This is a genomic window from Gottschalkia acidurici 9a, assembly GCF_000299355.1.
In the GTDB taxonomy this organism is placed as follows: domain Bacteria; phylum Bacillota; class Clostridia; order Tissierellales; family Gottschalkiaceae; genus Gottschalkia; species Gottschalkia acidurici.
This window is the reverse complement of the sequence record NC_018664.1, coordinates 2,652,886-3,105,335: the sequence shown is the minus strand read 5'-3', so window position 1 is coordinate 3,105,335 and position 452,450 is coordinate 2,652,886. Positions and strand designations below refer to the sequence as shown.

The following is a 452,450-nucleotide window of genomic DNA, read 5'->3' as shown; positions in this document are numbered from 1 at the left end:
CATTATATGTGGATAATATAGTTGATATTATATTATAATAGACGGACAAGACTGAGTATAAATACATTATAATAATATTGTGGACAAAGTATTGTGGAAAGAAATATTAGAAAAATTAATGATTATATGACGAATATTAACAAAAGTATATAGTTATACACAGTATTATCCACAGATTGTTGATAACTATAGTAATTGTTAATAAATAATCCACATTGTTATAACATGATAACAAAAAAACTCATAATTATCAACAATAAATAAAGATATCCACATACATAACAAGCTGTGAAAAAAATTATGAACAGACTATTGAATGAGAAAAGATTTAGAATGGTTTAGTTAAGGAGAGTGAATAGGTGTATAAATTAGGAAAGTATAAAGTAAGTATAATAGAAATACTTACTATTTTGATTCTATTTTCTATTAAAGTATCCCTATTTAGTAGTTTATTAGAAAATGAAAATATAAGTAAAATAGTTGTTTTTTTAAGTTTATTATATATGGTATGTATAATGTCTTTTGTGAGTTTATTTAATAATAAGATTAAAAAAATTCTATTTACACTATCATATGCTTTAATATCTATAATAATGTTTATGGATGTAATTTATTTTAAATATTTTAACCAGTTACCATCAATAATTTCGATGAAACAGGTTTTACAGTTAAACGCTATTAAGGATAGCATAAACTATCTGATAAGTAATAAGGAGCTATTATTACTAGGAGATATAATACCAATTTGTATATATACTATTTTTAAAAGTAATAGCGGAGTTCACAGTTATAAAAAGTATAGTTCATGCTTAACAATTACATTAGTCATAGCTATTGTAATTGTAACTACGTTTATAAATACTACTAGTACAAGTATTAATTTGTATATGCAAGAGTTTTTTAGCTATCATGTTAATGATATATATAGTTCGCTATTAGCAAAGAATGATATTAAAAATATAGACATGGTTTTTAATAATGAAGAAGAAACTTCTATAGAAAAAAGAAAGTACTATGGAATAGCAAAAGATAGAGATGTTATAACTATACAAGTTGAAAGTCTTCAGAATTTTGTAATAAACTCTCATTACGAGGGTCAAGAAATTACGCCAAATTTAAATAAACTCTTAAAAGAGGATAGTATATATTACAGTAATTACTATCAACAACTGGGTAGGGGTAATACTTCTGATGCAGAATTTGTAACTCATAATTCTCTATATCCCGCGATGGACGGGCAAACATATTCGAAATATTATAATAATAAATACTTTGGATTACCTTGGATACTAAAAGATATGGGTTATAGTACCATAGCTTTCCATGGATATGATGGTTCATTCTGGAATCGGGATAAGGCATATCCTTATCAAGGATTTGATAAGTTTATTAGTCAGAAAGACTTTGAGATAAAAGATCATATAGGATTTGGGTTGGCTGATAAGGATTTTTTTGATCAATCTATGGAACATATAAAGGAGCTTAAATCACCTTATTATGCCTTTCTAGTAACACTTACCAGTCATCATCCCTATGAAATACCAGATAAATATAAGACTATAAAACTTAATGATAAGCATAAAGGAACAATCTTTGGAAATTATATAGAATCAATACGTTATGCTGATGAAGCCATAGGGGAATTTATAGAAGATTTAAAGAAAGAAGGGCTTTATGATAATGCTATAATCAATATATACGGAGATCATTTTGGACTGTCATCTAAGGACGAAGAAATTAAGAATATAATGACGGACTACTTAGGTATTAAATATGATTTTGATGAGATGATGAATGTTCCTTTAATAATGCATATACCTAATAGTAATATATCTTTAAATCAAGATATAACTGGAGGGCAAATAGACTTCTTACCTACTGTGTTAAACTTACTAGGGATAGAGAATAAAAAGGGAATAATGATAGGGAGAGATCTAAACAATTCTAGCAGCGGTTTTGTAGCACAACAGACTTATATGATAAAAGGATCTTTTATTGCAGACGACATAATTTTTGAAATGTCTAGAGATGAAATATATTCCAACAGTAGAGCATGGAACACAAAAACTAAAGAAAAAATTGATGTTGAAGAGTGTAGAAAATGGTATGAAAAAGCTATTAAACAAATAAATCTATCGGATTATATACTAAGAAAAAACATATTGGAAAAAAGCATGGTGCAAATAGAAGAGTAGATATAAAATCTTGACAATAGCCGATATTACTAATATAATTTAATGGTAATGCTATGATAGCTGTTTATACCTTTTTTTGATAAAAATTATATTTTTATATATTAACTGCTATTAATTGAAGGAGGTGCATTTTAATGAAAAGAACTTATCAACCTAAAAGAAGACAAAGAAGTAAAGAGCATGGATTTAGAAAAAGAATGAGTACAAAATCAGGTAGAAATATATTAAAAAACCGTAGATTAAGAGGTAGAAAAAAATTATCAGCATAATTAAGGCCGCAAGTATTGTGGCCTTTTTATTCAATTTAAGGAGTTTTTTTAAATGAATAAAGATCAAACATTACGAAATAATAAAGAATTTAGATATGTTTATGATAAGGGTAAATCCTTTGCAAATAAGTATATTGTTATGTTTTTTATAAAAAATGAACTGGGATTTAACAGAGTTGGATTTTCTACTACTAAAAAGTTAGGTAATAGTGTGGTTAGAAATAAGTTTAAAAGAAGAATGAAAGAATCTTATAGATTGAATAAAGATAAGTTTAAGCAAGGGTACGATATAGTATTTTTATCTAGACCTTCAGCTAAAGATATAGATTATAAATCTATAGAAAGTGCCATACTACACTTAGGGAAGATTTCTAAACTCTTAATAAAAGGTTAATAAATATGAAAAAATTACTCCTATTTGCTATAAGAGCATATCAAAAGTTCGTTTCTCCTATAAAGCCTAGAACTTGTAGATTTTATCCTACATGCTCGACATATTCTATACAAGCAATAGAGAAGTACGGAGCATTAAAAGGTAGTCTTAAAAGTGTAAAAAGAATACTAAAGTGTCATCCATTTAATCCAGGAGGATATGATCCTCTAGAATAACTAAAGAAAGGGGCTACTATATGATAGATATATTTGCACGCCCATTAGGTGCTTTATTAAGGCTAATATATAACATGCTTACTAGTGCAAACTTGGATTTTAAATATGTATCAGCATATGCGATGTCAATTATAATAACTACAATCATATTTAAGTTGATACTATTGCCTTTAACTTTAAAGCAAACTAAGTCTATGAAGGCGTTACAAGACATACAGCCTAAGATGCAGGAATTGCAAAAAAAGTATAAAGATGATCAACAAACTTTAAGTATGAAAACTATGGAACTTTATAAAGAACATAACGTAAATCCTCTCGGAGGATGTTTGCCATTACTTCTTCAAATGCCTATATTATTTGCATACTTTAGAGTAATGCAATCACCAGTAAAGTATGTATTTGAAAGTGAAAAGGTATATGAAGCTATAAATAAAAGCTTTCTTTGGGTACAAAATATAGCTCTTGCACCTAGTGCTATGGTTAATGGTAGTGTAAACGAAATACAGGTGTTAGGATTTACTATACCACTTATAGCTGTAATAGCAGCTATAACAACTTATATTAGTAATAAAATGATGACTGCTTCTCAACCAGCAGCTAATGATCAAGCGGCATCTACTCAAAAAACTATGAATATAATGACACCTCTTATAATACTAATGTTTGGTTATAACTATGCAGTTGGACTTACACTGTATTGGACAGTATCTAATGTTTTCCAAATGATACAACAGTTTGCGATAAACAAAGCTTTAGATCGTAATGCTAAGGGGGAAGTAAAATAAAATGATGTCTGTGGTAAAAAATGCCAAGACTGTAGAAGAAGCTATAAGTCTAGGATTATCTGAGTTAGGTGTAGAAAAGGAAGAAGTTAATATAGAAGTTCTAAAGCAACCTACCAAAAGACTATTTGGTCTTATGGGAACTACGGATGCGGAGGTAAAACTTACAATTACTAATGACCCAGTAACTATGGCAGACAATTTTTTAAAAGAAATATTTGAAAAAATGAATATAAAGGGAAACTTTGAAATAGAAAGAAAGAAGAATGATCTCTTTATAGACATTACAGATATAAATAGTGTGGACAAGGGTATAATTATTGGGAAAAGAGGAAACACACTAGATTCTTTACAATATATATTAAGTCTAGCTTTAAACAAAGATAGAAGTAAGTATATTAGAATAGTTTTAGATACGGGAAACTATAGGGATAGAAGAGAGGAAACTCTTGTGGAGCTGGCTCATAAAATGGCAACTAAAGCTAAAAGCAATAAGAGACCTATAAAATTAGAGCCAATGAGTCCATACGAAAGAAGAATAATACACGCAGCTCTTCAAAATCAACCAGGGATATCAACTTATAGTGAAGGTGAAGATCCTTATAGAAGAATAGTTATAGAAAGTGAATAGAAATTACGATAGAATCCATAACTTATGGATTCTTTTTTATATATAAAAACAATATTGAGACGCTAGAAACTATAATTAAGACATTATTAATCACTTTTATGTAGTAAATATTTAGAATTAAAAATCTTAAAAGTAAGGACTTGCAAGTGAATTACTCACCACTTATAGAAGTGTGAGCTTCTTGGTCAATATCTCCAACGAGACAAGTTTATCCAAGCTAACCCCGTCGTACCGACGGTTAATATCTAATGACACAAAACAATACCAATTCAGTTCTTGGCGAGAACCCACCACATCAAGTGATTGTAGTGTCTCTATAGCCATACCAACGTCAAGGCTTGGTTTTCGCTCTTTTGGTATGGGACGAATAGGTTGAATATTTTACTCCGCAAACCATTTTCTTGCGAAAACCTTATATATTCAGTTGTGAAAGAACGCTGTAAATTTATTTTATCAAATATCTTGCCTGACGGCAATGAACTATCCATCCTCATCCTACACCCATATCTTCGGTGTGTAACGGTAGCTAGAGGTGGGGAATTCCACCCCATTTGTTAAAAATGTTTTGATTAATATGGGCGTGATAAAATAAGTAATCAAGCTCTAGTAAAGAAAGTAACAACACAGCTTTTAACCCTACAAGAAATGGGTGATGAACCAATAAAATTATTTATAAATAGTCAAGGAGGACATGTAGAAGCTAGTGGTACAATTCATGACATGATCAAGTTTGTTAAGACTCGTGTTATTGGTACTGGCTGGGTGACAAGTGCTGGTATTACAATTTATTTTGCATCGGGTAAACAAGATAGTTACTCTCTACCTATACTAGATATATGATACATTAGCCACTAGGCGGCTGTAGTGGTCAATCTACGGATATTCTTATTGAAGCAGATGAAATATTGAGAATTCGTAGTAGAATCAATGAATTAATTAGTGAAGCCCTAGAATATGGAATAGTAAATAAGACCATCTCAAAATATGATGAGTTGAAAAATCTATAAATAAATGATAATATTGTGCTCTTAACAAAATCAAGAACACTATATATTTTATCTTAGAAGAGAGTGAATATATTAATGACTGTTGTGGATAACAGTCATTTTTTATTTATATATAGATATCCACAATGGTAGATCTAAAATAAAAATTAATTTTATCCACAATATATATTTTAAAATAAAAAACTAGAATATCCACAAGTAATGAAATTTCAGGTAGAGAAGGACTATATTTAAAAATAATTTTAAATTATATGATTATAGATATATAAAATGTTTATATTATTTTAATCTACAAATTTGGTATACTATAATCAGAGAAGTAGTTTTAGTGTTTTTTAAAACTGAGTGAATCGCTTACTATAACTAAGGAGAACTAGTTACTTCAATATGATTTATAAAATTTAAAAGTATTAATTTTAAAGAGTATAAGAGGTGAAAAAAATGGATATAGACACTATAGCAGCAATTGCTACACCACCAGGAGAAGGTGGGATAGGAATAATAAGAATAAGTGGAAAAGATGCATTAGACATAGGAAATAAAATATTCTTAAATAGAGATAAAAAAACTTTGAAAGATTTAGAAGAGAGAAAGCTTAACTATGGATATGCTATAAATCCTAAAAGTAGTAAAAAGATAGATGAAGTAATGATAGTTTTTATTAAAGGACCAAAAACTTATACTACTGAAGATGTAGTAGAAGTTCACTGTCACGGGGGAACTATACCAGTAAGAAGAATACTTGAAGCTGTACTTGAGAGTGGGGCAAGACTTGCAGAACCAGGAGAATTTACAAAAAGAGCATTTTTAAATGGACGAATAGATTTAGCTCAAGCAGAAGCAGTAATGGATCTTATATCTGCTAAGACAGATTCTAGTTTTGATGTGTCTTTAAAACAACTGGAAGGAAGTATATCTAAAGAAGTATCTAACATGATGAGTACTATGTTAGAAATGCTTGCTCATATAGAAGCTTCTATAGATTTTCCAGAGGAACATGATGTTGATGAAATCACTTATGGACAATTAGAAGATGGTGGTAAATCTATATTAGAAAAAATAGAGAAGCTATTAGATACAGTTTATACAGGTAAAGTATTAAGAGAGGGTCTTAAAACAGTTATATTAGGAAAACCAAACGTAGGAAAATCATCTCTTATGAATGCTATACTAAGAGAAAGTAGGGCTATAGTAACGGATATACCTGGAACTACTAGGGACATAATAGAGGAGTATGTAAATATAAAGGGAATACCGTTAAAAATAATAGATACAGCTGGTATAAGAGAAACGGAAGATTTAGTTGAAAAAATAGGTGTTGATAAAGCAAAAGAAATATTAGAAAACTCAGACTTATCTATAGTAGTATTTGATGTATCTAGAGAACTAGATGATGAGGATTTAGAAATTATAGAACTAGTTAAACATAAGAAATCTATAGTTCTTCTTAATAAAACGGATTTACCTAAGAAGATAGATGAAGAAGATATAAAGAGATACCTACCTAATACAGCAATAATAAATACGGCTATTGTAGCAGGAAGAGGAATTGATATTTTAGAAGATACACTAAAATCAATGTTTTTATCTTCTGAAATTCAAATAAAAGATAACACCATAGTTACTAGTGTAAGACACAGAAATCAACTTCTAAAAGCTAAAGAAAATATGAAAGATGCATTAGAGTCTATAAATTTAGGAGTTCCTATAGACTGCGTAGAGGTAGATATTAAAAATGCTTATGAAAACTTAGGAGAGATTACTGGAGATACAGTTGGAGAAGATATTATAGATAAAATATTTAAAGATTTTTGTATAGGAAAGTAAATAGGCATTTTTACTATTATAACTATGAATATAACTAATAATAAATATAGGATCTATTTGAAAAATTAAGGGGATAAGAGATATGAAATATATTATCGAAACATCAAGGTTAAGGTTAAGGCATATAATGCATGATGACTTCCCAGAACTATGTAAGATATTGCAAAACATAGATGTTATGTATGCATGGGAACATGCATTTACAGATAATGAAGTAATGGAATGGATAGAAAAAAATATAGAACGATATAAAAAAGATGGATATAGTTATTTTCTAGCTATAGAAAAGGCAAATAATCAGATAGTAGGATTAATAGGTCCACTAGTGGAAGATATAGAAAGTGAAAGTCATATTGGTGTTGCATATATTTTAAATAAAGAACATTGGCACAAAGGTTATGCAGTAGAAGGAGTTAAAGCTTCTATAGATTATGCGTTTAAAACTCTTGGTGCAGAAAAGGTTATAGCACAAATTAGACCTGAAAATATAAATTCACGTAAGGTAGCTGAAAAACTAGGAATGATTGTTGAAGGTGAATATATAAAGTATTATAAGGGAAAAGAAATGCCTCATTTAATTTATAGTATTAAAAAAGATACTAAAATATAAGAAAAACAGAAAGGAAGAAATTTTCTTTATGAATAAAGGTTATTATGATGGTAAATATGATGTAATAGTTATAGGAGCTGGACATGCAGGATGCGAGGCAGCGCTAGCCACTGCAAGAATGGGAAAAAAGACTTTGATTTTAACAATGAGTTTAGATGCAATAGCACTTCTTGCTTGCAATCCATCGATAGGTGGAACTGGTAAAGGACACTTAGTAAAAGAAGTAGACGCATTAGGTGGAGAAATGGGATTAAACACAGACTATACAACTATTCAAAGCAGAATGCTGAATACAGCTAAAGGACCTGCTGTACACTCGCTAAGAACTCAAACAGATAAGTCTGAATATCAGATTAGAATGAAAAATATACTAGAAAATCAAGAGAACCTTGATTTAAGACAAGGAGAAGTTACTGAAATACTTGTTGAAGATGAAAAAGTAACAGGCGTGATAACTAGAATGGGAGCAAGATACGACACTAGTTCAGTTATAATATGTACAGGAACCTATTTAAAAGGTAGAATTTTTGTAGGAGACTTAAACTATGAAGGAGGACCAAATGGACTATATCCTTCTAATGAATTATCAGAATGTCTTAAAGGCTTAGGATTTGAAATGAGAAGGTTTAAAACTGGAACTCCTGCTAGAATTCATAGAAAAAGTGTAGATTTTAGTAAGGTAATAGAGCAACCAGGAGATGAAGAGATAATACCATTTTCATTTTTAACTGAAAAGATAGATATAGAACAGATATCTTGCTATTTAACATACACTAATGAGGAAACTCATAAGATCATAAGAGAAAACCTGCATAAATCCCCAATGTATTCTGGAGATGTAGATAGTATAGGTCCTAGATATTGCCCATCTATAGAAGATAAAATAGTTAGATTCTCAGATAAAAATAGACATCAAGTATTTTTAGAGCCAGAAGGAAAAGATACTCATGAAATGTATGTTCAGGGAATGTCATCTACACTTCCAGAAGAAGTTCTTGTTAAGATGATGAAAAGTGTTGAAGGACTTGAGGACGTCAAAATAATGAGAAGTGCATATGCTATAGAATATGACTGTATAGATCCTACTGAACTTAAAAGAACACTGGAATCTATGAGAATAGAAAATCTATTTTTTGCAGGTCAAATAAATGGAACTTCAGGATATGAGGAAGCTGCATCTCAAGGAATAGTAGCTGGAATTAATGCAGTTCTAAAGCTAAATGGACAAGACCCTATGATACTAGATAGATCTGAAGGATATATAGGGGTTCTGATAGATGACTTAGTAACTAAAGGAACTAATGAACCATATAGAATGATGACTTCTAGATCAGAATATAGACTTACATTAAGACAAGATAATGCAGATTTAAGACTTACTGAAAAAGGATATAAAGTGGGATTAGTTACTGAAGAAAGATATAAAAGGTATCTAGAAAAAAAAGAAGCAGTTGAGTCTGAACTAAAACGATTAAAAGATTTTAAAGTAAATCCTAGTAGGGAAATAAATGAAATTATAAAAGAACTGGGTACCTCAGAGTTAAAGACACCTACAACATTATATGACTTAATAAAAAGACCGGAATTAAACTATGATATAGTAGAAAAACTAGATACTGATAGACCAACTTTAAATAGAGAAGCTAGAATGCAAGTAGAAATTCAAATAAAATATGATGGATATATAGACAAGCAAATTCAACAAATAGAACAGTTCAAAAAACTTGAAAGTAAAAAATTAAGTCCAGACATGGATTATGAAGCCGTAAAAGGAATAAGATTAGAAGCAAGACAAAAGCTATCAGCTATAAAACCAGAGTCGGTAGGTCAAGCTTCTAGGATATCTGGTGTTTCACCAGCAGATATAAATGTACTTTTAATATATTTAGAGCAACAAAGAAGACTAGGGAAATAAGATATATAATACTAGAATATCTTTTCCAATGATGAATTCTAAGAATGGAAGTTTTAAAGTTGATTTAAAAGAAACGAACGAAAGTTATTTAGTAGAAGCAGATTTACCTATCATTAAAAAAGAAGATATTGATATAGATTTTAATAATAGTCATTTAATTATTAGTGCAAAAAGAAGTGAATCTATAAAAGATAAAGGAAGAAAGATTGATATTCACTAAATTTAAGATGTAGCTTTAATATATTTAAGAAATAAATGAGAATAAGAAAAAATAATAATATAAAAAAACAGATGAATTTTTAATTCATCTGTTTTTTTATTATTTATATATATATAATAAAATTTAAAAATAGAAATTATCTTAATGTGTAGAATAGATGTCTTTTACATCAAGCATAAGTAAAATATTTTTAGAAAAGATAGAGAACATCTTATTAGCTGCATCAGATGATGATACATTATTTTGATATATCCACCACTTTATAATTTCAATAAATATCGAAGAGTACACATTTTTCAATAATTCAAGAGGTATACCTGTTTGTTCAGCTGTGATAGAAATATTTATATTGTTGACTAGAATATTTGATAAAGTAGCTTTTAATTTATGTGAGAAATCATTACTTGTTGTGTCTTCCATAAGTATTTTAAATACAAGCCTCTGCTTCTTTACATTATCAAGAATTTTAATAACCTGAGTTATTTGAAAGTCGTCTTTTATATCATGACCTTTTTTTAATAATGTTAACGGTTCAAGCATTGAAAGAGTGTCATCCACTATTTCGTTATAAAGAGCACTTTTAGTTTCATAATGAGAATAAAAGGTCTTTCTATTAATCATAGATTTTTTAGATATATCTGTTACCGTAATATTATGATATCCTTTTTCTTCTAAAAGGGTAAGAAATGCCTTTCTAATCATAAATTTGCTTCGTATGATTCGTAAATCTGTTTTTTCTTTCACTATTTTCACCTCGCCTTGTGTATTATTTTATAGTTACTAATGAAATAATACAAGTAGCTATGTAAGCAAATATTTCCTCGGACATTAATATTAAGCAACAATTTATAAGAAGTTGTTGCTTATGTAACTTACTTAGGAATTATGACCATTGAAAGTGAAAAACAACCTCTATATACTATTTAAGTAACAAGGTGTTTATTAAGGGGAGGGGATGTTTAAATGAAGAATAAAAAATTAATAGCTTTAATTGCAGTACTTACATTAAGTATTACAGGGTGTAGTAGTACCAAAGATAAGGCCGTACATAGTGAGAAAAATGTGAAAGTTACTAAAGTGGGACAATCTAACTATTTAAAAGGAATTACACATTTAGGGATAGTCAAAGCAAAAGAAACAAAAAACTATGCTTTTCTCTCAGGCGGAAAGCTAGAGGAAATATATGTTGAAAAAGGGCAAAAGGTAAAAAAGGGAGACATTCTAGCAAAGCTAGATACATCAAATCTTGAGTTTTCAGCATCAATTATTGAAAATAATATTGATATTGCAAGGAATACTTTGAAAAAGACTAATGAAAGTTATGATACAAATATAAAAACTGCACAAACAAATATAAAAAACCTTGAGAACTCTATTAGTGCAGCAAAGGTGGCTGTAGATACAATGAAATCTAGTCTAGATGCATATGAAGAGCTTTATGCAGAAGGTGCAGTACCTGAAAAACAGTGGGAAGCAAAAAAGGCAGAATACAAATCTAAACAAGCAGAGTATGAGAACCTTTTAGGTAATTATAATATTGCAAAAGAAAATTTAGAAAACCTGAAAAAAACTAAGGAAAGTGATATAAATGCTGCTTCGGCAAATGTAGATATATCAACTATATCTCAAAGTCAAACACAAAAGAGTATAAGTGATTCAACTATTCACGCTGATTCAGATGGATATGTAATGGAGATCCCTTATAAAAAAGGAGAAATTATAGGAGGGGGATATCCTGTTGTAGTAGTAAAAAGCAAACAGATGGTAGTAACTATAGGCGTTGCAACAGAAAATATTGATAAAGTAAGGCTTGATAGTGTTATAAAAATTAATGATAAGGTAGATGGAAAAGTTGATAGCATATCACAGTATCCTGATGAGAAGACAAGAACTTATTCGGTAGATATCACTTTTGATTCAGATAGTTTTACAATAGGTGAGACAGTAGAAGTCAAGGTAATTACAGGTAGTGAAAATGGAAGTTTTGTGCCGATAGAGAGTGTATTTAATATTGATGGACTAGATTATGTTTACTGCGTTGGGGAAAAAAATCTAGTAAAGAGAAAACAAGTTTCGTTAGGAGAAATAAAAGGAAACAATGTAAGAGTTATAGGACTAGAAAGTAATGCAACTGTTATCAAAGAGGGAATAAAGACAATTAAAGAAAATGACACTGTTAAAATTTTAAAATAGAGAGAAGGTGATTAATAGTGAAAAAAATAAAGGTTTCGTTTATAAAATTATAGAAAAAAGACTTCTAGTAACAATAATAATGTTTATGTTAATTATAGGAGGCCTATTTTCTTATATATCAATACCTAAGCAACACTTCCCAGAAGTAGTTCTTCCTATTGCAACAGTAACTGTTGTTTATCCAGGAGCTTCTGCTGAAGATATGGAAGAGCTTGTAACCAAAAAGATTGAAGATGTGGCGATGGAGTCAGACGGTTTTGATTCTTGTTCATCACAGACTTTTAATAATGTAAGTGCTGTTATGGTAAAACTTGATATGAATATGAGTCAAGAAGAGGTAGATGACAGTTTTGATAAATTACGCCGAAAAATAAATGATATTACTCCTTCTTTACCTGATGGAGTTACAAAGGTATCTGTGGACACTGAAGTTATGGATACTGCAGGTCTTATACTTGCAGTATCAGGAGAAGGCGTTTCAGGAGACGAGTTAGCTCAGAGAACCGATGAATTAAAAGATAGATTAAAAATTATTGATGGAGTAAAAAAGGTTGATGTTTCAGGAAAACAAGAGTCAGAAGTATCTATAAAGGTTGATAGTGATAAATTAAATAATTTAGGATTATCCCTAGCAGAATTGTCAAAAGTTATTTCTGCACAAAACAGTATGATACCAACAGGAGCTATTGATGTTGACGATAGTGTTATAACTGTGACTTCTAGTGGTAAATTTGAAAGCATTGAAGAAATTAAAAATATTGTAATAGGATCATCAGATACAGGTGCTATTAGTAAACTATCTGATATTGCAAATGTAGAAATCAAAGTTCCAGACGATTCATCAAAATTTATGTACAATAAAAAAGATGCTAATGTAATATCACTTTACTTTAAGAGTGGTATAAATGTTGTGAGCTTTGGTGACTCCATACGAGATACAATAAATGATTTTAAGAAAACTTTACCGGATAATATAAAAGTAGAGGAAGTATACTTTCAACCTGATGTAGTAGGTGAAGCTGTCAATGGATTTGTAATAAATCTTATTGAGGCAATAGTTCTTGTACTTGTTGTATTAATGATAGGAATGAATCTAAGAAATGCTATTGTTGTATCTATAGCAATACCTTTGATTATACTTATGAACTTTATAGTTATGAAATTTATAGGTATTGATATACAATTTGTTTCATTAGCAGCTCTGATTGTTGTACTTGGTATGATGGTGGACAATGCCATTGTGGTTAGTGACTCAATACAAACTAGATTAGACAATGATGAAAGTGGAGACAGAATTAGTGCTGTTGTAAAAGGGACAAATGATGTTATTGTTCCAGTATTCATATCTATGCTAACAACAGTTTCAGCTTTTTTATCACTGATGACTCTTTCAGGGGCATATAAACAACTTATTTCTAGCTTACCTATTGTGATTATAGTTTGTCTTGTTTCATCGTTTATAGTTTCTGTATTTGTAACACCACTTATGTCATACTTTTTCCTTAGAAAGTCAAACGAAAAAAAGAAAGGTGGATCTCAAAAACTTACAGAATTATATGATAGAGTTTTTCAGCTAGCATTTAAAAACAAGAAGAAAGCGATATTAGTAGCTGTATCTATTATGATTGTATGCTCACTTTCTATAATATTTATAGATATGCAAGTTATACCGAAGGCATTTAAGGATGTTATTACGATTGAAATAACTGGAGATAATGAAAATGATATTAAAAAGACTGAAGATGTTGTAAATCAAATACAGAAAATTCTTGATAAACAGCCAGAGAAAAAATATTATCTTTCAGGTGTAGGAATAGGTGTACCAAGATATGATTATTCAATACTTCCTAAATCACAGCTCAAAAATGTAGGAGATATATTTGTAAGAGTAGACTTATCAAAAAGCAAAAGATTTAAAGATACATTTGAAATAGTTGAATATCTTCAAAAAGAGTTTGATGATAAGGTATCTGGAGGAAGAATTGTTGTAGATGAGCTAGGAATCATGGCTGGAACATCAAAGCCTATTGAGATGAAGATATATGGTAAAGATATTGATGATCTTAATGAAGCATCAGACAAAGTAGCTGAACTTATGAGTAGTATTAAGGGAACTAAAAACGTTAATATGGGAAGAGAAATATCAACCTATAATTATTATATAAATATGGATACGAAAAAGCTTAATTCTCTTGGTCTTATGAAAGCAGAAGTACAAAATGAGATTAGTATAGCTCTTATTGGAAGAAATATATCAACATATCGTCAGAATGGTAAGGAATATGATGTGGTTCTTGAAGGTGATATAGATAATAAGGAAAGACTTGAGAACTTTAAAGTAAAGTCATCAATTTTAGGAAACAAATATGATCTACAGCAATTCTCAGAAGTTGGAATTAATTCTGAGATGAGTTCAATAAGCAGGTTAGATGGACAAAGAGGAAGAGTAGTAGGCTGTTATGCTACCTCCGGTTATAGTGATATTACTATACAGAATAAGCTTGAAAAAATGATTGAAGAAACAGAATTCCCTGAGAGTATAAGATTTGAGAAGTCAGGAATGAAGAAAGATTTCTTAGAAGTACTAGAGTCTATAGGAGGCTCTGCACTAGTTTCGATATTTTTGATCTTTATGATACTTATTTATCAGTTTAATTCAATTAAGAAGTCTATTATGGTGTTTATATCAGTTCCATTTGGAGCTACAGCAGGTGTTGCGGCACTATATCTTACAGGAGAAAAGCTAACTTTCCTTGCTCTTATTGGTATTGCGAGTTTATTAGGATGTGTTTTAGCGAATGCGATTGTTTTAATTGAATTTATAAATAATGAAAAAGAAAATGGTGCCACAACTGAAGAAGCCTGTAAGTCAGCAGGGAAAAAGAGATTTATACCTATATTAATGAGCACTATGACTACTGTGCTTGGCTTAATTCCTCTTGCATTTGGTGGAGATGCATTATTTGTACCGATGGCAAGACTTATGATGATGGGACTTCTAGTATCAATGATTATTAATCTTACACTTGTACCAATAATATATTGTATGGTTGATAGTAAGGAGAAGAAGAATGAAGAGACAAAAAACAATAATATTTTAGCAAAGGAATAAAATTTAAAATAGATTTACTTTAACTAACATTGAATTCAACTTTTTAATAAATACTTGATAGAAAAGATTATTATAAATCATCTAGCTAAATTGTTTAGTACATAAGGCTAGATGATTTTTAATATTTAAAGTCATATTTTATAGAATGAAAATTAAAGAATAAGTATAAAGTATAAGTTAATATATCTAGATTTGATTAATTATGTTAAATTATTATGATATAATGAAATAATCTAAAGATGTAAAGTTTCGAAGGAGTGAAATAATGAGCAATATGGACACACTTATAAGTGGTTGTAAAGAGTTAGGAATAGAGTTAAATGAAAAGAAGATAGAACAATTTAGATTATACAAAGAACTATTACAAGAATGGAATGAAAAAATAAATATAACAGCTATAACAGATGATGTAGAAGTTGATATAAAACACTTTCTTGATAGTATCACTATATTCAAAACTCAAAAGATAATTAAGGGTAAAAGTATAATAGACATAGGAACTGGAGGAGGATTTCCAGGTGTACCAATAAAAATAATGGAAGATGGAACTGATGTTACGCTATTTGATAGCTTAAACAAGAGATTGATATTCTTAAATGAAGTAATATCTAAGTTAGGTTTAGAAAATATAAGAACTATTCATGGAAGAGCAGAAGAGTACGGAATAAAAGAAGAATATAGAGAATCTTTTGATATAGCAACTTCAAGAGCAGTTGCTTCACTTAATATATTAAGTGAATATTGTCTTCCTTTTGTAAAAGTAGGAGGCTACTTTATAGCTATGAAGGGTCCAGAGGTAGAAGAGGAAATAAAGGGTTCAGAGAATGCTATAAAACTTTTAGGTGGAAAAATTGAAGATAAAATAGATATTAAGCTTCCATCTAGTGATATAACACATAATTTGTTAATTATAAAAAAAATAAGCCATACTCCGACAAAATATCCAAGAGGTGGGGGCAAACCTAAGAAAAATCCGTTATAAAATCCGAGAAAACAATATAAAATGTAAAACGAAAATTAATGTTTTTAAGTTTTATAGAAGGAAGACAGACATTTTTGGAGAATTTTATATGATAAGAGTTTTTGGGGAAGAAGTACTTCGGGAGAGGATTGATGTAATGGGAAACTTGAATAGTGAAATAACTTACATTCCAATAGGACAAATAAAACCAAACCCTTATCAACCTAGAAAAGTTTTTGCTAGAAGATCACTAGAGGAATTAAGTCAATCTATAAAAACATTTGGAATATTGCAGCCTATTAGTGTAAGAAAAGTATCAGATCAAAACTATGAACTTATAGCAGGGGAAAGAAGATTAAGAGCAACTGAACTAGCACAAATAGAAAGTATACCAGCAGTAATAGTAGATGTTAAAGATAAAGATTCAGCTATGTTGGCTCTTTTAGAGAACTTACAAAGAGAAGACCTAAACTTTATAGAGGAATCCGAAGGTTACTACAACTTAATAAATGACCATGGATTTACACAGCAGGAATTAGCAGAACAGTTAGGAAAAAGTCAGTCTACTATTGCAAACAAATTAAGAATACTTAGATTATCTGAGAGCATAAAAAAAGATATAATAGATAATTCGCTAACTGAAAGACATGCTAGAGCACTATTAAGACTTCCTGATGAAAGCTTGCAAAAGTCTGTTTTAAAAAAAGTAATACAAAATGAGTTAACAGTTAAAAGGACAGAGAACCTAATAAGTGATTTATTAGAAGATATAACTAAACAAAAGGAAACTGAACATAAAAGTAAACAGAAAATAAAAAACTTAATTAACTTTAGGATATATTTAAATACACTTAAAAATGCATATACAGCTATAAAAGATAGTGGGGTAGAAGCTGAGTATGAACAAAAAGATATGGGTGACTTTATAGAGGTTAAGGTAAAAATACCTAAAAACTAGAACTGGACAAGCACTATCAGTATTTTTTGAAGTTAATAATATTGATAGTGTTTTTTGTTATCTTTAAAATATATTAGGATTACTCTATAATAGTATATATGTAAAATATTCGCATGAATTGGAAAGGTGATATAGATGAATATAAAGGATGAGGTAGTCTATCTAGATATTTATTCGATTAGTCCTAATAAAGATCAGCCAAGAAAAAAATTTGATAAAGAAGCGATTGATAGTCTCTCAGATTCCATAAAGAACCATGGTGTAATTCAACCGATAATAGTTAGACAAAAGGAAAATGGGTATGAGATAATAGCGGGGGAGAGAAGATGGAGAGCTGCTAGAGTATCGGGATTAACTAAGATACCATCTATAGTAAAGAATATAGAAGAGTTAGAAGTAGCGCAGATAGCTTTAGTAGAAAACATTCAAAGAGAGAATTTAAATCCTATAGAAGAAGGTCTAGCTTTTAAAGAACTTATAGATCAACATAAATTAACACAAGAGAAGATAGGAAAGTTATTAGGAAAAAGTAGACCATATGTGGCAAATACCATAAGACTTTTAAATTTAGAGAGCGAAGTAATAGATCTTTTAATGAATGAAGAAATAACTAGCGGACATGGAAGAGCAATACTAGGACTTAAAGATATAAAAAAACAAGTAATGCTAGCTAGATTAATAGTTGAAAAAGATTTAAGTGTAAGAGAAACAGAAAAATTAGTTAAAGAACTAAATTGTGAAAAAGAAAAAGTATATAGTTTAAAAGAAATAGATCCTGTAATATCAGATATAGAGCAAGCTCTTAGAGAAAGTCTTGGAACAAAGGTTCAAATAGTCAAGGGTAAGAACAAAGGTAAAATAGAGATAGAATACTATAGCGACGAGGAACTTGATAGAATTATAGAACTGATATCTAAATAATTGTTTTACGTGGAACATAATAAAATACCCTATCAGATTAAGGAGTGTTGTCAAGTGCAGATAATAATGTATCAAGCAAACGCTTTTACAGACGAACTATTTGAGGGAAGTCCAACTGGAATAGTCCCTGATGCTAGCAATTTAACTGAAGAAGATATGAAGAGAATAGTTAAAATAACTAATCTAGATAAGATTGCATTTGTTACTAAAAATGATGATGAATGCTATACTATAAGATTTTTTACTCCTGAAGAAGAAATAACTTTCTGTGATTGTGGAAGCGTAGCTTCTTTTTATGCTCTTGCGCAGAGAGGTTATATAAAAGGGGTAAAGAATGGGGTAGTGAGAGTATATCAATGTTCTAAGGTAGGTAAAAAACCTATAGATATTTATTTTAAGGATTGGCAAGTAGAAAAAGTAGAGTTATATGAAGATAGACCAATATCACTAGGACAGTATTCTAATTTAGAAGAACTAAGTTCTATATTAAACATTAATAAAGAAGATATTGGTATAGGAACAATGAATCTGAAGCCTGAAATACTCTTTACTGGAATAAAAGACATGATTATACCGGTAAGAAGCAATGATATAATAGACAATTTAACTTTGAATATGAATAAGTTAAAAAATAGTATTGGGATGAGTGATTTAGATAAAATACATGTATTTTCAATAGATGAGAATGAGATAATTAATTATAAGAACTTTGAATTTATGAGAAGTGAAGACTGTGTAAATGAAGATACAAGCTCCGGACTAATATATTATATAAAGAAAAACAAACTATTGAATAAAGACAATATTATATATCGAGATAAATCCTTTACAAATAGACATAATTATATTCATTGTGAAATTATAGAAGGTAAAGAGGGATTCCCTATGAAAATCGCAGGAAGAGCCAGTATATACCTAGAAGGGGTAGTGACTTTTGGGTAGATGGTAACTAAGCGAAAGATGTGAGATAATAATTTAAGTGATCTCACGTCTTTTTTTATGATTAGATTAATATATTAAGTAATATATAGGTATCATGTCCACAATTTACATGAACTATATTTACTTATATTCAAAAAAAATACAGTCAGGCAAATCTAAACGTTCCAAAAGAAAATTATGTTTATTTATAAGAACAACATCATTGTATAATAAATAACATACATTGACAATCGACCATATCACGTATTAAACTTAGAAGTGTAGAAAGTAAAAAAGAGTCGAAACACAAATATATATTTATAAATATATATTATTTTATTATAAAAACAATATATATTTTTAGGACATGTGTTAAATATTCTACAAATATATATTTGTAGAATATAATCTATATAAATTATATATAGTTACTATATTTAAGGAGGTTAACAAATGGAATTTATATTTGACTGGGAAGAAAATGAAGAAAACATTAAGCAACTTAAGTATGTAATTAATGAAAACAAGAATAAAAAAGGTGCATTAATGCCAGTTCTACATGAAGCACAACATTTATTCGGATATTTACCAATTGAAGTTCAGAGAATAATCTCAGAAGGTCTTAATATACCATTAGCTGAGATATACGGAGTAATAACATTCTACTCACAATTTACTTTAATACCAAAAGGTAAATATGAAATAGGGGTTTGCCTAGGTACAGCTTGCTATGTTAAAGGTGCTCAAGCTTTAATAGATGAGATAAAGAAAGATCTTAAATTAGAAGTTGGTAAAACTACTAGTGATAGAAAATTCTCACTAATTGCAACTAGATGTATAGGTGCATGTGGACTAGCTCCAGTTCTGTCTGTAAATGAAGAAGTTTACGGTAGACTTAAGGCAGAAGATGTAAAAGGTATACTAGAAAAATATAAGAATGATAACTAGAAATATAAAAATTTGGTTGGAGGTGCACTTTCATGATAACTATTAACGATTTAAAGAAAATTAAAGAAGAAACTCTACCAAAAGTATCTTTAAGAGGAGATATAGAAGGTGGAGAAAAAATAGAGAGCACATATAGAAAGCAAATTCTATTATGTCGTGGTACAGGATGTACTTCATCTAAATCGGATAAAATAGAAGAAAGATTCCAAGAATTATTAAAAGAAAAAGGTATTCAAGATGAAGTAAATGTTGTAAGAACAGGATGCTTTGGGTTATGTGAAGCAGGCCCTATAGTAGTAGTATATCCAGGAGGTACTTTTTATAGCCATATAAAAGTAGAAGATGTAGATCAAATTGTAGAAGAAGATCTTATAAATAATAATGTAATAAAAGAACTTCTTTATAAAGGTTCTATAGACGGAGATAAAATCAAAGCTATAAGTGAAGTTGCATTCTATGCAAAACAAAAAAGAGTTTCTTTAAAGAACTGTGGACTTATAAATCCAGAATGTATAGATGAATATATATCACATGATGGATATTTTGCTCTTCACAAAGCTTTAACAGAAATGAAACCTGAAGATGTTATAGAAACTATGAAAAAATCAGGATTAAAAGGTAGAGGAGGCGGTGGATTCCCTACAGGCCTTAAATGGGAATTTACAGCTAAAGCAACAGGAGACCAAAAATATGTGTTATGTAATGCTGACGAGGGAGACCCAGGAGCATTCATGGATAGAAGTATACTTGAGGGGGACCCTCACTCAGTTATAGAGGCAATGGCACTAGCTGGATATGCTATTGGATCAGATCAAGGATATGTATATGTAAGAGCAGAGTATCCTATAGCTGTTAAGAGACTTCAAATAGCTATTGACGAAGCTAAAGCAAAAGGATTATTAGGAAAAGATATATTTGGTACAGGATTTAACTTTGATATGGAAATAAGACTTGGTGCAGGTGCATTCGTATGTGGTGAAGAGACAGCACTAATAGCTTCTATCGAAGGACAAAGAGGTATGCCAAGAAATAAACCACCATTCCCAGCAAACAAAGGATTATGGGATAAACCGACTTTAATCAATAACGTTGAAACTTATGCAAATGTTCCTCAAATTATATTAAAAGGAGCAGACTGGTTTACAAGCTTTGGTACTAAAGATTCACCAGGAACTAAAGTATTTGCCCTTGGTGGTAAAATAAACAACACAGGATTAGTTGAAATTCCAATGGGAACTACTCTAAGAGAAGTTATATATGACGTTGGTGGAGGAATACCAGATGGAAAACAATTCAAAGCAGTTCAAACTGGAGGACCTTCAGGTGGATGTATTACTGCTGACTATATAGATACTGAAATAGATTTCGCGACATTAAATGAACTTGGATCTATGATGGGATCAGGTGGAATGATTGTAATGGACGAAGACACTTGTATGGTAGATATAGCTAGATTCTTCTTAGACTTTACTGTTGAAGAGTCTTGTGGTAAATGTACTCCATGTCGTGAAGGTACTAAGAGAATGTTAGAGTTACTAGAAAAAATTACTGATGGAAAAGGAGAAATGGAAGACTTAGATAGATTAGAAAGTTTAGCAGAAACTATAAAATCATCTTCATTATGCGGATTAGGTCAAACAGCTCCAAACCCAGTATTATCTACACTAAAATACTTTAGAGATGAATATGAAGCTCACGTTAAAGATAAGAAATGTCCAGCAGGCGCATGTCAATCTTTACTAGAGTTCTATATAACAGATAAATGTATTGGATGTACTAAGTGTGCTAGACAATGTCCAGCATCATGCATTGATGGAAAAGTAAAAGAAAGACACGTTATAAACACATCAGCATGTGTTAAATGTGGTGCATGTGCAGATGTATGTCCTGTAAATGCAGTAATAAAAAGATAGTAGATTATAATAAAAGCTAGTTTATAAAAATAGGGGTATTGAAATATATATCCCTAATTTTATAAAAGACGTAATACTATCATGAAAGAAACGAAATGTATTTTATAGAATAACGCTAAAAATAAGAATAGGGGGATAAAAATGAGAAACATAACTCTTACGATAGATGGACGAAAAGTAACAGTACCAGAGAATTATACTATACTTCAAGCAGCTCAAAAGCTTGGAATAGAAATCCCGAGACTATGCTATGACCCAAATTTAGAAATAGTGTCAGCATGTAGAATATGTGTTGTAGAAGTTGAAGGAAATCCAAAACTACAGACTTCTTGTTCAATACTAGTAACAGAAGATTCAGTAGTTCATACTGAAAGTGAAAAAGTAGTTAAAGCAAGAAAAGAAATACTACAATTACTTTTAGATAACCATCCAAATGACTGCTTAACTTGCCAAAAAGCAGGAGAATGTGCATTACAAAAATATGCTTATAGATATGAAGTTAAATTTAGAGACCATGATGGTGCATATAAAGAAGCAGTTGTAGACACATCTAGCCCATATATATTAAAAGATGAATCTAAGTGTATCCTTTGTGGTAAATGTGTTAGAACTTGTGCACAAGTATCTGACAGACAAGTATTAACTCTTGCTAATAGAGGATTTAATACTAAAGTAGCAGCGGATGCTGATCAAAGCTTTGAAGAATCTAGCTGTGTATCTTGTAATAGATGTGTTACAGTCTGTCCAGTAGGGGCACTACTGGACAAGAGACTTACAGGTAAAACTAGAATATGGGATGGTAAAGTAGAACCATTTAGATGTAAAGTTTGTGAATATGGTTGTGAATTTGAGATTCTTTATAAAAACAACAAAAAAGTAGCAGTAAGAGCAAAGAATCCTGCTTATGGAAGACCATTATGTCTAAAAGGAAGATTAACTACTGAATTCCTTAACTTAGATAACCCTGAAGCTCCATATAAAAAAGAGTATGTGGATTCAAATGGTAAGTTTGTAGAAACATCTTGGAAAGAAGCTTTAGGATTAAGCGAAGTTATGGAAAAACTAAACAAACTAGAAGAACAAAAACCTGTAGATGAGAAATAATAAAAGTCGAAAGGAGAATAGCCGATGATAAAAGTAATTGTCAACGGCATAGGCTATGAAGTACCGGAAGATATTACGGTACTTCAAGCTTGCCAAAAAGTAGGTATAGATATACCAACACTATGTCATGATGAAAGACTAGAACCACATGCATCTTGTAGATTATGTGTGGTAGAAGTTGAAGGAATGAGAAATCTTCCAACTTCATGTTCACTTAAAGTATATGATGGCATGGTAATACAAACTGATAGTCAAAAAGTAGTAAGTGCTAGAAAAGATGTATTAGACTTATTATTTTCAAATCATCCAAATGATTGTTTGACTTGTAAAAAATCTGGAGAATGTAAGTTACAAGATTACTGTTATGAGTATGGAATCCTTGAAGGAGGATATAAAGGTGAAAAGAGAAGCCTTCCTATCGATGATAGTAATCATTTTTACTTTTATGACCCTAACAAATGTATCCTTTGTGGTAAATGTGTTAGAGTTTGTAATGAACTACAATGTACAAATGCAATAACTATAGATGAAAGAGGATTTGATTCTTTAGTTAGTACACCTTTTAGAAAAGGATTAGAAAACTCTACTTGTGTATCTTGTGGTAACTGTGTATCAGTATGCCCAGTAGGAGCTCTTACTCCTAAAACTAGAGAAAACTTTAGACATTGGGATACTAAAAGAACAAAAACTACTTGTTCATACTGTGGAGTAGGTTGTCAATTTGAACTTATATCAACCAATGGTAAAATCGTGGGTGTACAACCTGTTAATGGAAAGCCTAATGATGGTCTATTATGTGTAAAAGGTAAATTTGGATATCCTTTTATTAATCATCCAGATAGACTTAAAAATCCACTTATCAGAAAAAATGGAGTATTGGAAGAGGCTTCTTGGAACGAGGCTATTTCACTTATAGCTTCAAAAATAAAAGAAACTAAAGAAAACTATGGAGCAGATGCTTTTGGAGGATTTTCTTCAGCAAGATGTACAAATGAAGAGAATTATTTATTCCAAAAATTATTTAGGGCAGTAATTGGGACAAACAATGTAGATCACTGTGCTCGACTCTGACATGCTTCTACAGTTGCAGGTCTTGCAACTACACTTGGAAGTGGAGCTATGACTAATAGCGTTAGAGAAACAGTAGATAATGATGTTTTATTTGTTATTGGTTCAAACACTACAGAGAATCATCCAGTTATAGGAACTCAAATGAAACAAGCGAAGAAAAAAGGAGCTAAAATAATAGTAGCAGATCCTAGGAGAATAGAGTTAGCAGATCAAGCTGATGTATTCTTACAAATCAAACCAGGAACAAACATAGCTCTTTTAAATGGAATGATGAACTATATAATAGAAAATGAACTTTATGATAAGGATTATATAGATAAAAGAACTGAAAACTTTGAAGAAGTTAAACAAGTTGTAAAAGACTATACACCTGAAAAGGTAGCTGAAATCTGTGAAGTAAATAAAGATGATATTATTAAAGCTGCTAGAATTTATGCAGAATCAGATAGAGCAGGAATATACTATGCAATGGGTATAACTCAACATACAACAGGTACTCACAATGTAATTGCAATATCTAACTTAGCACTTATGTGTGGAAATATAGGTAAAGAAAATGCAGGCGTAAATCCACTTCGTGGACAAAACAATGTACAGGGAGCTTGCGATATGGGATGTTTACCATCAGATTTACCTGGATATCAAAAAGTATTTAAAGAAGAAATTGCTGAAAAATTTGAAAAGGCATGGGGAGTTAGCTTATCAAGACAAGTAGGACTAGCTATATCAGAAATGATTCATGGTGCTGAAACTGGAGATATAAGATTCCTATATATCATGGGAGAAAACCCTATGGTATCTGACCCAGATATAACACACGTACAACATGCTCTTGAAAGTGTAGATTTTTTAGTAGTTCAAGATATATTCTTAACAGAAACAGCTGAATTTGCAGATGTCGTTTTACCAGCTGCTTCATTTGCAGAAAAAGATGGAACATTCTCAAATACAGAAAGAAGAGTTCAAAGAGTAAGAAAGGCTATAGAACCAGTAGGTAATGCTAAAGCAGACTGGCAAATCTTAATGGAGATAATGAATAAAGCTGGATATAATAAAATATATCTAGACACATCTGAAATAATGGATGAAATAGCTAGTGTTACACCATCATATGGTGGGATAACTTATGAAAGAATAGAGGATGAAGGAATCCAATGGCCTTGCCCTACTAAAGAGCATCCGGGTACTAAGTATCTACACAAGGAAGCTATAGCTAGAGGTAGAGGATTATTCTTCCCAGTTGAATATACAGGTAGTGCAGAAACTAAGAGTGAAGAATATCCATTCATATTAACTACTGGAAGGGTATTATACCACTATCACACTAGAACTATGACTGGAAGAGTAGATGGATTAAATAAAAAAGTACCAAGCTCATTTATAGAGTTAAACGAGGTTACTGCAAACAAAATGGGGATAAAAGATGGAGAAGTAGTTAAAGTTACTTCAAGAAGAGGAAATATAAATATAGCAGTTAAAGTAACAGATATAGTAGATGAAGATGTAGTATTTATACCATTCCACTTTGCTGAGGGAGCTGCAAACTATTTAACTAATACAGAGCTTGATCCTATAGCTAAGATACCTGAGCTTAAAGTTGCAGCGGTAAAAATAGAAAAATTAAAAGAAAGTTGTTAATGTAAAAGTAATATATAAGTTCTTTATAAGAACAAAGTTATCTTAATCTTAAAGATTAACTTTATATTTTAGATATATTTATGAAATTCTTGTGTTTTTTTATTAAAAATAGTACACCCTAATAATAATAGATTACTTTGAGTAAGTTAAAGCTTTATAACTAAGGATAGGGGTAATAAGAATATGATAAATATAACTATTAACGGAAAGAAATATAAGGTTAATGAAGGTACTACAGTTCTTCAAGCTTGCCAAGAAAATGGAATAGATATACCGACTTTATGCTATGATGATAGATTAGAACCAGATTCTTCATGTAGATTATGTGTGGTTGAAGTTGAGGGAAGAAAAAACCTTATGACATCATGTTCTCTTAAAGTAGAAGAGGGTATGAAAATAGAAACACATAGTGAAAAAGTAGTGAAAGCAAGAAAAGATGTTTTAGACCTCTTATTCTCAAATCATCCAAATGATTGCTTAAACTGTGGAAAATCAGGAGAATGCAAATTACAAAATTACTGTTATGAATATGATGTTAAAAAAGACAGTTATAAAGGTGAAAAGAGAAAGTTACCAATAGATGATAGTAATCATTTTTACCACTATGATCCAAATAAATGTGTTTTATGTGGTAAATGCGTTAGGATATGTGGTGAACTACAAGGATCATCAGCTATAGCTTTAGGTGAAAGAGGATTTAGAACAAGTGTGTCAAGTGGAATAGGAGATTCTACTTGTGCTTCATGTGGTAATTGCGTATCAGCATGTCCAGTAGGAGCATTAATGCCTAAATCTAAGGAAAAGGCTAGAGTCTGGGAGACTAAAAGTACTTTAACGACTTGCCCATACTGCGGAGTAGGATGTCAATTAGAATTAATGACTAAAGGAAATACAGTAGTCGATTCTAAGCCAGCTAAAGGTCCATCAAATAATGGTCTTGTATGTGTAAAAGGTAAATTTGGATATCCGTTTATAAATCATCCGGATAGACTTAAGACTCCTCTTATAAAGGAAAAAGGCAAATTTAGAGAAGCTTCATGGGATGAAGCATTCAATTTAATAGTTTCAAAGATAAAAGAAATTAAAGAAAAGCATGGATCTAATGCTTTAGGTGGATTTACTTCAGCAAGATGTACGAATGAAGAAAACTACCTATTTCAGAAGTTATTCAGAGCAGTTATAGGAACTAATAATATAGATCATTGCGCACGTCTCTGTCACTCTTCTACAGTCTCTGGACTTGCAACTACACTTGGAAGTGGTGCTATGACTAATAGTATAAATGAAGTTCTTGATACAGATGTTATATTTATTATAGGTTCAAATACTTCAGAAAATCATCCAGTTATAGCGACTAAAATGAAACAAGCTAATAAAAAAGGAGCCAAGATAATAGTAGCAGATCCTAGAAGAATAGAACTTGCAGATAAAGCAGATGTATTCTTACAGCTTAAGCCGGGAACGAATATAGCTCTTTTAAATGGAATGATGAACTATATAATAGAAAATGAACTTTATGATAAGGATTATATAGATAAAAGAACTGAAAACTTTGAAGAAGTTAAAGAAGTAGTTAGAGATTATACACCTGAAAAGGTAGCAGAAGTATGTGGCGTAGATAAAGATGATATTATAAAAGCAGCCAGAATATATGCAGAGTCAGATAAAGCAGGAATATATTATGCAATGGGTATAACTCAACACACATCAGGAACCAATATGGTAATGGCAGTATCGAACTTAGCACTTATGTGTGGAAACATAGGCAAAGAAAATGCAGGTGTAAATCCACTTCGTGGACAAAATAACGTTCAGGGTGCTTGTGATATGGGTGGATTACCATCAGACTTACCAGGATATCAGAAAGTGTTTAAAGAAGAAATAGCTGATAAGTTTGAAAAAGCTTGGGGTGTTAGTTTACCAAGAGAAGTAGGGATGACTATGGCAGAAATACTTGAAAATGCTAAACTGCTATATATAATGGGAGAAAATCCTATGATATCGGATCCAGATATAAACCATGTTAAGCATGCGTTAGAAAAGCTTGATTTTTTGATTGTTCAGGATATATTTTTAACTGAAACTGCTGAATTTGCAGATGTTGTTTTACCGGCAGCTTCTTTTGCTGAGAAGGATGGAACATTTACAAATACAGAAAGAAGAGTCCAAAGAGTAAGAAGAGCTATTGAATCAATAGGAGACTCTAAACCAGACTGGCAGATACTAATAGAGATTATGAATAGACTAGGATATACTAAAAGATATAGAAATGTTTCAGAAGTAATGGATGAAATAGCTAGTTTAACACCACAATATGGTGGTATAAGCTATGATAGGATAGAAACTGAAGGACTACAATGGCCTTGCCTAGATAAAGATCACCCTGGAACTAAGTATCTATATAAAGATGCTATAGCTAGAGGAAGGGGATTATTTTTCCCGGTTCATCATGTAGGTAGTGCTGAAACTGCTGATAGTGAATATCCATATATACTAACTACAGGTAGAGTACTTTATCAGTATCATACTAGAACCATGACTGGAAGAGTAGAAAAGTTAAATGAAAAGGTACCAGAATCGTATATAGAGATAAGTGAAATAACAGCAAATAAACTAGGAATCAAAGATGGTGAATTTGTTAAAGTGACATCAAGAAGAGGTACAATAGATGTCAAGGCTAAAGTAACAGATATAGTAGAAGAAGGTGTAGTATTTATACCATTTCATTTTGCAGAGGGCGCTGCAAATTATCTTACTAATCCTAAAATTGATTCTGCTGCTAAAATACCAGAACTTAAGGTTGCAGCAGTTAAAATAGAGAAAATAAGCTAGAGAGGGGCTACTGAGTTGAAAAAGTATGAACAAGCAATAAGATATGCTATGCAAATGGAGCTTGATGGTTCTAATTTCTTTAAAGAAAAAGCGGGGCAGGTTACAAGTGAAACTGCTAAAGCACTATTTTTAAACTTATCAGAGGTAGAGATGGATCACTATAATTTTCTAAAGAGACATTTAGAAAAGTATGTGAAAAGTGATACATTTGAAATAGAAGAAATGCTTGAAGATGTCGATCCAGAAATATTTGAAAAAAGATCGAAAAAAGAATATGTAGATGCAGCATTAAAAGAAAGCGATGTTCCAGATATAACTATATTGAGAATGGCTTATCTTATAGAGAGAGATTTTAAAGAATTCTATGAGAATGCATCTAAGCAAGCAGATGAACCTATTATAAAGGAACTTTTTGAAACTTTAGCAGGTTGGGAAGCAGGGCATGAATCTATATTTAAAGAAGAATATGATAGAAGAATGAAAGAATATATGTCACTTCCTTGGGGAGGTTAAAAATGTTTAGGGTAGGTATAATAACAGCTAGTGATAAAGGATCTACAGGACAAAGAGAAGATAAGAGTGGATTAGTTATACGTGAAATAGTTGAAGAAAAAGGATATAAAGTAGAAAAACAAGTTATACTTCCAGATGACTTAGATTCATTATCTAACGAAATGATAAATATGTGTGATAATCTAAAGATAGACCTTATACTAACTACTGGTGGAACTGGATTTGCCAAGAGAGATGTAACTCCTGAGGCTACTCTTAAAGTAATAGATAGGCTAGTGCCTGGAATACCAGAGGCTATGAGAAATTTTAGCTTACAATTTACTCCAAGAGCTATGTTATCAAGAGCTACTTCGGGTATTAGAAAAGATACAACATTAATTATAAACTTACCAGGAAGTCCAAAGGCAGTAAGAGAGACACTTGAATATATAATAGACTCAGTTCATCATGGACTAGAGATAATGACTGGTAGAGATAGCGAGTGTGCTAGGTAGTTTTATTAACTAATAAAGTTGGCAGGGGATTGATATGAGTAAATTTGGAACAGCTATTATATTAGCTGGTGGAAAAAGCTCTAGAATGGGATTTGATAAACAATTTTTAAAGATAAAAGAAAGAAGAGTTATGGATATAGTTATATCCAAGCTTAAGAAAGAGTTTAACGAAATAATAGTAGTTACTAACAAGCCAGAGTACTATATAGGCTTTGGTGATAAGATAGTAAGTGATATTATAAAAGAAATGGGACCTCTTTCAGGACTTCATGTAGGGCTTAAAAATTCTTCAAGTAAATATGCTTATTTTATAGCTTGCGATATGCCTAATATAAGTATAGAATATATTAGATATATGAAGAAAAAGATGCAGGAAAGGGAGCAAGAACCGCAAGCATGTGTAACTAAATTTGGAAACTGGATAGAAGCTTTTAACAGCTTTTACTCTAAAGATTTATATTATGGAATAGAAAAACATTTACAGGAAAATAAAAGATCTGTTAATTCTTTTCTACAAAAATCAGATACACTATATATAGAAGAAGATGATGCTAGAAGGTTTAGTCCAAAATGGGAAATGTTTATTAACCTTAATACTAGAGATGAATTAGATGATTATATAAGAAATTACTCAAATATTTAAAGTAAAGAGAGGCTAGACTATGACAGGAACTAAAGAATATGACATTATAAGAGTAAAAGGTGAAGAAATATATGAAGATAAAGACTATGTTATAGTTGAACATGCATTTACAATTTTTCTAAATGATAACGAGTTTATAACTCTATTATGTACTCCTAGTTCTTTAGAATATTTAGCTATTGGTTTTTTACACTCCGAAGGACTTATAAAGTCAAAAGAGGATATTAAAAATATAAGAATAGATAAAGAAAAAGGAATAGCCTACGTCTATACTAAAAATAAAACTAATCTTTCTGAAAAACTTTATGGAAAAAGAACTATAACTACTGGTTGTGGAAAAGGAACAGTTTTTTACAATGTAATAGATTCATTTAAATCTAAAAAGATAAAAAATGATACTAAAATTAATACAGATGATATAAAGAAACTCATAAGAACTTTTAATAAAGAATCCGAACTCTTTTTAAAGACTGGTGGAGTTCATAGTTGTGCATTATGTGACAGAGAAAATATATTAATATTTGAAGAAGATATCGGTAGACATAACGCTTTAGATAAAATAATTGGAAAAGTATTCATGCAAGGCATGGATATATCAGATAAGATGATTTTAACTAGTGGTAGAATATCATCAGAAGTTTTAATTAAAGTGGCAAAGATAGGATTGCCTATAATAGTTTCAAGATCAGCTCCAACTAATTTAACCATAGAGATGGCTAAAGACTTAAATATAACTGTAATAGGTTTTGTTAGAGGAGATAAAATGAATATATATTCAAATTTTCCGAGCTTAGATTTCTAAAGAAAGAAATTCCATGAAATTTAAGACCATGGGTATAAAGGGAAACTTTTGTGCCTCCCACGTTTGGAAAGGAAGGTTTGAGTATGTTTAAGTATATATACTTTTTATAACTTTGCATACTCAAAAGTAGTCTTTCCAAAAGGAGTCACTTATTTAAAATGACTTTTATGGAAGACTACTTTTTTTATTATATAGAAATAGTATAAGTCCTATAAGATATCGGACAAGTATTGAAAATATAGATTCTATGATTTAAAAGTTTAAGGAGTATATTAATATAAAAATAGTATACTTCTTAGACTTTAAATAAAAATTATATAGGGGTGACAAAATGAAAAATATGAAAAAACTATTTGCTGTTCTTCTATGTTTAGTTTTATCGTTATCTGTACTAGCTGGATGTAGTAATAAAGTAGAAGAGCCAAAGAATGAAACTAAGTCAAAAGTAGAAGAGTCAGAAAAAGATACTAAAAAAGGTGGTTCTATAATCTTATCTACTACTACTAGTACACAAGATAGTGGACTTTTAGACTTCTTATTACCTAAGTTTGAAGAAGAAACAGGTATAAAAGTAAAAGTGATAGCAGTAGGAACTGGTGAGGCTCTTCAAAAAGGTAAAGATGGTGATGCAGATATACTTTTAGTTCACTCTAAAGTAAAAGAGGAACAGTTTGTAAAAGAAGGACATGGAACTGAGAGAAAAGATGTAATGTATAATGACTTTATTTTAGTAGGACCTAAAGATGATTCACTAAAGTTAAAAGAAAAGTATGGAAGTGATATAGTTAATGGATTTAAAACTATATCAGAAAATAAAGCTATTTTTGTTTCAAGAGCTGATAAGTCTGGAACACATGATAAAGAAATGAAAATTTGGGAAACGGCCGGAATAAAGCCAGAGGGAGATTGGTATATGGAATCTGGTCGTGGAATGGGCGATACACTAAAAATAGCTAGTGAAAAGAAAGGATACACTTTAACAGATAGAGCTACTTATCTAAGTATGAAAGATGTTTTAGATTTAGATATTCTAGTAGAAAAAGATGAAAATCTATTTAATCAATATGGTATTATACCAGTAAATCCTGAAAAGAATAATAAAATAAATGCAGAAGGTGCAAAAACATTCATGGACTGGATGCTATCAGCAGAAACTCAAAAATTAATAGGTGAATTTGGAGTAAAAGAATTTGGACAGCCACTGTTTGTACCAAATGCTAAGTAATTGAAACAATAAAGATAATAATTTTGAAATAAAAAAGCCAATTATAAATCTCTTAAAAGAGTTTATAATTAGCTTTTTTATTTTTACATATATAAGGATGTGATTAAATGGATTATATATTAAGTGGGATAATGGAAGCGTTTAAACTTTTGATAGGTTTTGACAAGGAAGTATACGGAATAGTTATATTGTCAGTGTTTGTATCTTCACTTTCTACGATACTTTCCTCTATAATAACAGTTCCATTAGGTATATACTTGGGTATAAAAGACTTCAAGGGTAAGAAAATTTTTTCAAGAATATTATATACACTTATGAGTACACCTTCAGTTATAGTAGGTTTAGTAATAGCTATAATACTATCTAGAAGAGGACCTTTAGGTTTTTTAGATTTGATGTATAGTCCTACCGCTATGATAATAGCACAAACAGTGCTAGTAACCCCTTTAATACTTGGTCTAACTTATAATATTTCTAAAAATAGAGGGAAGTCTATAGAAAAAATAGGTAAGACTTTGGGAGCTAGCAAACTGGACATAATTATACTCATAATAAAAGAGCTAAGAATAGATATACTTATGAATATAGTAACAGCATTTTCAAGAGCAATATCTGAAGTAGGAGCAGTTATGATAGTAGGGGGAAATATAAAAGGATATACTAGAGTTATAACTACTTCCATATCCATGTTAAACTCTATGGGAGATTATCCTATGGCTATAGCATTAGGAATAGTATTACTGATAATATCGTTTGGAATTAATAGCATTATATATTCCTATAGTATGGAGGATTAAAATGAATATTACAGGCTTAAATATTAAAAAATATTATGGTGAGAATCTAGTACTAAATATAGATGAATTAAAAATAAATAAAGAGAAAATAACAGGAGTAACAGGACCTAATGGATGTGGGAAAAGTACTCTTTTAAATATAATAGCTGGGTTAGATAATAATTTTTTAGGAAAAATACTTTATGATGAAAAAAACATAGATGAAAGTATATATGATAAAATTACTATGGTTATGCAAAGACCATATTTATTTAAAAGGACAGTTTTTGAAAATATATATTATCCATTGAGAATAAGAAAGATAGATAAAGATAAAATAAAACAAAAAGTAGAGAAAATTTTATATGATTTAGAGATATATGATTTAAAAGATAAGCAAGCACATAAATTATCAGGTGGAGAGTCACAAAAAGTTTCACTAGCTAGAGCGTTGGTATTTAATCCCAAAGTATTATTTCTGGATGAACCTACATCTAATATAGACCCAGAGTCAATTAAAATAATGGAAAGAGAAATAATAAGGTATAATAGAGAAAAGAAAGGAACTGTAATTATAGTCACTCATAATTTAGAACAGTCAAAAAGATTATGTAATGAAATAATTTATCTTGAAAAAGGAAGATTAAAAAAGGATGAAAGGTAGGGAGTTAGTATGGATTTTTTTAATGTTGTATCAGTTGAGGAAGCGAGAAAGTTATTACTAGAAAATATTAATTTAGAATTAGAATCGGAATATGTAGATATACTAAGCTCTGCAGACAGAATACTATGCGATGATATTATTTCTGAAGAGAATGTTCCAGGTTTTGATAGATCAACGGTAGATGGATATGCTATAAAATCGAGTGATAGTCATGGAGCCAGTGAGTCCCTTCCTAGTTTCTTAAGTTTAAATGGCGAGATAAGAATGGGAAAAGAAGCTGTTACAGAAATTCATCCAGGTGAAGCTATCTATGTTCCTACTGGCGGTATGCTTCCTAAGGGAGCAGATGGTGTAATAATGATAGAGCATGTAGAAAAGATGGATGAAGAAAACATACTAATATATAAGCCTATATCATTTGGTGAGAATGTAATATTTAAAGATGATGATATTAAAATAGGACAAGTAGCATTAGAAAAGGGCAAAAAGATAACCCCACAGGACATTGGGGTATTAGCGTCTCTTGGGATTTTTAAAGTGAAAGTATATAAAAAACTTAAGTTCTATATAATATCTACGGGTGACGAAATTATAGATTTAGATGAAGAAATGAAGATAGGAAAGATAAGAGACATAAATAGCTATGTTCTATACTCTATGATACAAAAAATAGGTGGAGAAGTAGTAAATAGAACTATAGTAAAAGACAACTTTGAATTACTAAAGCAAGAAGTTGAAAATGGTTTAGAAGATAGTGATATAGTTATTCTTTCGGGAGGAAGTTCAGTTGGTGTAAGAGATTTTACTCATCAAGTTATAGATTCATTTGAGGGTAAAGGTGTTTTTATACATGGAATGTCTATAAAACCTGGTAAACCTACAATCATTGGTGAAGCTAGAGGAAAGGGAGTATTCGGGCTTCCAGGACATCCTGTGTCATCTATAATAGTATTTAAAGCGTTAGTAGAAAGATTTATTAAGGATATAATGGGAGTAAAAGAGGGAAAAGATAGAGTTAAAGCTATAGTAGACTTTAACTTCCCTTCATCTTCAGGAAAAACTACTTATCAAATGGTTTCACTAGAAGAAAGAGATGGAAAAGTCTATTGCATACCTAACTTTGGGAAGTCAGGTATGATTACGTTACTATCTCAGTCATCAGGATATATAGAAATACAATCACATGAAGAAGGAATATATAAAGGTGAGGAAAGAGATGTGTATTTACTTTAATTTTTGAATTTTCTATAATAAATACCCTTGCAATTTGTAACAAGTCTCAAGGGTATTATTTTCTTATATTTATTAATAATATATTGATTCTAATATATTTATATACTATTTTTAAAAGGACTTATTATGTAATGTGGCTTTTAATTTAGTTCTTTTTCAAGCTCACAAAGTTCCTTTTTTAGTTCTTCAATTTGTTTACGAATCTTATCATTTTTTTCATTATTAGATTTGATGGATTCCCCTTGAGCAGCTGCTGTTAATATGGATTGACCTATATTTACAATAAAGTTTCCAATTGAGTTTTGTTGTTCTATATTTAGATTATCAACTAGTAGGATTCCTAGTAATGACGACAGTAAGGCAAACTGTTTGGGTGGCATTGAAAAAAAAGATGATGCAATTGTACTTTTAGGGCACTTATTATCTGAGTTATCATTATTTTCTTCAAGCAGTTCTTTAATTTTCATTTATAAGATTCTCCTTTCATAACTAGTATATAAATTAATTTAGAGGATTAAACTCAATAACAAGATTAAAAAATATATAGGCTGAATTAACAACTGTATTAGTATGATATGATTATAAAAACTAAATGTGTATATAAAAGTCCTATTTTTAGAAATAGGACTTAGTAAACGAAATATATAAGAATTTTCTATAAGGAGTGAAAATTTTGAATAAAAAAGATAGAAATATTTATATAGAGAACATGAATGTAGACGAAGCAAAGAAACTATATCTTGAAAAATTACAGATAAGAAATTTATATGAAGAAATAAATATATTAGAGTCACTGGGAAGAATAACGTACGAGGCTGTATTTGCTAAAAATTCATCGCCACACTATAATGCTGCGGCAATGGACGGAATAGCAGTAAATTCAGAGAATACCATAGGAGCGACTGAGGTTAGTCCCAAGATATTAATAGAGAATAGTGATTTCAAATATATAAATACAGGTAATCCCATAGAAGCTCCATTTGATTCGGTTATAATGATAGAAGATGTTATAGAACTAGAGAAAGGAAAGATTCAAATACTAAGCTCTGCATATCCATGGCAGCATGTAAGACCAATAGGGGAAGATATAGTTGCAACTGAGATGATAATACCGTCTAAACATAAAATAAGACCTATAGACTTAGGTGCGCTTATAGCAGGTGGAATGAAGAGTGTAAAAGTATATAAGAAACCTAAAGTAGGAATACTACCTACAGGATCAGAGATAGTAGATGAAATAGGGATAGAAGAAGTAGGTAGAATACCAGACTCTAACTCTAAAGTATTTGAAGGACTAGTAAATGAGTATGGTGGTACTTCTAATAGGTACTTACCAGTAGATGATACTTATGAAGAACTTAAGCAAGCTATATTAAAAGGTATAGATGAAAATGATATACTATTAATAAATGCAGGTTCATCAGCAGGGTCTAAGGATTATACAGTTAGTCTAATAAGAGAACTTGGAGAAGTATTTGTACATGGTGTAGCTTTAAAGCCAGGGAAACCTACTATATTAGGAGCAATAAATAATAAGCCTGTTATAGGTATACCAGGATATCCAGTATCTTCTTTCTTTGTGTTCGAAACGTTCGTAAAACCTATAATATATAGCTATGTTGGATTAAACGAAGAAAAAGATGAAATAGTAGAAGCAACCATCTCAAGAAGGGTAGTGTCTTCGCTAAAAAGTAGAGAATTATTGAGAGTAAATCTGGGACTTGTAAAAGATAAACTTATAGCTACCCCACTCTCTGGTGGGGCAGGAGTTACTATGAGCTTAGTAAAAGCTGACGGAATAGTAGAAATTCCTCAAAATGTAGAAGGAGTAGAAGCTGGTGAAAAAGTTCAAGTTAAACTATTAAAGTCTGTAAATAATATAAAGGATACATTAGTATCTATAGGAAGCCATGACCTTGTAATGGATATTATGTCTGACATGATGCATCTTTCTTCAGGACATGTAGGAAGTATGGGAGGGCTACTTTCTATTAAGAGAGAAGAATGCCATATAGCACCAATCCACTTGTTAGACATGGAGACAGGAGAGTACAATATAAGCTATGTAAAAAAATATTTCCCAGGAAAAAAAATGGCGCTTATAAAAGGATTACAAAGGTTACAAGGCTTTATTGTCGAAAAAGGAAATCCAAAGAGCATAATAGACTTTAAAGACTTGTTAAGAAATGATATTATATTTATAAATAGACAAAGAGGAGCAGGAACTAGAATACTCTTAGACTATAATTTGAAGAAGTTAGGTATAAATCTACAGGACATAAAAGGTTATAATAGAGAAATGACTACTCATATGGCTGTAGCTATGGGAGTAAAGACAGGATCAGCAACTACTGGGCTTGGTATATACTCAGCAGCTAAAGCATTGGACTTAGACTTTATAGAAGTAGGATATGAAGATTACGATTTTTTAATTCATTATGAAAACTTTCATAGTGAAAAAGTACAAGAATTTATAAGCATATTAACATCTGATGAATTCAAAAGAAGAGTTGAGAGTTTAGGTGGATATAAATTCTTAAATACTGGTTCAGTTAGAATAATAGATTAAATTAAGAATTAAATAAACTTCGTGAATTCACTTTAACTTAAATAGAGGATGTTAATGTTAATATATAGAATACTTAAAGTCTATCAGATTATTACTGCTAGACTTTTTATTTATGAATATGGCAGTATTACTGACTTATAGGAATGATAAGTGCAAAACAATTAAAAGCAATGCAATTGAAAGTAAGAGATACAATGAATAACAATGCATTACACTACAAAAAACATCATGGTAAATGACCATATTAATAGAATAAAATTAAGACTATTGAAAGGATGTGTGTATAAAAAATGAGTATAGTTAAAGAAGTTATAGGACTTGATAATGGATTCTCAACAATAAAAACAAGTAGAGGTGTAAAAGTTCCAGCTTATATGTCACAAGGGAGTTTAGGAATAGAGGGTGCTAACCAGATTATATTTTATGATGGAAAAGAAATGACAATAGGTTATGGTGGTGTTGGTCATTTTGGATCAGAGGATAAGACTAAGGATGAAAAGGATAGACTAATTTTAGAATCTACAACATTAACAGCTCTATATTTGTCATTTCAAGATGAAATAGAACAAGGTGCTGAAGAACTTCATCTTGTTTTAGGGACAGGCCTACCAGCTTCATCATTTACAGAGCAAAAAGAATCTTTTATTAAGTTTCTAAAAGATATTGATAAAAGAGTAAAGTTAGGACTAAATGGAAGAGTTGTAAGAATAAAAGTTGATGATGTTCACTGTTCACCACAGGGGTCTGTAACTCCAGTACTAGATATTGAAAAGTTTAAAGCAGTACCACTTGCTGTATTAGTGGATTGGGGCTGGAATACTGTTGATGTAACTATATTTGTAGATGGCAAACCTGTAAAAGTGAAATCTATTAAAATGGGTGTAGCTAAGTTATATGATTCTATTTCCAGTGTTTTATATGGAAAGTTAGGAATGGATGTAAAAGACTATCAAATAGAAGACTATATAAAGTATATAAAAAGAATAGGTGAATATAAAATTATGTTTAAGGGAGAACTACATTCTGTTGATTACATAAAGCCAATCATTGAAAATTATCTTGAACAAATAAACGGAGAGTTAAGAAAACTTGATGAATATGAGAGGTCTGAAAAGGTATATTTAACAGGTGGTGGGTTTGAAGCTTTTGGAGAAAAGTATATAGATTTAATTAACTTAAAGTCTGGTGAAGTGCTAGAAAATGCTCAGTTTACAAATGCTAATAGCTTTGAGAAGTTAGCTAAAATGATGGAATTGAAAGCAAAAAAAGGGCTGTAGGATGGAAAGGATAAATAAAACAATAACTTTTGGATCAGGAGATAGAGAGTTATGTGAAAGATTAAAAAAGAAAGGCTATTTTGATAAGACTTTTAATTTTACTAGATATATAAAAGATTTAATTATAGATGATTTGGACAAGGCAGACAGAGTATTTACAGAGGAAGAAGAAAATAGAATTTTAGAGTTATTAGATCAACATATCAAGTCCAAATATGTAAGTGTTGAATTAAAAGAGGATAGAAAAAATGTTAAAGAAGACCTTACTGAATCTGATCTTGATTTTATAGAATCTTTAGTAAATATAAAAGAAATAAAATAAAACAAAAAAGGTTTTAAAAGATATATAAGTTAAAGCAATGGGATAAACTAGTAAGAATCTACTTCATTACTTTGAATTAATGCTATTTAGTTAAGAGAACTTATCAAGTAATGTAGTAAGCATAGTATTATAAAATTATGGTGGTAGTTTACCTTAAAATGAAGTAGAATATAAACAAGAACGATATATAACGTAATATACGACAGATAAGGTGGGCTAAACGTGAAGGACTTATTTGGAAGAAATATAAACTACCTTAGAATATCAGTAACAGACTTATGTAATCTAAGGTGTCAGTATTGTATGCCACAGGGTGGTGTGTGTAAAGTAGATCATGAAGACGTTTTATCTATTGAGGAATTTTATGAAATAGCTAAGGCATTTGTTTCTTTAGGTATAAATAAAATTAGAATAACTGGTGGTGAGCCATTAGTTAAAAAAGGCATAGTAGAACTTGTTGAAAAGATCTCTAAATTAGATGGAGTAAAAGATCTAGCTATGACTACTAATGGAATATATTTAAAAGACTATGCAAAACAGCTAAAGGATGCAGGATTAAATAGAGTAAATATTAGTTTAGATACATTAAATCCTGAAAAGTATAAAGAGATAACTAGAGGCGGAAGTCTTCTAAAAGTTTTAGATGGAATAGAAGAAGCTAAAAAGGTAGGATTAACCCCTATAAAAATAAATACTGTTTTAATAGGAGACTTTAATACGGATGAAATAGAGAATTTCGTATATATTACTAAACAAGAAGAAATAGATGTTAGATTCATAGAGCTTATGCCTATAGGAGAAGCTTCAGATTGGGCAGCTAAAAAGTTTGTGTCTAACAGTATGATATTAGACAAAGTTAAAGAATTAGAAAAAACAGAAGGAAACGACCCTTCATCTCCAGCGGTATATTATAAACTACCTGGTGGAAAGGGAAAGGTAGGAATAATAAATCCTATATCATGCAAGTTCTGTGATGCTTGTAATAGAGTTAGACTTACATCAAGAGGAAAACTAAAGCTATGTCTACACTCTAATGATGAAATAGACTTGAAAAATGTACTACAAAGTGGTAGAGACCTAGAAAAAACTATAAAAGAGGCAATATTACAGAAACCAGAAGAGCACCACTTAGAAGAAGGAAAGTATATTATTAGAAATATGTATGAGATAGGAGGTTGATATGATGGGATTTACTCACTTTAATGAGAGCGGAAGGGCACATATGGTAGAAGTAAGTGAAAAAGATGATACCAAGAGAGTTGCTATTGCTAGAGGTATAATTAAGATGAAGACTGAAACTGTAAACATGATTAAAGAAGGTCTTATAAAAAAAGGAGACGTTCTTTCAGTAGCTCAAGTAGGTGGAATCATGGGGTCTAAAAAAACTAGTGATCTTATACCTATGTGTCATAATATATTTATATCTGGTTCAGATATAAGGTTTAATATACTAGATGATGCTATAGAAATAGAGTCGGAAGTAAAGACTATAGGAAAAACTGGAGTAGAAATGGAAGCACTGACTGCAGTATCCATGGCAGCTCTTACTATATACGATATGTGTAAGGCTATAGATAAAGATATGGTAATAGGTGATATAAGACTTATTAAAAAAACTGGTGGAAAATCAGGTGAATATATAAGACAAGAATAAAACAGTATTTACTATATTAGAGTAAATGACTTTCTATATAAAAAGATATTTAATTTAAACTAATAAGTATTTATGATGAATGAAAGACTAATAAAAATGGCGGTGATTATATGGCTATAAGAGGAAAAGTGCTAGAGATTAATATAAGTGAGACAAAAGGTGTTATAAAAACTCCAATAACTGAGGGTAATTTTTTAGAAGACTTTGGTTTAGAAGATGATGCTCATGCAGGTAAATGGCATAGACAAGTTAGCCTACTTGGTGTAGAGAGTATTGATAAAATGAAGGCAATGGGAGTAGAAGATTTAGAATATGGTTCTTTTGCAGAGAATATTACTACTGAAGGTATAGTTCTTTATGAGCTACCTGTTGGAACCAAGTTAAAAATAGGAGATACAATTCAAGAAGTAACTCAAATAGGCAAGGAATGTCATACAGGCTGTGCTATAGCTCAAAAAGTAGGTAAATGCGTAATGCCTAAAGAAGGTATATTTACTAAAGTTTTAAAAGGCGGAAAAGTTAAAGTAGGAGATATCATAGAGGAAATAGAATAATGCTAGGAAGGTTATCCAGAATATATATATGTGAAGAAAAGGGAAAACCTAGAGAGCTCGTGGAAATAGCATTCTTAAAAGAAGACTTTGGTATGGTTGGAGACTGTCACTCTGGAACAGGGAATAGTAATAAACAGTTAGTTATACTTTTATCTAAAGATAGAAGAGATATAGAAGAAAGTTATAGTAATAGGGGAATCTGCACAAAAAGGTTTAAGGAAAATATATTGCTAGATGATATAAGCTTAGAGGATCTAAAGATAGGGATGAAAGTAAAAATAGGAGAGAGTATTGTAGAAATAAAATCATTGGGAAAGAGATGCTTTGCAGAGTGTGACTTAGTGAAAGCGCAAAGTATATGTCCACTAAAAGAAGGAGCTATATTTGCTAAAGTTATCCAAAGTGGAAAAATAAAAGTTAATGACTCAGTTACAGTATTAAAATAGTATTCAATTAAAGACTCTGTATATCTAATTTTAAAACAATTAGATATACAGAGTCTTATTTACTTAAAATTTAAATGTTTTTACTAAGTTATCTAATTCGTAGGATATTTTATTTAGATGATCTATATTTACTGCTACTTCTTGTATAGATGCAGTTTGTTCTTCGGTAGAAGCGCTTATCTCTTGTATAGAAGCAGCAGACTCTTCAGTTAATGATGATATATTTTCTATGGAAGAAAGAACATTTTTTTTAGCACTATTAACATTAATAACTTCTTGACCTAAAATATCAACTTGCTGGATAACATTTTCAACAGATAATCCTAAGTCATTAAAAACTTCATTTGTTTTATCCAATGATAAGTTGGCATTGCTAACAGTATCTTTAGATATATTCATATTTATATTAGTTGCTTCAATAACTTGTTGAATTTCATCTATAATATTTTGAATTTCCTCGGTAGACTTATTTGACTCTTCTGCTAGTTTTTTTACTTCTTCAGCTACTACATTAAATCCTCGTCCATGTTCACCAGCTCTAGCAGCTTCTATGGCTGCATTTAAAGCAAGTAAATTTATTTGATTAGATATATTTTTTATTGACTCTATAATAGATTCTATTAAATTAGATTTTTCAGAAAGACTGGAAATACTGTCAGATACATTTATAGTAGAAGATATATTTTCTTCTAGCTTCTCCTTAAGTTCTATTAACGCATTTCTCCCAACCACATTTTTTTCTTTCATATTCTGCGTGCTTTCCATTACAATATCTAAGTTGTTGGTCATGTTTTCAACTTGATGAGAAAGGAGATTAGTTAAGTTTAAAGCGTTATTACTATCTTCGGCTTGCTGATTGGCGCCTATAGCTATTTCTTGTATAGTTTTAGCAACCTCTTCACTAGAATACTCTATGCCCTTAGCATTGTTATTCATGTTTTCAAAAGAATTTTGGAGATTGGTGGATAATACATTTATTTGAGAAACTAGATTTTTTATATTGGAGGTCATATTATTGAACGTTCTAGCTAAAAGTCCAAATTCGTCTTCAGAATTGATAGATATCTCGACGTTAAGATCACCCATTTCTAACCTGTGCATGGAGTACATAACTTCATTTATAGGATTCAATGCAAAGTTAGTTATAATGAGATGAACAACAATTGCCGAGATAATTAAACATATGATCATAATGATGATAAAGTTAGTAAGTATAGAGTTTTGCAAACTATTAAGGTCTGTTAGGGATTGAGCAAAAACTAGTATATTATCATCAATACTTTTATATATAGCTATGTTTTTTACACCATTATAGTTATATTTTATTTGTCCATTTTTCTTTTCCAGCATTTGTTTTAAAAACTCTTCATTACTGTAATCAGAGCTCTTAACTTCTTTATCTGTATGAGTAACTATATTTCCTTTTTTGTCTATCATATAAATAGAGCTTCCTTCTCCTACATTTATATTTTCTATAGAATGAGCTATATTTAGCGTAGAATTCAATTTTTGAAGTGTGTTAGTAGTAATTCCTAATTGAACTATTCCTGGTGAATCTAATCTTTTTACACCTATGTATTGAAACAAAGCACCATCTTCACCTCGAGACTGGGGATCTTGTATTAAGAAACTTACTTTATCATTTATAATATCTAAAAATGGTTTGGTTTGTTCTGTAGTACTAAAATCGAAATTATAGCTCGACGGAACACTACCGTATCTTACAATGCCATTATCATCTATAACATGTATTTCATCGATTCCTAAGTCTTTAGTTAACTTAATCATATTCTCAGTAGTTAATAAGTTACTATCTTTACTTATTAGTTGTGCCACACTATTAGCTACAGGTAAATATGATTTTGATATTTCTTGTTTAACTATATTAACCACATCACTTTGATTATCCATTATAGATTGTATTGTATTTAGTTCAGTTTTGGATTGTTCTATAATTTGATTTTCAAGAGCGGAAGCTGATTTTAAATAAGTGATAGAACCTAAAATAGATGTACATAATAAAAATAAGATAGATATAGGTATAACTATTTTCGAGCGGAACTTCATATAGACCCTCCTCAAATATTTTTTAGAAACTATAAAAAAGTAGTCATAAGATAAATTAAGCTGTTGCAATAGTTAAAATTAATTATCTATAAGAAAAATATAGTCATACATAAAGTTGGACTATTCTTAAGAATTTGGAACCCATATACATATATATGCTATTTACTAGATTGATACTCTTATTTAAATATTTGTTAATAAAGTAGCAAAATTATGACCTAAAATTTTAGTTCTCAATGTTGTTATTAAGCTGCATAGAGACTTTACCTTAACTTTATTTAGCTTAATATATCCGTCTAAAGTTGAAAACACATAAACTTTAGAATTAAAATAAGTTTCTTTCTTAGATGGACATTTACCATACACGGATATATCTTTGAAGACTTTATGAAGTAGGGATATATCAAACTTACAATACTAGTGATAGTTGTTATAATTTCACTATCAGATAAAATTGAATAATGACATTTTTACGAGACCTAGTATATTTTGGAATAACTCCATGGTACAGGTAATCAATGACTACATAAGTTACCAAAAAAATTCCTTAAACTTTCTGAATACTTGAACAACCCTAGTATATGCTATTCTCATACCAATGATAGGTTAACATAATTGCTAGAGTTTTTTGTATTAGTAAACTTTACTAGTATAATGTAATAATTTAGTTTTTGTTATAAATATTTTTTCTACTTGCTATATACCAGTAAGGAAGTCCCACAAATATTGATCCACCTATAAAATTTCCTATAGTTGAATATAATATATTACGCACTAGTCCTTGAATACTTATGTCGACATCTCGTATTACCATTAAAGCTGTTGGTAGTAATGTCATATTAGCCACACTGTTTTCAAGACCTGATGCAACGAATGCAAATGAACACCAAAATCCCATTACGATTCTAGAAATATTATCACTTATCCTATTTATAGACCATGCTGTAGAACATATAATTATATTACAAATAATTCCTCTCATAATCAGTTGAAGGAAAGGTGTTGTCATTTTAACTGAAGAAACTTTTAATACCTGTTCTGCGACTGGCCCTTTTATAATTCCAGATGTAGCTAAAAGTATGGCAAAAATTAATGATCCTGCAAAGTTTCCTATAAAACTATATACAAATATTCTTAACGAATCCTTTAAAGTAATTCTTTTATCTAAGAAACCTATTGTTACTATTAAGCTATTTGATGTAGATAACTCACCTCCTGCCATGAAAACAAAACTTAGACCTACTCCAAATACAAGACCTGCTCCAATTATACCCAAACTAGGATTTACTCTATCTAGATATCCTCCTATAGCACTAGCCAACATAACTCCAAATCCTACAAAAACTCCTCCAAACATTGATAAAGCTACAAATCTTCCTTTGCTATAGTTTATCTTTCTACTTTTTATCTTTGCAGCTGTAGATACCTTGTCAACAGTTTCCCCGTAGATACTTTTATTTCCACGTCTAAATGATGTAGATGTGCTACTAGATGTTTTATCAAACATATAAAACTACCTTTCTTAAATATTTTTCATTCATATTAAAGTTATATCAATATATTTCAAGATATTATACTACTATAGTAAGTCACAAGATATAAAAGATCATGCTATTATTTAAGATGTGCAATCTACCTTCTAGTTTAATTCTATTTATAATTATTTGCATTTACTTTATACCCTTTTTGTATACAATATATCATTAATAATCAACTTTTACTTTTCAGGATATTCTTTACTTTATTTATTCTTATCCAATATAGGATGATATATAACTTTAGGTAAATATCAAAACTTCTTTAAGATACTAAAAAGCTTTTACTGTGATTAGTAAAGTAAAAATTCATCTTCAGATGCAATGCTTGTAACAATGTCTTTATAAGGCTATAAAAAATACCACCAGATAGTCTGGTGGTATTTTTTATCCTAAAAATTTATTTAACTTTGAATAAAATAAAGTATTCAAACAATATTATATAGCTCGTAAAGAAAGGGGATTTATTTTACACTAAGCTAGGTTTATCAGTTTTTTCTTCCTTTAAAAGTATATTTAAAAGAAGAGCAACTACAGTACCAGCACTAATACCAGATGAGAATATAGTTTTTAATATTTCCGGTAGTTGAGCGAAATAGTCAGGTCTGAAAGTAATACCAAGACCGATTCCTAGTGATACAGCTATTATAATAAGATTACGATTATTTAATCTTACATTACCTAATGTTTTAATACCTGAAGCTGCAACTATACCAAACATAACTATTCCTGCTCCACCTAGTACAGGATTAGGCATTATAGCTATAAGGGTAGCAAGTTTAGGAAAGATACCAAGTATGGCTAATATAATACCAGCAATTATAACTACATGTCTGCTGGCAACTCTAGTCAGTGGAATAAGCCCAACGTTTTGGCTAAATGATGTATTAGGACCAGCTCCAAAGAATCCAGCTATAAAGCTACCAACTCCGTCAGCTAACACTCCATCAGCAACTTGCTTATTAGATGACTCTGATTCACAGGATTCACCTACAGCAATTAAAACCCCTACAGTTTCTATAGTAGTAACTAAGTATGCAGGTATGAATGCAATCAATGCTGCTATATTAAATTCTACCCCGTATTTAAATATCTGAGGAAGTGAGAACCAACGAGCATCAGCAACAGCTTGTAAATCAAGCATATTTAAAGGCAAACATATTAAATATCCAATAACTATACCTATTAAAACTGAAGCACTTCCTACAATACCTTTTCCATATCTATTTAAGAAAACTATGATTAATAGTACAGTAACTGATATAAGTACATTTCTTAAACTACCATACTCTGGTGTTCCAGCTAGATGAGATCCTCCAGCAGCCCAGTCCATAGCAACAGGAAGTAAAGTAGTTCCTATAAGGGTAACAACTGTACCGGTTACTATAGGAGGGAAAAACCTCATTAGTGGTTTAATAAATCTACTTAGTATCATTTCACTAAATGATCCTAGTATAGTTGCACCAAATATACCAGGAAGCCCCAATCCCATATTTACTCCTACAACTAATGATGGAGCAACAAAAGTAAAGTCAGTTCCCATGATGCAAGGCAGACCACTACCAATAGGACCAATCTTTTTTGCTTGAATAAAAGTAGTTATACCTGATACAAATATAGTAGCACTAACCATAAATGCAACACCTTCAACAGGAAGACCTAACGCACTTGATACTACTAAAGGAACTGCAACTATACCACCGAATGCAGTAACGATATGCTGAAAGGCTAATAAAATAGACATACCTAAAGGCGGCTTTTCATCGAGTTTACATATAAGTTCTGATGAATTAGCTTGTGAATCTTGACATTCTTTCATATAAACGACCTCCTTAAAATAAATACGTAATATTATGCGACATATTAAGATCTTATTGTATAACATGCACTTCATTACTATCAACATTTCTCTCACTGTAACATTATAGCGAGAAATGTGATAAATTACAGTATAACTACCCTATACTGTAATAATATCTATTAAATATCTTTTCGGCAATTAGGCACTTTTTTGTCATATAGTATACAAAAGGATACCTTAGAAATGGAAGATACTAATTTTATGATATGTAAGTTATAAGTGACTTTGATTTATAGAAGTAAAGAAAAAACTTCAAAATGTTACTTTGAAGATGGTAAGCTTAAATATAGAACATTTTTGATAGTTCTATTAATGATAAAAATTCAAAATAGACAAAAGCTACCTTTTGAATATCTGATGCGATATAGTTTAAGAAAAATATCAAAATTTATTTTAAATCACCAAAAAGCTTTAGTGAGATTAGTAAAGCAGAAACGTACCTTCAAATTCAATGCTAGTAAAAATGTTATTATAGAGATATAAAAATACCACCAGATAAACTGGTGGTATTTTTATTAGACTAAAACTTATTAAACCTTGAATAAAGATAAAGATGCAAACAATATCATATGTCTCGTGAAAAATTGACTTCTTTTACACCAAGTTAGGCTTATCAGTCTTTTCTTCTTTTAAAAGTATATTTAAAAGAAGAGCAACTACAGTACCAGCACTAATACCAGATGAGAATATAGTTTTTAATATTCCCGGTAGTTGAGCGAAATAGTCAGGTCTGAAAGTAATACCAAGACCGATTCCTAGTGATACAGCTATTATAATAAGATTACGATTATTTAATCTTATATTACCTAATGTTTTAATACCTGAAGCAGCTACTACACCAAACATAACTATTCCAGCCCCACCAAGTACAGGATTAGGCATTATAGCTATAAGAGTGGCAAGTTTAGGGAAAATACCGAGTATAGCTAGTATAATACCAGCTACTATAACCACATGTCTGCTGGCAACTCTAGTCAGTGGAATAAGTCCAACGTTTTGACTAAAGGATGTATTAGGACCAGCTCCAAAGAAACCGGCTATAAAGCTACCAACTCCATCGGCTAACACTCCATCAGCAACTTGCTTATTAGATGATTCTGACTCACAGGCTTCACCTACAGCAATTAAAACCCCTACAGTTTCTATAGTAGTAACTAAGTATGCAGGTATGAATGCAATCAATGCTGCTATATTAAATTCTACCCCGTATTTAAATATCTGAGGAAGTGAGAACCAACGAGCATCAGCAACAGCTTGTAAATCAAGCATATTTAAAGGCAAACATATTAAATATCCAATAACTATACCTATTAAAACTGAAGCACTTCCCAGAATACCTTTTCCATATCTATTTAAGAAAACTATGATTAATAGTACAGTAACTGATATAATCACGTTTCTTAGACTACCATATTCAGGTGTTCCAGCTAAGTGAGCACCACCAGCAGCCCAGTCCATAGCTACAGGAAGTAAAGTAGTCCCTATAAGGGTAACAACTGTACCAGTTACTATAGGAGGAAAAAACCTCATTAGTGGTTTAATAAATCTACTTAGTATCATTTCACTAAATGATCCCAATATAGTTGCACCAAATATACCAGGAAGTCCCAATCCCATATTTACTCCTACAACTAATGATGGAGCAACAAAAGTAAAGTCAGTTCCCATAACGCAAGGCAAACCACTACCAACAGGACCAATTTTTTTTGCCTGAATAAAAGTAGTTATACCAGATACGAATATAGTAGCACTAACCATAAATGCAACACCTTCAACAGGAAGACCTAACGCACTTGATACTACTAAGGGAACTGCAACTATACCACCGAATGCAGTTACAATATGCTGAAAAGCTAATAAAATAGACATACCTAAAGGTGGCTTTTCATCAAGCCTACAAATAAGCTCTGAAGAATTACCCTGTAAATTTTGACATTCTTTCATAGAATCTACCTCCTTAATAATATTATTACTTAAATACGAAAATTTATATCTCGTATTTAAAAACAAATTTAAATTGATAGAAATATTTAAGGCTTCTTAATTTAATTGAGCAAATAATATGAAATATTAATTGGAAAACGTTATCCTAGGTAAATTGTATACTATATACTTTATTCCTGTCAATGCTTTTTATGCTAAAAAACTACTATACAAATTATGGTACAGTTCTTTTATAAATGACAAATATTTATACTTATTATATATTTAGTTATACCCAACAATATAACCAATAACAGATTTTATCTGAGTATTATAAATAATATAGTACTGAAATTATTAGGATTTATAGACAACTGACTTACTTGACATAGTCTATAAAACATATTAAAATGTAACTATATAAACAAGCATAAACAAATAATTATACATATATAAGGAGGAAACAGAATGTTATTAGTAGAAAGAACAGTTAATGATTTCGTTGAAGTAGTAGAAAGTGACGCTCCAGCTCCAGGTGGTGGAAGTGTATCAGCTTTAGCAGCAGGATTAGGATCTGCTCTAACTGCAATGGTTGGAGGATTATCTATAGGAAGAAAAGCATTTGATGCTTTAGAAGATAGCCAAAAGACAGAAATAGAAGAGGGAACTAAAAAAGCTATTGAATTAAGAAAAAGATTAATGGAAATAGTTGACGAAGATACTAACGCTTTCAACGACTACATGGAAGCTTTAAAATTACCAAAAGAAACTGATGAAGAAAAAGCTGCTAGAAAACAAGCTATGGAAGATGCTATGAAAGGTGCTGTTAGAGTACCTCTAGAAGCAGCTCAAAAAGCATTAGAATCAGTAAAACTTATAGATTCATTCTTAAAATACGGAAACCAAAATGCTATAACTGACGCAGGAGTTGCATCATTAATAGGAACAGCAGGAGTACAAGGTGCTGTTTATAACGTATTAATAAACTTAGGAAGCATCAGTGATCAAGCTTTCAACGACGAAATGAGAAAAACATGTGATGAATTAGTAAAAGAAGCTAAAGCTTTAAGAGAAGTACACGAAAAAGACGTTTTCAGTAAATTAGCATAATTTATTAATATATTTCAAAGAGGGGATTTTTAATTCCCTCTTTTTATATTATATGGAAAGGTATATAATCTTATATGTTTTTCTATATAATATAAATATAGTATGTAAAATACCTGAGAGGAGTGATGGAATGAGTAGACAAAACGGCATAACTATTGAAGAAGTATTAAAGATGGACTGTATGAAGAACTGCAAAATAATAGCGGGATTTAAAGGCATAAAAAATACTATATCTAGTGTAAATGTTATGGCGGATCCAGATGTTATAAGTTGGGTTGAAGAAGGTGATTTGCTATTAATGACAGGTTACTCCTTTAAAAAAATTACATTACAAGAACAAAAAAATATAATAAAGGAATCTTCTAAGAAAGGACTAGCTGGAATCGGTATAAAAGTACACCCTTACTTAGAAACTCTGCCGAGTGAAGTTTTGGAGCTAGCGGAAAATTTGAACTTTCCCGTTATAGATATTTATTATGCTACACCATTATCTGATATAATGACCCCTATATTTAACGAAATATTCAATAGACAGGCATATTTACTTAAAAAGATAGAGAAAATCTATGAACAGTTTATGAATGCAATGCTAAAGGGTCAAAATATTAAAGACATAACTAATCTCATAGGTGATAATATAAAAAATCCAGTTTTGGTTAAATTAGATGTTCAGGATAAAGAAATATCTCAATTTGAATTAATTGAAAGTGATAAGAAAGATATACTTTTTGAAAATGTATTAAACTTTTATAAAAATCCTAACAGGTATAGTGAGAAAAAGATAGATGAAAGTAATGAATTATTAGATTCTAAATATATTAAGAGAATAGTAGTACCAGTAATAGCTAAAGATAGTGTTTTTGGACATATATTTGCTTGGGGGGTAAACAAGCCATTAGGAGGGTATGCACTGTCAGTACTAGAAATAGCATCTACTACTATAGCATTAGAAGTTCTCAAAATATTATCTGTAAGAGAAGTAGAAAATAGGTATAAGTCTGAATTCATAGAGGATCTTATATCACTAGATAGTAAAAGAAAAGAAAAGGCTATTGAACGCGCATCTTTTTTTAACTTGAATAGAAATGATAAATTTTTAAGTGTGACTATAAAGATTAAAGGAAAAGATAATGTTGAAGAAAAAAACTTCACGAAATTAGATGGAGTAGTTAATTCTCTAGAGCTTTACCTTTCTAAAGTTCATGACCATATAGAGAGAAGTATAAGAGATCTAGAACTTACTGGAGTAGTAGCAAGTAAAACTGAATTAATAATAATACTTTTATCATTCAAAGATGATGAAAGTATAGAGCGTGCACTAAATGAGTTTTCAAAACAAATAGAATCTATAGATGAAAGATTCAAAAGCATAGATATGAGTGTTGGAATAGGAAGAGTTAATAGTTATTTAGAAAATTTCGCAAACAGTTATATAGACTCTATAAAGGCAATATCAACTGGAAAGATATTAAAAGAAAACTTAGTGACTAACTTTGAAAACTTAGGTATATTTAAAATATTATCACAAGACCATCTAGAAGAGGAATTATCAAAATTCTATGATGGTACTATCAAACCTTTAGTAGACTATGATGAGAAAAAGTCTACTGAACTTGTGAAGACACTACAGTCATATTTTGACAATAACGGAAATTTAAAAAAGATGTCTGACGAGTTGTTCACTCACTATAATACTGTTCTTTACAGAGTACAAAGAATTATGGAAATAACTAATATGGATTTAGAAAATCCTAATGATAGATTAAATCTAGAGATATCACTGAAAATAAAACAATTGCTTGGAAAATAAAAAATACTCATAGAGTTTACTCTATGAGTATTTTTTATTTTAAGTACTATAATTAATCTTCTAATAGTGCTACTGCACGTATAGGAGAACCAGTTCCTCCAGGGATTTTTAAAGGAAGACCAAAGTATAAGAATCTTTTATTTACAACTTGATCTAAGTTGCAAAGGTTTTCAGTATTAGTTATACCATATTCTCCACAAACTTTATGACCTGCAAAAGTTAAGTCATCTGGAGTTTGATCTATTGCGGGAGCATCTACTCCTATATTTACTACTCCTTGTTCAGCTAACCATTTAGCAGCTTCATAACTTACCCCTGTGTAGTGATTTTGATATCCTGCACCTGGATATTCTCTATTAAATAGACCAGTGTACATAAGGAATATATCACCTTTTCTTATCTCTTGTCCAGATTTAGCAATAGCTTCTTGTAAGTCTTTTACTTCTATATAATCTGGATATCTCATATGAGTTAAGTCTACGCATATAGCACTACCATAGAAATACTCTATAGGCATATCTACGATATCTTTGCCACCTTCTTTAAACTCAAGAACAGCATCACTATGAGTTCCACAGTGTTCACTCATAAGGATATTTCTTGCATAAAACCCTAAGTCACTTCCTGTAGCTGCTTTACTTTGCTCATGAGTTTGATTAGTCATTATAAATGTTTTTTGATGTATTCCATATAATGGCATACCTTCATAAATATCTTGCGTTAAGTCAACTAAACGTAAGTTCATAAGTAAAACTCCTTTCCAAATATATTTTTAATTTAAAGATATTACTATATATGATTATAGCACTATATCTAATACTTAACAAATTTATTATAGCTAAAATCTTAAATACTAAAAAGGCTAGATTTATAATAGATGTTTAAGTTATAATGCTAATAATATAAGTTAAAATCTCAAGCTATAGTCATAAATTTATGGTATATATCTATATACTTATACTAATTTATACTTAATATAAGCTTTTAGCATGATAATAAATTGAACTAATTATAGAAGTATAATATTAATAAATCAATTGAAATTATAAGCCTTAGTTATTAAATGATGCATAGCTTGTAAATATATCTTTATTATTGTGAATTTAATTAAAAAAGTATACCAAGTAAAATGTAGAAAAAACGCGTAAATTATCTAATATAAAGAGGCTTTATAAATCATTATTGTAATAATACTATAAAAGAACTTCCTAAAAAAGAGTTAAAAACAGTTTTAAATTATATAAAAATAACAAATGTAAAAAATCCTTTTTTGTGATATAGTTATATTAACATCAAAAGTAATAAATATATCGTGAAATTACCTTCTTAATATTAAAGAAAGTTTTAAATTAAAGCTTTTTAATAGAAGGTGAAAATAAATCTATATAGAATTATATTATATATCACGTGATACTTAAAAAGGCTTCAATTTGACATTAATGCTTCATATAATTTTGGTAATAATTTTGTCTTGATATTTTCCTGTTAGGACAAAGTTACTATAAGATATTTGTATAATATAACATTATACTTATTCAGAGGTAATTTGACTGAAAACGATATCATGATAAAATAGTAGATATCAAAAAAATAATTTAAAAATTAGGAGGAGTTTAAAAATGAGTTATGATGTAATCATTAAAAACGCTAAGATCCCTCAAGGAGACAATACTGTATTAACTAATATCTTAGTTAAAGACGAAAAAATAGCAGGTTTTGTAAGTACTATTCACGGAATAGAAGCAAAAGAAACTATCGATGCTGAAGGACATTTAACTTTCCCAGGATTTATAGATTCACATACTCATATAATGTATCATGGATTTGGACATAGAGAAAACTGGGTAACAGGAACATCGGCTGCAGCAAGAGGTGGAGTATCTACAATAATAGATATGCCATGTTGTACAGTTCCATCAACAAGAACAGTTAAACAATTAGAACTTAAAATAGATATAGCTAACGCACAAACAATAGTAGACTACGGTCTATGGGGAGGAGTAACAGGAGAAGACGTTAGAGAAGGTTGGATGCACAACGTTAAAGAACAAGCTGACTTCGGAGTAGTTGCATTTAAAGTTTACATGACTCCATCAGTACCAACTTATCCAAGAGTTACTGATCCAGAGATGCTTGAGTGCTTCAAAGAAGTTGCTAAAACAGGACTTCCAATAGGAATCCACGCTGAGAACTTCGCTATATGTGACTTCTATGTTAAGAAGTTCCAAGAAGAAGGAAGAATGGACGGACCAGCTTGGTCAGAAGCTAGAAACGAATTAGCTGAAAAAGTTGCTATAGAATTAGGAATAAGCTTCGCTGAAGCTACAGGAGCAAGACTTCACATAGTTCACATGAGTACTGGAATCGGTGCTAAATTAATAGGAGAAGCTAAGAAGAGAGGAATAAACGCAACTTCAGAATCTTGTCCTCACTACTTAACACTTAACTATCAAGAAGCTATGACTAAACATGGTTCACAAGCTAAAATAGCTCCTCCAATAAGAACTTCTGCAGATAACGAAGAGCAATGGGAAGGGTTAAGAAACGGAAGCATAGACTTCATGGCTACAGACCATGCTCCATATGAAATAGAATCAGAAAAAAATAAAGAAGGAATGAACATCTGGACAGCATTCCCAGGAATTCCAGGAGTAGAAACTATGGCTCCGATAATCATATCAGAAGGATTAAACAAGGGTAGATTATCACTTAGCAGAACTGTGGAAGTATTATCAACTAACGCTGCTAAACACTACGGACTATATCCTAAAAAAGGTGCTATGGAAATAGGATCAGATGCTGACTTTGCTATAGTTGACCTTGAGAAAAAATGGACAATTGATGCGAAAGGAAACCAAGCTTCAATGTGTGGATACACTCCACTTGACGGTATGGAATTAAAAGGTAGAGTACTAAAAACTATAGTTCGTGGAACAGTAGTATTCGATGATACTCAAGAAGGTGTATTACCAACATTAACTGATGCAGAATTAGAAAAAACAGTTCATAACTTCCCAGAAGGTACTGAAGAGAAATTTGCTGATATATTCGAGCAATTCCCAGAATTAGCAGCTGCTGAGTACGATAGAAGTTACAGAAAACTACATCCAGAAAAAATAAATGAAGATGTAAGAAGAATCAAAGGAATCATGGTTAAACCAGGATTTGGTAAGTACGTTAAGAGACAAAGCATTCAAGTATTACCAAAAACAATAACTTATGGTACTACAACTCCAACAGGAGTGAACAGAAGAGAGAGAGAATCTCTACCAGAGTTCAATAAGTAATTTAAGATAGTTAATAAATAACTATGGCGTATAGTAGATACGCTGTACGCCATAATTATTTTATATAAAATAAATTTTGATAAAATTCGAGGAGGAGATATAAATGAGTAATCAACACAGATATGGTATCGTTGTAATCGATATGTTAAATGACTTTATAGGAGAAAAAGCTCCATTAAGATGTCCAGGTGGAGAAGAAATAGTTCCAAACCTACAAAAATTATTCAAATGGGTAAGAGAAAGAAACGCTGCAGGTAAAGATGATGTTCAATTAATCCACATCCAAGAAGCGCACAGAAAAAATGACGCTGACTTCAGAGTTAGACCAGTTCACGCTATAAAAGGAACTTGGGGATCAGACTTCATAAAAGAATTATACCCAGAAGGAGAAGAGTACGCTATTCCTAAAAGAAGACACAGTTCATTCTGGCACACTGACTTAGACTTATACCTAAGAGAAGAAAACTTAGATACAGTAGTTGTAACAGGAGTTTGGACTAACGTTTGTGTTAGATCAACTGCAGCTGACGCTTTAGCATTAGCTTACAGAGTTATAACTTTAAGAGACGGAGTTCACTCTAAAGACGAAGCACAACACCAAAATGGATTAGTAGACTTAAGTATATTCACAAAAGTTATAGACATAGACGAATTTACTTCAGCTATAGATGCTGGAAACGATCCATGGGCTGGAGCTGGAGACCAACAAAACAAAGTTCAAGGTTAATTAGAACTTATTTAATAAAGAAATAAAATATGACTACTTCCTCATATGAGGAAGTGGTCATAATAAATACTGACCAAATATAGTGCCGTCTTTTTTCAAGACGACTTTTTTAATAATAGGTGTTCTATAAAAGCAACGGGTTAAAATCAGAAAGTGAGGAAACAGTATGAGAGTAGTTGTAGGAATTTCTGGAGGTAGTGGAGCTATATACGGAGTAGCCCTTTTAAAAATATTACAAGAATTAAATATAGAAACTCATTTAGTTGTATCTACATTAGGAGAATATGTAGTAGAACACGAATGTGGTATTAAACTAGAAGAACTTAAAGGACTAGCTACACACTTTCATGAAAATAAAGACTTAGCAGCACCTATAGCTAGCGGTTCATTTAAAACGGATGCAATGGTTATAGTTCCTTGCTCAATGAAGACTGTATCTGCTGTTGCTAATGGATTATCAGATAATTTATTGACTAGAGCCGCGGATGTTATAATTAAAGAAAATAGGAAATTAGTTGTAGTACCGAGAGAGACTCCGTTAAGCCAAATACATCTTGAGAATATGCTTAAGCTGTCTAGAGCAGGTGTGACTGTACTTCCACCTTCACCGGGATTCTATAGTCATCCGGAAACTATAGGAGACATAGTTAGTGGTATAGTAGCTAGAATACTTGATCAGATAGGAATAGAGCATAATCTTATAACAAGATGGGGCGAATAGTACGAAAGGAGGGAACAGATTGGAAACACAAATGTTAAGAGCAACAATTAATAAATTAGAACAACTAGGAGAAATAGAGTATTGTAATACTCAAGTAGATCCTAAGTTTGAATTAGGAGCTGTGTTAAGATACTTTAGCAACAGAAAACCTATAATGTTTAACAAACCAAAAGGATATGATATGCCTGTATTAGGTGGGTTATACGGTAATCGTGAACTTTACTATAAATTAATGAATGATGTTACAAGCGAAAATAGATTGTTCAGATTTATGGACGCTATAGCTAATCCGCAACCTGCAAAAATGGTGAATAACGGACCTATAAAAGAAAATATAGTTACAGGAAATATAGATATACCTAGGATGTTCCCAGTTCCTACTTCACATGAGAAGGATTCTGGAGCGTTTATTACAGCGGGAATGTTTATAGTAAGAGATCCTGAAACAGGATATACTCATATGGCAGTACGTAGATTCCAAATTAATGGTGGAAATAGCATAAGTGCTTTAGTATCAGGTCACTCTCCGGCACTTTTAGAACAATTTGCTGAGTTTGAAAAGATAAATAAACCATTAGAATGTGCAGTTGTATTAGGATATGATGCCACATATCTATTAGCATCTCAAATAGGTTCTAGAAGATATGGATTAGACAAACATGAAGTTGATAGTGCTCTAAGAGGAGAGCCACTAGAATTAGTGAAGTGTCACACAGTTGATTTAGAAGTACCAGCTTATGCTGAGATGGTTCTAGAAGGTGTACTAGTTCCTAATAAACGTGTTATAGAAGGACCTTTTGGAGAACTTATGGGATATTATGGAGAAGTAGCTCCAAACCCAGTTATGGAAGTTAAATGTATAATGCATAGAAATAATGCAATATTCCAACATGCATTCCCTTGTAGAGAAGAGCATCTTGCGAATGGTCTAATTAGAGAAGCGGAATTATATGCAGCAATTAAAAATGCAACAATAGATGTTCAAGATGTTAACATTACTGTTGGAGCTGGATGTAGATTACATGCTATAATATCTATAAAAAAACGTAAAGCTGGAGATGCTAAAACAGCAATACTAGCTGCACTTGGAAGTTCTTATGATATAAAACATGTTGTAATAGTAGATGAAGATATAAATATATATGATTCAAGTAGTGTAGAACTTGCACTATCTTCTAGAGTTCAAGCTTCACAAGACGTAGTTATAGTTCCGGGAGCTTTAGGTTCAGGGCTAGAATCATCTCATGTTGCACGTGGAGTTACGGATAAAATGGGTATAGATGCTACAAAACCTCTAGGAGAATATGCACACTTATTTGAAATGGCAATAATCCCTGGTTTTGAAGGTGAATTAGATATAGAAAAATATTTGCCAGGTATCAAAAATAAGTAAAGGTGGTATAAACTATGAGAAGAGCCATAGGTTTAGTTGAAACTAAAGGTTTAGTAGCTGCTATACAAGCAGCAGATACTATGGTTAAATCGGCTGATGTTAATATCGTGGATTTAGACGTTGTAGGATCAGCACTTATAGCTGTAATAGTATCAGGTGAGGTAGCAGCAGTTAATGCAGCAGTTGAGAATGCTAGAGAAACAGCAGCTCAATTAGGCGAGATTATAGCAACAAATGTTATAGCTAGACCTCATGAAGAAGTAGATAAAATGTTAGATATAATTGTAGGTTAAAAATATAGCTAAATGGTGGTGAAAAAAATGGCTAACCCATTAGCAAGAGTGGTTATGAATAATATTGCACAAAAAAGTGGTAAGGTTGCTTCAAGACCAAATAATGCGGTATCTTTAGGCACTACTAATTTGGGAAAAGATGAAGAGAGACTATTATCAAGTTTATTAAACAGCAAAGGTAATGTTACAAAATCAGGTGTAGGTTCATATGATAAAAATTCTTATGGAAGAACAACAAAAGTTAGTAACAGAGCTGGAGCTATGCAGACCTTAGATTCTTTAGCATCTAAAAAAGGTGTAGTAAAAGAATCATCTAGTAATAATAGTTATCAAGGCAATACGAACTATAACAATAATACGAACAATACAACACTGAGCACCCTAAATACATTAAGCAATATTTCTGTTGGTAAATCTAGTGTAGAAAGAGACAGTAGAAATATAATGCAAAAAGTAAGCTTAGGAGACCTAGCATCAGGTGGAAGTAAGTCTGAGAAAAAAGAAGTCAAAACTTCTTATAATCAACAACAAAGTAGCATAACTTCATTAGGAGACCTAGCTGGTAAAGTAAAAAAGTTAGTAGCAATGATAAAAAAGAAGAAAAACCTAACAATAGTTATGTGAAATCTAATGTTTTAAGTAATTTAGAAGCTTATATTCCTAAGGTAACATTAGATTCTATAGGAAAAAAGGGCTCCTTATTTTAGTAGAACCTAAGGAGGTGTAATTTATGAGAGCAGCTTTAGGATTAATAGAAGCAATAGGACTAACGTCAGCAGTAACTGCTTTAGATGCTGCAAGTAAGGCAGCAGATGTTAGATTAGCTGGCTTTGATAAAGTAATTGGTGTAAATAAAAAAATAAGTGTTACAATTCAGATAGCTGGTGAAGTAGCAGCAGTAAGAGCGGCAGTAGATGCAGGGGTTGCAGCAGCTGAAAGAGTTGGTGAAGTAGTAGCAAGCCATGTAATACCTAGACCACACGAAGAAGTTGATAAGTTACTTCAAGAGTTTGAAAAAAACTTAAAAGCTAAGCAAGAAGCTAAAGAAAATGCGGCTAAAAAGGTTGAAGAACCTAAAAAAGAAGAAGAAAAAGAACCGGAAAAAGAAGTTAAAAAAGAAGAAAAATCAGCAAGTAATAAAAAATAATTCTATTCGAGTTGAGGAGGAATAAACATGAGTCAAGCATTAGGAATGGTAGAAACTAAAGGTTTAACAGGTGCAGTTGAAGCAGCAGATGCTATGGTAAAAGCAGCTAACGTTACATTAATAGGATATGAAAAAATAGGATTTGGATTAGTAACAGTTATGGTAAGAGGAGACGTTGGAGCAGTTAAAGCAGCTACAGATGCAGGTGCTGAAGCAGCAAGATCAGTTGGAGAATTAGTATCAGTGCACGTAATACCAAGACCACACTCAGAAGTTGAAAGAGTTCTTTTAAAGAACGAGTAATAACTAGATAATATATAATAACAGCATTTAATATTTAGCTGTGCCCTATGAGGTGTCAAAATGGATAAATATAATCTAACAAATGACATAATAAGAAAATTAGTTGGAAGAGTCAATAGAGTACCTGTAACAAATGATAATATGATTAATATTTCTAGTAAAATAGAAGAACGATTAGATTACTCTGATCATCATATATTAGTTGTATTTACAGGTACTAATATTGGTTTAACGGAAGTTTTAAGAGAAGTTAGTAGAGCTAGAAAATATGGATTTACTTTTGACGTAGCTTTTTCCTTTAGCGGTGCGCACGTTTTAGGAGAAGAAGGCATGAATGAAGTAAAAAAAGCTCTTAAACCGAACAAGATATATAACGAAGAAGATCAGCTAATATTTAATCAAGTAATAGAAAGTGTAGATGGTATAATGGTACCTATGGCTACACAAGATATTGCTAGCAAATTAGTATTAGGTATTCAAGATAACTTCATATCTACACTATTATGGAGATCTTTATGGAATGGCAAAACAGTTTTAATGGATTTTGATAACGTCTTGACATATGGAGGGGTTGAATCAAAAAATCCAATGCTTGCTGAAATCATGAAAGATTATGTAGAGAAGTTACAAAAGATAGGTGTAATAAAATTAGATAAAAGCGATTATAGCGTAGAATTAATAAACAAGTTTAAAAATGTTAGTATGAAAATAGAAGATTCACAAAACTTACAAAGCTCAGCTCAGAGTCAAGGTTTACCTAAGATAATGACTGAAAAAGACTTATTAAGTGCAGTGAATAACAATAACGAAATAATTGTACCTATAAAAACAATTATTACTCCTCAAGCTCTTGATACAGCAAAAAAACAAGGTATAACAATTATAAGAAAATAGATTAACAATGTAAGAGAGGGGAGATTACCTTGAATATTGGTAGAGTAGTAGGTACTTTAGTTGCAACTAGAAAAGATGATAGTCTTATAGGCTCAAAGCTTATGATAACACAACCTTTAGACATAGACTATAAACCAGCAGGAGAACCAATAATAATGGTAGACACTGTGGGAGCAGGTATAGGGGAAGTAGTACTATACGCTGAAGGAACTGCATCTAGAAATGCAGCTGGAAAACCGGATGCAGCTATAGACGCGGCTATCATAGGGATAGTAGACAATATGGATGTCTATAAAGACGTATTAGACAGTTAAATATCGGAGGGAGGCGAATAGCTTGTTAAAACCAGAAAATATTAAACAAGCAATGGAATATAGAGAATTAATAGACGTTTTAATGGCAGACGACAGATTTGCTGACGTTGTTTTATATAACGGTAATGTTATAAACGTAATCACTAGAGAAGTTTATACAGCTGATATAGCTATAAAAGGAGACTATATAGCATTAGTTGGAGATTGCCAATCATTAATAGGACCAGATACAGTAGTAGTAGATGTAAGAGGTAAATATTTATCACCAGGATTCATGGATTCACATATGCACTTTGAAAGTAGTATGTTAACTATAACTGAATTCTCAAGATTATCAATACCATCAGGAACAACTACTTTAATAGCTGACCCACATGAGATTGGAAATGCACTAGGATCAGTAGCTATGAAGGCTATGGCAGACGAGTGTAGCGTAGTTCCAAACTATGTAAGATTACAAGTTCCAGCATTAACTCCTGATGCACCAAAACTTGAAACAGCAGGTGTTGACGTAAACTCTAAAGACATGGAAGACCTTCTAAACTATCCAAACATAAATGGTATAGGAGAGCTTCAAGGATATTCATTAACTAAACACGTGTATAAGCATACACCAGAAATAATAACAGACCTTTTAACTTCAACTATATATGCTAAGAGCTTAGGAAAGCCAGTTGATGGTAATGCTCCAGAATTATTTGGTGCAGACTTAGCGTCACATGTAATAGCTTGTGGTGGAAAGTGTTCTTGTCACGAAACAACAACTAAAGAAGAGTGTGTTGAAAAGTTAAGACAAGGTGTTTATGTATTTATGAGAGAAGGTTCTACTCAAAGAAATATGGCTGAATGTATAAGAGCCGTAACTGAAGAAGGACTAGACTCAAGAAGATTAATATTAGTTTCAGATGATATGGTTGCTGAAGACTTAGAAAAATCAGGTCACATGAATGATATTATAAGAAGAACTATAAGAGAAGGTGTAGATCCAATTGAAGCAATTCAAATGGCTACTATAAACCCTGCGACTTATTGGGGATTCACTGATAGAGGAGCTCTATTACCAGGAACAGTAGCTGATATAGCTGTTATCAGCGACTTAAATGAAATGACTGTAGAAGCTGTATTTATAAAAGGACAACTAGTAGCGTCTCAAGGACAGATGTTAATAGAAATGCCAAAATACACTTACCCAGATTCAGTTAAAAATTCAGTAAGAATGAAGCCAGTAACAGAAGCTGACTTAGAAATACATGCAGATGGAAATACTGCTACAGTTAGATACATTCAAGCTATACCAGATCAAAACTTAACAGACGGTGGAGAAGCACAAGTTAGAGTTAATAGAGGTGTAGTAGAAGCAGATGTAAACCAAGACGTATTATACCTTACTTGTTTAGAAAGATACGGACGTAACGGAAACATCGGTAAGTGTATGGTTAAAGGAATAGGACTTAAACAAGGTGCATTTGCTCAATCAATAGCACATGATACTCACAATATGACAGTTGTAGGTACAAACCTAAGAGATATGGTTATAGCTATCAACAGAGTTATAGAAATGGGTGGTGGAGTTGCTATATCTAACAATGGTAGAGTTATAAATGAATTAGCATTACCAGTTGGAGGACTTATCACTGACGAATTAACAGGACAAGAAGTAAGTGCTAAAATAGCAGACTTAGAGTCTACAGTAAAAGATCAATTAGGTGGAACATTACATGCTCCATTTATGCACGTATCATTCTTAGCATTATCAACAAGTCCAAAGTTCAAAATATCAGATAAAGGTCTAATAGACGTAAATAACTTTGAAATATTAGATCCAGTTGTAAAATAATTAAATTCAAAAAAAGCATAAACCCCTAGAATATAGAAAAGCTTCATGTTGCTTAAGCATGAAGCTTTTATTTTTTATTATTTTAATTATTGTTTGTTTTAATAAAGATAAAGTTATATAATTTTAGTATAAAGTAAAAGCTAATTGACAATATGCTACTAACATAATGATAGCGTTTTCACATTAAACATGTATAAGATAAGAATAAGTATCGTTATGCTAATAATTAAACAACCTTTTAATCAAAAGAGTAGTAAAATATAAGTTTATTTTAGATAAAATTTAATAGCTTCGAATAAAATATAATTTTTGAGCTTGGGAGGGACTAATAGATGAGAAAAGTAAAAGTTGAAGAATCACTTGGCATGATTCTAGCTCATGATTTAACTAAAATAGAACCTGGGAAGTTTAAAGGTGCAAAATTTAAGAAGGGACACCTTATAAGGGAAGAAGATATAGAATTGCTAAAAGATGCTGGTAAGTATCATATATTAGCACTAGATTTAGATGAAAATCAACTTCATGAAGAAGATGCAGCTATAAGAATAGCAGATGCTATCAAAGGAAATGGAATATATACACAAGGACCGTCAGAAGGTAAAGTGACTCTGAAAGCTGAATATAAGGGATTATTAAAAGTAAATGTAGATGCTTTAGAGAAAATAAATAGCATAGATATGGTAACTTTAGCCACACTTCACAACAACACATTAGTGGAAAAAGATCAGGCTATAGCAGGAACTAGAATAATACCACTTTGTATAGATAAAAAGGTTATAGAACAAGTGGAAGAGTTATGTAGTGTAAATACACATATATTAGATATAAAAAAATTAAAGAGCTTTAAAGTTGGAATAGTAGTAACTGGGACTGAGGTTTATGAGGGAAGAATAAAAGACAAGTTTGGAGTTGTGTTAGAAAATAAAGCAAAATATTATGGAAGTACTGTAGTGGGTTTAAGATACTCTAAAGATGATAGCGAAATGATAAAAGGATGTATAGAAGAACTCATTAATGAAGGTGCTAACTTAATATTTACTTCAGGAGGGATGTCTGTAGACGCAGACGATGTAACTCCAATAGCTATAAAAGAGTCATCTGATGAAGTAATATCTTATGGTTCACCTGTGCTGCCTGGATCCATGTTTATGGTTGCATATAGGGGTGATCTTCCTATAATAGGGGTACCAGCATGTGGGATGTATCACAAAATAACAGTGTTAGATTTAGTTCTTCCTAGGATATTAGCAGGAGAGAGAATAACTAAAAATGATATGACTAAACTTGGACATGGTGGACTATGTTTAGGATGTGAAGTGTGCACTTATCCAGTATGTCCTTTAGGTAAGTAGGTGTATTAAAATGAATTTATTTGAAAATATAAATATATCTCTAAATAAAAAAGAACTTATTTCTATAATAGGTGGTGGAGGTAAGACAACAACTATGTTTAGATTAGCAGATGAGCTATCTAAGCATAATAAAAAGGTTTTAGTAACTACTACTACAGCTATACTAAAGCCTAAAGAAGATAAATATGAAAAACTAATAATACTAGAAGAAGGAAATACCTTAAACGATGTACCTAAAAGTGGGGTAACAGTACTATTAAAAGAGATAATAAAGGAAAATAAATATAAAGGTATAGATGAAGAAATGGTAAATGAGATATATAGCTCAAATATATTTGACTATATAATAGTAGAAGCAGATGGAGCAAATATGAAGCCTTTAAAAGCTCCTGCATCGCATGAACCAGTAATACCTGGCTACACAACTAAGACTATATGTGTGGTTGGTATGGACTGTTTAGGTAAAAAGATATATAAAGAAAACGTTCATAGACCAGAGATAATAACTAAGTTAACAAATAGTAAGTTGGGAGATACTATTACTTCGGATATAATATATGAAATAATAGTTGCTAGTGAAGGAATGTTTAAAAATACACCGCTAAAAAGTGATAGATATTTAATTTTAAATAAGGCAGAGTCAAAAGAAAGAGTACAGGCTGCTTTAGAAGTAAAAGATAAATTAATAAAAAATAAATTTGATATAGATGAAGTTATTATAGGTAGTATGAGGGGTGATTAGTTTGATTATTGGTATAATAATGGCCTCAGGATTTTCTAGAAGAATGAAGAGAGACAAGCTATTATTAGAGATAGACGGGAGTACTATAATAGAGAAAGTTTTAATAGCATGCAAGGTTTCTAAGTTAGACGATATAATGATTATATATAGAAAAAAAGAAATAAAAGAAATAGCAGATAGATATAATATAAAGTCTATATATAATGAAAATGCTGTAAACGGTCAAAGTGAGTCTGTAAAGCTTGGGCTAATGAATATCGATGATGATATTGAAGGGGTAATGTTTATAGTAGGAGACCAGCCATATTTAGATCCCAATACCATAGATGACCTTATAATTGAATTTAGAAAAGAGAAAGATAAAATTATAGTTCCTATTTACGGAGAGAAGAAAGGAAATCCAGTAATTTTTCCCACAAGCTTGAAAGAGGAATTTTTTAATATAGATGGAGATGTAGGTGGAAAGATAATAATAAACAAATTTATAGATAAAGTAAAATTTATAAATATAGAGAATTATAAAGCAGGTATAGATATAGATACCTGGGAAGAGTATGAAAACTTAAAAGAAGGGATTTGACAATATGATTAATGATGTAGTAGTTATACGTGGTGCAGGAGATTTGGCAACTGGTATAGGACATAGACTTCATAGATGCGGATTTAAGGTACTACATTTAGATCTTGAAACCCCTCTAGTCATAAGAAGAACGGTAGCATTTACTAAAGCTATATTTGACGGGGAAGGAGAGGTAGAAGGAGTCAAATGTATAAAGGCAAATAATCTACAAGATGTGTATGACGTTTGGGAAAAAGCACATGTACCAGTTATGGTAGATTCAAAAGCAGAAATTATAAAAGAATTGAAGCCAGATATATTAGTAGATGCAATAATAGCTAAGAAAAATAGAGGAACGAATAGAGACATGGCACCTATAACTATAGGAATAGGGCCAGGATTTATAGCTCCAGATGAAGTAGATGTAGTAGTAGAGTCTAAGAGAGGACATTATCTAGGAACCGCTATAACTAAGGGGAGTGCAGAGCCAAATACTGGAATACCGGGTATGATAGGTGGATTTGGAAAAGAGAGAGTTATGCATTCACCAGCAAGTGGAGTAATAAGAAATATAAGATCAATAGGGGATATAGTAAAGAAGGATGATATATTAGCTTATATAGGAGAAAATAGGGTACCACTTAAAGCTAGTATAGACGGAGTATTGAGAGGACTAATAAGTAACGGAATAGATGTCTTTGAAGGATTAAAAATAGCTGATATAGACCCGAGAGCGGAAATAGATCATTGCTTTACTATAACTGACAAAGCCAAATCAATAGCTGGAGGTGTCTTAGAAGGTATCTTTTATATGAAAAAGATTAAAGGCTTATAAGGAGTAAGTATTATGGACACTATAGTTTTAAAGAGAGTATACGAAAGTATTAAAAAAAATAATAAAATCGCACTAGTGATGGTTACTAATGTGAAGGGGGTAACACCAGCAAGAGTAGGATTAAGTATGTGTGTGACTGAAGACGGCTTCACTATAGGAACAGTAGGTGGAGGAAAGATGGAATTTGAGGTAGTTAATAAGTCATTAGAGTGCCTTAAGTCGGGAATAAGCGAAACATTTTGTTATAAGCAAGAAGTTTCGGAAGTAGCCAAAATAGGAGACGTTGAAATAGGATTGTTTATAAAAGTATTTAATCCTAAAGAAAAATTACTAATAGTAGGTGGAGGACACGTAGGATTCACACTATATCAAATAGCTAAATCACAAGATTTCTATACCGTAATATTTGATAGTAGAGAAGAATTTTGTAATAAAGATAGATTTCCTGAAGCTGATGAACTACATGTCGGGGATATAGAGGAGAATTTAAAAAGATATAATATAGATGAGAAATGTTATATAGTCGCATCAGGTCATGAGCATAAGCAAGATGAGATAGTAGTTAAGAGCTGTATAGATAGAGGTGCTAAATATTTAGGTATGTTAGGAAGTAGTAAAAAAATTAAAACTATAAAGGAAAACTTAATGAAAGAAGGCATATCTAAAGAAAGTTTAGAAAAAGTATATATGCCCATAGGACTTAATATGGGAGGAGATTCTTTAAAAGAGATAGCATTTGGAATCTTTGGAGAGATACTTGTTGTAAAAAATAACGCAAAAATAGATCATATGAAAAATATAAAAAATAAATTTAAATATAAAAGTACTTTTAATTAAGATAAAAATATAATATTCTATAGTTAATATGTTTATTTAAAACTAATTTATTCTGAAGGGAGAAAGAGAATTGGTTTATCTTGATAATGCTGCGACTACTTTTCCTAAGCCTGAGGGTGTTTATATAGAAGTTATGAAAGCTCTGCAAGAATATGGAGCTAATCCAGGAAGATCAGGACACAAGCTAGCACTACAAGCAGGAAGAGTTATATATGAAACCAGGGAGATTCTAGCTGAACTTTTTAATATAGAAAATCCTATGAATATAGTATTTACTAATAATGCAACTGAAGGCTTAAATATAGCAATTAAGGGATTATTAAAGTCAGGAGATCATGTTATAACGTCTTCTATGGAGCATAACTCTGTCCTTAGGCCTCTTAAAGCATTAGAAAAAAAAGGTGTTGAGACTACCATTATACAGTGTGATGAAAAGGGATTTATAAATATAAATGATATTAAAAATAGTATTAAAGAAAACACAAAAGCTATAATAACAACACATGCATCAAACGTAACAGGTACAATATTTCCAATAAAAGAAATAGGCCAGTTAGCTAAAGAAAATAACATAGTCTATATATTAGATGGAGCTCAAACAGCAGGAGTATATGATATAGATGTAAAATATATGAATATAGATATATTAGTGGCACCAGGTCATAAGAGTCTTTTAGGACCACAGGGAACAGGATTTATATATATAAAAGAAGGATTATGTCTAGATTGTATAAAAGAAGGTGGAACTGGTAGTAGTTCTGAATCATTATTTCAACCAGAAATGATGCCAGATAAATTTGAAAGTGGAACTCCAAATACACCAGGAATAGCTGGACTAGGAGCTGGAGTTAAATATATATTAGATAAAGGGATAGAGAATATAAGAAGCCATGAGAAAGAATTAACTAAGTATTTCTTAGACGAATTAAAAAAAATAAACGATGTAATAATATATGGCCCTTGCGATGTAGAAAAACAAGCACCGGTAATTTCTATAAATATAAAAGATCAGGATTCCTCAGAGGTAGGATATGTCTTAGATAATATATTTGATATAGGGGTAAGGACAGGACTACACTGTGCATCATTAGCTCATAAGACTATAGGAACTCTAGAACAAGGAACCATAAGATTTAGTATCGGATATTCTAACACTAAAGAAGAAATAGATTTAGCAATAACAGCTATAAAACAAATAATAGAAGAAATATAAGAGGCTTTTTATAGACAAGGGAAAGGAGAAACATATGAACTATTATATGGGTTATTTAAAAAATATTTTTGCTACCTATAGTTTTGAAATAGTATTTGTACTTGTTATAGTTAGTATTATTTTATTAATTTTTAATGCAATTAACAGAGCTAAGATAGCACTTATGGCCAAAAAATATAAAGATTTAAGTAGGCTTCTTCAGTTAGAAAAATCAGAATCTTTGGAAGATACTCTAATAACCTATCTTCAAGAACTAGGAGCTGTAAAGGATGGAGTGAGAAATTTAGAGTTTAGATATCGAGAGATGAATGATAAGTTAAAGGTATCTATACAGAAAGTTGGATTTATTAGATACAACGCATTTAATGATATGGGAAGTGACCTAAGTTTTTCTATAGCTTTACTAGATGAAAATTCAAATGGATTTGTAATAACAAATATATATGCTAAAGATGAGAGTAATGTATATGCCAAACCTATAGTAGATGGAAAGTCTACTTATCCATTATCAGTAGAAGAAATGCAAGCTTTAGATAGAGCTATGTCACTACCAGGTGAAGTAACAGCATAAAAATAATATAATAAAATAAATTATGAATAGCATAAGCCCCTAAAGAAGATAATAAACATATCTTAAAGTTAGGGGTGTTTTTTATGAAAAAAAATGTTTTAGTTCAAAGTGACTTAGAAAATATAAAAAAAGGATTAAATGAATTAGGACATAGTGTAGTTGATATGGAAACAGGAGTAGATATAGATGCAATAGTCTACATGGCAGATGGGGCTAATGTAAATTATCATAATCAAATAATGGACGTCGGGGAAAATATTTTGAATAATAATGGTGCAATATTAATTAATGCAACAGGTAAAACAATAGAGGATATAGATAATATGATAAATAATAAAGTCTATAGTCCATTAGGATTGAGAGGATAATATTTTTACTAATGAAAAGCAAATTATAGTGGCATAAAATAGTCGTCTAAAAAGCAAATAGCAATTTGATAAAAGTCGAGTTTATAAAAGAGAGTTCTTAATATTAAGAACTCTCTTTTGTCTTAAAGTACTTTATTATCTTTAACTTTAAATACTAAATTATCTTTAGATAACTTCCAAAGTGAGACTACAAAACTAGATGCAATAATATCAGCTATTTTCATAACAAGACTTAATCTTGTACTTTGTAGAACCATATATTCCATAAAACCAGAGATATTAACTATACCTAAGATACTAATATCACCTACAGCAGGAAGTGTCTTATTAACACCAGATCCTGGTGACAAAGGGCCATTCACAATATTAATAAAACCAATTTTATCCTTAGAACCAAGGCAGGCATCTATCGCTATAATAAAAGGATTACTGAAGCTAGACTTTATACGTTCAATATTATTGTTTAGATTTTTAGCATGAACAGGTTCATTAAGAGTTCCAAAGACATGAATGTTCTCATATGACTTTAAGCTATTAAAAAGCTTATGTCCAATAAGAGGACCTAGTGAATCACCTGTAGACCTATCAGTACCTATACACATAATAACTAAATCACTATAGTTACTATCATAGTACTTGGTTATGAATTGAAGTAGTGCATTATTAAGTTCCAATCTTGCAAATCTAGACTCAGAGTTCACATATATATTTTCTTTCTGAAAAGGTAAAGACATTTATAAAAACCTCTTTCTATTATGATTTTAAACATTAGAATTATTTAGTAGGAGTCTAGCCACAAAGTTTAAGTTATAAACATTATAAATAATAAAAAATAATGTGTTGACAAAGAAAAAGATAGGTGGTAAGATAATAAAGTTGCCAAAAGAGATATGGCAAACGCAGATATAAAGACACTCGAATTTCTTGGAAAATTAAGAAATAAAAAAAGTTTTAAAAAAGTGTTGACAAAGAAAAAGAAACCTGGTAAAGTAGTAAGAGTCGCCGCAAGAAAGCGACACAGCAAAACAAGAAGTAAGAAAAAAGTCGAAAAAACTTCTTGACAGAATGTTAAAAGGATGTTAAGATAGTGAAACAGACTTTGGTCTTTGAAAATTAAACAGTAAAAAGCAAGTTAATTCCTAGAATTAATAACAAATGAAGCTCAACATTAAATAGAGCAGTCAGCAGAAGCTGAGACAGAAAACTTTTATTTTGAGAGTTTGATCCTGGCTCAGGATGAACGCTGGCGGCGTGCCTAACACATGCAAGTCGAGCGGGAAAGTCGTTACGGATCCTTCGGGTGAAAGAATGACTGGAGAGCGGCGGACGGGTGAGTAACGCGTGGGAAACCTTCCTTATACAAAGGGATAGCCTCGGGAAACCGGGATTAATACCTTATAAAACTCTAGCACCACATGGTGCATGAGTCAAAACTCCGGTGGTATAAGATGGTCCCGCGTCCCATTAGCTAGTTGGTGAGATAAAAGCTCACCAAGGCGACGATGGGTAGCCGGCCTGAGAGGGTGAACGGCCACACTGGAACTGAGACACGGTCCAGACTCCTACGGGAGGCAGCAGTGGGGAATATTGCACAATGGGGGAAACCCTGATGCAGCGACGCCGCGTGAGTGATGAAGGCCTTTGGGTCGTAAAACTCTGTCCTAAGGGAAGATAATGACGGTACCTTAGGAGGAAGCCCCGGCTAACTACGTGCCAGCAGCCGCGGTAATACGTAGGGGGCGAGCGTTATCCGGAATTATTGGGCGTAAAGGGTACGTAGGCGGCCAGATAAGTCAGGTGTGAAAGGCGTCGGCTCAACCGGCGTAAGCACTTGAAACTATTTGGCTTGAGTACAGGAGAGGAAAGTGGAATTCCTAGTGTAGCGGTGAAATGCGTAGATATTAGGAGGAACACCAGTGGCGAAGGCGACTTTCTGGACTGATACTGACGCTGAGGTACGAAAGCGTGGGGAGCGAACAGGATTAGATACCCTGGTAGTCCACGCCGTAAACGATGAGTGCTAGGTGTTGGGGGTCGAACCTCAGTGCCGCAGCTAACGCATTAAGCACTCCGCCTGGGGAGTACGGTCGCAAGACTGAAACTCAAAGGAATTGACGGGGACCCGCACAAGCAGCGGAGCATGTGGTTTAATTCGAAGCAACGCGAAGAACCTTACCAACATTTGACATCCCTCTGACAACTCTAGAGATAGAGTCTCCCTTCGGGGCAGAGGTGACAGGTGGTGCATGGTTGTCGTCAGCTCGTGTCGTGAGATGTTGGGTTAAGTCCCGCAACGAGCGCAACCCTTACCTTTAGTTGCCATCATTAAGTTGGGCACTCTAGAGGGACTGCCGATGATAAATCGGAGGAAGGTGGGGATGACGTCAAATCATCATGCCCCTTATATGTTGGGCTACACACGTGCTACAATGGTCGGTACAACGGGCAGCGAAACCGCGAGGTGGAGCGAATCTCAATAAGCCGATCACAGTTCGGATTGTAGGCTGCAACTCGCCTACATGAAGCCGGAGTTGCTAGTAATCGCGGATCAGAATGTCGCGGTGAATACGTTCCCGGGTCTTGTACACACCGCCCGTCACACCACGAGAGTTGGTAACACCCGAAGCCAGTGAGCTAACCGCAAGGAGGCAGCTGTCGAAGGTGGGATCGATGATTGGGGTGAAGTCGTAACAAGGTAGCCGTATCGGAAGGTGCGGCTGGATCACCTCCTTTCTAAGGAGAAACGCTTTTTACTGTTTAATTTTGAGAGACCAAAACTCTCAAATAAGTTTTAGAACACTTATAAAGATAGATCAGATAAAACATCTGATACCTATGCTTTATAAAATGCCGTCTAAAACAAATTGTACCTTGAAAACTACACAGCGAAATAGATTAAAATACAATTAACCGAGATATATTAATATATTAAGGAAAATTAAATCTCAATAATAAATTGAGTAGTGAATGTCAAACTTATTTGATATTTACTTACTAACTGGTCAAGTTAGTAAGGGCATAGGGTGAATGCCTTGGCACTAGGAGCTGAAGAAGGACGCGATAAGCTGCGAAAAGCTACGGGGAGTCGCAAGTAGACACTGATCCGTAGATATCCGAATGGGGAAACCCACTTGAGGCAAACCTCAAGTACCATATACTGAATACATAGGTATATGGGAGCAGACCAGGGGAACTGAAACATCTAAGTACCCTGAGGAAGAGAAAGAAAAATCGATTCCCTCAGTAGCGGCGAGCGAACGGGGAAGAGCCCAAACCATGAGAGTTTACTCTTATGGGGTTGCGGACATAACATAAACGGAGAGGTATTGTAACCGAAGAGAGCTGGAAAGCTCCACCACAGAGGGTGATAGTCCTTTAGGTGAAACGAGAAAACTCCAAGTTATGATCCAGAGTACCACGAGACACGTGAAACCTTGTGGGAAGCAGGGGGGACCACCCCCCAAGGCTAAATACTACCTAGTGACCGATAGTGAAGCAGTACCGTGAGGGAAAGGTGAAAAGAACCCCGGGAGGGGAGTGAAATAGAACCTGAAACCCTATGTCTACAAGCAGTGGAAGTTCTTTATATGAACGACCGCGTACTTTTTGTAGAACGGGCCAACGAGTTACGTTATGCAGCAAGGTTAAGTTGTTAAGCAACGAAGCCGAAGGGAAACCGAGTCTTAATAGGGCGATTAAGTTGTATGGCGTAGACCCGAAACCGGACGATCTATCCATGGGCAGGATGAAACGAGAGTAAAATCTCGCGGAGGTCCGAACCGATTAGCGTTTAAAAGCTACCGGATGACCTGTGGATAGGGGTGAAATTCCAATCGAGTCCGGATATAGCTGGTTCTCCTCGAAATAGCTTTAGGGCTAGCCTCGAGAAAGTGAAGTGGGGGTAGAGCACTGAATGACTGCGGGGCGCTATGCGTTACCAAAGTCTATCAAACTCCGAATACCACATTCATGATTCTCGGGAGTCAGACTATGTGTGATAAGATTCATAGTCAAAAGGGAAACAGCCCAGATCATCAGCTAAGGTCCCAAAGTACAGATTAAGTGGTAAAGGATGTAAGACTACACAGACAACCAGGATGTTGGCTTAGAAGCAGCCATTCATTCAAAGAGTGCGTAATAGCTCACTGGTCGAGTGGTCTTGCGCCGAAGATAACCGGGGCTAAAATCTGTCACCGAAGCTATGGGATGTGTATAACATCGGTAGAGGAGCATTGTATGTGGGCAGAAGTCATACCGTAAGGAGTGGTGGACTGCATACAAGAGAGAATGTTGGCATGAGTAGCGAAAGGTGGGTGAGAATCCCACCCGTCGAAAGCCTAAGGTTTCCTGAGGAAGGCTCGTCCACTCAGGGTAAGTCGGGGCCTAAGCCGAGGACAAAAGTCGTAGGCGATGGACAACAGGTTGAGATTCCTGTACTACCTAAATGCGTTTGAGAAATGGAGTGACACAGGAGGATAGGTGAAGCGTACTGTTGGTTATGTACGTCTAAGCAAGTAGGGAGTTCTGGTAGGCAAATCCGCTAGAACAATCCTGAGATGTGATGGGGAGCGAAAATAAGTAGCGAAGTCACTGAATCCACACTGTCGAGAAAAGCTTCTATCGAGCAAATAGGTACCCGTACCGCAAACCGACACAGGTAGGCGAGGAGAGAATCCTAAGACGAGCGGAAGAACTCTTGTTAAGGAACTCGGCAAAATAACCCCGTAACTTCGGGAGAAGGGGTGCTGGAGGCTGTGAAGGGTGCACACCTGGAGCAGCAACCAGCCGCAGTGAATAGGCCCAAGCGACTGTTTACCAAAAACATAGGTCTCTGCTAAATCGAAAGATGAAGTATAGGGGCTGACGCCTGCCCGGTGCTGGAAGGTTAAGGGGAAGAGTTAGCGCAAGCGAAGCTCAGAACTTAAGCCCCAGTAAACGGCGGCCGTAACTATAACGGTCCTAAGGTAGCGAAATTCCTTGTCGGGTAAGTTCCGACCCGCACGAAAGGCGTAACGATTTGGGCACTGTCTCAACAAGAGATCCGGTGAAATTGTAGTACCAGTGAAGATGCTGGTTACCCGCGACAGGACGGAAAGACCCCGTGGAGCTTTACTGCAGGCTGATATTGAATTTTGGTATCATATGTACAGGATAGGTGGGAGACTTAGAAACCAGGGCGCCAGCTTTGGTGGAGTCACCGTTGGGATACCACCCTTATGATGCTGAAGTTCTAACTAGAAACTGTGAAACCAGTTTTAGGACACTGTCAGTTGGGCAGTTTGACTGGGGCGGTCGCCTCCTAAAGAGTAACGGAGGCGCTCAAAGGTTCCCTCAGTACGGTCGGAAATCGTACGAAGAGTGTAAAGGCAGAAGGGAGCTTGACTGCGAGACCTACAAGTCGAGCAGGAACGAAAGTTGGACTTAGTGATCCGGTGGCACCGAGTGGAAGGGCCATCGCTCAACGGATAAAAGCTACCCCGGGGATAACAGGCTTATCTCCCCCAAGAGTCCACATCGACGGGGAGGTTTGGCACCTCGATGTCGGCTCGTCTCATCCTGGAGCTGAAGTAGGTTCCAAGGGTTGGGCTGTTCGCCCATTAAAGAGGCACGCGAGCTGGGTTCAGAACGTCGTGAGACAGTTCGGTCCCTATCCGTCGTGGGCGTAGGAAATTTGAGAGGAGTTGTCCCTAGTACGAGAGGACCGGGATGAACAGACCTCTGGTGTATCAGTTGTCGCGCCAGCGGCATGGCTGAGTAGCTAAGTCTGGAAAGAATAAGTGCTGAAGGCATCTAAGTACGAAGTCTCCCTCAAGATAAGATTTCCCATAGGGTTAACCTAGTAAGATCCCAGGAAGACTACCTGGTAGATAGGTCACAGGTGTAAGGGCAGCAATGTCTTCAGCTTAGTGATACTAATAGATCGAGGGCTTGACCAATATATTAAAGAATAATCTAATCGCTGTGTAGTTTTGAAGGTGCAAAACATCTTTAAAAAAGCAAAGAAATCCAGTGACGATAGCGAAGGGGTCACACCTGTTCCCATACCGAACACAGAAGTTAAGCCCTTCAGCGCTGATGGTACTTGGCGGGAGACTGCCTGGGAGAGTAAGACGTTGCTGGTTTTTTTATTTTTTGAAAAGACCTAAGTTTTCCTATAAAAATGTAGGAATACCTAGGTCTTTTTTATTTCTTATTTATATTTAATTTGAAAATACTCGAGACATATGTTTATATAATTAATAATTCACTATTACTTGTAAAAATTCATCTTATACATTACAATATATACAAAAGAAGGAAACTATGCTAGCTTAAAAAATACCTTGATATAAAGATGACACCATAAGATAACACCTGTATATATTTATTGATATATAGTATATAAATAGATGTACAGAAATACATATATATAATAAGATTAAATACTCTAATATTTAAAATATATTTGAAGTTTACTTGGGGGATTTGTCATGTATAAAGATTTAGATATTAATAAATTATCATATGAAAGTAAAGAGATATTTCTAGGAGAACAAGGTATAAAAGCTATAAATATTATAAACACTCTTATAGAATTTAGACTGAATCCTAAATCAGAGTATAAAGAAGATATAAAGAGGTTTTTTAGTTCAATATGTGCGGCGTCTTCTATACTAGGATATAATAATTTATTAAATGCAGGTGAATATTATGCAAGCTACATAGACTCGGTAGATGAAGTAACAGTAAATTCTCATGAATTTTTCTCTAATCTATTAAATGGGATAGGAATTATAAGAAAAGAGATAGAAATGTTAAAAGTAAACTTAAATAATGAAAAATTAAATACTAATAAAGATATTATTAGTAGTATTTCAAGTGTAAAGAAACGGCGAAGTAAAGGCAATATATTAATATTAGATGATGATAGATTAACGTTAAGTATACTTAAAGATGCCTTTAAAGAAGAAGGTTATAATGTAAAGACTACGACGAATCCTTATGATGCTATAGAACAAGCTTTAAGTAGCCATATAAATATTGTTCTTATTGATATAATAATGCCCAAACTTAATGGGTTTGAGGTATTTGAAATTTTAAAGAAAAATAAAATTGACATACCCATAATATTCTTAACAGGAAAATCTTTAACAGACTATAAGGTAGATGCATTAAGCAAAGGTGCAGATGACTACATAACAAAGCCATTTGAAATTAAAGAGGTTATAGCAAGGGTAGAGAGAGCGTTAATGAGATCACGCCAATATAAGTCAAAACTAAATATTGATAAGCTTACTGGTGTTCATACTAAGGATTTTTTTAATGAGAAAATAAAACAAATAACGAAATGCACAGAATTGTCACAGGATCTTTCAGTAGCTTTTATAGATATAGACGATTTTAAATTAATTAATGACACATATGGTCATTTAGTTGGAGATTATATACTAAGAGATTTTGCTGAATTTCTTGAGGAACATATAGATCAAAAAGATCTTATATTTAGATTTGGTGGAGATGAATTTATAGTCTTATTTAATGGTAAGAAAGAAATAGATGCATTTGAATGTATGGAAGTTTTCAGGGAGAAATTAAATGATAGAATATTTATATATGATGATTTAAATTGTGAAATAAATATAACTATTAGCATAGGGGTTACATCTATAAATAATAGAGATAGCATAGAAAAAATACTCAAAAGATCGGATAAATGCTTATATAAATCTAAGGAACTTGGAAAAAACAGAACCATATGCTGTAATAATATAAAAACGAATAGAGACTATAAGAATAAAATAGTAATGCTAAAAGAAGAAAGTAATATAACTGATTTTATCAAAACAAAATTCAAATATATAGGTTATGAATTTTATTCTACTTATGACGAGAATCATCTTGAGGAATTGATAAAGCAATTTACCCCGAATTTAGTTATACTAGATTTAACAATGGAGTATATTGACCCAATAAATATATGTAAAAAAATAAGGAATTATGATAATGTAAAAAAAACTAAGATAATAGTGATAGTAGATAAAAACCAGAAACGAGAAATAACAGAATGTGTACAAATAGGAGTTGACGAATATATTATAAAACCATTTTCCGTGCTTGAACTAGAAAGAAGAGTAAGCTTATTGCTAAATAATAACAAAAAATAGCATCTAACGATAAGTTGTATAGATTAAACTAGCTATAAATTATAACTTTTCTTGACTATGTCTTATCTATAAAGGATAATTATAATATAATGAGATAAATAAAGGTTAGAGCATGATATTAAAAAATACTTATTAAACAAGAGAGGAAATCAAATATGACTGAAAAAATTAAAATGAATGTTCCTATCGTAGAGATGGACGGAGATGAAATGACAAGAATTATATGGGAGATGATAAAAGATAAACTTTTAAATCCATATATAGATTTAAAAACAGAATATTATGATCTTGGACTTAAGAAAAGAGATGAAACAGAAGATCAAATCACTGTAGATGCAGCTAATGCAATAAAAAAATATGGAGTAGGTGTAAAGTGTGCAACTATTACTCCAAATGCTGATAGAATGAAAGAATATACTTTGAAAAATATGTGGAAGAGTCCGAATGGAACTATAAGAGCAATTTTAGATGGAACAGTGTTTCGTACACCTATTATAGTAGAGAACATAAAGCCTTTTGTGAAGACATGGGAGAAACCTATAACGGTTGCTAGACATGCATATGGTGATATATATAAGGATGTAGAGTATCGTGTAGAAGGTGCTGGAAAAGCAGAACTTGTATTTACAAATGAAAGTGGAGAAGAGATATCAAGACAAACGATACATGAATTTAACGGACCTGGAGTAGTACTTGGGATGCATAATATAGACAAATCTATAGAGAGCTTTGCTAGATCATGCTTTAACTATGCACTAGACCAAAAAGAAGACTTATGGTTTGCAGCTAAGGATACTATATCTAAAACTTACGATCATAGATTTAAAGATGTATTTGAAGAAATATATGATAATGAATACAAGTGGAAATTTGAAGCCGAAGGAATATCTTACTTTTATACACTTATAGATGATGCTATAGCTCGTGTAGTAAAATCTGAAGGTGGTATGATATGGGCTTGTAAAAATTATGATGGCGATGTTATGTCAGATTTAGTAGCAACTGCATTTGGAAGTCTAGCTATGATGACATCAGTACTAGTTTCACCAGAGGGATACTACGAATATGAGGCAGCACATGGAACAGTTCAACGCCACTACTATAAACATTTAAAAGGTGAAGAAACATCTACTAATGCTATGGCTACTATATTCGCATGGACAGGTGCACTAAGAAAAAGAGGAGAACTAGATAACATAAATGAACTAATAGATTTTGCAAATAAGTTAGAATCAGCATCTATAAGAACAATAGAAGAAGGGGTTATGACTAAAGACCTGTCATCACTATCTGAAACATCAAATGTGAAAGTAGTAAATACAGAAGAATTCTTAATAGAAATTAAAGAGCGTTTAGACGCAATAATATAAAAATAAAAAATCCCATCAGAACTAATCTAAAGTGATTACTTCTGATGGGATTTTTATATGTAAAGGTTTAAAGTATCTAAGAAATACTACAAGTAATTTATAAAGTCGAGTATAAATCGATTTTTGTAAAATAGTATAGAAAAATACTGAAGATTAGTATATTATAAAAGAGGCCTAATCATATAAAATGACATTTATGCTATATATTAAAAGGAGGAGAGACAATATGGAAAATTTGCAAGGGACTTTTCAGAAAGGACTTTCATCAGTTCAAAAAGGGCTCCAAGAAGGAAAGGAAAAGTTTCAAAATTCACAGGAGATTATTTCTCTAAAGATGAAGATATCAGAAAAAGAAAGCAGAAGAGCTAAGCTAGTATCTTTAGTAGGAGAAATAGCCTATATGAAAATAAGAAAAGGAGAGATTGATAGTACAGACTTCAGCGGACTACTAGATGAAATAAAAGAAGTAGATAAGTACATCTATAACAATTTAAAGATTATTGAAGAAAAAATAAGGGATAAAACTAACACTACAGCGTGCAAATGCGGAAATATGTTAATGAATTCAGATAAGTTTTGCGGAGCTTGTGGAGCATCAGTGGAAGTCAAAAATGAGGAAGATATTATAGACTATATAAGTTGTAGCAAATGTGAAGAAGTTATACCAGCATCTTCGGAATTCTGTAGTTGCTGTGGATACAGTATAAAATAAGAGGTGATTAAATGTTTTGTAGTAAATGTGGGCAGTCCAATAAAGACTACTCAAACTACTGTGAAAAAGATGGACAAAATCTTAGCAAAAATAATAAAGATGCAAAATTTCAAAAAACTAAGTCAAAGTACTGTAGTGAATGTGGAAAGATAGTAGAGGAACATAGTACATACTGTAATGGGTGTGGAGCAAGTTTATTTGATATAAGCGAAAAAGAAAATATAATAGACATAAGTAAAAATATAGGCGAAGTGAATATTAGCAAGGATAGTATAGACTTTATAAAGATCATGAAATTTAGTCTTGGAGGATTTCTTGCGGTGATCATAGCCAACTTTGTAATGGCATCTATGGCGAATGATGTTATAAGTAAAATTATAAGCGAAGAAATACGAATTGCTAGCGTAGATATTAACATATTAAATGGTATGGATCTAACACTGCTATCTAATTTTGTTAGCCTTAAGTTAGATGGAGTGATTGATCATCTTGGAGACTCAAACATAAGTTTAAAAGGAGGATATTTTCCACTTATGCTAATACCGGCTACAGTATTTTTTATTATAGGAATGCTAATATCCAAAAAGGATATGTCTGAAAATAGAAAGATAAATATAAGTAATATAGTTTTAACCGGTTTGGCTTATGGATTGTACCTAGCTATTATTTCTTTAATATCAAGATATAGTATAGAAATTAATGAATATGGTTTTAGTGCCAAGTTACTTAAGAAATATGCTGTTACATCGGCTTTGTTTAATGGAGTTATTATATCAAGTATATTTAGCCTGTTTGGATATAGTGTTTATGGAAAGCTTAAGAAGAGAGAATATTCGCTTTTCAAACATGAGATTTTATTAAATGGTACTTTTAACTTTGGAGTTATTTTAAGTATATCATTTATTTTAGTATTTATTATTTTATTTATTAATACTAAATCAGAAGGGTTACTACTTAGTCGAGAAGGAATAAATATGATAATGAGGCTACATGCAAGTGCCTATGTATTTCTATTGTTAAACTTTGGAACATTCAAAATGTTTGAAGACGATTCAGCAACCTATTTAGATAAAACTTCAATATTTAATTTGAATGAAGTAGGAACAGACATCAGTGGAAACTTTTCAATATATATGTATATAGCTTTAATAATTCCGTTTATAGTATTCTTTTTATTAGGTAGGAAAACTAAAATAAAGCATGGACAGGATATGAAGAGAATCATTTTTACATCAATGGTTTACTCATTACTAGTAACAATCTTTGCATATATTATTAATTTAAAGATGAGTGCTTCTGTAAGTGGCAATATGTTATTTGAAGAATCAGATGCATTTATGATTAGTATGGGATTTAGTATTATTAGTGTATTTATAGGCAGCTTTATATTTTCTTTTATAGGGGTATTAGCTGGGAATCTATTAAGTAAAGAAAAATAAAACATGGAAGGAAGAACACATGAGTAGAAAACTACAAATTATTATGGGTGGACTAATAATAGTTTTATTTCTAGGATTTATATTTATAAGTATATTTAAGTCCAACTTTAATAGTGAAAAGTTACTAGCAGAATTGTACGAGGCAGTAGATAAAGGTGATAGCAAGTATTTAGGTAAATACATTAAGGTTAAAGGAAAGACACATCTAATAGACGAAGATGTAAAAAAGATAACTAATCTACTAAATAACATGGGCAGTATGGATATAAGAATATTTGATAAAGAAGTAGATGATAGCTATAACGTGTTTATATCAAAAGACGGAAAAGAAAAGCTTTTATATGATAAATTTGTTATAAATGTAAACACAATCAATCTAGTACTAACTACGAATGCACCTAACTCAAAAGTTTACTTAGATAATAAGGCCATAGGAGAAACTAATGATGAGGGTAAGTTACACTATAAAAATATAATTCCAGGAGAGTATAATGTAAAGGTAGAATATAGCGGTAAATACGGAAAGTCAGAGATAACTGAAAAGATAAAGATATGGAATGAAGTAGAAGATACTATTGAAGTTTCACTAGATTTAAATATTGGATATATAGATATATATTCTAATAGAGATGATGCTAAACTGTACGTAAATGGCAAAGATACAGGATTACTAGTAAAAGATATTCATAACTTTGGCCCAATTCCTTTAGATGGATCCATAACCATACAGAGTAAAGCAACAGCAGAGAACGGGATAATAGAAAGTGATGAGAAAGTAGTAAATCATAGTACAAGCTACAAATTAAATTTAGAAGACAAAGAAAACTCAATTGAAGAAACATTGAATGAATTAGTATACAACTATGAAGTTGGGTTAGTAAATGCTATAAATTATAATGATTTTAGCTATGCATCACCTTATATACTAAAGGGAAGTAATCTATACAATGCCCAGCTTAAACTCATAAAGAATTTAAATGAACAAGGAATAAAGGAAGACTATATAAGCCATGAACTTATAAAAGTACAAAAAATTGATAACGCTAAATATTACCTTACGGTGTCTGAAAGTCACAAAGTGTATAAAGCTGATGGCGGTGAAAATATTGTTAAACATACATGGCAATATGACGTTCAGAAAGTTGGCGATAAATATTATTTAACTAACCTTAAGTAGGTTACCATAAGCATATTTAATTATAAGCATTTAGTTATCAAATGAAAATGCTAATAGAAAAATAAAAAATTCTTAATTAAGATAAAAGTAATAGGATAATGTTTAGGAATATAAAGAAGTTATGAGAGTAGGGATAAAGACCTATTCTCATAACTTCTTACTTTAATAAAGATTAAGACTTGATAAATAATATGGATAAAAATTTAGAAAAAGTATTGACATGATAGGTGAGATTTGATAAAGTAGTAAAAGCCGCCACGAGAGATGGCGAACAATAGAACTTTCTTAGAGATACTTAATGGAACTTAAAAGATAAATAAAAAAGTTTGAAAAAAGTGTTGACAAAGAAAAAGAAATCTGGTAAAGTAATAAGAGTCGCCACAAGAAAGCGACAAATAAAAACAAGAAGTGATAAAAAAGTTTAAAAAACTTCTTGACAAGAACTTAAAAGAATGTTAGAATAATAAAGCAGACTTTGGTCTTTGAAAATTAAACAGTAAAAAGCAAGTTAATTCCTAGAATTAATAACAAATGAAGCTCAACATCAAATAGAGCAGTCAGCAGAAGCTGAGACAGAAAACTTTTATTTTGAGAGTTTGATCCTGGCTCAGGATGAACGCTGGCGGCGTGCCTAACACATGCAAGTCGAGCGGGAAAGTCGTTACGGATCCTTCGGGTGAAAGAATGACTGGAGAGCGGCGGACGGGTGAGTAACGCGTGGGAAACCTTCCTTATACAAAGGGATAGCCTCGGGAAACCGGGATTAATACCTTATAAAACTCTAGCACCACATGGTGCATGAGTCAAAACTCCGGTGGTATAAGATGGTCCCGCGTCCCATTAGCTAGTTGGTGAGATAAAAGCTCACCAAGGCGACGATGGGTAGCCGGCCTGAGAGGGTGAACGGCCACACTGGAACTGAGACACGGTCCAGACTCCTACGGGAGGCAGCAGTGGGGAATATTGCACAATGGGGGAAACCCTGATGCAGCGACGCCGCGTGAGTGATGAAGGTCTTTGGGTCGTAAAACTCTGTCCTAAGGGAAGATAATGACGGTACCTTAGGAGGAAGCCCCGGCTAACTACGTGCCAGCAGCCGCGGTAATACGTAGGGGGCGAGCGTTATCCGGAATTATTGGGCGTAAAGGGTACGTAGGCGGCCAGATAAGTCAGGTGTGAAAGGCGTCGGCTCAACCGGCGTAAGCACTTGAAACTATTTGGCTTGAGTACAGGAGAGGAAAGTGGAATTCCTAGTGTAGCGGTGAAATGCGTAGATATTAGGAGGAACACCAGTGGCGAAGGCGACTTTCTGGACTGATACTGACGCTGAGGTACGAAAGCGTGGGGAGCGAACAGGATTAGATACCCTGGTAGTCCACGCCGTAAACGATGAGTGCTAGGTGTTGGGGGTCGAACCTCAGTGCCGCAGCTAACGCATTAAGCACTCCGCCTGGGGAGTACGGTCGCAAGACTGAAACTCAAAGGAATTGACGGGGACCCGCACAAGCAGCGGAGCATGTGGTTTAATTCGAAGCAACGCGAAGAACCTTACCAACATTTGACATCCCTCTGACAACTCTAGAGATAGAGTCTCCCTTCGGGGCAGAGGTGACAGGTGGTGCATGGTTGTCGTCAGCTCGTGTCGTGAGATGTTGGGTTAAGTCCCGCAACGAGCGCAACCCTTACCTTTAGTTGCCATCATTAAGTTGGGCACTCTAGAGGGACTGCCGATGATAAATCGGAGGAAGGTGGGGATGACGTCAAATCATCATGCCCCTTATATGTTGGGCTACACACGTGCTACAATGGTCGGTACAACGGGCAGCGAAACCGTGAGGTGGAGCGAATCTCAATAAGCCGATCACAGTTCGGATTGTAGGCTGCAACTCGCCTACATGAAGCCGGAGTTGCTAGTAATCGCGGATCAGAATGTCGCGGTGAATACGTTCCCGGGTCTTGTACACACCGCCCGTCACACCACGAGAGTTGGTAACACCCGAAGCCAGTGAGCTAACCGCAAGGAGGCAGCTGTCGAAGGTGGGATCGATGATTGGGGTGAAGTCGTAACAAGGTAGCCGTATCGGAAGGTGCGGCTGGATCACCTCCTTTCTAAGGAGAAACGCTTTTTACTGTTTAATTTTGAGAGACCAAAACTCTCAGAAATAGAAGTTACGAAGAAATCTTAGATTTCAGAGACGACTTTAGGTATGCGGGGGTGTAGCTCAGTTGGGAGAGCACCTGCCTTGCAAGCAGGGGGTCAGGAGTTCGAATCTCCTCATCTCCACCATAAAAACCTATAAGATGTTGTCGTAATTTCATTTGTACCTTGAAAACTACACAGCGAAATAGATTAAAATACAATTAACCGAGATATATTAATATATTAAGGAAAATTAAATCTCAATAATAAATTGAGTAGTGAATGTCAAACTTATTTGATATTTACTTACTAACTGGTCAAGTTAGTAAGGGCATAGGGTGAATGCCTTGGCACTAGGAGCTGAAGAAGGACGCGATAAGCTGCGAAAAGCTACGGGGAGTCGCAAGTAGACACTGATCCGTAGATATCCGAATGGGGAAACCCACTTGAGGCAAACCTCAAGTACCATATACTGAATACATAGGTATATGGGAGCAGACCAGGGGAACTGAAACATCTAAGTACCCTGAGGAAGAGAAAGAAAAATCGATTCCCTCAGTAGCGGCGAGCGAACGGGGAAGAGCCCAAACCATGAGAGTTTACTCTTATGGGGTTGCGGACATAACATAAACGGAGAGGTATTGTAACCGAAGAGAGCTGGAAAGCTCCACCACAGAGGGTGATAGTCCTTTAGGTGAAACGAGAAAACTCCAAGTTATGATCCAGAGTACCACGAGACACGTGAAACCTTGTGGGAAGCAGGGGGGACCACCCCCCAAGGCTAAATACTACCTAGTGACCGATAGTGAAGCAGTACCGTGAGGGAAAGGTGAAAAGAACCCCGGGAGGGGAGTGAAATAGAACCTGAAACCCTATGTCTACAAGCAGTGGAAGTTCTTTATATGAACGACCGCGTACTTTTTGTAGAACGGGCCAACGAGTTACGTTATGCAGCAAGGTTAAGTTGTTAAGCAACGAAGCCGAAGGGAAACCGAGTCTTAATAGGGCGATTAAGTTGTATGGCGTAGACCCGAAACCGGACGATCTATCCATGGGCAGGATGAAACGAGAGTAAAATCTCGCGGAGGTCCGAACCGATTAGCGTTTAAAAGCTACCGGATGACCTGTGGATAGGGGTGAAATTCCAATCGAGTCCGGATATAGCTGGTTCTCCTCGAAATAGCTTTAGGGCTAGCCTCGAGAAAGTGAAGTGGGGGTAGAGCACTGAATGACTGCGGGGCGCTATGCGTTACCAAAGTCTATCAAACTCCGAATACCACATTCATGATTCTCGGGAGTCAGACTATGTGTGATAAGATTCATAGTCAAAAGGGAAACAGCCCAGATCATCAGCTAAGGTCCCAAAGTACAGATTAAGTGGTAAAGGATGTAAGACTACACAGACAACCAGGATGTTGGCTTAGAAGCAGCCATTCATTCAAAGAGTGCGTAATAGCTCACTGGTCGAGTGGTCTTGCGCCGAAGATAACCGGGGCTAAAATCTGTCACCGAAGCTATGGGATGTGTATAACATCGGTAGAGGAGCATTGTATGTGGGCAGAAGTCATACCGTAAGGAGTGGTGGACTGCATACAAGAGAGAATGTTGGCATGAGTAGCGAAAGGTGGGTGAGAATCCCACCCGTCGAAAGCCTAAGGTTTCCTGAGGAAGGCTCGTCCACTCAGGGTAAGTCGGGGCCTAAGCCGAGGACAAAAGTCGTAGGCGATGGACAACAGGTTGAGATTCCTGTACTACCTAAATGCGTTTGAGAAATGGAGTGACACAGGAGGATAGGTGAAGCGTACTGTTGGTTATGTACGTCTAAGCAAGTAGGGAGTTCTGGTAGGCAAATCCGCTAGAACAATCCTGAGATGTGATGGGGAGCGAAAATAAGTAGCGAAGTCACTGAATCCACACTGTCGAGAAAAGCTTCTATCGAGCAAATAGGTACCCGTACCGCAAACCGACACAGGTAGGCGAGGAGAGAATCCTAAGACGAGCGGAAGAACTCTTGTTAAGGAACTCGGCAAAATAACCCCGTAACTTCGGGAGAAGGGGTGCTGGAGGCTGTGAAGGGTGCACACCTGGAGCAGCAACCAGCCGCAGTGAATAGGCCCAAGCGACTGTTTACCAAAAACATAGGTCTCTGCTAAATCGAAAGATGAAGTATAGGGGCTGACGCCTGCCCGGTGCTGGAAGGTTAAGGGGAAGAGTTAGCGCAAGCGAAGCTCAGAACTTAAGCCCCAGTAAACGGCGGCCGTAACTATAACGGTCCTAAGGTAGCGAAATTCCTTGTCGGGTAAGTTCCGACCCGCACGAAAGGCGTAACGATTTGGGCACTGTCTCAACAAGAGATCCGGTGAAATTGTAGTACCAGTGAAGATGCTGGTTACCCGCGACAGGACGGAAAGACCCCGTGGAGCTTTACTGCAGGCTGATATTGAATTTTGGTATCATATGTACAGGATAGGTGGGAGACTTAGAAACCAGGGCGCCAGCTTTGGTGGAGTCACCGTTGGGATACCACCCTTATGATGCTGAAGTTCTAACTAGAAACTGTGAAACCAGTTTTAGGACACTGTCAGTTGGGCAGTTTGACTGGGGCGGTCGCCTCCTAAAGAGTAACGGAGGCGCTCAAAGGTTCCCTCAGTACGGTCGGAAATCGTACGAAGAGTGTAAAGGCAGAAGGGAGCTTGACTGCGAGACCTACAAGTCGAGCAGGAACGAAAGTTGGACTTAGTGATCCGGTGGCACCGAGTGGAAGGGCCATCGCTCAACGGATAAAAGCTACCCCGGGGATAACAGGCTTATCTCCCCCAAGAGTCCACATCGACGGGGAGGTTTGGCACCTCGATGTCGGCTCGTCTCATCCTGGAGCTGAAGTAGGTTCCAAGGGTTGGGCTGTTCGCCCATTAAAGAGGCACGCGAGCTGGGTTCAGAACGTCGTGAGACAGTTCGGTCCCTATCCGTCGTGGGCGTAGGAAATTTGAGAGGAGTTGTCCCTAGTACGAGAGGACCGGGATGAACAGACCTCTGGTGTATCAGTTGTCGCGCCAGCGGCATGGCTGAGTAGCTAAGTCTGGAAAGAATAAGTGCTGAAGGCATCTAAGTACGAAGTCTCCCTCAAGATAAGATTTCCCATAGGGTTAACCTAGTAAGATCCCAGGAAGACTACCTGGTAGATAGGTCACAGGTGTAAGGGCAGCAATGTCTTCAGCTTAGTGATACTAATAGATCGAGGGCTTGACCAATATATTAAAGAATAATCTAATCGCTGTGTAGTTTTGAAGGTGCAAAACATCTTTAAAAAAGCAAAGAAATCCAGTGACGATAGCGAAGGGGTCACACCTGTTCCCATACCGAACACAGAAGTTAAGCCCTTCAGCGCTGATGGTACTTGGCGGGAGACTGCCTGGGAGAGTAAGACGTTGCTGGTTTTTATTCTTAGGTAGCTCAACGGTGGAGCACCCGACTGTTAATCGGTAGGTTGTGGGTTCGAGTCCCACCCTGAGAGCCATTTTTTGCCGGGGTGGCGGAACTGGCAGACGCACAGGACTTAAAATCCTGCGATCCTTAAAGATCGTACCGGTTCGATTCCGGTCCTCGGCACCAAAAAAATGTTATTATATTTAGTGACGATAGCGAAGGGGTCACACCTGTTCCCATACCGAACACAGAAGTTAAGCCCTTCAGCGCTAATGGTACTTGGTGGGAAACTGCCTGGGAGAGTAAGACGTTGCTAGATAACTATTATCGCGGGGTGGAGCAGCGGCAGCTCGTCGGGCTCATAACCCGAAGGTCATCGGTTCAAATCCGGTCCCCGCAACCAAAATATATAAACTAAAACATGAACTCAGCTTAAGGCTGAGTATTAACTTGGAAAAAATCAGTTTTACGAGTTGAATATGGCGGTGTAGCTCAGTTGGCTAGAGCATGCGGTTCATACCCGCAGTGTCAGCGGTTCAAATCCGTTCACCGCTACCATATAGATGGCCCTATGGTCAAGCGGTTAAGACACCGCCCTTTCACGGCGGTAACCCGGGTTCGAATCCCGGTAGGGTCACCAAAAAAGAAAATCCCAGAAATCCGTAATAAAATTACGGGCGCGTAGCTCAGCTGGGAGAGCACCTGCCTTACAAGCAGGGGGTCACAGGTTCGAGCCCTGTCGCGCCCACCAATATGGAGGAGTTCCCGAGCTGGCCAAAGGGGACGGACTGTAAATCCGTTAGCTTCGCTTTCACTGGTTCGAATCCAGTCTCCTCCACCAAAATATAATATGCGGGTGTAGCTCAGTGGTAGAGCCCTGGCCTTCCAAGCCAGTTGCGAGGGTTCGATTCCCTTCACCCGCTCCAAAAAACGAGTGCCTATAGCTCAGCTGGATAGAGCATCGGCCTTCTAAGCCGAGTGTCCGGGGTTCGAATCCCTGTAGGCACGCCAATAAATAATATATAACATGTTGGGGTATCGCCAAGTTGGTAAGGCACCAGATTTTGATTCTGGCATGCGTAGGTTCGAGTCCTGCTACCCCAGCCAGAAGTAAATATTTTGTGATCTATTAGCTCAGTCGGTAGAGCACCTGACTTTTAATCAGGGTGTCCCGCGTTCGAGTCGCGGATGGATCACCAATCCGGAGGGGTACCGAAGTGGTCATAACGGGGCGGTCTTGAAAACCGTTAGGGTGCAAGCCCACGTGGGTTCGAATCCCACCTCCTCCGCCAATAATGCTTAATTAGTTTGGATTTTTATTAAAATCAAATGATATATATCGGGGTGTAGCGCAGTTTGGTAGCGTACGTGGTTTGGGACCATGGGGCCGGGGGTTCGAGTCCCTCCACCCCGACCAATGTGAAAAGTGAGTAGTAATGACAGTCAAGATTGTTATTACTACTTTTTTATTTTTAGTAGACAACTACAAGTGTATTTAAGGTAAATATCTAATCTTTGATTATAACAGTGCTTGTTTTCTTCTATGATGAACTATAATATAATCAATAAAATTGTATAATACTTTTATTGTCAATCTTTTCAGTACGGCGCTTTGCCTTGTCAATTCTAAGAACTTATCAACTAGAACCTATAAAGTTCACTATCGACCATTTTTTGAATCTTAAATTTTCTACATAAAAATCTGAAAATAGCTTAACTAATTTTTTTCTTATTCAAGGAGTTCGAAAATCAGTTCTATTCTAAGGGAATTACCCTTAAGGGTCAATAAGGGTGTAGCCCTTAATACATAATAATATACAGAGGTGATATTATTATGTTTAAGCGAATAAGAAACCTTCGAGAGGATAGAGATATGACACAAAAAGAAATGGCCGATTACCTTAATATTCATCAAACAACTTATTCAGAATATGAGTTAGGTAAATCTAACTTTTCAATTCAAGCTCTTATCAAGATTGCTGATTTATTTGACACAAGTATCGATTATTTGGTTGAGGGTACGGATGAAAGTAGACCTTATAAAAGAAAATAAGGATATTAGGGAAGATGAAAAGATCAATATTATTCTTATATAATAATTAAAGATAGTGTGTGAATAAGAAAAGTATTGTTGTACTGGGATGAATTTTTTCTAGTAAAAGATTATGAAAAAAGGATTAAAAGAATTCAGATGACTGAGTTCTTTTTTATTTTTTGAGGGTATCCTATTCTTTCCAGGTATCATATTAAGTGCTAAATATAGATAAGTTCCATTAAAAGATATATAATAAATATTAGTAGTATTTGCTAATATCCCGGAGTATACATAATAAAAGGGTTTTAAAAACAATGTTCAATAATTTATTTAAAAGTATAGTAAGAAAGGAGGTAGTTATCAAGAATCTAAGAACATTGCGGAGACCTAACTAAGTAGATTTTTGATAACAACGGATATTAGACTGAGAGGAATAAATACTATTGAGAATAAAACAAAGTGGAAGGAAATAGCAAGTATCTACATAGGTACGGTAATAGGTGCGGGTTTCGCATCAGGTAAAGAAATATTACAATTTTTCGGGGACTATGGAACGAAAGGAATATTTGGAATAATATTATCGTCTATACTATTTGCTATAATAGCTGCAGTAATTTTGCTAAAAGTATATACAGGAAAATATCAAAGTTATCAGGACATCATATTTCCTGTATTGGGGAAGAAGCTAGGTATAATAATAGAACTTTTTATGTTGTCTTATCTATTTATGAGTTTTTGTATAATGTTAGCAGGAAGCGGTACATTATTTAAAAATCAGTTGAATATGTCATATGATATAGGACTTGCGGTAATGGCTGTTCTAGCACTGATTACAATGATGTATAGCGTGAGAGGGATATCTATAGTTAATACTATATTGATACCATTTTTAATAATTGTCATCGTTGTTATAGGACTTCTTGTTGTTAATGTAGAAGGAGTAAATACGACATATATAGGACCTAATAAACCTTTTAAATATAACTGGTTTATTTCTTCAATATTATATGTAAGTTATAATATATTATCTGCAGTGGCAGTACTATCTTCACTTTTACCTATTATTAAGAACAAGAGGTCAGCTATAACAGGTGGTATAATGGGAGGCCTAGGATTAGGCTTGTTGTCTCTATTTATAATTTTACCTTTACTAATATTATACAAAGACGTATATCAAATTGAAATACCTATGATAAAGGCAGCTTCATATATAGGATCAGGCGGAGAGGTTATGTATAGTGTTATACTTTGGATCGCTATGTTTACTACTGCGGTAGGAAACGGATTTGGGCTTATAAGTAGAGTTAGTGTAGTTACTAAAATAAACTTTAAAATAGTTGCAATAGTACTTTGTGCCGTAACAGTTCCTTTTGCGAGAATAGGATTTTCTAATTTAGTAAGTACTTTTTATCCTATATTTGGGTATATAGGATCACTATTTTTATTTTTATTTGTATTTATAAGCATATATAAAAAGATATTTGCAAAGACCTCACGCTAGATTTGTTTAAGAACTAAGGAGTGAAAAAATTGACATCAAAAACAAAAGTTAATAAAAGGAGAGCATCTATATCTTTAATCTCATTTATAATACTTATATTTACTATAACTCTTGTAAAAGAGAAGATAGAAGATATAACTAGCGTTAGAGAGAAAAAATTAATAAACAGAGGACATATAGAAGTTAATTGGAATGAAAAGATTAATATGAAAGGGTATGATGACTCTGTAATGATTACTGATGATGGGAAGTTGGTATCTTACAGTTTCGATAATCAAAAAAATTGGCATAGGAATATTGACGAAGATAAAGAGATAGTATGCTTAGGAGAAAAGGGAATATATATAGGAGATAAAGAAAAAGGAAACATAGATAAAATTGATATAGATGGAAAGAAAATATGGTCATACGATACAAAGTACCCGATATACACTATATCGGAAAATCAAGAGTACTTATTTATATATTCTAAGGTAAATGAGGATATAAGAAGAATTACGATATTAGATCAAAATGGAAATGAAGTTTTAAGTAATGATAAAAACAACAAAGAAATACTATCAGCAAATGTATCACAGGACAAGAATAATTATATAGTAACTGATATTGATAAAAAATCTACAGAATTAAAAAGTGATTTAACTTATTTAGATAACAAAGGAAATATAGTTTGGGAAAAAGATTTAGAGAAAAAACTAATATATAATACCTTGTTTTTAGATAATAAAAAGATGGTTTTAGTAGAGGATAAACAGATAATATGTATTGATAATAAAGGTAAAGTATTATGGAGTAAAGATATAGATTACAACTTAAAGGACATAAAAACTTTAGGTAGTAAAGAAATATATATATTATATGGGGACAAAAATACAAACTTAGAAGTTTTAGATAATGACGGAGATAGAAAATATAAAAAGACATTTAACAAGATATATAATCAGATAATTATTGATAATGATGATATTATCTTAGCAGGGGATGAAGAGTTACTAGGAATAAAAAAAGAAAAAATAAACTTAAAGTATAGAATAAAAGAAAAGGCAAAGAAAGTTGATAAAGCTAATAACAAAGTATTTATATTTACAAACAATAAAATAGATATATTTGAGATTGTAAGTCAATAAAGATCAACTTTATGATAGAATATTCATTAAGAATACAACTATGGATCTAGGAGCTAGTATAAAGCTTCTGAACACCACTTAAAGGAGCGAAGAATAGATGAGTAAGTACTGGAGTGAAATAACAAAAGAAATAAAACCATATATACCTGGGGAACAGCCAAAGGACAAAACTTATATTAAACTTAATACTAATGAAAATCCATATCCACCTTCAAAAAGAGTTATAGAAGCTATAAAGAATACAGCAAATGAGAAATTAAAGTTATATCCAGAGCCAACAGTGGAAAAACTTAGAGATACAATAGGTGAGTACTACTCTCTGAAAAATACACAAGTATTTATAGGAAATGGATCTGATGAAGTTTTAGCCTTCGCTTTTATGGCATTTTTTAATCCAGGAGAAACCATAATTTTCCCTGATATAACATATAGCTTTTATCCAGTTTACGCCAACTTATTTAAAATAAATTATAACTTAATATCTTTAGATGATAATTTTTCTATACCAATAGAATCTTTTAGTGAAAAAAATAGTGGAATTATATTTCCAAACCCAAATGCACCAACTGGTAAATATATAGATATTGAATATATTGAAGAAATTTTGAAAAAGAATATGGATAAAGTTGTAATAGTAGATGAAGCTTATATAGACTTCGGAGGGATATCTTCAGCTAAACTAGTTAATAAATATCCAAATTTATTAGTAATTCAAACACTATCTAAGTCACGTTCACTAGCAGGACTTAGAGTGGGATTTGCATTAGGACATGAGGATCTAATAGAAGGATTGAATAGAATAAAGAACTCTATAAATTCATATACGATAGACACGCTGGCACTATATGGATCAATAGAAGCAATAAAAGATGAAGGATATTTTGAAGAAACAAGAACTAAAATAATAAATACTAGAGAAAGAATATCAAATGAACTAAAGAATATAGGATTCTATGTAATAGAATCTAAGGCAAATTTTGTGTTTATTAGTCACTCATCAGTGAATGCAGAGGAACTGTTTATAAAATTAAAAGAAAAGGGTATATTAGTTAGATACTTTAACAGCCCTAGAATAGATAACTTCTTAAGAGTTAGTATAGGGACTGATGAAGAAATGGATGCTTTTGTTAAAGGTGTAAAAGAAATTCTAAATTCTTAATTTAATATTTAAATATTTAAAGAGGGAAGATTTTTAAAATACTATTTTCCCTCTTTCTTGTGGAGATTAAAATATCTATTTAATGTTCGATTATATTAATAGAATTAGTATCTTCAGAATTAATTCTAGATAATATTTCCTCTTTATTAAGGTTTCTTTCTTCACAATTACCATTTAGGATATTTGTAATTTCTTCTAACTTATTTCGAATAGTAGGGTAAGAAATACCTATTTCTTTCTCAACTTCTTTTAAGTTACCTCTTGATCTTATAAATATTTCAAGAAACTCTTTTTGTTTATTATCTAGTTCACAAAATTTACAAAGATAGAAGTTACCTTCTATAGTAGTTTCACAATATTCGCAATGCATTTTAGTAATAGTTATTTGCTCACTGCATATAGGACATTTTCCTATAGATTCTTTTTTCATGATATCACCTACTTTCTCTCATCACAAAGATTTAAGGATAAGTTTTTTAACTCTTTATAATATATCTTTGCCAAAATAAAGACTTATTATAGAAGTATCATTAATAGGATAATTGAAAAATATGATATAATATAGTTAATTTATTGATATATACTATTTGAATAACTATGATAAGAAAATATATAATATATTTAACGAGAATATGTATTAGGAGAGGATTAAAATGATAAAAGAGATAGATGCTAGAGGAGAAAACTGTCCGAAGCCTTTTATAATGACTAAAAAGGCATTAGATGAAATACAAAGTGGAACTATACTTACAATAGTTGATAATGAAGTTGCTAAAGAAAATGTTTCTAAATTAGCTAAAAGTATTGGTCTTGAATATAACGTAGAGTCTAAAGAAGGAGACTTTTACATTACAATAAACAAGGATTCTAAAGAAACTACAGATTCAGACCATGGAGTTTGTGATGTAACTAACTTTAAAGATAATGTAATACTGTTTACTAAAAATAAAATGGGACATGGAAATGATGAGCTAGGAAAGGTTCTTATAAAAGGATATATATATACCTTAACGGAGTTAGAAGAAATACCAAAGACACTTTTATTTGTTAACGGTGGAGTACTATTAACTACAGAAGGATCAGAAGTCATAAATGATCTTAAAAAGCTAGAAGAAAAAGGAGTTAAAATAGTTTCTTGTGGAACATGCTTAGACTATTACGATTTAAAAGAGAAGTTATTAGTAGGAGAAATAGGTAATATGTATGTAATAGCTGATGAAATGAACAATGCACAAAATACTATAACTCTATAATTTAAAATTTATTTTAGTTCAAAAATTATAATGCAAAGGATGATTTTATGGAAGAAAAATTTTTTGTAATATCATTTAATTCTACGCATCATGCAATAAAAGGAGAGAAGCTTTTTAAAGAGCATAATTTAAATATAAAGATGATGCCTACACCGAGAGAAATAACAGCTAGTTGCGGTCTTTCTATAAGATTTGAAGAAGAAGATCTGCAAGAAGTACAAAGCACTATAGACAACAGTGACCTATCTATAAAAGGAATATATGAAATGAAGAGAGAAGAAGGAGTAAGATTAGCTCAAAAAATTAATTAGAAATGGTGGTATATTGATAGAAGTATTTAATGAAATAAATAGATGGCTTTTAGGAGAAGACAAACATATTACAATTCTAGAAAAAACATTAAAAATAGCAATAATCCTTATATGTGTTAAAATTATAACTAAAATATCATATGTTATGATAGATAAATTTTTTAAGAGACAACAAAACTTAAAGATAGGAATAGAAGAAAGAAAAGCAAATACTTTAGCAATTATATTAAAAAGTTTATGTAAATACATCTTTTATTTCATAGCTTTAATACCTATACTAGATCAATTCGGCATAGAGACAAAATCAATATTAGCAACTGCAGGAGTTGGTGGTCTTGCGATAGGATTTGGAGCGCAGAGCTTAGTTAAAGACGTTATAACAGGATTTTTTATACTGTTCGAAGACTATTTTTCTGTAGGAGACTATATTCAAACAGGAGAGTATGAAGGAGTAGTAGAAGAAATAGGGATAAGATCAACCAGAATAAGAGATTTCTCGGGTGACTTGCATATTATGCCTAATGGAAAAATAGAAATAGTAACTAATAGAAGTAGAGGAGATATGAGGGCATTAGTAGAGGTTAGGATAAATTACGAAGAAGATATCGATAAAGCTCTTAGGGTACTTGAAAGAGTAGCACAATCAATGTCCAATGAAGAAACAATAGTATCTGGACCTAAAGTTCTAGGTGTTACAAGTCTTACAAAAGAAGGAATAACCTTATCTATGATGGCTATGACTAGACCTATGGAACAATGGCAAGTCGAAAGAAATCTTAGAAAAGCGATTAAAGAAGAATTCCAAAAACACGGAATATCTATAAATGATAGAAGAAAGGTAGTCTTAGAAAGGGATGATTTACTATGATAGCAAAATTTAATGTTGGGGATATAGTTCAGCTTAAAAAGGGTCATCCATGTGGAGAAAATAGATGGGAGATAATGAGAACTGGTGCAGATATAAAGATAAGATGTACAGGGTGTGATAGACAAGTATGGATAGCAAGGATGGAATTTAACAGAAGAGTAAAAAAAGTTCTTAGCAGTGTAGAAAGCAATGAAAAATAAATATTAGAAAAGTAGATAAATATACTTGTTAAATTGTACATTGAGTGATATAATAACTAGATGTAGAGAAATCCTTGCTTCATTGAAATATATGAGGCCGCATAGTCCACAGGGAGGTGAAAAATATGAGAAAATACGAAGCTGTATTTATCTTCGCTCCAAGCGTAGATGAAGAAAGAAGAAATGGTTTAATAGAAAGATTTAAAGGGATAATAGAAACTAATGGATCACTTTTAAGCATAGATGAGTGGGGAAGTAGAAAACTTGCTTACGAAATCGATGACTTAACTGAAGGATACTATATTCTTTTAAACATTGAAGCTGGTTCAGATGTTATAGATGAAATCGACAGAGTTACAAGAATCACTGACGGTATCATAAGACATATGATAGTTAGAGAAGACGAAAAATAATAAAGAGCCATTGGAGGTGCTTTTATTGAATAGTGCAACACTTATCGGGAGACTCACTAGAGATCCAGAACTTAGATACTTACCTAATGGTGGTACTGCTGTATGTAGATTTTCCTTAGCAGTAGACAAAGATCTTTCGAGAGAAAAAAGACAAGAGTTCGAAAGTAAAGGACAACCTACTGCGGACTTTATAAATATAGTAGTATGGGGAAAACAAGGAGAGCATTGTGCTAACTACTTAGGCAAAGGAAGACTTGTGGCTATTCAAGGAAGAATACAAACGGGCAGTTATACTGCAGCCGATGGTACTAAGAGATATACTACAGATGTAATTGGAGAAAGAGTAGAGTTTCTTGAATGGAACGACAGTTCATCAAGAAATACGAATATAGATTCAAATACAAGAACAGAGTCAGACGAATTTATTGGAGATGGATTTCATCCAGTAGACGAAGATGATATTCCATTCTAGAAGGAGGGATAAGAATGGCAGGTGGAAGAAAGTTTAGAAGCAGAAAAAGAGTTTGTAGTTTCTGTGCTGATAAAAACAACAACGAAATAAGCTATAAAGATGTAAATAAACTTAAAAAATATGTTACTGAAAGAGGAAAAATACTTCCAAGAAGAATTTCAGGAAACTGTGCTATACACCAACGTAAATTAACTATAGCTATAAAAAGAGCAAGACAAATTGCTATATTACCATATACAACAGACTAATAAAGAGGGGATATCCCCTCTTTATTTGTATATTAGGGGAGTTTTTATACCATTTATTTGTTATAATATAAATATAAGCTTAAATATATATACTATATTCGCGGGGGGATTACTTTGAGGAATAAAATAGATATAACTAAGAATATAAAAATGATAGAGTGGCTTAAAAGTGAATTGTTAACTGCCATAGCATTACTATTTGAGACCTTGGTTAAAGGAATTAAGAATAGTCAAGAATTAGTTTTAGATATTATAGCAAATATAATACTCATTACATACTTATTAGGGAAAAGATTAGGGCTATCATTTGAAAGTATAGATGCCAAAATAGAAGATAAAGCTAAATTAGGACGTATAGAAGAGCATAATATTGAACAGTGGTATGGAGATTTGACTAACTTATTGAATCACATAAAAAGAAGAAATTAGGGGTGAATTTAAATATGCATAAAAATAATACTACCTTTCAAGTATTAATGATAACAGTACTTGCTACCATAGCAGGAGTTATGGGAATATCAATGCCTATTATAGCAGTAGCATACCCTATATTACTAACTCTAATAGGAGTTAAAAATGGTATAAAGTATAATATAATATCTTTAATTATATCATGTGCCCTGGTAGGAGTCATAAGTGGATCTATTGAGTCGGTTCTTATACTTATAGAGTACGGAATTCTATCATTAGGTGCAACATATATGATCAATAAAAGATATAAGCCTTCTCAAATTATGGTAGGAAGTACTCTTTTAATTTTGGGGACATCTATCATATATATGGGGTTAGAATGGTATATTACGGGTATAAACTATGTAACAGGACTTGAGAATTCTTTAGCGTTAATGAGTGAAGAGATCTTAAAGCAAGGTAATTTTCCACCAAATGAGATATCTAATATAAAAAGTCTTTTAAATAATATGACTAATTATATCGTTGTTTTAATGCCAGCATTACTAATAGTATCATCTACAGTTGTGGCATATATAAATTACCTAATACCAACTAAATTACTTAGGAAATTAGGAAGAGAAGATATATATGTACCATACTTTTCAAGACTAATTTTCCCTAAAAATATTATGTCCGGATTAGGAGTTATATTTATACTAACATTTTTGCTAAGATATTTTGGAAATATTAATTATGAACAAATGATGTTGAATGTAGTAGTACTAATATTTTATATATTCATACTAGAAGGACTGTCACTAGTTGTATTTCTCATGAATAAAGCTAAAATGGCAGGATTTCTTAAGTATTTGTTAGTTGTTATAATAATATTAAGTGGTTTTCTAAACTTAGCACTATTCTCTATAGGTATAATAGATTCATTAGTAGACTTTAGAAAGCTTAGAGATGCGGAAAACTTGTAGGAGGTAACTATGAAGAAAGGTTCCTTACTCACAGACTATAGATTTTATATAGTAATGCTAGCTTTTGTTATTTCGATATTATCTATGAAATATAGTTATAACGAAGGTCTGTTAGGAATAGTGATAATAATACTAGTTTTGTATTTGTATGAAATTAAGATTAATAGAAATAGAGAACTTTCAAAATATATAGAAAAGAGAAATAAAGAAATAGATATAGCAACTCACTATGCAATTGGAAATATGCCAACTCCTCTAATAATGATAGACAATAATGATGAAATAGTGTGGTATAATTATAAATCATCAGAGATGTTTAAGAATAAAGAAATGATTAATGAAAGCATTTATGAAATAATTCCAGAAATCGACTTAAAAGATATAAATATAAGCAAAGAAAACATACCAATACAGGTAACTCATAAAAGTAGAACTTATGATGTGCTATACAATATGGCAAATATATCTGAATCTAGTGACAATAAAATAAAGTATATGATTATGCTTTATTTTATTGATAGAACGGAGTATATAGATCTACAATGCAAGTATGTGGGTGAGAGAGTAGATATTGGATTTATCTATATAGATAATTACGAAGAACTAATGTCAGATACGGATGAGATATATAAGTCAAGTGTATTAGCAGAAATAGATAAGAGGCTAAATAAGCTAGCAAAAAGGGTTAATGGTTTTATAAAAAAGACTGATAGAAATAAGTATTTGATTGTATTCGAAAATAGATACTTTAATATCCTAGAGAATGATAAATTTGAGATACTAGATGAGATACGACATATAGACTTAGGGAATAAGATACCCGTGACACTGAGCATAGGGATAGGAATCGGTGGAAAGGTTCTTAGTGATACTTATGAGTATGCTAGGGGTGCTATGGATATAGCTCTAGGTAGAGGTGGAGATCAGGCAGTTGTCAAAGATGTAGATGAGTTAAGTTTTTACGGTGGTAAAATTAAGACACTAGAAAAACGAACAAAGGTAAAAGCAAGAGTTATATCATATGCGCTAAAGCAACTTATTAATCAATCTGAAGTAGTTCTTATAATGGGACATAGAATAGGGGATATGGACTCATTTGGTGCATCTATAGGAATATATAGAGCAGTTAAGAATAAAAAGAAAAGATGCTATATAGTATTAAACGACGTTAATCTCTCTATAAAAAATATATATGAAGAGTTTAAAAAAGAACAACCTGATTATTTAGAGGATATAGTGACTTATGATCAAATAAAAAATATGTCATATAAATCTTCTATATGTATAGTTGTAGACACACATATGCCAGAGCATACAGAAGTACCAGCAATTTTAAATAAAGTTGATAAAGTAGCAGTAATAGATCATCATAGAAGGGGTGCAAGCTTTATAGAAGATCCTATTTTAACTTATGTAGAGCCGTATGCATCTTCTACCTCTGAGCTTGTCACAGAGCTACTATACTATATCGAAGAGAATATATATATGACAAAATTTGATGCAGATGCACTTCTAGCAGGTATAGCTGTAGATACTAAGAATTTTGCTGTTAACACAGGTGTGAGAACTTTTGAAGCAGCATCCTTTTTAAGAAAAAAAGGTGCAGATACATTAAAGGTTAGACAACTCTTTAAAAATGACATAGATACCTTTATACTTAAAGGAGAGATAATAAAAAACATTAATATTTTTAAAGAAGGAATAGCTATATCAAAGCTAGAAAAGGATACTGATGGAGGTATATTAGTAGCTGCTCAAGTTGCAGATGAGCTATTAAATATACAAGGAATAGTAGCTTCTTTTGTATTAGCTAAGAATGGTGATAAAGTACACATAAGTGGAAGATCCACTGATGATATAAATGTCCAATTCATTATGGAAAAAGTAGGAGGAGGAGGACATATGACAGTGGCAGGAGCTAAAATAGAAAATGCTACTATCCAGCAGGCAGAAGAAAAGCTTAAGAAAGCTATTATAGAATATCTTGAGGAAGGTGAGAAATAGTGAAAGTAATACTATTAAAAGACGTAAAAGGACTAGGTAAAAAAGGTGATGTAGTAAATTCTAAGGATGGATATGCTAGAAATTTTTTATTTCCAAGAAATTTAGCGGAAGAAGCTAATACTGCAAATTTAAAAGAATTAAATGAGAAAAAGGGTTCAGATAAATTAAAAAAGAACAAGAACTTAAAGAAGCCAAAGAATTAGCAGAAAAAATTTCAAATACTAAAGTAGTAATAAAAACTAAGGCAGGAGAAAATGGTAGACTTTTCGGTTCGATTACGAGTAAAGATATTTGTGAAATCTTAGAAAAAGAGCACGATATAAAAATTGACAAGAGAAAAATTATCATTGATGGCGGAAATATAAAATCAATGGGAACTACTATTGCAGAAGTAAAAGTGTATCCATCAGTTACTTCAGAGCTGAAGATACAAGTAACAGAAGAATAGAATAAAGCTTAAATTATATAGAATACTTTGGTTATTTAAACTTTATTTTAAATAATATACTAAGTATAAATACCTTAAAATTAATCTATAAGGTGAAATTTTTAGCTTTCAAGCTATCCCTAATATAGGGATAGCCATTGTAAAAATACAAGATACTATTGCTAATATATGCATTTAGTATCTTGTATTTAGGTAAAGAATCAAAATATATGTTTGATCTGTTATACATTTGATCTAGATATATAGCAAATTGAGTCTTAACTCATTCACATATTGCTTGTCTAATAAGTTACTAAATGGAAAAAATATATCTAAGTATGATATTTATTAGACAATGTTTTTACTCTATACTACTTGATGATAGGAGATTAAATTATGGAGAATTTAGGTAAAATACCTCCTCATAATATAGAAGCAGAACAATCAGTTTTAGGTTCTATGATTCTAGATAGGGAAGCTATAGTTACAGGTACGGAAATATTAAGACCTGGAGATTTTTACAAAGAAGCTCATAAGGAAATATATGAAGCTGTAACAGACATATTTGCAAGAGATGAGCCTGTAGATCTTATAACACTATCTGAAGAGTTAAAGAAACGTAATACATTAGACTCTATAGGTGGAATAATGTATTTAGCTAATTTATCAGAAGGTGTATCTACTACGGCAAATATGAAATACTATTGTGAGATAGTAGAGGAAAAGTCTATATTAAGAAATCTTATAAAGGCCTCTAATGACATAATTGCAAAAGGTTATGAAGATGAAGAAAATATAGAAAATATAATGGAATTAGCAGAGAAAAGGATATTTGATATAACTCAAAAGCGAAATCAAGAAGGACTAGAGTCTATAAAGACAATACTTCTAGATAGCTTTACCAAGATAGAGCAGTTGTCTCAAAGTTCTGGGGGAATAACAGGACTTACAACAGGATTTATAGATTTAGATAATAAGACATCAGGACTTCAAAGATCAGACTTAATACTAGTAGCTGCAAGACCTGCAATGGGAAAAACAGCATTTGCGTTGAATGTTGCATTAAATGCTGCGTTAAAAGGAAAAGGATCAGTTGCAATATTTAGCCTAGAGATGTCCAAGGATCAGCTAGTTCAACGTATGTTAAGTGCGGAATCTCATGTTGAGTTACAAAAAATTATAAACGGGAAGTTAAATGAGGATGATTGGCCAAAGTTAGTCAGAGCTATGGGGCCATTATCACAAGCAGGAATATATATAGATGATACCCCGGGAATAACCTTAATGGAACTTAAAGCAAAGTGTAGAAAACTTAAAATTGAAAAAGGATTAGACCTAGTAATGATTGACTATTTACAGCTGATGTCTGGAGACGGAAGAAATGAAAATAGACAACAAGAGATATCTAATATATCTAGGGGACTAAAAGGTCTCGCTAAAGAAATGGACTGCCCTGTTGTGGCTTTATCACAGCTATCACGTGCGCCAGAGTTAAGATCGGATCATAGACCAATTCTATCAGATCTACGTGAGTCTGGAGCAATAGAGCAAGATGCGGATATAGTTGTGTTTTTATATAGAGATGAGTACTATCATCCAGATTCAGAAAAGAAAAATATAGGAGAGGTTATAATTGCAAAACATCGTAACGGTCCTATTGGAACTGTAGACTTAGTATTTATGGGTGAATATACTAAATTCTTGAACATGGAAAGGTATGCAGAGAATCAATAGTGTTGTACTAGTTAGTTATAAATAGATGATATAGATAACTAGTACAATATTTTTTTGCAAAATACTAGTTCAGGTTCAAATGTAACTAGTATTTGAGGGAGGATTATAATGGTTACTATAAAAGGAAAGAAAGTATACTTAGAGTCTTTAAACTTAGTGAACGTATATGAAATGAGAAGTTGGGGGAATCATGAAGATCCACTTTTCGATGACTACAACTTTCCGGAATTAGAAGATTTCGAGATAAAAAGATGGTTTGATATAAAAACATCTCAAAAAGATTGTGAAAGTTTTGGCGTACTAAATGAAGATGGAAAAACTATTGGCTTTATAAGCATAAAGGATATTAGAAAACTTTTGAAGACGGCTAATCTAGGTATAGCTTTTGATCCAAGGTATATAAATAAAGGGTATGGGACAGAGGCTTTAAAAGTATTACTAAAATACTACTTTGATAGTATGAATATGAGAACTATGTATCTAGATGTGGCAAAACATAATATAAGAGCTATAAAATGTTATGAAAAATGTGGATTTAAGATAATTAAAGAATATACTATGAAAAATAATGACATTAATTTAAATGATATACAACTAGAAGATACAAAGAATTACTTTATTATTAAAAAAGATACCTTATATGGATACTATTATAAGATGAGATTAGGAAAAAATGACTATAAAGATTTTTTATTCACATAAAAAAGATAACTATTGTGCATATCTTTGTGGATATGTTGATAACATTGTTAAAATAGCATTAAATTTGATAAAAACGACAATTATAAACACCATAAGCTGTTGATAACTTTGTTCATAACATAGAAATCAAAGAATCGACAAAAAACTTTAAAAAAAGTGTTGACACTTAGATAAATTTTTTATAATATAGTATATGTTCCTAAGAGAGCAGTTCCTCAGCAACAAAATGAGACCTATTAGCTCAGTCGGTAGAGCACCTGACTTTTAATCAGGGTGTCCCGCGTTCGAGTCGCGGATGGGTCACCAACTTAAAAGGCCCTATGGTCAAGCGGTTAAGACACCGCCCTTTCACGGCGGTAACCCGGGTTCGAATCCCGGTAGGGTCACCAAACAAATAATATTTTCCCAGATACCATAATGTAGTTATGGGCGTGTAGCTCAGCTGGGAGAGCACCTGCCTTACAAGCAGGGGGTCACAGGTTCGAGCCCTGTCACGCCCACCATAAAATAAGTAAAAAACAATATGGCCTGGTAGTTCAGTTGGTTAGAATGCCAGCCTGTCACGCTGGAGGTCGAGGGTTCGAGTCCCTTCCAGGTCGCCATAAGTAAGTTGCTGGTGTGGCTCAATCGGTAGAGCAACTGACTTGTAATCAGTAGGTTGGGGGTTCAAGTCCTCTCACCAGCTCCAATAAAAATTATAAAAGAAGGGTTTCAAAATGTGAGATTTTGGGGCTCTTTTTTTTATTTCAAAAAAATGTTTCAAAAATTCATAATAACATGTTAATATATATAGATAAAATACCCTTTAGTCTAAAGAATGAATTTGAATAAATTTTTAGCCTAAACTGTAAGTTAACGGGTAAAATGAGAATAGATTATAATTTACTACTAACGAGAGGAGTAAGGATATTATGAGTAAAATAAGGATAGGTATAGTTGGATACGGAAACTTAGGAAAAGGTGTAGAAAGATCTATTAAGCAAAACCCAGATATGGAATTAGTAGCTATCTTCTCAAGAAGAGATGTTAAAACAATAGCTAATGGTAGTTCAAAACTAGTTAACATATCTGAAATAGAGTCATATAAAGATAAAGTAGATGTTATGATGCTATGTGGTGGTTCAGCTACAGATTTAGTAGTACAAGGTCCTAGCATAGCTAAGCACTTTAATACTGTAGATAGCTTTGATACACATGCGAAGATTCCAGAATACTTTGAAAGTATGGACAGCGTTTCAAAAGAATCAGGAAAAGTAAGCCTTATATCTACAGGTTGGGATCCAGGGCTATTTTCATTAAATAGACTTTTAGGACAAAGTGTACTACCACAAGGTGTTGATTATACTTTTTGGGGAAAGGGAGTTAGTCAGGGACATTCAGATGCGATAAGAAGAGTTGAAGGAGTAAAGTTAGGAATTCAATATACTATACCTAATGACGAAGCATTACAAAAAGTTAGAGCTGGAGAAGAAATAGAAATTAAAGGGAATGATGGACATGAGCGTGTTTGTTATATAGTACCGGCTGAAAATGCAGATAAAGATAAGATAGAGCAAGAGATAAAAAATATGCCTAACTACTTTGTAGGATATAAAACGACAGTTAACTTTATATCAGAAGAAGAATTTAAAGCTAACCACTCAGGTATGCCGCACGGAGGAAGTGTATTCCGTTCAGGTACTACTGAAGAAGGAGCTAGACAAATCATAGAGTTTAATCTTAAGTTAGGTAGTAATCCAGGATTTACTTCAAGTGTTGCAACAGCTTATGCAAGAGCAGTATATAAATACTCAAAAGAAGGAAGAACAGGGGCACTAACAGTATTTGATATACCATTTGCATATCTTTCACCTAAGTCAGCTGAAGAATTAAGAAGAGACATATTATAAGAGACATATTTTTTATGTTGATTTTAAATATATTATTAAAAAATAACCGTAAGAGAAAGTGTTCTCTTACGGTTATTTTCTTTCCCATCTTAAGTCAGGACCAAAGAATTTTAGAGGTGTAAATTGACTAAATAATCTAGAAAATATTCTATCTGTATAAACATTAGCTATTTCCATAGGAGCTAGATTTGTAGATATAATAGTTTTCTGACCTTTTATAAGCCTAGAATTAACTATATTAAATATCTCTGTATTTGTAAAACTATTCGTAAGCTCTGTACCTAAGTCATCTATTATTAAAAGATCGGATTGAAACAATAGGTTATACTCAGATTCGTCTATACTTACACTATAGCTTGGTTGAAATTTGTGTTTACTAATTATGTCTAGAATATTAAACGCAGTTTGATATATAACTATTTTTCCTCTGTCTAAAAGATTTTTAGCTATACAGTTGCACATAAATGTCTTACCTAAGCCGGTTGTCCCATAAAGTAAAAGATTTTCTTCATTTTTCTCATCAAAGTTAAAGCAGAATCCCTCACATATTTGTAGAATATCTAATATATTTTCCCGAGGAGTAAGTTTCTCATCTTCAAAAGGTTCTGTGGAAAATATATCTATATTAAAAGTTTTAAAGTTTTCTTTTTGAAGAAGATTTCCAAGGTTAGACATTCTATAAGATCTTTCTATGAGCACTTGTCTTAAACAATTGCATCTATTACCATTTTCTAAAAAACCAGTATCTTTGCACTTATTGCAGTTATAGTTTATATCAAGATACTCAAGAGGTATGTTATTTTCAGTCATAAGGATTGCTTTTTCTTTTTTCAAACTATCCATTGTTTCTTTTATCTCGTTAACTTTTTCCTCATATGATTCTGGATCTTGAAGAATAGCTTTAGATATAAGAAATCCTGTTTTTGATATTTCCATATCAATTTCCTTTATTCTCGGTATCTTTGAATATACTTCTTCTTGTCTTATCTTTTGACTATATATTGAATCATCTCTACGTTTTTCATAGTCTCTTAAAACTTCTCTAATGAATGATTTGTTCATAGTATATCACTCCTATGTTTTTTCCTAAGAACCATTTGCTCCAGCTCTTCGGGAGTATATTTAGAAGTTCTCTGTTCAAAGTTATGAAACTTAGTTTTTACTGATGCATTACTAGGATTAGATCTTCCATAATTATTTTTATATGTTTGATTAGTGGCTTTATTACTTTGATTGACATCTTTTACTGCTATATCATCTATAGTTTTAATATCTTTACTGTGCCATGAAGATAGTATTGAGTTTATATAGTTGACACTAGGGTTTGCAGTCTTACTACTACTTTCACAAGCTTTTAGAACTAAATCCATACTGAAATTCCAATCATCAAACCACTTACTCATTACTTTCATTTCACTCTCAGTAGGTTGTCTAAATCCAATACCTAAAGATTTCATAATTCTATCATATCTATAAAACTTTTCGTCTTGGTTTTTGAAATAATCATTTAAGCTTTCAACATTAGTAATGCCCATATCGTACCAGTTTCTGATTATACCTTCGATATAATTTAAATTTTTCTTTCCTCTCTTTTCTATACTATAGAAAAAAGCCTTAACTATTACATCTGTACTCATATTGTAATTATAGAGCCATTCTAAAATTTTTCTCTTTTCATTAGGAACTAAAGGTCTTCTTACTATATAATCTATAGATTTAAACATTTCATTAATTCCTTGAATTCTATTAGCCTCAACCAAGTCCTCTGAAGAGCATGTGTAAGTAGTAGAAGTAGTATTAGTGGTAGAGGATGAGACAGGCTTATAATTATTTTTTATGTAGAGTTGTTTAAGATTTAAAAATTCTACTTTATAGTCATAATCGTTGCTGTCTTCTTTAATATGTTTTTTAATAATGCCCTTATCCTGCCAAAAGTCCCAGGCTCTTAAAACATCAGAAAGAGGAATATTTAAGTGTCTTGATATAACCTCATTACTTATAGATAAATTTCTATCATTGTCCTTAGCATACTTGAATCCAAGGAGATAAACCTTTACATAAGTGCCGTCTGCCATGGGCATGAAGTCGTTTAAAAATATATTTTCTATAGAAGTGTCACCCAAATCTATATCTGTGGTTTCAATAAAAAAAGACATATAAAATCACCTGCCTATTAAATCTAAATAATATTATATCATAATATGGGTAAAATATTTCCTTACTGAATATTTGTTTTTGATGCAAATAATTTCTAAAGTAGAATATAAAGGTTGATTAAGTGAATAAAAAATGTAATAAAAATAAGAATAATGGCAACAATTCTACATAATATAAAAAAATATATTGGAAAATAGTATATAAAAGCATAAATAATGATTGAATTAGAATTAATATGTGATATAATAGGTTCGTGATTCTAAAATATGTTACAAAAATATTACAAAAGAATTAAATTATAATTAAACGTACGGCAAAAAAGAAAGGAGCGAAACCATGAGTAATTCGCTTTTAAATAAGAAAATAAAAAAGTTTAAGGAAACATTAAACTTAAATAATTTTAAAAATAATAAGATGAATATAGTGCTGATATTAATTACGGTCATATCAATAGTTGGATTAGTTCAATATAAAAGATATGAGATAGCTACTAGAGCAGTAAAAGTTGTATTTGGTAAAAAAGACGTGGGTATAGCTAGAAATAAAGAGGAAGTTCTTAGTTTAGTAAAAGAAATAGAAAAAGACTTATCTAAAAAGTATGATAATAAAATAAAAATAAATGAAAAGATAGCTTTTGTAAGTACTCACGTAAAAGACGAAGAACTTACTTCAAAAAATACTATCAAAAAGAATATAAATGATAGCTTAACATTTAGTGCAGTTGGCTATGCTATAAAAGTAAACGATAAAGATGCAGCTTATGTTAAATCTGAAGAAGTAGCAAAACAAGCAATAGAAAAATTTAAAGAACCATTCTCACATGCATCAGATGATGAGAATGTAAAAGTAGAAGATGTAAAAATACTAGAAGATGTAAAGTTAGTAAAAAAGAAAGTTCCTGTATCACTTATTACTGATATAGATACCACATTAGAAACACTTAAAACAGGAAATATTGAAGAAACTAAACATTTAGTAAAAGAGAACGAAAATTATTGGACTATGGCTCTAGATTATAATGTAAATATGGAGGACATAGAGGAAGCCAATCCTGGGAAAGATGCTAAAAATATAAAGCCAGGTGAAGAGGTAAATATACCTATACATAAACCGTTTATAACTGTAGCAACTTATGAAGAACAAAAACATACAGAGGAAGTAGCATTTGATACTCAATATGAAGTTGATGATTCACTATATACAAATGAACAAAAAATAAAAGTAGAAGGTGTGTCAGGAAAAACTGAAGTAGTTGCTAAAGTAGAAAAGCATAATGGAATAGAAGTAGCGAAAGAGATATTGAGTGAAACAATACTTTCACAACCTATAGCTCAAGTTATAGTAAAAGGAACTAAAGCAATTCCTATACATGCTGCAACTGGGCACTTTATGACACCTGCAAGGGGCACTATTACATCTAGATTCGGAGCTAGATGGGGAAAAAGTCATCAAGGAATAGATATAGGAGCAAGGATAGGAACTCCTATAACGGCATCAGATGGTGGAACTGTAATTTATTCAGGATACAACAATGGCGGATATGGATATATGGTGGAAATAGACCATGGGAATGGATATGTGACAAGATATGCTCATTGTAGTAAACTTTATGTTAACAAAGGTGACAAGATTGCAAAAGGTGATGTTATAGCAGCAGTAGGTAATACAGGAAGAAGTACGGGTCCACACTTACACTTTGAAGTTAGAAAAAATGGAGTAGCTCAAAATCCTGAAAGTTATTTAAATTAAAAAGTAAGAGAAAAAATAAAAAAGTCCAAAAGAAATGATTTAAACTTAAAATTTCTTTTTGGACTTTTTCTTTTATTATATTACTCTTATCAAAAGCAGAATTAAGAATAGCATAAAAATTAATCCGCTAGAAATGAAATCTTGTTGATTTATTCTTTCACCACTGTCTGCATTATCAGGTAAAGGACGTGCATTATCAGGTAAAGGGCGTGATTTATTAGGTGTAAGGACAGGCTTTCTATTATGTTTAAATAGCTTACTCAAGTTAACTACACCTGCACCTTGATTCTCTGATCTTTCATTAAGACTAGTACAAGAGTTTATAATTTGAGACTTTAATTGCTTTGAACCTAAGCTACTATCCTGACTAAGTAGAACTGCAAGACAACCTGATACTACAGGAGTTGCCATAGATGTTCCACTCAAAGATTTATACTGATCTAATTTCGCACTAGATAATGAATTGATATTTACCCCTGGAGCTACTACATCAGGCTTTCTTAGTCCTTCTTTAGTTGGCCCTCTACTTGAGAATGGAGCTATTGTATAACTATTATCATTAGCACTTCTATCATTTACAGCACCAACTGTTATAACTGATGGACTGTTTCCAGGAGAAAGTATAGTTTGGGAGTTAGGACCACTATTACCTGCGGCAACAACAACAGTTAATCCAGCATTTACAGCTTCATTTACTGCTCTAACTAAAGGGTCTGAATTTAGCGGGTTATTAGCAGGTGTACCTAAAGAAAGATTTAATATCTTAGTTTTATATTTATCTTTTGTTTCTATAACCCACTGTATAGCAGAGTCAATCTAGGTATAAAAGTAATCGAACTATAGATGAACCTCTAAATTTTCCCCGTTCCATAAAATTTTACTTATAATTGAAGACAATAAATGTTTTTGTTCACTGAAACTAAGACTATCTATAGCAGAATTAAAGTCATCAATAAGGGTCTCTAGAAATTGTATACTGGATGTATCAGAGGGAGAAAAAGAGCTTTTAGAATTTAAAACCTTAAGGTCATTAGTAGCTTTTACTATTTTTTTATCTAGATCTTCTATTTGATTTATTATGTGCTTGCTAGAGCTGGAATCTGTAGTTTCGCTTAAAGTTATCGTCAATTTTCTTATCATACTCTTGTACTTATCTATTTCCTTTTCTATAGAGCTAGAATTATCTTTATACAAGGAGTTTAAAAATAAGATATCATTTCGCTGACTTTTTAGATAACTATAATAACTATTATAGTTTACACTAATCTTTTTAACTTCATTTAAAATTAAACTATCAGTTTTACTACCATTTAAATTCTTTATATTACATCCATCACCTTTGGATTTTTCCTTAAATATGCATTTATAATAGTGTGGTCTAGTTCCATCTTTTCTTTTGTTACCATAAGTAGTTCTTAATTTACTATTACAACTATGACAAGTCAATAATGAACTAAGAAGAGCTATATTATTAGAGATTTTTTTAGGAGCTTTATGCTTATTTTTCTTAAGCTTATTTTGTACCTTAATAAAGTCATCAGAAGAAATAATACCTTTATGCTTACCAACGGCTACTATCCATTCGGAAGTGGGACGAAGTTTATTAGCTTTTCCTTTTCGTATAAGATTTTTGTTATAAACCATGAGGCCATGTACCCCATCAAATTCTGATATATCTGAAGCTATATCCATATCTGACTTTTTACAATAATCATATATTTTTTTATCGGACTTTACATATACCATATTAGTGAGAATTCCTCTTATGGAGGTTATATCAAAGTAGTTATTATTAGGAGTTCTAATATTATTCTGAATAGACCATACTTCTACTTGATTTAAGCTTCCAAGCTCTAGATAATTACTAAATATTTTTTTGACTATAAACAGTTCTTTAGGAACTTGCGATAACATATACATGGTCTTTTTATTCATATTATCATCATAGTACTCCATAGGTTCTGAAGTATATCCTGTAGGGCAGTTACCACCAAGCCATCTTCCAGAACGGGCTAATCTTAGCATATTGTCCTTTATACGTTCAGCAATAGTTTCTCTTTCTAATTGTGCAAATACACTAGCAATATACATCATGGCTCTACCCATAGGAGTAGAAGTATCAAATTGTTCTCTAAGAGAAATAAATGAAATATTATTAGATTGCAAAGTTGCTATAGTATCAGAAAAATCAGATATATTTCTACTTATTCTATCTAATCTATAGCACATTAATATATTGAAAACGTTTTTTTTAGCATCTTTTATCATAAGTTGATATTGGGGTCTATCAGATGAGCCACCAGAAAATCCTTCATCTTCATATATTAAAAACTCATCTACATCGAAATGCTTATTTGCATACTCTTTACATAATTCAATTTGGTTTTGAATAGATTCACCCTTTCCTGTAAGTCTCGATTTTCGAGAATATATAGCTATTTTCATAAACTCACCTCATCATAAATATATGAGATAAGAGTTTTTTATATTAATTATAGCTGTGAAATATTTTATATTTCGGTAAATTTCTTTTAACATATAGCTATTGATTATTAAGGGTTTTAAGATTATTAATAAAATCTTATTTCATGTAAATTGATATAAATTATAGTATAATTAGAAAGGAAGAAAGATATTTAAGGATTAGAAAAGGGGGTATTATAAAAATGACTAGAGGCTTTATAAGTAATATGATTAAGGATAAAGAATACTATAGAACACTATTTTATATAGCAGTTCCGGTAGTTATACAGAATCTTATAGCATCTTCTATAAATATGTTAGATACACTTATGGTTGGAAGATTAGGAGAAGCACAGATAGCATCAGTAGGTATATCAAATCAGATATTTCTTCTTTTTAATATCATGATAGTGGGACTCAGTAGTGGATGTGGAGTGTTTATATCTCAGTACTGGGGAATGAAGGAAGAGAGAAACATAAGAAAAGTATTGGGTGTTTGCCTGATTAGTAATATTATAATTTCACTAATATTTATGACTGGAATACTCACATTTTCAAATACGATTATTTCAATATTTAATACGGATCCTGAAGTTATAAAATACGGAAGTGTATACCTAAAATTAGTTTCTCTAAGTTACACATTTACAGCTATAACATTTGGTATAGCAAATGCATCAAGATCAGTAGAGAGAACTATACCTCCAATGGTAGTAAGTTTTTTAGCTTTAATATGTAATGGAGTTATAAACTATATACTTATATTTGGTAAACTAGGGTTTCCGGCTATGGGTGTTAAAGGGGCTGCTATTGGAACTATTATAGCTAGAGGGTTTGAAACCATAGTATTAAGTATTTATATGTTAAAAACTAATAAAGTTTTATTGGGAAAGTTATCTGACTTACTAAGCTTTAATAGAGATTTTGTAAGGAGAATATATAGTGTAGTTACACATGTTATATTGAACGAATTGTGCTGGGGATCTGGAATAATAATATATTCAATAGTATACGGACGTATGGGGACACAAGCTATAGCTTCTGTTCAGATATATAATACTATTCAAAACTTCTTTACAGTACTTATACTTGGCTTAGCCAGCGCTTCAGTAGTTATGATAGGAAAGCAAATAGGTTTAGGTGATGAAGAAAAAGCTAAAAGATATGGATATCAATTTGTTTTCATATCTGTTGTGATTGGAGTAATATTATCGATAATTATAGGCTTAAGTGCAAAGTCTATAGTATCTTTATTTGATATATCAGATGTTGTTAGATACAATACAGAAATGATTCTTTATGTGGTGGCAGTTGTATTTACCTTAAGATGTGTAAATATAATGATGATAATTGGTATACTAAGAGGCGGTGGAGATACGAAACATAGTTTTCATATAGAAATAATGACTATGTATGGTATAGGGGTACCGCTATCTATTATAGGAGCTTTTGTCTTAAACCTTCCAGTATACTGGGTAGTTGCACTTATAGCGGTTGAAGAAATAGCAAAAGCTACATTAGCTTTAAGAAGACTATTTTCAAATAAGTGGATAAGAAATGTATCTCAAGAATATTAATAATTGTAATTCTAATAAAAGCATAATAACGGAAGAAATAGAATAATAATCTATTAAGTCTTCTGTTTATTATGCTTTTATTATATCCATATACGTTGAGAAAGGGGGTTATAATTAGTATGAAAAATGTTATAAAAAAGAAATCATTCATATTATCAATATGTTTGCTATTAGCTTTAGCTTCATTGATCACGGTTAAGATTGTAAAGAATAAAGGTGAAGATACAGAAACCTTTGCATATGAAAAGTATCAAAGCGATATAGAGGAAATTAGTAAGGATATAAAATATGAAGTTGTAAAAAATGGACCTAGAGATAAAAAGAGAGTAGCTATTACATTCGATGATGGACCTAATCCAGTATATACACCTCAAATACTAGATATCTTAAAAGAACATGATGTTAAAGCTACATTTTTCGTTTTGGGAAAGCATGCAGAAATTTATCCTGATATTGTACTAAGGGAAAAAAACGAGGGACATGAAATAGGAAACCATACATATAGTCATATAAATATAGATAAAACAAAGATAGATAAGATAGAAGAAGAAATGTTAAGAACACAAAATATAATAAAAGATATAACTAAAGGAGAGGTTAAGCTATTTAGACCACCATATGGTATACATAATGAACAAATAACAAAAATGGCTAAGGAAAATAATATGAAGACAGTATTATGGACTTATTATCAGGATACAAGGGACTGGAGTAGTCCAGGTACAGATTATATAGTAGAAACAGTATTATCGGGTATTCATAATGGGGATATAATACTCTTTCATGACCATAATGAAAATGAAAGCCACACAGTAGATGCGTTAAAATCTATAATTCCTAAATTAAAAGAACAAGGATATGAATTTGTAACTATATCAGAGTTGTTATTAGAGAAATAGGTAAAATTAACGTTATAGTACAACCTCCCATATACATATTATGTGTGGGAGGTGATAAATTGTCAAAAGAGATAAAAGTGACAATAAAAGTAGATGATGAAGAAAAGACTAAAAAACTAATGGCGAAAGCATTTGCAGATATAACAAAGAAGAGAATAGAGAAATTGCCTGAACATTTAAGAGTTGAAGCATATGATATACTTATATCAAAGCTGAAAAAATAAAGGGAACGGACTTCACTTAGTTAAGTATTGGTAAAATAATTACTTTTGTTATTGTATAGCAGAAACAATATCTGATGTATTACCTCCCCCTGTTGCGTCTAGTGCTTTTACTGCTAAAATATTTGCATTAGGGGCTACCCCTCTGTACTTACCATTTGATGAAGAACCACTAGCAGCTATAATCCCTGCAACATGAGTACCATGACCGTTGTCATCATAAGGGGAGGTCTTGTTATTTACAAAGTCTTTAAAACCTATAATTCTGTTTCTAGGCTTTACTAAGTCAGCGTGAGGTGCCACACCAGTATCTATTACAGCAACCGTAATATCTTTACCAGTGAATCCTAGATCATGAGGAATAGATGCACTTACAGTTGAACTTGCTATATCTAGTAATGCAAACACCTTAGAGTCAAAACAAATGTACTCTATATTAGGATGTCTTGAAAGTCTGTTAATAGCATCTAAATTCAAACTACATGCAACTCCACCAACTAGAGGAAGTGTATGTCTAACTTCACTTGACATATTGAATACCATGTTACTTAACTTTTCACTATCGTTATCTTTAACACTAACAATAACAGGTATATCCTCTCTAGATCTGGAAGTCAATTTTGCACTTACAATTGGACAAACTCTTAAATTACTTGATCTTTTCACTTAAATTCACCTTCCTAAATATAATATATGGACATTGAAATTCTAAAAAAACCAATGAGGTTTACATAATGTTATGCTATAATAATATTGCCCGGTACATATCTGTACTTTAAAGGGGGTAATATTATGAAAAAAAAATATATAATGATTCCCATAATGATATTATTATTCATAGTGACAGTATTTCGTGAGTCTTTAATAACATATTTTAATCCATTATTTAAGTATGTAGGTCAAAAAAATATAGTGAGAAGTGTGAAAGATTATAATATGCTGGAAACTGAGCATTTCATAATAAGATATAAGTATGAAGACACAGATGAAGCCATTGTAACATCAAAATTATCAGAAAAGTACTATACAAATGTAACAGATATGTATGGATATAAGCCTAAAGGAAAGGTTCAAGTAATAATCTATCCTAATGGTGAAGAAATGATGAACAACACTAATCTAAATGAAGAAGTTCCACCTATAGGGGTTTACTATAGTGGTGTAATTCATATACTAGATCCTAAAGAGTGGATAAATGATAAAGAGAACTTAAATTATATATATGAAAAAGAAGGTCCAATAGTTCATGAGTTTGCACACTTAATAATAGATGATATTACGAAGGGAAATTATCCAATGTGGCTTACAGAAGGTTTGGCATTATATACAGAATATAAATTAACAGGATTTGAAATTAGAGAGCCTTTAACAGAAGAAGAAACTGTTTCTATGAAATCACTACATGATGATTTTCAAGATTTAAATCAAGAAGTTGCATATAGAGAATCTTTTGATATAGTTAAAGAGATCTCAGATGAATGGGGATTTAATAAAATAAACGGAATTTTACACACATTAGGAGAAGGTAAAAATGCTAATAAAACTATAGAATCAGTTCTAAAAATACAAAAGGGCAAGTTAGTTTACTAGCTTGTTCTTTTAATTTTTGTGACAATATTTGCCAATTCGTTTTATTGATTAACATCAAGATATTTGGTATAGTAAAGGCATGTGATAAGTTTTAGGAAGACTAAACTTAATATGAGGTGAAGAATTAAATGAATAGAAAGATTTTAGTAGTAGATGATGAGAAACCTATAGCAGATATACTAAATTTTAATTTAAAAAAAGAAGGATTTGAGGTTATAACGGCTTATGATGGACAAAATGCAGTGAATAAGGCTTTGACAGATTGTCCAGACCTTATAATATTAGATGTTATGTTGCCAGAGAAAGATGGATTTCAAGTTCTTAAAGAAATCAGACAACAAATTAAAGTTCCAGTAATTATGTTGACTGCTAAAGAAGAGGAAGCAGACAAGGTTCTAGGACTAGAGTTAGGTGCAGATGACTATATGACGAAACCATTTGGAATGAAGGAACTTGTAGCTAGAGTTAATGCTAATTTAAGACGTATAGAATATCTAACTACATCTAATAATAACGAATTAATAGTGTCAGGTGACTTAGTTATAGATTTAAATAAATATGAGGTAACTAAGAGTGGAAAAATAATAGAACTTACACTAAGAGAGTATGAATTATTAAAGTTTTTAGCCACAAGATCGGAACAAGTATATACTAGAGAAAAACTTCTTGAAGAAGTATGGGGATATGAGTATTACGGTGACATAAGAACTGTAGATGTAACTGTTAGAAGGCTTAGAGAGAAGGTAGAGGATGAATTAGGTGACTATAAGTACATACTAACTAAAAGAGGTGTTGGATACTACTTTAGGGGGAACTAATTGATGTTTAGAAGTATAAGGTGGAAGTTTATAACGGTGTATTTTCTACTGGTACTTATAGCTATGCTAATAGTAACTACTTTTATAGTAAAGAAGCTTGAGACGTATCAGATAGATCAGATATCTAGCACCATGGAAAATAGTGTACGAAAGTTTATAAATAGCTCTACAGATATATCACAATCAGAAGATTTAAACTCGGTTAAAGGTGATATACAAAAAGTTGTAAGAGAATGGCCAATATCATCATCGGAGATGATGTATGTAATAAATGCTATGGATGAATATAGAGTGGTGGCAGATACTACTAGTTCTAAGGCTATAGATAGAAGTGCTTTTGATGTAAAACAGATAAGAGAAGATATAGTATTGTGGTGTCAAAAATATGGAGAACCACAGTCCTCAATGAACGAAGATTATGGTAGTGGCGGGAAAAGTATGCATATAGCATACCCTGTGTTAAGTGAAACAGGTGAAGTTAAGGGTATTGTATATATGGTTAAAGACTTAAATGATATATATAAAACTTTAGAGGAGTCTAAAAACCTTTTGTTTAAGGCAACAGCTATGGCATTAGGTATTACTGTTGTATTAGGTTTTTTTATAGCTAGAAGTATAACTGAACCTATAAATGATTTGACTATAAAGGCTGAGAAGATGGCAGAGGGAGACTTTAATCAGGTGGTTGAAGTAAAGTCTGATGATGAGATAGGTCAACTTGCTAGCATGTTTAACAATCTTACCTCAGAACTTAAAAAGACAATATCTAAGCTAACAAGAGAAAAAAACAAATTGGATATAATATTTGCTAATATGGCAGATGGAGTTATATTAGTGGATAAAAATGAAAATATAATTCATGCTAATGGAGTAGTCTCAAATATAATAAAAACACCCTATTATAAACTACTTAACTCTAAATATGATAGTATATTCGAAAGTTTAAATAAAGAAGTTACCTTGAAATATATAAAAGAAAAAGGTTATGGTGAAGGACAGGAAAACGTAGAAATAGATTCAAATATATATAATGTAAGGTATGCTCTTATAGAGGATGAGAAAAAAGAAATAGACGGAATGATAGTAGTATTTAGAGATGTAACTGAACAACAAAAGCTTGATAATATGAGAAAAGAGTTTGTCGCAGATGTATCTCATGAGCTTAAAACTCCAATAACTACTATAAAAAGTTATGCAGAAACATTAATGGAGAATGATGTAGACAAGGAAACTAGCATACAGTTTCTATCTGTTATAGATGAGGAATGCGATAGAATGGCTAGAATAGTTAGAGATCTGTTACAACTATCAAATTTTGACTATAAGCAGGTAGATTGGAATAAAGTAGATATAAATATTAATAAATTTATGGAGAAGATATATCTAAAAGTGAAAATGAGTTCAGAAGAAAAAAAACAACTCATAGAAATGAACATACCAGAGAATATTAGTAATATATTCGCTGATAAAGATGCAATAGAGCAAGTCTTACTAAATATTATTACAAATGCGATAAAGTACACACCTGAGAAGGGAAAAATAGAAATAAGTGCTAGTGAAAAAAATGAGAATATAATAATTTCTGTTAAAGATAATGGAATAGGAATACCAAAAGAAGATTTAAACAGAATATTCGAAAGGTTTTACAGGGTAGATAAAGCTAGAGCCAGAGAGTTGGGAGGTACAGGATTAGGTTTATCTATAGCAAAGCAAATTATAGAAACACATGGAGGTAAAATTCTAATACAAAGTGAATACAATCATGGCACTAGAGTAGATATCATATTCCCCTTTAAGTAAAGTACGAAAAATCAAGCTTCGTAATGTAAATTTAATTGCATTGTAATATATCTGTAATAATCATTGTGTATAATTATATATGGAATAATTTAAATATAACAAGGAGGGGATTTTGTGTTTAAAAAGATATTAGCTTTTGCCTCAGTACTTTTGACTGTAGGAATCCTTAGCAATTCAACATATGCTGCTAACGATACGGTTCAATTGATAAGCCCTCAAAATAAAACAGTAACAACTAATAATATAGTATTAGTTTCTGGAAAGGGTAAACAAGGAACAAATCTAACAATAGATGCATACCTGTCAAATATAATTAAAGATAAGATTGATTTTAATAATATTCCAAAGGATGGATATGTTTTAATACTGTCTGAGGACTTAAAAATAGGAGCTTCTGGAAACTTCGCTAAAGAGTTGACACTTAAAAAAGGGCTACATAAAATAGAAGTAAAAGTAGTAAACTCTGCCAATTCAGCAGTTAGATATATTTATATAACTGACTTAAATAAAGCTAGAAAAGAGCTGGAAAGTGTTAATGATATAAAGTTTACAGAAACATTGAAACAATTAATAAAGTAGAACTTAACTAAGTTAGCAATAAGGTGGTGCTTATAAAATGAATAGAGAAATTTTAAAAACTTTATTGCTAGCTTTCCTTGTTATTATGAGTATTTATTTTAGTAAAGGTTTATGGGATAGGACTGTGCATAATAGTTCAGAAAGTCACCGTGAAAAAATAAATGTGAATGACCCAAATAAGAAAAAATATGAGCTATCGGACGTTATAGTGCCACAAAAAATATTAGTTAATTTTAGTGAAAATAATAGAACCGTAATATATTCTAAAGATGAGTATGATTTATGGGATGAAGGTAAAAAGTCACTAGATAGCGTATTTAATGATAAGAATTTACGAACATCACGCCTAAGTAAAGAAAAATATAACGAACTATCTTCAAACAAATCTATTAACTTTCAATTCTCGGAAGCATTATATACCAATATGATAGGAAAGATACTAGGAATAGAAATTCCAAAAGATATATACAAAAATATAGAAACTATAAATAGTATATACTTCTCACTATCAGAGGAGTCATTCATAGTTATTAGTAATGATAAAGATAGATTAATGATAAAAAGTAGTACAATAGACTTAAAAAGACTTAAAAGCATAATATACGAACTTGAAAACAGCGAATATACTAACTTTTATAAACTAGAAGAGGTCTTAGGAATTAAAAGTGATGTTTATATACCAGTTAATACAAAGAATATCATACCATCAATTCATATAAGTAAAAGATATAATATAGATGGAGAAACGAAAATTGATGATAATATGGCAGAACTATTTTTTGATAAAGGGATAGAATATATAAAAAAAATAGAAGAGAATAATGGATCAAGTATATATATAGATGGAGACAATATATTAAAGATATATCCAGATGGTAGACTAGAATATATGGGACCTATTGAGAATAACAATGAAAACAACCTATATTCTAGTCTAAAAAAGGCCGTAGATTTTATAACCGACCATATGGGATGGCCAGAAAATGTATATCTATCTAGTATAAATAACAAAAATCTAGATGGTGAAGATTCTAAAGGATACGTATTTACATTTAGATATAAACTTAATGGATTTACAGTAATGAGTAATAGGGAAGATATACAAGATAAAATAGAGGTAGAAGTAGTAAACGGAAGTGTTATCTCATACAAGAGCAGGATATGGAACAATATGGACATATACAATAATAGATATAGAGACTCTAGTGATCCAATATTATCAGCATTTGAAATTATAGATGATAACTTTCTATTTTTAAAAGAGAAATATCTACAAAATATAAATAGTAACACTAAAGATATTAATAGTGAAGATATAAATGATAAGGTGAAGAACTCTATAACAGATGTATATCTAGCATACTATGGAGATCTAGCTGGTGGTCAAGAAATATTACAACCAGTATGGGTAATAGAGATATTAGGAGATAAATATGTATTTGATGCATATAGTGGAGAAGTAAAAAGCTAGAAAACGTAATGTTAAAATATAAAACAAATTCTGGATGGTGAAATATATGGATTGGTCTAAGGCCAAAAACATCTTAATTATAGCATTTATTATTACAAATACCTTTCTAGCATATGTTTTATTCGTTGTAGATTCAAATAAACATGATTTGAGTACAGATAATGACTTTTTAACAGATATAGTTAAACTTCTTTCTGAAAAAGATATAAAATTAGAAACAGATATACCAAAAGAGATCCCCTCTTTACCTGTAATATCTATAGAGTACGAGAAGTATAAGCCAGAGGTTGTTGCGGATAGGTTTCTAGAGAAATACGTAGAGGAAGAAGAAAAGAATGGAGTTATCACTTATAAAAATGGTAATGAAATATTAAGGTTGGAGAACAATAATAAAAAAATAGTATATAAAAATTATTTTCTTCAACAAAAAGGAGTTAAAAAAGAAAACATATTATTAAAAGAGGCTCTAGATAAGGCAAAGTCTTTTATAGAAGAAAAAAAGTTCAAAACTGATGACTTTAAGTTAGGATATGCCAAAGAGAAAGATGGTATCTATAAAATAGAATATAATAAAGTTTTGAAAGATATAGTAATAGAAGAAACTTACATGATATTAGAAGTATCTAATCAAGGAGTTATATCTTTTGAGAGATACTGGGTTGATAGTATTGAAAAAAGTAACAACATGATCAGTGTATCCTCAACATCTAAAGCACTATTAAGAATATTAACAAGAGAAGAGTACTACGGAAAAACAATAAAAGAGATAAGTGTTTGCTATTATTTTAAACCAACTGTGTATGAAAAAAGTGATAGGTTTAGAGACGCAAGGGGTGGAAAAGCTATTCCAACTTGGCGATTTGTATTTGAAGATGGGAGTAAAGCGTTTCTAGAAGATAGTTAGCTAGGATATACTTATAGAAGAGCTATTTGGCTCTTCTATTTTTTATTGATAAAATAGATACATAGTAGTAAAAAATATAGTATAATATAAGTTGATAATTAACTAAAGTGAAAAGGTATAGAGGAAAGAGAGGTGGCAGAAACTGACTTTAAGTTAGTTCAAACACATGGCAAGATTACTTATACAAGGTGGAGTTAGATTAAATGGAGAAGTTGAAATAAGTGGATTTAAGAACGCAGCACTACCTGTAATACCAGCTACTTTGTTAGCAGGAGATAAATATAGAATAGAGAATCTTCCATTAATAGATGATGCTATGTGCTTAGTGGATATAATGAAAGAATTAGGTGCAGACATAGATGTAAAAGATGGAGATGTAAATATAGATACTACTAATATAAAAGAATGCAGAGCACTAAATGACTTAACAGGAAAACTTAGAGCGTCATATTACTTATTAGGGGCAGGTTTAGGACGATTTAAAAAAGTGGAAATAGCATATCCGGGTGGATGTGATATAGGTAGTAGACCGATAGATCAGCATATAAAGGGATTCGAAGCACTAGGAGCAAAGGTAGAAATAGACCACGGGATAATAAGATGTAGTGCAGAGAGATTGATAGGAACTACTATATATTTAGATGTGGTAAGTGTAGGTGCAACTATAAATATTATGATGGCTGCTGTAATGGCAGAAGGCACAACAATAATAGAAAATGCAGCTAAAGAGCCACATATAGTTGATACATCAAATCTTTTAAATGCTATGGGAGCAGATATAAAAGGAGCAGGTACTGATGTAATAAAAATAACGGGAGTAAAAGAGTTACATGGTTGTACTCATAACGTTATACCAGATCAGATAGAGGCAGGAACATATATGATAGCATCAGCTGCTACAAAAGGAGATGTAACTGTAAAGAATATAATACCAAAGCATTTAGAAGCAATAACTGCTAAATTGAGAGAAATGGGTGTAGAAGTTATTGAAGGTGGAGATTTTGTTAGAGTAATAGGAAATGATAAAATGAGCTGTGTTAACATAAAAACGCTTCCTTATCCAGGATTTCCTACAGATTTACAACAACCTATGACTTCACTACTTACAATTGCAAAGGGTACAAGCATAGTTACTGAAGATATATTTGAGGGAAGATTTAAATTTACTGATGAACTAAAGAAAATGGGAGCAAATATAAGAGTAGATGAGAGAACAGCAGTAATAGAAGGTGTAGATACCTTGAGTGGAGCTATAGTAAAAGCTACCGACTTAAGAGCAGGAGCAGCATTAGTTATAGCTGGACTTATGGCAGAGGGAGAAACGGAAGTACAAGACGCATATCATATATATAGGGGATATGAGGATATAGAAAAGAAGTTAACAAAATTAGGTGCAAAAGTAGAGAGAATAGAAAAGTAGCCTTTAACAAAGGTTCACATTCTATTCTCTCTATTTTTTTTGAATATATTGCTAGATAGGTGAAGGAATATCTATTAAAATCCAGTCTAATCGATATAGCTAGAGAAAAATTAAAAGACTTCTTTATGATATAATTATTATATTAGATGAAAAAGATGGAGGCATAATATGACGATAAAATTTTGTTCGCTAGCTAGTGGAAGTAGTGGTAACTGTCAATATATAGAGACTGAAAAAATAAGAGTACTTGTAGATGTAGGACTAAGTGGAAAAAGGGTGCAAGAGTTACTTTCAAGTATAGAAATAGAAGCAAGCACAATAGACTGTATACTTATAACTCATGAACATAAGGATCATATAAAAGGAGCTGGAATACTCTCAAGGAGATTTGATATACCTATATATGCAAATGAAAATACATGGAATAATATGAGAGCTGAATTGGGAAAGATAAAAGAAGAAAATATAAAAGTATTTAAAACTAATAGTGATTTTGAAGTAGGAGACTTAGGTATAGTACCATTTAAAGTCTTTCATGATGCAGTTGAACCTGTCGGATACAGTTTTTATAATAAAGACAAAAAAATAAGTATAGTTACAGATACAGGTTGTATAGATCATGAAATAAAAAATAAAATAAAAAACTCAAACCTTTTAGTAATAGAATCAAATCATGATACAGAGATGCTTAGACTGGGAAGCTATCCTTGGTTTCTTAAAAAAAGAGTAGCTGGCGAACAAGGACATCTTTCTAATGATGATGCAGGAAACTTGTTAAAGGAAGTATTAATGGGGAATAATGAAAAGGTATTACTAGGACATTTAAGTAGAGAGAATAATTTCCCGGAGTTAGCATATCAAACTGTATCAAATATTCTAAATGAAAGTGGAATAAATGTATCTAATGATATATCTTTAGGTGTTACATTTAGGGATAAAGCAACTAAAGTATACAAGTTGTAAAGTTTCATTCTATTAAATTTTTAGGAGGAAAAAATCATGAATAATGAAAACAATGATAATTTAGACAACAATGATGTGAACTTTAGATTAATGGATGAAGAAAATAAAGGTACTTATCAAAATAACCAATATGGATATAGTGGAAATAATGATCCGAATAAGAAAAAGCCAAGAAGTAATGCATCATACTTTACAGTAGCTATAATATCAGCAATAATTGGTGGAATTATTGCGTCATTACTTACTCCATTTATTTATAAGAATACTTTATCAGGTAAATATCCTAATGGAAGTAATCAACAAATAAATATTACTCCAAAAGATGAACCGACTACTGTAGAAGCAGTAGCTAAAAAGGCGATGAAATCAGTAGTAGGTATAACTACAATTGAAATGAGAGGAGACCTTTTCTTTCAACAAAGACCAGTTCAAGGGACAGGTTCAGGAGTTATAATAGATAGTAATGGATATATACTTACAAATTCTCACGTTATAGGAGATGGGGCTGCTCAGAACATAACAGTTATGTTTGAAAATGGGGATAAGAAGCCAGGAAAAGTATTATGGTTTGAAAAAGCACTAGACCTAGCTATAATAAAAGTAGATGGAAGTAACTATCCAGCAGCAGATCTAGGAGATTCTGATAAATTAAATATAGGTGAAATAGCTGTTGCAATCGGAAATCCATTAGGACTAGAATTTGAAAGAACAGTTACTGCAGGATATATAAGTGGATTAAACAGAACAATACAAGTAGATCAGTATAATAAAATAGAGAACCTTATTCAGACAGATGCATCTATAAATAATGGAAATAGTGGAGGACCATTACTAAACTCGAAAGGTGAAGTAATAGGTATAAATACATTAAAGTTAAAATCTGCTGAAGGGCTAGGATTCGCACTACCTATAAATATTGCCAAACCTATAATTGATCAAGTTATAAAACAAGGTAAATACACTAATGTATATATGGGTATAGTTGGAAACTCTGTAGCAAGATATAAAGCAGCTGGAATAGATTTAGGTGTTGAGGAAGGTATAGTAGTATCTGATGTAGAACCAGGTTCACCAGCTGATAAAGCAGGAATAAAAAAGATGAATATAGTAGTAAGCTTAGATGATAAAAAAATAGACTCTCTTGAAACCCTAAGAAAAGAACTATATAAATATAAACCAGGAGATAAAGTTAAAGTAGGAATAATTACAGAAGATAAAGAAACAAAAGTGGAATTAACTCTGGGAGAAAAAACAGAATAAGTATAATATATATAGCCTGGCAAGTTAGCCAGGCTTTTACACTATTCTTAAAGAATCTATATTTTTTTACAAAAAGGTGAAGAATATAGTACAATAAAAGAAAACCAAAGTTGGGAGTGATATAAATGTATGTAGTTTGTAATGAACACTTAGAAGACGCATTAGATGAGTTTGTAGATGATTATGAACAGTCACCTGATATATATGAGTTAGATAAAGTAAGCTTTACAGATTGGTCAAGTCCCCATAAATGTGACTATTGTAATGATCCTCCTAGGTTTTTAGTAGTATAAAGTGAAGGTGAAATAATGAATATAACTATAGCATCAGTAGGAAAAATAAAAGAAAAATATTTAGAAGACGGAATAAAAGAATATGCAAAGCGATTATCAAAATACTGTAAACTAAACTTCATAGAGGTGCAAGATGAAAAAGCACCAGAGAAACTAAGCCTTCAGGAGGAAAATATAATTAAAAATAAAGAGGGAGCTAAGCTTTTATCCAAGATAAAAGAAAATTCGTATTTAATAGCACTAGCTATAGATGGAGAACAATTAACTTCTGAAAAGTTCTCCGAGAAAATAGACAAGATAATGTTAGATGGAAAGAGTGATATAACTTTTGTTATAGGTGGTTCATTAGGATTGTCAGATGAGGTGCTCAAAAAAAGTGACTATAAATTATCATTTTCTAAGATGACTTTCCCACATCAGTTGATGAAGATGATACTCTTAGAGCAAGTCTATAGAGGATTCAGGATTAGTCGGGGTGAACCGTACCACAAGTAACTGCGGTTTTTTATATAGTGTATACGGAAACATATCATAAGTGACAGAGGTTTGGTAGTAATTAATGTAAAAACTTAATTTTAAATATCTCTTTTTGTATTCTGATATATTACTATAATAGAATATAAGCCAAGCTGTATTATAATGAAATAAAGCTTTTAGTCAAAGAAGTGTTGAGCCGTATTAAAAATAAATGCGGCTTTTAATATTTTTAAGATTAAACATAGAACTGTTTTGAATAAAATAATGGTTTAAAACGAAAAAAACAGAACTCTGTTCTTTACTTTTTGGAAAAATAGAGTATAATTTATTTATACAGTTCAAAAGGAGGTTGATAAAATGTCATTTAATAAAAGTTTTATAGAGCAAACATTATCAGGGTTAGATTTTAGTTTAATATCAGGTCAAACTAGTTGCTGGCAGAAAGAATATACTAAACATGGTAGTTATACTATTATTGTTGACTTGAGCAATGATGAACTAAGTAAGTGTAAAATAAACTATGGAGATGATATTGCAAAAGGTAGAGAGACAACATGTAACTTTAGTCAAAGGGAGAATCTCGTGGTATTGGAATGTGTTGATAGATTATTAATGAAAGGGTATGCACCACCTCAAATTGAGCTTGAAAAGAGATGGAGGGTAGGAGGATATCTAGATATTTTAGTCAAAGACACAACAGATAAAGCTTATATTATGATCGATTGTAAAGTTTGGGGAGAACCTTATAATTCGGCTGAAAAAATTATTATGACAAATGATTACAATAAAGAACAGTTGTTTAACTATTATCTTAATGACAAGAATGCCAAGTTTGTTGTACTCTACACATCAAATTTGACCAATAATGGTATTCGTTATAAGTCTAATATTATAGAGATGTCAAGATTTATTTCTTGCAAAAACCAAAAAGAAATTTATGAGAACTGGGATAAGAATTTTCAAATAAAAGGAATTTTTGATGAGGACTCAACACCTTATAATGTAAAATTTTCAGGAATTAAGCAGAAAGATTTACAACCCCTAAGCATTTATGATGTTGATAAATTTGATAAGAATATAGATGGAACAATATTTAATACTTTTGCTGAGATATTAAGGAGAAATGTTATTTCTGATAAAAATAATGCATACAATGTTATTTTTAACCTTATCTTAAGTAAAATAGTAGATGAAGACCAAGCTGTAGATGAAGATTATGAAATGGAATTTCAGTGGAAATTTGATGAAGAACCAGTTCAAGTACTTGAACGTTTAAGTAAGCTTTATAGAACAGGTGTAACAGATTACTTAGATATAGAGTTAGTTGAATTAAGTGAAGAAGTAGATCAAGTTTTAGCAAGAATTCCTCATGATCTAAATCACGTAAGTAAAGAGATACGAGATCTTTTTAAACAATTTAGGATATATAAAAGTAGTGAATTTGCATTTAAAGAAATATTGGATGAAAGAACTTTTAAAGAAAATGCTGAAATAGTCAAATCAGTTGTTAAGTTACTAGAAAAATATGAGTTAAAAGGAACACATAAACAACCCTTTTTAGGATACTTTTTCGAGAAGCTTTTAAATATAGGTATGAAACAAGAAACAGGTCAGTTTTTTACTGCACTGCCTATAGCTGAATTCAACAGTAGATCTATTCCTTATGAAAAAATTATTAAGGATAAGATTGAAAGAAGGGAAGAGTTCTTTTTGCCCTACTTAATTGACTATGCATGTGGTAGTGGACATTTTTTAACGGAAGGAATAGAGAGAATAGATGAAGTATTGCAAAGACTTACAGATAAAGACTTAAAAAGTAGAAGACAAATAGATAGATTGTCAGGATGGCAGACTTCATTTAATTGGACTAGAGAATTTGTATATGGTATTGAAAAGGACTTCAGATTAGTTAAAACATCTAAGATAGCATGTTTCTTAAATGGAGAAGGGGATGTAAATATTCTTTATGCTGACGGGCTAGATAAATTTGATTCAGATAAGTATAGGGGTAAACTTTTAGCTAGTAAGAATATTGATAATGGAAATTTTGATGTTCTCGAGGCTAACCCACCATATTCGGTAGAAAACTTTAAACTTACAATCCAAGATAGTCAGGATAGCTTTGAATTATTTGATGAAGTAAGTGACAAAAGTGATGATATTGAATGTCTATTCATTGAGAGAGCTAAGCATTTATTAAGAGAAGGTGGATATGCAAGTTTAATTTTACCTGCTACAATTTTATTAAATTCAGGTATACATTCAAAAGCAAGAAAATTGATGCTTAAGTATTTTAAGGTAGTTGGAATTGTTGAGTTTGGAACGCAAACTTTTCTTGCCACAGGACAAAGAACAGTCAACTTATTTATGATTAGAAGAAGTAATGATGAATGGAAAATGGCTGAGAATATTGCAAAAGAGTTTTTGGATAATTTAAAGCCAGGTAAAAAGAGTGACTTTGACTATGCTAATAATAAGAGTATTTTTAGTGAGTATTTAAACTTATTAAGTGATGAAATTGATTTAGATGAGTATATTAATACATTAACAGATAAAAAACATTTTGATACTGAAGTGGAAAAACTGATGTTTTTTATGCTTACCTATAATAATAAAATAGTAGTTGCTAATTCTAAAGATAAAGAAGATGAACTAATGTTTCTTGGGTATGAACATTCAGATAGAAGAAAATATGAGGGAATTCATCCTTATCCTAATAATAAAGACAGAAAAATTAATTCGATGCTTTACGATGAAAATTCATTGAATAATATAGAGAAAGTAAGTACTTATATTTACAAAAATTATTTAGGAGAAGATTTACCTGAAATCCATAGTAATCTTGTAAAACATGTAAAAATTGAGATGCTACATGAAATGCTAGATTTATCGTCTGATAGATTTATAGCTAAGATATTTATTGAAGCACTTGAAAATATTTATCTATCAACTGATAAATATCCTATTGAGTCATTGGAAAATGAAGATATGGTAGAAATATTAGACTACATGCGTAAGCCTGTAAAAAAGTCGGACAGAACTTCTGGTGATATTCCTTATTATGGTGCTTCGGGGGTTGTAGGTAAAATTACTGACTATATTTTTGATGAAGATTTAGTTTTAATTGGTGAAGACGGAGCACGCTGGGATGAATTTAAAGAAACAGCATATAAAGTTGAAGGTAAATCTTGGGTAAATAATCATGCTCATGTTATTAGAGTAAACAAGAATATTCTTAAAGAAGAGTTTTTAGTAGAAATTTTTAATAGATTAGACTTCAGTTATTTAAAAAGGAGACCCAATGGAGGTAAGTTATTACAAAGTGAGTTAAAGAAAATTAAGTTTCCAGTACCTCCCATTCAAGTTCAAGAACAGATTTTAAAAAAAATGCAGGGAAAAAAGGAAAAGGAAAGATATAAAATATTTGATGAAGAATTAGGTATTAATTAAGTAAAAAACCTCAATCCATTAATATGTGGATTGGGGTTTTTTATTATTTAAGGAGGATACAAATGAAAGTAATTAATAGAGAATCTTTATTCATTAATTGTAAATTGTCTAGTAATGATGAAGTTGAAAGTTACTTCAATAGAAGATTATTTAAAGTAGGCACTTTAGGCAATATAATTTCACAGATAAAAATGTGTGACAATATAATAGAATTTGCTTATGAATTAGGTATGGAAAACATGATGAAATTTGAAGTTGTAGATATTGGAATATGTAATCTTGGGATAGTGTGGATTTTAACAAAAAACTTCAATGTTAGATTAGTTACAATTAGAATATATATGAAAGAAGAAATATTTAGAAAGATTTTACAAATACAACTTGAAAAAAGAAAAGATTCATCAGACGTCAGAAAAAGGTTTATAAATAGCTTATAAGTCATAAGGGGATGATTGGATTTGCTAGCTACAGAAAAAAGTATAATAAGAACAGAAGCTATATTTTCAGGAGATAGGTTACATAGATATCTTCTAAGAAAAGAATGGGATAAAAACAAGAAAAAGTCTATGGTTATAATGATTAATCCTAGTTCTGCTGATGGACTAATAATAGACCATACTACTATGTATGTAGTAAATAATCTTTCTAAATTAGAATTTGGTTCAGTTGATATAGTTAATATATTTTCAAAAATAAATATTAGAATAAGTACAAAAGACAATACAGATGGCTTGGTAGATGGAGAAAATGACAGCCAAATACTAAAATCTGCTATAAAAGTTGATAGCATAATTATTGCTTGGGGAAAGGTTGATGAGAATAATAAAAAGATAAAAGAAAGACAAGAAGAAGTACTAAAACTATTAGAAGAGCATAAAGATAAGTTTTACATCATAGAAGATAGTATTGGAAGAGCAGGATTTCATCCATTAGCACCACAAATAAGGTTTGGATGGAATCTGAAAAAGATAAGTCTGGAGATGGAAGAAAAGCAAGAAGAGGAAAACAAATAGCCCAAGAGAGCCATTAAAACAGCTTTCTTGGGCTTTCTTTGCCTCTTGGTAAGGGAAAGGAAACACGAAACTTTCGAGCCGAAAAAACGGTAAAACACAAACACTCTAAAACTAAAGGAGAGGTAATAATGTTTAAGATAGGTCATGTTAGAGATATAAAATATATACAGAAAAACCTACCAGAAGAAGTGATTAAAGTAATTAAAGACGTAGCAACTATTCTTGATACTGAGTATGGAGAATGTAGAGATATAGATTATGATATTGGAGGATATATATTAATAATTGAATCAAAAGATGAGTTTAAGAAGTTAAAAGATATTCACATAGATATAAATGATACGATTTATGAATATGTAGATAGAATAAAAGTAGAAAATAATAATGACTGGATAAATGCACTCATTCTTTGTAATAATGACTTCGGAGTTTCTATAATAATGCCTATACCAATTGTTCCAGAAAAAATAATAGATTCAATAGTAGATTAGAAATGAGATTAAAAATTCGATAAAATCCCCTACCTTAATAGAAAGAATAGGAGATTTTATATATTAAGAGATACAATTGTTAGCTAATTATGCTACTTTCTATTATTAGACTTTACAATAAAATTTTTAGCCCTTAGATAATATAACAGCTCCTTTTTATCCTCACTACTCCAATAATCCAAACAAGAAAGCTCCTTTAGAATTTTCTGTATTTCATCATCATTAAGTAAAGTATCTTTTAGCACAAAAGAATTTTCACTTTCTCCAATAAGATAAGAAACAGTAGTATTTAGCCCTTTAGCTATATCCTTAAGCCTATCTAAAGAGGGATTACTCCTATTATTTTCAATATCACTTAAGAATGATATAGATATATCAATTCTCTCAGATAATTGTTTTAAAGACAATCCATAATCTACCCTAAGTTCCTTAATTCTTTTACCAATCATAATATTCCTCCTATGAAATCCGTAAATAACGGATTAATTAAATTATAACATTATAGTTGGATAAAAATTATTCGATTTATACGTAACTAACAAACCATGAAACTACATGAAATACCTTATAAAGCAGTAAAAACTGCTATAAATAACTTTAATCAATTAATAAGTAAAGCGAAACCAGAACAAAGAAAGCTATTTCTAAAAATACTAGTAGAAAAGATAACTGTTGAAGGTGGTAAAATTAAAAAAATTCACATACACTTTAATCAGGCTATAACTAGAATAATAGATAGCTACTCAAATAAAGGTGAATTAGGGGAACTCTCAGATGAGAGTTCCCCTAATTTTGTTTTTAGAATAGCGATATAGATAAAATAATATAGCTATTTATATTAAGCTGATATTAAATTAATTTTAGCAATAGAATAAAAAAGGTTTTAACAATAGATAATTTAATATTTTCAAAGGTTGACATAGTATTCCTTAGCATCTATTATTTAGTTAGATTATATAAAATGAAAGATAGGGGTGTTAGAGTTGGGTAAAGAATATATTTGTGAAGTTTGTAAGAAGCCAGTTGACAGACAAGAAGACCTTGCTGTAATAGTAAGATTAAATAAAGAGTATTATAAGGGAATTACTGTTCATAAAGGAGTATGTGATACTGTATTATGTGAGTATGTTCACAAGAAATTAGGGGGAAGTGCAGTGACTAATGTTGACTTATGGCAATTTCAGACAGATGCAGAACTTGATGACTACTTGAAAACTGGAGAAAGGTCATGGATGGCTTTTAAGTAAGGATAATTATTTGGACTAGAACACCAGAGATATGTTAAGTATGGTGTTCTAGTTTATTTAGGTATAAATTGCAGTTAAAGAAATACGGTGAACCGTACCATAAATAAAGGAGGATTTTTAATCCTATATTAATTACTCTTGTAATATCACTATTGAGTTTACTAATAATTATTATAAATAAAAGAAATACAAAGTTTTAAAAAGCAATGATTACTAAGGCGCTTTTCTAAAACGATTTGTTTAGAGCATACTATCATCTAGGTATAATAAGGAACCAAACTGTTAAATAAATTTAATTTTAAAGTAGTACAGTGATCTAATTTAATGAAATAACTTTATTTTTGGGGGTGTGTTATGAGCATCGTTTCGAATATTCGAAAAGAAAAATATAGAGCTTGGGTTACGGAAAATTTAGGGGAATTAACAGGTAGCTGGTACACGCCATATCTTGAAAAACTCGGATACCTGCTAGAGAAGTATGGATTAGCTAGCAGCTATAAGGAAAATTTCTTTGATTACCAAACATACTCGGAGTTTAAAAATATCTACCAACAAATGACGGAACAAAGTGATGAGGATATTGAGAGATTAGTAACTGGTAAAAGTACACCACGATATCCCGAAAAGTATGGTACAACAAGGCTTCAATTTAGAAAAAGATATGCAGAAGATGAATTTAATCGCGGTGAAAGAAGTAAGCCTAGCAATTTAGGTGGGATACCTGACTGGGGCGTTTTAATGCGATCATATTTAATATTTTTATATTATGATGAAAATTCTACTTTAACTTATCCTAAAAAGGAGAAAAAAATTGCGAATCAGGAAGGTGAGATTGATAACAGCATTAATTATTGGCTAATTTCTGCAGGTGAACAATCGAGGCTGTGGAATCAGTTTCAGACAGAAGATATGATTACAGTCGGTTGGGATTATTTAGGGGATTTGAAAAACTATGACTCAAAGGAAGCTGTTGAGAGAAAAATAACTGAGCAAAGGTCAGATGGAGTGCGCCCTATTAATGATACAAAGGCTGTGTGGGATTTCTATCGTGAAATTCAAATAGGGGACATTGTGTATGCAAAAGAAGGAACTAAAAGAATTATAGCGCGCGGAATTGTTACAGGAGATTACTACTTCGATGAGGCAGCATCAGAGCATAAACATAGAAGAAAAGTAGAGTGGCATCAAGTTGGAAAGTGAGAAATTCATCAGACTTTTGCTCAAAAAACGTTAACATGCCTTAATTCTTATCCAAGTTTTATTCAAGAAATTGAGCAAGTAATAAATGGAGGTTTTATTGATCCAAAAGATGCTGAAGTAAATGAATTTCGAACTTGGTTATCCAATCAAGTTACTGATATAGGAGTTAGCTTGAACGATAAAACAGTTACTCAAAAAGTAAATGCGTTAAGGGATATAGAGCGTCATTTTGACGTTTCAATTTTTGGAGAAACAGATATTGAGCAGCAAAAACAGTTGAAAGCTATCGTTTTATCAGATGAATCTTACAAAAAATATAAAGGTATATCTGGTAGTTCAATCGACTATTACATTCGCTTTATTGAATCTAAGCCCACTATACAAGAAAATGAATCCTTTACTACTGATGAATTTCTTTCGGAGGTTTTTATTGAAAGGCAGGAACTTGAACGTCTAATTTCTTTACTTGAAAATAAGAAGAATCTTATTTTAAAAGGTGCACCAGGTGTAGGTAAAACATTCATTTCTAAACGATTAGCACACGTGATGATGGGAGAAAAAGATGAAACACGTATTCATATGGTTCAGTTCCATCAAAGCTATAGTTATGAGGATTTCATTGAAGGATTCCGTCCAAAAGCTGAAGGAGAAGGATTTGAACTGAAACAAGGTCCGTTTGTAAAATTTGCAAGAAAAGCAGCACGAGATCCGGAAAGAGATTACTTTTTTATTATTGACGAAATTAATAGAGGGAATATGAGTAAAATATTTGGAGAATTAATGATGCTTATCGAGGATGATAAGCGAGACATGCATATTAATCTCCTTTATTCTAATGATAAATTCTCTGTACCCTCGAATTTATACATTATTGGAATGATGAATACGGCAGATAGAAGCTTAGCTTTATTAGACTATGCACTTAGAAGGAGATTTTCGTTTTTTGAAATTAAACCAGCGTTCCAAAATGATACATTTAAGTCGTATGTAAACGAATTAGATAATCCGGAAGTTTTAAATCGTGTTATTGATGAAATTAGAAGCTTAAATAACGGAATAACGGAAGAGTTAGGGACAGGCTTTCAAATTGGTCATAGTTATTTTGTAGGGAGTTCTTATAAAGTAGATACTCTAAATCGTGTAGAGGAAGTAATAGAATATGAAATTATTCCACAGTTATTCGAGTATTGGTTTGATGATGAACAGAAAGCAAACGATTGGGCTGTGCGACTAAGAGGTTGTTACGATGGAGAAAAATAATAGTATTCCAATTCGGAATATATACTATATGCTTTCTTATGCATATCGAACGTTAAATCTTTCCGAGTACAAACAAATCGGAACAGAAAAGTTTAAGAACGTCAACGATCTTTACACAGAAATCCTATCAATTGGTATACCTGTTTTGATTCGAGGAGGATTAAGTAAAGATTATATAAGCGTTGAAGAGAATTCCAATGTTATTAAGGGGAAAATTGATATTAATTCTACTATAAAGAAAAACGCATTGGTAAATAAAAAAGTTGCGGTTATTTATGATGAGTTTTGTGAAAATATATTGTTAAATCAAATTATTAAGGCGACACTCGTTTACCTATCGCATTTAAATAAAATAAGTCAGAAAAAGCGTAGATTGTTTTACAGTTTGCTACCTTATTTTACAGAGATATCAGATGTAGAGCTAGATTTGAAGCTATGGAAAAACGTTAGATATAGCCGTCAAAATATTCGTTATCAATTTATTGTAGATACGTGCAGATATCTTTATGAGCAGTTATTATTTGATGAAAGCTCTGCATCTCAAACGATAAAAGAGGTTAAAGATGAACAAAGATTATCATCTTTATATGAAAAGTTCATCTTTGCATTTTTTAAAAGAGAAACAAAATATAGTGTATCCCGTCCTCAAATTCAGTGGAGTGTGGATGATGGATTTATAGAGGAATTACCTATTATGCAAACAGACCTTGTACTTCAAAAAGATAAAAAAACATTGATTGTGGATACGAAATTTTATTCGGAGAATATGGTAGCAAGGTTTAAAGCAGGAGCTTCAAAACAAATATCCAGTAATCTTTATCAAATATTTACATACATAAATAATTGGAGAGAAGAACCGAATGAAATAGTTGCAGGAATGTTACTTTATGCGAAAACAACCGCAATAAATCAACCTAACCATATTTATAATATTAAAGGTAATCAAGTTTTTGTTGTATCTCTTGATTTACAACAAGATTTTAGCGGTATAAAGGAGAACCTACTAGCATATGCCAATCAATTTTTTGCATAGTTTTATAAAGTTGCTTTATTTGTATATGAAATATCCCTCGATTCATCATTCGAGGGATATTTTCCATTGTTACTAGTTCAAATTTAATACAAGTAATTTGTATCTTTGGTTAAATGATAAGTAAGATGACTGATAGTGTAATACCATATATAAAAGAATGGAAAAATAGACCTCTTGATAAGGGAGATCCTGTTGTATTTATGGATGCTATTCACTACAAGGCTAGAGAAGACAGACAGATTAAAAGCAAAGCTGCTTATATGATGGTAGGAGTTAATTTAGAAAACTTTAAATACATATCATTAAATCTTTTAGCCCTCTGTTTTTAAATTCACTTAGACACTATATATTTACTTGTCTGCAATACTATCTTTCATTTTAAAACAGAACTGACATATCCCATCTTTTATTAAAAACTTATTATGCTTGACTTCTACATCAGGATTAAATCCTCTAGCTAGAGCGGGATCTATATTTTTACAATATATCATACCATACTCTTCCATACCATCTTTTAAAAACTGTTCTCCAATAAGACACTTAGTATATGTTAACTCTAACTCGTTTTCTTTATAAATACTTTTACATTCAAAGTGGTCACTTTTACCCATGTCATAGTTAGAAAGGTAATTTTCAATTTCATTGGTTTGACCAGCTAATTCAGCTCTTTTAGCTATACCTTTTCCTCTTTCTTCTCCAAACTTTCTAACACCTTCTCTGATTGCTTCACGACCTTCATCTCCAAAGCGCTCAACTACTTCTTTTGAAAGATGGGCAAATAACTTAGCCATAACAGCATGTACTGGTATTGGCTCTAAATATTCTTTATCTTTTTCTAATTCATTACTCATAGTCTAAAATTTCCTCCTTTATAGTTAATATTTAAACTCATAATATTTCCTGTTATTTTCTTCACCTGATTGCATTATTCTACAAGGCATACTACTTAACCTTCCTAATAATTTATTGTTTTACTTCTTGTTAGTATAGATTTTATAGTAATTCTGTGATGCTGGTATAATATCATAGATACAAACTTCTGATTAGAATTAATTTTCATAGAAAAAGGCCTCCTTCATACCCGTTACGGTGAACCATATCATAAGTGACCTTAAAAAGAAACTAGTAATAAAAATACCATGTTTAAATGTGCAAATCACAACAATTATAATAACATTAATAGTGAGTAAAATAGCAAAGGGTTTAATAACTTAATATATAATAGGGGCATAAAAATAGGGGATGTTCGTCATAGAAGATAAATTCTATACGGAACAGCCTCTTTATTTATAAGACTCTGTCTCCGACAGCAACCACCAAAGAACCTTTAGCTGATAAATAGTTGCTCTATTACAGAATAAAATGTTGGTCATTCTTTCTTCCATTGGTTTATGTGCAAAAGGAGATTTATCTATGGTTACCTGATTGATCGTGGTAAAATAAATCTCCTCCATGGATGCCATAAATTGTGTCAAAGTTTATACTTTGTTTCACTTTAGATCGACTCATCAGCCGGCCTGCACCGCGTGGAGTAGAACCGTTCCAGTCTTCATTACGCTTCCCTATGCAGATTATACTGCAATCCTGCGTATTAATCGGAATCAAAGCACGTTCTCCGTCTTTCACAGAAGTGGAACCTTTACGCGGAATCATGGTCGTCTATACCACTTCTTAATTGCCATATAGCATCTCTCTCCTGCTCTTTTCAGAAACTCAAATAAAATATTGACAATTGATTTGTAAGTAATATAGAATAGTAGTTACCAAAGGTAGCTACTATTTAGAGTGTAAAATATAGGAGGGTTAATATGTCTTTAATTGATGATTTAAAGCAAATGAAATTTACTGAATCAGAAGCAAAGGTTTATACGACTCTATTGAAGCATGGAAAATGTACAGGATATGAAATAAGTAAGCATTCAGGAGTTCCAAGATCAAAGATATATAATCACATAGAGGTATTATTAAGTAGAGGTGTGTTAGAATCATTCAACACTGGAAAGAGTATTTTTTATAAGGCGATTTCTCCAAAGGAACTTGTGGATTTAACGAGAAAATCAATGAATAACACTCTTAAATCCTTTGAATATTTAGCATCAAATATTACCTCACCAGTAGAAAATGAGGGGATTTGGGAGCTACAGGAATATGATAGAGTTTTATTAAAAAGTCAGAGTATCATTCAAGAGGCACAAAAATCACTGTATATTCAAATATGGACAAATGAATTAAATCCTGAGTTAACTGAGATTATTAATAGTAAGATTGATAAAATTGAAAAGAGCATTGTTATTCTCTATGATGAAAAACAAAAATATGATACTGGACTAAAAAAGTTTTATCCTCATGGATTTGAAATGGAGAGACTTGAGGACATGGCACATCGTTGGATTACTATTGTTTCTGATGATGAAATATTTCTTCACGCAGGAGTTCTATTCAATAATGAAGTTTCTGCTATATATACTAAAAATAAAATATTGTCCTACTTTGCAAAAGAATATGTTCAACATGATGCATATTGTATAAAATTGATTGATAAATTTCACGATGAAATACTTGAGGTATATGGAGAAGGAATGAGTGGAGTTAGAGACATATTTAATTAGGTAGATAACGATACAATATGATAACAACAATATTTGCATCAGCAGAAAAGTGATCCTTTTATTATATAAGTTTTAGTTTTGATTTTTCGTGCAAAAGAATTGGATACAACGATGTTACGGGTGTCACAATAATATTATTTTAAGTGAAAAAATCTAAAAGGGAGGAAACTAACATGGAAATATTAGCTTTAAATGCAGCAGAAATGAAGAAAGCAATTAATATCAAAGATGCTATTGAAGCAGATAAATTGGCCTTAGAATCATATTCATCTGGAGATGCCAATATTCCCTTGCGTATAAACCTAGACATTGAGGAGCATAAAGGCCAAAGTCTATATATGCCTGGATACTCAGCATCTTCTAATGCCCTTGGAGTAAAACTGGTTAGTGTTTATCCTAATAATATTGAAAAAGGAATATCTTCCGTTCCAGCATTAATGCTTCTAATTGACGACAAAACAGGATTTGTTAATTGTATGATGGATGGGACATACTTAACTCAATTACGTACAGGAGCTGTTTCAGGAGCCGCGACAGAACTATTGTCTAAAAAAGATAGTAATATTTTCACCCTGATTGGTACAGGTGGACAAGCGGCTTTACAGTTAGAAGCAGTTCTGGCTGTAAGAAATATTAGGACAGCTTATGTTTTCGATATACATGAACAACGTCAAAAAGAATTTGCACAAGAGATGCAAGAGAGATTTGGAAATAAATATAACGTACAAATTAAGGAGTGCACTAATTTAGAGTCTGCGATCAGAGAATCGGATATTATTACCTCTGTAACTACAGCAAAATGTGCAACATTTAATGGTGAATGGGTTAAAAGAGGCACTCATGTGAATGGCGTTGGTTCTTATACACGTGAAATGGCTGAAATTGATAGTAGCCTTATTTTGAGAGCAGATAAAATATATTGCGATACTAAAGATGCTATAGTTGAAAGCGGAGATTTTGTCCAAATGATTCAGAAGGGTATATTCACCGAAGAATCTATAACTGGTGAGCTTGGGCAATTGCTTCTACAAGTTACTCCAGGTAGAGAAACAGATGATGAAATCACTTTTTTTGAAACAACTGGTAATGCCGTACTTGATATAGTGGTAGCAAAAAAGATTTACGATTGTGCTGTAGCAAAAAAAATTGGTAAAACAATTTGCTTATAATTTAAACCATAAGTTAATGTTGAATACAGAAATGGAACGTCTATTAACAAAATAGTTTTATTTGTAGCACCACGGTTAATGTTAAAGCCATATATGTCATAAATTATCGCATTTAATGAACCCATATAATCACTACATTAAGTTAAATATAATTTTTAGAAAGGATGGATAATTTGGAGAATGTTTTGTTTGGCTTAATTCCAGCATTAATGTGGGGAATTCAACCAATTATCATGACAAAAATCGGAGGAAGACCTACAAAGAAAGTTATGGGAATGGCCTTAGGAATATTTATTGTTTCATTAATTGTTTTTATTTTTAAAAGACCTCAGGAGTGGACAACAAGGCTAATAATAATTTCTTTAATTGATGGAATTGCACTAAGCTACGGTCTAATTAATCAGATTAAGGGTTTTTCTCTATTAGGAATCTCCCGAGGTATGCCGATTTCAACAGGAACACAATTAGTTGGAGCGGCATTGTTTGGAGTTCTTTATTTTAAAGAATGGTCAACAGTTGAACAATATATGTTAGGAATAGCTGCTCTTATTCTAATTATTCTTGGAGTTACGATGACAACACTTCAAGAAAATAATGAGGCACAAATCCAAAAGGAATCTATAAAAAAAGGTCTTATAACATTAATATTATCTTCATTAGGGTTCGTAATATATACTGTTATCCTGAGAATAGCTGATATTACAATTTGGGATGCTTTACTTCCCCAAGCAATCGGGATGCTAATAGGGTCATATTTTTTATCCAAGCGTGAAGATCGAAGTAAACTGTTTGTTCCAAAAACATTTCAAAATATATTAACAGGTTTTATTTTTGCTATTGCAAACATCACTCTTATGATTTCGAATGTTATGAATGGATTGGCAATAGGATTTACTTTAACACAAATGAATGTAGTAATTGCAACTATAGGTGGTTTAATAATCTTAAAAGAATCAAAGACTCCGAAAGAATTTAAATTCACAATAATCGGATTGCTTCTAGTAGTATTAGGAGGCATTTTAATTGGGATTACAAAAAGATGAAAATTAAATTTAAATTGATATACCTTTCTACTGATATTTTGTTTACACTCCACATCCTTAACGGAAATAAAACCCTATCTGGCAGTACTCTTTTCATACAATAAAACTTCATTACATCTTCCAGAAGATGATTTGAAAAAGCCGCCGTTTTTCTTTTACTCAGAAGATATGGTGGGTACAAAGTCAATCTTTTATGAAGATATGGCGGCTCAAAAGAGGTAGTCACTATGAAATGCTTTGCTATACAACAAACGTTTCGTTACAATTGTTTATTGGCAAAATCATGCTTTTATATTAGACAATTATACTTACTTCTTTAGCTTTTATATAAATACAATAAAAATTACAAAAGTGCACAAAAGAATTTCACAGTCTTTTTGTGTGCTTTTTTCGTTGTCAAAAAACTATTTAAAAGTTTTTTCTTTAATAACAGGATTATTTTCATCTTAAAACTGAACTTTTTATTATATTGTGACAATATATAAGTGAAGAGATATATAAAGGAGGTTTAAATGTGTTGAAAGGAGAGAAATTACTTGGATATAACAGATTTAAGCGATCTTGTAAACATACATGGTAAAGTTATCTATGGATTTTGTTATAAGCTTGTAAAAAACAAGGTTGATGCAGATGATCTATATCAAGAAACATTTCTAAAAGCGACGGAATTGTGTTATAAGATCGATAAAGATAATAACTCCAAAGGTTTCCTTATATCTATTGCAATAGGAATTTGGAAAAATAATCGCCGTAAATATGCCAGAAGACAAAGGATAGTACCAATAGTAAAGATTAATGAAAACGTAAATACTGATTACCTTTTTAAGGATGAATCAACTCCAGAGGATGCTGTTATATCTAACGAACTTGATCTTACGATACAAGCTGCAGTAGATAAATTAGATGATAAATTTAGAATACCTTTGTATATGTACTATACTGCAGAAATGTCTAACCAGGATATAGCATTAGCACTGAAAATTCCGTTAGGAACTGTAAAAAGTAGACTTCATAATGCCAAGAAAGCTTTGAAAAAAACTTTAGAACTGGAGGTTAATGATAATGAAAAATTCTGAACAATTAGATCAACTACTAAAGAATGCACTTTCTTCAACCGTTGAGCCCAGTGAAGATTTAAATCAAAAAATTATAAACCAATTAAAGGAGAATAATGTTATGAAATCAAGTTACAGAAAAAAAGTAGCAGCCGCACTAGTTGCTGTTTCGGTTACATTAACAGTATCTATAACAGGAGTTGCAGCTTGGAATCTTCTTAATCCAAAGCAAGTTGCAGAACATATTGGAGACCAAACACTTGCTCAGGCATTTAAGAACAAAAATGCAATTGAGATAAATGAATCAGTTGTTTCAGGTGAATATAATTTTACTTTTCTTGGAATCGTGTCGGGCAAAGGTTTAAGTAGCTTTAAAACTTCTGGAGATGAAATACATCCTGATAGGACATATGCTGTAGTAGCTATAGCAAAAAAAGATGGTGAGAAAATGCCAGATAGTCAGGATGAAAAATACGGTGAAGTTCCATTCTTCGTTTCTCCTCTTATAAAAGGACAAAAACCATGGCAATTTAATATAGCATCCATGAACGGAGGATATAGTGAATTTGTAAATGATGGAGTTATGTATAGGTTGATTGAATGTGACGGAGTTGAAATGTTTGCAGATAGAGGGCTTTATCTAGCTGTAAGTACTAGTAATTTTTATGATGTAAATGCTTTTAATTATAGCGAAGAAACTGGAGAAATTACTGTTAATCCTAATTATAATGGAGCTAATGCTCTGTTTAATCTACCAATTGACGTAAAAAAGGCTAACAATGATAAAGCTGAAAAATATATAAAAGAATTATTAGAAAAAACCGCAAAAGATTCTAAATCTAGTATGGAAACAGATATTGATATTGAGGAAGAAATTAAAGGTGGTGTTGTAATTCCAGAATCAGTACAAAAAGTTACTTATGATAAAGATGGTTTAGCACACTATGAATATGAAGGACATAAAATTAGTATTTCTGTAGATGATTATTTTAAAGAGGGGGAGATCAATGTATATAAAACAGTAAGTATAAGTGGCGATGATAAGAGACGCAGAGCTGCTCAGTTCTCAAAAGATGCTAATGGCGTAATTACTGGTAGATTATTAGAATTAAAACCTTAACTATAATACTTAAAAAAGATAAGACTAAGCATTATCTTGAATCATGCTTATATTATATAATGTTTATTAAAATATTACAGCGGGACTATTCATCTCACTACTTTGGTGGTAGGATGAATAGTCTCGTTGTAATTATACTTTACTATTTATATACTTTTTTATACTGATTCAGCTGTAATTTCATCGTCTTTTTCTTCTTTTAATAATACATTTAAAGCAAGAGCTACTATAGTACCAGTACTAATACCTGATGAGAATATCATTTGAGCTAATTTAGGTAATTTACTTAAAAGCTCAGGCTTAACTGTTATACCAAGGCCTAGTCCTAATGAAACAGCTATTATAAGAAGATTACGGTTGTCTAATTTTATTTCTCCTAAAGCTTTAATTCCTGATGCTGCAACTATACCGAACATAACTATACCAGCTCCACCTAATACGGGATTTGGCATGATAGCTATTAATGTGCTGAATTTAGGGAATATTCCAAGTAAAACTAATATGACACCTGATATAGTTACTACATATCTACTAGCAACTCTAGTTAAAGGAATTAATCCAACGTTTTGGCTGAATGAAGTATTTGGACCAGCTCCAAAGAAACCAGCTATAAAGCTTCCAAAGCCATCACATAAAACTCCGTCTGCAATTTGCTTCTCAGATAAGGGTTTATCAATAACACCACTAACTGCAAGTAAAACTCCAACTGTACCTATTGTAGCAACAAGATAAGCAGGTGCAAATGAGATAAATGCTCCAAAATCAAATGTAACTCCATATTTGAATATAGTTGGTAAAGAAAACCACTGAGCATCAGCGATAGCTTGGTAATCAATTAATCCAAGTGGAGTACTTATAATATAGCCTAAAACTATACCTATTAAAACAGAAGCACTACCTAACATACCTTTACCATATCTGTTTAAGAAAATAATAACCGTTAACACTGTTAACGCTACGATAATGTTTAAAGGATTACCATAATCTTTACTACCGGCTCCACCTGCCATCCAGTCTATAGAAACTGGTATTAAACTAGTACCTATTAAAGTAACAACTGTACCAGTAACAACTGGAGGGAAGAATTTCATTAAAGGTTTTAAGAATCTACTTAAAATCATTTCAATAGAAGCTCCCATTATAGAAGCACCCATAATTCCTGGTAACCCTAATCCCATGTTAACACCTACAGTAAGTGCTGGTGCAACGAAAGTAATATCAGTACCCATAACACAAGGAGCTTTAGCACCTATTGGTCCAATACCTTTTGCTTGAATCCAGGTAGTAATACCTGATACGAAAACGGTTGCACTAACTAAAAAAGCAACTTCTTCTACAGGAAATCCTAGCGCCTGACCTAGGATCAGAGGTACTGCAACTATACCACCAAATGATGTTATAATATTTTGAAAAGCTAAAAGAATTGCTATTGGCAGTCCTGGTCTATCATCTACACCGTATAGCAAATTAGTAGATTTTTGTGCCTCGTTCGACATAATCATGTCCTCCTTTAAAAGATTATAAAATAATAGAAACGATTTCCTGGATCTTAAAAAAATAAGACCTCAATAACTTTAGTATTAAAAATATTGTATAAATTACTACATAAATCGTTAAATAAAAAATTAACAAGAAATACTGTATACAGTACAACTATTTGTATACAGTATAACTATTGTAATAACAAAAAGTCAATAGAATTCAAAAAAACAATAATATTAATTTTAATATTAAAATTAATATATAAATTAATATGTAAATTAATATGTAAAGTCGTTAAATAAAAAATTAATAAAAACTATTTGATAAATATAATTATTGTTATAGCAAAAATTCGATGAAATTTGGATAAAATAATAACGCTTTGACGGCACATAATACATAATATAGAAAATAACACGTAAGATAGTATTGAGATGTTTTTAATATAAAAAATAAGAATAAATATTCAAGATATTATTGACAATGTATAAATAATCTCATATATTCATAATTAAATACAATTAATATATAAATCTAATGATTAGAAGAGTAGATATAAGACAGTTTAAGCGAGCTAGAGTTTAGTGTGAGTCTAGTAATGAAACTATATTGAAGAGAGTGGCTGAAAATATTTATATAATAATTTACAAATATTAGTAAGGTTTTCTGGATAAAGTTATTAAAGTAGAAGAGTCATATTGGAATAGATATGTAAATATTCATTTATTCCAATATGAGTGATAACGCAAGATAACTTTTCGTCTCTTAAGAAACATAGAGATGAAAGGTTTATTTTAATTATATAGAAGGGGTAAAAATGATAAAAGCAGGTATAATAGGAGCAACTGAATATGTAGGGACGGAACTAGTTAGAATCCTAAGATCTCATAAAGAAGTAGAGATAAAGTACGTTATATCTCAAAGTTAGATAGGAGAAAAATACGATTCTATATATGAAAATTTTAGAAATGTATTTCAGATAGAATGTTATGGGTTTTTTATTACTTTGTCTTTACACTGACATCAGCTAAGTTGTTGGATATTTATTTTATTATTCATTTTCTAAGCTATATTGTTTGATAAGTTCAATTAAAAGCCTAGTATTGTCTGATAAGTAGCGGTCTCTTTGATATACTATTGATACTTGTGACTCTGGTGTTGCTCCTTCAATTTCATAGTACTTTAGTTCACCGACTACATCTGACATCAAGTCAGGCACTATGGAAACTCCTACCCCAGTTTTCACCATGTGAAAAGCCGTCTCAAGATTGTAGCACTCTACTACCGCCTTCGGTACAAACCCACTTCTATTACATAAATGATGTGTAACATTATATAAGAACTGCCCCTTCTCCATCATCACAAATGGAGCATTTGAGAATTGTTTTAAGTTTACTTTTTTTGTATTATAATTTTGGGGTAAATAATCAGGTGTTACAGCCAAAACAATTTTCTCATCATACAATGGTTCACTAATATATTTATATTTATCTGGGTGTGTAAGTCCCACAATAAAATCTAGATCAGAATTTTCTAAACTCTTTACCAAATCACTACTACTTAATTCATGAATTTGAACAACTGCTTTTGGTTTTTCTTCTCTAAACTTTTTCAATGGCTTAGCTAAGATAAAAGCGCTAAATTCTGGCATAATTCCAATTTTCAATAAATAAGTATCATTATCAGAAAAATCTTTCATACTTCTTTTCATATTATCAAAGCTATTAATAATTTGTCTTGCCCAAAGTACATACTCATTTCCAGCACTTGTCAGCTCCAAAGGTTTTTTATTTCTATCAAATAGTTTAACTCCTAGAGAATCTTCTTCCTTTTTTATAATTTGACTCAAGGATGGCTGTGCGATAAATAGTTTCTCTGCAGCCTTTGTAAAATTCTTCTCCTCAGCAACCGTCACTACATAACGTAATATATTATAATTCAACAAAATCACTCCCTACTGATAGGTTTTACCTATTGATATTATATATTATTATATATTAGATTCTATAGTTAGACAATGCTATCATGAAGTTAATACATTAATATGATCTTAACAGTATATCTTAATATTTGCATATATAACATAACCCTTACAAAGCACTATATATAAATCTCCTTAGTGACTAAATAATAATCAAATAAATTACTCTTAATTGGAGGTGAATTTTTGTTGGATATTTAAAGTATTTGAAATAAAAATAATAAAGGGGATGATTTTATGACATTTCAAGATATAATTGCCGCTATTGCTGTTGTAATTAATGGACTTCCTCAGGGGCTACTTTCGTTATCATATGGATTTGGAGCCTTTCCAACTGCTATAGGATTTATTGTAGGAAGTGCTGGTTTTTTACTTACTAAACAAGTTGCACCTATTTCATTCCAAGCAGAAGCAATTGTACTCGCTGGTCAAATGGGTGAAGACAGAAATGAACGCTTGAATATTGTATTTTTTACGGGAGTTATGATGTCCATTATTGGTGCTTTAGGACTTCTTGAACCAACCATTAACTTTATTGGACCAGCAATACTTAATAGTATGATGGCTGGTGTAGGAATTACACTGGCAAAAGTATCAGTAGATATGTTCAAATCAAACAAAGTAGTTACTGCACTATCCGTGAGTACTGCATTATTGACATATTTTATTACAGATAAAAACTTAGTATATACTATTGTAACATCTGTTTTTATAAGTTCTATAGCTTGGATTTTTCTAAATAAAGATAAAGAAAGCAATAGTAAAGTTGATCTTTCAAACGAAAAGTTTAAACTTTTAAATTTCAAAATAACACCTAGTTTAGTTAGAAAGGTTCTAGCATTGACCACAATGCAAATTGGAGGAAATATTGCATATTCAAGTGTTACTGGTTCATTAGCAAATGCTACAGTAAATGTTGACCATGTTACACTATACTCTGGTCTTGCAGATGCTACTAGTGCGCTTTTTGGTGGTGGACCTGTTGAAGCAGTTATAAGTGGTACAGCTGTTGCACCTAATCCTGTTTCTAGCGGTCTTATAATGATGCTATTAATGGCAGTTGTACTGCTTATTAAGTTATTACCCAAAATTGCCAAGTATGTTCCTAGTGAGTCAATAGCAGGATTTCTATTTGTTCTGGGAGCTATAGTAGTATTTCCATCGAATATTGCTACTGGAGTATCCTCAAATCCAATGGTAGCTGGTGTTACAACTATAGTTACCGCAAGTACAGACCCATTTATAGGAATGATTTCTGGTATTATAGTAAGATTTTTAACTAATATTTTCTAATTTAAGGAGGAATAAAAATGTCAAAAAATAATTTACACAAAATAAAAAAAGAAGAATGTGCATTAATAATAATTGATATGCAGAATGACTTTATCAGAGAAGGAGCACCTATCGAATGTCCTGGTGGTAGAGATATAATACCAAATATTCAGAAGGCTAAACGTTGGGCAAAGGAAAACGATATCCCTGTGTTTTATACACAAGAGATGCATAGATTCCAAAAGGTTGACTATGGTCTTGAACTAGAAAGAGATGAACCTCAACACTGTTTAGAAGGAACTGAGGGTGTTGAAATAATTGAGGAGCTGAAACCAGAAGATGATGACTATGTAATAATAAAAAGAAGATACAGTGGATATTACCTTACAGATTTAGAAGTGCTTATGAGATCATTTAATAAAAAAGCTCTTATCTTAACTGGTGCTGCAACAAACGTTTGTGTATATGCTACTGCTTTAGATGCAGTGCAAAGAGATGTAAAGTCTGTGGTGCTTTCTGATGGAGTAGCAGGTACTAGTATAGAACTACATGAAGCTTTTCTTAAAAATATCGATTATGTAATCGGTGATGTGGTAACTGTTGATGAATTAATAAAAGAACTAAATTAGTATTAAAAAGAAGCTTAAACTACTGTTGAAAACTCTCATAGAAATTTTTATGAGAGTTTTCATATTTTTAAATTTGGACTTTTATGTAACATGATCCATGAAATCTAGCTAAATATATTGTTTTTTTAATAATTTAAGAAGCTAGTATATTAGCTATCTTTTCCATATTCTAATAAATAACTGTAAGTAAATATTGTTAACTTACTTTTTCTTTTCTCATTTTATATATTCTTTTGCCTTTATCGGTTTTTAAAAATTAATTTTTTTCTTATATTCTTCCCAGACATGTCTTCTAATTGTTCTAGTATTATTTTTATTTTTTACTTTGGAGAACCGTTCTCTTTTCTATTTCATCTTAAAGGTAAAAGATAAAATTAAGGTAAAAAATAAAATTGTGTGGTGTATATTTTTCTTAATAAAACTTTTTATGTTGTAAAGGTTTGGTAATGAAACACACCTTAAGACGATTATGATTTAGCAAGAAGAAGTTTATCAATTTCATGGTCAAAATCTACATCATTTATATTCTTAAGCCATTGCTTTAGAACTACAAAATACCTACAGTCGTTAGATTTATTCTCTAAATAGGTATAAATTATTTGAGACTCATCAACTTCTTCTCTTCCAACTTTTATTGAATCATTTATGGATATATTGTTAAAATAAGATAAAATATTATTTTTTAAAAAATACTTTAATTTTTTAATATCTAAATCTTTAACTATATATTTATCACTAAAAAGAACTTTATTTCCCTTAATTAGAAAAAACTTAAATATATCATCACTTAAATACTCAAGTAAAACAATATTTTTATTCTCTTCTGTATATTTCACAACTTTAGCTTTGTCAATTACATAATTTATTGAAGCTAGATAGTCTCTATACTTAATAGCCTTCTCAAAAGCAGACTTCTTTGATGAAGAATTCATATTAAGCTCTATTCCCTTAATGATACTTTCATCAGTGCCATTAAATAGATTTACTATTTTATTAAATATATCAAAATACTTTTCTTTTGAAACTTTATCTAAACACATGCCAATACAAAACCCTAAAGAGTAGTACAAGCAATAGGCTTTTCTTTGCGACTCATTAGTACATAGTATTTTACAGTATTCTTTTACACCTTGAATGGCTCTTTCAACTATACTTTTACTAGTGTATGGTCCAAAGTAAATACCATCATCATCTTTAACATATACGCTAGAAAGGTCAATATAAGGATGCTTTTCATTGAACTTTATCTTTATATAACAATAAGATTTTGAGCTTTTCATTAGTTTGTTATATAAAGGTTTAATTTCTTTTATCAACTTACACTCTAGCATAAAGGCTTCAAATTCTGTGTCAGTAGTTATATAGTCAAAGTCCTTTAGATTTTTAACTAATTTTATAACTTTGGGGGTGTGTGACTTTGAATTTTGAAAATATGATGAAACTCTGTTTTTAAGATTTTTTGATTTTCCTACATAAATTACACCATTAAGTGAATCTTTCATAAGATACACTCCTGAACAAGAAGGAAGATTTTTAATTTTCGCACTTAAATCCACACTGTAGCCTCCCTAAAAATATAATAATTAGATTTTATCATGACCAGAGTCTGATCTCAATTCACATATATGAAAGAAAAATTAAGTTACATACTGGATTTACAATATACATTTGCTTCTCTCTGCCATGAATTGTTAAAAATATAAGCTATTCAATAAGATCGGAAAAGTTTGGCAATTATAATAAGAAATGAGGATTTTGATAATTAAATATACAATGAATTTTATGAAATATGGAAAAAATAATGTCAGGGATTACTATCAGACTGGCGTGTATCATTATGTGGTCGTTTAGCAGAAGTTATTGTATAGATCAATTACCTAGAAGCTTATGTCGTGAAAAAGCATGTACATTTATTTAGGGTGGAATAGATTTAGTATTATCTTAAGAAGCAATAAAACAGCCTAGGTTCACTGAAATGTTAAAAGAAGAAAAGAGCTTATGATTATACCGTTTATGCATTCTGAATCATTTGAAATACATATATCAAAAAACTTCCTTTATCGATAATACGGTAAACCGTATCATAAGTAAATGAGCTTTTTAGTAGGATTATTTAAGAACGTACTGTTAATGAGGTAATTCCTATATCCTTATTATGATATTTAAAGCTATGAAAATTGAAACACAGTATGACCTTGAATATTTCATACTGTGTTTTATATTAACTAATCTAACTAATTCATATCTTCTAATATACTTTCTGTAATATTTATCTTCTCAATTGAACAGATAATCTCCACGCTGTTAAAAAAGCTTCCATTAACTAATTCAATTTTATTTATATTGCCATAGTGTTCACTAACAAAAATATCTAATGTGTGTCTGCCTTCCTTTAAATCGATATGTTGCCTTTCACCATTTCCAGGAGGAGTCGACCAGGTATGTCCATCTGGATTGTAGGAACTATGGTTTAATCTAATAGCCCCACCTTTAACAGTTATTATATATCTATTTTCTCCTTTTTCTGCTGGTAACTCAATGCTGAAATTTCCTCTCTTTAATTGTCCGACAAGCATACTAATAACTTGTATATTATGAGAAGAAGATTCCTTATCTTTTATATTTTCAAAATTATTGTTAGCAGAATCTAGTTCCATATTTCGGAGTTGTTCGATGATATAGTCAACTTCAACACTCTTCCACAGATTAGTATTTACTAATAATATTTTATCCTTTTTGCCATAGGACTGAGATACTGTAATTGCATGTATTTCTTCACTTCCGCTATTTAAATTAATATATTCAGGCTGTTCATTAATAGGTTTTGCTGACCAAGTGGAATCATCAGGATTATAGGCATGGTGTATAAGTCTAATACCTGTTCTACTAACTCGAATTTTTATGAGGTTTAGTCCTTCAGTAGTTGGGATTTCAATACTTGAGCGACCAAACTTAAATTGTCCGACTAATACCTGATTTAACTTTTTTGTCTTACTTTTATTATTTGCTCTTAAATATGAAAGCGTTGCATTATGCGGTACTTCGATTAGTTTGCTTTTACTTCTTCCAATTCTCTGTGAGACATATATGCCAGTATGTCCAGAAAACATATAGCTAATAGCACAAGTCATAAATACAAATACAAGTCCTTGGGAACCGAACATCTCTAGACTTAGTATAAAGGAAGCAATAGGTGCATTGGTTGCTCCAGCAAACACCCCTATTAGTCCTAGTGCTGCTAAAAATGAAGGTGACATATTGAGTAGATTTGATAAAGCATTTCCTAATGTAGAACCGATTACAAATAGTGGAGTAACCTCTCCTCCTTGAAAGCCAGTTCCTAAAGTTAAAGATGTAAATATTATTTTTCCCAAGAATGTAAGTGGATGAACATGTCCACTAAATGATTCAGAAATAAGTGGGATACTTAATCCAAGAAAATCCCTTGTCCCAACTATATATACTAAAATTATAACAAGTATTCCACCAACCATACTCTTTATTACCGGGTTTTCAAATCCCTCTGTAAATAATTCTTTTATCTTATGTGTTAGTTCGCTAAACAGCTTACTGGTTAGCCCGAATAAAATTGCTGCAAAAATTATTTTAATTATTGTGGGTAATGTTAAGTCTGGAACCCCTACAACCTCATAGTGTGTATGATGTACACCCAAGAAAGATACCATAAAATCTCCGACGATACTTGCAGTAAGAGCCGGAATTAAAGCCTCATAACTCATAAGCCCAAGCGCAGCAACTTCAAGTCCGAAAATTGTACCCGCAAGTGGTGTTCCAAATACAGAAGCAAAACCACTGCTTATTCCAGCCATAAGTATAATTCTATTATCTACTTTATCTAACTTTATTAAATTACCTATACCTTCAGCTATACTAGCACCTATTTGCACACCTGTACCTTCTCTTCCAGCAGACCCTCCAAATAAATGAGTGACAACAGTACCAAAGAAAACTAAAGGAGCCATACGGAGTGGTATTCTACCACTACTCTCATTTATCTTTTCAATAATTAAATTGTTACCCTTTGAAGAATTTTTACCATACTTTGAATATAAAAAACTAACAAGTGCACCTCCAAGTGGAAGAAGGAATAGTAACCAGGTATATTTCATACGTAGGTCTGTGGCTAACTCCAGACTTTTTAAAAATAGAGCAGCAGCAGAACCAGTAACAACACCCACTATTGTACCTATAGCAATCCATTTAATAAATGATAGGCTTAAAATTGCACTATTGCTTTTCTTATTCAATGACATTACTTTATTTGCTATTTCTTTTTTGTTCTTTTCCATCTCCTAATCCCCTTTCATTTATCCTAAGATATTTATTTAGTAGAAGCATATTTTGTAAAATGGACAACAAAAAATACTCCTACAAAGTAACAATTATAATAATTGTTACTTTGTAGGAGTCATCAGCTTTACGCATTTAATGGCGAACTCCATCGCCGTGAGTTTTCTTCAATAATATTAACACGTATTCTAGCACTTGTCTATAAGATTTATAATACAAAAGCAATAGTTACATAAAAAATACATTTTAAAACGTAATTAATAAAAATGAAACTAGTCTAATTAAAAGGTGGATATTATATAATAAAGGTGACTTAAGATTACATACAAAAAGAGAACTAAAATTATAGGGGCGATGTTTATAATATTTCAACAAAACCATTATATGAAATAACTATGCTAGACATTATAAAGCAAGCAGGTTTAAGTAAAGGTAGAATATATAGGTATTTTAGTGATATAAATGATGTAATTATAGAATTAATTAATAGAGAAACTTGTAGATATGATTATAAGAGTAATATTGATATCATTACTAATCACAATAATGAATATGAGATTATAATTGAGGATTTATTTGAATTTTTAGGTAAACATATCAATGAAAGTCCCGATATTTCAGGAAAATATTACCATAATATGTATGGGCATACTATAGCAATAGAATATAATAAAGCGAAGAAAAAGTCTAGTACTTTTCTTTAGAAAGCATTATAATTACCTTTGATTTAATAAGGGGGGGAGTAAGTCTATGTTTAATAGGACAGAGAAAGACGAAAGACAGTATCTACATGAGATATTGAAAAAATTGAAAGCAACATACCAGACTATTGACCAAAAGATATCCAGTTATGCCGATGAGATTCAAGAAACGAAGAAATATATCTGGGAAAACCTTGCGCAGATGGATCAAGCTGAAAAAGCGGCAAACCGTATTTCTGTACATGAAACCATTGATTTTGGAGAAAGAGCTATTGTCAAAAAACAAAAAATAGCTAAGCTGATAGAATCTCCATATTTCGGGAGAATCGATTTCCATGAGAATGGTGAAATACAAGAATCATCTTTTTACATTGGAATGCATTCCTTCGAAGAAGAAAGTGGGAACGAGATGCTGATCTATGACTGGCGTGCACCAGTTTCCAGCATGTTTTATGATTTTGAAATAGGCAAAGCATATTACAATGCACCCATGGGAAGGATTTGTGGTGATATTTGCTTGAAAAGACAATACAAGATTAAAAATAGTCATATGGAGTATATGCTGGAGAGTGCGTTGAATATAGGAGACGATGTTTTGCAAAAGGAGCTTAGTCGTACTTCTGATGAGAAGATGAAAAACATTGTAGCTACAATACAAAGAGAACAAAACAGCATTATCCGAAATGATAGATCGGAGATATTAATTATTCAGGGGGTGGCTGGCTCTGGAAAAACGTCCATCGCGTTGCACAGGGTTGCATTTTTGCTATATCGCTTCAAAGAGAAGCTGACTTCGAAAGATATCTTGATCATTTCGCCAAATCAAGTCTTCTCTGATTATATTTCAAACGTCTTACCAGAGTTGGGTGAAGAAGAAATCATGGAAATGGCAATGGAGGAAGTTGCAACAGACGAACTGGCAGGAAGGCTGGGTTTTCAATCCTTCAGCCAGCAAGTTACGGATTTGATGAGCTCAGGGGATAATAGAGCCATTGAACGCATCAGATACAAAGCTACTTTAGATTTTGTAAGAGATCTTGATTCGTATCTAGAGAAGGCAAACACTGAATACTTTTCTCCCGCGGATATTTGCATTGAAAGTATCAACGTATCAAAAGAGTATTTGATGATAAGCTTTATAACTCTAAAAAGGATGCCTGTAAAAAAACGACTGGAGAAAATATCAAAAGATATTATAGAAAACATAAAAACAAATGATGGTAAAAGAATAAGATATCCAATTACAAAAAAGATTAAGACCGCTATCCTTAAAATGTACAAATTCAAGGATGCACTTTCGTTATACAAGAATTTCTATGATCATATTGAAAATCCGAAACTATTCCAGTTGATACAGAAAGATAAACTTGAGTATGCTGATGTATTTCCTTATATATATACAAAAATGTTTTTCGAAGGATCGGAAACAGAATTTAAACATGTAAAGCACTTGTTAGTGGATGAAATGCAAGACTATACTCCTATACAATATGCAGTTATAAAGAAGCTATTTGACTGCAAAATGACGATTTTAGGCGACAGCTTTCAATCGGTTAATCCTCATAGTGCATCCTCGCTTGAGATTTTAAAAAGTGTTTTTGTGGATTCCGACTGTATGGAATTATGCAAAAGCTACCGCTCTACGATTGAAATCACAAATTTTGCACAGAAAATAAAAAGCAACAGCAAATTGATTCCAATTGAGAGACATGGTAAAGAGCCTATAATAAGGAACTGTGCAAATTTAGAGGGTCAATGGGAAGAGATCAGACATTTAATTAATGACTATTTAAAATCAAGCTACAGTTCCCTAGGAATTGTATGCAAAACACAAGAGCAGGCAGACGATATTTACCAACAAGTCAAAGATAAATACAACGATGTTTTCTTACTGGACTTTGGTAGCACTGAGCTTAAGGATGGAATAATTATTACAACAGCTCATATGGCCAAGGGGTTAGAATTTGACCAAGTAATAGTACCTTCCGTTTGTTCTGCAACTTATCATACGGATTTGGATAGAAGCATGCTGTACGTTGCTTGTACTCGAGCTATGCATCGATTAGATCTGACGTATTACGGAAAATTGACACATTTTTTATAATAAAGTACAATCAGTTATTTGCAAAACAGAAGCCAAAGTGTGCGCTAGGTGCTAGTCTGTCACTTATCGGGAAAGCTTCTAGATTACAAGACTTTGAAGCTGGTTAGATTAAAATTAAGGCATTTATCATTTATTGATAGTACGGTGAATTGTATCATAAATAAAGGAGAACTTTACTTGAGATGTTGATATAAATTATTTTGATATATGAATAAATAATACAAAAAATAATATGATTGATATTTTCGATAATATTATATACAATGTTACTAAAATAAATTTAGGAGGAATATTATGAAAGCACTTATTATAAAAGATATTAATTCAATACATCATCATCACTAGAGACTTGGTCTGTTGAGGCAGATACAAGTCTATTTGAGTAGGCTTGTATCTCTAGGTGATGATAAATTAAGTGCAATCATAATTTATTGAACCATGTGGGATATTTGCCTACATGGTTTTTTGTTGTGCAGAAATAAAATTAGATATGGAGTGAATGAGATGAGTAAGAATATTATAAAACCAAGTATATTAGCAGGATTTATGGAACTATTACCAAAAGAGCAAGAAATATTTAATGATATAGTAAATAAAATTACAGATGTTTATGAAAAAAATGGCTGTATGTCTATGGATACACCAATAATAGAGAAAGCAGAGGTTCTACTTGCTAAGAGTGGTGGAGAAACAGAAAAGCAAGTATATAGCTTTCAAAAGGGTAAAAATAACTTAGCATTAAGATTCGACTTAACAGTACCCTTTGCCAGATATGTAGCACAATACTATAATGATTTAATCTTTCCTTTTAAAAGGTATCAATTAGGAAAAGTGTATAGGGGTGAGAGAAATCAGAAGGGTAGATATAGAGAGTTTTATCAATGTGATGTTGATGTTATTGGTAAAGATAAGTTAAGTATATATAATGATGCTTGGGTTATAAGTTTAGCAGACAAAGCATTTAGAGAGATAGGAATAGAAAACTATGAGTTTCAAGTTAGTAATAGAAAAATATTAAAAGGAATACTAAGTGAATTAGAGATAGAAAACACCAGAGATGTAATGATCTTAGTCGATAAGTATGATAAAATTGGCTCAAAATGTTTTGAAGAGGAGCTTATAAGTATTATAGGTCATGAAAAAAGTAAATATTTAAATAGAATATTTAATATTCAAGGAACTAATCAAAAAATATTAGATGAATTATTGAAACTTGATATTAAAAATGAATATTTTATTGAAGGAATAAATGAACTAAGTCAGGTTAAATCAATGCTAGAAGACTTAGGTGTAGATGACGGACAATTTAGAATAAATCTAAAAATTATTAGAGGACTAGATTACTATACTGGAACTGTTTTTGAAACAGTACTAGTAGGAAATGAAAATTATGGTTCAATTTGTTCAGGTGGAAGATATGATAATTTGGCAGAAAACTATACAGAGAACTTATTACCAGGTGTTGGTATCTCAATAGGAATAACAAGATTATTTTTTGTATTAAAAGAAATAGGTTTTATAGAGAATTATAAAATAAAAAATAAATTAAATTATTTAATAATTCCAATTGGAGACACAATCGGCTATTGTATAAAGGTTATGAGATATCTACAGGAAAAAGGTTATGGTGTATCAGTATATTTTGAGGATAATTCACTGAAGAAAAAAATGAATTATGCTAATAAGCTAGGTATAGAAAATGTGATATTAATTGGAGAAGAAGAGATGATAAAAAATGAAGTGAAGATAAAAAATATGAGGTCTGGAAACGATAAAAAGGTTGATTACAGAGTGTTATAAATGATAAATTTAATGCTTATTAAAGAAATAAAAGTCTATATTATATCTATTGCGATTAGCCTTATCATAAATAAATAAGAAAAATATCTACATGAAATTAAATATTAAAAAACTTATAGAAATACTAAGTATGATATACTAACAACATGTATTAATTCGACGATTTTGGAGGTGGTAGTATGTTTATGAAACTGAAATATGAAAATAAACTACATAGTGCTTATACCCATGCAGAATAGTAGAAATGCAACGAACTGCGTGGGATAAAAAGTTGCATTAGCTGCCAATTCTGCACTTTATTTAACTAGTTAAGTAAAGGAGTAGGGATATGAAATATATTAATGCAGCAGATGTGCTTCCAAAAGAGTTATTGAACGAAATTTTGAACTATGTAGATGGGGAGCTACTATACATTCCGACTAATAGGGAAAAACGTAAGTGGGGAGAGAATAGTGGTTCAAGAGAATATTATAAGAAGCGTAATAGTGAGATAATCAATCAATATAAAAATGGAGCGACAATAACTGATATCGCTAAGAAATATTGTTTATCATATGATTCAGTAAGAAAAATAGTGAAAAAATGAAGCAAAAGAGATTTTACCATTTTGGTAAGATCTCTTTTTTAGATAGGAAAAAATAAATATATCTATTTTTAAGACTGTGATTATAGTGCTTTAAATTATAAAATAAATGTATAATTCATTAGTACTTTATAGCAAGTCCTAATATACATTCAACAAATATTTTATAAAAATTACATTAAGGAAAAAGATGTTCTAGACTATATTGGAATTAGACTAAATAACTTTAAAAATATTATCAAATACTAAGATTGATATTTTTTATTGAGAAGAAATAATAACTATAATCAAAGAATTCATATATTTTGAATAACGAAAAATTAATTTGTAAAGAATTCTTGATAAATACAAGGAGGAAAAATATTTATGATACATTCTTTTTTGATGGTTGGTCAATCGAATATGGCTGGTCGTGGATTTTTAAAAGATGTTCCTATAATTTGTAATGAACATATAAAAGTGTTACGTAATGGGCTATGGCAAATCATGATGGAACCTATAAACTATGATAGACCTTATGCTGGTATTGGTCCCGCTGCTTCTTTTGCAGCTGCATGGTGTAGAGAAAATAAAAATGAAGAAATAGGATTGATACCTTGTGCCGAAGGTGGTGCAAGCTTAGATGATTGGTCAGTAGATGGATCGTTATTTAAGCATGCTATACTACAGGCAAAATTAGCTCAGCAAAATAGTAAATTAGAAGGAATCCTATGGCATCAAGGTGAAAGTGATTCTATGTCGGGGCTCTATAAACTTTATCATGAGAAGTTTTTAAAAATTACTGAAGAATTTCGTAAACAACTTGGTGAGCCAGATATACCTATTATCATGGGTGGAATTGGAGACTATTTAGGAGAAGGTTTTTTAGGTGAATATTTTCCTGAATATTCCGAAATTAATCAGGAACTTCTACAGTTTGCTAATACACATAAGAACTGCTACTTTGTGACAGCATCAGGATTAACACCTAATCCAGACGGTATTCACTTAAATGCAGCTTCACAAAGAATATTTGGACTTCGATATTTTGAAGCATATGATAAACTTAAGCATATACTAGCTCCTCTGGAAGGTGAAGAAAATGCTATTAATATTGACAATGAAAGGGTTTTAACAAAAACTGAAAAGATGACAATACTAGAAAATCAATTTGCCGGAGGCCATATATCATTAGAAGAGTATCAGTTGAAAATGTCAAAAATAAATTGCTAGATAAGAACAATATGCCAGATAGGGAATTGTATAAGTTTAAGGAATTCTTTGTTTTTACCATTGAAGTTAACTAAGAGAAAAAAGCATACAACAACTATAGTCATCATCTACGGAAGCTTTAGTTTTAACTTGAATACTATAATATAAATGAAATAGTCTTTTCTTAAATTGTTGATATGAGTTATTTGGAAAACCAAAGTTTCATCTAGATCAAACTATAGGATTGACGTGGAGTAGTCTACTAAAGGTTTATTTAAAATGATCATAAAAAAATATTAGATTTATATAAGAAGTACTTTATTGAATATATAAATTTAGAAGTAATAAAGCTAGTAAAATTCAACACTTTATATTTCACAAGTTTTTTAAAAATATTATATTAAAATTGTCTAAGGTTATACTTTGGATAATAGTGAAAAGAATTATTCAATAAACTAAGAAAAGAGTATCTTGATTATATAGATACTCTTTTTTATATACAATATTGACAACGGAAAACATAAATGATAAAATACACTATTATAGCAATTATATCATAATATTTTAATCATATCACATTTCTAAATGAAAGTCAATAAATTTTGAAAGGAAGTTTTAATATGAAAGATTTTATTGATTTATTTAAGAATAACTTACTAGAGGAGCAAGTTTTTAATGACATACTCCAGTGTAATGAACATACAAGTGAATATGGATTAAAGCTCTCTACAGAAGATGTCAAAGAAATTATTAAAACGAGAAATATAGCACTTAAGAAAAGTGGAAGGATAGAATTTAATGGTCAAATTATAAATAAAATTGTTATAGCTTTCTGTGATTCTCCATATATATCACAATATAATTATAGTGATACAATAAATGAACTTGTGGAGATTTTTTATAACTATAAGAACGAAACCCTAGATTATATAAGTGATGATGAACTAATAGAAATTATGAAAGAGAGTTTTAATAACTATTGTCAGGGATCACTGGAGCTTTTAGAAGGAAAAGCATTATATAAGATTGCTGACAATATAAGAAGTGGTGTAAAAGATTATACAAATCTTGATAATGAAAAGGATTGATATAATATGAGAAACGTTAGCAATATTCAAGAATATGATCATCTTACAAGAGATAGCTTTAGTGATGAATATTTTTTTAAGGATGTTTTAGTGAATTGTTATGAGAAAGGAAAGCTAGATGAAAATGTTTTAAGCAATATCCATTATGAAAGAATGGAACTTCTAAAGGTAAAGTTAGAATATTATACAAAAGATGAGAGTAGTTCAGTTATGGTAGAAGTGGCTGAAAATATTTTACAATGCATTGACTATACTATAGGAATTTACTTAAAAACTTTTGATAATATGGATATGTTAATAGACGAGTTAAAGCATACTAGATTATCAGATATACTAAAAACGGGTCAGGATTTAATTAGTGCACAAGTATTAGAGTGTAAGAAATTGTTTAATAAAATTAATGATGACAAGCTTAGAATCGATAACTACTCATATAACGATACTATATACTATGGACTTAAGTTGTTTTTTAAAGAGTATGATATTTTTTTTGCTGCTCATGAAACTTCAGGATCAATAGATTATCAGCTTTGTATAGATAATATAAAATATACAGGTGTTGAATATATATATAACTATTTAGATAAATTGAACTTAGAAAATGAGTTCTGTAATAATTTTAACATTGATGAAATAAACAAGTTATTAAAGAGCTATGATAAAAAATGTGAACTGTTATTAATAAATGTATTTGAATTACTATTAATTAATTCACTAGGAGTAATCATCTGTGGAAGGGATTTGAATAATCTTAGTATTAATGATACTGAAAGAAAGTATATAAAAAATAAGTTAAAAAAGTTATCTTTAGAAAAATTACAAGAAGAGTTATTACAACATGCAAAAACATGCTGTAGTACTTTAAGTATTAAAAACGAAGCATTGATAAACTATATTAAAAAGTCAACATTAAAAGTAACTTCGCTAATAAGCCAAGGCATAGAATTGAATAGATTAGAGACAGTATTTATATCTTTTGATGAGGGAAATGAGGATGAAGCAATTGAATATATTGATGGAAAGAAAATGACAAATACTGAATTTAAAAAGTTAAGTGAAGAAATTCGGGATTGCTCTTTAATTGAAGATAAAATTACATTAATTAAAAATAAAATTAAGAGTATGGAAGATTTAGTAGATATGTTAAGCGCGGATTGTTTATTTGGAGATGAGTATATTTATTACTTTAAAAGCTTATCTCAAATTGAAATTATTCTTTTATCTAAGGATATATATGATTTAACTTTTGAAGATGAATATGAAAAAGAATGGCATTATGAATTTAAAAAGTATATGATGAGTTTGAGTGAAGAGGAACAGATAGCAATAAGAAAGCTTAGAGAAAGAATACATTATAAATAAAAAATCTAAAGATCGAAGTCACTTTGGCTATCAAGTAATGTATCATAAGTAAATGATATAGCTTGTTAATTATTTGTATCACTGAAGCTGTAGAATCTTAATGAAGAAATGTACTGTATATTAGACTAATTATAGAAAATATAATATGATATGATTAACAAGAATACATTGTTAAAAAATACCGTATTTAATATAAGATAAAAAAGAAATGGAGGCGAACTTCTGTGAATGAAATAAGTGATAAAGAAGAGGTAATCTTTTCAAATGAGCCATGGAAGATGGTTCTAGATTTCTGGTTTAATCCAAAAAATAAACCTTACTGGTTTAAAAAAGATGAAGCTTTTGATAATGAAATATACGATAAGTTTTATGATATCTGGCAAAGTGGATGTCAGGGACTATTATCGGACTGGCGTGTATCACTATATGGGCGTTTAGCAGAAATTATTGTATTAGACCAGTTTTCTAGAAACTTATGTCGTCAAAAGGCGTGTGCATTTACTCAGGATGGAATGGCCCTAGTCTTATCTCAGGAGGCGATAAGACAACCTGGCTTTACTGAAATGTTAGAAGAAGAAAAGAAGTTTATGATTATGCCGTTTATGCATTCAGAATCATCTGGAATACATGAACAAGCAGTTGTTCTATTTGAAGAGTTATCTGATAAAGAAACAGCTGAATATGAATATCGTCATAAAGAAATTATAGATCGATTTGGTCGTTATCCTCATCGTAATAAAGCTCTCAATCGTGAATCCACTCCAGAAGAGATTGAATTTTTGAAACAACCTGGCAGCAGTTTTTAGACTAATGAAATACCATCCATTGCATTAACACTATATGCTGAAAAGTTACCAAAACAAAGTGAAAAGTATTAAAAATTAAAATGCTTAATATATTAAGCATTTTAATTTTTTAAACATCAAAATCTTTTAGATTTTTAACTTTTGTCTTTAAGTTCACACTATCGAATCCCTAAAAATATAATAATTAGATTTTATAATGTAATATTAATATTTCATTAAAACTATAAAGGTCTATGAAGACCTTTATAGTTGGTAAAAAAGATAAAATATATCTCTAATTTGACAAGAATTATCTGGTTAGTATTTAACAATAAAATTTAATAGGTTAAATAAACTACTTCATGAGAGCTTTTACTATCTCCTCATGATCCTCCACTTCGTTTAAAGCATCTTGTTCATATGCAAGAAGTTCTTTAGGGAATCTTACTTGGTTTAGAATTCCACCCTGTTTCCACATATAAAGTTGATCTGTAACATCAGTCCCATTCTTATACACATAGGAAATAACTTGGATTCCATCTATTGTTATTAATCTGGCGTTAGCATCTTTCACTTCTTTGGAGTCAGGATTTTTAAGTTCTTTTTCTAAAAGATCATAATAGTAGGCATTTTTTCCTTGACGAAAACGTACCATTGATGCTGGAATGATGTCTTTTTTTCCATCACTATAAAATGTTTCAAGTGTTAATATACGTTGAAACTCATCAGGATAACTTGGGTTATAACCTTCACTTGTAAGAGACATTTTAGGTACAAGATTTTTCGGTAAAGTTAAAGGAAACTTAGGTGAAAAACCAAGAATATCTCCAGCTCTTATTAAATCTTTCTTATTAAATCTTTCTTATTATATATTCTTATACCAGTATCATAATGTTCATCTACAGATGTATATTTATCTTTATATATATCTTTAGGTATGTTTTTAGAATTTGTTAGAGAAAGTACCATTTGCTCTATATCATTCTTCTGAAGCTCTTCAAAATAAGTGTTATTTTCAGGTGAATCGATGCTTTCATACTTATGATAATATTGAACTCCATACCATATGCCTTCGTTATTCCATATAAAGTATTTAGATAACTTTTTGCCTTTTTCTTTAGGCTTATCAAGTTTTACTACCTTTTGGCTATCAGTACCAAAGTTCTCTATTATTTCTTCAGCAATATGGTCACTTTTTATCGTGAGATTTATACCATTTACATTAGAAATAGTCATAGGCTCTTCACTATAGTTTACTGTAACATTAATAGCTTCATTAGAACTAGATCTATAATGGTAGTTTTCATAGATATCTTTTAAATGAGGTACAAGAGTTTCGTTAGACACTAAAAACTCGAATTGTTTTCTAGGAGCAAAATAGCCAGTGTAGTCTTTAACAAAATTAATACTTACTAAGTTATCAATAGTTCTATGTGTAGTACCATTAGCAACTCCATTAACAATTATATTAAGTAAATTATATTCTGATGGTAAATAAGTAGGAACTTTAAATTCAAAGTTTACAAAATCGTGCACTCTATCTAAACGATCAAACTCATATTTAGTATCTGATAACTTAAAGTCATCATCATCTTTTTTTATTACATTTTGGCTTACAGATGCATCTGTACTAGGGTTTAGTATGTTATTGTCAGCACTTGCTACGGTCACAGAACCAAGTAACGTAAGTACCGCAATACTCATAGCAGACATTTTATAAGAACCTTTTTTAAAATGTTTTATCATCATAATTCTCCTTTCAATTTGGTTTCTATTTTCATAAAAATATAAGCTAAGGTTTTGCTTTTAGCTAATATTTATAAAAGATTTGAAAATATTTAATATAGTCATTCCATATTGCACTGATTCATCCTCATATAACAAGATATCTTTAAGACTTTTTTAAGAAAAGACTTATTTTTTGATTTTACATACCCATTATAAAAAACTAAAGGATAGTAAGGATAACTTCTCCTAGATTTCTCAAATGATATTACTTGCTTATTTAGAAGTTTATTTATGAAAGTTTTTATAGTTTGGTGTGACCAACTCATTTTATCTGATAAAGAAGATATAATTTCACTATCAGACAAAGGACTATTTTCCTAAAGAAGTTTCATAACCTCTATACAATGAAGTCTACAATTGTAAATTGGAAAAGTCAAGACTAACTTGAATGAAAAGGAAAAATAGAAATATATGAAAGAATAAACAGGTGATTCTAGGCTCTTAAACATATTAATTTATTTAGACAATGGTTATAAATAATATTAGAGAGAATTATATAAGGATTTAAATGTATGAATTAATGTAAGTAAATATAAAAGTAAAAAAAGGCATCCTTTACACAAGGTACGGAGAACTGTATCATAAATAACGTAGACTTTTTATATAAATGATAAAATAAACTATTTTATCAATAGTTTTTTTGAAACAGTTATGAAATAAGAAATCATGTATTTAATAATTATCAATAGCAAAATTTTTAGAAATGTATAAATTTATTTGAATATGGCAATGTCAGAAAGAGTAATAACAAAACTTATAGAGTTAGATTATGTATATAAAAAGGAGATGAATGGAATTAGGAGGAATCCAAATGGAATCAACAAAAAATAAGAATAAATGGACCATACTGACGATAGTAGTAATATCAATGTTTATGGCATCTTTAGATAGTAGTATTGTAAATGTAGCATTACCTAAAATGGCTAAAGATTTAAATGTGGAGACATCTAATATTCAATTAGTAGTGACAAGTTACTTAGTTGTTATAGCTGGGCTAGTGTTAATTTTCGGAAGGCTAGGAGATATGCTTGGAAAAACTAAGGTATTTAAGTTCGGATTAGGTTTATTTACATTTGGATCCTTGTTATGTGGTATAACAAGTTCTTTTCCATTATTAATTATAGCAAGAATAATACAAGCCACGGGGGCAGCTGGAACTATGGCTAATAATCAAGGCATTATTGCAGAGGTATTTCCTAAAAATGAAAGAGGAAAAGCACTTGGACTTTCAGCAACTACTGTAGCATTAGGTTCTTTAGTAGGACCAGGACTAGGTGGACTTATAGTAGGTACGGCTAGCTGGGAATTTATATTTTTGATAAATGTACCTATTGGCTTGGTAGCTTTATTTTTTGCTTTTAAACTATTCCCTGAAGGTCACAAAATAGCTAAGGGAAAGTTAGACGGTATAGGCTCTATACTATTAATACTTACTATAGTTCCATTGTTTGTAGCTTTAAGTCAAGGCTTAAGTCGTAGTTTTACGGATCCAATAATTTTATTAGGTTTTATAGTAGCAATTAGTTCCTTTATAGCATTTATTATTGTGGAAAAGAAAAGAGAAAATCCTTTAGTGGAGTTACAAATGTTTAAAAATAAATTATTTTCCCTAAGCATATTCTGTGCATTTACATCCTTTGTAGCAATATTTTGCAACAATATTATTCTACCTTTTTATCTTCAAGATGTAATGTCATATACACCACAACATGCTGGGTTAATACTTATGATTTATCCTTTGATTTTAACTGTAGTAGCACCCATTAGTGGACACTTATCAGATAAGATTGGTTCAGAGATATTAACTTTTATAGGACTAGTGCTTACAAGTTTAGGGTTGATGCTAATGTCTACTTTAAATGAAAATTCAGTTTTACTAAGTATAGTGATGTTTATGGGAACTATGTCTATTGGTGTTGGATTATTTCAATCCCCAAATAATTCTTTGATAATGTCAACAGTAGCAAAGGATAAATTGGGGATTGCAGGGAGCATAAATGCCCTTATAAGAAACTTAGGAATGGTATGTGGAATAGCCTTAGCTACAACACTTTTATATAGCAGAATGAGTTATAAAATTGGGTATCGCGTTACAGATTATGTAGTAGGAAGAAATGATGTATTCATATACGGTATGAAAACAGTATATATAGCTGCATCAATAATTTGTTTTGTAGGAACAATACTAACCTTTTTCAGATTGATTAGAAAAAAATAGGTGGAGCTAATAATTAATATTACTAAATATAAAAGGATGGATTAAACAATGAATAATTTAAAAACTTTTGTAGAAGAACTAGCAAACATGGAAGTTACTCCAAATGTATATAATCAGTACTCATATAAATGTCAAGAAAATTCCGTAAGAAGAAATAATCTACTAATTTATTTAAAGCAAATGTATAAGTTAAAGCCTAAAATTATACTTGTAGGAGAAGCACCAGGATACAGGGGATGTCGTCTTACGGGAGTTCCTTTTACTAGTGAGCATTTACTCATGAACAACATAGAGGGTCTAGAATTATTCGGAAAAGATAAAGGATACAGGTTAGCTGTGGAAAAAGATAAACTACTTAAAGAGGCAACAGCTACAATGATATGGAGGACTTTATTAGAGTATAATATGATGACACTATCTTGGAATGCGTTTCCCTTTCACCCTCATAAAAAAGATAATGAAGAGAGTAATAGAACTCCTTTAAAAAAAGAACTTTTAATAGGTGAAAAGCCTCTTCTTCAAATGATAGAAATGTTTAATATTCAAAAATTAGTTGCTGTAGGTAACAAAGCCCACGAAAATCTTAGTAAATTAGGTATCACCTGCGAGAAAGTAAGGCATCCCGCACAGGGTGGCAAAAATGAGTTTGTTGAGGGCATAAGATCGATAAAAGAAAAATTGGACATATAGAGTGTTTATATAATTATAAATATTTTCACTTTATGAAGTAATAGATTTAAAATTAGGTTTAGACAATCGAAGAACTACTTTATAGAAAATAAAGACATACAAAAGACTAAATTATAAATATTTTGTATGTCTTTATTTTATTTTTGAAAAAATTTCGTTAGATCATTATTCTATAAATTTTCCTATAAAAGTCTACTGGTTATAAATGTTCATAAAATGTTATCATATATATAATCATAATAATTATATTCGAAAGGAACAAACAGTAGTAATAGAGAAAATTAAAAATATATAATATAAGTAGATTTGATAATATGGAGGAATTATAATGGTTTACGCTAATGATGAAATAACTAAAGAATTTGAAGATGAAATAAGATACTTAAAACTTTTAGCCAAGCAATATCCAACTATAGCGGAAGTATGTACAGAAATAATAAACTTACAAGCAATATTGAACCTTCCTAAGGGGACAGAACACTTTTTAACAGATATTCATGGTGAATACGAATCTTTTAATCATGTCCTGAAAAATGCATCTGGAGTTATAAAGCGTAAGATAAAGGATTCTCTAGGCACATCTATAAGCGAAAAAGATGCGAAAACACTTGCAACTCTTATTTACTACCCAGAACAAAAATTAAAGATTATCACTGAACATGAGAAAAATATAGATGAATGGTATAGAGTCACTTTATATAGACTTGTAGAGATTTGCAGGCACGTATCTTCAAAATATACTAGACATAAAGTAAGAAAAGCTCTTCCAAAAGATTTCGCATATATAATAGAAGAACTCTTGCATGAACATCCTGATAGAATGGATAAAGAAAAATACTATAACGAGATAGTTAAAACTATAATAAGAATAGGAAGAGCTAATGAGTTTATAATAGCAATATCAAATCTAATTCAAAGATTAGTAATAGATAGATTACATATTATTGGAGATATATTTGATAGGGGTCCTGGATCTGATATTGTAATGGATACCCTTATAAATTATCATTCTGTTGATATACAATGGGGAAATCATGATATATTATGGATGGGAGCTGCTGCCGGAAGTGAAGCTTGTATTGCAACAGTCCTTAGAATTTGTGCTAGATATGTAAACTTAGATACTATAGAAGATGGATACGGAATAAACCTTCTTCCTTTAGCTACATTTGCTTTAGATTTCTATAAAGATGACGAATGCTTAGCTTTTAAACCTAAGGTTGGAGATAATATGAATTATAGTGAAAAGGATTTAAAGCTTGTATCTCAAATGCATAAAGCTATATCTATAATCCAATTTAAATTAGAAGGAGAAATAATTAAGAGACGTCCTCACTTAGGTATGGAAGATAGACTTTTATTAAATGAAATTGATTATGAGAAAGGTACAATCAACCTATATGGCAAAATGTACAAGCTAAATGATAATAAGTTCCCAACTATAAGTCCTAATAACCCTTATGAGCTTACTTCAGAAGAAAAAGAACTTATGGAAAGACTTAAGTCATCTTTTCTAAATAGTGAAAGACTTCAAAAGCATATCAGATTTCTTTTCACTAAGGGAAGTATGTATTTAAAATATAATTCAAATTTACTGTATCATGGATGTATTCCACTGAATGAAGATGGAACATTTAAGAAAGTAAAAATAGGCCGTACAGGAAGAGAATATAGTGGAAAGGCTTATCTTGATAGGTTAGAAACTTTAGTAAGAGAAGGCTATTTCCAAAAAGATGATCCTGATGTTAATTTATATGGATTAGATTTGACCTGGTATTTATGGACTGGATGCGATTCACCTCTTTTTGGAAAGGATAAAATGACTACATTTGAAAGGTATTTTGTAGATGATAAGGAGACTCACAATGAAAAGAAAAATCCTTATTTCAGAATAGAAGATAATGAGGATATATGCAATATGATATTTAAAGAGTTTGATTTAAATCCTGAGGTTTCTCATATAATTAATGGACATGTTCCTGTTAAAATAAAAAAGGGAGAAAGTCCTATAAAAGCAAATGGTAAGCTCTTAGTTATAGATGGTGGATTTTCAAGAGCTTATCAGGGAACAACAGGAATAGCTGGATATACTCTTATATATAACTCATATGGTCTTCTACTAGCGTCTCATGAGCCTTTTGAATCTACTCAAAAAGCCATTGAGGAAGAGCAAGATATTCTTTCAACTACAGTAGTTCTTGAGAGAGAAGTTGAAAGAAAACGAGTTGGAGATACAGATATTGGAGAGGAATTGAGAACTCAAATAAAGGATTTAGAAATGCTTTTAAATGTTTATAGAAAAGGAATTGTTAAAGAGCAGAAATAAAAAACTAGTATAGCATAGATTTAATAAAATAAGACTTACCTTATAAGGTAAGTCTTATTTTATTAAAATTTTAAGTTGGTTTAACTAAGCCCTATAGTTATAACCCTATTCGAAATTTGAGAAGAAATTGTAAAGTAATTTATCCTGAATTAGGTAAATATAAAAAGTGTTTTAAAGGAAAGTGATATTTATAGTATCAAGTTTATTAAAAAAGGTCTAGGAAAATAGCCTTTTATAAGAAAAGAGGCTTAAACTAATCTGTACATAAATAGATACGTTTAGACCTCAATGGATTAATTATATAAAAAAATTTTTAAGTTATCTTTATTATCAAGAGTAGCAAGTAAAACATTTTTTACTTCTGTTTGATATAAAAATTTCAATTTAGAAACAATCCAATCTTCAGTTTTGTCGAATTTTTTTAATTCTTCTAGATTAACTTTACCTTCTTTAACAATAGTTCTTGGAAAAGTATAAGGTTCTGTTTCTATATGTAAGGACGAAGGAGTAATTGGATTGTACTTTGGATGTAAAAAGACAGAGATTTTCCCATCGGGCTCCCAGGTTGCTAATGCTACCTTTGTCACATCGTCTACTTTTTTTTCACGTAGTTCCTCTAATAATACGTCAATTGATATTCTTGCTTTTTTTAATTTGTCATAAAGAATTTCACCGTTTTGAACAATTGTGATTGACGAATTACTAATCAGTTTTCTAATAAGTGGAAATTTAAATGTGCTGAATATTCCAACAAAATATAAGGTAACTAATACAAGTGTTGTAATAATAGAGCCTTTTAATCCAAGCCTTTCATCAGACAGTGGATGAGCGATGATATTGCCTATCACTATAGCAATAACAAAGTCAAGTAGTCTTAATTGAGAAATGGCACGTTGACCTAAAAGCTTTGCAACAGTTAACAAGAAGAAAAAAGCAATAATAGCACGAAGAGCCCACTCAATACTTGTAAGTGTCTCCTGACCATGTAAAAAATCCATAAAAAATATCTCCTTTATCTAAAAGATTTAATACTTATGTTATTTTAACCATTAACTGATGAAAAATTAAAGTAACTAGAGATGGATGTATAAACTAATCTTTTAACAAAATACAATAGAACTATGAGATTATTCTTTTTTTCCTATTATAAATAAGGTGATGAACTTTTGATTTTTCCCTTTAGTATGGAGATAAAGACAATTCTTGAAATCACACAATAAAAAAGTATTGAAAAACAATAAAAAACTATTGATTAACATGGGGTGTGATGATACTATAATAGTAATATATGGAATGGAGAGTGAGAAGAAAATACTATAGAAAAATCCATATCAGGTTTTTTAAAAGTTACATTCGACGATTTAATTTTAATAGAGATAGGAAAACTTATGAATTTATCAAAAAGTACTTTGCTTTCAAGCTACTAAAGATAGGCCAAATTGAAAAAATATATACGAAATCTATATCCTTTATAAGAGATATATCACCAATACTTTTAGTATATAAGTTAAAAAAGGCAGGAAAATGTAAGGGGGATAACGTGAAAATGAAAAAGAGTAACTTTCTAGATAGCATGTCTAGAGACATATTAAACAATAAGTATATAGAAGGAGATAATAGTGAAAGCATAGGTGAGAAAATAAAAGTTTTAGCTCTAGGATTAATAATAGGAATGGCATACGATGTTTTTTTTGTGGGCGAATTTATAGGCATATCAGCACTATTATTTATCTCTTTATTTATAGTAATTTCTGTATGGTCAGTTCACTCAAAAGTTAATTTATCAAATAAGCTAAGTTTAATATTTCTACTAACAATTATATTATTATCATTATCATATAGTATTTACAATAATCCGATATTAAGAGGACTAAACGCAATCATAATACCATTATTGATTAGCGGATACATATTATTAATAAGATATAAAAATATAAAAGAAATAAATATATCTTTTATTGAAAATACATTTACTAGATTAGTAGCTACACCTTTAGAGAACTTTACGAAAGGACCTGAATTCACAAAAAATATAGTGCAATCAAAAAATAAAGAAAATCCTGTTAGGAAAGCAGTAATTAGAGGACTTATAATTTCTATACCACTATTGGCTGTTATATTAGGGCTTCTTAGATCTGCAGATGCAATGTTTAGTTATCATATTAAAAATATAATAGACATCTTTAATTATATGAATATAGAAAAGCTGATAGGTCATACAATTGTCATATTATTTGTTACAAATTATTCTGTAGGTTTTCTATGGAGTTTAAGATGTGATGAGGAAATAGATAGTAATAAAAGAAAGATTGAATGTAAACTTAGTTGGAACTCTATAACGGTCTTAACTATTATATGTTGTATATCTATAGTTTACTTAATATTTAGTGTGGTTCAGATTTCATATCTATATGGAGATAGTGAAAATATTATTAAAAGCGGATTTACCTATGCAGAATATGCAAGAAGGGGTTTCTTTGAGCTTGTTATAGTCACTTTAATAAATTTTACTATATTAATACTAAGTATTAACTTTACAAAAGTAGATGGGAGAAAAGTAGCAGTTGCATTAAAAGTATTGTATAGTTTGTTGATAATATTTACTTTTAATATGATATTTTCATCATTCTATAAGATGAATCTGTATGAGCAAGCTTTTGGATATACTAGACTTAGGATACTTGTTCAAATATTTATAGTATATTTAGGAGCATTACTTTTAATAGTACTGTCTAAAGTTTGGAAAAAAAAGATAAAAGCTTTAAAGCTAGGTTTAATAGTTAGTATGGCTTTCTATATAGGTTTAAACTTTATAAATATAGATAAATTAATTATTAAAAATAATATTGATAGATATTTTGAAACAGGAAATATAGATATGGAATATATAACTAGTCTTTCATGTGATGGTATTGAAGAAATGGAGAGATTATTAAAAGTAGAAGATAACTATGTAGTAAAAGAAAATGCGAAAACATATATCAATAAAAAACAAGAAGAGCTAAATCAATACTATGATAAATGGTATGAATTTAATTATTATAAAAAGAAAACACAAGCAGTTAAGATTGGTTCAAAATAATGTACTAATAGAATAAGCATTTAGGCTGCTTGGTAATTTTATAAACTGCTGATATAAAGAGTAGCTTAAATATATAACTAGTATTAAAGGGAAGAGCATAACTATATAATTAAATAGATAATATAATAAATATAAAAAATAAACTGTGAAAGAAATATAAAATTATTACAAAAAGGATGCACAAATCTAGTTGAAAAAAGTTTATCAATAAAGAATAGTAACGTGAATAAGGATAACTGAACAATTAGCATAAAAAATAAAATATAATTCATTTTGAGCAAAGAAACCACTTAAAAAAGAAACATTTTACAACTATTTTACAACTAGAATATAGTTTATATATACATTCACTATATAATGAGATTAAATAAAAAATGAAATCCATTGGAGGAAATGAATTATGAAGCTTAATAAAATAAAAAAAGGAATACCAATAGGTGTAATTACAGGGGTACTAATATTATCAGGTTGTCAAAGTACAGAAGCTGTAAGAAAGAATGTATTAATGACAGAACAAACTAGTTTTCAAAATACATTAAATTCTCAAAGTATAACAAAAGAAAGAGCAAAAGAAATAGCTATAAAGTTATTCGAAAATTACTTTGATGAAGAAGTTGATGTAAAGAATTTATTCGAAAAAGTAGAACTTCTAAAAATAGGGGATGAATATAACTTTAAGAATAAAAATCACTGGAGCATTTCTTGGTCAACATTTGATCGTAGCAGGTTAAAAAATGTAAAGAATATGACTAAGGACGAGGTAAAAAAGTTAAATGAAGATTGGCATAACAACAAAACTTACCATGTAAAAATGGAAGAAAAAAATGGAGAAATTATAGAAATTGGAATAATTGACGAAAAAGCTAGAAACCAAAATATGGCAATAGAAGAGTTGAAAGCAAAGGAAATTGAAACAGAAGATGCTAAAAATATTGCACTTGATTACATAAAGAAAAATAAACTTGTAGATAACATAGAAGGATTAGAGTTTCTAGGTGACATAAGAATAAGTCCAGACTTATGTACTATAGCATATAAATATGGTGAGAATAAGGTTATAGAAGTATTTGTAGAGTCCCTTTCAAGAAAAGTAACTGGATTTGGCTATGTAGATGAGCAACAGGCAAAGGACGCAATAGAAATCAATAAAGACTACAAGACTAAAGGTATACTTGGATAAAAGGAATATATGCTTAAGTAATAAGGTATTGCAATTTTGCAATACCTTATTACTTATTGTACCTTTAATATATAATAGAAGGTAATTTGAAACGTACAAGGAGAGTGTATCTTTATTGGAAAAGATATTAATAGTAGAAGATGATTTAGGAATTTCAGACTTGATAAGACTAAACTTAAATATGGTAGGTTATGAGACAACACAAATTTATGATGGAGAGGAAGCTTTAAGACTAATAGGAGAAGAACAGTTTGATTTAATCATTTTAGATATTATGATTCCGAAATTAGATGGATTTAGTTTGATGGAAAGAATAAAACACCGTAGTATTCCTGTAATTTTTTTAACTTCTAGAGACTCTCTTTCAGATAAAGTGAGAGGACTTAAAATGGGAGCAGATGATTATATTGTGAAACCATTTGAAGCAATTGAACTTTTAGCAAGGATAGAAGTAGTCTTAAGAAGGTATGGTAATAAAAGAGATATTTTATATTTTAAAGACTTGGAAGTATTCATAGAAGAAAGAATTGTAAAAAAGAATAGTAAAGTAATAGATTTAACAGCAAAGGAATTTGAACTTTTAATTATGCTAGTTAAAAATAAGGGTATAGCTTTGTCTAGGGACAAGCTATTAGAGACGATATGGGGATATGATTACTTAGGAGAAACAAGAACTATAGATATGCATGTTCAGAAACTCAGGAAAAAATTAAATCTAGGTAATAGTATAAGAACTGTATATAAAGTAGGATATAGATTGGAGGACTAGATGAAATTTTGGCAGAAGATACTTATATACTCAGTAATATTATTCTTGGTTGTATTTAATATAGGAGCTTATATTCTAATAGATAATAGTTATAAACTAAACTTGAAAAGAGAAATAGATAGGGGCCTTAGCGAACACTTAAGCATATATTCTGGAGTAAGAAGCAGTATAATTTCAATAAAAAATGCACTAGATTATTCCTTTGGAAGAGAATTTATATACTTTACGCTTAAAGACTATATGGAAGTTTTTAATGGTAAGAAGATATATATAGAAGTTTTAGATAATGATAATAATGAAGTTTTTAGCAATATTAATTTAAAAGTGAAACAAGAAAGAGTAGAGCTTAAAAATCCTCTCTTAGATAAAAGACAATATATTATAAGAGATGTAGGAGATAAAACTTATATATTTATAACTAGTTTACTAGAAGCAAATAAGGAATATTTTAAATTTACATATATAAGAGATATAAGTTATGTGTATGAAGATAAGAGAAAACAATATGTTCTTTTTATTCAATTACAGCTTGTAATTTGTATAGTTTTAGCTATAGGCATGTATATTTTAAGTAAATACATAACAAAGCCAATTAATAAACTAATAGATACTACGAAAAATATAAAAGATGGAAATTTCTCAGAGCGAGTTAATATAAAGTCTAATGATGAAATAGGTATCTTATCAGATCATTTCAATGATATGACATATGTTATTGAAGAAAAAATATTTGAACTAGAAAAAAATGTAGAGCAAAAGCAAAGATTTATAGATAATTTGACCCATGAACTAAAGACTCCACTAACCTCTATAATAGGGTATGCAGAGTTTCTAATATCAACTAAACATAACGAAGAAGTATTTTTTTTAGGAATGAATTACATACTAAACGAGGGAAAGAGACTTAAAAATCTTTCTGAAAAAATGATGGATTTAATACTATTTAAAAAAGAGAACTTTATAATGAAGAAAGAAAATATAAAGAATATACTTTTAGAAACAAAAGAAATTTTAAATAATAAAATAGAAAGCAAAAATATAGATTTAATTATATATGGAGAAGAGTACGAGATATTAGTTGAAAAGGACTTAATAAAAAATTTAGTGGTTAATCTAGTAGATAATGCTATAAAGGCATCTAATGATAGCTCTAAAATTTATCTAAGTGTATATAAAGATATAGATTTAAAAGTTATCCTTGAAGTAAAGGATGAAGGAATAGGAATATCTGAAGATGATTTACCTAAAGTTTTCGAACCTTTTTATATGGTAGATAAATCAAGGGTTAGAGCAAGTGATGGCTCAGGAATTGGACTTTCTATTTGTGCTGAAATAGCAAACGTTCATAAATCTAAAATAGAAATAGAGAGCAAATTAAATCAAGGAACAATAGTAAAAATTATATTCAATTAGTAGAGAGGGTAATTTACTACTTATTTTTATAAACCGACTAAATTAATAAAACTTAAAATAAAAAACTATATAAGTAGGGAAGAAGAGAGTATATATGAATCAACGATTTCCGTTTTGAAGTGCAAAATAAAAAGATATCATAATAATAACATAAAAACAGCGTTAATATTCACGTATATTAACGCTGTTTTTTGTCACTCTGCTTATCTAAAAAAGGCATATAATCGTAATCACGACATATACACAGGATTCTAATTTGATAGCCAAAGTATCATTAGAAGAAATATTAATTGCTGTTTTAGTAGAGAATTTACGAGAAACTTTTCTTAAAGCATTAAAAATTACCCAACCAACGATAGCTCCTATAGTATTCATTATTAAATCATTTATATCTGTAGCACGATTTCTTACAAATAGTTGTCCGATTTCAATGAATAAGGAGAAAAATAGTCCATAGTAAAAGGTTGACCAAAAGTTACGATATTTTTCCCATAAAATGGGTAATAGAAATCCCAAAGGCATAAATAATACAATATTAAGTATATTTTCAATTCCAAATCCATATTTTAAAGGTATTAAATTTATATTAGGGTTAAATATTGGGTTATTAAACCTTAAAGTTATTTTTAAAGTAATATTAAGGTACAATATAAAAAAATATCCCAAATGGTAGCGACACTTAGGCATGACCCACCCCTCCTGAACCTTATGTTCAGGAGGGGTGGGTCATGCCTAAGTGTCGTCGAAGACTTTTTAAAGCTTTGATTAACCTTTTTTGAAAGGTTATGGGTGAAGCCGTAGGCGAGAGCAAAGCCCTTATCTTTTACCTCGTAGGGCAAGTTACCAATTTATTTGGTATAGCTTGCCTATACCATTTAAAGATCGATAGAGAAAAGAAATAAAAAAGAAAACCAAAATAGTAAAAAGCACTTTTAATACCTATATACGTATTGAAAGTGCTTTTTATTTTATATGAAGGTTTACATTTTCAATGAAAAGTACCTTCTTAATATATAAGACAAAATAGTCGACTAAAGTAGTCTTAAAAAACTAAGGAGGTTTTATTAATGGCAAAAGTATTTTTAGATGTAGGACATGGTGCACATGATCCAGGAGCAGTAGGTAATGGTTTACAGGAAAAAAACATAGCATTATCAGTTACATTAAAAATTGGAGACATATTAAGAAAACATGGAGTAAGTGTAAGTTATTCTAGAACTACAGATGTATTTTTAGAGCTTGCAAGCAGAGCTACAAAAGCAAATAGCTTAGGGGCAAATGTATTCGTTTCAATCCACTGCAATTCATTTAGCAGTTCATCAGCAAAAGGGGTAGAAACATACAGTTATCCAGGTAGTACAACAGGAGCTAAATTGTCAAAAAATATACAAGATAGCATAATTGCAAGTAAAGTATATACAGCAAATAGAGGAACAAAAACAGCAAACTATGCAGTATTAAGATTAACAAAAATGCCAGCAGCTTTAGTAGAGTTAGCATTCATTAGTAACGCTCAGGATGCTGACATACTAAGAAATAGACAAAATGAATTAGCAGTAGCAGTAGCGAAGGGTATTTTAAGCAACCTTGGCATAGCATATAACGGTGGTTCTGGTGGTTCTTCAGGTACACTATACAAAGTACAGGTAGGTGCGTTTAGTGTAAAAGCAAATGCAGATAGTCTTGTAAATGAACCTAAATCTAAAGGATATAGCCCTATAGTAGTTCAAGTAGGTGGACTATATAAAGTACAGGTTGGAGCGTTTAGTGTTAAAGCGAATGCAGATAGTTTAGTTCGTGAACTAAAGGCTAAGGGATATGAAGCTATAGTAGTATCTTCTTAAATAGAAATAGCATTAAAGGCTAGACTATAGAGTTAATCTATAGTCTAGCCTATTTTTTATATAAAAATATTCTTATTTAGTGTAAAATAAATATATTTTTAAAAATACTTCTTCAGAAATATCCTGTATATTTGTAATATGATTTTAATTTTAAAACATACATATTTATGATATTATGTGAATAGGTACCAAGATTAATATTATATAAAACAAAAAAATGGGGAGATGGATAAACCATGTTATGATTCAATATGTATTAAGACTGATAAAACTATATATATAATGAAAAGTAAAAAAAGTAGAAATTCTACATTATGATATTACAGTAATTTTAGTTGCTCACAATATTTGATTTTTAAAATAAAGAAGTTACTATAATTTACTGTGATATAGTTACATGTGATTTGTTGTAATATAATTTGTGATAAAAATATGAAAGGAGATACTACTTATTATAGTAGTAAAATAATATGAGATCTAATAATTTAAAATTATCAATCATGATATCTATTCTAATTATTTTTAATTTAGTCATTGGAGGCTCAAGTACAGCTTTTGCTAGTAATAGTAGATGGTCAGCTCAAGCCATAGGGAACTTCTTGGAAAATAAAATAGATGCTCCGAATGTGATACAAGATAAAAAATATACACAGCAAATAACTAGAGAAGAGTTTGCTGAACTAATCATTGGGTTTTATATAAAAGTTAATAACATAGATAGAGATAGTATTAAAATAAAAGATAATCCGTTTAAAGATACAAATAACCTAGATGTACAAAGAGCTTATTCTTTAGGAATTATAAAAGGTATGAGCAACGATACCTTTAGTCCAAATGATAATATATCAAGAGAACAGATAGCAACTATGATAACAAGATTTTTGAACATTAAAGACATAAACACAAATTCAACTAATAATCTAGATATATTTGAAGATAAAAAAGATATCAGTGATTGGGCTTTTGATTCATTGGCTTACTGTGTTGAAAATGAAATAATAGAAGGTTTTAATGTATGGGGTGAAATGCAGTTAAAACCAAAAGAAACATCAACAGTTGAGCAAGTAATTACTGTACTTAATAGAATAGGAACTAAAAATAATTGGATTACTCAATCACAAAGTAAATATATTAGTGGTTTTTTTATTCCTAGTAATACGAAGTTAGACATTATAGAAAGTCATATGCCAGGTAAATCTATCGCCATAAAAATAATGTGGAATCAATTAGATAGTATAGAAAAGCTTGAATATGATTTAAACTATATATTCAATAAAAATCCAGAGTATAAAGAATTAATAGAATTTTTAACAACTGAAAAAGATGAGTATTATAAAGATTTCGATATAAGTACACATCAAATATACGTTAGTGGTGATAGAACAAGAGTTGATGTACAGATTTCTGAAAAATAAAAAAGGGTACTAAGTACCCTTTTTTATTTTTGGTTTAAGTCACAAGTAGCTTTTTCGTATGAGTATCCGTATGCGTCATATCCACATTCAGTACTTAATACCTTTATCTTACTTTTATCAATATTTACTCTTCCATCTCTATCTTCTTCAGGTAATTCTAATTTTGTTATTGTAGAGTTACTATTATTAAGCTGCTCTCTTTCATAAGTGCCTATTCTAGTTACAAATCCATTGCTGAAAATACCATTATATGTGTATACATTGCATGGATTCACAATGTATTTAGGATTAGCTGCTATAACCAGCTCTCTATTTATATAAGCTCCTTTTTGGAATTGTTCTACTGCTTCTGATGTTAAAAGAGCATCTAGTGTTGTTTTTGACCCATTACTTCTGATAGCCTCACAGGTTATTTTATTACCATTTAAATAAGCCTTTAATGTTATTTTTTCACCTGGGTTAGCTCTAATTGAAGGATCCGCTGTACTTCCTCGTTGTATGCAAGTATGCCAGCTACCACTTTCTTCATCGGACAAAGACCAATAGAAAAGACAAAATTCATTATTTTGATAAACAACACCTATATCTAATCCATATTTATCTGCATACATTCCAAACATATACTCTGGTTTTATACCAACTCTACTATCTGAAGATACTGCTGTTGGTAATGTTAAATCTGATTGAACTCCTAAATATTTTCTGTAATAAGTTCCTCTTGTTGTAAGATGTATTCCACCCATTTTAAAATTCCTCCTTAGTTAATTTATTTATATATTAAAAGACAATACTTTCTGGCCAGTTCGTTTTGTCTTACATATAACAAGAACGTATTTTGACTCCTAATGTAAACCTATAAAGTAAATTTTTTATTAAAAATAAATTAAATGTTATAATGTTCACTATTTTTTAGCTATACATTCTTTAATTTCTTCTACATCTCTTTTTACATCTTCAACAATATTGAACTTATCTGTGAGCTTTTCTATTATATCTTGATAGTTCTTTTCTCTTTGTTCTTGCATGACATCTCTTTGTTCTTGATTCTTTAGAATGTAAAAAATCAGAGAAACAGTTAAAGCAGACCATAGACCTTGTGACAAAGCTACTTTCATTAATTCACTATATAATGTATTACTCCTATGTCCTTTTTAAGATTTTTACTATTTCTACTAATAATAATATTTAATATAGTAACTACAACAAACGAGATTATAAAGCTTTTTGTTAGGTTCATTTTCTTCATCCCTTCAAAGCAAATATATGGTTATCATATAATACAAGTATTTACATATAAAATCACAAAAATATTTATGAAAATATCATATAAATTATCTTCGGAATAAAGTTATTTCATATAAATTGAATATAAAAATACTAATGTGATTTTATGGTATCAACAAGTAATTTATGATGTTAATTATTAAACTTACACCTCAAAACAGAAGCCATTGTCTATGAATGATACTCTTTTTTCTTTTGTCCATTAGTATCATGAAAAGAGTGTATTTAATATAGCTTCCAAAACTATCTGTTAAGATATATTGATACTATAAAAATGAAATAATGTTTATAATATCTGAAACTATAAAATAACTGATAAATTTAGAAGTAGGTAATTTATTTAATATATTGTACTATAGGGAACTAGACTATATAATCTAAGGTATATCCTAGATGTTGTTGCTTTAAACGCTAAGTATCATGATGAAAGTAAATATGATAAATGAATATAAGCATTAAATATTATAAAAATATTTACAATGGAACTGATAAAATAGACAAATGTAGGTTAGCTTTATTGAATATAAAAACATAGTTTATTGATACATAAACTTGATTTAGATTCAAAAGAGTGTTGTACAACCTATATGACATAATTTAGAAATATAAGACAATAGGAGATGAGATTATGAAAATTAGCACTACTTTAAGAACTTTTGTTTTAGTACTTTTAATTTTTTCTATAACTAGTACTTCTACAGTTTTTTATCAATTAAATAATATGCAAAATGATGGAAGTGTAGTTAATTATGCTGGTGTTGTAAGAGGAGCTACTCAGAGGCTAGTAAAATTAGAAATGTCAGGTAATTCATCAGACGAACTTATATCAAAATTAGATAAAATTATAAAAGGATTAATCAATGGAGATAAGGAGCTCAAGTTACCAGTGGCTACCGACGCTAACTTTATCTCAAGTATAAAAGAAGTTGAAAATTCTTGGGAACAATTGAAGGAAACTATATATAAGTCTAGAGAAACTGGAGAAAAAACTGATTTAGTTACGGAGAGTGAAACATATTTTGAGATAACAAATGATGCTGTTGCAAAAGCAGAGATAGTTTCTTTTAATAAGGTTAAAGCTTTAAAAGCATTTCAAATAGTGTTATTTATTTTGAACCTTATTATACTTATTATAGTTTGGCTTTTAAGTACTAAACGTATATCTAACCCTATTATGTACTTAGTTCAAACTATATCTAATCTAGATATTTCAGAAAATATACCTAGCCAATTTTCTAATAGGAAAGATGAGATAGGATTATTATCTAATGCATTTCAAAAAGTTATAGATAATATTAGGGGTCTTACAAAAGAAATCGTAGATACATCTAAGGGGTTATCCGCATCCTCACAAGAATTAAATGCTATCAGTCAACAAGTAGCTTTAAGTTCAGAAGAGATTGCAAAGACCGTTGAAGAAATTGCAAGAGGAGCAACTGAGCAGGCAAGAGATATTGAAATGGGTGCTATTAGAATAGAAGAGCTAGGACGTTTAGTGGAAAAGGATCAAAGTCTAGTATCAGATTTGAATACTTCTTTAGATACAGTAAACACTTTAAAAGATGAGGGATTTAATATTCTTGAGGATCTAACAATCAAAACAAATGCTAATAGTGAATCTGCTAATGAAGTACAAAATGTTATACTAAGTACTAATGAGAGTGCAAATAAGATAGAGAAGGCCAGTCAAATGATTAAGAATATAGCGGATCAAACCAATCTACTTGCACTAAATGCAGCTATAGAGTCAGCAAGAGCAGGTGAACATGGAAAAGGATTTTCAGTTGTAGCTGAAGAGATTAGGAAACTTGCAGAAGAATCAAATCAATTTACTGAAGAAATCTCGATTATAACACAAGAATTAACTGACAAAACTGAATATACTGTTAAAAAGATTGAAGAGGTAGGAAAGATAGCAGAGTCACAGTATGAAAGCGTAAAAGTAACAAATACAAAATTTCAAGGCATATCAGATTCTATTGAAATGATGAAAGAAGTAATTATTCATGTAAGTCAATCAGCTAATGATATGAAAGTTAAGCAGGAGGAGATAACACAGATTATACAAAATCTATCTGCTGTGTCAGAGGAACATGCAGCTGGAACAGAAGAAACATCGGCATCTTTAGAGGAGCAAGCATCATCAATGGAGCAAATTAAATATTCAAGTGAAGTACTGTCTGAAATGTCAGAAGAAATGATGAATAGTCTGTCTAGATTTAAGTATTAAGCTAAAGCTGAATTATATTCTTAAGATACAATGATCAAGATAAGATTATATTTTGTATGATTTTATTGATATATAAACAAAATATTCTTGTAATATATCAATTGTAAAGATACATTAAAATGTAATATAAATAAAAAAGAGATATTAAAATATCTCTTTTTTATTTTTCAAGATAATCGTTGAAAAGAACCGTTACAATAGATTCATACTAATATGTTGATGGTGTAAACATGGGACTATATAATGAACTTATAAAGTTTACAATGTAAACAATAAAGATGTAATAACTATTCGTTAAGGAGAATATTATAAAGATTCTATTGATGCTAGTATGAAATCTCTTTATCTAAGACTTTAGGAGGAATAAGTAAGTGAAAACATTAATAATCTATTACAGCGGCTCTGGTAATACAAAACATGGTGTCGAGCTCATAAAAATGGGAATAGAGAAAGATGGAATTAACACTTGTCAAATAGTAAAGATCGATGACCTTAATAATAACATTATTGAAAATTATGATTTAGTAGGATTTGCATCGCCAATCTATGGATTTAAACCAGCTTTTAATATTATGAAATTAATTAAAAATCTTAAAAAAGAAAGTGGTAAACCATGTTTTACTTTTACCACTCATGCAGGGGAGCCTGCAAACTCAGATCTAATTCTTTTTGATAGTTTAAAGGAAAGAGGATTTAATGTTATAAATCAGTCAAATATGGAATGTGAAGATTCTTGGACATTTATAAGAAAAGTAGGTAAAACTTATGAAGTTCAAAGGCCTACGAAAGAAAAACAAAACTCTATTTATGAACTTGGAGAAAAATTAAGCAATATATTTGATGAAAATAAATTATCTTCACAAACAGTTCCTCGACCTAAGTTTAATTTTTGTTGGCAACATTTAGTTTCAAAAACGTTCATAAAAATGTTTTTACCATTTTGGTTTGTTACAAAGGTAGACACTTCTAAATGTACGAAGTGCTCTTTATGTGTTAACACATGTCCTACTGGCAGAATGAATATAGAAACATTTCCTAGGGTTAATGGAGAATGTATTGGTTGTAATGGGTGTATAAATATATGTCCTAATGATGCAGTAATAGGACTTGGAACAAGAGGAAAAGAGAAATATAAAGGAATTCCTATAAATAAAAAAATAATTATAAATAAGAAAACTATTGATAGATAAATAAACGCTATTATTATAATTTTGATGTTTAAATGTCACTCATATAAATATGGTTTTAGGGGGATTTTTTATGAACAATGAAGAGATTAAAATAGTTCAAACTTTAAATGAGGATCAAAAAATAAAAGTTGCACGGATATTTTTCAACTCTTTTCCAAAAAAGTTTGAATATCTGTGGCTTTTTACTAAAAATGAAGAACAAGCAATTGAATGTTTAAGAAACTGTATTAATTATGATAGTGGATTATATGCTATAAGTAATAATAGCGTTTATGGACTTATTGGATTGGAAACAGGAGGAAGTAGATACGTTGAACTAAAACTTAAAGAACTCAAAAAGGTTTTTGGTACCCTTGGAGGCATATGGAGATACATTGGATACAAATGTTATCGTTTAGCTCATAATCATAGCAGTGATAGTGAGGTTCATATAGATCCTATTGCTGTAGCAAAAGAAGCACAGGGAAAAGGGATAGGTAGTAAATTACTTGATGCAGCATTTAATTATGCAAAAAATATAGGTAAAAGAACAATAGTACTTGAAGTTGTGGACACCAATCCAAGAGCAAAGAAACTATATGAAAGAGTGGGGTTTACTGTAATAGATCAAGACAATTTTGGAATTATCACATATAAAGCTGGATTTAAAAGTGTTATAAATATGAAAAAAGAGTTAGCTTAATTAATAAAAAAGAAATGCTTAGATTAGTTGAATCTTAAGAAGCGATAAATATGAAGTAAATAGATAAATACTATTCATTATACTATAGTAATCTTATTCTATATATTTTCAAGGATGGAGAAGGAAGATATTATGACTAAAGCTACATATCATCATGGAGATTTGAAAAAGAGTTTAATATTAAAAGGATTAAAATTATTAAATGAAAAAGGTATAGAAGAATTTTCTTTAAGAAAGGTAGCAGCAATGTGTAATGTCAGTCATACTGCACCATATAAGCACTTTAAAAATAAAGAAGAGCTAGTTACTGCTATAGGAAATCATGTAAATAAAGAATTTGAAGAGTCTTTAAAAGAAACAGTAAAATTTTATTCTAATGATCCACAGAAGCAAATTATAGAACTTGGTAAAAAATATGTTAAGTTCATGGTGGATAATCCAGACTATTTAAAGTTTCTATTCTTAGGAGAAAATCAATATCCCATTAATATTAAAAATAATAAATTTGAATATCATGATGCAAGTACTTTTGAAATATTTAAAAATAGTGCTATAAATTTATTACACAATATGGCTGTAGATGAAAGTGAATATACTAAAAATATAATAGCAATGTGGGCAATGGTACATGGTATTTCAATTTTATTATCTAATGGAACATTAAGTTATGATGGGGAAATTTCAGAGTTAGTTGAAATGTTAATAGTAGAGAAATTAAAACTATAAGTATATAAATTTGAGTATATATAAGAAAGTTTAAACAAGTAATACTAAGTAAAATATTAATAGTACTTGTTTAAGCTGTTGCTTTGAAAATATTAACTTAAATACTCCATATCATTTTCAGTAGAATCTTAAGAGATCTATATTTTTCTAAGTTAATATAAAATATCTAATTATTAACGTTGAAATATATAATAAATAGCCACTACAAGTAACTTTTTTATTTATTCTATTAATCATGATATAATTACTACAGAAATTTATTAGATAAAGCATACTACTTGTAAATTGGACGAGATATGAGTGAGTAAAGTATAAATAGAATGAATAAAGGTAGTGATAATATGATGTGGGGAGATAAAAGATACAGATCCTTTAACTACGAGATGAAAAGAATATTTGGAACAAAAATAATTAAGCTTTCATTAGATGGAGGCTTCACTTGTCCTAATAGAGATGGAACCTTAGGAAGTAAAGGATGTATATTTTGTGGAGAAGAAGGCTCAGGAGAATTTGCTGCTTCTAGAACTTTAGGAATAAAGGAACAAATAGAAAATCAAAAAGAATTTTTATCGAAAAAATGGAATGTAGGTAAGTATATTGCTTATTTTCAGAACTTCACTAACACTTACTCTACCTACGAAGATTTAAAAGAAAAGTATAACTCAGCTATATCTCAGGAAGGAGTTGTAGGTCTTGCTATCGCTACAAGACCAGACTGTTTGTCTGATGAGGTACTAGATTTACTTGAGGAGATTAATAAGAAAACTTTTCTTTGGATAGAACTTGGACTTCAAACTATACATGAGAATACTGCTGAATTTATTGGAAGAGGATATTCTTTAGACCGTTATGATAAAGCTATAAGGCAGTTAAATAAAAGGAATATTAAGACTGTTACTCATTTAATACTTGGACTACCTAATGAATCAAGGGAGGACATAATATCTTCTGTAAAGTATGTATCTAATACAGGTACTTGGGGAGTAAAGTTTCATTTGCTATATATACAAAAAGGTACTGAACTTTATGAATATTATAAGAGAACACCTTTTAGCATATTATCTATGGACGAATACATATCTTTAGTAGTGGATAGTATAGAGAACTTATCACCTAATATGGTTATTCATAGATTAACTGGAGATGGAAAAAGATCATTATTAGTAGAGCCTTTATGGAGTTTAGATAAACGGAGAGTATTTTCAGGAATTGATATGGAACTGAAAAGAAGGGATAGTTATCAAGGCATTATGGTGTAAGCATCTTACAAAAAAGTGCGTACTATATTTATTATTTCATGTATATTATAATTTAAAGTAGAAGTAAAATAATAAAAATCTATATGAATTTATGAAGAGAGGGGATATTTTTATGAATTTTATAGAACTATCACAAGCAAGATATTCTTTAAGAAATTTTGATGTTAGAAAGGTTGAGCAAGAAAAACTAGATTTAGTTTTAAAAGCGGCACAATTAGCGCCTACTGCTGTAAACTATCAGCCTCAAAGAATTCTGGTTATTGAAAGTGATGAAGCTCTTACTAAGTTAAAGGATTGTACAATTTTTCACTTTAATGCACCTATGGCTTTACTGGTATGTGCTAGTAAAGATGAGGCATGGAAGCGTAGTTATGATGGAAAATGTCACGCTGATATTGATGCAAGTATTGTCGCTACACATATGATGCTACAAGCCACTGAGCTTGGTTTAGGTACAACTTGGGTTGGTCATTTTGATCCGGTTGCCATACGTAATGCTTTTAGTATACCATCTGATCTTGAACCTGTATGTATTTTACCTATAGGATATCCAAGTGAAGATGCAGCGCCAAATCCTAATCATAATAAGAGAAAAGATATTTCAGAAACTGTTTCATACAATAGCTTTTGATTTATAATTATAGTATTTTAATTAGTATATTGTTTTTAATAAGTTCAATCTAAAATATCTAAAAATAGAGGTAAAATTGACTATATTCATACCTAGGCAGTGACGTGCATAAATCAAAAGATATAAGGTGTTTCATAAGTGCTATTAAAGTTTTAATAAATAAGGTTTAGAGAAAAGAAAGGTAATGACTATAGAAGTCATTTTTAGTAATCAGTCTAAACATAATTAAAGAATATATTTAAATAGACATTATTCAATCTATTAGATATCTTACGTATGGAGCTTACTCCATATTTAATAGCCATAATACGCTTACGCCTAATGAATCAGCAATTGCTACAAGTTCAATATCTGTAACTGGTCTTGTTTTTGACTCTATTTTAGAAATAGTTGTCTTCTCCAGCTCAATTCCACGAACAGCAAGACGAGCTAGTAAATCTGTCTGAGTTACCTTGGGCTTGACTTTATGACGGGCTTGCCGAACACGGTCGCCTATTAAGTTTCGATCAGCTGAATTACTTATATTAATCATAAAAAGTCCTCCAATTATGTATTTATAAACTTGATTATAGAGCAAGTTGTAAAAAAGTCATATTGGAGGATTTTCCATGGAAACAATAAATAAACGTAAAGTTAAGTTAATATCTTATGTCTTGACATAACTAGATTTCATAAATTCAATGGTATTTTTGTTCATCTTAACTCTTCTGGGGTCAAAGTTAATAAGAATCTATCCTAGAGTTACATTTAATACTAGATAAAGAGTTGTTTTATTTACGATATGCTTCAAAAGTAATAATCTGATCTTTATCTGTAGGATATAAGCCAAGTTCATAGTTAGAAGAGATAATAATATCTGTAAATCCAATGCTCTCAAGAATCAATCTAAACTCCTCTATTCCATACCATCGAAGTGGAAATTTTTCTAGTTCAGTTTGCATTAGCTGATTATTGCGCCATTTTTCATATCTAAAGTGAGAAGTTGTACATTGGTTAATGAAGTCAACTTCCACAAGTGATTCATTTAATGTAATCAAATCTCCTTCTGGGTTAACCCAACTTCTTGTTGAATTAGATCCAGTATTAAAATTTGACTGTATAAATATATCAACTATAAGACGACCATCCTTGGAAAGATGCTCATAGAAGCACTTTAATGCATCTATAGCTTTATTTGAATTCTCCAGTAGTAAAAATGAGCCTGTGGGAATAATAATTGCTTCATATTTGTGAGGCAGAGAAAAAGATTCCATATTTTTTTGATAAAGATCAGCCTTAAGTCCTCTTTGCTCACAATGGTGCTTGCATAAATCCAACATTTCAATAGAAGAGTCTATACCATCTACAATAAGACCTTCCTCTAATAAAGGAACCAGGATACGACCTGTTCCTACTCCAGGTTCGAGAATCCTTCCTTTAACTACTTTAAGTCTTTCTCTATAAAACTCTACATCGCCAAAGGAAAGCCCTATAGGTTTGTCTATATTATATACTTCTGTAGATAGTTTACTATAAAAACTAAACATATAAATACACCTCTCTATAATTATTAAAATTTATTACAGTGATACGCCTATTAAAAAATTAATTATAAATTAAGTCTTCTATCTGAGATTAAACCTTTCTAATAGGCACATAAATTTCCATAGTAACTTTACTATATTCCCATGTGTGGCAACGTTGATCATAAAACTCGAAATCAAACTTTGTATCATCAATTTCATATCCAGATGTAGGGAACCATTCTTCTAATATATATTTCCAAGTACCTTGTATAGATTCAACAAAGTCACAATCTTCAACAGATGGGGTGGTAAATACTGCATATGTGGCTGATGGAACTTCAAGTTTATACATATCTTCCGTAGCACTATTAAAATTAGTAACCTCTACTCCTAGCACATAAGAAAACTCATCAGTAGCTAAATTAGTATTTACACAAATTCCATACTCACCATGTTTAGGAATTGGTTGAGTTCTATAAAGAGTAGCTTCTTTACCTTCAATATTACAGTTATTCCAGAAGGCAGGGATATCCCTAGAATGTGCATTATTTCTTAAAGTTGTTTTAAATTCATAACCTACTATTTTAAAAGCATCTATACTGACTATCTTTGGCTGCATTATAATACCTCCAGTTCTATTCTCTCTTAGCATTTTTAAATTAATTCTTTGAGGTGGGGCTACAGGTGCATGCATTCTATAAAAGCTTGGAGGATATCCAAAGGTTTTTTTGAAGGCTTTTGTAAATCCAGCATGGGTTTCAAACCCATAAAGAATAGCAATATCTAACACCTTTTTACCTTTACTAAGATCAAAAAGAGCATGTTGAAGTTTTCGATGAGTTACAAACTCCATTACAGGTATACCTATAAAGCTATTGAAAACTTTATAATAATGATATGTTGAAAATCCTGCTTTATTAGCCAATTCTTCTACTGTTATCTTTTCTAATATGTGCTCATCTATATAATTTAAAGTTACTTGAATCAAGTCCATATAGTCCATCAAAACCCCCCTTTATATGGGAACATACTCTCAAGTCAATAATATCATTCAAGAGTATAGTTTTCTTATCCTATTTTGTTAACATGAGAAAATTAAAAATAGTTTAAAGTTTTGTTATAATTAATAAAAAATTATAGAGATTAACTTAACAACATGATAGCATATAAGTATCTAAATATTTACAATAGAATATTAAATTTTTATACAGATAAATAATAATTTAAGTTAATATAAACATTGCTTTTAATAGAATAAGATATATCACTATTCATTTATTTGACTAGTATAAATTTGTAGATAAACTATTATAGTTAACTATATTATAAATAAAAAAAGATAATCTTAAATCAATATATTAATAGTATATGTACCTGAATATCTAGGTAAATATAATCTAGCTTTAAAGGAGAACAAAAACATGGAACTAAGAAAGATATCTGATAGAATTTACTATCTACCTGCAGAAGAAGAAACTGATAGACCAGTTCTTGGATATATTAAAGGGGATAAATATTCCCTGGCTATAGATGCTGGAAATTCATCTAAACATGTAGAAAAATTTTATTATGAATTAAATAATTTAAATTTGAGACTTCCAGACTATACAGTGATTACACACTGGCATTGGGATCATACTTTTGGTATGAACTCAGTAGTAGGAAAAACAATTGCAGGGCAACTGACAAACAACAAGTTAAAAGAAGTTGAAACATGGCGATGGTCTGATACTGATATGAAAGATAGACTTGAAACAGGAAAAGATATTGAGATGTGTGATAGATGTATTAAATTAGAGTATCCAAATAGACAGGAAATAAAGGTAATTTCTTCAGATGTAGAATTTAGCGGCAGCTTAAAAATCGACTTAGGAGGACTTCACTGTGAATTAGTCGAAACCCAAGCTCCTCACTCAGAAGATTCTGTGCTGATTTATATACCTGAAGAAAAAATAATTTTCATTGGTGATGCAGATTGTGAAGACTACTATGACAACAATGGTCTTTATGATAAAGATAAGTTAAAGTCTTTCATTAAGCTAATAAAAGAAATTGATTTTAATACTTACGTTTTAGGTCATGATGAACCACAGACTAAAGAAGAAGTAATTAGATATTTAACAGATGAATTGAATAAATTGAAATAGAGTAAATAAATGTATATAATAGGGGAAGAGTAGCTTATCTACTGATATTTTTTAGCTGAACTATAGAGCTATAATTTTGAATATAGGAATTGGTTCAAGGATTTTGAAATACGCTTATTTTTAGAATATATGAATATTCTAAAGAGTTAAATTACTACATTAAGTATAAAACACAAAAAAGAAATTACTCTAAACTTTAATATACTTAAAGCAAATAATATGTTAATAAAAAAGGGGGGTTAATGTTTATGATGAAGCTTATTTTAAATGCATAGCAAAGGCTATTGCATTTAAAAATCTAAACTAGAAATAGCCTTTGTTCAATCCTAAATAAAAAGATTTTAAATTAGGAGGAACTTAATGAGCTATATTAAAGCCCAAGACATATTTCCAAAGGAGATATTGGATCTAATACAGGGGTACATCGAGGGAGAGTATGTATACATACCCAAAAAAGAAGGAAATAGAAAAAAGTGGGGAGAGACGACTAGCACAAGAGAAGAAATAAAGATTAGAAATAAAGCCATTTATGAAGAATATAATAGAGGTATAGATAAAAAGTCTCTTTCTATAAAATACTTTCTATCAAAGAAAAGTATAGAGAGAATCATTTTACATGAAAAAAGAAAATAATTAAATTAGAGAGCCGTGAATTATAGAAAATTAATTTATGGCTTATTTTCATTTAATAAAAATTGTTAAGGTTGATTTAGAAAAAAAGCTGAGATAATATACAAATAAAGTATATGTATTTAAAGTGAAGGAGTAATTAAAAGATATGAGTGAAGATATATTTATTAATGATAAAAGATATGTTTATAAGTGTGATTATAGAGATGACATTATATTAAGAAATAGTTTTAATAACTTAACACGGAAAACTTACGGTTTTGATTTTAAACAATGGTATGCAGATGGTTATTGGGGTGATAAATATATACCATACTCTTTGTTGAATGAAGGAAAAGTAGTGTCTAATGTTTCAGTAAACATTATGGATTTTTTAGTTTTAGGAAGCAAGAAAAGGTTTATACAGATTGGAACTGTTATGACAGATGAGGAATATCAAGGACAAGGATTAAGTAGAGCACTTATGGAAATCGTGCTAAAAGAATGGGAACATAAATGCGATATTATTTATCTTTTTGCTAACGATAGTGTTCTTGATTTTTACCCCAAGTTTGGATTTATTAAATGTGACGAGTACCAATACTCAATAAGTAAGATTAAGAAGGGTAATTCAAAGGGGTCAAGAAAGATGGATATGGATAATAATAAAGATCGAGAAATTGTTTATAATTTGGCTTGTAATACACTTCCATTTTCCAAAATTTCTATGAGAAATAATCCATCACTTATAATGTTTCATTGTACATACTTTATGAGGGATAGTATTTACTACCTTAAGGACTATGATACTGCAGTTATTTGTGATATTGATGATGATGTTTTATACTTGCAAGAAATACTTAGTACTGAAGAAGTAAATTTAGATACTATTATTAGTCTAATGATGAATGATAATACTAAGAAAATAGTTCTAGGATTTACTCCAAATGATAGCTCTCTTTATGAAAAGAGTTTGTTAAATGATGAAGATGATATTCTATTCATTAAAGTAGGAAGAGATGATAAATTTAGAATGGAGGATTTAATGTTTCCTACACTATCTCATGCTTAATGATAATTAGTCAAAGATATCAAGGACTAGTATTTGACTTTTATACGTCTTTGGAAATGTCATTTTTTATGTCACTTATTATGGCTTTAGTAAACATTAAAATAGATTAAATGTTCTTTAAAATATGGATTAGAAGTTGGAGAATGACGTTCATAGTTGGACTTCTAGTCTCATGGAAGAGGTTAATATTGTTTTTCTAAAATACAAAGAATGTGGAACTATTGAATTGGCACATAATCGGAATATTTCTCAAGAGAATGAGAGAGTAGGCGAATCAAAAGTAGTAATTGGACTAGGGCTTCAAATTTAGGGGAATCCCTAAGTAGATTAAGAAACAAAGGTGTAGAAATTGTGTGAGGGTACATCCAAGATCTAGGGGGGAGAAGTTTACATTCATAAAAGATTATAATAATATAGAAATAGATCTGATTCAAGAATCTAATATATAACAGACAGTTATGATAGTTATATAAGGATACTAATAAATTAAGTATCCCTATATTCTAAAATATCACCAGGTTGACAATCTAATTCTCTGCATATGGCTTCTAGAGTTGAAAATCTTACAGCTTTAGCTTTATTATTTTTTAATATAGAAAGATTGGAATTAGTTATACCTATTCTTTCAGCTAAATCTTGTAGTGAAATTTTTCTTTTAGCCATCATCACATCTAAATTTACTATTATTGGCATATTTATCATTCCATTTCTTTAAATTGTATTATCGCTATCTTCTTTATAAATTATAGCTTGTTTAAATACTACTGATAAAATTAATATAAATATTCCTGCTAAAAAGAAAATTAAAGGCTCTGTATCTGTATGAATTATACTATTAGATACATATAAAAATTTGTAAGAATGTTTTTTTAAGTTTAGTAGGATGTTTATAATATAGCATCCAGTTATAATGAAACATTCTATTGATATTCTGTTTAATAATTTAACATTTTCCCATAAAAAAGGGTTACCGCCTAACAACGTTTTTAATATCTTTCTTAAATTTAATGCTATTAAAAAAGTACATGCTATACCTAAAGTCAAAATGAATAGCATTATAATGATATCATATTGAGTTAGATTTTTTAAATCAGAATTAAAAATATTATAATAAATACTGAAGGTAATTATAACTCCTAAAGTTAAAATTAAATTTAAAATAAACATCATAAAGTTAATCATTTTTTTATTATCTAATTTCATAATATACTCCTTTCTAATATAAAATTTAGACAAAATAAAATTAAACTAAATTAGTTCAATTTATTTTTTAAATTCTTGGGCAAGTCATTTAAATTTACTTCTTCATAGAGCTCGATATCATAAATAGATTCTTTTGGGCCACCACATAAGTATACACTAAGATAAGCATCTTTTCTTAAATTTTTGTTGGCATAGAATCTTACCTTAATTTCTTTACCACTTCTACTATATGCTTTCGTTTCATAATAGTAAGACCAAGGTTTTCGATCTTTATCAGAAGTATATTCTCCATCTTCTGTTATTTTTACGTAGTACTTAGGATGCATTAACTTTTTTATAATAAAAGGATCATCCAAAATAAATTTAAAAGTACCTAAAAAAACTATAACTGTAGTAACCCCTAGTAAAATTATTGTATTTTTGATGAACTTTTTTCTTTTAATATCTTTTTTCAACATTATCAACTCCCTTATAAATATAAATATATATTACCATAGAGAAAAGAAAAAAACAATAAAAAATTATTGAAAAACAATAAAAAAGGATTTAATAACAATAATATGTTAAGATAAAGAAAAAACATTATTGAAAATTAAATAATGTATCTATACATTAAAAGGAGAAATAATATTCTTCTTTAAAACTTTTTTATTATGTTATGCGTCTATATAATATATATAAATAAAAAAATTAAAATTGAAAGGAAGTATTGATCATGAAATGTAAAAAAGTGATAGCAAGCACTCTATTAGTTACAATGTGTATGACTGGAACAGCATTAGCTTTTGAAAAAGATACAGATACGTTATCAACTTCTATTAAATCTGTTACTCTTAACTCTACTTCACAAGTGATAACTGGTAAAATACCACAATTTGAGAATATGAGAGATAAGGAACTAGAAAAAAAGTTAAATAAAATAGTTGGAGACTTATATGAAAAGAAAGTAGCTGAGGCAAAAGAGCTTAAATCACCAGGTATCAACTTTGAATATGAAATAAAAGAAAGTGAAAAATATATATCAGTTTTAGTATACACTTATATATCAAGTGGTAACACTGGAAGTGATGAGGTAAATACTATCGTAATAGACAAAGATAAACATAATCAAATAGAGACATTAGTTGATTTAATGGGTTCAAATGCTTATAAAATTGCAAATAATATAATTAGTGAAACAATTAAAGTTGCATCTTCTGGCACATACTTTACAGAAGATGGATTTGATGGGACAAATTCAGCTACAAAATTTTATGTAGATGATAACGGAAAAGCTGTTATTATATTTGATAAGTATGAGATTGCTCCAGGGTCAAGTGGTATGCCAAAGTTTGAAATTGACATGAGCAAAATTAAGGAAGTTAAAGTACCTTTTGCTGATACGCTTTTAATTAATGAGGAAAGAATGATTCCTATACGTCCTACATTAGAGCAACTAGGTTTTAAAGTTGCATTAGAAAATAACAATACAGTATCTATTACTAAAGGTTCAGAAAAACATACTCTTGTAAAAGGAGAAAAAGCAGTTGAGAACGGAAGAGAGATAGAAAATGCGCTTGTATTTAATAATGGTAAAGGATACACTCCAATATTCTATTTAGAAACTATTCTAAATATAGCATATTCGGCTGACGAAAATCAGTATACATTAACAGCTATGGATTCTAATCTTAATAAGCAAGTTCAAGTAGAAAAATACAACTATACTGTTAAGATACCTGACTCATTAAAAAATGTGAAAGTTTTAAATGACTCAGAAAAAACAGAAATCATATATACTCCTATAGACTCTAATTTGAGTAATGAAACAATAGCAACAATTTCTGTTTATGATAAAGAAACATGGAATAAAATGAAAGATGAGGCTGGAGTAGGCCAAGTGATTGATACAGTTAAAGATTGCGTTTATGTGGTATCAACACTACAGTCAAATCCTTATGAAGATGAAAAAAGTATTGATTTTAAAGGCTTAAATGAGGCAGTAAAAGCAGTAAATGAAAATGGATACTATCTGTCAATTGGATCTATAGATAAATAAACTATAAAAAACCGAGAGATAGTTATAGCAAAGACTTAGAAAAATCCAATAACTTATAAATAGGATTTAATTGTATGGCGCAAGAAAAGAGTCAAGGGGTTATTTATATATAAAAAATAATTGTTAACTAAAAGCACCGTTAAAAATTTAAATTTTAACGGTGCTTTTAAATATATCTAATATTTAATACTAGTTTCTGCTAAGTTTTTGAAATAATATCGAACCAGCTATAATAACACATCCTCCAACTATAGTTATAGTTGATGGAACTTCTTTAATTATTAATAATCCCAAAATTGTAGATAAAAGTGGAGTAATGAACATAAAGTTTGTTACAGTAGTGATTTTTGTAGCTTTAGATATTGCTGTTACCCAAAGCAAGTATGCCACTGCTCCTGGAAGAATCCCTAAGCAAATAACATTTACAATCTGTAGTATATTAGCTTGAGATAATTGTATTAGTCCATCTTTTAGAAACAAAGTAAGTAGTATAGTTCCAGCAAATATGCTATATGTAGTTGACTCAAAAGGAGTGTATTTTTTTAGAAGATTGCGCTGAAGTATATTATACACTCCAATGCAAAGCGCTGAAACAAGTATCCACCCAATTCCTCTGTTTATAGAAAATACACCATCATTTAATGTAATGATTAAGATGCCTGAGAACTCCATTCCTATTGCTAACCAACACATTTTATTAATTTTCTCCTTATAAAATATTCTAGCTAGAATAGCCGTAATAATTGGAGCAGTGCTGATTAAAATACTTGATGTGGCTGCACTTATACTTACAGATCCTTTATTAAATGCATATACATACATAGAAAAACCTGCAAAGCCTGATAAAAAAAATAAAGGTATGTCTTTTAACTTTGGCAATGAAGTTCTTTTTATAACTGCGAAGATGAGAAGTAAACTGCTTGCAAATAAATATCTTATCGAACCTAATGCCTCAGGTGTAAAGGCTACAAGAGCTATTTTAGTAAACACAAACGCAGATGCCCAAAGAAGGACAGTTATAAAAGCATAAACTGGCACGATTATATTATTTTTATTTGTTTCATTTATCATAAACTCACTTCCATCTCTATATTTTAAAATAAAAAATGGTGCTAAAAAATATGAAAATTATATAGATATATATGTATTATGAGTAAAAATCATAGGACTTATAATAGGTAGATATTGATTAGATATTAAATACATTTTAATCTTTATTTAAGCTAATCATACTCTTATTTGTTTATCATAGCAATACTATTATGTCACTATGATAAGCAAGAAATTGTTAAAATAAAAGACAAAATCTAATACACTAGATGTAATTAATTAAGGAAAAAGTAAGATATACACTTATTTAGTCACTAGATAGATAAATGCAAATAAGTAAGAACTTTATCAGTTATTGTAGCAAAAAAACTTCTCAATAATATACTAATTGAGGGGGGAATAATAAATGAATAGAGATATCGGAAATTCCGATTCAAATATAGACGAGTCTAGTAGTGTAAAATCATATCTAGACGTTACAACTCTTCAAGATATTCAAGATATTATAGGACCAACAGGCCCGACCGGTCCAACCGGGCCAACGGGAGCCACCGGTCCAACAGGCCCAACAGGAGCCACAGGGGCTAATGGAGCCACCGGTCCAACAGGATCACGTGGAAATACGGGAGCAACAGGAACAACTGGAATTACTGGTCCAACAGGAGCTATAGGTCCAACAGGAGCTAATGGAATAACCGGTCCAACAGGAGCTACAGGATCGACTGGAGCGACAGGCCCAACGGGATCACGTGGAAATACCGGATCAACAGGAACAACAGGAGCTACCGGATCAACAGGAGCTATAGGTCCAACAGGAGCTAATGGAATGACCGGTCCAACAGGAGCTACAGGAATAACCGGGGCCACTGGACCGACGGGATCACGTGGGAATACTGGTTCAACAGGGGCTACAGGAATAACTGGCCCAACAGGATCAACAGGATCAACAGGAGCTATGGGATCAACCGGACCAACAGGAGCCACAGGAGTTATAGGAGCCACCGGTCCAACAGGAAATATAGGAGCCACCGGTCCAACAGGAAGCACAGGAGCAACCGGATCGATAGGGAATACTGGCCCAACAGGAGCTGATGGAGTAATCGGCCCAACAGGAGCAACGGGAGCAGATGGAGTAACCGGTCCAACAGGACCACGTGGAAATACTGGTGCAGATGGAGCAACTGGTGCTACCGGCGCAATCGGATCAACCGGCCCGACAGGAGCTAATGGAAACACTGGTCCAACGGGAGCTACAGGAGCCACAGGGGATACTGGTCCGACAGGTTCTAATGGACCAATAGGTCCAACCGGCCCAACAGGAGCAGATGGTCCAACCGGCCCAACAGGAGCAGATGGAATAACAGGGCCAACTGGATCAACTGGATCAACTGGAGCTGACGGAGCAGCTGGAGAAACTGGAGCAACCGGAGCCACAGGTCCAACCGGGGCAGATGGAGCGACAGGAGCGACAGGAGCAGATGGTCCAACAGGAGAAACAGGCCCAGTGGGAGCGACAGGAGCTACCGGAGCAGATGGAGCAACAGGAGAAACAGGGCCAACTGGAGCTACAGGATCAACAGGATCAGACGGAATACCAGGGCCAACAGGAGTCACAGGAGCCACAGGAGAAATAGGCCCAGTGGGAGCGACAGGAGCTACCGGAGCAGATGGAGCAACAGGAGAAACAGGCCCAACTGGGGCAACTGGACCAACCGGGTCAGATGGGGCAACCGGCCCGACAGGAGCGACAGGAGCAACTGGGGAAGCAGGAGTAGCAGGAGCAACCGGAGCGACAGGAGCAGATGGGGCCACTGGATCAACAGGGTCTACAGGAGCCACAGGAGCCACAGGATCAGATGGAGCAACAGGTCCAACAGGAGCTACAGGAGCAGTGGGAGCGACTGGTCCAACAGGATCAATCGGAGCTACAGGGGCAGATGGAGCCACTGGATCAACAGGGCCTACAGGAGCCACAGGAGCCACAGGAGCAAATGGATCAACAGGATCAACCGGAGCAACCGGAGCGACCGGAGCAGATGGAGCAACAGGTCCAACAGGACCAGCTGGTGGACTGAGTGCTTATGGTGGAAAATATAATAATACTGCATCTTCACTTACCTTCGTACTTCCGGGTACCCAACAAGTTCCATTTAATAATAATCAATCTCTCTTAAATGTAACTGCTGGAACAAATCAATTGACTATAAATGCAACTGGTATTTATGAGATTGAGTATATCGTATATGGTTCTATCACTGTAAGTACAGGTATATCAACAGCTGTTAGAATAAACGGTACAAATATAGCGTCAACTATAGTAAGCGCTACACTAAGTATAGGGGCAACTGCAGTCTTTACAAACTCTACTATAGTATCACTTTCTACAGGAAATGTAATAGATCTTGCTATAACTGCTGGCCTTGCTACAGTTTTCAACTTTGCATCTGGTGTAAATGCTGTTTTAACAGTAAAAAGATTAAGCTAAAAATAGCCTATCGATATTTATCGATAGGCTTACTTTTTATTGATGGATGATTTCTTAGATAGTAAAGTAAGTGAATAGAAATATAAAAATAAAAGGTAATAAGTTTAATTTGTGATATAATTTTACTAGAAAACTATAATAAAGAAAGACAATAAAAAGGTAGGTAAGACAGAATGATAAATGATAATTTATCACTAGATATAGATAGTGAAATTATACTCAATGGGGTCAGATTTGTCGTAGATGGCTACATACTATTTGAAGACTTTGATGGTACAAGATGGATTGAATATAAGCTAAGGTCAAAAGAAAGATCTCAGATAAGATGGCTGAGTGTTGATAGATTAAATGATGAATATGCTGTATATAAGGAAGAGTCATATAGTGAAGAGTTTTTAGAAGAAAATATTAAATCTATTGGATATAGAAATGTAGATAGTAGCTCAGCAAGGGTATTAGACTATGGTGGAAATGTAGATGTAGATATAGATGAAATAGTGTCATATAAAGAATATGAGGACAGTACAGAAGAGTTATTAATATCAGGAGAAAGATGGGGTTCTGATGATGAATTTTCAAAAGGACACTATATAGACAAGGATGACATAAAGAAGTTAGACTCGAAATTTAATGCTAAACAAAATAAAGATATATTAGATAGAATAAATAAATCTAATGAGCACAAAGAAGATAAAAAAAACTTAGGCATTACAATTGCAATTATTTTAATAATTTTTGTAGTATCAATACTTTCAGATTCTGATGATCAAGATAGAAGACTATCTAAGGTTATAGAATCAAACAGTAACTTTCAGTACGAGACCTCTGTGACTTCAGACATGGACAATAGCAAGAAGGCTGATGTATACTCAATAAATAAAAAGATAGAGGAGGTAGCTAAGTTACTGATAGACGAACTGCAAGGAGATGTAGAGAATGTTCAAGAGAGTGAGGAAGATGGTACGGTAGTAATAATTACGACAGATGAAATGGCATTAATCTATTTAAGTGAAGATACAAGGACATTGTTACAGGTAAGTTCAAGAGAGTATGTATATTCAAGTAGAAACACTCTTTATAGAGGCAGTCATACAGCAAATAGATATTATAGAGGATACTATAATAACAAAGCATCTAACCAAAATCAAAATAGATATAAAACATACTCTGATAGTATAAAGCAAAGTAGTGTGAACTCTAGACTATCATCAGGTGGTGGCATTAGTTCAGGTAAATAAAGAAAGGAGTTTTACAATTGCAAGATATAATAAATACTATAATATATTGTGGCATAGGAATAACTTTAATGAGTCTAGGAACTTTTCTAGTTGACTTGGTTATACCATGTCATTTTCCAACTGAAATAAAAAATAGAAATGTCGCTGTGGGTTATATAACGGCAGGTATATATATTGGAGTAGGCATAATTTTAAAGAGTGCCATAATATCACTAGAAATAGTGGAAACAACAACTACGTTATTAGAAGGAATAGCTAGTACAATAATATATTTCTTTATTGGAATCGGTATATGCATATTAGGATATTTGGCTATGCAGGCAATAAATAAAAAATATAATTTAAACAAAGAAATAGAGGATAGTAACCCTGCGGCAGGATTGATGGTCATGGGACTATTCATAGGAATATCAATAGTAATAAGTGGTGCTATTTATTAAATGACAACATAGGTGATGCAAATGAATAAGGTCAAGACATTTAACTATAAAGTATTGATGTTAACAACTTTAATAATCTCAGGATGTTCAATTATTTATGAGGTATTGATTAGCTCAATCAGTTCTTTTTTAGTTGGAGATAGTATAAAGCAATTTTCAATAACAATAGGGTTATATATGAGCGCTATGGGATTAGGATCATATTTATCTAAATACATTAAGACAAACCTTTTTGATTGGTTCGTTGCTGTAGAAATAGGTGTAGGAGTATTAGGAGGAATAAGTACATTAATACTATTTCTATCAAATATTTATATTGAGAGCTATGAACTGATAATGTACATAGAAATAATCCTCATAGGAACTTTTGTAGGATTTGAAATACCAATATTAACAAGGATTATAGAAGATAATACAAATAACTTAAGAATAACACTATCCACTATATTTAGCTTCGATTATATAGGAGGTTTAATAGGATCTATAGCTTTTCCACTAGTTTTACTTCCTAATCTAGGATATTTCACTACGGCTTTTTTGGTAGGATCTTTAAATATAGTCGTTTCATTGGTTATAGTTTATAGATATAAAGAATATATTAAAAATATAATAGGTTTTAAGGTAATAACTATATCAATACTAGCAGTAATGATTAGTGGAGTAATATTCTCTGATAACATAGCTAATTCCATAGAGGGAAAACTATATAGAGATAAAGTAATTTTATCACAACAAACAAAGTATCAAAACATTGTAGTTACAAAACACAAGGATGATTTAAGAGTATTTATAGATGGCAATATACAGTTCTCAGCTAGTGATGAATATAGATACCATGAATCATTAGTACATATACCAATGAATGTAGCTAAGAGAGCAGAAAAGGTTCTTATACTAGGAGGTGGAGATGGACTAGCTGTTAGGGAGGTGCTGAAGTATCCAGAGGTTAAAAAAATTACACTAGTTGATTTGGATGAAGAGATGGTAAAGCTAAGTATGAGCAATAAGCATATAACAAAAATAAATAACAACTCATTGAGTAATGAAAAGGTAGAACTTATATATGATGATGCATTTAACTTTATCGAGCGATGTAAAGAAATTTATGATGTTATAATAGTAGACTTACCTGATCCTAACAACGAAAGTCTAAATAAGCTATATACTAATGTATTTTATAGACTATGTGGAAATATTCTATCCAATGAAGGAGCTATGTCAGTTCAGTCAACAAGTCCATACTATGCAAAAGAAGCATATTGGTGTATAAATAAAACTATAGAGGAAGAAGGATTTAATGTGACTCCATATCATGTAGAAGTACCAACTTTTGGAGACTGGGGATTTCAATTAGCTACTAAAATACCTATGGATACTAAGCATATTAAACTAGATATAGAAACTAAGTTTTTAAATGATGAAGCGATAGATGGATTATTTAAATTTAGTAAAGATGAAATAGTTAACAAGAACGAAATAACAACGAATACACTAGTAAAGCCTCAGCTATTAAAGTATTATTTAGACGCTGTGAATGCATGGAGGTAAGTGTGTCTTAAGCAATAATATATTTATTATAGACTATAAAGGCTATAATAAATATAAAGTAGATATTTTTCTCTTAGAAATGAAATTGTAAAAGTAAGACTCAAATATTTCATGTTATAATTAGTATAGTGAATAGTATCATAAACTGTGATAAAGGAGAATTTACTATGATAAATATACTTAATAGAAAAGTATTCTTACGCTTAACACTTATATTACTAGCATTAGGAATGAGTTTAATGGCTGGGTGTGTGAAGAATAATGGTAATGTTAAAGACGAAGAAAAGAAGAAAACGGATGTACAAGCGGATAATCAAAAAAAGATAATGCTTGATTTTGACAATCTCTTAAAAAGTGATTCAGAAGCTGATACTATAATTAAATTTATTGATAAAAATGCTTCTAATATTTCGAAAGAAAACTTAACTATAATGATTAATGAGCTTGAAAAAATTCAGAAAAATAATTTAACGACTTTTGAGGAGAAATACTATAGAAGTGAAGAAGTTCAAAGAAAAATAAATAGTATATATAATCCTGATTTAGATTTAAGTAAAGTTGAAGATATACAAGATAATGATCTTAAAAATATTTTAATAAAAACAAGAGATAGTGGATATAAAGTTGAAACTGCAGAAGGAATGTATTTTCCTATTATTAACTATGAATACTACAAAAAATATAGCTCAAACGTAACAGATGACTTAAAAGACTATATTGATATTATGGCTGCGGAATCTAATAAAGTTCCTGTAAAAGATGCTGCTCTTATTATTGGTTGGGATGAAATTGTATCTAGAACCTTGGATCAAGAAAGATTTCTTAAGAATCATGAGAATTCAGTAAAATCATCCGAAATAGAGGAATTAAAAAAGAGATATCTTACTTTTATGCTTTACGGTGCAAATAATACTCCTCTTTTTAGTTATGATTCAGGAATGATAGATGAAAATGCAAAGAATATATACTTAGATATACTAAAAAGTAATGAAGAAAGCGGTACTATTCAGATGCTAAGAAACTACATGGATATATTGAGCAAAACAGGTTATAAATTATCAGATGAGGCAGAAAAATATAGAAAAGAGATTATTGGCGATAATAACTTTTAAGCATATTTAATGAAGATTTAATATTAGATAAAAGAGTATCAATTGTTACTATAAACTTATACAAAAAGCCCTTTAATTTATAAATTAAGGGGCTTTTGTATATACATTTACTCTAGGCTATCCTCGTAGGCTACATTATCAAAATTATCTTCTAAATATCCAGCTCCAAACTTATGCATCATTTCTAAGATAGGGATTATTTTTTTTCCTAGATCTGTTAATCCATATTCAACTTTTGGAGGAACAACTGGAAATACTTTTCTGTATATAAGCTTATCTTCTTCGAGACCTCTTAGCTGTTGAGTAACCATTTTTTGAGTAACATTTGGAAGCTTTCTCTTAATTTCCATAAATCTTAATTCCTTATAGCTTAGATACCATAAAATTAATATCTTCCATTTTCCTGAAAGTATTCTTTGAACTAAGGTCATAGGGCAAATGTCATACTTCAAGCAGTGCTCTCTCATATAGCATTCTTCATGTTTCTTCACACAATCTGTCATTCTAACCACCTCTCTAATAGTATCTTTTAGGGTACTATATAACTAAAAAGTGCCTAATTGCCAAAAAGATATTTAATATATATTATCATATTATAGCAAATAGTTAATTTTTTAAAAGAATAAATAATATTGTAAAAAACAAAACTAGTAATGAGTAAAAAATATTATTAAATAAGGAGATGTAAAAAATGAGTAAGGTAATTTATATCAAAGCAAATGCTAAACCCGAAGGAGCATCAAGAACTTTTAGAATTTCTGACAGCTTTGTTGAATCATATAGAGAAAGTCATCCTAATGATGAGATTATAGTATTAGACCTATACAAAGAAAATATGGGTTTCCTAACAGAAGAAGATGTTGCTCTCCATAATGTTAAGCCTGGCGAAGGTAAGAATTATCCAGTGTTGAAATACGCATATCAATTCCTTGAAGCAGATAAGTTTATAATTTCAGCACCATTTTGGAATTTGAGCTTTCCAGCAATACTTAAAGCATACCTTGATTACGTAACTGTAAGTGGTATCACATTTAAATATACATCACAAGGACCGGTTGGATTATGTGAAGGAAAAAAAGCTATACACTTTGTTACAAGAGGAGGAGCTTACTCACAAGAGCCATTATCAGATTTTGAATTAGGAGATAGATACTTAAGAACACTTCTTGGGTTCCTTGGAATAAGAGATTTTACTACTTTTGCACGTGAAGATATGGATAGAAGTGATACAAATGTTGAATTGGTTGTATCAGATGCAATTAAAGAAGCACAAGAACTAGCAAAAAATTTCTAGATTTTTAGGATTATTTTATAGATGTAGGTTTTAAAATTATTTACATCTTATAATAAAACCTACATCTTATTTAATGAATCTAAAGGCCAAACTTATTTACGATATTTAATTATTTAAATAATACATAGAAAAGGGGTATTAATATGGACTACTTAAATAATTTAGAGAACAGCATTAGGGAAATTTGTAATGAATGCTCTGAGAGAGAGACAGAAAAATGTAGTTATAGAAAGTGTAATATTGGATTTGGAGACTATGTTGTTAAAAATATCAAGGATAAGTCTATATATTTTATACCTGACGGAGAAAGCTTAATTCCAAAAGACGATTTTAAGTATTATGATGAAAAGGTAATTGCTAGTGGAATAGCTAACATATGTAGATTATGTAAGGACTGTAATGAAAAACACAATGAGAACTGTGTTATAGCTTTAGCTAGGAGAACTTTAGAGTATACACAGTTGAAAAGTAAAGTATCATATCCAGGAAATGCAATTCTTTACTTAATGAATGTGTCTAAGGAAAGACCAGAGTTTGCAGAGTTAATAAAACAAGAATATATGAGAATAGGATAATTTAATACATCTTAAGAATATATAGCTTTAATAGTCACCCCTTATATATAATAAAGAGCATCTACAGAATTGACTGTAGATGCTCTTTATTATATATAAATGTAAAGATAAACAAATCAAAATATTTTTTAATTTAGGTGTAACTTTTTCTATTATTTTTCGTGTAAACATTAGGAGAGTAAAATTAATGTACTAATTTTAAATTTGAATGGAGGTGATATTTATTTGTGAAGATAATATATTAATGGACAAGGTTAAAAATGGTGATAAAAAAGCATTTGAGCAGCTTGTTTTGAAACATAGGTTAAAAGCAACTGGATTTGCATTTACTTTCATAAGGGATGCTTATATGGCAGAGGATATTGTACAGGAGAGCTTTGCATCCATATACGTAAATAGAACTAGTTACAAGTCTAAAAATACATTCAAAACATTCTTATTTGCAGTAATAAGAAATAAGTGTATAGACTTTATACGCAAAAACAAAGATTCTAATATAATAAGTTCAGATGATGTTAATATAGCAAGTTCAGATTTAACTCCATACGAGTTACTGGAACAGCAAGAGAGATTAAAATATTCGTTACGGTTACTCGACAGATTAAATTATAATTATCGTATGGCATTTTGCCTTTATGAGATTTATGGATTTAGCTATAAAGAAATTTCTGAAATTATGAATAAGTCATTGCCACAAATAAAAATCATCCTTTATAGGTCAAGGAAGAATATTCAAAAATATATTAAGGAGAATATGCAGAATGAAAAATGAAAAAGAGTTTTTACAAGAGATGTGGTTAAAGGTAGATTCTTTAGAGCGTGAAAAACTTGAGAGAGATCGTGCAAAAGAACTTAATAGAAAACTTACTATTAAATCAATAAGTATTGCTACTTTTGCAATAATATTTTTTTGATTACTGCATTATGCCCACAGTCTATTGCTGATGGAATATATCCTTTAACAATTGGTACATTACTTATAACTTTCACATTTGAATACTTATCAATTAATAAATGGGAGGACAAAATTTATGGAGATTAAAATATCTAATCTTACTAAAAGATTTGGTACGAAAACAGTGCTTGATAATATAAATCTTGAAATACCAAGCGGGATGTTTGGATTGCTTGGTAGAAATGGAGCAGGTAAAACCACTCTTATGCGTATACTTACTACACTTTTAATAAAAAATGAAGGATCAGTAACAATATGTGGTGTTCCAGTTGAAAATACAAAAGATATTAGAAAAACAATAGGGTATTTGCCACAAGATTTTTCTATGTATCCAAATATGACAGTCTATGAAGTTATGGATTACTTAGGCATACTATCTGAAATACCTAAACATGAAAGAAAAGATATTATTCTAAAACTATTAGATAAAGTTAATTTACTTGATTGTAAAAAAGTAAGGGTTAAAGCCCTATCAGGAGGTATGAAACGAAGACTTGGAATTGCACAAGCTATTATGCATAATCCAAAGGTTTTAATAGTTGATGAACCAACAGCAGGGCTTGATCCTGAAGAACGTATACGTTTTAGAAACTTACTATGTGAAATAGCAAAGGATAGAATTATTATTCTTTCAACTCATATTGTAGGAGATATTGAAGCAACTTGTGAAAACATTGCAATTCTAAATAGTGGTACAGTTATTTATAGTGGTACAACTAATGAACTTAAAGAACTAGCAAGTAATAAAGTCTATACTGTTACTAAAAACCACAAGGATTTAAATAAGATTAAAGACAAATATATAGTGACCTCGATGATTTCACAAGGTGTAAACGCAACACTTAGAATTATATCGGACAGTAAACCTGATGAGGATGCTGTTCCATGTGAACCTACTATTGAAGATGGATATATGCTATTGATGGGAGGTCAGGCAAAATGAGTTTGTTTTTTAGGGAATGTAGAAATATATTAAAGAGTTATATATACTATGCTTTTATTGTGGTTGTATTACTATTTTATATTTCTCAAATGGGCTTTACTACAAAAGAGGATTTAAAAGAGATGATTTCACCGCCAGTTAAAAAAGATATGCAATCACATTACGCACCTTATGGACTTAAAAAGGTTTCACCATCAAAGGATATGATACCAGAAGCAGTTGATAAGTTATATGGAGAATATAAGGATAATTCATATGTTACATATCCATTAGGAATATATAAGAGGGTTAAATTAAATGATAGTGAAATAAAAAGAATAGAGCCTATCATTGAGGAGATAGCAGGACAAAGCATAGAAGAGTTAGAGCAGATATGGGAGAATAATAGTTATGATACTTTTCCAGTTGATGAAAATATAAGGCTCGAGAGATTTTATGAACTAATGGAAAAGGTAGGGGAAGTTTTAGGTGTAGGGCTTTCTTATAAGCAAGATGTTATTGATAGATTTACTCGTGTACCTATTACCTATGAAGAAGCAGTTCAGGAATATGAACATATGGTTGAAAATAATAAATTTAAATATGAGTTCCCATCTTGGATGAATGGATATGCACGTTTGTTTTGTGACTATATTGGTATTGTCATGGGGATATTTCCTATATTTGTAGCAGTGTTTATGTCTATTAAAGATAATCGTAGTAAAATGTCTGCACTTGTTTATTCAAGAAGTGCATCATCATCAAAGATTGTTCTATCTCGATATTTTTCTCTTATTTTTATGATGATATTACCAGTAATAGCAATAGGAATTAAAGAAACGACTACCTTTATGGTATTTGCAAATAATCAAAACTTTAATATTGACGCATTCGCATTTATAAAATATATAGCTTGGTGGATAATTCCTACGATAATGATTGTTACAGCTGTAGGAATACTTTTAACTACACTTACAGATACGCCAGTAGCTATATTAGTAGGATTAATTATGTGGTGTTTTAGCGTAGCTAGTATAGAACTCACAGGTGATTATCCACTTCTAGGATTATTTATTCGTCATAATAGTGAAAATGAGGGCACTTTAATTATAGAAAACTTTAGTGAAATTATGTTAAATCGTGTTGCAATCACAGGTTTTGCATTATTAATAGTTATAGCAACTGTATTTATATATGAACAGAAAAGGAGGGGTAAGCTTGACATTAGTTCAAAGATTGGAAAATGGAATCGATTTAATAAAGTCGAATCTAAAACTAATCACCATAACTAATTTAGCACTTTCAGTTGTATTTCTGTTTTGTTTACCATTTCTTCAAGGAGTAGAAAATCTTGATGCTGTATCTAGTGCAACTTGTCTTGAAAGTTTTGTATCCATAATTGGAATTATATTAATAGTTCCTATACTTGCCCCAGAGGAACCGGTAGAAATTAATGAAATAGTATCATCTAAGTCTATGACAAAGCTTATACCTTATGCAATTAGACTAGCTTCAAGCTTATTTATATCTTTTATCATAATTGGAGTTTTCACGCTGTTTTTAAAGTATAATGGTTGTAATTTTCCACTTACCAAATATATGATAGGCACTTTTTTATCAGCTGCATTTCTAGGAAGCTTTGGACTTTGTTTTTCAGCAATCACAGGAAATACTATATTTGGATACATGTTTTCTATAGGGTATCTCATTTTTAATAGGATGTCCAAAAATGAATATCTAGGTAAATTTGATGTATTATCTATGCAACGTGGTAGTTTTGAAGAAAAGTACTGGCTACTATATGGTAGTATTGCTTTGATTTTAATTACTATAATGATAAAATGGTTAAAAAGAAGGCTAAGATAAAAAGTTATATTATTTTATTAAGAACATAAAATAATAAGAAGTATATATGAAGGCTAGATAAACTCATTATATTCTTTCTGTTTGTATAGAATATTATTATGATTTGGTGTTTAAGTTAGAGAGGGATTAAAATGGATAAAGATTTACTTGAAATACAAGAAGAAATAGATAGAGTTTTTGATCTCCAGATGAATTATAAATGGAAGCTTAGACAAAGTACTGCAAGAGATAGGATTAAAAAACTAAAGATGCTTAATAATTGTATATTAAATAATAAAGAAGAGATTCAAAAGGCTATATATAAAGATTTTAAAAAGCCAGAGGAAGAAGTTCTTTTAACAGAAATCTATCCAGTTACCTCAGAGATAAAGCATACAATAAAGAATCTAAATAGGTGGATGAAGAGTAAGAAGGTAAGGACTCCTTTAAGTCACTTTGGAGCAAAAAGTAAAGTGAGGTATGAACCAAGAGGAGTATCTTTAATAATGTCACCATGGAACTTTCCTTTTCAACTAACTATGGATCCACTTGTTTCTGCTATTGCAGCAGGAAATTGTGTAACAGTTAAACCATCAGAATTTAGTCCACATACAACTGACTGCATAAGAAAAATACTTTCAGAAGTATTTGAAGAAAATGAAGTAGCTGTTTTTGAGGGAGATTATAAAGTTGCTCAAAAGCTACTTAAAAAACCTTTTGACAATATATTTTTTACAGGTAGCCCTTCGGTAGGAAAGATAGTAATGGAAGCTGCTGCAAAGAACCTTACTACAGTTACTCTTGAACTGGGGGGAAAGTCTCCTGTAATAATTGATGACACGGCAGACCTAGAGAAAGCAGCTCAAAGAGTGGTATGGGGAAAATGCCTAAATGCAGGGCAGATATGTGTGGCACCAGATTACTTATTTGTACCAGAGAATAAAGAGGAAGAGTTTGTTAAACTAATGAGTAGATATATTAAGCATTACTACGGTTCTATTGATAAGGTTACGGATGACTTAAAATACTGTAGAATAATCACAAAAAGACATTTTAATAGAATAGTAGGACTCATAGATGATGCTGTATCTAAGGGAGCAAAGATAAAAGTAGGAGGACACTATGAAGAATCCGAGAACTTTATATCTCCAACAATACTTACAGACATACCTTTAGATAGCAATATATTAGGGGAAGAAATATTTGGGCCTGTACTTCCTATAATCAAATATAAGAATATTGATGAGGCAATAAACTATATCAATTCAAAACCAAAACCTTTAGCTCTTTATATATTTAGCCAAGATAATAAAGCTGTTGACTATATATTAGATCATACAGAATCTGGAGATATATCAGTAAATGATGTAGTAATTCATGTGGGAAATACCAATTTACCGTTTGGTGGTATTAATAATAGTGGTATCGGAAAATCACACGGTTATCACGGCTTCATGGCATTTACCCATGAGAGATCTTATTTTAAACAAGCAAAGACATCAACAATATCAATGCTATATCCACCATTTAAAAACTCAACCAAAAGTATAATCGAGAAAATGATAAAATATTTTTAGTTACTTATCGTCTAAATCTAGTAAAATATCAGATGGAACTTATAATAATTAAAGAAATAATGATGAAAAAAGCCAATGAAAGTTGGCTTTTTTTTATTTGCGTAAATTAATGTAATGTTTCATATGAAAACTTTGGGCTCTTATTTACTATCTTTAAAATAAAGAACGTAGCGATACATAGAAACAAATATATATCGAAAATATTTCTAGACGCATACAATAGACTTTTTAAATGAATTGTGCTATACTTAATGCATACAATTATCATGAAATTGTAACTATTAATAAGACTAAAGGAGAAAGCATGAAGAATATACATGTGAAAACAAAAAACTTAACAAAGATAGCTATAATGAGCTCATTAATATGCATTGCTACATATCTTTTTAAAATACCATCAATTAACGGATATACTCATTTAGGAGACTGTATGATTTTTATATCTGTACTGATTCTAGGTTGGAAAAAAGGTGCTTTAGCTGGAGGAATAGGAGGCGCCTTAGCGGACTTTTTAGGAGGATATATGCAGTGGGTATTGCCAACGTTTATTATTAAAATTTGTATGGGTGTAATCATGGGTTTAATGGCAGAAAGGTTATTTCCAAAGCTAAAATATGGTTGGCTAATAGGTGCTTTTGTAGGAGGGGCTTTTCAAGTTGCAGCTTATACGCTTGTTAAAATACCTCTAGCTGGTTGGGGTTATGCAATTTCAAGTTTTCCTACAGTAACAATGCAGACAATAAGTAGTATAGTAATAGCATTTATATTGGGATCTACATTATTAGCATCTGGAACAATAAAAAAGTTAAAGGAGATATAGATTATGAAGAAAATAGATGCACATTCACATATAGGTGTTTTTGGTGGCTGGGCTGGAGTAAGTATAGATACAGAAGAGTTAATTAAGCAAATGGATGAATATGAAATAGAAAAAACAATTTTATGTAGTAGTAATGCTACTAATAATGACACTATATCTGAAGCATTTAAGAAGTATCCTGATAGATTTTTACCAATAGTATTTGCAAATCCTTGCGAAAAGAATGCTGTTGAAAGTATAAATTATTATATTAAAGAACAAGGGTTTCTAGGCATAAAGTTACACCCACTTATGCATTCGTATGTGGCTGATTCAAAGATGCTAGATCCTGTAATGGAAACGGCTGAAGACTTAAATATACCAGTATTTATTCACTGTGGACATCCGCCATTTTCATTACCTTGGAGTATAGGTTTATTAGCTGAACGTTTTCCAAATGTCAAAGTGATAATGATACATATGGGTCATGGTCACGGAGTATATATAGATGCTAGTTTAAAAATGGCTAAGCGTTACCCTAATCTTTATCTTGAGATGTCAGGGATGCCTATGAATAGTAAGATTAAACAAGCATATGATGAAGTTGGTAAAGATAGAATAATGTTTGGAATAGATACTCCATTTCATCACCCAACTATAGAAATTCAAAAAGTGCTGACAAGTGGTTTAGATGAACAAGGATTAGAAGATGTTTTTTATAACAATGCAGCTAAATTGATGAACTTAAAGTAAAGTTTACTTAAAAGTATATAATAGATTGAGAAAGAGTATTTGTTTTTTCTAAAATCAAATACTCTTATTATATTTTTAAGTAACATACTTTGTTCTTAAAAACTCTTATTAAAATCTATATACATCTAGGGATAAATCATACCATATAGTATAGTTATACTAGTACTCTTTTTTATTTAGCTCTCTACGTGATAAGAAATATATTATTAAATTTAATATAGCATTAACTATAACAAAAGTTAAAAGCTCTTGTTTCTGAAACTCTTGTAAATGTCTAGATCTCATACCTATAGTTCCTTGCGAATATGGAAAATAAGCAAGGAGATTATTATTTATAAATAGTAATAAAAATCCCACAAACGATCCCCCAGTTGCTATTCCTATAGGCGCAGTAAAACTGTTAGTTTTAATGGATAAGAACAATTGAAGGTTTAAGATAGTTATGCCACCTATCCAACTGATAATGATCCATCTAAGAAGCTTAAGTGATATAGTTAAATCAATTGATAAGTTCAAAATTATTGCTATAACTATATATAAAATATAGAAGATTAATTGAAGTAACAGTAAATAATAGCTGAGTGTAAAAAGCTTACCTAAAATCAATTTTTCATTGCTTATAGGCAAGGCTCTCATCCTTTGCCAATTTTTATTCTTCTTTTCAAGGTTACAACAAATAGAAGCCATAAGAGAAATTATAATTGGGTAAAAAATTTGACTATAATAAAATGCAGACTGTCCCCAGAGACCTATTATTTGATTACCGTCACGCTCAAAGACCTCTCTATTTAATAAAAACATAGAAGTACCTATAAACAAACTAAATGCTATAAAGAATAATCCCGTAAAAAGCACTCCACTTTTTTTCATTTTTTTATTTTCTATTTTAAAGAGATTTATCATACTTATCCTCCTTAATAATTATGTTTTCCATAGATATTTCTTAGTATAAAAAATAGTATAAGGTATATACAAATATAGATTAAATGTATATTTAAGTTACCTGATTTTTCATAGTAATGCGCTACTCCATCAATACCAATCATTCTAGATGGTGATAATTCAGTATAAAGGCACCAAGGTATTAATCTTGTAATAAACTTTGGTAGTCTAGAAAATGAAAAGCTTAAAAAAGCACCGAACAATGATACTCCAATTCCTATAACTTGCTTTTCAAATCGCAAAGATAAAAAAACTTGAATAACTATGAGTATAAAGCTAACTACTATAGAACTTAAAAAGTGATAAAATATCATCTCTAATCCTATATTTATTTTTACAATTGAACTAACTGCAAGAATAAGAAAAGTTTCTAGTAAAGATAAAAATATAAAAAACATATTAGATAATAATATTTTTGATATAAATAACTCCTTTAGATTTTGATTTGAGGTTAAAAAGCAATTTAAAGGTATTTCCTATATGCTCTATACTTGATATTTTAGATGTAAATAATCCTATAGCTATAGAAAAAAATAAGCCATTAAGACTTGCAAAAAGAGCCACTATCTTTGGTAAGGTTTCCATATCTGAAGGATTAATAGTTTGTAACTGAGAAGCAGCAATAGCCCATAAGCTACCAATTAAAAATAATAGAAAGGGAATAACAAATGACCTTGTATTTTTAGTTTTTAAGAACTCTATCTTTAGCATTTGAATCACTATAAAACACCTCCACGAGATGTGATTTCTAGAAAGATATTTTCTAGAGATTTCTTTATTTTTTTTACTTCATAAATAGAAATCTCATTTTTTACAAGACACTTTATTATCTTAGAAATATGATCATTACTATATATAGGTAAGATTAAATCATTTTCTTTGATTTCTATTATTTTATAAGACTCTTTAATTAAAGTCTTTCTAGCATCTATAGGATTATTTACTTTTATAAGGATACTTCCATCATCTTCTAAGTTAGACAGAGATCCTTCATAAATCAGTTTTCCTTGATCTATAATCCCAACTGTAGTGGCTATTTGTTCAATCTCAGATAAAAGATGGCTAGATATCATTACAGTCATGCCATATTTTCTTGGTAAACTTCTAATAAGTTCTCTCATTTCTTGAATGCCAGCGGGATCAAGTCCATTGGTTGGCTCATCAAGAATTAGTAACTTTGGAAACTTCACAATAGCGAGAGCTATACCAAGCCTTTGCTTCATTCCTAAAGAATAGTTTTTAACTAGCTTATTTTTATGTTTTTCTAATCTTACAATTTCTAATGCTTCATTAATGTTTGATTTCGGAAAGTTTAGTAGTTTTTGCATTATTTCAAGATTTTCGTATCCTGTTAAGTTTCCATAATAAGAAGGCTCTTCTATCAAAGAACCTGTATTAAAAAGTATAGAATCCGTATTTTCAGCTAAATTTTTTTGAAAAATTTCGATTATACCACCAGATGGCTTCATAAGTCCTAAGAGCATTTTCATTGTAGTTGATTTACCTGCACCATTTGAGCCTAAAAATCCATAAATCTCTCCCTCTTTTACTGAAATAGAAAGATCATTTACACTTTTCATTTGATTTGAGAAGACTTTACTTAAATTTGATGTCTTTATTATTGTACTCATTTTTCAACCCCCACATTTAAATTCAAACTTATCTTAACATTACGTCCTTACATTTACCTTGAAGCAGCCTTACTTTTACCTTACTTTATAATTTTGAGAGAAAATGTAATTGTAGGTATGTTATAATAAGATTGATTTTAGGGGGTGAAGTAATGGGAAGACTATATAAAGAAAGAAAAATACTTATAGTAGATGATGAAAAGGAATTGCTGGAAATGGTAAAAGATATCTTATTGCAAGAAGGATATACGAATATAGTTACAGCAAGTACGGTTAAAGAAGCTATTATACAGTTTGAACATTCAAAACCTCATTTAGCAATTTTAGATGTCATGTTACCAGATGGAGAAGGGTATGAAATATGTAGATATATTCGTAGTAAGTCCGACATTCCAATTCTTTTCCTGACTGCGAAGGATGAAGATGAAGATTTATATAAAGGATTGGAACTTGGTGGAGATGATTATATTATAAAGCCATTTTTACCTAAAGAATTACTTCTAAGAATTATAGCTATACTAAGAAGATCATACAAAGAGGATGAAAAGTCCATTGTTCCTATAGCAGGTGGAATTATAAATTTTGGAAAAGCGCAATCTATAATTAATGGTAAAGTATTTCCACTTACTGCAAAGGAACATGAGATATTACAGATTCTTTATCGAAATAAAAACTATATTGTAACGATTGATAATATATGTCAATATATTTGGGGAGAAAATTACTTTGGATATGAAAATTCTTTGATGGCACATATAAGAAGAATAAGGGAAAAGATAGAAGTGAATCCATCTTCACCCGTGAATCTTGTTACTATAAAAGGTCTTGGATACAAACTAATTATAAGGGAAGATGATTAAATGAATCAGCTAAGTAAAGCTTTAAAAAAATCATTATTATTTATAATCATATCTATTATAGTGCTTATATTTTCAAATATTTTTATTACAGCATTTGTTTTTCGTGATATTAGTAATAAAAATGAACTTTTTAAAATTGAACGAGTTATGAAAGCAGTAAGCAATGCTTTGACTATCGAAGGTACCCAATATACTATAAAGGACAGCGGTATAGATGAGCTTAATAATAATAGAGCTTGGAGTATGCTTATAGATAAAGATGATGGAAATGTAAAATGGAGCATCTATCTTCCCAAAGAAATACCTATAAAATATTCTGCTACAGATGTCTCAAAATTTTCGCGGTATTATTTAAAGGATTATCCCGTCTTTACTTGGGAGCATGATGAAGATTTACTAGTTGTTGGATTCCCAAAAGATAGCTATACAAAAATTCCATCTAATTATTATTATATAGATACTATAAAGAAACTTCCAATATTTATAATTTATATAATATTATTTGATATAATAGCATTGCTTATCTTATTTTTTATTATGGACTACTTTACTATGAAAAAAATTAATCCTACAGTTGAAGGAATTAAAAACTTAAAGGATGGAACTCTTATTAACCTAGAAGAAAAAGGCACATTTGCTGAGATTAATGCTAACTTGAATAAGACCGCACAAGTGTTATCAAGAAAAGACAAAGTAAGGGCGGACTGGGTTACAGGTGTGTCACATGATGTAAGGACACCACTGACAATGATTATAGGTAATATAGATTATTTGAAAAGAAATGAACACCTTACTGAGGGAGTACAATCTAAATTAGATATAATCGAAAATCAATGTCTTAAAATAAAAAGTCTTGTGAATGATTTAAATCTTTACTCTAAAATAGAGCATAATACAAAGTTCTTAAAAGGAGAAAGATTTAATATAGCTTCACTTCTTAGAGAAATCATTGTAGATTATATCAATAACTTGAAAGATGAAAAGTATAATATAGATTACGAATTAGATGATGTATTAAATGATGCTTATATATTTGGAGACAAGACTATGTTAAAACGGGCTTTAGAAAATATGATTAACAATAGTATGATACACAATCCTGATGGCTGTAATATTCACCTTTCATCAACTATTAAAGATAAAAATTTAATAATAATTATTAAAGACGATGGCATAGGGATGAATATGAGTGCAAAAAATAGATCTATAGAAAAGAATATGTATAGATATGAAGAGGAAGATTTATTAAATTTAAAGCATGGCCTAGGACTGATTATATCAAAGAAAATAATAGATAGTCATGGGGGAAATTTAGAAATAGAAACAAAGGAGAAAGGTGGATTCAAGAACTTAATAATGATACCTCTTTGAATGAAGGAATGAAGAGATATCATTTTTTTATTTTAGGTTTATATATACTAAGGTAATTAATCAAAACCCCCAGACTAAATTATTGTTGACATAAATAATATGCTTATACTCATACAGTATAGTATGGAATTACAAGTATTTTACTCGTTAATATTCTGTATGGGAGGGCATATATGGAGAATCAAGGAACTTTTCTTTTAATACTTCAACTAGGTACGGGTTTGTTTTGGATTATTACATATATACTTATTATAAAGCGTGGATTTCAGGATAAAACATATGGAATGCCGATGGTAGCTATCTGTGCAAATATTTCATGGGAATTCATCTTCTCCTTTATCTATGTACACAATACCCTACAAAGGATAATAACATTTAGTTGGTTCGCACTAGATGTTGTCATTATGTTTCAATATCTAGTTTATGGACGAAAGGAGTTTAAGAAGTATATTTCACGAAAGTTTTTCTATTCATTATTTTTCATAACATTAGGCGTAAGTTTTTTAACCATTATTTCCATAACACTTGAATTCAAAGACTTTCAAGGACAATACTCTGCTTTCTCACAGAATTTAATGATGTCGGGATTATTTATATCTCTACTTTTAAGAAGAGAGAATTTAAACGGTCAGTCTATATATATAGCTATTTTTAAAATGATAGGAAGTTTATTTGCGGGAATTGCTTTCTTTATATACTTTAGAACATACTTAATCACCACTGTTTCAGTAGCAACTTTGATTTATGATTGTATTTATATTAGATGTGTGAGCAAAATGCATAGAAAAAATCTTAGTGATAAGGTGAGCTACTCAGCTTATCATTAAAGTTTCATATAAAAATTAAAAAGATGGTGTTTTAAAACACCATCTTTTTAGATTAATATTAATAGTTAGATTTATATCATTAGTATCTTTTACGTCTACTTACCCAAGAGAATCTATTTATTGAGATGTATAAAGCACTTAGGAATATAAAGAACAGTAGACATAAGAATGCATTTAGGATAAATCTATGTAATCCTAATGCGTTTAAATCGATAAAAACATAAGGATATTTATCAGTGAAAAATCCATATAGTAAATATCCCAAATAATAAACTATAGGATATATATTCCAATAGATAATATATTTCCACTTATAAGTTTTTCGTTCTTCTGTCAAAAGCCAATCAATTATATAGGCAAAAGGTATAATATAGTGGGTTATTACATGTATATAGTGTCTATATCCTGTAGTTCCATATACAGGTTCAAGAAAAAGAAAGAAGATTATACCTGTAATGGAGATATATACAGCAACAGCACCTCTTATATTTGTTGGGATTAGAAATTTGTTGTTCCCAGTTAGTGTATATATAATTGAACACGTGGACCATATTAGAACCATAATATTTGTTTGAATGGTGAAAAGCTTTAAAGTACTAAGTGCTCCTTGTACTAGTCCATAAGATTGGTGAACACCGTTAATTTCAAATATATAATTTACGACAATAGCTATCCATCCAATAACAGAATATATAATTCTGTATAGTAAAATAAGACTGTTATCATTCTTTATCATATAAACCTCCACACATTCCATAGTCAATATTATAATCACCAAAGTATGAAAAAGTATGCACTATAACTACCATGGTAATTTTTTAAAAAAGAGATAAATTTAACAACATAGATAAGCTTAAGTTATTGATACTTACAGGCATACGTGATATACTTACCTAGGTAAGTAATATTTGAATAAATATATTAAGGAGAAAAAATAAATGAACTTATATGGTCACAAGGTAAACCAATTAGGAAGATATTTCAATAAAAAGTTAAATGAAAAAATTTCATCATTAGGCTTATATTCTTCTCAGTGGGGAATTATATTGTATTTATATAAAAAAAAGAAATGTACACAAGTAGAACTTAGCAATTATCTACATGTAGAAGCTCCAACAATTACAAGGACAATAAACCGAATGGAAAAAATGGGATGGGTAATTCGTGAAGATGGAGATGATAAGCGCGAAAAATATATAAGATTAACTGAAAAAGCATATGATATATACCCAAGGTGGGATGAGGCTTCTAGAGAAATAGAAACAGCGTGTACGGAAAATATAACAAAAGGGGAACTTAATATATTTAACAGTGTTCTAGAAAGAATGATTAGAAATTTAGAATAAGGGGATTATTTATGGCAGGAAAAATTAATGAATTAGACGAACTATTAGATGATAATGTAGGAATGAATTTTAAGTATATTACTAGAGTTATTGTATTTCTAACAGGAATATTTGTACTAGCTTTAGGCGCAGCTACTGTAATTGAGGCGAACTTAGGAGTGGCAACATGGGATGTGTTACATATTGGATTATCCAGATTAACGAATCTATCTGTAGGAAGATGGGTACAAATCGTAGGAGTTGCTATGGTTTTAATGACAGCTTTTTTTGAGAAAAAAATACCTTCTATAGCTAGCGCTGTGAATATAATACTAGTAGGTTTTTTTCTTAATTTTATTTTAGACTTAAAAGTACTACCGTCTTTTACAAATTTACTTTCAAGGAGTATAATGTTAATAATAGGTGTTACGACTATGGGAATCGGATCTGGTATGTATGTTGCATCCAGAATAGGTTCAGGACCTAGAGACGGAATGACTCTTTTTATATCTCAAAGGTTTTCAATTTCTGTGAGATTATCTAGAACAATACTTGAAGTTTTAGCATTAACTATAGGGTGGATTATTGGAGGTCCTGTTTCCGTCGGCACATTTATTTCAGTACCTTTAATTGGACCTGTTATGCAATCATCATTAAAATTTTGGGTAAAGCAATTGGCTAAGTTATAAAAATTTATTAATTCATAAAATAAATAATTAGAAAAAGGAGAGAAAATTGAAGCTTAAAAATCTATTATTTATTACGTTAGGAATTATTTTTATGGGAATTGGTATAGTGGGAATATTTCTACCAGTACTTCCAACTACGCCATTTTTGATATTAACTTCAGTATGTTTTGCTAAAGGGTCTTCTAGATTTGACGCTTGGTTTAGAAAGACAAAGATATATAAGGATTATGCGGAGGACTTTATTAAAGATAGATCTATGACACTAGCCAGAAAAGTAAAGATAATGCTAATTTCTGATTTTATGATAGCATTTCCATTGATAATTCTGGATAATGTTTATATTAAAGTATTCATAATACTAGTAGTGATCTTCAAATACTACTATTTTATTTTCAGAATAAAAACTAAAAAAGCATAGTTTATATAAGTTGATTAACATTTCTTTTTCTTTAAATCTAATATATCCTTACTTAAAGATTAACTGCCTGTTTATACCGACAGTTTTATTTCTGTATTCTATTATTTTAAATTAATATTTTGTATTTATTTAAAAACTATTAAAAATAATTTAATTTATAAAAATTACCTTTTAAGAGGTGAACAATAAAATATGTTTATGTATAAAAATCTAATCAATGACTTGAATTGGAATTATAGTGATGAAGTTCAAAGTAAGGCTATAGAAGAATTGAGTAAATTATCAGTAGCAGAAATAAAGAATATTATTCTACCAAATGGAAAGGAACATTGGCATAATGCTGCTATAGTAATTTATAATATAATAAGCAAAAACAAAAATTTAATTCAAAAAGAAGAGGATGAGTTATCTCATTTAATGGAATGGACGCAAGATTTAAATTGGCCAGGATCTTTAACTATAGTAGATAGCTTAAGCTTATTAGATGAAGATTTAGTTGCAAAACTTATAAAGAACACACTAAAAATAGCTCAAAATGAGGGTGATGAAGATTGGATAGATTCTCTAAAATATATAGCAGAAAAACTTGGATACAATAAGGAAAGATAAATCTTAGAATGATGATGATTTTAAGATTTTTTATAATTAATAAATTTTGAGGAATTATGTATGATTGATTTGTTTGAACATACTAAGGCTGGTACAAAAGCCTATATACTATAATTTTCCTAAAGTTTTTATAGTAAGTTTAGCTAATCTTGTATTTTTACCGTTGATAAAAATAGTTATTCAGCAACCTATTAGAATAAAAACTAAAAAAGCATAAAGAATAACAGTCTAGTGATATAACTGTTATTTTTTTGTGCAAATATTAAGAAAATATTAAGATATGCATAGACGATTTATTAAGATTTAGCTGATATCATAACCTTATAGCAAGTAATAAGGGGTGTGATATGGTATGTACAAAATTTCATATAGAGGTGAAGAGACTTGAATATATTAGTTTGTGATGATGATAAAGAAATAGTAGATGCTATAAGAATTTATTTAGAGAACGAAGGATATAGAGTACTTAAAGCTTACAATGGGATAGAAGCTTTGGAAATAATACAGGAAAATGAAATTCACCTTATTATAATGGATATTATGATGCCTAAAATGGATGGAATAAGAGCTACAATGAAGATAAGAGAAGAAAACAGTATACCAGTTATAATGCTTTCAGCCAAATCGGAGGACACTGACAAGATAATAGGATTAAACATGGGGGCTGACGATTATATAACTAAACCATTCAATCCATTAGAACTAATAGCGAGAGTTAAATCTCAACTGAGAAGATATATTACTCTAGGTAGCCTTCAAGCTAAAAGTAATATATATAAAACAGGTGAACTTGTGATAGACGATGAAAGTAAAATTGTAACTGTTGATGGAGAAGAAGTGCGCCTTACTCCAGTGCAATATAAAATATTAAAACTTTTAACTGCAAATGCTGGAAAAGTATATTCTATAGATGAGATATATGAGAAGGTATGGAAAGAAACTGCTTTTAATCCAGAGAATACAGTGTCAGTACACATAAGAAAAATTAGAGAGAAAATTGAGATAAATCCTAAAGAACCAAAATATCTAAAGGTGGTGTGGGGAGTTGGATATAAAGTTGAAAAGTTATAGTCATTCAATAATAACAAAAATTATTGTTTTTATACTTGTAATAGTTTGTTTTACAGGCGGAATTATATCACTTATAAATACGTTAGAAGCTTCTGATGGGGATTTTAAAATGACTTTTGATGACAACTATTTTCTGAGTAGAGAGTATATGTCAGAAAGTACAAGTGTTTTAGAAGATTTAACAAAGTTAATAATAAAATATAAGAGTGAAGAATATGTTTTAAATGGTGGTACAATTACAGAAGAGCAAATAAGAATGGAAGAAGAAAATCTCTTTTCAGATTTTCAAGATAATTCAAATAGATATAATCATTCCTTAAGCTCTGAAGAAAATTATGAAGAATTTAAGAAGATATACGCTACTGAAATTGCTAATATAAAAAGTAAATTAATTCAAAATGATTTGAGAGAATTTAAGATGCTTTTACAAAGATTAAAAGATTACAAAGGAGTTTTGTACTATACAAATGATGGAAAAAATACATTCACTAATAGCTCTGAAGTTGGAAAAGAGTATTTTAAGTCCCATCCTTCATATATGATATTTGAAGGATATGAAACAGAAGTACATCCGGAAGAAATCAAAAATAATGGTCACTATAACTGGATGCTGGAGGATGTAATAGTAAGAGCAACAGAACAAACTAACGAACTAGCACAAGAAAATACCGAAGACCAAGAAAAGAATACAATATATATTGCTTTTACTGAAGAATATTTAAATCCCAAAATTAAAGAATGGAAAGAAAATAAAGAGATAATGACGGATAATATATATAGGTTAGTAGGTTTTTCACTGGGATTGGCTATATCGTTTATATATCTGGCAATAGTTGTAGGAAGAAAGTCTTTTAAAGATAAAGAATTACATTTGAATTCTATAGATAGATTACCTAATGACATCAATCTATTACTATGCTTTACTCTAATGATGTTATCTATAGTGTTTATAGACAATTTAGGGTATAGCGCTCAGAAATTTCATGAACTTAATAAAGTTACAATTCCAATTATATCTTTCATAGCTTCACTTGGATTAATATTGGTTATATCACTGATTAAACATTTTAAGAATAATACGCTTATAAAAAATACATTAACATATACTGTTTGCTATAAATTATATAAATTTATAAGAGACATATATAATAGCGGTAGTGTAGGAGTAAAGATAGTATTAATAGTGATAATATATCCAGCTTTAGTCGCTGGAACATTCTTTATGTTTCCTATAACTATAGGATTAGCAGCTTGGCTAGCACTTAAAAGAGTGAAGCAATTTAATGAAATAAAAGAAGGAGTAGAAAAAATAAAAGATGGAGATATGAATCACGTAATAAATGTATCAGGAGATGGAGAGTTTGGAAAACTTAGTGCTAATATAAATAGCATAACGGACGGATTAAAAAAATCAGTTAATAATGAACTTAAGAGTGAAAGATTAAAAACCGAATTAATTACAAATGTATCACATGATATAAGAACTCCTTTAACTTCTATTATCACTTATGTAGACTTACTAAAAAGGGAAGAAGATAGAGAGAAGTCTCAAGAATATATTGAAATATTAGATCAAAAAGCGCAGAGATTGAAGACCCTAACAGATGATTTATTTGAAGCAACAAAAGCTTCTAGTGGGAGCATTCCAGTAAACTTTGAAAAAATAGATATGATATCTTTGATAACACAAGGATTAGGTGAACTTAATGATAAAATTGAACAGTCAGAATTAAAGTTTAAAATAAATCATCCAAATGATAAAGTTTATGTTAGAGCTGATGGAAAACTATTATGGAGAGTTATAGAAAACCTGTTATCTAATATATTCAAGTATGCTCTTAAGGGCTCAAGGGTATATGTAGATATTGAAGAATCGGAAAATACAGTAAACTTAATAATAAAAAACATATCGGCTTATGAACTAAATATTTCTGCTAATGAGTTAATGGAACGCTTTAAAAGAGGAGATGAGTCTAGAAGTAGTCAAGGTAGTGGATTAGGACTATCTATTGCAAAAAGCTTAATTAGCATTCAGAATGGACAGTTTGATATAGAAGTAGATGGCGATTTATTTAAAGCAACTATTCAGATGAATAAATATAAATTATAAGTAAATTTTAAAAACAATTTTAAAGAAATTAATATTAAAGAATTATTTAATAGTTTAGAATAGAAGGGTATATAATCTATTCTAGACTATTTTTATTTTAAATTTTATCTTGTTTGAGTATAGATGTTAATATGCTATAATTATCTAGTATTATGCTATTTCTTGCTGATTCCTGTAATATAAAACTTTAGATTACAATTGTACATAGACTGAAGAAAGGAGTATTTTATAATATGCGCTTTATACCCACATACTGTTTAAAAGAGGGGATGCTGCTGGGTAAGAACCTATATAATAATAAAGGGGGGCTTTTATTAAAAAAGGGTTCGGAACTAAAAACGCAGTATATAGATAAGATAATTGAGTTAGGTTTTCAGGGGATATATGTTGAAGATCATATATCTAAAGGAATCGAAATTAAAAATGTTATAGGAGAAGAGCTAAGATTAACACTGGTAAAGGGAATAAAAAACATATTTATAAATGTGGGAGACGGTAATCTTAACATTGACGGTGAGATAGAGAATGCTAGCAAACTTGTTGAAGATATGATTGAGGAACTTATTGAAAACAGGAATATAATGGTCAATATGATAGATATAAAGCTATTTGATGACTATACTTTTTTTCACTCCGTAAATGTTGCTGTTCTTTCGATTATATTGGGAATATCATTGAATCTAAATAAAGAAGAGCTGTATAAGCTCGGTGTGGGTGCACTACTTCATGATATTGGGAAAGTATTTGTAGGAAAAGATATATTGAATAAAAATGGAAAATTAACGGATGAAGAATTTGAAAAGATGAAAAAACATCCACTAGAAGGGTATAAATATATGAAAACTAGGTTTGACATTCCTACTAAATCATATATTGCAGTATTAGAGCATCATGAAAAGTATGACGGAACGGGTTATCCTAATAGTAAGATTGGAAAAGATATCTGTTTATTTGGAAGAATTATTGCTATAGCAGATGTATATGATGCATTAACTTCAAAAAGGCCTTATAGAAAAGCATTACTTCCATCAGAAGTAATGGAATATATAATGGGTAGCTCGGGAACTCATTTTGATTTTGAATTAGTAAATTTATTTACTAGGAAAGTTGCAGCTTATCCTATAGGAACTTGTGTAAAGTTAAGCAATGGTGTTATTGGTATAGTGGTTGAGAATTTCCCTGATGCATGCACTAGACCAAAAATAAAACTAATAGATAGTGATAATGAGAATCCTACCTATATTAATCTTAGGGATGACTTTAATAATAATAACTTAACTATAATAGATATAGTTAATATGTAATCTTACAAGTCATATATAGATGCTTTTTATTCAAAAATTACATATCGAATGTACAATAAGAGTAAATTATTAATAATTTTAGAAATTAGAAAATAAGATGAGTTATAGAATATATACAATTCTATAACTCATCTTACTTTTAATACAAGATTATCTAAATTAAAGGGATATGGTAACTTTTGTCGAATACAAATTATTAAAGAAAAAGAGTAAGAATACGCTTAGGGGGCAGATGTATGGACTATAATAGAAAAAAGAAATTGGCATATGCATCAGTATCTTTATATATAATGATTTACTATATATGGCTTGTATTCTTTAAAAATAACAATCCGCACTTTAATACTGTAGCAAATGTTTTTCACACTATCCCCATTTTAATTACATCAATAGTACTCTTTAAGATACATAAAAGGCGTCATAATAAAAGGGATTATTTTTGGCTTATTCTTTCAATAGGCATCGCAACTAATCTTATTGCTCAGCTTGTGAAAGATTACTATGAAATATTCCTAAACATGAATACACCTACACCAGGTGTTACTGATATCTTCTGGATATTGAGTACATTTTTCTTTTGGATCGCACTTTTCTATAAATGCTATCATAAAAGAATTAAAAGGTCTAATCTAATTTTAATGCTTGATACTATGACTACTATGTGTATAGCTGTTGCTGTAGTATGGACATATATAATTTCTCCTAATGTTACTGATTTACAAGGAATAAATATTCTTGCAATATTAACTTACGTTTTTTATCCTATTATAGGCTTTGGAATTCTATCTTGCTCAGTTAGTTTATACTTAAGTATGGATCGAACAGATATAGATAAGAGAAGCTTTATTATGATAGTAGTGGCATTTTTAATTATGTGCATTGGTGATTTAGGTTATTCTTACCTAGAATTCAAAGGGAATTATGCTACTGGAAGTTTAGTAGACCCATTGTTGTCGATATATAAATTTATACTTTTATTATCTGGACTAGAATATCTATCAGACTTATCAAATAATAAACAATCACTAAAAGCTAAACAAACAAGTAAGTGTTCAATTGAATCAATTAGTATGATATTAGGTATAATTATTATAGTATTGTTTTGTTTTGTACTTACTAAACAAGATATTGTTATATGGATTTGCTTTGGAGTAAGCATCACTTTAATTAATATAAGACAGATTATAGTAAGCTTTCAAAATAAAAATTTAATAGAGAAGCTTAGAGACTTAAATGAAACCTTAGAAATGAAAGTTAAAGAAAGAACTGAAGAATTTTTTAATATAGCTTTTTACGATCACCTAACAGAACTTCCTAATAGAAGATTGTTTGAACATAAATTAAAAAAGTTAATAGATGATTCCAATATAAATAGAAACACTATAGCTTTAATGCTCCTAGACTTAGATAGATTTAAGATAGTTAATGATACAATGGGTCACTCTTTTGGGGATCTATTACTTAAAGAAGTTGCTAAGCGTTTAAATAATTGTATGGATGCAAACTGCACTATATTTAGACAAGGTGGAGATGAATTCGCGGTTATAGTGGAGAATGTAGAGAGCAAACAGACAATTATAGAGGTCTCTGAAAGAATACTCAAAGAGTTAGTAAAACCTATAAATTTAGATGGATATCATACATATGTTACTTGTAGTATAGGAGTAGCAATTTATCCAGAAGATGGTGATAACTATGATACTCTGTCAAGGCATGCTGATACTGCGATGTATCATTCTAAGGAGCTAGGAAAAAACACATATACTTTCTATGGCTATGAAATGGATAGACTAGCTTCTAGAAAGTTAACTATTGAAAGAGAACTTTATAAAGCGATAGAAAGAGATGAGTTAACGCTAGATTATCAACCACAAGTGGATATATTTACGAGTGAGATAGTAGGAGTTGAGGCTCTAATAAGATGGAATCATCCTGAGTATGGAATCATACCACCACTTGAATTTATACCAGTAGCTGAAGAAACTGGACTAATAGGCTCTATTGGAGATTGGGTTTTAAAAGAAGCATGTATGCAAGCAAAAGAGTGGCATGATATGGGTTATAGTTTCCTCAAGATGGGAATAAATATATCTCCACATCAATTTCAACAAGAGGACTTCACCACAATTATAAAGCAAACTTTAGAAGAAATTAAGCTTGATCCTAAGTATCTAGATTTAGAGATAACTGAAAGTGTAGCTATGGAAAATGAAGATATAGTTATATCTAAATTAAATGAACTTAGAGGTATAGGAATAAAAGTATCTATGGATGATTTTGGAACAGGATATTCATCTTTAAGCTACCTTAAAAGATTTCCTATCGATACTCTAAAAATACCAAGAGAATTTGTAATAGACATAGGATCTAATGAAGACAATAAATCTATTATTGAAGCTATAATTACTATAGCTCGGAAATTGAATCTTAATATAGTAGCAGAGGGTGTTGAAAATAATGTTCAATTGGATTTTTTAAAATCTAAGAACTGTGCCAATGTTCAAGGATATCTATTTAGTAAGCCTGTATCTAATCAAATATTTGAAACTATGCTAAGAAATAATAGAATTTAATAAATTAAATTACTTTAACTACACATACCTACAACTATGCTTGTAGGTATTTTTATGTGAGCTACGTAAAATAAATATTCAAATATCTCAATATTGAAATAATTAAATATATATGGTAATATAATAATATAAATTATAAAATTCGAATAGGAGATGAGATGATGTCTTTAGCAGAAGTAACATTTCCAGGAGGAAAAAAAGTAGATGTAGATATAAAAGGACTTAAGGTGAAAACTGATCAACCTAAATTAAGTGGAGGAGATGGAACGGCACCATCACCTTTTGATTTATTCTTTGCTTCTATAGCGTCATGTAGTGGTTTTTATGCGCTTAGCTTTTGTCAAAGCAAAGGAATAGAAACAGAAGGATTAAAAGTAAGTTTAGATGTAGACAAAGATGAAGAAAAAGGACTTATATCTAAAATTAATATTGAAGTAACTCTACCAGAACAATTCCCAGATAAATATAAAGATGCAATACTAAGATCTATAGATTTATGTACTGTGAAGAAGAATATATTAAATGCACCTGACTTTAACCTAGAATTAAAATAATAGTTTTATTAAATTAAAAAGGACTCTTGTATTTTGCTTATTTTTAAAAAAGACAAAATACAAGAGTTTTTTTAAAAAATATTAAAAAAATCTACAAATACTATAGAAATTTGCCGATATATGTATAACTGATTATAAAAAACATAATACATAGAAAGAGGTGAATCTGTTAGTAAATCTTATTAATTTATTTTGCTTACTAATATGAAATAAAATATGTAAAGTAGGAAAGTAAGTGTTAGATTCAGAGTAGATTTTATAAGTTTTATGTAACGGAACTAATTTGTTAAAGACTATTAAAAGCAAACTAATTATTCTAATTTCAGCACTAATTTTATCATTAATTTTTGTGGGTATTTTCTCCACAGTTAATTTAAAACAAGTAAGTAATCAGTCATTTGTTATCTCAGAACAATGGATACCAGGTATAACTTTATCAGAGGAACTTAACACAATGACTTCAGATTTAAGAATATTAGATTACAGATACATAATTGAGACTGATGTAGATAAAATGAATGAGCTACATGAAGACGCAGATCAAAGGTCATTAAAGATTGAAAATGCTTTGAGTTCATATGAAAAGTCACTTTATAACGACAAAGATAAAAAAATATATGAAGTGGTAAAGAGCGAGTGGAATAGATATATCGAGCTTCATAAAAGGATAATGGATTTAAGTATGGAGGGTAGAAATGATGAAGCTATGGTCATAATGACCGGCGAAGCTAAAGATGCATTTGACTCAGCATCAAATTCTTTAATAGAGCTTGCTAACTTTAATAAAGAGATGGCAGAGACAGCAAGTAAAGAAGCGGATAATACTTATAAAGCAGCAAGTGCTGTATCTATAATTATAGTTGTTATATTAACTATAGTAGGATCAGTTTTTGCAGGAGTTATTATATTAGGTATAATAAAATCATTAAATATACTAAAAAAAGAAATAACTGCCCTTGCTGAAAGAGGGGGAGATTTAACACAGGAAATAAAAGTTGACTCTAAAGATGAAATAGCAGACTTAGCTAACGCATTCAATTCATTTTTATCCAACTTAAGAGTTATAATTAAATCAATTAAAGATAATAATGAGATTACTATAGAAATAAATGAAGCTATAAACACAAGCCTAAGTCAATTAACAGAAGGAGTAGAAGAGGTATCTGCTACAACTCAAGAAATATCAGCAGGAATGGAGGAAACAGCTGCATCTGCTGAAGAGATGGCTGCAACTAGTAAAGAAATCGAAAGGGCAGCTGAATCTATTGCAAAGAGATCACAGGAAGGCGCAATATCTGCTTCTGAAATAAGTTCTAGAGCAGCTGAGACAAAAGTTAGAGTTGTTGAAGCACAGAGTAAAGCAAGTGAAATCTTAGTACAAACAGAATCAGAACTAGACGAAGCCCTTAAAAATGTTAAGGTTGTAGAGCAAATAGAAGTATTATCTGAAGCTATAATGGATATTACTGCACAAACTAATTTACTTGCATTAAACGCGGCTATTGAAGCTGCAAGAGCTGGAGAGGCAGGTAAAGGTTTTTCAGTAGTTGCTGAAGAAATAAGAAAATTAGCACACCAATCAGAGGAAAGTGTAGTTCAAATACAAAGTGTAACTGAAAAAGTAATGGAATCAGTTAAAGGCCTTACTAATAGCTCAAATAGACTATTACTATTTATGACGGAGAATGTTTCTAATGACTACAAAATGATATTAGAGGTAGTAGAGAAGTACAGTGAAGATTCAGACTTTGTAGATAACTTAGTTACAGAATTTAGCTCAACTTCAGAGGAATTATTAGCATCTGTACAAAACGTATTACAAGCGATTGAGCAAGTAGCAGAATCAGCTAATGAAGGGGCTCACGGAACTACTAATATAGCTGAAAAAATGGTATATGTAAATGATAAGGCACATGAAGTAGATGATAAGACAAATGAATCAACAGAATTTGAAAATGTATTAAGAGAACATATAGGAAAGTTCACTGTTTAATAGAATAATATGCTAAAAATAAAATCACAAGAAACGGTCAATAATTATATCGTTACTTGTGATTTTTATTATATTCACTATTTAGAATACATCGTTATATGGTTTTGCCATTTACCTTTTTTATACACTACAAAGCCAACAATATCTGCTAGAATCCATCCTATAGGAATAGACCACCATATACCTTTCTCTGCGATAAATGGAATAGAAGAAAGCGAAAATGCCATTACTACACGAGTTCCTAGAGATATTACAGTTAAAACAATACACATAGATAAACTTCCTACTCCTCTGAATAAGCCATAGAATAAAAATAGGAATCCAATTAATAAATAAAATATTCCTACTACAGAAATATAATCTACACCTGTTTGGATTACTTTAATTTCACTAGGATCTACGAACATCTTCATAAACTGTTCTGAGAATGTGAGTATTATGATAGAGGTTATGATACAGAATGCTAGTACTATTTTAACCGAGGAGATAAATCCTTTCTTAACTCTATCTATTTTACCTGCTCCTACATTTTGGGCTACATAGGTTGAAAAAGCATTACCGAAATCTTGAACAGGAAGATACGCAAGGGAATCTACTCTCACAGCAGCTGTATATGCAGCTATTACGTCTGCTCCAAACATATTCACACGACCTTGTACAGCAACCATACCTATAGCCATGATAGACTGTTGCATAGATGATAATACACTGTATTTCGCTATTACAGAAAAAAGTGATTTATCAAATATAAACTCTTTTCTTTTCATCTTTAGAATAGGAACTTTGGAAAATATATATATTAAACTTAAAATAGAAGCTACAGCCTGAGCAATAACTGTTGCATAAGCGGCTCCCTCAATACCCATGTTAAAGTTTATGATAAACACAAGGTCTAGTATAACATTGATAACAGCTGCAACAATTAAAAAATATAAAGGAGTTTTTGAATCTCCAACTGCTCTTAGAAGTGCGGCCGCAATATTATATAATGATATAAATATTAATCCAGCAAAAATTATTCTAAGATAAGAAGCAGCACCATCCAATATTTCTACCGGAGTTTTAATCAATATTAAAAGTGGTTTTGCGAATATAAATGTAGTTATTGATAAAAATATAGTGAGTCCAATTATAAAAATAAACGATGTTGAGATGGTACGTTTTAAACGCTGAGAGTCATCAGCACCAAAGTACTGAGATATAACTATTGAACTTCCCATACATAACCCAATAATCAGCAATGTAATAAAATTCATAAGTGAAAAAGAAGAACCAACAGCGGCTAGTGCATTTTTACCTACGAATCTTCCAACCACTACAGAGTCAACCATATTGTAAAGTTGTTGGAATACATTACCGATGAGCATAGGAAACGCAAATTTTAACATCTGAGTGGTTGGATTACCGGATCTCATATCTAATGCCATAATGAAGACACCCCTTTCTGTGTACTATTTATAAAATTTTTAAATTAAAGGAAACGGAGCTTAAGTGGTTAAATAATAACGTTTTACTATTAGAGAGAGTACTAAGTACCTTAATTTATGGTAACATATAACTAAGGATATTAAAAATATTTATAATATTAAAAACACATATGATTTTCATATACATAGAGGTGATAATAGGTGGATATTAAACAACTTAATTACTTTATAGCTATTGCTGAGGAGAGACAAATTACTGCTGCTGCTAAAAGACTCCATATGACTCAACCACCATTGAGTCAGCAACTAAGTTCTATGGAAGAAGAGCTTGGGGTTAAGTTAGTATATAAGGTGGGAAAATACCTTGAGTTAACTGACTCTGGAAAAGTTCTCTATAAAAATGCTCTGAAAATACTAAATCTAGTACAAGAATCTAATATAGAAGTTAAAGAAACTGGAATTGGAGAAAGAGGAAAGCTATTGATTGGCGTTAATACACTTTCTTACTATAAACTATCAGAGATACTTCATAAGTTTCAAAGAAGATATCCTCATGTTTCATATAAGATACAACAAAATGAATCGGGACAACTATATAAATTGTTAAAGGAGAGGGCTATAGAGCTAGCAATCATTCGTTTTCCAGTTGAATTAGAAGGAATTTGTGTACACTACTTCAAACCAGAACCATTTTACTTTGTAACTTCAAGAGATATTGAACTTACTTCGAATAAAGTATCTTATGAACAAATAAAGGATTATTCACTTATATTACCTAGCACTGAAGGCCTAGGTCTTTATAATATGATAATAGAACAATTTTCATCCCGACAACTAAACATAAATGTAACATGTGAATGTTCTGATATCTTAGTTTTACTCCAACTAGTGTCATCAGGCTTTGGAGCTACTATTATACCAGAGACAATACTTAAAAGTCATAAAGAATACTATAATATAAAAACATATAAAATAGATGATGAGAGTTTTACAGCATCATCAGGATTAATTTGGCTTAAAGATCACTACCTATCTAAAACCTCACAGAACTTTATATCACTATTAAAAGAAATGTCAGAGTTTAACGTTTGAAGCATAAAAAAGAGCTGATTATAAAATATAATTAGCTCTTTTTCTTATTAATTTTAAAGAATTGTTTTACCGATTAAATCATTTATAAGATCTTTATTGTAGTTCACAATAAGTTCCATTGGAAACCCTACTTGCTCTGCAATACTTAATGAATTATGAAAAGATGCTACATCATAAGAAATATGGGAATCACTACCGAATATAACTTTTGTTTTATTCTCTTTACAAAGGTTTAAAAAGTTTTTTACATTTTCATTAGCTCCAACTCTAAAGCTCCCTGGATTTAAAGAAGAGTTATTAACTTCAAGAGCAACATTATGTTCTTTGGCAGCTTTTACTACTAATTCATAATCTAAAGGATATCTTGAGTCATCAGGATGTCCTATAATTTTCACATAAGGATTTTTTATTACATTTATTATAGCATTAGTATTTTTATCTATACATCCAGGATCTATGCAAGGAGGATGAAAACTAGCTATAGCATAGTCTAACTTTTTTAAAGTATCCTCATCTATGTCTATATTACCATCATAATCTATAATATTTGCTTCTATACCTCTTAATAAAATCAAACCGTCAATCTCTCTAGGCCATACTATAGTATTTTGAAAAAAATATTTATGAGCACCTCCAGGCATTGAAGGGGCATGATCAGAAATACCTAAGACTTTAATATCTTTTCTCTTAGCACCAGCAATCATTTCCTCTAGAGTACTATAAGCATGACCACTATTAATCGTGTGACAATGAAGGTCCATAAGTGCTTTCATATGTAATTCCTCTCTTTCGAAATATATTTATTTTTATTATGTTATTTAAATTATAGCATATGCAATAAGTTATAAGAAATACAAAGCTTATAACAACAATACATGGATACTATTTACATTATTGACTTAATATATAAACACATATAAAATGAGTATTAAAAAGGAGGTAGAAATGAACATAAATTATACAAATACTAAGTTAGAAAGAATAAGTATAATAGCTGCTATAATAGTAATATTGACATCATTGCTATCTGAGACACTAATTCATGCTACTCAGATAAAATTCTCGGATGTTCTTGAAAACTATCAAGGGAAAGAAAGTATCTATTGGGCGTTAGATCGAGGAATAATAAAAGGCTATCCAGATGGAAGATTTAGACCGAGTTTAGAAATAACAGAAAAAGATTTTGTTGTTATGCTAGCTAGATTTTCGACAAATGTTGAAGAAAATAAAGCTAAAGATAATGAATACTCACATTGGTCTCAAGTTTACTATGATGAGCTAAGAAAATATGAAATACCTTTGAAGGGATACAATGATGATAAAGCAAAGGATGAGTTATTAACAAGAGGAGATATAGCTAGAATAACAGCTGCTAAAAATGGTTTTAATCTTACAGAAGAACAAGCTATTTACTATATGTTTGAAAATGATCTTACAAAAGATGTTAAACCTAATATTTGGGACAGATCAAAAAGTATATTATCATTTGGAAAAAATCGTTATGTCAGAAGGGATCAGATTACAGAGCTTTTTAAGGTGATGGAATCTAAAAACAATACAACTTTTATGGGAAGAGTTAGTGATGTAAAAGGAAGTGAAATTAAAGGTATAGTAGGAGTACCACAGGAGACAAAGATTCCTGATTTCTCAGAACTACCAGAGTTTAGTTTTATAGACTCTAATATTGATGGTAAAATACTAATAGAAGAAAAGGCAGAAGAATTTTTGGAAAAATATGAATATAGTGTTCATATGAAAGTATATAATCAAAAGTCAAAGTTGGAAGATAACAATAGATTAGTATTTGAAACCTCTAAAGATATAGGTTTAAACTTAGAGAAATATAAAGGAAAAGAAATATTTTTAATAGGATACGAGTTAAAAGGGAAATCAAAAAATACAAACATTAGTCGTAACGGTATTATTGCATATATATACTATAATGAAGATGCTGAAATAATTGGTGCTTATCTAGTATATGAAGGATACGCTCCAGGAATAGTTTCTCTAAATGATAAAAGATATCTCAGACCTGAAAGCTTTGAACCATCTAAGTTAGAATTCACAAGGATAAACAAAGTTGAAATAATAGATACAAGTGACTATAGCAGAAGAGAGATTACAGGAAAAGAATTGGATGATTTTTTAAAGTTATTCAAAGATACAAAGTCATATAAAGGCAATTTGTCAATAAGAGGTAGTTCGGACTTTGCTATATGCTTTTATTATGAAGATGAAACCACTGTAATACTAGAATATTATGAAGTTATCAATAAATTAGTACTTTCAGATATAGACTATTGGTACTATGAAATAAATGATAGCTTGTCAAGATATATTAAAGGATAGAAACATTAAATAGAAATATAATTAGTGATATGTAAATAATTAACGGTAGAAATTTATAGAGTATGATTGACTTAAGTTAATCATTAAACTTAATATAGATATATAATAGGACTGATAATAAATATCAGTCTTTTTGCAATTGGAGGAAGATAAATGAAAAATATTTTAGTTGTAGATGATGAGGTTAAGATTGTAGAACTTTTAGAATCGTTCTTTAAAGTTGAAGGATATTTTATTTATAAAGCCCATGATGGACAAGAAGCTATAGAAATATTTGAAAAAGAAGAGATTCATTTGGCTATTTTGGATCTTATGCTTCCTAAAGTCAGCGGTGAAGAGGTTTGTAAAAAAATTAGATCTAAATCAGATATTCCTATAATTATGCTTACTGCTAAAGTAGATGAAGAAAATAAAATAGAAGGACTAGGCATAGGTGCTGATGATTATGTTACAAAACCATTTAGTATAAAAGAACTTATTAGTAGAGTTGCTGCAATTATGAGGAGAAGTTATAAAGAAGAAAATCCACAGGCCGAAAAATTTGTGTTTAATGATGGTGATTTAGAGGTTGATATAAAGCTTTCGACTGTGATAAAAAAAGGGATAGAAAGTAAGCTTACGCCGAATGAAGCTAAAATACTTAAAATTTTGATTTCTAACAGAGGAAGAATACTATCTAGGGATATAATTTTAGATAAAGCTTTTGGAATAGATTTTGATGGAATAGATAGAACAATAGACGTTCATATAATGAATATAAGACAAAAAATAGAAGATAACTCTAAAGAACCAAGATATATTCAAACTGTTTATGGTATGGGATACAAATTCAATGCTTAGAGGTGAATTATGAAAATAAAGCTTGTAAATAAATTGATAGCTAGTTTCTCTGCTGTAATAATACTCTCCATTACACTAGGAGTTATTATAAGTAATTATAGTATAGATAAGAATTTTAATGACTATTTAAAAGATAAAAAAAATAAAAAGATAGAGATACTAGTTGATACAATTGAAAACGACTTTGATATTGAGAAAGGAATGCAATATACGAGAGATATTGAACTACTTGCTAAAAGTGAAGGGTTTTATATTAATGTAAGAGATTTAAATGGTAGAAGTATATTTGAAACAAGCAAGGAATATTTACAGAATACAGAGGAAAGCTTACTTTTGAGATATCTTGAAAAGTCAAAAGAAAGATTTGAGAAGGATTACTATGGAGAAAAAAGTTATGACTTAGTTAAGTATGATAAAAAAGTAGGAGATGTAACTGTAGGATACTATAGCGTAGATAATTGTGGGATTAGAGATTTAGAAATGAAAAACACTATCTATAATATTTTAATTAAAACTTTCATTATAACATTAATAATTGGAATAATAATAAGCATATTTTTAGCAAAGCATTTCTCCACTCCTCTAAAAAAGATGACGGAAGCCACAAATAAAATTAGGGGTGGAAACTTAAAAGTACAGTTGGATATGAAGAGCAGCACATATGAGATAAATGAGTTGTGTAATTCAATAGATTATCTAGTAAAGAGTCTGGAAGATAAGGATATACTCAGAAGAAAACTTACATCAGATATGGCACATGAAATTAGAACTCCACTAACAATACTACAAAATACAATGGAAGCATTTTTGTATGGCGTTTGGGAGGTTACAAATGAAAGAATAGAGAGTTGTTATGATGAAATAATAAGACTTTCTAAATTAGTTCAAGGACTTAAAGATATAGAAAAATTAGAAGAAGTAAGCATGAAATTAAATTTTACTAAGTTTAATTTAAATAATGAAATAAAGCAACTTCTAGATCTTTTTGAATCCCAATATGAAAGCAAAGATATCAAGCTGAACTTTAAATATAAAAAAGAAGTAATTATAAACTCAGATAAAGATAAAATAAGACAAGTACTAATAAACTTACTTAATAACTCCTATATATATACGAATAAATGTGGAGAAGTCGAAATTACATTAGATGAAACAGATAAAAATATAGTAATTTCTGTTAGAGATAATGGAATAGGCATTTCTAGTGAAGACATACCATTTATATTTGAGAGATTTTATAGAACAGATGAAACTAGAGATAGAAAAACAGGCGGTACTGGAATTGGATTAACAATCTCAAAAGCAATAGTTGAAACACTTGGAGGCAATATTAAAGTTTATAGTAAATTAGGACAAGGTAGTACATTTATAACAACCTTACCAATATAAGACTAAATTTATTTTTGAAAATAGAATATCTTTATAATTTCTTTAAAATTCCCTTGTAAATTGTATAGTAAGAGAAAAACTTATTATACATTTAGGAGGGAATTTTTTATGGGGTTAGAAAGTGTTTCAACTCCTATAGCTTTCGGAGCAGGATTTTTATCATTTTTTTCACCATGTATACTTCCACTAATTCCAGTATACATAATGTATCTTACAGGTTCCAATGCCCAAGAAGAGCTTGAAAAGAGAAGACTTTTTGCACTAACAAGAACAATAGGATTCATTATAGGATTTACAATTATTTTTATGATAATGGGAACATCTGCTAGTTTCTTAGGAAAAATATTTGTAAGGAATAAAGATGTATTTTCAAAAGTTAGTGGAGTAATAATAATAATTTTTGGATTAAAAATGACAGGAATTATAAATCTAAATATTTTAAACAGGGAGAAAAGAATAGCGTCACCTGTAAAAGTAACAAATTGGTTTAGTTCCGTTCTAATGGGAATTGTATTTGCTGCCGGATGGACACCATGCTTTGGACCTGTGTTGGCATCTATATTAGTTTATGCAGGAGGAACCGCTACTGTTTCAAAAGGAGTTTATTTATTATTAATATATTCACTAGGAATGGCAGTACCATTTATATTAACAGCATTGTTTATAAATATATTTGACAAATTTATTAAGAAAGCAGAGAAATTCACTAAATATCTTCCTAAGATTAGCGGTATAGTGATGATAATTTTTGGAATACTAGTATTTTTTAATAAAGTCATAAACATAAGCGGCTTGCTTATCAGATAGATTAAAGATTGATGTAGGAAGACATTTAGTTTAGATTAAGTTTACATTAATATCAGGAGGGACTAAGATGAATAGAAAAAGTATATTTATAATAATACTTGCTGTAGTACTAGTTGGAGCATTATATTTCTTTACAATGGAAAGAAAGTCAGAAGAAAAACCATCTAATGAAAATACATTAAATAAAGATAATGAACAGAGTTCAATTGATGAAGATACGGAAAATAAAGAATTAGATGAAATAGAAGTTGGTAAAGAAGCACCAAATTTTACACTTAGAAATTTAGAAGGTAAAGAAGTATCATTGAAAGATTATAGAGGAAAAATAGTACTTCTAAATTTTTGGGCAACATGGTGTAAATTTTGTGACATAGAAATGCCGGATCTTCAAAAACTAGATAGAGAAAATGAAGATTTAGTAGTATTAGCTGTTGATGTTATGGAAGATAAAAATAAGGTAGTGGACTATATTAAAAAAGGCAATTATGATTTTGAGGTACTTTTAGATGAAAAGGGAGATGTAGCAAAAACTTACTTAGTGAGTGCATTCCCTACAACATATTTTGTAGGAAAAGACGGGAACTTGATAGGGTCAGTGCCTGGAATGATGACTTATCCTCAAATGAATCAAATTTTAGATAGCATAAGGGAAGATCAATAAGTGAAGCCTTTTTTCTTCTCATATAAGTCTATAACTATAACATGGCCTATGTTATTGATTATAATTTCGGTACTCATAAGTTATCTCATTGTAAAACTATTTTTAAATGAAAAAGATGGGGACAAAGGTAAAATCGAAGATATTTTTATGTGGTTATTGGTAACTGGATTTGTTGGAGCTAGACTAGGTTATGTTTTAATAAACATCAATTTATACAAAGATAATATGACTGCTATATTTAAGATATCTTACTATAATTTATCTCTAGTGGGAGGAATAGTATCCGGATTATTATTACTAATAATTATATCTAAAAAATATAATATTAAATTTGAAAAGTTATTAGAAACTTTCACTGTGCCATTCTACTTTTCTATGTCTATAGGGGTATGGATACCAATATTTGATAGGACTTTAATAGCTTCTAATCATATAAGAAATAGTCAAAGTGGAGCTTTGAATTTATCTACATTATTTTTATTAGCTATGATATTAGAATTAACCCTATTTAAAAAGTTAAATAATAAATACTTGAGGTTGTTAACTTTAACATTGGTAATATTTATATATAAAATGAAAAGTTTTTAATAAAAATAATTAAATTTTTATTTTTAGTAGTTTATTTATTATAGAAACTTGATATAATGTATGTAAGATGATATCATAACAATTAAATAAATTTTTATATTTTAAAGATAATGATAAGGAATAGTATATAGAGGATTACTTTATAGAGAGCTGAAGAGTGGTGGAACTTCGGTAAGGTACTTTATAGAAGCAGCCTTTGAATCTCATATTGAGAAATAAGAGTTACTAGCTCTTAAAGTAGATATTGACGTTTCCTCACGTTATAGAGGGTAGAATATGTACATTATATTCTAACTGAGTGGGCAATACTATATTGCCTATTAGGGTGGTACCGCGAAGTAGATCCTTCGTCCCTTTTGGGATGAAGGATTTTTTTTATTCAAAAAAAGAAAGGGAGGAATTTCAAATGGAAGAGATTCTTGAAATTTTAGAAAAAAATAGTAGATATACAGATGAGCAAATAGCTATTATGACTGGAAAAACGGAAGAAGAAGTTAAAGAGGCTATAAAGTTTTTTGAGGAAAATGGTACAATAGCTGGATATACTACTCTTATAAATTGGGATGAAACTAAGAAAGAAACGGTTACTGCATTAATAGAAGTTAAAATAGCTCCACAAAGAGGAGAAGGATTTGATAAAGTAGCAGAAAGAATATATAAATTCCCGGAAGTAAGAGCTTGCTATTTAATGTCAGGTGGATTTGATGTAACAGTTATTGTAGAAGGTAAAACTATGAAAGAAGTAGCACACTTTGTATCACAGAAACTATCGGTGCAGGAGTATATTCTTAGTACAAGTACACACTTTATTCTTAAAAAGTATAAAGATAATGGTAAAATATTTGAAACAAAAGATACTGATAACAGGGAGGCAATAATCATATGAAACTAGAAGATATGATTCTAAAAAATGTAAGAGATATGCCCCCTTCAGGAATAAGAAAATATTTCGATATGGTTAATGAAATGGAAGGGGTAATATCACTAGGGGTAGGAGAGCCAGACTTTGTTACCCCTTGGAATATAAGAGAGGCAGGGATATATTCTCTTGAAGAAGGTCATACTCATTATTCTTCTAATGCAGGGTTTATAGAACTTAGGGAAGAAATTTCAAACTATTTAAATAGAAGATTTAACCTTTCTTATAACGCTAGTGATGAAATACTAGTAACAGTAGGAGGAAGTGAGGCTATAGATATAGCACTAAGAGCTTTAGTAGGTCCTGGAGATGAAGTTATCATACCAGAGCCAAGCTTTGTGGCTTATAAAGGATGTACAGCATTTACAGGCGCTACTGCAAAGGTCTTAAACCTTAGAGCAGAAGATGAATTCAAATTAACGCCTGAAATGCTAGAAGAGGCTATTACACCAAAAACTAAAGTAGTAATAATTCCATTTCCCAACAATCCAACAGGAGCTATTATGAATAAAGAGGAGTTAAGTGGAATAGTAGAAGTTCTAAAAGATAAAGACATAATTGTAATTTCGGATGAAATATATGCAGAGTTATCGTATAATGAAGAACACTACTCTATAGCAAGATTTCCAGAGATGAAAGAGAAAACTATAGTTATAAATGGATTTTCCAAAGCATATGCAATGACAGGATGGAGACTTGGCTATGCATGTGGACATACTGTACTAATAGATGCTATGAAAAAAATTCATCAGTATGCTATAATGTGTTCACCTACAGTATCGCAATATGCAGCTATAGAAGCACTAAAAAATGGTGATAGCAGTGTAGATGAGATGGTTAGATCTTACAACAGGAGAAGAAGAGTACTAGTAGATGGATTTAGAAAGATAGGACTTGAATGTTTTGAGCCATTAGGAGCATTTTATGTATTTCCATCTATCAAGTCAACAGGAATGAATTCAGATGAATTCTGTGAAAAACTTCTTATGTCAGAAAGAGTACTTGCAGTTCCAGGTAATGCTTTTGGAGAATGTGGAGAAGGATTTATAAGAGCATGCTATGCGTCTTCTATGGAAAATATAATGGAAGCTTTAAAAAGAATAGAAAGATTTATTAATAATCAAAAACCTATATAAACTACTATATAGGTTTTTACTCATTTAAATAAAATTTAAGTCTTTATAAAATATTTTTGTTAAAGTTATATAAAAATAAATTTATTAGCGTGTGGTATACTGTAGAAAATACTGAGATTAATATAAACAGAGTTTGTAGTAAGTGAACAAATTGTTAAAAAAATATCGACAAACAAAAACATTTATCGACAAAGAGTGACAAAGATAGTCCTTCCATTCTAAAAGTTTTTACATTGACATAGATATTTTATCTGTATTAAAATAGGCTTAGCTTAGAAAGTTCTATTCAATAAAATCAACTCTAAATACACAACATGAAAACGTTTCAGTTCAAATTTTTATAACTGAGTACCAATGTAAACTCTCAATTCTAAGCAAAATTAGTGGAATAATAAAAAGAAAATTTAGAGAGAAACGCTATTAAACATTGTTAAAAAATTAACAACACATGCTATATATATTCGTGAGGGCTTACATTGGCAAAGGACGTTAAAATTAAGAGGAGAAAATTAAAGGAGGAAGAATTTTGAGTAACAAAATTGATTATGTTAACGAGAGGTTACCAGTTAAACAACTTGTACCACTGGGACTTCAACACGTGCTATCGATGTACGCTGGTGCACTTGTAGTACCGATAGTATTAGGTGGAGCATTGGGACTTAGTCCACAACAACTTGCTTATCTTATCGCAGCGGATCTTTTCACTTGTGGTATAGCCACACTAATACAAGCATACGGTATAGGAAATTATGCAGGAATTAAGTTACCTACGATTTTAGGATGTTCATTCGTTGCTGTTGGTCCAATGATTGCAATTGGTACAGCTGCAAATGTTTCTTCCGGGGTTCAAGGGCTTACTATAATTTATGGAGCCACTATAATTTCAGGTCTATTACTATGGGCTGTTTCAGGTTTATTTGGAAAGTTAACAAGATTTTTCCCACCTGTTGTTACAGGTACGGTTATTACAGTAGTTGGTCTTTCACTTATTCCTTTAGCACTTGACAATGCTGCTGGAGGAGCAAATAATGCAGACTATGGAGACCCTAAAAACCTACTTCTTGCAGTATTTGTACTGGGAGTAGTAATATTTATGAACAGATTCTTTAAAGGATTTTTACAATCTATATCTGTACTAGTAGGATTACTTGCAGGTACTATAGTAGCTTATTTCTTAGGAATGGTTAATTTTGAAGAAATTCGCCATGCTGGATGGTTTGAACTTATACTACCTTTTCATTTCGGAATGCCAGAGTTTAGATTAGATGCTATTATATCATTAACATTAGTTGCTATAGTTACGTCAGTAGAAGCAATTGGAGTGTTTCTAGGATTAGGTGAAATTTGTGATAAAGAGATATCTGAAAAAGATATCATAAAAGGACTTAGAGCAGAAGGTATAGCTAAAACTATGGGTGGTTTATTTAACTCATTCCCATATGCTACATTCTCACAAAATGTTGGATTAGTTACGTTATCAGGGGTTAAAAGCCGTTTTGTTTGTGTAGCTGCAGGATTTATACTAATAGTATTAGGGGTTATTCCTAAATTTGCGGCATTAGGTACAGCGATTCCTATGTCTGTACTTGGAGGAGCAACACTTGCGATGTTCGGTATGGTTGCAGTTTCAGGTATAAGAATATTATCTGGAGTTGACTTCTCAAAACAAGGAAACTTAATAATAATAGCTGTTTCTATAGCTATAGGTCTTGGATGTAAGGTATCACAGGGTGCATTAGCAAACCTTCCAGATGGATTAAAAATGATATTCCAAGATGGTATAATATCAGCAAGTTTATTCGCAATAGTGCTTAATATACTTTTCAACTTTAAAGATATTAAAAAATCTTCAACAGAAGGATCATCAGAGGCAGTAGCGGAATAAATTGCTTTACAAATACAGTAAAAAAGGATGTAGATAATTATCTACATCCTTTTTTAGTATATAAATCGTTAGGTATTATTTTAATATTGGTTTAGTAAAAGTGGTTGACATATATAAACTATATGCATATACTATAGATGAAAATAAAATATTTCCTCGGTAGGTGAGGTTACTACAAGGATACGGGTTGCTGCCGTAAAAGGATGGAGACATTCTGAACTGGTTAGCAGGTTTTGCCGAACAAAGAAGGCTTAATCTAACGCAACTTCATTGCCTTGCAGAGCTAAAACTTGAACGAGATAAAATGGCTATTATAGAGCTCTTGTCGTGTTTAAGTTTGACGGGAGCTTTTTATTTTTGAAAATAGGAGGTGGAAAAGGATGGATACTGATGGTAGTAATGAGGATAGTAGAGGTAGAAATATATATACTAGAAATAAAATTAAATCCAATAAACATATATTAGGTGTTATTCTTTTTCACATAGACTTAATTTAGAAGTAAGAAATTCTTTTCTTGTATACATTTCTCTATCTCTCATCTTTTATTTCTATTAGTTTCATTTTGAATTAGCTAAAATAGTAATTTCAATTTACCAACTTAATATTTTATTTCCTTCAAAAAGGTTAAAAAAATATACTTATTAACCTTTAGTTTCTTGCTGTATTTTTTAGCATGGAGGTGTAAGAGATGAAGAAAAGAAATGTAAATCCAGAGATTAAAACAAAAGAAATTACAGAAAGACTTAAAAGTTATAGTAAGATTGAGTTAACAGAATTATTTAATGGACTAGATACTAGTCGCAAAGGATTATCTGTAACAGAGGCTGAAAAAAGAATAGATATGTATGGTGAGAATCAAATATCTCATGAAAAACCAACATCTTGGTATATTCAAGTTATTAAAGCCTTTATTAATCCATTTGTGTTAGTACTATTTGCACTTGCGGGAGTTTCTCTATTTACAGATGTGATACTTGCTCCAGTAACGAAAAGAGACTTTACTGCAATAATAGTAATCGGTACTATGGTTACTATCAGTGGGATCTTAAAATTTATGCAAGAATTTAAATCGGGTAAAGAAGCAGAGAAGTTAAAATCAATGGTAAAAACAACTGCTGCGGTTCTAAGAAGGGAAAATGGAGTTAAGGAAATAAATATATCCGATATAGTACCAGGAGACATAGTGTATTTAGCAGCGGGTGACATGATACCAGCAGATTTAAGGATAGTTTCATGTAAAGACTTATTTGTAAGTCAATCATCTTTAACAGGAGAGTCAGAACCAGTTGAGAAATTTTCAATAATAAATAAGTTAAGCGAAGATGCAACAATATCTGAAATAGATAATATATGCTTACTAGGTACTACTATTGTCAGTGGAAGTGCTACTGCAGTTGTAGTATCAACAGGTGATGAAACATATTTTGGAACTATGGCAAAAGCCTTATCTGAGAAAAAAGAGATTACTAGCTTTGAAAAGGGTGTAAATAGTGTAAGCTTTTTATTAATAAAATTTATGCTTGTTATGGTTCCTATAGTTTTTTTTATAAATGGAATAACAAAAGGAGATTGGTTACAAGCACTTTTATTTGGTATATCAGTAGCAGTAGGACTTACTCCTGAAATGCTTCCGATGATAGTCACAACTAACCTAGCTAAAGGTGCTGTAGCTATGGCAAAGCGTAAGACAGTGGTAAAAAAACTAGATGCTATCCAGAATTTTGGAGCTATGGATGTACTATGTACTGATAAAACTGGAACACTAACATTAGATAAGATAGTTGTGGAAAAGTATCTAAATATTCATGGAGAAGAAGATAAGAGAGTTTTAAGACATGCATATTTAATTAGCTTCTATCAAACAGGACTTAGAAATTTAATAGATTCAGCAATATTAAATCATGGAAATGATTTTGGATTTGAAGAACTTAAAAATAAATATAATAAAGTGGATGAAATACCTTTTGATTTCTCAAGAAGGAGAATGTCTGTTGTACTTCAAGACAAAGAAAATAAGAAGCAACTTATAACTAAAGGAGCAGTTGAAGAGATGCTTTCTATCTGTACAATGGCAGAATATGATGGTGAAGTTGTAAGGTTAACAGATGATATAAAAGCTAAAATTATAGAGACAGTTGAAAAGTTAAATAATGACGGAATGAGAGTTATAGGAGTTGCTCAAAAAAATGATGTTCCTGATGAAAATACATTTGGTATTAAAGATGAAAGTAAGATGGTGTTTATGGGTTATATAGGTTTCTTAGATCCACCGAAGGACTCTGCAGCTGACGCTATAAAAGCATTAAATGATCATGGTGTTGAAGTAAAAATACTAACTGGAGATAATGATGCTGTAACTAAAAAGGTTTGTAAGGAAGTCGGAATCACTGTTGAGAACATATTACTTGGAAATGATGTAGACTTATTAAGTGATGATGAGTTACAAGAAGTAGTGGATAGAATTAATATTTTTGCAAAACTTTCTCCACTTCAAAAATCAAGAGTAGTAAAGATACTTCAAAGTAAAGGTCATACTGTAGGATTTATGGGAGACGGAATTAATGATGCAGCAGCACTAAAACAAGCTGATGTTGGTATTTCTGTAGATACAGGAGTAGATATAGCTAAAGAGTCTGCAGACATAATACTTTTGGAAAAAGATTTAATGGTTCTTGAAGAAGGTGTTATGGAAGGAAGAAGAGTTTTCGGTAACATTATGAAGTATATTAAAATGACTGCAAGCTCTAACTTTGGAAATGTATTTAGTGTTTTAGTTGCTAGTGCATTCTTGCCTTTTTTACCTATGCAGCCTATTCATTTATTAATACAAAATCTTTTATATGATATATCTCAAATATCTATTCCATGGGATACAATGGATGATGAATATTTAAAGAAACCAAGAAAATGGGATGCAAATGATATTGGCAAATTCATGATCTTTATAGGGCCTATAAGCTCAATATTCGATATAGTAACTTTTATAGTGATGTTATATGTGTTTAAAGCTAATACCCCTGATATGCAGTCTTTATTTCAATCAGGATGGTTTATTGAAGGACTACTGTCCCAAACACTTGTAGTTCATATGATTAGAACTAAAAAGATACCTTTTATTCAAAGTAGAGCTACAACTCCAGTACTACTTTTAACAGGTTTGACTATGATACTAGGTATATGTATACCATTCACTTCATTTGGAGCATCTGTTGGATTAGTACCATTACCATTATCATACTTCCCATGGTTAATCGGAATCTTAGTGAGCTATTGTGCATTAACCCAAGTGGTAAAAAATATTTATATTAAGAAATTCAAAACACTAATATAGTTAAACTAAAATTCTAGACTATATGAGGATATTAATATAAAATAATAATAGAAAAGAAGAAAGGAAGCGAAGAATAAAAGTGTTAGATATTATAGTAATAGTAGTTTTAGCGTTATATGGAATTAGTGGATGGAGAAGGGGACTCATATTATCCATATTTGGTATTGTAGGATATATATTATCAGCAGTTATAGCAAAGATTTACTCCCCAGACTTAACAAACTATATAATAAACAATACGAACATTGCCAATATTATAAGTCAATATACGAATAAAGGTGCTGTAGCAAACCCTGCAACCAACATCATTTCAGACATGGCTGTAAAGTCCTTTTTAAGTATAGTAACTTTTATGGTTATCTTTTTTATTACGTCACTAATAATATCTAGAATAGGTAGATTAATAAATAAGGTAGCTTCGCTACCAATACTTGATGGAATTAATAGTTTTGGTGGGATGGCATTTGGACTTTGTAAAGGATTAATAATAACATTTATAATACTTGCCTTTGTAACATTTGCAATAGAAATAGGTAATGATAATAATCTGAATGAATCTATTGCAAAAACTGTTGTTGTTAAGTTTATGTATGATAATAATCCCATAGTTAGATTAATAGAAAATATAGTTAGTTAAAATATATGATAAGCTATAACCTATATGTTGAAATGCAAATATAGTAAGGTATAATTTATAGTGATGTGAACAGAGGATTTAGTTAAGATAATTATCTTAACTAAATCCTCTGTTTTATTTGCAACAAAATACTAGGGTTGTATATATTGAATTATGACATATATATTTGACATAATGCTAATAATAGACTAAGATATCATTAAGAAAGAAAAAGTATTACAAATATAGGAGGGTCATGAAAATGGGATTATTTAATAAAGAAAGAGGACTTGTTGATGAGCGAATATCTAATACGATGAATAAAATCTTAAAAGAATCATATATAATAACAATTATAATATGTTTTATATCTATTTTTATTAAATCTTATTTATACGGATTTAGAGCTAACTTAGTAATTACCGAAATTATAGTTATTATTGTGTCATCACTGTATTCTATGATTAGAAAGATAAGTCTTGGTGTGTACTCAGATGAAATTGAGATGCATGATAGAACAAGTAAGACACCCATGAATATTAAAAATATTATTGTAGGTTTAGCTCTTGGTATTGTGATATCATTTTATTTTGGGATAAGAAGCTCTATATTATATGGAGGCGATAAAAATAGACTGTGGTATTTTATAATAGTATTTTTTGCTTCATTTATTATGTATATACCTTTTTTAGTTGGAGGTATAGCTATAACTGATTTTATTGCAAGAAAAGCTAGTAAAAAGATTAATGAAAAGATACTACCAGAAGATAAAGATTTGGAGTAGGTGATTTAATATGAAAAATATAAAGTTAAAACTAGCGCGGGTTGAAAAAGATTTATCACAAGAACAGTTAGCAAATATTGTAGGAGTATCTAGACAAACTATAGGTTTAATAGAACTTGGTAAGTATAATCCTTCACTTAACTTATGTGTTGCAATATGTAAGGCTTTATCTAAAACTTTAAATGATCTATTTTGGGAGGAATAAAGGTTAAAACTTATAAAAAATATAGCCCTAATACTTAAAGAGCATGCGAGATCGCTCTAAATAAGTATATAGGGCTATAATAATATATAGGCTACTATTTAGTATAGTTGTCAAAGTATCCTTGAATATATACTATAGGAGTACCTTTATCTCCACTTCCTGAAGTTAAATCAGCTAGCGAGCCTATAAGATCAGTAAGTCTTCTAGGAGTAGTACCTTGTGATGCCATAGATCCTACAAGATCTTCTTCTTTATTTTTAATATATTCTGAAATAGCTTTCTTAAGCTCTTCACCTCTTAAATCAGAAAAATCATTGTCCGCAAGGTATTTTAACTTAACTTCATTAGGAGTTCCTTCTAGTCCAGATGTATAAGCTGGAGAAACCACAGGATCAGCAAGTTCCCATATCTTACCCACAGGATCTTTGAAAGCACCATCACCATAAACCATTACTTCAACAGTTTTACCAGTTTTATCTTTAAGACTAGCTTGTATTTTATCAACTACAGGTTGACAATCACGAGGGAAAAGTTTAACGCTATCTTCAGTTGCTTTATTTGAACCCAAAAGCCCGTACTCTTCATTATATCCGTTACCATCAATAGAAGTAGCAAGAATATCGTCAAGTCCGTAAACTTTTTCAGCACCATTTGATTTTAAAATTCTTTTAGTTCTAAATCTAGTATGAATATCACAAGCAAGAACGCTTTTTGTATAATTTAAAATTGTTTTTGGGTGGTTAGAGAATATAATTTCACATTCAGCACCACATTCTTCAACTAAAGATCTATAATACTCTATATAGTCAACACCAGTAAATTGATGCTTTTCATATCCAAAGTATTCACGGAATTGCTTTTCAGTTAGTACATCAGACCAAGGATTTACACCTTTCTCGTCAAGTACATCTATATCTACTAAATGATTTCCAACTTCATCAGCTGGGAAGCTTAACATTATCACAACTTTTTTTGCTCCTTTTGCAATCCCACGAAGGCAAGTAGAGAAACGGTTACGACTTAATATTGGGAATATAACTCCAACTGTATCATCACCAAACTTTGAGCTTATATCTTTTGCAATAGCATCTATGCTTGCATAGTTACCTTGAGCACGAGCTACTATAGATTCAGTTAAAGTAACTACATCTTTATCATTAATAGAAAAACCTTCTGCTTTTGAAGCTTGTAATACGCTATCCACAACTACTTGAACGATATCGTCTCCATCATTAATAATTGGAGCACGAACACCTCTAACTACAGTACCTACTGTTCTTTCCATTGAAAATCACTCCTCTATAGTTTTAATATCATATAATGTATTTATTATCATATCTTATCCTTTTTAAACAATATTAAAAAATATAAAATACTGGGATATTAATTAAAAAATCTATACAATTAAAAAAGTATTAAAATTGTGTTGTCGTTTATACTTGTATTATATAACCTCATATGGTATAAGTAAAATAAATATATATGATATTAGATATAAGGAGTGCTTATATGATATCTAAATTAGATTTATATAAAGTATTTTGTGAAGTAGCAAAGTGTCAAAGTTTTTCAAAAGCTGCTAAAGAATTATTTATGACTCAACCAGCTATAAGTCAGTCAATAATGCAACTTGAAAATGATCTAGATATGCGTCTTTTTACTAGAACTCCTAAAGGTGTGATACTTACTAATGAAGGAGAAACTTTATTTGAGTACGTTAATTCTGCTATTAGTTTAATTAAAACTGGAGAAAAAAAATTATTAGAATCTAAAAACTTAATAACAGGGGAACTAAAAATAGGGGTTGGAGATACTATTTCAAGATATTACTTACTACCATATCTAGAGATGTTCCACAATCAATATCCAAATATTAAGCTAAAAATAATAAATCGAACAACTTTAGAACTTTGCTCTATGGTAAAGTCAGGTGAAGTAGACATTGCAATTTGCAACTTACCTATAAAAGATTCATCTTTAAAAGTAAAAAAATGTATAGATGTTCATGATATTTTTGTTTGTGGCGATAAATATAAAGATAAGTTAAAAGAACCATTAAGCTTAGAAGAATTAAATAAATCACAGCTTATACTACTCGAACCAAAGTCAAATTCAAGACAATATGTAGAAAAGTATATGTTAACGAAAGGAATAAAACTAAGCACAGAAATTGAACTTGGATCTCATGACTTACTATTGGAGTTTGCAAGAATAAATTTAGGTATAGCTTGTGTAGTTAGAGAGTTCTCAAAAGAGTATTTATCAAGTAATATACTATATGAAATAAAATTGGAAGAGGATATACCTAAAAGAGCAATAGGGTATTGCTTTTTAAAGAGCGTGTCCTTATCTCCTGCTTCTGAAAAGTTTGTTGAAATATTAGATAGTAAAAGTATATAAAATTATTAAATGTGACCTCGCTTATATTCAGTAATCTTAATAAAAGGAATATTCCAAATTAATTAACAATACCGTGTCAATAATTACACGATATATAGTTAATATGTGAATAGATATATAGGGATTATATAGGTTTTATTTAAGTTGATTCAATAAAAGTAAAAATTGAATAAACTATATTCACATGGTATAATTAATTTAAAATGTTTTTACTTAAGGGAGAGATCGCATGAGTCATAAAAGGATTAAAGAACGAACTTATTTAAATAAGTTAATTTCATTTATTGTTGGACTAGTTGTTGGATATCTTATTTATTTATTTATTTTCTCTATGTTTACTAATGGAGATGAAATACCAGATTTCTATTCAAATTTATCAATTATGTTTTCTTTAATTACAATGTTAGCTTATATAATAATTAGTGAGTTTAACTACTTAAAGAAACTAGAGCTAACTACAAATGCCTTACATAGTAATATTAGTATATATAAGAAACGTGAGAAAGATTTATTATCTAAAGCTGAAGAAATTATAACTAAATTTCTATACCATGAAAGTGATATTCAAAAATCAGTGGCATCTTCAAGAGAAGGGAGTGCTGTGAAAAGTGGTGTTGAAGGAGAAATTCTTTCTATAAGTGATTTGAGATTGACTGTGGAAAGCTATCCAGATCTAAAATCAGACACCCATATAAGTACAATATTATCTCAACTTGAAGAATCACAAAATACGATATTAAACTCGAAATTACTATATAACGAATATGTTACGTACTATAATTCTACTATTGTTAATGTCCCTGCAATTATCTTTTTAGAAATGTGGAAGCTAGAATCTTTAGAATTTTATCATGATACTGATATTAACGAATAGTAAAAACAAATAGAAATAATAAGCCTCCTTGTGACTTAGTAATTATAATTAAAATCACTTAAAGGAGGCTTTAGTGTTTGAATAAATTTAAACTATATTATAAAAGTGGTGATTATTATATGAATAATAGTGTAAATATACTAATTGTAGAAGATGATGTAGATATAAACAATCTACTATGCAAGATACTAACTAAGCAAGGCTACAATGTAAGAAGTGCATATTCAGGGTCAGAGGCTAAAATGTGTCTTGAACATTATGATTTTCAACTTATATTACTTGACTTAATGCTACCCGGTATAACAGGTGAAGAGCTTATTTCAGATATAAGAGAAATTAAGACTATGCCAATCATAGTTATATCAGCTAAGCCTGGACAAGATACAAAGATAGATGTATTGAGACTAGGAGCAGATGACTTTGTATCAAAACCATTCGATGTAAAAGAAGTATTAGCAAGAGTTGAAGCCCAGTTAAGGCGATACATGGTATTTTCCGATTCAAATAAAAAGCAAAAAATCTTAACTTATCATGATATAGTTCTAAATCAAGAAACCGTAGAAGTTACACTTAAAGGACAGAATATTAATTTTACAGCAAGAGAGTTCACTATATTAGAGTTACTCATGTCCTATCCAAATAAAGTATTTACAAAAGCTAATATATTTGAACATGCTTGGGATGCTAGCTTTCTAGGGGATGATAATACGGTAAATGTTCACATAAGTAATATACGTTCCAAACTAGCTAAGGTTGATTCAAAGACAGAATATATACACACAGTTTGGGGAATTGGGTTTAAAATGAAGTAAATACATTTTGAAACTAATTCTTTTCTTATTACTTAATACTTTCTTAAGATTTTCTTTATATTATCTTTTATATTATATCTTAATATATAATTATAAAAGATAAGGAGGTTAGCTTAGATGGCTGATACGATACTTAGAACAAAGAATCTGACTAAAAAATACCATAGTCAGTTTGCTGTGAACAACGTAAATATAGAAGTCAGACAAGGAGATATTTATGGACTTGTTGGAAAGAATGGTGCTGGTAAGACGACTTTAATTAGAATGATAACAGGGCTTACAATACCGACAAATGGAGAAATTGAGCTGTTCCGAGAAACATCTGAGAAAGGCTTAAATAAATCAAGAGTAAGAACAGGTAGCATGGTTGAAACACCGAGTTTTTTTCCATATTTGTCCGCAAGAAAAAACCTTGAATATTACAGAATACAAAAAGGTATAGTTGAAAAAGATTGTGTAGAAGAAGTTATTAAAATCACAGGTCTCGAAGATGCAGGAAACAAAAAGTTTAAAAACTTTTCTCTTGGTATGAAACAAAGACTAGGTATAGCATTTGCTATAATGGGAAACCCAGATTTGCTTATTTTAGACGAACCTGTAAATGGACTTGATCCTACTGGAATAGTTGAGTTAAGAGAACTACTAATAAAGCTTAATAGAGAGAAGAATACTACAATAATCATATCAAGTCATATATTAGGAGAGCTTTCTCAATTAGCTACTATATATGGATTTATTGATAAAGGGAAGATAGTAGAACAGATATCAGCAGAAGAATTAGAAGAGAAGTGCAGAGTGTGTTTATCAATAAAGGTAGATGATACAACTAAATCAGTAGTTATAATAGAAAAAGAACTTAATTGTAATGAATACGAAGTTTTAAATAATAATGAAATTAGATTATATGAATATATAGATACTCCTGAAGTTGTAGTCAAGGCTCTTGTAGAAAACGGAATCATGGTATCTTCAGTTAATCAAAAGGGTGCAAATCTAGAAGACTACTTCATTAAACTAGTAGGGGGTAATCATAATGCTTAATTATATAAGAGCGGAATTATATAGGAATTTTAATAGATCATATTTTTGGAATCTAACAGGAATATTATCTTTACTTGGACTAGCACTTAATGTGTTCTTTATGGCTAATAAGAATTCATTACCTGATCTGGGCTTAAATATGATATTTACAGCAGCATTTGGAACTCTTGGAATGTCAGTATTTTTTGTTTTAATTATAGTTGATATAGTTACAGCAGAAGAACAAAAAAATTCAACTTTAAAAAATGTAATATCACTTGGATTTCCAAGAAGTAAATTAGTTTTATCAAAGATTATAACAACAGTTATTCTTTCTTTAATATCAGTTACGATTATATTAACTATATTCTTTGGTAGCGGAATAATATTACTTGGATTAGATGGTGTCACTTCAGAAATAGTACTGAACTACCTAAAAAGATTATTAACTACAATGACATTATGTATTGGTGCTATATCAATAGGTACCTTTCTAGCGTTTGCTATAAAAAACAATACTGCATATTCACTTGTTTATGTAAGTATTTTCCTGATGACGTCTACAGTTATAAGAGTTCTTTCATACTTTGTGTCAGATAAACTTATGTATCTTAATAACTTTCTAATTACAAAACAGATATCTAAACTAATGGAAGAGGAAGTTACTATTAAAACAATACTATCCGCAAATGGTGTAGGTATTATATATGCAATAGTATTCATATTATTAACCATTATACTTTTTAAGAAAAAAGAGATTAAATAAATTAGAAAAAAGAGGTGGCATTTATGGAGAACTTAATTATTATTTTTTTAATAGGGGCATTAGCTATATTTGTCGCCTTTTATTTCTTACAACAAAGAGAAATTAAAAGCATAAGTAATCAACTTGAAAAAATAAATGAAAGTAGAACTAATTCAAAGTTACTAATTTCTATGCCAAATAAAGAATTAGAAAAACTAGCTTTAGAGATAAATAAGTTTTTAGAGAAAAAACAGAAAATAGAAGCTAAGTATAAGAAGATGGATTTAGAACTTAGACAAGCTATAGTAAATATATCTCATGATCTAAGAACTCCTCTTACTTCTATAAAGGGATATATACAGCTTATAGAAGACAGCACATTGTCTAGTGATGAAAAGTCACAATATATATCTATAGTTAAGAAGAGAACAGAGTCTTTAGAAGTACTAATATCTAATTTTTATGAATTATCTAGACTCGAGGCAAACGAATATAAATTTAGTCTTAAGTCGATAAATATATCGAACATGCTATGTGATGTAATGGCTGCATTTTATAATGAATTTCAAGATAAAGGAATAGATCCTGCTATTAAAATCGATGAAAAAGTACCATCAATTATTGGGGATGAGAATGCGGTAAGAAGAGTAATTGCAAATTTAATACAAAATATGATCAAGTACGGGGATAAGATTATAGATATATCACTAGAACAACATAAAGATGTTATCATAATGGATTTTACAAATGATACTGTAGGATTAATAAATAAAGAAGACGTTAGTCATATATTTGATCGTTCATTTACAGTGGATCGTACAAGAAGCGGACAAAGTACAGGAATAGGTCTTGCTATAACGAAACAGCTAGTTGAGCAAATGGGACATAAGATATATGTGGAGTTGATAGATAATAAAATTAGTATAAAAATAGAGTGGAGGTACTTATGAGAAATCGCATTATTTTTATTGCCATAATATCAATTTTTATAAGTATACTTTTTAACTCCATAATCAAACCTAATCTTGGAAGAGGTACTCATCATATACTTGCAGAATCTACAGACTTGAGTGAAGAAAATATTGAAGATTTAAGACTACATGATAATATTCGTAGTAGCAAAATAATATCAAAATACGGAGATAAAATGAAAGAAAGTAGAGATGTTGTTGATTATAACTACTTTAATTTAAGAAAAGGGATTGAAGTTGCTGTAAATAGTGAAGATGAAATTTTGAGAGTTATTGCTACAGATGATGAGTTAAAAACAAGTAAAGGTATAAAGATTGGTAATAATGATACAGATATAAGAAGTGCATATGGGAATGATAGTTACTACCGTAGAGAACAAGGAATGGATATAATCGGATATATTGATAAAGAAAAAAGCTGTTCTATTGAGTTCTGGATGGTGGACAATAAAGTTGAGCTTATTCGCTTTGATGAATCTTTAATGAAATAATTAGGATTTTTAGTTTTAATATAAAAGAGGTGAAGTATTATTAAGGATAAATCTTTGTCTAGGGTTATAGGAAATATATTTGGAACTATTTCTGTAGGTATAGCTTTAATAGTGATTATACTAATATTAGATTAGATATTCAGAATAACTCCGTATCAAGAATTACAAGCCTTAGCGGAAAACCCACTCCTTCAGGCGTGGGATGGATAGCCTTCTTTTAATCTTTCAAAATGCATAATAATTAAAAGTGTGTGTATAAAACCATTGGATACATACACATATTAATATATAGTTATATTATGAAAAATTATAGAATGACTCAAACAACAGTATCATTAATTAATTATCATTTTGTATTCTGTCCTAGATATAGAAGGAAGATATTCGATATACAAAATGTAGAAATTAGATTTAAAGAAATATTTAAAGACATATGTGATAAATTAGAAGTAGAAATTATAGCAATAGAATGTGATAGAGATCATACGCATATGTTTTTAAATTGTCTACCATCATTAAGCCCAGCTGACATAATGCAAAAGATAAAAGGAGTGAGTAGTAAGCTCATTAGAGAAGAATTTGTAGAATTAAGTAAAATGCCTAGCCTATGGACTAGAAGTTATTTTGTATCAACTGCTGGAAGCGTATCAAGTGAAAATATTAAGAAGTATGTAGAAGAGCAAAAAACAAGATATTAGAATGGAGGTGAGTGTTGTGTCAAGTGATACAAAATCAAATTTTATATTAACATTGAAGTTAAAAACTGAAAAATTTCAAGAAGATATATTAAATAAGCGATTAGAAATATCAAGACAAATGTATAATAGCTGTTTAGGCGAATTATTTAAAAGATATAAATATATGAAGCAGAGTAAGGAATATATAAAGGTAGCAAGGATGGATAAAGGTAAAGATAGAAACAAGAGATTCTCAGAACTGAATAAAAAATATGGCTTGACAGAATATTCACTCCACGATTTTATTAAGCCAATGCAACATAAGTTTAAGAAAAATATAGACAGTTTCACAGCTCAAAAGATAGCTACTAGGTGTTTTAGTGCTTTTCAAGAATTAATGTTTCATAAAGCAAATAGAGTTTACTTTAAAAGATATGATGAAATGAATAGTGTAGAAGGAAAGAGCAATAAGACAGGGATTAGATTTGTAAATAATAAATTAGAATGGAATAAACTATCTATACCAGTTATTATAAAAAAGAATGATGAATATGCACAAATGGCACTACAGAATAAAGTTAAATATTGTAGAGTTGTTAGAAAATTTATTCGTGGTAAATACAAATTCTATCTTCAATTAATTATGGGCGGAGTTCCACCTATTAAGGTAAATAAAGCTAGTGGTCAAGCTAAGAATAGCATAGAAACGGGAGATGTAGGAATAGATATAGGAACTCAAACAATAGCCATAGCTAGTAAATATGATGTTAAATTGCTAGAATTAGCACCAGAAATTAATAATATAGAGAAAGAAAAAAGAGTGTTAAATAGAAGGTTGGACAGACAAAGACGTGCTAATAATCCTGATAAATATAATGACAATGGCACTATAAATCGTGGAAATAGAGATAAATGGATTAAATCTAATAGATATGTCAAAACACAAAATGAATTAAGAGAAATACAAAGGAAACAAGCTGACATTAGAAAGCAATCACATGAAAAATTAGCAAATTATATATTAGGGCTTGGAAATAAAATTAAAGTTGAAACTATGAATTTTAAAGGACTTCAGGCTAGGGCAAAAGAAACTACTGTTAATGAGAAAACTGGTAGAGTTAATAAAAAGAAAAGATTTGGCAAGAGTTTGGCAAATAAAGCACCAGCAATGTTGTTAACTATATTAGATAATAAATTAAAATGGAACGATGAAGTATTGATAGGAGTAAATACCTATAAAGTTAGAGCATCGCAATATAGTCATATAGAAGATAAATACACTAAAAAAACATTGCGTGATAGATGGAATGATTTTAGCAGTTATAAAATACAAAGAGATATGTATAGTGCATTTTTGATCATGAATGTTAAAGACGATTTAAAAGAAATAGATAGAGATTTGTGCTTTAGAAGATTTGAAAATTTTAGAAAACTACATGATAAAGAAATCGAAAGAATTAAAAATAGTGAAAATAAATTAATAAGTAGTATGGGTTTATAAAATCAACAAACGTCTTGAAGCGGGCGTAATGCTAACGTTAAAGTAATTCATTAGAATATGCTTAGTTAGTGAAAGTCTATCTGATACAAGCTAGTTTTCACATGTTGTAAATATCTAATTTAGATACTGAGAGTGTAAAAGAAACTTGGGTAGGATAGAACCCCATTGCTTTAGCTGTGGGAGTTACAGTATTATCGTGGAGGCGATTAAATGAATATGGCAGCAATTAATTACTATTTATTACATTATGGCATGATATTTTTATTTATTTTATTTTTATTAGAATATTTAAATGCCCCAGGGCTGTCAGCAGGGATAATTATGCCACTTTCAGGAATTTGGGTTAAAGAATATGGACAAAGTATTATTCTCGCGATAATAGTATCAGTTATAGGTGGTATTATAGGAAGTGTTATTCTGTATGGATTAGGCAGATTCTGTGGAAAGCATATAATAGATAAGTGGTTTTATAAAGATAAAAAAAAGAAAGGATATATAAGAAAAAAGATAGATTTTTTAAAAGAAAAGGGAGCAATAGGTGTATTTTTTAGTATGTTTATACCAGGAATTAGAACTATTGTATCAATACCAGCTGGTGCTCTAAAAATAAACATTTTAGAATACCTTTTATTTTTATTTTTTGCAGTCTTTATATGGAATACAGCTTTGATTCTCTCAGGATACTTTCTTGGAAGTGCAGTTTTTAGTTATTTAAACATCACGTAGAAAGGGGATACATCATTGTACTTTATTTAAAAAGGACTTCCAATGTAATTACTGTTTAAAAACTAATTTTATCTAGACACAACTTCATTAAACTAAGCAGAGGAAGGAGGATAATATGGTAAAAATTCTAGTAGTAGAAGATGATGATACACTAAATAATGGAGTAAGTTTCAACTTGCAAGCAGATAATTTTGAAGTAATATCGGCACATTCTATAAATGAAGCTATAGAAGTTTTAAGTAAAACTCCCATAGATCTAGCCATACTAGATGTAAATCTACCGGATGGAAGTGGGTTTGATTTATGTAAAAGTATAAGAGAAACTAATGATATAGGAATAATATTTCTTTCAGCTTGTGATATGGAATTTGATGTAGTTACAGGTTTTAAGCTTGGAGCTGATGATTATATAACTAAACCTTTTAGTCTAAGCATATTAAGAGAAAGAGTACTAGCAGTACTTAGAAGATATAAAAAGAATACTGAATCACTAAATACAATAATTATAGATAATTTAAAGATTGATTTTGACAAAATGACTGTATTTAAAAATAATGAGGACATTATCTTAACCCCTACAGAATATAAACTTTTGAATGCACTAATAAAATCGAGAGGACAAGTTCTAACTAGAAAATCTTTACTTGAGGCCTTATGGGATAAGGATTGTAACTTTGTTGATGAACATGCACTAACAGTAAATATTAATAGGCTTAGAAATAAAATAGAAGATGATCCAGCTAAGCCTAAATATATTAAAACTGTTTATGGTATAGGCTACATTTGGTAGGTGATATAACATGAAGGAAATATCAGATAAGAAAATTTATATAATATTTGGAATCATATTTTTAACTCTTTCTATTTCATTTATACTATTTATATTTTTAGGACTACATAGTTTTCTTAATATATCTTCTCAAAATATAGGACAGGTTAATTCTTTTTTTGTTGGAACAATAATTTTTATTCTGCTATTATTAATTACAGTAATATCCTATACATATATTATAAGAACTCAAATTTTAAAATTTTCAGATAGAATGTGTGTTACTATAGATAAAATATTATCCCAAGAGGATAATATTGAATTTCAAGTTAATAAAGAAAGCTTATTATCAAAGCTAGAAAGTAAATTAAAAGAACTAGTAGATTTAACCTGTCATCAAAGACAAAAAATAATTGATGAGCAAAATAATATTAAATCATTTATATCAGATATATCTCATCAAATAAAAACTCCTATAGCAAATATTTTGATGTATAATGAAACACTCATAGAAAGAGATTTATCAAGAGAACAGCAACAGAATTTCTTACACGATATGAAATTACAGACTACAAAGCTTCAGTGGCTTATGGAGTCACTTATAAAAATGTCTAGACTTGAAACAGGATTAATATCTTTAAACAAAGAAAATTCAAAGCTTGAGGAAACCATAGCCCAAGCACTAGGTAGTATATATATAAAAGCACAACAAAAGAATATAGATATTACTGTTAACTGTGATATAGATGTTGAGATACATCATGATAAAAAATGGATCAGTGAAGCCATTTCTAATATACTTGAAAATGCCGTAAAGTATACTCAAAGTGGAGGGCTTATAAAAATAGAAGTAGAGAGTTTTGAGATATTTACTAGAATAGATATTGAAGATAACGGGATAGGTATAGAAGAGAATAATATTAACAATATATTCAAGCGATTCTATAGAGGAAAAGAAGTTTTAGATAAAGAGGGAGTAGGTGTAGGATTATATCTTGCAAGGGAAATTATAAGTAAACAAGGTGGATATATAAAAGTTAAATCTCAAAAAGGAATAGGAACAGTCTTTTCAATATTTTTATTAAATCAATTGCCGTAGTTATTTTAAAACTACGGCTTTTTTACGTAACAAAACTGTTATATTTCAGTTCTAGTTCGTGACTAGTTTGAGATACTTTGTTGCTATTATAAGAATATAAAGAGAAACTTAATTAGAAGGGGAGAAACTATATGAGCATATTATCAGCAAAAAGTCTTAAAAAATACTATGGACAAGAATCAAACATAGTGAAAGCATTAGATGGTATTGATGTCAGTATTAAAAAGGGAGAATTTGTAGCCATAGTAGGTACCTCAGGATCAGGTAAGAGCACACTTTTACATATGCTAGGAGGGCTTGATAAACCCACAGAAGGTAAAGTAATAGTAGATAATAATGATATATCTAATATGAATGATGAAGAATTAACTATATTTAGACGTAGAAATATAGGCTTTATATTTCAAAGCTATAATCTTATACCCATATTGAATGTTTACGAGAACATTGTATTACCAATAGAGCTCGATGGTAATAAAGTAGATCAAGAATATATTAATCAAATTATAACCACATTAGGATTAAAAGATAAGCAGACAAATATGGCAAATAATCTTTCTGGAGGACAGCAACAGCGTGTAGCTATAGCTAGAGCCCTGGCAACTAAACCATCAATAATATTAGCAGATGAACCAACAGGAAATCTTGATGGAAAAACAGGTCAAGAAGTATTAGGATTGTTGAAAATCACCAGTGAAAAGTTTAGTCAAACTATAGTTATGATAACCCATAATGAAGAAATTGCCCAAATGGCAGATCGAATTATAAGAATTGAAGACGGTAAAATTGTGGGAACTAGGGGGTAATTTTCTATGTTACAAAATAATAATAAAACAACTATAAAAGAACTAGCTAAAAAGACTTTAAAAGCTAATAAAAATAGAAATATATTTGCAATATTAGCTATTATACTCACTACACTGCTATTTACTTCTATATTTACATTAGGAATGAATCTTATAAAATCTATGGAACTTGCAACTATGAAACAAATAGGAACATCAGGACATGGAGGGTTTGAAGGACTAACAGAAGATGAATACGAGAAATTAATAAAACATCCTCTTGTAAAAGATTATGGTAGATCTATGTTTTTAGCAGTGGCAACTAATGATGTTTTTAAAAGTAAGGCAGTTGAGATTAGATATGCAGATGATAAATGGGCAGAGTTTACATTTTCTACTCCAATAAAGGGAAAATTACCTCAAAATAAATATGAGGTAGCAATGCCAACTTGGGTTCTTGATATGATTAATGTGCCTCATAAACTAGGATCAACAGTTCACCTTGAGTATGAAATTAATGAAATAAAATATTCGAAAGACTTTGTTCTTTCAGGGTTTTGGGAAAGTGATAAAAATTTATCAACAGCAGGTATGGCTTACATATCTCGCGATTTCGTAGAAGAATCAATAAAGGGTATTGATATAGAAACTATATTAACTAATTATAATGATAAGGGAATTACAGCGTTAGAAATTATGCTAGACAATTCATGGAGCATTGAGCAGAAACTTAAAAAAATTGCAGATGAAACAGGTGTTACTTGGGACGACAGATATGGAGTAAATTGGGCTTATACTACAACAAAAATAATTGATTTAAGAAGTGTTTTAACGTTTGGAATAACTCTATCTTTAATTTTATTAAGTGGATATCTTTTAATATACAATATATTCTATATATCAGTAGTAAAAGATATAAGATATTTTGGACTTTTAAAAACTATAGGAGCAACTTCAAAGCAGCTAAAGTATATAATAAAAAAACAAGCATTTAGTTTATCCTTAATCGGTATTCCAATAGGATTGATTACAGGATATTTCTTAGGAACAAAGGTAACGCCGTTTTTGATGACTGGAAACTTTGCTAAGGATAGTATTACGTTTTCATCTAGTCCTATTATATTTATAGGATCAATTATTTTTACATTAATAACAGTACTTTTAAGTTGCAAAAAACCAGAGAAGATTGTTTCTAAGGTTTCTCCTGTTGAAGCAATTAAATATACAGGAGTAAGTACAGATATTAAGAGAAAAAGCAAGTCTTCAACAAATGGATCGAAGATATATAGAATGGCATTTTCAAATATACTCAGAAGCAAAAGAAAAACTATCACTGTTATTATGTCTTTATCGTTAAGTATTATAATTTTAAACTTTGTTGTTACACTAATTAGTGGATTTAACATGGACATATATTTAGAAAGCTACATTAGAGGAGATTTTGTTATAGGAAATTCAACTTACCATACTCACTATACTGTTTTTGATGAACAGCCAACTTTAACTAAAGAAATATGCGATGATATAGAGAAAAATAACGATGTGGATAGGATAGATAGAGTATATTTTTATAATGGTCAAGCTAAAATAAATGAAGATGAAGTAAGAAGACTTGAAGAGGAAAAAAACACAGTAGAAAAAGAAGATAAGAATAAGCTAACAATGATAAACAATGTACTAGAAAGTAAATTAATATATGCTCAAGTATATGGTTTAGATCAAGGTTGGTTTGATATTTATAGAGATGACCATATAATTGAAGGAGAATTTGATAGTGAAAAATTTAAAACGGGGAAGTATGTTTTAGTGGATGGGAAAGAAAAACATTATAGTGTTGGAGACAATATAACATTAAGCACACTAGATGGAAAAGAAGAGACGTTTGAGGTAATGGCAGTTGTAGAAAGCTTATATGTTTACGATGTAAAGTACTCTCGGAGCATGACAGCAAAAGTATATATGCCATCGTCTTCATTTACAGAGTTTATAGAAAATCCTGTAATTATGAGTGCTCAAGTTTATGCTAAAGATGGAAGAGTAGAATCATTAGAGAATTATATGAAAACTATAGTTTCTAGTACACCAGATCTTGAATATATACCAAAATCAAATTATGTAGATGAGTATAAGGGATTTGTAAATAGTTTTTCTACTGTAGGTCTATCGCTAAGTTTAATTATTGGTGTTATTGGTGTCATAAACTTTATAAATACAATGTTAACAAGCATTATTTCAAGAAAACATGAATTTGCACTATTACAGACTGTAGGAATGACAAAAAAGCAGCTTAGAAAAATGATTATTTATGAGGGTCTCTATTATGGAGCAATGACAGTTTTCATTGTTTTAACAATAGGAACTATCATTGTTCAATCAGCAGTAAAATCAGTAGGAAGTCCAATGCCTCACTTTATATATACATTTAAAATTATTCCAACTTTAATCAGCTCAATTATGATTATGATTATTTCTTTTATACTTCCAATTATATGCTATACAAGTATTGATAAATCTAGTATGATAGAAAGATTGAGAGAAGCAGAATAACTTATAAAATAATAAAAAATAGGAATATTCCTTAAAGGAATATTCCTATTTTTTTATATTATCTTTTTTCAAGATCTCTAATTTGCTTTAACACTAATTCATATTCTTTATTAAGTTCCTCTATATTATCGTTTTTACTTGGTATAGAAAGTTTAGCAATTATTTGAGATAGCTTATTTTTAAGAGTCAAAATTTCATTGTTCTTATCAAAATCATTAGCACTAGTTTTCTTTCCTTTTCTCGCTAAATATTCATCATAAGTACCTTTGAAGTCTATAATCTTTTTATTTTCTATAGACATAATTTGAGTAGCTACAGAAGATACAAACTGTCTATCATGAGAAACAAAGATAAGTGTCTTATTATAATTCTTTAAAGTATCTTCTACAACTTCTAGAGAAGGTATATCTAGATAATTAGTAGGCTCATCTAGTATTAGTACATTTATATCCTGAAGAAGTATTTTAGCAAATGATACTTTGACTCTTTCACCACCACTTAATACAGAAATCTTTTTATAAACATCATCTCTTTTAAATAGGAGTCTAGACAATGTTATTCGTGCGAAGGTCTCATCATAAATACTACTTTCCATTACATTATCTAGTATAGTAAAATCTTCTTTTAGAATATCCATAGACTGACTGAGATATCCTATTTTCACTCTATTTGCAGCCCTTATAGCACTATCACCTGATATAATCATTTTTATTAAAGTACTTTTTCCACTACCATTAGAACCAATTAAAGCTACTCTACAGCCATTATAAATATTAAATTCTGCATTGGAAAATATAGTATCTTTATTAAAAGCTTTATAAATTTTTTTGCCACTAATCAATATTTTACCGTGTAGAGAACTAGTTTCAATATCTAATTTAATTGGACTGATTTCTTTAGGCTTTTCTTTTACTTCAATTTGGTTTAATCTACTTTGAAGACTTTTTACTGATTTATCAAGATTATATTTTGATCTTTGATTTCCCATTTTATGAAGTCTCGCTTCTGAGTTACCCATTCGGGATGGAGTTTTTCTTATGGTTTTAACTTTGTGCTTTGTTTCTTCAATAGCAGAAATGAGTTTTTTCTTTTCTGCTTGGAATTGATTGTATTCAAAGTTAGCTCTTTCTACTTCCATTTCTTTTTGTTTTTTATATTCAGTATAATTTCCTTTGTAAAATTTAATTTTTCCACTATCTATCTCTAGTATTTTATTGCATACTTTATCCATAAATACTCTATCATGAGATACTAAAACTATTGTTTCAAAAAACTCATCTAGACTTTTTTCAAGTAGCTCTATACCTTCTATATCTAGATTACTTGTAGGTTCATCTGCAAATATTAAATTAGCACCTTTTTCTAGACTTTGAGCTAATTTAAATCTTGTTTTTTCTCCACCACTCATAGAATCTTCCCATAAGTTATTTATACCAAATTTTTTAGCAGAGGTACTACTAATATCTAATCTGTCACTATCTTCTAATTGACTTATATAACTATAGTTTGTAAGAACTCTAATATCACCTTCTTCAGGCTTAACTTTTCCACAAAGTATATTAAGCAGAGTGGTTTTACCAGAACCATTTAAACCTACTACACCTATTCTATCGCCTGAATATATTTTTAAATTATCTATATCTAATATTAATCTATCTGAATAATACTTTTTTATATCTACACATTCAACTAATAACATAAAAAACCCCTCCTGTTAAAATGGAGAGGATAGTTACACCGCAAACAAAAACACGTATAGGTATACAAGAATAAAACATTTCAATATGAAAATCATAAAAATGTTTTTTATCAGTATATTCCTACTCTAAATTTGTTTTAAGGTTTTTAACAGAAAATGAACTATCCACTCACATAATTTTTTATAAAATGCACAATAAATGAACCTTCGTAACGAAGATTTAAAAACATTTTATTAAACTTGTTAATTGTAAGTAGATTATATATCCATGTCCGCAAATACCTTACCTTTCTTAAATTTGAACCCATTATATATCTATTGCCTAGTATTGTCAATAGTATACATATGGACTTGTGCCAATATTGTAGACACAAAAAAATTAACTAAATATATACTGTCACCTATGCAGTTCGATGAACTGCATTTGGGATCATATAATCAATTGCGTTATGAATCCTTTTTCTATTGTACCAGGATTCAATACATGCATTATTATACGGATTTCTTTTTCTACTAAAGGAGTGGATAAAGTTTTTTAATGATACATATTTTTCAAACCTATGACTTGTATACTGCGTTCCTAAAGTACTGTGTAGAATAATCTCATCAGCCGTCTTTATAAGATACTAGAAGTTTTGTTGACTTTTTAATTTTTACATTATTATAACGAGAAATTTAGTAAAATAATCCATACTCTTATAAAGTTTCATTTTAAGAGTATGGATTATTTAAATTATTATTTAATAAAAGATTTTAATATATCTTCATGGTTATCCACTTTACCTGTAATAATAAGCTCATAATAAATATCATTTTGCTTCCATAGATAATAAGTATGTTCTACAATATCATCAGGACCATAAGAATTAACCATATTAAAGGTAAGAACTTTAACATTATTTACTTTTAGCGAGCTTGTTTTAGAACGCTTACTTTCATTAGAAGATAAAGGATTATTTAAATTACCTCCATCGTCTATGCCACTTTCCACATTTTTTTCTAAAGCTTCATAACTAGAGCCATCTTTCTGTTGTCTAAAATCGATAGTTGGTACACGTCCACTATTAGTAGGTAAAGATAGAGTACTTTTCTGTCTATAAGTTGTGTTCAAAAATATATCTTCATTTTGATCGGACACTTCTCCTTCAGAATGTTCAAATATATATAACTGTGATGATATAGCTATAAAGTCTTCAGATATACTTAGAGGAAAACTAGGTAGAAAATTAAGATGTTCTTTAGCTGTTATTAAGTCTTTTTTATCATATATATTAAAAAAATTTTTAGTTCTATATTTATCTTTAAATACATCCTTAGAATTTTTTAATGATGCAACTATTTTTTCCATATCTTCGAAACTAATAACTTCACCGAAAGAACGATCATATTGAATTGCATACCATGTATCTTTTTCCTTCCACACAAAATATCTCTCCGCGCGTGCATCGTTTAATACTTCTTTAGAATCTTTAGGTTTTCCAGTTGAACTAGTTGTTATAGTAAAATTTGTACCATTTATATTAGAAATACTAAAAGGTTCTTCTTTATAATCTACTATAGTTTCAGAATGTTCACCGCTTTTTCTTTTTTCAGTATTAACATTCTCTATCATATCGTTTCTTGTATTTTTAAGACTCTCGATGATATCTTTTTTTGAAGTTAAAAAATCAAAGTGTACCCCTATGCCTTCGAAATTATCGAAACGTATATTTACAAGATTGTCCTCTCTATTAAAAGATATTCCGTTAAACTCAGTTTCTTGCGGAAAATAATCGGGTACTTTAAATTCAAAATCCACGAAATCACTTGCCCTATCTAGAGTATTAAATAAAAGATTTTCTTTATCTGAGTATAGTTTAAAATCTTCACTATCTTCTTTTCCTACATTTTGACTTACTGATGCACTTATATTAGAGTTTACTATATTACCTTCAGCTCCTACTAGTGTTGCAGATCCCACTAAGGTAAGAAGTATAACACTTACTGTAGATAACTTATATGAACCTTTTTTAAAATGTTTTATCATCATAATTCTCCTTTCAATTTGCGTACTACTCTCATAAAAGCATAAATTAAGATTGTTTCTATAATCACTATTAAAAAAAACTTTGGAAAAGTTTAATATAGTCATTCCATATTCTATAGATTCATGATCTTCAAGAACCTCTAGTACATAACCATCACACGATAACTCTCTGTCATCTCTCATTTTTTTCATTGCAAACCATATAACTGGATTAAACCAATGAAAAGATATAGCTAATATAGAAAGTAAGTTAGATAGTAAATCTTTTCTTTTGTAATGAGCAAGCTCGTGTAAAATAATATGTAGCAACTCTTGATCTGTAGACATATCTAAAACATATTTAGGAATATAAATTCTGGGATTTAGAACTCCATATATAAAGGGACTTTTAAATTCACTATTACAATAAATAGAAATATTTTTACTTAGGTCTAACTTGTCCTTAGATATTTCTAATATATGCTCAATATGTGGATTATTAACTTTATAAAATTCTCTTGTATTGTTCTTAAATTTTAAAGTAATTGAAAGAACAAATATAGATATAGTGTTAAATCCAATAATCCATATATATGAAGATATTTTTATTATTTTTTCGATAGAATCTTTTTCTTGTTCCTTAAATTCATATAATAGTTTTTCTATTTTTAAGAATTTACTCTTTAAAGTGTCTTCTTCATACATCTTCTTGGTATTGGCTTCACTATTATCATTTAATCTAGATATGATATCAGCTCTATCTCCTTTAATATCTTTTTTAAAACTATCATTAGAAGTTAAAGATTGAGATAAATCAGATTTTTCATAATCTATTATGTTTTTATAGCTTTCTGATACAATATCTATTAAGTCTAAAGGACTTCCAATAGATATTGGAAGTAGAAGTCTTATTAATATCAGAAACCATAAAACATGCTGAAGCCTAGGACTAAGATAATTTTTAAAGAGCTTTTTTATAGCTAATATAAATATTGTCATAATAGTAGCTATAAGCGAAGAGTATAAAACCCATAGTAAAGCCTTTTCAAGTATGTTCATATAAATACTTCCTTTTAAATTATTCTTCTAGTTCACTTTTTTTCTCTTCTAAAATTTTCTGGAGTCTTTCAATTTCTTTTTCTGATAGTTTCTCATCTTCTAAAAATTTCGAAAAAAGCATACTAACAGCTCCATTATAGACTTTTTCAAGAAAAGATTTATTTTCTGATTTTACATACTGATCATAAGAAACTAAAGGATAGTAAAGATAACTTCTACCAGACTTCTCAAATGATATTACTTGTTTATTTAGAAGTCTATTTATAAAAGTTTTTATAGTTTGATGTGACCAGTTCATTCTATCTGATAAAGAAGAAATTATTTCATTAGCAGATAAAGGACTACTTTCCCAAAGAAGCTTCATAACTTCTAATTCAGATTCGGATATTTGAAAATTATTACTCATAGTAGAATACCTCCATACAATAAAATTTACATGTGTAAATCTTAAGTATAGTTTACAGTTGTAAATGGAAAATGTCAAGATTAAATTAAATAAAAGGGGGAAATATTGAAAAACATGAAGAGCAAATGGATGCTTATTGAAAAAAACTGTTTTATAAAGAGTACGGAGGGCCGTATCATAATTGATAGTAATCCTTGCAATGGTGATGTCTTGATAAATTTAAAGAAAGAATAAATAAATAACTTGGTGATTTAAAACAAGTAATTTCAATATAAAAAATCAACTAGCACAACGAATTAATTTAGAGGGTTAATTCATTTTTATAATTAATTATAAAAATATAAAAAATTTTATGAAAACATGTAATGAAATGAAAAGTTATACGTATTAACATATGAAGATGCTTAGCTAAGTGAAAGTGAAGAAAGGAGGAATGTTGAGGTATGCATCAAGCTACTCTATTTAACAATTTAAATAAAGAAAAAGTTCTAGACGTCCAAGGACATGTTAAACAAGAAGATTTTACTTATATATTTGAAGTTTATTATAAAAGGGTTTACAACTATATATACTATCGAGTTAATTGTCATTACACAGCAGAAGACTTGACAAGTAAAGTATTTGAAAAAATTATAATAAAAAAACACACTTACTCTGATAAGAAATCACCATTTGAAGTATGGGTGTTTGCCATAGCTAGAAATGCGATAAATGACTATTTTAGGAGTATAAAAAAACATAATTTATTTTCTATAGATGCAATTAAGGAGCTAGTATCGAGAAAGAAAACACCAGAAGACATCATGGTAGGCCTAGATACAAAAGATGAACTTTTGGAAGCTTTAAATACTTTAGATGAGAGAGATAGAAATATAGTAGCACTTAAATTTGGTGCAGAGTTAAAAAATAAAGAAATTGCAGACATATTACATATCACTGAAAGTAATGTTGGTGTGATAATTTATAGGTCAATGAAAAAGCTAAAAAAAGAAATAGAAAGAGAGGGATAGGTATGAATAAAAAAAGTATAGAAGATAGGTTTTCTATAGATATGGACACCTATCTTAATGGAACAAAAAATGAAAGTCAATTAAAATCTGAAGAATATAATGAACTTTTAGAACTAGGAAAGAAATTAGTAGATAATGATTTTAGTAAAGATAGTAATAAAGAGGCTGTGTTTAATAAAGCTCTAAAAAATATAAATGAATACAAGGGAGATAATATTATGAAAAGTTCAAGAAAATCAAAACGTTTAACTACTATAGCGGCGTCAATCACATTAGTATGTGTAGTAAGTGTTTCTTTAACTCAGACATCATTTGGTCAGGATCTAATGGGAAAAGTGATAAAGAAAATATCTTTAGGTCATATAGCAGCTATACAAGAAGAGGCATCTAAACAAGAGTCATTTGTTGTGCCATCAGAGTTAAAAGGAAAGATTTTTGATGAAGATGGAAATGAAGTAAAGGAATTTTCAAAAAAATATAAAGGAAAATACTATACATCTGATGGTGAAGAAATTGAAGATATGTCAGGTGGTACTATTACTACTGTAGCTGAATATGAGAAAGAAAGAAAAGAAACGACATTAGTAGTTAAAAACTCTGATGAATTAAATAAGTACACTTGCTTTAATGTTATACTTCCAAGTTATTTACCAGAAGGATATGAGTTTGATAGGGCAGAGTTTTATAAAAATGCGGATGGGGTTGTAAAGGGTACTAAGTATATTGATCTATATTTTAAAGATGGGAAAAAAGAAATATTTATGCAACAAAGATTTGCTGATGAAGAAACAGGATATGTAGATGGAACAGATGGAAAAATAGAAAAGATAAAAATTAATGATGTAGACGCTATACTGATGGATAATAGAAATATTGACTGGGAATATAATGGTGTAATTTACGGGATAAGTGGAAGAGGAGAAGTTACAAAGAGTGAACTAATAAAGATAGCAGAATCTATTAAGTAATTATTTAGATATTTAAAGAGTATTATATATTACAAAGAGGAAAAAGGAATCTCATATGAAAGAGATTCCTTTTTCTTTTATCTGAAGACATATAGAGTATATTTATAATAACTTTACTTAACTGTAGTTACTATTAGAGAAATATATATTTATTATCAGAGAATTAATTAAAATAATATGGATATTAGCATATGTTTACAGTGTAATTATTGTATTGTCTATTAAAGATTTAATCTTAAGAAAGAATAGATGTTATGGTAGATTCTGTTATTAAATATCTATTAGAAAATATTGATAAATACTATGGAGCGGTTATAAATCACATTTCAATCAGTATAGTAGCAATTCTTATAGGAATTTTAATATCTATACCGTTAGAGATTATATGCTTTAAGACTTCAAAAATATCTAATTACATAATGAACTTATTTAATTTGCTAAGGATTATTCCTAGTCTAGCTATCCTTTATAGCATCAGTAATAAGTGCAGGAGAATTAGGCGTTATTTTATTTGATGTACTTAGAATTAATTATATTCCCAAAATTTTATGGCGAACAATAATGTCATCTTGATTAGTCTTTTTAGCTAACTAAATAATAAGTACACTGGAAGAAAGATCTAGACTAAAAGCTCAAGGAGAATATAAACTTAATGAGATAATGAATCTTGAAACAAATTAAGGTTATAAGAGGAAATACACTAAGATATAAAGAAGAGAGGTAAGAAGTATTATTAATATTGCTCGAAGATGGTAAAAATCAGATAGGACTAGGACTAAGGCTACTAGGTTTAGCCAGAAGCTTGTGTTAGAAAATATATGCTGAATATAAGGAGGTATCATTATGACAAAGTTTAAAGATTATGAGTATGTTAGACCTAATTTAGATGAAATAAGTAAAGAATTTAATCACTTACTTAATAGGTTTTCTAAATCAAGATCTTTTAGAGAACAAAGCATGGTTGTAGAAGAAATAAATAAGATAAGAGATACAGTAGATACTATGACTAGCTTAGTGTATATCAGACATTCCATTAATACAGAAGATGAATTTTATGAAAAAGAGCAAAATTTTATTGATGAAAATATTCCTAAGTATGAAGGTCTTATTTCAAAGTACTATAAAGCATTAGTCAATTCAAAATTCAGAAGAAGGTTACAAAGAGAATGGGGAAGTCAATTATTTAAATTAGCAGAGCTCAAACTAAAGACTTTTTCAGAGGAAATAATAGAAGATTTAGTTAAAGAGAATAAGCTAGTAACAGAGTATGATAAACTTATTGCTTCTGCTAAAATTAAATTTGAAGGGGAGGAAAGGAACTTAAGCCAGATGACTCCATTTATCCAGTCAAAAGATAGACGAAAAAGAAAAAAAGCACAGGAGTCTTATATAAACTTCTTTAAATCTAATGAATCTAAATTCGATGAAATCTATGATAATTTAGTGAAAGTTAGACATACAATAGCTAAAAAATTAGGATATGATAATTTCGTAGAACTCGGTTATGCTCGTCTATCTAGATCTGATTATGATTCAAAACTAGTAGCAAACTATAGAAAGCAAGTATATGAAGATTTAGTTCCACTGGTAGTAGAACTGAAAGATAGACAAAAAAATAGATTGGGATTAAATGAATTGAAATATTTTGATGAGCCATTAGAGTATTTAACTGGAAACGCAACTCCTAAGGGCGATGAGAGCTGGATTATTGAGAAAGGTAAACAAATGTACAAAGAGCTTTCTAAAGAAACAGATGAGTTTTTCATATTTATGGTAGAAAAAGAGCTATTAGATTTAACAAGCAAAAAAGGAAAGATGGGAGGAGGTTATTGTACACATATTCCTAACTATAAATCCCCTTTTATTTTTGCAAACTTTAACGGAACTAGTGGGGATGTTGATGTTCTAACTCATGAAGCAGGTCATGCTTTTCAGTCTTATTTAAGTATGGATTTTAAAATACCAGAATATGCATCTCCAACTTATGAAGCTTGTGAGATACACTCTATGAGTATGGAATTTATAACATGGCCTTGGATGGAATTACTATTTGAACATGAGGTAGATAAGTATAAATTTAGCCATTTAAGTGGAGCAATAAATTTTATTCCTTACGGAGTAACTGTCGATGAGTTCCAGCATTTTGTATATGAAAACCCAGATGCAACTCCTCAGGAACGAAAAAACAAATGGAGAGAGATAGAGAAGAAATACCTACCATTTAGAGATTATGAAAATAATGATTTTCTAAGTAGGGGTGGGTACTGGTTTAAACAAGGACACATATTCGCAAGCCCTTTCTACTATATAGATTATACATTAGCTCAAGTGTGTGCATTCCAATTTTGGATAAAAACTAGAGAAAATAGGGAATCAGCTTGGAATGACTATATAAGACTTTGCAAAGCTAGAGGAAGTAAATCTTTCTTAGAACTAGTAGAATTAGCTAAGCTAAAAAATCCATTTGTTGATGGTACTATTAAAGAAGTTGTAGAACCTATTAAGGAATGGCTTGATTCGATAGATGACAGTAAATTCTAATATTCTAATTCATCTTTAAAGAAGTGAAAGTAAGGTTTCCATTACGGTACTTTGGAAGATGATTAATTTTAGAATGTACTCAAGTTATATAAATAATTTAAAATAGAAAATTAGAACTTAGTAAGGTATTTATAAATGAACATAGGGATACTATCAAACTTTTTTAAAGTTTATTGATAGTAATCCCATAATTATATTAGTAATGAGAGTTAGCTCTTAAATAAAATCTAAAAGTTCATGTCTTTAGGATATTTAACATATAGTATTATTATTTAGAATGACTCAATGAGTACCTCCATAGTTCCACCACAAACCATACCTTCAGACTCTGCTACTTCCCCTGTCATGTCAACATGTTCAGTAGCATATCCTTTATTCAGTATAACGTCTCTCGCTATATTTATTATACCACCTTCACTACATCCTCCACCTATACTTCCCATAGTCCTACCATCATACCAAACAATCATTTTAGCTCCTGCTTTTCTAGGTACAGAACCTTTTGAGGAAGTAATAGTTACAAGTGCTTTTGGATCTTCAGTTTTAGTCATTTCTTCAATTACATCAGGGTCAAACTCTGGCCAATTGGATTTTTTAATGAAATTGCTACTTTTTCCTTTTCGTCTAAAGCTAATAACTTCAGCTATTATAGAGACTGCTATTTCTTCCGGAGTAACAGCACCTATATGTAGACCAATAGGAGAGTTTACTCTATCTAATTGTTCTTGAGAGAATCCCTCGCTTAATAATTGATCCATAACTCCTTTTACTCTACGTTTCGATCCTATCATACCTACGTACTTTAGATCATAGCCTAAGGATTTACGTAAACAAAGTCCATCATACTTATGGCCTCTTGTTACAATTACAATAAAGTCGGATTTATGTGGCTTAATAGTTTCGAATGCATTTTCAAAGCTGTCGCAAATAACCTGACTAGCTTTAGGAAAACGATTGGAGTTTGCGAAAAACGGACGGTCATCAACAACTACAACAGAGAATCCAACTTTATCTCCAAATTCTGATAGAGGACTAGCGATGTGTCCACCTCCGAAAATAATAAGACGAGGTTTAGGGAAGTAGGGTTCAATTAAAATTAGTTCACCATTTTCATTATCTATAAACTCTGGATAACCGGATTCTAATGTAAAAAATATTTTTTCAATTAAAGTTTCTTTATTATCTATAGAATTAAGATTTTCCTTAATATTATTTTCAGTTAATACTATTTTTTTCTTAATGTTACCACTTTTTTTATCAACAGGATCCATAAAAGTTAATAGAACTGAATTATGACCATAGGCTAGTTTATCTAATAAATCTTTATAGATATCTTCATACAAAATAATCACCACCTAATTTATTTTACAAAACTAAATATAAATGATAGGTTAAAAATTTATCATAGTTTCTAATTATATAAATTCATTATATTAAAGATTATAATGGATTACAAGTGTGTTAAAATATAGTTTATGCAAGGATATTCCATATTAGATTAATATATGAAAAACATTTATAATAAAAAACTATCAATATTTTAAATATTGATAGTTTTATTATAAATATTAAACTTATGATTTTTTAAACACGAGTAACTGAATTCATAGAAGGTTCTACTCTTGTTGGAATTTTATCTTTTCCCTTAATAGTATACTTCTTAGAATTTATTATTTGAACATAATCTTCACTTTCTTTTTTATTAACTAGAGAATTTGTAAGACCAGTATGATTTGTAAAAGTATTTTTTTTAGACATAATAATGTCACCTCCATAAAGAGTTAAAGATATTATTAAAATTATTTAAATAGATTTGCCTCGATAGGAGTTCCAGGTGTTGAATCTAACATATTTTCACTAATATCATTATTTTTAGAACTTGCTATTTTATTATAATTATAATGATTTAACCTTTTTCTACTAAAAGTAAAATCTTTATATCCATTATTTTTATTAAACTTAGTATTTTTTCTAGTTGACATAAAAAGTTCTCTCCTCTCTATGATAAACTTTTACATAAACATATAAGATTAATTATAGCTAAACTTCTAAATATCTTAACTTACAATAATATTATCCGTAAAAAACAATGGGAATATTCTATGAAATTAATTGAAAAGAATAAACGTAAATGACTAATAGAAATAGAGATGATAAAATGATATTAAAGATAATTTTGGTATAATATTTTTTTGACAGAAAGGATAAAATATGTGTACTGTATTTGGAAAACGTGAGAGAGCAAAATTAATTATAGGCAGAAGTTTTGATTGGGTTCAATATGGTGGAAATATATGCTTTGTTCCATCTTACAGGAGCTATGGTGTAAATACTATAGGATGTTGTTTTATAGAGCAAATGGGAAGTGATAGAGCTTATGAAGGTATAAATGAAGAAGGACTTTTTGTAGCAGTTGTTGCACTTCCAACGAGAAAAGAAGAAGAGAGGAAACTAACACCTTTAAATATAAACAGTTTAAGTATGGTCAGATATATATTAGAAAGAGCTAGATTTGTAGAAGAAGCTCTCTTCATAGTTAAAAGCTTTACAATAGATTATAAAATAAGATATGGTTGGCCAAAAGTTCAATACTTTTTTGCGGATATTCAAAACAATATTGGAATATACGAAGAAGGAGTATATGAAGAAAATACTTCTTTAAATATAGGAGAGTATAAACTATTAACAAACAAGTCAGTTACAAGTAATATAAATTGTAATAGATATAATAAAGTAAAAGATGCTTTACAAAAACATATAACTATAAATGAAGATAATTGCATGGATGTAATATCTATGGTAAAGCAAGAAGATTTAACTGCTTGGAGTAGCACATACGATATAAATAGTAAGAGCTTTTCTATATGTATAGAGCAGAATTTTAATGATAAATATAACTTTGAGTTAGAGAAGTGCTTAAAAAAAGGAAAATATTCTGTAGACTTTGCAGAATTAAAATTAAATTCTAAGGTTATGAAGAGAAAAAGAAATAAAGGATTTATAGAATTAGAAATATTCAAATAAAATAAGACTCAAAAGCTTAGAAGCTTTTGAGTCTTATTTTTGTAAACTATCTCTGAGTACTTGCAGCTTTTTCCTGACTAGAAATAAATCCAGCATATCTTGCAAGTACATATATAACTATAATAACAGAAACTACTTCTTCAAATTTAACTAAATACTTAAGTGAAGCAATTGCATTATCACTAGTTATTAGAAAGGCATTAACTTTCTTTAGAGATATAGCACTAATTACAATTGGGAATGTGAAGGCTCCATAGCTAGGATAGAACTTTAACTTCAACAATTTTGGCATGTATAGAAGTACAGCTAAAAATATAACTTGAGATAATATCGTTAAGAATACAATCATACCAATGTTTTTGTCTTGAAAAGCATCTATATATCCAGCTAGGCAAAGACTTCCTGGTGCTGCAAAAATTGCAATAGTAGGTAGTGCAGGTTCAGGAATATTTTTAACTTTTATAACTCTATAAGCTACTATAGGTAATAGTACTATATAGGATATAAAGCCAAACCAAAACAAACCTTGTCCTATACTATCTAAACCATATAACGACGCAGTCATACTTGCGATTACAATACCAACGTAAACTACAAAATAGCTAGGAAATACTTTTTTTATATCAAAGTTAAGAATAAACATCTTAGTAAAGTAAACTATTAAAATACAGTGAATTACTAAACCTAAAATCCAAATAGTGAAAGATAATGTTGGCAAGTATGGTTTTATATAAGTAGATAAAACCATCATTCCCATAGGGAAAGTTGCTGATACACCAGCTATAACAGGATTTTTTAAATCTTCACATACAGTCTTTGACGTAGTTAATACTTTTAAAACAAGTCCTAAAAATATTACAGAAGATATAATACCAAATATATTCCTATATATATATCCATAAGACATTAACAGATTTCCTGTTGAAGCTAGTCCTAACATTAATGCCGAAATAGGAACAGGTAACTTTTTTATTATATTCATCCTTTCAAAACCCCTTTTCGAATTCTATACTAAGCTTCAGCTTTACTTAAATATGCTTCATCAGGATTTACTGTACCGTCTTCTACAAGCTTATTAGCTATCCATTCTGCGACTAATCCTGTTATTTCAATACAGTGTTTTTTTCTTTCTGGAGAAGTAAAATCATAGCCTTTAACAAGCACTCTACAACATGTACTTTTATAAGTGTCTTTTATAAAGTCATGTAATTGTGCAGCTGCTGGAAACATCTCCTCAGCCATAGGATCTCCGTGATTTCTTCCGTGAACCATTCCTAGAGCCATTTGACCACCACTAATAGCACCACATACACAGCCTGATTTTCCCATACCAATAGGGAATCCCGATGCTAACTTTGTTATTTCTTTTGGAAAAGGCCAACCAAGTAATTCATTTATAGTGTGTATAACTGCTTCAGAGCAGAAAAATTCTCCTCTTTCGAAATAACCTTCTGCAATACTTTTTGCTTTTGCAACAACTTCTTGTTTATTCATAAAAACACTCCTTTTTAGTAATACACTGGAATTTAATTTGACAAGACTATACCACTCACGAATTAATTCTATAAGAAAGAAAAGTAGAAATCTATAAATATAGGGATAATCTATAGACAAAAATATTTCAATAGATTTATTTTATAACTATTATTTTCAAAAAAATATTTATTTCTCATAACATCACATTCTAATAATAAATAGTGCCAAATGAGTAAATATTATTGTTAAATATAAATTATTTATGGAAGGAGTAAAAAATGAAAGCAATAGTTTATGAGGGTATAAAAGATGTAAAAGTAAAAGAGGTTCCAGATCCTTCAATAGAAGAACATGATGATATAATAGTTAAGGTTACTTCAACTGCTATATGTGGTTCTGATTTACATCTAGTTCATGGGTTTGTTCCAGATTTGCCTAAAGGATTTGTACTAGGTCACGAAACTATGGGTATAGTAGAGGAGATTGGGAAAGGAGTAACAAAAGTAAAAAAAGGTGATAGAGTAATTGTTCCGTTCCCTGTGTCTTGCGGTCATTGTTGGTATTGTGATCATGATTTATGGAGTCAGTGTGATAATTCAAATGAAAATAGAGAAGTAGGAGGACTAATTGGATTTGGCAATAACTTTGGTGGATATGATGGAGGTCAAGCAGAGTATATAAGAGTTCCATATGCTAATGTAGGACCAACAGTAATTCCAGAAGAACTAACTGATGAACAAGTGTTATTTTTAACAGATATTCTTCCTACTTCACTATGGGGAGTAGAAAATGGTAATGTAAAGCTAGGGGATACGGTTGTAGTATTAGGATGTGGACCTGTAGGATTATTAGCACAAAAATGGGCTATATATAAAGGCGCTAGTAGGGTAATAGCTGTAGATTATATAGACTATAGATTAAAACACGCAAAGCTTAATAACCAAGTGGAAGTAGTAAACTTTAGGGATTATGATAACACAGGAGAATATATAAAAGAAATTACAAATGGTGGAGCAGATGTTGTCATAGACTGTGTTGGTATGGATGGAAAGATGTCAGCTATAGAAAAAGTTGAGAGTTTTCTGAAGCTTCAGGGTGGATCAAAATCTGCAATTGAAATTGCTACTCAAGCTGTAAGAAAAGGAGGAACTGTTTCAATGGTAGGAGTCTATGGAGCAAGATACAATAATTTTCCACTAGGAGATTTTTTCTCAAGAAACATCACACTTAAAATGGGTCAATGTCCTGCTCATTCTTATGTTGATCCTATATTAAAGCTAATTAAGGAAGGAAAATTTGATGCTACAGATATAATTACTCATAAACTTTCTCTAAGTAAAGGTGAGCATGCATACAATATTTTTGATGGAAAAAAGGATAATTGTATAAAAGTAATACTTAAGCCTTAAAAATAAATATAAGGATTCAGATAGAGAAAAATATTAAACTGAATAATTGCTATTAATTATTACTATATGTTAAAGTTTTTTCTCTATCTGAATATATCAACAGATTTTCTTTCAAATTAGCTTTACACATTTGGATATTTGCTGTTTTTAGGAATATTGTTTATAACCATAGCAATGAGTACTACAACAGAAGCTCCTACCCCTACTGGAACAAATGGAAAGAGGTAACCTAGATTATGGATATTAGTGCCTCCAATCACTGCAGTTAGAGCTGTTGCTCCTCCTGGAGGATGAAGAGTTTTTGTAAGTAGCATAACAACAATAGATGTTGACACTGCTACTGAAGATGCAAGCCATATATGACTACCAAACAGTTTATAAGATATTACTCCTACTATGGCTGATAACATATGACCACATATTATGTTTTTAGGTTGAGCTAATGGACTTTCCATGACTCCAAATGCCATAACCGCTGAAGCTCCAAAGGACGCTATCATCATAGTGAAAGCTCCATCAGAAAGAATGTGCAGGTAATCATGTACATATCCAATTAGTGATATTGTTAAAAATGAACCTATCCAAGCCCATAACATATTTTTAATTCGTATGCTTTTTAAATATGCTTTTAATCCTATTAGTTGTTTGTTTTTTTCTTTAAATTGATTCAATTTCTTATCTCCTTAAAATAACTATAGAATCTATGATTAATCCATATAATTTTATACTATTGTAAAATATAATTCAATAGAACAACTTAATAGTATATCCATGATTATGTAATTACTTTTTTATATTTTTCACTTAGTAGAATAAAAATTAAATATTAAATATATTAATTAGTGTGCACAGTAATATATAAATAATTTTGACAATATGGTAATTATGTACATTGGTATATCTAAATACAACTAATCCCATATGCTTTTAGGAATTTTTTATTGATTGTTATACTTGTACTATGCTAATATGGTTATGAGAATATATAAGGAAGGTGATAAATATGAATGACACTTTTTTAATACTTATTAATATAGCTATTATGATTGGATTTATTTTCGTTCTTTACAAAATGCAAAAGAAATATCTTTCATTTACAAAAAGAGTAATGACTGCTTTAGTAATAGGTATTATATTTGGTTTAGTTTTACAATTTATATATGGGGTATCATCAGATGTAGTTAAGGAGTCTAATAATTGGTTTAGTGTTATAGGTAATGGATATGTAAGACTATTAAAAATGATAGTTATGCCACTTATTATAGTGAGCATTATATCTGCTATAATTAATCTTAAAAATGAAAGTTCTCTTAAAAAAATAGGGGGACAGATTATTGGGGCTTTAGTACTTTTAACTTTAGTTGCTGCAATTGTAGGAGTAATAACTTCATTTGCCTTTGGACTAACAGCAGAAGGACTAAAATCAGGAGAAACAGAGATAAGCAGAGGAGAGCAGCTAGAAAAAACATTAACAGAGTATCAGGAAGGAACTGTTCAGGAGAAATTAGTAGGGGTAATTCCTACAAATCCTTTCTATGCTATGACAGGCCAAGAGAGCACAGCTACTTTATCTGTAGTAATATTTTCAAGTTTTATTGGTATAGCAGTATTAGGAATTAAAAACAAACGACCAGAGTCAGCTAAAGTTTTTACTGATTTTATAAACTCTATTCATGATGTAGTTATGAGAATGGTAACATTAATTTTAAGATTAACACCGTATGGAGTGTTGGCACTTATGACAAACGTGACTTCAACTAGCGATTTTAATCAAATCTTAAAATTACTAAAATTTGTAGTAGCTTCATATGTAGCTATTATTATTATGTTTATAATACAAATGATTTTCATAGCTTTAACAGGATTAAGTCCAATTAAATTTATCAAAAAATCATTACCGGTATTAACATTTGCATTTACTTCACGTACAAGTGCAGGAGCAATACCTCTAAACATAGAGGCTCAGGTTAAGAAACTAGGTGTACCTGAAGCATTTGCTAACTTATCAGCGTCTTTTGGAGCATCTATAGGTCAAAATGGATGTGCAGGAATATATCCTGCAATGTTAGCTATTATGATTGCACCAACAGTAGGTATAGATCCATTAAGTATAGGTTTTATAGTTAAATTAGTATTAGTAGTTGCCATTAGTTCATTTGGAGTAGCAGGAGTAGGTGGTGGAGCAACATTCGCAGCTCTTATTGTACTCTCGACAATGGGATTACCAGTTGGACTTGTAGGTTTACTTATATCTATAGAGCCATTAATAGATATGGGAAGAACAGCATTAAATGTAAGTGGATCAATGACAGCAGGTGTTATAACAAGTAAGCTTATGAACGAAATAGATGTTCAAACTTACAATAAAGAAATTGCTGATACACAAGAATCTTAAATTAATAAAAAAGTGAATTTATACAAAGACTATTTTCTAAGGGGAATTTTTAAAAAAAATTAGAAAATAGTCTTTTTTATTTTACAAATATTACAAATACTTAACGTATAGTTAAAGTTAACATGACAACATATTTAATAAGTATTAAATAAAAGGGAGGGAATGATGTGTATAATAGGTCATCGAGAATACCAAGCTTTTTATTAGCTCTAACTTTATTGCTGGTGTATATTATTAACTTTAGCCCTAGTAATATAGTGCATGGTGAAAAGGAAGTTACTGAAATAACTATAGTTCATACCAACGATATTCATGGAAGAATAAAAGAAGATAATTCATCTATAGGCTTAATTAAAGTAGATGCAAAGATAAAAGAGCTAAAGGAAAAACATTCTAATAGAGTTATGATATTAGATGCAGGAGATACTTTACATGGTCTTCCTATAATCGGTATTTCAAAGGGAGAAGCAATGATAGATATAATGAACACAGTTAATTACAATGCAATGGTACCTGGAAATCATGACTTTAATTATGGCAAAGATAGACTACTAGAGCTAAGTAAAAAAGCAAACTTTCCAATAATAGCAACGAATATATATAAAGAAGATGGCGAGAGACTATTCAGTCCATATGTGATAAAAGAAATAGATGGAATAAGATTAGGCATATTTGGACTATCTACTCCAGAAACACTGTATAAGACTAATCCTAGGAATGTTGAAGGACTGGAAATCAAAAGTCCAATAGAGGAAGCGAGAAAAATAATAAAAGAGCTAAAATATAAAGAAGAAGTAGATGTAGTTATCGCTTTAACTCATCTGGGTATGGATAAATCAACAGAAAGTCAAAATAGAAGTGATGAACTAGCCAAACAAGTAGATGGAATAGATATAATTATAGATGGTCATAGTCATACGACTTTAGAACAAGGTAAAAAAGTAAATGACACATTAATAGTGCAAACAGGTGAATATACAAAAAACATAGGAACAATAAATATAAAAATAGATAAATCTAATGGGAAAAAGAAGATAGTATCACAAGGTAAATTAATAACTAAAGAACAAACTAAAGATTTAAAAGAAGATATGAAGTTAAAGAAAGTGATAGAAAAAATAGAGAAAGAAAATGAGAAAGTAACGTCTAAGGTAGTTGGAAAATCAGAGGTTATGTTAGATGGAGAGAGGGAAAATGTAAGAGCTAAGGAAACTAACTTAGGAAATTTAATAGCAGATTCAATGATAGATGCTACAGGAGCAGATATAGCCATAACAAATGGTGGTGGAATAAGATCTTCTATAGATATGGGAGAGATTACAAAACGAGATATTATAACTGCCTTACCATTTGGAAACTATGTAGTAACAAAAGAGGTAAAAGGAATAGACATACTTAAATCCCTAGAATACGGAGTGTCAGACTATCCTAATCCTAAAGGTGCATTTCCACATGTAGGAGGAATTAAGTTTAAAATAGATACTTCAAAAGAGTCAGGAAATAGAGTACATGATGTAACTATAAAAGGAAAAAAACTAGATTTAGATAGAAAGTATGTATTAGCTACAAATGATTTTATAGCAGCTGGTGGTGATAATTACACTATGTTTAAAGACTATAAGATACTTAATGAATACTTAGGTTTAGACGAAATATTAACATCTTATATTGAAAAGAAAGGAAAAATCAATATTAAGGTTGGCGGAAGGATAACAGAAGCTACTAAGAAGACTGAATCAAACCATAATTTAGAACCTTCAATAAATGATTTTAGTAAATATAATAAAACATTTAATGATATAGATAATTCATGGGCAAAAAGTTATATTGAGTTATTATCATCTAGGAACATAGTACGCGGAGTTGATAATAATAACTTTAAACCAGATGAAAAGGTCACTAGAGCACAGTTTATAGAAACACTTGTTAATTCATTAGATTTAAAAAAAGGAAAAAATAAAGTCTCGTTTAGAGATATAGAAGAGAAAGATTGGTATAAAGATCATATAGAAATTGCGGCAAGTATAGGAATTGTAGAAGGATACGGCGAAGACTTCATGCCGAACAATTATATAACTAGAGAAGAAATGGTAACATTAGTAACAAGATCACTAGAGCATATGAATGACAGTAAAAATTATGAGGAAAAAGATTTGTCATTTAAAGATAAAGACAGTATATCGGATTGGGCTAAAAGTTCGATAAAGGTATCTGTAAATAAGGAATTGGTAAATGGACTAGAATCAGATATATTTTTACCAAAGGAAGAAGCAACTAAGGCTCAATCTGCCACTATTATATATAGAATGTTAAAGTATATGAATAAAATATAGTAGAAATGGTATTTTTGAGCTCTTTTTTAAGCAAGTTTTAATAGAAATTTGCTTTAAGAAGGAGTTTTTTTATATGATATAATTAACATAAATAATAAGTGAAAGCTATAAATTAGTAGTTTGAATAAGATTAAAGTTAGGAGGGATGTATTGTGTGTGAAAATGAGTTGTCAAACTGGTTAAAACTAGCAGATGAAAATTTAGTAGACTCTATAGTACATAGAGTTAAGAGTATTAAAAGTGGAAAACTATATGAAACTGAAAACTATATAATATATACAATTGGTGTTGATAGTGAAGATGGACACCTTAATGGTGCATTTTGTTTCAATGATGATTATGCAGAAGAGATGCTTAATGAGGCAGAGAAGTTCTTTAAAACTACTAATTTTAGTTATTCAGTTTGGATAAGAGATCATGAAGATTATAAGCTTGAAAAGATACTTAAACAAAAGGGATTAAAACCAAAACGGGAACCAGGATCGTCAGTAATGATAATAAATGAAAAGATAGACTTATTAGAACTACCTGATGGATTTGAACTAAAACGAGTTAATTCGGAAAAGGAAATAAAGGATTTCGCACTAGTAACGAAAAATGCTTTCGATAAAACTGATGAAGTTATAGAGTGCATGTTTAGCTCAAATAAAACACTAATTGATTCTAATGTTATATCTTTTGTAATCTATAAGAACGATGAACCTGTTGCAACTGCATTAACAGTAATGTCAGATCGCATAGCAGGAATTTACTGGGTAGGAACTATTGAAGATGCGAGAGGTCAAGGACTAGGAGGATACATAGCACAAGTAGCTACAAATATAGGATTTGAATTAGGAGCAGAAGCTGTAATTTTACAGGCATCTGCTGTTGGAGAAAGAGTATATAATAAACTAGGATATAAGAAGATTACTTTATATAGGTCATACCTGATTAAGTAACCATATATTCTTATAAAATTTAATAAATTTTTTTACAGGAGTGGTAATGATGGCACAAGTGAAGACAAATGCAATGAGAATTTTGGATAGTAAGAAAATAGATTATAAAGTAATTACCTATGATAATAAGGATGGCAAAATAGATGGAGTATCAGTAGCAGAGAAAATAGGAAAAAGTGTAGAAAGTGTATATAAGACGTTAGTTGCACAGGGTACAAGCAAAGAAATCTATGTTTTTATAATACCAGTAATAGAAGAATTAGATCTAAAAAAAGCTTCTAAGGTAACTGGAAAAAAGAAAATAGAAATGATAGCAGTAAATGATATAACAAAACATACAGGGTATATAAGAGGAGGCTGTTCACCTGTTGGAATGAAGAAGCTATATAAAACTTTTATAAACAATAGTGCTGAATCTTTAGAGACAATTGTAGTTAGTGGGGGCAAAATCGGCATTCAAATAGAACTTTTACCGAATGATTTATTAAAGGCGATAGATGGTAAGTTTGGAGATATAATAAAATAATAGATTTTAAGAAGCGACTATATATAATTATGAAATGTAAAAATCATAAATATATATAGTTTTTTTATAGGATTTTTTTAAGACAACCATGTATAGAAAAAATCTATAGACTTATATATGACTATAAAAAATATGGAGATAAGAAAATAAGTGCTAATAGTATGATAGAATTTTATATGATATTTTTTACTATTAGGGGTGGAAACTATGGAAAATACAAAAGTAAATGCAATTTGTGGGGTATGTCCAGGAGGGTGTGCTATAGAAGCTGAAGTAAAAGATGGAGTACTAGTTGATGTAAAACCGAATAAGGAAGCACCTTTTGGTACAATGTGTATACGTGGTAAGGCAGCAGCTGAAATTGTCTATTCTAAAGATAGAATAAACAAGCCATTGATACGTATTGGAAAAAGAGGAGAAGGTAAATTTCGTGAAGCTGAGTGGGATGAAGCACTTGATTATGTTACAGATAAGATGAAAGAACTTAAAAATAAATATGGCGCTGAATCTATAATAAGCCACTCTGGAAGAGGAGTCTTTGAACAATCTTTTTCTGAAATAGATAATGTACTTGGAACAAAGTTTTTATGGGAATTTGGTTCACCTAATGTATCTAGTGTAGGTTCTCTTTGTTATCAATCATTTGGTGTATTTGCACCTATGACAACTTATGGATTAATGGGATACAATATAGAACCAGAGTACGAAAATACTAATTTAATAGTAATATGGGGAGCAAATCCAGTAACTGACTCACCTCCATTTTCATTTCATCAAATAATGAAAGCTAAAGAACAGGGTAAAAAAATAATCGTAATAGACCATATGAAAAGTGATATTGCAAAGAGAGCAGATGAATGGATACCTATAAGATCAGGAACTGATGGAGCATTAGCACTAGGAGTTATTAATGTAATAATTCAGGAAAAATTATATGATAAAGAATTTATTGAGAAATGGACAGTTGGATTTAAAGAATTAAAAGAGTATGTAACTAAGTTTACTCCGGAAGAAGTGGAACGTATAACTAAAGTACCAAAAGACAGAGTAGTTTCTCTAGCAAGAGAAATTGCAACGGCTAATCATGCAACACTACGTACTTATACAGGTCTAGAATATACTAATAGTGGAGTACAAAATATTCGTGCTGTTTATATATTATGGGCATTATCAGGAAATATTGATGTACCTGGAGGTATTTACTTCAAACCACAATCTGTAATAAAAAAGGATATTAAAAAACCAAGTCATGTAAAGGCTATCGGAGCTAGTGAATATCCTGTATTTTACGATTTAACAGATGATGCTCAATTTATGGAGTTTCCAAAGGCAGTTTTAGACAGCAATCCATATAAAATTAGAGGTCTATTGAACATTGGATCATCTATACTTACGTCATATCCACAACCAAATATTTACGAAAAAGCATTTAAAGAATTAGATTTAATGGTTGTAATAGATCGCTTTATGACTAAAGATGCTCTATTCGCTGATGTTGTACTTCCAGCTACAACACACTTTGAAATAGATTCATATCAAAGATATCCAGGATATGCACGTTTACGTCGGAAAGTAATTGAGCCTGTGGGACAAGCTAGAAATGATATGCTAATTCTTGGTGAGTTAGCTAATAGACTAGGTTTTGGACATTTATATCCTCAAACAGAAGAAGAAATTATTGAAAAAGCTTTTTCGGGTAATCCAGAACTACTTAAGAAATTAAGAGAAAGTGAAGATGGAGTTGAAGTACCGATACCTGAATGCAAGTACAAAAAATATGAATCAGGACTGTTAAGAGGAGATGGGAAAGCAGGATTTCCTACAAAGTCAGGAAAGCTAGAGATATACTCTGAATATTTAGAGAGTTATGGTTATGATCCACTACCTAAATATATAGAGCCAATTGAGAGCCCTCTGAAATCTACAGATATATTTAAAGATTATCCTTTAATCTTAAATACTGGTGCTAGGATTCACTCAACATTTCGTTCACAGCATTTAAATATTCCAAGTTTATTAAAGCTTCAAGAGAAACCATTAGCACTTATGAATCCTGAGGATGCTGTAAGAAGGAGAATAGAAAATGGAGATCGTATAAAAGTAAAAACAAAACGTGGAGAGGTATATTTCTATGCAGATGTAAGTGATAAAGTTTTGCCAGGAACAGTAGAAGTTAATCAAGGTGGAGGATCGCCAATTCAAGTGGATGAATGGAAAGAAGGAAACGTAAACTATCTTACTGATTTAAAAAATAGAGATAATATATCAGGGTTTCCAGTTCTTAAAGCTTTGTTGTGTGAAATAGCAAAGGCATAAAGAAGTAAATAGATGTTTTATTTTAGAACTATTTTTTAAAATTATCATACACTGATTAATAGAAAAGTTAGTTACGGCTAACTCTAGGAGGCTATTAATTGTGAAAAAGAACTCTTCCGTAGATTTAAAAAATAGTGAAAAAAAGATACTACAATCAATGATGTTTGTATTGATAGTGTTTATGTTTAAACTTGTAGGAGGGATTTTTGCTAACAGTTTAGCACTACTTAGCGACTCTCTCCATTTGATAACTGACTTTATCGCACTGATAATAAGTTGGATTGGGCTTAAGATGACATCTAGAGCCGCCTCACATAAATATACATTTGGATACTATAGACATAGTATTTTGACTGCACTTATTAATAATATATTATTAATAGCAATATCAGTATTTATATTATATAAAGCTGTTGTGAGATATTTAAATCCAGTACCTGTTGAATCAACACTTATGATATTCTTTTCTGTATTAGGGGTTATAGTTAACACTCTTATATTACTAATACTTAAAGAAAATAATGATAATATAAATGTGCAAAGTGCATTTTTACATTTCGTAGGTGATATTATAGGTGATATTTCTGTGCTTATAGGAGCTACAGTAATATACTTTACAGGATTTAATATGATAGATACCTTCCTTAGTGCTATTCTTTCAATACTAATATTAAGAAGTGCTATTAAAATGTCATATGAATGTATAAAGATTTTTTTAGAGTCAGCACCAAGTGATATATCAATTAATGAAGTTTGTAGAGAAATAAAATCAGTTTCTAAAGTTATATGTGTAAGAGATATTCACTTATGGAGTCTTTCTAAAGAGGTAAAGGCTATGACGGCTCTTGTATCTATTGATGAAAAAGATATAAAAGCTTCTGAAGAAATTATTCATGAAATTCAACATCTGTTAAAGGAAAAGTTTAATATAGTTCATTCTACTATACAAATAGAAAGTTCACCATGTAGTAGTTGTTTTCATAGCAAACCTGATCATAGGGGAAAATGCAACTTGTGCATTGATTCACTTATGAAAGAATATGATGAAAGTGAAGATAAGGATAATAATTGATAGTATAAAATAATAAAAATAAATGAAAGTAACTATATAATAAAACCATATAGTAATTGAAGAACCTTCATCCTATACAAGATGAAGGTCTTTTATTATTATATAGAAATATTTTTATCAAATATCATTGTTACTTTGAATAAATCACCATCAACGTCAATATTAAAGCAACCACCTTGAATTTCTACAAAACTTTTTGCTATTGCTAATCCTAATCCTGCCCCTTCAGTGTTACGAGATTTATCTCCTCTAACAAATCTTTCAAGTAGCTCGTTAACATTATAATCTATTTCAGACTCCGTCATATTTTTCAAAATTATATTTACCTCATTTTCTCTATCTATAATATCAATATATACTCGAGAGCCTTTCATTGCATACTTTGTTATATTTATTATGAGATTCTCAAATACTCTAAAAGTACGTTGACTATCTAAGGGCAGAATTACCTTTCCAGTTGGAAAGTTTTTTCTTAATACTAATGATGAGTTTGTTATCTTATCATTCAGTTCTAGCAATGTTTCTTTCATTAGAGATACTATGTCTACATCTACTATATTTAAACTTATATTTCCACTTGTGGCTTTACTTACTTCAAATAAATCTTCTACTAATTCCTGTAGTCTTTGAGACTTTCTATCTAGCGTATCCAAATAAGCTATACGCTTCTCTTCAGAAAGATTCTTATCTTTAAGTAAATCTACATAAGTAATAATAGCAGTTAATGGGGTTTTTAAATCGTGTGAGACATTAGATATAAGTTCAGTTTTCATATTCTGACTTTTTATTTCCTTATCTACTGCATTTTTAAATCCCTCTTGTATATTTTCAATTTTTTCTTTCAGTGGTTGGAATACACCTAAGTTTTCTTCAACTATTGTGTTAAAATTACCTTCTGAAATATTACTTGTGATTTCTAGTATTCTATTATATTTCTTACGTATATCAGTTAGCTTTATCTTGATTAATATGAAGAGCATCACACTATACATAATAGCTACATATATGATGGTAGGCCTCATACCACACATAATCATTATAAAGATAAGGTTTATCCCTAGTATGATTATAATTTGTTTTGTATTTTTATTTCTTAAATCTATATTTTTAAAAGTTATCTTTAAATTATTAATTATAACTTTATATATTAGTGAACTTTCTTTAATATAGATTTTAATTCCTTTGCCCCATATATATTTCAAATTAACAGTTTCTATAAATATTAATCCAAAGCATATAGACCAGTAGATTATGTTTACTATATATATTAAGTATTCTGAAATCATATGTTTGCTAAGTCTTAATCCAAACATTGAAAAATTACCATTAATGCTATCTCTTATTAGATACTGTGGAGACTTAAATATAAAATTTAAGGTAATCCAAACTAGAACTATCCATATTTCAAAAGGTAGCTTAGATATCTGCCTAAAACCTATTATATCTTTTGATTTCTTATATGGAATTACCAAGGCGCTTATTACTATAAATATCAATGCAATACCTATAAAAGTGTTACTCTCTATACTATATGAATGTCTCTCAGCTTTATTAACATAATTAGATATATTATCAATATGCTTTAAATTCTTAGGTATAGCATAAACAAACGTGGCATTTTTAATAGGATTTATTTTTGCATCATTTTTATAATCTTCGCTATTCATTAGCTTATTATAGGCATCTTCTTTTAATGAGAATATACGAATCAGTTCTCTTTTACTTGCGCCATGTATATCTGTTATTACTACTTGTCCTTGTTCATCATACTTTACAACTACATAAAAATCATATATACCTTTTAGTTTTTCTATATTTCCTTTATCTTGTTTTGCTAAATCCTCTATCTTATAATCACTTCTTGAATCTTGAGCCATTGTTTCACTGTCTTTTGCATAATAGTCTAAATTTTTCAAAGAATTATTTAAATTTGTTGTCCACTTAGCTATACCATTATCTAGCACGCGTGAACGATAGATAAGATCTTTCTTTAATCCTGTTAAACCATCTAAATTAAAGAACAATTCTGATGGCTTTAATTTTTCGGATCCCTCCACTTTATTTGACTTTAGCTTATAATATAAAGAATAATTAGATGTAATAAGTTCATTTACTAAGCTACCACTTTCATAAGGATTATCTATATATTTGTTTACTCTATATTCTATACTTGGATAAGATAAACACATACCTATAGATGCTATTAATATGATTAGAATTACTCCTATTTTATTAAGCTTATCTTTATTGCTTTTCAATTTTGTAACCAACTCCCCACACCACCTTTAAATATTTCGGATTTTTAGGATTTATCTCTATTTTTTCTCTTATATTTCTCACATGAACCATTATTGTATCAGTATTTATTGCTTGCTCATTCCATACTCTTTCATATATTTCATCTGCAGAAAAAACTCTTCCCGGATGTTTCATAAGTAATGTAAGTATCTTAAATTCAATAGGTGTCATCTTTACTGGATTACCGTCTAAGGTCACTTCTTTTGCGTCAATGTCTAACTCTAGCCCTCCCACGATTAAAGTTTTATTTTTATTAATATTTTGATTTATCATATTTAAAAACTTTGCATATCTTCTTAGTTGAGAATTTACTCTTGCTAAAAGTTCAAGAGGTTTAAACGGTTTTGTTATGTAGTCATCTGCTCCTATATTTAATCCCATTATTTTATCAACTTCCTCTGATTTTGCTGATAATATTATAACTGGAAAATCGTAATGTTCTCTTAATTTCATAGTGAAAGTTATTCCGTCCATCTTTGGCATCATTACATCCACTATAGCTAGATGTACTGTTTCCTTTTCAAGTATATCTAGCCCCTCAAGTCCATTACTTCCTATAAGAACTTTATATCCTTGGTTTACTAAGTATGCTTCTATAGCAATGGCTATGTCCGGCTCATCTTCTACAACTAAGATGTTATATGGCTCCACCTTATTTCCTCCTTTCCATACCCTTATCGTATCTTTTAATTCTTAAAATAAACTCTAGTAAAATCTAAAGAATTTCTAAAGATTTATAAAATAAAGACTAAGGTATAGTAAAATGTTTTTAAAAATAAAAGAGATCAAATTTCTAATTCTAAATCATATATAGACTCTATCATATAATTGAACTTACATACTTAAGCATATAATAGTCTTATACTATAACTTCTAAATTCTTTATATAATAAACCTTATTAATATACAACAGTAAAGAATAATAGTGTTTAAAAAATATAAAAATCTTTGTTAAATTAAAAGTGAATTAAGTAATTATTTACATAAAGTTTAAAAAGGGTAATTAAATTCATGAAATATGGATATATATATTGTGTATTAGATATACAACAACTTGAGGAGGGGTTAAAGTATGGCTAGATTTACATTACCTAGAGATTTATATTTTGGAAAAGGAGCTCTAGAAGAATTAAAAAATCTTAAAGGACACAAAAAAGCTATTATAGTTTCAGGTGGATCATCGATGGAGAAGTTCGGTTTTCTTCAGAAAACAGAACAGTATCTAAAAGAAGCCGGACTAGAAGTAGAAATATTTTCAGGAGTGGAACCAGATCCTTCTGTAGAGACAGTAATTAAAGGTGCAGAAAAAATGAAAGAATTTCAACCCGATGTTATAGTTTCAATTGGTGGGGGTTCACCTATAGATGCCGCAAAGGCCATGTGGGTATTCTACGAACATCCAGAAAAGACTTTTGATGACATTAAGAATCCATTTACTATGCCTAAACTCAGAAATAAAGCTATTTTCGTAGCAATTCCTTCTACAAGTGGTACAGCGACAGAAGTAACAGCATTTTCAGTAATTACAGACTATTCACAAAAAATAAAGTATCCATTAGCAGACTTTGAAATAACTCCAGATATAGCTATTCTAGATAGCGATATACCACAAACTATGCCTCCAAAGCTAGTAGCACATACTGGTATGGATGCACTTACCCATGCTATAGAAGCATACGTGGCATCTAATAGATCTAGTTTTTCAGATGCATTGGCTAAAGAGTCCATATCTATGATTTATGATAATTTAATAGATTCATATAATGGATGTGAAGAAGCAAGGGGAGAAATGCATATAGCACAATGTTTAGCAGGTATGTCATTTAGTAATGCTTTACTAGGAATTTCCCATAGTTTAGCTCATAAAATAGGAGCTCAATATGGAATACCACATGGATGTTGTAATGCAATATTACTTCCACATGTAATTAAGTTTAACTCTAAGACAGCGTTAAACAGATACGCTGATATAGCCAGAATGCTAGGACTACAGGGAGGAACTGAAAAGCAACTAGTAGAATCATTGATAGAGTCCATAGATTACTTTAATGTTATACTAGATATACCAAGTACACTGGGAGAAGCTGGAGTAGATGAAGAAAAGTTTAACTCTACAATAGACTATATTGCAGAGAACGCATTACTAGATCCATGTACAGGTTCAAATCCTAGAGAAACTAGTGTAGAAGATCTAAAGAAAGTACTAGAATCTGCGTTTTATGGATCACCGCTAAATATATAGGCAAATCTAAATAGCTAGGTAATTAAAAAGCTAATATTTAATTTTTTTAACAGCTAGTAATTTTACTGATGTGAAGATAAAAAACACATTAGAGTAAAATTACTAGCTATTTTGTTTTAAAGGATAAAGATATTTGTATTTTATATGATAATACTTTAAGGATAAAATAATTGCGATAGGGCAAAATTCAATATATCAATGCTTAACATAGGTTGAATAAAAAATATTTATGATATAATATGGGGAGGGAAAGAGGTGGAATCTATGGCAGCAAATTTACAAAATGATTGGAATGAACTTTTAAAGGATGAGTTCGAAAAAGATTATTATCTAAAATTAAGAAGTTTTTTAATTAATGAATATAAAACGAAAACAATATATCCAGACATGTATAATATATTTAATGCACTACATTTTACTTCATATAAAGATACAAAAGTAGTAATTTTGGGTCAGGATCCTTATCATGGACCTAATCAAGCTCATGGTTTAAGTTTTTCAGTAAACCCGAAGGTAAAAATACCGCCTTCACTAGTTAACATATATAAAGAACTACAAAGTGATTTAGGTTGCTACATACCAAATAACGGATATCTAAAGAAGTGGGCAGATCAAGGTATTCTTCTTTTGAACACGTCATTGACTGTTAGAGGTGGAGAGGCGAATTCACATAGGAAGATAGGATGGGAGATATTTACCGATGAAATAATAAGGGTTTTAAATGATAGAGAGGATCCTATAGTATTCATTCTTTGGGGAAATAATGCTATAAGTAAAGAAAAATTAATAATTAACAAGAATCATTTTATAATAAAGTCAGTGCATCCTAGTCCACTATCAGCTAGTAGAGGATTCTTTGGATCAAAACCATTTTCTAAGACTAATGACTTTTTAAGATCTATAGGAAAAGATCCAATTGATTGGCAGATAGAAAATATAGATAAATAATGATTAACAAAGATAGATAGTAAAATTTAAAAATATAAACAAAAATGACAGAGTAAACAGTAAAAGATTACTCTGTCATTTTTATTTAATGATGATAGAAAGGTTACACATAATTAGAGATACTAAGAAAAACTAAGAATAAATGAATTAATATGAATATATCATAAATTATGTATTAAATTATAGGATTATCTATTTTAAATAGTAGAGACATTAATGATAAAAAGGTATATAATGAGCTTGAAACACAATACGACAAAATATGACATACGAGAAATCAAAGATACATATGGTTTAAGGAGGTTTAATTATGAAAAAATCTAAGAAAGTAGTAACAGCACTAGTAGTATCAATACTGACTATTTCTAGTGTAACAGTAGTATTAGCAGGAAGAAATTATAATAAAAATTATAAAAATAAAGTAACATATGAAAATGGAGTTAAGAAAATAGAAAAGCAAATCCCAATAGGTAATGGAACAAAAACAATAGAGAAAGAAATAAACGTAGAAAATACAAATAGTGGGGTACAAAGCCAAGTAAAATATGAGAATGGAGTTAAAACTATAGAAAAACAGATACCAACAGATAATGGAACAAAAACAATAGAGAAAGAAATTAAAGTTGAAAACAAAAATAGTGGAGTACAAAATAAAGTGACATATGAAAATGGAGTTAAAACTATAGAAAAGCAGATTTCAACACCTAACGGAACAAAAACAATAAAAAACAAATTAATATAGAAAATAGAAGATAAAGATATATTGTTAGATCATTATAACTTTATTTTTCCTTCTTTTCTTTTATTACTATCATGATAGCCAATCCTAATATAAATACTGCATAAACAGCTAATGGAACTATAGTGATTCTATCTCGTGCAAGAGGCGAATACATGTAATGCCATATAGGATTCATCTTATCACTTCCTTCTATAATTATATTTCTTATCAATCTTTATTATAATTTTTACTAATTTTAAAATATATATTCTTTATGTTTTAAGCATATGGAATATATATTTTTTATTTTTAAATAATATATTGACATTCATGGTTTACACATGTAGACTATGAATAAGGTTTACGTTCGTAAACTGTACTTATATGGAGGTGTATTATTATGAGTAACAGTTCTAAAATATCAGAGGCAGAATTAGAAGTTATGAAACTTCTATGGAATACAAGCCCTTTATCTTCTAGTGAGATTATATCTTCTTTATCAGATAAGATGGATTGGTCAAGTCAGACAATAAAGACTTTTATAAATAGGCTTTTAAATAAGAAGGTAATATCATTTGAGAAATCAGGTAGAAGTTATCTATACTATCCTTTAATTTCTTATGATGAGTACGTGAAATCAGAAAATAAATCTTTTCTTGAAAAAGTTTATGACGGTGCTATCGGCATGCTATTTTCAAAATTTCTAGAAGAGGAGAAGCTGTCAGAAAAAGAAATTGAAAAACTTCAAAAGATTTTAGAAGAAAAGAAAAATGAATTAGAAGAATAGTTGAAATTTATTATATTTTTATTACTTAAAAAAGCATACATTGAGTAAAAAATCTAAAAAGGGAGCATTAAAATGAATATACTTGAAAAATCTTTATTGTGGACTTTGTATTCTTCATTCATTGCTACTATTATGGTGTTACTTATACTAGTGATAAAAAAACTATTCAAAAATTACATTACTCCTAGATTTCAAAATATGTTATGGTTTCTGATAATAATAAGACTTTTGATTCCCACTTCTATTGGAAATCCTTCAGACTTAATAAATATTGTATCAGAAAACTATAAGAACATAGTGAATTATGGAAAGTCAGATTTGACTCAAACTATTTTAAATTCTTCAGACTCTACTTATAGTTTAGAGAATGTATCTGAAGAATATTTAAATGATAGTGTATCTAATTTAAATAATGCAGATAATGAAAAAAGTTTTGAAAGATTTAAAGAAGAAAATTCTTTAAAAAGTAATTTTTTAAATTTAAAGAAGATAATATACGAGTTTAAGGATAAAGAAAAAGCTTCGATAAAAAAGGTTATAATGATATCTTCATACCTATGGATTATTGGAGTTATTATTATGACTATCTTTACACTTTTATCTATCTTAAAGTTCAAGAAAATTACAAACGATTTTTTAAGAGTTAGTGATACACAAATTAGATCTATGTTAGAAGTATCTAAAGAAAAACTAGGATTAAAAAAAGATATTTTAGTTTATTGTAGTGACAGATTTAATATCCCATTTATATATGGAATTTTAAAACCTAAGATTTATATTCCAAGGGATATTCTAAATATGAATAATAGTAAAGAATTATTTTACATTATTTTACATGAGCTCACTCATTATAAGAGGAAGGATATATTATACAACTTACTTTCTATAATAGCTCTATCTATTCATTGGTTTAATCCCATTATATGGATTGTAATGAAAAAAATAAAAGAGGATAGAGAATTAGCATGTGATAGTTGTGTTTTAGAGGTTCTTGAAGAGCATGAATCTATACAATATGGAATGACTATATTAAGTCTTTCTAAGATCTTCTCAAGTAGTGGGAATAAAGAAAGCTTCAACTTACATTTTTATGAAGATAATACTCAAATTGAAAGGAGGATCATGATGATCAAGAAATTTAAAGAAGGATCATATAAAATGTCTATTACAAGTATTACAACTGTAATATTACTTAGTTTAGTTACAATAGTAAGTGCCGATGGCAGCAAACTTATTTCTAATGTAGATAAATCTATAAGTCAAATTAATAAAGACAAAGATGATACAGATTTTAAGCTATACTCCTCCGATGATTCACTTGTATTTAGTACTTTAGATAGATTAAAAGATTTTGTGAACTTCGAGTTTAAGGTTCCTAATTATCTACCATCAGGATATAAGCCGGCTACTTTAACACTGGAGAAAGAGAAAGAATATATAGCGAACTTTGACTTTATTAAATACTCCACAGATTATCTGAAATATCCTAATGATACACCATTGAGATCAAATAGTTATATCAAACTTTTAGTTTCTAAAGAAAATATCAAAGAATATCTTATGAACAAAAATAAAAGTTATGAGAATGATCTTGATAAGGTAGATGTAAATTTCGAGGAAGAACATATGACTATTTCTAGCATAGGGGGTAGTGTCATTACCATAAAAAAGAATACAATCTCGGATGGAAATAGAATGCAAGTGATGGATATGAAGACTGGTCAAATGATAGATAGACAAGTATACTCACAACCTAAGGAAATTAGAAGTGTAGAAAAATATTTCATATGGAATAGCAAAGATATATGGTATGGAATTAGATATTACAATAAGATTGATGATATTAATATGTCTTATTTTAAAGAAGAAGAAATTTCTAAAGATGATATGAATCAAATAATAATGTCATTTAAGTATTCTGATGATGTATATTGGAAAAATCATATATCTGAATCTTCTAATGATAAATCTCCATACTTTCTAAATAGCAATTTAATTATATATGATAAAAAGGACTTGGAAGAAGCTGAAAGACTTCTTGGGTTTAAACCTAAACTTCCTTTAAAGTTACATGGCGACTTCGTTCCTAGCTTATCAAGAGTAGAGCCTTTGACTAATAGTACAATTGAGACAAGTAGAAATATTTCTACATATTATGAACAGCGTCAACAAAACGATAATACGATCTTATCACCACGTATAACGTTTGATCAAAGAAAAAATACAAATAAATATATTTTGTCTGATGAAGAAAAGTCTAACGAATCCTCAATAATGATAGAAGGTAAAAAGGTTCTTATGTATGAATTTGATCAAAACCGCGATATTATTAAGACATACATATGGAATGAAGAAGATATCCTATATAGGGTTGTATTTGTAGGTCAAATAGATAAACAAAAGGAAATAGTAAAGACTTTTATGAACTAAAACTTAATTTTATTTTTTATTATAAAATTTGTATAGTAAATGAAATAAATTAAAAGGAAGTATTTATATGAATATACTTGAAAAAGCTTTATTATGGGTTTTATACTCTTCGTTTATAGCTACTATTATGACAATACTTATATTAGCTATAAAAAAACTTTTTAAAAACTATACTAGTCCTAGGTTTCAGCATGCTTTATGGTTTCTCATATTAATAAGACTTCTACTTCCTATTTCTGTTGGAAGTCCTTTGGACTTAATAGACAATGTATCAGAAAGCTATAAAGATATAATAGATTTTGAAAAAACCGATCTATATAAATCATCTAATTCTAAAGAATCCAAGGATAGTTTAAATAATGATATAGAAGAGTATAGAACGGGTGATATATCTAGATTAAATGATAATAGCAAAATTACTACTGAAGAGATGTATGAAGAAAATACTTTAAAGGGTAAATCCTTAAAAATAGAAAAACTATTATATGAATTTAAGGAACAAGAAAAAGACTCTATTGAAAAAATAATAAAGATATCCTCATGTATATGGATTACTGGATTTAGTGTTATGGCTATATTTGTTTTCTTTATTACTTTTAGATTTAAGTGCAATACAAAAGAATTTTATAAAGTTAATAATCCACATATTGAGCATATATTAAAAATATCTAAGGACAAGTTAGGTTTAAATAAAAATATCTCTATTTATAGCAATAATGAATTTAAAAGTCCTTTTATATATGGAGTTTTAAATCCTAAAATTTATATCCCTAAATATGTCTTAGATAAAGCTACAAGTCAAGAACTGTTACATATTATTTTACACGAGCTTGCTCACTATAAAAGAAAAGACTTAATATCTAATCTGATTTCTATAATAGCGATACTATTTTACTGGTTTAATCCAGTTATATGGTTTGCAATGAAAAAGATGAGAGAAGATAGAGAGATAGCATGTGATAGTTATATATTAGAAGTTCTTGAAGAACATGAATCTGTAGAATATGGAATGACTATATTAAGTTTTTCTAAAGACTTTTTTAGTAATAGTTATAAAAACAATCTTAATCTATGCTTTTATGAGAGTAAAACACAAATTGAAAGGAGAATTATGATGATAAGAAAATTTAAAAAAGGTTCTTATAAAATGTCTGTTTTAAGTATTGCGCTTCTTACACTATCTGGATCTGTAGTATTAGCTGGTAGTGGAGGTAACATACTAGATTCTAATACAGCTATATTTGAAAATCAGAGTTTGGAAAAAAAGGATAACGAAGACTTTAAATTATATCCCTCTAATGGAAACGGAAGCCTTATATTTAGCAATTTAGATAGAGCAAGTGATTTCATAGATTTTAGATTTAAAGTTCCTGACTATTTGCCATCAGAAACACAGTTAATGAGTATAACTCTTAATGATGATAAAGGTAATTTGATAGGAATGTCCTTTGGTAAATCCAAGCCTAATTCAAAATTAATGTTTGAGTCAGAAGGAAGATTTAACTTTTTAGTTTCTAAAGAAGATCTTATAGAAAATTTAAAAAATAGACATAAGAGTAGAAGCAATGGAACTGAAGATATTACAGTAGAATATAAAGAGAAACCTTTTAGCATTTCTAATATACATGGTCAAAATGTTACTATAACATCTAGGGCTATTAGCAAAATATCAAGTGATGAATCAAATGCTAAAGATATAGAAATAAATGAAATGGAATATTTCATATGGAATAGTAAAGATATATGGTATGGAATTGAGTATGAGAAGCCTTATGGAATTTCTAGAAATGATATAGAAAAGATAGTTACATCACTTAAGAACTTTGAAGATGTATCCAAAGATAAATATACATCTAAAAATTATCGCACTTATAGAATATATGAAAAAAAAGATTTAGAAGTGTTTGAGGAAATTTTAGGATTTAAACCTAAACTTTATTTAAACTTGTCGAAAGAACTTGTAGCTAATGGAGCACGTTTAGATAATATAAGAAATGAATGGGTGATGATTACATCGTACGGTTCTCAAGATGGTAGTTCAATAAAGATATCTTTTATTCAGGGTAAAGATACAAATTATTATGACTCTTTAAAAGAAAAAGATAAAAGCGGTATAGATGATAGTTTTAAAAATGAGAAAGGTCCTCTTAACACAAGCCATAGAGTTGATAAGTCTAGAACAACTTCTTTAAAGATAAATGATATTGATGTTTTTGTGCACACTCAAGTTGATACTTATGATAATCCTAAAGAAACTTTCACACAGACTGATTATGTATGGAAGCAAGATAATATTGTATATTACGTTAATGTTTATGGAGAACCAGATAATCATGAAGATATAGAAGATATAATAAAAGATTTAATGAAGTAATAAATCAATTTATTTTACTGTCAAGTTTTCTATATTTTAAATATGTGATTTTAATCATTAAATATTAAGATGAAAAATACTAGTATATTAAATATTTAAAAGAATCTGAGTATTATCTTTTTTAAATGGATATTATCATAATAGACTTAATATAAAATAATTAAGAAAGAAGGTTAACTATGACTGATAATATCCATTATGAATTAGCCACATTTGCAGGAGGTTGTTTTTGGTGTATGGTATCTCCATTCGATGAAAGACCGGGTATAATAGAAGTACTATCAGGATATATTGGAGGACATAAAGAAAATCCGACTTATGAGGATGTATGTTTAGGTGATACAGGACATTATGAAGCTGTTCAAATCAAATATGATCCTGAGATATTTCCTTATGACAAATTGCTGGATACATTTTGGCAGCAAATAGACCCGACTGATGTTGGTGGACAGTTTAATGATAGAGGGGATTCTTATAAAACAGCAATATTCTATCATAATGAGAACCAAAGAATGATGGCAGAAGAATCTAAAAGAAAGTTAAATGAAAGTGGACGCTTTGACAAACCTATAGTTACTGAAATTTTACCAGCAACATTTTTCTACTCAGCAGAGGAATATCATCAAGATTTTTATAAGAAGAACCCGTTACGTTACAGAGCATATAGGAAAGGATCTGGAAGAGAGGATTTTATAAAGAAGAACTGGAAGAAAAAAAAGAATCATGATGAACTAAAGCAAACCTTAACTCCTATTCAGTATGAGGTTACTCAAAACAATGGTACTGAACCACCATTTAGGAATGAATTCTGGGATCATAAAGAAGAAGGCATATATGTTGATATAGTTTCTGGAGAACCCTTGTTTAGTTCATTAGATAAATATGATTCAGGCTGCGGATGGCCAAGTTTTACTGACCCTATTCATAAAGAACAGGTGACCGAAGCAGTAGATAAAAGTCATGGTATGGTACGTACTGAAGTGAGAAGTAAGGCTAGTGACTCACACTTAGGACATGTTTTCAATGATGGACCTAAACCTAACGGGTTACGATATTGCATTAATTCAGCAGCACTTAGATTTATACCTAAACATAAACTAAAAGAAGAAGGATATGGTGAATATCTACATTTATTTAAGAACTGATACTAATCAGTTCTCTTTTTATATATAGATTTAATATGATAGACAAGATAAAACGGATCTGCTCTTTAGTGTTTTTTAGAGAGGTTAACTTTTGTGTAAGATTAAGTTAAAATGTATAGTAACTAAAGATTTAAAAGGAGGTACATATGCTAAACAAATTAACTGAAAGAGTTTATTATTTACCATATCAAGATGAAGGATGCCAGCCTGCATTAGGACTAATAATCGGAGATAAATATAGCTTAGTGGTGGATGCAGGTAACTCTATGGGTCATGCTAAGGAATTTTTAGAAGAAATATCTAAGCTTGATATTCCACCGTTAAAATATCTAGCTATAACTCATTATCATTGGGATCATGTAGCTGGAATATCTACTATGAATCTTACAACAGTATTAAACGAAAAAAACTATAAAAATATAGAAGACATAAAGACTCTAATAGAAAATGATAAAAAAATTAGCGTTAAGGAACTAGGTAGAGTTAAACATAGTACTGCTACAAAGTTAAGAAAGCAAGTATCTGAAGGACTGAGTATTTCAAATGGAGATATAATATTTAATGGAAAAGTTGAAATTGATCTGGGTGGCATAAAGTGTATTGTGGAGAACATAGGAGGAGATCACTCGGAAGATTCTAATCTTATATATATTGAGAATGAAAAAGTAATGTTCTTAGGAGATTCAATATATAGAGATTTAAACAGAAGACATAAATGCTATCATATGGAGAAACTAGTTCCACTCATAGAGAAGATAAATAGATACGATACTGAATATTATCTTACAGCGCATAGGCCTGTATATACAAAAAAAAGTATGAAAGAACTCTTTGATATGATGATAGATATAGGAAATTTAGTTGGAAATAAAACTGATTTAGAGGAATTAACTAAGAGTTATAGTGAAAAGGTTAATAGAGAAGTGACAGAAGAAGAAGTATTTTATATAGAGAGCTTTATAAATAGAAATAAGAACTAGGATATTATTAAAAAACTATCAATACTATAAAGAATCTAAAGTATTGATAGTTTTTAATTTTTATTCTACTTCTACCATCCAACCCTCAGGAGCCTCTACATCTCCGAATTGAATTCCACAAAGTGTATCGTAAAGTTTTTTAGTAATAGGTCCAACTTCTTTTTCACTATAGAAAACATGGAAGTCATCTTTGTATTGTACTCCACCTATAGGAGTAATAACAGCTGCAGTTCCGCAAGCTCCAGCTTCTTTGAATTCATCTAATTTATCTATATAAACATCTCTTTCCTCTACTTTAAGGCCTAAGTAGTCCTCTGCAATAGTTTCAAGAGAAATTCTAGTTATACTTCTAAGTATAGAAGGAGAAGTTGGTGTAACAAATTTATCATCATGAGTAATACCAAAGAAGTTAGCTGATCCTACTTCTTCTACTTTAGTACGAGTAGCAGGGTCAAGGTATATACAGTCAGCAAATCCTTTTTCCTTTGCTATACTTAGAGGATAAAGACTTGCAGCATAGTTTCCACCTACTTTTGCAGCTCCAGTACCATGTGGTGCAGCTCTATCAAAATCAGGAGCTACTAAGAAATTAACTGGGTTAACTCCTCCTTTGAAATAAGGACCTACAGGAACACAGAATACTGAGAATATAAATTCAGGTGCACTTTTAACTCCTATATTATCGCCAACACCTATTACAAAAGGTCTTAAGTAAAGAGTTCCACCAGTACCATAAGGAGGTACAAAGTGTTCATTTGCTTTAACAACTTGCTTACATGCATCTATAAATTTTTCAACTGGAACTCCAGGCATAAGTACTTTATGACAACTTTCAATCATACGCTTAGCATTTTCATCAGGTCTAAATAGTTGAACTTTACCATCTTTTGTACGATAGGCCTTAAGTCCTTCGAAACATTGTTGACCATAGTGAAGTGCAGTAGAGCCTTCACTTATAGTTAACTTATTATCTTCAACTAATTTTCCTTCGTCCCATTTACCATCTTTCCAAACTGAGATATAGCGATAATCAGTTTTTATATAGCTAAAACCTAGATTATCCCAATCAATATCTACTGTTTTGCTCATAAATATCACTCCAATATATAATAAATTTATTAATACGTATAAGTTAATAAAAAAATATCATAAGACTTTATGTATAATTATAACACAATAAATCGCATTAAAGAAGGTTACTTGGTTAGATATGAAAAAATAAAAATTACTAAAGAGCGTATATCTTACAACATAATGTAAATAATACAGTAAAAAGATGGATTTATAAAAAGTAAACTTAAGAGGAGGATTTTAAAATATGAAAAAGAAAGTGGTGGCGATTAGTCTGTCAGCTTGTATACTATTGAGTAGTCAAATTTATGCATCACAGCTACTTGATAGTAAATTATATGAGAGTAGAAAATCTGTAGTTTTAATTGAAGAAAATGCTGGAATTAGTGATTCAAGATACAACGAATATGAAGGTATAATAAAAGAAATAATAGAAAGCAATGGTAGATTATCTATATTAGTAGAGATAGAAAATAATGATACTTTTGAAAAAGCGATGTTTAAGATAAGTGATGATGTAATTCTGCTGAGTGATAAAACAAAAGACTTTATAAACCATGAAGACCTAAAAGAGGGTGCAAAAATAAACGTTTTTTGTAATGAAAAAACAGATACTAAAAGAAATATTTCACCTATACTAAACCCTTCAGTTATTGTAGTAAATGAAGCAGAAGAATTAACTCCAGTCAAAGTATCAAAGTTTAATGAAGAATTAATTAGCATAGACAATCAATTGAAGCTAAATATATCTGACAAAACTATATTAATTGATAGAAATGAAAGCTTATTAAATGAAGAGGACATATATAATAAAGATTTAATTGTGTTCTATGGACCTTCTGTTACAATGAGTATACCAGGCCAGACCTCTGCTAATAAAATAATTGCACTAAAACCTAAGATAAAAGTATTGGATAAGGTATTAATAGATAAAAAAGAAAAGGCTCTTAAAAATAATATGTATACATCAAAAGGAGTAACAATGATTCCTCTTAGGGAAATTTCAGAATCTCTAGGATACAAAGTATCTTGGAATAAGGAAAATAAATTAGCAGGATTATCAAAAGGTAATAAATTTATAAAGGTAGGATTAAATGAAGATAAGTATAGCTTTGAAAAGATGATACTAAAGCTTGGAGCTGAATCAGAGGTTAAAGATGGAACTACTTATGTTCCCTTAGATTTTACAAACAAGGTTCTAAAATTAAATCTAGAGGTGTCTGAAGATGGAACTATATTAATAGATAAAGAATAGGTTGATTAATTTTCGAGTTACCAAACAATAAAAATTGGTATAAGTTTATACTTAGTGTTAAACAAAAATTACCATAAATTTTTAATACACTAAGCTAAGAACTATGGCATATACAAATGTTTTAAACTTAAACAAAGAAACATACAATTACATAGGTGATGTAAATTCTGGAGTGTCTAATACACAGTTAAATCCTTTGGTTAATTTAATATAAGCTTTAATATTATTAGATGAAATTTATAAATGTTTAAAAGCAACATGATAATTAAAAAAGGTTTTTAAAAATAGGGAATTTTCACACACATAGAATGAATAAATTAGATAATATATAAATATATATTATCTAATTTTAATTTTATAGTTGCATAGCTAAAATATCAGTGATAATCAAAGTGAAAGTACATTGGACAAGTAGTATTTAGTAGGAGGAATGAAAGGGCTATTAAATAAACTTAATCAAATTGTAATTTTACAGCTGTTATATGGTGGTATACTGATTAATATAGTATTAATGAAACAAATACTAAGTAAACCATAATTTGAATCAAAATGATAGGAGAGATGCAGCATGAAAAGAAGATTAATATCATTAAGTTTATCCACTTGTTTATTACTAGGTAGTTCAGTTTTTGCAGCAGGCGCAAATAAAATAGAAGAATCAAATAAAGTAACAAGTGTAACAACAGAAGCGAAAACAGAAAATATAAATACAGATATAAAAGAATTAAATTCAGAATCAGACTATATAACTTATGAAGGAACAATAACAGAAGTAAATAAGAGTGAAAAAAGCACAAGTATATTAGTAGAAAACAAAGATAACGAAGGCTTTAAAAGTATAAGATTTAATATAAGTGAAGATGTGTATCTATTAAGTAATAAAACTAAAGACTTCATCAACAAAGATGAACTAAAAGAAGGCATGAAGATTAATGTATTTTATGGTAAAAATACACCAATGACAAAAAGTTTACCACCTATTGCTAATCCTTCAGTAGTAGTAGTAAATGAGTCAGAAGAACCAGATGGAGTAAAAGTAGATAGATTTAATGATCAGCTTATAAGTACAGATAATTTTCTAAAGGCAAATATTAGTGATAAAACTATTATAGTAGATAAAAATGGAAACAAACTAGAAAAAGAAGATATATATAATAAAGATTTAATTGTATTCTATGGACCAATTATGACTATGAGCATTCCAGCACAAAGTCATGCAAATAAAATAATATTATTAGAATCAGAAGTAAAAACATTAGACAAGATAACTGTAAATGGTCAAGAAAAAGAACTTAAAAATAAAATATATAAATCAGGTAAAAGCACTATGATACCTTTAAGAGATATTGCTGAGGTACTTGAATATAAAGTAACTTGGAACAATGATCTTAAAGTAGCAGAATTAATAAAAGGAAATAACTTCGTAACTGTGAAGCCAAATGAAGACAACTATAGTTTTGCAAAAATGATAGTAAAACTTGGTGTAGCATCAGAATTAAAAGATGGTAACACTTATGTTCCACTAAGCTTTTTAGATAAAGTATTAAAGTTAGACTATGAAATAACTAAAAGTGGAGTTATAAACATAAAATAAAGAATACATTGACTAATACATCCATTAGTTATTATACTTAAATAAGATTATAAATATGGATGGTGATGGTATGGGGCAAGCAATCGGAATAGCAGAATTTAAAAGTATAGCTAAAGGAATAGAAATGCTAGATTTAATGACTAAAAAAGCTTCTATTAAAATAATAGAAAACAGAATTATATGTATGGGAAAATTCTTCTGTGTGATTTCTGGAGAAGTAGCTGACGTAACAGCTGCAATAGATAGCTGTAAAGAACTTTCATCTGATTTACTGGTAGGTGCGAAGGTAATACCTAGTTTAGCAGATGATGTTATAAATAAAATTAATGCTAAAATAGACAGAAATAATATAAGAGCTATAGGAGTAGTAGAAACTAGGGATACTAATAGTGGATTATACTGTGCAAACTACATTAAAAAATCCTCACAGGTAGAGATACTAAGAGTTTCTATAACTCTTGGATTAGCTGGAAAATCTATAGTGATATTTACAGGAGACATAGCTTCTGTTAAAAATGGAATAGAAGTAGCAAAAGAAAAAGTTAAGGATCCTAAAGATATGGTTGCCGCAGTAGCAGTACCATCTCCTTCAGAAGAATTTATAGAAAATCTGTTTAAGTAAAAGACAATATATAAATATAACAAAAGGCCATAAATAATTATTTATGGCCTTTTCAGACTGATGACAAAGATAAATTGTCATCAGTCTTTTGTTTTTCAAAAAGGAAGTAGAGATCTTTTGTAGAAATATATTTAAGATAGTTTAATACACAAGGAGAATCAGTTATACTAAAAACAAATGATACAAATCAAAGTGAATTAGAGTTAGTATATATAGAAGAACCTGTTCCAGAAAATCATCTTCTTAGAAAGATAAATAAGTATATAGACTTTTCATTCATAAGAGATTTGACAAAAGATTTATACTGTCTTAATAATGTACGTCCTGCAATAGATCCTGTTGTAATGTTTAAGATGCTTTTCATAGGATATCTCTTTGGGATAAGATCAGAAAGAAGCTTGTATGTGAAATAGAAGTTAACATTGCGTATATATGGTTTTTAGGAATGTCTTTAACAGACAAAATACCAAATCATTCAACAATAAGTCAAAATAGAAGAAGATTTAAAGAAACCAATATATATCAAGATATTTTTGATAACATTGTACTTCAAGCAATAGATAAAAATCTTGTTGATGGAAAAATACTTTACTCAGACTCAACACATTTAAAAGCTAATGCTAATAAGAATAAATTCAAAAAAGAATTAGTTGAAAAGTTTGTTAAAAACTACGTTAATGCACTAGATGAAAGCATAAATAGTACAAGAGAAAGCCACAACCAAAAACAGCTAAAAAAAAGAATATGCCCCTAAAATAAAAGAAACAAAAATAAGTACAACTGACTCAGAAAGTGGATACATGGTTCTAGATAATAAACCCAAGGGGTTCTTTTATCTAGAACACAGGACTGTAGATAGTAAAAATAATATAATAACAGATACTCATGTTACAGCTGGAAATGTAAATGGTGCAACCCCATATATAGATAGGTTAAATAGACAGATATCAACGTTTGGATTCAATGTTAATTATGTAGGATTTGATGCTGGATACTTTACAGCACCATTATGCAAAGAAATAACTGAAAAAGGAATACAGTTAGTAATTGCATATAAGTTAGGATCACATCAAAAGGGAAAATACACAAAAAATAAGTTCATATATTTAAGAGAATGGGACGTTTACACATGTCCTAATGACAGGTTTTTAGAATATAAAATAACTATACGAGAAGGTTATTCAGAGGATATCAGTAAAAAAGAAGATTGTATAGATTGTCCTAAAAAAGAAAAGTGTTTAATTGGTAAAAACAATACTAGAACAATTAGAAGACATGTCTCGGAAGAATATAAGGAAAAAAACATTAAATTTTTAAAAACAGATAAAGGCAAAAGAATATATAAAAGAAGAAAAGAAACTATAGAAGGAAGCTTTGCTGATTCAAAACAGCTACATAGGTTTCGTTATTGTCGTATGCGCGGAAAAGAAAAAGTAAGTAAACAATGTTTACTTACATCTGCTTGTCAGAATATGAAAAGGATATCTAGAATACTAGCTTCCTAAATTATTAAAAAAAGCAATATACTTAGCTAGGTTTTATGAAAAAGCTCACATAAAAGTCTAAATCAAAAAACATGAAAACTCTCATAAAAATTTTTATGAGAGTTTTTCAACAATCTGAGAAGATCTTAATGGATCTTCCCATTATTTATATTTAGATATAAAAGCTTCAATATGATCTTTTATTTCTTTTTCGTAAGTTCTGTCATTTAAACTTAAAGAGTCCTGTATCACTCCATTTTTTAATTTTACTAAATAGGGAACATATCTAACATCGTATTTATTTACTATTTCTTCAAATCCATCTTTTTCTCTCCAATAATCACTATTAAAATAGTATACAGTTACATTTTTGTCTTCAAGTGTTTTCTTAAGGTGATATTCAAATTCTTGACAATATGGACAAGTAGGACGTCCAAAGTAAATAAGATTATCTCGTGTTTGTTCAAAGAAAGTAAGACTATCTATTTCAATTAATTTTTCAATTTTATAGATATTAATTATTGAGTCCTTATCATCCCATTCAGTGTGAAATCCTAAAGTTTCACTAATAAACCTAAGTGGTACAAAAACTTTTCCATTATTAATTGTAGGCATAGGATCTAGATTGACTTCCTCGCTGTTTACTATAGCCTTATACGCTCCTATGTTAAGACTTACTTCCTTTTTAGTGTTTATTCTAATTGTTTGAGACTGAAATATCCAATCCGCTTCCGCCCCTAGCTCATTCACTATAAATTGTAAAGGCACTAAAGCTCTATAATCACTATTAATAAATGGCTTTTCATCATCAAATTCTATAAACTTTCCGTTTACTTTAATTAAAATATCACCATTATTCTCCATAGAGGCAATTGTAGTATTGCTAATCATAGCAAAGTTTAATGCCAATATTATAACTATTATTCCCCTTCTTATCATGCATATTCCTCCATTTGCTTTTATCTTAATTAAAAAATCAAGTTAGATACTCTTAAAATTAACCCTTTTAGAATACCAACTTGATTTTTTAATTAATATATGTTTGTTATTATATATAGTAATAATTAATTTTATTTAGTCATACGGTTTATTTGTACCTTAAACCATACACCCATATGGCCATACTGCGAGGTATTCAGCATTCTTGGCATCTCCACCAGCTTTATTTATTATTCTTGCATAATATGTGCTAACTGAATTTACGTTTATAGAAATCTCCCATCGTCCATTGGTGTATTCTGGAGAAAATTTTCCAGTATATCCAGTTGCATTATTAATTATTTCTACCTCATAAAAAGTATCCGCTTTTACATTAAATGTCCCCCTGCAAAAGTTATACATCGTATAGGTAAAATTTTTAGTTCCACTCCAGTTACTTCTAAAGTTATTAGGACCATATGAATTAGGTGCCATACTTGTTGGAATATTAGGGGCTCTTGCAGTTATATCTTCTTTTTTTCCGACATTTATATTATGTGAATTTTCATCAATATACACTTCATGAACTTTTTCGGAAGGATTTTCAAAAAAATCTTTCACCACGTCTTTATTTTCGATAGTTTCTTTATTTGACCTTTCATCAAAATCTACTTTGTAAACTTCAGAGTAGTTTCCAAAAAAATCATCTAATAGTTTCTGCTCACTACTTATGACTTCACCATTCGTACTAATTGAGCTTGCATTAATAGGAACAGTTGACATAGAGACTAACATAGATATAGTTATACACTTTAATACTTTTTTCATAAATAATCTTCCTTTCGTTTTAAATTATTTAATATTTAACTAGTTATAAGGATAGTTTATTAAAAGAAAAGTATTGAATCATTATTATCATATAATATACAGTAATTTCACTTCGATATGATTTTATATATTTTCGGAAACTTGTGCTCCATTTTTTCTACTTTTTATTTATACTTCTTATAGCTTTTATATAAATATTCATCTATAATATATATTTTTATATTCTTTCTTTATAAGCAGTCGCATCTAATTTTTTCACTTTTAGTTATTATCCTTATTATTCTAGTTTTAAATTTTTATTGTTTGTTTATAGTCAAAGTATCATAATCTATATAGCATGTCAACCATATATAGGCTTTTAAGGCAATTTTACCAATATAGCTAATTTTTATCTACTAATCGACATTATATTACATTTCATTTTTTTATAAAGTTAGCTATACTATCATCTGAAAAGGAATTTATATATAATCTACAAGAGCAACATTATGATGTTAGTACAGTAAATAACTCTATTTAAATGTCAAGTTTTAATGGTCTTATATTTAAGATATGTAGTATATATAAGGAAAATTGAAATATAAAATCCTCATAACTCTTTTTTAGTATGCTTTATCTCCAATGAATAAACATACTAAAATTAATCATAAATCAAAAAAATGCAACTAACTTTTAGTTTTGATTTGACTAATAATTTTGATGTGGATGATGAGGTTTTCCTGGTGCACAATATTATTGAGGAGATGAATTTAAAGTTTTTAGATAGTGTCTATTCTAATAAAGGTAGAAAGCCAGTTGTAGAGCCAAAGACCGTGTTGAAAATTTTAGTTTTTGCATACATACATAGAAAATATTCCGTCAGAGATATTGAAGATGCTTTTAAGTATGATTTTCGATTCAGATGGCTTTTAAATAACAAAAAAAACCCTGACCATGTAACCATCAATAGATTTAGGAATAAAATATATCCTTTTATGGATGAAATATTACACCAGTTAGTAGATCTGCTAATTGAACAAGGAGAAATTGATTTAAAAAGCATATACATAGATGGAACGAAAACAGAAGCAAATACTAATAGATACACATTTGTGTGGAAACAATCTACACTTAACTATCAAGAGAAATTAATACAGAAAATACTAGAATATTTCAAAAGTAATGAAAATTTATCTAGTGAGGATTGTAAAAAGCTTGTTTTAATTTAATTCAATAACATAAGAAATATTTGTAAATCACAAAATATAATTTTTGTTTATGGTCAAGGTAAAAGAAAAACAGAAGAGCAAAGAAAATATAAAATGTTTGAAGAATGGCTTGATAAGCTAAATATATATGAAAAACATTTGAATATGATAGGAGAAAGAAATAGCTATTCTAAAACAGATCACGATGCGACTTTTATGAGATTAAAAGATGATCATATGAAAAATGGTCAGTTAAAATTTGCTTACAATATTCAATGTGCAACAAATGACGGATACATTGTAGGTATAGAAGAATTTAGCAATCCAGCTGATGTAAAAACCTTAATCCCTTTTATGGACAATCTTCTAAAAAAGTATGATACAAAAATAAGTAAAGTTGTAGCAGACTCAGGATATGAAAGTGAAGAAAATTATCTTTATTTAAGAGAAAAGAAAATGAAACCCTTCATAAAACCCTTAAATTATGAAGTGAAAAAGACAATAAAATATAAAAATGACATATCAAGAAAAGAGAATATGACTTAATATAAGGCAGAAGATTACTATCTTTGTCATAATAATAAAAAGCTTAAATTTGAAAAGATGATATATAGAAAAAATAAATATGGATTTAAAAGTGAGTCTAAGATTTATCTATACAATGACTGTCTAAATTGTACATATTCTAGTGAGTGCATCAATATGAAAAACAAAACTGGATTAAAGCGAATATATGTTTCTGAACAATTTGAAAAATTAAGGAAAGACTCAGAAGAAAACATAATGACAGAAGAAGGAATTACAGAAAGACTTAATCGTTCAATTCAGGCGGAAGGAATATTTTCATACATTAAATCAGGAATGAGATATTTTAGATTTAGACATAGAAGTATGGAAAAGACTATTTCTGAAATGATATTACTAAGTATTGCGATAAATATAAGGAAGGTAAGTAGCAAAATAAAGGCAGACAAATTAGGTTTTATCCGATATAAAGAAGCAATTTTAAAATAGAAAAGACACCATAAATAAAATGAGGTTTAGAAAAATCTAAGCTTTATTTCCTGTACCCTAAATTAGTCTAGAGAGAGTATATTTAATATTTATAAGGACTTATATAACTTAGCTGTCAACGTTGATATAGGAAAAGAGCTGTTTCATAACTGACTTATCAGTTATGAAACAGCCCCTTTTATGATATTGCTTAAATTTATAATTTTTTAAATTAGCTTCTAGAACTCAATAGGTTATTCTTAATTTCACTCTCTAGATTCACGAAGTATTCTTGACGTTCAAGTTTAAACAAGTACTCTTCTTCAATTTTTTCTTTTCTCTCAAGTAGTTCCTGTAATTTAGTGAAGTCACTAGAATATAGCTCCATTTCATTGTCGATTTTATCTATTTCTTTCTCAAGAGCTTCTATTTCAGAATCGATTTTTTCGTATTCTCTTTGCTCGTTATAAGTAAACTTTGTTTTTTTAGATTTTGATTTATACTCTTTAGAAGCTTCCTTCTCTTCAGAAGTATCTTTAGAAACATTATTATTTTTTGAACTATTAACATTACTAACAAGTAAGTCTCTTTTATCCACAAAATCAGAATGATTTCCCACGTTCATTATTATATTTCCATCATTCTCAAAAGATAAGATCTTATTACATATTACATCTAGAAAATATCTATCATGAGAAACGGTAATAACAGGGCCACTAAACTCATGTATATAGTTTTCTAAAACTTTAAGAGTGTCTAAGTCTAAGTCGTTAGTAGGTTCGTCTAATATTAACACATTTGGAGAAGTCATTAATACTTTTAAAAGGTATAGTCTTCTTCTTTCACCGCCAGATAATTTAGAGATATAAGACCATTGCATATCAGAAGTAAACAAAAACCTTTCCATCATCTGAGATGCACTTATCTTAGTACCATCTGCAGTAGTTACGAACTCTCCACTTTCTTTAATATATTCAATAGCTCGCAAGTTTGGATTCATATCCTGAGACTCTTGAGAAAAATAAGCTATATTTACTGTAGATCCAATATCAACGCTACCAGAGTCTGCTTCAATTTTTCCAACAATTATGTTCAAAAGTGTTGATTTACCTATACCACTGTTTCCAATTACTCCGATTCTATCATCTTTTAGAAATGTATAAGTAAAATCTTTAATAAATACTTTTTCATCAAAAGATTTAGATAAGTTTTTAATCTCTATAATTTTTTGTCCAAGCCTAGAGCCACTTACAGATATATCTAAAGTAGAGTCATTTACTTCTACTTTAGAATTCTTAATTTCTTCAAATCTTTGAATTCTAGCTTTTTGCTTAGTAGTTCTAGCTCTGGCTCCAGTTCTTATCCATTCTAGTTCCTTTTTATATAGTCTCTGTCTCTTATGTTCCATAGTAGACTCTAAAGCTTGCCTTTCTAGCTTTTTCTCTAAAAATTGTGAGTAGTTACCTGTATAAGTATAAAGCTTACCACAGTCAAGCTCTAGGGTCTTATTAACTACTCTATCTAGAAAATATCTATCATGGGTAATCATAATTAATGCACCTTTTCTATTTTCAAGATACTTTTCTAGCCAATCTATAGTATCACTATCCATGTGGTTAGTAGGCTCATCTAAAATCAATAAATCACAAGGAGTTATAAGAGCACTTGCAAGAGCAATTCTCTTCTTCTGACCGCCAGAAAGAGTATGAATCTTTTTATCAAACTCAGTTATACCAAGCTTAGTCAGAATAGCCTTAGCTTGGCTCTCAAGTTCCCAAGCATTCAATTTATTCATATCATCAGTTAATTTTATTAGACGATCTTGAATTTTTTCATCATTAGGATTCTTTATAGAATCTTCTAATGCTCTTTCATAATCCCTAATAACAATCATGTTAGGAGAATCTCCTTTAAATACTTGCTCTAGAACTGTAATATCTAGATTGAAATTAGGATTTTGAGATAGGTACTCTAAAGTTACTCCATTTGGAATGGTTATAGTTCCACTATCTACAGGCTCATATCCAGCTATAACTTTGAGAAGTGTAGATTTACCTGTTCCGTTTATTCCTATAACACCAACTTTATCAGTATCACTTATAGTAAAAGAAATATCATTAAATAATGATTTGATTCCATAACTTTTAGAAATATTTTCAGCAGATAAAACGTTCATTTGAATCATCCTTTATGTTTTAATTTATCGTAAACTATATTTTATCATAATTAGACAACATTTTAACTAAAATACTATAAAGAAAATTGGCAATATGGTTGGAAATACGACTGAAAAATAACTATAAATTAGAAAAATAGGAGAATAAAACTCTTTACATTGGGTATATAGGTTTTGTGAGAGTATAAATATGTTTTACATAAATAAAAATTTCAGGCTTAGATTACTGATTAGAATTGTTAAAAGTATCACGAAATTTAGCTAATAAGCTGAAATTAGTATAATTTTTCTCATTTCATTTTGTACTAAGTTATACATGTATGACTAATATAATATGTATAAATGTAGAGGAAATTAAGCTATTTCTATAAATTAAAGGTTTAGTCTTATTTTAAGTTTAAAACTTTATTACTGACTAACAAACAAAATAAAAGGGGGAGACTAAAATGTCACAAATAATTGGGAAGGCAGTAAGTAAGCAAAAATTTTCTTATACTAACTATGAAGGAGTTTTAGCGACTACAGTACAGATAAAAGATGGGGAAGAATTAGATGTTATACAAACTTCAGATGGTAATAGAATACTATACTTAGACACACATACAAATATAAGATACATACCTAAAGAACATGAAGATAGCTTTGAAATAAGTCTTCATTAGAAGAATTATAAAAAAATAAAAATTAAAATAAAATTATAATTAATGAGCCATAGGAATATATTAAAAATTCTATGGCTCATTAATATTTTAGTACTATATTTTATACTTAGAGACTATAATATCAAATTTGTTACTTGAGAACTCTAGCCTTGTTCCATTGACAAAAATTATAGGTTATTATCATTTCAGAAATATAAATTTCACAATTCTTTGATGAAGTTATTTTTAATAACTATGCTTTCTCAATAGCTTTATCTATTTTCACATACCATAATATTCATAAAAAAATTAATAAGATAAAATAAGGTAAATTTATTATTTTAAAATAAAAATTATCATTAGGGGAATAATAGTTTTGAATATTATAAAAAGGAGAAGCAAGAATATGAAATTTTCCTTAGGAAATTTATCTAAAAAAACTATTATAAAAGTATCTATACTAGCTTTTTTATTAGTGGCAGGATATGTTCTTAAACTTAATATGCCATCTAAGCCTAAAGAATATTCTACTAAAGAATATATTAATAATGTTTCAGCTAATAATGAAATAGACAAAGCTATACAAGAAATATTTGATAAGAGAAACAAAGCTATATTAGATAATGATACTAAATATCTAGAGTCAATTTATGATAGAGAACATAAAGCTGGTACATGGGCATATGAACATGAGGTTAAGAAAATAAAATATATTAGTAATTGGGAAGAAAAACAAGGAGCAAAGTTTATAGATATTAAGCCTAAAGTTATAATTAAAGATGTAAAAGATAAAGGTGATAAAAAAACTATTACTCTATTGTGTTCAACAGAATATAAATATATATATGAAGATAATAAGGATTTAGTAAATACATCTAGAATAGGAGCATATCATGTTTTAGATGTAGTTGAGAAGAATGATTCATTAGTTATTACAAAAGAATGGTATAACGATCCATTTGCTGACTCTCTGAATTTAGAAAATTTAAAGGTTGATTCTATTAAAGAGTTTATAACGAGTCAAAAACGTAAAGAATCATTAGAATTAGAAGAAGGAAGAGAAAATGCCGTAGAGTATGCTCACAAGTATAGTGGAGCAGCAAGTGAAGAAAAGTATGGGTTTAAATACAATAATAAATACAAAAACTATAACTATGAAGGTGGAGATTGCACAAACTTTATATCTCAAGTTTTGCATGAAGGTGGAGGCTTTAAAAAGGATTCAACATGGAACTATAGCTCTGATGGTGCAACGAAACCATGGGTAAATGCTCAAGGATTTAAAGACTATATTGTATATAGTGGTAAAGGGTCAGTTATAGATAGTGGTGACTATGAGGAAATATATCAATCAGCGTATAATCTTCTTCCAGGTGATATAGTATCTTATGAGGAAGATGGTAAAATTGCTCACACAGCAGTAGTCACAGATTTTGATTCAAAAGGATATCCATTAGTCACTTGTCATAATACAGATAGAAATAATGTCCCATGGGATTTAGGGTGGAACGATAGTAATATAAGATTTTGGTTCATAAAAGTAAATTATTAATTGATAAAAAAGCTCCTACTTGAATAAAAGTGGGAGTTTTTTAGCTTCACTTTATGGTAGAATGATAAGAAAGACTTTAAAAATGGAGGAATCGGATGAAAAAATGATAAAAAGATACATGTATCTTTTTTCGGGACTTTTCTTATGTGCACTAGGCATGGTTATGACTATTAATGCCGAGCTAGGGTATGCACCGTGGGATGTATTCCATAAGGGTTTATCAAATATATTTCACACTACAATAGGCACATCTAATATTATTACAGGTATAGTAATATTATTAGTACAAGTTATATTTGGAGAGAAGCCAGGAATTGGTACACTTTGTAATATGATACTTATAGGCGTATTTATGAACATTATAATGTCAAGTGGATTAATTCCTGTATTTAATAGTTTTACTCCTAGCTTAATAATGATGATTATAGGCATGATTATACTAGGTATAGGAACATATTTTTATATAGCATCACAGCTTGGAGCAGGACCTAGGGATTCACTTATGATAATGTTTATTAAAAAAACTAATAAGTCAGTTAGATTTGTAAAAAATTCTATGGAAATCACAATACTTATAATCGGATACTTGTTAGGTGGACCTGTGGGTATAGGAACACTCATTATGTCAGTAGGTATGGGATATATACTCCAATTTATCTTTAAGATATTTAAATTTGATACTAGAGAAGTGCGTCATAGGCTAATAGATGAAGATATAAGAGCTTTAAAAAACATTGTTTTTAATAGTAGAAAGAAAGCTAATTCATAATAGATAGGATGGTTAGGTGAAAAAGGAAGTAAATTTAAAGGTAAAATCAAAGTTTATAAATAAATTTAAAAAAGGATATCCATTGATATTTAAGGAAGCTATTTTAAATATTAATGATTTAGAGAAAGAAGGACAAATAATAAACCTTGTAGATGAAAAGGGTAAATTTATAGCTAAAGGTTATCATGGGAGACAAAACAAAGGATATGGATGGGTACTTAGTACAAAGGAAGATGAGAAGATAGATAAAGCATTTTTTCAGAAAAAGCTTATAACTGCACTAAATAAAAGATCATCATTTTATAATGATCCTGATACTACAGCATTTAGAGTGTTTAATGGTGAAGGTGACGGAATAGGTGGATTAACTATAGAATACTTTGATGGATACTATGTAATAAACTGGTATAGCAAAGGCATATATAAGTTTAGAGATGAAGTTATAAATTCACTAAAAAACCTAGTTGAGCTTAAAGGAATATATCAGAAAAAAAGATTTGATACGGACGGTAAGTATGTGGAGCAAGATGATTTTATACTTGGTGAAAGAGGTGAATTTCCTTTAGTAGTTAAGGAAAATGGAGTTAACTTTGCAGTATACTTAAATGATGGGGCTATGGTAGGAGTATTTTTAGATCAAAGAGATGTAAGAAGAACTATAAGAGATAAGTATGCAAAAGGAAGAACTGTTTTAAATACATTTTCATATACAGGAGCTTTTTCAGTGTTTGCAGCAGTGGGTGGTGCAAAGAAGACTACAAGTGTTGATTTAGCCAATAGAAGTTTGAGTAAAACTATAGAACAATTTAGTATAAATAATATAGACTATGAGGCTCAAGAGATAATAGTAGAGGATGTATTTGACTATTTTAAATATGCGGTAAGAAAAGAATTGAAATTTGAAATGGTAATATTAGATCCTCCTAGTTTTGCTAAATCTAAAAATTATAAATTCAGTGCAGAAAAAGACTATACGAGTCTTCTAAAAGATGCTATAGCTATAACTGAAAGTAAAGGGGTTATAGTAGCATCAACTAATTGCAGTAGTTTTAATATGGATAAATTTAAAATGTTTATAAATGATGCATTTAAAGATACAGGTGTAAAATATAAAGTCTTAGAGGAATTTTCTTTACCTTCGGACTTTAGAACTATAAAAGAGTTTGAAGAAGGGAATTATCTTAAAGTTGTATTTATAGAAAAGTTAAATTAAGGGGGATATAAACATTATGATAAGAACTATAATCTGGTTTATCTATTTCTGGGTTAGTTTAATACTCTTAACACCATCTCTTTTAAAGGTGAAGTCTCTAGAAGAGTCTGGGAAAATAGAAGACAAGGATAAATTAGTATATAAGAAAGTAAGGAATTGGGCTATAAGCCTCATAAAGTTAAGTGGATGTGAAGTTAAGGTTATAGGTGAAGAGAATATTCCGAAAGAGGGAAATGTACTTTTTGTGAGTAACCACCAAGGAAACTTTGACATACCTATATTGCTTGGGTACATAGAAAAGTCAAAAGGATTTGTAGCTAAGAAAGAACTAGAAAAACTTCCAATGGTAAATAAGTGGATGAAGGCTATAAACTGTGTATTTATGGATAGAACTAATCCAAGAGAATCTATAAAAGCTATTAAAGATGGAATAGAAATTTTAAAAAGAGGATATTCTTTAGTTATATTTCCAGAAGGAACTAGAAGTAAAGATGGAAGTCTAGGAGAATTTAAACCAGGAGGTTTAAAATTAGCCACAAAATCGGAAGTTCCAATAGTACCAGTTACAATTAAAGGGTCGAATAAGATTATGGAAAAAGGAAGCCTTATAATAAAACCAGCTAAAGTAGAGGTAATAATATCACCTGTAGTACAAGTGGACAATCAATCTAAAAATGATACAAAAGAACTCACGGAAACTGTAAGAAATATAATCTCTGAAAATATAAATAAGTAGAATATTAGAACCTTATATGCTAAAGATATAATGGTTATAAATATTTACTAAAGGGTATGTTAATATATATATAATTAACTAGGAGATGATAAAATGGCAGACATAGTAGTAAACTTTCCAGGTGGTAAAAAAGTAAATGCTAAAATAGGAGATTTTGAGATAAAAACAGACCAGCTTGAAGAGTCTGGAGGAGAGAATTCAGCACCATCACCTTTTGAACTATTTCTATCGTCATTAGCTACTTGTACTGGTGTAGCTGTACTGAGCTTTTGTCAGACTAGAGAAATAAATACAGAGGGTTTAAAAATAGAATTAGATGTGACTAAGGATGAAAAGGGAAATGCTACTAATATCAAAACACATCTTACATTACCAAAAGGATTTCCTGATAAATATAAAGAATCTGTAGAGAGAATAGCAGGGACATGTAAAGTAAAAAGACATATACTAAATCCACCTAAATTTGAACTTGAAGTTAAATAAAGACAAAGAAAGTCCTTGTTGAGATATGAGTCCGCAAGGACTTTTTTACCATGGAAAATTAATACATAAATGCATATTGACAAACTATGATATAATATATATATTATAGTTATAAATATGATGGGAATAGTGTGAATTGAAAAGAGGTGAAAAAATGAGACTTTCCACAAAAGGTAGATATGGTTTGAGAGCTATGATAGACTTAGCTATAAATTCTAAAGGTGAACAAGTAGCACTATATAGTATAGCTGAAAGACAAAATATTTCTGTAAGTTATCTTGAGCAGGTTTTTGCTATTCTAAGAAAATCAGGACTTGTAAATAGTATAAAGGGTGCTCAAGGAGGATATATGGTAGCAGATGATCCGTCTAATATTACTGTAGGTACAATATTAAGAGCACTTGAAGGAAATCTTTCTGTAGTAGAAGAAAGTGAAGAATTAGAAGATACAAGAAGTGTGGAATATTGTTTAAGAATAAATGTATGGGATAAAATTAATGAGAGCATAAATAACGTAGTAGACTCAATGACATTGGAAGATCTAGTAGAAGAGTATAAACGTATGAATGGAAAAGATAACTTAATGTTTTATATATAAGTATAAAGTTATAGACTGTAATCTACCTAAGTGGACTACAGTCTATTTTTCTACAAACTATTATTTATGATATAATTTAAGAAAACAGTTTGGAGAGGTAAAATGATGAAATCAATACTAGAAGAAGCTATTAAAAATATAAAACCACTTAATGAATCAATAATGAATGGAACTAGAAAAAAATAGATAACCTTACAAAGCCTATAGGTAGCTTAGGATATCTTGAGGAAATAGCGATTAAGATGTCTGGAATAACAGGTAAAATTGAGAATGAGATAAAGAAAAAAACATAGTTATAATGTGTGCAGATAATGGTGTGGTAGAAGAAGGTGTGAGTGCTTGTCCTCAAAGCTTAACTACTACAGTTACAAACAATTTTACAAGAAATATTACAGGTGTATGTGTTCTATCAGAATATACAAATACAGATATTACAGTTGTAGATATAGGTGTAAATAGTGATTTCAATAATCCTAAAATAGTAAATAAAAAAATAGCTTATGGAACAAAGAATATAGTAAAAGAGGCTGCTATGACTAGAGATGAGACTATTAAAGCTATAGAAATAGGAATAGAGACTATAGATGAATTAGTGGAAAAAGGATATGATATGTTTGGAACAGGAGAAATGGGAATAGGAAATACTACAACGAGTGCGGCAGTTCTAAGTGTATTATCACAAATTGACTCTAAAATAGTAACGGGAAAAGGATCAGGACTTACGGAAGAGCAGTTTCAGAATAAAAAGAACATAATAAAGAAGGCAATAGAAATAAACAAACCTAACAAAGATGATATAATAGATGTACTATCAAAGGTTGGTGGATTTGATATAGCGGGTCTTTGTGGATGCTTTTTAGGTGCTGCTAAAAATGGAGTTCCTATAGTTATAGATGGACTTATATCATCTGTGGCTGCACTTTGTGCACATAAATTAAATCCACTAGTAAGTGGGTATATATTTCCATCACATCTATCAGCAGAACCAGGTGCCCAATATATATTAGATGAATTAGATTTAAAGCCTATGCTAAATTTAAGTATGAGACTTGGTGAGGGTTCAGGATGTCCTCTTGCATTTAATATAATAGAAGCTGCACTTTTCACTATGAATAATATGGGTACACTTGATGATGCAAATATAGTAAATGATTTTTTAGTTGATATTAGATAAATATTACTTTTGAAAGAGGTAATCTTCATGAATAAAATAAGTTATTTTAGAGATGACAAATTACCTATATTTGAAATTAAAAGTTGTGATTCAGGAATACATTCATCAAAAGATCATTCTCATGAAGAATTGTCCATAGGCATTATTGAGAAAGGATCAAGTACAGTTAATTGTGGTGAAAAAAGTTACAATGTAGATTCAAGGACAGCTGTTATAATATATCCAGGTGTTATACACAAATGTACTCCAACATCTATCGAAAGTTGGAAATTTTCTATGCTATACTTGAAAAAAGACTGGATAGAGTCTGTTTTTGATACTGAATTGAAAAGTGAAAATATATTAGTCAAAGAGCTTATGAGTAGGGATATATATAGAATGATAGAATTATTTGCAATTCTTAGAAAAGACATTTCCAATATAGAGAAAGAAAGCAGGCTAATTACAGATATAGACTACTTACTTAACATGGAAAGTTATGTGTTGAAAAACTTTAGTAGCAGACATACAGATAAAGACTCCATTAAAATGGCGAGAAAATATATTGATGATAACTTCTTAGAGAAAATTACACTTGATGATCTAACAAGATATAGTAATCTAAGTAAATATCATACTCTAAGGCTCTTTAAACTTTACTTCAATACAACACCTCATTCTTATCAAACTTTGTTGAGATTAAACTATGCTAAAAAACTATTAAAAGATAAAAAAGATATATCAGATATAGCTCAAGATCTAGGCTTTTATGATCAAAGCCATTTTAGTAAGTCATTTAAACAATATTTTGGAGTAACTCCTTTAAAGTATAAAGTCACATAGCAATTTTTTACTATAATAATCCTCCTAACTCTAATAAAGTAAGTTTAAATAGATAGGAGGAGATTATATGAAAAATAAAATTATATTTGCACACTTAATTACTCTTGTTACTGTATTTATATGGGGAACAACTTTTATATCTACTAAAGTTATATTAGAATACTTGTCACCAGTGGAGATACTATTCTATAGGTTTTTAATAGGTTATTTAGCTATGCTTATAATACATCCTAAGTTTAAGAAAATAGATAGCATGAAAGATGAGATATTGTTTTTTAGCTTAGGCCTTACAGGAGTAACACTATATTTTCTAGTTGAAAATATTGCTCTTGATTTTACCTTGGCTTCAAATGTAGGACTAATTGTATCGATTAATCCTATTATAACAGCAATAATTGCTCATATTTTTACTCGTGATGAGAAGATTTCAAAAATGTTAGTTATAGGATGTTTAATCTCTATATTAGGAGTATTTTTAGTAATATTTAATGGGACATTTAGGTTAGACATTAATCCTCTTGGGGATATTTTAGCATTAATAGCTGCTATTTTATGGGCTTTATACTCACTATTATTAAAAAAGGTTGATAAGAGGTATAGTTCGCTTTATGTGGTTAGAAGAACGTTCTTTTATGGTCTTATTACAATGATTCCTGCAATACTACTATTAAAAGATGACATAAGTTTTAATTATGAAATAAACTTAAGCTTAATATATAATATGATTTTCTTAGGTCTTGGAGCATCTGCACTATGCTTTGTTCTGTGGAATAAGTCTATAAGTATTATAGGTATAGTGAAAGCTAGTAGCTATATATATCTTGTACCTTTAATTACTATGGTTACATCTGCTATAGTACTTAGGGAAAAGATTAGTGTTACAATGATAATAGGTTGTATTTTAATACTTATTGGAGTGTATATTTCAGAGAGAAAATTAATAGTTAAGAGTAAAGACATAGAAAGTAATAATCTAAATACTTAACTTTAATATATTCTCAATGTACTTTTTAGTACTATACAATATATGGTTTAAGGAGATGGTAAAAATTAAAGATAGGCAAAAAGGTATTTTACTAATGCTTTTATCGGCACTATGCTTTGCTATTATGGCATCTTTCGTAAAATCATTAGAAAACTACCCAGTTACTGAAAAAGTGTTTTTTAGAAACTTTTTAAGTTTATTAGTATCAATATTTATAATAGTTAAAAATAAACATAGCTTTAAAGGAAATAATAAAAAGTTCTTACTTATGAGAAGTATAACAGGTATGCTAGGTATTGCATTTTACTTCTATGCAATAAGCCACCTGCCTTTAGCGGATGCAGTAATTATGAATAATATGTCACCATTTTTTGTAGCTATATTATCATTCATAATTTTAAAAGAAAATATAACAAAGTCTCAAATAGGAGCATTATTTTTAGCCATAATAGGAGTTACTTTAATTACAAGACCGACACTAAATGTTACTGTGGTTCCAGCTGTGATAGGTTTACTATCCGCATTTTTTGCAGGGTGTTCATATGTGTCAGTAAGATACTTGAGAAACACAGATTCGCCAGATGTTATAGTATTTTACTTTGCACTTATAACTAGTTTATGTATGTTGCCATTTGCATTAGCTGGTGATTGGCTTTTTCCAATGGGTGTAGACTTATTAAAAGCAATAGCAATAGGAATATTTGCAACAGCAGCTCAGTACTCTTTAACTTATGCATATAGATTTGCTGAAGCTTCAGAGATCTCCATATATAATTATACGAGCATAATATTTTCTAGTATAATAGGAATAGCTATATTTTCTGAAAAGTTAGAAATATATACTATACTAGGAGGGCTGTTGATAATAGGTGGAGGGTTTATTAACTATTATTCTAAGAGGAAGGTTTAATTATTTAATAATTAAACCTTCCTCTATATAATTTCTGATTTATTTTTTAGGAATTTTTAATTTAACATATGTTAGACTTCGTAATATAGTTAAATACAAGCTTTTTATTGTAAAATAGCTATAAAATATGCTTCATAAAATACTTTATATTGAACGAGTTAAATGCATTACTTAGTAAAGACTCAGGAAATTAAAGTTATAGAAAAAGTTTATTTCAGTTAGTTATAAAATCCTAAAAGAAATTGCAAGTTACTATAATAATACTAATACAGATGTTTTATCAGCGAATAAACATAGTAGAAATCTTATGAAATTTTGCTTTGTTAACATTAATTATTAATTGTATATAAATTAATAGAGATTATGTTGTGTTAATTTATTGAAAAAAGTACATACTTAATTTACAGTCAAAATATCTTTTAAAAATCCATTAAATCGAATAGCATTGCAAGCTTGACAATTACAGTTTTCGTATACACTATCTAAGTATTTATATGTGCTGGTTTCTTCTAACTTATAAAACTCTTCAACTTTTTTTATCTCACTTTGTATTTCTGCTTGTCTCTTTTTTTATTATCAATATCAACTTTTACTAAGATATTTTCTATAGAGAATATTTTGTTTATCACTTCCAATATTTTTTATCAATATACTTTTTTGATTTAATAAATAATTCGTTATCTAAAGATCCATCAAAGTCTACATAATCTGAGATATCATCTATATTGTTGAAACTTATTTTTATATCATTAATTAATTTTGTGAATATAAGAAAGATTGTTTTAAGAGTACTTTGTGTCCATTTACATAGTGGGGTATAAGTGTCAATGATATCTATTGTAATACTATCTGTAAATTTAATTGCTTGAAAATAAGTGAAATTTCCACTATACAAGTATAAAAATATAGCTAATTCATTGGTGAATTCCGATTTAGAGATTATATTATACAAAGCCATCTCAATATTCTTTTCTTCATTTGGGTTATCTATTAAGTATTTATATATCTTACAATACTGATATTTTACTGAATCTGTTACATTGTTTAAAACAAAAATATCTTCTAGATGTCTTTGTTGATATATTCCCTTCTTTGATAAATCTATAATAGCATTATGCATCAAACTAATCCCCCTTGCATTTCTATGTTTTTTATTATATATTTTGTATTGTTTTTACTGACACAATAATCAATTGACTTATCAAATCATATATTTATTTCTTATAGAATAATAACAGTCAAATATTACTCTATTTCGTAAACAAACACTATTTAATCTAGTTAATAAGTTTTTAAAATATAAAATTCTAACACTTTATTAATTGCCATCTTAGAAGTAAAGAGTGTTTAAATGCTAGAGTAATTATTTAGGCTAAATAATTAAAAGGTACATAAAGTCAAAAATTACTTTCAAAAACTAACAAACATTTTTATTTTTAATTTATAGTTTTACGATTTTTCCTTAGAATTTCTTACTAATATAAACAATTATATCTCAATCTGAGATAATAAACAATATCTCAATTTGAGATATAATATTATTGTCTTGGTGATAGAATGAGATATGACATGCTAAAATACAATAGGATAAGAGATATCAGAAATGATAAAAATTTAAGTCAAAAGCAAGTAGCAGAAAAGCTAAATATCGCTCAGAATACTCTTTCACAGTACGAAACTGGTGAAAGAAACATTCCAAATGAAATATTAATTAGGTTAGCTTTATTTTATGACACAAGTATTGATTATCTACTTGGCATAACAAATGAAAAAACACCATATAAAAGAGCTTAACTCGTGAAAAGAGTTAAGTTAGATACAATATATGGTTTATTTCAAAAAACATAAGCCCCTTAAAGTAAGGACTATACTGATACAACATAGTATGTCTACCTTAAGGGGGCTATTTTATATTAAAAGATAAATTTTATCTAAAATGGACTATTTCCACCTGGGATTATTACTTTGTTAGTTACAGACTCGTAATAGGCTCTTACCTGACTTACCCAATCTAAAAATACAGATTTCCATGCTACAGAACTAAAAAAGTCATTAATAGCAGCTTCATTCTCAACACTAAATCGAGGTATAAATAACGGAATTGCACCTTGCTCCAGTATACCTCCAAATACTCCATCTAAGAGAACTCCATCCTCAACTATAATCATTAGTGGTAAGCCTTGTTGGTATGCCATAGCAGGTTCTATTTGAATATAAGGATTGCTTAGCCATATATCTACATGAATTTGTTCACTAGAAGTATTTGGTCTAGAAACAGCACTATCTATATGAACACGATGAAATGCTACAGCTAACATACCATAACTAGTTAATATCATTCTTCTTATTGAAGTAATAGGAGACTCAGTTTCTTGTTCAGTTACTCCAAGGGTACGTGGAAACAGCAGAATACTTCTAATTTCTTCAATAACTTTATTAAGAAAGATTATTTGATTCTCGTTATAAGGAGTTGCATAGCTAAGAAAAACAGGAATATTGTATAGAGGATTTGATAGTTCATTAGTTAAAGTACATGAACTATCACTGATAGGTGTATTACTATTGTTTTTCTTAGTGTTATTTTCTTTCTCTTTTATATTATAGTCCTTGCCAGAAGGATTAAAATTATTACCAGAATATGAGTTATCCATACTCACTTCTCCCTTCTCTTTATATAATATGAAAAATATAAAGAAAGGGTACTGCATAAAAGCATAATAATGAGAATATTTAAGAAATATTTAAGAAGTTTAGTAAGTAATTTGTAAAAAATATCTATTAAAATAAGATTGCAGTTAAAGTAAGGGGTGGTCAGAATGTTATAATAATAATTAATATACTGAAAGGATGATCGGATGTGCAAAAGTACAATATTTTAGTTGTAGATGATGAAGATGAAATAAGAGATGCTATAGAGATATATCTAAGTGATAATAATACGAAAATACTCAAAGCTAGTGATGGAATAGAAGCTTTAGAAATATTAAGTGAAGAGGAAATACATATTATAATAATGGATATAATGATGCCTAGAATGGATGGAATAAAAGCTACATTTAAAATTAGAGAAGACAAAAACATTCCTATAATAATGCTTTCTGCAAAGTCACAAGATACAGACAAGATATTAGGTCTTAATATAGGTGCAGATGATTACATAACAAAACCCTTTAATCCTCTAGAACTTGTAGCAAGAGTAAAATCACAATTAAGAAGGTATATAGATTTCGGAAAATATAAAGAAAGTGAAGATGAAGTGAAAGTAAGGGGTCTTATTTTAAATAAAAGTACAAAGATGGTCTTAGTAGATGGAGAAGAAGTTAAACTTACTTTAACCGAATACAAGATACTAGAACTTTTAATGGAAAACAAGGGAAAAGTATTCTCCATAGATCAAATATATGAGAATGTTTGGAAAGAACCATCTTATAATGCTGAAAATACAGTGGCAGTTCATATAAGACGAATAAGGGAAAAAATAGAGATCAATTCTAGAGAACCAAATTATTTAAAGGTGGTGTGGGGAATTGGATATAAAATTGAAAAATAAAAGTAAAAATATAATAGCTATAGCAATGATCCTATACATGATATCTATATCATTACTGGTAATATTTGATTTAAACAAACATAGAAATGTTTTTAAAGATGAGCCATATAAGTATAGCAGTGTTCTTAGAGAAGAAATAAATAAATATATAGATAGTACTGAAAAAGTCTTTATAATAGACAGTAAAATTGAAGACTATGAAATTGAAAACCTGAAAATAGCACATCAAAATTTAATGATTAATCAAAAGAATATTATTGAGGAAGACTATAATGAGAAAATTACAAAAGCAGAAGAACAGGAAGATAAAGAAGCTATTCTAAAGTTATATGGAGAGAAATTTGATAAACTTGTAGAAAATAAAAATATTCATACAAAAAGTGAAGAAGAATTAAGAAAAGAAATATTAGATGATAGGAATGATGAGCATAAAAAAGCAAAAGAACATATAGAAAAGCAAAAAAATATAAAGTACTTTATTATAAATACTAAAACTAAAGACACGTATACAAACATAGATAATATTAAAAATATAAATGATGTTAAAGAATATATAAATACTAACTCCATATTTAGCATGAAAATACCATATAAATCTAGTGATTATAATTACTCTATAAACAATGGAAGAAAATTTGAAGAACATGGACTAGAAGGATATTTTGTTGTGCCTAAAAAAGCAAATGGATATAGTCAAATACATGAAGATTTAAAGTATATTGATTCAATAAAGGATAGACTAGTTAAAGAACTAGTATTATTGATCGTATCATTTACTTCGGCAATAGTTATGATATCGATTATAATAAAGAAAAAAATATTAAAATATATAGAAGTACCAGAATGGCTTGAAAAGGTTATTAATAAGTACAAGAAGATACCTTTAGATATAAGAATATCAATACTATTTGTATATGCAATAATCATGAACGTATATTTAAGTGAGGCGAACTTTTTTTATTTTCCTTTAAATATGGATCACTTTATAAAGCTCACATTTATATCTTTAAGCATTATTTATTTTATACTTAATGGAACGTGTATTGTAAGACTATATAAAAATAGAGATGAGTTAAGTCAACAATGGAGTGTTAGTTTGTGGAAAAGAACAGTTAATAGTTTTAAAAGTACTAAAGATATATTTTTTACTAAAAATATAAGCAAAATAATATTAAAAGGATTCATAGCTATATTAATATTTTTAGCACTAGCTATTCTCTCAATCATATTTCTAGGTATTAATAATGAATTATTCTTAATTACATTTATGATGATTACTATAGTATATATGTTATATATTATAAATTATGTATTAAGGAAGATAGCATATCTTAATAATTTAGTAACAGGGATAGAAGAAATATCGAGTGGTAATTTAAACTATGAGATAGAGGAAAAAGGAAGCGGAACACTAGCTAAAATAGGATATAACATAAATCATATGAGGGAAGGATTTAAAAAATCTTTAGAAACTCAAATTAAAAGTGAGAGACTGAAAACAGAACTTATAACAAATGTGTCTCATGACTTAAAAACACCGCTAACATCTATAATAAATTATGTAAATATACTAAAAAAAGAAGATTCATCTAAAGAAGAGATTGAAGGGTATGTAGAAATATTAGATAGAAAATCACAAAGATTAAAAACTTTAATAGATGATTTATTTGAAGTAACTAAACTATCGAGTGGAGAAGTAGATTTAAAAATTGAACGTGTAGATGTAGTAGCTTTGCTAAGACAAGCTATGGCTGAATTCGAAGGAAAAATTAAAAAATCATCATTAAGTATTAAAACTAATACTTCAAACCAAAATATATATATGGACCTTGATGGAAATAAGATGTGGAGAGTATTTGAGAATCTTATAAGTAATATACTAAAGTATTCTCAACCTAATACTAGAGTATATATAGATATCATTGAAGAAGATAAAAAAGTAATAATTACAATGAAAAATATTTCATCCCATGAATTAAATTTTGGTGTAGATGAAATTTTCGAGAGGTTTAAACGAGGAGATGATTCGAGAAACACAGAGGGATCTGGACTTGGGCTTGCAATAGCAAAGAGTATAGTTGAACTTCAAGGGGGTAAATTAGATATTACTATAGACGGGGATCTTTTTAAAGTAAACGTAGAATTTTATCAAAAGGCAACTTCTTATGGTCAATAATAAAGAAAATCCAATGTTAAAACTATATACAAACACAGAAGCTTCAACATATATATTTAAAGTATATTAAGATAAACTAAAAGGCACCTTCAAAGAAGGTGCCTTTTTATTACCTACTTTTTAATAAGAGTAGTAAAATACTCTAAAAGACTATATCTTTCTAAAATTTAGTTTCTAAAATAAAACTTTAAAAAAATATTCTATTTTACCAAAACCGTTTTCAATTATAGACAGTCTAATAGATAGACTGTCTATAATTACGAGATATAAATTTAGAGATTTAAAAGCTTGTATTCGTAAGTTTAATTTATATACTAAGTATATTTTGAGAGAAGGGGGAGTCTATTTATAAGTATAGATATAAAAGAAAATATCATATTTAAAATACACTATACTTATCATTAAGTAGGCACTTATGAATGAAACATGTTGATGACTTTGAAAAGATGGTTATAGAAGCCATGAACGGAAATGATGCTGCTTTTCATAAGCTAATATAAGATAAGAAGGATATTCTTTATAGAACAGCATTTGCTTATGTGAAAAATGAAAATAATGCTCTAGTATATGTCTCTTTTATAATCCTCGGCTTCTTCACACCAGCTCACTTCAAATATTTTGAAAGGGTTACAATCATTTTTATTATCTATAACTTCTTTAACCCAAGAAGCTGGAATTATCATATCATATTTCGGATAGCTCTTCATTGAAAGGCTTTTATCATTAGCTCATTCTTTACCATCATAAGTGTATATATTTTTAAATCCTTTGTCAGAAAGAAAATTAGCAACCTTTTTTACGTCCTTTCTACTAGCATCATAGACAATGACATTTATATCAGAAGTTATTCCTTTTACTTTTAGAGTATCATCTAATGTTTTATTTTTATCTTTAACGTATGCATCAATTCAATTAGAAGAAAAGTCAACTGCACCTTCAATATAACCTCCTCTTTTAACACCATCAAGAGCCCCACCGTTGTAGGCATCATTTATTCTTGCATCAACTACAACCTGAGATCATTGATATTACCATGGCTACAACTAAAGAAAGAAGACTAAGTTTTTTTAGTATTTCATTAACAATTCCTCCTATTTGTTTAGTTTAATAAAGTACGTTGCTAATTATTAAGAATTTTTTAAGTATATTATAGAGGTTATATACAAACAAGCATTAAAGATAGCTTGTTAATTGGAATTTTAAATAGTATGAATAGCTTTGCTTGAAAAAACAAATAGAAAAATGTTAACTGCTGCAAGGAGATTTAGAAATTAGATATTGAACTATATATAATTTTTAAGGATTCGTGGAAAGATATATTTATCATATAAATGTAGGAGGCTTTACATATGGAAAAAAATCAAAAAGGCTTGTCAGTATGGCAACTTACAATGATGACATTAGGTACAGTAGTAGGAGGATCATTTTTTTTAGGATCATCTGTATCTATTAGGTCAGCGGGTCCTGCCGTTATAATCTCATATATTCTAGGAGGTATATTGGTCTACTTTGTTCTTTCAGCTCTTTTAGAATTAACATTATCAGATACAGATCCAGGATCTTTTCGTACTTTTGCAAGAAAAGCATTTGGATCAGGAGCGGGATTTATTGTAGGATGGGTCTATTGGACTGGTATTGTTCTAGCAATGTCCAGTGAAGCTATGGCTGCATCAATATTATTCACGAAATGGTTTCCAGGATTTCCAGTTGCTTTAGTAGGATCAATTATTATTATAGGAGTTACACTATTGAATTTACTTGGTGCTGAAAAGTTAAGTAGAATTGAAAGTGGATTAGCATCAATAAAGTTATTATCAATAGTGTCATTCATTATTCTAGCAATACTCATAATTATAGGTCTTATGCCTGGAATTCCAAGGATAGGAATGGGAAGTTTAACTAGTCAACCGCTGCTCCCAGGTGGGATAAGAGGTATCGCAGGAAGTATGCTAATTGTTACGTTCGCTTACGCTGGGTTTGAAATTATAGGGTTAGCTGCTTCAGAAGCCAAAGATCCTAAGAAAACAGTTCCTAAAGCAATACGATATACTGTTATTACTTTGGTTGGACTATATATAACATCTGTATCACTACTAATTTTTCTAATTCCGACTAATGAAGTCATAGAAGATGTCAGCCCTATGGTTGCAGCATTAAACAGATGGGGATTTACATGGGCAGGAACTGCTATTAATATAGTTCTAATTACAGCTATTCTATCTACAATGCTTGCATCTATGTTTGGGCTAGCTAAAATGATTAGGTCTCTTACAGATGAAGGTCAGGCACCTAAGTGGTTAAAAGATAAACGAGACGTCCCATACAGATGTATATTGTTTTCAGGATTTGCTATACTTTCAGGGCTCGGGCTTGGATTTATATTACCGTCTAATGTTTATATATTTTTAACAAGCTTTGGAGGCTTCTCTTTACTTTTTACATATGGAGTAATAGTAGCTACGCATATAAAATTTAGAAAGGAAAAGGGAGATTCAACACCATTTACTTCTTGGATAGCTTTGATAAGCATAGTTATTATTATAGCAAGCATGCCATTAGTATCAGGTCAAGGGCTAGGACTTATAGCTGGATTAACTATATTATCACTATATTCTATAATATATCTTGGAATGAAGTTATATAAGAACTATAAAAGAACAGAGCGTTTTGAAAGAACTTCTTTTAAACTAAATCCTAAACTAGATACGGAGTTTTCAAAAGAATTATATAAACATAAAGAAGATAAAAAGTAGAGCCTATAATCCTGCGACTCTACTTTTTATCTACATAACTCAAAATATATAATAAAAATTCTAAAAATGATATAATTATATATAGAAAAAGTAGATATTTAAAGGAGATGGGTATTATGAACAATTTCATATTTCAAAATCCTACTAAAATAATATTCGGAAGAGATACTATAAAAAATATAGGAAAAGAAATAAAAAATCATGGTATAAAAAAGGTTTTAATTATATACGGAAAGGGATCAATACATAGAAATGGAGTTTATGATTCTGTAATAAAATCATTGAAAGAAGAAAATATAGATTACACTGAGATAGGTGGTGTTAAATCTAATCCAGTACTTTCAAAAGTACATGAAGCTATAGAAATAGGAAGAAGAGAAAATGTAGATGGGATATTAGCTTTAGGTGGTGGAAGTACTATAGATACTTCAAAGGCTGTATCAGCAGGTATGGCATGTAAGTATGACATATGGGAAGTTTTGGAGGGTAAACGCATAATAGAGAAGGCACTACCCATATTTACTGTTCTGACTATGTCTGCAACTGGTTCTGAAATGAATGGATCATTTGTAATAACTAGAGAAGAAGAAAAGAAAAAGTGGAGTGCGGGATCTCCTTTTGTTTTTCCTAAAGTATCAATAATTGACCCAACTGTACAGTATACATTACCTAAAAATCAAACATCATATGGAGCAGTAGATGCAATAAGTCATGTTCTAGAAAACTATTTTATAGGTGAAGATAGAACTGATGTTATAGATGAAATGTCAGAAGGAATTATAAGAGCAATAATAAAACATGCAAAAATACTTTTAAATGATCCTGAAAACTATAATTCACGTTGTCAAATAGCATGGGGAGCTACGATGGCGTTAAATGGAAACCTTAAAAATGGTAAAGACAATGGCGACTGGGCAACTCATGGTATAGAGCATTCAATAAGTGCATTTACAGATATAGCTCATGGAGCTGGTTTAGCTATAATACATCCTGCATGGATGAAATACGTATACAAAGAAGATATAAAAAAGTTTAGAAGATTTGGAGAAAAAATATTTAACATATCAGAAGGAACAGATGAAGAAATAGCTTTAAAAGGAATAGAAAAACTTAAAGAATTTTTTAAAGAAATAGGAGTGCCAATTACCTTAAAAGAAATAGGACTAAATAAAAGTCAATTAAATGATATAGCAGATAACGTAGCACTTTCACTACCCCGTGGAAAAATAAAAGTACTTGATAGAGAGGATGTCTTAAATATATTAAACCTAGCTTATGAGTAGGAGCATGTACTTAACTAGAGAGTTATTGTTTCCAAGAGGTATAGGCGATATAGCAGGAAGTATGCCTATAGTTATATTTGCTTATGCTGGATTTAAAACTATGATCAAACTTTTTATAGTTAGGTTGGATATAATAATTCGAATATAGAAAAATTCTATACAAAAAAGAAAAACTATAAACTCTTTCAATTGTAAAAAACAAGCTCAATATGGTAGGATGTCTGTGAAGAATGCTTTTTACACAAACTATGAAAAAGGAGAGATATAATGAAAAAACTCGTTAACAAAAGGTTATCTCTAATCTTAGCAACGCTAATGATGATATCACTAGTAATTGTTGGATGTAGCAGTGATAGTGATGAGGCTGATTCAAAAAATAAAACTGATGAAATAAGTACAAACTCTAAAGAAAGTATTAAGTTTGAAAATGATGATTATATAGTAAGTATTGACTGGCTAAAGGAAAACCTTAACAAGAAAGAACTACTAATACTAGATGCTAGGGGAGAGGAAGATTACAAAAAAGGTCATATACCAGGAGCAATATCTGTTACATGGCAACAATTTTCAAAAATAGATGGTAAGCCAGGAGAAACAGAGTGGGGAACAGTGCTTGACGCTAAAGAGCTATCTGAAAAGCTTTCAGCGATAGGTGTAACTAAAGATAAGGATATAGTGGTATACGCAGACACCCAAAAAGGCTGGGGAGATGACGGAAGAATAGTTTGGATGTTAAGAATGGCAGGTATAGATAATTCTAAAATATTAGATGGTGGATGGAACTACTGGAATGCAAGTAAAAATGAAGTGTCAAAGGAAACAGAAACTCCAGCTCGATCAAGCTTTGAACTATCTGCAATACAAAATATAGAAAAGATGAATATAAGAACGGAAGAGATAGTTGATAAACTAAAAGACTTAGTTATTATAGATACTAGAGAAAAAGAAGAGTATGAAGGAGCTACAAAATTTGGAGAAGCTAGGGGAGGACATTTACCAGGAGCTATAAATATAACATTTAGTGAGTTTCTAAATAAAGATGGAACCCTTAAAAAGCCAGAAGAAATAAAAGAAATACTTGATAAAAATGGTATTGAAAAAGATGATGAAATAGTAACTTATTGTACAGCAGGCATACGTTCAGCTCATATGCAGATAGTTCTAACTATGATAGGATATGATAATGTTAGAAACTATGATCAAAGCTTTTATAGCTGGGCTGGAGATAATAATTTAGAAATAGAGAAATAGAAAAGGAGAATGAAGAATGAAAGCTAAAAAAATATTAATGACTATAGCAGCAGTATCGGTACTTACATTATCTATAACAGGTTGTAGTAGTGATAAAAATACAAAAGACACAAGTGGAACACCACAAACTTCTCAAGGATCAAGTGAATCTAATGGATTTCAATACTATACAGCTGAACAATTAAAAGAAAGTATTGAAAAAAATGAAGACTTATATCTTTTAGATATACAAACTAAAGAAGACTGGGACAAGCATCACATTAAAGGGGCAGTACAAACTAATGCTTATCCTGCAAAGAGTGATAAAGATAAGGCAAAACTAGATATAGTAATACCTTCAATAGAAGCAAATGACAATCCAGTAGTAATAATATGTCCTGGTGGAAAAGGTGGAGCAGAAAAAACTCACGCTTATCTAGTTGAAAAAGGTATAGACAAAGATCGTTTATTTATATTAGAAAAGGGTCAAAAAGGTTGGAAATACGACGATCTTTTAGAAAAATAAGAAATACTTTTAAAGGTACGGGTGAAAACTCGTACCTATTTATATTATTTTTAAATCTGAGAAAGGTGTGAAATTTATAATGAATAGTATAAAAAAATCAACACTATTCAAGATAGGTATAATATTAGCTTTAATTTGCACTTATTTATTTGTACAACCAGTGAAAAGTTCAATAAATAAAATAGTATTTATCTTTAGTATGCTGGATGTGGAAGTAATTAAAGAGTATATATTATCATTTGGAGTATGGGCTCCGATAATTTCATTCTTATTAATGATATTTCAATCAGTGGCAGCTCCACTACCAGCGTTCCTTATAACTTTTGCAAATGCGGGACTTTTCGGTTGGGTTAAAGGTGCCGTTCTATCTTGGTCAAGTGCTATGGCAGGAGCAGCACTATGCTTTTATATAGCAAGACTTTATGGAAGAAATACAGTAGAGAAATTGACTGGTAAATTTGCACTTGAAAGCTTAGACGGCTTCTTTGAAAGGTATGGTAAATATACTATATTAATAGCTAGACTACTTCCATTCGTATCATTTGATGTTGTGAGTTATGCAGCAGGGCTAACATCTATGAGTTTTTGGTCTTTTTTCTGGGCAACAGGGATAGGTCAATTGCCAGCAACGATTGTATATTCATATGTTGGAGGAATGCTTACGGGAGGAGTTAAAAAATTTGTAACAGGACTTTTGATTCTATTTGCATTAAGTATTTTAATATTTTTATTTAAAAAAATATGGAACGATAAAAATAATAATGATAAAAATATATCAAGTAAGCTGTAAGAAGGGATAAAAAGTGAGAAAAATTAAAATATCAAAAGAGATAATTAAAAAAATAGAAGAAGAAAATGAAAAGTGCATAGGATGTAAACTATGTATGAAAAATTGTCCTATGCTAGATGAATTTTGTAATACACCAAAGGAATTATTAGAAAGAATAAAAAACAATAAAGAAATAGATGAAGTTATTCCGTATTCATGTGCACTATGTAATTACTGCACTCAAGTTTGCTCTCAAGATGTAAATCTTAAAGATATTTTCTATAATTTACGCACTCATATAGTAGATACAAATCAAATTCCACCTAAAGAGTTAGGATATAGTGCTGTAAAATTTCATCAAAAAAATAGTTTTTCAAAAATGTTTTCTACAGGAATTAAAGGATTGGAGAGTAAAGAAAAAAGAACCGTATTCTTCCCAGGGTGCAGTTTAAGTTCATATAGTCCAGATGTGGTTATGAAAACTTATCAATATCTAAAGGAAAAATTACCAGGGATAGGCATTATATTAAAATGCTGTGGGAATCCTACACATACTATGGGTGAAAAAGAAAAATTTAATGATTTTTATAATACTGTTCAGACTGAATTTAAAAATAATAAAATAAAAGAAGTAATAGTTGCATGTCAAAATTGCTATAAAACAATAGAAAAAAATAGCCCTAATATAGTAATAACGTCTTTGTGGGAAGTTATAAGTCAATATGGAGTGCCAGAAGATAAAAAAGATTATTATAAATGTACAGATAAAACATTTAGCATTCATGACCCTTGCCCTACAAGAAATGAAAGCAAAATACATGATGCTATAAGAAATATAACATTACAGTTAGGACTTAAAATTAATGAAATGGAATTTATAAGAGAAAAAACACTTTGTTGTGGATCGGGTGCAATGATAGGAGTAACGAATAAAGATTTATCCTTAAAACAAAGACAAAAGAGAGCGAATCAAAGTAAAAGCAATTATATAATATCTTATTGTGAAGAATGTGTTGAATCTATGAAAAAAGGTGGCAAGAAATCTATTCATATATTAGACTTATTGTTCAATGATGATATAGATAAAACATTTAACCAAGAAGATATAGGTACTATAAAAAAATGGAGTAATAGATATAAGGTAAAAAGGAGAATAGCTAGCAATGTCAGAGATAAAGAAAAATAAACTGATATTAAAATATACAATTATAGTAATTTTAACATTAGGAATAATTTATGGACTAAATAAGGTTAATGTATTAAAAGGATATGGAGCCAATGAAATAAAAGACTATATAAATTCATTTGGAATTTTATCTCCCATAGTTTATGTAGCACTGCTTACACTTCTACCTTTGCTACTTTTTCCAGACTCCGTACTAGTGATAGCTGGGGGTATGGTATTTGGGTTAGTCAAAGGTACTATATTAACTAGTATAGGTTCATTTTTAGGAGCTACAGTATCATTCTATATATCTAGAATTTTAGGTCAAAAAATAGTTAGTAAATTTATAAAAGGTAAATCAGTAAACCTAGAGAAGTATTCGGAACAAGGTGGTCTTTTTATAATACTAATGTTAAGACTTATACCACTATTTCCTTTTAAAGTAGTAAGTTATAGTGCAGGATTATCTAATATAAGATTTAAAGACTTTACAATAGCTACAGTAATAGGGTCTATACCAGGGATTATAGTGTATACAAATTTAGGAGATAAGTCTATGAATATAGGATCTAATGGATTTTATATATCTATATGTTTAGTAATATTGCTATTTGCACTATCGTTTGTATTAAAGAAGAAGTTTTCTATGAAGAATTAATCTTACTTAGGGGGTATTTTAAATGTCTAAATTTAATGAAAAGTTTTTGATGAATACAGATGAAGTTATAGAGTATGTATTAGAAAAAACTGATATCTTTAGAAAAGATGATAATTTAAAATGTGTAGAATTTGGTGATGGCAATGTAAACTATATATTTAAGATTTGGAATGAAAAAACTGAGAAGTCTATAATACTTAAACAAGCAGGACCAACTGCGAGAGCTTCAGAAGAGTTTAAGTTTTCTCCAGATAGAAATAGAACAGAAGCAAATCTTTTAAAATTACAAGGTGAACTAGCACCTGGATCAACTCCAAAAATATATCATATAGATACTGTTATGAATTGCTTTATAATGGAAGACTTGTCTGATCACGAAGTACTTAGAACATCATTACTTAATCATAAAAAAGTATTAGGGTTTACAGACCTCATAACTACTTTTTTAGTCAACTCACTTATAATGACAACAGATATAGTTATGAGTCATAAAGAAAAAAGAGAGTTAAATCAAGACTATATAAATCCAGTACTATGTGAAATAACAAAGGACGTAGTCTATACAGAACCTTTTACGAACTATCTAAATAGAAACAGCATATTTGAAGCTAATAAAGACTGGGTTATTGAACATTATTATAGAGATGAAGAATTAAAGCTAGAAGTTGCGAAAATTAAGTATGAATTTATGAACAATGCGCAAGCATTAGTACACGGGGATTTACATTCAGGTTCTATATTTGTAAAAGATAATTCTGTAAAAGTTATAGACCCAGAGTTTGCTTTTTATGGTCCAATAGGACATGACTTAGGAAATCTGATAGCACATTTGATATTTGCATGGGTAAATGCTGATGCTAATATTGAGGATGTAAAAGAAAAGGAGGATTATAAAAAATGGCTTGAGGATAGTATAGTTGAAATTATAGATATGTTTAAAACAAAGTTCTTAAAATCTTTTAAAGAAAATGCTAAAGATATATCAACACAATCTGAAGAATTTGATAAATGGTACTTAGATAGTATTCTTGATAATACTTCTGGAGTAGTAGGTATTGAGCTATCGAGACGTATTATAGGAATACCTGAAGCCAAGATAAAAGATATAGAATCTATTAATTGTGAAAACTCTAGAGTTAAAGCAGAAAGAATTTGCTTAGCAACTGCTAAAAACTTTATAAAAAATAGAAAATCTTTTAAATCAGGAATAGACTTTGTGAACAATTTAAAAGAAATAGAAAAACTTTATTAAAAATGTTCTTAATTTTAAATATCAAGCCAAGTTAGGAGATGGAGAAAATGATTGAAGGATTATTTAAAGATACAGTTAAATTTGAAGACACACTTAAAGAAAATAAGCTTGATTTAAAAAGAAAAGAAATAGGAACTCTACAGATAAATGTTGGGAAAAAATGCAATCAAGTTTGTGTTCATTGCCATGTAAACGGAGGACCAGATAGAGAAGAGGTTATGGATAGAAAAACTATTGATAGGATACTAGAATTAATAAAAAAGAATAAAAGCATAGATACAGTAGATATAACTGGAGGAGCACCTGAATTAAATCCTAAATTTAAATATCTTATAAGTGAGCTTTCTTTTTTAAATAAAACAATTTTAAATCGTTGTAACTTAACTATACTGCTTGAAAGTGGACAAGAAGATACAGCAGAGTTTTTAGCAAATAATAAAGTACAAATTATGGCATCACTTCCTTGTTACTTAGAAGGGAACGTAGACTATCAACGTGGAGATGATGTTTTTAAAAAGAGCATATCTGCACTTAAAAAGTTAAATAGTTTAGGATATGGTAAAAAAGATACAGACCTTATTCTAAACTTAGTATTTAATCCTAAAGGGGGGACACTTCCACCACCACAGAAGGCACTAGAAAAAGATTATAAAAAGCATTTAAAAGAAAATTATGATATAGACTTCAATCAACTGCTTACGATTACCAACATGCCAATAAGTCGTTTTCAAGAAAATCTAAAAAGAGAAGGTAAATATGAAGAGTACTGTAATCTGTTACTAGAAAACTTTAATCCTGATACTGCTTTAAATGTTATGTGTAGAGATCTTTTATCAATATCTTGGGACGGAAAGATTTATGACTGTGACTTTAATCAAGCATTAGAAATTACTTTAAAAAATAAATCTATATCGATATGGGATATATCTGATTTTAGTGATGTGGAAAAAGAAATATCTTTTGCAAATCACTGCTTTGGATGTACAGCAGGAAGTGGAAGTTCTTGCACAGGAGCACTAGTTTAATATGAGATTATCTATAGTAATGCCAGTAGGATTTAAAGAGGGACAATTAAAATATCTTATGGAAGATTTAAAAGAATTACCAAAAGATATAGAGATTTTACTAGTTACTTCGAGCTTTGAAAATTTGGATGATATTAGTGTAGATAGTAAGTTAACGGTTAGAAAAATATTGTCTCCATCTGGAAGGGGAAAGAGTATGAATGTAGGAGCTAAGGAGTCTAAGGGAGAATTTCTATGGTTCCTCCATGCAGATTCAAGGCTAGATAAAGATACAGTACCATCGTTAATTCGAGCTATGTATGAAAATCCAGAAGATCTTTTATATTTTAACTTAGCATTTTATGATGCACCTAAGGCAATAAAACTAAATGAACTGGGAGTTTATTTTAGATCACACTTTTTGAAAACACCTTTTGGAGATCAAGGATTCTGTATAAGAAGAGATATTTTTGAACAATTAGGTGGATATGTAATTGATGCCCCTTATGGAGAAGATCATTTATTTGTCAAACATGCTATCAGAAATAAAGTTAAGTTAACAGTAATAAAAGCAAAACTTTATACTAGTGGTAGGAAATATAAAAAAAATGGTTGGCTTAAAACTACTCTTACACATCTATATCTGTGGCAAATTCAAGCATATAAAGACTTTAAAAAGCATAATAGGAGTGATAAAACATGAGTACTGCAATAGCCGTATTTGCAAAAACACCTGGACTTTCACAAGTAAAAACGAGACTTGCTAAAGATATAGGAAAAGATACGGCAGAAATATTTTATGAAATGAGTGTCAAAGCCACTGAAGAAGTATTATTGGAACTAAAAATGAAATCACAAAGCTCTGTAGAGCTCTATTGGGCATTAGCAGAAGAGAATGGACTAAATCATCCAATGTGGAATAAATTTAAGACTATATGGACAGGAGAAGGAGATTTAGGGAAACGATTATTTAATATATCAGATAAACTTTTAAAGAAACATAATAAAGTTATATTAATTGGTACAGATAGCCCTCAAATTGAATATGAACTGATATTAAAAACTATAGATAAATTAAATGAAAATCCAAAAAATTGTGTTGTTGGACCTGCATATGATGGAGGATTTTATCTTTTTGGATGCTCTTATTTAATCACCGAAAACATATGGACAAGTGTTTCTTATAGCAGAGAAGATACTCTTGAACAGTTGCTACAAAAGTTGAAAAACGAAAATATATACTATGATTTTTTAAATAAAATGAGTGACGTAGATAAAATAGATGACTTTGAAGCCCTATACCAATATCTATTATTAACAAAAGGAAGGCATCTACCAGAAAGAGCTAAATTATTTGAATGGTTAGAATTAAGTAAATATAAATCAAACTAGATAGGGATATTTAAGGCATAGAGTTTAATTGGGCTTATAGATATACTTATATTCATTTGTACATTAAATATATTCTAGTACAATTAATAAAAACAACAATCTAATATAAAATTCTTATAGAGGACTATATTTTATTGAAAATCATCTTCTTTCTTGCCCATCGTCATCATATCCATTATATTTTATAAGTACAATTGACTATGATATAATCAAACAATATGATAAAAAATAAGTTTATTTTAGAAAAGGGGTTCTGGCAATGCAGATAAAAGAAGCATTGAAAATACACTTTGGTTACGACGAATTTAGGACAGGTCAGGAAGAAATAATAAGGGGGATACTTAGTGGAAGAGACGCATTAGGAATTATGCCTACAGGTGGGGGAAAATCACTATGTTATCAATTACCAGCTATACTATTAGAAAATATGACTATAGTTATATCACCGCTAATATCATTAATGAAAGACCAAGTAGACTCTCTGAATGAGGTAGGAATTCCAGCTACATTTATAAATAGTACTTTAGATAATAATGATCTAGTAAATAGAATAGAAGAAATAAAAAATAACAAATACAAAATTATATATGTAGCACCAGAAAGATTAGGTAGTAGTATATTCTTAAATTTAATGAACAGTATAGAAGTATCACTAGTTGCGATAGATGAAGCTCATTGTATAAGTCAGTGGGGTCACGATTTTAGACCGAGTTACGTAGAAATACCTAGATTTATAAATTCACTAAATAAGAAACCATTAGTGGCTGCTTTTACTGCTACTGCTACAAAAGAAGTAGTAAAAGAAATAAAACAAATAATAAATTTATCCAATCCTATAGAAATAATAACTGGATTTGATAGACCAAATCTGATATACAGTGTAGTAAAACCTAGTAATAAGTTTAATTATTTGATAGACTACTTAGAAAATATACCTAGGGAATCATCAGGAATAATATATTGCTCTACAAGAAAAACTGTAGAGTCCCTAACTAAAAAGCTAAACGAGAAAAAGTTTTCAGCTATAGGATATCATGGAGGAATGAGTTCAGAAGATAGACAATATAATCAAGATGATTTTATCTTAGATAAAACAAAAATTATCATAGCAACTAATGCTTTTGGAATGGGAATAAACAAGCCAGATGTAAGATATGTGATTCACTATAATATGCCTAAAAATATGGAAAGTTACTATCAAGAGGCAGGAAGAGCTGGACGTGATGGAGAGCAGAGTGAATGTATACTTATGTATTCACCATCAGATATAGTAAATCAGAAATTTATTATACAGAGTGAGACGTTATCACCTGAACGAGAAAAATTAATGTATGAAAATCTTCAGTATTTAGTGGATTTTTGCCATACAAATGAATGTTTAAGAAATGATATACTTAAATATTTTGGAGAAGAGTTAAAGGAAGATAATTGTGGAAGTTGCGGTAACTGTTTAGATGAAGGTGAAATGATAGATATAACTATTGAATCCCAAAAAATACTATCGTGCATATATAGAGCGGATCAAAGATACGGTGCAGGTACTATTATACAAACTTTAAGAGGTTCAAAAAATAAGAACATATTAACTTATGGACTTGATAGAATATCAACTTACGGAATTATGAAGGAATATAGTGAAGGAAGTATAAGAGAAATAATAATGACACTTGTATCTAAAGGATATTTGGGTATAACTACTGATAGATTTCCTATTTTAAAGTTAACACAAAAATCTATGGATATTTTAAAAGGAAAAGAAAAGATATATCATAAAAGAGAATTAGTTCATAGAAGAAGAATTGATAACAAGAATGGTGAAAATAGTAAAATAAAAAATACTATTGAAGAATACGATGAGGAATTATTTGCTCTTTTAAGAGATATAAGATTTGAAATCTCTAAAGAAAAAGAATTACCACCTTTTGTAATATTTCATGATATAACTTTAAAACAAATGTCTTCATATTATCCACAAAATAAAGATGAACTCCTTAAAATAAAAGGAGTAGGGATTAAGAAATACGAAAACTATGGAAAAAACTTTATAAATGCTATTAAAGACTATTGTCAGGATAAAAATATAGATATAGAAAAAGTAAGAGAAAATATTAATAGAGAAAGTAATCAAACTAATGATAATTATAAAATTGATGATGGTTCAATTGAAATAGAATCTACTTATGAATTAACATATAATAAATATATAGAAGGAAAATCATTAGATAAGATAGCCGAAGAAAGAAATTTAACTGAAGAAACAGTTTTAAAACATCTTATGAAACTTGAAGAGGATGGAAAAGATATAGACTGGTCTAGTTTTGTTAGTGACACAGAAAAAGAAAAAATGATACTAGAAGCAATAAAAAAAGTAGGTAGGGAAAAGTTAAAGCCTATAAAAGAAAGTCTTCCAGATGATATTAGTTATTTGGATATAAAATTAATTTTAATTAAAAGTAAATTTTAGATTTTTAGAAACCGTACATTTAAATTTTACACAAATGTACGGTTTCTAGTATATTTATAAGTATATATCAGAGAATTCTATATTAACTTTTTCTATCGTCTTTGTACTCTCTATGTATTTATCACTAAAGACAGCAACTTCACTATAGCTAAAGTTTAAGGCTTTAGGGAAAGTAATTTTATATTTACAACCCTCACCTTCAACACTTGTTAAACTTATACTTCCATCCAAAAGTTCCACAAGGGACTTCACTAGAGGTAATCCAAGTCCACTTCCCTCAGATATTCTCGTAAAGGACTTGTCCACTTGAACGAACCTATCAAATATACTATCTAGACTATCTTTTGGTATACCTGGACCATCGTCTTCAAAAAATATAGAAATGTGGTCATCATCATCAACTATATTAACTAAAATATTGCCATGATCTTTACCATATTTTAATGAGTTTGATATTAAATTTAACATGATTCGTTCTATTATATCACCGTCACATAATACAAAGCATTCTTCTATATTGGTATCAAATACAATACTCATATTTTTATTTTTTACATGAAAAGAAACTGATAGAATAATATTTTCAATTATAGTAACTATATTTAAGAAACTTTTATTAGGGTTAAGATAGTTGGAGTCTAATCTTGTTATATCTATTAAGTTGTTACACATTCTAAGAAGACGAAAGCAGTTTTGTTTTATTATTTCGTTATACTTCATAATACCATCTATATTTTTATTACTGATATATATATCTTGTAACTGAATGGCACTGTACATTACGTTTATAGGTGTTCGAAGCTCGTGAGAAAGATTAGAAAAAAAGTTGTTTCTAATAGTATCTTCCTCTATTTTTCTTTGTAGCTTTAGATTAAGCTCATTAATTTTTTTCTTTTCAGATATGTCTTTAATTAAAGTCAATGTACATGGAGAATCGTTAAATAAGATATCTATTTCACTAACCTCTGCATCAAAAACGTTTTCATCTAAAGTTTTAAATTGAGTTTCAAAAGAGCCTTCATCTGATTTTGATTTTTCTATAAAAGATACAATACACTCAGGGGAAATCATACTAGTTATATGTTTACCTTTTATATCATTTTTGTTACTACATTTAAATAAATTTAAAGACGTAGCATTTGCAAATACTATTTTATCATCTTGTCTTATAAGTATAGATGCAGGTAAAGACTCAACTAAATCCTTATACAGATCTTTAGTTTTTTCGAGCTCATTAGTCCTTTTAACTAAATCATTAAAAAGCATATTATATGGTTCAACTAAAATAGATTGTATAACCATCTTATATACAAAAAACAAATATACTAATAAAGCTATATGAGCAGTCGGGTTAAAAATCTTATCATAAGGTTTAGCAAAAATAAATAAAAGAATAGTTATATTAAGAGAAACAGATATGGATAATAAAGTCTTTGCATCATGCGAAGTAAATTTTCTCCTATTTTTATAAATATCATGTGTTAAAAGTAAAGAAACTATGTAAAGAAGTATATTCGCAGTATTCCTTATAGTAATATTAAAAAATAAGATTTCATGTATAGATGGAAAAACATCGAAACAAATTAAGAGTAACATAAATATTAAAATGAAAGCTGAATACCATGAAGCAATAGCCTTAAATTTAATAGGTTTATTATAAAACTTGCAAAATAATATTATAGAGAGTACCTTTAAATAATCCCCAAAGACTTGTAAGTATATATATTTATCTGAGGAAGTATGAATATTAGCATTATAAGCGAAAAATATAGATACCATCTCTACAAGACTAACAAAACCTAATGATAGAGCCAAGAGAGTAAATGTTTTATTTTGTGATATATTACGTGTGTTTATAGCTATAATCATAATAGTAAATCCGATAAAAACTTCACATCCATTTGATAAAAACATAAATGCATTTGAATTATAAAGGTATATTAGATACAAAGTAAAAAATAAACATAAAGTTAACAAAGGCTTTAATACTTTCTTTTGTTTGAATATTGCGAATGGCATTATTATCCTCCTAAGTTTTAATGTCAAGATTATATGATAATATACAAAAAATTAACATACAAAGATAATAATATCATAGAGTCCTAAATATGTATAGATATTTGAAAGTATTTAAAATTGAACTAATATATGGGTTTGAATTAAAGCATGATTATTTTTTGTTTTAACTTTAGAATCCAAAAAATAGTCACTCTACTGCGGTAAGGTACTTCTCACGGGAAAGTGACTACTATAAAATCTATCTATTTTTAAGATTCAATTAAAAACTTATTTTTTCTATTTTTCCTTCCATCATGTTATCTGCCATAGTCCAGAAATGACATTCACCGGTATATACTTTGAATACTATAAGGAAATTATCAATATCATCTTCAGACATTTGATTTAGCCAAGGTCTTTCTTTTAGTAATTTTTCTTTTAAAATATTGTCATTTAGAAATGAAATTTTTCCATTGACTCTCATCATTTTACTGTTGTCTCCAGAAGAAAGAAAACAAAGTTCAATATTGTTGTTAGCCACTAATTGTAAATATAATTGTTTTGTGGAACTAGTATGAAAGTAAAACCCACTTTCATCTGCAAACCACATTAGCATACCTCTTACTCTTGGTTTATTTTCGTCTATAGTTGATAAAAAGCAACTTTGATTTTCATTTGCGAATTTAATTATCTCGTTAAAACCCATATTAACTCCCCCTAATTAATTGAATTATTTCATTAGATTATATACAGATTTAGGAGACGAGTCTTTAAAAAAACGATCATAGTCTTTAAAAATTAAATCATTCATTCCAAGAATTCTGATATTCTGTAGGGGTAATTTTGAAATCCTTATAAAAGCAAGATGATAAGTAAGAGGAGCTATTGAAGCCACACTCCAAGGCTATTTGCGTTATGGACTTTTCTTTAAGTCTTAAAAGCTCTTTAACTTTGTTCATACGCACTCTATATAAATATTTCATAGGTGATATTTGTAATTCTCTTTTAAATATTCGAGTAAGGTGAGACGAAGACATACAAGCCACTTTAGCTAATTTATCTATTGAGATATTATCACCATAATTTGAGCTAATAAAATTTATTACTTTATCGATTTCCATACGAGTTGATATTATATCTCGCTTATGACTGATATTTAATATGCTTCTAATTATGATATGACATATTTCAATACTAATGCAGTGAGCAACTATTCGTCCACCTGGAATATCATTATCTATTTCTAAAATGAACTCCTTTATTTTAGAAATGAGGTTAGGAGATAAGCTATAAGACTCTCCATTAAATAATAAATTATCTTTTACACTATATTCTTCAAGCTGTAATTCAAAAAAGTCTTTGTCAATAAATATTGCAATATATCTATTAAAACCTTCATCCAAAACTTCATGGTGAGGTATATTTGGAGATAATGCTTGAAGTTTTCCCTGCTCCGACTTAATTTTAACATTATCTATAATTAGAGTTGCATCGTTGCTAAAATAAATCACGAACATATAAGACGGATGAGTATGCATAGGAGATATAGAATATAGACACGGTCCTGAAACAGGCGTAAATACTCCTAAATTATCGCTAGGAAAACTGTCTACATACTTTAATTGTTCACTAGTTATAGGACCTATAAGCCTTTTAATCTTTTGATACTTAGTGTCTAACATATTCTCCCACCTTCCTTTGATATAAATTATAACATAGTGTATAGGATTCCTATTCAGTATAGTGACTTAAAATTAATAAAAATAAAAAAGAAAAATAGTATTGACATTATATGAGATTTAACATAATATACATATTAACCTATAGGATTACTTGGGTATTGAAAAGGAGGAGAAAATTATGATTAAGCTGAAAAGTAAGTATTTATCATTAGTGTTAGCAATTCTAACTACTACAGGGGCTTTGATAGGTTGCAGTACTAAGGGCGGAGAACAAACAAATAGCAATATTGCAGATAGTAAAAATACAGAAAAAGTTAAAATTCTAAATGTTTCTTATGATCCAACAAGGGAATTATATGATGAGTTTAATAAATCATTTATAAGCTATTGGAAAGATAAAACAGGGCAAGAGGTAGAAGTAGAACAGTCACATGGAGGGTCAGGTAAGCAAGCGCGTACAGTATTAGATGGATTAGATGCTGACGTAGTTACACTGGCACTTGCATACGATATAGACTCAATAAATACTAAGAAAGAAATTATAAAGTCAGGATGGCAAAAAAGACTTGAAAATAACTCTACACCATACACATCAACTATAGTTTTCTTAGTTAGAGCTGGAAATCCTAAAGGAATAAAAGATTGGGATGATTTAGTTAAAGAAGGAGTAGAAGTAATTACACCTAATCCAAAAACATCTGGAGGAGCACGATGGAACTATCTTGCTGCATGGGGATATGAGTTAAAAAGAAATGGTGGAGATGCAGATGGAGCTAAAGAATTTGTTAAGAAGTTATTTGCTAATGTTCCCGTACTAGATACAGGAGCGAGGGGATCTACTACAACTTTTGTTGAACGTAAGCAAGGAGATGTTTTATTAGCTTGGGAAAATGAAGCTTTATTATCAATGAAAGAATTTGGGGATGGAGAATTTGAAATAGTAGTACCTTCAGTAAGTATATTAGCAGAACCACCAGTAGCAGTAGTAGATGAAAATGTAGATAAAAAAGGAACAAGAGAAGTTGCAGAAGCATATCTAGAATACTTATATACAGATATAGGTCAAGAAATTGCAGCTAAAAACTATTATCGTCCAAGAAATCAAGAGATAGCGAAGAAGTATGAAAGTGAATTTCCTAAGATAGAACTATTTACAATAGATGATGTATTTGGAGGATGGAGTAAGGCACAGAAAGAACACTTTGATGATGGCGGAGTTTTTGATGAGATAATCAGTAAATAATAAATAGGGATGGTAAACTTCTTAAAGTTCATCATCCCTATATTGATATAAAGATAGAATATTGGTTCAAGGAGGTATAGTTGTGGAACTGTCACATAAAATTTCCAAGGTCAAGAAATATAGTATAATACCAGGCTTTGGACTTACTTTAGGATTTACAGTACTTTATATTAGTTTTCTAGTTTTAATTCCAATATCAATGGTATTTTTAAATACTGCTAATATGGGGTGGGAAAAATTCATACAGGTAGCTACAGAACCAAGAGTCTTGGATTCATTTAGAGTAAGCTTTGGAGCCGCATTTATTGCAAGTCTTGTAAATGTAGTTTTCGGATTTTTACTAGCATGGGTATTGGTTAGATATGATTTTCCAGGAAAGCAAATTATAGATGCACTTGTGGATTTGCCTTTTGCACTTCCTACAGCAGTTGCTGGAATAACATTAGCGACACTATATGCGGAAGAAGGATGGATAGGAAAGTATCTGAGTTTATTCGGAATAAAGGTATCATTTACTTTCTTAGGAATTGTTGTAGCACTTATATTTGTTGGGTTTCCGTTCATAATTAGAACTGTTCAGCCAGTACTAATTAATCTTGATAAAGAATTAGAAGAAGCGGCAGCTAGTTTAGGAGCAACACGTTTTCAAACTTTTACTAAAGTTATAATTCCAGAAGTATTGCCAGCATTAATAACTGGATTTTCTTTAGCTTTTTCAAGAACTTTAGGGGAATATGGTTCTGTTATATTTATTGCTGGAAATATGCCTATGAAAACGGAAATATCTCCACTTATAATTATGACTAAACTAGAACAGTATGATTATACTGGAGCTACTGCAGTTGCAGCAATCATGCTCGTAATTTCTTTTATATTATTGCTTATAATAAATTTTATTCAATGGAAAGTAGCTACTAAACATACCTAATTGTAAAGGAGGGATTATATTGAGTGTAGATATATCATTAAAAGAAAAAGAAGATTCTAAGACTACGTCAAACATTGAGGTAACGAAAGAGTCAAAGTTAGTACAGTGGATTTTAGTATCTATAGCTTTAATTTATGTAGGACTAATTTTAGTTATACCACTTGTAGCAGTATTTTCTAAAGCATTACAAAATGGGGTGCTAGTATATATAGATTCTATAAAAGATGTAATGACTATAAAAGCTTTGAGGCTATCACTAATAACTATATTAATATCGGTTCCACTAAATACTATATTTGGAGTAATAGCAGCATGGGCAATAGCTAAATTTGAGTTCAGGGGAAAAAATCTTCTTATAACTATAATAGACTTACCATTTGCTATTTCTCCAGTTATTGCTGGATTTATATTTGTGTTATTATTCAGTAATAGTCATGGACTTCTCGGAGATTTTTTAACTAATCATGACATAAGAATCATATTTAATACTCCAGGGATAATACTAGCAACTATATTTGTGACATTTCCATTTGTTGCAAGAGAACTTATCCCTCTTATGCAATCCCAAGGAAGTACTGAAGAAGAAGCAGCATTAACATTAGGGGCTAGTGGATGGAAGACTTTTTTTTTAGTCACTCTTCCTAATATAAAATGGGCCCTTTTATATGGAATAGTATTGACGCTAGCTAGAGCAGCAGGTGAATTTGGTGCAGTGTCAGTAGTTTCTGGACATATAAGGGGTGTTACGACAACACTACCATTACATGTAGAGATATTATATAACGAATATAAATTTGTATCTGCTTTTTCAGTAGCATCCTTGTTAACCATAATAGCCATAATAAATTTGATATTAAAGAAATTTATAGGGTGGAAGATAAGCAAAGAGTTAGAAAATTAGGGGGATGATTTTATGAGCATAGAAGTAAATGATGTATCTAAAAGTTTTGAAAGTTATAAGGCATTAGAAAATATTAACTTAGAAGTAAAGACCGGAGAATTAGTTGCATTACTAGGACCTTCTGGTTCAGGTAAAACTACTTTACTAAGAATAATAGCTGGGCTTGAGACTTCAGACTATGGAAATATCTTGTTTAATGGAGAAGATCATACTAAAAAAAGAGTTCAGGATCGTGGTGTAGGGTTTGTATTTCAGCATTATGCGCTATTTAAACAGATGACTGTATTTGATAATATAGCATTTGGATTAAATATTCGTCCTAAAAAATATAGACTTAGTAAGAAGGAGATAAAAGAAAAAGTAGAAGAACTATTAGAGTTAGTTAAAATGAAGGAATTTGGAAATAGGTATCCAACTCAGCTATCTGGAGGTCAAAGACAAAGGATAGCTCTAGCAAGAGCCTTAGCGGTGGAACCTAAAGTATTGCTTCTTGATGAACCATTTGGAGCGCTAGATGCTAAAGTTCGGAAAGATTTAAGAAGATGGCTTAGAAATCTCCATAATGATATATCAATTACAAGCCTATTTGTAACTCATGATCAGGAGGAAGCTATGGATGTTGCAGATAGAATCGTAATTTTAAATCAAGGTAAAATAGAACAGATAGGAACTCCCGAGGAGGTATATGAAAATCCAGCTACACCTTTTGTATATAACTTTCTTGGAAATGTAAACTTGTTTAAAGGTAGAGTTCAAGGAGGAAAAGTTAGGATAGGAACTGCTGAATTTGATGCCCCAGAATATATGGATAGAACTAGTGAGAATGCAGTGAGTTATGTAAGACCATATAATATAGAAATAAAAAGAGAACATACAGGCAAAGGGTTTATAAGAGCTAAGATTATATTTATAAGACCATTAGGATCTACTATTCATATAGAGTTAAAAAGAGAAGACGAGGATCAGTATCTAGAGGCTGAACTAAGTAGAGATGTTTATAAAGAGCTTAATCTTAAAACTGGTGAAGCGGTATTTGTAAGACTTAAAGATGTGAAAGTGTTTATACCTGAAGATTATGTTATATAAAAATAGCCGTATATCTATATTTTAATAGATATACGGCTATTATATATTTACAGATAGATATCAGAAAATTCTATTTGAACTTTATCAACAAGATCATTGTTTTCTAATACTTTATCATTAGACACGGCTACTTCATCAATAATAAGGTCTGAGTACTTAGGAAGTCGAATTATAAATTCACATCCTAAACCTTCACCACTATTTAAGGTTATACTTCCATTATGAAGTTCTATGAGAGATTTTACAAGAGAAAGACCAAGTCCACTTCCCTCACATTTTCTTGTAAAAGATCTGTCTACTTGAACAAATCGTTCAAATATATTTTCGCACTCATCTTTTGCTATTCCAGGACCATCATCTTTAAAAATTATTTTTATATTTTCCTGTTCATCATATATATTGACCCATATATTTCCGTACTGATTTCCATATTTTAATGAATTTGAAATCAGATTTAAAATAATTCTTTCTACTAAGTCCTCATCATATAGAGTATAAATTTCCTCAGACTGGGTATCAAATACAATCTCCATATTCTTGGATCCTATGTAATACACAACAGAGTCAACTATACTTTCTATTGTATGAACAATGTTTTTACACTTCATATTAGGTTTAAAAAAACCACCATCTATTCTTGTGACATCTATAAGATTATTACATATTCTAAGAAGTCTAAAACAATTTTGCTTTAATACATGATTGTGTTTTTCTATACCATCAATGTCTCTATTTTTAATATAGATATCTTCAAGTTGAAGAATACTATAAATAACGTTTATAGGTGTTTTAAGCTCATGGGAAAGATTAGAGAAGAATTCAGTTCTAAGATTATCTTCTTCTATTTTTTTCTGAAGCTTCATATTAAGTTCATCAATTTTTTTACGTTCAGAAATATCTCTAATTAAAGCTAAAACACATTGGGAATCCTCAAATGTGACATTTATCTCACTAACCATAGCATCAAATGTATCTTCATCGTAAGTTTTAAATTTAGTTTCAAAAGAATCTTTACGACTTTTCGAATTTTTCATAAAATCAATTATATGATCACTAGGTATCATACTAGTTATATCTTTACCTTTTAAACCATCTTTTTCATTACATTTAAATAAATTTAAAGATGTAACGTTTGAAAATAAAATTTTATTATTTTTTCTTATAAGTACGGATGCAGGTAACGAATCAACTAAACCTTTATATAAATCTTTACTTTTTTCAAGTTCCTTAGATTTCTTATCTAGATCATAAAACAGCATATTATATGGTTTAACTAAAACAGCCTGAATAATAACTTTACACATAAAGTAAAGATGAACTAATAATGAAATATTTGCAGCAAATCTAAAAATACTGCTAGGCTTTCCTGTTCTATGTAAACAAAATAAAGTTATAGCGAAGTTAAAGAAAAATGCTATATACATTAAAATTCTCATATCGCTTAAGTTAAGATTATCATCATTTTTATAGAACATATATAATGAATATAAAGAAATCATATATAGTATAAAATTAAGAAGATCTTTTATAGTAAAGTTTAAGAATACAGTAGTATATATAGATGGAAACACATTAAAAACAAATAAAAGTAAAAGAAAACTTAAAACTGCAATAAAATATAAGAGATTGATTAACTTAAAATTAATATATTTATCATAAAATTTATAAGATAATATGATAGAAAAAATCTTTAAATAACTTCCGAAAATTTGTATATACATATGTTCACTCAATAGAGTATCAAGATAATTATAGTAGTTGAACAATACGGAAGCTACCTCTGTTATACTAAAGAAACCTAGAGATATAGCTAAAAAAGTAAATATTTTGTTTCTTGATATATTGTAAGTATTTATGGCTATAGTTGCAATAATAAATCCCATTAAAGCTTCCAAACTATCTGTTATAAATAAGAACGATTTTAAATCATGAAAGTATATGTAGTACATTAAAAAAAATAAACATAAAGTAAATAAAAATTTCAGCGCTTTTCTTTTGTCAAATATTTCTGCAAACATTGCATTCCTCCTGAGCTTTGATTAAATTACATACTAAAATGGATATAACTACCATATAAAAAAGACAATATTATAAGATGTAATAAATGTAAATATAACAAAACACTTATTAATCAACCTATAAAATTAAATATAAGTTTATTTAAGATTTTAAGAAGTCTAATGCAAACTGAACAGATGAAGCTACACCATTTTTTAAGCAAGACTCATCAATATCGAAGCTAGGGTTATGATGTGGAGCACCAGTGCCAAGTCCTGTATTATTTATTCCTAAAAATGCGAAAACACCAGGATATTTTCTAAGGTAACGTGACATAGACTCAGATGCCATCCAAGGTTTACAACTAGTTAAGAATTCTTTACCTATACTATTTTCAATAGAAGTTTTGGCTAAAAAAGATAAATTAGAATCGTTTATAACAGGATAGCCAGGACCATCTAGGGTTAAGTTGACTATACAGTTATGGGCAGAAGCAGTATTAAATACTATTCTTTTGAAAGATTCTATAATTTGGGCTCCTATATCTAAGTCAAAATATCTCATAGTTCCACTAAATAGAGCCGAATCAGGAATAACGTTTGGTGCCTTTCCTGCGTTTATGTGTCCAATAGTTAGTACCCCTGTATCAATTGGATTCAATTCTCTTGACAATATAGATGATAAGTTAGATATTATTTGAACGGTACAATTTATAGGATCTATAGTCTGATGAGGACTAGAACCATGACCTCCTTTTCCACTTATATTGACACTAAAAACAGTAGCTCCAGACATTCTAGGACCTTCGTCAACACATATCATGCCTGAAGGAAGTTCAGAATATAGATGTATCCCCCACATAGCATCTACATTCTTGGGTTCCAATTTTTCAAGCATGGGAAGTACCCCAGAACCATCTTCTTCTCCTTGCTCAAAACAAAAAAGAATAGTACCATCAAAACTATTTCTTAAATCAGATAATATTTTTGCAGTACCAAGGAGCATAGCGGAATGACCATCATGGCCACATGCATGAGATATATTACTTATACTTGATATTATCGACTTTTTTTGAGATAAGTTAAATTCACTTTCTGGGATTGGAAGTGCATCCATATCAGCTCTAAGTGCAATTGTCTTACCCTGATTTCTTCCTTTCAAAGTTCCTATTATTCCAAAATCCCCTACGATCTCATATTCAATATTCATCTTATCTAGTTCTTCTCTTATTTTCATAGATGTGTTTATTTCTTCACCACTTAACTCAGGATACTCATGAAAAAACCTTCTAAGGTTTATCACGTAATCCTCGTAAAGAGAAATATAATCTTTAAGATCCAACAATATCATCCTTTCGAACTTTTATAAACAAATATAAAACAGACATTACTATATTTTAAATTAGATATGTTTGTATTATTTTATCAAGTTTTAATTAGTCAAGATATATTTTGGTAACATATAATAGTTTATTACATATTTTAATAAGCCTCAAGTAAAATTAAGTATATAAAATGACTTAGGTCATTACTATTAATTACTAAAGGCAATATTAAGATATGCTGGAATACTTTATACTATAACTAAATTACTAAAGGGATAATTTTTTACATAAAGAAATATGAAAGGAGATTGTATAGAATTGAAAATAAATATTAAAGTATCATCATTTTTAATAGCTTTAACACTGTTTATTTCAAGCTTTATATTACCAAACTCAACTTATGCACTTTCAGGTGAAATTAGTTTAGAAGACAACGTATCTCAAGATGTACCAAGTAAATGGGCTGTGGATGAGATAATAGATGCAGAAATATATGGTGTTATAAATCAGGAGCTATCTAAAGATTATAAAAAACATATAACTGCTGAGGATTTATTAACATTAGATACTTTGCTTTATAACAGCTTAGACACTGATAGTAGTAACAAAGATAAAATTGATAATACTAAGATAAGTTTAAATGAATATGTTACAAAAGAAGATGTTATGGCCGTGTTTTACAACACTTTAAAGGCTATAGGTAATGTGAAAATAGATGAGACTGATCCAGTTAAATATATGATTTCTAAAAATATCTTGAAAGGATCGGGAAATGACTTAAAGCTAAAAAGCAGATGTACTAAGGAACAGGCTATTATAATATCAAAAAGAATATATGAACTTGTAGCTAAAGAACTAGGGAATACATCCAAGGGCTTAATGTGGAAAGTTTCAGGTGGTAAGAATGATGTCTATATACTTGGATCAATACATATAGCAAAGAAAGATTTATATCCTTTAGATAGTAAAATAACTGATATATTTAAGGATTCAACTCATTTATCAGTTGAAGTAAATATATTAGACTTAGAGAATATTCAAAATGAAATTTTAGACAAAGGGTTTTATAAAGAAGGTAGTTTGAAAGATAATATATCTGAAGAAACCCACGAACTCTTATTAAAAAAGTTAGAGGAATATGGTATAGATTACTCTATATTTGAAAAAGCGAAACCATGGTATACTGCTTTATCACTAGCTACTCTAGATTACCAGACTTCAGAATATGAGAAAGCAATGGGTATTGATCAATATTTTTTAACAAAAGGCGTTTTTAATAAAGAAATACTGGAATTAGAAGGGGCTAAGTTTCAGTTTGATTTATTTGACAACTTTTCTCCAGAAACCCAAGAAGAAAACTTAGAAGGTACACTATTATCTTTAGGTAAAACTAATAATGATATTACAATTCAGGGAGAAATGATGCAGACAATGTGGAACTACTGGAAAAACTCAGATATTAATGGGTTTGAAGAAATTATAAATATTGCTACAAAAGAAGATACGGAATATAATGAAAAGCTATGGCATGAAAGAAACATAAATATGACTAAAAAAATAGATGGTTATTTAAATTCAGAAGATGAAGGAACTTACTTTGTAGTATTTGGAGCTGGACACCTATTTGGAAAAACGGGAGTTTTAAAAGGGCTAGAAGAAAGAGGATACAAACTAGAACATATTAAATAGTTTAAAAGAAAGGCTAGGGGAAAGTAGACCTCTAGTTTTTTTCTTGAAAAATATACTAATAACCATATATTAAATTTATTATTCTATAATCGTGTATAGTGATATTATATAATGTATGGAATTAAGTATATTTAGAAAGATAAGTAAATAAGTTCAGATGAAAGCGATGGTAAAAGTTATGAATACTAATAGACTTTTCACAATACTTAGATATATATCATTTTTATTTATCATATTTGGTATTTCTCTAGTTAAAGAAGGAAATATAGACATATACTCAGTTATATTAGTTCTTTTATTTATAATAAATAGTCAGACTAGATTCTTTATATTTAGAAGTAAAAAACTGCTAGTTTTTATATCTATAATTGTTGAATGTATCATGGGATTTTTCTTATATAAAAATTATGAAGGAATAATATTTTTCTATTTCTTTATAGCTATATCAGATAGTATATTTTTATTAGACGGAAAGAAGTCGTATCTAAGCATAGCTATATGTATAATTATGGAGTTATATACAGGAAAAGAATTAAATCTAGTCGACATAATATCAGAGATTTCATCCAATATGGTACTAGCTATAATATGTTTATACATTAGTTTTGAAAGTAATAGAAGGTTAACAGCACAAAAGCTATATAATAAACTCAGAATATCTGAGGAAAATTTGAAAAAGGCAAACAGAGATTTAGAAAGATATACAGAGTCCATAGAAGAACTTACTTTACTTAGAGAAAGAAATAGAATATCTAGAGAAATACATGACAGTGTAGGACACAGTTTATCTACTATAATAATTCAGTTAGGTGCTATAGAAAAGATATCTAAAAAAGATGGAAATGTAGCATCAGATATGGCTAAAAACTTAGCTGAGTTTGCTAAAAATGGATTGAGTGAAATAAGAACTGCAATAAGAGAACTAAAGCCAATGGAGTATGAAAAATATGAAAGCATTATAGCTATAGAAGATTTGGCTAAAAACTTTACTAAACTTACAGGTGTAGATGTAAGATTAGGATTTACAAAGGAGAAATGGGCATTAAACGCTGATCAGTCATTCGTAATATATAGGGTTGTTCAAGAGTTTTTATCAAATTCCTTAAGACATGGAAAAGCTGAAAGAGTAAATATATTTATGAACTATGATAATAACGATTTAATTATAACACTACAAGATAATGGAATAGGTACTGATAATATAAAAAAGGGCATAGGGCTAAGAAGTATATATGAGAGGGTAAACGAAGTTGGAGGCTATATAGATTACAATAGCAAAAGTGGACAAGGATTTTTGATGAAAGTAGTATTAAACTTAAATAATCAATTATCTAAAGGTATCATATGAAAGGATGACGAGTTATGGATAAGATAAAAGTTCTTTTAGTAGATGATGAGAAACTAATAAGAGACGGATTAAAAATAATATTATCTACATATGCAGATATAGAAGTAGTAGGACTTTGTGAAGATGGTGAAGAAGCTTTTGAATTTTGTAATACAAATCAAGTAGATGTTGTTCTATTAGATATAAGAATGCCTAAGTGTAATGGAGTAATAGGTACTAAATTAATTAAAGAAAAATTTAAAGATGTAAAGATACTTATATTAACTACTTTTAATGACACAGAATATATACATGAGGCATTGAGATATGGGGCATCTGGATACCTACTAAAAGATAGTTCATATGATTTAATATATGAAGGAATAAAAGCATCAATTAAAGGAAGCGTAGTGGTTCATCCAGAAGTAGCTGAAAAAATGATACCTAACATACATAAAGAAGAGAATGACTATAAGGAATTAGAAGAATACGGGCTTACTGAAAGAGAATTATCAATAATAAAAGAGATAGCACATGGTCTAACTAATAAAGAAATAGGTAAAAAATTATATTTATCAGAAGGAACTATAAAAAATAATATAAGTACGATATTATCTAAACTAGAGTTAAGAGATAGAACTCAAGTAGTCATATTTGCATTTAAAAATGAAATAGTTACTTGAGTCACTTTTATTAATTACCTAAGATAATAGTTAAACCTCCCCCAATTTCCTATAATATAATTAGGAAATTGGGGGAGGTTTTTTTATGAGCTTAATAGAGGTTAAAAATATAACTAAAAGATTTGATGATAAATTAATATTAGATAATATATCTTTCAATATAGAAGAAGGAGATATATTTGGTCTTATAGGCCCTAACGGGGCAGGTAAATCTACTATGATTAATATAATGACGGGACTTTTAGAAAGCGATACTGGAAGTATAAATATAGGGGGATATGATTTAAAAACTAATCCAATAAAGGTAAAAGAACAAATAGGATTAGTTCCTCAAGAACTAGCTATAATGGAGGAAGTATCTGCTTATGATAATCTTGAGTTTTTCGGAAGCTTGTATGGTTTAAAAGGAAAAGAATTAAAAGAAAGTATAGATGATGTTTTAGACATAACAGGATTATTAGATAAGAAAAAAGAAAAAGTAAAAAAGTTTTCAGGAGGAATGAAAAGAAGACTAAATATAGCTTGTGGGATTATTCATAAACCAAAGATATTAATCATGGATGAACCAATGGTAGGAGTAGATCCTCAATCTCGAAATCATATATTTGAGTTTACCAGAAAAATAAATAGAGAAGATAAAACAACTATTATATATACATCCCACTATATGCAAGAGGTAGAAGTACTTTGTAATAATCTATATATAATAGATTTAGGAAAAGAAATAGCTTATGGAAGTAAGAAATCCATAAAATCTATGATTGGAACAAACACCAAAATAGTACTAAAGCTAAGTGAATATAACAAAGAAGTATTAAGAGACATAAAGTCTTTAAGTGGTGTAAAAGAATTAATAGAAGAAAGCTATAATATAAAGCTAATAATAGATGAAGAAAACTTTAAATTAGAAGATTTAGTAAAAGCTACTGAAAATCTAGATATAAAAATAAAAGGAATAAACTTTGAAGAACCTACACTAGAAGAAGTATTTTTAGCACTTACAGGCAAAAGGCTTAGAGACTAAGGAGGGATAGTATGAGACTAATGGCTTTTATAAAGATTGGAATCAAGGGTATGATTAGAGGGATACTACCCCTTGTGTTAACCTATACCATATTTCCCATAGCTTTAAGCTTCATAATAGGTTATTTTCAAACAGAACTATTTACACCATCAGTTAAGATGCCAAAAATAGAAATAAGTATAGTAGACAATGATAAGACAAAGTTGTCAGGAGAACTAATAAACTTCTTAAATAGCGAGGATATGAAAGAAATTATAGAGATTAAAAATAATAACCAAGGAAAATACGAAATACAGATTCCTAAAGGATATGAAGGCGATTTACTAAAATTAAGAGATAATAGTGAAACGAGAGTAAATATAAATGTAAGTAAAGAAGGAGCAAGTAGACTTGGAGAGATACTAGGTTCTGTGATAGATAGTTATAACTATAAAATAGTAGATCAAACATTGATAGAAGAGAGTATTGATAAAAGAGATATTTCAAAAGAAGATAAACAAGAGATTATATACAATTTAAATAAAGATATAAATGAAATATATAGTAATAAATCTATAAAAGATAACTTATTAGATTTACAGAAAAGTTTAAGCTCTTATGAATATTATTCAATAAAACTATTAAGTTTTTCATTTATTACACTAATGATGGCACTAGCATTATCAGAATATATGTCCATAGAGAATGGTACATATAAAAGAATAATGTCAACATCTATTACCAAAGTAGAATACTTTAATTGTAACTTAGTTTCAAATTATATCATGGCTATTGTTGTAAATCTAATATATGTATTTAGCTATAGATTGATGGACATGTCTTTTAAGGGTTCATTACCATTGCTATTATCTATAGTGATATTTCAAAGCTTACTAATAACAACTATAGCAGGATTTATGTCAGTAATATTTAAGAAAAAACAAACAAATATGATATTGATGGGACTAATAATATATCAATCTCTTATGGGAGGATTTATTCCAATAGATAAAATAAGTAACAGTGAGATACTTAAAACCTTATTTAACTATTCTCCAGATGTAATAATAACAAAAACTTATAAAAACTTTTTAATTTTTAATGATTTTAACTCTATAAAAATAAATCTAATAATAACTGCTTTATTATCTGTAGTGTTCTACGCATTAAGCATAATTAGAGTTAAGAAAAAAGAGGTGACATACTCATGCGAATGATAAATTTAAGCTTAGTTCATCTGAAGAGAATTATAAAAGATAAAAATAGCTTATTTACTATGATTGTAACACCTTTGTTAGTAATAAATATGACTTATTTTCTTAATCATGGGGAGAAGGCAAAACCAAGTGTAAATATAGCTTTTAATGTAGAAGATAGGGGAAAATATGGTCAAGAGATAATAGACGACATAGAAGTGAGCAATCAAACTTTTTATAAAGATAGAAAAAAAGCTTTAGAACTTTTAGAAAAAAATGATATTGCAGTAATATACGAAATACCTAAAGACTTCACACAAAAAATAAAAGATGGTAAAAAACCTGTTATAGAGAGTTTGAGAAGACAAGAAGAAAAAGGGGTACTACCTATAGAAATAGATTTAGAAAAAAAGATAAACGATAAAGTGAAAGAAAACATACTAATAAAGCATGATATCATAGAAGATAAAAGTGATGTGCATAAGCTATACAAAGAAAGTGTAGTAAATAAATATAAGCAAGGGGCAGATGCTAAATTAGCATTAACCCTAACTCTAATAATGTACTTTATATTACTTTCATCTTCATCAGTAGGAACAGATATATTAAGATTAAGAAAGCAAAATATATTGTCTAGAGCTATAGCTACACCAAATAGGGGTTATGAGATAATGGGAAGTATATGCTTAGCTATATTTTCACTTCAAATGATCACGTATACATTTATACTAATAGTTCAAAAGTTTATAATGGGCTATAGTATAACAAATATCCATATAGTATTTACAAACATGGCATTATCAAGCCTTATGTCTATAAGCTTATCCTTACTTGTAGTTAGAATATTTGAAAACGAAGGAGTAGTATCTACTGTATTAGTTCTTTTTAATATAATAACATTAAGTATAAGTGGAGTAGCCTTAAGTGGAGATTATCTTGATAATAAATTCTGGATAATAGATAATATAGCTAAATTTATGCCTCAATATTGGATACTGGATAGTTTAGAAAGTTCAACTTTATTTCCAAATTCAATTATACTCATACTTATGATAGCTGCGCTATTTACAGCAGGAAATTTTAAAATTAAAAACTTTATAAAGTGACAGGGGGTTAATATGACTTTCTTATGGATTTTTATAGTTTTACTATACTTTTGTTACAGTAGTTATAAGACAAAATTAGAGAAACTTAAAAAAGAAATAAAGCTATTAAAAAGAAGCATGAAAGGAGAAAGTGCTATGTCAAAGTTAATAGGTGAACTAAAGGGAAAAAAGTGTTTAATTTCATGTGATGATGCCTTACTAATTGTAGGAGATATGAACTTAGAATGTGAAGTTATTGATGTAGATGATGAATGGATTAAGATAAGATTTAAAGATAAAAAGGGTGTTGAAAAGGTAAAAATTATACGCATAGATACCATAAAAGATATTGAACTGATAGATTAACTATATTGTGGGAAATAAAAAATTAAAAGTGAAATTTATTTATTTCTGTATTTAATTTCTCAGAAATTTCTTTTAAGTTAACAGCCATGATGTCAATTTCCTGCATAGATGCTGTTTGCTCCTCTATACTAGCATTAATTTCTTCAGTAGATGCAGCAGATTCCTCTGAAACAGTAGATATATCTTTCATAGCATTAATAGCTATGTCTTTACCTACTTCAATATCTTTAATTATATTAGTAAATAAATCTACTTGCTCTATAGTATTTTGAACCTTACTTTCTATAAGATTAAAGAACTCAAAAACACTTGAGGAAGCTTCCGAAGTTTCAAATATTACTTTATTAGACTCACTCATATGGTTTTCTGTGTCTTCAATACTTAACTGCATTTCTTGAATTATACCTTTAATATTCTGAGTAGCCAGGTCTGTTTCTTCAGCTAACTTTCTTATCTCCTCAGCAACTACACTAAAACCCCTTCCTGCTTCACCTGCTCGAGCAGCTTCTATTGACGCATTTAAAGCAAGGAGATTAGTTTGGCTAGATATTGCAGTTATTGTTCCTATTATATCTCCAATTAAATTAGACTTATTAGATAGTTCATCAATATTTTGAGATAGCTTTTCAGCATTTTTTAAAGTAGTTTCAATTTTAGTATTTAATAAACTAACCACATCAGATCCATCTTTACTTACAGCACCAGTCTCATCTATATTTTGCTTAACTAGTATAGCTGCATTTAAAGTCTCATCTATGGATGAAGTTAGATCATAAAGTTTTTCTAATCCTTCAGCAGACTTTTCAGCTTGAGTATTAGCACCTGTAGATAGTTCATCTATAGAGCTTGCAATTTCATCTACAGAATTAGTTGTTTGGTTAACAGTAGTAGAAAGTGAGTCGGCATTTTTAAGGACTTCATCAGAAGCTATTCTCAAATTACTTACAATGTCTCTTAAAGATTCTCTTACATTAAAAAAAGATATGGCCATGCTTCCAATTTCATCTTTATTATTTTCTAAATCATTTACTGATTGGTCATAAGAAATATCTAAATTAGACGTAGTATCAGCTAACTTAGTCAGCCTCACTATAGGATTAGATATCTTTTTACCAATAATATATCCTATAGAAATAGAAGCTATAATGGCTATAAACCCAGTGAGAATTAAAAAATTTCTTAATGATGAGATTTTTGAAAATACTTCATCTTGAGAAACAGAAACCATTAAGGTGTGTCCATTGCTTAATTTATTAAAAGCAATTAAACTATTTACATTATTAAACTTATGTTCTAATACTCCAAATTTTTCAGTCTTAATTTTGTTAGCTAGTGACTTATAATTTCCATTTTGAATGACGTCCATCTTATCTTTGACAGTTAGAGTAGGGTGAACTAAAAATTCTAAATCTTCACTAATTAACATAGCATATCCTTTATCATAGACTTTCATATTATTTATCTCATCTTTAAAAATATTAAAATCCATATCTGCACCTACAACACCTATCAAGATATCTCCCTGGTATACAGGAACAGTATAAGAGATTATAGTTTTATTATGTGCTTCCCAGAAATAAGGATCACTCCAAACTCCCTTCCCTTTACGTAATGGATCATAAAACCAACCCATATCTTTGTTATTTTTATTAAATTGTTCAATATCTAACTGATCATTTCTAGTAACAGTGGAATCTTTACTGCCATAAGAAATACTATAAGAATTATTAATAAGTTCGGGATGAAAATAAAAATACATACTAAGTAGTTTATGTTCCTTTACATCTCCTATGATAATTTTAGAAATTAGATTATCGTATTCTGCTATATATTCAGAATCTTTCTTAAGAGATTCTAAGTCAAGCGAGTTAGATATAGTAGAGCGTAGGCTTTCTATAGAACTAGTAGTATTTGCAAGAGTAACATTAAATTGATTAGACTTTGATTCCGCTAGTAATGACATTTTATCACTAGCTTCAGCCTTTAAAAGCTGTGAACTATTGCTAATACTTAAATAGGTAATAGACAGTGACAAAACAATAGATATAACTGTTATAGCTGAAATTATTTTGGTACTTATTCTTTGTAATTTCATATAAACCATCTCCTCTCATTGAAAGCCTACTATACATATATGTATAGTTTGATATAGTATATTACAGTTTACCATAAATGTAAATAGAAATAAAAAGATCCATTAGTATATAATAATATTATAAAAATATGAGTCGTTAATGGTAAAATTCATGTTAAATAGAATGTTTTAACATAGATTTAATACTTGCATATACCTTCCAAAAGTGTTATTCTAATCTAGAATGAAAAAATATTAATAGATTTAATATGGTTAACTACACTTCCTCTCTTTTATGGATATGATGTCAATCAACTTTAAATCTTAATTCCAAAGAGGAGGAATTTTAAATGGCAGATAAAACTATAAAATGTAAAGATTGCTCAAATGAATTTATATTCACTGAAGGTGAACAAGAATTTTATAAAGAAAAAGGTTTTACAAATGAACCACAAAGATGCCCAGAGTGTAGAAAAGCAAAAAAAGAAAGAAATAATAACAGAGGATTCAGAAATTAGTTATAGAAATATGACCTTATAAGAAGTTTTCTTATAAGGTTTTTATTTTTTAAAAGGTTTCTGTAAGTCATAATAATATATTGTTAGAGGAAGATAATAAAATAGAGCAATTTTAATCATAATAATATATATAGGATTTTTATGATTTTATATAGTTTATAGTGAATATATGATATAATGAAGCTTTGATAAAATGAATAGTAAATAAAACAAAAGGAAGAAGGAATGAAGATACATGTCAGATGTGAAATTTAAGGATTTAGGACTTAATGAAGATATACTTAAAGCAATAAATGAATTAGGCTTTGAGGAACCTTCAAAAATTCAGAAAGAAGCTATACCAGTAGTATTAGAAGGATTTGACGTTATAGGTCAAGCGCAAACTGGAACAGGAAAAACACTTGCATTTGGAGCTCCAGTTATAAATAAGATAAAAAAGTCTACAGGTAAGATAAGTAGTATCGTTATAACACCTACAAGAGAGTTAGCAATACAAGTAAACGATGAAATAAGCCGTATAGGAAAATATACTAGAGTAAGAACACTTCCGGTTTATGGTGGAAAGCCTATAGATAGACAAATAAGAGCTATTAAACAAGGTGTAGACGTTTTAGTAGGTACGCCAGGTAGAGTTCTAGATCTTATAAGAAGAAGAGTAGTAGATTTAAGTCGAGTTAATTTTCTAGTATTAGATGAAGCAGATGAAATGCTTGATATGGGATTCATAGATGATATAGAAGAAATAATAAGAAACTGTCCAGAAGACAGACAAACAATGTTATTCTCTGCAACTATGCCTCCGCAAATTAAAAGACTAGCTAAAAGCTATATGAAAGAAGATATGAAACATATATCTATAGTAAAAAATACAATTACAGTATCTACAGTTAGCCAATATTATTTTGAAATAAAACAAAATAATAGATTCGAATCATTATGTAGAATATTAGATTATGATGAGCCAAGTTCAGCCATAATATTCTGTAAAACTAAAAAGGGCGTAGATGAGTTAGTAGAAGGATTACAGGTAAGAGGATATAATGTAGAAGGTATGCATGGAGATATGACTCAGGATCATAGAATGAATACTTTAAGAAAGTTTAAAGAAGGAAATCTAGAGTTTTTAGTAGCAACAGATGTAGCAGCAAGAGGAATCGATATAGAAAGTATAACACACGTATTTAACTATGAATTACCTCAAGATTCAGATTCATACGTTCATAGAATCGGAAGAACTGGAAGAGCTAATAGACAAGGTACAGCTTATACTTTAGTTACAGCAAGAGAATATAGATTCTTAAAACAAATTGAGAAAGATACTAAAGGAACAATAAAAAGAAAAGAATTACCAACTATAGACGATATATTCTTATCTAAGTATAAAAGTATAGTAGGTAGAGTAAAGGAAACTTTAAGTCAAGACGATTACAAGAGATTTGTACCTCTAGTGACAGAGCTAGATGAAGAATATAGTCTTGTAGATGTAGCTTCAGCTTTAATGTATATGGTTTATACTAAAGAAATAAGTTATGAATACACAGAAAACTCTATATCATCAAATGAGGGTGGATTTGTAAGAGTATTCTTAAATGTAGGACGTAAAGATAAATTAAATCCTAAAAAGTTAATTACTTTTATTAAAGAGAGTGCAAGAATAAGAGGCGATGAAATAGGAGATATAGATATCCTAGATAAATTCTCATTCTTTGATATATCACAAAAAGCTGTTGACAAAGTGTTCAAGACTTGTGAAGGCAAAAGATTCTGTGGAAGAAAAGTTAACTTAGAAATAGCTAAGAAAAATAGTTTAATATAAGTTAAAATGTGTAAAAGATCACTATAAAAACAAATGAACTTAAATCAAACTTACTTTGGTTATCTTATTTAAGTCAATTGTAGATAAGGTGATCTTTTTATTATATTATTATATTACTATATTAATTTTTCAATTTTAAAAGATTTTGATATTATTTTTAATAAAAATAAATCAACTATAAAAATGAAAGCACCTAATAAAAACATACTAAAAGTATTTAAGAGAAAAAGACCTGTAGACTGACCTACTACTAAAAGTATTATTGGAATAATTATTAAGCTGACAACTTGCTGAGATTCCTGAAATGTAGAGGCCTTTGCAGATGCTAAAACAACTACTATTAAACTCAAAATAGTAACACTAGGGCAAAGCCACAACAGAAGTACAATCCACTTCATATTAGGAAAAATGAGCTTATCAAAATACATTAATCCACCTATATTAAGTATAATTCCAAATAAAACAGATGAAATCAAAGTAATAATATAAGAAGGAATTAGTATCCCTATAACTTTTGATAAAAATAATTCTTTTAAATTAATTGGAGTATAGAGTAGAGTTTCTAAGGTTTTTCTTTCTTTTTCTCCAACAATACTACTTGCACCTATAACACTAGATGACATAACAGGAATTATTAAGAATAATGATGGAAGTAAATAATTTAAAGCTGTATATATTATTTTTTGAGGATTTGAGTTAAGGTTTAGATTGGCCGGTAATTGATTGAGTATTTTATCTAAACCATCAATACTACTATTGCCATACTTTGCACCAAACACTAACATAGAAGGCATTAGTAATGAAAAGAATAATGGGACAATAATTATTGGAATATAAACTTGTTTACTTGAAAATAATTCTTTTATATCTTTATAAACTATAGCTTTTTTTATACTACTCATTATCATCACTCCTTTGATAATAGAAATATAAATCTTCTAGACTCCAGTGAACTTGCTTAGCTTCGTATACCTTACCATTGTTACTTATAATATGTTCTAGTATGTTAGGAATATCTTTTTCACTATTTATAGGTAAACTATATCTTCTATTACCTAAATCTTCTAACTTATTAATAGCAGGAATACTGTCTCCTTTGATTTCTAGTTTTAAGGATTGATTAGATTTAGATAAAAGTTCATCAAATGTTCCAAATCCTAATAAGTTTCCTCTATGAACAAATCCATATAAACTACATATTTCTTCTGCATATTTTAGTTGATGAGTACATAAAAATACAGTTACTCTTTGTTCTTCGGCCATTCTTTTTACCATATCAAGAACTATCTTAGAAGATTCGGGATCAAGACCAGAAGTAGGTTCATCTAAAAATAAAACCTTAGGTGAATGAATAAGAGTACGGGCTAAAGATAATCGCTTTTTCATTCCGGTACTAAAGTCTTTAACTTTTTTCTTCTTTGAGTCTAATAGGTTAAATGTATCTAATAAAAATAAGCTTTTTTCTGTAACTTGTTTCTCAGAAAGTCCAAACATTTTACCAAAGAACTGTAGGTTTTCAATTGCATTTAAGTTCTCATAAAGTCCTGCATTTTCTGTCATTACACCACACAGACTACGTAACTCTTTTCTTTGATGAATAATATCATATCCCATAATCTTTCCACCACCATTAGTAGGATTTAATATCCCATTCAATATTCTAATAAGAGTAGTTTTACCCGCGCCATTAGGACCTAAAAATCCAAATATATTTCCTGCAGGGATAGAAAGAGAGATATCGTTCAAAACTAATTGATCTCTTTCGTAGCTTTTAGATAAATTATAAACTTCAATAGCATCCAAGAAATACACCACCTTTTGTTAATATTATGCTTAAATATATACTACAAAATACTAATTAGATATTTAGATAAATATCTAATTAAAGTATAACTTACTGTCAGATTAATATCAATGATTTTAAATTAATAGAATTAATTTCTAATCAAATTCTAATCTTTCGCTAAGTTATCTTTAATGCTGTGAATCTATAATATTATTAAGGTCAGTTAAGACATAAATATTTATTAATTCTATTTAGAGTTCTATCTAAAACATAAAAAATATTATTTGGGGGTATTAGAATGTCAATAACACTAGAGCAAATTGATGAACTTAGAAAAAGAGCAAATGTAAGCTATAATGATGCTAAGGAAGCACTGGAAGCGAGTAATGGGGATGTTTTAGAGGCTTTAGTATATTTAGAAAACCACAAGAAAGTTGATACTAAAACTTATAGCACTATTACTGAGAAAGCCAAAAAATTAATTAAAAAAGGAAATGAAACAAGTTTTATAATAAAAAAACGAGATAAAATTGTTACAAACATACCTGTGACAATTGCTGTAGGAATAACTGTAATAGCTCCTCACATATCAGTAATAGGGGTAGGACTTTCATTAGTTACAGGTCATAAGATTAAATTTGAAGGAAAAAACGGCGAGGATATGAAAATAAATAAAACTATGGATCAAGTATCTAAAACCGTAGATAATATTAAAGATAGTATTATTGAAAAAAAGGAAAAAGATAATACAATAATAGAATAAGAGTTTATAAAGAATAAAAGGTCATTTTGAATTTATACTATCAATAATGATCTTTTATTTTGTTTGATATGGGTAACTAAACTATACAAACATCTAGTTTGCTTAAAATAAAATATTTATATTATGAAGGAGAGGCATAATGTCTAAACAAAGAATTTTAATAATCGAAGATGAAATTAAAATTGCTAGATTTCTAGAATTAGAGTTAATATATGAAGGATACGAGGTTGAAAAAGCATATGATGGCAGAGAAGGACTTCAAAAGGTTATAAACGATAATTTTGACTTAATAATACTAGATATAATGTTACCTTCAATGAATGGAATGGAAGTGTTAAGGAAGGTTAGACAAACCTTAAACCTACCAATAATCATGTTAACAGCTAAAGATGAGACTATGGATAAAGTACTTGGTTTAGATATGGGAGCAGATGACTATGTAACTAAGCCATTTGCTATAGAGGAGCTCTTAGCTAGGATAAGAGTTGCATTGAAAAAAAGTTCGTCTAGGATTGTGGAAGTTAATACAAATATACTACAAGTGAAAGATCTTAAAGTAGATTTGAACACATATACTGTGACTTTTAAAGAAGATATAATAGATTTAACTAAGAAAGAATTTGATTTATTAAGCTATCTTATGAAAAATAAAAATATAGTTCTTACTCGAGAAAAAATATTGGATGAAGTATGGGAGTATGATTATGTAGGAGATACAAATATATCAGACGTATATATAAGATACTTAAGAAGTAAAATTGATGACAAATATAATGAAAAATTTATCTATACTATTAGAGGGGTAGGCTATGTATTAAAAGATGAGTAGAGAAAAACAATATTTAAGTAAATTAATTAAATTGATTATAGCTTTATTTAATATAGCTATTAAGCAAGCTTTAGATTTGGTCAAAAGTTTATATAAGTTAATACTAAGAAGACTCAGATTCTCTATAACATTTAAATTGACAACAGTATATGCTATTAATTTTACATTAGTATTAATGATTTTAAGTGCTCTAAGTATTGGAGGTTTTATAGGATACTTAGGAAAAGTGACTAAAGATAGTATGGAGAAAGATTTTAACATGGCATCATATTATATTAGAAATAATAAAGAAAACCCATACGATGATATTAATAAAATAATAAACAATGAAAACACATATATAAATATATTTGATAAAAATAAAAAGTTAATACATGCAACATCAAGCGTGAAGACTAAAAATGATAATTCTATAGTATTTTATGAAAAAGATAAATTAAAAGGTTCATATTATATAAATGATAACTATATGTTTATAAAAAATAACTATGGTCAATATAGTGAAAAGACTCCTTTTAGAGATTCAGGTGCCATTAATTGTTTGGTTTTTACTGAAAAACTAAAACTAAATGAACAATATGTATATGTCCAGACAATTTATACTCTAGACCAAGAAATGTTGATTATAAAAAGTATTTTTATGGTTGTATTAATTATAGACATAATTTCAATATTAATAATAATAACTATAGGTTCCAGATATAGTAGGAAGATGCTTATACCTATAGATAAAATGATAAGTACTGTTAAAAATATAAGTGCAAATGATTTAGACACTAGACTAGATGTAGTGAAGTCATATGACGAGCTTAAGGATCTAGCCGAAACTTTTAATGATATGCTAGATAGAATACAATGTTCTTATGAGAATCAAAGACAATTCGCATCAGATGCTTCTCATGAACTTAGAACTCCAATAGCAGTTATTCAAGGCTATGCTAATTTATTAGATAGATGGGGAAAAGACAATAATGAGGTTTTAGAAGAATCAATAGAAGCTATTAAGTCTGAGTCTGAAAATATGAAGGATTTGATAGAGAAACTATTATTCTTAGCTCGAGGAGATAAAGGAACTCAAAAATTAGAAAAAAAGAATTTTTATATAAATGAACTAATAGATGAAATTATAAAAGAGACGAGATTGATAGATACTACACACGAGATAATGAATGAAAATAATGAAATTATAGAGATTAATGCTGATCCAAAACTTATAAAAGAGGCATTAAGAATATTTATAGATAACAGTATAAAATATACTCAGGATGGTGGGAAAATAAAGATAAATTCCTATCTTCAACGAAATAAGGTTATTATTACAATTGAGGATACAGGTATGGGTATAGCTAAGGAAGATATACCTAATATTTTTGAAAGATTTTATAGAGCAGATAAGTCTAGAACAAAAGGTACTGGAGGAACTGGACTAGGACTAGCAATAAGTAAGTGGATTATAGTTAGTCATAATGGATATATAGAAGTAAAAAGTGTAGTAGATATGGGAACAAAGATAATAGTATATCTTCCTATTAAATAAAATCTATAAAAAATATATATTTAGGGGCACAATAATGGTATTATTAGACTAGAATCTTTAAAACACAAGGAGAGAAAAATATAATGGAATATACCCTAATAGCAACATCTACATTTGGACTAGAATCTATAGTTGCAGATGAATTAAGAAGCCTAGGATATGATGAACTAGAAGTAGAAAACGGAAAAGTTACTTTTGAGGGTGACGAATGGGATTTAGCTACTTGTAATGTATGGCTTAGAACAGCAGATAGAATTCTTATAAAAGTAAAGGAATTCAAGGCAGAAAGCTTTGAAGAGCTTTTTCAAGGAACTAAGGAAGTAGATTGGGCAGAATATATACCGAAAAATGGAAAAATGCATGTTGTAGGAAAGTCAATAAAATCAAAACTTTATAGTGTTCCAGATTGTCAATCAATAGTAAAAAAAGCAGTGGTAGAATCTATGAAAAGAGAATATAAAATAGATCAATTTGATGAAGATGGTCCTACTTATAAGATAGAAGTAGCACTCCTTAAGGATATAGTAACACTAACTATAGATACAACGGGCCCTGGACTTCATAAAAGGGGATATAGAACTACAGCGGGAGAAGCGCCTTTAAAGGAAACACTTGCTTCTGCATTAGTATATTTAAGTAAGTGGAATCCAGAGAGAATACTAGCAGATCCTCTATGTGGATCAGGTACTATATTAATAGAAGCAGCAATGATAGGAAGAAATATGGCACCAGGATTAAATAGACATTTTGTAGCAGAAGAATGGGAAGGCATAGATAAGTCTGTATGGACTGAAATACGAGAGTATGCTAAGACAAAAATAAATAAAGAAAAGTTCAGAATACTTGGATCAGATATAGATTGGAGAGTATTAAAAACAGCAAGAGATAACATAGCAAGAGCTAACTTAGAAGACTATATAGCAGTTCAGAAGCTACCAGTACAAGAGTTTAGTTCAAGCAGAAAGTATGGATGTATAATAACTAATCCACCTTATGGAGAACGACTAGGAGAAGCAAGAGAAGTAGAAGAATTATATAAAGGTATGGGAAGAGTATTTAGTAATCTTGATGCGTGGTCTATATTTGTACTAACTTCACATCCAGACTTCCAAAAACTATATGGTGAGAAGTCAACTAAAAATAGAAAACTTTATAATGGAAGAATTCAATGTTATTATTATCAATACTTTGGACCATTTCCACCAAGAAAGAAAAAAGAGGCTTAAAATAAGCCTCTTTAAATTACTACAGTTGAACTGTACTAAAGGATTTACTACCTTTTTCTTTATATCTAACAGTGATATCATTGTCAGATATATTATAGATTACTAAGTCAGTAATTCCAAATTTACTTAGGTCCTTAATAGCTGTGTCAAATGTCTCAATTCTTTCAGGAATAAGTTTATTGTCTAACAACTTAAGTGAACAGTCAGTCCACAGTTTTAATAATTCTTTAACACCCACAGAATCCCTCCTAAAAGGTCAAATTTTTAAGTAACTAAAATTATACACAAATATTCGTGTTATAACAATAGATAAATATACTAATTTTCAGATTTTAAGATTAATATTTACAATTAACTAATAATTATGTTAAAGTGTATATAAAACTTAATTAAGACAGTTCATTCACACCATCCTGTCTATAAATAAAACTAGGGCTTATAAACTATCTATTTTTTGCCTAAGATAGTTTTTGTTTTTGAGGGCCTTTTTATGCCCTTTTTTTTATGCCTAAAATTAAATTAGAGGTGTAATAAATGAAGAAGATAGGTATAACAACAACAGTACCTTCTGAAGTTCTTATTGCTGCTGGATACAAAGTAGTAGATCTTAATAATATATTTATAACTTCAGAAAAGTATAACAAGTATATAGAAATAGCAGAAAGAGACGGATTTCCTAAAAGCTTATGTGCTTGGATAAAAGGCATATATGGAGTCTGCATAGAGGAAAATATAAATGAAATAGTAGGAGTTATGGAGGGTGATTGCTCGAATACTAAGGCACTTATTGAAGTATTAGAACTTAGAGGAATAAAAATATATCCATTTTCATATCCAAATACTCATAAATATGAAGATGTAAAAAAAGAAACAATTAAGTTTATGAATATGTTTAATGTTTCTTTAAGTGAAGTGGAAAATATAAGAGAGAAGGCCAATAAAGTAAGAAAATTAGCTAGAAAAATAGATGAGCTTACTTTCATAGATGAAAAAGCAACAGGATTTGAAAATCATCTTTATCAAATAAGCTTAAGTGACTTCGAAGGAGATATGAAAAGCTATGAGAGTAATCTAGCTAGAGTTATAGGAGAAATAGAGAATAGAAATGAAAATAAGAAAAAACTAAGATTAGGATATATAGGGGTTCCTCCTATGACTGGAGATATATACGAGTTTGTTGAAAACTTAGATGCAAAAATAGTATATAACGAAGTTCAAAGGGAGTTCGCATTTCCAAGAATTGAAGAAGCTAAAGATATATACTATCAATACTTTGACTACACTTATCCTTATGATATAAATGTGAGAATATCTGAAATAAAAAAGCAATTAGAGTTAAGACAATTAGATGGAATTATTCATTATACACAGAGTTTTTGTTATAGAGCAGTACAGGATATAGTAATAAAAGATAAACTAAATATCCCTATTTTAAATATAGAGGGAGATAAATTAAATAGATTAGATGCAAGAACTAAACTTAGACTAGAAGCATTTATAGACATGTTACATGATAGAAAAGAGGGAATACTGTGAGAATACTAGGGATAGATCTTGGAAGTAGAGAAGTAAAGGTAGTTATAATGGAAGACAGCAAGATTATAAATAGTTTCAAAATTAGTACCATGTCATTTTATAAGAACTACTGTAATTATGATGACATTAAAGGTTTAAGCGTAGATCTTAAAAAGCTAGATATAGATAAAGTAGATAAGTGCATCTCAACTGGATATGGAAGAAATAATGTGAATTTAAATAACTTTAGACCTATAAATGAAATAAAGGCTCATGTTTATGGGGTATTTTATCAAACACACTTAAAAGATTTTATCCTACTAGACATAGGTGGACAAGATGTAAAGATAGCAAAGATAGAGAAAGGTATAACTACTGATTTAGAGTTAAATGAAAAATGTGCTGCTTCATGTGGAAGATTTTTGGAGAATATGGCAAACGTATTGGAAATAAACGTAGACTATATGCATAGGTATTATACAGACCCAGTTGAATTAAATTCAACTTGTGCAGTATTTTCAGAATCTGAACTTATAGGGAAAATTGCAGAGGGAGTAAGTATAGAGAGTCTTTGTGCAGGAGTTAATTACTCCATGTTTAAGAGACTACAGCCACTGCTTAACAAGTTTAAGGGAAGAAAACTTGTTATAAGTGGTGGAGTAGCTAGAAATTATGCAATTAGAAAGTACCTAAAAGATGAGTATGAAGAAATAATAACTTTAGATGAACCACAGTTAAATGGCGCGATTGGATGTTGCTATTATGGTGATAAAATTAAAAATAAATAAGGATGGGATATGAATGTATATATTAAAAGCGCAAAATACCTTTGATAGTGCTCACTTTCTTTCTAATTACAATGGGAAATGTAGAAACATACATGGGCATACATGGACTGTTCATGCTGAAGTGGGATCAGAAACGCTAAAAGAATCAGGAGAGTTTAAAGGCATGGTGACAGACTTTGGAGATTTAAAAAAAGACTTAAAAGAGATGCTTGATTACTTTGACCATGCATTAATAATAGAAGAGAATAGTCTAAGAAAAGAAACACTAGAAAATATAGTGCAAGATGGATTTAAAGTCATAACTATAGACTTTAGATCAACGGCAGAAAACTTCTCTAAATATTTCTATGACAAATTAGAGGAAAAAGGATATAACGTAAGGAAAATTACAGTTTTTGAAACACCAACTAATTCAGCAACATATGAAAGGTAAGGGATAACATGTATAGAGTAGTTGAAAAGTTTATAAGTATAAATGGTGAGGGCAAATTAAGTGGACAGTTAGCTCTATTTATAAGATTTGCAGAATGTAATTTAAACTGTAGATACTGTGATACACAGTGGGCTAATAAGAGTGATGTAAAGTATGAAATCATGACTAAAGAAGAAATTTATAATTATATAAAGCAAACTAAAGTAAAAAATGTAACTTTAACAGGGGGAGAACCCCTAATACAAAAGGACATATATGAATTACTAGAATATCTTTCTAAGGATAATGATATTTCAATAGAGATAGAGACTAATGGAAGTATAAGTTTAAAAAGATTTCAAGACATAAAAATAAATCAACTGAGATTCACTATGGACTACAAATTGCCTTATAGCAATATGGAAAATGAAATGTTATTAGAAAATTTTGAATATCTAAAAGAAAAAGATGTAGTAAAGTTTGTAGCTGGTAGCATGGAAGATTTAGAAAAAGCAAAATTGATTATAGAACAGTTTGATTTAACTAAGAAAACAAATGTATATATAAGTGGAGTATACGAAAATATTGATGCAAAAGATATAGTTGAGTTCATAAAGGAAAATAATATGAACGATGTAACTTTTCAATTACAACTTCACAAATTTATATGGGATCCAAATCAAAAAGGAGTGTAAGCAAATGAAAAATGAAAGTGCAGTAGTAGTCTTTAGCGGCGGCCAAGATAGTACAACTTGCTTATTTTGGGCTAAAGAAAGATTTAAGGAAGTAATAGCAGTGTCTTTTGACTATAATCAAAGACATAGCGAAGAATTGGAATGTGCCAAGGAAATATGTAAAAAGCATAATTTTGAACATCACATATTAGATATGTCACTTTTAAATCAATTAGCTCCAAACTCTCTTACAAGAACAGATATAAAAGTAGATAAAGAGGCAAGTGAAGGTGAAGTACCTAATTCATGTGTTGATGGAAGAAATATGCTATTTCTTACGTTTGTAGCGGTATTTGCAAAACAAAGGGATATAAAACATATAATAACTGGAGTTTCACAAAGTGATTTTAGTGGATATCCGGATTGTAGAGATGTATTTATAAAATCTTTAAATGTAACTTTGAACTTATCTATGGACTATGAGTATGTAGTACATACTCCTTTAATGTGGATAGATAAAGAGGAAACTTGGAAGATGGCGGATGACTTGGGGGTATTAGAGGTAATTAAAAATGAAACATTAACTTGCTATAATGGTATTAAAGGAAGTGGATGTGGAGAATGTCCGTCTTGTACTCTTAGAAATAGAGGATATGAAAATTATATAAACTCCTTCAAATAGTACAGTTATACTGATTTAAATACTATTTTAAACTATATTGAAAAGCAAAGAGAAAAAAGGCTGCACTATAAATATAAAATTAATGTGTCAGCCTTTTAAAATAGAATAATATCATAGTAAAATGATAAGAAATCTTATCAAAATAAGTAAATGAAAAAAACTATTATTGATCTTTGTTTCTTTTCCATTCTAGCAATTTGATAATGTTGTTTTTTTCTCCTGTTTAGATTCAAAAACTTTTATTTCAAGCATACCTTCTATCTTATTTCTTTCTATAGAATTCAGCTTTCTAAATAAAGTAATGATCCTTATTTCTTCAACAGATAAATTTCCTAGACTATTATTAGGAGTCCTTAAAGTTTCCTCTCCTGTTAGTAACCATTCTATAGATACATTTAGAGCGATCGATATCTTGTAAATAGAATTTGTATCAGGAACCCTATTTCCAGATATGTAATTACTTATTGCGTTCTTAGAAAGATTAGTTAGATTACATAAATCTTTCTGCTTTAGATTATACTCAGTTAACTTTTGTTGTATCCTGCTTCCGATTTCTGCAGAAGAAAAGTTCTCTTTAATGGTAAAAAACCTCCTTTTTCAACAAAAAAATCTTTTTAGTAAAAAATTTCTTGACAAAGTTCACGTTTGTGGTAAAATATTAGTAAAATTTAAATGAAAAATATATAAGTAATTTTAACATACTTTAAAAATTAATAGGTACTATAAAGACTCAGCTTTACTTTGATAGATTTATAGATATATAACTAAAATAACACAAATAGGAAGCTTTTAATATTTAAAAATTCACTTTTATAGATACATCGCTTAGATTATTTAAACAGTTTGGTATTTTGGTTTATTTAATTAGAAAGTTATTAGGAAGATTTACTAGAAGATATTCTTTATGGATTGCGGTGGAAACTGATTTTAAGGACAGGAAGTTTGACTTTATATAGATTCTGATTAAGAGGAGAAAGTAGTCACTAAGTGTAACTATAAATACAAGTTACAACAACAGTTTAACCTACCTTGATACAAAAAACAACATTGAAGTATAGTTTAAATATCATAAGGATAGGAGTTGATGGAATGGAAAGTAATCGAAATACGATACCGTATTTTTCTATGAAAGTAAGGAAAAGACTTGTAGAACTTGATATGACACAAAGACAACTAGCAAAAGATATTGGAGTTAATGAAAACTATCTTACTGATATATTAAGAGGTAGACGTTCTGGTGAAAAGTACAGACAAGCTATTATTGAAAAATTAGATATAGAGACTATATTTAAAAGCAATTAAATGAAAGTTGCTTTTTGTAACTATTACTTAGAAAGTATTTATATAATTGAGTATATAAATACTATGTATAAAGATGTGAAATGGAGATCAACTATGCTCAAATTAGATAAAGACAGAGATTTAATAGATATACTTCAAACAATATTAAGTAAAAACAGTAAATATACATGGGAGCATTCCCAAAATGTATCTAAATATACAGAGATACTATCTAGTAGATTTTATAATAAAATAAAAGACATACAAGCAGTATCATGGGGAGCACTATTACATGACATAGGTAAAATCGAAATCTCTCAATCAATAATAGACAAGCCTTCAGAAATCTCACAAGAAGAATTTACTGAAATAAGAAAACACCCAACCTATAGTAGAGATATATTACTATACATGTTCAACAAAGAAAATAATTATTTTGAATCTGATGAACTAAAAATTATATTAGATATAGCATACTATCACCATGAACGATGGGATGGAGAAGGGTATCCTCAAGGATTAAAAGGAGAAAGAATTCCATTAAGTGCTAGGATAGTAAGTGTGATAGATACATATGATGCCATAGTTGCAGAGAGACCTTATAAAGAGTCGAAAAGTTCAGAGGAAGCTATATACATAATAAAAAATGAAGCGGGAAAGCAGTTTGATCCAAATGTGGTAAAAGAATTTATAGAATGCTTTGAGTAGTCAAACTACATATTTAGATTTATAAAAATATAAGTAAACTTAGAAATCAAATAAAATTAACTCTGCTGAATATTACAATTTGGCAGAGTTAATTTTATTTGACTTAAATAAGTCTTAAATTTCTTTTAGCAAATTAGCCATCTCTATGGCAGTAATACTAGCTTCATATCCTTTATTTCCTGCTTTTGTTCCTGCTCTTTCTATTGCTTGTTCTATAGTATCAGTAGTTAGAACTCCAAAGACAACTGGTATTTCAGTATCTAAAGATACACTAGCTATTCCTTTTGAAACTTCACTAGACACATAATCAAAGTGTGGAGTAGAACCTCTTATAACAGCACCTAGACAAATAACACCATCGTACTTTTTAGACTTTGCCATTTTCTTAGCTATAAGAGGAATTTCAAATGCACCAGGAACCCAAGCAATATCAATATCATCCTCATGTACACCATGACGTTTAAAACCATCTAAAGCACCAGATAGAAGCTTTGATCCTATAAATTCATTAAATCTTCCTATAACAATTCCAAATCTTAGTCCTTCAGATACTAAATTTCCCTCATAGATTTTCATATTATTTTTCCTCCTTAAAATTTAGAATATGTCCTAACTTCTCTTTTTTAGTTTCAAGATAATGCTTATTTTTTTCATTGTGATTCATCTGTATAGGAACTCTATCTACAATTTCTATACCATAGCCAGAAAGTCCAGAAAGTTTTTTAGGATTATTAGTCATTAACTTAATCTTTTTTATTCCAAGGTCAGAAAGTATCTGAGCCCCTATACCATAGTCTCTCATGTCATCAGGAAAACCTAGTGCCAAGTTAGCCTCAACAGTATCCATACCACTATCCTGAAGATTATAAGCTTTTATTTTATTTATAAGTCCAATCCCCCTACCTTCCTGACGCATGTATAGAAGTACACCTGATTCTTCAGATTCTATTTTTTTCATAGCCTCATCAAGCTGTTCTCCACAATCACACCTTAAAGAACCAAAAGCATCTCCAGTAAGACACTCTGAGTGAACTCTTACTAGAACTGGTGAATCACTAGATATATTACCTTTCACTAGTGCTATATGATGCTCACCATTTAAAATATTTTCGTATCCCACCATTTTAAAGTCACCATGCTTTGTAGGTAGATTACACTCAGAAACTTTTTTTACTAACAATTCTGTTTTACGGCGAAAAGCTATTAAATCTGCTATGGTAATTATTTTTAAATTATGATCTTTAACATAAGTCATAAGGTCGGGTATTCTAGCCATAGATCCATCTTCATTCATAATTTCACAAATAACTCCAGCAGGGTATAGCCCAGCCAATCTAGCTAAGTCAACAGCAGCTTCAGTGTGACCAGGTCTTCTTAAAACACCACCATCCTTAGCCTCTAGGGGGAATATATGACCTGGTTTATTGAAATCGCTACTTGTTGAACTAGAATCTAGAACTTTTAAAATGGTATGAGATCTTTCATGAGCAGATATTCCAGTAGTTGTGTCTATGGCGTCTATTGAAACTGTAAAAGCAGTATGATGAGAATCAGTATTTTTGCTCACCATTTGGTTTATATTAAGTTCATCTAATCTTTCCTTTATTATAGGCATACATATTAGGCCTCTGCCGTGTTTTGCCATGAAGTTTATAGCTTCTGAGGTTACCTTTTCAGCAGCCATGAGTAAGTCGCCTTCATTTTCTCTATTTTCATCGTCAACAACTACTACTATTTTTCCGTTTTTTATATCTTCGATAGCCTCTTCTATAGTATTAAAGTGGAACATTAATATCACTCCTTAATTTTTAAATTAAATTGTTTAGATAAATCCGTGATCTTTTAAAAAATCTACAGTTACGCTACCCTTAGACTCAGTAATAGCATCTTTTGGCGATAACATCTTCTCAACATATTTTCCTATCATGTCACATTCTAAATTAACCTTATCTCCTACTTTTTTATCTAAAAGTGTGGTTATGTCTTTAGTATGAGGAATTATAGATACTTTAAAATTACTATCATCTACATAAGCTACAGTCAGACTTACTCCATCAATAGCAATAGACCCTTTGTAGACAATGTACTTTAGAAGGTCATAAGACGTACTTATAGTCACCCAAGTAGCATTATCTTCTTTTTCTAAGTTAGATATAGTTCCAATTCCATCAATATGACCACTTACCATATGACCTCCTAATCTATCACCTAGTCTCAGTGCTCGTTCTAAATTAACTTTTTTGCCAGGAGTAAGAGCGTCAAGATTACTTTTTCTCATTGTTTCAGCCATAACATCTACAGTAAAGCAATTAGGACAAAAGCTAGTTACAGTAAGACAAACACCATTAGTACATATACTGTCTCCTAAATTTACATCTAAAAGAACTTTATCAGCGATTATAGTGATTTGAGCAGAGTTAGTTCCTTTTTTAATAGATTTTATAGTTCCGATCTCTTCAACTAAGCCAGTGAACAAGAATAATCACTCCTTTTCAATATAACCTTCAATCATAATATCTTCATTAAACGTTTTTAAAGATATATTGTTAAGATTTATAGCATCTTTCATAAATTCAATACCAGTACCACCTATAGGGGTTTTAGCCGAACTTCCACCAATTATTTTAGGTGATATGAATGCAACTACTTTATCAACAATGTTTTCTTGTAAGGCACTAAAACTTAGTTCGCTGCCACCCTCAAGAAGAATACTGTCAATTCCTTTACTTCCTAGTGATTTTAAAAGATAAATTAGATCTACATAACTATCCTTAACTGGTGTAATTATTATTTCTACATCCTTATCTTCTAAGGCTTTCAATTTGTCTTTAGGGGCTAACTCAGTAGTGGCAACTATAGTCCTTGAACTAGACTTTAGATTAATAACTTTAGAGTCTAATGGAATTCTTCCCTTCGTATCTACTATAATTCTAATTGGATCTAAGCCTTCTTTATCTTCTAAGCGTGTATTTAAACTGGGATTGTCTTTCAGAACAGTCCCTATTCCAACCATGATGGATGAGAGTTTATGTCTAATTTCATGGACATGTTTTCTAGACAATGAATTAGAGATCCATTTAGAATCACCAATATGAGTTGCTATTTTGCCATCAAGAGTCATTGCATATTTTAGTATTACGAAAGGAGTCTTTGTTGTAATATACTTTAAAAATATTTCATTTAACTTTTTACATTCATCTTCTAATACACTGGTAACAACTTCAATTCCATTAGATTTAAGTATTTGGATACCTCTACCAGATACTAAAAGATTAGGGTCTTTTAGCCCTATGACTACCTTTTTTATATTATTTTCCACAATAGCATTAACACAAGGAGGTGTCTTCCCAAAATGAGAGCAAGGTTCTAAAGTAACATACATAGTACTACCTTCAACACTTTCAGTAGAATTTTTTAATGCATTTATTTCTGCATGATCTCCACCATAAAACCCATGGTAACCTTCACCTATTATACTTTCATTTTTCACAATGACTGCTCCAACTAAGGGATTAGGACTAACATGACCTTCACCTTTTTTAGCTAACTCTATAGCTCTTTTCATATAAACTGATTCCATAGATACACATCCTTTAAGGTTAGATTAACTTTAGGGAGGAATAAAAAAATATCCCTAAAGTTTAACTTCAGGGATATTTCTACAAAAATAAATCAATATAAATCTAAATTTAATAATTTAAATTAGTATACCGAAAATAGAATCTTCTCCCATCCAGACTTTACTGTCGGTCTTGGAATTTCACCAAGTCAACTGCACAAGCAGCTCGTGGACTATAACCACCGGTAGGGAATTTCACCCTGCCCTGAAGATTTATCTTTATCTAGTTGTAAGTTCAAGATAACACTTTTTATATAATATGTCAACGAATATATAAAAAAATTATTAAATTTAATAAACTATGAAAAATGAGAAAACAGAAATATAAGTAGGTAGAATATAAATTGGTAAAAAATCAAAATATAATTTGTAAATTATAAGCCGAAGTTAATCAGAGCTTGAAATATCAATATGTTATAAGTCTACCTATACTAAACTTATAGTCAAAGTATACTGTTTTTGAGAAAAAAGTTTAGCAATACTAAATAAACTTATTAGAACAATATATTAAACTAAGTAGAAAAAAGGAAGTGTCAGGAGAATAGCATAGAGATATATACTTAAGATAGCAGACCGACAATTCTAATGAGATAGATGTAATAAATAGTAAATTACTCAAATTGAGTATAAGAAATAAAAGAGGTAACATATATATAAAGGATTTTGGTTAAAAAATTAGGAGGGTTACCAATGGACACCGGTTCTGATGATTCAGACAATAATAATATAAATAACATTTATTTAAGAGAAAGAGATGAGAATTTAAAGGAATATTCTTATAGTAACGAATTTAAATTTAATATAATTTCGGATAAAAAAAGTAAAAGAGTAAACATCGGAGAAATTACAGGTCATTTTTTTGACTTAAGCTCTATAAATTCAGAAAGAAAAACAGACAATATAATAAACATATTAAATCAATACGACGATGAGACTTTTGATATATGTAGAAATCTTTGTAGAGAAACAAACTGTATTAAAGGTAGTGGAAATAATATAGTTCATTTAGACAGATTTTATATAGATTCAAATTATAGAGGTAATGGAACAGGAAGAGAAACACTTCATTATTTTAAAGATGAAATATCTAATCTTTTAAAAGAAGATGTAAGATATATTGCACTGTTTCCAGATCCTATAACAGATGATAAAAATTTTGACTCTTTGTATGATATGGATTTAAAGCAAAGAACAAATAAAATAAAAAAGTTAAAAAGTTTTTATTCTAGTTTAGGTTTTAAAGAAATGAAAGTAAAATCTGATTATATGTATTTAGATTTATATAGTGACTATGATAATATGAGAAACTATAGTAATTAAAAACAGAGCACTATCAAACTATTTAAAATAGTTTGATAGTGCTTTTAAGTTTAGAAATTTAAATGGAAACTATACTGCTATCAAAATATTTTATTCCAAAATAAATTAAATAAAGAACTTTCAATAAGCTTAGACAATGAATGTAGTTTATGTTAAAATTATTGAGTAAATATATAGTGGCACAAAAAAATAACTTAAAAATAAGGAGCAAGAGACGATTTAATAAGGCATACACAAACATAGTAAAATTGTACTAATATGTTTTATAAAATAAAAAGCTCCCTACATTCACAAAGAGTGTAGAGTGATAGATAAAAGTCTATCCAAAACTCCTTTAATTGCTGGGAGTCCCTAAAGCTACTCAAGCAGATAACCAAAATCTTTGATTTTGTGTCATTCGCTTATCCTTTGAATACTAAGCGACTGCAAGGAACTAAGCTTCCTTACTACAACGTAAAGATGAAAAAAGCTTAAGCGTGAAAGTTGCGAAAGCAGAAAAAATTGAGTAGATGGTGCATGGTTAAATCCTAAACACTGAAAAAAATGGGTGATCAGCAGCGAAGCCTCGAAAAGAGGAACGTTCAACGACTAGAGAGAGATCTCGTACCTTAAAGTTAAGGGAAACAGGGAGGATCTTAAGTGAAAATTAGTTTTATTTTCTTTCTGAAACTAATTAAGTTTAGTAAGTCTTAAGATTATGATATAGTCTGTGCTTATGTGAAAGCATAAGAAGTTCATGGTTATAAAAGCCTGAGAACTGTATAGATGTAACGAGTCTATATGAACACTCTAAAAACACGTATAAATTTAATTTTTAAATTAGTAACAACCGTACCTAAAAATCTTATAAGCATATGTAAAAGTAATCTCGACTTTAAAAATATAGGACTTTTAAATACGGTTGTGGGAGACTTACCATAAAGGTAAATAATAGTCTCACTTACTACTTGATGGTTATTTAGAAAATAATACAAAAGTAACACAACTAAATACGAAAAAAGTATGACTTTACATGTTTTTAGAATCAGGATTTATGGAACAATTACTTGATCAAATGTTACATGTTCAAATGCTAAACCAGTTTTGGTTAACACTAATATTAATTATACCTATCGTGTTAATTGCACGGACGGTTGTGGCTGGAACTCGATATTCACCCATTTTAATTATTGTAGTTTTCGGGCTAGCTATGGGGGCAATTCTCGTTGTAAGTGACGTAGCAACTCCAGGATTACCTGAGCTTCCGATTGTAGACTTAATGAGTAGATTGACAGTTACAGCTTTAATTGTAACCTTCTTTGTTGGAGGGCAAGAAATTAGAAAGATATTATCGCACCAAAAATTAGAGATTGAAGACTTGATGATTCAATCAGAGGAAGAAGTAATTCTTGGTACAAAACGTACACAACTTATATTTATTTTGAGAGCTTTCTTTATTTTAATGGGTATAGAGGCTGTTAAAAGACTGATATTAGGCTCATCACCAGATGATCCTGTTCATAAGTTCTATCCAATTATAGCTTATATAGGAATAGTAGTATCAATGATTCTTATTGACTATAAAGCGTCTATTAAAAATAAAGGACAATATTTAAGAAAGGGCTTTATAGAGATTGTTGCTATAGTAGCAATATTAGTTATTTCAACTAATATTGCAGAAGCTATAAAACCTATTATTGGGCTACCACAAATTTTCTTTGCTATGGTTATATCTTCTGTATTGGGTGGAGTCTTATCTAATTGGAAATTTGGACCTACAGTTAGATCATTATTGTTTGCCGGGATACCAGTTGTACTAGCTGCGAATTTTATGGTAGGTGGTTCAAGAATGATTGAAGCATTCCAACTAACAGAAATGAAGTCTATTATGGCTTATGGTTTATTTGGGCAAGTATTTTGGATGTTCTTTGGACTTACACTGTTAATATTATTTGGGCGTGCGAACCACATAAGAAACCTTGCACCAGGTATGGCAGGTGGGTTATCTCACTCAGGGTTAACAGGAGCATGTACAGCAGGAGATTTAGGTCAAGAAGCAGCATCTAGAGCACCAATAATGATTAATATACCTTTTCTAGGGCATGTATTTGTATTCTCTATATTAGCAGCAAGTGCAGAAAGAGGATATTTAATGATAGGTTGGGCTGTGCCTATAGCAGTCATAGGTATTTTGCTTACAGTATGGTCTTTAAAAACATTAAAGAGTTCAGACGGTAAAGAAAGTATAGAGGTTAAAGGATTAATACAATTTTCACTTGGATGGCAACTAGTTGCGGTATTTGGAAGTTTTTCCATGCTACACTTTGCGGGTATGTCAATAAATGATGCATCTGTTGCAACAGCTTCGGCTATATCTCACTTTGGACTATTTGCAGCAGTTCAGGAGGGTATGTTTGGAGAATTAGCTTCACAGATGATTGCTTTTATATTTGCAATGCCTTTCTTAATTCATCCATTTGTATTTGGTATGTTTGGTAAAGCTGCTGATAGTAATGGAAAAATGCCAGCTAAAGTAGTGTATACATTAGGCACCATTGGTATAATAGGTGTAATATATTCTCTTGCTATAGTATAGTATTAAAAATCCCTTCTAAGATTATGAAGGGATTTTTTTATTTACTATTTATCTTATCGTATATATTTCTATATTGACTATATCTATTGATATTTATATCAAATAAGGTATATATAGTTATATATGAAGGCCAAATTTTTACATTGATTCATATTGTAATAAAAGATATTTACAACTAATAAAAAAGAGAGTATTATTTGATGTATGTGTAAAAGCTAAACAGATTCAGGAGGATGAAATGGAAGGAACACAAAACGTAAAAATGGTCAATGCTGATCCATCTGCAATAGGATTATTTGGACTAGCCATGGTTACATTAGTAGCATCAAGTAATAAATTAGGGATAACAGGTGAAGTATCATTTGTAATTCCATGGGCAATATTTTTAGGAGCATTTGCACAACTATTTGCCTGTATAGAAGATTGTAAACGCAATAATATTTTCGGTACTACCGCTTTTGGAGGATATGCATTTTTTTGGTTTGGAGTTGCTATGAGTTGGATGATAAAATTAGGAGTATTTGGTGCAAATCTCGCAAATACTGTAGATCCTAAACAACTTGGATTCGCATATCTAGGATATTTACTATTTACTATATATATGACTATAGGAGCTATGGAAACTCATAAGGTATTATTCACAATATTTTGTTTAATAGACGTTTTATTCATAGGTTTAACACTTAGTACATTCGGTATAGCATATGAATTTACACATACTTTAGCAGGATACGCAGAACTTTTAATAGCAATATTTTCATTCTATGGTTCAGCAGCTTGTGTATTAAATACTCATTTCGGAAGAGTATTTCTTCCAGTAGGAAAGCCATTTGGCATATTTAAAAAATAGAAAATTAAGCACTACCAATATAAGATTCTAATAAATTTTGATAGTGCTTTTATTATATTAAATTCAAATTTAGCTTTTACACATTGTCATACTCTATATCGTCACGATATAAATCATAGGCTTCTTTGTACTCCATTATTCTAGAAACTTCACTTATAAAGTATTCATCATAGCCAGCCCTTCTCAACATATGAAACCCAACTTCCATCCCAGCAGCTATTCCACCACCAGTAACTATTCTTCCAGAATCAACAACACGAGAACGACTAATCTTACAAGAAGGAGCTATCTTAGCTAACCTATCAATAGGTACCATTCCAGCTTCAGAAGACTCTAATTTGTCAGGTTCTTTTCTATTCGTAGCAGCAATCCCATCTAAAAGTCCCATGTGTCCATATATCCAAGAACCAGTACATACGCTAGTTAAAATAGTACTTTCAGGTAGACTGTTTATATAGTCATGCAGTCTAGTATTATATATTTCTTGTCGTGTACCAAATCCACCAGGAATTAAGAATGCATCAATGGAAGGATTATCACTAAAACTATAATTGGGTAAAATAGTAAATCCTCCTTGTGCCTGAACAGGTCTTGAAGAATCACTAATAAAAAATGCATCTAGTGAAGGATCTAGTCTTCTTGCAACGGAAAATACTCCATACGGTGCTGCAAAGTCCACTATTTCAGCATCTTTAAAAATATAAATACCTAGTCTAAAGCCATCTACTTTTTTACTCATAAGAAAACCTCCTAGAAAGATATTGAGTAGAACGATCATTCTACTTAGGACTTATTATATAGAACGTTCACTCTAGTGTCAATGCTTTAATTATTAAAGTATAGATAAAAAGATAATATATTGATAAAATATAAATAAAGGGATGGTGAGAGAATGGATAGCACTAAAAAGATAGACTATAGTAAGAGTGAAGCAGCAATGAGAATTTTAGATACAGCTAAGCGTCTATTTTATAGTGAGGGTATACAGTCGGTTGGAATAGATAGGATAGTAAAAGAATCAAATGTTGCTATGAACACAATGTATAAGTACTTTCCATCTAAGGATACATTGGTTGAAGTATATCTGACAGAAAGAGATAAGTACTGGATGTCATGGTTAGAAAATTCGGTTGCACAAGTAAAAGAACCAAGAGAAAAATTGCTTGCTATATTTGATGCTTTAGATAACTGGTTTCATGAAGATGTTTTTAGAGGATGTGCATTTATAAATGCTTATGGGGAAGTTGGAACCACCAAATCTTATATACACAATATTTCAAAATATCATAAAGAAAAACTATATGAACTTATATTAAAAATTGCTGAAGATGCAATGATAGTAAATAAAGAACAAGTTGCAAAAGAATTTCTTATACTTATAGAGGGAGCAATAGTTGTTGCATCGATAAGTGAGAACAAGGATGCAGGAAAGACTGCTAAAAAAAATGGCAGAGCAGATACTAAGTAAATTAGAATAGGACAATACATTTAAAATGATAAACACCCTTTCGATCGAAAGGGTGTTTATCATTTTAAATGACTGCACAAAAAGAGTGAGATTTAATTAAGCAAAATTTATTCAGTTAACAAAATATAGAGGATATATGTAGAATAATGTAGAAGATTTATAAAAAGGATTTATTAACAAATATATAAACAGATTTATTAATTATAAAAATAAAAATAAGGAGGTAGAGTATGAAAAAAGAAAAGAGCACATTAAGAAAGTCATTATACAGTTCATTTGCTATTATTACACTAATAATAACTTTAAGCATGTTTGTAATAGGAACTATAAGTTATTCGTTCGCTAAAAAGGAGCTAACTGAATTAGGAATTAAAGCACTTCATAATAAGGTAAACATTGGGATAGAAACTATGACTAGTCTTGAAAATCAAGTTAAGAAGGGCAAATATACAAGGGAAGAAGCTCAAGAAATATTTAGACAAATAATGCTCAATCCTAAGGGAAGCGATGGAAAGACAAGAGAAGTTAAACCTAATATTGACATGGAAGAAATAAAAGCTTATATGTATGCAATAGATAGTACAGGTCTTGAAGTAATGCATCCTCTTAAAGAAGGAGAAAATATTATAGATTTCAAAGATACACAAGGAAAATATGTAGCAAAATCATTAATTGAGGAAGGAAATAATCGTAAAAATGACGGTATAGTATATTATATGTGGCAGAACCCAGGGGAAGATACACAGAAGCCTAAAGTTAATGCAGTAAAATATTTTGAACCTTGGGACTGGTATGTAAATGTTGGATGTTATGAAGAAGACTTTTATATTGGTGCAAAAAACCTCTTGAAACTAATAGTAACTCTAGCTATAGTTTTCAGCGGAATAGTTAGTATATTTTTAATTTATGTTATAGGAAGAAAGATACTACCTCTTGAAGGTATAATTAATTGTATGGAAAGCATATCAAATGGAGATTTAACAGTCAGAAGTACATATGATAGAAAAGATGAGATAGGATATGTAAGTGATGTCTTTAATAATATGACAGACGATACAGATAAGGTAATAGGAAAAATTAAAGATACTTTAATAAACTTAAATAGATCTTCAGAAGAATTATCAGACTCTTCAAATGAATTAAGTAGCTCTAGTGACAACATAGAAAGTGTAGTAGGAGAGATTGCACATGGAGCTGGAGAACAAGCACATCAGTTAACAGAAATACTTTCTTTAGCTGAAAATTTATCTAAGAATTTAGATGAAATAGGAATTAGATTTGAAGACATATCTAAGAGTAATGAAGGGGTAAGAACATCAGCAGATGTGAGTGAAAAGAATCTTAAAGAGTTATTAGCATCAGTTGAAGATATAGAAAAATCGTTTAATGACGTAACGGAAAAAATAAACCTATTTAATGAAAATATGAAAGATATAAATTTCGTTACAGATACTATAGAGAATATAGCAAATCAAACAAATCTGTTAGCTTTAAATGCTTCTATAGAAGCTGCTCGTGCCGGAGAACATGGTAAAGGATTTGCTGTTGTGGCTGATGAAATAAGGAATTTAGCGCAAGGCTCACTTGATTCATCTAAAGAGATAATAGATATAACAACTAATATGACAAAAGAATTTAGTGGCGTATCTAATACTACAAACATAACAACTTCAAAACTTAAAAGCCAAGTAACTAGTATAGAGGATTCGATATCATCATTTAAAGAGATACTTATAGAAATAAATAAAATAGCACCATTAATAAGTAGTGTTTATGAAGAAATAAATAGTTCAATGGATAAAAAAGAGAAGCTACTAGAACAAGTAGAAGCTATAACTAATATATCACAAGAACTGTCTGCTTCAACCGAGGAAGTAGCAGCCACAGTAGAAGAGCAAAATAAGATAATATATGGCTTAACAAACATGTCAAATGATTTGAACAATATGTCTGAAAACTTAAGGGAAGATATAGATAAGTTTAGAACTACAGACCTGTAAAATTTTACAGGTCTGTAGTTTTGTATAAATCTTTGTTCTTTTAAATTAGAATGAAAAATGATAAAATGATTACAAACCTTGGCGGAAAGCCCACTCCTTCAGGAGTGGGATTGATAGCCTTCTTTTAATCTTTCAAAATACATAATAATTAAAAATGCGTGTATACAGCTGTTGACTACATACACACATTAATATATAGTTATGTTATGAAAAATTATAGAAGGAATCAAACAACAGTATCATTAATTAATTATCATTTTGTATTCTGTCCTAGATATAGAAGGAAGATATTCGATATACAAAATGTAGAAATTAGATTTAAAGAAATAGTTAAAGACATATGCGATAAATTAGAAGTAGAAATTATAGCAATAGAATGTGATAGAGATCATACGCATATGTTTTTAAATTGTCTACCATCATTAAGTCCAGCTGACATAATGCAAAAGATAAAAGGAGTGAGTAGTAAACTCATTAGAGAAGAATTTGTAGAATTAAGTAAAATGCCTAGCCTATGGACTAGAAGTTATTTTGTATCAACTGCTGGAAACGTATCAAGTGAAACTATTAAGAAGTATGTAGAAGAACAAAAAACAAGATATTAGAATGGAGGTGAGTGTTGTGTCAAGTGATACAAAATCAAATTTTATATTAACATTGAAGTTAAAAACTGAAAAATTTCAAGAAGATATATTAAATAAGCGATTAGAAATATCAAGACAAATGTATAATAGCTGTTTAGGCGAATTATTTAAAAGATATAAATATATGAAGCAGAGTAAGGAATATATAAAGGTAGTAAGGATGAATAAAGGTAAAGATAGAAACAAAAGATTCTCAGAACTGAATAAAAAATATGGCTTGACAGAATATTCACTTCACGATTTTATTAAGCCAATGCAACATAAGTTTAAGAAAAATATAGACAGTTTCACAGCTCAAAAGATAGCTACTAGATGTTTTAGTGCTTTTGAAGAATTAATGTTTCATAAAGCAAATAGAGTTTACTTTAAAAGATATGATGAAATGAATAGTGTAGAAGGAAAGAGCAATAAGACAGGGATTAGATTTGTAGATAATAAATTAGAATGGAATAAACTATCTATACCAGTTATTATAAAAAAGAATGATGAATATGCACAAATGGCACTACAGAATAAAGTTAAATATTGTAGAGTTGTTAGAAAATTCATTCGTGGTAAATACAAATTCTATCTTCAATTAATTATAGATGGAGTTCCACCTATTAAGGTAAATAAAGATAGTAGCCAAGCTAATGATAGCATAGAAACGGGAGATGTGGGAATAGATATAGGAACTCAAACAATAGCTATAGCTAGTAAATATGATGTTAAATTGCTAGAATTAGCACCGGAAATTAATAATATAGAAAAAGAAAAGAGAATACTTCAAAGAAAGTTAGACAGACAAAGACGTGCTAATAATCCTGATAAATATAATGACAATGGTACTATAAATCGTGGCAATAGAGATAAATGGATTAAATCTAATAGATATGTCAAAACACAAAATGAATTAAGAGAAATACAAAGGAAACAAGCTGATATTAGGAAGAAATCACATGAAAAATTAGCAAATTATATAGTAGGACTTGGAAGTAAAATTAAAGTTGAAACTATGAAATTTAAAGGACTTCAGGCTAGGGCAAAAGAAACTACTGTTAATGAGAAAACTGGTAGAGTTAATAAAAAGAAAAGATTTGGCAAGAGTTTGGCAAATAAAGCACCAGCAATGTTGTTAACTATATTAGATAATAAATTAAAATGGAACAATGAAGTATTGATAGTAGTAAATACTTATAAGGTTAGAGCATCGCAATATAGTCATATAGAAGATAAATACACTAAAAAAACATTGAGTGAAAGATGGAATGATTTTAGCAGTTATAAAATACAAAGAGATATGTATAGTGCATTTTTGATTATGAATGTTAAAGACGATTTAAAAGAAATAGATAGAGATTTGTGCTTTAGAAGATTTGAAAATTTTAGAAAACTACATGATAAAGAAATCGAAAGAATTAAAAATAGTGAAAATAAATCAATAAGTAGTATGGGTTTATAAAATGAACAAACGTCTTTAAGCGGGCGTAATGCTAACGTTAAAGTAATTCATTAGAATATGCTTAGTTAGTGAAAGTCTATCTGATACAAGCTAGTTTTCACATGTTGTAAATATCTAATTTAGATACTGAGAGTGTAAAAGAAACTTGGGTAGGATAGAACCCCATTGCTTTAGCTGTGGGAGTTTCAGGTGATAATATCCTAAGGAATTATACACAAAACTTTTGTCAAAAATAAAAACAAATAATTAACTGTTATTATCTGCTTTGAGCCTTGAAGGACAGAGACAGTGATATAAGAGTTGTTTTTCATATCCTTTTTTATATTGTATAAAAAAGGATTTTTTAAATCTCTTTATATCCACTCTAAAGGCTAAGAATATAAAAGAGGTGATTAAAATTGAAAGAAAAGTTTACCGTAAATTCATTTTTGGAAAGTAAGAGGAATAATGAAAAGATAACAGTCCTTACAGCATATGACTATCAAATGGCAAGGCTAATAGATGATGCTGGAATAGACTGCATCCTTGTAGGAGACTCTTTGGGTATGGTAGTTTTAGGGTACGAAAATACACTAGAAGTTACATTAGATGATATGATTCATCATGCTAAAGCTGTCTCAAGGGGAGTAAATAGAACATTTGTAGTAGCTGATATGCCGTTCCTATCTTATCATATAAGCGTAGAAGAGTCAGTTAGAAATGCCGGTAGATTAATACAAGAAGGAAAGGCTCATGCAGTAAAACTAGAAGGTGGGATAGAAGTCATAGATAAAATAAAAGCGATTATTAATGCTAAGATACCAGTACTTGGACATATTGGACTAACACCACAATCTGTAAATATGTTCGGAGGATTTAAAGTACAAGGTAAGGATGAAGAAAGAGCTAAAAGTATAATAAAAGATGCGCTAGAGCTTGAGAAAGCAGGAGTATTCGGAATAGTTCTTGAAGGTATCCCAGAAAAACTAGCTAAAATTATAACTGAAAAGCTAACAATACCTACTATTGGAATTGGTGCTGGGAATAGCTGTGATGGTCAAGTATTAGTAATCAATGATATGTTAGGAATGTATGATGACTTTGTTCCTAAGTTCGTAAAGACATATGCTAATTTAAAAGATGAGATTGAAAACGGAGTTAAACAATATATCAGAGAAGTTAAAGAAATAGAATTTCCAGGTAAAGAACATACTTTTAATATAGATGATGATGTATTAGAAAAGCTTTATTAAAAAGCTTAGAAAGAGGTGAAGAGTTTGAGTTTAATAAAAACAATAGATAATTTAAGAAGTGAAATAAAAAACAAATCAAATGGAAAAACTATAAATATAGGTTTTGTTCCAACAATGGGTTATCTACATGAAGGACATTTGTCTCTTATAAAAAGAGCAAAAAAAGAAAATGACTTAGTAGTCGTAAGTGTATTTGTAAATCCGACTCAATTTGGAGCAAATGAAGACTTAGATAATTATCCTAGAGATATAGAAACTGATTATAAGTTAGCTATAGATTCAGGAGCAGATATAGTGTTTAATCCAGAAGTTGAGGAAATGTATAGAGACGGTAACTCAACGTATGTAATTGTAGAAGGAGAAATAACTAAAAAACTATGCGGTGCATCTAGATCAACACATTTTAGAGGAGTAACTACTGTAGTAGCAAAGCTATTAAATATAGTTAAACCTACAAATGCATACTTTGGTCAAAAAGATGCACAGCAAGTAGCCGTAATAGAGAAGATAGTTAGAGATCTAGACTTTGATGTAAATATAATTCCTTGTGAATTAATAAGAGAAAATGATGGGTTAGCATTGAGCTCTAGAAACGTATATTTGAGTGAAGAAGAAAGAGATCAGGCATTAATACTTTCAAAGTCACTATTTAAAGCAAAAGAGCTATTTTTAAGTGGAGAAAGAAATTCCAAAAATCTAAAAGGTTTTATAATATCAAAAATAAAAACTAAGAACTTAGCAGATATTGATTATGTTGAGATAGTACATCCGAAAACATTAGAAAGTATAGATAATATAGAAGAAAAAGCACTAATCGCATTGGCAGTTAGATTTGGAAAAACTAGACTTATAGATAATATATATTTGGAGGTGTAGAGTATGCTTTTAAATATGTTAAAATCTAAAATACACAGAGCTACAGTAACAGAAGCAAATCTTAATTATGTGGGAAGTATAACTATAGATAAAACACTTTTACAAAAATCAGGAATACTACCGGGTGAAAGGGTACAAATTGTAAATAATAACAATGGCTCAAGGCTTGAAACTTATGTCATAGAAGGTGAGACAGACAGTGGAGTTATATGCTTAAATGGTGCAGCAGCAAGATTAGTACAGCCTGGAGATATAGTTATAATAATGGCATATTGTTTTGTAGATGAAAAAGAAGCTAGAGAATTGAAACCTAAAATATTGATTTTAGATGAGAATAATAAAGTAATAGAGGAAATATCTGAAGAGAAACACGGTGAAATATTATAGTATACTGTTTTATAGAAGAACTTAATCTTATATTGAGAACACTTTAAAACTGATGATAAATACAAAGTATCATCAGTTTTTTGTATTAAAAAATATTATAGAAATGAAAATATATAAAATTTAAAACTTTTTATCGTACTTAATCGTCTATATATTATAAAGAGATGAAGGGCTATATATTTAAAAGTGAAAGGAGCATTTTATTTTAATGAGGAAAAAAATTTAGAAGAAGAGATAACGGACTATGTAATTAAATTTAAAGATAATCATTATAGACTAGCTTATAGTTATGTGAGAAATTCTGACGATGCACTGGATATAGTACAAGAATCTATATATAAGGCTTTCTCATCTATAGATTCCTTAAAAGATGCTAGTTATATAAAGACCTGGTTTTATAGAATTATAGTGAATACTTCACTAGATTTATTACGAAAGAGAAAAAAAGTAGTTGCAGTTGAAGAGGATGTCTTATGTAGATATGATTCTGGATCCTTAGACTCTTATGAAGATATTGATTTAAGAAAAGAATTAGATCAATTGCCGGATAATTATAAAAGCATAATAGTATTAAGATATTTTGAAGATTGTAAGATAGAGGAAGTTGCTGAAATTTTAAATTTAAATATAAATACTGTGAAGACTCGTTTATATCAAGGACTGAAGAAATTAAGAATAAAAATGGATATAAAAAATGGGGAGGAAGTTAAATATGAAGGACAATAGATTAGATGATTTAAAAAGACAATATAACAATACTCCAATTCCTGAAGAATTAGATGACTTAGTCAGAAAATCTGTAGAAGAAAGCAGAAAAAATATAAGTAGAAAGAATAGATTTAAAAATCAAATTAGAGCAATATCATCTATTGCAGCAGGTGTTACGATACTAACTATAGGGGTCAATGTTAGCCCATCACTTGCACAAAGTTTATCTAGAGTTCCAGTTATAAGTGGTGTTGTAAAAGTATTAACTTTTAAAGAGTACAAGGTAGACGAGGAAAAATTTAATGCAAATATTAAAGTTCCTAAGATAGAAGGACTAGAAAATAAACAATTAGAAAATAGTTTAAATAAAAAATATTTAGAAGAAAATAAAAAACTATATGATACTTTCATGTCTGATATGGAAGAACTAAAGAAAAATGGTGGAGGTCATTTGGGTGTCGATAGTGGATACGAGGTAAAGACGGATACTGATAAAATACTCTCTATAGGTCGTTATGAGGTAAATACTGTAGGCTCTTCTTCAACAACAATAAAATACGATACTATAGATAAAAAGAAACAATTATTAATCACATTACCAAGCTTGTTTAAAGATGAAAGATATATAAATATAATAAGTGAAAATATTATTAGTCAGATGAAAGAAGAAATGAAAAAAGATGAGAGTAAAACTTATTGGATTCATACGGAGAATGACAAAGAAGAAGTTCTTGCAGAAGCCTTTGAGAAGATAAAAAAAGATCAAAATTTCTATATAAATTCAGACAGTAAATTAGTAATTTCATTTGATAAATATGATGTTGCACCAGGTTATATGGGAACTCAAGAGTTTGTTATACCTACTAAGATAATATCTGACATATTGGTAAGTAATGAGTATATTAAATAAATAAAAGGCCATGAAGTTAGATAGATACAAATCTAACTTACATGGCTCTAAATATTTATATATTTTTATTATTGGCTATATCGTCTAAATCAATATCAACATTATCAATTATAACTAATGTATCAGCGGGAATATTTTCATAGACCCATTTAGCAAAATTTATAGGTAGTCTTATACATCCAGTAGATGACTTACTTCCAATTTTATCAGACTCCAATTGATCAATTGTTTTTTCATCAGTATAAGGTAGACTATGGAACAAATAGTTACCCCTAAATTCTACAAAGTATTTTGCACCTGACTTATATCTCTCTGAGAAAAACCAAGGTCCTCTATTTTGTTTTATTGTAAAAATACCATTTGGTGTATGTTCATTTTCAAGCCCAGTAGATATATCAGATTGTTTTAATAGCTTGTACTTATTATTTTTATCTTTAAGATATACTTTCATATTTTGACTATCTTGAGAAACTGTAATTATATAGTCAGAATTAATGTCAATATTATCTACATGAGGAGGTAAACTTTCATCTAGAATACGAACGAATCTAGTATCAATAAAACCTTCTTCTCCATCTGGGGTTAAAACTTTAAACTTACCATCTAAAACAGTATTTATAACTCTAATATCATCGCCTACATCCACATTATCTAAAGGTTTGGTTAAGTCTTCATCAGAATATATAGTAACATAGTCATTATACATTACTCTGTCTATAGCTTCTCCAAGCCTTACTTTTCTAGCATAGCTGTTCTCAATATTATTTAAAAGTAAGTTATATTGGGACTTAGATAAAATTACTCTATTATCTGACAACATAAACTTTTCTGAAAAATAATACTCTTTAATATCAACGCCTTCTCTTATGAATACTGAATTACTTTTATTAGATACATTAACTCTTTTTTTTCCTATATCAAAGTAAAAACCATTTTTCATAGAATGAACTTTAAATCCACCTAGACTGGAATATGATGAAGATTTTGATAACTTTATGCTTGAAGCTTGTCCATCATTGACATGCTCTTTTAGAGCATATAGAGAAGAGCTACCAGTAGCTAAAAAAGCTAGAAGTCCTACGAATGCTACCGTTGATCTTGCTTTTAAAATATTCATATAAAAACTCCTTCCTAAAGCTGATTCTAAAAGTACGATCAAAGTAATACCATGAACTTAATTATATCAAAATTATTGAAATAAAGAAATATCAATTAATTGATTAATAGAGGTAAACACTAGAATAAAATATGTATTTTTGGTAGTATTAAGCTAAATTATAAATTAGTATGTATTTTAGTGTGAAGAGGTGTATAGGTGTATGATTTTAAGGAAAGATCCACTAGTAAAGCAATTATTCATAAGATTATTTGTAAGCTCAGTAATACTATCTACCATATCTGTATTAATCATATTTTCTACAATAAACATGGGTTATATAAGTAATGAAACCATATTTTCAGTAATCTTTACATTTGTAGTAATGACTATTATAAATATAATTTTATTTATATCAATAATAAAAAGTTTTATAAAAAAATTAGAAAAGTTTTCACTATTAATAGATCACATAATGGATGGGGAAATATCGAATCATTCAGAATTTGAGGAGGAAGGAATACTATCAAGGCTGGGTAGTCAGTTTTCACAAATGACAAGAAGACTTAATATCAGTCTAAGGACTCTAAAGAATGAGAAAGAGAATATAAAAAGTTTAGTAACGGATATATCTCATCAGGTAAAAACACCAGTAGCATCTATAAAGTTGTTTAATACTATCTTACTAGAGGAGAACGTAAATGAAGAGGAAAAACATGAGTTTCTAGAAAAAATAAAAGAGGATGTGAATAAACTTGAATGGTTAGTAAATTCACTTATAAAAATGTCAAGACTAGAAGTTGGTATGATTAAATTGAAAAAAGAAAAATGCAGTATAGAGCAGACATTGGTAGAGTCAATTAATGGAGTATATCTTAAAGTGCTAGAAAAGGAAATAGATATAAACCTAGATATAAAAGCAGATATAGAGATTAATCATGATGTAAAATGGACTAAAGAAGCAATAATAAATGTTCTAGAAAATGCTATAAAATACACTGATAAAGGTGGACAAGTTGAGATAAGTGTTGAGAAGTTAGAAACTTATATAAAGATAGATATAAAGGATGAGGGTATAGGCATACCAGATAGTGAAATAGGAAAAATATTCAACAGATTTTATAGAGGTGAATCAAAGGTAGTAAGGGAATCTGAAGGTTCAGGAATAGGACTATACTTAACAAGAAAGATATTAGAAGAACAAGGAGGAAGTATAATCGTTTCATCGTACGAAGGTAAAGGTTCTAAATTTACAATATTAATGACTATATAGAATTTAAAGCTCATAGTTCAGTTTAGATATTGATTTTAAAATCTTACTGAAGATGAGCTTTTAATTTTATTTTTAACATACTATATTACAAAACTGTAAGACATATTAAAGCATTTTGTAAGCTAAAGCATGTATCATTTATAATATACAACTGAGCTGTTAAGAGGAGGCAAGACAAATTGAAAATATTAGAGACTAAGTCATTAAGCAAACATTATAAAAATGGGGACAATGTATTAAAAGCAATAGACAATGCTAATTTAAGTGTGGAAGAAGGAGAGTTCGTAGCTATAGTAGGAACATCAGGATCAGGCAAAACTACACTATTACATTTAATGGGTGGATTGGACAGACCCACAGAAGGAAAAGTATTTATAGATGAAAGAGACATATACTCAATGAATGATGAAAATTTATCTATATTTAGAAGAAGAAAAGTAGGGTTTGTATTTCAAAGTTATAATTTAATTCCCGTATTAAGCGTATGGGAAAATATAACTTTACCAATAGAATTGGATAATAAAGATATAGACAAGCAGTTTATAAAAGAACTAATGGAAACGTTGAATATATACGATAAAAAAGATTATTTCCCAAATCAATTATCAGGAGGACAGCAACAAAGAGTAGCCATAGCAAGAGCATTGGCAACCAGACCAGCTATAATACTAGCAGATGAGCCAACAGGAAACCTAGACTCTAAAACTAGTTTAGAAGTATTAAATCTTTTAAAACATTCAGTAAAAAAGTATCATCAAACCTTAGTAATAATAACTCATGACGAAAAATTAGCTCAGATGGCAGATAGAATAGTAAGGATAGAGGATGGAGCTATAATTACGAGGAGTGAGTAAATATGAAAATATATATAAAGCTGGCTTTTGCATATTTAAAGAAACAAAAAGCAAGGACATTTTCTATGATACTTGGAGTCTGCTTAGCAGTCATGTTGGTGTTTGGATATGATGTAATAAATGAAAGTCACAATAAAAAGCAACTAGATATAATATACCAAATGTACGGGAGCTATGATGGGATTTATAACAATTTGAATAAAGATGAATTAGAGAAGATAAAAAGCGATAAAGATGTAAAAAGGTCAGGAGGAGTTGCAGTCCTAGGAGAAATAATATCTGATAATGGAACTATAATAAAACTAAATTCATCTGATAAAAATTATCTGGAAATGCTAGACTACAGTATTAAAAAAGGAAGACTGCCAAGTAAAGATAGTGAAATAGTATTAGAATCTCAAGCTTTAAAACATATGAATATAAATGAAGAACTAAATCAGACTATTAAGTTTAAAGTAAAAAAAGAATATGAAGATGAATTTGGTGTAAATCAAATATTTATAGAAACAAGAGATTTTAAACTTGTAGGTATAACTGATAAATCAGATTATCACTATAAAAATGACTGGTATCAGTTTAGAGCATTTACATTTTTTAAAGAAGGAGAGAACCATGTACTTCCTGAAAACCTTATAACCTATGAGAGTATAGTTAAATTCAAGTCGAAGAGTAGCACTAGTGGTATTAGAAAAAAATTAAGAGACTTAGCTGAAAAATATGATACTGATAAAGACAGTATTAGGGAGAATGAACTACTAGTTATGGCCAAAAATGAATATATATTATCATCTGGAGACTATAGAGTTCAGATATATGTTGTAGCTACATCTATGATATTAATTTACAATATGTTCAATATGTCACTAATGGATATGATAAGACAAATAGGGCTTCTCAGAGCAGTAGGGGTTTCAAAGAAAAAGATAAGACTTATAATAGGAACTCAAAGTATATTTATATTATTTATAGGAACACTACTGGGATTAATATTTGGACTAGTATATTCATATTTTGGAATAAAGGTATTTGGTAGTAATGTAATAGACATAGATATAAATGTATCGAACAAAGACATTTATATAAGTATGAAAAGTATAATTATAGCTATAACAGTTGGAACAGTATCGGTATTATTATCAACTATAATTCCAATATGGATATCAGGCAGAATATCACCGATGGAAGCGTTTAAAAAGACAGACAAGACAAGCATATTTGGAAAGAGAAGATTAATTCATAAGATAACAAAGAAACTATTTGGTGTAACTGGAGAAATGGCATATAGCAATATTGGTAGAAATAAATTTAGATCACTAATATCTATTATAGCAATAAGTATGGGTGGTACTTTATTTATACAGCATATGTCAGTTTATAATAATGAAGAGTATATGGGATCAGCTCCAACATATCTAAAGATGCAAGGTAGCTCCATAAAACTATATAGTGATATTAGCTCAGATATTAACTTTGTAGGATATACAGATAAAGATATACAGGAAATATCAAAAATAGATGGAGTAACAAATATAAAAACAAAAATTAACTTGTATGGATTTTTAAAGACAGAAGCTAATGAACTGGATGAGGAGTATATTGGATCTAAGATAGATATTGAAAGTACTGGTACTATAGAAAGCGACATGCGCATAAGTGGATATAATAGTGAGTCTTTAAGTAAGTTAGAAAAGTATATAGAAGAGGGTGAAATAATAGAAAACCAGACAGAAAAATATCCTAGTGCTATAGTATGTAACTATTATTACAACAGAAATCGTAAAGATCCTAAGATTATAAAAAATTTAAAAATAGGAGATATATTAACTATAAAAATTCCAGAATTTAAGGAAGATAAGATTTCTTATAAGGATCAAAAAGTTAGAGTTGGAGCTTTCCTAAAAGAGGGGTGGATTTATGAAGGAGATAGTACATTTGGATATTGTCCTGAAATTATAATTCCAGATAAGTATATAATTGATATGTCAAATAAAAATACATATAATGAAGTTTTTCTAGAAACAGATGAAGAGAAAGATAGTAAGGTGTATAGTGAAATAAAAGAGATGTTTAAAGATAAGTCATTTGTAGAGATATATAATTTAAAAGAGGAGAAAAAACTTGACTTAGAAAGTCCAATGCAAAGAAAACGAGAATACCTGATAATAATTTCACTAATTCTTTCTATAGCAGTAATAAATATATATGGAACAATGAAAACGAGCCTATTAATACGTATAAATGAATTTTCAGTGCTTAAGGCTATAGGAATGACTAGTAAGCAACTAAAGAATATGATCTTAAAAGAAACTATTATATACGGATTACTAAGTAGTATAGTTGCTGCAACAATAGGAACGTATGAATATTATGGATTTGCGTCTTTTGTTAATAATCAGCTTAAGGAAGCATTTAATATAAGTAATTCAGTTAAATTCAACATACCTATAATAGAAATAATGCAATTTACTACGGTTACAATGTTAGTATGTATAGCTGTTGCTTACTTATTTAGAAAAGAGATTGATAAATTAAGCATAGTTGAAGGACTCAAAACTATAAAGTAAAAATAAATCAGTAAGGGTGAGAGCTTTGAGTGTATATATAAAATTAGCTTTAAGATATATAACTAGCTATAAGAAAAGATCAATAGCAATGATATTAGCAATAGCTTTAAGTAGTTTTCTGATAGTGACAGTTGGGTCACTATCGGAAAGTGCGAGAAAGTCAAATGCTGAATACTTTAAGAAAACTATAGGTGTACAGCATGTTAGGTATAATAATCTCAATTTAGAACAAGTAAAAAAGATAAACGATAATAAGAATGTAAAGACTGTAGGAAATAGTAGTTACTATAATGAAGGAATATTTCAAAATAGAATCTCTATAAATTTACTTTCATCAGATGAAAGTATGTTATATATGGATAATACTGAGTTATTAGATGGAAAGTATCCTATAGGAGTCAATGAAATAGCATTAGAGAAGTGGGTATTAAAAAGACTAAAACTTCCTGAAAAATTAGGACAAGTGATAAAAATTTCGATTAAAGATAGAGAAGAAGAATATAGACTGGTAGGAATAGTAGAAGATAGGGAGAAATCAAAAGCCGGAAAGGAGCTTGAAGGATATGTAGCATTTATAGAAGAAAATTTGCCCAATAAAAATTATATATACTCATTCGTGGAGTTTGAAGAAGATTTAAATATAAGAGATGAGATAAACAAATTAGCTAAAGAGATTGGAATAAAAGATAAAAAAGATATGAAGTTAAATACAATGTTACTAGACTCTATAGGTCAGCTATATTCTATAGATTGGGACTTGGTTAAAACTTCTTTAATCCTTATGGTTACAGGAGGTATGGTCATATATAGTCTGTATAGTATTTCTGTATTGAAAAGGATTCAAGAATATGGAGTAATGAGGGCTATAGGATCAACGTCTAAAGATATTATATATATTATGCTTATAGAAATATTGATTATATATACTATAGGAATAACTATAGGGGTCATACTAAGTTTTATCTCGGTAAACTTATTTAAAGGAAGTACAACACAATTATTTACAGAGGGAAACACAAATCTAAATATTATCGTAATATCTACTTTTTCTATTGGATTATCGAGTATAACTTCATTTATAGCTATATCTGTAGCTGGAATCAGGGGTACACTATTAGCACTTAGAGTATCACCTGTAGAAGCTATAACGAAATCTACACAAGATAATAAATTAAAAGTTAAACATAAAGAGGGATTCATAGAAAAGGTATTAGGAATACCTAAAAAAATATCATATAAGAATATAATGAGAAATAAAAAGTCATTTATATTAACTATATCAGCAATGTCGATAGGATGTGTGTTATTCACATACCAATCATTCGAATATGAATTATGGACCAGAGACTTTAATTATAGAAAGACTATGGACAAGTCTATGTCATATGACTTCATACTACACTTAAATCCAAGTGTACCTATTAAAAATGGTTATAGCAAAGATCAGATAGAAGAGCTAAAAAAGCTAGAGGGAGTAAAGCAAGTATATGCTAAGCAAGTGCTGTACTCTAAATTTAAAATTAATAAAGATTATGTAAACAATCCATATGGACTAAATTATATAGAGCACTTAGACCATAGAGCGAGAAACTTAACTGATATTGAGTATAGGTATATATTCAAAGGAGATAGTGAAGATGAGATAATAATCAATAATAATGTATTAGGATTATCAGATAGTGATCTTGAAGATTTAAAAAAACGGTTAAAGGGAAATTTAAATATAAATAATATGAAAAAAGAGCCTTTAGCCATTTTAGTTATGCCAAGAGCTTATATAGATGAAAATGGGAATTATACTAGAGAAGAGTTAGGTGATGTATTTAATTTGAAACTAGGAGATAAAATTAAAATAAGCATTCCTAAAGGTGGATATGAAAAATCTTTAGATAATTGGGCAATGGCAGGTCAATATGAGAAATATAAACAATATTATACAGATAAAGAGTTTGAGATAGCAGGAATAATTAGCAGTGATAACATAAGTTATAAAGATTTGGAACATAGTCATTTAAGTGGTAGTCCAACTATAATAATATCAGAAGATATGTTTAAAACATTTTCAGGTATAGATAGATATAGAGTAGTAAGTATAGACATAGAAGATGATGCCAATTATGAATATTTAAATAAAAAGATTCAAGATATGTCGGAACTTTTTTATGATACTTGGATGTCTGATTATACAGGTTTAGGAGAAGAAGCTAAGAAAGCAGAAGTACAGTATAATATTTTGAAAAACTCTACTATTATAGTTTTAATAATAATAAGTGGACTAAGCATATTTAACAATATTAACTATAATCTAGTATCTAGAATTAGGGAGCATGGTATTATGAAAGCAATAGGTCTTACAAATAATCAATTTAGAAGAATGATAAGGTTTGAAGGAGTAACCTATGGAGGTATTTCTGCAATATTTTCTTGTACACTTTCAATCATCATACAGTTTGGAGTGTACATATACTATGCTTATTATAAAGATTGGCTAACTTTAGGGGAATTTTTTATAGATCCAAAACCTTATTTAATAGTTATATTAGTGAATTTACTTATAGGATATATTGCAACTATAAAACCTATGAGACAAGTTAATAAGATAGAGATTACGGAAGCTATAAGAATTGTGGAATAGTATAAAAATATCTGCCTTACAAAAGTGTAAGGATTATTTAAGATGATTGTAAGGTATATGTGTTAGTATTATATAGGCTTAACAATTAATTAAAATAATTTATTTAAATAGAAAGAAGATTAAGTTAAAAGGAAGCTGCTCATAGTGGTTTCCTTTTATGTGATATTTAAGTTCCCCAAAATTTGCTATAATGTATCTATCAAGTATTTTAATATTTAAGAGGTGGATATATGGAAACTATTTTATTAGTAGAAGATGATAAATCTTTAAATCGAGGAATTAGCTTTAAGTTAGAAAGAGAAAATTTTAGAGTTTTTAGAGCTGAAAATATAAAAGAAGCAAAAGAAATATTTTATAGTCAAGATATAGATTTAATAATACTAGACGTAGGACTTCCAGATGGAAATGGTCTTGATCTTTGTAGAGAAATAAGAAAAACTAGCGAAGTAATAATTATATTTTTAACTGCTTGTGATGAAGAAATAGATATAGTGGCAGGACTTGATATAGGTGGAGATGATTATATAACTAAGCCATTTAGTCTTATGGTTTTAATATCTAAGATAAATGCAAGATTAAGAAGAAATACAGTAAAACAGAATAGAAAAGTAACTTCTGATGACATATCTTTTTATCCTCAAGATATGAAGTTAACCAAAAATGGGGAAGATATATTATTAAGTAGAACTGAATTAAAACTCATAAGATATCTACTACTTAACAATCAACAAATAATAACTAAAGAACAATTATTAACAGAACTATGGGATATAGATGGAAAGTTTATAGATCAAAATACTGTTGCAGTAAATATAAGAAGGTTAAGAGAAAAAATAGAGGATGATCCTTCAAAACCTGAATATATAAAGACTGTTAGAGGTATGGGCTATATTTGGACTGAAAAGTGTGTTAGTAATTAAAAAGTGAAAATAACTATTTAATGATAAAAAAATGATAATATGGTAATATTAACTTGTATCTAAAATAATTATTTTATTTATGGGGGTATGACATATAGGAAAAAAAAGAAATGAGATAGTAGATATACTAAAAGGTATAGCTATAGTCACAGTTATTTTAGTACATGTTTTCAGGGGAAAAGGAAAAATTGATATTTTAATAGGAGAAATAAGTAGATGGGCAGTTCCATGCTTTTTTATGATTCAAGGATATTATATGGAGAGGACTGCTCAGAAACCGTGGGTATCAAATTTTGTAAACAAGATAACTAAAGTATATTTACCTTTTGTAATGTTCTCTACTATGTATGGTTTATATTTTTTAAAAGTTAGAGAGAAAGAATTTACATTAACAGATGTTCTTTTAGGGGAAACTGCTGTGCATCTATATTTTGTAATTCATTATATGATTTTTGCAACGTTTATCCCATTATTATATAAGCTTAAAGAAAGTTTAAGGGTAAATTTTATATGGTTTATGATGATAAGTAACTTTATTATATGTTTAGCTTATGAGATACAGAAATCGTACGGGATAAAACTAGTGTTCTACAGTGGACTCAATCCAGGAAAGTATTGGGGATTTGTCGCATTAGGAATGTTAGTAAATGAAAGAAAAAGTATATTTAACTACATGAGAGAAAATCCTACTAGATCTATAATTGTATCCGCAGTAGTTACATTAGTAGGGTTACTAATTCCTTTTATAACAGATACAGTAGGATATATGTATAATAAATCTAGCTTATTTCCTCTTGCTATAGGAATTACGTCTTTAATCATATCATATTTTTATAAAAATAAAGTAAAAGATAAAAATAGATTGTCTTATATAGGGCAAAGAAGCTTTGGGGTTTATTTAGTACATCTTTTTGTTATATATTTCCTAAAATCGATAATAGGAACTGAATCATTGGGAATAGTGTTTATTCTAACTTTAGTTGTAAGTATCTTATTGGTAAATATGGGTAGGATTCTGATGAGCCAATTAAATGCTTTAGTAAATGAGAGGATGAGAAAGCAAAGTGAAAAAGAACTTAATATATAGTATGGGTATAATAGTATGCATTGTACTATTCATATATGGAAAAAACATGTTTACGGAAAGTTATAAGGTAAGTAGCACAAGTAGAGCGATTATACCCATATTAATGTATCATCATGTTGTAAATGACGAAAGTAAAAACAATCTAATAACAATAACAGACAAAAGATTTAAAGAAGATATGGACTATATAAAAGAAAATGGCTATACAAGTATATCTTTTAAAGAATTAATAGATTATAAAGAGGGTAGAAGAAAACTTCCAGATAGACCCATAATTATAACATTCGATGATGGATATTATAACAATTATAAATATGCTTATCCGATACTTAAAGAAAAGAACATGAAGGCAACTATATTTGTAGTTGGATCAAGACTAGGTATAGCTAACTACAATAATGATCCGAGATACTCTTACTTTTCTTGGGGAGAGGGAAAGGAGATGTATGAAAGTGGATTGGTAGAAATACAGCCACATACTTATAACCTTCATTATTATAAGGAAAGTAGTGATCACGGGGAAGGTGCATTACCAAAGTCTGGTGAAACTAAAGAACAACATCATGATAGATTTTCTAAAGATACAGAAAACATTGTAAAAGCCATAAAAGAAAACATAGGTTGTGATTCATATGTTTTTGCATATCCATATGGTAAATATAATGATACGAATGAGGAAGTATTAAAAGATATGAACTTTAAAGTTACTTTAACTACGAAGAGTAAATATGCCGATATAACTGATGAACTTTATCATTTAAAAAGAATAAATGTACCTTCACATAAGAAACTTAAAGAATTATTGGACAAGTAATTATATAAGATACTTATTAAGTATATAAAAATGTATTTTATAGATATAGTTTTTAGAAATATATATCTATGAGTTAATTTATGTTAAAGAAGTTTAATAAGTATTTAAATATTAACTTATATAAGAAATGGTGTTACTACATACAATATATTAATTTGAGTTCCATTGTATGTAGCAACACCATTATTAAAATATAAAGATATCTTAAAAAATGCTATTTAATTATAGTTTCTGCAGGAGTATACATCTCACAGTTATTTTCCTTAGACTTAATTTCAGTTATATACCAGTTAGAACTATATTCTTCAGGATTTTTCTCAATTGTGATAACTTTTTCACCCTTACCTTCAATTCCAGCTGAAGATTTTAAATTATATTCTATTGTGTATTCAACTTTCGCATCATTTATATTTTCTTCTTTTAGGAATACAATATCATCAATCCATGGACTTGATCCTCCTGTATTCCAATATCCTTCATTAAACTTATCATATGTTTTCTCTTGTAAGTTAGTCGAAAGCATAGCATATTGAATTGATCCACTACGACTTTTTACTCCTTTAAGCCAAGTATCAACTGCTTCTTTAGGTGTTCTTGGTTCAAGTCCATACATAAAACTATTTATTTGAGATTGTAATATACGGCTTTCTGGAACTTTAATATCAACAGTTTTATTTTCATTATCCCAAGATACTTTAGCCCCTAGTTGTTCAGCTATCCATTTAAGTGGAATCATTATATGACCATCTTCAACTTTAGTATTTGACGGAGGCACATATCCTTGACCATTAAAATTGAGATTAATATTATTAGAGGCATATGCTAACCCTCCAGATGAAATAGAGATTATACTTGCGATTGCTAAACTAAAACTTTTCTTTAATATTCTATTTTTCATTTCAACCATCCTTATGTATTAAATTTTATAATGAATTAAATATTGTCTGATCTCATATAGTGGTATATTAGTTAACTATCTCATACTCACCATATATTATTCAAAGTAATTATAGCATAAATAATTTATGAGTAAGTGACAAATTTTACAAAAAACGGTGTCGTTTTTATTACATTTCATTACATACAAAAGTTAATTATTAATATTAAATTACCTTTATTAATAAATAAAGAATATTCTATTTAAATCTATAAACCTGGGTATCAATAGATTAATATGAAGAAATTATCAATAGAGAAAGTAGGTATAAAAATTATGTGGAAAGATAAATACAGAGTGGGTGTAGATTTAATTGATGAGCAGCACAAAGAATTGTTTAATCGCCTATCAACTTTTATTCAAATTGTTCAAAATGAGGATAACTGGGATGATAAGCTAGATAGAGTTAAAGAGACCATGGAGTTTTTACAAGACTATGTTGTATATCATTTTAATGATGAGGAAGCTTATCAAGAGGAAATTGGATATCCAGATATTGAGAATCATAAAAAGATTCATGCTGAATTTAAGCAAGGCATTAATGATTATGTTAAACTTCTGGAACAAGGAGGGTTTACACAAGAAAAAATACAAGAACTTAGTGCAAAGCTTATGACATGGTTGATTATGCATGTAGGAAGAATGGATCAGAAAATAGGAGAATACGTAAAAAGTAAAGGAGGGGAAGTACAATGAAAGTAGAGTACATAAACTCCTTTTACAAGGCTATCCAAGATATATTTAAACTAATGCTTGATTTAGATGTAGAAAGAGGAGAATTACAAGTTGCAGATGAAATGATAAGTGGTAAAGATGCAAATGTTATGCTAGGTGTTACAGGGGATTTAAAAGGTACAGTTTTTTTTAGCTTTACTAAAGATATGACTCTAGAAATGGTTAAGATAATGTCAGGAATGGATATGGATGAGATAGACAAATTTGTGTCTTCAGCCATAGGTGAAGTAGTAAATATCGTTGGTGGAAATGCGCTAATAGACCTAAACAGTTATAGCTGCACTTGCGATATTACACCACCTCAAATAATTCTAGGTGAATATAAGTCAATATCTATGTCTGACAATAAAGCTATACTAATACCCCTAAAGACATCTATTGGTGAATTTGATGTAAATATATTCTTAGCAGAGTGATAATAACTTGCCTTACAAAAATAAGAACTCTATTCTATTGGAATTATGAAAGAAATTAAAATAGAATAGAGTTTTACTTTTTATATCATTTTATAAGTTTTTATTAGCACGAATCTTACTTAAATCAATTTCACCATTATCAATTATTAATAGTGAACCTCCAGAAACATAGTCATAGAACCATTTAGCATCGTTCAAAGGAATTCTTACACAGCCAGCAGAAGCTTTACTTCCAAGTTGAGTTATTGAAGCTTGATTAATTGAATTCGGAGAATTAAAAACTATGCTATGAATAAGATGATCACCTCTAAATTGTACAAAATGCTTTGCACCAGATGTTCTACTACTATTTGCATAAAACCAAGGAGCTCTATATTGTTTAATAGTAAATATACCATTTGGTGTAGGCGTATTTACTAATCCAGTTGATGCTTTAGAATGTTTGATTAAGCCATAAGTACCATCTGCATTTTTTAAATATACTTTTAAGTTTTGATTATCTTGTGATATTGTTACTATATAATCAGTAGTAAGGTCAAATTGAGAGATATTTGGAGGTATATTATCTCCTAATATACGAATTGCCCTAGTATCTGCAAATCCTTCTCTTCCATCAGGAGTTAAAACTTTAAATTTTCCATCTAAAACAGAATTTATAATTCTAATTGAATTCCCTTTATTTACAGTAGTTAAGCGTTGAGTTAAGTTTGTATCAGAGTATATTGTAGTATAATTTTTGGTCTCTGGTCTTCCGATAGCAGTTCCAATTCTTATTCTTCTAGCATGACTGCTTTCAATATTATTTACAAGTAAATTATATTGATAATTAGACAAAGTAACTTTATTTCCTTCTAACATAAACTTTTCAGAAAAATAATAGTCAATAGTTTTATTATCACTGTTAATAGAAACAATATTATTGCCGTAAACTACATTAACTCTCTTTCCATTCACATCAAAGTTAAATCCATTTTCTACAAAATTAACGTTAAATTCATTGTCGTTTAGTGTATTGTTGGGCTCTACATATGATAGCTTTTTTGCATATTCACTTTCAATATTATTTACAAGTAGATTATATTGATGAGTTGATAAGCTGACTTTATCTCCTAATAATATAAACTTTTCATAGAAGTAATATTTACTAACAGTTCCTTCACTTTCAGCAGAAACTGTAGTACTACTGTCATAAACAGTAACTTTCTTTTCTGCTATATTAAAATAAAACCCATTTTCTATAAAATTAACATTAAATTCATTAGGTTTCAATGGTTGTACAAAATTTTCTTGTGGCTCTACTTCTTCATTTGAAGCTTTTAGAGTATCTAATGGCAATTCACCTGCGGGAACCTGTTGATCAACGGAAACATGTCCACTATTACTACTTTCTTCAGAAGCGTATAGTTTAGAATCGTTAAATATTAAAAATGCTAAACAAGTCGCTAATGTTACTGATATTCTCTTTTTTAAGTTATTCATAAAAATCTTCCTCCTTAATTTATATCTTTTCTTATATAAATTACTAATTTATATAAGAAAAAATAGTCTGTTATATAAATTAAATCAAATCCTATTTCATTATATGAAGAATATATTAAATAATTACCCAAAGTTTTATTAAAGAATTAAGATGTTAAAGATTTATGAAAAAGTAAGGAATATTTAATCACGCACTAAGATATATATAGTAATATCATTAATAAATTTAACAATTTGAAGGAGTGGTTTTGTTGAACAAAAAGAAAGTAATGTCTCTTATATTAGCGAGTACTCTATTTGCATCTGTTGGACTATACGGATGTAGTAAGGAAAGTGATGAGAGTGCAAGTCCTCAAGTGGAAAGTCAAGAGACAGAGACTGAAGAAACAGGAACTGATGATACAGAAAAGTCAGATGATTCTAAAGAGGAAACAAAGCAAGAAGAAACTAGCACAGATGTAGAGAATAGCTCAGAGTCTGAAGACGTAGATTCAGAGAAAGTAGAAGATGATGATAAAGATAAGGAAGCTGAAAAGAAAGAATAATATATAAGATATAAATGGCAAAGAGTAACTAAGCTTTTAGGTTATTCTTTGCCATTTATGCTATTCAACTTATGGATTTATAGTAAGTTTGAAATTTTCTCGTTCATGTTTTCAAGTACAGGTATAAGATCAGAAACTAAAGATTTTGATATAGCTAAAACATCATTTTCAGCCATTACACCTTGAAGCGACTTTATAGTTTCACTTAAGCTATATACTTCTTTTGCATACTCATTCCAAGCTTCATAATTAGAAATTTTATCATTTAAGTTTTCATCAGTCTCTATATTATTAAATGCTGTAAATACTAAATTAATATTCCCGAACAAAGGAATCATGTCCATAAATGCATTTCTATCTGTATTTTTAGAAAAATCTTCTGAAAGTTGTTTTGACATACTGATAATATTATCAATATCACCTTTAACAGAGAATAAGGTACTCTTAATTAAACCTTTTTCAGTTTCAACAACTATTTCTATTTGTTTTATGTCAGACATATTATCCATTATATGAGCTCTATGGTCATACACATCATGTCCATCAATTACCATATGACTAAAACTATAATTTGTTCCAATAGTGCAGTCTCTTACTATACCTTCCAACTCTACTAGTATATCTTGGCTAGGATATACATCAAATTCATTTCCGAGTATAAAAACTTTCATAATCTACCTCCAAAAATTAATTGTAATATGTAACGAATATAATTATACCATGATTACTGAATAAAGTTGAATTTTAGATAATCAAGTATATAAAGTTAACTGGAAAATATACATAATTAGAATTTATAATATCTATAACATGGTTAAAATGTATAGAATTTATTAATTTGACAAATATCGATAAAAGTTGATACTCTATAGCTGATATAACGGATATATAGTTAAAGGTTCATCATTAGAATTTGTAATAAAAAGTGGTGCATGCAAACTAGAACTTTAAAAAATTAAATGTTTTAAGGTATAGCTATCTTTAATGATAATATATTGGATTATTATAACTATTCTTGAGAAAGGACAAGTTTTACCCGAAAGGAGATTGAGTGATGTTTATCAACTTATAATATAAAAAATAAAAAGAATTGAAGGGTTATAAAAATAAAAGGAGGATTATGAAATGAAACTAAATAAAAGAGGTATTTTACTTATAGCTTTAACTTTAATTATCTCTACTCTATTATTAGCTTGCCAATCTGATAATAAAGTAGAACAATCTAGCAAAAATATAGAGAAAACAGATAATAATAAAAATGATGAGGCTAATAAATCTGATTTAAAGAAAAACATAATAGTAGGGACGTCAGCATCGTATTATCCATGGGCATTCCAAAAAGACAATGAATTACATGGATTTGAAATAGATATATGGAATGAGATTGCTACTAGAAATGACTATTCAATAGGATTTCAGATATCAAAATTTAGCGGTTTAGTAGGAATGCTAGATGCAGGTCAAATAACTACCATAGCACACCAAATGTCAATAACAGATGACAGATTAGAAAAATATTATTTTTCTGAACCATATGCATATAGCTATTATGATTTCGCAGTTAAAAAAGACAGCTCATTAAAAACAATAGAAGATTTGAAAGGAAAAACAGTGGGTTGTTGGTTAGGTGGAAATGGGGAAAAAACTATTAGAGATATAAATGAAAAAGAAAAATTAAATCTTAACATAAAAACTTATGATGGAGTTCCAATTGAATCTGAAGTAGCTCTTGGAAGATTAGACGCAAGTTGGCAAGGAGAAATAAAAACACTATCTACTATAGAAGAAGGTAATTTAAATTTAAAGATGATGGGGATAAAACCGTTTTATGAAATAAATGCTTATCCTTTTCTAAAGAATGATGATAGTAAAAAGCTTCAGGAGGAAATAAGCAAAACTATAAAAGAAATGCATGAAGATGGTACTCTTAAGAAACTTTCAGAAAAGTGGTTTAGTATAGATACTACTACTAAACCTATTAACTAATATGATGGTGGGCTTTTATAATGAAATTTGACTTTGAGTTTGCCTTTAAATTAATATTCATCATGATGAAGTACGTTAAAGTGACTTTAGCTTTATCAGTATCAGCAATGACTATAGGACTAGTTAGTGCTATAATCATTACTCTTATTATAGATGCAAGAGTCCCTTTTTTAAGAAAGTTTTTTAAAATATATATTTCTTTCTTTAGAGGAACACCTCTTATTGCACAATTATTTTTATTATATTTTGGACTTGCACAAGTTATACCAGCAGTGACAAAATTACAGCCATTTAATGCAGCATTAATCATAATGGGGATGAATTCAGCAGCTTATATGGCTGAAGTTTTAAGAGGAAGTATCTCATCTGTAGATAAAGGACAGATGGAGGCTAGCTTATCAATTGGCATGAACTACGTACAAGCTATGACGAGAATAGTATTTCCTCAAGCTTTCAAAATAGCAATACCGGCGTTATCAAATACATTTATAAATCTGATAAAAGATTCATCTATTGCATTTACAATAGGTGTAACCGAAATTACAGCATCAGCTCAGCTAGAGGCTACATCCAGCTTCAAGTATTTAGAAGCTTATGTAAATATTATCTTAATATATTGGGTTTTAACTAGTGTACTTGGTTATTTTCAAAGAAAATTGGAATTAAAATTAGACAAGGAAAGATAGCTACCAAAACACCCTAGAAATTATAAGATTGTAAACAGTGAATAATAGTATATTCGAATATATTTTTTAAACAGAAGGTGTATAAACATGATAGAAATTAATTGTTTAAATAAAAGCTTTAAAGATTCAAAGGTCTTAAAAGATGTAAATTTAGAAGTGAAAAAGGGTGAAGTTGTTGCAATTATCGGTCCATCTGGAACTGGAAAGTCTACACTATTAAGATGCATTAACTTTTTAGAGATACCTGATAGTGGAAAAATAAGAATCAAAGATATAGAAGTAGAAGTTGAAAAGATAACTAAAAAGGAGATGTATGAAATAAGAGGAAAAACTTCTATGGTATTTCAAACATACAATCTCTTTAAAAATAAAACTGCTTTAGAAAATATACTAGAGCACTTGTTGATTGTGAAGAAAATTAATAAAAAATCTGCTATAGAAAAAGCTATGGATATTTTAAAGACCGTTGGATTAGAAGATAAAGCAGATATTTATCCTTCTAAACTTTCAGGAGGACAACAGCAAAGGGTAGGTATAGGCAGGGCTATGGCAGTAGAACCAGATGTTATGCTATTTGACGAACCAACATCAGCATTAGATCCTGAACTTGTAGGAGAGGTATTAGATGTTATTAAAAAGCTAGCACAAAAGGATATAACAATGATAATAGTAACTCACGAGATGAACTTTGCTAAGAATGTCGCAGATAAAGTTATATTTATGGATGACGGAAGAATTGTAGAGCAAGGTACTCCAGAAGAAATATTTAATTATCCTAAGAATCCTAGAACTATGCAGTTTTTGAGTAAAGTGATAAGTGAAAATTCACATAGTAACTAAAAATTAGCTATAACTCACTATAAATATAGAATTAAAGGAAGTGAAAATATGTCTTTAAAAACACCTAAAACATGTACAGATTGTGGATTAGTAAGCTGTAACAAGATTGACGAGGAGTATCCAGAGTTTTGCTTGACAACAAATCTGAATCAAGAGGAACTAGAAGAAGTAATAGACCTATACTCTAATGATGAAGAAACTCATAAAATAGCTATAGTCTCTGCTAAGATTGAAGGTGCATTTTATGGTAGATACACAAGAGTAGAGGAAATAATGGAATTTGCAAGACAAATTAATGCAAAAAAAATAGGTATTGCAACTTGTGTAGGACTAATCAATGAAAGTAGGATATTTGCAAGAATACTAAAGAAAAATGGTTTTGAAGTTTATGGTGTAGGTTGCAAGGTTGGTGCTATAGATAAAACTAAAATTGGAATTGACTCAGAATACATTAGAAAAAAAGCAGAGCATATATGTAATCCAATTATGCAGGCAAAGATATTAAATAAAAATGAAACAGACTTAAATGTAGTTGTAGGATTATGTGTAGGTCATGACAGCTTATTCTATAAGTACGCAACAGGAATTACAACTACACTGATAACTAAAGACAGGGTAACAGGTCATAATCCAGCGGCAGCAATTTATACATCAAATAGTTACTATAATAAGTTATTGTAATAGATTAGGCATGAAGAATAAAAATAGGACAAACTATAGCTGAAAATATGAGGGAGGTTTTAAATGATGAGTGATTTACCAAAAAACTTCGAGGAATTCTCAGAGGCAAGGCGAGAGGCATTTATTAAAATAAAAGAATTAAAAGAAAAAGGAGAAAAAGTAGTAGGAGCATTTTGCACATATACACCAACAGAGCTTATATATGCAGCTGGTGCCATACCAGTAGGTCTTTGTGGGATGGATGAAGAGCCTATACAAGATGCAGAGACTCATTTACCTAGAAACCTATGTCCATTAATAAAGTCAAGCTATGGATATGCAGTAACAGATTCTTGTCCGTTTTTTTATTTCTCAGACTTGATAGTAGGAGAAACCACATGTGATGGTAAAAAGAAAATGTATGAACTGCTAAATGATATAAAGCATACACATGTAATGCATCTTCCACAAGGTCAAAATAAAGAACATGCATTTAACTATTGGCGTGAAGAAATGCTAGAGCTAAAGAGGGTGCTTGAAGAAAAATTTGACGTAGAAATAACAGATGAAAAGCTTAGACAATCTATAGTAGAAAGAAATAAAGAGAGAAAGGCAATATTAGAGTTTTTTGAACTTGGTAAGCTAGATCCATCACCATTATCAGGATATGGAACTAATACTCTAATGGACTCTCTAGGTTTTCAATTTAGTAGAGAAACTCAATATAATAAAATAGTTGAAAAAACTAAAGAGTTAAAAGAGATATATGAAAAAGAGCTAAAAGGAAAGAAAACAAATAGACCAAGAATACTTATAACTGGTTGTCCTACTGGTGGAGTTAGAGAGAAGGTTATAAAAAGAATAGAGGAATTAGGAGCAGATATAGTTGCATTTGAAAATTGTGGAGGACCTAAAGAAAAGAAAGATCTTGTAGATGAAAATATAGATCCTATAGATGCATTAGCTAGAAAATATATGAATATAGGATGTTCAGTTATGACACCTAATCCATCAAGGTTTGAAGCACTAGATGAAATGATAGATGAATATAAAATAGACGGAGTTATAGAAGTAATACTTCAAGCCTGTCATACATTTAATGTTGAGTCTTATAACGTTAAAAGATTTGTTACAAAAGAAAAAAATAAGCCTTATATATGTATAGAAACTGACTATTCTAAATCTGACACGGGTCAGATAAATACAAGATTAAGTGCTTTTATAGAAATGATTTAGATATATATTTTTATGGACACAAAAATTATATAAAATATTCTTTAAGAAAGGAGTAAATACTTAAGATGAATAGTAAGACTAAAGTTATAGTAGCAGGAGGAGTAATTGGAATATTAGCTAGTATATTAGTCAAGTTTGGTAATCCTGTAAACATGGGAGTTTGTATAGCATGTTTTTACAGGGATATAGCAGGTGGATTAGGATTTCATAGAGCAGAGATAGTACAATATATAAGACCAGAAATAATAGGAATTATAATGGGAGCATTTTTAATATCAAGTTCCAAAAGAGAGTTCAGAGCAAGAGGTGGTTCAAGTCCAATAATACGTTTCTTTTTAGCAATATTATTGATGTTTGGAGCACTAGTATTTTTAGGATGCCCACTAAGAGCTATATTGAGATTAGCTAATGGAGATTTAAATGCATTAATAGGAATAATAGGATACTCTGCGGGGATATTTATTGGAGCTCAGTTTATAAAAAAAGGTTTCTCTCTAGGCAAAAGTGTAGGACAACCTAGAATTTCAGGATATGTAATGCCTTTATTTTCAATTATACTTTTAATATTCCTAGTATTAGCACCTGCATTCATATTCTTTAGTACTGAAGGACCAGGGTCAATGAGAGCACCTATAGTATTATCTTTAATCGCTGGTCTATTAATAGGAGTAGTACTACAAAGAACTAGACTATGTACAGCTGGAGGAATAAGAGATGCGATACTTATAAAAGATTTTTATTTTTTATGGGGATTAATAGGTATATTTTTATTTGGGCTCATAGGAAATTTAGTTTTAAATCCTCAAACTTTTAAAATTGGTTTTTTAGAACAACCAATAGCTCACACTGAAGCTGTATGGAATTTCCTAGGCATGACTTTAGCAGGAATATGTTCAGTTTTACTAGGAGGATGTCCTTTGAGACAAACTATATTGGCTGGAGAAGGAGATACTGATGCCGCTATAACAGTTCTAGGACTTATAGTAGGAGCTGCACTTGCTCATAACTTCGGCATAGCCGCTAGTCCAAAGGGAGTTCCTGCTAATGGAAAAATAGCTGTTATAGTTGGACTAATTACCGTTGTTATTATAGCTTTTTCAATAGTAAAAGGCGCCCAAAAAGAAAGAAAAAATAAGTTGCAAAAAGGAGGAAACATATAAATGGCTGTTACAGTAGATGCAAGAGGAAGATCTTGTCCAGAACCTGTTATGATGACTAAAAATGCATTAGAATCTAATAGCAAAGAAGAACTAAACATAATGGTAGACTCTAGAACTGCAGTAGATAACATAGAGAGATATGTAAAAAAAGAAGGATATAATATGGATACCAAAGAAAATGGAGAAGACTATATACTTACTGTCAAAAGGTAGGAAAGAATATGAACAAGTACTATTGTGTAGTGACTTTTGAGATAACTAGTCATGCTTTTATATTTGAGAAAGAAATGAAAAAGCGCAATATAGATATAAAACTAATATCTACCCCTAGAGAGTTGAGTTCAAGCTGTGGACTATCTTCTGAGATTCCTTGTAAACTTAAAAGTGATGTAGAAAAGATATGTAGAGAAAATCATATTGAAGCTTCTAAAATATATGAATTAGAGAGAGAAAAAGATAAAAAATCTATATTCAAGATATTTAATAAATAAACTAAGACCTTCTTTAAAACTTTAAAATAAGTTTGAAAGAAGGTTTTTTATAGATATAATTAATAATATATACAGTACATACATAATAAAGCTTATTTCATAATGAATAATAGGAAGAGGAGAAAGAAAATGCTTAAAAACTATATGGAAGATTTCGTAGATAACACATTACCTAGAGTATTAGAGAAGTACAAAGACATATGTAAATGTGAAAAATGTATTATGGACATAAAAGCTAAGTGCTTAAATCAATTAAGACCGTTATACTTTGTCACAGAAAGAGGAGATGTATATTCAAAGCTAAACAGTTTAGAGGCACAGTTTAAAACAGATATAGTTATGGAATTAGTCAAAGCTATAGATACAGTATCAAAAAGTCCTAGACATGATTAATAGTAAGTTATTATATTTAAATATCTAAGAGCAACTCAATTTAATACTCATGTTATATAACTAGGAGTATTAAATTGTGAGTTGTACTATAAAGCAAAATATTTTTTAATATGCTATGCCCTTTATTGTTAGATTACTATGTTCCATTAGGTCAATAGGTTCCATTTTAACAGTGGTAGGAGTTTGTCTTAAAATCTTAACCTTTGGTCTTAATGGATAATTTATATTCATATCATCTACAATGGCAGTCTCATCATTACTTAATTTTACCAAGGTTCCCTCTGGAAATGGGATTATATTTCTGCAAAACACTTGAACCATATCAAAATCGAAGTGTCTGCCAGCGGCGCCCATTATGTACTCTATGACTTCATTTGGAGGTAACGCCTTATGTCCAGGTCTATCAGATGTTAGAGAGTCATAAGTATCTGCTATAGATACTATTTTTGAAAGTTTAGTTAAGGTATTAGCATCTATTTGGCTAGGAAATCCAGTGCTATCTACTCTAGCATGGTGCTGAAGTGCTATTATTCTTGCAGTAGGATTTATATCTGGATTTTCCTTAAGGTAATTAAAGCCCAAGCTAGTATGACTTCTATATTCCTCCAATTCACTATCAGTTAATTTATCTTTTCCTAGTAGATCTTTATGTATAAAAACTTTTCCTATATCATGAAGTAAAGCACCTAAGCAAAGGTTGCCTAACTCTACTCTATTTAATCCAAGCTCAATTCCTAATACTAAAGATAACAAAGCTACGTTTACACTGTGTTGATATGTATAGGAATCCATGCTTTTTATATCTACTAAGTTAATAAGTAAGTTATTGTTTGTAGAAAGCTCCTCAATAATGCATTCAGATACCTCTTTAATAGAGGATATACTATCATCTCTTATGTTATTTTTTTTAATATTACCACACTTGTCCAATTTTGAGATTGTCTCAAATGCTCTTTTTATGGTAGAGACTGCTTTGACTCTTAACTCTGGCTTTATAATATCGTCTATTTCATTTTGACTATATTCATCATTTATATATAAAGTATAAATACCATTATCTCTTATTCCAGCTATTAAGTCATGATTAAGTTCAACACCTTGTCTTAGAAGAACTCTACCATCTCCATCATATAAAGTTTTGCCTAAATATGAACCTTCCTTTATTGCATTCAATGGCACTAATCTCATAAATAATCACCTCCTAGTTTGAATAATAATAACTTAGCATTAATATTATAGCAGAACATATATTACTAGTAAATAACGGGTGTGGATAAAACTAGAGCACTATATTACTTAAATATAAGGGTTAAATTTATGAGTTGTTTATGCCCATTTGTTTATAGTATACTTAATATAATAACTCAGGAAAGGATGGAATCATATGCAAAATGAGAATGAAAATACGGTAACTCCTAAAGAGATGAAACTAAATATAGAACTTATAAAGAAAAACCTTCCTATATTTAAAGAAGAATTTAATAAAATTGCTAGAAGTAAAGTTGAAGTAAATGCTAGAGATATTGATAAAATTATAAATAAAGCCTTAGATAAGGGAGAGTTAAGTATCTTTGAAAGAAGAATAATGAACGGATTTTACGAAACTTGGATGGCTATATTTATGATGGTAGGAAGTGATAGAGAAGCTTTAGAAATAGTATTTAGAATGATTGATGGGGCTATTTAAAAATAGTCCTTTATATTGTCAAAAGGGGGATATAAATGGATACTAGCATTTTAAAAATAGGCAGTAAGGTCATTATAAATAAAAAAGTAAAAAGTGATGAAAATGATTATATAAGTCAAATAGAAAATGTAGAAGGGGATAAGATAAAGATTTTAACTCCAATGTATAAAAGTACCCTAATAAGATTACATGAAGGAACAAACATAGGCCTTATGGTATTTAGCGATCTAGGTGTATATAAATTAGATGCGGAAGTTGGAGGGACTATAGTAGATAAGCTTTTACATTATACAGAGTTAAAAGCTACAAGTAAAGTAGCAAAGTTTGAAAGAAGAGATCATTTTAGACTTAAAATAATGAAGGATGTCTTAGTAAGAAAAAATGATGAAAATGAAGAGATGGAATATGCAAAGTGTTTAACTATAGATTTAAGTGGTGGAGGAATTCAATTTTCATCAACAGAGAAATTCGAAGAGAATGATGTTGTAGAGATGAGAATAGATATGGATGATGAAGAAATGGTATTAAAGGGGAAAATACTGAGTGTAGTAAAACAAGAAAGTGTCGGAAATTATAAGTACGGAACTAAGTTTGTAGACATACGTGAGTCAATTAGAGAAAAAGTAATAAGATACATATTTAAAGTTCAAAGAGAAAAGTTAAATATAGATATTATTTAGACTTAAGTTTTAAACAAGGGAGTGAAAATATATTGTTAGATAAGTACAAGATTTCAGCAAAAGAATTAGAACACAAATGTGAAACAGATTGCTTCAACTTTGAAACTACTAAAGAACTAGATATCTTAAATGAAATAATAGGGCAGGATAGAGCATTGGAAGCACTAGATTTTGGACTTAAGGTTAATAAAAAAGGATACAATATATTTGTCGCAGGAGAGAGTGGTACTGGAAGAAGTAGCTATGCAAGCTTTATAACTAATGAAATGGCTAAACATAAAGACACTCCAAGTGACTGGATTTACGTATATAACTTTAAAACTCCTCATAAGCCTATAGCGTTAAGTTTAAAAAAGGGTCTAGGAAAAGAATTTGTAAAAGATATAGAGAGTGTAGTAAGCACTTTGATGAAAGAAATAAAAAATACTTTTTCAAGTAAAGACTATGAGAATCTGAGAAATCAAATAGTAAATAAATATGATAATGAGTATGAAATTATCATGAATGAAATAGATAAAAAAGCAGAAGAACATGGATTTAGATTTGACAGATTAGAAGATAATACAGTTATTAGCGTTCCAATTAAAGATGGAAAAGCTTTAACAGAATCTGAGATGGATAATTTAAGTCAAAGCGAGTTAGAGGAATTTAAAAATAAAAGTAAAAATTTAAGTATAGATACTATAGAACTTTTTAATAAGCTAAGAATATTAGGAGAAGTACTTGAAGAGGATTTTAAAAAGTTAGATAAAGAGACTGGAAATAAACTAACAGAAATGCATATAAGTAAGTTAAAAGCAAAGTATAAGGAAGAAAGTATTCGGAAATATTTAATAGCGTTACAAGAAGATATTGTAGCAAATATAGATAGCTTTAAAAATAGTAATGAAGAAAAGAAAGATGATATATTAGGAATTCTTGACATTGGTTCACAAGAAAATACACTTGATAGATATGAAGTTAACTTATTTATGGATAATAGTGAAATACAAGGCGCACCAGTGATATTTGAAACTAATCCAACTTACTATAATCTAGTAGGAAGTATAGAGTATACTAATGAAATGGGTGTAATGAAAACGGACTTTACACATATAAAACCCGGAGCATTACATATGGCAAATGGAGGATATCTGATACTTCAGGCAAAAGATTTACTCTTAAATTCATTCGCATGGCAAGCATTAAAAAGATCGCTTATAACAGATGAAATAAATATAGAGTCGCTGGAAGGACAATTAGGCTATGTGGTTACTTCAACATTAAAGCCTCAGCCAATTCCACTAGACTTAAAGGTAATATTAATAGGAGATTACTATACTTACGATCTTCTATACAATAATGATGAAGACTTTAGAAAACTATTCAAAGTAATGTCAGACTTTGATATTGAAATGAATAAAGAGCCTGAGAATTTAATTAAAATGGCAAGGTTCATAGCCACAAACTGTCAAAAAGAAGGACTAAAGCACTTTAATAGGGAAGCTGTTTGCAAAGTATTAGAATATAGTTCAAGACTTGCAGAGAACAAGAACAAACTTAGTTCTAAGTTTAATCAAATAGTTGAGATAATATATGAAGCAGATTATTGGGCTACAAAAGAAGGTAGTGAAATAGTAAGTAGTGAACACGTAAGAACTGCATTAGATAAAAAGACATATAGAAATAATAAATATGAAGTTAAGACACTTGAAATGTTTGCAGAAGAAGACTACTTGCTAGATGTCGACGGAGAAAAAGTAGGAGAAATAAATGGACTAGCAGTAGTGGGTACAGGGGAGTATGCATTTGGTAAGCCAAGCAAGATAACAGTATCTACTTACATCGGAAAATCGGGAATAATAAATATAGAAAGAGAAGTAAAGACAAGTGGGAAAATTCACGATAAAGGTGTTATGATAATAAGTGGATACTTAGGAGAAAAATATGCTAAGGATAAGCCTCTATCACTTAATGCCAGTGTAGTATTTGAACAGCTATACTCAGGTGTAGATGGAGATAGTGCTTCAAGTACAGAACTTTACGCAATACTATCTAGTATTTCAGAAATACCTATAAGGCAATGTATAGCTGTAACTGGTTCAGTAAATCAAAGAGGAGAAATACAACCTATAGGTGGAGTAAATGAAAAAATAGAGGGATTCTTTAAAGTATGTAAGTTAAAAGGACTTACAGGAAAGCAAGGTGTAATGATACCTCATCAAAATGTAAAAAATTTAATGCTAAATGATGAGGTCATAGAGGCAGTAAATGAAGGTCAATTTAGTATATATTCAGTAAGAACTATAGATGAAGGAATCGAAGTATTAACAGGAATGTCTCCAGAAAAAGTTCATCACTTAGTTAATGAAAAACTTGAAGAGTTAGCAAACCTAGAATATAAAAAGTAATAAAATAATAAAAGCATGATTAATTATGAAAACAGTAATTAGTCATGCTTTTATTACTTCCATATTGTTAGCAATAAAAATAAAATAGGTTGACAATGTAGAAAGATGAAAATATAATATTGTTAACCTAATTATCATAAATGGATAACAATATGAAAGGAGAAAATAATGAAAACAAGAGAGCTTTCGATGATAGGTCTATTATCTATAGTTTTATCAATATCAGGTGCATTTAAATTGCCAGGCATAATACCAGGAACAGAGTTTCAATTATCAGCACCTATAGCAATAGGAATATCAGTATGTTTTGGATTTAAAAGATACTTCCTTGCAGGATTAGTTTCTAGCCTTATAAGTTTACTACTTGGAACTCATACAGTTATAAACGTAGCTATATCTATAATATTTAGAGTAGTAGCAGGTGGACTTATACATATATTGGGGACTAGTGCAATAGTAGTGATTTTGGCAGGGCCAATAGGAACTATTATAGCAAGAATAGTATTAGGTATATTAATTGGTAAGGGAGTAGTGCCACTAATTATAGCAGCAATGCCAGGTATGTTATATACATCTGTATTTTCATGGCCAGTCAGTAAACTCATACTTAAAGTAAAGGCATTAACATCATGGAGGAATATAGAAAATGGTGAAAAAACTTTTTAGTATAAAAATGAGAGCTTCTAAATGGGATAGTATTAAGGGAGAAAATGAACACATATCAGGAGCAGAAAAAATTATAAGCGAAGAGTGTATAGATACAACTGTTCATAATCTTATTAATAGGGCACTCGGACATTCTAAAGGACAATCTGACTTTATAAATATTTCAATAAATAAGGTAGATACTGAAAAAATAACTTATATACCCTGTTTAGACATTTCAACTATTTATTCTAATACTCCATATGATGGAAGACAGCATATATTGGAGCTTTTAAAACAAATAAATATAGATACTAAGAAAGGAAAGTTTATACTATCTATACTAGAGAGCGCAGACAATATGAGAGGTGCTATAATATTAGATTTGTTGACTATGAAAAGGCTTGAGAAAGATAAAAAAGAGGAATTAGAGTAACTGGAATAGACTGGCACTATAGTCTAAAGAAGAATCTCGAACAAAAGTTAAATGAGTATGAATTAAACAATAATCATGTAAAAGAGGCTTTAGCGCTAGCAAGTAAAGTAATATATCCAAAAGCAATATTAGGAGAAATATGCATTTCAGATGATCCTAATTACACTACTGGCTATGTAACTATAAAAGATAAAGGATATTTCAGAATAACTAATTTAAAGCAGCTAGGATGTAAAAAGGGTGGAAGAATATTCTTATTTGATTCAAGTAATGGAGATATAAATGAGTGTATAAACTTTTTTGAGAAATCTATAGCTATAGTAAATACAATCCCAAATATCAAATAAAGCTGGCTTAATTACGGAGGTAGAAATGAGGTACTTTGAAAGCTATATAGATAACTCTATAAAAAAATTAAAAGACAAAAATTTATATAGACAAATAAACTATATAGATAGCTCACAGGATAGATATGTATATATAAGTGGGAAGAAGCTGCTGCTCTTATCGTCTAATAACTATTTAGGACTTTGTAATGATAAGAGGGTAAAAAAAGCAGCTATTTTAGCAATTGAGAAATTTGGATGTGGCTCTGGGGGATCAAGGCTTACTACGGGAAGTCATAGTTTATACAACGAGCTAGAAGAATCCCTAGCTAGATTCAAAGGCAAAGAAAGTGCAATAGTCTTTAATACAGGATATATGGCAAACATAGGTGTATTAACTGCTATAGCTGATAGGGACTGGGTTATATTTAGTGATGAACTTAATCATGCAAGTATTATAGATGGATGTAGGTTAAGTAAAGCTAAGATAATAATATATAAGCATTGTGACATGGTTGATCTAGATGAAAAAGTAAGATTATATAGTAAAGGAAAAAACATAATAGTAACTGATGGAGTTTTTAGTATGGATGGAGATATAGCTCCACTTAGAGAAATAGTGAATATAGCAAAAAAATATAAAAACATAATGACTATTGTTGATGATGCTCATGGAACAGGAGTGCTAGGTGAAAGAGGGACAGGTTTAGTTGAATACTTTGATATTAAAGACGAAGTAGATATTCAGATTGGCACTTTAAGCAAAGCATTAGGAAGTGAGGGTGGATTTGTAGTTGGAAGTAGAAGGTTAATAAACTATCTGAAAAATAAGTCTAGAAGTTTTATATATACTACGGCACTTTCACCAGCTAGTATAGCGTCATCAATTAAATCAATAGAGATAATATCGAAACAAAGAAATATGAGAAAAGAGCTTCTAGAAAAATCAAGATGGTTTAAAGACAGACTACAAGAACTCGGATTCGATGTACTAGACTCAAAAACTCCTATAATACCGATAATAGTAGGGAATAGCCATAAGACATTAGAGTTCAGTCAAAGATTGTTTGAGGAAGGATTATATGTACAAGCCATAAGGCCGCCTACAGTTAAAGAAGGAACAAGCAGATTAAGAATTACTATTATGTCAACACATACTATGAAAGACTTAGAATTTGCTATTGATAAACTATATAAAATAGCTAAAGAAATAGGAGTTTTAGAGGGGTGAAAGTTTGGCTAAGAGTATATTTATAGTAGGAACTGGCACAAATATAGGAAAAACATTTGTATCAGGCGGAATAATGCATATATTGAATAAGCACGGCATAAATGTGGGGTATTTAAAACCAGTCCAAAGTGGAGTATATAATGGTGAAGATAGCAGCATATCCGATGTAGATTTTATAAAAGAAATTTCAACTATAAAACAAGATAAAAAAGATATGAATGCTTATTCGTTTAAAAAACCTCTATCACCACACTTGGCGGCTAAAATGGAGAACGTTTTAGTAGATAAAAGTAGAATAATAAAACAGTATAAAAAACTTGAAAATCAATATGATTATATAGTTATAGAAGGTGCAGGAGGAACTATAGTTCCACTTACACCAAGCTACTACATATATGATTTAATAAAAGATATGAATACTAGTGTTATGGTTGTGGCTAATGCAGGAGTGGGAACTATAAATCATACTTGTTTAACTATAGATTTTTTAAAAAGACAAGGGATAATAGTTAATGGAATAATTATAAATAAATATACTGGACAATTTTATGAAGATGATAATATTAAAACTATAGAAGATATTTCAAGGGTAGAAGTAAAAGGAGTTATAAATAAATTAGATAAAAAGAATATGAAGTTTAATGATGAAAATCTTAAGGTTAAAATAAGAGAAATTTATGAGAAAAGTTTAAGTATAGATAAAGTTTTAAGTATATTTTAATATTTATAAACAGTTAATTAAAAAGGAATGATTATATGGATTATACTCAATCACTTCAACAAAAAGATTTAAATCATATATGGCACCCATGTTCACAAATGAAAGATTATGAAACATTTCCACCAATAATTATAAAAAGTGGACAAGGTGTTTTTTTAGAAGATTTAGAAGGGAATAAATATTTAGATGCAGTTTCATCATGGTGGGTTAATCTATTTGGACATTCTAATCAAAGAATAAATGAAGCTCTATATAATCAAGTTAAGAAACTTGAACACGTTATATTTGCTAATTTTTCACACGAACCAGCAATAGAACTATCTGAGAGAATAATAAAGCTAGTTCCAAGCGGATTATCGAAAGTATTTTTTAGTGATAATGGATCATCAGCAGTAGAAATTGCTTTAAAGATAAGCTTTCAGTATCATCAGCAAATAGGTAAAAATAAAAAAACGAAGTTTGTAGCACTTACAGATGCTTATCATGGGGAAACATTAGGGGCATTATCAGTTGGAGGAGTAGATCTCTATAATAAAATATACAAGCCTTTACTACTAGACACTATAAGAGTAAAAGGGCCAGATTGTTATATATGTGAATTTGAGAAGAAAAGAGAAACCTGTAATGCAGAATGCTTTAAATATATGGAAGAGGCTATATTAGAAAATCATGAGGATATAACAGGTATTATAATAGAACCAATGATACAGTGCGCTGCAGGAATGAAGATATACTCTAAAGAATATTTGAAAAAGTTAAGATTAATATGTGATAAATATGATATAAACTTAATAGCAGATGAGATAGCAGTAGGCTTTGGAAGGACTGGAAAAATGTTTGCTTGTGAACATGCGAATATAACGCCAGATATAATGTGTTTATCGAAGGGACTAACTGCAGGATATATGCCAATGGCACTAACTATTACCAATGACAAAATATACAATGCATTTTATGATGACTATAATACCTTTAAAGCATTTTTACATAGTCATAGTTACACGGGAAACCCACTAGGATGTTCAGTAGCTTTAGAAACACTAAATATATTTGAAGAAGAAAACATATTAGAAAAAAATAAAGAAAAGTCGCAACTAATAAATAAGAAAGTAAAAGAAATAATAAAAGATATACCGTACATTGGAGAATATAGACAGTTAGGTATGGTAGGTGCTATAGAACTTGTAGAAGATAAAAAAACAAAGTCTTCACTTGATTTAAAAAAGAGAGCAGGATATGAGATATATAAAATAGCTTTAAGAAAAGGTGTAATAATAAGGCCATTAGGAAATGTTATATACTTTATGCCACCATATATAATAAACGAAGATGAAATAGACATGATGATTAAAGTTGCTATAGACTCTATAGAAGAATACTTTAATATTAACAAAAATACAACCAAGTCATAACAAAATAAATATAAAATTTTAATAAGATAAGAGTATGACATTATAACTTTTTTCTTATCATCGTTTTGGCTGGCAAGTTAAATCTTGTCAGTCATTTTTTTATCCATTAAAAGTGTAAAATCAAAATACTAAACATAAAATAAACTAAATCAAAGACAAAAAATCATAAAACTGTTATAATTATTTTGGAAAAAGAGGGTGATAAAATGACTGAAGAAAATAAAAATGAAGAAAATAGTATAGCAGGTAGTGGTTGTGAAATACTAATTCCACTTAATGAAAGAATGCAATTAGAACAGATAGAACGTAGAATAATAAAAACTTACAGAAAACCATTATGGTCAAAGTTTGTAAAGGCTATAAATAACTATAAACTAGTAGAAGATGGGGACAAAGTAGCTGTTGGAATTTCTGGCGGTAAAGATAGTTTACTCATGGCAAAGTTGTTTCAAGAATTAAAACGTCAGGGTGTAATAAAATTTGAACTAGAATTTTTAGCTATGGATCCTGGATACCATGAAGATATCAAGAAACTATTGATAGATAACTGCGAACATTTGAATATACCAATCCATACATTTGAATCAGGCATATTTGAGGTAGTAGATAGAATAGCTAAAGATTATCCATGTTATATGTGTGCAAGAATGCGTAGGGGTTCACTTTATGCTAAAGCTAGTGAACTAGGGTGCAATAAGCTAGCTCTAGGACATCACTTTAATGATGTTATAGAAACTACTATGTTGAATGTATTATATTCAGGAAACTTTAAAACTATGCTTCCAAAATTAAAAGCTGATAACTTTGAAAATATGGAACTTATAAGACCTATGTATTATATACATGAAAAAGATATAATCAGATTTACACAAACTAGTGGTATATGGCCACTTAACTGTGCTTGTATGGTAGCAGCTAAAAAGATAGGTGGAAAACGTCACGAGATAAAGGCATTAATAGAAAACTTGAAAGAGAACTTTAATAACGTGGATATATCTATATTTAAGGCAGCCGAAAATGTAAATATGAATTCTATATTAGGATGGGAAAAAGACGGAGAGAAGTATTCGTTTTTAGATATCTATGATGAAGAAGATTAAATTGAAAAGATTGATGCTTGAAGTAGACTATAAGGTTAAAATCATAACCTTATAGTCTATTTTTTTATAATGAGAATCTGAAAATTAAAAACATATATTTGTATATAAAGTGAAAAAGTTAAAGTATTGATAAAAACTAAAAGAGATGTATACTTATATTAAGGTTATATATAAATACAAGTAAAGGAGGTAAAGAATTGAATTGTAATAATATACTTCTAACTGGTGATATTAAAGTGGGAAAATCTACAATAATAAATAAAGTTATAAATAAGTATTTTGAACGTAATTATATATCAGGATTTAAAACACTTCCATTTTATGAGGATGAGAAGGTGAAAGGATATTACATGGAAGATCAGTTAGAAAAAGGTGTTATACCAAATATAGAAAATATAGTAGGAGTAAAATCCACAGACTGTGAGAGATGTTTTGGTATAACTGAGGTTTTTGAAAAAAAAGGAGTGGACATACTATCAAAGTCAATTGATTCAGAATCTGATTTAGTTTTACTAGATGAAATAGGATTTTTTGAAAGTAAAGCAGGTAAGTTTAAGAAAAGTATACATAAGATTTTAGATAGTAATAATAAAGTTCTCGGAGTTCTAAAGAAAAGAAATACAGAATTTATACAATCTATAAGAGATAGAGAAGATGTATTTATTATTGAAGTAACAGAGAGAAATAGAAATACCATGGTTGATAAAATAGTTGAATACTGGAGGTTATAAAAATGAGAAATAATAGACTAAGAAGTAGTGGAATATATAAGTTAATAATAATGTTAATGTTAATCATTCCATTAATATTTACAGGATGTAAGAAAGATATAAATGAAGGTGATATGGAAACTAAAGATACCGAAACTAGTACTAATGTAGATAGCTCGATTAATAAAGTAGTAACTACCTATAAACCAGCGACAGATTTAGTGTTAGCATTAGGTGCAGTAGATAAACTTGTAGGAGCACAAGATAAGGCTTCAAGCGATGAGATTATGAAAAAATTAGTAGGTGATTCTGCAGCTGAAATAGTTGAAGTTGGTAGTAAAAAAAATGGAGTAAATATAGAGGCAGTATTATCTTTAGATCCTGATTTAGTAATAATGTATCCTACTAAAGATGATGATGAAACCGTAAAAAAGCTAAAGGATCAAAACATTAAAGTGATAAGTATAAATCCTGAAAGTATAGAGCTTTTAAAAAATGATATATTAACTGTGGGAAAAGCTCTAGGTGTGAATGATAGGGCTGAAGAACTAATAAAATACTATGAAGATAAAATAAAATTTGTTGAAGAAAAAGTAAGTTCGGTAGAAAAGAAAAAGGTTTATATGGCTAGTTCTAGAGGTATTTTATCAACAGTGTCTTCAGATATGTATCAACATGAAATTATTGAAGCAGCGGGTGGAATAAACGTTGCATCCCACCTTAAAGGTGGTTCAAATGACGTTACAGTAGAACAGCTATTAAATTGGAATCCAGATGTAATAGCATCTGTAATGTATTCTGAGGGTGGCACTCCTGAGGAAATAAAAGCAAATGAACAAATTGTTTCTTTAAATGCTATAAAAAATGAACAAATTTATCAAATACCATCTAATATATCAGCATGGGATATGCCACAACCATCTAGTATATTAAGTATACTTTGGTTAGGCAAAACATTATATCCTAAAGAATTTAAGGATTTAAATATAGAAACAGAAGCAAATGAATTTTATAGTAAGTTTTATGGAAAATCATTTGAAGATTTAGGAGGAAAATTATAAAGTGAGGAAAAAGGATAATCATAAATTGGATTATCTTTTAAAGGTAATTGTTTTTTTATAATAGTTTTTATTATATCGATATTTATAGGAAGATACTCAATAACAAGTCATCAATATATCAATAGTGTAGTAAATATTAAAGACTATATCTTTAATAATTTAGAGTTAGAATCTGTCTCTTCAATATTGTTTAAAGTTAGATTACCTAGAATTTTAATGGCGGCTTTAATTGGAGCTGGACTATCTGTTTCAGGGCTAGTATTTCAAAATGTATTTAAAAACCCAATAGCTTCTCCAGATATATTAGGAGTAACATCTGGAGCTAGTTTTGGGGCATCACTTGCTATTACTTTGCCTATAAACTTTAGAGGAGATGTACAAATACTAGCTTTTGTATTTGGTATACTAGCAATATTCATAACATATGGAATAAAAAAAACGTCTAGAGATGAAAGTATTTTGTATCTAGTACTATCAGGAATAATAACATCTGCATTTTTTACTTCCCTTCTTTCAATCATGAAGTATATTGCAGATCCTTATCAACAGCTTCCGTCCATAGTCTTTTGGACTATGGGTGGATTACATAATGCTAATTGGGAATTAGTCAGATATTGTATTTATATAATAATACCAAGCATAATCTTAATAAATAAGCTGAATTTTAAAATAAAAATATTATCTTTAGAAGATGTAGAGGCAAGATCTTTAGGAATGAACGTATCAAAAATTAGAAATATAATACTACTATTGGTTTCATTTGTAATTTCATTTTGTGTTTCAATATCAGGAACTATTGGATGGATAGCTTTGATAGTTCCACATTTGTCTAGAATCTTAATAGGAAACAATAATAAATATATATACTTTTTTACTGCAATACTTGGAGGAGCATTTTTATTAATATTAGATGATATAGCTAGAACTTTAACTACTTCTGAAATACCAATAGGAATACTTACAGCTATAATAGGAGCTCCTATACTAGGATATTTAATTATTGTTAAAAGGACAGTTTAGTAGGTGTAATTATGAAAATAAAAATAGAAAATCTCTACTTCGCATTTAACGAGAACCATATTTTAAAGAACATAAATATAGAATTTGAAAAAAGTAAAGTATATAGCCTGTTGGGTAAGAATGGAACTGGCAAAACAACTCTCCTAAAAAATTTACTTGGAATACTTAAACCATCGAGTGGAAAAATTAGTATTGGAAATAGGGTAGTTTCTGATATAAAAGAAAAGGATTTATCAAAGATAATATCTTATGTACCTCAAACCATAAATTCAAACTTAACCTTTGATGTATTAACTATGGTTTTAATGGGAAGGAATCCATATTTAAATGCTCTCACAAAGCCAACGAAAGAAGACTATGAACTATCATATGAGGCTATAAGGATTGTTGGTATAGATAAATTAATAGAAAAGGATTTTTCAAAATTAAGTGGAGGAGAGAAGCAGTTAGTAATGATAGCTAGAGCTATAGCTCAAGATACAGAATTTATAGTCATGGATGAGCCTACTTCTAATTTAGATATAAAAAATCAGAATGAGGTTATGAACTTAATATGGGATATTTCAAGAAAATACAATAAGGGAATAATACTATCTATTCATGACCCACTTCTATGCTATAAATATTGTGATGAAGGGGTTATGATTAAAGATGGAGAACTTATGATATCAGGACAAATAGATGATATTTTTACTGAGGAACATTTATCTAAACTTTATGATGTAGAATTTACAACGATTAGAGGAGTTAACAGCGAAAAAATTATAGTTCCTTCATTTACATTAAACAAAAGGCACTAATAAGTAGAAAAAGCTCTTATAAAAATTAAGTATTATTGCACAGAACTCAGAAGTTTATTAAATTTCTGAGTTCTTTTTATATCAATTATATTATCTTAAATCGAATAAATCCCAAGGATACTCTTTAGTTGGAGTAGAGTTAAATGTTAGATAATTATTTTTTATAGGATGTCTAAAAGATAGACTATAAGACCAAAGGGCTATCTGAGTCCAACCTTTATTTCCAACAAAAGATTTGTTATATTTATTATCTCCCCATATAGGACAATTAGCATTAGCAAGTTGAACTCTTATCTGATGATGGCGACCAGTTTTTAAGTTAACTTTTATTAGGCTTAAAACTCCATATTCCTCAGTCTCAATAGTTTCTAATACCTGATAGGCTAGAATAGCTTCTTTAGCACCATGTGTATTAGGATCTACAACCTTACTCATGTTGATAGTAGAAAGCTTTTTTAAGTAGTCTTTAAGTTCCCCTTTGTTTTCTTCAAACCTTCCACATACAATAGTTAAATACTCCTTTTTGAGTTGTCTATTCTGAATCTGTTTAGATAGATTAGAATTAGATTCTTTAGTTTTAACTAAAACTAAAGCCCCGCCAACAGGTCTATCTAATCTATGTACAAGCTCAAGGTATACGTTTTTAAGTTTAGGATTCTCTACTTTAATCTTTTCTCTTAATATATCTAATAAATTATCATCATTAGTTTTATCACTTTGGCAAGGTAACTTAGTTGGCTTTTCAACTACAATTATATTTTTATCTTCAAAAATTACATTTATATTCAATGAAAGCTCTCCTTAATAAACAATATTATAATAAATAGTAACATAGTTACAAGAATTATAAAAGAAGATAAGAACTTAATAATCAAAATAATGGTATAACAATATGTTTAGTATGAATTTTAAAATAAACTTTACTATTTTACAAACAATAGTACACTGGAAGTGATATAATGTTTTTTATACAATAAAGAGAATAAAAATAAATTCAGTATTTAAATAAATAAAAAGGGGAGAAAAAAATAGCTTCGAGAGTACTTAAAGAAAAATATTCTAATCACAGACGGGGCTATGGGGACTTACTACTCTGAAATTACTGGTGAAAGAGTATCGTTCTGTGAACTTGCAAATATTAATAATCCAGAAACAATAAGAAATATTCACAAAGAGTATATAGACTCAGGAGCTAAGCTAATTAGAACTAATACTTTTTCCGCTAATACTATTACACTAGGAGTTACTAGGGAAAAATTAAAAGAAATAATAGAGAGTGGATATAATATAGCTAAAGAGTCTACAGAAGGAAGAAAAGTGTTTGTAGGAGCTAGTATTGGTCCTATACATGAATCTGTATTTAAAAAAGATGATGATATAGATATTTTAGAAGAATATAAATTTATAGTAGATACATTTTTGAATCTAGGAGAAGATATTTTTATATTTGAGACCTTCGGAACTATAGATTATCTAAAAGAGATATCTGAATATATAAAATCAAAAAATAGTAATGCTTTTATATTAACTCAATTTGCAGTTACATTAGATGGATTTACTAGAAAAGGTATAAGTATAAACGGTATATTAGATGAAGTGAAAAAGATAGAAACTATAGATGCTTATGGATTCAATTGTGGTTCAGGACCTAGTCATTTATACAAACTAATAAAAGATATGGATATATTTGATGACACTATATCAGCATTACCTAATGCGAGTTACCCAGAGCTTATAAATGAAAGAATGGTGTATGTAAATAATCCAGATTATTTTGCAAATATAGTAGTAGATATTAGTAAGTTAGGAGCTAAAATAATAGGTGGATGCTGTGGTACTACACCAGCTCATATAAAAAGTATAGTGGAAAAACTAGAATCAAATGGCTTCAAAGAAGTGGAACATATAAAGGTTAAAGAAAAGCATAAAGCAGTATTTGAAAAAAAAAGAAATAATTTTTTAAATAAAGTAGAAGACAATAAGTTTATAATATCAGTAGAGTTAGATCCACCATATGATACTTCTATAGAAAAAATGGTGGATAATGCTAGGATATGCAAAGAAAATGGAGTGGATATAGTAACTATAGCAGACTCTCCTAGGGGAATAGCTAGGGTAGACTCTATTATGATTGCAGCAAAGATTAAGCGAGAAATTGGGATAGATGTAATACCTCATCTTTGTTGTAGAGATAAAAATTTAAATGCATTAAAGTCAGGACTTCTTGGGGCTCATATTGAAGATATAAGAAATATACTGGTAGTTACAGGAGACCCTATTTTAGATATAGATAAAATATCTACTAAAAGTGTATTTAATCTAAATTCATATAGATTAATGGAACTTATATCTGAGTTAAACAAGGAAACTTTTAAAACAGATAAAATCAATATAAGTGGAGCATTAAATTTAAATGTTAAGAATAAAGAGTTAGAAATAAATAGGATGTTAAAAAAGGTGGAGCAAGGAGCAAATATATTCTTCACTCAGCCTATATTTCATGATGAAGTAATAGATTTTCTATCTAAGCTTAAAAAAGACAGCGGAATAAAGATAATGGGTGGAATAATGCCTATAGTTACCTATAAAAATGCTCAGTTCTTAAATAATGAGGTTCCAGGAATAGATATACCCAAAGAATATGTAGACAGATTCCATAAAGATATGACTAAAGAAGAGTCAGAACAAGTGGGTATAGAGTTAGCTACAGAAATAGCTAATAAATTAAAGGATCATGTAGATGGATTTTATTTTATTACACCATTTGATAGAATTGAAATGGTGATGGAAATACTTAAAAAAGTTAGATAATAAGTAGACACTAATTTTATATATTAGAAACACTATTGATATTTATAGATTAATATTGATAGTGTTTTTTGTATTAAGAAGTTATTTGTAACAATATTTATAACTTGTACATATTATATAAGTATACAGGTTTCGTATTAAAAAGAGACCTTGATACTATGTAAATAGTAAAATAAATTGGGAGGATTTATTATGGCAAAGGTGTTTTTAGACGCAGGTCATGGGGGAAAAGATGCCGGGGCTGTAGGAAATGGATTAAAAGAAAAGGATATAAATTTATCTGTTACTTTAAAAATAGGAGAAATATTAAAAAGTCATGGAATAGAAGTAGTATATTCTAGAGTTAATGATGTATTCATAGAACTTTCAGATATAGCTAAAAAGGCCAATAATTCAAAAGCTGACATATTTGTGTCTATACACTGTAATTCATTTAGATATTCATCAGCAAAGGGAATGGAAACGTACAGTTATCCTAATAGTTTGCAAGGGTCTAAACTATCAAAGAATATTTATGATAGTATAATTAAGGATAAAGTCTATACAGCTAATAGAGGAACAAAAACAGAAAATTTTGCAGTTTTAAGACTAACTAATATGCCAGCAACTTTAGTAGAATTAGCGTTTATCAGTAATTCACAAGATGCTTATATACTAAAAAATAGACAACGGGAGTTAGCTTTAGCAGTAGCAAAAGGTATATTAAATAATCTTGGTATAAAGTATAGAGCTGAACTTGTTAAGCTTGACAAACCTGAAGAAAATTTAGATGGTAAAGTATATAAAGTACAAGTAGGAGTATTTAGTGATATAAAGAATGCAGAGAAACTTATAAGTGAACTTAAGTCTAAAGGATATGAAGCCATAATAGTTAATTAATAAAAAGCTGGCCTACAAATTATAGTGGCCAGCCTTGATTTAAGGGAGATAAAAACTGAGCAATCAATTAGCTTAATTAGCTAATTTTTTACCAAGAGCTTTACAAACTTCAATATCATCGTCTTCTGGTGTTAGATGACAGATTAGTCCTTCATCTTGAATCATATTTGCTCCGTAACCATTCATTCTTTCATACCAATCTCTCATCCACTCACCATCACCCCAGTCGTATGAACCGAATAGAGCTACTGGTTTTCCAGATACTTCGCCTTCAATACTGTCTACAAACATATCCATAGTATCATCTAATACTTCAGCGCCCATAGAAGGACAACCTAAAGCTATTACATCAGCACCTGAAATGTTCTCTGCACTAGCAGATTCAACAGGTATAATTTCTGGACTTCCACCAGCTTCTTTAACTCCTTCAGATATAGCATTAGCCATTGCTTCTGTATTACCAGTACCACTAAAATAAATTATAGAAACTTTTTTCATAGTAAATCCCTCCATAAATTGAATTGTTATATGTGAAAATGATTATCAATAATTAAATTTTAGCAGAGATAAAAATATTAAATATAAGAAAAATATTATCTTTTTTAAAATTCTTAATATAAAGCAAAATTTTAATTATTCAAAAGTTCACCTAACGATTAAAAGGTAGATAAGACAAGCAATTTAAAGTATTTAATATAATATAAAATAAAAATATTATCCTAGATTTTATAAATGAAATTAATAACATATATTGTAACTAAAAATAAATAAAAAATTTTAAAAAAGTATTGACAAAACATTTGAAAACGATTATCATTAAGTTAGACATTGAGAACAATTATCAAAAAGAAGGATATAGTCTAAAAGTCTCCACAGGACTGATATACTAACTCAAAATATCCTTCTTTGAAAATTATAATGAATGCTAGAAGCATGTATTATATGTTTAAAATCTCTCATTTTTTTATAAAGTTAAACATTTGTTAATCTCAAACCCGACTTTTCCCCTAAGACATATTTGTCATAGGGGAATTTTTTTATATAAAAAGATTAATAATAATTTTTACGGGTAGAGAGATATATGGAAAGAATTTTAATAAAGGGGGAAATTTAATTATGAAAATAGCAGTTATAGGATGTACACATGCGGGTACATCAGCAATATTAAATTCTAAAAAATTATATCCAGAAGCTGAGATTACAGTTTATGAGAGAAATGATAATATATCTTTTTTATCGTGTGGAATAGCTCTTTATGTTGGGGGAGTAATAGATGACGTTGAAAAACTATTTTATTGTTCACCAGAAGAACTAACAAAGTTAAATGTAAATACAAAAATGAAACATGATGTATTATCTGTAGATATGGAAAATAAAAAGTTAAAAGTGAAAAATCTAATAACAAATGAGGAAATTGAAGATACTTTCGATAAGCTAATAATAACTACAGGATCATGGCCTGTAATTCCAAATATAGAAGGAGCAGACTTAGAAAATGTCCTTTTATGTAAAAACTATAAACACTCAAAAGAAATAACATCTAAAATGGATGAGTCCAAAAATGTAGTTGTAGTAGGAGCAGGATATATAGGTGTAGAGTTGGTAGAAGCTTTTCAACTAAAAGGAAAAAATGTAACACTTATAGATACTAATGATCGTATATTAGGAAGATATCTGGATAGGGAATTTACAGATATTGCTGAAGAGTCTCTTAAAGAAAAAAATATAAAATTAGCTTTGAATCAAACAGTTACTAAAATTGAAGGAAAAGATGGTAAAGTATCAAAGGTAATTACAGACAAGGGAGAATATGAGGCGGACTTAGTTATACTGTCTATAGGATTTAGACCAAATACAGAGTTATTTAAGGGAAAATTAGATATGCTTAATAACGGTGCAATAATCGTAGATGAGTATATGCGTACAAGTAAGGAAGATGTATTTGCTGCCGGAGATAGTGCAACGATTATATTTAATCCTACTGGTAAGTCTGAGTACATACCACTAGCTACTAATGCAGTACGTATGGGGTACTTAGTTGCTAAAAATTTAAAAGAGCCAACTTTGAAGTATATAGGTACTCAAGGAACGTCAGGAATAAAAATATATGATTACAGTATATCTTCTACGGGAATCACGGAAAGTAGTGCTAAAGCACAGGGGATGGATGTTAAGTCTGTAACTATAGAAGACACAAATAGACCAGTGTTTATGCCAGAATATTATGACTTGAAGCTTAAAGTAGTATATGAAAAAGAAACTAGAAAGATAATAGGGGCTCAGATAGTATCAAAGACAGACCTTACACAGTCTATAAACACAATGTCAGTGTGCATTCAGAAAGAGGTAACTATAGACGAATTAGCGACTATAGATTTCTTCTTCCAACCCCACTTTAATAAACCTTGGAACTTTTTAAACGTAGCTGGATTAAGCGCTGAATAATATTTAAATAAGCTGTCTTACAATAAGACAGCTTATTTAAATATATAAAAATATTAAGAATAAGGAGAAATTACATGATTAAATCTATTAAGGTGAAGAATTTCAAATCATTTAAGAAATCAGGACAAATAGATATAAAAAAAATAAATATATTAGTAGGACCAAATAGTTCTGGTAAATCTAGCTTTATACAAGGACTTCTATTATTAAAAAATGCTATACAGTGCAAAATGGAGGATCCAACTCTAGGTATAGATGGAGAAAGCATAACATATAAAGCTTTAGTATATGACAATGATGTAGATAATAAAATACAGTATAAAATAGGCTTTGATGAGAGTGAGCAAAAAACAGAGTCTATAGAAGTAAACATATTGAAAGACTTTTTAGAAAATATAGATGAGAGTGATATAATAAAAATAGCTGAAAAATACAGGGAAATAAAAATCAAGGATATGTCTTTTACATTAAAGATAGTAGATGACATCACTTTAAGTATAGATGCATTTGAAGTTAATACTACGGATGATATTAATGTAAAAGTATCTAAAGATAAAGAAAATTATACTTTAAAACTAAACGATAATATAATAGATAATATAGAAGCGATATATCCTTGTAAATTTTACTTTAAAATAAAAAAAGAGAAATTACACGAACTGTCTAATAGTTCTTTAGAAAATATTATTTTAGTTTATTATATATTAGATAAGTTAGAGCAAAACCTTAATAGGCTTGGGGAAAAGTTTTTATATTTGGAATCACTAAGAAGTGATTTTCATAGAATAGAATACGTATCTAATGAAAGAAAAACAAGAACAGTTGGTTCAAGAGGGCAAGATACACTATTAACTCTACTGGATATAGATAGAAAATGTGACGTAGATATAGAAATTAAAGAAAAGAAGGAAAATATAAATTATTGGCTTGATGAATTTGAATTAGGAGACAACATAGAAGCTAGAGAGGTAGATGAAGATAAGTATTCCATTATGATAAGAAATAAGCACTTAGGTATATATAATAATATATTAGATGTAGGCATAGGTACAGCTCAATTATTGCCTATTATAATAGAGTCTGTTAACTCTCAAAAAGAAAGTATAGTTATAATAGAAGAACCAGAAACACATATTCATCCAAATGCGCAAGCTAAATTAGCAGATCTGTTTGTAGATTGTGCTAAGAAAGATAATAAGAAGTTTTTAATAGAAACACATAGCATATTTTTAGTAACTCAACTACAAATACTTGTTGCCTCTGGAAAGATATCACCAGACGATATTGGAATATATTATTTTACCCAGGATCAAGATGGAACAAAAATAATGAAGATGGAAATAGCAGAAAACGGACAATTCGAAGAAGACTGGCCAAGTGGATTCTTTGATGTACATTATGAATTAGGAAGAAAACTCTTTGAGTTTATGTAGAAATCAATCTAGAAAAATGGGTGAAAATATGAAATTAGAATTAACAGTATCTAAGGAAATCGTCAGAAAAAAATTTGATATAAGCGACAAGTACAATATGTGTAGAGAGAGATTAAACAAGCATAAATTAATAGTAAGTAATGAACTAATCAAAACTTGGGAACAAGACTCTAAAGATAATAATTATAATGCACAATTTCAAAACTGGTATTTTTCAATAATAAATTCTAAAAAGAAATTTAAAAAAGTTATTGTGGAGCATTCTAGTAAAATAAAAAATGCTAAAACATATGAAGAGAAAGTAATGATAGGAACAGCTATGTCATCTGACGATAAAATTCTAGTGGGAAATGTAGAGTTAGATACAAGAAGAAAAAATAAGAAAGTAAAGTTCGTATCTGAAGGAACATTCATGAAAGAAAAATCTCAAACGGTTACTATGAGAGAAGTCAGAAAAGTTATAGTAGGAAGAAAACAACACAGTATTTTTGATATATATGAGACACCAACAAGGTTAGAGGTACCTCTTGACAGCGAATCAGATATTTTAGCAACTTATTTATCAAAATTTTTAATGAATTCCACTAGAGTCATTATAAAGGATAGATATATAAATCAGAAAGAAAATGAGAGAAACTTAAATCAGTATATATTAAGATATATAAATAAAGAGAGTTGCATGATAACTTTTGTAATATCGGGTAATGGAAAAAACGAAGAAATAACAAAAAAGTTTACAAATTATAATGGATATAAGAGTAAGGTTGAGTTTTTAGATAAAAAATATACACATCATTCATATATAGAAACAGATGAATTTATTATAGACTTAGGATATAGGCTAAGAGTGTTTGGTGATGTAGATGATGGAAAAACTGAGCAGGAAGTTATAAATATAACTAGAAAATAATGTATCAATTAATTATCAAAGTTGATAAGGTCTATTGACACAATAATATAAAAAAGGATACAATTAGAATTGTATAATCTAAATATCTGCCTTAAAAATCATCTGAAAAATCAAATCCCATACAAATATTAAAATTAAAATGAGTATTTAAAAAATTAATAGCCAGGAAAGGGGGCAATATATGAAAAATATAGAATGGATAAGTGCCTTGTGGGGAACAGCGAAGACTATATTACCTATAGCCGTGTTTTTAATATTATTTCAGGTTTTATTTTTAAAAAAGCCTATGGAGAATATAAAAAGCTTTGCATTAGGATTTCTATTGACTATACTTGGACTCCACTTTTTCTTAAAAGGTTTATCAATAAGCTTATTACCATTAGGAGAAGATGTAGGTAGAAACCTACTAACACTGAATAATAAATGGATAATAGTGTTATTTGGGTTTGTGCTTGGATACTTCGCAACTTTAGCAGAGCCTGCTTTAAGGATACTAGCTTTAGAAGTAGAAGAAATATCTTCCGGTGTTATAAGAAGTAATATGCTTATTCAATTCGTTGCATTAGGCTTTGGTGGAGGTATGTCTATAGGAATAATAAAAATATTAAATAATATACCTAATAGTAAGATAATGATACCACTACTAGGTATTATAATATTACTAATTTATTTTACACCAAAAGAATTTGTAGCTGTAGCAATGGATTCAGCAGCATCAACAACTGGACCTGTAAACATACCATTAAATATGACATTAGCATTAGGATTAGCTGCTACAATAGCAGGAGCAGATCCACTTTTAAACGGATTTGGAATAGTTGGGCTTACTTCTCTAGGTACAATGATTTCAGTTTTGAGTTTAGGAATACTGACAAGGTTTTAATATAAGGAGGAATTTGAAAATTGGAACAAATAGTATGCGTTGTGGCTGTGGTAGAGAGAGGAAAGGCAGATAAAATAGTAGATAAAGCCAAAGCCGCAGGTGCTAAAGGAGCAACAATTTTCTATGGCAGAGGTACAGGAGAAAGTGAAATAAAGAAATTTCTAAATATACACATAGAATCTTCAAAGGAAATTATACTTGTTCTTTGTGAAAGAGACAACTATAGACCAATATTAAACGCCATAGTAGATGCAGGTAGACTTAAAGAGCCTGGAACAGGAATAGTATTTACACTTCCTATAATAGACTTAATAGGACTTCACCATAGAGAAGAATTTGACCTGCCTCAAGAATAATGAGGCAGGTTTTTTTGAGGACAAAATAAGAGGTGATATACATGACAAGATATCTAAAAGACAAAGAAACAAAAGCTGGACTAATAAGTTCAATACCAATAATACTAGGATATACTCCTGTGGCAATCACATTCGGAATCATGGCAAAAGGAGCAGATATAAGTCTCTTAGAGTCTATACTTATATCAATGGTTGTATATGCAGGTGCAAGTCAGTTTTTAGCTTTAAATTTGATGGCTGCGGGAACTGGAATGATTGAAATAATTTTCGCTACTTTTTTAATAAACTTTAGATTTTTCTTAATGAGTACGGTATTTGTAAATAGATTAAAGGAAGATTTAGGAAAGTGGAACATAATTATTGGACAAACGTTAACAGATGAAACATTTTCAGTGGCTTCCTTTAGAAAAGAAGATGTAACTAAAAACTTTATTATCACATTAAACTTGCTGTCTTATTCATCGTGGGTATTAGGTACAATATTAGGTTATTACTCTGGAAGTATACTTCCAGAAATATTAACAGAAAGTATGGGTATGGCACTATATGCTATGTTTATAGCAATATTGATACCTGAAATAAAAAGAAGTAGAAGAATTGGATTTTTAATATTTTTATCTGCATTTATAAATACATTACTTATGAACGTAAAGTCGTTACCACAAGGTTGGAATATGATATTAGCTATCCTTATATCATCAAGCATAGGTGCTACTATATTTAAGGATGAAGTACAAAAGGAGAATAAAGAATGAGTAAAACACAAATTGTTATTATAGGAATGGCTATAGTTACCTGTATACCTAGACTTATACCTTTCGTATTTAAGACTAACAAAGATTTACCACCATGGATAAGTAGATTTCTATCATTTGTGCCATGTACTGCAATAGCTGCACTTGCTATACCGGGAGTATTTACAGCAACTAATTCGCTCTTGGCATCATCGATTGGACTGTGTTTCGCTGTTATTTACTCTTGGAGAAAGGGAGGTATGATGGGACCGATACTATGCGGAATAGTAGGTACTTTCATGGTTTTACTATTGATATAATTAACTAAAAATAATCCTATTAAAGGTAAACATTTGGGCTACTTTTAATAGGATTATTTTATGAATTGCACTAAATGCTATAAAAGAGATATGATTTTATCTGCTATTTCGGTATTATCTAATATGAAATCAGCAGATCCATCATCAACTACCGCTTTTGGCATACCATAAACTACACAAGTATTTTTTGACTCAGCAATGACTTTACCACCCATATTTTTAATTTTAAGAGCACCCTGAGCTCCATCCTTGCCCATTCCAGTAAGAACGGCACAAACTATATTTCTTCCATATATATCAGCGGCCATTTCAAAAGTGAAGTCAGCAGCAGGTCTAACATTATTTATCTTTTGTGAACTATCAAGAAACAACTTTACTTGAGTTCCAACTTTTTGTAATCCCAAATGATAATCACCCGGTGCTATATAAATCGTATTATTTTTTAAAGGTTCGCCATCCACAGCTTCTTTGACTGTTAGATTTGAGACTTTGTTTAACCTTTCAGCCAATGATTTTGTAAATCCTGCAGGCATGTGTTGAACAACTATACCGGGACAACCTATATCAGCAGGTAGTAGTGGTATAATCTTTTCAAGTGATCTTGGACCTCCAGTGGATGATGCTATAAGTAATATTTTATTAGGAGAACTTATGCTTGGTTTTGGATGAAAACCCTTATTATTTGCGGTATAGGAATCAGATTTGATTTTCTTAGGAATAAGAGAATTAATATCTACATTTACAGAATTTCTTATAGCTTCTAGGAATTCTTTTGTAACTGCTTCAAAAGAAGAATTCAGCTTCCCAGACGGCTTCTCAATAAAATCGAAAGCACCATAGCTAAGACACTTCATAGTTATTTCAGCATTTCTTGAAGTTAAAGAACTAACCATGAGAACTTTAGTTGGAGCTTCCTCCATTATAACTTTTAAGGCTTCACTACCATTCATTCTTGGCATTTCAATATCTAATGTAATGACATCAGGTTTTAAGCTTTTTGCTTTTTCTATTGCATCTATACCATCTCGTGCTATGCCAATTACTTTCATATCAACTTGGCTATTAATAATATTTCTAAGAACTTGTCTCATAAAAGCAGAATCATCTACTACAAGAACGTTTATAATTGACATTATAAAAAACCTCCAACCTTTCTATGAAGAATTTTTATATAAACAATATTAAAATCAATATTTTAAAATAAAGAAAATAAAGTTTATTAAACTATAATTATAACTTATAATTGATATAAAGTGAAACTTAATTTATATACATTTTTTTTATAATATTAAATAATTAATCAATCAATTATAAATTAATTCCATATGTCTAGTTTAATGTAGTTATATATATTATAATGATAGCATAGACAATGATGTTGATATTAGAGAGTTAAGTTTTCCTGTCTAGGAGGTTTTTCTATGAATATAAATAAAAAAGAAGTATTAAGATATCTAGGATATAAAAATCAAGAGATACAAGATGATCTAAATACTCTTATAGATAATTGTATAGGGGAAGCTAAAAAAATATCAAAGCCACTTTATACTTATAGGATATTTGATGTAGAAGTAACAGCTAATGAAAATATTAAAATATTAGGTACTAACCTTGTTCTAAAAGGTAAGGATATATATAATCATCTTAAAGATGCTAAGAAATGCGCTATAATGGCAGCGACACTTGGTGTAAGTATGGATAATACAATTAGGGTATTAGGAAAAACTGATATGACAAAGTCATTAATATTGGATTCATGCTCAACAGAAGCAATCGAAAAAGTATGTGATAAAGCTGAGGAAGAAATAAAAGCTATAGCTAAAGAAGATGGATATATAACTAACTTTAGATATAGCCCAGGGTATGGAGATCTAGCCATAGATATTCAGCCAGATATAATAAACATATTAAATGCTAATAAATCTATAGGACTTACAACTACAGAAAGTTGCATACTGTTACCAAGAAAATCTGTTACTGCTATAATCGGATTTCTAGATAAAGGAACTCAGATAGTAAATAAAAGAGGTTGTGAGAACTGTAGTAGTTATCATAATTGTAATTTTAGAAAGGATGGTGTAAGTTGTGGCAATTAAAGAATTAAGTGAGGGTAAATTTTTATTATTTGATGGAGCTATGGGTACAATGCTTCAAAAAGCAGGACTTAAAACAGGGGAATTACCAGAGACATATAATATAACTAATCCTGAGATTATAAGAGGAATTCATGAAGAATATGTAAAAGCAGGTAGTGATGTAGTTACCACGAATACTTTTCAAGCAAATGAGCTCAAGCTAAAGGAATGTCCTTATAGTGTAGAGGAAATAATAGAAGCAGGTGTGAAGATAGCAAAAGATTCAGGAGCAAAATATGTAGCTTTAGATATTGGACCACTTGGACAACTTATGGAGCCTATGGGAACAGTATCATTTGAAAGAGCTTATGAAATATTTAAGAGACAAATTGTAGTAGGAGCAAAAGCTGGAGCTGATATTATACTTATAGAGACTATATCAGATATATATGAAGCAAAAGCAGCAGTACTTGCAGCTAAAGAAAACTGCGACTTGCCAGTATTTTGTACATTAACCTACCAAGAAGATGGGAGAACATTTGTAGGAACTGATCCAGTTACAGGAACTATAGTTCTTGATGGACTAGGGATAGATGCTATGGGAGTAAACTGTTCGCTAGGACCTAAAGAATTAAAGCCTATAGTAGATAAAGTGTTGGAATATTCTAAAGCCCCTGTTATGATACAGCCAAATGCAGGACTTCCTAAAATAAGAGATGGAGAGACAATATACGATGTAACTCCACAAGAATTCTCAGAGTACTTAATAGAAATAGCGAAGAACGGTGCATTAGTACTTGGAGGATGTTGCGGAACGGATCCAAGCTTTATAAAAGAAGTTAGAAGTCAACTGGATAAATTAACACCAGTTAAAACTAATCCTAAGGTAGTTACAGCTGCTACATCGGGATCTAAAACTGTAATACTAGATGATGTTACTACAGTTATAGGGGAGAAAATAAATCCTACTGGTAAGAAGAAATTAAAAGAAGCATTGAGAACTAACAATCTCGACTACATTATAGGTGAAGCAATAGATCAGACTAATTCAGGGGCTGACATGCTAGATATAAATGTGGGGCTTCCTGAGATAGATGAAGCAGAAATGATAAAAAAAGTAATAAGAGAAGTTCAAGGTGTAGTGAATCTTCCATTACAAGTGGATAGCTCAGATGTAGGCGCCATAGAAGCTGGAGTTAGAATATATAACGGAAAACCGATGATAAACTCAGTAAATGGTAAGAAAGAATCTATGGAAGCTATATTCCCTATAGTAAAAAAATATGGTGCTTTAATATTAGGACTTGCACTAGATGAGAGTGGAATACCAGAGACTGCAGAAGGTAGACTTGAAATAGCTAGAAAGATAGTTAATACAGCTGCTGAGTACGGAATACCTAAAGAAGATGTACTTATAGACTGTCTAGTTTTAACTGCATCTGCTCAACAGTCACAAGTTAAAGAAACCTTAAAAGCAATAAGATTGGTTAAAAGAGAATTAGGTGTGAAAACTGTTTTAGGAGTAAGTAACGTATCGTTTGGACTACCTAATAGAGAACTAATAAACAGTAATTTTCTTGCGGCAGCATTTGGAGCAGGGCTAGATGCGCCTATTATAAATCCAATGTCAAAATCAATTATGGATACCGTAAATGTATTTAGAGTAATAAATAATCAGGATAAAGACTCCGCATATTATATAGAACACTATAGTAATGTAGAACCTAGCCAAGCTAAGGAAATCTCAAATAACGGAGAAAGAGACTTAAGAGCGATCATAATAGAAGGTAGAAAGGAAGAGTCTGCTCCTAAAACAAGAGAGATGTTAGATGGAGGAATGGCTGCTTTAGATGTGGTGAATAATCACTTTATACCGGCTCTAGATATAGTAGGAGACAGGTTTGAAAAAGGTCAGATATTTTTACCACAGCTTATACAGTCAGCAGAAGCAGTTAAAAGTGCTTTTGTAGTTATAAAAGATCAACTAAGTAAAAGTGAGGAAAAGAAAGAGTCTAAAGGTAAAATAGTTGTGGCAACTGTTCTAGGAGATATTCATGATATAGGTAAGAATATAGTTAGTATGTTACTTGAAAACTATGGATTTGATGTATTTGACTTAGGAAAGGATGTTCCTATAGAAGAAGTAGTTAGAGTAGTAAAAGAAGAAGATATAAAGTTAGTTGGATTAAGTGCACTTATGACTACTACTGTTAGTAGTATGGGAGAAACTATTAAGGCGTTAAGACAAGAAGGCTTAGACTGTCAAGTAATGGTAGGAGGAGCAGTTTTAAACGAAGAATATACAGATATGGTAGGTGCAGACTTCTTCGCGAAAGATGCTAGAGAGAGTGTAAAAATAGCTAATAGAGTTTTTGGAGTAGAAGAGTAAAAATAATAGTTATAACTTAGTATATTGGGGTAAACATATATTAACTTACTAGGTATGATGTTATAATGCAGGGGAACAATAACATTAACGGGAAAGTAAAGCTTGGAGGGAGATATATGAAAAAGTTAAAAGATAATGTATATTGGGTTGGTACTAATGATTGGGAAGTAAGAGGATTTCATGGGGATGAATTATCAACTCATAAAGGAACTACTTATAATGCATATTTAATAAAAGATGATAAAAATGTTTTAATAGATACTGTTTCTGAACCTCTTACAGAAATATTTTTAGAAAGAATAAAGAAAGTTATAGATTTAGGCGATATAGATTATGTAGTAATTAATCATGCAGAACCTGATCATTCAGGAGCATTAACAACTATAATGGAATTGTGCCCTAATGCCAAAATTGTTGCTTCCGTTAAGGGGAAAGAAAGTATACAAAGACACTTCCATAAAAATTGGGATGTCCAAACTGTTAAAACTGGTGATAAGATAAATATTGGGAAAAGAGATTTAATGTTTATTGAGGCCACTATGCTACACTGGCCGGACACTATGTTTACTTATTTAACGGAAGCAAACATACTTTTTTCTAATGATGCATTTGGTCAACATTATGCTTCTTCGGAGCTATTTAATGATAAGGTTGATAAAGCGGAAGTTCATCAGGAAGCATTAAAATATTATGCAAATATACTTACACCTTTCAGCAAATTTGTAATTAAAAAAATAGATGAGATAAAATCACTAAACCTACCTTTAGACATAATAGCACCGAGCCATGGGATAATATGGAGAGAAAATCCTATGCAGATAGTTGAAAAATACTATGAATGGGCAAAAGGAGAATCAGAAGATAGTGTAGTGATAATATACAACTCTATGTATGGGGCTACTAAAAAAATGGCGGAATATATAGGACTTGGTTTAGAAGCGGCAGGAGTGGAACATAGAATATATAAAACATCTAATACAGACTTAAATGATTTGCTGACTCAAATATTTAAATCAAAGGGTATAATTTGTGGTTCTTCTACGATAAATAATGGATCTTTAGTTTCTCTATATCCAGTATTGGAAGAGATACGTGGACTTAAATATACAGGGAAAGTAGGAGCTGCTTTTGGTAGCTATGGTTGGAGTGGAGAGTCACCAAAAGAGTTACAAGAAGCCCTTGAGAGAGCTAAAGTAGAAATAATTCAAGATAGTATAAAATTTAAATATATGCCTAATGAAGAAGAACTTGAACAGTGCTTCGAGTTTGGGAAAAGTTTTGGAGAAAAAATGTTAGGGAAATAATCTAATAAATCTCTTCTGTTATTAGTGACAGAGGAGATTTTTGGTTATAAATAAAGTAACTATAATAGCCATTATAAAAGAGGGGGAAAAGTATGTTCTTTAGAAAAAACAAAGTGCAAGAAGAAATTGGAGCTTCAGCTCAAATGACTGAAATAGACAAATCCAATAATGATTTAAAAAGCGAGAATGAGTTTTTAAAGTCATCTATAAAAGAAACTTATGATAAGTTGATAGAAATTTTACATAATCACAGTTTAGTTAATGAACAACACCAGGAGCTGGCTAACCTTGCCGGTGAAATAAAGGATACAATTGAAAAAGTAAAAAGCATATCAAATGAAACAAGCAGTTTATCAGAGTATCTATCTGAACGAAGTGAAAAACTAACTATGATTTCTACTAATTCAGTTAGTAAATCTATAGACGGAGAAGAGGCTGTTAATAATCTAATGGGGGTTATGTCTTCACTACAATCTCAATCTCAGGATTCATCTAACACTATGATCAGTTTAGGAGAAAGATCTAA

The 452,450-nt window shown here is 30.0% G+C and carries 414 protein-coding genes, 19 tRNA genes, 7 rRNA genes, 8 pseudogenes, 4 riboswitches and 1 other annotated feature (1 of these 453 running past the window's edge); of the genes and pseudogenes, 362 read left to right on the top strand and 86 right to left on the bottom strand.

The window, feature by feature from the left end; translation table 11 throughout:
- The first annotated feature begins 359 nt into the window (after positions 1–359).
- The 12 genes and pseudogenes from CURI_RS14810 (at position 360) to CURI_RS14760 (ending at position 10,065) form a co-directional block, all read left to right on the top strand.
- Positions 360–2,195, top strand: coding sequence for an LTA synthase family protein (locus CURI_RS14810; RefSeq protein ID WP_014969058.1), 1,836 nt, complete (start codon positions 360–362; stop codon positions 2,193–2,195).
- Positions 2,196–2,329: 134 nt separating this feature from the next.
- Positions 2,330–2,464, top strand: coding sequence for a 50S ribosomal protein L34 (rpmH, locus tag CURI_RS14805; protein WP_041701849.1), 135 nt, complete (start codon positions 2,330–2,332; stop codon positions 2,462–2,464).
- Between the two features lie 52 nt (positions 2,465–2,516).
- A complete protein-coding gene (gene rnpA, locus CURI_RS14800; protein ID WP_014969057.1) occupies positions 2,517–2,858 on the top strand; it encodes a ribonuclease P protein component in 342 nt (113 codons plus the stop codon).
- 5 nt (positions 2,859–2,863) lie between these two features.
- Positions 2,864–3,073: a membrane protein insertion efficiency factor YidD gene (gene yidD / locus CURI_RS14795; protein WP_014969056.1), complete on the top strand. Its 210-nt coding sequence runs from the start codon at positions 2,864–2,866 to the stop codon at positions 3,071–3,073.
- A gap of 20 nt (positions 3,074–3,093) precedes the next feature.
- Positions 3,094–3,858 carry a YidC/Oxa1 family membrane protein insertase gene (locus tag CURI_RS14790; RefSeq protein WP_014969055.1) on the top strand — a complete coding sequence of 255 codons (765 nt, stop codon included), beginning with the start codon at positions 3,094–3,096 and terminating at the stop codon, positions 3,856–3,858.
- Between the two features lies 1 nt (position 3,859).
- Positions 3,860–4,486 carry an RNA-binding cell elongation regulator Jag/EloR gene (jag, locus tag CURI_RS14785; protein WP_014969054.1) on the top strand — a complete coding sequence of 209 codons (627 nt, stop codon included), beginning with the start codon at positions 3,860–3,862 and terminating at the stop codon, positions 4,484–4,486.
- Between the two features lie 588 nt (positions 4,487–5,074).
- The gene (locus CURI_RS16430) at positions 5,075–5,326 is read left to right on the top strand and encodes an ATP-dependent Clp protease proteolytic subunit (protein ID WP_266354010.1); all 252 of its coding nucleotides are present in this window, start codon (positions 5,075–5,077) and stop codon (positions 5,324–5,326) included.
- A gap of 20 nt (positions 5,327–5,346) precedes the next feature.
- Positions 5,347–5,493, top strand: a pseudogene (locus CURI_RS16600) (hypothetical protein); the annotation flags it as partial.
- Between the two features lie 441 nt (positions 5,494–5,934).
- A complete protein-coding gene (mnmE, locus tag CURI_RS14775) occupies positions 5,935–7,320 on the top strand; it encodes a tRNA uridine-5-carboxymethylaminomethyl(34) synthesis GTPase MnmE (RefSeq protein ID WP_014969052.1) in 1,386 nt (461 codons plus the stop codon).
- A gap of 82 nt (positions 7,321–7,402) precedes the next feature.
- Entirely contained in the window at positions 7,403–7,930 is a 528-nt protein-coding gene (locus CURI_RS14770; RefSeq protein ID WP_014969051.1) for a GNAT family N-acetyltransferase, read from the top strand.
- Between the two features lie 28 nt (positions 7,931–7,958).
- Positions 7,959–9,845, top strand: a complete 1,887-nt coding sequence (gene mnmG / locus CURI_RS14765) for a tRNA uridine-5-carboxymethylaminomethyl(34) synthesis enzyme MnmG (protein WP_014969050.1) — start codon at positions 7,959–7,961, stop codon at positions 9,843–9,845.
- A gap of 28 nt (positions 9,846–9,873) precedes the next feature.
- Complete coding sequence (locus CURI_RS14760; RefSeq protein ID WP_014969049.1) at positions 9,874–10,065, top strand: Hsp20 family protein; 192 nt, start codon at positions 9,874–9,876, stop codon at positions 10,063–10,065.
- Between the two features lie 141 nt (positions 10,066–10,206).
- Here CURI_RS14760 and CURI_RS14755 read toward each other — a convergent pair whose 3' ends face one another.
- Entirely contained in the window at positions 10,207–10,809 is a 603-nt protein-coding gene (locus tag CURI_RS14755) for a TetR/AcrR family transcriptional regulator (protein WP_014969048.1), read from the bottom strand.
- A 219-nt stretch (positions 10,810–11,028) separates the two neighbouring features.
- Here CURI_RS14755 and CURI_RS14750 point away from each other — a divergent pair, with 219 nt between their 5' ends.
- The 19 genes from CURI_RS14750 (at position 11,029) to CURI_RS14655 (ending at position 34,987) form a co-directional block, all read left to right on the top strand.
- A complete protein-coding gene (locus CURI_RS14750) occupies positions 11,029–12,258 on the top strand; it encodes an efflux RND transporter periplasmic adaptor subunit (protein WP_014969047.1) in 1,230 nt (409 codons plus the stop codon).
- A gap of 7 nt (positions 12,259–12,265) precedes the next feature.
- Entirely contained in the window at positions 12,266–15,370 is a 3,105-nt protein-coding gene (locus CURI_RS14745; protein WP_014969046.1) for an efflux RND transporter permease subunit, read from the top strand.
- A 265-nt stretch (positions 15,371–15,635) separates the two neighbouring features.
- Entirely contained in the window at positions 15,636–16,352 is a 717-nt protein-coding gene (gene rsmG / locus CURI_RS14740) for a 16S rRNA (guanine(527)-N(7))-methyltransferase RsmG (RefSeq protein ID WP_014969045.1), read from the top strand.
- Positions 16,353–16,440: 88 nt separating this feature from the next.
- Positions 16,441–17,289, top strand: coding sequence for a nucleoid occlusion protein (noc, locus tag CURI_RS14735; protein WP_014969044.1), 849 nt, complete (start codon positions 16,441–16,443; stop codon positions 17,287–17,289).
- Positions 17,290–17,424: 135 nt separating this feature from the next.
- Positions 17,425–18,210: a ParB/RepB/Spo0J family partition protein gene (locus CURI_RS14730; RefSeq protein WP_014969043.1), complete on the top strand. Its 786-nt coding sequence runs from the start codon at positions 17,425–17,427 to the stop codon at positions 18,208–18,210.
- Positions 18,211–18,264: 54 nt separating this feature from the next.
- Positions 18,265–19,152, top strand: a complete 888-nt coding sequence (locus tag CURI_RS14725) for a PhzF family phenazine biosynthesis protein (protein ID WP_014969042.1) — start codon at positions 18,265–18,267, stop codon at positions 19,150–19,152.
- Between the two features lie 432 nt (positions 19,153–19,584).
- Positions 19,585–20,079: an NADH-quinone oxidoreductase subunit NuoE family protein gene (locus CURI_RS14720; RefSeq protein ID WP_014969041.1), complete on the top strand. Its 495-nt coding sequence runs from the start codon at positions 19,585–19,587 to the stop codon at positions 20,077–20,079.
- A gap of 32 nt (positions 20,080–20,111) precedes the next feature.
- The gene (gene nuoF, locus CURI_RS14715; RefSeq protein ID WP_014969040.1) at positions 20,112–21,992 is read left to right on the top strand and encodes an NADH-quinone oxidoreductase subunit NuoF; all 1,881 of its coding nucleotides are present in this window, start codon (positions 20,112–20,114) and stop codon (positions 21,990–21,992) included.
- Between the two features lie 141 nt (positions 21,993–22,133).
- Complete coding sequence (locus CURI_RS14710; protein WP_014969039.1) at positions 22,134–23,096, top strand: NADH-quinone oxidoreductase subunit G; 963 nt, start codon at positions 22,134–22,136, stop codon at positions 23,094–23,096.
- A 24-nt stretch (positions 23,097–23,120) separates the two neighbouring features.
- On the top strand, positions 23,121–25,805 hold the full coding sequence (gene fdhF, locus CURI_RS15505) for a formate dehydrogenase subunit alpha (protein ID WP_014969038.1): 2,685 nt from the start codon (positions 23,121–23,123) through the stop codon (positions 25,803–25,805).
- Between the two features lie 183 nt (positions 25,806–25,988).
- The gene (fdhF, locus tag CURI_RS14695; protein ID WP_014969037.1) at positions 25,989–28,637 is read left to right on the top strand and encodes a formate dehydrogenase subunit alpha; all 2,649 of its coding nucleotides are present in this window, start codon (positions 25,989–25,991) and stop codon (positions 28,635–28,637) included.
- Between the two features lie 15 nt (positions 28,638–28,652).
- Complete coding sequence (locus CURI_RS14690; protein WP_014969036.1) at positions 28,653–29,150, top strand: ferritin-like domain-containing protein; 498 nt, start codon at positions 28,653–28,655, stop codon at positions 29,148–29,150.
- A 2-nt stretch (positions 29,151–29,152) separates the two neighbouring features.
- Positions 29,153–29,644, top strand: coding sequence for a molybdopterin adenylyltransferase (mog, locus tag CURI_RS14685; protein ID WP_014969035.1), 492 nt, complete (start codon positions 29,153–29,155; stop codon positions 29,642–29,644).
- Positions 29,645–29,678: 34 nt separating this feature from the next.
- Entirely contained in the window at positions 29,679–30,287 is a 609-nt protein-coding gene (gene mobA, locus CURI_RS14680; RefSeq protein WP_014969034.1) for a molybdenum cofactor guanylyltransferase, read from the top strand.
- A gap of 19 nt (positions 30,288–30,306) precedes the next feature.
- Positions 30,307–31,089, top strand: coding sequence for a formate dehydrogenase accessory sulfurtransferase FdhD (fdhD, locus tag CURI_RS14675; RefSeq protein WP_014969033.1), 783 nt, complete (start codon positions 30,307–30,309; stop codon positions 31,087–31,089).
- A riboswitch (molybdenum cofactor riboswitch) is annotated at positions 31,058–31,179 on the top strand. Its footprint overlaps the gene before it by 32 nt.
- A 241-nt stretch (positions 31,180–31,420) precedes the next feature.
- A complete protein-coding gene (locus CURI_RS14670; protein ID WP_014969032.1) occupies positions 31,421–32,314 on the top strand; it encodes an ABC transporter substrate-binding protein in 894 nt (297 codons plus the stop codon).
- Between the two features lie 107 nt (positions 32,315–32,421).
- The gene (locus tag CURI_RS14665) at positions 32,422–33,111 is read left to right on the top strand and encodes an ABC transporter permease (protein ID WP_014969031.1); all 690 of its coding nucleotides are present in this window, start codon (positions 32,422–32,424) and stop codon (positions 33,109–33,111) included.
- Position 33,112: 1 nt separating this feature from the next.
- Positions 33,113–33,754, top strand: a complete 642-nt coding sequence (locus CURI_RS14660; RefSeq protein ID WP_014969030.1) for an ATP-binding cassette domain-containing protein — start codon at positions 33,113–33,115, stop codon at positions 33,752–33,754.
- Positions 33,755–33,763: 9 nt separating this feature from the next.
- Entirely contained in the window at positions 33,764–34,987 is a 1,224-nt protein-coding gene (locus CURI_RS14655; protein WP_014969029.1) for a molybdopterin molybdotransferase MoeA, read from the top strand.
- A gap of 140 nt (positions 34,988–35,127) precedes the next feature.
- On the opposite strand, the gene CURI_RS14650 is transcribed toward CURI_RS14655, so the two are convergent.
- The gene (locus CURI_RS14650) at positions 35,128–35,454 is read right to left on the bottom strand and encodes a hypothetical protein (protein ID WP_014969028.1); all 327 of its coding nucleotides are present in this window, start codon (positions 35,452–35,454) and stop codon (positions 35,128–35,130) included.
- Positions 35,455–35,660: 206 nt separating this feature from the next.
- On the opposite strand from CURI_RS14650, the gene CURI_RS14645 reads away from it, so the two are divergent.
- The 7 genes from CURI_RS14645 to CURI_RS14615 all read left to right on the top strand — a co-directional run bounded on the left by CURI_RS14645 (position 35,661) and on the right by CURI_RS14615 (position 41,809).
- The gene (locus tag CURI_RS14645; RefSeq protein ID WP_014969027.1) at positions 35,661–37,556 is read left to right on the top strand and encodes a molybdopterin biosynthesis protein; all 1,896 of its coding nucleotides are present in this window, start codon (positions 35,661–35,663) and stop codon (positions 37,554–37,556) included.
- 290 nt (positions 37,557–37,846) lie between these two features.
- The gene (locus CURI_RS14640) at positions 37,847–38,833 is read left to right on the top strand and encodes a ParM/StbA family protein (protein ID WP_014969026.1); all 987 of its coding nucleotides are present in this window, start codon (positions 37,847–37,849) and stop codon (positions 38,831–38,833) included.
- Between the two features lies 1 nt (position 38,834).
- Positions 38,835–39,155, top strand: a complete 321-nt coding sequence (locus CURI_RS14635; protein ID WP_014969025.1) for a hypothetical protein — start codon at positions 38,835–38,837, stop codon at positions 39,153–39,155.
- 222 nt (positions 39,156–39,377) lie between these two features.
- Entirely contained in the window at positions 39,378–40,334 is a 957-nt protein-coding gene (gene moaA / locus CURI_RS14630) for a GTP 3',8-cyclase MoaA (protein WP_014969024.1), read from the top strand.
- Between the two features lies 1 nt (position 40,335).
- Entirely contained in the window at positions 40,336–40,809 is a 474-nt protein-coding gene (moaC, locus tag CURI_RS14625; protein ID WP_014969023.1) for a cyclic pyranopterin monophosphate synthase MoaC, read from the top strand.
- A gap of 110 nt (positions 40,810–40,919) precedes the next feature.
- Positions 40,920–41,363 (top strand): MOSC domain-containing protein, encoded by a 444-nt coding sequence (locus CURI_RS14620; RefSeq protein WP_014969022.1) that lies wholly within the window; start codon positions 40,920–40,922, stop codon positions 41,361–41,363.
- Positions 41,363–41,809: an MOSC domain-containing protein gene (locus tag CURI_RS14615; protein WP_014969021.1), complete on the top strand. Its 447-nt coding sequence runs from the start codon at positions 41,363–41,365 to the stop codon at positions 41,807–41,809. The genes CURI_RS14620 and CURI_RS14615 overlap by 1 nt, the downstream gene beginning before the upstream one ends.
- 63 nt (positions 41,810–41,872) lie before the next feature.
- Here the strand turns inward: CURI_RS14615 and CURI_RS14610 are convergent, their stop codons facing one another.
- From CURI_RS14610 to CURI_RS14590, 4 genes are all read right to left on the bottom strand, one after another.
- Entirely contained in the window at positions 41,873–43,876 is a 2,004-nt protein-coding gene (locus CURI_RS14610) for a methyl-accepting chemotaxis protein (RefSeq protein ID WP_014969020.1), read from the bottom strand.
- A gap of 664 nt (positions 43,877–44,540) precedes the next feature.
- The gene (locus CURI_RS14605) at positions 44,541–45,383 is read right to left on the bottom strand and encodes a formate/nitrite transporter family protein (protein WP_014969019.1); all 843 of its coding nucleotides are present in this window, start codon (positions 45,381–45,383) and stop codon (positions 44,541–44,543) included.
- 497 nt (positions 45,384–45,880) lie between these two features.
- Positions 45,881–47,230 (bottom strand): uracil-xanthine permease family protein, encoded by a 1,350-nt coding sequence (locus CURI_RS14600; protein WP_014969018.1) that lies wholly within the window; start codon positions 47,228–47,230, stop codon positions 45,881–45,883.
- Between the two features lie 636 nt (positions 47,231–47,866).
- Positions 47,867–49,216, bottom strand: a complete 1,350-nt coding sequence (locus CURI_RS14590; protein WP_014969017.1) for a uracil-xanthine permease family protein — start codon at positions 49,214–49,216, stop codon at positions 47,867–47,869.
- Positions 49,217–49,663: 447 nt separating this feature from the next.
- Between CURI_RS14590 and CURI_RS14585 the strand changes: the two genes are divergently transcribed.
- Complete coding sequence (locus CURI_RS14585) at positions 49,664–50,305, top strand: cyclodeaminase/cyclohydrolase family protein (protein ID WP_014969016.1); 642 nt, start codon at positions 49,664–49,666, stop codon at positions 50,303–50,305.
- Between the two features lie 130 nt (positions 50,306–50,435).
- Entirely contained in the window at positions 50,436–52,115 is a 1,680-nt protein-coding gene (locus CURI_RS14580; protein WP_014969015.1) for a PucR family transcriptional regulator, read from the top strand.
- Positions 52,116–52,167: 52 nt separating this feature from the next.
- On the opposite strand, the gene CURI_RS14575 is transcribed toward CURI_RS14580, so the two are convergent.
- Positions 52,168–52,860 carry a cyclase family protein gene (locus tag CURI_RS14575; RefSeq protein ID WP_014969014.1) on the bottom strand — a complete coding sequence of 231 codons (693 nt, stop codon included), beginning with the start codon at positions 52,858–52,860 and terminating at the stop codon, positions 52,168–52,170.
- 874 nt (positions 52,861–53,734) lie between these two features.
- On the opposite strand from CURI_RS14575, the gene CURI_RS14570 reads away from it, so the two are divergent.
- From CURI_RS14570 to CURI_RS14480, 19 genes are all read left to right on the top strand, one after another.
- The gene (locus CURI_RS14570) at positions 53,735–55,402 is read left to right on the top strand and encodes a dihydroorotase (protein WP_014969013.1); all 1,668 of its coding nucleotides are present in this window, start codon (positions 53,735–53,737) and stop codon (positions 55,400–55,402) included.
- A 103-nt stretch (positions 55,403–55,505) separates the two neighbouring features.
- Positions 55,506–56,129 (top strand): cysteine hydrolase family protein, encoded by a 624-nt coding sequence (locus CURI_RS14565; protein ID WP_014969012.1) that lies wholly within the window; start codon positions 55,506–55,508, stop codon positions 56,127–56,129.
- Positions 56,130–56,295: 166 nt separating this feature from the next.
- A complete protein-coding gene (locus CURI_RS14560) occupies positions 56,296–56,850 on the top strand; it encodes a UbiX family flavin prenyltransferase (protein ID WP_014969011.1) in 555 nt (184 codons plus the stop codon).
- Positions 56,851–56,869: 19 nt separating this feature from the next.
- A complete protein-coding gene (locus tag CURI_RS14555; RefSeq protein WP_014969010.1) occupies positions 56,870–58,243 on the top strand; it encodes a UbiD family decarboxylase in 1,374 nt (457 codons plus the stop codon).
- Between the two features lie 14 nt (positions 58,244–58,257).
- Entirely contained in the window at positions 58,258–58,536 is a 279-nt protein-coding gene (locus tag CURI_RS14550) for a BMC domain-containing protein (protein ID WP_014969009.1), read from the top strand.
- Positions 58,537–58,563: 27 nt separating this feature from the next.
- Positions 58,564–59,160 (top strand): hypothetical protein, encoded by a 597-nt coding sequence (locus CURI_RS14545; protein ID WP_014969008.1) that lies wholly within the window; start codon positions 58,564–58,566, stop codon positions 59,158–59,160.
- Between the two features lie 106 nt (positions 59,161–59,266).
- Positions 59,267–59,683 carry a BMC domain-containing protein gene (locus CURI_RS14540; protein ID WP_014969007.1) on the top strand — a complete coding sequence of 139 codons (417 nt, stop codon included), beginning with the start codon at positions 59,267–59,269 and terminating at the stop codon, positions 59,681–59,683.
- A gap of 27 nt (positions 59,684–59,710) precedes the next feature.
- Entirely contained in the window at positions 59,711–59,986 is a 276-nt protein-coding gene (locus CURI_RS14535; protein WP_014969006.1) for a BMC domain-containing protein, read from the top strand.
- Positions 59,987–60,046: 60 nt separating this feature from the next.
- On the top strand, positions 60,047–60,880 hold the full coding sequence (locus tag CURI_RS14530; RefSeq protein WP_014969005.1) for a flavoprotein: 834 nt from the start codon (positions 60,047–60,049) through the stop codon (positions 60,878–60,880).
- A gap of 29 nt (positions 60,881–60,909) precedes the next feature.
- Entirely contained in the window at positions 60,910–61,194 is a 285-nt protein-coding gene (locus tag CURI_RS14525) for a EutN/CcmL family microcompartment protein (protein WP_014969004.1), read from the top strand.
- Between the two features lie 22 nt (positions 61,195–61,216).
- Entirely contained in the window at positions 61,217–63,031 is a 1,815-nt protein-coding gene (locus CURI_RS14520) for an adenine deaminase (protein WP_014969003.1), read from the top strand.
- 332 nt (positions 63,032–63,363) lie between these two features.
- The gene (locus tag CURI_RS14515; protein ID WP_014969002.1) at positions 63,364–64,383 is read left to right on the top strand and encodes a molybdopterin-binding protein; all 1,020 of its coding nucleotides are present in this window, start codon (positions 63,364–63,366) and stop codon (positions 64,381–64,383) included.
- Between the two features lie 10 nt (positions 64,384–64,393).
- The gene (yqeC, locus tag CURI_RS14510; protein WP_014969001.1) at positions 64,394–65,125 is read left to right on the top strand and encodes a selenium cofactor biosynthesis protein YqeC; all 732 of its coding nucleotides are present in this window, start codon (positions 64,394–64,396) and stop codon (positions 65,123–65,125) included.
- A gap of 1 nt (position 65,126) precedes the next feature.
- Positions 65,127–65,705 carry a molybdenum cofactor cytidylyltransferase gene (gene mocA / locus CURI_RS14505; protein WP_014969000.1) on the top strand — a complete coding sequence of 193 codons (579 nt, stop codon included), beginning with the start codon at positions 65,127–65,129 and terminating at the stop codon, positions 65,703–65,705.
- Between the two features lie 4 nt (positions 65,706–65,709).
- The gene (yqeB, locus tag CURI_RS14500; protein WP_014968999.1) at positions 65,710–66,519 is read left to right on the top strand and encodes a selenium-dependent molybdenum cofactor biosynthesis protein YqeB; all 810 of its coding nucleotides are present in this window, start codon (positions 65,710–65,712) and stop codon (positions 66,517–66,519) included.
- Positions 66,520–66,531: 12 nt separating this feature from the next.
- Entirely contained in the window at positions 66,532–67,356 is an 825-nt protein-coding gene (locus tag CURI_RS14495) for an XdhC family protein (protein ID WP_014968998.1), read from the top strand.
- Positions 67,357–67,426: 70 nt separating this feature from the next.
- Positions 67,427–68,569 (top strand): aminotransferase class V-fold PLP-dependent enzyme, encoded by a 1,143-nt coding sequence (locus CURI_RS14490; protein ID WP_014968997.1) that lies wholly within the window; start codon positions 67,427–67,429, stop codon positions 68,567–68,569.
- Positions 68,570–68,603: 34 nt separating this feature from the next.
- Positions 68,604–69,140: a DUF4446 family protein gene (locus tag CURI_RS14485; protein WP_014968996.1), complete on the top strand. Its 537-nt coding sequence runs from the start codon at positions 68,604–68,606 to the stop codon at positions 69,138–69,140.
- An 83-nt stretch (positions 69,141–69,223) separates the two neighbouring features.
- Positions 69,224–69,508, top strand: coding sequence for a YkuS family protein (locus tag CURI_RS14480; protein ID WP_014968995.1), 285 nt, complete (start codon positions 69,224–69,226; stop codon positions 69,506–69,508).
- Positions 69,509–69,630: 122 nt separating this feature from the next.
- On the opposite strand, the gene yyaC is transcribed toward CURI_RS14480, so the two are convergent.
- Complete coding sequence (gene yyaC / locus CURI_RS14475; protein ID WP_014968994.1) at positions 69,631–70,242, bottom strand: spore protease YyaC; 612 nt, start codon at positions 70,240–70,242, stop codon at positions 69,631–69,633.
- 156 nt (positions 70,243–70,398) lie between these two features.
- On the opposite strand from yyaC, the gene CURI_RS15965 reads away from it, so the two are divergent.
- From CURI_RS15965 to CURI_RS14345, 27 genes are all read left to right on the top strand, one after another.
- Positions 70,399–70,569: a hypothetical protein gene (locus tag CURI_RS15965; RefSeq protein ID WP_187287407.1), complete on the top strand. Its 171-nt coding sequence runs from the start codon at positions 70,399–70,401 to the stop codon at positions 70,567–70,569.
- Positions 70,570–70,716: 147 nt separating this feature from the next.
- A 16S ribosomal RNA gene (locus CURI_RS14470) occupies positions 70,717–72,241 on the top strand.
- 267 nt (positions 72,242–72,508) lie between these two features.
- Positions 72,509–75,444: ribosomal RNA gene (locus CURI_RS14465) — 23S ribosomal RNA — on the top strand.
- A 69-nt stretch (positions 75,445–75,513) separates the two neighbouring features.
- A 5S ribosomal RNA gene (rrf, locus tag CURI_RS14460) occupies positions 75,514–75,630 on the top strand.
- The 16S, 23S and 5S rRNA genes sit together here, the layout of an rRNA operon.
- A gap of 348 nt (positions 75,631–75,978) precedes the next feature.
- Complete coding sequence (locus tag CURI_RS14455; RefSeq protein ID WP_014968993.1) at positions 75,979–77,652, top strand: response regulator; 1,674 nt, start codon at positions 75,979–75,981, stop codon at positions 77,650–77,652.
- Between the two features lie 155 nt (positions 77,653–77,807).
- A complete protein-coding gene (locus CURI_RS14450; protein WP_014968992.1) occupies positions 77,808–79,022 on the top strand; it encodes an NADP-dependent isocitrate dehydrogenase in 1,215 nt (404 codons plus the stop codon).
- A 226-nt stretch (positions 79,023–79,248) separates the two neighbouring features.
- Positions 79,249–79,734 (top strand): zinc ribbon domain-containing protein, encoded by a 486-nt coding sequence (locus tag CURI_RS14445; protein WP_041701845.1) that lies wholly within the window; start codon positions 79,249–79,251, stop codon positions 79,732–79,734.
- 11 nt (positions 79,735–79,745) lie between these two features.
- Positions 79,746–81,173 (top strand): zinc ribbon domain-containing protein, encoded by a 1,428-nt coding sequence (locus tag CURI_RS14440; RefSeq protein ID WP_014968990.1) that lies wholly within the window; start codon positions 79,746–79,748, stop codon positions 81,171–81,173.
- A 19-nt stretch (positions 81,174–81,192) separates the two neighbouring features.
- Positions 81,193–82,350: a TcaA 3rd/4th domain-containing protein gene (locus tag CURI_RS14435; RefSeq protein ID WP_014968989.1), complete on the top strand. Its 1,158-nt coding sequence runs from the start codon at positions 81,193–81,195 to the stop codon at positions 82,348–82,350.
- A gap of 584 nt (positions 82,351–82,934) precedes the next feature.
- Positions 82,935–84,459, top strand: a 16S ribosomal RNA gene (locus tag CURI_RS14430).
- Positions 84,460–84,561: 102 nt separating this feature from the next.
- Positions 84,562–84,637: transfer RNA gene (locus CURI_RS14425), tRNA-Ala, on the top strand.
- A gap of 168 nt (positions 84,638–84,805) precedes the next feature.
- A 23S ribosomal RNA gene (locus CURI_RS14420) occupies positions 84,806–87,741 on the top strand.
- A 69-nt stretch (positions 87,742–87,810) separates the two neighbouring features.
- Positions 87,811–87,927: ribosomal RNA gene (rrf, locus tag CURI_RS14415) — 5S ribosomal RNA — on the top strand.
- Positions 87,928–87,932: 5 nt separating this feature from the next.
- Positions 87,933–88,007, top strand: a tRNA-Asn gene (locus CURI_RS14410).
- 6 nt (positions 88,008–88,013) lie between these two features.
- Positions 88,014–88,102, top strand: a tRNA-Leu gene (locus CURI_RS14405).
- Positions 88,103–88,118: 16 nt separating this feature from the next.
- Positions 88,119–88,235 (top strand): 5S ribosomal RNA (gene rrf, locus CURI_RS14400).
- Between the two features lie 9 nt (positions 88,236–88,244).
- Positions 88,245–88,319: transfer RNA gene (locus CURI_RS14395), tRNA-Met, on the top strand.
- A gap of 78 nt (positions 88,320–88,397) precedes the next feature.
- A tRNA-Met gene (locus tag CURI_RS14390) sits at positions 88,398–88,474 on the top strand.
- Positions 88,475–88,481: 7 nt separating this feature from the next.
- A tRNA-Glu gene (locus tag CURI_RS14385) sits at positions 88,482–88,556 on the top strand.
- Positions 88,557–88,591: 35 nt separating this feature from the next.
- Positions 88,592–88,667 (top strand) — tRNA-Val (locus tag CURI_RS14380).
- Between the two features lie 4 nt (positions 88,668–88,671).
- Positions 88,672–88,757, top strand: a tRNA-Tyr gene (locus CURI_RS14375).
- Positions 88,758–88,768: 11 nt separating this feature from the next.
- Positions 88,769–88,842: transfer RNA gene (locus CURI_RS14370), tRNA-Gly, on the top strand.
- A gap of 8 nt (positions 88,843–88,850) precedes the next feature.
- Positions 88,851–88,927: transfer RNA gene (locus CURI_RS14365), tRNA-Arg, on the top strand.
- A gap of 20 nt (positions 88,928–88,947) precedes the next feature.
- Positions 88,948–89,023: transfer RNA gene (locus CURI_RS14360), tRNA-Gln, on the top strand.
- Positions 89,024–89,039: 16 nt separating this feature from the next.
- Positions 89,040–89,115: transfer RNA gene (locus tag CURI_RS14355), tRNA-Lys, on the top strand.
- 4 nt (positions 89,116–89,119) lie between these two features.
- Positions 89,120–89,208: transfer RNA gene (locus CURI_RS14350), tRNA-Ser, on the top strand.
- A 48-nt stretch (positions 89,209–89,256) separates the two neighbouring features.
- Positions 89,257–89,333 (top strand) — tRNA-Pro (locus CURI_RS14345).
- Between the two features lie 102 nt (positions 89,334–89,435).
- On the opposite strand, the pseudogene CURI_RS16595 reads toward CURI_RS14345, so the two are convergent.
- Positions 89,436–89,546 (bottom strand): annotated as a pseudogene (locus tag CURI_RS16595) (hypothetical protein); the annotation flags it as partial.
- 204 nt (positions 89,547–89,750) lie between these two features.
- Here CURI_RS16595 and CURI_RS14340 point away from each other — a divergent pair.
- From CURI_RS14340 to hisC, 4 genes are all read left to right on the top strand, one after another.
- A complete protein-coding gene (locus CURI_RS14340; RefSeq protein ID WP_041701844.1) occupies positions 89,751–89,969 on the top strand; it encodes a helix-turn-helix domain-containing protein in 219 nt (72 codons plus the stop codon).
- Positions 89,970–90,354: 385 nt separating this feature from the next.
- Entirely contained in the window at positions 90,355–91,452 is a 1,098-nt protein-coding gene (locus tag CURI_RS14335; protein ID WP_014968988.1) for a YkvI family membrane protein, read from the top strand.
- Between the two features lie 29 nt (positions 91,453–91,481).
- A complete protein-coding gene (locus tag CURI_RS14330) occupies positions 91,482–92,579 on the top strand; it encodes a DUF5711 family protein (protein ID WP_014968987.1) in 1,098 nt (365 codons plus the stop codon).
- 97 nt (positions 92,580–92,676) lie between these two features.
- Entirely contained in the window at positions 92,677–93,738 is a 1,062-nt protein-coding gene (gene hisC, locus CURI_RS14325) for a histidinol-phosphate transaminase (protein WP_014968986.1), read from the top strand.
- A 79-nt stretch (positions 93,739–93,817) separates the two neighbouring features.
- On the opposite strand, the gene CURI_RS14320 is transcribed toward hisC, so the two are convergent.
- A complete protein-coding gene (locus CURI_RS14320; RefSeq protein ID WP_014968985.1) occupies positions 93,818–94,168 on the bottom strand; it encodes a DUF2089 domain-containing protein in 351 nt (116 codons plus the stop codon).
- Between the two features lie 223 nt (positions 94,169–94,391).
- On the opposite strand from CURI_RS14320, the gene yedF reads away from it, so the two are divergent.
- The 20 genes from yedF to CURI_RS14225 all read left to right on the top strand — a co-directional run bounded on the left by yedF (position 94,392) and on the right by CURI_RS14225 (position 105,635).
- The gene (gene yedF / locus CURI_RS14315) at positions 94,392–94,991 is read left to right on the top strand and encodes a sulfurtransferase-like selenium metabolism protein YedF (RefSeq protein WP_014968984.1); all 600 of its coding nucleotides are present in this window, start codon (positions 94,392–94,394) and stop codon (positions 94,989–94,991) included.
- 47 nt (positions 94,992–95,038) lie between these two features.
- Positions 95,039–95,302, top strand: a complete 264-nt coding sequence (locus tag CURI_RS14310; protein ID WP_014968983.1) for a putative Se/S carrier protein — start codon at positions 95,039–95,041, stop codon at positions 95,300–95,302.
- Positions 95,303–95,315: 13 nt separating this feature from the next.
- Positions 95,316–96,170: a mechanosensitive ion channel family protein gene (locus tag CURI_RS14305; protein WP_014968982.1), complete on the top strand. Its 855-nt coding sequence runs from the start codon at positions 95,316–95,318 to the stop codon at positions 96,168–96,170.
- On the top strand, positions 96,167–96,370 hold the full coding sequence (locus CURI_RS14300) for a DUF951 domain-containing protein (protein ID WP_014968981.1): 204 nt from the start codon (positions 96,167–96,169) through the stop codon (positions 96,368–96,370). Before CURI_RS14305 ends, CURI_RS14300 begins: the two co-directional genes overlap by 4 nt.
- 125 nt (positions 96,371–96,495) lie before the next feature.
- The gene (gene rpsF, locus CURI_RS14295; RefSeq protein ID WP_014968980.1) at positions 96,496–96,783 is read left to right on the top strand and encodes a 30S ribosomal protein S6; all 288 of its coding nucleotides are present in this window, start codon (positions 96,496–96,498) and stop codon (positions 96,781–96,783) included.
- Between the two features lie 25 nt (positions 96,784–96,808).
- Positions 96,809–97,255 carry a single-stranded DNA-binding protein gene (locus CURI_RS14290; RefSeq protein ID WP_014968979.1) on the top strand — a complete coding sequence of 149 codons (447 nt, stop codon included), beginning with the start codon at positions 96,809–96,811 and terminating at the stop codon, positions 97,253–97,255.
- A 14-nt stretch (positions 97,256–97,269) separates the two neighbouring features.
- A complete protein-coding gene (rpsR, locus tag CURI_RS14285; RefSeq protein ID WP_014968978.1) occupies positions 97,270–97,503 on the top strand; it encodes a 30S ribosomal protein S18 in 234 nt (77 codons plus the stop codon).
- Positions 97,504–97,617: 114 nt separating this feature from the next.
- Positions 97,618–97,932 (top strand): MazG-like family protein, encoded by a 315-nt coding sequence (locus CURI_RS14280; protein ID WP_014968977.1) that lies wholly within the window; start codon positions 97,618–97,620, stop codon positions 97,930–97,932.
- A gap of 14 nt (positions 97,933–97,946) precedes the next feature.
- Positions 97,947–98,879: a DUF2232 domain-containing protein gene (locus tag CURI_RS14275; RefSeq protein WP_014968976.1), complete on the top strand. Its 933-nt coding sequence runs from the start codon at positions 97,947–97,949 to the stop codon at positions 98,877–98,879.
- 9 nt (positions 98,880–98,888) lie between these two features.
- Positions 98,889–100,883, top strand: a complete 1,995-nt coding sequence (locus tag CURI_RS14270; RefSeq protein WP_014968975.1) for a DHH family phosphoesterase — start codon at positions 98,889–98,891, stop codon at positions 100,881–100,883.
- Positions 100,883–101,086 carry a 50S ribosomal protein L9 gene (gene rplI / locus CURI_RS16425; RefSeq protein WP_266353543.1) on the top strand — a complete coding sequence of 68 codons (204 nt, stop codon included), beginning with the start codon at positions 100,883–100,885 and terminating at the stop codon, positions 101,084–101,086. Before CURI_RS14270 ends, rplI (CURI_RS16425) begins: the two co-directional genes overlap by 1 nt.
- A complete protein-coding gene (gene rplI / locus CURI_RS16420) occupies positions 101,047–101,331 on the top strand; it encodes a 50S ribosomal protein L9 (protein WP_338028509.1) in 285 nt (94 codons plus the stop codon). The genes rplI (CURI_RS16425) and rplI (CURI_RS16420) overlap by 40 nt, the downstream gene beginning before the upstream one ends.
- A 375-nt stretch (positions 101,332–101,706) precedes the next feature.
- Positions 101,707–103,044, top strand: coding sequence for a replicative DNA helicase (dnaB, locus tag CURI_RS14260; RefSeq protein WP_014968974.1), 1,338 nt, complete (start codon positions 101,707–101,709; stop codon positions 103,042–103,044).
- Between the two features lie 108 nt (positions 103,045–103,152).
- Positions 103,153–103,746 carry a GNAT family N-acetyltransferase gene (locus CURI_RS14255; protein ID WP_014968973.1) on the top strand — a complete coding sequence of 198 codons (594 nt, stop codon included), beginning with the start codon at positions 103,153–103,155 and terminating at the stop codon, positions 103,744–103,746.
- Positions 103,747–103,976: 230 nt separating this feature from the next.
- A tRNA-Lys gene (locus CURI_RS14250) sits at positions 103,977–104,052 on the top strand.
- A gap of 8 nt (positions 104,053–104,060) precedes the next feature.
- Positions 104,061–104,135, top strand: a tRNA-Glu gene (locus tag CURI_RS14245).
- Positions 104,136–104,173: 38 nt separating this feature from the next.
- Positions 104,174–104,249 (top strand) — tRNA-Val (locus tag CURI_RS14240).
- A 22-nt stretch (positions 104,250–104,271) separates the two neighbouring features.
- Positions 104,272–104,348: transfer RNA gene (locus CURI_RS14235), tRNA-Asp, on the top strand.
- A gap of 10 nt (positions 104,349–104,358) precedes the next feature.
- Positions 104,359–104,434, top strand: a tRNA-Thr gene (locus CURI_RS14230).
- Positions 104,435–104,657: 223 nt separating this feature from the next.
- Positions 104,658–105,635: a diaminopimelate dehydrogenase gene (locus tag CURI_RS14225; RefSeq protein ID WP_014968972.1), complete on the top strand. Its 978-nt coding sequence runs from the start codon at positions 104,658–104,660 to the stop codon at positions 105,633–105,635.
- 72 nt (positions 105,636–105,707) lie between these two features.
- Here the strand turns inward: CURI_RS14225 and CURI_RS14220 are convergent, their stop codons facing one another.
- On the bottom strand, positions 105,708–106,697 hold the full coding sequence (locus CURI_RS14220) for an ATP-binding protein (RefSeq protein WP_014968971.1): 990 nt from the start codon (positions 106,695–106,697) through the stop codon (positions 105,708–105,710).
- Positions 106,694–107,791, bottom strand: a complete 1,098-nt coding sequence (locus tag CURI_RS14215; protein WP_014968970.1) for a DnaD domain protein — start codon at positions 107,789–107,791, stop codon at positions 106,694–106,696. The genes CURI_RS14220 and CURI_RS14215 overlap by 4 nt, the downstream gene beginning before the upstream one ends.
- Positions 107,792–108,128: 337 nt before the next feature.
- Here CURI_RS14215 and CURI_RS14210 point away from each other — a divergent pair, with 337 nt between their 5' ends.
- On the top strand, positions 108,129–109,541 hold the full coding sequence (locus CURI_RS14210; RefSeq protein ID WP_014968969.1) for a M23 family metallopeptidase: 1,413 nt from the start codon (positions 108,129–108,131) through the stop codon (positions 109,539–109,541).
- Positions 109,542–109,616: 75 nt separating this feature from the next.
- On the opposite strand, the gene CURI_RS15495 is transcribed toward CURI_RS14210, so the two are convergent.
- Both CURI_RS15495 and CURI_RS14200 read right to left on the bottom strand, forming a co-directional pair.
- Positions 109,617–110,345, bottom strand: a complete 729-nt coding sequence (locus tag CURI_RS15495; RefSeq protein ID WP_266354005.1) for a S8 family serine peptidase — start codon at positions 110,343–110,345, stop codon at positions 109,617–109,619.
- Between the two features lie 33 nt (positions 110,346–110,378).
- A complete protein-coding gene (locus CURI_RS14200) occupies positions 110,379–111,986 on the bottom strand; it encodes a recombinase family protein (protein ID WP_014968967.1) in 1,608 nt (535 codons plus the stop codon).
- Positions 111,987–112,207: 221 nt separating this feature from the next.
- Here CURI_RS14200 and CURI_RS14195 point away from each other — a divergent pair, with 221 nt between their 5' ends.
- The 3 genes from CURI_RS14195 to CURI_RS15960 all read left to right on the top strand — a co-directional run bounded on the left by CURI_RS14195 (position 112,208) and on the right by CURI_RS15960 (position 114,704).
- Positions 112,208–113,581: an MATE family efflux transporter gene (locus tag CURI_RS14195; RefSeq protein WP_014968966.1), complete on the top strand. Its 1,374-nt coding sequence runs from the start codon at positions 112,208–112,210 to the stop codon at positions 113,579–113,581.
- A gap of 119 nt (positions 113,582–113,700) precedes the next feature.
- Positions 113,701–114,480 carry a polysaccharide deacetylase family protein gene (locus CURI_RS14190; protein WP_014968965.1) on the top strand — a complete coding sequence of 260 codons (780 nt, stop codon included), beginning with the start codon at positions 113,701–113,703 and terminating at the stop codon, positions 114,478–114,480.
- Positions 114,481–114,539: 59 nt separating this feature from the next.
- The gene (locus CURI_RS15960; protein WP_014968964.1) at positions 114,540–114,704 is read left to right on the top strand and encodes a hypothetical protein; all 165 of its coding nucleotides are present in this window, start codon (positions 114,540–114,542) and stop codon (positions 114,702–114,704) included.
- 48 nt (positions 114,705–114,752) lie between these two features.
- Here the strand turns inward: CURI_RS15960 and CURI_RS16455 are convergent, their stop codons facing one another.
- A complete protein-coding gene (locus CURI_RS16455; protein ID WP_014968963.1) occupies positions 114,753–115,367 on the bottom strand; it encodes a S8 family serine peptidase in 615 nt (204 codons plus the stop codon).
- Between the two features lie 126 nt (positions 115,368–115,493).
- Between CURI_RS16455 and CURI_RS14180 the strand changes: the two genes are divergently transcribed.
- The 15 genes from CURI_RS14180 to CURI_RS14115 all read left to right on the top strand — a co-directional run bounded on the left by CURI_RS14180 (position 115,494) and on the right by CURI_RS14115 (position 131,230).
- On the top strand, positions 115,494–116,291 hold the full coding sequence (locus CURI_RS14180; RefSeq protein WP_014968962.1) for a peptidase MA family metallohydrolase: 798 nt from the start codon (positions 115,494–115,496) through the stop codon (positions 116,289–116,291).
- A gap of 128 nt (positions 116,292–116,419) precedes the next feature.
- Positions 116,420–117,109 carry a response regulator gene (locus CURI_RS14175; protein WP_014968961.1) on the top strand — a complete coding sequence of 230 codons (690 nt, stop codon included), beginning with the start codon at positions 116,420–116,422 and terminating at the stop codon, positions 117,107–117,109.
- Positions 117,110–117,112: 3 nt separating this feature from the next.
- Positions 117,113–118,909 (top strand): ATP-binding protein, encoded by a 1,797-nt coding sequence (locus tag CURI_RS14170; protein ID WP_014968960.1) that lies wholly within the window; start codon positions 117,113–117,115, stop codon positions 118,907–118,909.
- 114 nt (positions 118,910–119,023) lie between these two features.
- Positions 119,024–119,488: a hypothetical protein gene (locus CURI_RS14165; RefSeq protein WP_014968959.1), complete on the top strand. Its 465-nt coding sequence runs from the start codon at positions 119,024–119,026 to the stop codon at positions 119,486–119,488.
- Positions 119,489–119,525: 37 nt separating this feature from the next.
- Complete coding sequence (locus tag CURI_RS14160) at positions 119,526–120,959, top strand: YycH family regulatory protein (RefSeq protein WP_014968958.1); 1,434 nt, start codon at positions 119,526–119,528, stop codon at positions 120,957–120,959.
- 46 nt (positions 120,960–121,005) lie between these two features.
- Positions 121,006–121,863 carry a two-component system regulatory protein YycI gene (locus tag CURI_RS14155; RefSeq protein WP_014968957.1) on the top strand — a complete coding sequence of 286 codons (858 nt, stop codon included), beginning with the start codon at positions 121,006–121,008 and terminating at the stop codon, positions 121,861–121,863.
- Between the two features lie 166 nt (positions 121,864–122,029).
- Positions 122,030–123,283, top strand: coding sequence for a UDP-N-acetylglucosamine 1-carboxyvinyltransferase (locus tag CURI_RS14150; protein ID WP_014968956.1), 1,254 nt, complete (start codon positions 122,030–122,032; stop codon positions 123,281–123,283).
- A 168-nt stretch (positions 123,284–123,451) separates the two neighbouring features.
- Complete coding sequence (locus tag CURI_RS14145) at positions 123,452–124,246, top strand: MBL fold metallo-hydrolase (protein ID WP_014968955.1); 795 nt, start codon at positions 123,452–123,454, stop codon at positions 124,244–124,246.
- Positions 124,247–124,282: 36 nt separating this feature from the next.
- Positions 124,283–125,506: a serine protease HtrA gene (gene htrA / locus CURI_RS14140; protein ID WP_014968954.1), complete on the top strand. Its 1,224-nt coding sequence runs from the start codon at positions 124,283–124,285 to the stop codon at positions 125,504–125,506.
- Between the two features lie 125 nt (positions 125,507–125,631).
- Positions 125,632–125,799 (top strand): CxxH/CxxC protein, encoded by a 168-nt coding sequence (locus tag CURI_RS15490; protein ID WP_014968953.1) that lies wholly within the window; start codon positions 125,632–125,634, stop codon positions 125,797–125,799.
- 15 nt (positions 125,800–125,814) lie between these two features.
- On the top strand, positions 125,815–126,294 hold the full coding sequence (rlmH, locus tag CURI_RS14135) for a 23S rRNA (pseudouridine(1915)-N(3))-methyltransferase RlmH (RefSeq protein ID WP_014968952.1): 480 nt from the start codon (positions 125,815–125,817) through the stop codon (positions 126,292–126,294).
- Between the two features lie 339 nt (positions 126,295–126,633).
- Positions 126,634–129,726, top strand: a complete 3,093-nt coding sequence (locus CURI_RS14130; RefSeq protein WP_014968951.1) for a restriction endonuclease subunit S — start codon at positions 126,634–126,636, stop codon at positions 129,724–129,726.
- Positions 129,727–129,788: 62 nt separating this feature from the next.
- Positions 129,789–130,163: a hypothetical protein gene (locus CURI_RS14125; RefSeq protein ID WP_014968950.1), complete on the top strand. Its 375-nt coding sequence runs from the start codon at positions 129,789–129,791 to the stop codon at positions 130,161–130,163.
- A gap of 21 nt (positions 130,164–130,184) precedes the next feature.
- Entirely contained in the window at positions 130,185–130,739 is a 555-nt protein-coding gene (locus CURI_RS14120) for a DUF1643 domain-containing protein (RefSeq protein ID WP_014968949.1), read from the top strand.
- 128 nt (positions 130,740–130,867) lie between these two features.
- A complete protein-coding gene (locus CURI_RS14115) occupies positions 130,868–131,230 on the top strand; it encodes a hypothetical protein (protein ID WP_014968948.1) in 363 nt (120 codons plus the stop codon).
- Positions 131,231–131,322: 92 nt separating this feature from the next.
- On the opposite strand, the gene CURI_RS14110 is transcribed toward CURI_RS14115, so the two are convergent.
- Positions 131,323–131,679, bottom strand: coding sequence for a helix-turn-helix domain-containing protein (locus CURI_RS14110; protein WP_014968947.1), 357 nt, complete (start codon positions 131,677–131,679; stop codon positions 131,323–131,325).
- Positions 131,680–131,775: 96 nt separating this feature from the next.
- Here CURI_RS14110 and CURI_RS14105 point away from each other — a divergent pair, with 96 nt between their 5' ends.
- The 6 genes and pseudogenes from CURI_RS14105 to CURI_RS14080 form a co-directional block, all read left to right on the top strand.
- Positions 131,776–132,045, top strand: coding sequence for a hypothetical protein (locus tag CURI_RS14105; protein WP_014968946.1), 270 nt, complete (start codon positions 131,776–131,778; stop codon positions 132,043–132,045).
- A 168-nt stretch (positions 132,046–132,213) separates the two neighbouring features.
- Positions 132,214–132,477 carry a hypothetical protein gene (locus CURI_RS14100; RefSeq protein WP_014968945.1) on the top strand — a complete coding sequence of 88 codons (264 nt, stop codon included), beginning with the start codon at positions 132,214–132,216 and terminating at the stop codon, positions 132,475–132,477.
- A 354-nt stretch (positions 132,478–132,831) separates the two neighbouring features.
- Entirely contained in the window at positions 132,832–133,677 is an 846-nt protein-coding gene (locus tag CURI_RS14095; RefSeq protein WP_041701841.1) for a restriction endonuclease, read from the top strand.
- Between the two features lie 171 nt (positions 133,678–133,848).
- Entirely contained in the window at positions 133,849–134,937 is a 1,089-nt protein-coding gene (locus tag CURI_RS14090; RefSeq protein ID WP_051004002.1) for an AAA family ATPase, read from the top strand.
- Positions 134,924–135,970, top strand: coding sequence for a 5-methylcytosine restriction system specificity protein McrC (locus tag CURI_RS14085; RefSeq protein ID WP_014968944.1), 1,047 nt, complete (start codon positions 134,924–134,926; stop codon positions 135,968–135,970). The genes CURI_RS14090 and CURI_RS14085 overlap by 14 nt, the downstream gene beginning before the upstream one ends.
- A 113-nt stretch (positions 135,971–136,083) precedes the next feature.
- Positions 136,084–136,263: pseudogene (locus CURI_RS14080) on the top strand (transposase); the annotation flags it as partial.
- 57 nt (positions 136,264–136,320) lie between these two features.
- Here CURI_RS14080 and CURI_RS14075 read toward each other — a convergent pair.
- Together CURI_RS14075 and CURI_RS16590 are read right to left on the bottom strand one after the other, a co-directional pair.
- On the bottom strand, positions 136,321–136,821 hold the full coding sequence (locus CURI_RS14075; protein ID WP_014968942.1) for an L-2-amino-thiazoline-4-carboxylic acid hydrolase: 501 nt from the start codon (positions 136,819–136,821) through the stop codon (positions 136,321–136,323).
- A 556-nt stretch (positions 136,822–137,377) separates the two neighbouring features.
- Positions 137,378–137,623 carry an RtcB family protein gene (locus tag CURI_RS16590; RefSeq protein ID WP_041701840.1) on the bottom strand — a complete coding sequence of 82 codons (246 nt, stop codon included), beginning with the start codon at positions 137,621–137,623 and terminating at the stop codon, positions 137,378–137,380.
- Positions 137,624–137,778: 155 nt separating this feature from the next.
- On the opposite strand from CURI_RS16590, the gene CURI_RS14065 reads away from it, so the two are divergent.
- The 5 genes from CURI_RS14065 (at position 137,779) to CURI_RS14045 (ending at position 142,966) form a co-directional block, all read left to right on the top strand.
- Positions 137,779–138,579, top strand: coding sequence for a TrmB family transcriptional regulator (locus CURI_RS14065; protein ID WP_014968941.1), 801 nt, complete (start codon positions 137,779–137,781; stop codon positions 138,577–138,579).
- Between the two features lie 173 nt (positions 138,580–138,752).
- Positions 138,753–139,748: an ornithine cyclodeaminase gene (locus CURI_RS14060; protein WP_014968940.1), complete on the top strand. Its 996-nt coding sequence runs from the start codon at positions 138,753–138,755 to the stop codon at positions 139,746–139,748.
- A 164-nt stretch (positions 139,749–139,912) separates the two neighbouring features.
- Positions 139,913–140,791 carry a GRP family sugar transporter gene (locus CURI_RS14055; RefSeq protein ID WP_014968939.1) on the top strand — a complete coding sequence of 293 codons (879 nt, stop codon included), beginning with the start codon at positions 139,913–139,915 and terminating at the stop codon, positions 140,789–140,791.
- A gap of 536 nt (positions 140,792–141,327) precedes the next feature.
- Positions 141,328–141,867, top strand: a complete 540-nt coding sequence (locus CURI_RS14050) for an RNA polymerase sigma factor (RefSeq protein ID WP_014968938.1) — start codon at positions 141,328–141,330, stop codon at positions 141,865–141,867.
- Positions 141,854–142,966, top strand: a complete 1,113-nt coding sequence (locus tag CURI_RS14045) for a hypothetical protein (protein WP_014968937.1) — start codon at positions 141,854–141,856, stop codon at positions 142,964–142,966. Before CURI_RS14050 ends, CURI_RS14045 begins: the two co-directional genes overlap by 14 nt.
- A 158-nt stretch (positions 142,967–143,124) precedes the next feature.
- On the opposite strand, the gene CURI_RS14040 is transcribed toward CURI_RS14045, so the two are convergent.
- Positions 143,125–144,462: a uracil-xanthine permease family protein gene (locus CURI_RS14040; protein ID WP_014968936.1), complete on the bottom strand. Its 1,338-nt coding sequence runs from the start codon at positions 144,460–144,462 to the stop codon at positions 143,125–143,127.
- Positions 144,463–145,265: 803 nt separating this feature from the next.
- On the opposite strand from CURI_RS14040, the gene CURI_RS15485 reads away from it, so the two are divergent.
- The gene (locus tag CURI_RS15485; protein WP_081580459.1) at positions 145,266–145,376 is read left to right on the top strand and encodes a Rossmann-fold NAD(P)-binding domain-containing protein; all 111 of its coding nucleotides are present in this window, start codon (positions 145,266–145,268) and stop codon (positions 145,374–145,376) included.
- Between the two features lie 123 nt (positions 145,377–145,499).
- On the opposite strand, the gene CURI_RS14035 is transcribed toward CURI_RS15485, so the two are convergent.
- Positions 145,500–146,390: a LysR family transcriptional regulator gene (locus CURI_RS14035; RefSeq protein WP_041701839.1), complete on the bottom strand. Its 891-nt coding sequence runs from the start codon at positions 146,388–146,390 to the stop codon at positions 145,500–145,502.
- 276 nt (positions 146,391–146,666) lie between these two features.
- Between CURI_RS14035 and CURI_RS14030 the strand changes: the two genes are divergently transcribed.
- Together CURI_RS14030 and CURI_RS14025 are read left to right on the top strand one after the other, a co-directional pair.
- Positions 146,667–147,722 carry a guanine permease gene (locus CURI_RS14030; RefSeq protein ID WP_014968934.1) on the top strand — a complete coding sequence of 352 codons (1,056 nt, stop codon included), beginning with the start codon at positions 146,667–146,669 and terminating at the stop codon, positions 147,720–147,722.
- A 17-nt stretch (positions 147,723–147,739) separates the two neighbouring features.
- Positions 147,740–148,330, top strand: coding sequence for an isochorismatase family protein (locus tag CURI_RS14025; RefSeq protein WP_014968933.1), 591 nt, complete (start codon positions 147,740–147,742; stop codon positions 148,328–148,330).
- 467 nt (positions 148,331–148,797) lie between these two features.
- Here CURI_RS14025 and CURI_RS14020 read toward each other — a convergent pair whose 3' ends face one another.
- Positions 148,798–149,886, bottom strand: a complete 1,089-nt coding sequence (locus CURI_RS14020; protein ID WP_014968932.1) for a GIY-YIG nuclease family protein — start codon at positions 149,884–149,886, stop codon at positions 148,798–148,800.
- A gap of 678 nt (positions 149,887–150,564) precedes the next feature.
- Positions 150,565–152,640, bottom strand: a complete 2,076-nt coding sequence (locus CURI_RS14015) for a voltage-gated chloride channel family protein (protein ID WP_014968931.1) — start codon at positions 152,638–152,640, stop codon at positions 150,565–150,567.
- A 106-nt stretch (positions 152,641–152,746) separates the two neighbouring features.
- Positions 152,747–152,806: riboswitch (Fluoride riboswitch) on the bottom strand.
- A gap of 200 nt (positions 152,807–153,006) precedes the next feature.
- Here CURI_RS14015 and CURI_RS14010 point away from each other — a divergent pair.
- The 8 genes from CURI_RS14010 to CURI_RS13975 all read left to right on the top strand — a co-directional run bounded on the left by CURI_RS14010 (position 153,007) and on the right by CURI_RS13975 (position 162,276).
- Positions 153,007–153,345, top strand: a complete 339-nt coding sequence (locus CURI_RS14010) for a TetR/AcrR family transcriptional regulator (protein WP_228370494.1) — start codon at positions 153,007–153,009, stop codon at positions 153,343–153,345.
- A gap of 46 nt (positions 153,346–153,391) precedes the next feature.
- Positions 153,392–155,446 (top strand): HelD family protein, encoded by a 2,055-nt coding sequence (locus tag CURI_RS14005; RefSeq protein ID WP_014968929.1) that lies wholly within the window; start codon positions 153,392–153,394, stop codon positions 155,444–155,446.
- A 504-nt stretch (positions 155,447–155,950) separates the two neighbouring features.
- Complete coding sequence (gene hisS / locus CURI_RS14000) at positions 155,951–157,246, top strand: histidine--tRNA ligase (RefSeq protein WP_014968928.1); 1,296 nt, start codon at positions 155,951–155,953, stop codon at positions 157,244–157,246.
- Between the two features lie 328 nt (positions 157,247–157,574).
- A complete protein-coding gene (locus CURI_RS13995) occupies positions 157,575–157,832 on the top strand; it encodes a helix-turn-helix domain-containing protein (protein WP_014968927.1) in 258 nt (85 codons plus the stop codon).
- A gap of 363 nt (positions 157,833–158,195) precedes the next feature.
- Positions 158,196–159,041, top strand: a complete 846-nt coding sequence (locus CURI_RS13990) for a sialate O-acetylesterase (protein ID WP_014968926.1) — start codon at positions 158,196–158,198, stop codon at positions 159,039–159,041.
- Positions 159,042–159,640: 599 nt separating this feature from the next.
- A complete protein-coding gene (locus CURI_RS13985) occupies positions 159,641–160,108 on the top strand; it encodes a DUF6323 family protein (RefSeq protein ID WP_014968925.1) in 468 nt (155 codons plus the stop codon).
- A 6-nt stretch (positions 160,109–160,114) separates the two neighbouring features.
- Complete coding sequence (locus CURI_RS13980) at positions 160,115–161,470, top strand: DUF6179 domain-containing protein (RefSeq protein WP_014968924.1); 1,356 nt, start codon at positions 160,115–160,117, stop codon at positions 161,468–161,470.
- 224 nt (positions 161,471–161,694) lie between these two features.
- On the top strand, positions 161,695–162,276 hold the full coding sequence (locus CURI_RS13975) for a DUF924 family protein (protein ID WP_014968923.1): 582 nt from the start codon (positions 161,695–161,697) through the stop codon (positions 162,274–162,276).
- A 334-nt stretch (positions 162,277–162,610) separates the two neighbouring features.
- On the opposite strand, the gene CURI_RS13970 is transcribed toward CURI_RS13975, so the two are convergent.
- The 3 genes from CURI_RS13970 to CURI_RS13960 form a co-directional block, all read right to left on the bottom strand.
- Positions 162,611–163,021, bottom strand: coding sequence for a hypothetical protein (locus CURI_RS13970; protein WP_014968922.1), 411 nt, complete (start codon positions 163,019–163,021; stop codon positions 162,611–162,613).
- Positions 163,022–163,092: 71 nt separating this feature from the next.
- Complete coding sequence (locus CURI_RS13965; RefSeq protein ID WP_041701838.1) at positions 163,093–164,001, bottom strand: hypothetical protein; 909 nt, start codon at positions 163,999–164,001, stop codon at positions 163,093–163,095.
- Positions 164,002–164,102: 101 nt separating this feature from the next.
- A complete protein-coding gene (locus CURI_RS13960) occupies positions 164,103–164,348 on the bottom strand; it encodes a BlaI/MecI/CopY family transcriptional regulator (protein WP_014968920.1) in 246 nt (81 codons plus the stop codon).
- A 506-nt stretch (positions 164,349–164,854) separates the two neighbouring features.
- Between CURI_RS13960 and CURI_RS13955 the strand changes: the two genes are divergently transcribed.
- The 3 genes from CURI_RS13955 to CURI_RS13945 all read left to right on the top strand — a co-directional run bounded on the left by CURI_RS13955 (position 164,855) and on the right by CURI_RS13945 (position 169,277).
- Positions 164,855–166,261 (top strand): MFS transporter, encoded by a 1,407-nt coding sequence (locus CURI_RS13955; RefSeq protein WP_014968919.1) that lies wholly within the window; start codon positions 164,855–164,857, stop codon positions 166,259–166,261.
- A 48-nt stretch (positions 166,262–166,309) separates the two neighbouring features.
- Entirely contained in the window at positions 166,310–166,951 is a 642-nt protein-coding gene (locus CURI_RS13950; protein WP_014968918.1) for a uracil-DNA glycosylase, read from the top strand.
- A 328-nt stretch (positions 166,952–167,279) separates the two neighbouring features.
- A complete protein-coding gene (locus tag CURI_RS13945; protein WP_014968917.1) occupies positions 167,280–169,277 on the top strand; it encodes a fructose-bisphosphatase class III in 1,998 nt (665 codons plus the stop codon).
- Positions 169,278–169,570: 293 nt separating this feature from the next.
- Here the strand turns inward: CURI_RS13945 and CURI_RS13940 are convergent, their stop codons facing one another.
- Complete coding sequence (locus CURI_RS13940) at positions 169,571–170,275, bottom strand: DUF421 domain-containing protein (RefSeq protein WP_014968916.1); 705 nt, start codon at positions 170,273–170,275, stop codon at positions 169,571–169,573.
- 548 nt (positions 170,276–170,823) lie between these two features.
- Between CURI_RS13940 and CURI_RS13935 the strand changes: the two genes are divergently transcribed.
- The 4 genes from CURI_RS13935 (at position 170,824) to CURI_RS13920 (ending at position 175,721) form a co-directional block, all read left to right on the top strand.
- A complete protein-coding gene (locus tag CURI_RS13935) occupies positions 170,824–172,359 on the top strand; it encodes a DUF4153 domain-containing protein (RefSeq protein WP_041701837.1) in 1,536 nt (511 codons plus the stop codon).
- A gap of 400 nt (positions 172,360–172,759) precedes the next feature.
- Positions 172,760–173,539, top strand: coding sequence for a hypothetical protein (locus CURI_RS13930; protein WP_014968914.1), 780 nt, complete (start codon positions 172,760–172,762; stop codon positions 173,537–173,539).
- Between the two features lie 115 nt (positions 173,540–173,654).
- Entirely contained in the window at positions 173,655–174,308 is a 654-nt protein-coding gene (locus CURI_RS13925; RefSeq protein ID WP_014968913.1) for a response regulator transcription factor, read from the top strand.
- The gene (locus tag CURI_RS13920) at positions 174,309–175,721 is read left to right on the top strand and encodes a sensor histidine kinase (RefSeq protein ID WP_014968912.1); all 1,413 of its coding nucleotides are present in this window, start codon (positions 174,309–174,311) and stop codon (positions 175,719–175,721) included. It begins immediately after the preceding gene.
- A gap of 207 nt (positions 175,722–175,928) precedes the next feature.
- Here the strand turns inward: CURI_RS13920 and CURI_RS13915 are convergent, their stop codons facing one another.
- Positions 175,929–176,408, bottom strand: a complete 480-nt coding sequence (locus tag CURI_RS13915; RefSeq protein ID WP_014968911.1) for a VanZ family protein — start codon at positions 176,406–176,408, stop codon at positions 175,929–175,931.
- A 380-nt stretch (positions 176,409–176,788) separates the two neighbouring features.
- On the opposite strand from CURI_RS13915, the gene CURI_RS13910 reads away from it, so the two are divergent.
- Together CURI_RS13910 and CURI_RS13905 are read left to right on the top strand one after the other, a co-directional pair.
- Positions 176,789–177,565 (top strand): N-acetylmuramoyl-L-alanine amidase, encoded by a 777-nt coding sequence (locus tag CURI_RS13910; RefSeq protein WP_014968910.1) that lies wholly within the window; start codon positions 176,789–176,791, stop codon positions 177,563–177,565.
- Positions 177,566–178,035: 470 nt separating this feature from the next.
- Positions 178,036–178,980: an S-layer homology domain-containing protein gene (locus CURI_RS13905; RefSeq protein ID WP_014968909.1), complete on the top strand. Its 945-nt coding sequence runs from the start codon at positions 178,036–178,038 to the stop codon at positions 178,978–178,980.
- Positions 178,981–179,003: 23 nt separating this feature from the next.
- On the opposite strand, the gene CURI_RS13900 is transcribed toward CURI_RS13905, so the two are convergent.
- Both CURI_RS13900 and CURI_RS13895 read right to left on the bottom strand, forming a co-directional pair.
- Positions 179,004–179,723: a hypothetical protein gene (locus CURI_RS13900; protein ID WP_014968908.1), complete on the bottom strand. Its 720-nt coding sequence runs from the start codon at positions 179,721–179,723 to the stop codon at positions 179,004–179,006.
- Positions 179,724–179,882: 159 nt separating this feature from the next.
- The gene (locus CURI_RS13895) at positions 179,883–180,095 is read right to left on the bottom strand and encodes a BhlA/UviB family holin-like peptide (RefSeq protein ID WP_041701836.1); all 213 of its coding nucleotides are present in this window, start codon (positions 180,093–180,095) and stop codon (positions 179,883–179,885) included.
- Positions 180,096–180,892: 797 nt separating this feature from the next.
- On the opposite strand from CURI_RS13895, the gene CURI_RS13890 reads away from it, so the two are divergent.
- The 6 genes from CURI_RS13890 (at position 180,893) to CURI_RS13865 (ending at position 186,982) form a co-directional block, all read left to right on the top strand.
- Positions 180,893–182,494, top strand: coding sequence for a methyl-accepting chemotaxis protein (locus CURI_RS13890; RefSeq protein ID WP_014968907.1), 1,602 nt, complete (start codon positions 180,893–180,895; stop codon positions 182,492–182,494).
- A gap of 371 nt (positions 182,495–182,865) precedes the next feature.
- Complete coding sequence (locus CURI_RS13885) at positions 182,866–183,684, top strand: EFR1 family ferrodoxin (protein ID WP_014968906.1); 819 nt, start codon at positions 182,866–182,868, stop codon at positions 183,682–183,684.
- Between the two features lie 70 nt (positions 183,685–183,754).
- Entirely contained in the window at positions 183,755–184,366 is a 612-nt protein-coding gene (locus CURI_RS13880) for a GNAT family N-acetyltransferase (protein WP_014968905.1), read from the top strand.
- A 132-nt stretch (positions 184,367–184,498) separates the two neighbouring features.
- Positions 184,499–185,092, top strand: coding sequence for a TetR/AcrR family transcriptional regulator (locus tag CURI_RS13875; protein ID WP_014968904.1), 594 nt, complete (start codon positions 184,499–184,501; stop codon positions 185,090–185,092).
- Positions 185,093–185,412: 320 nt separating this feature from the next.
- Positions 185,413–186,351: a tRNA modification radical SAM protein MnmL/YtqA gene (mnmL, locus tag CURI_RS13870; RefSeq protein WP_228370434.1), complete on the top strand. Its 939-nt coding sequence runs from the start codon at positions 185,413–185,415 to the stop codon at positions 186,349–186,351.
- A 112-nt stretch (positions 186,352–186,463) separates the two neighbouring features.
- Positions 186,464–186,982: a nitroreductase family protein gene (locus tag CURI_RS13865; protein ID WP_014968902.1), complete on the top strand. Its 519-nt coding sequence runs from the start codon at positions 186,464–186,466 to the stop codon at positions 186,980–186,982.
- 283 nt (positions 186,983–187,265) lie between these two features.
- Here the strand turns inward: CURI_RS13865 and CURI_RS13860 are convergent, their stop codons facing one another.
- The 3 genes from CURI_RS13860 to CURI_RS13850 form a co-directional block, all read right to left on the bottom strand.
- Positions 187,266–187,514, bottom strand: a complete 249-nt coding sequence (locus CURI_RS13860) for a helix-turn-helix domain-containing protein (RefSeq protein WP_041701834.1) — start codon at positions 187,512–187,514, stop codon at positions 187,266–187,268.
- Between the two features lie 238 nt (positions 187,515–187,752).
- Positions 187,753–188,508, bottom strand: a complete 756-nt coding sequence (locus tag CURI_RS13855; protein ID WP_014968901.1) for a class I SAM-dependent methyltransferase — start codon at positions 188,506–188,508, stop codon at positions 187,753–187,755.
- Between the two features lie 88 nt (positions 188,509–188,596).
- A complete protein-coding gene (locus CURI_RS13850) occupies positions 188,597–189,490 on the bottom strand; it encodes an AraC family transcriptional regulator (RefSeq protein ID WP_014968900.1) in 894 nt (297 codons plus the stop codon).
- Positions 189,491–189,908: 418 nt separating this feature from the next.
- Here CURI_RS13850 and CURI_RS13845 point away from each other — a divergent pair, with 418 nt between their 5' ends.
- The 4 genes from CURI_RS13845 to CURI_RS15955 all read left to right on the top strand — a co-directional run bounded on the left by CURI_RS13845 (position 189,909) and on the right by CURI_RS15955 (position 192,625).
- On the top strand, positions 189,909–190,634 hold the full coding sequence (locus CURI_RS13845) for an MBL fold metallo-hydrolase (protein ID WP_014968899.1): 726 nt from the start codon (positions 189,909–189,911) through the stop codon (positions 190,632–190,634).
- A gap of 360 nt (positions 190,635–190,994) precedes the next feature.
- Positions 190,995–191,267 carry a CD3324 family protein gene (locus CURI_RS13840; RefSeq protein ID WP_014968898.1) on the top strand — a complete coding sequence of 91 codons (273 nt, stop codon included), beginning with the start codon at positions 190,995–190,997 and terminating at the stop codon, positions 191,265–191,267.
- A 145-nt stretch (positions 191,268–191,412) separates the two neighbouring features.
- Complete coding sequence (locus CURI_RS13835) at positions 191,413–192,315, top strand: GNAT family N-acetyltransferase (RefSeq protein ID WP_014968897.1); 903 nt, start codon at positions 191,413–191,415, stop codon at positions 192,313–192,315.
- 136 nt (positions 192,316–192,451) lie between these two features.
- Positions 192,452–192,625: a hypothetical protein gene (locus tag CURI_RS15955; protein WP_187287406.1), complete on the top strand. Its 174-nt coding sequence runs from the start codon at positions 192,452–192,454 to the stop codon at positions 192,623–192,625.
- 176 nt (positions 192,626–192,801) lie between these two features.
- Here CURI_RS15955 and CURI_RS13830 read toward each other — a convergent pair whose 3' ends face one another.
- From CURI_RS13830 to CURI_RS13820, 3 genes are read right to left on the bottom strand one after another with little or no spacing between them, the layout of a single operon-like run.
- Positions 192,802–193,008, bottom strand: coding sequence for a helix-turn-helix domain-containing protein (locus CURI_RS13830; RefSeq protein ID WP_041701833.1), 207 nt, complete (start codon positions 193,006–193,008; stop codon positions 192,802–192,804).
- Positions 193,009–193,026: 18 nt separating this feature from the next.
- Positions 193,027–193,518, bottom strand: coding sequence for a DUF2975 domain-containing protein (locus tag CURI_RS13825; RefSeq protein ID WP_014968895.1), 492 nt, complete (start codon positions 193,516–193,518; stop codon positions 193,027–193,029).
- 50 nt (positions 193,519–193,568) lie between these two features.
- Positions 193,569–193,973: a YxeA family protein gene (locus CURI_RS13820; RefSeq protein WP_051004000.1), complete on the bottom strand. Its 405-nt coding sequence runs from the start codon at positions 193,971–193,973 to the stop codon at positions 193,569–193,571.
- 260 nt (positions 193,974–194,233) lie between these two features.
- On the opposite strand from CURI_RS13820, the gene CURI_RS13815 reads away from it, so the two are divergent.
- Positions 194,234–195,556, top strand: a complete 1,323-nt coding sequence (locus CURI_RS13815) for a DUF3298 domain-containing protein (protein ID WP_014968893.1) — start codon at positions 194,234–194,236, stop codon at positions 195,554–195,556.
- A 189-nt stretch (positions 195,557–195,745) separates the two neighbouring features.
- Here the strand turns inward: CURI_RS13815 and CURI_RS13810 are convergent, their stop codons facing one another.
- Complete coding sequence (locus tag CURI_RS13810; RefSeq protein ID WP_014968892.1) at positions 195,746–196,627, bottom strand: DMT family transporter; 882 nt, start codon at positions 196,625–196,627, stop codon at positions 195,746–195,748.
- A gap of 385 nt (positions 196,628–197,012) precedes the next feature.
- Here CURI_RS13810 and CURI_RS16450 point away from each other — a divergent pair, with 385 nt between their 5' ends.
- The 5 genes from CURI_RS16450 to CURI_RS13785 all read left to right on the top strand — a co-directional run bounded on the left by CURI_RS16450 (position 197,013) and on the right by CURI_RS13785 (position 203,429).
- The gene (locus CURI_RS16450) at positions 197,013–199,091 is read left to right on the top strand and encodes a BclA C-terminal domain-containing protein (RefSeq protein ID WP_014968891.1); all 2,079 of its coding nucleotides are present in this window, start codon (positions 197,013–197,015) and stop codon (positions 199,089–199,091) included.
- A gap of 173 nt (positions 199,092–199,264) precedes the next feature.
- Entirely contained in the window at positions 199,265–200,329 is a 1,065-nt protein-coding gene (locus tag CURI_RS13800; RefSeq protein ID WP_014968890.1) for a DUF4178 domain-containing protein, read from the top strand.
- Positions 200,330–200,346: 17 nt separating this feature from the next.
- The gene (locus tag CURI_RS13795) at positions 200,347–200,769 is read left to right on the top strand and encodes a DUF350 domain-containing protein (protein ID WP_014968889.1); all 423 of its coding nucleotides are present in this window, start codon (positions 200,347–200,349) and stop codon (positions 200,767–200,769) included.
- Between the two features lie 21 nt (positions 200,770–200,790).
- Complete coding sequence (locus CURI_RS13790; RefSeq protein ID WP_014968888.1) at positions 200,791–202,317, top strand: polyamine aminopropyltransferase; 1,527 nt, start codon at positions 200,791–200,793, stop codon at positions 202,315–202,317.
- Between the two features lie 167 nt (positions 202,318–202,484).
- On the top strand, positions 202,485–203,429 hold the full coding sequence (locus tag CURI_RS13785; RefSeq protein WP_014968887.1) for a hypothetical protein: 945 nt from the start codon (positions 202,485–202,487) through the stop codon (positions 203,427–203,429).
- A gap of 107 nt (positions 203,430–203,536) precedes the next feature.
- Here CURI_RS13785 and CURI_RS13780 read toward each other — a convergent pair whose 3' ends face one another.
- Positions 203,537–203,932, bottom strand: coding sequence for a winged helix-turn-helix transcriptional regulator (locus CURI_RS13780; protein ID WP_014968886.1), 396 nt, complete (start codon positions 203,930–203,932; stop codon positions 203,537–203,539).
- Positions 203,933–204,120: 188 nt separating this feature from the next.
- Here CURI_RS13780 and CURI_RS13775 point away from each other — a divergent pair, with 188 nt between their 5' ends.
- The 10 genes from CURI_RS13775 (at position 204,121) to CURI_RS13735 (ending at position 212,149) form a co-directional block, all read left to right on the top strand.
- Entirely contained in the window at positions 204,121–204,723 is a 603-nt protein-coding gene (locus CURI_RS13775) for an FMN-dependent NADH-azoreductase (protein ID WP_014968885.1), read from the top strand.
- A gap of 143 nt (positions 204,724–204,866) precedes the next feature.
- Positions 204,867–205,298, top strand: coding sequence for a hypothetical protein (locus tag CURI_RS13770; protein ID WP_014968884.1), 432 nt, complete (start codon positions 204,867–204,869; stop codon positions 205,296–205,298).
- Between the two features lie 244 nt (positions 205,299–205,542).
- Entirely contained in the window at positions 205,543–206,070 is a 528-nt protein-coding gene (locus CURI_RS15140; RefSeq protein WP_187287405.1) for an RNA polymerase sigma factor, read from the top strand.
- On the top strand, positions 206,060–206,212 hold the full coding sequence (locus tag CURI_RS15950; protein ID WP_187287404.1) for a hypothetical protein: 153 nt from the start codon (positions 206,060–206,062) through the stop codon (positions 206,210–206,212). The genes CURI_RS15140 and CURI_RS15950 overlap by 11 nt, the downstream gene beginning before the upstream one ends.
- 117 nt (positions 206,213–206,329) lie before the next feature.
- Positions 206,330–207,196, top strand: a complete 867-nt coding sequence (locus CURI_RS13760; protein WP_014968882.1) for an ABC transporter ATP-binding protein — start codon at positions 206,330–206,332, stop codon at positions 207,194–207,196.
- On the top strand, positions 207,193–208,467 hold the full coding sequence (locus tag CURI_RS13755) for an ABC transporter permease (RefSeq protein WP_014968881.1): 1,275 nt from the start codon (positions 207,193–207,195) through the stop codon (positions 208,465–208,467). The genes CURI_RS13760 and CURI_RS13755 overlap by 4 nt, the downstream gene beginning before the upstream one ends.
- On the top strand, positions 208,394–209,041 hold the full coding sequence (locus CURI_RS13750; protein ID WP_014968880.1) for a hypothetical protein: 648 nt from the start codon (positions 208,394–208,396) through the stop codon (positions 209,039–209,041). The genes CURI_RS13755 and CURI_RS13750 overlap by 74 nt, the downstream gene beginning before the upstream one ends.
- Positions 209,042–209,172: 131 nt before the next feature.
- Positions 209,173–210,597, top strand: a complete 1,425-nt coding sequence (locus CURI_RS13745) for an aldehyde dehydrogenase family protein (protein ID WP_014968879.1) — start codon at positions 209,173–209,175, stop codon at positions 210,595–210,597.
- Between the two features lie 304 nt (positions 210,598–210,901).
- Positions 210,902–211,417, top strand: coding sequence for an ECF transporter S component (locus tag CURI_RS13740; protein ID WP_014968878.1), 516 nt, complete (start codon positions 210,902–210,904; stop codon positions 211,415–211,417).
- Between the two features lie 3 nt (positions 211,418–211,420).
- On the top strand, positions 211,421–212,149 hold the full coding sequence (locus CURI_RS13735) for an amidohydrolase family protein (protein WP_014968877.1): 729 nt from the start codon (positions 211,421–211,423) through the stop codon (positions 212,147–212,149).
- 159 nt (positions 212,150–212,308) lie between these two features.
- Here the strand turns inward: CURI_RS13735 and CURI_RS13730 are convergent, their stop codons facing one another.
- Genes CURI_RS13730 through CURI_RS13715 form a run of 4 tightly spaced genes read right to left on the bottom strand, consistent with a single transcriptional unit; the run spans position 212,309 to position 214,722 of the window.
- Positions 212,309–213,052 (bottom strand): ABC transporter permease, encoded by a 744-nt coding sequence (locus tag CURI_RS13730; RefSeq protein WP_014968876.1) that lies wholly within the window; start codon positions 213,050–213,052, stop codon positions 212,309–212,311.
- A gap of 11 nt (positions 213,053–213,063) precedes the next feature.
- Positions 213,064–213,489 carry an ABC transporter permease gene (locus tag CURI_RS13725; protein ID WP_014968875.1) on the bottom strand — a complete coding sequence of 142 codons (426 nt, stop codon included), beginning with the start codon at positions 213,487–213,489 and terminating at the stop codon, positions 213,064–213,066.
- A 1-nt stretch (position 213,490) separates the two neighbouring features.
- On the bottom strand, positions 213,491–213,811 hold the full coding sequence (locus CURI_RS13720; protein WP_014968874.1) for an ABC-2 family transporter permease: 321 nt from the start codon (positions 213,809–213,811) through the stop codon (positions 213,491–213,493).
- Positions 213,811–214,722, bottom strand: a complete 912-nt coding sequence (locus CURI_RS13715; protein ID WP_014968873.1) for an ABC transporter ATP-binding protein — start codon at positions 214,720–214,722, stop codon at positions 213,811–213,813. The genes CURI_RS13720 and CURI_RS13715 overlap by 1 nt, the downstream gene beginning before the upstream one ends.
- Positions 214,723–214,874: 152 nt before the next feature.
- On the opposite strand from CURI_RS13715, the gene CURI_RS13710 reads away from it, so the two are divergent.
- From CURI_RS13710 to CURI_RS13700, 3 genes are all read left to right on the top strand, one after another.
- Positions 214,875–215,582 carry a response regulator transcription factor gene (locus tag CURI_RS13710; protein WP_014968872.1) on the top strand — a complete coding sequence of 236 codons (708 nt, stop codon included), beginning with the start codon at positions 214,875–214,877 and terminating at the stop codon, positions 215,580–215,582.
- Positions 215,583–216,953, top strand: coding sequence for a sensor histidine kinase (locus CURI_RS13705; protein WP_014968871.1), 1,371 nt, complete (start codon positions 215,583–215,585; stop codon positions 216,951–216,953). It abuts the gene before it with no gap.
- A gap of 173 nt (positions 216,954–217,126) precedes the next feature.
- Entirely contained in the window at positions 217,127–217,780 is a 654-nt protein-coding gene (locus CURI_RS13700) for a transmembrane-type terpene cyclase (RefSeq protein ID WP_014968870.1), read from the top strand.
- A 79-nt stretch (positions 217,781–217,859) separates the two neighbouring features.
- Here the strand turns inward: CURI_RS13700 and CURI_RS13695 are convergent, their stop codons facing one another.
- Positions 217,860–218,516 carry a Pr6Pr family membrane protein gene (locus CURI_RS13695; RefSeq protein ID WP_014968869.1) on the bottom strand — a complete coding sequence of 219 codons (657 nt, stop codon included), beginning with the start codon at positions 218,514–218,516 and terminating at the stop codon, positions 217,860–217,862.
- A gap of 202 nt (positions 218,517–218,718) precedes the next feature.
- Here CURI_RS13695 and CURI_RS13690 point away from each other — a divergent pair, with 202 nt between their 5' ends.
- The 10 genes from CURI_RS13690 to CURI_RS13645 all read left to right on the top strand — a co-directional run bounded on the left by CURI_RS13690 (position 218,719) and on the right by CURI_RS13645 (position 230,426).
- Positions 218,719–219,126, top strand: coding sequence for a MarR family winged helix-turn-helix transcriptional regulator (locus CURI_RS13690; protein ID WP_014968868.1), 408 nt, complete (start codon positions 218,719–218,721; stop codon positions 219,124–219,126).
- Positions 219,127–219,137: 11 nt separating this feature from the next.
- Positions 219,138–219,794, top strand: a complete 657-nt coding sequence (locus tag CURI_RS13685; RefSeq protein ID WP_014968867.1) for a YczE/YyaS/YitT family protein — start codon at positions 219,138–219,140, stop codon at positions 219,792–219,794.
- A 46-nt stretch (positions 219,795–219,840) separates the two neighbouring features.
- Complete coding sequence (locus tag CURI_RS13680) at positions 219,841–220,212, top strand: YbaN family protein (protein ID WP_014968866.1); 372 nt, start codon at positions 219,841–219,843, stop codon at positions 220,210–220,212.
- A 192-nt stretch (positions 220,213–220,404) separates the two neighbouring features.
- Entirely contained in the window at positions 220,405–220,821 is a 417-nt protein-coding gene (locus tag CURI_RS13675) for a DUF5071 domain-containing protein (protein WP_014968865.1), read from the top strand.
- A gap of 384 nt (positions 220,822–221,205) precedes the next feature.
- A complete protein-coding gene (locus CURI_RS13670) occupies positions 221,206–221,892 on the top strand; it encodes a response regulator transcription factor (RefSeq protein WP_014968864.1) in 687 nt (228 codons plus the stop codon).
- Positions 221,867–224,002, top strand: a complete 2,136-nt coding sequence (locus tag CURI_RS13665) for a sensor histidine kinase (protein WP_014968863.1) — start codon at positions 221,867–221,869, stop codon at positions 224,000–224,002. The genes CURI_RS13670 and CURI_RS13665 overlap by 26 nt, the downstream gene beginning before the upstream one ends.
- A 269-nt stretch (positions 224,003–224,271) precedes the next feature.
- Positions 224,272–225,306, top strand: coding sequence for an HD-GYP domain-containing protein (locus CURI_RS13660; protein ID WP_228370433.1), 1,035 nt, complete (start codon positions 224,272–224,274; stop codon positions 225,304–225,306).
- Between the two features lie 236 nt (positions 225,307–225,542).
- Positions 225,543–227,879, top strand: coding sequence for a putative bifunctional diguanylate cyclase/phosphodiesterase (locus tag CURI_RS13655; RefSeq protein ID WP_014968861.1), 2,337 nt, complete (start codon positions 225,543–225,545; stop codon positions 227,877–227,879).
- A 161-nt stretch (positions 227,880–228,040) separates the two neighbouring features.
- Entirely contained in the window at positions 228,041–228,433 is a 393-nt protein-coding gene (locus tag CURI_RS13650) for an OsmC family protein (RefSeq protein ID WP_014968860.1), read from the top strand.
- Between the two features lie 283 nt (positions 228,434–228,716).
- A complete protein-coding gene (locus tag CURI_RS13645) occupies positions 228,717–230,426 on the top strand; it encodes a methyl-accepting chemotaxis protein (protein ID WP_014968859.1) in 1,710 nt (569 codons plus the stop codon).
- 77 nt (positions 230,427–230,503) lie between these two features.
- Here CURI_RS13645 and CURI_RS13640 read toward each other — a convergent pair whose 3' ends face one another.
- Entirely contained in the window at positions 230,504–231,853 is a 1,350-nt protein-coding gene (locus tag CURI_RS13640) for an MATE family efflux transporter (protein WP_014968858.1), read from the bottom strand.
- Between the two features lie 201 nt (positions 231,854–232,054).
- Between CURI_RS13640 and CURI_RS13635 the strand changes: the two genes are divergently transcribed.
- Positions 232,055–232,945 (top strand): LysR family transcriptional regulator, encoded by an 891-nt coding sequence (locus CURI_RS13635; RefSeq protein WP_014968857.1) that lies wholly within the window; start codon positions 232,055–232,057, stop codon positions 232,943–232,945.
- Positions 232,946–232,998: 53 nt separating this feature from the next.
- Here the strand turns inward: CURI_RS13635 and CURI_RS13630 are convergent, their stop codons facing one another.
- The gene (locus CURI_RS13630) at positions 232,999–233,718 is read right to left on the bottom strand and encodes a phosphatase (protein ID WP_014968856.1); all 720 of its coding nucleotides are present in this window, start codon (positions 233,716–233,718) and stop codon (positions 232,999–233,001) included.
- Between the two features lie 172 nt (positions 233,719–233,890).
- Between CURI_RS13630 and CURI_RS13625 the strand changes: the two genes are divergently transcribed.
- From CURI_RS13625 to CURI_RS13565, 13 genes are all read left to right on the top strand, one after another.
- Positions 233,891–235,294: a DUF4830 domain-containing protein gene (locus tag CURI_RS13625; RefSeq protein ID WP_014968855.1), complete on the top strand. Its 1,404-nt coding sequence runs from the start codon at positions 233,891–233,893 to the stop codon at positions 235,292–235,294.
- A 153-nt stretch (positions 235,295–235,447) separates the two neighbouring features.
- Positions 235,448–236,134 (top strand): response regulator transcription factor, encoded by a 687-nt coding sequence (locus CURI_RS13620; protein WP_014968854.1) that lies wholly within the window; start codon positions 235,448–235,450, stop codon positions 236,132–236,134.
- Positions 236,135–236,143: 9 nt separating this feature from the next.
- Positions 236,144–237,523, top strand: coding sequence for a HAMP domain-containing sensor histidine kinase (locus CURI_RS13615; protein WP_014968853.1), 1,380 nt, complete (start codon positions 236,144–236,146; stop codon positions 237,521–237,523).
- Positions 237,524–237,631: 108 nt separating this feature from the next.
- The gene (locus CURI_RS13610; protein ID WP_014968852.1) at positions 237,632–238,330 is read left to right on the top strand and encodes a cytochrome c biogenesis CcdA family protein; all 699 of its coding nucleotides are present in this window, start codon (positions 237,632–237,634) and stop codon (positions 238,328–238,330) included.
- A 67-nt stretch (positions 238,331–238,397) separates the two neighbouring features.
- Entirely contained in the window at positions 238,398–238,991 is a 594-nt protein-coding gene (locus CURI_RS13605; protein WP_014968851.1) for a TlpA family protein disulfide reductase, read from the top strand.
- Positions 238,992–239,579, top strand: coding sequence for a prolipoprotein diacylglyceryl transferase family protein (locus CURI_RS13600; RefSeq protein WP_014968850.1), 588 nt, complete (start codon positions 238,992–238,994; stop codon positions 239,577–239,579). It begins immediately after the preceding gene.
- Positions 239,580–239,680: 101 nt separating this feature from the next.
- Positions 239,681–239,937 (top strand) — a binding site (T-box leader).
- Between the two features lie 48 nt (positions 239,938–239,985).
- Positions 239,986–240,465: an Lrp/AsnC family transcriptional regulator gene (locus CURI_RS13595; RefSeq protein ID WP_014968849.1), complete on the top strand. Its 480-nt coding sequence runs from the start codon at positions 239,986–239,988 to the stop codon at positions 240,463–240,465.
- Positions 240,462–241,634 (top strand): aminotransferase class I/II-fold pyridoxal phosphate-dependent enzyme, encoded by a 1,173-nt coding sequence (locus tag CURI_RS13590; RefSeq protein ID WP_014968848.1) that lies wholly within the window; start codon positions 240,462–240,464, stop codon positions 241,632–241,634. The genes CURI_RS13595 and CURI_RS13590 overlap by 4 nt, the downstream gene beginning before the upstream one ends.
- Positions 241,635–242,160: 526 nt before the next feature.
- Positions 242,161–243,519: a nucleobase:cation symporter-2 family protein gene (locus CURI_RS13585; protein WP_014968847.1), complete on the top strand. Its 1,359-nt coding sequence runs from the start codon at positions 242,161–242,163 to the stop codon at positions 243,517–243,519.
- Between the two features lie 148 nt (positions 243,520–243,667).
- A riboswitch (M-box (ykoK) riboswitch) is annotated at positions 243,668–243,827 on the top strand.
- Positions 243,828–244,208: 381 nt separating this feature from the next.
- Positions 244,209–246,851: a magnesium-translocating P-type ATPase gene (mgtA, locus tag CURI_RS13580; protein WP_014968846.1), complete on the top strand. Its 2,643-nt coding sequence runs from the start codon at positions 244,209–244,211 to the stop codon at positions 246,849–246,851.
- A gap of 79 nt (positions 246,852–246,930) precedes the next feature.
- Complete coding sequence (locus CURI_RS13575) at positions 246,931–247,488, top strand: CvpA family protein (RefSeq protein WP_014968845.1); 558 nt, start codon at positions 246,931–246,933, stop codon at positions 247,486–247,488.
- A 241-nt stretch (positions 247,489–247,729) separates the two neighbouring features.
- Positions 247,730–248,251 (top strand): DUF6773 family protein, encoded by a 522-nt coding sequence (locus CURI_RS13570; protein WP_014968844.1) that lies wholly within the window; start codon positions 247,730–247,732, stop codon positions 248,249–248,251.
- Between the two features lie 10 nt (positions 248,252–248,261).
- Positions 248,262–248,456, top strand: coding sequence for a helix-turn-helix transcriptional regulator (locus tag CURI_RS13565; protein ID WP_014968843.1), 195 nt, complete (start codon positions 248,262–248,264; stop codon positions 248,454–248,456).
- Between the two features lie 94 nt (positions 248,457–248,550).
- Here the strand turns inward: CURI_RS13565 and CURI_RS13560 are convergent, their stop codons facing one another.
- Positions 248,551–249,741: a coenzyme F420-0:L-glutamate ligase gene (locus CURI_RS13560; RefSeq protein WP_014968842.1), complete on the bottom strand. Its 1,191-nt coding sequence runs from the start codon at positions 249,739–249,741 to the stop codon at positions 248,551–248,553.
- Positions 249,742–249,965: 224 nt separating this feature from the next.
- On the opposite strand from CURI_RS13560, the gene CURI_RS13555 reads away from it, so the two are divergent.
- The 14 genes from CURI_RS13555 to CURI_RS13490 all read left to right on the top strand — a co-directional run bounded on the left by CURI_RS13555 (position 249,966) and on the right by CURI_RS13490 (position 263,873).
- Positions 249,966–250,856 (top strand): LysR family transcriptional regulator, encoded by an 891-nt coding sequence (locus tag CURI_RS13555; RefSeq protein WP_014968841.1) that lies wholly within the window; start codon positions 249,966–249,968, stop codon positions 250,854–250,856.
- A gap of 229 nt (positions 250,857–251,085) precedes the next feature.
- A complete protein-coding gene (locus CURI_RS13550; protein WP_014968840.1) occupies positions 251,086–251,730 on the top strand; it encodes a LemA family protein in 645 nt (214 codons plus the stop codon).
- Between the two features lie 77 nt (positions 251,731–251,807).
- Positions 251,808–252,542 (top strand): response regulator transcription factor, encoded by a 735-nt coding sequence (locus CURI_RS13545; protein ID WP_014968839.1) that lies wholly within the window; start codon positions 251,808–251,810, stop codon positions 252,540–252,542.
- Positions 252,543–252,659: 117 nt separating this feature from the next.
- The gene (locus CURI_RS13540) at positions 252,660–253,583 is read left to right on the top strand and encodes an ATP-binding cassette domain-containing protein (protein WP_014968838.1); all 924 of its coding nucleotides are present in this window, start codon (positions 252,660–252,662) and stop codon (positions 253,581–253,583) included.
- A complete protein-coding gene (locus CURI_RS13535; protein WP_014968837.1) occupies positions 253,576–254,328 on the top strand; it encodes an ABC transporter permease in 753 nt (250 codons plus the stop codon). The genes CURI_RS13540 and CURI_RS13535 overlap by 8 nt, the downstream gene beginning before the upstream one ends.
- 23 nt (positions 254,329–254,351) lie before the next feature.
- The gene (locus tag CURI_RS13530; RefSeq protein WP_014968836.1) at positions 254,352–255,257 is read left to right on the top strand and encodes a sensor histidine kinase; all 906 of its coding nucleotides are present in this window, start codon (positions 254,352–254,354) and stop codon (positions 255,255–255,257) included.
- Complete coding sequence (locus tag CURI_RS13525; protein WP_014968835.1) at positions 255,254–255,769, top strand: hypothetical protein; 516 nt, start codon at positions 255,254–255,256, stop codon at positions 255,767–255,769. The genes CURI_RS13530 and CURI_RS13525 overlap by 4 nt, the downstream gene beginning before the upstream one ends.
- A 299-nt stretch (positions 255,770–256,068) precedes the next feature.
- Positions 256,069–256,467 carry an IS200/IS605 family transposase gene (tnpA, locus tag CURI_RS13520; protein WP_014968834.1) on the top strand — a complete coding sequence of 133 codons (399 nt, stop codon included), beginning with the start codon at positions 256,069–256,071 and terminating at the stop codon, positions 256,465–256,467.
- Between the two features lie 16 nt (positions 256,468–256,483).
- Complete coding sequence (locus CURI_RS13515) at positions 256,484–257,947, top strand: transposase (RefSeq protein ID WP_014968833.1); 1,464 nt, start codon at positions 256,484–256,486, stop codon at positions 257,945–257,947.
- 210 nt (positions 257,948–258,157) lie between these two features.
- Entirely contained in the window at positions 258,158–258,673 is a 516-nt protein-coding gene (locus CURI_RS13510; RefSeq protein WP_014968832.1) for a DedA family protein, read from the top strand.
- A gap of 115 nt (positions 258,674–258,788) precedes the next feature.
- Positions 258,789–259,463, top strand: coding sequence for a response regulator transcription factor (locus CURI_RS13505; protein WP_014968831.1), 675 nt, complete (start codon positions 258,789–258,791; stop codon positions 259,461–259,463).
- Between the two features lie 10 nt (positions 259,464–259,473).
- Positions 259,474–260,541 carry a sensor histidine kinase gene (locus CURI_RS13500; protein ID WP_014968830.1) on the top strand — a complete coding sequence of 356 codons (1,068 nt, stop codon included), beginning with the start codon at positions 259,474–259,476 and terminating at the stop codon, positions 260,539–260,541.
- Between the two features lie 131 nt (positions 260,542–260,672).
- Positions 260,673–261,347: an ABC transporter ATP-binding protein gene (locus tag CURI_RS13495; RefSeq protein WP_014968829.1), complete on the top strand. Its 675-nt coding sequence runs from the start codon at positions 260,673–260,675 to the stop codon at positions 261,345–261,347.
- Positions 261,348–261,353: 6 nt separating this feature from the next.
- On the top strand, positions 261,354–263,873 hold the full coding sequence (locus CURI_RS13490) for an FtsX-like permease family protein (protein ID WP_014968828.1): 2,520 nt from the start codon (positions 261,354–261,356) through the stop codon (positions 263,871–263,873).
- Positions 263,874–263,931: 58 nt separating this feature from the next.
- On the opposite strand, the gene abc-f is transcribed toward CURI_RS13490, so the two are convergent.
- The 3 genes from abc-f to CURI_RS13475 all read right to left on the bottom strand — a co-directional run bounded on the left by abc-f (position 263,932) and on the right by CURI_RS13475 (position 269,042).
- The gene (gene abc-f / locus CURI_RS13485; RefSeq protein ID WP_014968827.1) at positions 263,932–265,572 is read right to left on the bottom strand and encodes a ribosomal protection-like ABC-F family protein; all 1,641 of its coding nucleotides are present in this window, start codon (positions 265,570–265,572) and stop codon (positions 263,932–263,934) included.
- 736 nt (positions 265,573–266,308) lie between these two features.
- Positions 266,309–268,636 (bottom strand): M56 family metallopeptidase, encoded by a 2,328-nt coding sequence (locus tag CURI_RS13480; protein ID WP_014968826.1) that lies wholly within the window; start codon positions 268,634–268,636, stop codon positions 266,309–266,311.
- A gap of 19 nt (positions 268,637–268,655) precedes the next feature.
- Positions 268,656–269,042 (bottom strand): BlaI/MecI/CopY family transcriptional regulator, encoded by a 387-nt coding sequence (locus CURI_RS13475; RefSeq protein ID WP_014968825.1) that lies wholly within the window; start codon positions 269,040–269,042, stop codon positions 268,656–268,658.
- 105 nt (positions 269,043–269,147) lie between these two features.
- On the opposite strand from CURI_RS13475, the gene CURI_RS16415 reads away from it, so the two are divergent.
- The 4 genes from CURI_RS16415 to CURI_RS13460 all read left to right on the top strand — a co-directional run bounded on the left by CURI_RS16415 (position 269,148) and on the right by CURI_RS13460 (position 273,561).
- Positions 269,148–269,276, top strand: a complete 129-nt coding sequence (locus CURI_RS16415) for a hypothetical protein (protein ID WP_266353507.1) — start codon at positions 269,148–269,150, stop codon at positions 269,274–269,276.
- Positions 269,277–269,485: 209 nt separating this feature from the next.
- Complete coding sequence (locus tag CURI_RS13470) at positions 269,486–270,052, top strand: sigma-70 family RNA polymerase sigma factor (protein ID WP_014968824.1); 567 nt, start codon at positions 269,486–269,488, stop codon at positions 270,050–270,052.
- A 2-nt stretch (positions 270,053–270,054) separates the two neighbouring features.
- Positions 270,055–271,020 carry a DUF4367 domain-containing protein gene (locus CURI_RS13465; protein ID WP_014968823.1) on the top strand — a complete coding sequence of 322 codons (966 nt, stop codon included), beginning with the start codon at positions 270,055–270,057 and terminating at the stop codon, positions 271,018–271,020.
- A gap of 843 nt (positions 271,021–271,863) precedes the next feature.
- The gene (locus CURI_RS13460) at positions 271,864–273,561 is read left to right on the top strand and encodes a M3 family oligoendopeptidase (protein ID WP_014968822.1); all 1,698 of its coding nucleotides are present in this window, start codon (positions 271,864–271,866) and stop codon (positions 273,559–273,561) included.
- Positions 273,562–273,833: 272 nt separating this feature from the next.
- Here the strand turns inward: CURI_RS13460 and CURI_RS13455 are convergent, their stop codons facing one another.
- The 3 genes from CURI_RS13455 to CURI_RS13450 form a co-directional block, all read right to left on the bottom strand.
- Entirely contained in the window at positions 273,834–274,913 is a 1,080-nt protein-coding gene (locus CURI_RS13455) for an XdhC family protein (protein ID WP_420805122.1), read from the bottom strand.
- A gap of 232 nt (positions 274,914–275,145) precedes the next feature.
- Entirely contained in the window at positions 275,146–275,319 is a 174-nt protein-coding gene (locus tag CURI_RS15945) for a hypothetical protein (protein WP_014968820.1), read from the bottom strand.
- A 41-nt stretch (positions 275,320–275,360) separates the two neighbouring features.
- Positions 275,361–275,543 (bottom strand): hypothetical protein, encoded by a 183-nt coding sequence (locus CURI_RS13450; RefSeq protein ID WP_014968819.1) that lies wholly within the window; start codon positions 275,541–275,543, stop codon positions 275,361–275,363.
- A gap of 229 nt (positions 275,544–275,772) precedes the next feature.
- Here CURI_RS13450 and CURI_RS13445 point away from each other — a divergent pair, with 229 nt between their 5' ends.
- Positions 275,773–276,585 carry a C45 family peptidase gene (locus CURI_RS13445; protein WP_014968818.1) on the top strand — a complete coding sequence of 271 codons (813 nt, stop codon included), beginning with the start codon at positions 275,773–275,775 and terminating at the stop codon, positions 276,583–276,585.
- 46 nt (positions 276,586–276,631) lie between these two features.
- Here CURI_RS13445 and CURI_RS13440 read toward each other — a convergent pair whose 3' ends face one another.
- Positions 276,632–277,567, bottom strand: a complete 936-nt coding sequence (locus CURI_RS13440) for a TDT family transporter (RefSeq protein WP_014968817.1) — start codon at positions 277,565–277,567, stop codon at positions 276,632–276,634.
- Between the two features lie 29 nt (positions 277,568–277,596).
- Entirely contained in the window at positions 277,597–278,079 is a 483-nt protein-coding gene (locus CURI_RS13435; RefSeq protein ID WP_014968816.1) for a C-GCAxxG-C-C family protein, read from the bottom strand.
- A gap of 260 nt (positions 278,080–278,339) precedes the next feature.
- Here CURI_RS13435 and CURI_RS13430 point away from each other — a divergent pair, with 260 nt between their 5' ends.
- Complete coding sequence (locus CURI_RS13430) at positions 278,340–279,470, top strand: zinc-dependent alcohol dehydrogenase (protein ID WP_014968815.1); 1,131 nt, start codon at positions 278,340–278,342, stop codon at positions 279,468–279,470.
- A 122-nt stretch (positions 279,471–279,592) separates the two neighbouring features.
- On the opposite strand, the gene CURI_RS13425 is transcribed toward CURI_RS13430, so the two are convergent.
- Complete coding sequence (locus tag CURI_RS13425; protein ID WP_014968814.1) at positions 279,593–280,141, bottom strand: HPP family protein; 549 nt, start codon at positions 280,139–280,141, stop codon at positions 279,593–279,595.
- 332 nt (positions 280,142–280,473) lie between these two features.
- Between CURI_RS13425 and CURI_RS13420 the strand changes: the two genes are divergently transcribed.
- From CURI_RS13420 to CURI_RS13395, 6 genes are all read left to right on the top strand, one after another.
- Complete coding sequence (locus CURI_RS13420; RefSeq protein WP_014968813.1) at positions 280,474–281,865, top strand: L-cystine transporter; 1,392 nt, start codon at positions 280,474–280,476, stop codon at positions 281,863–281,865.
- A 167-nt stretch (positions 281,866–282,032) separates the two neighbouring features.
- Positions 282,033–284,198: a 5'-nucleotidase C-terminal domain-containing protein gene (locus CURI_RS13415; RefSeq protein ID WP_014968812.1), complete on the top strand. Its 2,166-nt coding sequence runs from the start codon at positions 282,033–282,035 to the stop codon at positions 284,196–284,198.
- 152 nt (positions 284,199–284,350) lie between these two features.
- Positions 284,351–285,139, top strand: coding sequence for a GNAT family N-acetyltransferase (locus CURI_RS13410; protein WP_014968811.1), 789 nt, complete (start codon positions 284,351–284,353; stop codon positions 285,137–285,139).
- 46 nt (positions 285,140–285,185) lie between these two features.
- The gene (gene ybaK, locus CURI_RS13405; protein ID WP_014968810.1) at positions 285,186–285,665 is read left to right on the top strand and encodes a Cys-tRNA(Pro) deacylase; all 480 of its coding nucleotides are present in this window, start codon (positions 285,186–285,188) and stop codon (positions 285,663–285,665) included.
- 207 nt (positions 285,666–285,872) lie between these two features.
- Positions 285,873–287,981 carry a molybdopterin-containing oxidoreductase family protein gene (locus tag CURI_RS13400; protein ID WP_014968809.1) on the top strand — a complete coding sequence of 703 codons (2,109 nt, stop codon included), beginning with the start codon at positions 285,873–285,875 and terminating at the stop codon, positions 287,979–287,981.
- 100 nt (positions 287,982–288,081) lie between these two features.
- On the top strand, positions 288,082–289,053 hold the full coding sequence (locus CURI_RS13395; RefSeq protein WP_014968808.1) for a cation diffusion facilitator family transporter: 972 nt from the start codon (positions 288,082–288,084) through the stop codon (positions 289,051–289,053).
- A 98-nt stretch (positions 289,054–289,151) separates the two neighbouring features.
- Here CURI_RS13395 and CURI_RS13390 read toward each other — a convergent pair whose 3' ends face one another.
- A complete protein-coding gene (locus tag CURI_RS13390; protein WP_014968807.1) occupies positions 289,152–291,323 on the bottom strand; it encodes a sensor histidine kinase in 2,172 nt (723 codons plus the stop codon).
- The gene (locus CURI_RS13385; RefSeq protein WP_014968806.1) at positions 291,298–292,002 is read right to left on the bottom strand and encodes a response regulator transcription factor; all 705 of its coding nucleotides are present in this window, start codon (positions 292,000–292,002) and stop codon (positions 291,298–291,300) included. Before CURI_RS13385 ends, CURI_RS13390 begins: the two co-directional genes overlap by 26 nt.
- A 421-nt stretch (positions 292,003–292,423) precedes the next feature.
- On the opposite strand from CURI_RS13385, the gene CURI_RS13380 reads away from it, so the two are divergent.
- From CURI_RS13380 to CURI_RS13370, 3 genes are all read left to right on the top strand, one after another.
- Positions 292,424–293,593, top strand: a complete 1,170-nt coding sequence (locus CURI_RS13380; protein ID WP_014968805.1) for an iron-containing alcohol dehydrogenase — start codon at positions 292,424–292,426, stop codon at positions 293,591–293,593.
- A 264-nt stretch (positions 293,594–293,857) separates the two neighbouring features.
- The gene (locus CURI_RS13375; protein WP_041702180.1) at positions 293,858–294,541 is read left to right on the top strand and encodes a uracil-DNA glycosylase; all 684 of its coding nucleotides are present in this window, start codon (positions 293,858–293,860) and stop codon (positions 294,539–294,541) included.
- Between the two features lie 310 nt (positions 294,542–294,851).
- Positions 294,852–295,283 carry a hypothetical protein gene (locus CURI_RS13370; RefSeq protein WP_014968803.1) on the top strand — a complete coding sequence of 144 codons (432 nt, stop codon included), beginning with the start codon at positions 294,852–294,854 and terminating at the stop codon, positions 295,281–295,283.
- Between the two features lie 40 nt (positions 295,284–295,323).
- Here CURI_RS13370 and CURI_RS16410 read toward each other — a convergent pair whose 3' ends face one another.
- On the bottom strand, positions 295,324–295,458 hold the full coding sequence (locus CURI_RS16410) for a hypothetical protein (protein ID WP_266353502.1): 135 nt from the start codon (positions 295,456–295,458) through the stop codon (positions 295,324–295,326).
- Positions 295,459–295,662: 204 nt separating this feature from the next.
- Here CURI_RS16410 and CURI_RS13365 point away from each other — a divergent pair, with 204 nt between their 5' ends.
- The 5 genes from CURI_RS13365 (at position 295,663) to CURI_RS13345 (ending at position 302,978) form a co-directional block, all read left to right on the top strand.
- Positions 295,663–296,049, top strand: a complete 387-nt coding sequence (locus CURI_RS13365; protein ID WP_014968802.1) for a BlaI/MecI/CopY family transcriptional regulator — start codon at positions 295,663–295,665, stop codon at positions 296,047–296,049.
- Between the two features lie 72 nt (positions 296,050–296,121).
- Positions 296,122–298,479, top strand: coding sequence for a M56 family metallopeptidase (locus CURI_RS13360; RefSeq protein ID WP_014968801.1), 2,358 nt, complete (start codon positions 296,122–296,124; stop codon positions 298,477–298,479).
- Positions 298,480–298,546: 67 nt separating this feature from the next.
- On the top strand, positions 298,547–300,853 hold the full coding sequence (locus CURI_RS13355) for a M56 family metallopeptidase (protein WP_014968800.1): 2,307 nt from the start codon (positions 298,547–298,549) through the stop codon (positions 300,851–300,853).
- Between the two features lie 179 nt (positions 300,854–301,032).
- The gene (msrB, locus tag CURI_RS13350) at positions 301,033–301,998 is read left to right on the top strand and encodes a peptide-methionine (R)-S-oxide reductase MsrB (RefSeq protein WP_041701830.1); all 966 of its coding nucleotides are present in this window, start codon (positions 301,033–301,035) and stop codon (positions 301,996–301,998) included.
- A 146-nt stretch (positions 301,999–302,144) separates the two neighbouring features.
- Positions 302,145–302,978 carry an MBL fold metallo-hydrolase gene (locus CURI_RS13345; RefSeq protein ID WP_014968798.1) on the top strand — a complete coding sequence of 278 codons (834 nt, stop codon included), beginning with the start codon at positions 302,145–302,147 and terminating at the stop codon, positions 302,976–302,978.
- Between the two features lie 60 nt (positions 302,979–303,038).
- Here the strand turns inward: CURI_RS13345 and CURI_RS13340 are convergent, their stop codons facing one another.
- The gene (locus CURI_RS13340; protein WP_014968797.1) at positions 303,039–304,067 is read right to left on the bottom strand and encodes a branched-chain amino acid aminotransferase; all 1,029 of its coding nucleotides are present in this window, start codon (positions 304,065–304,067) and stop codon (positions 303,039–303,041) included.
- Positions 304,068–304,296: 229 nt separating this feature from the next.
- Here CURI_RS13340 and CURI_RS13335 point away from each other — a divergent pair, with 229 nt between their 5' ends.
- The 4 genes and pseudogenes from CURI_RS13335 (at position 304,297) to CURI_RS13320 (ending at position 309,025) form a co-directional block, all read left to right on the top strand.
- The gene (locus tag CURI_RS13335) at positions 304,297–305,304 is read left to right on the top strand and encodes a stalk domain-containing protein (protein ID WP_014968796.1); all 1,008 of its coding nucleotides are present in this window, start codon (positions 304,297–304,299) and stop codon (positions 305,302–305,304) included.
- Positions 305,305–305,872: 568 nt separating this feature from the next.
- Entirely contained in the window at positions 305,873–306,898 is a 1,026-nt protein-coding gene (locus CURI_RS15135; RefSeq protein ID WP_014968795.1) for a copper amine oxidase N-terminal domain-containing protein, read from the top strand.
- 55 nt (positions 306,899–306,953) lie between these two features.
- The gene (locus CURI_RS13325; protein ID WP_041701829.1) at positions 306,954–307,520 is read left to right on the top strand and encodes a BMC domain-containing protein; all 567 of its coding nucleotides are present in this window, start codon (positions 306,954–306,956) and stop codon (positions 307,518–307,520) included.
- Between the two features lie 164 nt (positions 307,521–307,684).
- Positions 307,685–309,025, top strand: a pseudogene (locus CURI_RS13320) (IS1182 family transposase).
- Between the two features lie 141 nt (positions 309,026–309,166).
- Here CURI_RS13320 and CURI_RS13315 read toward each other — a convergent pair.
- Positions 309,167–309,943: a DUF6568 family protein gene (locus tag CURI_RS13315; RefSeq protein ID WP_014968792.1), complete on the bottom strand. Its 777-nt coding sequence runs from the start codon at positions 309,941–309,943 to the stop codon at positions 309,167–309,169.
- A gap of 159 nt (positions 309,944–310,102) precedes the next feature.
- Entirely contained in the window at positions 310,103–310,750 is a 648-nt protein-coding gene (locus CURI_RS13310; protein ID WP_014968791.1) for a hypothetical protein, read from the bottom strand.
- Positions 310,751–311,409: 659 nt separating this feature from the next.
- Here CURI_RS13310 and CURI_RS15130 point away from each other — a divergent pair.
- The 3 genes and pseudogenes from CURI_RS15130 to CURI_RS15120 form a co-directional block, all read left to right on the top strand.
- Positions 311,410–311,958, top strand: a complete 549-nt coding sequence (locus CURI_RS15130; protein WP_081580455.1) for a transposase — start codon at positions 311,410–311,412, stop codon at positions 311,956–311,958.
- 93 nt (positions 311,959–312,051) lie between these two features.
- Entirely contained in the window at positions 312,052–312,483 is a 432-nt protein-coding gene (locus tag CURI_RS15125; protein ID WP_051003996.1) for a transposase, read from the top strand.
- 33 nt (positions 312,484–312,516) lie between these two features.
- Positions 312,517–312,951: pseudogene (locus CURI_RS15120) on the top strand (transposase); the annotation flags it as partial.
- 211 nt (positions 312,952–313,162) lie between these two features.
- Here the strand turns inward: CURI_RS15120 and CURI_RS13300 are convergent.
- Complete coding sequence (locus tag CURI_RS13300; protein ID WP_014968790.1) at positions 313,163–315,106, bottom strand: ABC-F family ATP-binding cassette domain-containing protein; 1,944 nt, start codon at positions 315,104–315,106, stop codon at positions 313,163–313,165.
- A gap of 446 nt (positions 315,107–315,552) precedes the next feature.
- Here CURI_RS13300 and CURI_RS13295 point away from each other — a divergent pair, with 446 nt between their 5' ends.
- From CURI_RS13295 to CURI_RS13245, 11 genes and pseudogenes are all read left to right on the top strand, one after another.
- Entirely contained in the window at positions 315,553–315,768 is a 216-nt protein-coding gene (locus CURI_RS13295; RefSeq protein WP_014968789.1) for a hypothetical protein, read from the top strand.
- 385 nt (positions 315,769–316,153) lie between these two features.
- Complete coding sequence (locus tag CURI_RS13290) at positions 316,154–317,299, top strand: amidase domain-containing protein (protein WP_014968788.1); 1,146 nt, start codon at positions 316,154–316,156, stop codon at positions 317,297–317,299.
- A gap of 103 nt (positions 317,300–317,402) precedes the next feature.
- The gene (locus tag CURI_RS13285) at positions 317,403–318,068 is read left to right on the top strand and encodes a YczE/YyaS/YitT family protein (protein ID WP_144276092.1); all 666 of its coding nucleotides are present in this window, start codon (positions 317,403–317,405) and stop codon (positions 318,066–318,068) included.
- A gap of 16 nt (positions 318,069–318,084) precedes the next feature.
- Positions 318,085–319,281 (top strand): class I SAM-dependent rRNA methyltransferase, encoded by a 1,197-nt coding sequence (locus CURI_RS13280; RefSeq protein ID WP_014968786.1) that lies wholly within the window; start codon positions 318,085–318,087, stop codon positions 319,279–319,281.
- Positions 319,282–319,297: 16 nt separating this feature from the next.
- Complete coding sequence (locus tag CURI_RS13275) at positions 319,298–320,017, top strand: lysophospholipid acyltransferase family protein (protein ID WP_014968785.1); 720 nt, start codon at positions 319,298–319,300, stop codon at positions 320,015–320,017.
- A 93-nt stretch (positions 320,018–320,110) separates the two neighbouring features.
- Positions 320,111–320,500, top strand: a complete 390-nt coding sequence (locus CURI_RS13270) for an OsmC family protein (protein WP_014968784.1) — start codon at positions 320,111–320,113, stop codon at positions 320,498–320,500.
- 154 nt (positions 320,501–320,654) lie between these two features.
- Positions 320,655–321,098 carry an RrF2 family transcriptional regulator gene (locus CURI_RS13265; RefSeq protein ID WP_014968783.1) on the top strand — a complete coding sequence of 148 codons (444 nt, stop codon included), beginning with the start codon at positions 320,655–320,657 and terminating at the stop codon, positions 321,096–321,098.
- A 182-nt stretch (positions 321,099–321,280) separates the two neighbouring features.
- Positions 321,281–322,272 (top strand): annotated as a pseudogene (gene cobT, locus CURI_RS13260) (nicotinate-nucleotide--dimethylbenzimidazole phosphoribosyltransferase).
- Positions 322,273–322,299: 27 nt separating this feature from the next.
- The gene (locus tag CURI_RS13255) at positions 322,300–323,094 is read left to right on the top strand and encodes an AraC family transcriptional regulator (protein WP_014968781.1); all 795 of its coding nucleotides are present in this window, start codon (positions 322,300–322,302) and stop codon (positions 323,092–323,094) included.
- A 67-nt stretch (positions 323,095–323,161) separates the two neighbouring features.
- Complete coding sequence (locus CURI_RS13250) at positions 323,162–324,079, top strand: DMT family transporter (protein ID WP_014968780.1); 918 nt, start codon at positions 323,162–323,164, stop codon at positions 324,077–324,079.
- 55 nt (positions 324,080–324,134) lie between these two features.
- Positions 324,135–324,989, top strand: coding sequence for a DMT family transporter (locus CURI_RS13245; protein WP_014968779.1), 855 nt, complete (start codon positions 324,135–324,137; stop codon positions 324,987–324,989).
- Positions 324,990–325,614: 625 nt separating this feature from the next.
- On the opposite strand, the gene CURI_RS13240 is transcribed toward CURI_RS13245, so the two are convergent.
- A complete protein-coding gene (locus tag CURI_RS13240) occupies positions 325,615–326,109 on the bottom strand; it encodes a hypothetical protein (protein WP_014968778.1) in 495 nt (164 codons plus the stop codon).
- A gap of 449 nt (positions 326,110–326,558) precedes the next feature.
- Between CURI_RS13240 and CURI_RS13235 the strand changes: the two genes are divergently transcribed.
- Positions 326,559–326,783, top strand: coding sequence for a helix-turn-helix domain-containing protein (locus CURI_RS13235; RefSeq protein ID WP_014968777.1), 225 nt, complete (start codon positions 326,559–326,561; stop codon positions 326,781–326,783).
- Positions 326,784–326,920: 137 nt separating this feature from the next.
- On the opposite strand, the gene CURI_RS13230 is transcribed toward CURI_RS13235, so the two are convergent.
- Positions 326,921–327,640 (bottom strand): hypothetical protein, encoded by a 720-nt coding sequence (locus CURI_RS13230; protein WP_228370432.1) that lies wholly within the window; start codon positions 327,638–327,640, stop codon positions 326,921–326,923.
- A gap of 206 nt (positions 327,641–327,846) precedes the next feature.
- Here CURI_RS13230 and CURI_RS13225 point away from each other — a divergent pair, with 206 nt between their 5' ends.
- From CURI_RS13225 to recQ, 15 genes are all read left to right on the top strand, one after another.
- On the top strand, positions 327,847–328,539 hold the full coding sequence (locus CURI_RS13225) for a response regulator transcription factor (protein ID WP_014968775.1): 693 nt from the start codon (positions 327,847–327,849) through the stop codon (positions 328,537–328,539).
- Positions 328,517–330,715 (top strand): histidine kinase dimerization/phospho-acceptor domain-containing protein, encoded by a 2,199-nt coding sequence (locus CURI_RS13220; RefSeq protein WP_014968774.1) that lies wholly within the window; start codon positions 328,517–328,519, stop codon positions 330,713–330,715. The genes CURI_RS13225 and CURI_RS13220 overlap by 23 nt, the downstream gene beginning before the upstream one ends.
- Before the next feature lie 1,349 nt (positions 330,716–332,064).
- Positions 332,065–333,468, top strand: a complete 1,404-nt coding sequence (locus tag CURI_RS13215; protein WP_014968773.1) for an amino acid permease — start codon at positions 332,065–332,067, stop codon at positions 333,466–333,468.
- A 116-nt stretch (positions 333,469–333,584) separates the two neighbouring features.
- Positions 333,585–334,751: an iron-containing alcohol dehydrogenase gene (locus CURI_RS13210; protein ID WP_014968772.1), complete on the top strand. Its 1,167-nt coding sequence runs from the start codon at positions 333,585–333,587 to the stop codon at positions 334,749–334,751.
- A 4-nt stretch (positions 334,752–334,755) separates the two neighbouring features.
- The gene (locus CURI_RS15940) at positions 334,756–334,899 is read left to right on the top strand and encodes a hypothetical protein (protein ID WP_014968771.1); all 144 of its coding nucleotides are present in this window, start codon (positions 334,756–334,758) and stop codon (positions 334,897–334,899) included.
- A 119-nt stretch (positions 334,900–335,018) separates the two neighbouring features.
- Positions 335,019–336,002, top strand: coding sequence for a sulfurtransferase (locus CURI_RS13205; RefSeq protein WP_014968770.1), 984 nt, complete (start codon positions 335,019–335,021; stop codon positions 336,000–336,002).
- Positions 336,003–336,018: 16 nt separating this feature from the next.
- Positions 336,019–336,507 carry a rhodanese-like domain-containing protein gene (locus CURI_RS13200; protein WP_014968769.1) on the top strand — a complete coding sequence of 163 codons (489 nt, stop codon included), beginning with the start codon at positions 336,019–336,021 and terminating at the stop codon, positions 336,505–336,507.
- Positions 336,508–336,586: 79 nt separating this feature from the next.
- Complete coding sequence (locus tag CURI_RS13195) at positions 336,587–337,297, top strand: TVP38/TMEM64 family protein (protein WP_014968768.1); 711 nt, start codon at positions 336,587–336,589, stop codon at positions 337,295–337,297.
- Positions 337,298–337,310: 13 nt separating this feature from the next.
- The gene (locus tag CURI_RS13190) at positions 337,311–338,462 is read left to right on the top strand and encodes a (Fe-S)-binding protein (protein ID WP_014968767.1); all 1,152 of its coding nucleotides are present in this window, start codon (positions 337,311–337,313) and stop codon (positions 338,460–338,462) included.
- Entirely contained in the window at positions 338,440–339,099 is a 660-nt protein-coding gene (locus tag CURI_RS13185) for a TVP38/TMEM64 family protein (RefSeq protein WP_014968766.1), read from the top strand. The genes CURI_RS13190 and CURI_RS13185 overlap by 23 nt, the downstream gene beginning before the upstream one ends.
- Before the next feature lie 22 nt (positions 339,100–339,121).
- Entirely contained in the window at positions 339,122–340,351 is a 1,230-nt protein-coding gene (gene mtnK, locus CURI_RS13180) for an S-methyl-5-thioribose kinase (RefSeq protein WP_014968765.1), read from the top strand.
- A gap of 47 nt (positions 340,352–340,398) precedes the next feature.
- On the top strand, positions 340,399–341,376 hold the full coding sequence (arsS, locus tag CURI_RS13175; RefSeq protein ID WP_014968764.1) for an arsenosugar biosynthesis radical SAM (seleno)protein ArsS: 978 nt from the start codon (positions 340,399–340,401) through the stop codon (positions 341,374–341,376).
- 1 nt (position 341,377) lies between these two features.
- Positions 341,378–342,058: a TIGR04283 family arsenosugar biosynthesis glycosyltransferase gene (locus tag CURI_RS13170; RefSeq protein ID WP_014968763.1), complete on the top strand. Its 681-nt coding sequence runs from the start codon at positions 341,378–341,380 to the stop codon at positions 342,056–342,058.
- Positions 342,055–342,747 (top strand): TIGR04282 family arsenosugar biosynthesis glycosyltransferase, encoded by a 693-nt coding sequence (locus CURI_RS13165; RefSeq protein WP_014968762.1) that lies wholly within the window; start codon positions 342,055–342,057, stop codon positions 342,745–342,747. The genes CURI_RS13170 and CURI_RS13165 overlap by 4 nt, the downstream gene beginning before the upstream one ends.
- A gap of 259 nt (positions 342,748–343,006) precedes the next feature.
- On the top strand, positions 343,007–345,211 hold the full coding sequence (gene recQ / locus CURI_RS13160; protein WP_014968761.1) for a DNA helicase RecQ: 2,205 nt from the start codon (positions 343,007–343,009) through the stop codon (positions 345,209–345,211).
- A 54-nt stretch (positions 345,212–345,265) separates the two neighbouring features.
- On the opposite strand, the gene CURI_RS13155 is transcribed toward recQ, so the two are convergent.
- The 3 genes from CURI_RS13155 to CURI_RS13145 form a co-directional block, all read right to left on the bottom strand.
- Positions 345,266–347,230 (bottom strand): MASE3 domain-containing sensor histidine kinase, encoded by a 1,965-nt coding sequence (locus CURI_RS13155; protein WP_014968760.1) that lies wholly within the window; start codon positions 347,228–347,230, stop codon positions 345,266–345,268.
- A gap of 259 nt (positions 347,231–347,489) precedes the next feature.
- Positions 347,490–347,915 carry a pyridoxamine 5'-phosphate oxidase family protein gene (locus CURI_RS13150; protein WP_014968759.1) on the bottom strand — a complete coding sequence of 142 codons (426 nt, stop codon included), beginning with the start codon at positions 347,913–347,915 and terminating at the stop codon, positions 347,490–347,492.
- A 97-nt stretch (positions 347,916–348,012) separates the two neighbouring features.
- Positions 348,013–348,891 carry a helix-turn-helix transcriptional regulator gene (locus CURI_RS13145; RefSeq protein WP_014968758.1) on the bottom strand — a complete coding sequence of 293 codons (879 nt, stop codon included), beginning with the start codon at positions 348,889–348,891 and terminating at the stop codon, positions 348,013–348,015.
- A gap of 178 nt (positions 348,892–349,069) precedes the next feature.
- Between CURI_RS13145 and CURI_RS13140 the strand changes: the two genes are divergently transcribed.
- The 4 genes from CURI_RS13140 to CURI_RS13125 all read left to right on the top strand — a co-directional run bounded on the left by CURI_RS13140 (position 349,070) and on the right by CURI_RS13125 (position 353,049).
- Positions 349,070–350,134 (top strand): sulfate ABC transporter substrate-binding protein, encoded by a 1,065-nt coding sequence (locus CURI_RS13140; protein WP_014968757.1) that lies wholly within the window; start codon positions 349,070–349,072, stop codon positions 350,132–350,134.
- Positions 350,135–350,216: 82 nt separating this feature from the next.
- The gene (cysT, locus tag CURI_RS13135; protein WP_014968756.1) at positions 350,217–351,062 is read left to right on the top strand and encodes a sulfate ABC transporter permease subunit CysT; all 846 of its coding nucleotides are present in this window, start codon (positions 350,217–350,219) and stop codon (positions 351,060–351,062) included.
- Between the two features lie 19 nt (positions 351,063–351,081).
- Complete coding sequence (gene cysW / locus CURI_RS13130; protein WP_014968755.1) at positions 351,082–351,963, top strand: sulfate ABC transporter permease subunit CysW; 882 nt, start codon at positions 351,082–351,084, stop codon at positions 351,961–351,963.
- 12 nt (positions 351,964–351,975) lie between these two features.
- Positions 351,976–353,049, top strand: a complete 1,074-nt coding sequence (locus tag CURI_RS13125; protein WP_014968754.1) for a sulfate/molybdate ABC transporter ATP-binding protein — start codon at positions 351,976–351,978, stop codon at positions 353,047–353,049.
- Positions 353,050–353,096: 47 nt separating this feature from the next.
- Here the strand turns inward: CURI_RS13125 and CURI_RS13120 are convergent, their stop codons facing one another.
- Together CURI_RS13120 and CURI_RS13115 are read right to left on the bottom strand one after the other, a co-directional pair.
- A complete protein-coding gene (locus tag CURI_RS13120; protein WP_014968753.1) occupies positions 353,097–355,067 on the bottom strand; it encodes a sensor histidine kinase in 1,971 nt (656 codons plus the stop codon).
- A 142-nt stretch (positions 355,068–355,209) separates the two neighbouring features.
- Positions 355,210–356,388: an amidohydrolase gene (locus CURI_RS13115; protein WP_041701828.1), complete on the bottom strand. Its 1,179-nt coding sequence runs from the start codon at positions 356,386–356,388 to the stop codon at positions 355,210–355,212.
- Positions 356,389–356,689: 301 nt separating this feature from the next.
- On the opposite strand from CURI_RS13115, the gene CURI_RS13110 reads away from it, so the two are divergent.
- The 7 genes from CURI_RS13110 (at position 356,690) to CURI_RS16225 (ending at position 363,720) form a co-directional block, all read left to right on the top strand.
- Positions 356,690–358,060, top strand: a complete 1,371-nt coding sequence (locus tag CURI_RS13110) for a TraB/GumN family protein (protein WP_014968751.1) — start codon at positions 356,690–356,692, stop codon at positions 358,058–358,060.
- A 178-nt stretch (positions 358,061–358,238) separates the two neighbouring features.
- Positions 358,239–359,408, top strand: coding sequence for a sensor histidine kinase (locus tag CURI_RS13105; RefSeq protein ID WP_041702166.1), 1,170 nt, complete (start codon positions 358,239–358,241; stop codon positions 359,406–359,408).
- Positions 359,409–359,422: 14 nt separating this feature from the next.
- A complete protein-coding gene (locus tag CURI_RS13100) occupies positions 359,423–360,070 on the top strand; it encodes a response regulator transcription factor (RefSeq protein ID WP_014968749.1) in 648 nt (215 codons plus the stop codon).
- 85 nt (positions 360,071–360,155) lie between these two features.
- Positions 360,156–361,094 (top strand): ABC transporter ATP-binding protein, encoded by a 939-nt coding sequence (locus CURI_RS13095; protein WP_014968748.1) that lies wholly within the window; start codon positions 360,156–360,158, stop codon positions 361,092–361,094.
- An 11-nt stretch (positions 361,095–361,105) separates the two neighbouring features.
- Complete coding sequence (locus CURI_RS13090; protein ID WP_014968747.1) at positions 361,106–362,290, top strand: ABC transporter permease; 1,185 nt, start codon at positions 361,106–361,108, stop codon at positions 362,288–362,290.
- Positions 362,281–363,375 carry an ABC transporter permease gene (locus tag CURI_RS13085; RefSeq protein ID WP_014968746.1) on the top strand — a complete coding sequence of 365 codons (1,095 nt, stop codon included), beginning with the start codon at positions 362,281–362,283 and terminating at the stop codon, positions 363,373–363,375. Before CURI_RS13090 ends, CURI_RS13085 begins: the two co-directional genes overlap by 10 nt.
- Positions 363,376–363,387: 12 nt before the next feature.
- Positions 363,388–363,720 (top strand): hypothetical protein, encoded by a 333-nt coding sequence (locus CURI_RS16225; RefSeq protein ID WP_014968745.1) that lies wholly within the window; start codon positions 363,388–363,390, stop codon positions 363,718–363,720.
- A gap of 22 nt (positions 363,721–363,742) precedes the next feature.
- Here CURI_RS16225 and CURI_RS13075 read toward each other — a convergent pair whose 3' ends face one another.
- Complete coding sequence (locus CURI_RS13075; RefSeq protein WP_014968744.1) at positions 363,743–365,815, bottom strand: methyl-accepting chemotaxis protein; 2,073 nt, start codon at positions 365,813–365,815, stop codon at positions 363,743–363,745.
- A gap of 329 nt (positions 365,816–366,144) precedes the next feature.
- On the opposite strand from CURI_RS13075, the gene CURI_RS13070 reads away from it, so the two are divergent.
- Both CURI_RS13070 and CURI_RS13065 read left to right on the top strand, forming a co-directional pair.
- Positions 366,145–366,312 carry a zinc-ribbon domain-containing protein gene (locus CURI_RS13070; RefSeq protein ID WP_014968743.1) on the top strand — a complete coding sequence of 56 codons (168 nt, stop codon included), beginning with the start codon at positions 366,145–366,147 and terminating at the stop codon, positions 366,310–366,312.
- 235 nt (positions 366,313–366,547) lie between these two features.
- Positions 366,548–368,128, top strand: a complete 1,581-nt coding sequence (locus CURI_RS13065) for a DEAD/DEAH box helicase (protein WP_014968742.1) — start codon at positions 366,548–366,550, stop codon at positions 368,126–368,128.
- Between the two features lie 116 nt (positions 368,129–368,244).
- On the opposite strand, the gene CURI_RS13060 is transcribed toward CURI_RS13065, so the two are convergent.
- Both CURI_RS13060 and CURI_RS13055 read right to left on the bottom strand, forming a co-directional pair.
- On the bottom strand, positions 368,245–369,030 hold the full coding sequence (locus CURI_RS13060; RefSeq protein WP_041701827.1) for an ABC transporter permease subunit: 786 nt from the start codon (positions 369,028–369,030) through the stop codon (positions 368,245–368,247).
- A complete protein-coding gene (locus CURI_RS13055) occupies positions 369,023–369,940 on the bottom strand; it encodes an ABC transporter ATP-binding protein (RefSeq protein WP_420805121.1) in 918 nt (305 codons plus the stop codon). The genes CURI_RS13060 and CURI_RS13055 overlap by 8 nt, the downstream gene beginning before the upstream one ends.
- A gap of 272 nt (positions 369,941–370,212) precedes the next feature.
- On the opposite strand from CURI_RS13055, the gene CURI_RS13050 reads away from it, so the two are divergent.
- The 4 genes from CURI_RS13050 (at position 370,213) to CURI_RS13035 (ending at position 374,269) form a co-directional block, all read left to right on the top strand.
- Positions 370,213–370,677 carry a DUF4342 domain-containing protein gene (locus tag CURI_RS13050; RefSeq protein ID WP_014968739.1) on the top strand — a complete coding sequence of 155 codons (465 nt, stop codon included), beginning with the start codon at positions 370,213–370,215 and terminating at the stop codon, positions 370,675–370,677.
- A gap of 139 nt (positions 370,678–370,816) precedes the next feature.
- Positions 370,817–371,506: a response regulator transcription factor gene (locus CURI_RS13045; RefSeq protein WP_014968738.1), complete on the top strand. Its 690-nt coding sequence runs from the start codon at positions 370,817–370,819 to the stop codon at positions 371,504–371,506.
- Positions 371,499–373,043 carry a HAMP domain-containing sensor histidine kinase gene (locus tag CURI_RS13040; RefSeq protein ID WP_014968737.1) on the top strand — a complete coding sequence of 515 codons (1,545 nt, stop codon included), beginning with the start codon at positions 371,499–371,501 and terminating at the stop codon, positions 373,041–373,043. Before CURI_RS13045 ends, CURI_RS13040 begins: the two co-directional genes overlap by 8 nt.
- An 83-nt stretch (positions 373,044–373,126) precedes the next feature.
- Entirely contained in the window at positions 373,127–374,269 is a 1,143-nt protein-coding gene (locus tag CURI_RS13035) for a THUMP domain-containing class I SAM-dependent RNA methyltransferase (protein WP_014968736.1), read from the top strand.
- 19 nt (positions 374,270–374,288) lie between these two features.
- On the opposite strand, the gene CURI_RS13030 is transcribed toward CURI_RS13035, so the two are convergent.
- The gene (locus tag CURI_RS13030; protein ID WP_014968735.1) at positions 374,289–374,507 is read right to left on the bottom strand and encodes a hypothetical protein; all 219 of its coding nucleotides are present in this window, start codon (positions 374,505–374,507) and stop codon (positions 374,289–374,291) included.
- Between the two features lie 296 nt (positions 374,508–374,803).
- On the opposite strand from CURI_RS13030, the gene CURI_RS13025 reads away from it, so the two are divergent.
- Genes CURI_RS13025 through queC form a run of 5 tightly spaced genes read left to right on the top strand, consistent with a single transcriptional unit; the run spans position 374,804 to position 378,340 of the window.
- Positions 374,804–375,805, top strand: coding sequence for a 2-hydroxyacyl-CoA dehydratase family protein (locus CURI_RS13025; RefSeq protein ID WP_014968734.1), 1,002 nt, complete (start codon positions 374,804–374,806; stop codon positions 375,803–375,805).
- Positions 375,802–376,572 (top strand): acyl-CoA dehydratase activase, encoded by a 771-nt coding sequence (locus tag CURI_RS13020; protein ID WP_014968733.1) that lies wholly within the window; start codon positions 375,802–375,804, stop codon positions 376,570–376,572. The genes CURI_RS13025 and CURI_RS13020 overlap by 4 nt, the downstream gene beginning before the upstream one ends.
- 13 nt (positions 376,573–376,585) lie before the next feature.
- Positions 376,586–377,005 (top strand): 6-carboxytetrahydropterin synthase QueD, encoded by a 420-nt coding sequence (gene queD, locus CURI_RS13015; RefSeq protein WP_014968732.1) that lies wholly within the window; start codon positions 376,586–376,588, stop codon positions 377,003–377,005.
- 8 nt (positions 377,006–377,013) lie between these two features.
- Positions 377,014–377,679, top strand: coding sequence for a putative 7-carboxy-7-deazaguanine synthase QueE (queE, locus tag CURI_RS13010; protein WP_014968731.1), 666 nt, complete (start codon positions 377,014–377,016; stop codon positions 377,677–377,679).
- 4 nt (positions 377,680–377,683) lie between these two features.
- Complete coding sequence (gene queC, locus CURI_RS13005) at positions 377,684–378,340, top strand: 7-cyano-7-deazaguanine synthase QueC (protein WP_014968730.1); 657 nt, start codon at positions 377,684–377,686, stop codon at positions 378,338–378,340.
- A 189-nt stretch (positions 378,341–378,529) separates the two neighbouring features.
- Here the strand turns inward: queC and CURI_RS16585 are convergent, their stop codons facing one another.
- Positions 378,530–378,880 (bottom strand): helix-turn-helix domain-containing protein, encoded by a 351-nt coding sequence (locus CURI_RS16585; RefSeq protein ID WP_420805161.1) that lies wholly within the window; start codon positions 378,878–378,880, stop codon positions 378,530–378,532.
- A 549-nt stretch (positions 378,881–379,429) separates the two neighbouring features.
- Between CURI_RS16585 and CURI_RS13000 the strand changes: the two genes are divergently transcribed.
- Together CURI_RS13000 and CURI_RS12995 are read left to right on the top strand one after the other, a co-directional pair.
- Positions 379,430–379,642 carry a helix-turn-helix domain-containing protein gene (locus tag CURI_RS13000; RefSeq protein WP_014968729.1) on the top strand — a complete coding sequence of 71 codons (213 nt, stop codon included), beginning with the start codon at positions 379,430–379,432 and terminating at the stop codon, positions 379,640–379,642.
- Positions 379,643–379,735: 93 nt separating this feature from the next.
- Positions 379,736–380,329, top strand: a complete 594-nt coding sequence (locus tag CURI_RS12995) for an HD-GYP domain-containing protein (protein ID WP_041702164.1) — start codon at positions 379,736–379,738, stop codon at positions 380,327–380,329.
- Positions 380,330–380,443: 114 nt separating this feature from the next.
- Here CURI_RS12995 and ribH read toward each other — a convergent pair whose 3' ends face one another.
- Genes ribH through ribD form a run of 4 tightly spaced genes read right to left on the bottom strand, consistent with a single transcriptional unit; the run spans position 380,444 to position 383,909 of the window.
- Entirely contained in the window at positions 380,444–380,905 is a 462-nt protein-coding gene (ribH, locus tag CURI_RS12990; RefSeq protein WP_014968727.1) for a 6,7-dimethyl-8-ribityllumazine synthase, read from the bottom strand.
- A 1-nt stretch (position 380,906) separates the two neighbouring features.
- Complete coding sequence (locus tag CURI_RS12985) at positions 380,907–382,118, bottom strand: bifunctional 3,4-dihydroxy-2-butanone-4-phosphate synthase/GTP cyclohydrolase II (RefSeq protein WP_014968726.1); 1,212 nt, start codon at positions 382,116–382,118, stop codon at positions 380,907–380,909.
- A 33-nt stretch (positions 382,119–382,151) separates the two neighbouring features.
- Positions 382,152–382,805 carry a riboflavin synthase gene (locus CURI_RS12980; protein ID WP_014968725.1) on the bottom strand — a complete coding sequence of 218 codons (654 nt, stop codon included), beginning with the start codon at positions 382,803–382,805 and terminating at the stop codon, positions 382,152–382,154.
- A 6-nt stretch (positions 382,806–382,811) separates the two neighbouring features.
- Positions 382,812–383,909: a bifunctional diaminohydroxyphosphoribosylaminopyrimidine deaminase/5-amino-6-(5-phosphoribosylamino)uracil reductase RibD gene (ribD, locus tag CURI_RS12975; protein ID WP_014968724.1), complete on the bottom strand. Its 1,098-nt coding sequence runs from the start codon at positions 383,907–383,909 to the stop codon at positions 382,812–382,814.
- 137 nt (positions 383,910–384,046) lie between these two features.
- Positions 384,047–384,165, bottom strand: a riboswitch (FMN riboswitch).
- 473 nt (positions 384,166–384,638) lie between these two features.
- On the opposite strand from ribD, the gene CURI_RS12970 reads away from it, so the two are divergent.
- From CURI_RS12970 to CURI_RS12960, 3 genes are all read left to right on the top strand, one after another.
- The gene (locus CURI_RS12970) at positions 384,639–385,268 is read left to right on the top strand and encodes an N-acetyltransferase (RefSeq protein ID WP_014968723.1); all 630 of its coding nucleotides are present in this window, start codon (positions 384,639–384,641) and stop codon (positions 385,266–385,268) included.
- Between the two features lie 1,012 nt (positions 385,269–386,280).
- Positions 386,281–387,843: a hypothetical protein gene (locus tag CURI_RS12965; RefSeq protein ID WP_228370431.1), complete on the top strand. Its 1,563-nt coding sequence runs from the start codon at positions 386,281–386,283 to the stop codon at positions 387,841–387,843.
- Between the two features lie 238 nt (positions 387,844–388,081).
- Entirely contained in the window at positions 388,082–388,693 is a 612-nt protein-coding gene (locus CURI_RS12960) for an acetate uptake transporter (RefSeq protein WP_014968721.1), read from the top strand.
- Positions 388,694–388,769: 76 nt separating this feature from the next.
- Here the strand turns inward: CURI_RS12960 and CURI_RS12955 are convergent, their stop codons facing one another.
- Entirely contained in the window at positions 388,770–389,432 is a 663-nt protein-coding gene (locus CURI_RS12955) for a DJ-1/PfpI family protein (RefSeq protein ID WP_014968720.1), read from the bottom strand.
- A 153-nt stretch (positions 389,433–389,585) separates the two neighbouring features.
- On the opposite strand from CURI_RS12955, the gene CURI_RS12950 reads away from it, so the two are divergent.
- The 9 genes from CURI_RS12950 (at position 389,586) to rsiV (ending at position 398,359) form a co-directional block, all read left to right on the top strand.
- The gene (locus CURI_RS12950; RefSeq protein ID WP_014968719.1) at positions 389,586–390,161 is read left to right on the top strand and encodes a TetR/AcrR family transcriptional regulator; all 576 of its coding nucleotides are present in this window, start codon (positions 389,586–389,588) and stop codon (positions 390,159–390,161) included.
- Between the two features lie 230 nt (positions 390,162–390,391).
- Positions 390,392–392,161: a methyl-accepting chemotaxis protein gene (locus CURI_RS12945; RefSeq protein ID WP_014968718.1), complete on the top strand. Its 1,770-nt coding sequence runs from the start codon at positions 390,392–390,394 to the stop codon at positions 392,159–392,161.
- 206 nt (positions 392,162–392,367) lie between these two features.
- Positions 392,368–392,766 carry an IS200/IS605 family transposase gene (gene tnpA, locus CURI_RS12940; RefSeq protein ID WP_041701826.1) on the top strand — a complete coding sequence of 133 codons (399 nt, stop codon included), beginning with the start codon at positions 392,368–392,370 and terminating at the stop codon, positions 392,764–392,766.
- 16 nt (positions 392,767–392,782) lie between these two features.
- Positions 392,783–394,246 (top strand): hypothetical protein, encoded by a 1,464-nt coding sequence (locus tag CURI_RS12935; protein WP_014968716.1) that lies wholly within the window; start codon positions 392,783–392,785, stop codon positions 394,244–394,246.
- 398 nt (positions 394,247–394,644) lie between these two features.
- A complete protein-coding gene (panB, locus tag CURI_RS12930; protein ID WP_014968715.1) occupies positions 394,645–395,478 on the top strand; it encodes a 3-methyl-2-oxobutanoate hydroxymethyltransferase in 834 nt (277 codons plus the stop codon).
- 24 nt (positions 395,479–395,502) lie between these two features.
- Positions 395,503–396,354, top strand: coding sequence for a pantoate--beta-alanine ligase (panC, locus tag CURI_RS12925; RefSeq protein WP_014968714.1), 852 nt, complete (start codon positions 395,503–395,505; stop codon positions 396,352–396,354).
- Between the two features lie 3 nt (positions 396,355–396,357).
- Positions 396,358–396,741, top strand: coding sequence for an aspartate 1-decarboxylase (panD, locus tag CURI_RS12920; protein ID WP_014968713.1), 384 nt, complete (start codon positions 396,358–396,360; stop codon positions 396,739–396,741).
- A gap of 186 nt (positions 396,742–396,927) precedes the next feature.
- Positions 396,928–397,467, top strand: coding sequence for a sigma-70 family RNA polymerase sigma factor (locus tag CURI_RS12915; protein WP_014968712.1), 540 nt, complete (start codon positions 396,928–396,930; stop codon positions 397,465–397,467).
- Positions 397,454–398,359 (top strand): anti-sigma-V factor RsiV, encoded by a 906-nt coding sequence (gene rsiV / locus CURI_RS12910; protein WP_014968711.1) that lies wholly within the window; start codon positions 397,454–397,456, stop codon positions 398,357–398,359. Before CURI_RS12915 ends, rsiV begins: the two co-directional genes overlap by 14 nt.
- A gap of 55 nt (positions 398,360–398,414) precedes the next feature.
- On the opposite strand, the gene CURI_RS15110 is transcribed toward rsiV, so the two are convergent.
- Complete coding sequence (locus CURI_RS15110; protein WP_014968710.1) at positions 398,415–399,476, bottom strand: L,D-transpeptidase; 1,062 nt, start codon at positions 399,474–399,476, stop codon at positions 398,415–398,417.
- A gap of 202 nt (positions 399,477–399,678) precedes the next feature.
- On the opposite strand from CURI_RS15110, the gene CURI_RS12900 reads away from it, so the two are divergent.
- The 7 genes from CURI_RS12900 to CURI_RS12870 all read left to right on the top strand — a co-directional run bounded on the left by CURI_RS12900 (position 399,679) and on the right by CURI_RS12870 (position 409,602).
- Positions 399,679–400,728 carry a sensor histidine kinase gene (locus tag CURI_RS12900; protein WP_014968709.1) on the top strand — a complete coding sequence of 350 codons (1,050 nt, stop codon included), beginning with the start codon at positions 399,679–399,681 and terminating at the stop codon, positions 400,726–400,728.
- A gap of 179 nt (positions 400,729–400,907) precedes the next feature.
- Positions 400,908–401,582, top strand: coding sequence for an ABC transporter ATP-binding protein (locus CURI_RS12895; protein WP_014968708.1), 675 nt, complete (start codon positions 400,908–400,910; stop codon positions 401,580–401,582).
- A gap of 2 nt (positions 401,583–401,584) precedes the next feature.
- On the top strand, positions 401,585–404,146 hold the full coding sequence (locus tag CURI_RS12890; RefSeq protein ID WP_014968707.1) for an ABC transporter permease: 2,562 nt from the start codon (positions 401,585–401,587) through the stop codon (positions 404,144–404,146).
- A gap of 25 nt (positions 404,147–404,171) precedes the next feature.
- A complete protein-coding gene (locus tag CURI_RS12885) occupies positions 404,172–406,781 on the top strand; it encodes an ABC transporter permease (protein ID WP_014968706.1) in 2,610 nt (869 codons plus the stop codon).
- A gap of 230 nt (positions 406,782–407,011) precedes the next feature.
- Positions 407,012–407,701: a response regulator transcription factor gene (locus tag CURI_RS12880; RefSeq protein WP_014968705.1), complete on the top strand. Its 690-nt coding sequence runs from the start codon at positions 407,012–407,014 to the stop codon at positions 407,699–407,701.
- 94 nt (positions 407,702–407,795) lie between these two features.
- Entirely contained in the window at positions 407,796–408,788 is a 993-nt protein-coding gene (locus tag CURI_RS12875; protein WP_081580451.1) for an acyltransferase family protein, read from the top strand.
- Positions 408,766–409,602 carry a polysaccharide deacetylase family protein gene (locus tag CURI_RS12870; protein ID WP_041701824.1) on the top strand — a complete coding sequence of 279 codons (837 nt, stop codon included), beginning with the start codon at positions 408,766–408,768 and terminating at the stop codon, positions 409,600–409,602. The genes CURI_RS12875 and CURI_RS12870 overlap by 23 nt, the downstream gene beginning before the upstream one ends.
- A gap of 214 nt (positions 409,603–409,816) precedes the next feature.
- Here CURI_RS12870 and CURI_RS15475 read toward each other — a convergent pair whose 3' ends face one another.
- Entirely contained in the window at positions 409,817–410,500 is a 684-nt protein-coding gene (locus CURI_RS15475) for a stalk domain-containing protein (protein ID WP_014968702.1), read from the bottom strand.
- A gap of 276 nt (positions 410,501–410,776) precedes the next feature.
- Here CURI_RS15475 and CURI_RS12860 point away from each other — a divergent pair, with 276 nt between their 5' ends.
- Together CURI_RS12860 and CURI_RS12855 are read left to right on the top strand one after the other, a co-directional pair.
- Positions 410,777–411,235: a bacteriohemerythrin gene (locus tag CURI_RS12860; RefSeq protein WP_228370430.1), complete on the top strand. Its 459-nt coding sequence runs from the start codon at positions 410,777–410,779 to the stop codon at positions 411,233–411,235.
- Positions 411,232–411,690 (top strand): chemotaxis protein CheX, encoded by a 459-nt coding sequence (locus tag CURI_RS12855; protein WP_014968700.1) that lies wholly within the window; start codon positions 411,232–411,234, stop codon positions 411,688–411,690. Before CURI_RS12860 ends, CURI_RS12855 begins: the two co-directional genes overlap by 4 nt.
- Positions 411,691–411,780: 90 nt before the next feature.
- On the opposite strand, the gene CURI_RS15105 is transcribed toward CURI_RS12855, so the two are convergent.
- A complete protein-coding gene (locus CURI_RS15105; protein WP_014968699.1) occupies positions 411,781–413,169 on the bottom strand; it encodes a L,D-transpeptidase in 1,389 nt (462 codons plus the stop codon).
- Positions 413,170–413,420: 251 nt separating this feature from the next.
- Between CURI_RS15105 and CURI_RS12845 the strand changes: the two genes are divergently transcribed.
- Positions 413,421–413,714: a hypothetical protein gene (locus CURI_RS12845; RefSeq protein ID WP_041701823.1), complete on the top strand. Its 294-nt coding sequence runs from the start codon at positions 413,421–413,423 to the stop codon at positions 413,712–413,714.
- Between the two features lie 77 nt (positions 413,715–413,791).
- On the opposite strand, the gene CURI_RS12840 is transcribed toward CURI_RS12845, so the two are convergent.
- Positions 413,792–414,385: a hypothetical protein gene (locus CURI_RS12840; protein WP_014968698.1), complete on the bottom strand. Its 594-nt coding sequence runs from the start codon at positions 414,383–414,385 to the stop codon at positions 413,792–413,794.
- Positions 414,386–414,839: 454 nt separating this feature from the next.
- On the opposite strand from CURI_RS12840, the gene CURI_RS12835 reads away from it, so the two are divergent.
- From CURI_RS12835 to CURI_RS12795, 9 genes are all read left to right on the top strand, one after another.
- Positions 414,840–415,700: a transporter substrate-binding domain-containing protein gene (locus CURI_RS12835; protein WP_014968697.1), complete on the top strand. Its 861-nt coding sequence runs from the start codon at positions 414,840–414,842 to the stop codon at positions 415,698–415,700.
- A gap of 20 nt (positions 415,701–415,720) precedes the next feature.
- Positions 415,721–416,386 carry an amino acid ABC transporter permease gene (locus CURI_RS12830; protein ID WP_014968696.1) on the top strand — a complete coding sequence of 222 codons (666 nt, stop codon included), beginning with the start codon at positions 415,721–415,723 and terminating at the stop codon, positions 416,384–416,386.
- A gap of 87 nt (positions 416,387–416,473) precedes the next feature.
- Positions 416,474–417,226, top strand: coding sequence for an amino acid ABC transporter ATP-binding protein (locus CURI_RS12825; RefSeq protein ID WP_014968695.1), 753 nt, complete (start codon positions 416,474–416,476; stop codon positions 417,224–417,226).
- 48 nt (positions 417,227–417,274) lie between these two features.
- Complete coding sequence (locus CURI_RS12820; protein ID WP_014968694.1) at positions 417,275–417,907, top strand: DUF1847 domain-containing protein; 633 nt, start codon at positions 417,275–417,277, stop codon at positions 417,905–417,907.
- A 63-nt stretch (positions 417,908–417,970) separates the two neighbouring features.
- Positions 417,971–419,122 carry a double-cubane-cluster-containing anaerobic reductase gene (locus CURI_RS12815; RefSeq protein WP_014968693.1) on the top strand — a complete coding sequence of 384 codons (1,152 nt, stop codon included), beginning with the start codon at positions 417,971–417,973 and terminating at the stop codon, positions 419,120–419,122.
- Positions 419,123–419,187: 65 nt separating this feature from the next.
- Positions 419,188–420,282 (top strand): YedE family putative selenium transporter, encoded by a 1,095-nt coding sequence (gene yedE / locus CURI_RS12810; RefSeq protein WP_014968692.1) that lies wholly within the window; start codon positions 419,188–419,190, stop codon positions 420,280–420,282.
- Positions 420,283–420,495: a sulfurtransferase TusA family protein gene (locus CURI_RS12805; RefSeq protein WP_014968691.1), complete on the top strand. Its 213-nt coding sequence runs from the start codon at positions 420,283–420,285 to the stop codon at positions 420,493–420,495.
- 8 nt (positions 420,496–420,503) lie between these two features.
- Entirely contained in the window at positions 420,504–420,773 is a 270-nt protein-coding gene (locus CURI_RS12800) for a putative Se/S carrier protein (RefSeq protein ID WP_014968690.1), read from the top strand.
- A gap of 129 nt (positions 420,774–420,902) precedes the next feature.
- Complete coding sequence (locus tag CURI_RS12795) at positions 420,903–421,166, top strand: late competence development ComFB family protein (RefSeq protein WP_014968689.1); 264 nt, start codon at positions 420,903–420,905, stop codon at positions 421,164–421,166.
- A gap of 105 nt (positions 421,167–421,271) precedes the next feature.
- Here the strand turns inward: CURI_RS12795 and CURI_RS12790 are convergent, their stop codons facing one another.
- A complete protein-coding gene (locus tag CURI_RS12790) occupies positions 421,272–422,354 on the bottom strand; it encodes an HD-GYP domain-containing protein (protein ID WP_014968688.1) in 1,083 nt (360 codons plus the stop codon).
- 196 nt (positions 422,355–422,550) lie between these two features.
- On the opposite strand from CURI_RS12790, the gene CURI_RS12785 reads away from it, so the two are divergent.
- The 13 genes and pseudogenes from CURI_RS12785 to CURI_RS12725 all read left to right on the top strand — a co-directional run bounded on the left by CURI_RS12785 (position 422,551) and on the right by CURI_RS12725 (position 435,385).
- Positions 422,551–422,853 carry a hypothetical protein gene (locus CURI_RS12785; protein WP_014968687.1) on the top strand — a complete coding sequence of 101 codons (303 nt, stop codon included), beginning with the start codon at positions 422,551–422,553 and terminating at the stop codon, positions 422,851–422,853.
- Positions 422,854–422,888: 35 nt separating this feature from the next.
- The gene (locus CURI_RS12780) at positions 422,889–423,533 is read left to right on the top strand and encodes a flagellar brake protein (protein WP_014968686.1); all 645 of its coding nucleotides are present in this window, start codon (positions 422,889–422,891) and stop codon (positions 423,531–423,533) included.
- A gap of 32 nt (positions 423,534–423,565) precedes the next feature.
- A complete protein-coding gene (locus CURI_RS12775) occupies positions 423,566–425,923 on the top strand; it encodes an ATP-binding protein (RefSeq protein ID WP_014968685.1) in 2,358 nt (785 codons plus the stop codon).
- A gap of 168 nt (positions 425,924–426,091) precedes the next feature.
- Positions 426,092–426,589 carry a hypothetical protein gene (locus CURI_RS12770; protein WP_014968684.1) on the top strand — a complete coding sequence of 166 codons (498 nt, stop codon included), beginning with the start codon at positions 426,092–426,094 and terminating at the stop codon, positions 426,587–426,589.
- Positions 426,570–427,351 (top strand): annotated as a pseudogene (locus CURI_RS16580) (6-carboxyhexanoate--CoA ligase). The gene CURI_RS12770 and the pseudogene CURI_RS16580 overlap by 20 nt, the downstream one beginning before the upstream one ends.
- Positions 427,352–427,376: 25 nt before the next feature.
- Entirely contained in the window at positions 427,377–428,561 is a 1,185-nt protein-coding gene (gene bioF / locus CURI_RS12760; RefSeq protein WP_014968682.1) for an 8-amino-7-oxononanoate synthase, read from the top strand.
- A 4-nt stretch (positions 428,562–428,565) separates the two neighbouring features.
- Positions 428,566–429,282, top strand: a complete 717-nt coding sequence (bioD, locus tag CURI_RS12755; protein ID WP_014968681.1) for a dethiobiotin synthase — start codon at positions 428,566–428,568, stop codon at positions 429,280–429,282.
- Between the two features lie 35 nt (positions 429,283–429,317).
- Positions 429,318–430,694, top strand: a complete 1,377-nt coding sequence (bioA, locus tag CURI_RS12750; RefSeq protein WP_014968680.1) for an adenosylmethionine--8-amino-7-oxononanoate transaminase — start codon at positions 429,318–429,320, stop codon at positions 430,692–430,694.
- Between the two features lie 206 nt (positions 430,695–430,900).
- The gene (locus CURI_RS12745; protein WP_014968679.1) at positions 430,901–431,794 is read left to right on the top strand and encodes a tRNA 2-thiocytidine(32) synthetase TtcA; all 894 of its coding nucleotides are present in this window, start codon (positions 430,901–430,903) and stop codon (positions 431,792–431,794) included.
- Between the two features lie 197 nt (positions 431,795–431,991).
- The gene (locus CURI_RS12740) at positions 431,992–432,525 is read left to right on the top strand and encodes a nucleoside-triphosphatase (RefSeq protein ID WP_014968678.1); all 534 of its coding nucleotides are present in this window, start codon (positions 431,992–431,994) and stop codon (positions 432,523–432,525) included.
- 2 nt (positions 432,526–432,527) lie between these two features.
- Positions 432,528–433,565 (top strand): ABC transporter substrate-binding protein, encoded by a 1,038-nt coding sequence (locus tag CURI_RS12735; protein WP_014968677.1) that lies wholly within the window; start codon positions 432,528–432,530, stop codon positions 433,563–433,565.
- 24 nt (positions 433,566–433,589) lie between these two features.
- Positions 433,590–434,585 carry an iron chelate uptake ABC transporter family permease subunit gene (locus CURI_RS12730; protein WP_041701822.1) on the top strand — a complete coding sequence of 332 codons (996 nt, stop codon included), beginning with the start codon at positions 433,590–433,592 and terminating at the stop codon, positions 434,583–434,585.
- An 11-nt stretch (positions 434,586–434,596) separates the two neighbouring features.
- On the top strand, positions 434,597–435,385 hold the full coding sequence (locus CURI_RS12725; RefSeq protein WP_014968675.1) for an ABC transporter ATP-binding protein: 789 nt from the start codon (positions 434,597–434,599) through the stop codon (positions 435,383–435,385).
- A 90-nt stretch (positions 435,386–435,475) separates the two neighbouring features.
- Here the strand turns inward: CURI_RS12725 and CURI_RS12720 are convergent, their stop codons facing one another.
- Positions 435,476–436,174, bottom strand: coding sequence for an RluA family pseudouridine synthase (locus tag CURI_RS12720; RefSeq protein ID WP_014968674.1), 699 nt, complete (start codon positions 436,172–436,174; stop codon positions 435,476–435,478).
- Between the two features lie 255 nt (positions 436,175–436,429).
- Here CURI_RS12720 and CURI_RS12715 point away from each other — a divergent pair.
- Both CURI_RS12715 and CURI_RS12710 read left to right on the top strand, forming a co-directional pair.
- Positions 436,430–438,196 (top strand): annotated as a pseudogene (locus CURI_RS12715) (bifunctional homocysteine S-methyltransferase/methylenetetrahydrofolate reductase); the annotation flags it as partial.
- Positions 438,197–438,388: 192 nt separating this feature from the next.
- The gene (locus tag CURI_RS12710; RefSeq protein ID WP_014968672.1) at positions 438,389–439,075 is read left to right on the top strand and encodes an N-acetylmuramoyl-L-alanine amidase; all 687 of its coding nucleotides are present in this window, start codon (positions 438,389–438,391) and stop codon (positions 439,073–439,075) included.
- Positions 439,076–439,147: 72 nt separating this feature from the next.
- Here CURI_RS12710 and CURI_RS12705 read toward each other — a convergent pair whose 3' ends face one another.
- Complete coding sequence (locus tag CURI_RS12705) at positions 439,148–439,573, bottom strand: flavodoxin (RefSeq protein ID WP_014968671.1); 426 nt, start codon at positions 439,571–439,573, stop codon at positions 439,148–439,150.
- A 618-nt stretch (positions 439,574–440,191) separates the two neighbouring features.
- Between CURI_RS12705 and CURI_RS12700 the strand changes: the two genes are divergently transcribed.
- The 7 genes from CURI_RS12700 to CURI_RS12670 all read left to right on the top strand — a co-directional run bounded on the left by CURI_RS12700 (position 440,192) and on the right by CURI_RS12670 (position 446,156).
- Positions 440,192–441,520 carry a CoA-disulfide reductase gene (locus CURI_RS12700; protein WP_014968670.1) on the top strand — a complete coding sequence of 443 codons (1,329 nt, stop codon included), beginning with the start codon at positions 440,192–440,194 and terminating at the stop codon, positions 441,518–441,520.
- 74 nt (positions 441,521–441,594) lie between these two features.
- The gene (locus CURI_RS12695; protein ID WP_014968669.1) at positions 441,595–442,953 is read left to right on the top strand and encodes a DUF3696 domain-containing protein; all 1,359 of its coding nucleotides are present in this window, start codon (positions 441,595–441,597) and stop codon (positions 442,951–442,953) included.
- Positions 442,940–443,863, top strand: coding sequence for a hypothetical protein (locus CURI_RS12690; RefSeq protein ID WP_014968668.1), 924 nt, complete (start codon positions 442,940–442,942; stop codon positions 443,861–443,863). Before CURI_RS12695 ends, CURI_RS12690 begins: the two co-directional genes overlap by 14 nt.
- Positions 443,864–444,044: 181 nt before the next feature.
- A complete protein-coding gene (locus CURI_RS12685; protein ID WP_014968667.1) occupies positions 444,045–444,746 on the top strand; it encodes a DUF1538 domain-containing protein in 702 nt (233 codons plus the stop codon).
- A gap of 20 nt (positions 444,747–444,766) precedes the next feature.
- Positions 444,767–445,102 (top strand): P-II family nitrogen regulator, encoded by a 336-nt coding sequence (locus CURI_RS12680; RefSeq protein ID WP_014968666.1) that lies wholly within the window; start codon positions 444,767–444,769, stop codon positions 445,100–445,102.
- Positions 445,103–445,143: 41 nt separating this feature from the next.
- Positions 445,144–445,857, top strand: coding sequence for an AzlC family ABC transporter permease (locus tag CURI_RS12675; protein WP_014968665.1), 714 nt, complete (start codon positions 445,144–445,146; stop codon positions 445,855–445,857).
- Positions 445,854–446,156 carry an AzlD domain-containing protein gene (locus tag CURI_RS12670; protein ID WP_014968664.1) on the top strand — a complete coding sequence of 101 codons (303 nt, stop codon included), beginning with the start codon at positions 445,854–445,856 and terminating at the stop codon, positions 446,154–446,156. Before CURI_RS12675 ends, CURI_RS12670 begins: the two co-directional genes overlap by 4 nt.
- Before the next feature lie 77 nt (positions 446,157–446,233).
- On the opposite strand, the gene CURI_RS12665 is transcribed toward CURI_RS12670, so the two are convergent.
- A complete protein-coding gene (locus tag CURI_RS12665; RefSeq protein ID WP_014968663.1) occupies positions 446,234–447,289 on the bottom strand; it encodes a protein-glutamate methylesterase/protein-glutamine glutaminase in 1,056 nt (351 codons plus the stop codon).
- A gap of 288 nt (positions 447,290–447,577) precedes the next feature.
- On the opposite strand from CURI_RS12665, the gene CURI_RS12660 reads away from it, so the two are divergent.
- The 4 genes from CURI_RS12660 to CURI_RS12645 form a co-directional block, all read left to right on the top strand.
- Positions 447,578–448,252, top strand: a complete 675-nt coding sequence (locus tag CURI_RS12660; RefSeq protein WP_014968662.1) for a methionine synthase — start codon at positions 447,578–447,580, stop codon at positions 448,250–448,252.
- Complete coding sequence (locus CURI_RS12655) at positions 448,242–450,620, top strand: homocysteine S-methyltransferase family protein (RefSeq protein ID WP_014968661.1); 2,379 nt, start codon at positions 448,242–448,244, stop codon at positions 450,618–450,620. The genes CURI_RS12660 and CURI_RS12655 overlap by 11 nt, the downstream gene beginning before the upstream one ends.
- A gap of 116 nt (positions 450,621–450,736) precedes the next feature.
- Positions 450,737–451,924, top strand: coding sequence for an oxygen-binding di-iron domain-containing protein (locus CURI_RS12650; RefSeq protein ID WP_014968660.1), 1,188 nt, complete (start codon positions 450,737–450,739; stop codon positions 451,922–451,924).
- 92 nt (positions 451,925–452,016) lie between these two features.
- Positions 452,017–452,450: the 5' portion of a methyl-accepting chemotaxis protein gene (locus CURI_RS12645; protein WP_014968659.1), read on the top strand. The gene runs 535 nt beyond the window's last position; the window shows 434 of its 969 coding nt (coding positions 1–434); its start codon is at positions 452,017–452,019; its stop codon lies beyond the right edge, outside the window.

Excerpts from the sequence above, each read along its gene's own strand:
- rpmH (WP_041701849.1), top strand. The coding sequence starts at position 2,330 with ATGAAAAGAACTTATCAACCTAAAAGAAGACAAAGAAGTAAAGAGCAT.
- rnpA (WP_014969057.1), top strand. The coding sequence starts at position 2,517 with ATGAATAAAGATCAAACATTACGAAATAATAAAGAATTTAGATATGTT.
- yidD (WP_014969056.1), top strand. The coding sequence starts at position 2,864 with ATGAAAAAATTACTCCTATTTGCTATAAGAGCATATCAAAAGTTCGTT.
- CURI_RS14790 (WP_014969055.1), top strand. The coding sequence starts at position 3,094 with ATGATAGATATATTTGCACGCCCATTAGGTGCTTTATTAAGGCTAATA.
- jag (WP_014969054.1), top strand. The coding sequence starts at position 3,860 with ATGATGTCTGTGGTAAAAAATGCCAAGACTGTAGAAGAAGCTATAAGT.
- mnmE (WP_014969052.1), top strand. The coding sequence starts at position 5,935 with ATGGATATAGACACTATAGCAGCAATTGCTACACCACCAGGAGAAGGT.
- CURI_RS14770 (WP_014969051.1), top strand. The coding sequence starts at position 7,403 with ATGAAATATATTATCGAAACATCAAGGTTAAGGTTAAGGCATATAATG.
- mnmG (WP_014969050.1), top strand. The coding sequence starts at position 7,959 with ATGAATAAAGGTTATTATGATGGTAAATATGATGTAATAGTTATAGGA.
- CURI_RS14760 (WP_014969049.1), top strand. The coding sequence starts at position 9,874 with ATGATGAATTCTAAGAATGGAAGTTTTAAAGTTGATTTAAAAGAAACG.
- CURI_RS14750 (WP_014969047.1), top strand. The coding sequence starts at position 11,029 with ATGAAGAATAAAAAATTAATAGCTTTAATTGCAGTACTTACATTAAGT.
- rsmG (WP_014969045.1), top strand. The coding sequence starts at position 15,636 with ATGAGCAATATGGACACACTTATAAGTGGTTGTAAAGAGTTAGGAATA.
- noc (WP_014969044.1), top strand. The coding sequence starts at position 16,441 with ATGATAAGAGTTTTTGGGGAAGAAGTACTTCGGGAGAGGATTGATGTA.
- CURI_RS14730 (WP_014969043.1), top strand. The coding sequence starts at position 17,425 with ATGAATATAAAGGATGAGGTAGTCTATCTAGATATTTATTCGATTAGT.
- CURI_RS14720 (WP_014969041.1), top strand. The coding sequence starts at position 19,585 with ATGGAATTTATATTTGACTGGGAAGAAAATGAAGAAAACATTAAGCAA.
- nuoF (WP_014969040.1), top strand. The coding sequence starts at position 20,112 with ATGATAACTATTAACGATTTAAAGAAAATTAAAGAAGAAACTCTACCA.
- CURI_RS14710 (WP_014969039.1), top strand. The coding sequence starts at position 22,134 with ATGAGAAACATAACTCTTACGATAGATGGACGAAAAGTAACAGTACCA.
- fdhF (WP_014969037.1), top strand. The coding sequence starts at position 25,989 with ATGATAAATATAACTATTAACGGAAAGAAATATAAGGTTAATGAAGGT.
- mog (WP_014969035.1), top strand. The coding sequence starts at position 29,153 with ATGTTTAGGGTAGGTATAATAACAGCTAGTGATAAAGGATCTACAGGA.
- mobA (WP_014969034.1), top strand. The coding sequence starts at position 29,679 with ATGAGTAAATTTGGAACAGCTATTATATTAGCTGGTGGAAAAAGCTCT.
- fdhD (WP_014969033.1), top strand. The coding sequence starts at position 30,307 with ATGACAGGAACTAAAGAATATGACATTATAAGAGTAAAAGGTGAAGAA.
- CURI_RS14670 (WP_014969032.1), top strand. The coding sequence starts at position 31,421 with ATGAAAAATATGAAAAAACTATTTGCTGTTCTTCTATGTTTAGTTTTA.
- CURI_RS14665 (WP_014969031.1), top strand. The coding sequence starts at position 32,422 with ATGGATTATATATTAAGTGGGATAATGGAAGCGTTTAAACTTTTGATA.
- CURI_RS14660 (WP_014969030.1), top strand. The coding sequence starts at position 33,113 with ATGAATATTACAGGCTTAAATATTAAAAAATATTATGGTGAGAATCTA.
- CURI_RS14655 (WP_014969029.1), top strand. The coding sequence starts at position 33,764 with ATGGATTTTTTTAATGTTGTATCAGTTGAGGAAGCGAGAAAGTTATTA.
- CURI_RS14650 (WP_014969028.1), bottom strand. The coding sequence starts at position 35,454 with ATGAAAATTAAAGAACTGCTTGAAGAAAATAATGATAACTCAGATAAT.
- CURI_RS14640 (WP_014969026.1), top strand. The coding sequence starts at position 37,847 with ATGAGTATAGTTAAAGAAGTTATAGGACTTGATAATGGATTCTCAACA.
- CURI_RS14635 (WP_014969025.1), top strand. The coding sequence starts at position 38,835 with ATGGAAAGGATAAATAAAACAATAACTTTTGGATCAGGAGATAGAGAG.
- moaC (WP_014969023.1), top strand. The coding sequence starts at position 40,336 with ATGATGGGATTTACTCACTTTAATGAGAGCGGAAGGGCACATATGGTA.
- CURI_RS14620 (WP_014969022.1), top strand. The coding sequence starts at position 40,920 with ATGGCTATAAGAGGAAAAGTGCTAGAGATTAATATAAGTGAGACAAAA.
- CURI_RS14615 (WP_014969021.1), top strand. The coding sequence starts at position 41,363 with ATGCTAGGAAGGTTATCCAGAATATATATATGTGAAGAAAAGGGAAAA.
- CURI_RS14610 (WP_014969020.1), bottom strand. The coding sequence starts at position 43,876 with ATGAAGTTCCGCTCGAAAATAGTTATACCTATATCTATCTTATTTTTA.
- CURI_RS14605 (WP_014969019.1), bottom strand. The coding sequence starts at position 45,383 with ATGTTTGATAAAACATCTAGTAGCACATCTACATCATTTAGACGTGGA.
- CURI_RS14600 (WP_014969018.1), bottom strand. The coding sequence starts at position 47,230 with ATGAAAGAATGTCAAGATTCACAAGCTAATTCATCAGAACTTATATGT.
- CURI_RS14590 (WP_014969017.1), bottom strand. The coding sequence starts at position 49,216 with ATGAAAGAATGTCAAAATTTACAGGGTAATTCTTCAGAGCTTATTTGT.
- CURI_RS14585 (WP_014969016.1), top strand. The coding sequence starts at position 49,664 with ATGTTATTAGTAGAAAGAACAGTTAATGATTTCGTTGAAGTAGTAGAA.
- CURI_RS14580 (WP_014969015.1), top strand. The coding sequence starts at position 50,436 with ATGAGTAGACAAAACGGCATAACTATTGAAGAAGTATTAAAGATGGAC.
- CURI_RS14575 (WP_014969014.1), bottom strand. The coding sequence starts at position 52,860 with ATGAACTTACGTTTAGTTGACTTAACGCAAGATATTTATGAAGGTATG.
- CURI_RS14570 (WP_014969013.1), top strand. The coding sequence starts at position 53,735 with ATGAGTTATGATGTAATCATTAAAAACGCTAAGATCCCTCAAGGAGAC.
- CURI_RS14565 (WP_014969012.1), top strand. The coding sequence starts at position 55,506 with ATGAGTAATCAACACAGATATGGTATCGTTGTAATCGATATGTTAAAT.
- CURI_RS14560 (WP_014969011.1), top strand. The coding sequence starts at position 56,296 with ATGAGAGTAGTTGTAGGAATTTCTGGAGGTAGTGGAGCTATATACGGA.
- CURI_RS14550 (WP_014969009.1), top strand. The coding sequence starts at position 58,258 with ATGAGAAGAGCCATAGGTTTAGTTGAAACTAAAGGTTTAGTAGCTGCT.
- CURI_RS14545 (WP_014969008.1), top strand. The coding sequence starts at position 58,564 with ATGGCTAACCCATTAGCAAGAGTGGTTATGAATAATATTGCACAAAAA.
- CURI_RS14540 (WP_014969007.1), top strand. The coding sequence starts at position 59,267 with ATGAGAGCAGCTTTAGGATTAATAGAAGCAATAGGACTAACGTCAGCA.
- CURI_RS14535 (WP_014969006.1), top strand. The coding sequence starts at position 59,711 with ATGAGTCAAGCATTAGGAATGGTAGAAACTAAAGGTTTAACAGGTGCA.
- CURI_RS14530 (WP_014969005.1), top strand. The coding sequence starts at position 60,047 with ATGGATAAATATAATCTAACAAATGACATAATAAGAAAATTAGTTGGA.
- CURI_RS14515 (WP_014969002.1), top strand. The coding sequence starts at position 63,364 with ATGAGAAAAGTAAAAGTTGAAGAATCACTTGGCATGATTCTAGCTCAT.
- yqeC (WP_014969001.1), top strand. The coding sequence starts at position 64,394 with ATGAATTTATTTGAAAATATAAATATATCTCTAAATAAAAAAGAACTT.
- yqeB (WP_014968999.1), top strand. The coding sequence starts at position 65,710 with ATGATTAATGATGTAGTAGTTATACGTGGTGCAGGAGATTTGGCAACT.
- CURI_RS14495 (WP_014968998.1), top strand. The coding sequence starts at position 66,532 with ATGGACACTATAGTTTTAAAGAGAGTATACGAAAGTATTAAAAAAAAT.
- CURI_RS14485 (WP_014968996.1), top strand. The coding sequence starts at position 68,604 with ATGAACTATTATATGGGTTATTTAAAAAATATTTTTGCTACCTATAGT.
- CURI_RS14480 (WP_014968995.1), top strand. The coding sequence starts at position 69,224 with ATGAAAAAAAATGTTTTAGTTCAAAGTGACTTAGAAAATATAAAAAAA.
- yyaC (WP_014968994.1), bottom strand. The coding sequence starts at position 70,242 with ATGTCTTTACCTTTTCAGAAAGAAAATATATATGTGAACTCTGAGTCT.
- CURI_RS15965 (WP_187287407.1), top strand. The coding sequence starts at position 70,399 with ATGGCAAACGCAGATATAAAGACACTCGAATTTCTTGGAAAATTAAGA.
- CURI_RS14455 (WP_014968993.1), top strand. The coding sequence starts at position 75,979 with ATGTATAAAGATTTAGATATTAATAAATTATCATATGAAAGTAAAGAG.
- CURI_RS14450 (WP_014968992.1), top strand. The coding sequence starts at position 77,808 with ATGACTGAAAAAATTAAAATGAATGTTCCTATCGTAGAGATGGACGGA.
- CURI_RS14445 (WP_041701845.1), top strand. The coding sequence starts at position 79,249 with ATGGAAAATTTGCAAGGGACTTTTCAGAAAGGACTTTCATCAGTTCAA.
- CURI_RS14440 (WP_014968990.1), top strand. The coding sequence starts at position 79,746 with ATGTTTTGTAGTAAATGTGGGCAGTCCAATAAAGACTACTCAAACTAC.
- CURI_RS14435 (WP_014968989.1), top strand. The coding sequence starts at position 81,193 with ATGAGTAGAAAACTACAAATTATTATGGGTGGACTAATAATAGTTTTA.
- CURI_RS14340 (WP_041701844.1), top strand. The coding sequence starts at position 89,751 with ATGTTTAAGCGAATAAGAAACCTTCGAGAGGATAGAGATATGACACAA.
- hisC (WP_014968986.1), top strand. The coding sequence starts at position 92,677 with ATGAGTAAGTACTGGAGTGAAATAACAAAAGAAATAAAACCATATATA.
- CURI_RS14320 (WP_014968985.1), bottom strand. The coding sequence starts at position 94,168 with ATGAAAAAAGAATCTATAGGAAAATGTCCTATATGCAGTGAGCAAATA.
- yedF (WP_014968984.1), top strand. The coding sequence starts at position 94,392 with ATGATAAAAGAGATAGATGCTAGAGGAGAAAACTGTCCGAAGCCTTTT.
- CURI_RS14310 (WP_014968983.1), top strand. The coding sequence starts at position 95,039 with ATGGAAGAAAAATTTTTTGTAATATCATTTAATTCTACGCATCATGCA.
- CURI_RS14300 (WP_014968981.1), top strand. The coding sequence starts at position 96,167 with ATGATAGCAAAATTTAATGTTGGGGATATAGTTCAGCTTAAAAAGGGT.
- rpsF (WP_014968980.1), top strand. The coding sequence starts at position 96,496 with ATGAGAAAATACGAAGCTGTATTTATCTTCGCTCCAAGCGTAGATGAA.
- rpsR (WP_014968978.1), top strand. The coding sequence starts at position 97,270 with ATGGCAGGTGGAAGAAAGTTTAGAAGCAGAAAAAGAGTTTGTAGTTTC.
- CURI_RS14275 (WP_014968976.1), top strand. The coding sequence starts at position 97,947 with ATGCATAAAAATAATACTACCTTTCAAGTATTAATGATAACAGTACTT.
- CURI_RS14270 (WP_014968975.1), top strand. The coding sequence starts at position 98,889 with ATGAAGAAAGGTTCCTTACTCACAGACTATAGATTTTATATAGTAATG.
- dnaB (WP_014968974.1), top strand. The coding sequence starts at position 101,707 with ATGGAGAATTTAGGTAAAATACCTCCTCATAATATAGAAGCAGAACAA.
- CURI_RS14255 (WP_014968973.1), top strand. The coding sequence starts at position 103,153 with ATGGTTACTATAAAAGGAAAGAAAGTATACTTAGAGTCTTTAAACTTA.
- CURI_RS14225 (WP_014968972.1), top strand. The coding sequence starts at position 104,658 with ATGAGTAAAATAAGGATAGGTATAGTTGGATACGGAAACTTAGGAAAA.
- CURI_RS14220 (WP_014968971.1), bottom strand. The coding sequence starts at position 106,697 with ATGAACAAATCATTCATTAGAGAAGTTTTAAGAGACTATGAAAAACGT.
- CURI_RS14215 (WP_014968970.1), bottom strand. The coding sequence starts at position 107,791 with ATGTCTTTTTTTATTGAAACCACAGATATAGATTTGGGTGACACTTCT.
- CURI_RS14210 (WP_014968969.1), top strand. The coding sequence starts at position 108,129 with ATGAGTAATTCGCTTTTAAATAAGAAAATAAAAAAGTTTAAGGAAACA.
- CURI_RS14200 (WP_014968967.1), bottom strand. The coding sequence starts at position 111,986 with ATGAAAATAGCTATATATTCTCGAAAATCGAGACTTACAGGAAAGGGT.
- CURI_RS14195 (WP_014968966.1), top strand. The coding sequence starts at position 112,208 with ATGACTAGAGGCTTTATAAGTAATATGATTAAGGATAAAGAATACTAT.
- CURI_RS14190 (WP_014968965.1), top strand. The coding sequence starts at position 113,701 with ATGAAAAATGTTATAAAAAAGAAATCATTCATATTATCAATATGTTTG.
- CURI_RS14180 (WP_014968962.1), top strand. The coding sequence starts at position 115,494 with ATGAAAAAAAAATATATAATGATTCCCATAATGATATTATTATTCATA.
- CURI_RS14175 (WP_014968961.1), top strand. The coding sequence starts at position 116,420 with ATGAATAGAAAGATTTTAGTAGTAGATGATGAGAAACCTATAGCAGAT.
- CURI_RS14170 (WP_014968960.1), top strand. The coding sequence starts at position 117,113 with ATGTTTAGAAGTATAAGGTGGAAGTTTATAACGGTGTATTTTCTACTG.
- CURI_RS14160 (WP_014968958.1), top strand. The coding sequence starts at position 119,526 with ATGAATAGAGAAATTTTAAAAACTTTATTGCTAGCTTTCCTTGTTATT.
- CURI_RS14155 (WP_014968957.1), top strand. The coding sequence starts at position 121,006 with ATGGATTGGTCTAAGGCCAAAAACATCTTAATTATAGCATTTATTATT.
- CURI_RS14150 (WP_014968956.1), top strand. The coding sequence starts at position 122,030 with ATGGCAAGATTACTTATACAAGGTGGAGTTAGATTAAATGGAGAAGTT.
- CURI_RS14145 (WP_014968955.1), top strand. The coding sequence starts at position 123,452 with ATGACGATAAAATTTTGTTCGCTAGCTAGTGGAAGTAGTGGTAACTGT.
- htrA (WP_014968954.1), top strand. The coding sequence starts at position 124,283 with ATGAATAATGAAAACAATGATAATTTAGACAACAATGATGTGAACTTT.
- CURI_RS15490 (WP_014968953.1), top strand. The coding sequence starts at position 125,632 with ATGTATGTAGTTTGTAATGAACACTTAGAAGACGCATTAGATGAGTTT.
- rlmH (WP_014968952.1), top strand. The coding sequence starts at position 125,815 with ATGAATATAACTATAGCATCAGTAGGAAAAATAAAAGAAAAATATTTA.
- CURI_RS14130 (WP_014968951.1), top strand. The coding sequence starts at position 126,634 with ATGTCATTTAATAAAAGTTTTATAGAGCAAACATTATCAGGGTTAGAT.
- CURI_RS14125 (WP_014968950.1), top strand. The coding sequence starts at position 129,789 with ATGAAAGTAATTAATAGAGAATCTTTATTCATTAATTGTAAATTGTCT.
- CURI_RS14115 (WP_014968948.1), top strand. The coding sequence starts at position 130,868 with ATGTTTAAGATAGGTCATGTTAGAGATATAAAATATATACAGAAAAAC.
- CURI_RS14110 (WP_014968947.1), bottom strand. The coding sequence starts at position 131,679 with ATGATTGGTAAAAGAATTAAGGAACTTAGGGTAGATTATGGATTGTCT.
- CURI_RS14105 (WP_014968946.1), top strand. The coding sequence starts at position 131,776 with ATGAAACTACATGAAATACCTTATAAAGCAGTAAAAACTGCTATAAAT.
- CURI_RS14095 (WP_041701841.1), top strand. The coding sequence starts at position 132,832 with ATGAGCATCGTTTCGAATATTCGAAAAGAAAAATATAGAGCTTGGGTT.
- CURI_RS14085 (WP_014968944.1), top strand. The coding sequence starts at position 134,924 with ATGGAGAAAAATAATAGTATTCCAATTCGGAATATATACTATATGCTT.
- CURI_RS14075 (WP_014968942.1), bottom strand. The coding sequence starts at position 136,821 with ATGAGTAATGAATTAGAAAAAGATAAAGAATATTTAGAGCCAATACCA.
- CURI_RS16590 (WP_041701840.1), bottom strand. The coding sequence starts at position 137,623 with ATGATTCCGCGTAAAGGTTCCACTTCTGTGAAAGACGGAGAACGTGCT.
- CURI_RS14065 (WP_014968941.1), top strand. The coding sequence starts at position 137,779 with ATGTCTTTAATTGATGATTTAAAGCAAATGAAATTTACTGAATCAGAA.
- CURI_RS14060 (WP_014968940.1), top strand. The coding sequence starts at position 138,753 with ATGGAAATATTAGCTTTAAATGCAGCAGAAATGAAGAAAGCAATTAAT.
- CURI_RS14055 (WP_014968939.1), top strand. The coding sequence starts at position 139,913 with ATGGATAATTTGGAGAATGTTTTGTTTGGCTTAATTCCAGCATTAATG.
- CURI_RS14045 (WP_014968937.1), top strand. The coding sequence starts at position 141,854 with ATGAAAAATTCTGAACAATTAGATCAACTACTAAAGAATGCACTTTCT.
- CURI_RS14040 (WP_014968936.1), bottom strand. The coding sequence starts at position 144,462 with ATGTCGAACGAGGCACAAAAATCTACTAATTTGCTATACGGTGTAGAT.
- CURI_RS15485 (WP_081580459.1), top strand. The coding sequence starts at position 145,266 with ATGATAAAAGCAGGTATAATAGGAGCAACTGAATATGTAGGGACGGAA.
- CURI_RS14030 (WP_014968934.1), top strand. The coding sequence starts at position 146,667 with ATGACATTTCAAGATATAATTGCCGCTATTGCTGTTGTAATTAATGGA.
- CURI_RS14025 (WP_014968933.1), top strand. The coding sequence starts at position 147,740 with ATGTCAAAAAATAATTTACACAAAATAAAAAAAGAAGAATGTGCATTA.
- CURI_RS14015 (WP_014968931.1), bottom strand. The coding sequence starts at position 152,640 with ATGGAAAAGAACAAAAAAGAAATAGCAAATAAAGTAATGTCATTGAAT.
- CURI_RS14005 (WP_014968929.1), top strand. The coding sequence starts at position 153,392 with ATGTTTAATAGGACAGAGAAAGACGAAAGACAGTATCTACATGAGATA.
- hisS (WP_014968928.1), top strand. The coding sequence starts at position 155,951 with ATGAGTAAGAATATTATAAAACCAAGTATATTAGCAGGATTTATGGAA.
- CURI_RS13995 (WP_014968927.1), top strand. The coding sequence starts at position 157,575 with ATGAAATATATTAATGCAGCAGATGTGCTTCCAAAAGAGTTATTGAAC.
- CURI_RS13990 (WP_014968926.1), top strand. The coding sequence starts at position 158,196 with ATGATACATTCTTTTTTGATGGTTGGTCAATCGAATATGGCTGGTCGT.
- CURI_RS13985 (WP_014968925.1), top strand. The coding sequence starts at position 159,641 with ATGAAAGATTTTATTGATTTATTTAAGAATAACTTACTAGAGGAGCAA.
- CURI_RS13980 (WP_014968924.1), top strand. The coding sequence starts at position 160,115 with ATGAGAAACGTTAGCAATATTCAAGAATATGATCATCTTACAAGAGAT.
- CURI_RS13970 (WP_014968922.1), bottom strand. The coding sequence starts at position 163,021 with ATGTCTCTTACAAGTGAAGGTTATAACCCAAGTTATCCTGATGAGTTT.
- CURI_RS13965 (WP_041701838.1), bottom strand. The coding sequence starts at position 164,001 with ATGATAAAACATTTTAAAAAAGGTTCTTATAAAATGTCTGCTATGAGT.
- CURI_RS13955 (WP_014968919.1), top strand. The coding sequence starts at position 164,855 with ATGGAATCAACAAAAAATAAGAATAAATGGACCATACTGACGATAGTA.
- CURI_RS13950 (WP_014968918.1), top strand. The coding sequence starts at position 166,310 with ATGAATAATTTAAAAACTTTTGTAGAAGAACTAGCAAACATGGAAGTT.
- CURI_RS13945 (WP_014968917.1), top strand. The coding sequence starts at position 167,280 with ATGGTTTACGCTAATGATGAAATAACTAAAGAATTTGAAGATGAAATA.
- CURI_RS13940 (WP_014968916.1), bottom strand. The coding sequence starts at position 170,275 with ATGGATTTTTTACATGGTCAGGAGACACTTACAAGTATTGAGTGGGCT.
- CURI_RS13935 (WP_041701837.1), top strand. The coding sequence starts at position 170,824 with ATGAAAAAGAGTAACTTTCTAGATAGCATGTCTAGAGACATATTAAAC.
- CURI_RS13930 (WP_014968914.1), top strand. The coding sequence starts at position 172,760 with ATGAAGCTTAATAAAATAAAAAAAGGAATACCAATAGGTGTAATTACA.
- CURI_RS13920 (WP_014968912.1), top strand. The coding sequence starts at position 174,309 with ATGAAATTTTGGCAGAAGATACTTATATACTCAGTAATATTATTCTTG.
- CURI_RS13915 (WP_014968911.1), bottom strand. The coding sequence starts at position 176,408 with ATGCCTAAGTGTCGCTACCATTTGGGATATTTTTTTATATTGTACCTT.
- CURI_RS13910 (WP_014968910.1), top strand. The coding sequence starts at position 176,789 with ATGGCAAAAGTATTTTTAGATGTAGGACATGGTGCACATGATCCAGGA.
- CURI_RS13905 (WP_014968909.1), top strand. The coding sequence starts at position 178,036 with ATGAGATCTAATAATTTAAAATTATCAATCATGATATCTATTCTAATT.
- CURI_RS13900 (WP_014968908.1), bottom strand. The coding sequence starts at position 179,723 with ATGGGTGGAATACATCTTACAACAAGAGGAACTTATTACAGAAAATAT.
- CURI_RS13895 (WP_041701836.1), bottom strand. The coding sequence starts at position 180,095 with ATGAAAGTAGCTTTGTCACAAGGTCTATGGTCTGCTTTAACTGTTTCT.
- CURI_RS13890 (WP_014968907.1), top strand. The coding sequence starts at position 180,893 with ATGAAAATTAGCACTACTTTAAGAACTTTTGTTTTAGTACTTTTAATT.
- CURI_RS13880 (WP_014968905.1), top strand. The coding sequence starts at position 183,755 with ATGAACAATGAAGAGATTAAAATAGTTCAAACTTTAAATGAGGATCAA.
- CURI_RS13875 (WP_014968904.1), top strand. The coding sequence starts at position 184,499 with ATGACTAAAGCTACATATCATCATGGAGATTTGAAAAAGAGTTTAATA.
- mnmL (WP_228370434.1), top strand. The coding sequence starts at position 185,413 with ATGAATAAAGGTAGTGATAATATGATGTGGGGAGATAAAAGATACAGA.
- CURI_RS13865 (WP_014968902.1), top strand. The coding sequence starts at position 186,464 with ATGAATTTTATAGAACTATCACAAGCAAGATATTCTTTAAGAAATTTT.
- CURI_RS13860 (WP_041701834.1), bottom strand. The coding sequence starts at position 187,514 with ATGATTAATATAAGTAATTCAGCTGATCGAAACTTAATAGGCGACCGT.
- CURI_RS13855 (WP_014968901.1), bottom strand. The coding sequence starts at position 188,508 with ATGTTTAGTTTTTATAGTAAACTATCTACAGAAGTATATAATATAGAC.
- CURI_RS13850 (WP_014968900.1), bottom strand. The coding sequence starts at position 189,490 with ATGGACTATATGGACTTGATTCAAGTAACTTTAAATTATATAGATGAG.
- CURI_RS13845 (WP_014968899.1), top strand. The coding sequence starts at position 189,909 with ATGGAACTAAGAAAGATATCTGATAGAATTTACTATCTACCTGCAGAA.
- CURI_RS13840 (WP_014968898.1), top strand. The coding sequence starts at position 190,995 with ATGAGCTATATTAAAGCCCAAGACATATTTCCAAAGGAGATATTGGAT.
- CURI_RS13835 (WP_014968897.1), top strand. The coding sequence starts at position 191,413 with ATGAGTGAAGATATATTTATTAATGATAAAAGATATGTTTATAAGTGT.
- CURI_RS13830 (WP_041701833.1), bottom strand. The coding sequence starts at position 193,008 with ATGCCAATAATAGTAAATTTAGATGTGATGATGGCTAAAAGAAAAATT.
- CURI_RS13825 (WP_014968895.1), bottom strand. The coding sequence starts at position 193,518 with ATGAAATTAGATAATAAAAAAATGATTAACTTTATGATGTTTATTTTA.
- CURI_RS13815 (WP_014968893.1), top strand. The coding sequence starts at position 194,234 with ATGAAATGTAAAAAAGTGATAGCAAGCACTCTATTAGTTACAATGTGT.
- CURI_RS13810 (WP_014968892.1), bottom strand. The coding sequence starts at position 196,627 with ATGATAAATGAAACAAATAAAAATAATATAATCGTGCCAGTTTATGCT.
- CURI_RS16450 (WP_014968891.1), top strand. The coding sequence starts at position 197,013 with ATGAATAGAGATATCGGAAATTCCGATTCAAATATAGACGAGTCTAGT.
- CURI_RS13800 (WP_014968890.1), top strand. The coding sequence starts at position 199,265 with ATGATAAATGATAATTTATCACTAGATATAGATAGTGAAATTATACTC.
- CURI_RS13790 (WP_014968888.1), top strand. The coding sequence starts at position 200,791 with ATGAATAAGGTCAAGACATTTAACTATAAAGTATTGATGTTAACAACT.
- CURI_RS13785 (WP_014968887.1), top strand. The coding sequence starts at position 202,485 with ATGATAAATATACTTAATAGAAAAGTATTCTTACGCTTAACACTTATA.
- CURI_RS13780 (WP_014968886.1), bottom strand. The coding sequence starts at position 203,932 with ATGACAGATTGTGTGAAGAAACATGAAGAATGCTATATGAGAGAGCAC.
- CURI_RS13775 (WP_014968885.1), top strand. The coding sequence starts at position 204,121 with ATGAGTAAGGTAATTTATATCAAAGCAAATGCTAAACCCGAAGGAGCA.
- CURI_RS13770 (WP_014968884.1), top strand. The coding sequence starts at position 204,867 with ATGGACTACTTAAATAATTTAGAGAACAGCATTAGGGAAATTTGTAAT.
- CURI_RS15140 (WP_187287405.1), top strand. The coding sequence starts at position 205,543 with ATGGACAAGGTTAAAAATGGTGATAAAAAAGCATTTGAGCAGCTTGTT.
- CURI_RS15950 (WP_187287404.1), top strand. The coding sequence starts at position 206,060 with ATGAAAAATGAAAAAGAGTTTTTACAAGAGATGTGGTTAAAGGTAGAT.
- CURI_RS13760 (WP_014968882.1), top strand. The coding sequence starts at position 206,330 with ATGGAGATTAAAATATCTAATCTTACTAAAAGATTTGGTACGAAAACA.
- CURI_RS13755 (WP_014968881.1), top strand. The coding sequence starts at position 207,193 with ATGAGTTTGTTTTTTAGGGAATGTAGAAATATATTAAAGAGTTATATA.
- CURI_RS13745 (WP_014968879.1), top strand. The coding sequence starts at position 209,173 with ATGGATAAAGATTTACTTGAAATACAAGAAGAAATAGATAGAGTTTTT.
- CURI_RS13740 (WP_014968878.1), top strand. The coding sequence starts at position 210,902 with ATGAAGAATATACATGTGAAAACAAAAAACTTAACAAAGATAGCTATA.
- CURI_RS13735 (WP_014968877.1), top strand. The coding sequence starts at position 211,421 with ATGAAGAAAATAGATGCACATTCACATATAGGTGTTTTTGGTGGCTGG.
- CURI_RS13730 (WP_014968876.1), bottom strand. The coding sequence starts at position 213,052 with ATGATAAATCTCTTTAAAATAGAAAATAAAAAAATGAAAAAAAGTGGA.
- CURI_RS13725 (WP_014968875.1), bottom strand. The coding sequence starts at position 213,489 with ATGTTTTTTATATTTTTATCTTTACTAGAAACTTTTCTTATTCTTGCA.
- CURI_RS13715 (WP_014968873.1), bottom strand. The coding sequence starts at position 214,722 with ATGAGTACAATAATAAAGACATCAAATTTAAGTAAAGTCTTCTCAAAT.
- CURI_RS13710 (WP_014968872.1), top strand. The coding sequence starts at position 214,875 with ATGGGAAGACTATATAAAGAAAGAAAAATACTTATAGTAGATGATGAA.
- CURI_RS13705 (WP_014968871.1), top strand. The coding sequence starts at position 215,583 with ATGAATCAGCTAAGTAAAGCTTTAAAAAAATCATTATTATTTATAATC.
- CURI_RS13700 (WP_014968870.1), top strand. The coding sequence starts at position 217,127 with ATGGAGAATCAAGGAACTTTTCTTTTAATACTTCAACTAGGTACGGGT.
- CURI_RS13695 (WP_014968869.1), bottom strand. The coding sequence starts at position 218,516 with ATGATAAAGAATGATAACAGTCTTATTTTACTATACAGAATTATATAT.
- CURI_RS13690 (WP_014968868.1), top strand. The coding sequence starts at position 218,719 with ATGAACTTATATGGTCACAAGGTAAACCAATTAGGAAGATATTTCAAT.
- CURI_RS13685 (WP_014968867.1), top strand. The coding sequence starts at position 219,138 with ATGGCAGGAAAAATTAATGAATTAGACGAACTATTAGATGATAATGTA.
- CURI_RS13675 (WP_014968865.1), top strand. The coding sequence starts at position 220,405 with ATGTTTATGTATAAAAATCTAATCAATGACTTGAATTGGAATTATAGT.
- CURI_RS13660 (WP_228370433.1), top strand. The coding sequence starts at position 224,272 with ATGCTGCTGGGTAAGAACCTATATAATAATAAAGGGGGGCTTTTATTA.
- CURI_RS13655 (WP_014968861.1), top strand. The coding sequence starts at position 225,543 with ATGGACTATAATAGAAAAAAGAAATTGGCATATGCATCAGTATCTTTA.
- CURI_RS13650 (WP_014968860.1), top strand. The coding sequence starts at position 228,041 with ATGTCTTTAGCAGAAGTAACATTTCCAGGAGGAAAAAAAGTAGATGTA.
- CURI_RS13640 (WP_014968858.1), bottom strand. The coding sequence starts at position 231,853 with ATGGCATTAGATATGAGATCCGGTAATCCAACCACTCAGATGTTAAAA.
- CURI_RS13630 (WP_014968856.1), bottom strand. The coding sequence starts at position 233,718 with ATGAAAGCACTTATGGACCTTCATTGTCACACGATTAATAGTGGTCAT.
- CURI_RS13625 (WP_014968855.1), top strand. The coding sequence starts at position 233,891 with ATGAACATAAATTATACAAATACTAAGTTAGAAAGAATAAGTATAATA.
- CURI_RS13620 (WP_014968854.1), top strand. The coding sequence starts at position 235,448 with ATGAAAAATATTTTAGTTGTAGATGATGAGGTTAAGATTGTAGAACTT.
- CURI_RS13615 (WP_014968853.1), top strand. The coding sequence starts at position 236,144 with ATGAAAATAAAGCTTGTAAATAAATTGATAGCTAGTTTCTCTGCTGTA.
- CURI_RS13610 (WP_014968852.1), top strand. The coding sequence starts at position 237,632 with ATGGGGTTAGAAAGTGTTTCAACTCCTATAGCTTTCGGAGCAGGATTT.
- CURI_RS13605 (WP_014968851.1), top strand. The coding sequence starts at position 238,398 with ATGAATAGAAAAAGTATATTTATAATAATACTTGCTGTAGTACTAGTT.
- CURI_RS13595 (WP_014968849.1), top strand. The coding sequence starts at position 239,986 with ATGGAAGAGATTCTTGAAATTTTAGAAAAAAATAGTAGATATACAGAT.
- CURI_RS13590 (WP_014968848.1), top strand. The coding sequence starts at position 240,462 with ATGAAACTAGAAGATATGATTCTAAAAAATGTAAGAGATATGCCCCCT.
- mgtA (WP_014968846.1), top strand. The coding sequence starts at position 244,209 with ATGAAGAAAAGAAATGTAAATCCAGAGATTAAAACAAAAGAAATTACA.
- CURI_RS13570 (WP_014968844.1), top strand. The coding sequence starts at position 247,730 with ATGGGATTATTTAATAAAGAAAGAGGACTTGTTGATGAGCGAATATCT.
- CURI_RS13565 (WP_014968843.1), top strand. The coding sequence starts at position 248,262 with ATGAAAAATATAAAGTTAAAACTAGCGCGGGTTGAAAAAGATTTATCA.
- CURI_RS13560 (WP_014968842.1), bottom strand. The coding sequence starts at position 249,741 with ATGGAAAGAACAGTAGGTACTGTAGTTAGAGGTGTTCGTGCTCCAATT.
- CURI_RS13555 (WP_014968841.1), top strand. The coding sequence starts at position 249,966 with ATGATATCTAAATTAGATTTATATAAAGTATTTTGTGAAGTAGCAAAG.
- CURI_RS13550 (WP_014968840.1), top strand. The coding sequence starts at position 251,086 with ATGAGTCATAAAAGGATTAAAGAACGAACTTATTTAAATAAGTTAATT.
- CURI_RS13540 (WP_014968838.1), top strand. The coding sequence starts at position 252,660 with ATGGCTGATACGATACTTAGAACAAAGAATCTGACTAAAAAATACCAT.
- CURI_RS13535 (WP_014968837.1), top strand. The coding sequence starts at position 253,576 with ATGCTTAATTATATAAGAGCGGAATTATATAGGAATTTTAATAGATCA.
- CURI_RS13530 (WP_014968836.1), top strand. The coding sequence starts at position 254,352 with ATGGAGAACTTAATTATTATTTTTTTAATAGGGGCATTAGCTATATTT.
- CURI_RS13525 (WP_014968835.1), top strand. The coding sequence starts at position 255,254 with ATGAGAAATCGCATTATTTTTATTGCCATAATATCAATTTTTATAAGT.
- tnpA (WP_014968834.1), top strand. The coding sequence starts at position 256,069 with ATGAAAAATTATAGAATGACTCAAACAACAGTATCATTAATTAATTAT.
- CURI_RS13510 (WP_014968832.1), top strand. The coding sequence starts at position 258,158 with ATGAATATGGCAGCAATTAATTACTATTTATTACATTATGGCATGATA.
- CURI_RS13505 (WP_014968831.1), top strand. The coding sequence starts at position 258,789 with ATGGTAAAAATTCTAGTAGTAGAAGATGATGATACACTAAATAATGGA.
- CURI_RS13500 (WP_014968830.1), top strand. The coding sequence starts at position 259,474 with ATGAAGGAAATATCAGATAAGAAAATTTATATAATATTTGGAATCATA.
- CURI_RS13495 (WP_014968829.1), top strand. The coding sequence starts at position 260,673 with ATGAGCATATTATCAGCAAAAAGTCTTAAAAAATACTATGGACAAGAA.
- CURI_RS13490 (WP_014968828.1), top strand. The coding sequence starts at position 261,354 with ATGTTACAAAATAATAATAAAACAACTATAAAAGAACTAGCTAAAAAG.
- abc-f (WP_014968827.1), bottom strand. The coding sequence starts at position 265,572 with ATGTTATTAGTTGAATGTGTAGATATAAAAAAGTATTATTCAGATAGA.
- CURI_RS13480 (WP_014968826.1), bottom strand. The coding sequence starts at position 268,636 with ATGAACATACTTGAAAAGGCTTTACTATGGGTTTTATACTCTTCGCTT.
- CURI_RS13475 (WP_014968825.1), bottom strand. The coding sequence starts at position 269,042 with ATGAGTAATAATTTTCAAATATCCGAATCTGAATTAGAAGTTATGAAG.
- CURI_RS13470 (WP_014968824.1), top strand. The coding sequence starts at position 269,486 with ATGCATCAAGCTACTCTATTTAACAATTTAAATAAAGAAAAAGTTCTA.
- CURI_RS13465 (WP_014968823.1), top strand. The coding sequence starts at position 270,055 with ATGAATAAAAAAAGTATAGAAGATAGGTTTTCTATAGATATGGACACC.
- CURI_RS13460 (WP_014968822.1), top strand. The coding sequence starts at position 271,864 with ATGACAAAGTTTAAAGATTATGAGTATGTTAGACCTAATTTAGATGAA.
- CURI_RS15945 (WP_014968820.1), bottom strand. The coding sequence starts at position 275,319 with ATGTCTAAAAAAAATACTTTTACAAATCATACTGGTCTTACAAATTCT.
- CURI_RS13450 (WP_014968819.1), bottom strand. The coding sequence starts at position 275,543 with ATGTCAACTAGAAAAAATACTAAGTTTAATAAAAATAATGGATATAAA.
- CURI_RS13445 (WP_014968818.1), top strand. The coding sequence starts at position 275,773 with ATGTGTACTGTATTTGGAAAACGTGAGAGAGCAAAATTAATTATAGGC.
- CURI_RS13440 (WP_014968817.1), bottom strand. The coding sequence starts at position 277,567 with ATGAATATAATAAAAAAGTTACCTGTTCCTATTTCGGCATTAATGTTA.
- CURI_RS13435 (WP_014968816.1), bottom strand. The coding sequence starts at position 278,079 with ATGAATAAACAAGAAGTTGTTGCAAAAGCAAAAAGTATTGCAGAAGGT.
- CURI_RS13430 (WP_014968815.1), top strand. The coding sequence starts at position 278,340 with ATGAAAGCAATAGTTTATGAGGGTATAAAAGATGTAAAAGTAAAAGAG.
- CURI_RS13420 (WP_014968813.1), top strand. The coding sequence starts at position 280,474 with ATGAATGACACTTTTTTAATACTTATTAATATAGCTATTATGATTGGA.
- ybaK (WP_014968810.1), top strand. The coding sequence starts at position 285,186 with ATGATGGCACAAGTGAAGACAAATGCAATGAGAATTTTGGATAGTAAG.
- CURI_RS13400 (WP_014968809.1), top strand. The coding sequence starts at position 285,873 with ATGGAAAATACAAAAGTAAATGCAATTTGTGGGGTATGTCCAGGAGGG.
- CURI_RS13380 (WP_014968805.1), top strand. The coding sequence starts at position 292,424 with ATGGCTAGATTTACATTACCTAGAGATTTATATTTTGGAAAAGGAGCT.
- CURI_RS13375 (WP_041702180.1), top strand. The coding sequence starts at position 293,858 with ATGGCAGCAAATTTACAAAATGATTGGAATGAACTTTTAAAGGATGAG.
- CURI_RS13370 (WP_014968803.1), top strand. The coding sequence starts at position 294,852 with ATGAAAAAATCTAAGAAAGTAGTAACAGCACTAGTAGTATCAATACTG.
- CURI_RS16410 (WP_266353502.1), bottom strand. The coding sequence starts at position 295,458 with ATGAATCCTATATGGCATTACATGTATTCGCCTCTTGCACGAGATAGA.
- CURI_RS13365 (WP_014968802.1), top strand. The coding sequence starts at position 295,663 with ATGAGTAACAGTTCTAAAATATCAGAGGCAGAATTAGAAGTTATGAAA.
- CURI_RS13360 (WP_014968801.1), top strand. The coding sequence starts at position 296,122 with ATGAATATACTTGAAAAATCTTTATTGTGGACTTTGTATTCTTCATTC.
- CURI_RS13355 (WP_014968800.1), top strand. The coding sequence starts at position 298,547 with ATGAATATACTTGAAAAAGCTTTATTATGGGTTTTATACTCTTCGTTT.
- msrB (WP_041701830.1), top strand. The coding sequence starts at position 301,033 with ATGACTGATAATATCCATTATGAATTAGCCACATTTGCAGGAGGTTGT.
- CURI_RS13345 (WP_014968798.1), top strand. The coding sequence starts at position 302,145 with ATGCTAAACAAATTAACTGAAAGAGTTTATTATTTACCATATCAAGAT.
- CURI_RS13340 (WP_014968797.1), bottom strand. The coding sequence starts at position 304,067 with ATGAGCAAAACAGTAGATATTGATTGGGATAATCTAGGTTTTAGCTAT.
- CURI_RS13335 (WP_014968796.1), top strand. The coding sequence starts at position 304,297 with ATGAAAAAGAAAGTGGTGGCGATTAGTCTGTCAGCTTGTATACTATTG.
- CURI_RS15135 (WP_014968795.1), top strand. The coding sequence starts at position 305,873 with ATGAAAAGAAGATTAATATCATTAAGTTTATCCACTTGTTTATTACTA.
- CURI_RS13325 (WP_041701829.1), top strand. The coding sequence starts at position 306,954 with ATGGATGGTGATGGTATGGGGCAAGCAATCGGAATAGCAGAATTTAAA.
- CURI_RS13315 (WP_014968792.1), bottom strand. The coding sequence starts at position 309,943 with ATGATAAGAAGGGGAATAATAGTTATAATATTGGCATTAAACTTTGCT.
- CURI_RS13310 (WP_014968791.1), bottom strand. The coding sequence starts at position 310,750 with ATGAAAAAAGTATTAAAGTGTATAACTATATCTATGTTAGTCTCTATG.
- CURI_RS15130 (WP_081580455.1), top strand. The coding sequence starts at position 311,410 with ATGCAACTAACTTTTAGTTTTGATTTGACTAATAATTTTGATGTGGAT.
- CURI_RS15125 (WP_051003996.1), top strand. The coding sequence starts at position 312,052 with ATGTTTGAAGAATGGCTTGATAAGCTAAATATATATGAAAAACATTTG.
- CURI_RS13300 (WP_014968790.1), bottom strand. The coding sequence starts at position 315,106 with ATGAACGTTTTATCTGCTGAAAATATTTCTAAAAGTTATGGAATCAAA.
- CURI_RS13295 (WP_014968789.1), top strand. The coding sequence starts at position 315,553 with ATGTCACAAATAATTGGGAAGGCAGTAAGTAAGCAAAAATTTTCTTAT.
- CURI_RS13290 (WP_014968788.1), top strand. The coding sequence starts at position 316,154 with ATGAAATTTTCCTTAGGAAATTTATCTAAAAAAACTATTATAAAAGTA.
- CURI_RS13285 (WP_144276092.1), top strand. The coding sequence starts at position 317,403 with ATGATAAAAAGATACATGTATCTTTTTTCGGGACTTTTCTTATGTGCA.
- CURI_RS13275 (WP_014968785.1), top strand. The coding sequence starts at position 319,298 with ATGATAAGAACTATAATCTGGTTTATCTATTTCTGGGTTAGTTTAATA.
- CURI_RS13270 (WP_014968784.1), top strand. The coding sequence starts at position 320,111 with ATGGCAGACATAGTAGTAAACTTTCCAGGTGGTAAAAAAGTAAATGCT.
- CURI_RS13265 (WP_014968783.1), top strand. The coding sequence starts at position 320,655 with ATGAGACTTTCCACAAAAGGTAGATATGGTTTGAGAGCTATGATAGAC.
- CURI_RS13255 (WP_014968781.1), top strand. The coding sequence starts at position 322,300 with ATGAATAAAATAAGTTATTTTAGAGATGACAAATTACCTATATTTGAA.
- CURI_RS13250 (WP_014968780.1), top strand. The coding sequence starts at position 323,162 with ATGAAAAATAAAATTATATTTGCACACTTAATTACTCTTGTTACTGTA.
- CURI_RS13245 (WP_014968779.1), top strand. The coding sequence starts at position 324,135 with ATGGTAAAAATTAAAGATAGGCAAAAAGGTATTTTACTAATGCTTTTA.
- CURI_RS13240 (WP_014968778.1), bottom strand. The coding sequence starts at position 326,109 with ATGCATAATGCTATTATAGATTTATCAAAGAAGGGAATATATCAACAA.
- CURI_RS13235 (WP_014968777.1), top strand. The coding sequence starts at position 326,559 with ATGCTAAAATACAATAGGATAAGAGATATCAGAAATGATAAAAATTTA.
- CURI_RS13230 (WP_228370432.1), bottom strand. The coding sequence starts at position 327,640 with ATGGATAACTCATATTCTGGTAATAATTTTAATCCTTCTGGCAAGGAC.
- CURI_RS13215 (WP_014968773.1), top strand. The coding sequence starts at position 332,065 with ATGGAAAAAAATCAAAAAGGCTTGTCAGTATGGCAACTTACAATGATG.
- CURI_RS13210 (WP_014968772.1), top strand. The coding sequence starts at position 333,585 with ATGAACAATTTCATATTTCAAAATCCTACTAAAATAATATTCGGAAGA.
- CURI_RS15940 (WP_014968771.1), top strand. The coding sequence starts at position 334,756 with ATGTACTTAACTAGAGAGTTATTGTTTCCAAGAGGTATAGGCGATATA.
- CURI_RS13205 (WP_014968770.1), top strand. The coding sequence starts at position 335,019 with ATGAAAAAACTCGTTAACAAAAGGTTATCTCTAATCTTAGCAACGCTA.
- CURI_RS13200 (WP_014968769.1), top strand. The coding sequence starts at position 336,019 with ATGAAAGCTAAAAAAATATTAATGACTATAGCAGCAGTATCGGTACTT.
- CURI_RS13195 (WP_014968768.1), top strand. The coding sequence starts at position 336,587 with ATGAATAGTATAAAAAAATCAACACTATTCAAGATAGGTATAATATTA.
- CURI_RS13185 (WP_014968766.1), top strand. The coding sequence starts at position 338,440 with ATGTCAGAGATAAAGAAAAATAAACTGATATTAAAATATACAATTATA.
- mtnK (WP_014968765.1), top strand. The coding sequence starts at position 339,122 with ATGTCTAAATTTAATGAAAAGTTTTTGATGAATACAGATGAAGTTATA.
- arsS (WP_014968764.1), top strand. The coding sequence starts at position 340,399 with ATGATTGAAGGATTATTTAAAGATACAGTTAAATTTGAAGACACACTT.
- CURI_RS13170 (WP_014968763.1), top strand. The coding sequence starts at position 341,378 with ATGAGATTATCTATAGTAATGCCAGTAGGATTTAAAGAGGGACAATTA.
- CURI_RS13165 (WP_014968762.1), top strand. The coding sequence starts at position 342,055 with ATGAGTACTGCAATAGCCGTATTTGCAAAAACACCTGGACTTTCACAA.
- recQ (WP_014968761.1), top strand. The coding sequence starts at position 343,007 with ATGCAGATAAAAGAAGCATTGAAAATACACTTTGGTTACGACGAATTT.
- CURI_RS13155 (WP_014968760.1), bottom strand. The coding sequence starts at position 347,230 with ATGCCATTCGCAATATTCAAACAAAAGAAAGTATTAAAGCCTTTGTTA.
- CURI_RS13150 (WP_014968759.1), bottom strand. The coding sequence starts at position 347,915 with ATGGGTTTTAACGAGATAATTAAATTCGCAAATGAAAATCAAAGTTGC.
- CURI_RS13145 (WP_014968758.1), bottom strand. The coding sequence starts at position 348,891 with ATGTTAGACACTAAGTATCAAAAGATTAAAAGGCTTATAGGTCCTATA.
- CURI_RS13140 (WP_014968757.1), top strand. The coding sequence starts at position 349,070 with ATGATTAAGCTGAAAAGTAAGTATTTATCATTAGTGTTAGCAATTCTA.
- CURI_RS13125 (WP_014968754.1), top strand. The coding sequence starts at position 351,976 with ATGAGCATAGAAGTAAATGATGTATCTAAAAGTTTTGAAAGTTATAAG.
- CURI_RS13120 (WP_014968753.1), bottom strand. The coding sequence starts at position 355,067 with ATGTTTGCAGAAATATTTGACAAAAGAAAAGCGCTGAAATTTTTATTT.
- CURI_RS13105 (WP_041702166.1), top strand. The coding sequence starts at position 358,239 with ATGAATACTAATAGACTTTTCACAATACTTAGATATATATCATTTTTA.
- CURI_RS13100 (WP_014968749.1), top strand. The coding sequence starts at position 359,423 with ATGGATAAGATAAAAGTTCTTTTAGTAGATGATGAGAAACTAATAAGA.
- CURI_RS13095 (WP_014968748.1), top strand. The coding sequence starts at position 360,156 with ATGAGCTTAATAGAGGTTAAAAATATAACTAAAAGATTTGATGATAAA.
- CURI_RS13090 (WP_014968747.1), top strand. The coding sequence starts at position 361,106 with ATGAGACTAATGGCTTTTATAAAGATTGGAATCAAGGGTATGATTAGA.
- CURI_RS13085 (WP_014968746.1), top strand. The coding sequence starts at position 362,281 with ATGCGAATGATAAATTTAAGCTTAGTTCATCTGAAGAGAATTATAAAA.
- CURI_RS16225 (WP_014968745.1), top strand. The coding sequence starts at position 363,388 with ATGACTTTCTTATGGATTTTTATAGTTTTACTATACTTTTGTTACAGT.
- CURI_RS13075 (WP_014968744.1), bottom strand. The coding sequence starts at position 365,815 with ATGAAATTACAAAGAATAAGTACCAAAATAATTTCAGCTATAACAGTT.
- CURI_RS13070 (WP_014968743.1), top strand. The coding sequence starts at position 366,145 with ATGGCAGATAAAACTATAAAATGTAAAGATTGCTCAAATGAATTTATA.
- CURI_RS13065 (WP_014968742.1), top strand. The coding sequence starts at position 366,548 with ATGTCAGATGTGAAATTTAAGGATTTAGGACTTAATGAAGATATACTT.
- CURI_RS13060 (WP_041701827.1), bottom strand. The coding sequence starts at position 369,030 with ATGAGTAGTATAAAAAAAGCTATAGTTTATAAAGATATAAAAGAATTA.
- CURI_RS13050 (WP_014968739.1), top strand. The coding sequence starts at position 370,213 with ATGTCAATAACACTAGAGCAAATTGATGAACTTAGAAAAAGAGCAAAT.
- CURI_RS13045 (WP_014968738.1), top strand. The coding sequence starts at position 370,817 with ATGTCTAAACAAAGAATTTTAATAATCGAAGATGAAATTAAAATTGCT.
- CURI_RS13040 (WP_014968737.1), top strand. The coding sequence starts at position 371,499 with ATGAGTAGAGAAAAACAATATTTAAGTAAATTAATTAAATTGATTATA.
- CURI_RS13035 (WP_014968736.1), top strand. The coding sequence starts at position 373,127 with ATGGAATATACCCTAATAGCAACATCTACATTTGGACTAGAATCTATA.
- CURI_RS13025 (WP_014968734.1), top strand. The coding sequence starts at position 374,804 with ATGAAGAAGATAGGTATAACAACAACAGTACCTTCTGAAGTTCTTATT.
- queD (WP_014968732.1), top strand. The coding sequence starts at position 376,586 with ATGTATATATTAAAAGCGCAAAATACCTTTGATAGTGCTCACTTTCTT.
- queE (WP_014968731.1), top strand. The coding sequence starts at position 377,014 with ATGTATAGAGTAGTTGAAAAGTTTATAAGTATAAATGGTGAGGGCAAA.
- queC (WP_014968730.1), top strand. The coding sequence starts at position 377,684 with ATGAAAAATGAAAGTGCAGTAGTAGTCTTTAGCGGCGGCCAAGATAGT.
- CURI_RS13000 (WP_014968729.1), top strand. The coding sequence starts at position 379,430 with ATGGAAAGTAATCGAAATACGATACCGTATTTTTCTATGAAAGTAAGG.
- CURI_RS12995 (WP_041702164.1), top strand. The coding sequence starts at position 379,736 with ATGCTCAAATTAGATAAAGACAGAGATTTAATAGATATACTTCAAACA.
- ribH (WP_014968727.1), bottom strand. The coding sequence starts at position 380,905 with ATGAAAATCTATGAGGGAAATTTAGTATCTGAAGGACTAAGATTTGGA.
- CURI_RS12985 (WP_014968726.1), bottom strand. The coding sequence starts at position 382,118 with ATGTTCCACTTTAATACTATAGAAGAGGCTATCGAAGATATAAAAAAC.
- ribD (WP_014968724.1), bottom strand. The coding sequence starts at position 383,909 with ATGGAATCAGTTTATATGAAAAGAGCTATAGAGTTAGCTAAAAAAGGT.
- CURI_RS12970 (WP_014968723.1), top strand. The coding sequence starts at position 384,639 with ATGGACACCGGTTCTGATGATTCAGACAATAATAATATAAATAACATT.
- CURI_RS12965 (WP_228370431.1), top strand. The coding sequence starts at position 386,281 with ATGTTTTTAGAATCAGGATTTATGGAACAATTACTTGATCAAATGTTA.
- CURI_RS12960 (WP_014968721.1), top strand. The coding sequence starts at position 388,082 with ATGGAAGGAACACAAAACGTAAAAATGGTCAATGCTGATCCATCTGCA.
- CURI_RS12955 (WP_014968720.1), bottom strand. The coding sequence starts at position 389,432 with ATGAGTAAAAAAGTAGATGGCTTTAGACTAGGTATTTATATTTTTAAA.
- CURI_RS12950 (WP_014968719.1), top strand. The coding sequence starts at position 389,586 with ATGGATAGCACTAAAAAGATAGACTATAGTAAGAGTGAAGCAGCAATG.
- CURI_RS12945 (WP_014968718.1), top strand. The coding sequence starts at position 390,392 with ATGAAAAAAGAAAAGAGCACATTAAGAAAGTCATTATACAGTTCATTT.
- tnpA (WP_041701826.1), top strand. The coding sequence starts at position 392,368 with ATGAAAAATTATAGAAGGAATCAAACAACAGTATCATTAATTAATTAT.
- panD (WP_014968713.1), top strand. The coding sequence starts at position 396,358 with ATGCTTTTAAATATGTTAAAATCTAAAATACACAGAGCTACAGTAACA.
- rsiV (WP_014968711.1), top strand. The coding sequence starts at position 397,454 with ATGAAGGACAATAGATTAGATGATTTAAAAAGACAATATAACAATACT.
- CURI_RS15110 (WP_014968710.1), bottom strand. The coding sequence starts at position 399,476 with ATGAATATTTTAAAAGCAAGATCAACGGTAGCATTCGTAGGACTTCTA.
- CURI_RS12900 (WP_014968709.1), top strand. The coding sequence starts at position 399,679 with ATGATTTTAAGGAAAGATCCACTAGTAAAGCAATTATTCATAAGATTA.
- CURI_RS12890 (WP_014968707.1), top strand. The coding sequence starts at position 401,585 with ATGAAAATATATATAAAGCTGGCTTTTGCATATTTAAAGAAACAAAAA.
- CURI_RS12880 (WP_014968705.1), top strand. The coding sequence starts at position 407,012 with ATGGAAACTATTTTATTAGTAGAAGATGATAAATCTTTAAATCGAGGA.
- CURI_RS15475 (WP_014968702.1), bottom strand. The coding sequence starts at position 410,500 with ATGAAAAATAGAATATTAAAGAAAAGTTTTAGTTTAGCAATCGCAAGT.
- CURI_RS12860 (WP_228370430.1), top strand. The coding sequence starts at position 410,777 with ATGAAGAAATTATCAATAGAGAAAGTAGGTATAAAAATTATGTGGAAA.
- CURI_RS12855 (WP_014968700.1), top strand. The coding sequence starts at position 411,232 with ATGAAAGTAGAGTACATAAACTCCTTTTACAAGGCTATCCAAGATATA.
- CURI_RS15105 (WP_014968699.1), bottom strand. The coding sequence starts at position 413,169 with ATGAATAACTTAAAAAAGAGAATATCAGTAACATTAGCGACTTGTTTA.
- CURI_RS12840 (WP_014968698.1), bottom strand. The coding sequence starts at position 414,385 with ATGAAAGTTTTTATACTCGGAAATGAATTTGATGTATATCCTAGCCAA.
- CURI_RS12835 (WP_014968697.1), top strand. The coding sequence starts at position 414,840 with ATGAAACTAAATAAAAGAGGTATTTTACTTATAGCTTTAACTTTAATT.
- CURI_RS12830 (WP_014968696.1), top strand. The coding sequence starts at position 415,721 with ATGAAATTTGACTTTGAGTTTGCCTTTAAATTAATATTCATCATGATG.
- CURI_RS12825 (WP_014968695.1), top strand. The coding sequence starts at position 416,474 with ATGATAGAAATTAATTGTTTAAATAAAAGCTTTAAAGATTCAAAGGTC.
- CURI_RS12820 (WP_014968694.1), top strand. The coding sequence starts at position 417,275 with ATGTCTTTAAAAACACCTAAAACATGTACAGATTGTGGATTAGTAAGC.
- CURI_RS12815 (WP_014968693.1), top strand. The coding sequence starts at position 417,971 with ATGATGAGTGATTTACCAAAAAACTTCGAGGAATTCTCAGAGGCAAGG.
- yedE (WP_014968692.1), top strand. The coding sequence starts at position 419,188 with ATGAATAGTAAGACTAAAGTTATAGTAGCAGGAGGAGTAATTGGAATA.
- CURI_RS12805 (WP_014968691.1), top strand. The coding sequence starts at position 420,283 with ATGGCTGTTACAGTAGATGCAAGAGGAAGATCTTGTCCAGAACCTGTT.
- CURI_RS12800 (WP_014968690.1), top strand. The coding sequence starts at position 420,504 with ATGAACAAGTACTATTGTGTAGTGACTTTTGAGATAACTAGTCATGCT.
- CURI_RS12795 (WP_014968689.1), top strand. The coding sequence starts at position 420,903 with ATGCTTAAAAACTATATGGAAGATTTCGTAGATAACACATTACCTAGA.
- CURI_RS12790 (WP_014968688.1), bottom strand. The coding sequence starts at position 422,354 with ATGAGATTAGTGCCATTGAATGCAATAAAGGAAGGTTCATATTTAGGC.
- CURI_RS12785 (WP_014968687.1), top strand. The coding sequence starts at position 422,551 with ATGCAAAATGAGAATGAAAATACGGTAACTCCTAAAGAGATGAAACTA.
- CURI_RS12780 (WP_014968686.1), top strand. The coding sequence starts at position 422,889 with ATGGATACTAGCATTTTAAAAATAGGCAGTAAGGTCATTATAAATAAA.
- CURI_RS12770 (WP_014968684.1), top strand. The coding sequence starts at position 426,092 with ATGAAAACAAGAGAGCTTTCGATGATAGGTCTATTATCTATAGTTTTA.
- bioF (WP_014968682.1), top strand. The coding sequence starts at position 427,377 with ATGAGGTACTTTGAAAGCTATATAGATAACTCTATAAAAAAATTAAAA.
- bioA (WP_014968680.1), top strand. The coding sequence starts at position 429,318 with ATGGATTATACTCAATCACTTCAACAAAAAGATTTAAATCATATATGG.
- CURI_RS12745 (WP_014968679.1), top strand. The coding sequence starts at position 430,901 with ATGACTGAAGAAAATAAAAATGAAGAAAATAGTATAGCAGGTAGTGGT.
- CURI_RS12735 (WP_014968677.1), top strand. The coding sequence starts at position 432,528 with ATGAGAAATAATAGACTAAGAAGTAGTGGAATATATAAGTTAATAATA.
- CURI_RS12725 (WP_014968675.1), top strand. The coding sequence starts at position 434,597 with ATGAAAATAAAAATAGAAAATCTCTACTTCGCATTTAACGAGAACCAT.
- CURI_RS12710 (WP_014968672.1), top strand. The coding sequence starts at position 438,389 with ATGGCAAAGGTGTTTTTAGACGCAGGTCATGGGGGAAAAGATGCCGGG.
- CURI_RS12705 (WP_014968671.1), bottom strand. The coding sequence starts at position 439,573 with ATGAAAAAAGTTTCTATAATTTATTTTAGTGGTACTGGTAATACAGAA.
- CURI_RS12700 (WP_014968670.1), top strand. The coding sequence starts at position 440,192 with ATGAAAATAGCAGTTATAGGATGTACACATGCGGGTACATCAGCAATA.
- CURI_RS12695 (WP_014968669.1), top strand. The coding sequence starts at position 441,595 with ATGATTAAATCTATTAAGGTGAAGAATTTCAAATCATTTAAGAAATCA.
- CURI_RS12685 (WP_014968667.1), top strand. The coding sequence starts at position 444,045 with ATGAAAAATATAGAATGGATAAGTGCCTTGTGGGGAACAGCGAAGACT.
- CURI_RS12675 (WP_014968665.1), top strand. The coding sequence starts at position 445,144 with ATGACAAGATATCTAAAAGACAAAGAAACAAAAGCTGGACTAATAAGT.
- CURI_RS12670 (WP_014968664.1), top strand. The coding sequence starts at position 445,854 with ATGAGTAAAACACAAATTGTTATTATAGGAATGGCTATAGTTACCTGT.
- CURI_RS12665 (WP_014968663.1), bottom strand. The coding sequence starts at position 447,289 with ATGTCAATTATAAACGTTCTTGTAGTAGATGATTCTGCTTTTATGAGA.
- CURI_RS12660 (WP_014968662.1), top strand. The coding sequence starts at position 447,578 with ATGAATATAAATAAAAAAGAAGTATTAAGATATCTAGGATATAAAAAT.
- CURI_RS12650 (WP_014968660.1), top strand. The coding sequence starts at position 450,737 with ATGAAAAAGTTAAAAGATAATGTATATTGGGTTGGTACTAATGATTGG.